This is a genomic window from Ilumatobacteraceae bacterium (assembly GCA_033344875.1).
Taxonomy (GTDB): Bacteria; Actinomycetota; Acidimicrobiia; order Acidimicrobiales; family Ilumatobacteraceae; genus Ilumatobacter.
Window position 1 is genome coordinate 802973 of the sequence record JAWPMO010000001.1, and the last position, 461373, is coordinate 1264345.

General features: G+C 68.5%; 433 protein-coding genes, 6 tRNA genes, 1 other RNA gene, 1 pseudogene and 1 riboswitch (2 of these 442 only partly in view). Of the genes and pseudogenes, 209 read left to right on the forward strand and 232 right to left on the reverse strand.

Translation table 11 applies throughout. The features are described from left to right. Together R8G01_03830 and R8G01_03835 are read left to right on the forward strand one after the other, a co-directional pair. Positions 1-3588, forward strand: the 3' portion of a protein-coding gene (locus R8G01_03830) for an alpha-(1->3)-arabinofuranosyltransferase family protein (protein MDW3213101.1). The gene continues 666 nt to the left of window position 1, outside the view; only the last 3588 of its 4254 coding nucleotides appear in the window; its start codon lies beyond the left edge, outside the window; the stop codon is at positions 3586-3588. A 22-nt stretch (positions 3589-3610) separates the two neighbouring features. Then, the gene (locus tag R8G01_03835; GenBank protein ID MDW3213102.1) at positions 3611-5440 is read left to right on the forward strand and encodes a hypothetical protein; all 1830 of its coding nucleotides are present in this window, start codon (positions 3611-3613) and stop codon (positions 5438-5440) included. Between the two features lie 8 nt (positions 5441-5448). On the opposite strand, the gene R8G01_03840 is transcribed toward R8G01_03835, so the two are convergent. Further along, positions 5449-7401, reverse strand: coding sequence for a hypothetical protein (locus R8G01_03840; protein ID MDW3213103.1), 1953 nt, complete (start codon positions 7399-7401; stop codon positions 5449-5451). 62 nt (positions 7402-7463) lie between these two features. On the opposite strand from R8G01_03840, the gene R8G01_03845 reads away from it, so the two are divergent. Together R8G01_03845 and R8G01_03850 are read left to right on the forward strand one after the other, a co-directional pair. Next, positions 7464-8195: a methyltransferase domain-containing protein gene (locus R8G01_03845; protein ID MDW3213104.1), complete on the forward strand. Its 732-nt coding sequence runs from the start codon at positions 7464-7466 to the stop codon at positions 8193-8195. Next, entirely contained in the window at positions 8192-8932 is a 741-nt protein-coding gene (locus tag R8G01_03850; protein MDW3213105.1) for a glycosyltransferase, read from the forward strand. The genes R8G01_03845 and R8G01_03850 overlap by 4 nt, the downstream gene beginning before the upstream one ends. Position 8933: 1 nt before the next feature. Here the strand turns inward: R8G01_03850 and R8G01_03855 are convergent, their stop codons facing one another. Both R8G01_03855 and R8G01_03860 read right to left on the reverse strand, forming a co-directional pair. Next, on the reverse strand, positions 8934-9662 hold the full coding sequence (locus tag R8G01_03855; GenBank protein MDW3213106.1) for a polyprenol monophosphomannose synthase: 729 nt from the start codon (positions 9660-9662) through the stop codon (positions 8934-8936). Between the two features lie 12 nt (positions 9663-9674). Further along, complete coding sequence (locus tag R8G01_03860; protein MDW3213107.1) at positions 9675-10853, reverse strand: glycosyltransferase family 4 protein; 1179 nt, start codon at positions 10851-10853, stop codon at positions 9675-9677. A gap of 79 nt (positions 10854-10932) precedes the next feature. Between R8G01_03860 and R8G01_03865 the strand changes: the two genes are divergently transcribed. Continuing rightward, complete coding sequence (locus tag R8G01_03865) at positions 10933-12672, forward strand: hypothetical protein (protein ID MDW3213108.1); 1740 nt, start codon at positions 10933-10935, stop codon at positions 12670-12672. Between the two features lie 10 nt (positions 12673-12682). On the opposite strand, the gene R8G01_03870 is transcribed toward R8G01_03865, so the two are convergent. Beyond that, on the reverse strand, positions 12683-13438 hold the full coding sequence (locus tag R8G01_03870) for a decaprenylphospho-beta-D-erythro-pentofuranosid-2-ulose 2-reductase (protein MDW3213109.1): 756 nt from the start codon (positions 13436-13438) through the stop codon (positions 12683-12685). A 10-nt stretch (positions 13439-13448) separates the two neighbouring features. Then, the gene (locus R8G01_03875) at positions 13449-14840 is read right to left on the reverse strand and encodes an FAD-binding oxidoreductase (protein MDW3213110.1); all 1392 of its coding nucleotides are present in this window, start codon (positions 14838-14840) and stop codon (positions 13449-13451) included. Positions 14841-15010: 170 nt separating this feature from the next. On the opposite strand from R8G01_03875, the gene R8G01_03880 reads away from it, so the two are divergent. Then, positions 15011-16102 carry a LysM peptidoglycan-binding domain-containing protein gene (locus tag R8G01_03880; protein MDW3213111.1) on the forward strand — a complete coding sequence of 364 codons (1092 nt, stop codon included), beginning with the start codon at positions 15011-15013 and terminating at the stop codon, positions 16100-16102. A gap of 144 nt (positions 16103-16246) precedes the next feature. Beyond that, positions 16247-17518 carry a DUF222 domain-containing protein gene (locus R8G01_03885; protein ID MDW3213112.1) on the forward strand — a complete coding sequence of 424 codons (1272 nt, stop codon included), beginning with the start codon at positions 16247-16249 and terminating at the stop codon, positions 17516-17518. Positions 17519-17709: 191 nt separating this feature from the next. Here the strand turns inward: R8G01_03885 and R8G01_03890 are convergent, their stop codons facing one another. Continuing rightward, positions 17710-18324 carry a hypothetical protein gene (locus R8G01_03890; GenBank protein MDW3213113.1) on the reverse strand — a complete coding sequence of 205 codons (615 nt, stop codon included), beginning with the start codon at positions 18322-18324 and terminating at the stop codon, positions 17710-17712. On the opposite strand from R8G01_03890, the gene R8G01_03895 reads away from it, so the two are divergent. From R8G01_03895 to R8G01_03915, 5 genes are all read left to right on the forward strand, one after another. After that, entirely contained in the window at positions 18314-18610 is a 297-nt protein-coding gene (locus R8G01_03895; GenBank protein MDW3213114.1) for a hypothetical protein, read from the forward strand. The genes R8G01_03890 and R8G01_03895 overlap by 11 nt on opposite strands. A 673-nt stretch (positions 18611-19283) precedes the next feature. After that, entirely contained in the window at positions 19284-19997 is a 714-nt protein-coding gene (locus R8G01_03900) for a hypothetical protein (protein MDW3213115.1), read from the forward strand. Between the two features lie 101 nt (positions 19998-20098). Further along, entirely contained in the window at positions 20099-21829 is a 1731-nt protein-coding gene (locus R8G01_03905) for a recombinase family protein (GenBank protein ID MDW3213116.1), read from the forward strand. Between the two features lie 1229 nt (positions 21830-23058). Then, a complete protein-coding gene (locus R8G01_03910) occupies positions 23059-24117 on the forward strand; it encodes a hypothetical protein (protein ID MDW3213117.1) in 1059 nt (352 codons plus the stop codon). Then, the gene (locus tag R8G01_03915) at positions 24114-24245 is read left to right on the forward strand and encodes a hypothetical protein (GenBank protein ID MDW3213118.1); all 132 of its coding nucleotides are present in this window, start codon (positions 24114-24116) and stop codon (positions 24243-24245) included. The genes R8G01_03910 and R8G01_03915 overlap by 4 nt, the downstream gene beginning before the upstream one ends. A 100-nt stretch (positions 24246-24345) precedes the next feature. Here R8G01_03915 and R8G01_03920 read toward each other — a convergent pair whose 3' ends face one another. Next, on the reverse strand, positions 24346-24726 hold the full coding sequence (locus R8G01_03920; GenBank protein MDW3213119.1) for a hypothetical protein: 381 nt from the start codon (positions 24724-24726) through the stop codon (positions 24346-24348). Positions 24727-25129: 403 nt separating this feature from the next. Here R8G01_03920 and R8G01_03925 point away from each other — a divergent pair, with 403 nt between their 5' ends. Beyond that, a complete protein-coding gene (locus R8G01_03925; GenBank protein ID MDW3213120.1) occupies positions 25130-25693 on the forward strand; it encodes a hypothetical protein in 564 nt (187 codons plus the stop codon). A gap of 57 nt (positions 25694-25750) precedes the next feature. After that, positions 25751-27841 carry a SpoIIE family protein phosphatase gene (locus tag R8G01_03930; protein MDW3213121.1) on the forward strand — a complete coding sequence of 697 codons (2091 nt, stop codon included), beginning with the start codon at positions 25751-25753 and terminating at the stop codon, positions 27839-27841. A gap of 70 nt (positions 27842-27911) precedes the next feature. On the opposite strand, the gene R8G01_03935 is transcribed toward R8G01_03930, so the two are convergent. The 10 genes from R8G01_03935 to R8G01_03980 form a co-directional block, all read right to left on the reverse strand. After that, entirely contained in the window at positions 27912-28646 is a 735-nt protein-coding gene (locus R8G01_03935) for a class I SAM-dependent methyltransferase (GenBank protein ID MDW3213122.1), read from the reverse strand. Beyond that, positions 28643-29509, reverse strand: coding sequence for a decaprenyl-phosphate phosphoribosyltransferase (locus tag R8G01_03940; protein ID MDW3213123.1), 867 nt, complete (start codon positions 29507-29509; stop codon positions 28643-28645). The genes R8G01_03935 and R8G01_03940 overlap by 4 nt, the downstream gene beginning before the upstream one ends. A gap of 6 nt (positions 29510-29515) precedes the next feature. Continuing rightward, complete coding sequence (locus tag R8G01_03945; protein ID MDW3213124.1) at positions 29516-30142, reverse strand: HAD-IB family hydrolase; 627 nt, start codon at positions 30140-30142, stop codon at positions 29516-29518. Further along, positions 30139-31413 carry a 3-phosphoshikimate 1-carboxyvinyltransferase gene (gene aroA, locus R8G01_03950; GenBank protein ID MDW3213125.1) on the reverse strand — a complete coding sequence of 425 codons (1275 nt, stop codon included), beginning with the start codon at positions 31411-31413 and terminating at the stop codon, positions 30139-30141. The genes R8G01_03945 and aroA overlap by 4 nt, the downstream gene beginning before the upstream one ends. A gap of 15 nt (positions 31414-31428) precedes the next feature. Further along, complete coding sequence (locus R8G01_03955) at positions 31429-32493, reverse strand: prephenate dehydrogenase/arogenate dehydrogenase family protein (GenBank protein MDW3213126.1); 1065 nt, start codon at positions 32491-32493, stop codon at positions 31429-31431. Further along, positions 32490-33302, reverse strand: coding sequence for a pseudouridine synthase (locus R8G01_03960; protein MDW3213127.1), 813 nt, complete (start codon positions 33300-33302; stop codon positions 32490-32492). Before R8G01_03960 ends, R8G01_03955 begins: the two co-directional genes overlap by 4 nt. Further along, complete coding sequence (gene scpB, locus R8G01_03965) at positions 33283-33897, reverse strand: SMC-Scp complex subunit ScpB (protein MDW3213128.1); 615 nt, start codon at positions 33895-33897, stop codon at positions 33283-33285. Before scpB ends, R8G01_03960 begins: the two co-directional genes overlap by 20 nt. Before the next feature lie 20 nt (positions 33898-33917). Then, on the reverse strand, positions 33918-34697 hold the full coding sequence (locus R8G01_03970) for a ScpA family protein (protein ID MDW3213129.1): 780 nt from the start codon (positions 34695-34697) through the stop codon (positions 33918-33920). A gap of 64 nt (positions 34698-34761) precedes the next feature. Further along, on the reverse strand, positions 34762-35103 hold the full coding sequence (locus R8G01_03975; protein ID MDW3213130.1) for a hypothetical protein: 342 nt from the start codon (positions 35101-35103) through the stop codon (positions 34762-34764). A gap of 2 nt (positions 35104-35105) precedes the next feature. Next, the gene (locus R8G01_03980; GenBank protein ID MDW3213131.1) at positions 35106-35672 is read right to left on the reverse strand and encodes a CGNR zinc finger domain-containing protein; all 567 of its coding nucleotides are present in this window, start codon (positions 35670-35672) and stop codon (positions 35106-35108) included. 81 nt (positions 35673-35753) lie between these two features. Here R8G01_03980 and R8G01_03985 point away from each other — a divergent pair, with 81 nt between their 5' ends. The 3 genes from R8G01_03985 to R8G01_03995 all read left to right on the forward strand — a co-directional run bounded on the left by R8G01_03985 (position 35754) and on the right by R8G01_03995 (position 38828). Beyond that, complete coding sequence (locus R8G01_03985) at positions 35754-36401, forward strand: hypothetical protein (protein ID MDW3213132.1); 648 nt, start codon at positions 35754-35756, stop codon at positions 36399-36401. Between the two features lie 69 nt (positions 36402-36470). Then, complete coding sequence (gene trpS / locus R8G01_03990; protein ID MDW3213133.1) at positions 36471-37457, forward strand: tryptophan--tRNA ligase; 987 nt, start codon at positions 36471-36473, stop codon at positions 37455-37457. 63 nt (positions 37458-37520) lie between these two features. Next, a complete protein-coding gene (locus R8G01_03995) occupies positions 37521-38828 on the forward strand; it encodes an MATE family efflux transporter (GenBank protein MDW3213134.1) in 1308 nt (435 codons plus the stop codon). A 4-nt stretch (positions 38829-38832) separates the two neighbouring features. On the opposite strand, the gene R8G01_04000 is transcribed toward R8G01_03995, so the two are convergent. The 9 genes from R8G01_04000 to R8G01_04040 all read right to left on the reverse strand — a co-directional run bounded on the left by R8G01_04000 (position 38833) and on the right by R8G01_04040 (position 47182). Beyond that, positions 38833-39294 carry a hypothetical protein gene (locus R8G01_04000; protein ID MDW3213135.1) on the reverse strand — a complete coding sequence of 154 codons (462 nt, stop codon included), beginning with the start codon at positions 39292-39294 and terminating at the stop codon, positions 38833-38835. Next, positions 39291-40226, reverse strand: a complete 936-nt coding sequence (xerD, locus tag R8G01_04005) for a site-specific tyrosine recombinase XerD (protein ID MDW3213136.1) — start codon at positions 40224-40226, stop codon at positions 39291-39293. Before xerD ends, R8G01_04000 begins: the two co-directional genes overlap by 4 nt. Next, on the reverse strand, positions 40223-40777 hold the full coding sequence (locus tag R8G01_04010; GenBank protein ID MDW3213137.1) for an NUDIX hydrolase: 555 nt from the start codon (positions 40775-40777) through the stop codon (positions 40223-40225). The genes xerD and R8G01_04010 overlap by 4 nt, the downstream gene beginning before the upstream one ends. 4 nt (positions 40778-40781) lie before the next feature. Then, positions 40782-42452, reverse strand: a complete 1671-nt coding sequence (locus R8G01_04015; protein MDW3213138.1) for a CTP synthase — start codon at positions 42450-42452, stop codon at positions 40782-40784. Between the two features lie 127 nt (positions 42453-42579). Continuing rightward, the gene (gene recN, locus R8G01_04020; GenBank protein ID MDW3213139.1) at positions 42580-44172 is read right to left on the reverse strand and encodes a DNA repair protein RecN; all 1593 of its coding nucleotides are present in this window, start codon (positions 44170-44172) and stop codon (positions 42580-42582) included. Between the two features lie 31 nt (positions 44173-44203). Next, positions 44204-45067, reverse strand: a complete 864-nt coding sequence (locus tag R8G01_04025) for an NAD(+)/NADH kinase (GenBank protein MDW3213140.1) — start codon at positions 45065-45067, stop codon at positions 44204-44206. Then, positions 45064-45813: a TlyA family RNA methyltransferase gene (locus tag R8G01_04030; protein MDW3213141.1), complete on the reverse strand. Its 750-nt coding sequence runs from the start codon at positions 45811-45813 to the stop codon at positions 45064-45066. Before R8G01_04030 ends, R8G01_04025 begins: the two co-directional genes overlap by 4 nt. A gap of 4 nt (positions 45814-45817) precedes the next feature. After that, positions 45818-46327, reverse strand: a complete 510-nt coding sequence (locus tag R8G01_04035) for a hypothetical protein (protein ID MDW3213142.1) — start codon at positions 46325-46327, stop codon at positions 45818-45820. A gap of 9 nt (positions 46328-46336) precedes the next feature. After that, positions 46337-47182: an HAD-IIA family hydrolase gene (locus tag R8G01_04040; protein ID MDW3213143.1), complete on the reverse strand. Its 846-nt coding sequence runs from the start codon at positions 47180-47182 to the stop codon at positions 46337-46339. Positions 47183-47226: 44 nt separating this feature from the next. Between R8G01_04040 and R8G01_04045 the strand changes: the two genes are divergently transcribed. Further along, complete coding sequence (locus R8G01_04045; GenBank protein MDW3213144.1) at positions 47227-48411, forward strand: DUF1015 domain-containing protein; 1185 nt, start codon at positions 47227-47229, stop codon at positions 48409-48411. A gap of 6 nt (positions 48412-48417) precedes the next feature. Here the strand turns inward: R8G01_04045 and R8G01_04050 are convergent, their stop codons facing one another. Both R8G01_04050 and fbaA read right to left on the reverse strand, forming a co-directional pair. After that, a complete protein-coding gene (locus R8G01_04050) occupies positions 48418-48756 on the reverse strand; it encodes a hypothetical protein (protein ID MDW3213145.1) in 339 nt (112 codons plus the stop codon). 101 nt (positions 48757-48857) lie between these two features. Continuing rightward, the gene (gene fbaA / locus R8G01_04055; protein ID MDW3213146.1) at positions 48858-49937 is read right to left on the reverse strand and encodes a class II fructose-bisphosphate aldolase; all 1080 of its coding nucleotides are present in this window, start codon (positions 49935-49937) and stop codon (positions 48858-48860) included. Between the two features lie 36 nt (positions 49938-49973). Between fbaA and R8G01_04060 the strand changes: the two genes are divergently transcribed. Continuing rightward, positions 49974-50483 (forward strand): dCMP deaminase family protein, encoded by a 510-nt coding sequence (locus R8G01_04060; GenBank protein MDW3213147.1) that lies wholly within the window; start codon positions 49974-49976, stop codon positions 50481-50483. After that, positions 50480-52039, forward strand: a complete 1560-nt coding sequence (locus tag R8G01_04065) for a sulfatase (GenBank protein ID MDW3213148.1) — start codon at positions 50480-50482, stop codon at positions 52037-52039. The genes R8G01_04060 and R8G01_04065 overlap by 4 nt, the downstream gene beginning before the upstream one ends. 32 nt (positions 52040-52071) lie before the next feature. Here the strand turns inward: R8G01_04065 and R8G01_04070 are convergent, their stop codons facing one another. From R8G01_04070 to R8G01_04080, 3 genes are read right to left on the reverse strand one after another with little or no spacing between them, the layout of a single operon-like run. After that, positions 52072-52584 (reverse strand): DUF2510 domain-containing protein, encoded by a 513-nt coding sequence (locus R8G01_04070; protein MDW3213149.1) that lies wholly within the window; start codon positions 52582-52584, stop codon positions 52072-52074. After that, positions 52584-53627 (reverse strand): SPFH domain-containing protein, encoded by a 1044-nt coding sequence (locus R8G01_04075; protein ID MDW3213150.1) that lies wholly within the window; start codon positions 53625-53627, stop codon positions 52584-52586. The genes R8G01_04070 and R8G01_04075 overlap by 1 nt, the downstream gene beginning before the upstream one ends. Before the next feature lie 3 nt (positions 53628-53630). Then, positions 53631-54158 carry an NfeD family protein gene (locus tag R8G01_04080; GenBank protein MDW3213151.1) on the reverse strand — a complete coding sequence of 176 codons (528 nt, stop codon included), beginning with the start codon at positions 54156-54158 and terminating at the stop codon, positions 53631-53633. A gap of 123 nt (positions 54159-54281) precedes the next feature. Here R8G01_04080 and R8G01_04085 point away from each other — a divergent pair, with 123 nt between their 5' ends. Next, positions 54282-55406 carry a hypothetical protein gene (locus R8G01_04085; GenBank protein ID MDW3213152.1) on the forward strand — a complete coding sequence of 375 codons (1125 nt, stop codon included), beginning with the start codon at positions 54282-54284 and terminating at the stop codon, positions 55404-55406. A 19-nt stretch (positions 55407-55425) separates the two neighbouring features. Here the strand turns inward: R8G01_04085 and R8G01_04090 are convergent, their stop codons facing one another. Continuing rightward, complete coding sequence (locus R8G01_04090; GenBank protein ID MDW3213153.1) at positions 55426-57666, reverse strand: MMPL family transporter; 2241 nt, start codon at positions 57664-57666, stop codon at positions 55426-55428. Positions 57667-57814: 148 nt separating this feature from the next. On the opposite strand from R8G01_04090, the gene R8G01_04095 reads away from it, so the two are divergent. The 3 genes from R8G01_04095 to R8G01_04105 are packed head-to-tail and all read left to right on the forward strand — an operon-like array spanning position 57815 to position 60646. Then, the gene (locus tag R8G01_04095; GenBank protein MDW3213154.1) at positions 57815-58984 is read left to right on the forward strand and encodes a histidine kinase; all 1170 of its coding nucleotides are present in this window, start codon (positions 57815-57817) and stop codon (positions 58982-58984) included. Further along, positions 58981-59631: a response regulator transcription factor gene (locus tag R8G01_04100; protein MDW3213155.1), complete on the forward strand. Its 651-nt coding sequence runs from the start codon at positions 58981-58983 to the stop codon at positions 59629-59631. The genes R8G01_04095 and R8G01_04100 overlap by 4 nt, the downstream gene beginning before the upstream one ends. Before the next feature lie 4 nt (positions 59632-59635). Continuing rightward, positions 59636-60646 carry a DUF2891 family protein gene (locus tag R8G01_04105; protein MDW3213156.1) on the forward strand — a complete coding sequence of 337 codons (1011 nt, stop codon included), beginning with the start codon at positions 59636-59638 and terminating at the stop codon, positions 60644-60646. Here the strand turns inward: R8G01_04105 and R8G01_04110 are convergent. The 12 genes from R8G01_04110 to queA all read right to left on the reverse strand — a co-directional run bounded on the left by R8G01_04110 (position 60618) and on the right by queA (position 75249). Then, positions 60618-62018, reverse strand: coding sequence for an ATP-binding protein (locus R8G01_04110; GenBank protein MDW3213157.1), 1401 nt, complete (start codon positions 62016-62018; stop codon positions 60618-60620). The two genes, R8G01_04105 and R8G01_04110, sit on opposite strands and share 29 nt — an antisense overlap. Beyond that, a complete protein-coding gene (locus R8G01_04115) occupies positions 62015-63658 on the reverse strand; it encodes an FAD-dependent oxidoreductase (protein ID MDW3213158.1) in 1644 nt (547 codons plus the stop codon). Before R8G01_04115 ends, R8G01_04110 begins: the two co-directional genes overlap by 4 nt. Positions 63659-63814: 156 nt before the next feature. Beyond that, entirely contained in the window at positions 63815-64324 is a 510-nt protein-coding gene (locus R8G01_04120; protein ID MDW3213159.1) for a GNAT family N-acetyltransferase, read from the reverse strand. Between the two features lie 8 nt (positions 64325-64332). After that, positions 64333-66075, reverse strand: a complete 1743-nt coding sequence (gene aspS, locus R8G01_04125; protein MDW3213160.1) for an aspartate--tRNA ligase — start codon at positions 66073-66075, stop codon at positions 64333-64335. Further along, a complete protein-coding gene (gene hisS, locus R8G01_04130; GenBank protein MDW3213161.1) occupies positions 66072-67334 on the reverse strand; it encodes a histidine--tRNA ligase in 1263 nt (420 codons plus the stop codon). The genes aspS and hisS overlap by 4 nt, the downstream gene beginning before the upstream one ends. Before the next feature lie 62 nt (positions 67335-67396). Then, positions 67397-69616, reverse strand: coding sequence for a bifunctional (p)ppGpp synthetase/guanosine-3',5'-bis(diphosphate) 3'-pyrophosphohydrolase (locus R8G01_04135; protein MDW3213162.1), 2220 nt, complete (start codon positions 69614-69616; stop codon positions 67397-67399). Between the two features lie 7 nt (positions 69617-69623). Next, entirely contained in the window at positions 69624-70151 is a 528-nt protein-coding gene (locus R8G01_04140; protein MDW3213163.1) for an adenine phosphoribosyltransferase, read from the reverse strand. A 38-nt stretch (positions 70152-70189) separates the two neighbouring features. Beyond that, positions 70190-71359: a protein translocase subunit SecF gene (gene secF, locus R8G01_04145; GenBank protein ID MDW3213164.1), complete on the reverse strand. Its 1170-nt coding sequence runs from the start codon at positions 71357-71359 to the stop codon at positions 70190-70192. Continuing rightward, complete coding sequence (gene secD / locus R8G01_04150; protein ID MDW3213165.1) at positions 71356-72699, reverse strand: protein translocase subunit SecD; 1344 nt, start codon at positions 72697-72699, stop codon at positions 71356-71358. Before secD ends, secF begins: the two co-directional genes overlap by 4 nt. Next, entirely contained in the window at positions 72696-73073 is a 378-nt protein-coding gene (yajC, locus tag R8G01_04155) for a preprotein translocase subunit YajC (protein ID MDW3213166.1), read from the reverse strand. Before yajC ends, secD begins: the two co-directional genes overlap by 4 nt. Positions 73074-73126: 53 nt before the next feature. After that, positions 73127-74227, reverse strand: coding sequence for a tRNA guanosine(34) transglycosylase Tgt (gene tgt, locus R8G01_04160; protein ID MDW3213167.1), 1101 nt, complete (start codon positions 74225-74227; stop codon positions 73127-73129). An 11-nt stretch (positions 74228-74238) separates the two neighbouring features. Then, entirely contained in the window at positions 74239-75249 is a 1011-nt protein-coding gene (queA, locus tag R8G01_04165) for a tRNA preQ1(34) S-adenosylmethionine ribosyltransferase-isomerase QueA (protein ID MDW3213168.1), read from the reverse strand. 39 nt (positions 75250-75288) lie between these two features. Between queA and R8G01_04170 the strand changes: the two genes are divergently transcribed. Continuing rightward, on the forward strand, positions 75289-75996 hold the full coding sequence (locus R8G01_04170; GenBank protein MDW3213169.1) for a dienelactone hydrolase family protein: 708 nt from the start codon (positions 75289-75291) through the stop codon (positions 75994-75996). Positions 75997-76032: 36 nt separating this feature from the next. Here R8G01_04170 and ruvB read toward each other — a convergent pair whose 3' ends face one another. The 5 genes from ruvB to R8G01_04195 form a co-directional block, all read right to left on the reverse strand. Further along, positions 76033-77067, reverse strand: coding sequence for a Holliday junction branch migration DNA helicase RuvB (gene ruvB, locus R8G01_04175; GenBank protein MDW3213170.1), 1035 nt, complete (start codon positions 77065-77067; stop codon positions 76033-76035). Further along, positions 77060-77650 (reverse strand): Holliday junction branch migration protein RuvA, encoded by a 591-nt coding sequence (ruvA, locus tag R8G01_04180; GenBank protein MDW3213171.1) that lies wholly within the window; start codon positions 77648-77650, stop codon positions 77060-77062. Before ruvA ends, ruvB begins: the two co-directional genes overlap by 8 nt. After that, on the reverse strand, positions 77647-78162 hold the full coding sequence (gene ruvC / locus R8G01_04185; GenBank protein ID MDW3213172.1) for a crossover junction endodeoxyribonuclease RuvC: 516 nt from the start codon (positions 78160-78162) through the stop codon (positions 77647-77649). The genes ruvA and ruvC overlap by 4 nt, the downstream gene beginning before the upstream one ends. 65 nt (positions 78163-78227) lie before the next feature. Further along, a complete protein-coding gene (locus R8G01_04190) occupies positions 78228-79454 on the reverse strand; it encodes an alpha-hydroxy acid oxidase (protein MDW3213173.1) in 1227 nt (408 codons plus the stop codon). Between the two features lie 38 nt (positions 79455-79492). Further along, a complete protein-coding gene (locus tag R8G01_04195; protein ID MDW3213174.1) occupies positions 79493-80065 on the reverse strand; it encodes a DUF2087 domain-containing protein in 573 nt (190 codons plus the stop codon). A 60-nt stretch (positions 80066-80125) separates the two neighbouring features. On the opposite strand from R8G01_04195, the gene R8G01_04200 reads away from it, so the two are divergent. Further along, positions 80126-80425 carry an EthD family reductase gene (locus tag R8G01_04200; protein ID MDW3213175.1) on the forward strand — a complete coding sequence of 100 codons (300 nt, stop codon included), beginning with the start codon at positions 80126-80128 and terminating at the stop codon, positions 80423-80425. 42 nt (positions 80426-80467) lie between these two features. Here the strand turns inward: R8G01_04200 and R8G01_04205 are convergent, their stop codons facing one another. Then, positions 80468-81304 carry a MaoC/PaaZ C-terminal domain-containing protein gene (locus R8G01_04205; GenBank protein ID MDW3213176.1) on the reverse strand — a complete coding sequence of 279 codons (837 nt, stop codon included), beginning with the start codon at positions 81302-81304 and terminating at the stop codon, positions 80468-80470. A 1-nt stretch (position 81305) separates the two neighbouring features. Continuing rightward, entirely contained in the window at positions 81306-82250 is a 945-nt protein-coding gene (locus tag R8G01_04210) for an SDR family oxidoreductase (GenBank protein ID MDW3213177.1), read from the reverse strand. A gap of 105 nt (positions 82251-82355) precedes the next feature. Between R8G01_04210 and R8G01_04215 the strand changes: the two genes are divergently transcribed. Further along, positions 82356-83630: an NAD(P)/FAD-dependent oxidoreductase gene (locus tag R8G01_04215; GenBank protein MDW3213178.1), complete on the forward strand. Its 1275-nt coding sequence runs from the start codon at positions 82356-82358 to the stop codon at positions 83628-83630. Positions 83631-83633: 3 nt separating this feature from the next. On the opposite strand, the gene R8G01_04220 is transcribed toward R8G01_04215, so the two are convergent. From R8G01_04220 to larE, 3 genes are all read right to left on the reverse strand, one after another. Beyond that, positions 83634-84008: a hypothetical protein gene (locus tag R8G01_04220; GenBank protein MDW3213179.1), complete on the reverse strand. Its 375-nt coding sequence runs from the start codon at positions 84006-84008 to the stop codon at positions 83634-83636. A 17-nt stretch (positions 84009-84025) separates the two neighbouring features. Further along, a complete protein-coding gene (locus tag R8G01_04225; GenBank protein MDW3213180.1) occupies positions 84026-85072 on the reverse strand; it encodes an LLM class F420-dependent oxidoreductase in 1047 nt (348 codons plus the stop codon). 63 nt (positions 85073-85135) lie between these two features. Then, entirely contained in the window at positions 85136-85954 is an 819-nt protein-coding gene (larE, locus tag R8G01_04230) for an ATP-dependent sacrificial sulfur transferase LarE (protein MDW3213181.1), read from the reverse strand. Between the two features lie 59 nt (positions 85955-86013). Between larE and R8G01_04235 the strand changes: the two genes are divergently transcribed. Next, on the forward strand, positions 86014-88119 hold the full coding sequence (locus R8G01_04235) for an alpha-L-fucosidase (protein MDW3213182.1): 2106 nt from the start codon (positions 86014-86016) through the stop codon (positions 88117-88119). Positions 88120-88126: 7 nt separating this feature from the next. Here R8G01_04235 and typA read toward each other — a convergent pair whose 3' ends face one another. The 3 genes from typA to R8G01_04250 are packed head-to-tail and all read right to left on the reverse strand — an operon-like array spanning position 88127 to position 91679. Next, on the reverse strand, positions 88127-89977 hold the full coding sequence (gene typA / locus R8G01_04240; protein ID MDW3213183.1) for a translational GTPase TypA: 1851 nt from the start codon (positions 89975-89977) through the stop codon (positions 88127-88129). A gap of 50 nt (positions 89978-90027) precedes the next feature. Next, a complete protein-coding gene (locus tag R8G01_04245) occupies positions 90028-90903 on the reverse strand; it encodes a metal ABC transporter permease (GenBank protein ID MDW3213184.1) in 876 nt (291 codons plus the stop codon). Further along, positions 90900-91679: a metal ABC transporter ATP-binding protein gene (locus tag R8G01_04250; GenBank protein MDW3213185.1), complete on the reverse strand. Its 780-nt coding sequence runs from the start codon at positions 91677-91679 to the stop codon at positions 90900-90902. The genes R8G01_04245 and R8G01_04250 overlap by 4 nt, the downstream gene beginning before the upstream one ends. Positions 91680-91770: 91 nt before the next feature. Here R8G01_04250 and R8G01_04255 point away from each other — a divergent pair, with 91 nt between their 5' ends. After that, a complete protein-coding gene (locus R8G01_04255; GenBank protein ID MDW3213186.1) occupies positions 91771-92718 on the forward strand; it encodes an LLM class F420-dependent oxidoreductase in 948 nt (315 codons plus the stop codon). A gap of 20 nt (positions 92719-92738) precedes the next feature. Here the strand turns inward: R8G01_04255 and R8G01_04260 are convergent, their stop codons facing one another. Beyond that, on the reverse strand, positions 92739-94172 hold the full coding sequence (locus tag R8G01_04260) for a diguanylate cyclase (GenBank protein ID MDW3213187.1): 1434 nt from the start codon (positions 94170-94172) through the stop codon (positions 92739-92741). A 67-nt stretch (positions 94173-94239) separates the two neighbouring features. Further along, complete coding sequence (locus R8G01_04265; GenBank protein MDW3213188.1) at positions 94240-95352, reverse strand: acyl-CoA dehydrogenase family protein; 1113 nt, start codon at positions 95350-95352, stop codon at positions 94240-94242. 58 nt (positions 95353-95410) lie between these two features. Between R8G01_04265 and R8G01_04270 the strand changes: the two genes are divergently transcribed. Genes R8G01_04270 through R8G01_04310 form a run of 9 tightly spaced genes read left to right on the forward strand, consistent with a single transcriptional unit; the run spans position 95411 to position 104394 of the window. Continuing rightward, positions 95411-96202, forward strand: a complete 792-nt coding sequence (locus R8G01_04270) for an LLM class flavin-dependent oxidoreductase (GenBank protein MDW3213189.1) — start codon at positions 95411-95413, stop codon at positions 96200-96202. Positions 96203-96259: 57 nt separating this feature from the next. Next, positions 96260-97003, forward strand: a complete 744-nt coding sequence (locus R8G01_04275; protein MDW3213190.1) for an HAD-IA family hydrolase — start codon at positions 96260-96262, stop codon at positions 97001-97003. Further along, on the forward strand, positions 97000-99387 hold the full coding sequence (locus R8G01_04280) for a glycosyl hydrolase family 65 protein (protein MDW3213191.1): 2388 nt from the start codon (positions 97000-97002) through the stop codon (positions 99385-99387). The genes R8G01_04275 and R8G01_04280 overlap by 4 nt, the downstream gene beginning before the upstream one ends. Positions 99388-99433: 46 nt before the next feature. Beyond that, entirely contained in the window at positions 99434-100330 is an 897-nt protein-coding gene (locus R8G01_04285; protein MDW3213192.1) for an SDR family oxidoreductase, read from the forward strand. Positions 100331-100354: 24 nt separating this feature from the next. Continuing rightward, positions 100355-100612, forward strand: coding sequence for a hypothetical protein (locus R8G01_04290; GenBank protein MDW3213193.1), 258 nt, complete (start codon positions 100355-100357; stop codon positions 100610-100612). Beyond that, the gene (locus R8G01_04295) at positions 100582-101454 is read left to right on the forward strand and encodes an alpha/beta hydrolase (protein ID MDW3213194.1); all 873 of its coding nucleotides are present in this window, start codon (positions 100582-100584) and stop codon (positions 101452-101454) included. Before R8G01_04290 ends, R8G01_04295 begins: the two co-directional genes overlap by 31 nt. 46 nt (positions 101455-101500) lie before the next feature. Then, on the forward strand, positions 101501-102388 hold the full coding sequence (locus R8G01_04300; GenBank protein MDW3213195.1) for a PD-(D/E)XK nuclease family protein: 888 nt from the start codon (positions 101501-101503) through the stop codon (positions 102386-102388). Continuing rightward, positions 102385-102966: a phosphatase PAP2 family protein gene (locus tag R8G01_04305; GenBank protein ID MDW3213196.1), complete on the forward strand. Its 582-nt coding sequence runs from the start codon at positions 102385-102387 to the stop codon at positions 102964-102966. The genes R8G01_04300 and R8G01_04305 overlap by 4 nt, the downstream gene beginning before the upstream one ends. Before the next feature lie 39 nt (positions 102967-103005). Then, a complete protein-coding gene (locus R8G01_04310) occupies positions 103006-104394 on the forward strand; it encodes a wax ester/triacylglycerol synthase family O-acyltransferase (GenBank protein MDW3213197.1) in 1389 nt (462 codons plus the stop codon). Positions 104395-104418: 24 nt separating this feature from the next. Here the strand turns inward: R8G01_04310 and R8G01_04315 are convergent, their stop codons facing one another. Next, positions 104419-104616 carry a hypothetical protein gene (locus tag R8G01_04315; GenBank protein MDW3213198.1) on the reverse strand — a complete coding sequence of 66 codons (198 nt, stop codon included), beginning with the start codon at positions 104614-104616 and terminating at the stop codon, positions 104419-104421. 73 nt (positions 104617-104689) lie between these two features. Between R8G01_04315 and R8G01_04320 the strand changes: the two genes are divergently transcribed. Next, positions 104690-104959, forward strand: a complete 270-nt coding sequence (locus tag R8G01_04320) for a hypothetical protein (protein ID MDW3213199.1) — start codon at positions 104690-104692, stop codon at positions 104957-104959. Positions 104960-104989: 30 nt separating this feature from the next. On the opposite strand, the gene R8G01_04325 is transcribed toward R8G01_04320, so the two are convergent. Beyond that, positions 104990-105739 carry an SDR family oxidoreductase gene (locus R8G01_04325; GenBank protein ID MDW3213200.1) on the reverse strand — a complete coding sequence of 250 codons (750 nt, stop codon included), beginning with the start codon at positions 105737-105739 and terminating at the stop codon, positions 104990-104992. A gap of 34 nt (positions 105740-105773) precedes the next feature. Here R8G01_04325 and R8G01_04330 point away from each other — a divergent pair, with 34 nt between their 5' ends. Together R8G01_04330 and R8G01_04335 are read left to right on the forward strand one after the other, a co-directional pair. Next, positions 105774-107747 carry a S9 family peptidase gene (locus R8G01_04330; protein MDW3213201.1) on the forward strand — a complete coding sequence of 658 codons (1974 nt, stop codon included), beginning with the start codon at positions 105774-105776 and terminating at the stop codon, positions 107745-107747. 51 nt (positions 107748-107798) lie between these two features. Continuing rightward, the gene (locus R8G01_04335) at positions 107799-110426 is read left to right on the forward strand and encodes a S8 family serine peptidase (protein ID MDW3213202.1); all 2628 of its coding nucleotides are present in this window, start codon (positions 107799-107801) and stop codon (positions 110424-110426) included. 3 nt (positions 110427-110429) lie between these two features. On the opposite strand, the gene nudC is transcribed toward R8G01_04335, so the two are convergent. After that, positions 110430-111197: an NAD(+) diphosphatase gene (nudC, locus tag R8G01_04340; GenBank protein MDW3213203.1), complete on the reverse strand. Its 768-nt coding sequence runs from the start codon at positions 111195-111197 to the stop codon at positions 110430-110432. 153 nt (positions 111198-111350) lie between these two features. Here nudC and R8G01_04345 point away from each other — a divergent pair, with 153 nt between their 5' ends. From R8G01_04345 to R8G01_04355, 3 genes are all read left to right on the forward strand, one after another. Next, complete coding sequence (locus R8G01_04345) at positions 111351-112739, forward strand: cytochrome ubiquinol oxidase subunit I (GenBank protein ID MDW3213204.1); 1389 nt, start codon at positions 111351-111353, stop codon at positions 112737-112739. Next, the gene (locus tag R8G01_04350; protein ID MDW3213205.1) at positions 112736-113752 is read left to right on the forward strand and encodes a cytochrome d ubiquinol oxidase subunit II; all 1017 of its coding nucleotides are present in this window, start codon (positions 112736-112738) and stop codon (positions 113750-113752) included. The genes R8G01_04345 and R8G01_04350 overlap by 4 nt, the downstream gene beginning before the upstream one ends. 204 nt (positions 113753-113956) lie before the next feature. Then, complete coding sequence (locus R8G01_04355) at positions 113957-115105, forward strand: EAL domain-containing protein (GenBank protein ID MDW3213206.1); 1149 nt, start codon at positions 113957-113959, stop codon at positions 115103-115105. A gap of 36 nt (positions 115106-115141) precedes the next feature. On the opposite strand, the gene R8G01_04360 is transcribed toward R8G01_04355, so the two are convergent. Beyond that, the gene (locus R8G01_04360; GenBank protein ID MDW3213207.1) at positions 115142-116431 is read right to left on the reverse strand and encodes an aspartate aminotransferase family protein; all 1290 of its coding nucleotides are present in this window, start codon (positions 116429-116431) and stop codon (positions 115142-115144) included. A 133-nt stretch (positions 116432-116564) separates the two neighbouring features. On the opposite strand from R8G01_04360, the gene R8G01_04365 reads away from it, so the two are divergent. The 12 genes from R8G01_04365 to R8G01_04420 all read left to right on the forward strand — a co-directional run bounded on the left by R8G01_04365 (position 116565) and on the right by R8G01_04420 (position 132509). Further along, positions 116565-118394: a solute carrier family 26 protein gene (locus R8G01_04365; protein ID MDW3213208.1), complete on the forward strand. Its 1830-nt coding sequence runs from the start codon at positions 116565-116567 to the stop codon at positions 118392-118394. Beyond that, entirely contained in the window at positions 118391-119011 is a 621-nt protein-coding gene (locus tag R8G01_04370; GenBank protein ID MDW3213209.1) for a rhodanese-like domain-containing protein, read from the forward strand. Before R8G01_04365 ends, R8G01_04370 begins: the two co-directional genes overlap by 4 nt. A gap of 54 nt (positions 119012-119065) precedes the next feature. Beyond that, the gene (locus R8G01_04375) at positions 119066-120451 is read left to right on the forward strand and encodes a rhodanese-like domain-containing protein (protein MDW3213210.1); all 1386 of its coding nucleotides are present in this window, start codon (positions 119066-119068) and stop codon (positions 120449-120451) included. Between the two features lie 67 nt (positions 120452-120518). Further along, the gene (locus R8G01_04380) at positions 120519-122051 is read left to right on the forward strand and encodes a 4Fe-4S dicluster domain-containing protein (GenBank protein MDW3213211.1); all 1533 of its coding nucleotides are present in this window, start codon (positions 120519-120521) and stop codon (positions 122049-122051) included. Positions 122052-122094: 43 nt separating this feature from the next. Beyond that, the gene (locus R8G01_04385; GenBank protein MDW3213212.1) at positions 122095-124926 is read left to right on the forward strand and encodes a molybdopterin-dependent oxidoreductase; all 2832 of its coding nucleotides are present in this window, start codon (positions 122095-122097) and stop codon (positions 124924-124926) included. 6 nt (positions 124927-124932) lie between these two features. Continuing rightward, on the forward strand, positions 124933-125718 hold the full coding sequence (locus R8G01_04390; GenBank protein MDW3213213.1) for a GntR family transcriptional regulator: 786 nt from the start codon (positions 124933-124935) through the stop codon (positions 125716-125718). A 2-nt stretch (positions 125719-125720) separates the two neighbouring features. After that, complete coding sequence (locus R8G01_04395) at positions 125721-126245, forward strand: FABP family protein (GenBank protein ID MDW3213214.1); 525 nt, start codon at positions 125721-125723, stop codon at positions 126243-126245. 47 nt (positions 126246-126292) lie between these two features. Further along, positions 126293-127483, forward strand: a complete 1191-nt coding sequence (locus R8G01_04400) for a steroid 3-ketoacyl-CoA thiolase (GenBank protein ID MDW3213215.1) — start codon at positions 126293-126295, stop codon at positions 127481-127483. 39 nt (positions 127484-127522) lie between these two features. After that, on the forward strand, positions 127523-129865 hold the full coding sequence (locus R8G01_04405) for a hypothetical protein (protein ID MDW3213216.1): 2343 nt from the start codon (positions 127523-127525) through the stop codon (positions 129863-129865). 71 nt (positions 129866-129936) lie between these two features. Then, positions 129937-130470, forward strand: a complete 534-nt coding sequence (locus R8G01_04410; GenBank protein MDW3213217.1) for a thermonuclease family protein — start codon at positions 129937-129939, stop codon at positions 130468-130470. Between the two features lie 27 nt (positions 130471-130497). After that, the gene (locus R8G01_04415; GenBank protein ID MDW3213218.1) at positions 130498-131655 is read left to right on the forward strand and encodes a cysteine desulfurase-like protein; all 1158 of its coding nucleotides are present in this window, start codon (positions 130498-130500) and stop codon (positions 131653-131655) included. Between the two features lie 20 nt (positions 131656-131675). Beyond that, entirely contained in the window at positions 131676-132509 is an 834-nt protein-coding gene (locus tag R8G01_04420; GenBank protein ID MDW3213219.1) for a ChbG/HpnK family deacetylase, read from the forward strand. Here R8G01_04420 and R8G01_04425 read toward each other — a convergent pair. Then, complete coding sequence (locus tag R8G01_04425) at positions 132484-132720, reverse strand: hypothetical protein (protein MDW3213220.1); 237 nt, start codon at positions 132718-132720, stop codon at positions 132484-132486. The genes R8G01_04420 and R8G01_04425 overlap by 26 nt on opposite strands. Further along, complete coding sequence (locus R8G01_04430; protein ID MDW3213221.1) at positions 132717-133634, reverse strand: PIG-L family deacetylase; 918 nt, start codon at positions 133632-133634, stop codon at positions 132717-132719. The genes R8G01_04425 and R8G01_04430 overlap by 4 nt, the downstream gene beginning before the upstream one ends. Positions 133635-133670: 36 nt before the next feature. Between R8G01_04430 and R8G01_04435 the strand changes: the two genes are divergently transcribed. From R8G01_04435 to R8G01_04460, 6 genes are all read left to right on the forward strand, one after another. Next, positions 133671-134291, forward strand: a complete 621-nt coding sequence (locus R8G01_04435; GenBank protein MDW3213222.1) for a YbhB/YbcL family Raf kinase inhibitor-like protein — start codon at positions 133671-133673, stop codon at positions 134289-134291. Between the two features lie 15 nt (positions 134292-134306). Beyond that, positions 134307-136052, forward strand: a complete 1746-nt coding sequence (locus tag R8G01_04440) for a bifunctional diguanylate cyclase/phosphodiesterase (protein MDW3213223.1) — start codon at positions 134307-134309, stop codon at positions 136050-136052. 19 nt (positions 136053-136071) lie between these two features. Next, on the forward strand, positions 136072-136389 hold the full coding sequence (locus R8G01_04445) for a DUF971 domain-containing protein (protein ID MDW3213224.1): 318 nt from the start codon (positions 136072-136074) through the stop codon (positions 136387-136389). Then, positions 136389-137240, forward strand: a complete 852-nt coding sequence (locus R8G01_04450) for a rhomboid family intramembrane serine protease (GenBank protein MDW3213225.1) — start codon at positions 136389-136391, stop codon at positions 137238-137240. Before R8G01_04445 ends, R8G01_04450 begins: the two co-directional genes overlap by 1 nt. 109 nt (positions 137241-137349) lie before the next feature. Then, the gene (locus tag R8G01_04455) at positions 137350-137736 is read left to right on the forward strand and encodes a hypothetical protein (GenBank protein MDW3213226.1); all 387 of its coding nucleotides are present in this window, start codon (positions 137350-137352) and stop codon (positions 137734-137736) included. 50 nt (positions 137737-137786) lie between these two features. Further along, positions 137787-137954, forward strand: coding sequence for a hypothetical protein (locus tag R8G01_04460; protein MDW3213227.1), 168 nt, complete (start codon positions 137787-137789; stop codon positions 137952-137954). A 27-nt stretch (positions 137955-137981) separates the two neighbouring features. Here R8G01_04460 and R8G01_04465 read toward each other — a convergent pair whose 3' ends face one another. Beyond that, positions 137982-138965 carry an LLM class F420-dependent oxidoreductase gene (locus tag R8G01_04465; GenBank protein MDW3213228.1) on the reverse strand — a complete coding sequence of 328 codons (984 nt, stop codon included), beginning with the start codon at positions 138963-138965 and terminating at the stop codon, positions 137982-137984. A gap of 45 nt (positions 138966-139010) precedes the next feature. Here R8G01_04465 and R8G01_04470 point away from each other — a divergent pair, with 45 nt between their 5' ends. The 3 genes from R8G01_04470 to R8G01_04480 are packed head-to-tail and all read left to right on the forward strand — an operon-like array spanning position 139011 to position 142398. Further along, a complete protein-coding gene (locus R8G01_04470) occupies positions 139011-140429 on the forward strand; it encodes an amidase (GenBank protein ID MDW3213229.1) in 1419 nt (472 codons plus the stop codon). A gap of 9 nt (positions 140430-140438) precedes the next feature. Then, positions 140439-140828: a VOC family protein gene (locus R8G01_04475; GenBank protein MDW3213230.1), complete on the forward strand. Its 390-nt coding sequence runs from the start codon at positions 140439-140441 to the stop codon at positions 140826-140828. Between the two features lie 34 nt (positions 140829-140862). Next, positions 140863-142398, forward strand: a complete 1536-nt coding sequence (locus tag R8G01_04480; protein MDW3213231.1) for an AMP-binding protein — start codon at positions 140863-140865, stop codon at positions 142396-142398. A 51-nt stretch (positions 142399-142449) separates the two neighbouring features. On the opposite strand, the gene R8G01_04485 is transcribed toward R8G01_04480, so the two are convergent. Then, positions 142450-143670: a histidine kinase gene (locus tag R8G01_04485; protein MDW3213232.1), complete on the reverse strand. Its 1221-nt coding sequence runs from the start codon at positions 143668-143670 to the stop codon at positions 142450-142452. Further along, positions 143670-144353: a response regulator transcription factor gene (locus tag R8G01_04490; protein MDW3213233.1), complete on the reverse strand. Its 684-nt coding sequence runs from the start codon at positions 144351-144353 to the stop codon at positions 143670-143672. Before R8G01_04490 ends, R8G01_04485 begins: the two co-directional genes overlap by 1 nt. 134 nt (positions 144354-144487) lie before the next feature. Here R8G01_04490 and R8G01_04495 point away from each other — a divergent pair, with 134 nt between their 5' ends. Together R8G01_04495 and R8G01_04500 are read left to right on the forward strand one after the other, a co-directional pair. Beyond that, positions 144488-145495, forward strand: a complete 1008-nt coding sequence (locus R8G01_04495) for a hypothetical protein (GenBank protein ID MDW3213234.1) — start codon at positions 144488-144490, stop codon at positions 145493-145495. Continuing rightward, entirely contained in the window at positions 145495-146916 is a 1422-nt protein-coding gene (locus R8G01_04500; protein ID MDW3213235.1) for a hypothetical protein, read from the forward strand. Before R8G01_04495 ends, R8G01_04500 begins: the two co-directional genes overlap by 1 nt. Positions 146917-147066: 150 nt before the next feature. On the opposite strand, the gene R8G01_04505 is transcribed toward R8G01_04500, so the two are convergent. Further along, the gene (locus tag R8G01_04505; protein MDW3213236.1) at positions 147067-149160 is read right to left on the reverse strand and encodes an ATP-binding protein; all 2094 of its coding nucleotides are present in this window, start codon (positions 149158-149160) and stop codon (positions 147067-147069) included. Positions 149161-149341: 181 nt separating this feature from the next. Here R8G01_04505 and R8G01_04510 point away from each other — a divergent pair, with 181 nt between their 5' ends. Beyond that, positions 149342-151030 carry a recombinase family protein gene (locus R8G01_04510; GenBank protein MDW3213237.1) on the forward strand — a complete coding sequence of 563 codons (1689 nt, stop codon included), beginning with the start codon at positions 149342-149344 and terminating at the stop codon, positions 151028-151030. Here the strand turns inward: R8G01_04510 and R8G01_04515 are convergent. Together R8G01_04515 and R8G01_04520 are read right to left on the reverse strand one after the other, a co-directional pair. Continuing rightward, positions 150999-151292 carry a hypothetical protein gene (locus tag R8G01_04515; protein MDW3213238.1) on the reverse strand — a complete coding sequence of 98 codons (294 nt, stop codon included), beginning with the start codon at positions 151290-151292 and terminating at the stop codon, positions 150999-151001. The genes R8G01_04510 and R8G01_04515 overlap by 32 nt on opposite strands. A gap of 47 nt (positions 151293-151339) precedes the next feature. Further along, positions 151340-151759, reverse strand: a complete 420-nt coding sequence (locus R8G01_04520) for a pyridoxamine 5'-phosphate oxidase family protein (protein ID MDW3213239.1) — start codon at positions 151757-151759, stop codon at positions 151340-151342. 256 nt (positions 151760-152015) lie between these two features. On the opposite strand from R8G01_04520, the gene R8G01_04525 reads away from it, so the two are divergent. From R8G01_04525 to R8G01_04535, 3 genes are all read left to right on the forward strand, one after another. Continuing rightward, complete coding sequence (locus tag R8G01_04525; GenBank protein ID MDW3213240.1) at positions 152016-153044, forward strand: DMT family transporter; 1029 nt, start codon at positions 152016-152018, stop codon at positions 153042-153044. 158 nt (positions 153045-153202) lie between these two features. Then, on the forward strand, positions 153203-154528 hold the full coding sequence (locus R8G01_04530; protein MDW3213241.1) for a DUF222 domain-containing protein: 1326 nt from the start codon (positions 153203-153205) through the stop codon (positions 154526-154528). Positions 154529-154796: 268 nt separating this feature from the next. Then, a complete protein-coding gene (locus tag R8G01_04535; protein ID MDW3213242.1) occupies positions 154797-155087 on the forward strand; it encodes a hypothetical protein in 291 nt (96 codons plus the stop codon). 22 nt (positions 155088-155109) lie between these two features. On the opposite strand, the gene R8G01_04540 is transcribed toward R8G01_04535, so the two are convergent. Genes R8G01_04540 through R8G01_04565 form a run of 6 tightly spaced genes read right to left on the reverse strand, consistent with a single transcriptional unit; the run spans position 155110 to position 161165 of the window. Beyond that, a complete protein-coding gene (locus R8G01_04540) occupies positions 155110-156363 on the reverse strand; it encodes an aspartate aminotransferase family protein (GenBank protein ID MDW3213243.1) in 1254 nt (417 codons plus the stop codon). Positions 156364-156386: 23 nt separating this feature from the next. Beyond that, positions 156387-157121, reverse strand: a complete 735-nt coding sequence (locus R8G01_04545; GenBank protein MDW3213244.1) for an ion channel — start codon at positions 157119-157121, stop codon at positions 156387-156389. Beyond that, positions 157090-158373, reverse strand: a complete 1284-nt coding sequence (locus R8G01_04550) for a serine hydrolase domain-containing protein (GenBank protein MDW3213245.1) — start codon at positions 158371-158373, stop codon at positions 157090-157092. Before R8G01_04550 ends, R8G01_04545 begins: the two co-directional genes overlap by 32 nt. Before the next feature lie 59 nt (positions 158374-158432). Continuing rightward, a complete protein-coding gene (gene ligD / locus R8G01_04555) occupies positions 158433-159329 on the reverse strand; it encodes a non-homologous end-joining DNA ligase (GenBank protein ID MDW3213246.1) in 897 nt (298 codons plus the stop codon). After that, positions 159326-160276, reverse strand: coding sequence for a Ku protein (locus R8G01_04560; GenBank protein ID MDW3213247.1), 951 nt, complete (start codon positions 160274-160276; stop codon positions 159326-159328). Before R8G01_04560 ends, ligD begins: the two co-directional genes overlap by 4 nt. 19 nt (positions 160277-160295) lie before the next feature. Continuing rightward, positions 160296-161165 carry a hypothetical protein gene (locus tag R8G01_04565; protein MDW3213248.1) on the reverse strand — a complete coding sequence of 290 codons (870 nt, stop codon included), beginning with the start codon at positions 161163-161165 and terminating at the stop codon, positions 160296-160298. 35 nt (positions 161166-161200) lie between these two features. Between R8G01_04565 and R8G01_04570 the strand changes: the two genes are divergently transcribed. Further along, positions 161201-161863 carry a hypothetical protein gene (locus R8G01_04570; GenBank protein MDW3213249.1) on the forward strand — a complete coding sequence of 221 codons (663 nt, stop codon included), beginning with the start codon at positions 161201-161203 and terminating at the stop codon, positions 161861-161863. A 16-nt stretch (positions 161864-161879) separates the two neighbouring features. On the opposite strand, the gene R8G01_04575 is transcribed toward R8G01_04570, so the two are convergent. The 4 genes from R8G01_04575 to R8G01_04590 all read right to left on the reverse strand — a co-directional run bounded on the left by R8G01_04575 (position 161880) and on the right by R8G01_04590 (position 167247). Continuing rightward, positions 161880-162977: a Xaa-Pro peptidase family protein gene (locus tag R8G01_04575; GenBank protein MDW3213250.1), complete on the reverse strand. Its 1098-nt coding sequence runs from the start codon at positions 162975-162977 to the stop codon at positions 161880-161882. A 47-nt stretch (positions 162978-163024) separates the two neighbouring features. Further along, entirely contained in the window at positions 163025-163606 is a 582-nt protein-coding gene (locus R8G01_04580; protein MDW3213251.1) for a TetR/AcrR family transcriptional regulator, read from the reverse strand. Continuing rightward, positions 163603-165174, reverse strand: coding sequence for an MFS transporter (locus tag R8G01_04585; protein ID MDW3213252.1), 1572 nt, complete (start codon positions 165172-165174; stop codon positions 163603-163605). The genes R8G01_04580 and R8G01_04585 overlap by 4 nt, the downstream gene beginning before the upstream one ends. A gap of 90 nt (positions 165175-165264) precedes the next feature. Then, on the reverse strand, positions 165265-167247 hold the full coding sequence (locus R8G01_04590; GenBank protein ID MDW3213253.1) for an acetoacetate--CoA ligase: 1983 nt from the start codon (positions 167245-167247) through the stop codon (positions 165265-165267). Positions 167248-167330: 83 nt separating this feature from the next. Here R8G01_04590 and R8G01_04595 point away from each other — a divergent pair, with 83 nt between their 5' ends. From R8G01_04595 to R8G01_04605, 3 genes are read left to right on the forward strand one after another with little or no spacing between them, the layout of a single operon-like run. Next, the gene (locus R8G01_04595) at positions 167331-168029 is read left to right on the forward strand and encodes a dienelactone hydrolase family protein (GenBank protein MDW3213254.1); all 699 of its coding nucleotides are present in this window, start codon (positions 167331-167333) and stop codon (positions 168027-168029) included. A gap of 2 nt (positions 168030-168031) precedes the next feature. After that, positions 168032-168502 carry a nuclear transport factor 2 family protein gene (locus tag R8G01_04600; GenBank protein ID MDW3213255.1) on the forward strand — a complete coding sequence of 157 codons (471 nt, stop codon included), beginning with the start codon at positions 168032-168034 and terminating at the stop codon, positions 168500-168502. A gap of 1 nt (position 168503) precedes the next feature. Continuing rightward, complete coding sequence (locus R8G01_04605) at positions 168504-169520, forward strand: serine hydrolase domain-containing protein (GenBank protein MDW3213256.1); 1017 nt, start codon at positions 168504-168506, stop codon at positions 169518-169520. Here the strand turns inward: R8G01_04605 and R8G01_04610 are convergent. Both R8G01_04610 and R8G01_04615 read right to left on the reverse strand, forming a co-directional pair. Next, entirely contained in the window at positions 169513-170541 is a 1029-nt protein-coding gene (locus R8G01_04610; GenBank protein MDW3213257.1) for a phosphotransferase, read from the reverse strand. The genes R8G01_04605 and R8G01_04610 overlap by 8 nt on opposite strands. A 63-nt stretch (positions 170542-170604) precedes the next feature. After that, a complete protein-coding gene (locus tag R8G01_04615; protein ID MDW3213258.1) occupies positions 170605-171660 on the reverse strand; it encodes a zinc-binding dehydrogenase in 1056 nt (351 codons plus the stop codon). A gap of 34 nt (positions 171661-171694) precedes the next feature. On the opposite strand from R8G01_04615, the gene R8G01_04620 reads away from it, so the two are divergent. Continuing rightward, on the forward strand, positions 171695-172378 hold the full coding sequence (locus tag R8G01_04620) for a hypothetical protein (protein ID MDW3213259.1): 684 nt from the start codon (positions 171695-171697) through the stop codon (positions 172376-172378). 43 nt (positions 172379-172421) lie between these two features. Further along, the gene (locus R8G01_04625) at positions 172422-173480 is read left to right on the forward strand and encodes a TIGR03617 family F420-dependent LLM class oxidoreductase (GenBank protein MDW3213260.1); all 1059 of its coding nucleotides are present in this window, start codon (positions 172422-172424) and stop codon (positions 173478-173480) included. Positions 173481-173486: 6 nt separating this feature from the next. On the opposite strand, the gene R8G01_04630 is transcribed toward R8G01_04625, so the two are convergent. The 3 genes from R8G01_04630 to R8G01_04640 are packed head-to-tail and all read right to left on the reverse strand — an operon-like array spanning position 173487 to position 175394. Further along, entirely contained in the window at positions 173487-173768 is a 282-nt protein-coding gene (locus tag R8G01_04630; GenBank protein ID MDW3213261.1) for a hypothetical protein, read from the reverse strand. 43 nt (positions 173769-173811) lie between these two features. Continuing rightward, entirely contained in the window at positions 173812-174429 is a 618-nt protein-coding gene (locus R8G01_04635; protein MDW3213262.1) for a DNA-3-methyladenine glycosylase I, read from the reverse strand. Next, complete coding sequence (locus tag R8G01_04640) at positions 174429-175394, reverse strand: ketopantoate reductase family protein (protein MDW3213263.1); 966 nt, start codon at positions 175392-175394, stop codon at positions 174429-174431. Before R8G01_04640 ends, R8G01_04635 begins: the two co-directional genes overlap by 1 nt. A 78-nt stretch (positions 175395-175472) precedes the next feature. Here R8G01_04640 and R8G01_04645 point away from each other — a divergent pair, with 78 nt between their 5' ends. Continuing rightward, complete coding sequence (locus R8G01_04645; GenBank protein ID MDW3213264.1) at positions 175473-176510, forward strand: GGDEF domain-containing protein; 1038 nt, start codon at positions 175473-175475, stop codon at positions 176508-176510. Positions 176511-176522: 12 nt separating this feature from the next. Here R8G01_04645 and R8G01_04650 read toward each other — a convergent pair whose 3' ends face one another. The 5 genes from R8G01_04650 to R8G01_04670 form a co-directional block, all read right to left on the reverse strand. Then, positions 176523-177797 carry an MFS transporter gene (locus tag R8G01_04650; protein MDW3213265.1) on the reverse strand — a complete coding sequence of 425 codons (1275 nt, stop codon included), beginning with the start codon at positions 177795-177797 and terminating at the stop codon, positions 176523-176525. Positions 177798-177846: 49 nt separating this feature from the next. Beyond that, a complete protein-coding gene (locus R8G01_04655; protein ID MDW3213266.1) occupies positions 177847-178164 on the reverse strand; it encodes a hypothetical protein in 318 nt (105 codons plus the stop codon). Between the two features lie 45 nt (positions 178165-178209). Beyond that, positions 178210-181083 carry an excinuclease ABC subunit UvrA gene (gene uvrA / locus R8G01_04660; protein MDW3213267.1) on the reverse strand — a complete coding sequence of 958 codons (2874 nt, stop codon included), beginning with the start codon at positions 181081-181083 and terminating at the stop codon, positions 178210-178212. 129 nt (positions 181084-181212) lie between these two features. Continuing rightward, a complete protein-coding gene (locus R8G01_04665) occupies positions 181213-181962 on the reverse strand; it encodes an RIO1 family regulatory kinase/ATPase (GenBank protein MDW3213268.1) in 750 nt (249 codons plus the stop codon). A 192-nt stretch (positions 181963-182154) separates the two neighbouring features. Continuing rightward, the gene (locus tag R8G01_04670; protein ID MDW3213269.1) at positions 182155-183066 is read right to left on the reverse strand and encodes an LLM class F420-dependent oxidoreductase; all 912 of its coding nucleotides are present in this window, start codon (positions 183064-183066) and stop codon (positions 182155-182157) included. Positions 183067-183101: 35 nt separating this feature from the next. Here R8G01_04670 and R8G01_04675 point away from each other — a divergent pair, with 35 nt between their 5' ends. The 5 genes from R8G01_04675 to R8G01_04695 all read left to right on the forward strand — a co-directional run bounded on the left by R8G01_04675 (position 183102) and on the right by R8G01_04695 (position 189378). After that, a complete protein-coding gene (locus tag R8G01_04675; GenBank protein MDW3213270.1) occupies positions 183102-183731 on the forward strand; it encodes a protein-L-isoaspartate(D-aspartate) O-methyltransferase in 630 nt (209 codons plus the stop codon). Positions 183732-183769: 38 nt separating this feature from the next. After that, positions 183770-184951 carry a hypothetical protein gene (locus tag R8G01_04680; protein ID MDW3213271.1) on the forward strand — a complete coding sequence of 394 codons (1182 nt, stop codon included), beginning with the start codon at positions 183770-183772 and terminating at the stop codon, positions 184949-184951. Beyond that, complete coding sequence (locus tag R8G01_04685) at positions 184948-185571, forward strand: response regulator transcription factor (protein ID MDW3213272.1); 624 nt, start codon at positions 184948-184950, stop codon at positions 185569-185571. Before R8G01_04680 ends, R8G01_04685 begins: the two co-directional genes overlap by 4 nt. A 78-nt stretch (positions 185572-185649) precedes the next feature. Next, positions 185650-188136: a hypothetical protein gene (locus R8G01_04690; protein ID MDW3213273.1), complete on the forward strand. Its 2487-nt coding sequence runs from the start codon at positions 185650-185652 to the stop codon at positions 188134-188136. 132 nt (positions 188137-188268) lie between these two features. Continuing rightward, positions 188269-189378: a hypothetical protein gene (locus tag R8G01_04695; protein MDW3213274.1), complete on the forward strand. Its 1110-nt coding sequence runs from the start codon at positions 188269-188271 to the stop codon at positions 189376-189378. Positions 189379-189387: 9 nt separating this feature from the next. On the opposite strand, the gene uvrB is transcribed toward R8G01_04695, so the two are convergent. Continuing rightward, entirely contained in the window at positions 189388-191481 is a 2094-nt protein-coding gene (gene uvrB / locus R8G01_04700) for an excinuclease ABC subunit UvrB (protein ID MDW3213275.1), read from the reverse strand. An 89-nt stretch (positions 191482-191570) separates the two neighbouring features. Here uvrB and R8G01_04705 point away from each other — a divergent pair, with 89 nt between their 5' ends. After that, a complete protein-coding gene (locus R8G01_04705) occupies positions 191571-192098 on the forward strand; it encodes a hypothetical protein (protein ID MDW3213276.1) in 528 nt (175 codons plus the stop codon). A 13-nt stretch (positions 192099-192111) separates the two neighbouring features. Here R8G01_04705 and R8G01_04710 read toward each other — a convergent pair whose 3' ends face one another. Both R8G01_04710 and R8G01_04715 read right to left on the reverse strand, forming a co-directional pair. After that, on the reverse strand, positions 192112-192717 hold the full coding sequence (locus R8G01_04710; GenBank protein ID MDW3213277.1) for a gamma-glutamylcyclotransferase family protein: 606 nt from the start codon (positions 192715-192717) through the stop codon (positions 192112-192114). 41 nt (positions 192718-192758) lie between these two features. Beyond that, positions 192759-193397 carry a lysoplasmalogenase gene (locus tag R8G01_04715; GenBank protein ID MDW3213278.1) on the reverse strand — a complete coding sequence of 213 codons (639 nt, stop codon included), beginning with the start codon at positions 193395-193397 and terminating at the stop codon, positions 192759-192761. Positions 193398-193455: 58 nt separating this feature from the next. Here R8G01_04715 and R8G01_04720 point away from each other — a divergent pair, with 58 nt between their 5' ends. After that, positions 193456-194508 (forward strand): GNAT family N-acetyltransferase, encoded by a 1053-nt coding sequence (locus tag R8G01_04720; protein ID MDW3213279.1) that lies wholly within the window; start codon positions 193456-193458, stop codon positions 194506-194508. Here the strand turns inward: R8G01_04720 and coaE are convergent. The 3 genes from coaE to R8G01_04735 all read right to left on the reverse strand — a co-directional run bounded on the left by coaE (position 194494) and on the right by R8G01_04735 (position 197350). Then, on the reverse strand, positions 194494-195117 hold the full coding sequence (gene coaE, locus R8G01_04725) for a dephospho-CoA kinase (GenBank protein MDW3213280.1): 624 nt from the start codon (positions 195115-195117) through the stop codon (positions 194494-194496). The two genes, R8G01_04720 and coaE, sit on opposite strands and share 15 nt — an antisense overlap. 6 nt (positions 195118-195123) lie before the next feature. Further along, a complete protein-coding gene (rpsA, locus tag R8G01_04730) occupies positions 195124-196467 on the reverse strand; it encodes a 30S ribosomal protein S1 (GenBank protein MDW3213281.1) in 1344 nt (447 codons plus the stop codon). A 172-nt stretch (positions 196468-196639) separates the two neighbouring features. After that, positions 196640-197350: a methyltransferase domain-containing protein gene (locus R8G01_04735; protein ID MDW3213282.1), complete on the reverse strand. Its 711-nt coding sequence runs from the start codon at positions 197348-197350 to the stop codon at positions 196640-196642. A gap of 116 nt (positions 197351-197466) precedes the next feature. Between R8G01_04735 and R8G01_04740 the strand changes: the two genes are divergently transcribed. Beyond that, positions 197467-198732, forward strand: a complete 1266-nt coding sequence (locus tag R8G01_04740) for an MFS transporter (GenBank protein ID MDW3213283.1) — start codon at positions 197467-197469, stop codon at positions 198730-198732. Here R8G01_04740 and polA read toward each other — a convergent pair. The 5 genes from polA to R8G01_04765 all read right to left on the reverse strand — a co-directional run bounded on the left by polA (position 198695) and on the right by R8G01_04765 (position 203055). Continuing rightward, positions 198695-201370, reverse strand: a complete 2676-nt coding sequence (gene polA / locus R8G01_04745; protein MDW3213284.1) for a DNA polymerase I — start codon at positions 201368-201370, stop codon at positions 198695-198697. The genes R8G01_04740 and polA overlap by 38 nt on opposite strands. A gap of 54 nt (positions 201371-201424) precedes the next feature. Then, a complete protein-coding gene (locus R8G01_04750) occupies positions 201425-202021 on the reverse strand; it encodes a response regulator (GenBank protein MDW3213285.1) in 597 nt (198 codons plus the stop codon). Positions 202022-202076: 55 nt separating this feature from the next. Beyond that, on the reverse strand, positions 202077-202367 hold the full coding sequence (locus tag R8G01_04755; protein ID MDW3213286.1) for a hypothetical protein: 291 nt from the start codon (positions 202365-202367) through the stop codon (positions 202077-202079). Position 202368: 1 nt separating this feature from the next. Continuing rightward, positions 202369-202441: transfer RNA gene (locus R8G01_04760), tRNA-Leu, on the reverse strand. 47 nt (positions 202442-202488) lie between these two features. Beyond that, positions 202489-203055, reverse strand: coding sequence for an RDD family protein (locus R8G01_04765; GenBank protein ID MDW3213287.1), 567 nt, complete (start codon positions 203053-203055; stop codon positions 202489-202491). 122 nt (positions 203056-203177) lie between these two features. Here R8G01_04765 and fabD point away from each other — a divergent pair, with 122 nt between their 5' ends. From fabD to R8G01_04790, 5 genes are read left to right on the forward strand one after another with little or no spacing between them, the layout of a single operon-like run. Further along, positions 203178-204347 carry an ACP S-malonyltransferase gene (gene fabD, locus R8G01_04770; protein MDW3213288.1) on the forward strand — a complete coding sequence of 390 codons (1170 nt, stop codon included), beginning with the start codon at positions 203178-203180 and terminating at the stop codon, positions 204345-204347. An 11-nt stretch (positions 204348-204358) separates the two neighbouring features. Beyond that, a complete protein-coding gene (locus R8G01_04775) occupies positions 204359-205312 on the forward strand; it encodes a beta-ketoacyl-ACP synthase III (protein MDW3213289.1) in 954 nt (317 codons plus the stop codon). Further along, positions 205309-206022 (forward strand): 3-oxoacyl-ACP reductase FabG, encoded by a 714-nt coding sequence (fabG, locus tag R8G01_04780; protein MDW3213290.1) that lies wholly within the window; start codon positions 205309-205311, stop codon positions 206020-206022. The genes R8G01_04775 and fabG overlap by 4 nt, the downstream gene beginning before the upstream one ends. A 46-nt stretch (positions 206023-206068) precedes the next feature. After that, positions 206069-206305, forward strand: a complete 237-nt coding sequence (gene acpP / locus R8G01_04785; GenBank protein MDW3213291.1) for an acyl carrier protein — start codon at positions 206069-206071, stop codon at positions 206303-206305. A gap of 40 nt (positions 206306-206345) precedes the next feature. Next, positions 206346-207530 carry a beta-ketoacyl-ACP synthase II gene (locus R8G01_04790; GenBank protein ID MDW3213292.1) on the forward strand — a complete coding sequence of 395 codons (1185 nt, stop codon included), beginning with the start codon at positions 206346-206348 and terminating at the stop codon, positions 207528-207530. A 34-nt stretch (positions 207531-207564) separates the two neighbouring features. Here the strand turns inward: R8G01_04790 and fabZ are convergent, their stop codons facing one another. The 6 genes from fabZ to R8G01_04820 all read right to left on the reverse strand — a co-directional run bounded on the left by fabZ (position 207565) and on the right by R8G01_04820 (position 213314). Then, positions 207565-207981 (reverse strand): 3-hydroxyacyl-ACP dehydratase FabZ, encoded by a 417-nt coding sequence (gene fabZ, locus R8G01_04795; GenBank protein ID MDW3213293.1) that lies wholly within the window; start codon positions 207979-207981, stop codon positions 207565-207567. Between the two features lie 538 nt (positions 207982-208519). Next, the gene (gene trpA / locus R8G01_04800; protein MDW3213294.1) at positions 208520-209308 is read right to left on the reverse strand and encodes a tryptophan synthase subunit alpha; all 789 of its coding nucleotides are present in this window, start codon (positions 209306-209308) and stop codon (positions 208520-208522) included. Then, on the reverse strand, positions 209308-210495 hold the full coding sequence (gene trpB, locus R8G01_04805; GenBank protein MDW3213295.1) for a tryptophan synthase subunit beta: 1188 nt from the start codon (positions 210493-210495) through the stop codon (positions 209308-209310). Before trpB ends, trpA begins: the two co-directional genes overlap by 1 nt. A gap of 8 nt (positions 210496-210503) precedes the next feature. Further along, entirely contained in the window at positions 210504-211157 is a 654-nt protein-coding gene (locus R8G01_04810) for a phosphoribosylanthranilate isomerase (protein MDW3213296.1), read from the reverse strand. A gap of 55 nt (positions 211158-211212) precedes the next feature. Further along, positions 211213-211986 (reverse strand): indole-3-glycerol phosphate synthase TrpC, encoded by a 774-nt coding sequence (gene trpC / locus R8G01_04815; protein ID MDW3213297.1) that lies wholly within the window; start codon positions 211984-211986, stop codon positions 211213-211215. 17 nt (positions 211987-212003) lie between these two features. Continuing rightward, positions 212004-213314, reverse strand: coding sequence for a glycine--tRNA ligase (locus tag R8G01_04820; protein ID MDW3213298.1), 1311 nt, complete (start codon positions 213312-213314; stop codon positions 212004-212006). Between the two features lie 76 nt (positions 213315-213390). Between R8G01_04820 and R8G01_04825 the strand changes: the two genes are divergently transcribed. Both R8G01_04825 and R8G01_04830 read left to right on the forward strand, forming a co-directional pair. Beyond that, positions 213391-214278, forward strand: coding sequence for a hypothetical protein (locus tag R8G01_04825; GenBank protein MDW3213299.1), 888 nt, complete (start codon positions 213391-213393; stop codon positions 214276-214278). 58 nt (positions 214279-214336) lie between these two features. Then, positions 214337-214816, forward strand: a complete 480-nt coding sequence (locus R8G01_04830) for a pyridoxamine 5'-phosphate oxidase family protein (GenBank protein ID MDW3213300.1) — start codon at positions 214337-214339, stop codon at positions 214814-214816. Between the two features lie 15 nt (positions 214817-214831). On the opposite strand, the gene recO is transcribed toward R8G01_04830, so the two are convergent. Both recO and R8G01_04840 read right to left on the reverse strand, forming a co-directional pair. Then, positions 214832-215560, reverse strand: coding sequence for a DNA repair protein RecO (gene recO, locus R8G01_04835; GenBank protein ID MDW3213301.1), 729 nt, complete (start codon positions 215558-215560; stop codon positions 214832-214834). Beyond that, on the reverse strand, positions 215557-216138 hold the full coding sequence (locus R8G01_04840; protein ID MDW3213302.1) for an undecaprenyl diphosphate synthase family protein: 582 nt from the start codon (positions 216136-216138) through the stop codon (positions 215557-215559). Before R8G01_04840 ends, recO begins: the two co-directional genes overlap by 4 nt. A gap of 43 nt (positions 216139-216181) precedes the next feature. On the opposite strand from R8G01_04840, the gene uppS reads away from it, so the two are divergent. Continuing rightward, positions 216182-216856, forward strand: a complete 675-nt coding sequence (gene uppS, locus R8G01_04845; protein MDW3213303.1) for a polyprenyl diphosphate synthase — start codon at positions 216182-216184, stop codon at positions 216854-216856. A gap of 10 nt (positions 216857-216866) precedes the next feature. Continuing rightward, on the forward strand, positions 216867-218762 hold the full coding sequence (locus tag R8G01_04850) for an ATP-dependent DNA helicase (GenBank protein ID MDW3213304.1): 1896 nt from the start codon (positions 216867-216869) through the stop codon (positions 218760-218762). 21 nt (positions 218763-218783) lie between these two features. Here R8G01_04850 and R8G01_04855 read toward each other — a convergent pair whose 3' ends face one another. Then, positions 218784-220001, reverse strand: coding sequence for an IS110 family transposase (locus R8G01_04855; GenBank protein MDW3213305.1), 1218 nt, complete (start codon positions 219999-220001; stop codon positions 218784-218786). A 246-nt stretch (positions 220002-220247) separates the two neighbouring features. Between R8G01_04855 and R8G01_04860 the strand changes: the two genes are divergently transcribed. Beyond that, complete coding sequence (locus R8G01_04860) at positions 220248-221009, forward strand: enoyl-CoA hydratase-related protein (protein ID MDW3213306.1); 762 nt, start codon at positions 220248-220250, stop codon at positions 221007-221009. A 20-nt stretch (positions 221010-221029) separates the two neighbouring features. Here R8G01_04860 and R8G01_04865 read toward each other — a convergent pair whose 3' ends face one another. Continuing rightward, entirely contained in the window at positions 221030-221716 is a 687-nt protein-coding gene (locus R8G01_04865; protein MDW3213307.1) for a response regulator transcription factor, read from the reverse strand. Positions 221717-221963: 247 nt separating this feature from the next. Between R8G01_04865 and R8G01_04870 the strand changes: the two genes are divergently transcribed. Both R8G01_04870 and R8G01_04875 read left to right on the forward strand, forming a co-directional pair. Further along, on the forward strand, positions 221964-223358 hold the full coding sequence (locus tag R8G01_04870; GenBank protein ID MDW3213308.1) for a HAMP domain-containing sensor histidine kinase: 1395 nt from the start codon (positions 221964-221966) through the stop codon (positions 223356-223358). Further along, positions 223358-224155, forward strand: coding sequence for a GerMN domain-containing protein (locus R8G01_04875; GenBank protein ID MDW3213309.1), 798 nt, complete (start codon positions 223358-223360; stop codon positions 224153-224155). Before R8G01_04870 ends, R8G01_04875 begins: the two co-directional genes overlap by 1 nt. 23 nt (positions 224156-224178) lie before the next feature. Here R8G01_04875 and era read toward each other — a convergent pair whose 3' ends face one another. Next, positions 224179-225069, reverse strand: coding sequence for a GTPase Era (era, locus tag R8G01_04880; GenBank protein MDW3213310.1), 891 nt, complete (start codon positions 225067-225069; stop codon positions 224179-224181). 64 nt (positions 225070-225133) lie between these two features. Here era and R8G01_04885 point away from each other — a divergent pair, with 64 nt between their 5' ends. Beyond that, positions 225134-225592 (forward strand): MaoC family dehydratase, encoded by a 459-nt coding sequence (locus R8G01_04885; protein MDW3213311.1) that lies wholly within the window; start codon positions 225134-225136, stop codon positions 225590-225592. A 7-nt stretch (positions 225593-225599) separates the two neighbouring features. On the opposite strand, the gene R8G01_04890 is transcribed toward R8G01_04885, so the two are convergent. Next, positions 225600-226568 carry an LLM class F420-dependent oxidoreductase gene (locus R8G01_04890; protein MDW3213312.1) on the reverse strand — a complete coding sequence of 323 codons (969 nt, stop codon included), beginning with the start codon at positions 226566-226568 and terminating at the stop codon, positions 225600-225602. Between the two features lie 34 nt (positions 226569-226602). Between R8G01_04890 and R8G01_04895 the strand changes: the two genes are divergently transcribed. Together R8G01_04895 and R8G01_04900 are read left to right on the forward strand one after the other, a co-directional pair. Further along, on the forward strand, positions 226603-227994 hold the full coding sequence (locus R8G01_04895) for a serine hydrolase domain-containing protein (protein ID MDW3213313.1): 1392 nt from the start codon (positions 226603-226605) through the stop codon (positions 227992-227994). Between the two features lie 9 nt (positions 227995-228003). Then, entirely contained in the window at positions 228004-229527 is a 1524-nt protein-coding gene (locus tag R8G01_04900) for an SDR family oxidoreductase (GenBank protein ID MDW3213314.1), read from the forward strand. Here the strand turns inward: R8G01_04900 and R8G01_04905 are convergent, their stop codons facing one another. Further along, positions 229528-230748, reverse strand: a complete 1221-nt coding sequence (locus R8G01_04905) for an acyl-CoA dehydrogenase family protein (GenBank protein ID MDW3213315.1) — start codon at positions 230746-230748, stop codon at positions 229528-229530. A 72-nt stretch (positions 230749-230820) separates the two neighbouring features. On the opposite strand from R8G01_04905, the gene R8G01_04910 reads away from it, so the two are divergent. Together R8G01_04910 and R8G01_04915 are read left to right on the forward strand one after the other, a co-directional pair. After that, on the forward strand, positions 230821-231537 hold the full coding sequence (locus R8G01_04910; protein ID MDW3213316.1) for a ubiquinone/menaquinone biosynthesis methyltransferase: 717 nt from the start codon (positions 230821-230823) through the stop codon (positions 231535-231537). Further along, positions 231537-232721, forward strand: coding sequence for an isochorismate synthase (locus R8G01_04915; GenBank protein MDW3213317.1), 1185 nt, complete (start codon positions 231537-231539; stop codon positions 232719-232721). The genes R8G01_04910 and R8G01_04915 overlap by 1 nt, the downstream gene beginning before the upstream one ends. A 9-nt stretch (positions 232722-232730) precedes the next feature. On the opposite strand, the gene R8G01_04920 is transcribed toward R8G01_04915, so the two are convergent. Further along, positions 232731-233618, reverse strand: a complete 888-nt coding sequence (locus tag R8G01_04920; GenBank protein ID MDW3213318.1) for a LysR family transcriptional regulator — start codon at positions 233616-233618, stop codon at positions 232731-232733. Positions 233619-233675: 57 nt separating this feature from the next. Here R8G01_04920 and R8G01_04925 point away from each other — a divergent pair, with 57 nt between their 5' ends. Next, the gene (locus tag R8G01_04925) at positions 233676-234899 is read left to right on the forward strand and encodes a DMT family transporter (protein ID MDW3213319.1); all 1224 of its coding nucleotides are present in this window, start codon (positions 233676-233678) and stop codon (positions 234897-234899) included. A 228-nt stretch (positions 234900-235127) separates the two neighbouring features. Here the strand turns inward: R8G01_04925 and R8G01_04930 are convergent, their stop codons facing one another. Both R8G01_04930 and R8G01_04935 read right to left on the reverse strand, forming a co-directional pair. Beyond that, on the reverse strand, positions 235128-235787 hold the full coding sequence (locus tag R8G01_04930) for an HNH endonuclease signature motif containing protein (protein MDW3213320.1): 660 nt from the start codon (positions 235785-235787) through the stop codon (positions 235128-235130). A 461-nt stretch (positions 235788-236248) separates the two neighbouring features. Then, positions 236249-237229 carry a nitronate monooxygenase gene (locus tag R8G01_04935; protein ID MDW3213321.1) on the reverse strand — a complete coding sequence of 327 codons (981 nt, stop codon included), beginning with the start codon at positions 237227-237229 and terminating at the stop codon, positions 236249-236251. Positions 237230-237340: 111 nt separating this feature from the next. Here R8G01_04935 and R8G01_04940 point away from each other — a divergent pair, with 111 nt between their 5' ends. After that, positions 237341-237790 carry a hypothetical protein gene (locus tag R8G01_04940; protein ID MDW3213322.1) on the forward strand — a complete coding sequence of 150 codons (450 nt, stop codon included), beginning with the start codon at positions 237341-237343 and terminating at the stop codon, positions 237788-237790. 2 nt (positions 237791-237792) lie between these two features. On the opposite strand, the gene menD is transcribed toward R8G01_04940, so the two are convergent. Continuing rightward, the gene (gene menD / locus R8G01_04945) at positions 237793-239424 is read right to left on the reverse strand and encodes a 2-succinyl-5-enolpyruvyl-6-hydroxy-3-cyclohexene-1-carboxylic-acid synthase (GenBank protein ID MDW3213323.1); all 1632 of its coding nucleotides are present in this window, start codon (positions 239422-239424) and stop codon (positions 237793-237795) included. A gap of 35 nt (positions 239425-239459) precedes the next feature. Here menD and R8G01_04950 point away from each other — a divergent pair, with 35 nt between their 5' ends. Both R8G01_04950 and R8G01_04955 read left to right on the forward strand, forming a co-directional pair. Next, entirely contained in the window at positions 239460-240194 is a 735-nt protein-coding gene (locus tag R8G01_04950; GenBank protein ID MDW3213324.1) for a DsbA family oxidoreductase, read from the forward strand. A 22-nt stretch (positions 240195-240216) separates the two neighbouring features. Further along, positions 240217-240924 carry an alpha/beta fold hydrolase gene (locus R8G01_04955; protein MDW3213325.1) on the forward strand — a complete coding sequence of 236 codons (708 nt, stop codon included), beginning with the start codon at positions 240217-240219 and terminating at the stop codon, positions 240922-240924. A gap of 26 nt (positions 240925-240950) precedes the next feature. Here the strand turns inward: R8G01_04955 and R8G01_04960 are convergent, their stop codons facing one another. Continuing rightward, complete coding sequence (locus R8G01_04960) at positions 240951-241862, reverse strand: 1,4-dihydroxy-2-naphthoate polyprenyltransferase (GenBank protein MDW3213326.1); 912 nt, start codon at positions 241860-241862, stop codon at positions 240951-240953. A 20-nt stretch (positions 241863-241882) separates the two neighbouring features. On the opposite strand from R8G01_04960, the gene R8G01_04965 reads away from it, so the two are divergent. Genes R8G01_04965 through R8G01_04975 form a run of 3 tightly spaced genes read left to right on the forward strand, consistent with a single transcriptional unit; the run spans position 241883 to position 245652 of the window. Next, positions 241883-243286, forward strand: coding sequence for an amidase (locus R8G01_04965; protein ID MDW3213327.1), 1404 nt, complete (start codon positions 241883-241885; stop codon positions 243284-243286). 2 nt (positions 243287-243288) lie between these two features. Beyond that, the gene (locus tag R8G01_04970; GenBank protein MDW3213328.1) at positions 243289-244398 is read left to right on the forward strand and encodes an AMP-binding protein; all 1110 of its coding nucleotides are present in this window, start codon (positions 243289-243291) and stop codon (positions 244396-244398) included. Positions 244399-244443: 45 nt separating this feature from the next. Beyond that, a complete protein-coding gene (locus tag R8G01_04975) occupies positions 244444-245652 on the forward strand; it encodes an MFS transporter (GenBank protein ID MDW3213329.1) in 1209 nt (402 codons plus the stop codon). Here the strand turns inward: R8G01_04975 and R8G01_04980 are convergent, their stop codons facing one another. The 3 genes from R8G01_04980 to R8G01_04990 are packed head-to-tail and all read right to left on the reverse strand — an operon-like array spanning position 245653 to position 248499. Beyond that, positions 245653-246981: a hemolysin family protein gene (locus R8G01_04980; GenBank protein ID MDW3213330.1), complete on the reverse strand. Its 1329-nt coding sequence runs from the start codon at positions 246979-246981 to the stop codon at positions 245653-245655. Next, positions 246978-247502 (reverse strand): rRNA maturation RNase YbeY, encoded by a 525-nt coding sequence (gene ybeY, locus R8G01_04985; GenBank protein MDW3213331.1) that lies wholly within the window; start codon positions 247500-247502, stop codon positions 246978-246980. Before ybeY ends, R8G01_04980 begins: the two co-directional genes overlap by 4 nt. Beyond that, the gene (locus R8G01_04990) at positions 247495-248499 is read right to left on the reverse strand and encodes a PhoH family protein (GenBank protein ID MDW3213332.1); all 1005 of its coding nucleotides are present in this window, start codon (positions 248497-248499) and stop codon (positions 247495-247497) included. The genes ybeY and R8G01_04990 overlap by 8 nt, the downstream gene beginning before the upstream one ends. Positions 248500-248724: 225 nt before the next feature. On the opposite strand from R8G01_04990, the gene R8G01_04995 reads away from it, so the two are divergent. After that, positions 248725-251109 (forward strand): bifunctional diguanylate cyclase/phosphodiesterase, encoded by a 2385-nt coding sequence (locus tag R8G01_04995; protein ID MDW3213333.1) that lies wholly within the window; start codon positions 248725-248727, stop codon positions 251107-251109. Between the two features lie 48 nt (positions 251110-251157). Here the strand turns inward: R8G01_04995 and R8G01_05000 are convergent. Continuing rightward, a tRNA-Cys gene (locus tag R8G01_05000) sits at positions 251158-251232 on the reverse strand. Between the two features lie 117 nt (positions 251233-251349). Between R8G01_05000 and R8G01_05005 the strand changes: the two genes are divergently transcribed. After that, positions 251350-251988 carry a hypothetical protein gene (locus tag R8G01_05005; GenBank protein MDW3213334.1) on the forward strand — a complete coding sequence of 213 codons (639 nt, stop codon included), beginning with the start codon at positions 251350-251352 and terminating at the stop codon, positions 251986-251988. A gap of 19 nt (positions 251989-252007) precedes the next feature. Here the strand turns inward: R8G01_05005 and R8G01_05010 are convergent, their stop codons facing one another. After that, positions 252008-252217, reverse strand: a complete 210-nt coding sequence (locus tag R8G01_05010; GenBank protein MDW3213335.1) for a hypothetical protein — start codon at positions 252215-252217, stop codon at positions 252008-252010. Between the two features lie 62 nt (positions 252218-252279). Here R8G01_05010 and R8G01_05015 point away from each other — a divergent pair, with 62 nt between their 5' ends. After that, positions 252280-253797 (forward strand): AMP-binding protein, encoded by a 1518-nt coding sequence (locus tag R8G01_05015; protein MDW3213336.1) that lies wholly within the window; start codon positions 252280-252282, stop codon positions 253795-253797. A gap of 48 nt (positions 253798-253845) precedes the next feature. Beyond that, positions 253846-255507 carry a glycoside hydrolase family 13 protein gene (locus tag R8G01_05020; protein ID MDW3213337.1) on the forward strand — a complete coding sequence of 554 codons (1662 nt, stop codon included), beginning with the start codon at positions 253846-253848 and terminating at the stop codon, positions 255505-255507. Between the two features lie 15 nt (positions 255508-255522). Here the strand turns inward: R8G01_05020 and R8G01_05025 are convergent, their stop codons facing one another. Then, positions 255523-256935, reverse strand: coding sequence for an aldehyde dehydrogenase family protein (locus tag R8G01_05025; protein ID MDW3213338.1), 1413 nt, complete (start codon positions 256933-256935; stop codon positions 255523-255525). A 91-nt stretch (positions 256936-257026) separates the two neighbouring features. Between R8G01_05025 and R8G01_05030 the strand changes: the two genes are divergently transcribed. Together R8G01_05030 and R8G01_05035 are read left to right on the forward strand one after the other, a co-directional pair. After that, on the forward strand, positions 257027-257344 hold the full coding sequence (locus R8G01_05030) for a ferredoxin (GenBank protein ID MDW3213339.1): 318 nt from the start codon (positions 257027-257029) through the stop codon (positions 257342-257344). A gap of 10 nt (positions 257345-257354) precedes the next feature. Then, entirely contained in the window at positions 257355-258074 is a 720-nt protein-coding gene (locus tag R8G01_05035; GenBank protein MDW3213340.1) for an NAD(P)H-dependent oxidoreductase, read from the forward strand. A 21-nt stretch (positions 258075-258095) separates the two neighbouring features. Here the strand turns inward: R8G01_05035 and R8G01_05040 are convergent, their stop codons facing one another. The 3 genes from R8G01_05040 to R8G01_05050 form a co-directional block, all read right to left on the reverse strand. Further along, entirely contained in the window at positions 258096-259112 is a 1017-nt protein-coding gene (locus R8G01_05040; GenBank protein ID MDW3213341.1) for a hypothetical protein, read from the reverse strand. 109 nt (positions 259113-259221) lie between these two features. Further along, on the reverse strand, positions 259222-259518 hold the full coding sequence (locus tag R8G01_05045) for a hypothetical protein (protein ID MDW3213342.1): 297 nt from the start codon (positions 259516-259518) through the stop codon (positions 259222-259224). 553 nt (positions 259519-260071) lie between these two features. Continuing rightward, on the reverse strand, positions 260072-260236 hold the full coding sequence (locus R8G01_05050; protein MDW3213343.1) for a hypothetical protein: 165 nt from the start codon (positions 260234-260236) through the stop codon (positions 260072-260074). A gap of 224 nt (positions 260237-260460) precedes the next feature. Between R8G01_05050 and R8G01_05055 the strand changes: the two genes are divergently transcribed. The 4 genes from R8G01_05055 to R8G01_05070 are packed head-to-tail and all read left to right on the forward strand — an operon-like array spanning position 260461 to position 262832. Next, positions 260461-261057, forward strand: a complete 597-nt coding sequence (locus R8G01_05055; protein ID MDW3213344.1) for a helix-turn-helix domain-containing protein — start codon at positions 260461-260463, stop codon at positions 261055-261057. Further along, entirely contained in the window at positions 261054-261482 is a 429-nt protein-coding gene (locus tag R8G01_05060) for a hypothetical protein (GenBank protein MDW3213345.1), read from the forward strand. The genes R8G01_05055 and R8G01_05060 overlap by 4 nt, the downstream gene beginning before the upstream one ends. Continuing rightward, positions 261479-262174, forward strand: coding sequence for a phenylalanine--tRNA ligase beta subunit-related protein (locus R8G01_05065; GenBank protein MDW3213346.1), 696 nt, complete (start codon positions 261479-261481; stop codon positions 262172-262174). Before R8G01_05060 ends, R8G01_05065 begins: the two co-directional genes overlap by 4 nt. Positions 262175-262187: 13 nt before the next feature. Beyond that, positions 262188-262832 carry an FMN-binding negative transcriptional regulator gene (locus tag R8G01_05070; GenBank protein ID MDW3213347.1) on the forward strand — a complete coding sequence of 215 codons (645 nt, stop codon included), beginning with the start codon at positions 262188-262190 and terminating at the stop codon, positions 262830-262832. Positions 262833-263214: 382 nt separating this feature from the next. Here R8G01_05070 and R8G01_05075 read toward each other — a convergent pair. From R8G01_05075 to R8G01_05095, 5 genes are all read right to left on the reverse strand, one after another. Continuing rightward, positions 263215-263290 (reverse strand) — tRNA-Gly (locus tag R8G01_05075). Between the two features lie 66 nt (positions 263291-263356). Beyond that, positions 263357-263584, reverse strand: a complete 228-nt coding sequence (locus tag R8G01_05080) for a hypothetical protein (GenBank protein MDW3213348.1) — start codon at positions 263582-263584, stop codon at positions 263357-263359. Positions 263585-263627: 43 nt separating this feature from the next. Continuing rightward, entirely contained in the window at positions 263628-264176 is a 549-nt protein-coding gene (locus tag R8G01_05085; GenBank protein MDW3213349.1) for a hypothetical protein, read from the reverse strand. An 8-nt stretch (positions 264177-264184) separates the two neighbouring features. Further along, positions 264185-264988 carry a DNA-formamidopyrimidine glycosylase family protein gene (locus R8G01_05090; GenBank protein ID MDW3213350.1) on the reverse strand — a complete coding sequence of 268 codons (804 nt, stop codon included), beginning with the start codon at positions 264986-264988 and terminating at the stop codon, positions 264185-264187. Positions 264989-264994: 6 nt separating this feature from the next. Further along, positions 264995-266164 (reverse strand): homoserine O-acetyltransferase, encoded by a 1170-nt coding sequence (locus R8G01_05095; protein ID MDW3213351.1) that lies wholly within the window; start codon positions 266162-266164, stop codon positions 264995-264997. A 42-nt stretch (positions 266165-266206) separates the two neighbouring features. Beyond that, positions 266207-266346: riboswitch (SAM-I-IV-variant riboswitch) on the reverse strand. 60 nt (positions 266347-266406) lie between these two features. Here R8G01_05095 and R8G01_05100 point away from each other — a divergent pair. Next, positions 266407-267666: a saccharopine dehydrogenase C-terminal domain-containing protein gene (locus R8G01_05100; protein MDW3213352.1), complete on the forward strand. Its 1260-nt coding sequence runs from the start codon at positions 266407-266409 to the stop codon at positions 267664-267666. A gap of 11 nt (positions 267667-267677) precedes the next feature. Here the strand turns inward: R8G01_05100 and pdxA are convergent, their stop codons facing one another. Together pdxA and R8G01_05110 are read right to left on the reverse strand one after the other, a co-directional pair. Further along, positions 267678-268667 (reverse strand): 4-hydroxythreonine-4-phosphate dehydrogenase PdxA, encoded by a 990-nt coding sequence (pdxA, locus tag R8G01_05105; GenBank protein MDW3213353.1) that lies wholly within the window; start codon positions 268665-268667, stop codon positions 267678-267680. Beyond that, on the reverse strand, positions 268664-269779 hold the full coding sequence (locus R8G01_05110) for a four-carbon acid sugar kinase family protein (protein ID MDW3213354.1): 1116 nt from the start codon (positions 269777-269779) through the stop codon (positions 268664-268666). Before R8G01_05110 ends, pdxA begins: the two co-directional genes overlap by 4 nt. A 43-nt stretch (positions 269780-269822) precedes the next feature. On the opposite strand from R8G01_05110, the gene R8G01_05115 reads away from it, so the two are divergent. Continuing rightward, positions 269823-270662, forward strand: a complete 840-nt coding sequence (locus R8G01_05115) for an alpha/beta fold hydrolase (GenBank protein ID MDW3213355.1) — start codon at positions 269823-269825, stop codon at positions 270660-270662. On the opposite strand, the gene R8G01_05120 is transcribed toward R8G01_05115, so the two are convergent. Genes R8G01_05120 through R8G01_05130 form a run of 3 tightly spaced genes read right to left on the reverse strand, consistent with a single transcriptional unit; the run spans position 270653 to position 272344 of the window. After that, positions 270653-271441: an alpha/beta hydrolase gene (locus R8G01_05120; protein MDW3213356.1), complete on the reverse strand. Its 789-nt coding sequence runs from the start codon at positions 271439-271441 to the stop codon at positions 270653-270655. The two genes, R8G01_05115 and R8G01_05120, sit on opposite strands and share 10 nt — an antisense overlap. Before the next feature lie 16 nt (positions 271442-271457). Next, the gene (locus R8G01_05125) at positions 271458-271853 is read right to left on the reverse strand and encodes a DUF393 domain-containing protein (protein ID MDW3213357.1); all 396 of its coding nucleotides are present in this window, start codon (positions 271851-271853) and stop codon (positions 271458-271460) included. Beyond that, positions 271850-272344 (reverse strand): DUF4262 domain-containing protein, encoded by a 495-nt coding sequence (locus R8G01_05130; GenBank protein ID MDW3213358.1) that lies wholly within the window; start codon positions 272342-272344, stop codon positions 271850-271852. Before R8G01_05130 ends, R8G01_05125 begins: the two co-directional genes overlap by 4 nt. 38 nt (positions 272345-272382) lie before the next feature. Between R8G01_05130 and R8G01_05135 the strand changes: the two genes are divergently transcribed. Then, positions 272383-273120, forward strand: coding sequence for an SURF1 family protein (locus tag R8G01_05135; GenBank protein ID MDW3213359.1), 738 nt, complete (start codon positions 272383-272385; stop codon positions 273118-273120). 12 nt (positions 273121-273132) lie between these two features. On the opposite strand, the gene R8G01_05140 is transcribed toward R8G01_05135, so the two are convergent. Continuing rightward, on the reverse strand, positions 273133-274083 hold the full coding sequence (locus tag R8G01_05140; GenBank protein MDW3213360.1) for an MBL fold metallo-hydrolase: 951 nt from the start codon (positions 274081-274083) through the stop codon (positions 273133-273135). A 132-nt stretch (positions 274084-274215) separates the two neighbouring features. Between R8G01_05140 and R8G01_05145 the strand changes: the two genes are divergently transcribed. Beyond that, complete coding sequence (locus R8G01_05145; GenBank protein MDW3213361.1) at positions 274216-275190, forward strand: IS481 family transposase; 975 nt, start codon at positions 274216-274218, stop codon at positions 275188-275190. Positions 275191-275263: 73 nt separating this feature from the next. On the opposite strand, the gene R8G01_05150 is transcribed toward R8G01_05145, so the two are convergent. Further along, positions 275264-275578 carry a hypothetical protein gene (locus tag R8G01_05150; protein ID MDW3213362.1) on the reverse strand — a complete coding sequence of 105 codons (315 nt, stop codon included), beginning with the start codon at positions 275576-275578 and terminating at the stop codon, positions 275264-275266. Positions 275579-275604: 26 nt separating this feature from the next. Next, entirely contained in the window at positions 275605-276321 is a 717-nt protein-coding gene (locus R8G01_05155; GenBank protein ID MDW3213363.1) for a spermidine synthase, read from the reverse strand. A 120-nt stretch (positions 276322-276441) separates the two neighbouring features. Between R8G01_05155 and R8G01_05160 the strand changes: the two genes are divergently transcribed. Genes R8G01_05160 through R8G01_05175 form a run of 4 tightly spaced genes read left to right on the forward strand, consistent with a single transcriptional unit; the run spans position 276442 to position 279798 of the window. After that, on the forward strand, positions 276442-276816 hold the full coding sequence (locus tag R8G01_05160) for a 6-carboxytetrahydropterin synthase (GenBank protein ID MDW3213364.1): 375 nt from the start codon (positions 276442-276444) through the stop codon (positions 276814-276816). Positions 276817-276854: 38 nt separating this feature from the next. Beyond that, complete coding sequence (locus R8G01_05165) at positions 276855-277367, forward strand: hypothetical protein (protein ID MDW3213365.1); 513 nt, start codon at positions 276855-276857, stop codon at positions 277365-277367. Continuing rightward, positions 277357-278850, forward strand: coding sequence for a hypothetical protein (locus R8G01_05170; GenBank protein MDW3213366.1), 1494 nt, complete (start codon positions 277357-277359; stop codon positions 278848-278850). The genes R8G01_05165 and R8G01_05170 overlap by 11 nt, the downstream gene beginning before the upstream one ends. 9 nt (positions 278851-278859) lie before the next feature. Beyond that, on the forward strand, positions 278860-279798 hold the full coding sequence (locus R8G01_05175; protein ID MDW3213367.1) for a hypothetical protein: 939 nt from the start codon (positions 278860-278862) through the stop codon (positions 279796-279798). 4 nt (positions 279799-279802) lie between these two features. Here the strand turns inward: R8G01_05175 and R8G01_05180 are convergent, their stop codons facing one another. The 5 genes from R8G01_05180 to R8G01_05200 form a co-directional block, all read right to left on the reverse strand. Beyond that, positions 279803-280993 carry an alpha/beta hydrolase gene (locus tag R8G01_05180; protein MDW3213368.1) on the reverse strand — a complete coding sequence of 397 codons (1191 nt, stop codon included), beginning with the start codon at positions 280991-280993 and terminating at the stop codon, positions 279803-279805. Position 280994: 1 nt separating this feature from the next. Continuing rightward, on the reverse strand, positions 280995-281699 hold the full coding sequence (locus tag R8G01_05185; GenBank protein MDW3213369.1) for a VOC family protein: 705 nt from the start codon (positions 281697-281699) through the stop codon (positions 280995-280997). A 74-nt stretch (positions 281700-281773) separates the two neighbouring features. Then, positions 281774-283009 (reverse strand): GMC family oxidoreductase, encoded by a 1236-nt coding sequence (locus tag R8G01_05190; protein ID MDW3213370.1) that lies wholly within the window; start codon positions 283007-283009, stop codon positions 281774-281776. Continuing rightward, a complete protein-coding gene (locus R8G01_05195; GenBank protein ID MDW3213371.1) occupies positions 283006-283677 on the reverse strand; it encodes a histidine phosphatase family protein in 672 nt (223 codons plus the stop codon). Before R8G01_05195 ends, R8G01_05190 begins: the two co-directional genes overlap by 4 nt. Continuing rightward, a complete protein-coding gene (locus tag R8G01_05200; GenBank protein MDW3213372.1) occupies positions 283674-284141 on the reverse strand; it encodes an EVE domain-containing protein in 468 nt (155 codons plus the stop codon). Before R8G01_05200 ends, R8G01_05195 begins: the two co-directional genes overlap by 4 nt. A gap of 117 nt (positions 284142-284258) precedes the next feature. Between R8G01_05200 and purL the strand changes: the two genes are divergently transcribed. From purL to R8G01_05245, 9 genes are all read left to right on the forward strand, one after another. Continuing rightward, positions 284259-287078, forward strand: coding sequence for a phosphoribosylformylglycinamidine synthase subunit PurL (gene purL, locus R8G01_05205; protein MDW3213373.1), 2820 nt, complete (start codon positions 284259-284261; stop codon positions 287076-287078). Continuing rightward, a complete protein-coding gene (gene purQ, locus R8G01_05210) occupies positions 287075-287794 on the forward strand; it encodes a phosphoribosylformylglycinamidine synthase I (protein MDW3213374.1) in 720 nt (239 codons plus the stop codon). Before purL ends, purQ begins: the two co-directional genes overlap by 4 nt. A gap of 7 nt (positions 287795-287801) precedes the next feature. After that, on the forward strand, positions 287802-288755 hold the full coding sequence (locus R8G01_05215; protein ID MDW3213375.1) for a phosphoribosylaminoimidazolesuccinocarboxamide synthase: 954 nt from the start codon (positions 287802-287804) through the stop codon (positions 288753-288755). Next, positions 288752-290182: an amidophosphoribosyltransferase gene (gene purF, locus R8G01_05220; protein MDW3213376.1), complete on the forward strand. Its 1431-nt coding sequence runs from the start codon at positions 288752-288754 to the stop codon at positions 290180-290182. The genes R8G01_05215 and purF overlap by 4 nt, the downstream gene beginning before the upstream one ends. Further along, positions 290182-292398, forward strand: a complete 2217-nt coding sequence (purD, locus tag R8G01_05225) for a phosphoribosylamine--glycine ligase (GenBank protein ID MDW3213377.1) — start codon at positions 290182-290184, stop codon at positions 292396-292398. Before purF ends, purD begins: the two co-directional genes overlap by 1 nt. 69 nt (positions 292399-292467) lie before the next feature. Next, positions 292468-292809, forward strand: a complete 342-nt coding sequence (locus R8G01_05230; GenBank protein MDW3213378.1) for a metalloregulator ArsR/SmtB family transcription factor — start codon at positions 292468-292470, stop codon at positions 292807-292809. After that, positions 292790-293143, forward strand: a complete 354-nt coding sequence (locus tag R8G01_05235) for a DUF1801 domain-containing protein (GenBank protein MDW3213379.1) — start codon at positions 292790-292792, stop codon at positions 293141-293143. The genes R8G01_05230 and R8G01_05235 overlap by 20 nt, the downstream gene beginning before the upstream one ends. A gap of 9 nt (positions 293144-293152) precedes the next feature. Next, positions 293153-293650: an SRPBCC domain-containing protein gene (locus tag R8G01_05240; GenBank protein MDW3213380.1), complete on the forward strand. Its 498-nt coding sequence runs from the start codon at positions 293153-293155 to the stop codon at positions 293648-293650. A 42-nt stretch (positions 293651-293692) separates the two neighbouring features. Continuing rightward, the gene (locus R8G01_05245; protein MDW3213381.1) at positions 293693-294061 is read left to right on the forward strand and encodes a DUF1330 domain-containing protein; all 369 of its coding nucleotides are present in this window, start codon (positions 293693-293695) and stop codon (positions 294059-294061) included. Between the two features lie 95 nt (positions 294062-294156). Here R8G01_05245 and R8G01_05250 read toward each other — a convergent pair whose 3' ends face one another. Both R8G01_05250 and R8G01_05255 read right to left on the reverse strand, forming a co-directional pair. After that, a complete protein-coding gene (locus R8G01_05250; GenBank protein MDW3213382.1) occupies positions 294157-295068 on the reverse strand; it encodes an SDR family oxidoreductase in 912 nt (303 codons plus the stop codon). A 372-nt stretch (positions 295069-295440) separates the two neighbouring features. Continuing rightward, positions 295441-295875 carry a nuclear transport factor 2 family protein gene (locus R8G01_05255; protein MDW3213383.1) on the reverse strand — a complete coding sequence of 145 codons (435 nt, stop codon included), beginning with the start codon at positions 295873-295875 and terminating at the stop codon, positions 295441-295443. A gap of 158 nt (positions 295876-296033) precedes the next feature. On the opposite strand from R8G01_05255, the gene R8G01_05260 reads away from it, so the two are divergent. Beyond that, entirely contained in the window at positions 296034-297665 is a 1632-nt protein-coding gene (locus R8G01_05260) for an NAD(P)/FAD-dependent oxidoreductase (protein ID MDW3213384.1), read from the forward strand. A 161-nt stretch (positions 297666-297826) separates the two neighbouring features. On the opposite strand, the gene R8G01_05265 is transcribed toward R8G01_05260, so the two are convergent. Further along, complete coding sequence (locus R8G01_05265) at positions 297827-298966, reverse strand: zinc-binding dehydrogenase (GenBank protein ID MDW3213385.1); 1140 nt, start codon at positions 298964-298966, stop codon at positions 297827-297829. Positions 298967-299111: 145 nt separating this feature from the next. Between R8G01_05265 and R8G01_05270 the strand changes: the two genes are divergently transcribed. The 5 genes from R8G01_05270 (at position 299112) to R8G01_05290 (ending at position 306163) form a co-directional block, all read left to right on the forward strand. Further along, on the forward strand, positions 299112-301337 hold the full coding sequence (locus R8G01_05270) for a hypothetical protein (protein ID MDW3213386.1): 2226 nt from the start codon (positions 299112-299114) through the stop codon (positions 301335-301337). Positions 301338-301527: 190 nt separating this feature from the next. Beyond that, on the forward strand, positions 301528-302166 hold the full coding sequence (gene purN / locus R8G01_05275) for a phosphoribosylglycinamide formyltransferase (GenBank protein MDW3213387.1): 639 nt from the start codon (positions 301528-301530) through the stop codon (positions 302164-302166). Next, complete coding sequence (guaB, locus tag R8G01_05280) at positions 302163-303659, forward strand: IMP dehydrogenase (GenBank protein ID MDW3213388.1); 1497 nt, start codon at positions 302163-302165, stop codon at positions 303657-303659. The genes purN and guaB overlap by 4 nt, the downstream gene beginning before the upstream one ends. 60 nt (positions 303660-303719) lie before the next feature. Then, a complete protein-coding gene (locus R8G01_05285; GenBank protein ID MDW3213389.1) occupies positions 303720-305426 on the forward strand; it encodes a hypothetical protein in 1707 nt (568 codons plus the stop codon). Positions 305427-305443: 17 nt separating this feature from the next. Further along, the gene (locus R8G01_05290; protein ID MDW3213390.1) at positions 305444-306163 is read left to right on the forward strand and encodes a nitroreductase family protein; all 720 of its coding nucleotides are present in this window, start codon (positions 305444-305446) and stop codon (positions 306161-306163) included. Positions 306164-306181: 18 nt separating this feature from the next. Here the strand turns inward: R8G01_05290 and R8G01_05295 are convergent, their stop codons facing one another. Further along, positions 306182-307663, reverse strand: a complete 1482-nt coding sequence (locus R8G01_05295; GenBank protein ID MDW3213391.1) for a VWA domain-containing protein — start codon at positions 307661-307663, stop codon at positions 306182-306184. Beyond that, complete coding sequence (locus tag R8G01_05300; protein MDW3213392.1) at positions 307660-308541, reverse strand: MoxR family ATPase; 882 nt, start codon at positions 308539-308541, stop codon at positions 307660-307662. The genes R8G01_05295 and R8G01_05300 overlap by 4 nt, the downstream gene beginning before the upstream one ends. Before the next feature lie 99 nt (positions 308542-308640). On the opposite strand from R8G01_05300, the gene R8G01_05305 reads away from it, so the two are divergent. The 7 genes from R8G01_05305 (at position 308641) to R8G01_05335 (ending at position 317375) form a co-directional block, all read left to right on the forward strand. Then, entirely contained in the window at positions 308641-308952 is a 312-nt protein-coding gene (locus tag R8G01_05305) for a hypothetical protein (GenBank protein ID MDW3213393.1), read from the forward strand. Then, positions 308949-310307, forward strand: a complete 1359-nt coding sequence (locus R8G01_05310) for an AAA family ATPase (GenBank protein MDW3213394.1) — start codon at positions 308949-308951, stop codon at positions 310305-310307. The genes R8G01_05305 and R8G01_05310 overlap by 4 nt, the downstream gene beginning before the upstream one ends. 77 nt (positions 310308-310384) lie before the next feature. After that, positions 310385-311587: an acyl-CoA dehydrogenase family protein gene (locus tag R8G01_05315; protein MDW3213395.1), complete on the forward strand. Its 1203-nt coding sequence runs from the start codon at positions 310385-310387 to the stop codon at positions 311585-311587. A 73-nt stretch (positions 311588-311660) separates the two neighbouring features. Further along, positions 311661-312380: a hypothetical protein gene (locus R8G01_05320; GenBank protein MDW3213396.1), complete on the forward strand. Its 720-nt coding sequence runs from the start codon at positions 311661-311663 to the stop codon at positions 312378-312380. Then, on the forward strand, positions 312377-313969 hold the full coding sequence (gene murJ, locus R8G01_05325) for a murein biosynthesis integral membrane protein MurJ (protein MDW3213397.1): 1593 nt from the start codon (positions 312377-312379) through the stop codon (positions 313967-313969). Before R8G01_05320 ends, murJ begins: the two co-directional genes overlap by 4 nt. A 77-nt stretch (positions 313970-314046) precedes the next feature. Beyond that, the gene (locus tag R8G01_05330; protein MDW3213398.1) at positions 314047-314814 is read left to right on the forward strand and encodes a PspA/IM30 family protein; all 768 of its coding nucleotides are present in this window, start codon (positions 314047-314049) and stop codon (positions 314812-314814) included. A gap of 167 nt (positions 314815-314981) precedes the next feature. After that, entirely contained in the window at positions 314982-317375 is a 2394-nt protein-coding gene (locus R8G01_05335) for a hypothetical protein (GenBank protein ID MDW3213399.1), read from the forward strand. A gap of 1 nt (position 317376) precedes the next feature. Here R8G01_05335 and proB read toward each other — a convergent pair whose 3' ends face one another. Further along, on the reverse strand, positions 317377-318498 hold the full coding sequence (gene proB / locus R8G01_05340) for a glutamate 5-kinase (protein ID MDW3213400.1): 1122 nt from the start codon (positions 318496-318498) through the stop codon (positions 317377-317379). A 10-nt stretch (positions 318499-318508) separates the two neighbouring features. Further along, entirely contained in the window at positions 318509-319768 is a 1260-nt protein-coding gene (obgE, locus tag R8G01_05345) for a GTPase ObgE (protein MDW3213401.1), read from the reverse strand. Between the two features lie 84 nt (positions 319769-319852). On the opposite strand from obgE, the gene R8G01_05350 reads away from it, so the two are divergent. Then, the gene (locus R8G01_05350) at positions 319853-320986 is read left to right on the forward strand and encodes an HD domain-containing protein (protein MDW3213402.1); all 1134 of its coding nucleotides are present in this window, start codon (positions 319853-319855) and stop codon (positions 320984-320986) included. A gap of 75 nt (positions 320987-321061) precedes the next feature. Here the strand turns inward: R8G01_05350 and rpmA are convergent, their stop codons facing one another. The 13 genes from rpmA to ndk form a co-directional block, all read right to left on the reverse strand. Further along, positions 321062-321316, reverse strand: a complete 255-nt coding sequence (gene rpmA / locus R8G01_05355) for a 50S ribosomal protein L27 (GenBank protein ID MDW3213403.1) — start codon at positions 321314-321316, stop codon at positions 321062-321064. Positions 321317-321325: 9 nt separating this feature from the next. After that, on the reverse strand, positions 321326-321637 hold the full coding sequence (gene rplU, locus R8G01_05360; GenBank protein ID MDW3213404.1) for a 50S ribosomal protein L21: 312 nt from the start codon (positions 321635-321637) through the stop codon (positions 321326-321328). A 44-nt stretch (positions 321638-321681) separates the two neighbouring features. Continuing rightward, positions 321682-321894 (reverse strand): hypothetical protein, encoded by a 213-nt coding sequence (locus tag R8G01_05365; GenBank protein ID MDW3213405.1) that lies wholly within the window; start codon positions 321892-321894, stop codon positions 321682-321684. Positions 321895-322039: 145 nt separating this feature from the next. After that, positions 322040-324622: a hypothetical protein gene (locus tag R8G01_05370; protein ID MDW3213406.1), complete on the reverse strand. Its 2583-nt coding sequence runs from the start codon at positions 324620-324622 to the stop codon at positions 322040-322042. A 124-nt stretch (positions 324623-324746) separates the two neighbouring features. After that, the gene (locus R8G01_05375) at positions 324747-326639 is read right to left on the reverse strand and encodes an Rne/Rng family ribonuclease (GenBank protein ID MDW3213407.1); all 1893 of its coding nucleotides are present in this window, start codon (positions 326637-326639) and stop codon (positions 324747-324749) included. Positions 326640-326654: 15 nt separating this feature from the next. Further along, entirely contained in the window at positions 326655-327368 is a 714-nt protein-coding gene (locus tag R8G01_05380) for a TIGR03936 family radical SAM-associated protein (protein ID MDW3213408.1), read from the reverse strand. A 10-nt stretch (positions 327369-327378) separates the two neighbouring features. Then, positions 327379-329367, reverse strand: coding sequence for a TIGR03960 family B12-binding radical SAM protein (locus R8G01_05385; protein ID MDW3213409.1), 1989 nt, complete (start codon positions 329365-329367; stop codon positions 327379-327381). Between the two features lie 337 nt (positions 329368-329704). Next, the gene (locus R8G01_05390; GenBank protein MDW3213410.1) at positions 329705-330859 is read right to left on the reverse strand and encodes an FtsW/RodA/SpoVE family cell cycle protein; all 1155 of its coding nucleotides are present in this window, start codon (positions 330857-330859) and stop codon (positions 329705-329707) included. Beyond that, positions 330860-333115, reverse strand: coding sequence for a penicillin-binding transpeptidase domain-containing protein (locus R8G01_05395; protein MDW3213411.1), 2256 nt, complete (start codon positions 333113-333115; stop codon positions 330860-330862). A 41-nt stretch (positions 333116-333156) separates the two neighbouring features. Next, a complete protein-coding gene (locus R8G01_05400) occupies positions 333157-333687 on the reverse strand; it encodes a hypothetical protein (protein MDW3213412.1) in 531 nt (176 codons plus the stop codon). Then, positions 333684-334757, reverse strand: a complete 1074-nt coding sequence (mreC, locus tag R8G01_05405; GenBank protein MDW3213413.1) for a rod shape-determining protein MreC — start codon at positions 334755-334757, stop codon at positions 333684-333686. Before mreC ends, R8G01_05400 begins: the two co-directional genes overlap by 4 nt. Positions 334758-334769: 12 nt before the next feature. Further along, entirely contained in the window at positions 334770-335804 is a 1035-nt protein-coding gene (locus R8G01_05410) for a rod shape-determining protein (GenBank protein MDW3213414.1), read from the reverse strand. 75 nt (positions 335805-335879) lie between these two features. Further along, a complete protein-coding gene (gene ndk / locus R8G01_05415; GenBank protein ID MDW3213415.1) occupies positions 335880-336290 on the reverse strand; it encodes a nucleoside-diphosphate kinase in 411 nt (136 codons plus the stop codon). A gap of 156 nt (positions 336291-336446) precedes the next feature. Here ndk and R8G01_05420 point away from each other — a divergent pair, with 156 nt between their 5' ends. After that, positions 336447-336782 carry a hypothetical protein gene (locus R8G01_05420; GenBank protein MDW3213416.1) on the forward strand — a complete coding sequence of 112 codons (336 nt, stop codon included), beginning with the start codon at positions 336447-336449 and terminating at the stop codon, positions 336780-336782. 26 nt (positions 336783-336808) lie between these two features. On the opposite strand, the gene R8G01_05425 is transcribed toward R8G01_05420, so the two are convergent. The 5 genes from R8G01_05425 to tig form a co-directional block, all read right to left on the reverse strand. After that, the gene (locus R8G01_05425) at positions 336809-337744 is read right to left on the reverse strand and encodes an aldo/keto reductase (GenBank protein MDW3213417.1); all 936 of its coding nucleotides are present in this window, start codon (positions 337742-337744) and stop codon (positions 336809-336811) included. Between the two features lie 104 nt (positions 337745-337848). Continuing rightward, positions 337849-339138: a folylpolyglutamate synthase/dihydrofolate synthase family protein gene (locus tag R8G01_05430; protein ID MDW3213418.1), complete on the reverse strand. Its 1290-nt coding sequence runs from the start codon at positions 339136-339138 to the stop codon at positions 337849-337851. 27 nt (positions 339139-339165) lie between these two features. Beyond that, positions 339166-340449, reverse strand: a complete 1284-nt coding sequence (clpX, locus tag R8G01_05435; protein ID MDW3213419.1) for an ATP-dependent Clp protease ATP-binding subunit ClpX — start codon at positions 340447-340449, stop codon at positions 339166-339168. 117 nt (positions 340450-340566) lie between these two features. Then, positions 340567-341199, reverse strand: coding sequence for an ATP-dependent Clp protease proteolytic subunit (locus R8G01_05440; protein MDW3213420.1), 633 nt, complete (start codon positions 341197-341199; stop codon positions 340567-340569). Next, a complete protein-coding gene (tig, locus tag R8G01_05445; GenBank protein MDW3213421.1) occupies positions 341199-342632 on the reverse strand; it encodes a trigger factor in 1434 nt (477 codons plus the stop codon). Before tig ends, R8G01_05440 begins: the two co-directional genes overlap by 1 nt. 121 nt (positions 342633-342753) lie before the next feature. On the opposite strand from tig, the gene R8G01_05450 reads away from it, so the two are divergent. After that, positions 342754-343032: a hypothetical protein gene (locus R8G01_05450; GenBank protein ID MDW3213422.1), complete on the forward strand. Its 279-nt coding sequence runs from the start codon at positions 342754-342756 to the stop codon at positions 343030-343032. 3 nt (positions 343033-343035) lie between these two features. On the opposite strand, the gene R8G01_05455 is transcribed toward R8G01_05450, so the two are convergent. Beyond that, positions 343036-344259: an NYN domain-containing protein gene (locus R8G01_05455; GenBank protein MDW3213423.1), complete on the reverse strand. Its 1224-nt coding sequence runs from the start codon at positions 344257-344259 to the stop codon at positions 343036-343038. Positions 344260-344344: 85 nt separating this feature from the next. Here R8G01_05455 and R8G01_05460 point away from each other — a divergent pair, with 85 nt between their 5' ends. Then, positions 344345-346057 carry a DEDD exonuclease domain-containing protein gene (locus tag R8G01_05460; GenBank protein MDW3213424.1) on the forward strand — a complete coding sequence of 571 codons (1713 nt, stop codon included), beginning with the start codon at positions 344345-344347 and terminating at the stop codon, positions 346055-346057. On the opposite strand, the gene R8G01_05465 is transcribed toward R8G01_05460, so the two are convergent. From R8G01_05465 to R8G01_05500, 8 genes are all read right to left on the reverse strand, one after another. After that, positions 346000-346875, reverse strand: coding sequence for a hypothetical protein (locus R8G01_05465; protein MDW3213425.1), 876 nt, complete (start codon positions 346873-346875; stop codon positions 346000-346002). The two genes, R8G01_05460 and R8G01_05465, sit on opposite strands and share 58 nt — an antisense overlap. Before the next feature lie 7 nt (positions 346876-346882). Continuing rightward, positions 346883-347929 (reverse strand): anthranilate phosphoribosyltransferase, encoded by a 1047-nt coding sequence (gene trpD, locus R8G01_05470; GenBank protein ID MDW3213426.1) that lies wholly within the window; start codon positions 347927-347929, stop codon positions 346883-346885. A gap of 48 nt (positions 347930-347977) precedes the next feature. Then, complete coding sequence (locus R8G01_05475) at positions 347978-348190, reverse strand: WhiB family transcriptional regulator (protein ID MDW3213427.1); 213 nt, start codon at positions 348188-348190, stop codon at positions 347978-347980. 136 nt (positions 348191-348326) lie between these two features. Continuing rightward, positions 348327-348917 (reverse strand): DUF3501 family protein, encoded by a 591-nt coding sequence (locus R8G01_05480; GenBank protein ID MDW3213428.1) that lies wholly within the window; start codon positions 348915-348917, stop codon positions 348327-348329. A gap of 44 nt (positions 348918-348961) precedes the next feature. Next, on the reverse strand, positions 348962-350269 hold the full coding sequence (locus tag R8G01_05485; protein MDW3213429.1) for a heterodisulfide reductase-related iron-sulfur binding cluster: 1308 nt from the start codon (positions 350267-350269) through the stop codon (positions 348962-348964). A 108-nt stretch (positions 350270-350377) separates the two neighbouring features. Continuing rightward, positions 350378-350797: a rubrerythrin family protein gene (locus tag R8G01_05490; protein MDW3213430.1), complete on the reverse strand. Its 420-nt coding sequence runs from the start codon at positions 350795-350797 to the stop codon at positions 350378-350380. A 148-nt stretch (positions 350798-350945) separates the two neighbouring features. Continuing rightward, positions 350946-353189 carry a catalase/peroxidase HPI gene (gene katG / locus R8G01_05495; GenBank protein MDW3213431.1) on the reverse strand — a complete coding sequence of 748 codons (2244 nt, stop codon included), beginning with the start codon at positions 353187-353189 and terminating at the stop codon, positions 350946-350948. Positions 353190-353254: 65 nt separating this feature from the next. Then, entirely contained in the window at positions 353255-353695 is a 441-nt protein-coding gene (locus R8G01_05500) for a Fur family transcriptional regulator (GenBank protein ID MDW3213432.1), read from the reverse strand. Between the two features lie 107 nt (positions 353696-353802). On the opposite strand from R8G01_05500, the gene R8G01_05505 reads away from it, so the two are divergent. The 6 genes from R8G01_05505 to R8G01_05530 all read left to right on the forward strand — a co-directional run bounded on the left by R8G01_05505 (position 353803) and on the right by R8G01_05530 (position 360333). Next, positions 353803-355452 carry a glycerol-3-phosphate dehydrogenase/oxidase gene (locus R8G01_05505; protein ID MDW3213433.1) on the forward strand — a complete coding sequence of 550 codons (1650 nt, stop codon included), beginning with the start codon at positions 353803-353805 and terminating at the stop codon, positions 355450-355452. After that, positions 355449-356927, forward strand: a complete 1479-nt coding sequence (locus tag R8G01_05510) for an FAD-binding oxidoreductase (protein ID MDW3213434.1) — start codon at positions 355449-355451, stop codon at positions 356925-356927. The genes R8G01_05505 and R8G01_05510 overlap by 4 nt, the downstream gene beginning before the upstream one ends. Continuing rightward, complete coding sequence (locus R8G01_05515; GenBank protein MDW3213435.1) at positions 356918-357340, forward strand: hypothetical protein; 423 nt, start codon at positions 356918-356920, stop codon at positions 357338-357340. The genes R8G01_05510 and R8G01_05515 overlap by 10 nt, the downstream gene beginning before the upstream one ends. Continuing rightward, entirely contained in the window at positions 357340-358788 is a 1449-nt protein-coding gene (locus R8G01_05520; GenBank protein MDW3213436.1) for an FGGY family carbohydrate kinase, read from the forward strand. The genes R8G01_05515 and R8G01_05520 overlap by 1 nt, the downstream gene beginning before the upstream one ends. A gap of 139 nt (positions 358789-358927) precedes the next feature. Next, positions 358928-359509: a ferritin-like domain-containing protein gene (locus R8G01_05525; protein ID MDW3213437.1), complete on the forward strand. Its 582-nt coding sequence runs from the start codon at positions 358928-358930 to the stop codon at positions 359507-359509. A 2-nt stretch (positions 359510-359511) separates the two neighbouring features. Beyond that, positions 359512-360333 carry a ferritin-like domain-containing protein gene (locus R8G01_05530; GenBank protein ID MDW3213438.1) on the forward strand — a complete coding sequence of 274 codons (822 nt, stop codon included), beginning with the start codon at positions 359512-359514 and terminating at the stop codon, positions 360331-360333. Positions 360334-360379: 46 nt separating this feature from the next. Here the strand turns inward: R8G01_05530 and R8G01_05535 are convergent, their stop codons facing one another. Continuing rightward, a complete protein-coding gene (locus R8G01_05535; protein ID MDW3213439.1) occupies positions 360380-360919 on the reverse strand; it encodes a hypothetical protein in 540 nt (179 codons plus the stop codon). An 85-nt stretch (positions 360920-361004) separates the two neighbouring features. On the opposite strand from R8G01_05535, the gene R8G01_05540 reads away from it, so the two are divergent. The 5 genes from R8G01_05540 (at position 361005) to R8G01_05560 (ending at position 366666) form a co-directional block, all read left to right on the forward strand. After that, positions 361005-362093 carry a DUF2855 family protein gene (locus tag R8G01_05540; protein ID MDW3213440.1) on the forward strand — a complete coding sequence of 363 codons (1089 nt, stop codon included), beginning with the start codon at positions 361005-361007 and terminating at the stop codon, positions 362091-362093. A gap of 63 nt (positions 362094-362156) precedes the next feature. Next, an RNA gene (rnpB, locus tag R8G01_05545) (RNase P RNA component class A) lies at positions 362157-362521 on the forward strand. A gap of 94 nt (positions 362522-362615) precedes the next feature. Further along, the gene (locus tag R8G01_05550; GenBank protein MDW3213441.1) at positions 362616-363977 is read left to right on the forward strand and encodes a hypothetical protein; all 1362 of its coding nucleotides are present in this window, start codon (positions 362616-362618) and stop codon (positions 363975-363977) included. A gap of 119 nt (positions 363978-364096) precedes the next feature. Next, positions 364097-365071, forward strand: a complete 975-nt coding sequence (locus R8G01_05555) for an IS481 family transposase (GenBank protein MDW3213442.1) — start codon at positions 364097-364099, stop codon at positions 365069-365071. 371 nt (positions 365072-365442) lie between these two features. Next, entirely contained in the window at positions 365443-366666 is a 1224-nt protein-coding gene (locus tag R8G01_05560; protein MDW3213443.1) for a lamin tail domain-containing protein, read from the forward strand. Positions 366667-366683: 17 nt separating this feature from the next. On the opposite strand, the gene R8G01_05565 is transcribed toward R8G01_05560, so the two are convergent. Next, positions 366684-367571, reverse strand: coding sequence for an NAD(P)-dependent oxidoreductase (locus R8G01_05565; GenBank protein MDW3213444.1), 888 nt, complete (start codon positions 367569-367571; stop codon positions 366684-366686). A 151-nt stretch (positions 367572-367722) separates the two neighbouring features. On the opposite strand from R8G01_05565, the gene R8G01_05570 reads away from it, so the two are divergent. Both R8G01_05570 and R8G01_05575 read left to right on the forward strand, forming a co-directional pair. Beyond that, the gene (locus R8G01_05570) at positions 367723-368082 is read left to right on the forward strand and encodes a hypothetical protein (protein ID MDW3213445.1); all 360 of its coding nucleotides are present in this window, start codon (positions 367723-367725) and stop codon (positions 368080-368082) included. A 45-nt stretch (positions 368083-368127) separates the two neighbouring features. Beyond that, the gene (locus R8G01_05575) at positions 368128-369201 is read left to right on the forward strand and encodes a LacI family DNA-binding transcriptional regulator (GenBank protein ID MDW3213446.1); all 1074 of its coding nucleotides are present in this window, start codon (positions 368128-368130) and stop codon (positions 369199-369201) included. Here R8G01_05575 and R8G01_05580 read toward each other — a convergent pair. From R8G01_05580 to R8G01_05595, 4 genes are read right to left on the reverse strand one after another with little or no spacing between them, the layout of a single operon-like run. Further along, the gene (locus tag R8G01_05580) at positions 369198-369773 is read right to left on the reverse strand and encodes a histidine phosphatase family protein (protein ID MDW3213447.1); all 576 of its coding nucleotides are present in this window, start codon (positions 369771-369773) and stop codon (positions 369198-369200) included. The genes R8G01_05575 and R8G01_05580 overlap by 4 nt on opposite strands. A gap of 24 nt (positions 369774-369797) precedes the next feature. Then, entirely contained in the window at positions 369798-370280 is a 483-nt protein-coding gene (locus R8G01_05585; GenBank protein MDW3213448.1) for a hypothetical protein, read from the reverse strand. Positions 370281-370286: 6 nt separating this feature from the next. Continuing rightward, positions 370287-370988 carry a C4-type zinc ribbon domain-containing protein gene (locus R8G01_05590; GenBank protein ID MDW3213449.1) on the reverse strand — a complete coding sequence of 234 codons (702 nt, stop codon included), beginning with the start codon at positions 370986-370988 and terminating at the stop codon, positions 370287-370289. A 9-nt stretch (positions 370989-370997) separates the two neighbouring features. After that, positions 370998-373298, reverse strand: coding sequence for a transglycosylase domain-containing protein (locus R8G01_05595; GenBank protein ID MDW3213450.1), 2301 nt, complete (start codon positions 373296-373298; stop codon positions 370998-371000). A 92-nt stretch (positions 373299-373390) separates the two neighbouring features. Between R8G01_05595 and R8G01_05600 the strand changes: the two genes are divergently transcribed. Further along, positions 373391-374335, forward strand: coding sequence for a TIGR03621 family F420-dependent LLM class oxidoreductase (locus R8G01_05600; GenBank protein ID MDW3213451.1), 945 nt, complete (start codon positions 373391-373393; stop codon positions 374333-374335). 16 nt (positions 374336-374351) lie between these two features. On the opposite strand, the gene R8G01_05605 is transcribed toward R8G01_05600, so the two are convergent. Then, a complete protein-coding gene (locus R8G01_05605) occupies positions 374352-375833 on the reverse strand; it encodes a hypothetical protein (GenBank protein ID MDW3213452.1) in 1482 nt (493 codons plus the stop codon). Then, positions 375830-376540 carry a hypothetical protein gene (locus R8G01_05610; GenBank protein MDW3213453.1) on the reverse strand — a complete coding sequence of 237 codons (711 nt, stop codon included), beginning with the start codon at positions 376538-376540 and terminating at the stop codon, positions 375830-375832. Before R8G01_05610 ends, R8G01_05605 begins: the two co-directional genes overlap by 4 nt. Before the next feature lie 52 nt (positions 376541-376592). Between R8G01_05610 and R8G01_05615 the strand changes: the two genes are divergently transcribed. From R8G01_05615 to R8G01_05625, 3 genes and pseudogenes are all read left to right on the forward strand, one after another. After that, positions 376593-377060 carry a hypothetical protein gene (locus R8G01_05615; GenBank protein ID MDW3213454.1) on the forward strand — a complete coding sequence of 156 codons (468 nt, stop codon included), beginning with the start codon at positions 376593-376595 and terminating at the stop codon, positions 377058-377060. Next, positions 377057-379813, forward strand: coding sequence for a phosphoenolpyruvate carboxylase (gene ppc, locus R8G01_05620; GenBank protein MDW3213455.1), 2757 nt, complete (start codon positions 377057-377059; stop codon positions 379811-379813). The genes R8G01_05615 and ppc overlap by 4 nt, the downstream gene beginning before the upstream one ends. Before the next feature lie 121 nt (positions 379814-379934). Continuing rightward, positions 379935-380147, forward strand: a pseudogene (locus tag R8G01_05625) (Rdx family protein). A 43-nt stretch (positions 380148-380190) separates the two neighbouring features. Here the strand turns inward: R8G01_05625 and R8G01_05630 are convergent. Both R8G01_05630 and R8G01_05635 read right to left on the reverse strand, forming a co-directional pair. Next, complete coding sequence (locus tag R8G01_05630; GenBank protein MDW3213456.1) at positions 380191-380391, reverse strand: cold-shock protein; 201 nt, start codon at positions 380389-380391, stop codon at positions 380191-380193. Positions 380392-380556: 165 nt separating this feature from the next. Next, positions 380557-381492: a phytanoyl-CoA dioxygenase family protein gene (locus R8G01_05635; protein MDW3213457.1), complete on the reverse strand. Its 936-nt coding sequence runs from the start codon at positions 381490-381492 to the stop codon at positions 380557-380559. 137 nt (positions 381493-381629) lie between these two features. Here R8G01_05635 and R8G01_05640 point away from each other — a divergent pair, with 137 nt between their 5' ends. Genes R8G01_05640 through R8G01_05655 form a run of 4 tightly spaced genes read left to right on the forward strand, consistent with a single transcriptional unit; the run spans position 381630 to position 384509 of the window. Then, complete coding sequence (locus tag R8G01_05640; protein MDW3213458.1) at positions 381630-382700, forward strand: TauD/TfdA family dioxygenase; 1071 nt, start codon at positions 381630-381632, stop codon at positions 382698-382700. Between the two features lie 19 nt (positions 382701-382719). Then, entirely contained in the window at positions 382720-383019 is a 300-nt protein-coding gene (locus tag R8G01_05645; GenBank protein MDW3213459.1) for a hypothetical protein, read from the forward strand. Positions 383020-383074: 55 nt separating this feature from the next. Next, on the forward strand, positions 383075-383296 hold the full coding sequence (locus R8G01_05650; GenBank protein MDW3213460.1) for a hypothetical protein: 222 nt from the start codon (positions 383075-383077) through the stop codon (positions 383294-383296). Further along, on the forward strand, positions 383274-384509 hold the full coding sequence (locus R8G01_05655) for an MFS transporter (GenBank protein MDW3213461.1): 1236 nt from the start codon (positions 383274-383276) through the stop codon (positions 384507-384509). Before R8G01_05650 ends, R8G01_05655 begins: the two co-directional genes overlap by 23 nt. 14 nt (positions 384510-384523) lie before the next feature. On the opposite strand, the gene R8G01_05660 is transcribed toward R8G01_05655, so the two are convergent. After that, a complete protein-coding gene (locus R8G01_05660) occupies positions 384524-385222 on the reverse strand; it encodes a 2OG-Fe(II) oxygenase (GenBank protein MDW3213462.1) in 699 nt (232 codons plus the stop codon). 93 nt (positions 385223-385315) lie between these two features. Here R8G01_05660 and R8G01_05665 point away from each other — a divergent pair, with 93 nt between their 5' ends. Then, positions 385316-386152, forward strand: coding sequence for an enoyl-CoA hydratase-related protein (locus R8G01_05665; protein ID MDW3213463.1), 837 nt, complete (start codon positions 385316-385318; stop codon positions 386150-386152). Here the strand turns inward: R8G01_05665 and R8G01_05670 are convergent. After that, a complete protein-coding gene (locus R8G01_05670; protein MDW3213464.1) occupies positions 386139-386846 on the reverse strand; it encodes a VOC family protein in 708 nt (235 codons plus the stop codon). The genes R8G01_05665 and R8G01_05670 overlap by 14 nt on opposite strands. Positions 386847-386863: 17 nt before the next feature. Here R8G01_05670 and R8G01_05675 point away from each other — a divergent pair, with 17 nt between their 5' ends. Then, complete coding sequence (locus R8G01_05675; protein MDW3213465.1) at positions 386864-387274, forward strand: RNA-binding S4 domain-containing protein; 411 nt, start codon at positions 386864-386866, stop codon at positions 387272-387274. 79 nt (positions 387275-387353) lie between these two features. On the opposite strand, the gene R8G01_05680 is transcribed toward R8G01_05675, so the two are convergent. Beyond that, on the reverse strand, positions 387354-390164 hold the full coding sequence (locus R8G01_05680; protein MDW3213466.1) for a DUF3516 domain-containing protein: 2811 nt from the start codon (positions 390162-390164) through the stop codon (positions 387354-387356). Between the two features lie 60 nt (positions 390165-390224). Between R8G01_05680 and R8G01_05685 the strand changes: the two genes are divergently transcribed. Then, complete coding sequence (locus R8G01_05685) at positions 390225-391001, forward strand: GntR family transcriptional regulator (GenBank protein ID MDW3213467.1); 777 nt, start codon at positions 390225-390227, stop codon at positions 390999-391001. Here the strand turns inward: R8G01_05685 and R8G01_05690 are convergent. Then, complete coding sequence (locus tag R8G01_05690; GenBank protein MDW3213468.1) at positions 390947-393541, reverse strand: hypothetical protein; 2595 nt, start codon at positions 393539-393541, stop codon at positions 390947-390949. The two genes, R8G01_05685 and R8G01_05690, sit on opposite strands and share 55 nt — an antisense overlap. A gap of 167 nt (positions 393542-393708) precedes the next feature. On the opposite strand from R8G01_05690, the gene R8G01_05695 reads away from it, so the two are divergent. Further along, entirely contained in the window at positions 393709-394194 is a 486-nt protein-coding gene (locus tag R8G01_05695; protein ID MDW3213469.1) for a cyclic nucleotide-binding domain-containing protein, read from the forward strand. A gap of 6 nt (positions 394195-394200) precedes the next feature. On the opposite strand, the gene R8G01_05700 is transcribed toward R8G01_05695, so the two are convergent. The 3 genes from R8G01_05700 to R8G01_05710 form a co-directional block, all read right to left on the reverse strand. After that, positions 394201-394950 (reverse strand): metallophosphoesterase, encoded by a 750-nt coding sequence (locus R8G01_05700; protein MDW3213470.1) that lies wholly within the window; start codon positions 394948-394950, stop codon positions 394201-394203. Positions 394951-394986: 36 nt separating this feature from the next. After that, positions 394987-396231, reverse strand: coding sequence for a serine hydrolase domain-containing protein (locus tag R8G01_05705; protein MDW3213471.1), 1245 nt, complete (start codon positions 396229-396231; stop codon positions 394987-394989). 67 nt (positions 396232-396298) lie between these two features. After that, the gene (locus R8G01_05710; GenBank protein ID MDW3213472.1) at positions 396299-396934 is read right to left on the reverse strand and encodes a PadR family transcriptional regulator; all 636 of its coding nucleotides are present in this window, start codon (positions 396932-396934) and stop codon (positions 396299-396301) included. An 82-nt stretch (positions 396935-397016) separates the two neighbouring features. Between R8G01_05710 and R8G01_05715 the strand changes: the two genes are divergently transcribed. Both R8G01_05715 and arr read left to right on the forward strand, forming a co-directional pair. After that, positions 397017-397787, forward strand: coding sequence for a maleylpyruvate isomerase family mycothiol-dependent enzyme (locus tag R8G01_05715; GenBank protein ID MDW3213473.1), 771 nt, complete (start codon positions 397017-397019; stop codon positions 397785-397787). 143 nt (positions 397788-397930) lie between these two features. After that, complete coding sequence (gene arr, locus R8G01_05720) at positions 397931-398428, forward strand: NAD(+)--rifampin ADP-ribosyltransferase (protein MDW3213474.1); 498 nt, start codon at positions 397931-397933, stop codon at positions 398426-398428. Positions 398429-398434: 6 nt separating this feature from the next. Here the strand turns inward: arr and R8G01_05725 are convergent. Together R8G01_05725 and R8G01_05730 are read right to left on the reverse strand one after the other, a co-directional pair. Then, positions 398435-398508: transfer RNA gene (locus R8G01_05725), tRNA-Val, on the reverse strand. Positions 398509-398571: 63 nt separating this feature from the next. Beyond that, entirely contained in the window at positions 398572-399321 is a 750-nt protein-coding gene (locus R8G01_05730) for a DUF427 domain-containing protein (GenBank protein ID MDW3213475.1), read from the reverse strand. Positions 399322-399379: 58 nt separating this feature from the next. Between R8G01_05730 and R8G01_05735 the strand changes: the two genes are divergently transcribed. The 3 genes from R8G01_05735 to R8G01_05745 are packed head-to-tail and all read left to right on the forward strand — an operon-like array spanning position 399380 to position 402445. Further along, positions 399380-400747: a pyridoxal-dependent decarboxylase gene (locus R8G01_05735; protein MDW3213476.1), complete on the forward strand. Its 1368-nt coding sequence runs from the start codon at positions 399380-399382 to the stop codon at positions 400745-400747. After that, a complete protein-coding gene (locus tag R8G01_05740) occupies positions 400668-401645 on the forward strand; it encodes a crotonase/enoyl-CoA hydratase family protein (GenBank protein ID MDW3213477.1) in 978 nt (325 codons plus the stop codon). Before R8G01_05735 ends, R8G01_05740 begins: the two co-directional genes overlap by 80 nt. Next, the gene (locus R8G01_05745; protein MDW3213478.1) at positions 401642-402445 is read left to right on the forward strand and encodes an SDR family NAD(P)-dependent oxidoreductase; all 804 of its coding nucleotides are present in this window, start codon (positions 401642-401644) and stop codon (positions 402443-402445) included. Before R8G01_05740 ends, R8G01_05745 begins: the two co-directional genes overlap by 4 nt. A 13-nt stretch (positions 402446-402458) precedes the next feature. Here the strand turns inward: R8G01_05745 and R8G01_05750 are convergent, their stop codons facing one another. Continuing rightward, the gene (locus R8G01_05750) at positions 402459-403223 is read right to left on the reverse strand and encodes an inositol monophosphatase (protein ID MDW3213479.1); all 765 of its coding nucleotides are present in this window, start codon (positions 403221-403223) and stop codon (positions 402459-402461) included. Positions 403224-403248: 25 nt separating this feature from the next. Between R8G01_05750 and R8G01_05755 the strand changes: the two genes are divergently transcribed. From R8G01_05755 to R8G01_05765, 3 genes are all read left to right on the forward strand, one after another. Next, on the forward strand, positions 403249-403821 hold the full coding sequence (locus R8G01_05755) for a hypothetical protein (GenBank protein ID MDW3213480.1): 573 nt from the start codon (positions 403249-403251) through the stop codon (positions 403819-403821). A 34-nt stretch (positions 403822-403855) separates the two neighbouring features. Then, a complete protein-coding gene (locus R8G01_05760) occupies positions 403856-404125 on the forward strand; it encodes a hypothetical protein (protein MDW3213481.1) in 270 nt (89 codons plus the stop codon). A 124-nt stretch (positions 404126-404249) separates the two neighbouring features. Then, the gene (locus R8G01_05765; GenBank protein MDW3213482.1) at positions 404250-406736 is read left to right on the forward strand and encodes an EAL domain-containing protein; all 2487 of its coding nucleotides are present in this window, start codon (positions 404250-404252) and stop codon (positions 406734-406736) included. A gap of 122 nt (positions 406737-406858) precedes the next feature. Here R8G01_05765 and R8G01_05770 read toward each other — a convergent pair. The 7 genes from R8G01_05770 to ppdK form a co-directional block, all read right to left on the reverse strand. Then, positions 406859-406931 (reverse strand) — tRNA-Ile (locus R8G01_05770). 40 nt (positions 406932-406971) lie between these two features. After that, positions 406972-407047: transfer RNA gene (locus R8G01_05775), tRNA-Asn, on the reverse strand. 71 nt (positions 407048-407118) lie between these two features. Continuing rightward, entirely contained in the window at positions 407119-407880 is a 762-nt protein-coding gene (locus tag R8G01_05780; GenBank protein ID MDW3213483.1) for a GGDEF domain-containing protein, read from the reverse strand. 77 nt (positions 407881-407957) lie between these two features. Beyond that, entirely contained in the window at positions 407958-409202 is a 1245-nt protein-coding gene (gene rpoD / locus R8G01_05785) for an RNA polymerase sigma factor RpoD (protein MDW3213484.1), read from the reverse strand. Positions 409203-409206: 4 nt separating this feature from the next. Further along, positions 409207-410964, reverse strand: a complete 1758-nt coding sequence (gene dnaG, locus R8G01_05790; protein MDW3213485.1) for a DNA primase — start codon at positions 410962-410964, stop codon at positions 409207-409209. 42 nt (positions 410965-411006) lie between these two features. Further along, on the reverse strand, positions 411007-412041 hold the full coding sequence (locus R8G01_05795; protein MDW3213486.1) for a TerC family protein: 1035 nt from the start codon (positions 412039-412041) through the stop codon (positions 411007-411009). Positions 412042-412136: 95 nt separating this feature from the next. Next, entirely contained in the window at positions 412137-414776 is a 2640-nt protein-coding gene (ppdK, locus tag R8G01_05800) for a pyruvate, phosphate dikinase (protein ID MDW3213487.1), read from the reverse strand. A 76-nt stretch (positions 414777-414852) separates the two neighbouring features. On the opposite strand from ppdK, the gene R8G01_05805 reads away from it, so the two are divergent. Next, positions 414853-416061, forward strand: a complete 1209-nt coding sequence (locus R8G01_05805; GenBank protein MDW3213488.1) for a M50 family metallopeptidase — start codon at positions 414853-414855, stop codon at positions 416059-416061. 8 nt (positions 416062-416069) lie between these two features. Here R8G01_05805 and R8G01_05810 read toward each other — a convergent pair whose 3' ends face one another. Beyond that, positions 416070-416717, reverse strand: a complete 648-nt coding sequence (locus R8G01_05810) for a hypothetical protein (GenBank protein MDW3213489.1) — start codon at positions 416715-416717, stop codon at positions 416070-416072. A 33-nt stretch (positions 416718-416750) separates the two neighbouring features. On the opposite strand from R8G01_05810, the gene R8G01_05815 reads away from it, so the two are divergent. Then, positions 416751-417326, forward strand: coding sequence for a hypothetical protein (locus R8G01_05815; GenBank protein MDW3213490.1), 576 nt, complete (start codon positions 416751-416753; stop codon positions 417324-417326). Between the two features lie 18 nt (positions 417327-417344). On the opposite strand, the gene trpE is transcribed toward R8G01_05815, so the two are convergent. The 3 genes from trpE to R8G01_05830 all read right to left on the reverse strand — a co-directional run bounded on the left by trpE (position 417345) and on the right by R8G01_05830 (position 419665). Next, the gene (gene trpE / locus R8G01_05820; protein ID MDW3213491.1) at positions 417345-418871 is read right to left on the reverse strand and encodes an anthranilate synthase component I; all 1527 of its coding nucleotides are present in this window, start codon (positions 418869-418871) and stop codon (positions 417345-417347) included. A gap of 14 nt (positions 418872-418885) precedes the next feature. Further along, complete coding sequence (gene hisI, locus R8G01_05825; protein MDW3213492.1) at positions 418886-419260, reverse strand: phosphoribosyl-AMP cyclohydrolase; 375 nt, start codon at positions 419258-419260, stop codon at positions 418886-418888. A gap of 78 nt (positions 419261-419338) precedes the next feature. After that, the gene (locus R8G01_05830) at positions 419339-419665 is read right to left on the reverse strand and encodes a co-chaperone GroES (protein MDW3213493.1); all 327 of its coding nucleotides are present in this window, start codon (positions 419663-419665) and stop codon (positions 419339-419341) included. A 24-nt stretch (positions 419666-419689) separates the two neighbouring features. Between R8G01_05830 and R8G01_05835 the strand changes: the two genes are divergently transcribed. The 3 genes from R8G01_05835 (at position 419690) to R8G01_05845 (ending at position 423069) form a co-directional block, all read left to right on the forward strand. Then, entirely contained in the window at positions 419690-420289 is a 600-nt protein-coding gene (locus R8G01_05835) for a hypothetical protein (GenBank protein ID MDW3213494.1), read from the forward strand. A 135-nt stretch (positions 420290-420424) separates the two neighbouring features. Further along, positions 420425-421513 carry a ResA-like WAxxUGC motif-containing protein gene (locus tag R8G01_05840; protein ID MDW3213495.1) on the forward strand — a complete coding sequence of 363 codons (1089 nt, stop codon included), beginning with the start codon at positions 420425-420427 and terminating at the stop codon, positions 421511-421513. Next, positions 421513-423069: an AMP-binding protein gene (locus R8G01_05845; GenBank protein ID MDW3213496.1), complete on the forward strand. Its 1557-nt coding sequence runs from the start codon at positions 421513-421515 to the stop codon at positions 423067-423069. The genes R8G01_05840 and R8G01_05845 overlap by 1 nt, the downstream gene beginning before the upstream one ends. 21 nt (positions 423070-423090) lie before the next feature. On the opposite strand, the gene R8G01_05850 is transcribed toward R8G01_05845, so the two are convergent. The 8 genes from R8G01_05850 to hisC all read right to left on the reverse strand — a co-directional run bounded on the left by R8G01_05850 (position 423091) and on the right by hisC (position 430078). Further along, positions 423091-424074: an aldo/keto reductase gene (locus tag R8G01_05850; protein MDW3213497.1), complete on the reverse strand. Its 984-nt coding sequence runs from the start codon at positions 424072-424074 to the stop codon at positions 423091-423093. A gap of 32 nt (positions 424075-424106) precedes the next feature. Beyond that, positions 424107-425456 (reverse strand): GGDEF domain-containing protein, encoded by a 1350-nt coding sequence (locus tag R8G01_05855; protein ID MDW3213498.1) that lies wholly within the window; start codon positions 425454-425456, stop codon positions 424107-424109. Between the two features lie 5 nt (positions 425457-425461). Next, the gene (locus R8G01_05860; protein MDW3213499.1) at positions 425462-426199 is read right to left on the reverse strand and encodes a crotonase/enoyl-CoA hydratase family protein; all 738 of its coding nucleotides are present in this window, start codon (positions 426197-426199) and stop codon (positions 425462-425464) included. An 82-nt stretch (positions 426200-426281) separates the two neighbouring features. After that, a complete protein-coding gene (hisF, locus tag R8G01_05865) occupies positions 426282-427064 on the reverse strand; it encodes an imidazole glycerol phosphate synthase subunit HisF (protein MDW3213500.1) in 783 nt (260 codons plus the stop codon). Further along, on the reverse strand, positions 427064-427783 hold the full coding sequence (locus tag R8G01_05870) for a 1-(5-phosphoribosyl)-5-[(5-phosphoribosylamino)methylideneamino] imidazole-4-carboxamide isomerase (GenBank protein ID MDW3213501.1): 720 nt from the start codon (positions 427781-427783) through the stop codon (positions 427064-427066). The genes hisF and R8G01_05870 overlap by 1 nt, the downstream gene beginning before the upstream one ends. Before the next feature lie 5 nt (positions 427784-427788). Further along, on the reverse strand, positions 427789-428436 hold the full coding sequence (gene hisH, locus R8G01_05875; GenBank protein ID MDW3213502.1) for an imidazole glycerol phosphate synthase subunit HisH: 648 nt from the start codon (positions 428434-428436) through the stop codon (positions 427789-427791). Beyond that, the gene (hisB, locus tag R8G01_05880) at positions 428433-429026 is read right to left on the reverse strand and encodes an imidazoleglycerol-phosphate dehydratase HisB (protein ID MDW3213503.1); all 594 of its coding nucleotides are present in this window, start codon (positions 429024-429026) and stop codon (positions 428433-428435) included. Before hisB ends, hisH begins: the two co-directional genes overlap by 4 nt. Next, positions 429023-430078 (reverse strand): histidinol-phosphate transaminase, encoded by a 1056-nt coding sequence (hisC, locus tag R8G01_05885; protein MDW3213504.1) that lies wholly within the window; start codon positions 430076-430078, stop codon positions 429023-429025. The genes hisB and hisC overlap by 4 nt, the downstream gene beginning before the upstream one ends. A 49-nt stretch (positions 430079-430127) precedes the next feature. Here hisC and R8G01_05890 point away from each other — a divergent pair, with 49 nt between their 5' ends. The 4 genes from R8G01_05890 (at position 430128) to rlmN (ending at position 434433) form a co-directional block, all read left to right on the forward strand. After that, a complete protein-coding gene (locus R8G01_05890; GenBank protein ID MDW3213505.1) occupies positions 430128-430346 on the forward strand; it encodes a hypothetical protein in 219 nt (72 codons plus the stop codon). Positions 430347-430631: 285 nt separating this feature from the next. Then, complete coding sequence (gene mshD / locus R8G01_05895; GenBank protein MDW3213506.1) at positions 430632-431522, forward strand: mycothiol synthase; 891 nt, start codon at positions 430632-430634, stop codon at positions 431520-431522. Positions 431523-431536: 14 nt separating this feature from the next. Next, on the forward strand, positions 431537-433354 hold the full coding sequence (locus tag R8G01_05900) for a M3 family oligoendopeptidase (GenBank protein ID MDW3213507.1): 1818 nt from the start codon (positions 431537-431539) through the stop codon (positions 433352-433354). After that, positions 433354-434433: a 23S rRNA (adenine(2503)-C(2))-methyltransferase RlmN gene (rlmN, locus tag R8G01_05905; GenBank protein ID MDW3213508.1), complete on the forward strand. Its 1080-nt coding sequence runs from the start codon at positions 433354-433356 to the stop codon at positions 434431-434433. The genes R8G01_05900 and rlmN overlap by 1 nt, the downstream gene beginning before the upstream one ends. A gap of 3 nt (positions 434434-434436) precedes the next feature. Here rlmN and R8G01_05910 read toward each other — a convergent pair whose 3' ends face one another. After that, positions 434437-435024, reverse strand: coding sequence for a TIGR00730 family Rossman fold protein (locus R8G01_05910; GenBank protein ID MDW3213509.1), 588 nt, complete (start codon positions 435022-435024; stop codon positions 434437-434439). 65 nt (positions 435025-435089) lie between these two features. Here R8G01_05910 and R8G01_05915 point away from each other — a divergent pair, with 65 nt between their 5' ends. Beyond that, complete coding sequence (locus R8G01_05915; GenBank protein MDW3213510.1) at positions 435090-436715, forward strand: acyl-CoA dehydrogenase family protein; 1626 nt, start codon at positions 435090-435092, stop codon at positions 436713-436715. Here R8G01_05915 and R8G01_05920 read toward each other — a convergent pair. Beyond that, positions 436702-437406 carry a hypothetical protein gene (locus R8G01_05920; protein MDW3213511.1) on the reverse strand — a complete coding sequence of 235 codons (705 nt, stop codon included), beginning with the start codon at positions 437404-437406 and terminating at the stop codon, positions 436702-436704. The genes R8G01_05915 and R8G01_05920 overlap by 14 nt on opposite strands. Before the next feature lie 140 nt (positions 437407-437546). On the opposite strand from R8G01_05920, the gene R8G01_05925 reads away from it, so the two are divergent. Further along, positions 437547-438230 (forward strand): hypothetical protein, encoded by a 684-nt coding sequence (locus tag R8G01_05925; GenBank protein MDW3213512.1) that lies wholly within the window; start codon positions 437547-437549, stop codon positions 438228-438230. Between the two features lie 19 nt (positions 438231-438249). Here the strand turns inward: R8G01_05925 and R8G01_05930 are convergent, their stop codons facing one another. Together R8G01_05930 and R8G01_05935 are read right to left on the reverse strand one after the other, a co-directional pair. After that, a complete protein-coding gene (locus R8G01_05930; GenBank protein MDW3213513.1) occupies positions 438250-440571 on the reverse strand; it encodes an EAL domain-containing protein in 2322 nt (773 codons plus the stop codon). Positions 440572-440724: 153 nt separating this feature from the next. Continuing rightward, positions 440725-441408 (reverse strand): HAD family hydrolase, encoded by a 684-nt coding sequence (locus tag R8G01_05935; protein ID MDW3213514.1) that lies wholly within the window; start codon positions 441406-441408, stop codon positions 440725-440727. Positions 441409-441459: 51 nt separating this feature from the next. Here R8G01_05935 and R8G01_05940 point away from each other — a divergent pair, with 51 nt between their 5' ends. Next, complete coding sequence (locus R8G01_05940) at positions 441460-441756, forward strand: hypothetical protein (protein ID MDW3213515.1); 297 nt, start codon at positions 441460-441462, stop codon at positions 441754-441756. A gap of 19 nt (positions 441757-441775) precedes the next feature. Here R8G01_05940 and R8G01_05945 read toward each other — a convergent pair whose 3' ends face one another. Next, positions 441776-442597, reverse strand: a complete 822-nt coding sequence (locus R8G01_05945) for a hypothetical protein (GenBank protein ID MDW3213516.1) — start codon at positions 442595-442597, stop codon at positions 441776-441778. A gap of 49 nt (positions 442598-442646) precedes the next feature. On the opposite strand from R8G01_05945, the gene R8G01_05950 reads away from it, so the two are divergent. The 4 genes from R8G01_05950 (at position 442647) to R8G01_05965 (ending at position 448089) form a co-directional block, all read left to right on the forward strand. Then, the gene (locus R8G01_05950) at positions 442647-443135 is read left to right on the forward strand and encodes a hypothetical protein (GenBank protein ID MDW3213517.1); all 489 of its coding nucleotides are present in this window, start codon (positions 442647-442649) and stop codon (positions 443133-443135) included. Next, positions 443132-445618, forward strand: a complete 2487-nt coding sequence (hrpB, locus tag R8G01_05955) for an ATP-dependent helicase HrpB (GenBank protein MDW3213518.1) — start codon at positions 443132-443134, stop codon at positions 445616-445618. The genes R8G01_05950 and hrpB overlap by 4 nt, the downstream gene beginning before the upstream one ends. Before the next feature lies 1 nt (position 445619). Continuing rightward, complete coding sequence (locus tag R8G01_05960; protein MDW3213519.1) at positions 445620-446357, forward strand: sulfite exporter TauE/SafE family protein; 738 nt, start codon at positions 445620-445622, stop codon at positions 446355-446357. A 64-nt stretch (positions 446358-446421) separates the two neighbouring features. Beyond that, positions 446422-448089 carry a fumarate hydratase gene (locus R8G01_05965; protein MDW3213520.1) on the forward strand — a complete coding sequence of 556 codons (1668 nt, stop codon included), beginning with the start codon at positions 446422-446424 and terminating at the stop codon, positions 448087-448089. A 79-nt stretch (positions 448090-448168) separates the two neighbouring features. Here R8G01_05965 and R8G01_05970 read toward each other — a convergent pair whose 3' ends face one another. Next, positions 448169-448963, reverse strand: a complete 795-nt coding sequence (locus R8G01_05970; GenBank protein MDW3213521.1) for a siderophore-interacting protein — start codon at positions 448961-448963, stop codon at positions 448169-448171. Positions 448964-449135: 172 nt separating this feature from the next. On the opposite strand from R8G01_05970, the gene R8G01_05975 reads away from it, so the two are divergent. Continuing rightward, on the forward strand, positions 449136-450617 hold the full coding sequence (locus R8G01_05975; protein ID MDW3213522.1) for a DUF222 domain-containing protein: 1482 nt from the start codon (positions 449136-449138) through the stop codon (positions 450615-450617). A gap of 201 nt (positions 450618-450818) precedes the next feature. Here the strand turns inward: R8G01_05975 and R8G01_05980 are convergent, their stop codons facing one another. Further along, complete coding sequence (locus R8G01_05980) at positions 450819-452435, reverse strand: ABC-F family ATP-binding cassette domain-containing protein (GenBank protein ID MDW3213523.1); 1617 nt, start codon at positions 452433-452435, stop codon at positions 450819-450821. Positions 452436-452459: 24 nt separating this feature from the next. Between R8G01_05980 and R8G01_05985 the strand changes: the two genes are divergently transcribed. Next, on the forward strand, positions 452460-452888 hold the full coding sequence (locus tag R8G01_05985; protein MDW3213524.1) for a DUF2752 domain-containing protein: 429 nt from the start codon (positions 452460-452462) through the stop codon (positions 452886-452888). Between the two features lie 18 nt (positions 452889-452906). On the opposite strand, the gene R8G01_05990 is transcribed toward R8G01_05985, so the two are convergent. Together R8G01_05990 and mscL are read right to left on the reverse strand one after the other, a co-directional pair. After that, complete coding sequence (locus tag R8G01_05990; GenBank protein MDW3213525.1) at positions 452907-453719, reverse strand: hypothetical protein; 813 nt, start codon at positions 453717-453719, stop codon at positions 452907-452909. 98 nt (positions 453720-453817) lie between these two features. Continuing rightward, the gene (gene mscL, locus R8G01_05995; protein MDW3213526.1) at positions 453818-454189 is read right to left on the reverse strand and encodes a large conductance mechanosensitive channel protein MscL; all 372 of its coding nucleotides are present in this window, start codon (positions 454187-454189) and stop codon (positions 453818-453820) included. A 119-nt stretch (positions 454190-454308) separates the two neighbouring features. Here mscL and R8G01_06000 point away from each other — a divergent pair, with 119 nt between their 5' ends. Then, positions 454309-455148 (forward strand): hypothetical protein, encoded by an 840-nt coding sequence (locus R8G01_06000; GenBank protein ID MDW3213527.1) that lies wholly within the window; start codon positions 454309-454311, stop codon positions 455146-455148. Between the two features lie 41 nt (positions 455149-455189). Then, positions 455190-456614, forward strand: coding sequence for an FAD-dependent oxidoreductase (locus R8G01_06005; GenBank protein ID MDW3213528.1), 1425 nt, complete (start codon positions 455190-455192; stop codon positions 456612-456614). Here the strand turns inward: R8G01_06005 and R8G01_06010 are convergent. Next, on the reverse strand, positions 456595-457836 hold the full coding sequence (locus R8G01_06010) for an MFS transporter (protein ID MDW3213529.1): 1242 nt from the start codon (positions 457834-457836) through the stop codon (positions 456595-456597). The two genes, R8G01_06005 and R8G01_06010, sit on opposite strands and share 20 nt — an antisense overlap. 146 nt (positions 457837-457982) lie before the next feature. On the opposite strand from R8G01_06010, the gene R8G01_06015 reads away from it, so the two are divergent. Both R8G01_06015 and R8G01_06020 read left to right on the forward strand, forming a co-directional pair. Then, positions 457983-458213 carry a hypothetical protein gene (locus R8G01_06015; GenBank protein ID MDW3213530.1) on the forward strand — a complete coding sequence of 77 codons (231 nt, stop codon included), beginning with the start codon at positions 457983-457985 and terminating at the stop codon, positions 458211-458213. 67 nt (positions 458214-458280) lie between these two features. Continuing rightward, a complete protein-coding gene (locus tag R8G01_06020) occupies positions 458281-459180 on the forward strand; it encodes a TIGR03854 family LLM class F420-dependent oxidoreductase (protein MDW3213531.1) in 900 nt (299 codons plus the stop codon). A gap of 14 nt (positions 459181-459194) precedes the next feature. Here R8G01_06020 and lipA read toward each other — a convergent pair whose 3' ends face one another. Next, the gene (gene lipA, locus R8G01_06025; GenBank protein MDW3213532.1) at positions 459195-460865 is read right to left on the reverse strand and encodes a lipoyl synthase; all 1671 of its coding nucleotides are present in this window, start codon (positions 460863-460865) and stop codon (positions 459195-459197) included. A gap of 2 nt (positions 460866-460867) precedes the next feature. Then, on the reverse strand, positions 460868-461373 hold the 3' portion of the coding sequence (sucB, locus tag R8G01_06030; GenBank protein ID MDW3213533.1) for a 2-oxoglutarate dehydrogenase, E2 component, dihydrolipoamide succinyltransferase. It continues 904 nt past the right edge of the window; only the last 506 of its 1410 coding nucleotides appear in the window; its start codon lies beyond the right edge, outside the window; its stop codon occupies positions 460868-460870.

Sequence of the window (461373 nt, forward strand, 5' to 3'; positions counted from 1 at the left end):
ACGCGGGTCGGCGTACTCTCGCTCGCCGTGTCGCTCTGGTGGATCGCGATGCTGCTGATCCAGGGCCGGTACGGGACCGACGTCCTGCCCTACTCCGAGTCGCTCGCGGACGTGTCGCTGACCGCCACGTCCGCGGAGACGTGGCGCGGTCTCGGCTACTGGCTGTTCTACGTGCGCGACCCGTTCTCGGCCACCACCACCGAGTCGTTGCGCTACCTGTCGTCGACCGTTTCGATCGCCCTGAGCTATGCGCTGCCGCTGTTGGCCCTCGCCGCGCTCACCTGGTGTCGCTGGGCCCACCGTCGCTACGTCGCCGGCCTGATCGGGATCGGTCTCGTGCTCGCCGTCGGGGTGCACCCGATCGGCGACCGGTCGCCCCTGATGCGGGTCTTCGCCGGTGACGACGACGGCGGTTTGGCGCTCGCCCTGCGGAGCAGTACCCGTGCGCTCCCGGTGATGATGCTCGGGGTGGCGCTCGCGCTCGCGATGGTGGTCGAGGCCGGTCGGACATCGACGCCGGTCCCCCGGTTCGACCTCCGGGCGTCGTCTGCACTCGGTGTCACGGTGGCGCTGGTCGCGGTCCTCAACCTGCCGTCACTGTGGACCGGGGCGTTCGTCGATCCGGCGCTCGAACGCGACCAGGACCCGCCCCCGTCATGGCTCGAAGCCGCCGCCGCGCTCGATGCATCCGGCGACGACGGTCGCGTCCTCCAGCTCCCGGGTGTCGAGTTCGGTGCCTACCGATGGGGGTACACCGTCGATCAGCCGCTGCCCGGACTGACCGACAAGCCACTCGTCACCCGCGATCTGCTGCCCCTGGGGTCCGGCCCGGCGATGGATCTGCTCTATGCGTTCGACGACCGGGTGCAGGACGGGGTGCTCGAACCCTCAGCGGTGGCACCGATCGCACGGTTGCTGGGGGCCGACACGATCTGGCTGACGAACGACCTGGCCGCCGAGCGCTTCCGCACCGCCCGTCCCGGGGTCGTTCGCGACCTGGTGACCGGGGCTCCCGGCATCGGCGACCCGGTCGGGTACGGCGAGCTCTCGTTGCACCGCCCGGAGACGCCGATGGCCGACGGGCGAGCGCTCGCCGATGCTCGGGTCGGAGATCCGTCGCCCGACGTCGAACTCGTCGCGGTCGAGCAGCCGGGTCGGGTCGTCCGAGCGGCCGCCGACGTGCTCGTCGTGTCGGGGTCGGGCGACGGCCTCGTCGACGCGGCGGGTGCCGGCCTGCTCGACGGCACCGACGTGGCGATCCGGTACTCCGCCGATCTCGACGCGGGTCGTGACGGAGCCGTCGAGCGAGCCGTCGGTGTCATCGTCACCGACTCCAACCGCGACCGGGCACGCCACTGGCGCAGTTCACAGGACACCACCGGCTTCACCGAGACGGGCGGGCCGGATCAGGACGTCCTCACCTCGGTCGCCGCCGACGCCCGGCTCGACGTGTTCCACCCGACCGACCCGGCGACCCAGACCATCGCCGAACAGCGCGGCCCGGTCGTGGCGACCGCGAGCGCCTACGGCGAACCGTTCGCGTACCTGCCCGAGCACCGCCCCTTCATGGCGGTCGACGGCGACCCCGACACGGCATGGCTGGTCGGGGAACACGGCGACCCGATCGGTGCGACGATCCGCCTGGACTTCGAGCGACCGACCGACCGGCTCGTGCTCCACCAACCGCCGCAGCCGGACGACCGACACATCACGCAGGTCGTCTATCGCACCGCTGGTGGCGCCGACGGTGGCTCAGGCGGCGGCAGCTTCACGCTCGACGAGGCCTCGTGGAACGGGGCCGGCAACGTGTTGCAGCTCGACGCGCCGGTCGATGCGATCGACCTGACGATCGTCGCGGTGGCGGGCGGCACGCCGTTCACGGCATCGGCCGTCGCACCGGTCGGGTTCACCGAGATCGACACCGGTGCCGGACCGGCGACCGAGGTCGTCCGGCCGCCGATCGACGCACTCGGCGCGGTCGCCGCGGAGACGCCCCTGGCGCACGTGCTGACCCGGCTCAGGGTCGACCCGATGGACCGCTGGCGCGACGATCCCGAACCCGTGCTCGTCCGCGAGATCGAGCTGCCGACGCCTCGCGACATGACGGTCGAACTGAGCGCCCGGATCGACGCCCGTGCCACCGACGCCGAACTCGCGTCGCTGTTCGGGTGGCCGGCGGTGGCGTCGACCCGCCTGACCGGTTCGCCCCGCAACGCCGGCGTCTCCGCGCTCGACGACGACGACACGACCGCGTGGATCACCGCGTTCGGGGCGGCGCGTGGCGCCGTCCTGGCCACCACGACCTCCGAGCCGGTCTCGTCGGTCACCGTTCGCCAGCCCGTGTCCGGCTTCAGCCGGGTCACGTCCCTCGTCATCCGAGCGGGCGACGAGGAGCGCACCGTGCAACTCGACCCCGACGCCGCCGGATCGTCGACGGTGCCGGTCGATCCGCCACTCCCCGCCGGGGCGCTCGAGTTCGTGCTGGCCGAGATCGACGAAGAGCAGACGATCGACCGGCGATTCGGCGACCCGCTCGTCCTGCCGGCGGCGATCCTCGACCTGCGCTACGACGGTCGCCCAGCGACCGAACCGGTCGCCGCGTCGTCGGTCGATGTGCCGTGCGCCACCGTGGCGCGGATCGACGGTGTCGATCTCACGGCCTCGATCCGGGTCGTCGATGCCGGTTGGCTCGACGGAGCACCGATCGAGGTCGAAGCCTGTGACCCGTCGGTGAGCCTGGCCGCCGGGCACCACCTGATCGAAGGCACCGCAGGCGCACTGCCGGTCACCCTCGACCGGGTCGTGCTCGACGACGGTGTCGCCTCGGCGCTTCGTGACGCCGCACCGGCACCGCCGGTCGAGGTCGTCGCCGACGGCCGGTTCGACCGGACGGTCGAGGTCGGGCCCTGCCCGGACGGCTGCTGGCTCGTGATCGGCGAAGGCGTGAACGAGGCATGGACGGCAACGGCGGCGGGCCTCGACCTCGGTCCCCCGGTCACCGTCGACGGCGGCTTCAACGGCTGGTGGGTCGCTCCGAGGGACGGCATCACGACGGTCGAGGTGCGTTGGACGGCGCAGGGCACGCTCGTGTGGGCACTCGTGGTCTCGCTGCTCGGCACGGCCGGCGCGATCGCGCTGATCGCTCGTGCCCGGCTCCGACGCGACGACGACATCGGGATCCCCGACACGGCGACGCCGCCGGGCTGGTCGTGGGGTCCGTCCGCTCCGGTGGCACGGCACCGAGCCGTGATGATCGCCGCGACGTGGACGCTGGCCGGAGGGCTGCTCATCGGCCCGCAATGGGCCCTGTGCGGGCTCGTGGGCGGCGCAGCGGTCGTGATCGTCCGTCGGCACCGCCTGGTCGAGCTGACGGCGTTGGCGAGCCTCCTGGTCGTCGCCGCGATCGTGGTGCTCCGGGAGCGGCGTTCGGCGCCCCCGCCCAACGGGGCATGGCCCGGAACGTTCGAGTCGGTGCACGGCCTCGGCATGTTCGCCATCGCCTGTGTGATCGTCGCCGCGCTGGTGGCCGACGACACCGAGCCGGCGGCCGCACCGCCGGGCCGGCCGGACAACACCACCGACGGGTGACGGTTCACTACCCTCGGCCCCGATGATGGATCTGATCCGGCGTCGGCCGGTACGCGTCGGCGCCGCCGTGGCGGTGCTCCCCCTCGTCGTCGCGCTCGTCGCGCTGCTGTGGCGACCGTGGTTCCCGGTGCTCGATCTCGCGATGACCGAATTCCGGGTTCGTGACGTCGGCGGACGGTTCACCCCCCGCATCGGCCTCCCGGGCCGGATCGGCGAGTTTCCCGACCAGGGCAGCCACCCCGGCCCCTGGTCGTTCTATCTCGTCGCGCCGTTCTACCGATTGGCCGGTGCATCCGCCTGGGGTCTGCAGTTCGGCAGCGTCGTCGTCAACAGCGCTGCGTTCGTCGGCGTGGTCGCGATCGGGCGTCGCACCGGCGGGGCCGTCGGAGCTCTGGCCATGGCCGCGGTCGCGGCGGTGGCGATCCGGGGGTTCGGGCTCAACGTGCTCACGCACCCGTGGAACCCCTACTTCCCGCTCGCACTCTGGCTCCTGCTGCTCGTCGCCGCGTGGGCGGTCCTCGCCGGCGATCACCGGCTCGCCGTGGTCGTCGCGTTCTGCGGTTCGATCGCAACGCAGACACACGTGCCGTACCTCCTGTCGTGCGTGTTGGTGAGCCTGCTCGTGCTGGCGAGCCTGCTGCGGACGTGGCTGATGTCGAGCGGCGATGAGCTGGCGGCGGTGCGGAACTCGACACTGCTCGCGCTCGGTGTGACCGTGCTGCTGTGGCTGCCGCCGCTCGTCGAGCAGCTCCGTCGCGATCCCGGCAACATGACGATGCTCTGGCGACACTTCACCGGCGAACCCGACGAGCCGATGGTGTCGGTCGCCACGGCGGTCGAGGTGTTCCTCCGTCACCTCGACGTGTTCGGGGCCGGCTGGTCGTTGTTGACCAGCACCGACGGGTTCGTGGTGCGGTCGAGCGTGCCCGTCGAGTCGGCCGGAACCGGCTCGGTCATCGTCGGATTCCTCGTGCTGTTCGTCTGGATCGTCGCCGCGCTGACGGCGTTCAAGATGCGGGTCGACGTGCTGAACGCGCTCAACCTCGTCCTCGCCGTCGCGCTCGGTGCCGGGCTCGTGTCGATGACCCGGATCCTCGGCAAGGTGTGGTTCTACCTGACGCTCTGGGCGTGGATGACGCTGCTGCTGGTCGTCGTCTCGGTGTTGTGGACCGCGGTCGAGTTCGTGCGTCGTCGGGCCGAGCTGCCCGACGAGTGGCTTCGGGCTGCCGCTGTCACGACCCTCGTGGGCTCGACCGTGCTCTCCCTGGGCGCGGTCGCCGTGCAGGAAGTGCCGGAGCGGACCCAGTCGGAGGGGCTCCGTGCGATCGTCGCGCCGACCGTCGAGGCGATCGACGATGGCCTCGGTGCCGCCGTCGGTCGGGACGGGACGTACCTCGTGACCTGGCAGGATGCGATGTACATCGGCTCGCAGGGCTACGGCCTGGTCAACGAACTGGAGCGCCGGGGCATCGACGCCGGCGTCCGCGATCCGTGGCGGGTGCCGGTGACGCCCCACCGGGTGCTCCCGCCCGGCACGATCGACGCCGAGCTGCATCTCGTCTCCGGCCCGTACATCGACGAATGGCGAGAGCGAGCGGGGTACGTCGAAGTGATCGCGGTCGACCTGCGCACCGACGACGAACACGACCGTTTCGACGAGTTGCGGGAGCGGGTCGGGGTGCGGCTCGAACAGCTCGGCCGAACCGATCTCGTCGAGGTCGTCGACCGCAACCTGTTCGGGGCGTCGCTCGATCCGGACCTGCCCCGCGACGTCGTCGACGACCTCTCCGAGATGCTGCTGCTCGGTGCGCCGCTCGCCGTGTTCATCGCGCCGGCGGGCACCACCGGTTGACGGTCTGGTCAGCAGCCGATCGGAGGGTCGGCGATCAGCACGAGGGTGCCGTCGACGCGCCGCCCGACCCGGTCGGCCTGGGCGACGAGCGCGTCGATCGCCGACGTGGTCTCGAGGATCCGGTCGTCGGCCGCGGCTGCCGTCACCACGCCGTCGGCCACGAGGACGAACGCCTCGTCGGTGTCGCCACTCGTCGCCCGGTCGAACCGGGCGGCGAGATCAGGGTCCCATCCGGCGAGGTCGAGTTCGACACGCCCGGCCGCCAGATCGCTCACCGCGGCGTCGATGACGGCATCGATCGCGTACTCGGTCGCAGCATCGAACGGTGACGCACGGGAGATGACGCAACCGAGCTCGTCGTCGACGAGGGCCGCGCTGCGTTCGATCTGGCGGATGGTCGTCACCTCGGTGCCGTCGGCCCGACGGCCGTTGCCCAGCTGACGCACCATGCCCTCATCGGCGACCCGGAAGTCGATACCGAGCTCGCGGAGGCGCATCTGGACCGCCGAGCTCCACGGTTCGAAGGGCCGCACGCCCGCCATGTCGTACAGCACGGCGCCGCCCGGGTCGAACGCCTCGAGGTCCTCGAACGTGCGCTCCAGGGTGTCGGCGGCAGCCCGGTCGGCGGTCGGTCCGAGCGCATGGGCGGTGACACCGAGGTTCGCGACCACGAACAGGCCGACGACCACGCCGACACCGGTGTCGACCGTGCGGGCCGCGAGGCCCGTGCCCCACAGCTCGACCGCGGCCCACACCACGACGAACTGCACGAACAGCGACAGCGCCCAGAGCCAGCGGACGTGATGCGATCCCAGTCCGACGACCGAGACGGTCTGCACGCCGAGCGTCACGACCGCCGTAGCGACGCCGACGAGGGCGACGAGGGCGGCCGCCGCCACCGTCGACAGCCGACGCTCTCGCGTGAGGCGCACCAGCGCCGCCAGCACCGCGAGGAGGACCCCGACGGCGAACACCGCGACCGGTCCTGCCGGGAGCCCGGGGACGAACAGTCTCGGGCCGTCGATCGTGTCGGTCAGCGGCGTGGAACGGACCGAGTCCTCGAAGCCGGGACGCGACCACCAGGGCGGTAGCGCCACGACGCGAGCGACGAGCTTCACCGCGGTGGCGGCGCCGATGGTGACGTCGCCGCCACCGGCGTTGGAGGCCAGCCGAGCGAGGTTCCCGCGTCCTGCTCCGGCGACCTGTTCGATCAGCGGTTGCACCCAGGCCAGTGCCAGCACGGCACCGCCGGTGAACGTGATGCGGTGGCGGAACACCTCGAGGGGTGGCGTGTCGCTCGATCGCCACGCGACCACACCGACGGCGCCGACGAGGAGCCCGAGCACCACGGTCACGTACACGTACCCGATGTGGGTCTGCACCACCAGCGAGGCCACGCCCAACCACGCCGGCGCCAGCGACCAGCACCGATCGACCAGGCCGACCGTGAGGAGCAACAGGCACACGAACGGCAGCAGCAGCGCATGCGGCTGCCAGATGTCGATCAGGAGCTCGCTGCCCATCGACCAGGTCAACGCAGCCGCCATCACGAGCGTCCAACGCTCGACGCGCCAGCCACCGAGTCGGCGACCGACCCATCCGATCGCGAGCGCGAAGGCCGCGTTGATCGAGGCGACACCGACGGCGATCGCCGGTCCGATGCCGGCGATCCGACCGATCGTCCACATGAACGGCGCCAACAGGTCGGGATAGAGCGGTCCGGGGTTGTTGACGTCGACACCCAGCGTCAGCGAGGCCGACGTCCACGAGCCCAACCAAGGATGCTGTGACGTGCCGACGTCGGCCGCTCGAATCGCCAGCAGCGCGCTGTCACCGACCGGGAACCAGCCCGTCAGCAGCGCCCGGATCGCCGCGACGGCGATCGGGAGCACCACCGCAGCGCGGAGCGCCCATCGCACCCGGCGAGGCGGGTCGTCGGTGGTGGGCAACGGGTCGGACATCGTGGGAGGCGCCGTCGGCCGGCTCCGGCGTCCGCGCGGGTGCGAACTGTAGCCTTCCGCCGATGGACCTCACCGAACGCGGCGACAGCGCCGTGCGGCATCCGTGGGAAGTCCAACGGTTCGAGGCCTACCGGCGGGTGCTGGCCGATCACGGGGCGCTCGACGCACGTCGGGTGCTCGACGTCGGCGCCGGTGACGGGTGGTTCAGCGAGGGGCTGCTCGACCACCTACCCGACTCGGCGGAGATCGTGTGCTGGGACGTCAACTACGACGACAACGACCTCGAACCGTCGCACCCGAGCCTCGTCCGCACCCGCGACCGCCCGAGCGCCGGCTACGACCTGGTGCTGCTCCTCGACGTACTCGAACACATCCAGGACCCCGGGCTGTTCGTCGGGTCCGTGCTCGCTCCGCTCACCTCCTCCGGCACCCGGGTCCTCGTCGCCGTGCCGGCGCATCAGCGCCTGTTCAGCAGCCACGACGAGGCGCTGGGCCACTACCGGCGGTACGCACGCCGGCAGCTGCTCGATCAGGTGTCGCCGTGGCTCGACGTGGTCGAGGACGGTCCCCTGTTCACGAGCCTGCTCCTCCCCCGGGCCGCATCCGCCGCGATCGAGCGTGTGGCGCCACGGCCGGCTGCGACCGCCGGCGTGGGGAACTGGGGCGCCGGCCGGATCGTCACCGCCGCGGTGAACCGAGCTCTCGCCGCCGACGCCCGCTCCGGCCGGGCGGCCCGACGGCTGGGTGTGCGGCTCCCGGGACTGTCGCACTGGGCGTTCGGGGTCGTGCGGTGACCGTCGCCGTCGTCGTGCCGTGCTTCGACGAGGCAGAACGCCTCGACCGGGCGGCGTTCGTCGAGTTCGCCCGCCACATCGATCACCTGATCTTCGTCGACGACGGATCCGGCGACCGCACCGCGGAGCAGCTCGGGGAGCTGGCCGAGCAGCTCCCCGAGCGGATCACGGTCGTCTCACTCCCCCGGAACGTCGGCAAGGCCGAAGCCGTCCGGATCGGCTTGCTCACCGCGGTCGACCGCGGCAGCTCGCTCGTCGGGTACCTCGACGCCGACCTGGCCACCCCGACCGACGAGATGCTGCGGTTGATCGACGTCGCACGCACACAACCGCACCGGACCGCGGTGCTCGGCAGCCGGGTCGCGCTGCTCGGCCACACGGTCCACCGCCGGCCCACTCGCCACTATCTCGGACGCCTGTACGCCACGGCGGCGAGTCTGGCACTGGGCGTGCCGGTGTACGACACCCAGTGCGGGGCCAAGGTGTTCCGGGTCGGCCTCCCGCTCCAGTTCGCGCTGGCCGACCCGTTCCCCGACCGATGGTCGTTCGACGTCGAGCTGCTCGCCCGGTTGCTCGCCGATCCGAACCAGTCGGCCGACCCGTTCATCGAGGTGCCGTTGCACGAGTGGCGAGATGTCGCCGGGTCGGCGGTGGGTGTCGGATCCGGTGTCCGGGCGCTGTGGGCGCTCACGGGTCTTCGGCGGCGGGTGCGCCGTCACCGGCGACGTTTCGGCTGATTCAGCGGCGGCCGAACAGGCGCCGCACACGATCGGCCACGCCCCAGGTGGTGACGAGCCACATCGACTCCACCACGATTCGGCCGGACATCTTCGACTTGCCGCGTTCGCGGTCACGGAAGATGATCGGCGTTTCCGCGATCGAGTGTCCGGTGTGGTCGAGCCGCCGAACCAGCTCGGTCAGGAACGCGTAGCCCTCGGCCTGGGTGGTCGTTGGTTCGATCGAGCGGAGCGCGTCGATCCGGTAGGCGCGGTAGCCGGAGGTGCAGTCGTTGACCGACAGGCGCAGCGCGGATCGTGTGTACGCGTTGCCCCATTTCGACAGCAGCCGCCGGTGGGTCGGCCAGTCGGTGGTACCGCCGCCGCGGACGTAGCGCGAGCCCACCACCGCATCGGCGCCGCCGTCGAGGAGGCGCAGCATCTCGGGGATCACGGCCGGGTCGTGCGACAGGTCGGCGTCCATCGAGATGACGACGTCGTAGTCGCCGCCCAACACCTGTTCGAAACCGGCGCGGTATGCGCTGCCGAGGCCGTCTTTCGCCGTGCGGTCGAGGACCGAGATCCCGCCGAGTTCCGGGGCGACCGCGCGGGCTGCGTCGGCGGTGCCGTCGGGGCTGGCGTCGTCGACGACGAGCACGTCGACGGGCGCGCCCGTGGCGCGGACCGACCGGAGGAAGACCTCGATGTTCTCCCGCTCGTTGTAGGTCGGGAGCACGATCACGCTGCGCACAGTGGCGGAACGCTACCCCCGCCGTCGCTGGGCTGCGACGACCTCGCTGTGCAGGGCCTTCGTGATCCCGAGCGCCGATCCGTCCCAGGTGAGCGACTCGGCCCACTCGAGTGCGCCGCGCCGCAGCGAGGCCACGCGATCCGGGTCGGTCACGACGTCGGCGATCGTCGTGCCGAGCGTCTCGGGCGCGACGAGCAGTCCGGAGATCCCGTCGCGAACGCTGCTGCGGTGACCACGGATGTCGGTGGCGACACACGGTGTGCCGCACGCGGCGCCCTCGGTGAGGCTGAGCCCCCAACCTTCGGCGATCGAGCCGCTGACGACGAGCCACGAGCGCTGGTACAGCGAGATCAGCTCCTCGTGGGTCTTGCGACCGGCGAGGCGGATCCACTCGTTCGCTCCGGCGGCGTCGATCTGCGCCTGGAGTTCACCGTGGAGGGGCCCGCCGCCGACGATGTCGAGGCGGAGGCCGGGCACGCGTCGCCGGGCCTCGATCACCGCGTCGATCACGCGGTCGAACCGCTTCACCGGGGCGAGTCGTCCGACGGCCACGATCGACGGGTCGACCGTCTTCTCGCCGCCGGGCCGGAACACGGGGTCGACGCCGTTCGGGTGGGCCTCGACGCGGTCGGGACGGAAGCCGAGTTCGAGGAGCTCGTCGCGGGTCGCGTCGGAGGGGGTGACGGTCAGGGTGCTCCGATAGAAGGGCGGCGCAAAGCGGGCTTCGAGGAAGCGGCCTGCGGGCGCCAGCGGGCCCGGCATGACCTGGTCCCACATCGGGCCGTGGACGTGGTGGAGCATGGTCACGTGCGGCCGCCGGCACCAGACCGGTGAGAACCAGGGCACCCCGTTCCAGATCTCGACCAGCGCGTCGTACCGACCCATCCGCCCGGTGAGCTCCGACGCGATCGCGCGCGGGAACACGGAGTACCGGCTGCCCCGCCGAACGACGCGGTAGCCGTTGCGCTGGTCGGTCGCCGGCAATCCGACCGCTGCGGACGTCCGGTGGAGCACGTCGAGGCCGCGATCGGCCCAGCGTCGCATGAACTCGTCGGCGTGCACTTCCGAGCCTCCGGCATCGGGGTCGGCGAGGTCGCGCCACCCCAACACGTGGACGCGCCGGATCCCACGGTCGAGCAGATCGGCGACGTGATGATCGAGTTCGGCCGCTGCCGTCTGCTGGTGTGACATGACGACGTGAGGTTAGGGCGCACGGCGGCGCCGCCGGTGGTTCCTCCGTTGTGGGTGTGGAGGTCGCTACCGTCACGGCGTGACCTCGACCGACACGCCCCCGCCGTTCGTGCTGGGCGGCGCCCTGCGGCGGCCGACCTGGCCGGCGTCGCGGGCCTCGATCCTGTCGATCGTCGCGGTCCTGGCGGTCATCGTGGCGCCGCTCCGCGGGCTGTACCGGGCCACCGGGTCGTCGATGGAAGAGGGCTTCATGCTCGTCTTCCCGAAGCTGGTGCAGGAGGGGAAGGCGCCCAACGAGGACTTCCTCCACCTGTACGGACCGGCGTCGCTCGACGTGCTCGCCCTGTGGTACCGAATCGCCGGCGACACGCTCGAGAGTCAGCGGACGTTCGGCCTGCTCCAGCACATCGGGATCATCTTCGCCCTCTATGCGCTGGCGAGGGCGTGGGGGCACGTCGCCGCGGTGGGCACGGCGCTCGTCGCGTCGATGCTGATCCTGACCCCGATCGGGCTGTCCGCCCTGGCCTGGCACGGCGCCCTTGCCCTCGGTCTGTGGTCGGTCGTGTTCGCCGTCAGGTCGCTGTCGACCGGGGGCCCTCGTGATCTCTGGTGGGCCGGTGGGCTGTCGGGACTCGCCCTGGGGTATCGACCGGACCTGGTGGTGGCGCTCGCGATCGCGCTCGCCTTCGTGGTGTGGCAGAGCCGGGGCCGGGGGTGGCGGGTGCTGGTCGCCGGCGCCTTCGTCGGGCTGCTGCCGATGTGGTATCACCTCGCACGGGTGGGCCCGAGGACCGCGATCGAGGGCATGGTGCTCGATCCGGTGTTCGAGCTGCGGGCCGGCCGCGAGCTCCCGCGGCCTCCGGGTTGGAGCGTGGCCGACGGCGCGCTCCAGGCCGTCGCCGAGGGCGTCCCGCCCTGGTGGGGGCTCCCCGCGATGGGCCACAGTCAGCAGCTCTTCGTCTGGTTCTTCGCCGTGATCCTGATCGCGTTCGCCGTCCCGGTCGTCGGGCTGGTCCTGGCCCGCCGGTCGGGCCGGGCCGACCCGCTCGCGACCGTGCTGATCGTCGGTGGACTGTTCGGGTTGGGCATTCTCCCGCAGGCGATGCAGCGCCCCGATTCGACCCATCTCGCCTGGGTGGCCGTGGTCTCGTGGTCGCTCCTGGTGCCGTCGCTGATCGTGCTCGCCCGTGACCGGTTCACACTCGATCGCAGGGCCGTCGGGGCCACGGTCGTGGTCGGGCTGCTGATGCTGGTCGTGTGCCCGTTCTACACGTATCGTCACTACCTGCTGCACACGCGCGTGTCAGCCGGGCAGCTGCCGGTGCCGTTCCTCGTGGAGCGCGACGACCACCGGTTCTGGTTCGGCGACTTCTACGTCGCGAAGGCGCTCAACGAGATGATCCCCGACCTCGACGCCCGGTCGGAGCCCGGTGACCGACTGATCGTGGGCCCGGCCGATCTGAGTCGCACGATCTACAGCGACGTGTCGGTGTACTTCCTGTTCCCCGAACTCGAGCCGGCCACCTACTACATCGAGATGGATCCGGGCCTCGCCGACGCCGAGGGCTCGGGCCTGGCCGACGACATCGCGACCGCCGACTTCCTGGTGCTCACCAACATCTGGACCGGCTGGAACGAACCGAACGCGTCCGATCTCCACCTGTCCGACGAGGGGAACCAGGCGGTCGCCGACCACTTCTGCCTGGTCGAGCGGTACCAGGACAACCTGGTACTGCTGTACGAGCGCTGCGACGGCGGTGGCGGCGTCAGCCCCGCCGACGTCACGGGCCGGTTCCCCGTCGTCGCCAACGACGACTGACGGGCCGTACTCAGCCGAGCGGGAGCCGCCGGAAGATCGGCCGTGGTACATGGCGGAGCACGCTGAAGACGTACCGCAGGATGCCCGGGGTCCAGACCGTGTGCTTCCCCTTGCGCATGCCGGCGACCGTCAGTTCGGCGACGACTCGTGGTGTGGTGGAGAAGGGCGCGGACTTCATGCCTCTGGTCATCCGCGAGTGGACGAAGCCCGGCCGGACCACCGTCACCTGCACACCGGTCCCGGCCAACGAGTCGCCGAGACCCTGTGCGAAGGCGTCGAGACCGGCCTTCGACGAGCCGTAGACGAAGTTCGCCGCCCTGACCCGTTCGCCGGCCACACTCGACAGGACCACGAGGCGGCCGTGCCCCTGCCGTCGCATGACCCCGGCGAATGCGAGCGACGCTGCGACGCCTCCGGTGTAGTTCACGTGGACGGCTGCCGCCGCGGCCCCCGGGTCGTCGTCGAACTCCGTCTGCTCGCCCAGGACGCCGAACGCGAGCACGACGACGTCGAGGTCGCCGTGTTCGGCCGCGAGACGGCGGGCGAATCCCTCGTGGGTCTCGGTGGCTGCGGCGTCGAACGGTTCGACGACGACGTTCAGACCGTCGCGGGCGAAGCGTTCTGCTCCCGCTTCGTCGGGGCGCCGGCACGCGAGGACGAGGGTTCTGGTCGACGACGAGACGAGTTCGTCGACGATGGCGCGACCGATCTCGCTCGTGCCGCCGAGGAGGACGATGGTCTGCGCTTCGTCGAGTGCGTTCTGCATGGGGTTCCGTTCAGTCGGTGAGTTCGAGGCGGCGGCTCAGGTCGCTCGCCCAGGCGCCGCCCGGGTCGACGCGGTCGCGGACGGCGCGCCACTCGTCGAGGCGCGGATAGCCGCGACGGACGTCGGCGGGCGTCATGTGGAAGTCCTTGGTCAGATAGTGCCGGCCCCCGGCCCCGAGGACGAGATCGTCGAGCGAGCGCAGGAGCGGGGCCAGGCCGGACCGGTCGGTCGCCACGTCGATCGCGAGGGTCCATCCCCCCATCGGGAAGCTCAGCGGCCCTCGGTTGCCGGCGCCGAAGCGCTTGAGCACCGTGAGGAAGATCGGGAGTCGGGCGGCCGAGATCCGTTCGATGACGGTACGCAGGACCGCTTCGGCGCCGAACGGCACCACGAACTGGTACTGGAGGAATCCGGAGCGGCCGTACACCCGGTTCCAGCCGCCGACCAGGTCGAGCGGGTGGAAGTACGCCGGGATCGACTCGACGCCGACGTGTCGACCCGTGCGGGCCCGCCGGTACCAGACCTCGTTGAACGCCGTCACCGACAGCCGGTTGATCACACCGGTGGGCGGCACGACCGGCGGAACCGCGACGAGCTGGCGACCGTCGTAGGCGAGCGGGTCGGATGCCGCAGTCGGCGACAGTTGGTCGGGCACCGCGTGTTCGCCGTTGGTGAGCACACCGCGACCGAGGTGCTTGCCCCGGGCCAGCAGGTCGATCCATGCGACCGAATAGCGGAAGTCGGCGTCGCTCTCGACCATGCGGTCCATGACGTCGTCGAGGTGGCCGAGGCGGTGGGTCTCGACCGACATGCGACTGGTCTCGATCGGGATCAACCGGAAGGTCGCGTCGACGATGACGCCGGTGAGGCCCATACCGCCGACGGTGGCCCAGAACAGTTCATGGTCGTTGCCGGGCGCCGGCTCCGGTGCCAAGTCGACGACGGTGCCGTCGGCGAGCATCAGCCGGAGACGGGTCACGTGGTTGCCGAACGACCCCTCGCGATGGTGGTTCTTGCCGTGGATGTCGCTCGCGATCGCTCCGCCGATGGTGACGAACCGTGTACCGGGCGTGACGGGAACGAACCAGCCGCGGGGTACGAGGATCGCCAACAGATCGTCGATCCCGACTCCCCCGCCGGCGGTCACGGTGCCCGCGTCGTCGTCGATCGCCACATGGTCGTTGGCCGGGGCGAGTCGGAGTACGTGACCGCCCGCGTTCTGTGCCGGGTCGCCGTACGAACGGCCGAGGCCTCGGGCGATGCCGCCGCGGGCGGGCAGGTCCTTGACGGCTGCTGCCAGTTCGTCGGGCTCGACGTCGCGGACGGTCGCCGCGGTGGGGTTCGCTCTCCCCCAGCCCGCGAGCAGGCGCCGTCGCCCCGGGGTCGTGTCGTCGGTCCTCACAGCGCCCGTGAGGTTAACCGGCGGTCCGACCGTCGGGTCGGCATGCGACCGAGCGTGGGGGCGACCTGACAGGCGATGGCACCCTCGATATTCTCCTCGCTGGGCGGGGAAGGAAACGATTCTCCATGCAGGTTGGGGCAGCAATTCGGCGGGTCGCCGTCTGGTCGGCCGTGAGCTTCGTCGCGGGTGCGGCGTCGCTCGTCGCCGTCCCGTCGTCGGTGTCGGCGTCGGGGTTCACGTGTGCGAATGGTCCGGGCTACGACGTTCGGTCCGGCGACAGCTGGTATGGCATCGCCGCCCGGATCGAGGTGAGCGTCCGGTCGTTGACCGACGCCAACGGCGCCACGCTCGACGCGATGCTGACGCCGGGTGATCGCCTGTGTCTGCCGTCGGGCGCCGATCCGAGCCGGGCGTGTTCGAACTCCTACACCGTCCGGTCGGGCGACAGCTGGGCCGCGATCGGCGCCCGTGCGGGCAGTACCGCCGGAGCCGTCGCCGCCGCGAACGGCGTCGGGATCGACCGGGCGATCCACCCGGGAGACACCGTGTGCCTGCCGGCCGGGACCTCGCTGAGCGGTGGCTCGGCTTCGAGTTCGTCGGGTGCCGACGGCCCGACGGCGTCGGGGAGCACCTATACGGTCGTGCGCGGTGACAGCTGGGCCGCGATCGCCGCGCGAGCCGGCGTGTCGATGCGCTCGCTGCTGTCGGTCAACAGTGCCGACTCCGGCGATCTCATCGTGCCCGGCGATGTCCTGCAGCTGCCGGAAGGGGCCGACATCGTGACGGCCGCATCGGTTCGTCTCGAGGCCGCTCCGACCCAGGGGCCGTGCGGCTTCGGCGACACCTGGGGCGACGCCCGCAGCGGTGGACGCAGCCACGCCGGGTCCGACATCTTCCCCGGCGCCGGCAACTACGTGTACGCCGTCGTCGACGGCCGGCTCACCGGTCGGATCTGGAACGGCGCCGGGCGCAACGCTGGGAACGCCTGGACCCTCACCGGTGCCGACAACACCCGCTACTTCTACGCCCATCTGTCCGACTTCGCCCCCGACCTGCGGGTCGGGTCGACCGTGCGGGCCGGCCAGATCATCGGATGGGTCGGCAGCACCGGCAACGCGAGCGCACCCCACCTCCACTTCGAGATCCGGCCGGGCGGCGGCATCGCGGTCAATCCGTATCCGATCCTCCGAGCGCAGGGAGGCTGCAACAACGGTCGCCCGTACACCCAACCGGGTGGCTGGGTACCCGAGACGCTTCGCTGACTCGCAGCGCACCGGCCTCCACGGGACCGACGATGCGTCCCCTGCCGGTCGGTATCGCCGGAACAGATACGATCGCGTCGGTCATCTGCATTGCCTCTGACCAGGCGCGTTGCACCTCTGATCGAACGTATGTACGCTTCTGGCATGTCGATGATGGCAGACGTTGCGGAGGCCGGGACCGACCCGACGACGCACGATGCCGAGTCGCTCGTCGCAGAGATCACGGGGCACCTGAACGTGCAGAACGGCCGACTGGTCGCCGTGATGGCCGGGGTGCTGGATGACCGCGAGTGGGTCGGTACCGGCATCCATTCGCCCGCCCAGTGGCTGGCGTGGAAGGCCGGTCTCTCGCCCGAACGAGCGAAGCTCATCGTGACCGTCGCGGAGCAGCGGGCCGACTTCCCGGTCGTCACCTCGGCGCTCGAACGCGGAGAGATCACGCTCGAGCAGGTGGCGGTCGTGGTGGCCAAGGCGCCGTCGTGGGCCGACGGCAAGGTGCTCGACTTCGTGAAGGAGGCGACGGTCCATCAGCTCCGACGCACGATCACCGATCAGTTCGTCGACGATGGTCCCGCGCCCGCCGAGCCCCCTCCGCAGCCGCCTGTCGATCGGCTCAAGTTCGGTTCGGTCGCGGGCGACCGCTGGACCATCAACGGCAACTTCGATGTGGCCACCGGCCGCCGGATCGAGGCGGCGCTGTCCGAGAGCAAGGACGGGCTGTTCGAGCGCGGTGAGACCGACGCGACCTGGGCCGACGCCCTGGTCGAGATGGCCGAGACGTCGCTCGATGCCGTGCCGTCGGAGTCGCGGCGAGATCGCTTCCGCACCTGGTTGCACGTCGACGTGTCGAACGGTGCGACCACGACGACCGACGGGTGGCAGGTACCGATGGCTCTTCGTGAACGTCTGCTGTGCGACGGCGTCGTGCAGCCGGTGTGGGAACGCGAAGGCCTGCCGTTCTCCGTCGGCCGCTCGCAGCGGATCGTCCCCGATCGCACCCGTCGGATCATCGAACGGCGCGATCGTGGCTGCCGGGTCCCCGGCTGCACCGCCGGCCGGTTCGTCGAGGTCCACCACATCGTCCACTGGCTGCACGGCGGCACGTCCGACACCGGCAACCTGCTGTCTCTGTGCGGCAGGCACCATCGCCAGCACCATCAGGGTGAGCTCGGCGTCTCGGGCGACGCCGACCAGCCCGGAGGCATGGTCTTCACCGATGTCCACGGTCGGGTGATCACGGGCAGCGGACGTCCGAAGGTCCCGGAGGCCGACCCCGACCCGCCGCCGGCCAGGTTCGCCCCCGGCTCCGGGGGCCGAATGGACTACGGCTACTTCATGGGCTGGATCTCCGACGACGAACTCGCCAGACGAGCCGCAGCCGCACAAGCACGCACCAAGTCGAGTTCGTCAACCTGACCTGCCCCGTGGGGGTTCACGTCGGAGGACCGACGGAAGAGATCTCAACCGACGACCGACTGGGGATGTGGGACGATCACCGAGCCTGACTACGTGGCACCTCGTCGGGACGCCGAGTGCAAACAGATCGCCGGGCACTGCATTGGGAGCGTCGGCGACTCGGACTCGGCTTGGCCCCAAGGACGAGAACGTCAGAAGTCGACCGGCACGTCAACCGTCGTGGTGGCGCCTGCGATCGTGATGAGTAGCGGGATCACAGGTGTCGTGCCGTCGGTGCTCCTCGCCGGCGTGCCGCGCACTATCAGCGAGCCTGTGTCGCCGCCAGCCACCTCGATCGCAACCGACGACCAGCGGTCGTCGTCGGCGACGCGCACCGAGGCGGCGTCGCGACCAGGGTTGCCGATTTGCACCTCGACCTCGCGTCGACCATCCGGCCACATCGTCCCTGAGGCAGCATTCGCACGAACGCCGCCGCTGCACCACTCGCCGACAGCATCGGCGTAGCGGTCGTCGTCGAGTTCGATGCGGTCGATGCGCAACGTCCCATCGGAGCGGGTTGACTCAATCACGACCGGCGGCGTGGACACCGGTCCTTCACAGAGCGGCCGGATGACAAATCCCGGTCGCAGGGTCATTCCTCGATCGACCGGCATCGTCAGACCATTGAGATCGCCGTCCTCACGGTAGAAGTTCATCGGCCCGACCCATCCGGTCGTTGTTGCGCCCCCGCCCGTCGCTGTGACGTCTTCGTCGAAGTGCATGTCGAAGCCCACGATGATCCCGGATGGTGCGATCGTGGTCGACATGTTGCCGTCCGCTCCGGCGCCGCAGGCCGCGATCCCGATCAAAACCGATATCAATGCCGCCATCCGCCTGCGCCGTTCCATCGCGAGATCATACGGTGGCGCCCGCTCGGCCGGCAGCAGCAAGCCCCGTCAACGGATCTGCTGCGCATCGAACGCACGAACTCCCACGATCTCGCACGCAACCATGCCCGAACGATTGGGAGACCTTTATCCGAAAGGTAACTGGTTTGGGCAACAGCAGCACAGTTCACCGCGTGGCAATCATGATGGCGTACGCCAACGGTGACCTGCTCCGGCCCTCCTGCAGCGCTTGGGTAATCACGACGCCTGCTGAGGGTGCGTTCTCTGTAACACAGCACCTGCTAACTCCGCGCACCGACTCGAACGCGCCGGGCCTGGGCGTCGCCACGTTGCGGGTAGCGGCGGTCAAGGCCGGCCGCAGGCCGCCCGGAGGGCTTGGCCTTGAGGGCTGCGGTCACCCTGTGCTGGAGCATTGGGTTCGAGGTCGGGCCGCAGGCCCGGCCTCCTTCTTGCCTCTTGAAACCCAAATGACAGATGTGTAATCTCCCCGGTAGCGACGCTTCCATTGGCTGTGGCGGTTCGCTACAACTCACATAGATACTTGTTGACGAGGGTGGGGCCTGATCCGGTGGCCCGGAAATTCTCCCTCCCGTGTGGCTCCTCGACCTGGTGCACAGGCCGAACGCGGTAACAGCCCAGATGACTTCGACGCCCGGTAGCAGCCTCCCGAACCCTTGGGAGTCCCCATGCACCAACCGTCCGACCGTCAACCCTGCGACCCGCACGCGCCCGGGCGGCCGTCAGGCCGCCCTCGACTTGATAAGGGCACAAAACTCGTCAGACCTGTCGGGCTCGGCAAACCCACGAACAGGGGTCTTGTCAACCGGCGTGAACCTGCCGGGTGGCGCGCCCGCATCTACCCGACCGCAGGTGAAGCAGTGATCTCGTTCAAGCCGTCGATCCGGTTCGACACCGCCCCGACATGGGACGCCTCGAACGGGTACGCCGCCGAACCTGCCCTCGATGACGGCACGATCGACCACAACCAGCAACGCGCCGGACGGCGAGCGAAAGCACGGCTGCGCCGCTACTGCGCTGCGAATCAGATCAACCGGCTCGTCACGCTCACCTACGCGCCACCGTTCTGCACCGACCCGAAACAACTCCGCTCCGACCTCGGCCAGTTCTTCCGTCGCCTCCGCACCGAGACTGGCCACAAGCTCCCGTACGTGTGGGTTCCCGAGCTCCACAAGGACGGCCAACGCTTCCACGCTCACGTCGGACTCAACCGTTACGTGCGTAAGGATCTGATCGCGTCATGCTGGCCGCACGGATTCGTGGACGTGCGACGCATCCGCGTCCGTCACAGCAACGGCGCCGGTGATCTCGCCAAGTCACGCCAGGCCGCGAACTACCTGTCGAAGTACGTCGCCAAGACCTTCGAAGCATCACGACCGGTCGGCTACCACCGCTACGAAGTCGCGCAAGGCTTCCAACCCGCCGAAGACCTCTTCGCCCACCCGAGCGAAGCTGCGGCCCGTGCCTGGGTGATCGCGCAGCTCGGCGGCAACGCACCATCGTTCGTGTTCAACTCCGACGACCTCGACGACTGGACCGGCCCGGCCTGTCGCGTCCTGTTCTTCGATCAGTGACACCATGTCCGACCAACCCGACTACGACCGTGTCGCTGACACGCTCATCACGATCGCTCTCCGAATCACCTGCACCCGCACCAACCCGAAAGGCTCCACCCATGCTGACCGTGGCCTATTGCCGAGTCTCGACCGAGGAGCAAGCCGCCGAAGGGTTCTCGATCGAGGGCCAAGCCGACAAACTCGCCCAGTACGCGGATCTGCACGACCTCGGCACTGTGATGACCATCACCGATCCCGGCCGATCGGGCAAGGACCTGAACCGACCGGGCCTGATGCAACTCCTGCGGATGGTCGATGACGGCCACGTCGACCACGTCCTGGTCTGGCGACTCGACCGACTCTCCCGCAACCTCGGTGACCTGATCGGGCTCGCTGACCGGTTCGGGCAAGCGAACGTCGCGCTGCACTCGCACACCGAGAACCTCGATCTGTCGTCTGCGACGGGGCGGATGTTCTACAACATCTTGGGGTCGTTCGCTCAGTTCTACCGAGAGCAACTCTCCGAGAACGTCCGACTCGGGATGCGCCAAGCTGCACGCCAAGGCCGGTGGACCAACCGACCCCCGACCGGGTACGACCTGGTCGACGGTGTACTGGTCGCGAACGATCAGGCCGACACCGTCCGCGCCGTGTTCCAGCTCCGCACCGAGGGACTCAGCCACGCCAAGATTTCGGAGCGGACCGGTGTGAATCAGTCCACGGTGCTGTCGATCCTGCGGAACCCCGTCTACCTCGGCCAAGTCAAGTGCGGTGACCAGTGGATCGACGGGCTGCACGACGCGCTGGTCACTGACGCTCAGTTCCAGGCCGCACATCGAGGACGCCGCAAGGGCTCACGCCGGGGCAAGGATCTGATGTCGGGTCGTGTTCGTTGCGGCAAGTGTGCACGGGCGATGTCGGTGATGGACAACGGCGCCGGCTACCTCGGCTACCGTTGCAAGCACCGCGGCCAGACCTGTGACGTGCCTCGGTTCTCGAACAAGGGCCTGCTGAGAAGTGCGCTGCTCGGTCTGAGGTTGATTCGCGATGATTCGGAGCTTCAGGCAGCGATCAGGGAGAGCCTGGAGAGCCGCCGAGCGGGCCGGAGGACCGCTGGCGGGCTCCAGGTCGACCGACGCCGCCAGATCACCGAACTAGAAAACCAGCGCCGCAAACTGCTGCAACTCTTCTACGCCGACCAGATCAGCGCTGATGGCTTCCACGACGAAGAACAACGACTCAGCAACCAGATCGCCGCCCTCGACGTGATCGAGCCCGAACCAGAACCCGCGGACCTGCCCGAACAGTTCGACCGAGTCGTGGAGATCCTCAACGACATCGACTGGGACACCATCTGGGAAGCCGCCACCGACACCGAACGCCGAACCCTGCTCGATGAGTTCGTACCCACCGTCAACGTCTACGGCGACCACCTCGAAGTCGAAGTCAGAGGCGTCCCGAAACTGAACGTAGCCCTACACGAAGTAGGGCTACGCGGTTCCGTTGAGAACACTGGTGTCGGAGGACCGAACCACACGATCCCGTACCGGCCACTGGCGTCTTATGAGCTGACGCGATCTAAGGCCCACGGATCTTCGGCAGCCTGCTCAGTACGTCGAACCCGGCGGTTTCGCACTGAGACTGACGTGGCTACCGGAAACTCCACCAACCATGTCACGGAGAAGATTCCTCCTAGCTTCCTCTACGAAAGCTCCAAGAATCCAAGAGGCGCGGCCGTCGTCTACATCAAAGATCATCGATGGCCGATAGCGCGCCACCCCGGAGCAATAGAACATCGCCGCATACCTGCCGAGATCCGCACGCATCGGAAGCCAACGCGATTTCCATAGCGACGGTGACCATTCGTCGTACCCATACAACCCGTGACTCTGAATGTCGCGCAGGCACGCTGACGCGTGCGCCTGCACATCCGCCACTTCAGAGAGCAACGGACCCCCCTCACCCGGTTCAACGCGATCGACGACAAACTTGGACTGCAGGATCACAGCGGGCGGCATATCGATCCCGGTTAGGCCAACGAGAAGATGAGGGTTCTCGACCCGGTCGAAGTGCTGCGCAAGGACCCGATGTGTGCTGCGGCAGTCCATGACCCGCGATGTTCCGGCGCAGAGGCCAAAGAGATACCAGATTGTGTTCGCGTCCCAGCACACGACAAACACAACGGAGCCAGTCGTGTCTGCGGCAATTCCCGCCAGCTGAAGCTCGGCTCCGACATCGGAGCAGGACTGCAGAAGCGAGATCACGGGCAACTCCTCGTCAGTCGCCAGTTTGGCGCCCGTGCGCGCCTCGTACAGGTGCCGGAATACGCCTTCCTTAACGGTAACGATCTCCGTACTGAGGCCCCGAGCGCGAGCCGGGTTGTAGCTCAGCCCATGTCCGATGCGTTTGCGATAAACGACCTCCGGGTCCAATCGCAGAAGTTCGGCCTTCGCCAAGTTCAATGCGGAGTAGTACGAGAGCAACGCCGCAGATGCACCTGTGACGACCTGTGCCGCGTCGTCATACCGTCTCGCCTGCTCAATGTAGCTGCGGAACTCCGGCCAGTAGCGATTGAACTCCTGAAGTTCTGGCCAGAGCTTTCGACCTTCGTCTCGAATTCGCGCTGGCGCGTCAACCATCCGCCATAGAACTTCGCGCTCGTCTGCGATGTTGTGCACAGTGAGACTCCGCAATGAATCTGGCGGGAAAGGTCTAAAACGTCGACCGCCTGATCGGTTCCGCGGTTGGACTGTGCGGATAGTTGCTTGTGCCACCCCACCTAACCCCTCGAAAGTCATCGGGTGCGTTCTCTGTAATACAGCACCCTCAAACTGCACAGTACCCGTTCCGGCATCCTCTCCTGAGCCGCCGAGCCCGAAGGGCGACGGCGGAACCTCGATCTTCCTTCGAACGCACGGCAGGCCTTGACAGCGAACTACACCGATGCCATTCTGAATCCCAACGCGGCACCCGGTGAACCCCGGGACAGCTCGAAGCGTCGGCAAGAGACCGAAGTTCATCCAATCCCATTCCCGCATCCGCCGTCAGGTGATGCGGTCGAGCCGGAAGATGAACTCTCTTGCTACTCACGCACCCGTCCGCACCCGTCGAACTCGCATCAGGCATTGATGCGCTCTATCTGTCCGCCCGCGGCACTGTGCCCCAGATGCTGCTCGACGAACTCGAACAGCACAGAACCACCGCCCACGACACCGAAACCCCGGTCGACACCACGCTCGGCGGCTATCTCGTACGCGTGCTCGGATCGGGTTGGGGTAAGTATCGATACTGCGCTCAGCACGAACTCGCCCGTATCGGAATCACCCACAGCGAACGGCTCCCAGCGGTCCGCATACAACCCACTGCACTGGCGCTTCACTCGCTCGGACCAGCGCAAACGGTGCTGTTCGTCCGCAACCTCCTCGATGCTGCTGGCGTTGTCGACGCCACGCTGAGCGTGTCACGTCTTGATCTGCATTCGGACTGGCAGCACCTTCCGATCGACGCCGACGAACGAACGAGCTTCGTGACGTACTCCGATCGTCGAGCCCTCTACGAAGTCGACGATCAGTTGACCGGGTTGAACTTCGGCAAGCGTGGCGGTGCGGTCTATGCCCGCGTCTACGACAAGACCCGTGAGTCCACCGACCACGGCCACGACTACTGGCCCAAACTCTGGGGACCAGCGTTCGACCCCAACCTCCCGGTGATCCGCATCGAGTTCGAGTTCACCCGTGACGGACTGCGCGAGTTCGGAGTGAACACCCCCGAAGAGGCATTCGACATGACCGGCGCACTGTGGGCCTACGCCACCCACCAATGGCTCACCCTGCGTATCCCGAGCGGTGACGAGACCCGCTCACGTTGGCCCCTCGACCCTCGCTGGGCTGCTGTCCAACGATCCAGCCTCGTCGGAGCTTCGATCCCAGCCGAACGCATTCGAGCCGGCGAACACGCTGGAACTCTACGCAAGATGCTGCCCGCACTGGTCGGCTACCTCACCGGAGCCGCGCTTCCACTCGGCACCCACGACATCGACGACACACTCGACGCGCTCGTCCCGCACCTGGTCGCCCACTCACAACAAACCGGAGTCAGCTTTGCTGATCGCATCAGCGACAAGAGGCGCCGATCATGAGCGCGCCGGACTATCAGCGGGTCGCATCCGTGATCGCCCAGATCCTGGCGCGTATGGTCCTGACCACACCCGACCCCGACGAGGAGGGAACCGATGCTGACGATCGGATACGTCCGAGTCTCGACTGACGACCAAGTCGAGCACTCCCCCGCCGCCCAGCGGAAACGCTGTGCCGAGTACGCCAAGCTGAAAGGCCTCGAGCCGCCCCGGTTCTTGTGCGACGAAGGATTATCGGGCAAGAACCTCGACCGGCCCGCCATGCAAGAGCTGATCGAGCTGATCGAAGCTGACCAGGTCGCGAACCTGATCGTCTGGCGCATCGACCGACTCTCCCGTGACTCCGGTGACGTCAACCGGCTCTTGAAACTGTTCGAGCGGCACTGCGTGATCGTTCATTCGTTGAGCGAGGGCACCGTCGAATCCGCCACAGCGTCCGGCCGGTTCACCGCTGGCATGCACGGACTGCTGGCGCAGCTCGAACGCGAGAAGATCATGGAGAACGTCGCGACCAGTATGCACGAACTCACCCGTGCCGGATACTGGCTCAATACGCCACCGATCGGCTACGACCTCGTCGACCGGGTCCTCATCGCCAACGACGACGCCCACCTCGTCCGCCGAGCGTTCAAGATCCGAGCCGCCGGCGCATCACTCCCGCAGGTCGCGAACGCAACCGGTCTCAAGTATTCACGCGTCCGGCACCTGCTACAGAACCGCGTGTACCTCGGCGAAGTCTGCATCAAAGACGATTGGTTCCCCGGACGCCACGAACCATTCGTCACACCCGAGCAGTTCGACGCCGCCCACCGCGGGCACGTCCCTGGCCGACGACGCGGCACCGACCTGCTCACCGGACGCGTCCGCTGCGGCACCTGCGGCAAGCTCACCGCGATCGACACCAACGGACGCGGCACACCGATCTACCGATGCCTGCAGCCGTGGCCACGGCTGCAACATCCCCGGCCGATCCGCCAAAGGGCTCCACCGCGCGGCACGACTCGGCATCGAACTCTTGCGGACCGACGACCAACTGATCGAAGCAATCCGGCATCAGCTCGCAGGCAGGGCCGAGCGAGCCGGAGGCGGAGCGGCGGAGCCGTCCCGCTCCGGCGCGCTGGCCAACCTCCGACGCAAACGCGACAAGCTCCTGCAGCTGTTCCTCGACGACAAGATCACCGAGGACTACTTCGCCGACAACGAACGCTCACTCACGAACCGGATCAACGCGCTCGAAGCCGACCACGCCGACACCCTCGAAACCGCCAAGACCACCAACGCACTCGCTCAAGCATTCGAGCGCGCCGCCGCACTCCTGCGCGATCCCGACTTCGACTTCGACGCCATCTGGGCCAACGCCAACGACAAAGAACGCCGCGTGTTGATCGAAGAACTCATCGAAGCCGTCACGATCCACGCCGACCGCCTCGAAGTCACCGTCACCGGGGCTCCACCCTTCCTCGTCAAACTCGACGAGGTCGGACTCCGCCCCAGTGGTACGGGACCTGTTGTGTCGGAGGACCGACGAGAGCGATCTCGACGTGATCGAGGTCGCCGATGCCGATCGGTCAGCATCTGAGGTTGGTCGCGCTCGGCGGACGGACGCGTGCTACGTTCCGCCGATGGAAGGTCCAACGTGACCGACGGCGAGATCGAGGGTCCCGATCCTGGCATCGGACTCCGCAACGTCGTCGACGCGTTGACGCAGGCCGTCATCGTCACGGACGCCGACGGCCACATCCTGCTGTGGAGCCGGTCGGCCGAAGCGCTGTACGGGTGGTCCGAACCCGAGGTGCGGGGACGCTCCGTGCTCGACGTGCTGGTCCCGCTGGGCGAGATGTCCGCCAATCGCGAGGATCTCCAGGTCGTGGCTGCGGGCCGTTCAATGGCCGGAGATCGTCGCGTCGCGAGCCGTGACGGTCGGGTGTTGCGCGTCCGGACCCACACGACCCCCGTGGTCGACGACGCCGGAACCACGCTGTTCCTGGTCGGGACGTCCGAGGACGTCGGCGAGCTGCGCGATCGCGAGCAACAGGCGCGTGACCTCTCGGAACACTTCGCTTCGGCGCTGGAGGCCGGCGGCCTCGGAACCTGGCGATGGACGATCGCAACCGGCCGAACCGTGTGGGACGAACGCCTCGAAGCGCTGTTCGGGCTGTCCTCTGGCGAGTTCGACGGAACCTTCGACATGTATGTCGCTCTCCTCCATCCCGACGATCGTGAGGAGACACTCGCCGTCGTCTCGCAGGCGATCGAGGACAAGTCGTCGTACCGCGTCGAACACAAGGTGGCCTGGCCGGACGGCAGCGTTCATTGGCTCGCGGGCGCAGGAACCGTGACCCTCGACGAGCACGGAGAGGTGACGGGCACCGTCGGATGCTCGATGGATGTGACCGAGCGAGTCGAACAGGAGCTCGAGCGGCGGCGGCTCGCCGACCTCGCGGTGGTCTCGGCGGCGAACGAGCGGCTGCAGCGGGAGCGTCTCGAGTTCCTCAGTGTCGTGAACGACGCGTTGAACAGGTCGCGGTCCGTCGAGACCCTGATGCAGAATGTCACGAGGGTGGCGGTCCCCCGGCTCGGGGACTGGTGTGCGCTCCACGTCCTTCCGACCGACGGATCGTCGATCCCCGACACCGAGGTCGGACACGTCGACCCGGACATGATCACCCATGCGAGCGAGTTGCAGGCGCAGTTCCCGTATGACCCGGAGGCCCCGACCGGGGTGCCGGCGGTGATTCGCACCGGCGTCACGGAGTTCTATTCCGATCTCTCTCCCGAGCTGCTGTCGACGATGGAGCTCGAGGAAAGGGCGCTCGACGTGGTCGAGGAACTCGATCTGCGCTCCTTCATCGCCGTCGCACTCAAGAAGCGCGACCGGATCCTCGGAGCCATCCAGTTCGTCTCCACGGGAACCTCGCGGCGCTACGACGACGACGACGTGGCGCTCGCCGAGGCCATCGCAGCTCGGATCGCGTCGAGCATCGAAAACCTCCGGCTGCACGCAGAGCACCGGAGAATCGCTCGCACACTCCAACGCAGCCTGCTGCCCGAACGCCTTCCCGACGTGCCCGGTATCGACATCGCCGTTCGCTACTGGGCGGCGGGCGACGCGACCGAAGTCGGAGGCGACTTCTACGACGTGTTCACCCTGGACCAGCCCGGGCAGTTCGCGATCGTGCTCGGCGACGTCTGCGGGACCGGACCAGAAGCGGCCGCGCTCACCGGCCTGGCGCGCCACACCGTCCGCGACAGCGCGTGGCACGACGATCCGCCAGGAGCCGTGCTCCGTGCGTTGAACCGGGCCGTGCGTCGGTCGGGCACGAACACCTTCCTCACCTGCGTCTACGCCACCCTCGAACCCGGCACGAAGACGATGTCGGTGACGTGCGCCGGTCACCCACTCCCGGTCCACGTGAGCGCCCGGGGCGCCGAGGCCGTGGGTCGACCGGGGACCTTGATCGGCGTGCGCGACGAGGTCGCCGTCCACGAGGTCGCCGTGATGTTGGACGAGGGCGACGTCGTCGTGCTCCACACCGACGGCGCGACCGACCTCCCTCCGCCGCATGGTCTCGACGAGCCGGCGTGGCGCACGCTCGTACACGACGCCGTGCGATCGGGCGGCACGGCCGACGACATCGCCGAACACATCCAGCACGCACTGGCCGAGATCCTCCCGTTCGAGTCACGGCACGACGACATCGCGCTGCTCGTGCTCAAGACCGCCTGACGGCCGAGTCAGATCACCCGCGAGGTGGCACTCCGGCCTCGACCCTGATGCAGCGTCCTGTCAGTCGGCGTCAGTAGGGCCAGTCGGGTGCTGCTCGCCCGAGGCGGCGGAGGAGTTTGCCGAGGCCGAGCGTGAGGACGACCTTCAGGCCGACGTTCTTGGCGAACCACGGGAGCTGGGCGAGTTGTTGGGCGGCGTTGACCGGCCGCTTCACGTGGCCGGTCGCTCGGTAGGTGGTCAGCGAACGGGAACGTGACACGTAGGTCCAGCGGCGACTCGCCACCAACTCACGGAGGATCGCCAGGGTCACGCCGATGCTGCTGAAGCTGTCGTGGATCAGCATCGTGCCGCCGTCGGACACTCGCGCGCCGTACGTCGCGATGTCGGCTCGGGCCGGGCCGTACCGATGGGCGCCGTCGACGTAGAGGACGTCGATCTCCCCGTCGATCTCGGCGAGCGCGTCGTCGCTGAACTGCCGCAGGTGCGTGACACGATCGGCGACACCGGCTCGGGCGAGATTCCGGTTGAAGTGCTGGTGGTCGTCGTCGGCCTCGGCTTCGAACCCGTCGATCTCCTGTGGGCCGCGATCGTTGCCGGCGTGCGGGTCGATCGCGATGACCATGGCGTCGGGCGGACACGCCGATGCGAGCACGATCGTCGACCGGCCGTGGAAGCTCCCGATCTCGACGATCGTGCCACCCGGAGTACAGGCCCGGGCGGCGTCGTACAGGGCACGTGCCTGACCCTCGGTCATCCAACCATCGACCTCGGAAACCGACGCCCACGCCGCGTCGAACGACGTCACGTGTACACCGCGAGCCCGTACACCACGACCCAGATCAGGCCGAGGATCTGCAACACCCGGTCGCGCCCGAACACTTCTTCCGGTGCCGCTCCTTGCCCCTGCTCGAGCACGAGGGCGTAGCGCAGGAACGCCGTCAGCATCGGCACGACCGACAACTCGTAGTACGGCAACTCCGAACCCGACAGCGACTTCGTCTCGAACGCCCAGACGCAATAGCTGACGAGCGCACCACCGCACGACACGGCGAGCACGAAACGGAGGTAGCCCTCGCTGTACTCACCGAGGGTCGAGCGCACCCCGCCGGCGTCGGCGCCCAGCTCACGCTGCTCGGCGAATCGTTTGCCGCTCACGATGAAGAGCGAGCCGAAGGTGGTGACGAGCACGAACCAGCTCGACATCGGCACGTCGACGGCGACCGCACCCATCGCGGCGCGCAGCACGAACCCCGAGGCGATCGCGACGAGGTCGACCACGGCGATGTGCTTCCAGATCGCGCTGTAGGTGAGCGTGATCAGCATGTAGATCGCGACCACTGCGACCGCCCGCCACTCCCCCGTCAGGGCGGCGAGGCCGAGCGCGACGAGCGGCAGCAGCGTCCCCAGGATCCGCCCCGTCGTGAGGCTCACCTCGCCCGCAGCGATCGGTCGCGTCGACTTGGTCGGATGGACCCGATCGGCTTCGACGTCGAGCACGTCGTTCCAGAAATAGGTGCCACTCGCCGCCAGGCAGAACGACACGAACGCCAGCACCGTGACGCCGAATTGGCCCGGCTGATCGAGAACGCCGGCGGCACCGGGCGCGGCGAAGACGAGAACGTTCTTCAGCCACTGTTTCGGGCGTGCGGTCCGGATGATCGGGTGCATGGCAGATCAGGGCGCAACGCTAGCCAGCGGTGCCGTGACCCAGTGCGGATGGTCCGCGGCGGCGAGCAACTCGCGGTCGCCGGTCGAATCGCCGTACGCGTACAGCGTGACCTCGTCTCGGCACCAGCCATGCCCGGCGAGCCACTCGTCGAGCCGGCGCACCTTCTCGGGTCCGCGACAGTTCGGGCCGTCGAGCCGCCCGGTGCAGCGTCCATCGACGACTTCGAGTCGCGTGCCAGCCACCTCGACCCCGCCGAGCACGTCGGCGACCACTCTGACGTACTGCTCGTAGCTCGCCGTGACGATCACCACCCGGTGATCCTGCGCGAGGTGCCACTGCAGCCGTGCGACCGTGTCGGCCCGCATCAGCGTCTCGGCGATCGTGACGCCCCACGACGCTGCCTCGGCATCGACGCCCTCGATGGGGCGGTCTCGGAACACGATGTCGGTGGCCAGCGCACGCAACCGGTCGCGGTCACGGCGGGTGGCGATCGGCAGCAACCGGAGCGTGTGGGGCAGGAGCGACACCGCGAACCGGCGGCTCGTCGTGAACCGCCGGAGGAAGGGCACGACCGTGTCACGCTTGGTCAGGGTCTCGTCGAAGTCGAACGCCGCGACGGTGGTGACGCTCACGTGTGCAGCTCGTCGAGCATCGTCCAGAATCCGGGCCAGCTCTTCGACACCACCTCCGGGTCCTCGACCTCGATCCCGTCGCAGGCTGAACCCAGCACGCCGAACGCCATGGCCAGTCGATGGTCGTGATGCGTGGCCAATCGTGCCGGACGCAGTGTCGCCGCCGACGGCCGGATCGCGAGCCCGTCGTCGGTCTCGTCGATGTCGACGCCGGCCCGACGCAGCTCCGCCGACAGGTCTCCGAGCCGGTCGCTCTCCTTCTCGCGGATGAAGCCGACGCCGCGGATCCGTGTGGGCGACGAAGCGAACGCCGCGACCACGGCGACGGTGGGCACCAGGTCGGAGATGTCGGCCATGTCGATGTCGATGCCGCGCAGGTCGCCGGCGCCGGACACCGTCACCTGGTCGGTGTCCCGGTCGAGGCTGCACCCCATCTGCGCCATGACGTCACCGAACCGTGCGTCACCCTGGAGCGCGCCGGCGCCGAGTCCGGGCACCGTCATCGACCCACCGCACACCGCGGCGAGCGCCAACGGGTAACTCGCCGACGAGGCGTCGGGCTCGACGGCGGTCTCGGTCGGTGTATAGGCGGCGGGGCCGACCCGGATGCGCCGCTCCGCGACCTCGACGTCGGTGATGCCGAACCAGCCCATCACGGACGCGGTGAGCTCCACGTACGGCCGCGAGACGAGCGGCGTGGTGAGTGCGAGATCCAGCCCACCGGGCAACTCCGGTCCGATCAGCATCAACGCGGTGACGTACTGACTCGACACGTCACCGCGGATCTCGACGCGGCCGGTGACGGGCGGTCCGGTGATGGTCGCCGGGAGATTGCCGAACGACTCCCCCGGCGTGACGACGACACCGAGTTGGCCGAGCGCCTCGTGCAACGGGCCGAACGGACGTGCCCGCAGCGGCGGGTGGCCGTCGACCGTGAGCGGTGTGGAGCCGAGTGCCGCCACCGCGGTGATGAAGCGTGACGTCGTCCCGGCGAGTCCGGCGAAGAGTGTGCGCGGTACATTCGCCCACGCGGTGCCGACGCCGGTGATCCGCACTCGATCGACGTAGGCATCGACGGCGAGACCGAGCGTGCGCAAGCAATCGAGCATTGCCCGGGTGTCGTCGCCGTCGGGCACGTTGGAGATCGAACTGACACCGTCGGCGAGCGCAGCGCAGACGAGTACCCGGTTGGCGATCGACTTGGAACCGGGGACGGACACGTGTCCCTCGACGGGCCCATCGAGGCGTCGGACGCGACGGGTCTCGGTCATCGAACGCCGTGCATCTCAGACGAGCGGGGTGACCGCTGGCTTGAACCCGCGGGCGATCAGGCCGCCACGGAACACGTCGCTCGAGGCGGCATCGACCAGTACCACGGCGACACCCCGATTGCTCTCGGGCATGTGGACCACCTCGAAGTTGGCGATGTTGACCCCGAGGTCGGCCGCGAGGGTGAACACCTCGGCGGCAGCGCCGGTGCGGTCGGGAATCGGGATCCGGACCTCGGCGACGTTCTCGGGATGCGCCACGCGCCCCGGCAGGTTCGTGCGGGCATCCCTGGCGGCCGAGAGGGCCGTTTGGAGCGCCTCGCGGTCGTCGGCATCGACGATCTCACGAATCTCGGACAGACGCCCGATCAGACCGTCGAGGGCGGTCACGATCGCCGGTCGGTTCTGCGTGCAGATGTCGAGCCAGATGTCGGGATGCCCCGACGCGATCCGGGTCATGTCGCGGAAACCACCGGCGGCGAGTCGCAGCAGCGCTGCGTGCTCTTCGGCGCGGTCGGACGCCAACTGCATCAGCGTCGCGGCCGCGAGGTGCGGAACATGACTCACGACGGCGACCACCTGGTCGTGTCGCTCGGCGGTCAGCGCCACGACCTCGGCCCCGAGCGAGCGCAGCACGCCGGACACCGCGGCGAGTGCTCGGTCGTCGGTGCCCTCGTCGGGTGTCAGCACCCAGATCGCGCCGTTGAACATGTCGCCGTCGGCACCGGCGAGACCGTCGAGTTCGCTGCCCGCCATCGGATGGCCGCCGATGAAGCGCTCGTCGACGCAGGCAGCGGCGATCGGCCCCTTGACCGAGCCGACGTCGGTGACGAGTCCGGTCGTCTCGCCGAGCGCCCGCTTGACCGAGTCGGCAATCGCGAGCACCGGCACCGCGACGAAGGTGATCTCGGCGTCGGGATCCAAACCACCGGCGTCGATGACCTCGAGTTCGACCGCACGGGCGACCGTGTCGGGTCGGGCATCGTCGCCGTGGACCCGCCAACCCCGCTGCCGGAGTCCGAGCGCGACCGATCCACCGACCAGCCCGAGGCCGATCACGTTGGCGGTGCGTTGCCGTGTCACGATCCGGAATCGTACCGGCGGCCCTGTTCGGCCACGGCTTCGGTCAACGCTCGCCGCTCGGCCGTGCTCAACTCGCGCCAGTCACCGGGGCGCAGCGATCGGTCGGTGATCGGTCCGACACGGGTCCGTACCAGCCGCATCACCGGGTGCCCGATCGCTTCGCACATCCGCCGGACCTGGCGGTTGCGCCCCTCGTGGATCGTGAGACGGATGATGCCCGGCGCCGGCTGCGACGCCTGTGCCGGCGAGGTGACGCCGTCGTCGAGTTCGACGCCGTCGCGCAACTGGCGCAGCTGACCTGCGGTCAGTCGGCCCTTGACGTGCACCAGGTATTCCTTCTCGACGCCGTGGCTGGGGTGCGTGATGCGATGGGTGATGTCGCCGTCGTTGGTCAGCAGCAGCAGGCCTTCGGTGTCGGCGTCGAGTCGCCCGACCGGGAACACCCGGGGTTCCGACGGCACCAGATCGACCACGGTCTTGCGCCCGTGGGTGTCCTTGGCCGTGGTGACCACACCGGCCGGCTTGTTGAGCAGGTAGTACACGAGACCCGGGCGGACGCCGACCGGTGCACCGTCGACCTCGATCAGGTCGTTCTCGGCGTCGACCCGACGGCCGAGCGCCGCGACCTCGCCATTGACCCGCACCCGCCCTTCGGCGATCAGTTCCTCGCAGACGCGACGGCTTCCCCATCCCGTCGACGCCAGCACCTTCTGGAGCCGCTCGCCACCGGGCAGCTGTTGATGTCGGGCGGCGAGTTGTTCCCAGAGCGGCGGCTCGGGCTCGGGGCCGTCAGGCGGAGGGGCTGCCATCGCTCGTATCGACCCGGAGTCCGTGCTCGAGTGCCTCGACGACATCGGCGTCGGGGATGAACTCGGCGATCGGCGGCAGGTCGTCCAACGTGTCGATACCGAGCTTCTCGAGGAACTGAGCGGTCGTCCCGAACAGCACGGCCTGGCCCGGTCCGGTGTCGCGACCTGCTTCGTCGATGTACCCCCGCGCCTGGAGGGTGCGGATCACGCCATCGGGGTCGACGCCCCGGATCGATGCGACCTGTGCCCGCGAGATCGGCTGCTTGTAGGCGATGATCGCGAGCGTCTCGAGTGCGGCGCCCGACAATCGGGCCTTCTGATCGTGGAGCACGAACCGCTCGACGTACGGGGTCTGCTCGGGGTGCGTCTGATAGCGGAACCCGCCGGCGACACGCCGGAGCTCGAACCCGCGCTGCTGCTCGACGTAGTCGGCCGCCAGCTGCTCGCACCACTGCTCGACCGAGCTGACCGGTTGTTCGAGCAGTTGCGCCAACAGTTCGGGGGGCACCGGGTCGTGCGACACCATGATCACCGCTTCGATCGCTCGCTTGAACGCGGCGATCTGCTCCTCGACCGGCAACAACTCGTCCGACATGGTCACCAGTCTTACCGGATTCAGCCCTCGTAGGCGTCGATCAGGATGCTCTCGGCGGCGGCCTCGGCATCGCCGCCGCACCACTCGACCTCGATGTCGCCGAACCGCTCGGGCTGGTCGATCTCGACGAAACCCTGTTTGAACAGCTCGAGCACCGCCAGGAATCGAACGATCACTTCGATGCGGTCGGCGAGGTCGGCCGTCAGCCGCCGGAAGGAGATCCGGCCCGCCCGTGGGAGCTCGTCGATCAGTTCGGCGACCGCGTCGGCGACCGTGACCTTGATCGGGTTGACGTGGAACAGGTCGACGATCGGTTCCGGTGTCGGCGTGAGCGCCCGGATCGCGGCGCTCTGGAAGCGGCGCAGGCTCGTGCCTTCGAGCAGGTCGGGCATGAGCTCGGCGAATCGCTCGTCGGGCCCGACCGTGCGAGGGAACGACAGGTCGGCCTCGTCGGCCAGCCGATGGAAGATCTGGGCGACGTCTTTGAAGGTCTTGCACTCGATGAGGCGGGCGAGCAGCAGGTCGCGCTCCTCCCAGAGTGCGAACTCCTCGTCGAGGTCCATGTCGGTCTGACCGGGCAGCAGTCGTCGAGTCTTGAGTTCGACGAGCGTGGCCGCGATCAACAGGAACTCGGTGGCGAGGTCGAGATCGAGGGTCTGCAACTTCTCGAGCTCGGCCAGGTACGCGTCGACGATGTGCGACAGGTCGATCTCGTACAGGTCGACCTGTTCTTTCAGGATCAGCTGCAGGAGCAGGTCGAAGGGCCCGTCGTAGATGGGCGTGTGCACGTCGATGGACATCGGGGAAGACTCTACCGCGGCAAATGACAGAGGTGTAACCACGTGCGTGTGAGTTCTCGGCCGCTCACTCGTCCGTCGGCGCCCACGGCGGCCGCTCGCCGGTCTCCAGTTCGACGACATCGGCTTTGGCCGCCCGATATGTCGCATCGGCCTCGGCGGTGCCCGAGCCCGACGAACGGCTCGCCTTCACCGCGGCGATGGCCCGCTCCAGACGCTGCTCGGCCCGGGCGAGCTTCGCGGCGTGCTCCGCGGCGAGACGCGCTGCGAGCTTGGCGGCCTCTCGTTCGGCCTGGATCCGTTGCTGCTCCGCACGTTCGGCCGCCTTCGCCTGGTCGAGTGCGCGCCCGAACCGCACGAGCGGGTCGGGGTGCTCTGGCTGGCGGCGGTTGCGCTTGCGAGCGGGCATGGTCAACCCTCGCGCGACCGACGGGCGCGATGCGCAGCGGTGTGCGTTCGGCTCGCGCATCGCTGGTCGGAGCAGAACCGTCGCGAACGGTTCTTGGTCGAGTCGTAGAAGACGTGCTCGCACCCCGACGCCGCGCACCGCCCGAAGCGGTCGACGCCGTGGTCGCACAGCGTCTGGGCGAGGCCCATGAGGAGGTCGACGGCGACCTGGTGGGCGAACGGCGTCGTCGCCGACGTCCAATGGATGTGCAGGGCGAAGCCGTCGTGTGAGCTCAACGACGGAGCGATAGCGCAGGACTCGAGTGCCCCGTTGACCTGCGTGACCGCGTCGACGAGTTCGAGCCCTGGTAGCGAACCGAACAGCCGGGCGAGCGGCACCGACCGGTCGACGAACGCCTCGATCTCGACCTGGCTCGCCGTCCGCGCGCGCACGAAGTCGTGATCGACCAACACCGCTCGAACCCGATCCGCGAGGTCCGGCTCGTCGTCGGCGATGACGTTGGCCAACTCCATCGCGGCGTCGACCGTCACCCTGAGTTCCTCGTCGAGCGAGTCGGCACGGACGAACATCTCGCCAGGTTACGACCAGGGAGACGAACGTCACAGCGCATGCCCGAGCCGTAAGGGTCTATGGTGGTTATGCTCCGCACCATGGAGTTGAGCGCCCTGACCCTCGTCGTGATCGCCGCGAACGTCCTCGGAGCCGCCATGGCGGTCCCACAGGCCCGCAAGCTGCTCCGCACCCGCTGCACCGACGGCATCTCGGTCACGTGGGCAGCGATGAGCGCCACGGTGAACGCCTGGTGGGGCGTCTACGGGGTTGCGGTCGACGACTACGGCATCGTGCCGGTCAGCGTCGTGTCGGTGGTGTCGTACCTCGTGATCGCCGTCGGCGTCGTCCGCTTCTCGGCCACCCCACCTCGACGACAGATCGTCCCGGCGGTGCGTGCGGTCGTGCTCGTGAGCAGCATTCCGGTGATTGCCCTCGTTGTCGACGGGTGGCTCTCGGCCGGGATCACGCTCGGCGCGCTCTACGGCGCCCAGCTGTTCCCCGCCGTCGTGGCCGTCTACCGGACGGTCGACGTGTCGGGCGTGGCCGCGGCGACGTGGGTCATCGCGTTGGTCGAGGCTGCCCTCTGGGGCGTCTACGGTTTCGCCGGCGTCGACGTCGGCCTGCTGTCGCTCGCCGGTACCGGCATCGTGATGTCCACCCTCGTCCTCGTCCGACTCGTGATCCGTCGGCCGCGCCGGACCCGCGTCGACGCATCGATCGACCTGGCGACGTTCGCTCCCGCGTGATCGCGCCGGCGCCGGGCGGCACAGGTCGTCGACACTGCTGAACCGGTGGCGCCGCTAGCCTTCTGGCCCGTGACACGCGTGCTCTCCTGTATCCAACCGACCGGCGCCGTCCATCTGGGCAACTACCTCGGGGCGCTCCGCAACTGGGTGGCCGGCCAGCACGAGAACGACGTCTTCCACGGCATCGTCGATCTGCACGCACTCACGATCACCGAGGAACCCGGGGTACTGGGCGATGCCACGCTCGATCTGGCCGCGATGCTCTTCGCGATCGGCCTCGACTCCGACGTGGCCACCATCTTCGTGCAGAGTCATGTGCCCGAGCACTCCCAGCTGTGCTGGGTGATGGAGTGCACGGCGTCGTTCGGCGAGCTGAGCCGCATGACCCAGTTCAAGGACAAGTCCGCCAGGCGTGAGCACCTGTTCGTGTCGGCTGGGTTGTTCACCTACCCGGCGCTCCAGGCCGCCGACATCGTGCTGTACGACTCGGAACAGGTGCCGGTCGGCGACGACCAGCGCCAGCACATCGAGATCACCCGCGACATCGCGATCCGTTTCAACCACCGCTTCGGCGACACGTTCGTGATCCCCGAAGCGGTGACGCCGGCGGCCGGCGCTCGCGTGATGGACCTCCAGGACCCGACCTCCAAGATGTCCAAGTCGGCCACCACCGAGAGCGGCTGCATCATGATGCTCGACGACCCCAAGGCGATCATGAAGAAGTTCAAGCGGGCCGTCACCGACTCCGATTCCGAGGTTCGCTACGACGTCGCCGAAAAGCCGGGGGTCAGCAGCCTGCTCGACATCCTCGCCGCTGCGACCGGCACCACCCCGCAGGCGGCAGCCGAGGGGTACACCCAGTACGGGGCGCTCAAGGTCGACACCGGTGAAGCCGTGGTGGCGATGCTCGAGCCGATCCAGGCCCGGTACCGCGAACTGATCGACGATCGGGCCGAACTGACCCGACTGCTCCAGATCGGATCGGGCAAGGCCCGAGACGTCGCGAGCGCCACGCTGCAGCGGGCATACGACGCCATCGGGCTCGTCCCCGCCTGACCGGCGCCCCCGACACCTGGCCGATCGTCCGGTCGGCGACGTCGGTGCGTATGGTGGTCCGCCGTGCCACGCCTCTCCTCGATCGACCGCCGGATCCTCGGGCTCGCGATTCCGGCGCTCGGGTCCCTGGCGGTCGAACCGGTCTACATCCTGGTCGACACCGCGATCGTCGGCCAGTTGGGGACCGACCAGCTGGCAGGCCTCGCGATCGCGGCGACGGTCCTGTCGTTCGTCTTCGCCGGCGCGAACTTCCTGACCTACGGCACCACCGAGCGGGTCGCTCGTCGGCTCGGCGCCGGCGATGAGGCCGACGCCGCCAACGTGGGAGTGCAGGCCATGTGGCTGTCGCTGCTGTTCGGCCTCCCGGCCGCTCCCCTGCTGTATTTCGGCGCCCGCCCGATCGCCCGGCTGTTCGGTGCCGACGGCGAGGTCCTCGAACACGCGGAGACCTATCTCTCGCTGAGCGCGATCGGTGTGCCGTTCTTCCTCGTCACGCTGGCCGCGCAGGGTGTGATGCGCGGCGCCTCCGACTACACCACGCCGCTGTGGGTGCTCCTCGGCGCCAACGTGGCGAACCTGGTGATCGAGCTGGTCTTCGTCTTCGTGCTCGACATGGGCGTCGCCGGGTCGGCCCTGTCCACGGTGATCGCACAGGTGGGCGCCGGCCTCGTCTTCATGGCGATCCTCCGGCCGCAACTCGCCCGGGCGACGATCCGTCGCCCGAGTCTGGACGGGATGCGGCCGCTGATGTCGGCCGGCAAGTACCTCCTGCTGCGGGTCGGTTCGATGCTGGCCGTGTTCGGCGGTTCCACTGCGATCGCCGCCCGGATCGACAAGTCGACGCTCGCCGCCCACCAGATTGCGAACAGCATGTTCATCTTCCTCGCCCTCGTGCTCGACGCACTGGCGGTTCCCGCGCAGACCATCGTCGCCGAGGAACTCGGCAAGGACGACGTCGCCACCGCGGCGCACGTGGCGAGGCGATCGGCGCGTCTCAGTTTGTTGACGGGCCTCGTGCTCGCCGTGCTCCTCGCTGCGCTCGCGCCGGTGATCCCGCACGTCTTCAGCGACGACGACGCTGTCGTCGCCCGAGCGAGCGGGGCGCTGTGGTGGCTCGCCGCCGCGGTCGTACCGGGCGCGATCGCCTTCGCCCACGACGGCATCCTGATCGGCGCCGGCGACTACCGGTTCCTCGGCCGAGCCGCCTTCGGCTACCTGGTCGCCGTGACCCCGATCGCGGTGCTGATCGTCCTCGCTCCCGGCCTCGGGATCGCCGGGATCTGGGGCGGCCTCCTCGTCTGGATGATCATCCGGGCGGTGGTGAACGACCGCCGGACCCGGCACGTGCTCGCCGCCGGCTGGTCGACCTGACCAACTACGCCCGGTCGCAGCGCTGCAGGGTGTCGTAGGCCGGACCGCGCTCGTCGATCAGTTCGACCGTGGCCGGGTCGCTGCCCGCGGCGGCCGCGAGGTCTGAGCCGATGCGCTCGTGGTCGTGATAGATCCGGAACCGCTCGGTGCGGGGCCCGACGACCGACGCCACGACCCGGCCGAACGTCCCGAGCCCGCATTCGACCTTGCCGACATCGTGCAGGAGCGCCCCGGCGATCTCCGCCCGGGTCGCATCCGGCCGTGCCTCGACGAACCGACGCCCGACCTTGGCCGAGTGGCGCCGGTCCTGATTGGACATGCGCCGCCACAGGGCCACCTCGCCCGAAAGCAGATGGGTCTCGGCCCAGACCTCCTCGGCGACCTCGGGCGGACGGCCGGACAGTGACGTCACGAACCGGAGCGCCAGGTGATGGGGCTGGGTCAGCAGATGTCGTGGCTTGCTCATGTCGAACCACCCCTGACGGCACGCGGGTGCGCACTGCGATAGACCTCCCACAGGCGGTCCTGGCTGACGCGGGTGTAGATCTGCGTGGTCGAGATCGAGGCGTGGCCGAGCATCTCCTGCACGATACGGAGGTCGGCGCCGTGGTCGAGCAGATGGGTCGCGCACGAGTGTCGCAGCACATGCGGCGACAGGTGGTCGGTGATCCCGGCCCGCTCGCCGTACTTCTTGATGACGAGCCAGGCTCCCTGGCGGCTCAGGCGACCACCGCGCTGGTTGAGGAACACCGCTTCGGCATCGCCGCGTCGCTTCCAGCGGTCCGGCACCATCCGGACCCGGCCCGACGGGCCGAACCACTCGTCGAGCGCCAGTGCAGCGGCCGACCCGAACGGCACGATGCGCTCCTTGCTGCCCTTGCCGAATACTCGGACCAGCGATTCATCGAAGTCGAAGTCGCCCACCGACAGGCCGACCAGCTCCGACACGCGCGCGCCGGTGGCGTAGGCGAGCTCGAGGAGGGCACGATCGCGGCGGTGGACCGGCTCGTTACCGATCACGGCGTCGAGCAGGCTGACGATCTGTGCTTCGGTGAGCGGTTTGGGGAGACCGGACGGCACCCGGACCCCGTCGAGCCGAGCCGCTGGATCGTCGGTCCGGTACTGCTCGACGGCCAGGTAGCGGTGCAGCATGCGGATCGCCGCGATCTGGCGCGCGATCGACGAGGTGGCCGCATCGGTCGCACGCCGTTGGGCGACCAGCTGGGTCAGGTCGTCGTGACCGACCGTGAGCGGCGAGAGCCCCCGGCTCTGTAGCCACCCCTGGTACTGGAGCAGGTCCCGACGATACGCCTGGACCGTGTTGCGGGCCCGGCCACGCTCGGCCGAGAGCCAGACGAGGAACTCCTCGGCTTCGAGGGGCAGTTCGTCGGATCTCATGAGCGAAGGCGTCGGTCGGTGGCCAGGAGGCCGACGACCGTCTTGGCGTCGCTGATCTCACCCCGATCGATCATGGAGAGCGCATCGGCGAGCGGGAGATGGACCAACCGCATCGCCTCTTCTTCCGGGCCGTGCCGATCGAACTCGGCCGGGGTGCAACCGGTGGCCAGGAAGATCGTGCAGACCGAGTCGGTCATCCCGGGCGATGGCAGCATGTCGACGAGGTGTGACATCTCCCCCGCACGGAGGCCCGCCTCTTCGATCAGCTCGCGGCGGCCGGTCGCTTCGGGCGGTTCGCCGGGGACGTCGCGCATGCCCGCCGGGATCTCGATCACGTTACGCTCGTACGGTGGCCGGTACTGCTCCACGAGCACGACCGACGGCTGGCCTTCGGCGTCGAACACGAGCGGGACGACCCCGACCGAACCCGGCGACCGGACGACGTCACGCCGGAACGCTGTGCCGTCGGGAGCCTCGAAATCGGCGACGACCACCTTCCAGATGTGTCCCTGGTGGACGTCCGTGTCACCGAGGTGGCGGAAGCCGGCCATGAGATCAGACGGACGTGTCGATGCTGCCCGGGGCCTCGGCGGCCTCGTTCAGCATGCGGCGGAGCCCCGGAGGTGTGGCGTCGCGTCGAGCCAGCGCCGCGGCGATCAGCTCACGGAACAGCGGATGGGCTCGATCGGGTCGGCTCTTGAACTCGGGGTGCGCCTGGGTCGCGACCCAGAAGGGGTGGTCCGGCAGTTCGATGAACTCGACCAGGCGCTTGTCGGGCGAGGTGCCGCTGCACCGGAACCCGGAGGCTTCGAACTGCGAGCGGTACTTGGGGTTGAACTCGTAGCGGTGCCGGTGGCGCTCGCTGATCACGGGCTCGCCGTACGCCTCGGCGACCTTGCTGCCCGGTTCGAGTACGGCGTAGTACGCCCCGAGCCGCATCGTGCCGCCCATGTCGGTCACGTCGCGCTGGTCGTGCATCAGGTCGATCACCGGGTAGCGGGTGGACGGGTCCATCTCGCTCGAGTTGGCACCGACCAGCCCCAACACGTTGCGGGCGTATTCGGACGTCATCGCGTGCAGGCCGAGACACAGGCCGAGGCAGGGCACCGACTCTTCGCGGGCGAACTGGGCGGCGGCCATCTTGCCCTCGAACCCACGCGAACCGAAGCCCCCGGGGATCACGATGCCGTCGAGATGGCTGAGACGGTCGGAGGCGAGGAGCCCTTCGACATCCTCGGCCTGGATCCAGTCGATCTCGACCTTGGCGCCGTGGTGGAAACCGGCATGTTTGAGCGCCTCGACCACCGACAGGTAGGCATCGGGCAGCTCGACGTACTTGCCGATCAACCCGATCTTGACGGGCAGGGTCGATGCCTCGACCCGGTCGACGAGCTGCTGCCAGTAGGTGAGGTCGAGGTCGTGGCCCTCCATCCGGAGCACCTCGAGGGCGACCGTGTCGAGCCCCTCGTCGTGCAGGATCAGCGGCAGTTCGTAGATGTTGCGGGCGTCGGCCGCGTTGATGACCGCGTTCTCGTTCACGTCGCACAGGTTCGAGATCTTGCGCTTCAGATCTTCGGGCACCGGTGCCTCGCTGCGGCACACGATGAGGTCCGGCTGGATGCCACGGCTGCGCAGTTCGGTGACGGAGTGCTGCGTCGGCTTGGTCTTCTGCTCGCTCGACGGCCCGATGAACGGCACGAGCGTGACGTGGATGTAGCACACGTTGTCGCGGCCTGCGTCTTTGCGGTACTGACGAATCGCCTCGAGGAAGGGCAGGATCTCGATGTCGCCGACGGTGCCGCCGACCTCGGTGATCACGACGTCGACGTCGTCGGTCGCGACCTGGTGGATCCGGCGCTTGATCTCGTCGGTGATGTGCGGGATGACCTGCACCGTCTTGCCGAGGTAGTCACCACGTCGCTCGGCGGCGAGCACCGCCTGATAGATCGACCCGGTCGTGGCGTTGGAACCGCGCAGCAGGTTCTCGTCGATGAACCGTTCGTAGTGACCGAGATCGAGGTCGGTCTCGCCGCCGTCGTCGGTGACGAACACCTCGCCGTGCTCGTACGGGTTCATCGTGCCCGGATCGACGTTGATGTAGGGGTCGAGCTTCTGCAGGGTAACCCGGAGGCCTCGCAGCTTCAGGAGGCGACCCAACGAGCTCGCGGTCAAGCCCTTCCCGAGGGAGCTGGCAACGCCTCCGGTCACGAAAATGTGCTTCGGCATGTGGTTGACCTCCGTCAGAAAGCGCCCGGTGTGTGGCTGGATCGGGCGTGAGCACGACGGGAGATCACCATATCCCGCTCGCCGGACGCAACGCGCGGATGACCGGGCATCTCGAACTGATTTTTCGTCATCCGAGCAGATCTCGCGCGTGTTCGATGGCGGCGCTCGTCTCCGAGCCGGCGAGCATGCGCGCGATCTCGGCGACACGATCGTCGCCCTCGACGTCGTCGATGGTGGTGAAGGTCCGGTCGTCGTGCACCGTTTTGGCGACGACGAGCTGTCGGGTCGCACGAGCCGCGACCTGCGGGAGGTGCGTGACGATCAGCACCTGGTGATGCTCGCCGAGGTCGGCGAGCGCGTCGCCGACCGCTGCGGCCGCCGACCCGCCGATGCCGGCGTCGACCTCGTCGAACACGAGCGTCGACGCTCCCCCGCCGTGGCCGGCGCCGGCGAGCACGAGACGCAGGGCGAGCATCGCCCGAGCCAACTCGCCACCCGACGCGACCCGGTTGAGCGGGAGCAACGGCGAGCCCGGGTTGGCCGAGAGCAGGAACCGCACCTCGTCACCGGGACCGTCGTCGTCGCCACCCACTTCGACGGCGATCGCGGCATTCGGCATGGCGAGGTCACGCAGGCGGACCTCGATCTCGGCCGCCAAGCGGGGCGCGACCGCTCGCCTGGCGGCACCGACCGCAGCCGCAGCGGCACGCTCGTCGGCGACCGCGGCGACACGCTGCTCGTCGAGTTCGGCCGCTCGCCGGTCGTAGTCCTGCAGCTCACGGAGTCGATCGTCGGCCTCGGCGTGGAACGCCATGACCTCTGCCAGGTCGCTGCCGTACTTGCGACGCAGGTCGACCAGCAACTGTCGTCGCTCGCGGAGCTCGCCGAGGCGCTCCGGCTGCTCCTCGATCGACTCGGTCAACCCTCGGAGGTCGGCCACGACGTCGTCGAGCTCGGCGACCAGGCTGCGGAGGCGTTGGACGAGATCGGCGAACGGTGCTCGGTCGGCGAGTGCACCCAACGCCGCGGCGACCGGGTCGCCCGCCTCGTCGTCGCGGAGGACGCCGAGCGCCGCTGCACCCGCCTCTCGGTGGGCGACGGCATCGGCGAGCAGCGCCTCTTCGTCGGCCAGGCGTTGGTCTTCGTCGGCGTCGACGATGGCGGCGGCGTCGAGTTCGCCGACCTGGAACCGGAGCAGGTCGATCTCGCGTGCTCGCGCGCGTTCGTCGCCGCCGAGGGTCGCCAGCTCGGCGTCGAGTTCGGTGAGCCGGGCGCGGGCGTCGCGCAACGGTCGGAGGTCGATCTGACCGAACTCGTCGAGTGCGGCTCGCTGCGTCGGTGCCGACAGCAGGCTCTGGTGGGCGTGCTGTCCGTGCAGATCGACGAGGTCCCGGGTGATCTCGGCGAGTGACGTCACGGTGGCCGGGCGACCGTTGACGTACGCACGCGACCGCCCCTCGGCCAACACGACACGGCTGAGCACGACCTCGTCGGGCCCGTCGGGGGTCGTGATCTCGAACCGGCCGTCGATCCGGGCCTCGGTCGCTCCCGCCCTGACGACGGTGGCATCGGCGCGCCCGCCCACGAGCAGCCCGATCGCCTCGACCAGCATCGTCTTGCCGGCCCCGGTCTCGCCGGACAGTGCCGTGACGCCACGGTCGAGGACGAGCGCGGCGCGCTCGATGACCCCGAGGTTCTCGATGTGCAGCTCGGTCAGCATCGTCGGCAACTGAAGCAGCAGGGTGTGACGGTCATCGGTCGGCGAGCCCGAACTTGGCCTTGAGGACCTGGTGGTAATGGTGCGCGCCGAACCGGAGGAATCGAGCGGTCCTCGTCGAGGGCGTACACACCACCGTCGCACCGGTCGACAGATTGCAGACGGGCCGACCGTCGACCGCCACCGACGCCTCGCGCTCCCCGAGGACCTCGATCTCGGCCACCTCGGTCGGGTCGAGGACGAGGCTCCGGTCGAACAGCATGTGCGGCGCGACCGGCGTCACGAGCAACGCACGGTGCTTCGGCGACACGACCGGGCCGCGAGCCGACAGGGAGTACGCCGTCGAACCGGTCGGCGTCGACACGATCAGTCCGTCGGCCGCGTAGGAGGTGAACGGCTCACCGTCGATCCGCACGAGGAGATGCACCGTGTGGCCCGAGATCTGCTTCTCGACGACGGCCTCGTTGAGGGCGCGCCAGCGGCCACGCTCGGTTCCGTCGGCGTCGGTGACCACCACCGAGAGCATCATGCGCTCGTCGAGGTGCCACTGGCCGTTCTCGGAGCCCGACTCGAATCGTACGAGCGCGTCGGTGATCGAATCGGCCTCGACCTCGGTGAGGTAGCCGAGTCGGCCGAGGTTGACCCCCAGCAGGGGCACCGGCGCTCCGTCGAGCAGCCGAACGGCGCGGAGCATCGTGCCGTCGCCGCCGAGACACACCACGAGGTCGGCGTCGCCGGGCGATCGGTCGGCCCCGAGGTGTTCGAGTCGCGACGTCTCCGCGTCGCGGGGCAGCATCCAGGCCTCGTGACCGCGCCCCCGCAACCAGCTCGCGGTCGACTCGGCGAGCGCTCGGGCGTCTTCGCGCTGGTGGTGCGCCATGATCAGCACGGCGGTCATCGTGAAGACCCCGGGGACACGGCGTGGATCAGGAACTCGTGGTTGCCGTCGGCCCCGGTGATCGGGGATTCGGTCCAGCCGATCACGGCGCAGCCGCTCGACTCGAACGCGTCGGTGACCTCGCCACGGACCCGTTCCCAGACCTCGGGGTCGCTGATCACCCCGCGGCCTTTGCTCACCTCGGAGCGTCCGGCCTCGAACTGCGGTTTGACCAAGAGCACCATGTCGGCACCAGGCTGGCACACCGACACCAGTGGCGCGATGACCAGGCGCAGCGAGATGAACGAGAGATCGCCGACGACGAGGTCGACGAACCCGCCGATCGTGTCGATGTCGATGTGGCGAACGTTGGTGCGCTCGAGGTTGGTGACCCGTTCGTCGGCACGAAGGCGCTCGTGCAGCTGTCCGTGGCCGACATCGACCGCGACGACGTGATCGGCGCCTCGCTGGAGCAGACAGTCCGTGAATCCGCCCGTCGAGGCGCCGGCATCGAGTGCGCGACGACCGGCGACATCGATCGCGAACGCATCGAGCGCGTGGTCGAGTTTGAGCGCACCACGTCCGACGAATCGAGGGGGCGGACCGACGACGACCAGCTGATCGCCCGGTGCCACCTGACGCGCCGGCTTGTCGGCGATCGCGCCGTTGACGGTGATGCGGTTCGCCTCGATCAGCTGCTGGGCCTCGGTGCGGCTCGAGACGAGGACGCGCCGGACCAGCTCGGCGTCGAGGCGGCGGCGGCTCAACGGGTCAGCGCTTGCGGGTGGTGCTGACCTTGCGCACCCCTGAAGAACCGACGGCCTTCTTGGCGGGAGCCTTCCTCTTGGCCGGGGCCTTCTTGGCGGTCGCCTTCTTGTTGGCCGGGGCCTTCTTGGCGGTCGCCTTGCGCTTGGCCGGGGCCCTCTTGGCCGTCGTCTTCTTGGCCGTCGTCTTCTTGGCCGGGGCCTGCTTCGCCGGTGTGCCGGACGACGCCGCCGACTTCACCTGGTTGGCGAGCGACTCGATCCGCTCCTCGAGTTCGTCGAACCGTGCCTTGGCCGCCGCGATCTGCTTCGAGACCTCGTCCTCGACCATCGCGTTGAGCTTGTCGGAGGTCTCCTTGCCGCGGGCCACCAACTGCTGGACCGTCTTCTCGGCGTCTTTCCGACGGACTTCGCCGGACTTGACCAGCGACTTCACGATCGATTCCGCCTGCTGCTTGGAGATCTCGGTGAACTGCACACCGGCATCGAGGAACTTCTGGACGGGTGACTTGGCCATGGAATCAGCCTACTCCTCAGTGCAGTCGGACGGTTCTCGGGATCCGAGCAGCGCGTCGGCCACCGCGGCCAGGTCGTCCTCGTCGATGTCGGCCACGCCACCGGACTCGGCACCGATCGGGGTCACGCCCGACCGGACAAGCGCGAACGGGCAGCCGAGCACGTCGGCGAAGGCACCGTCGGTCGACCAGCGGTCGCCGACCATCAGCGCGGTGTCGGCACCGAAGTCCGGACCGCACATCGTCCGGACGAGAGCGCCCATCGGGGCGTGGGGTTTGCCGGCGATCGTCGGCGGGACGCCTGCCGCCGCCGCCACCGCCGCGACGATCGCACCGGCCCCGGGCGTCAACCCGTCGGGGGTCGGAAACGTCGAGTCGTCGTTGGTGGCGACGAAGCGGGCACCGGAGCGGACGGCGGCGCTGGCCGCATCGAGCATGGCGTAGTCGACCTCGCGGGTCAGCCCGACGATGACGGCATCGGGTCGCGGCGACGTGCGGGCGACCGGTTCGACCACGGTCGCGCCCCGGGCGATGACCGCCTCACGGACCCCCGGTCCTCCGCAGACCATGACTCGTTCGCCGGGACGAACCAGCGACGCCGCCGCCTGGGCACTCGTGACCACGTCGCCGGCAGCCGGAATGCCGATCGAGACCAGCGCCCGCTCCTGTTCGGCGACGACCGAGACCGAGTTGTTCGTCACGAACAACACGCGGCGTCCCGAGTCGCGGAGTCGGGCGATCGCCTCCGGCGCTCCGTCGATCGCCTGTCGAGCCAACCACACGACCCCGTCGAGGTCGCACAGCACGAACGCGATCCGGTCGAACACGTCTCGGTCGGTGGTGGCGGTCTCGCTCATGGCGAACGTTTGTACCAGGTCGGCGCGTCTGGCACGCTGTGCGCGTGCCCCGCTTCGAACCGTTTCCCGCCCTGCGTTACGCCTCCGACTCGCTCGACGAGGTCACCGCACCGCCGTACGACGTGCTGTCCGACGCCCAGGTCGACGAACTCGCCGCACGTCACCCGAACAACATCGTCCACGTCGACGTCCCACGCGAACGCGACGGCGATCAGCGATACGAACAGGCCGGCGACCTCCTGCGTACGTGGATCTCCGAGGGCGTCATGCGCCGCGACGACGTGCCGTCGTTCACGCTGTACCGGATGGCGTTCACCGACGCCGCAGGGCGCGAGCGGGAGATCGTGGGCGTGCTCGGTGCGCTCGAGGTCGTCGATGAAGGTGCCGGCAGGGTCCTGCCGCACGAACGCGTGACCCCCAAGGCCTCGACCGACCGACTCGACCTGACGCGGGCGACCGTCGCCAACATGTCGCCGATCTGGGGTCTGTCACTCGCCGGCGACCTCACCAGCCTCTTGACCGAGCCGGGCGAGCCGGTCGGCTCGTTGACCGTCGACGGCGTCACCCATACCGTCGAGCGGGTCACCGACCCGGGACGGGTCTCGGCGATCAGCACGATGGTCTGGTCGGACGACGTCCTGATCGCCGACGGTCACCACCGCTACGGGGTCGCCCGTCGCTACCGCGACGAGGTGCGCGACGGATCGCCGGACGACGGCCCGGCCGAGCTGACGTTGGCGTTCGTCAGCGAACTCGTCGCCGACCAGCTGAGCGTCGAGGCGATCCACCGCGTGTACCGCGACATCTCGTTCGACGACCTCGTCGCCGCACTCGAGGTCGGGTTCGAGATCACACCGGCCGGCGCCGTCGGCCCCGGCACCCTGGCCGAGATGGACGAACGCGGCGCGCTGTGTCTCGTCGCCCCCGACGGCGAGGGCCACTGGCTGACGCCGCGTCCCGCCGCGTTCGACGGCTTGCGAGCGCTCGACGGCGTCTGGCTCGAACACCTGATGGACGGCACGACCGCCTCGGTCACGTATCAGCACGGTGTCCACGAACTGCACACCCTGATGACGACCGACGAGACCGTGACCGCTGCGGTGCTGATCCGCCCCGTCAGCGTGGAGGAGATCGAGCGCACCGCTCGCGAGGGTCTGCTGATGCCGCCGAAGTCGACGTTCTTCACCCCGAAGCTGTTGACCGGCCTCGTGGTCCGCCCGCTCGACTGATCGCCGCTACGCAGCGTCGAGCGCGGCGCGCACGCTCGCGATCGTCCGCTCGACCGTGCGGCGGCGCGTGGTCTTGATCACGTCGGCCGCCACGACCTCGGTACGGCTCTGGGTGACACCACCGGCGCGGAAGAAGCGGCGCCGGACGTGGCCGGCGACCACGACCGTGTCGCCGGCGACCACCGTGACCCCGTCGCCGGCCACCGACACGGGCACCGACACCGTCCGACCATCGACCTCGGTCGACAGTTCGATCTGCGTCACGCTGTCGCCCGACGCCAGCACACGGACCAGCGGATCGTTCGTGAGGGTGCCGCGCAGCAGCACCACGTTGTTCGTCTCCATGACAGACTCCTCAGGACTCGTCGCACACGAGGGAAGTCGGTGACTCGGAGACTACGGCAGGGGTGTCACAACCCGGCTGCCGACGTGGTCAGGTGACGTGGTCAGGCAAGCGTCCCGACGTTGTTGAGTTCGTGGAACGCCTGCTCGAGGCGGGCCACGAACGCCGTCTCACCCGCACGGAGCCAGACGCGTGGGTCGTACTGCTTCTTGTTCGGCTTGTCGTCGCCCTCGGGGTTGCCGATCTGTCCCTGCAGGTACCCGTGCTTGTCGGCCTCGTAGGCACGCACGCCGTCCCAGAACGCCCACTGGAGGTCGGTGTCGATGTTCATCTTGACCACCCCATAGCTGATCGCCTCGGCGATCTCGGCCGCGCTCGAACCCGACCCACCGTGGAAGACGAAGTCGACCGGTCGCTCGGCGGTGTCGTACTCGGCCTGGATGTGCTCCTGGGAGTCACGCAGGATCGACGGGGTGAGCTTCACGTTGCCCGGCTTGTAGACGCCGTGCACGTTGCCGAACGCCGCGGCGACGGTGAACTTGTCGCTGACCTTCATCAACTCCTCGTACACGTACGCCACCTCTTCGGGCTTGGTGTACAGATCGGCGGCATCGGCGTCGGAGTTGTCGACGCCGTCCTCCTCGCCGCCGGTGATGCCGAGTTCCATCTCGAGCGTCATGTCGATCGCCGACATCCGTTCGAGATACCGCTTGCAGGTCTCGACGTTCTCCTCGAGGGGCTCCTCCGACAGGTCGAGCATGTGGGAGCTGAACAGGGGTTTGCCGGTCTCGGCGAAATGGCGCTCACCCTCGTCGAGGAGGCCGTCGACCCAGGGCAGCAGCTTCTTGGCGCAATGGTCGGTGTGCAGGATCACGCGGGCGCCGTAGTGCTCGGCCAACCGGTTCACGTGGTCGGCGCCGGCGAGCGAACCGAGCACCGAGGCTCGATGTGACTCGACGCCGATCCCCTTGCCGGCCACGAACGCGCCGCCGCTGTTGGAGAACTGGATGATCACCGGGGAGTTGAGCTTGGCAGCGGTCTCCATGACCGCGTTCATCGAGTTCGACCCGATGCAGTTCGCCGCGGGCAGCGCGAAACCCTTGGCCTTGGCGAGTGCGAATACTTCTTGGACCTCCGCGCCGGTGATCACGCCGGCCGCGAAGTCGTTGCGAGGTTCGGTCATGAGCCGATCGTAGTCGTCTCGCTACGGTGACACCCGATGGCCGACGACTCCCCACCGACGAGTTCGATCCCCGAGCGCGACGACTACTACCTCGCGCTCGCCTTCACCGCGGCGACCCGGGCCAACTGCCGCGGCCGCAAGGTCGGCGCGATCCTCGTGAAGGGTGACCGGGTGATCGCCACCGGCTACAACGGCACGCCGGAGGGTCTGCCGAACTGTCTCGACGGCGGCTGCCTGCGGTGCGCCGACCGAGATGCTTTCGTGTCCGGCACCGACTATGACTTGTGCATCTGCGTCCACGCCGAGGCCAACGCACTCCTCACCGCGGGTCGGTTCGGCGCATCGACCGACGCCACCACCGTCTACACCACCGATCAGCCGTGTTTCTCGTGCAGCAAGGAACTCATCCAGGCCGGCGTGGAGAAGGTGTTCTACGCGAGGTCGTGGCGGCCCGACGGTCGGGTCGCCGACGACTACCGCCGCCTGCAGGAGCGGTTGAACGCCGAGCACATTCCCACCGAGTACGAGATCGTCGAGTTCTCGTGACGGGGCCCGGCGCTCCCGACCCGTCGGCCGAGCGGCCCGACAAGGTCGTCGTCGTGCTCCTCGACAGTCTCAACCGGCACCTCCTGGGTGCCTACGGCAGCGATGAGTTCTCGACGCCGAACCTCGACCGCTTCGCAGCGTCGTCGACCGTGTTCGACCGGCACCACGTCGGGTCACTGCCGTGCATGCCGGCACGCCACGACCTGCTCGTCGGAGCGCTCGACTTCCTGTGGCGACCGTGGGGCTCGATCGAAGTGTGGGAGGAGGCGATCACGAGCGAACTCCGTCGGCGAGGCGTCACGACCATGCTCGTGTCCGACCACCCGCACCTGTTCGAGACCGGCGGCGAGAACTACCACTGTGACTTCACGGCCTGGGACTACGTGCGCGGCCACGAGAACGACCCGTGGCGCACCCGCGCCGACCCGACCTGGGTCGGGACACCGGCGCTCCCGGCGGTACCGGCGCACACCGCCCATCGGTACGACGAGAGCCGGACCTGGTTCCGTGACGAAGCCGACTTCCCCGGGCCGCGCACGATGACCGCCGCCGCCGAATGGCTGCGACGCGACGCACCCCACCACGACTCGTTCCTGCTGCTGATCGACGAGTTCGACCCGCACGAACCGTTCGACACCCCCGAGCCGTGGGCATCGATGTACGACGACGGCTGGCAGGGCGACCGACTGATCTGGCCCCCGTACGCCGTCGACGCGATCGCCAAGGGTGTCGTGACAGCACGCGACGCTGCCCACATCCGCGCCAACTACGGCGCCAAGCTCTCGATGATCGACCACTGGTTCGGCACGGTCCTCGACCGGATCGACGCACTCGACGACGATGTCGCGGTCATCGTGTGTACCGACCACGGCCACTACCTGGGCGAGCACGACACCTTCGGCAAGCCCGGGTCGCCGATCTGGAGGGAGATGGGCAACATCCCCCTCATGATCCGCTGGCCGGGTGCCAGACCGGGTCGATCGTCGGCGCTGACCACCACCGTCGACCTCCACGCCACCCTGTGCGACGTGTTCGGGATCGAGCCGGAACACACCACGCACGGACGGTCGCTCGTGCCACTCCTCGACGGTTCGGCCACCTCGGTGCGCGACCACGTGCTCGCCGGGTACTGGAGCCGCCACGTCTACTTGATCGACGACGAGCACACCTACGGCCGCTCCCCTGTCGGTGACGGCTTCCCGCTCGAGATGTGGTCGAACCGATGGAGTTCGATGCCGATCGGCCACGCGGTTCCCGAGTACCGGTTCCCGAAGCCGGATCAGCGAGCGACGCTCGGCACCATGCCCGGCACGACGGCCCCCGTCATCCGGCAACCGTTCTCGCCCGGCGATCTGCTGCCGTTCTGGGCGTACGGCGCACCGATCGACGACCATCACCTCTACGACGCCGACGACACCGACGAGCGCGAGAATCTCGCCGGCTCGACGGTGGCCGACGATGCCGCCGAACGGTTGCGTGACGCGCTCGGCGCCGTCGAGGCGCCTCCGCACCAGCTCGCCCGCCTCGGACTCTGCTCGGCGCCGCCGTCGAGCTAGGGCGAGGTCGGGCCAGGTACGGCGACGGACGGCTAGGTACGGAACGGGCCGAGCACGAGGCCCGTGTCGTCGGTGAGGTTGTCGATCCGGTCGCCGATCCAGTCGAACAGGCTCGCCTGGGCGAAGATCTGGAACGCCAGCCAACCGAGCAGCAACACCACGGCGAGGACCGACGCGATGCGGAACCAGCGGGTGATCTTCGACGTGTACTCGGTGATCAGCGGGACGAACCCCTGCGCGGTGGACCTCGCCTGGGCGCCGAACATCTCGGCGGCGCGTTCGGCTTCGGAGCGCGCCGCCATCCGCACCTGACTGATGATCGCTTCGGAGTCCTGCCGGTTGAGCGACCCGACGTTGACGTGTCCGCCCACGTCGTCGAACTGGTTGCGAGCCGCGTCGGCGGCCCGAGCCTGGATCTCGACGACGCCGGCGGTCGGCGGCGCACGCCAACGATCGCTCCAATCGGCTCCCTCCCAGTAGCGCAACCGGGAGCCACCCTCGGGGTCGGGATACCACCCCGCCTTCGGCGCATCGGCGAGTCGCATCAGGAGCCTCCACCCACCGACACGTTGCCCGTCGCCGGCAGGTCGACCCGCTCGGTCTCGTCAGGGATCGGGAGACCGCCCTTCGGACGCACCTGATCGGTGTCGTCGTCGGGACGGACCGCCTCGGTCAGCGCCGCGACCGTGCCCATCAGCGCACTGAACTCGGCGGGGATGACGAGCTTCGTCGCACGACCGTCACCGATCTTCTCGAGCGCCTGCAGGTACTCGACGGTCAGCACGTTCTTGTCGGCCTGGGCCTCCTTGATACCGGTCAGGCGAGCCTTGGCAGCGAGGCCCTCGCCTTCGCCGGTCACCGTGAGGCGCAGCTTGTCGGCCTTCGCCCGCAGCTCGATCGCCTGGGCATCGCCCTCGGCGTCGAGGATCGCCGACTGCTTGCGACCCTCGGCGGCGAGCACGGCGGACTGCTTCTCGCCGTCGGCACGCGCGATCGCGGCCTCCTGGTAGCCGCGCGCCTCGGTGACGGTTGCGCGGCGGTCGCGCTCGGCTCGCATCTGGGCGTGCATCGCGGACACGACTTCCGGCGGTGGGTCGATGCGCTGGATCTCGACGCGGACGACGCGGACACCCCACTTGTCGGTCGCGTCGTCGAGCACCTCGCGCAGCTGGGTGTTGATCTGGTCGCGCGACGTGAGCGCCTTGTCGAGCTCGAGGTCGCCGATCACGTTGCGGAGGTTCGTCTGCGCCAGTTTGGTGATCGCCGTGAAGAAGTCGGCGACGTTGTAGACCAGCCGCTGCGGATCGGTCGCCTCGTAGTAGACGACGGCGTCGACGCTCACGACGACGTTGTCCGCGGTGATGACCTCCTGCGGGGGCACGTCGACGACCTGCTCACGCATGTCGATCAGCTGCATGGTCTCGATGAACGGCACGATCAGGGTGAGACCGGGGTCCTTCGTGGTCTTGTACTTGCCGAGTCGTTCGACGAGTCCGCGCTGGTACGGCCGCACGATCTTCACGGCGGCGACCAGTGCGGCCAGGCCGATGATCGCGATGACCACGATCAGGATGACTGCGATGTCCATGGTTTACTCCTCTCCGCCAGGGGCGGGTTGGGACGGTCGGTGTTCGGGTGCGAGCGGCTCGACGACCACTCGGGTTCCCTTCATGGCGAGCACTCGCACGCGAGCCCCGTCGGCGATGCGGTAGGCACCGTTGGTGATCGCACCCCACACCTCGCCGTCGACGGTGACCCGTCCGGCGCGGGTGGTGTCGTCGGGTTCGATCGGTGTCGTCACGATCGCGGTCAACCCGACGAGCCGGTCGGCGCCGACCCCGGGATCCATCGTGTGCTCCTTCATGAACCGCTGGGCCCACCGATACATGATTGCGAAGAAGACGGCGCCGCCGAACACGAAGACCGCCCACTGCACCTCGATCGACACGTCGTAGAACGCCAGGATCGCGGTGAGGAACGCCGACGCGGCCCAGGGCAGGATGATGAACGATCCACCGACGACGATCAGTTCGACGAGCGCGAAGACCACTGCCGTGCCCAGCCAGACCCAGGGCCACAGGTCGAGGTCGATCCCGAGATCGAGAGCATCACTCAACATGACCTCACCTTAGGTCGGCAGCGTGACGATGCGACGACAGGGCCGTGACAGGAGTCACAGGCGCCGGACCGGCGTGTCACCCAATTGCGTGGCGGGCCCGGTCGGAGGTGCGACGATGGCCGAGTGACCACCGACCGATGGAGCGACCTCCTCGCGCTGTTGGCAGGTGGCGTCGGGTTGTTCGTGCTCCTGCGAACCTGGCCGAGGCCACCGCGCCGGACGCAGACCGCTCGACTCCGCCATCCCTCGGCACCGGCCCCGGTCGCCGTCTCGCTCGACAGTACGGGCGACGCGGCCCATTGGCGGGTCGCCACCCCGCCCGGTTCGCTGCCGACCACGGTCGACATCGTCGCCTGGCAGCCCGTCGACGATCCCGACGCATGGCGGACGGAACCGATCGTCGACCCCGTCGAGCTGGCGCCCGGCGCATCGGCACTGCTCCCGCTCGTCGTCGACAACCCACGCGCCAGCCACCTCGTGGTCGTCGCCTGGACGGTGAAGCATCCCGACGGCGACGTGTTGGGCTCCCGCACCATCACCGTCGGCCCCTCACACGATGCGACACCGGTCCCGATCTCCACGCCGGGTCGGGGTGCCGGATGGGCGTCGGTCATCGCATCAGGACTCGTCGCCGGGCTGCTCGTGATCCTCGTGCTCGTCGCCGCCTGGCGTGTGGTGGACGACCCCGGAGTTCACGACGACGCCTCCACGCCCACCTCGACCACCACGACCACCACGACCACCACGATCGTGTCGACCGTGTCGATCCCCGAGACCACGGCGCGATCGGTCGACGCCACCGCCCCGCCGACCGTCGGCACGACCGCCACCACCACCACCACCACGACCACCGCCGCCACCACGACAGACACCACGACCGACACCACCGACACGTCCACGCCTGCGACGACCGTCACCACCACACCGGTCACCACCACACCGGTCACCACCACACCGGTCACCACCACGGTGGCGGCGCCCGACGGCCGCTCGATCGACATCCGAGGTCGGGTCGAGGAGTGCCGGTTCGGTGCACAGTGCCTGATCGCCAGCTTCTCCGCCGACGGCTTCCCCAGCGAAGGCGAGTACGTGTGTGAGTTCGACGACGGCAGCCGATTCACCTTCCGCTACGCGGGCGGTGGCGGCCTCGACGCGTGCGCCACGTCGGGTGCCTCACCGTCGATCACGATCGAGATCGACGGCGTGCGATCGGCCACGATCACCCGTGAGGCGCCCGACGGGCCCTGAGCCCCGGCCGTCGAGCGGCTCAGCCGACGCCGACGACCTCACGGTCGGCCGGCTCCGCCGCCGCGCCGACCACGTCGGGCGTGCGCTCCGGGAGGCCGGCGCCGCCGTCGATGTCGATGCGGGGCATCCACCGGTCGAGCCGGCGCGGCAGCCACCAGTTGGCGTCGCCCATCAGCTTCATCGTCGCCGGCACCAGGACGACCCGGACGATCGTGGCGTCGACGAGGATCGCCGTGGCGAGCCCCACGCCCATCATCTTCACGATCGGGTCGTCGCCCAGCACGAAGGCCGAGAAGACCGAGATCATGATCAGCGCCGCCGACGTGATCACCCGAGCCGTGCTCGCGAGGCCGCCGATCACCGCCTCGTCGTTGTCGCCCGACACGAGATACTCCTCACGCACCCGCGACAGCAGGAACACCTCGTAGTCCATCGACAGGCCGAAGAGGATCGCGAACATGAACATCGGGATGAACGACACGACCGGCACCGTCGTCTCCAGGCCGATCAGGTCCTTGCCCCAACCCCACTGGAACACCATGACGAGCACGCCGTACGCCGCACCGATGCTCAGGAGGTTCAGGATCGCCGCCTTCAGCGGTACGAGGATCGAGCGGAACACGAACATGAGGAGGACGAACGAGAGCAGGACGACGGCGGCGATGAACCACGGCAACCGCTCGGTGACGCGCTGCGACACGTCGCCGAAGCCGGCCGTCTGTCCGCCGATGTGGGCCGACACATCCGTCCCGTCGAGCGCCGCGGGGAACACATCGGCCCGCAGCCGCTCGACCGTCTCGTAGGTCGCGTCGTCCTGCGGCGTGGTCGAGGGAAAGGCGACGATGCTGGCGACGCCGGCCGCCGCGTCGAGCTCCGGCGGAGCGACGGCGGCCACGCCGGGGTCGGCGAGCACCGCCTCGCTCAGCCCGTCGAGCACCAGCGGGTCGCCGTCGGCGAGGTCGACCGCGATCACGAACGGCCCGTTGATCCCGGGGCCGAAGCCCTCGGCAGCCAGGTCGTAGGCGCGGCGCTCGGTCCGCGACTGCGGCTGGGTGCCCTCGTCGGGGAAGCCGAGCTGCAGTGCGAGGATGGGCGCGGTGAGCGCCAGGAGCGCGACGGTGACACCGACGGCGTACAGCCAGGCGTGCCGGGACACGTGGCGTCCCCACCGGCGCCAGCCGGCGCTCACGCCGGCGCCCGCGTGATGTCCACGGCGATGGATGCCCAACCGGTTGATCCACTCGCCGCTGAGACCCAGGAATGCCGGGAGCAGCGTGATCGACGCGACGACCATCACGAGCACGATCACCGAGGTGGCGATCCCGGCGGCCGTCAGGAACGGGAGCCCGGCGACGGCGAGCCCGAGGATCGCGATGACCACCGTGCCACCGGCGAAGATCACGGCCTGACCGGCGGTCGCGACGGCACGACCGGCCGCCTCCTCGACCGACCACCCATCGGCGAGGAACTCACGATGACGGGTGACCAGGAACAGCGCGTAGTCGATCCCGACGCCGAGTCCGATCATGCTGCCCATCTGGGGCGCCCACGTCGGGATCATCACGATGTGACTGATCAGTGGCATCAGCGACACACCGAGCGCCAGCCCGAACACGGCGATCCCGATCGGCAGACCCATCGCGATCACCGACCCGAAGGCGAGCAGCAGGATCACCACGGCAGCGGCGAGTCCGATCAACTCGGCGCCGCCGCCGCCCGCCTCCTCGAAGTTGAAGAACAGTTCGCCACCGGCCTCGACCTGCAACCCGGTGCCGTCACGGGCCTCGGCGACCGCATCCTTCAGCTCCTCGAGATCGGCGACGCCGACCTGCTCGATGACCGGGTACTGGACGGCGAGCAGAGCGATCCTCCCGTCCGCCGAGATGGTCGTGTCGACGGCGAGCACATTCGGCAGTCCGAGGAGATCGGCCCGAACCGCGGCGAGGTCGGCGTCGGCGACCGGGTCGTCGAAGGTGCCGACGCCCGCCGGTGTGGCCACCACCCGTGCGGTCACACCCGCACGGTCGGAGTCGGCGGACGACAGCAGCTCGACCGCGATCTGCGAGTCGACGCCGGGTGCGCTGAAGCTGTCCTCCATGTCCCTGCCGAACGCGAACGAGGAGGCCACCACGACGGTGGCGAGCAGTGCCCACAGACCGATCACGGTCCAGGGCCGACGGGCCGACGAACGGCCAAGGCGATAGAGCAACGACGTCACGAGCATCCTCCACGAATCGACGATCCAGACGGACCGGATCACCGCCGGTGCGGGTCACACCCCCAGGTTGAACTGCCCCACCGTCCGGCGCATCGGCCGAACAGGCGCGCTCGAGGTGGCCGTCCGGTCGGGACGCGGTCGTTCTTTCGGCTGATCCGCCGCGACGGCCCGGCTCCGTACGATGTCCATCGTGATTCCCGCGAGTGTCCGCAGCTTCCTGGCCGAACCGGCCGTCGCGGACCCGCCACGGAGGAACCGACGGGACTGGGTGCTCGTGACCGCGATCTCGGTCGGGGCCGTCCTCGAGGCATTCCTCCGGACGGACGACGGCTGGACCGACTTCCCCGTCGGCTGGCGATTGGCCTCGCTCGTGATGTTCTTCGTCGCCGTCCCCCCTGCGATCCTCGTTCGTCGGACGAGGCCGCTGCTGGCGACGCTCTGGGGATTCACCCCGACGATCGCGTTCGGGGTCGTCGCGGCGCTCTGGGTCGGGGCCTTCGGTGGACTGAACCTGGTCGCAGTCATCCTGATCGTCCCGTACGCCCTGTTCAGGTGGGGGTCGGGCCGCGACGCCGCGCTCGGGGCACTCGTCATGATCGGCGCCGGGATCTTCGGCAACCTGAGCGACCCGGGCGGCATCGGCGACTGGATCGGCGGCTTCATCGTGCTCGGCATCCCCGTCGAGGCCGGCCTGCTCGTCCGCTACCGCAACAATGTCCGGGCGCGCATGATCGAGGACGCCAAGTCGCGCGAGCGTGAGCAGCTCGCCCGAGAACTGCACGACACGGTCGCCCACCACGTGTCGGCGATCGCGGTCCAGGCCCAGGCCGGACAGGCCATGGCAGCGAACGACCCACAGCGAGCGGTCGAGATCCTGGCGGTCATCGAACAGGCGGCGACCACGACCCTGAACGAGATGCGGACGATGGTCGGGTCGCTGCGGTCGGGTACCGACGGCGACCTCGCACCCCAGCAGGGCGTCGTCGATCTCCCTCGACTCGCCGCCGGTGCCGCCGGCGCACTCCGCATCGATGTCGAGATCGCCGACGAGCTCGGCCACCTCACACCGACCGTCGACAGCGCGGTGTACCGCATCGCCCAGGAGTCGATCACCAACGCTGTGCGGCACGCACGCCGAGCACAGCGCGTCGATGTCCGTGTCGAACCGGTCGGTGACCTCGTGCGGGTGACCGTGACCGATGACGGCGAGGGTTCTGACCAACCGGGCGGACAGGGATACGGTCTGCTCGGCATGGCCGAGCGCACACATCTCCTCGGCGGGCAGTTCGTCGCCGGTCCCGTCACCCCACGCGGGTGGCGGGTCCGGGCCGATCTCCCGCGGCTCGAGGTCGCTTCATGACGATCCGGGTCCTGATCGCCGACGATCAAGACCTCGTCCGCACCGGCCTCGGCATGATCCTCGATGCGCAACCGGGGATCGAGGTCGCCGGACAGGTCGCCAACGGACGCGACGCCGTCGAGCAGGCCAGGCGCCTGCGACCCGACGTGTGCCTGTTCGACATCCGGATGCCCGAGCTCAACGGGATCGAAGCCACCCGCATCCTCGCCGGCCCCGACGTCGCCGACCCGATGCCGGTCGTCGTCATCACGACGTTCGATCTCGACGAGTACGTGCACGACGCGCTCAAGGCCGGCGCTCGGGGCTTCCTGCTCAAGGACGCCGGCCCGGAACTCCTGGTGCAGGCGATCCATGCCGCGGCGAACGGCGATGCACTGATCGCCCCCAGCGTCACCGCCCGCTTGCTGGCCGCCTTCGCGTCGGGAGCCGCATCGACCCCCGCGCAACCGCTCGAGCCGCTCACCGAGCGCGAGGAGGAAGTGCTGCTCACCGTCGCACGCGGCCGCACCAACGCGGAGATCGCCGAGGAGTTGTACATCAGCCTCAGCACGGTCAAGACCCACCTGGCGAGCCTCATGAACAAGCTCTCCGCCAGGAACCGTGTCGAGATCGCGATGTGGGCATACGAGACCGGTCGGGTCAACTAGCCCCGTGGCGCCCGACGACCTGCCGCTGATCCGTCAACTCGCGACGCGGACCCTCGACCTCATCGAGCGTGAGTATCCCAACAGCATCCGTCTGACGCTCGACGGCCCGCCGGTCACACCGGTCACGCCACGCTCGCTGTACCCGGCGTTCCACGGCTGCTACGACTGGCACTCGGCCGTCCATTCACACTGGCAGGTCGTGCGGGCGCTCCACGCCATACCGTCGCCCGACGTCGGGTTCGACACCGCCGTGCGTTCCACGCTGGGTCGCACGCTGACGGTCGGCAACATCCGAACCGAGATGGAATGGATCCACGAGCGGCCGGGCTTCGAGATGCCGTACGGCATGGCCTGGTTGCTCCGCCTGTGTCGTGAGCTGCGCGACTGGGGCGACCCGCAGGGACTCGCTTGGCTCGATGCGCTCGCACCGCTCGAGGCGCACGCGATCGACCGTTTCGAGCGGTACTGCACCGGCATGCTGCGCCCGGTCCGGGGCGGGATGCACAACCAGTCGGCGTTCTCCCTCGGGCTCGTCTGGGACAGCGTCGAGGAGCCCACCGTTCGATCGCTGATCGCCGAGACCGCTCGCCGGTGGTTCGGCGACGACACCGACATCGACGTGCGGTTCGAGCCGTCGGCCGCCGACTTCCTGTCACCGTCGCTGAGCGAAGCCGACCTGATGCGGCGGGTGCTCTCGACCGACCGGTTCGTGCGATGGCTCGAGCGCTTCGCGCCGGGTGGTTTCGCGGGACTGCGGCCGGTCGCCGTGGTCGACCCGTCCGATGGGCAACTCGCCCACTGGGCCGGCCTCAACCTGAGCCGGAGTTGGATGATGTCGTCGATCGCCGGAGCGCTCCCCGTCGATCATCGCCTCGGTGTCGAACTCCGGGCCGGTGCCGCTGCACACGCGAGCGCCGGGTTGCCGATGGCCGATCACGACCACTACATGATCTCGCACTGGGTGCCGACGTTCGCCGTGTACCTGCTCACCGGCGCAGCGGGAGCCTCACGCTGACGGAAGTCCTGCCCGGCACCGAGTCGACGTCGATTTCACCGCCGTGCCGATCGACGATGATCCGCCGCGAGATGTCGAGACCGAGTCCGGTTCCCTTGCCAACGTCTTTCGTCGTGAAGAACGGCTCGAACACTCTGGCGAGGACGTCGGTCGGCATTCCACAACCATCGTCGTCCATTCGTACGACGACGACGTCGCCCTCACGAGCGGTCGAGATGCGGAGGGTGCCGCCCGAGCCCATCGCGTCGGCAGCATTTTCGATCAGATTGGTCCAGACCTGGTTGAGTTCCGCAGCGAACACCTCCACGGTGGGGAGGTCCGGGTCGTAGCTGCGCTCGATGGTGACACCGTGGAGTTTCGGGCCCAGCATGACCAACGTGCTCTCGATGCCCGAGGTGATGTCGATCATCTGGACCTCGGCGCGGTCGAGCTGTGAGTAGGTCTTCACATCCTCGACCAGGTGGGAAATCCGCGAGATGGCGTCGCGCAACTCGTCCATGAGCGCTGCAGCGCCGAACGTGCTCGAGATCCAGCGCAGAGCAGCGTCGAGTGCAGGCGTTCCGACCGTCGATTCGACCTGTTCCAGCCACTCCTCGTCGGCGCCCGCCGATGCGAGGACCGGCGCCATCCGCCAGGCCAGCGGAATCGATCGTACGTCCATCCACGACCCGAGCGTTTCCTCACGATCGGCGACGGCGAGCGCTGTCGCCGCAGACGTTGCCGTCTCCGTTCGCCCGAGCGCCAGCCGCAGTCGATCGAGTTCGAGAAACTGTCCGGCGATGATGCCGTGCTCGGCCAACGCCACGAGCGACGACAACATGTGCTCTCCCGTGCCGCTCAGCGCCTCGACCGAGCGGAGTGACGCAGCGGCAGGATTGTTGATCTCGTGTGCCAGTCCGGCAGCGAGGGTGCCGAGCGCGACGAGTGACTCCCGTTCGCGCGCCAACGCATCGATGCCACGGATCGTTTGGTAGACGCCGGTGATCATGTGTTTCGCGAACGGCGCCCAGCGACCGACGAGCTCACTGAGCTGATCGGAGGGCACCACCAGACATCGACCCGCTGCGGTTGCGCGAGCACTCGCTCGGTACGCGGAATGCCCGTCGACCTCACCCCACGCCGTGAGCCCGCCGGCCCATTGGCCCGGCGTCGACATCTCCGCGACGACGACCGGCCGTCCGCCGAGGAAGCGGCTCAATTCGATCGTTCCCTCCACCAGGATCCAGATCTGGTCGGCGGTGCGCCCCTCGTCGAACAACTGGTCGTCGGCAACGAATCCACGCTCCGTACCGGCAGAGATCAGTTCCGTGCGCTGCTCCTCGGTCAGATCGCTCGTCAGGAACGCGTTGCGGAGGATCTCGGCGGACGTCACACGGTCTCCAGGTACAGGTGGACGTTGCTGATCGAACTCGATCCTTCGCCGACGGCAGACGCCACACGCTTCATCGACGACCGACGCACATCGCCCGCGGCGAAGATGCCTGGGCTGCTGGTCTCGAGCAGGAACGGCGCTCGCTCGAGCGGCCAGGTGTGCTCGTCACCGCCGAGCACACCAACATCGGGACCCGTGAGGATGAAGCCGCGTTCATCGCGGGCAACGAAGTCACCGAGCCAGTCGGTCCGAGGCAGCGCGCCGATGAAGGCATACAACCAGTTCGTCTCCACCTTCTCCTCCTGGCCGGTGCGGCGATCGACGAGCTGCAACCACTCGAGGTGATCCAACCCGCCACCGCTGAGGATCTCCGACTGCAGGCGGACGTCGATGTTGCTGGCGGCTTCGACACGCTCCACCAGGTAACGCGACATACCGGTCGAGATCGACTCACCGCGCACGACGAGGACGACCCGGCGCGCGTATTCAGCGAGATGCAGCGCCGCCTGTCCCGCCGAATTCGCGGCGCCGACGATGTACACGTCCTGGCCCATCGTGGCCCTGGCATCTGCTGCGGCGGCGCCGTAGTACACCCCGCGACCGGTGAGCACGTCCAACCCGTCGGCTGGAAGCTTCCGGTAGGAAACGCCCGTCGCGAGCACGACCGCGCGAGCCTCGACCTCACGCCCGTCGTCGAACCGCACGGCGTGGACAGTTCCGCGTCGCTCCAGCGATTCGACGCTACGCGTCAGGACCATCTCGGCTCCCAACCGGCGCGCCTGGGTGATCGCCCGATGCGACAGGTCGGCACCACTCAGTCCTTTCGGGAAGCCCAGGTAGTTCTCGATGCGGGCGCTTTGGGCCGCCTGACCACCAGGAGCGTCGCGCTCGATCACGGCGGTACGGAGACCTTCCGACGCCGCGTAGACCGCCGCTGCCAGGCCCGCCGGGCCCGCCCCGACGACCACGACGTCATACAAGTCGGAAGTGGTGTGGGTTCCCAACCCGAGGGCGTCGGCGAGCACCGTCAGCTCGGCGCCGTGCTGCACGGTGCCATCAGGAAGCACGACCAGCGGGAGAGCATCGCCACCGGTGCCGAACAGATCGAGGAGACGATCGGCCTCGGCGTCGCGCCCGATTTCGAGCCATTGGTAGTGAAGGTGGTTCCTTGCCAGGAACATCCGGGTGTCGTAGCTCCGCGACGACCAACGGTTGCCGACCACCCGGACCCCGTCGAACCGCCGGTGGTTGCCGCGCTCCCAGTCGTCGAGCAGGTCGTCGACGACCGGGTAGAGGCGGTCTTCCGGCGGCGACCACGGCTTCATCAAGTAATGGTCGATGCCGATCTCGTTGATCGCCTTGATCGCGACGTCGGTGTCCGCGTAAGCAGTGAGCAAGATCAGCTTGGCGTCACCGGCGACAGCGAGGGATCGTTCGAGCATGTCGATACCGGTCATCTCGGGCATCCGGTGGTCGGCCACGATCATCGCGACCGGCACATCGCGCCGAGCCAGCTCATCGAGGGACGCGAGCGCCTCGCTGCCCGACGAGGTCCGGACGATCCGGTAGCGGTCGGCGTAGCGACTCCGAAGGTCGCGTGTGATCGCCTGTGACACCGCGAGGTCGTCGTCCACCGTCATGATGATTGGTCTGACCATCGCTCCCTCTCGCGCGTGCCCGTGCCCCGATCGGTTCGAAGGTATCACCCGATCGGGCGAGGGGTTCCGGCAGCGGGCGAGCGGCAATCGACCATGGGGTTGGCGTCGACGAGGTCACCTCACTCTGGTGGAGCGGGCTCAGAGACTGCGGTACATGATGCAGAGGTCGGTCTCACCCTCGGCCGAGTGGCGAAACGCTGCCGGGATCGTGCCGACGACCGCGAAGCCGAGTGATCGCCACAACGCCAGTGCACGCTCGTTGGTGGCCACGACGGCGTTGAACTGCATCGCCCGGAACCCGAGTTCGCGAGCCTCCTGGATCACGCCGAGCGCGAACACCCGGCCGATGCCCTGTCCGGCTCGCTCCGGATCGACCATCCAGCCGGCGTTCGCCACGTGGTCGCCGAGTCCGGGCAGATTCGGCTTGAGCAGAGCCGTGCCGACCACGGCGCCGTCCGCCTCGGCGACGAACGTGACCGTCCGTCCCTCGTCGAGGTGGAGCCACACGGTACGCGCGGCGTCCTCGTCGATGTCGGCCGGGTACGCATACGTGTCGCCACCGGCGACGACGGCGCGGAAGATCGCCCAGATCGCAGGCCAGTCGTCGGCGACCGCCCGGCGAACCGTGAGTTGCGAACCGGGCGCCACGCCGCTGGTCAGTCGACGCGCGGGATCAGGCGCAGACCGAGTTCGGCCATCGCCTTGGGGTCACCGGGGATCGGACTGTTGGTCATCGGATCGGCACCGCTCTGCGTCTTCGGGAAGGCGATGACCTCGCGGATGTTCTCCTCGCCGGCGAGGATCGCGACGAGGCGGTCGAGACCGAATGCGAACCCGCCGTGCGGGGGTGCGCCGTACTCGAACGGGTTGAGGAAGAAGCCGAACTTCTTGTCGGCTTCCTCCGCCGAGATGCCGAGCGCGGTGAAGACCTTGCGCTGCAGTTCGGGCTCGTGGATTCGGATGCTGCCAGAGCCGAGTTCCCACCCGTTCAGCACCAGGTCGTAGGCGATCGAGCGCACCGACATCGGATCGGTGTCGAACTTGTCGATGTCGTCGGGGTGCGGCATCGTGAACGGGTGATGGCCCGACTTGGGCCGGCCCGTCTCCTTGTCGCGACCGACGAACAGCGGGAACTCGACGACCCACACGTACTTGTACGGCCCCTGGTGCACCGGGGGCCGTCCCAGATCGTTGCGCAGGGTGCCGAGCACCTCGCAGGTCGTCATCCACTCGTCGGCGACGATCAGGATCAGGTCGCCGGTCTCGGCAGCCATCGTCGCCTCGATCGCGACGACTTCGTCGTCGGACAGGAACTTCGCGACCGGCGAGTCGAATCCCTCGTCGGTGACCTTGAGCCAGACGAGACCCTTGGCCCCGAGCGACTTGGCCCGGTCGGTCAGCTTGTCGAGCTGGTTGCGCCCGTAGTCGCCGGCCGCGCCGTCGACCTTGATGCCCTTGATCGACTCGGCCGACGCGAACGCCTTGAACTCGGTGGCGGCGAAGATGTCGGTCAGCTCGGTGAGTTCCATGCCGAACCGGAGGTCGGGTTTGTCGATGCCGAAGCGCTCCATCGCCTCACGCCAGGTGATCCGCTCGATCGGGTCGGGCCGCTCCCCCGTGACCGCCTCGGCGGCGTCGAGCACCGCCACGCTGACGGCGTCGAGGACGTCGTCCTGATCGACGAAGCTCATCTCCATGTCGAGCTGCATGAACTCGTACTGACGGTCGGCGCGGAGGTCCTCGTCGCGCAGGCAACGAGCGATCTGGTAGTAGCGGTCGACGCCGCCCACCATCAGCAACTGCTTGAACAGCTGCGGTGACTGCGGCAGGGCGTAGAACGACCCCGGCTCCTTGCGGGCCGGCACCAGGAACTCACGCGCACCCTCGGGCGTCGACGGCACGAGCATCGGTGTCTCGACCTCGACGAAGTCCTGCCCGACCATCGCGTTGCGGACGGCGGCGTTGACCGCCGACCGGACGCGCAGATTCCTCTGCATGCGCTCGCGTCGCAGATCGATGTAGCGGTGCTGCAACCGGATGTTCTCGTCGACCTCGTCGGCACGGGCGTCGACCGGGAACGGTGGCGGGGTCGCCTTGCGGAGGATGGTGACCTCGCACTCACCGACCTCGATCTCACCGGTCGGCAGGTTGGGGTTGATCGTGCCATCGGGCCGCGCCCGCACGACGCCCTTGACCTGGATGACGTACTCGGAGCGCACGTCGACGTCGTCGTTGATCACGCACTGGGTGATGCCGGTGTGATCGCGGAGGTCGACGAAGGCGAGTTTGTCGCCGTGTTCACGCCGACGCCCGACCCAGCCCGTGAGGGCAACGGTCTGGCCGATGTGCTCGGAGCGGAGTTCGCCGCACTGGTGGGTGCGCATGCTGGTCGATGTCATTGGATTGCTTCCTGGATGCGTTGCTGGAGATCGGTGACGAGTTCGTCGCGTGCGACCGCGACCTGATCGGCCTGGGACCGGAGCGGACGGACGACCACGGTGCCGGCCTCGAGTTCGTCGGTGCCGACGATGACCGCGTAGGCGGCACCGCTTCGGTCTGCGGCCTTCATCTGCGCCTTCATGCTGCGCTGCTCGTAGGCACGGTCGGCCGGGATGCCCGCCGAGCGCAGCTCGGTCGTGATCGCGAGCGCGTGTTCGCCACCGGTCGTGTCGATCACGAACGCGGCGACCGCCGGATCGGGAGCCGGGAACACGCCCTCGTCGTCGCAGGCGATCAACGCCCGCTCGACGCCGAGCGCGAAGCCGATGCCGGCGGTGGCCGGACCGCCGAGCGCTTCGACCAGACCGTCGTAGCGGCCGCCCCCGCCCAGCGCGTTCTGCGCTGATTCGAGCGTGCCGCCCACGAACTCGAACGTGGTGTGGCGGTAGTAGTCGAGGCCGCGCACGAGCTTCATGTCGACCGTGTACGGGATGCCGAGGACGTCGAGTCCGGCTTGCACCGCCTCGAAGTGGGTGCGAGCGCCATCCGACCAGAACTCGGCGATCGTCGGCGCGTCGGCGATGATCGCCGCGTCCTGCGGGCGCTTCGAGTCGAGGACACGGAGCGGGTTCTTGGCCAGCGTGGTGCGGCTCTGGTCGGACAACCCGTCGGCGGCTTCGAAGTAGGCGCGGAGCGCCTCGATGTAACGAGCACGGTCGTCGGGCTCACCGAGCGAGTTGACGACGAGCTGCACCTGCTGCAACCCGAGCCGTCGGTAGAACTCCCAGCCGAGCGCGATCACCTCGACGTCGAGGTGCGGGTCGTCGACACCGAGCACCTCGATACCGACCTGGTCGAACTGGCGGTACCGGCCCCGTTGCGGCTTCTCGTAGCGGAAGTTCGGGCCGGAATACCAGGCTTTCCACGGGGTCACGGGACGGTGCTCGACGAACGCCCGGCAGACGCTGGCGGTCTGCTCGGGACGCAGGGCCACGTGGCGGTCGCCCTTGTCGACGAAGTCGTACATCTCCTTGGTGACGACGTCGGTCGCCTCGCCGATCCGGGTGAACACGCCGAGGTCTTCCATGATCGGCGGAATGATCTGCTGGTACCCCGCCGACTCGACGACATCGGCGAACACGGCGGTCACACGACGCCAACGAGCGGACTCGGGCGCGAGAACGTCGCGCATCCCGGGACTCGTCTGGAACGTGGGCACGGCTGACGAGGCTATCGCTACGACTGCGGTACGGCGTGGTGTCTTTGACCGGTCGAAGGGCGTCAGCGGCTGCCGGGAACGACGCGATGCACGTCGTACACCGCATCGATGCGTTTGATCGTGTTGAGCACCGACCCGAGCTGGGCCGCGCTGGACATCTCGAACTCGAATCGCATCTTGGCGACCCGATCGTTGCCGACGATCGTGTCGCAGCGGATGATGTTGACGCCCTGCTCGCCGACGGCGTTGGCGACGTCGCGCAGCAGCCGCGACCGATCGAGCGCGACGACCTCGACACCGGCGGTGTACATCTCGTCGCGGCGATCGCCGTCCCACTCGACCTCGATCATCCGGGCGGCCTCGTCGTTGGCGAGGGTCATGGCGTTCGTGCAGTCGTGACGGTGGACGCTCACGCCGCGACCGCGGGTGACGTAGCCGATGATCTCGTCGCCGGGCACGGGCGTGCAGCAGTTGGCGAGCCGCACCATCAGGTCGTCGAGGCCTTCGACGTGCACCCCGGTGGTCCCCGTGCCGTCGTCGTGGTGACGGCGTGGTTCGAACACCGTGGTCGGGAGCTGATCGGGCAGATCGCCGCTGCGGAACAGCCGCTGGACCCGCTGGGCGACGCTGCGCGCCGACACGTGGTGCTCACCGATCGCCGCGAGGAAGGTGTCGACGTCGGTGTAGCTGTGTTCGACGATCACCTCGGCGAACTGCTCGGAGTTCCAGATCTTCTGCACCGGGAGCCCCTCGCGACGGAACTCGTCGGCGAGGTCGTCGCGACCCTGCGCGATCATGTCGTCGCGTCGCTCACGGCTGAACCACTGGCGGATCTTGTTCTGGGCTCGATGCGAGGCGACGAATCCGAGCCAGTCCTGCGACGGGCCGGCCGTGTCGACCTTCGAGGTGAAGATCTCGCAGGTGTCGCCGCTGTTCAGAGTGTCGTCGAGCGACACCAGTCGCCCGTTGACCTTGGCCCCGATGCAGCGATGTCCGACCTCGGTGTGCACGGCATAGGCGAAGTCGACAGGGGTCGAACCCACCGGCAGCGTGATGACCTTGCCCTTGGGCGTGAACACGAAGACCTCGTCGTGTTCGAGGTCGGTCTTCAGGTTCTGCATGAACTGGGCGGGATCGCTGACCTCGGCCTGCCAGTCGATGATGCGGTTCAACCAGTCGATGTCGTTGGCGTTGCCGTCGCCCTTGTACGCCCAGTGCGCAGCCACGCCGAGTTCGGCGCGCTGGTGCATCTCGCGGGTCCGGATCTGGACCTCGATCGGCCGACCCTCCGGCCCGATCACCGTCGTGTGCAGGCTCTGGTAGAGGTTGAACTTCGGCATCGCGATGTAGTCCTTGAAGCGACCGACCACCGGACGCCAGCGACCGTGGATGCTGCCGAGCGCGGCGTAGCAGTCCTTGATCGAGTCGACGATCACCCGAACCGCGACGATGTCGAAGATCTCGTCGAACTCGCGCCCCTTGACCACCATCTTCTCGTAGACGCTCCAGAGGTGCTTGCCACGTCCGGTGATCTCCGCCTCGATGCCGAGTTCTTTCAGCCGGAGGCGCAGCTCGGACACCGCCTGCGCGAGGTAGACGTCGCGTTCTGGGGTCCGGGTGGCCACGAGATGGTCGAGTTCGGCGTACCGCTTGGGGTGGAGCGCCGCGAACGACAGGTCTTCGAGCTCCTGCTTGATCTCCTGGATGCCCAGGCGGTGCGCCAGCGGCGCATAGATGTCGAGCGTCTCCTGTGCGATCCGCTGCTGCTTCTCGAGCGGGATGCCACCGAGGGTGCGCATGTTGTGGAGTCGGTCGGCGAGCTTGATGACCAGGACACGGAGATCCTTCGCCATCGCCACGAGCATCTTGCGCATCGTCGCGGCCTGCTGCGCCTCGCGCGAGTCGAATCGGATCCGTTCGAGCTTCGTGACACCGTCGACGATCCATGCGACGTCGGAGCCGAAGTGCTGTTCGACGTCGCCGAGTTCGATCTCGGTGTCCTCGACGGCGTCATGCAGCAGCGCCGCGACGATCGAGGTCTCGTCGAGCCCGATGTCGGCGACGATCTTGGCGACGGCCAGCGGATGGTTGATGTAGCTCTCGCCACTCGAGCGGGTCTGCGAGCGGTGGGCCTCGGCGGCCATGTGGTACGCCCGATTGATCGTCTCGACGCGGGCCTTGGGGTGGTGGCGACGGTAGCTGGCGAGGAGCGGCGTCAGCTCCGTCGACGCCGCGGTCTCGTGATGTCGCCGCCACGGGAGGACACGATCGACCGTTGCCATCGCGCTCCTAGAAGGCCGTCAGGCTCTCGACTCGCCGGCCGTCGAACCGGGCACGGCCTCCGAGTCCTTCGATCTCCAACAGGAACCCGAACCCGACGATGTCGCCACCGAGGGTCTCGACCAGCCGACCGGTCGCCGCTGCGGTGCCGCCGGTGGCGAGCACGTCGTCGACCACCAGGATCTTCTCGTCGGGGCGGATGGCGTCTCGGTGGACTTCGAGCTTGTCGCGCCCGTACTCGAGGTCGTACTCCTCGCGGGCGACCGCCCACGGCAGTTTGCCCGGCTTGCGCACCGGGACGAATCCGGCTCGGAGCCGATACGCGACGGGTGCGGCGAGGATGAACCCTCGCGACTCGACGCCGACGACACGATCGACGTCGACATCGTGGAAGCGGGTCACAAGGTCGTCGACCGCACGACCGAAGGCGGCGGCGTTGCCGAGCAGCGGCGTGATGTCGCGGAACGTCACCCCGGGCTCGGGATAGTCCTCGATCGCCCGGATGTGGTCACGAACCCACAGTGCATCGACTCCCATGCGCCGAGGTTACCGATCCGATGCCGCAGGCGGGCGGGTCAACGCCGCTTCTTCTTGCGTGGCCGCGGTGGGTGCGAGAGCGCCGAGGTGGCCTGTTTGGCGTCGGGTGGAGTGGCGTCGGCCGGCGGATCTGCGTCGTCGTCGTTGTCGGTCTTGGTCGACACCGCTGCCGCCCGGGTCCGACGACTCCCGATGTCGCCGGTGACGACCATCTCACGGAGCGCCTCGCCGACGGCTGGTTGCACGTTGCGTCCCTGCCAGGCCTCACTGCCCGACTTGAGGAGCCCGAGCAACGGGACGGCGAGGAAGATCGACGAGTAGGCGCCGATCACCATGCCGAGCAGCAGCGCGATCGCGAACTCCGCCAGGGTCGCCTGTCCGAGCAGGCCGGCACCGATCAGCAACAGCGAGATCACCGGGACCACCGACGAGATGCTCGTGTTGAGCGACCGCATCAGGACGTGGTTCATCGACACGTTGAGGATGTCGTCGTAGGGCGGCTTCTGGGCCGCGAATCGAGCCTCGTTCTCCTTCACCCGGTCGAACACGACGACGGTGTCGTACAGCGAGTACCCGAGAATCGTCAGGAACGCGATCACGGTCGGCGGTGTGACGATGAACTGGAAGACCGAATAGATCCCGACCGCGATCACGATGTCGTGCAACATCGCCACGATCGCCGCCACCGCCATGCGCCACTCGAATCGGATCGACAGGTAGATCGCCACGATCGCGACGAAGACCAGGAGCGCCCGGACCGCGCTGTCGGTCACCTCGCCGCCCCACGAGGCGCTCACCAGACTGACGTTGACGTCGTCGACGTCGACGCCGGCCGCCGTGGCGAACGCCTGGCGCAACTGGTTGCCGACCTCGGCCGGTTGGTCGCCGACCTGGACCTTCACGAAATCGATCGAGTCGGACGAGCGTTCCTGCAACCGTGCACCTTCGGTGGTCAACCCGTTCTCGACGAGCACGTCCTCTGCATCGGACACGGTGAACCCGTTGGTCGACGGGACGTCCCACGACACGCCACCGACGAAGTCGATGCCGAGGTTGAGCCCCTGTGCGAACAGGGTGAGGACGGTGACGACGATGAGTGCGGCGGACACGCCGAAGCCGAACTTCTTGCGGCCGATGAAGTCGATCGCGGTCTGACCGTTGACGGCTCGGGTGAAGCCGCTCTCGGAGACGGACACGGGTGCGCTCATGACGTCGCTCCGATCGGGGCGGTGACTCCGGTGGCAGCTCGTCCGTCGCCGGCGAAACGACTGTTCGCGAACAGGAGGATCGCCGGGCGGATGAAGAACCAGCACACCAGGAGGTCGCAGATCGTCGTGAGGCCCACGTACAGCGCGAACCCCTTCACCGATCCGACGCTCAGCCAGAACAGGATCAGGGCCGACATCAGCCCGATCAGGTTGGCGGCGACGATCGTGCGCCAGGTCATGGCGAAGCTCCGCGGTGCGGCGTTGCTGAGGGCGCGACCCTGGCGGGTCTCGTCACGGAGCCGTTCGAAGAGCACGATGTAGGTGTCGACGGTGATGCCGATCGACACGATCACACCGGTGGCGCCGGCCAGGGTGAACGCGTAGTTGGTGGCTTGGGAGACGTACGTGGCGAGCAGGTAGACGGTGCCGGCCCAGACGACGAGGCCGCTCACGATCACGAACGCCAGACGACGGTAGAAGACGATCATGTACGCCAGCGTCAACGCGACGCCGAGAAGACCGGCGATGATCGCGGCGTCGAGCGAATCCTGTCCGGCCGTCGGCGACACGGTCTCGACGCGCTCCTGCACCATCTGGACCGGGAATGCGCCACGGTTGAGCACGCCGGCGAGCGAACGGGCTTCGTCCTCGGTGAAACGGCCGGTGATCGACACGCCGCTGTCGAACACGGGTTGGTTGACGTTGGGCGCCGACTGCACGACGTTGTCCAAGACGATCGCGAGCTGCCCGGTCTGACAGCCCGGCTGGGCTGCGAAGCACTGCGATGCGAGCGCGTTCCAGTCGTCGTTGCCGTCGCTGGTGAGGTCGACGGTGACCTGCCAGTTGCCGGTCTGGTCGAGGGAGACCCCGGCACTCTTGCGGACGAACACGTCGCCCTGGGCGCCCGACGGACCGACCGTGTAGGTCCGCCCGTCGATCCCGACGAGCGTGGCTCCGTCGGCGGCCGGGTCGGCCGACGGCTCGGCGATACCGGTCGCGAGCACGGGGCGGAGGTCGACGATGCCGGACACCGACACGGCGGCGAGCGCATCGTCCTGGTCGCGGACGCCGGGGAGGTCGACGATGACGTTGGTGCCCTCGACGCGCACGTCGGGTTCGGCGATGCCGGTCGATTCGAGCTGATCACGGACGAGGTCGCGGACGAACTCGAGATCTTCGCTCGAGGTGCCGTCGATCTCGGGTGCGAGGATGACGCTCACGCCACCTCGCAGGTCGAGCCCCAGGACCGGGTGATTGTCGGCGGCGAGATTGAGGCCGAGCAGACCGACGACGAGCCCGATGAACAGGAGGACCGATGCCCAGAGGCCCGACTTCTTCACGAGGCGTCGTCTTCGTCGTCGCCTGACGCTGCGGAGGACTTGGCCGAGTCGTCGTCGGCGTCGGTGTCGTCCGACGGCTTGACCTTGCCCTGGATCGCCGCTCGAGCGATGCGGACCTGCACGTCGTCGTCGATCTCGAGCCAGAAGAGGTCGTCTTCTTCACCCGTGATGAAGCCGTACAGGCCCGAGCTCGTGATGACCTCGTCGCCGACGCCGAGGGCCGACTGCATCGCGGCCTGCTCCTTCATCCGCTTGCGCTGCGGCCGGATGAGGAAGAAATACATCGCGAACGGGATCAGCAGCAGGACGAGCAGCGAGGTGATACCCCCGCCGCTGTTGTCGGAGTCTTGGGCCAAGATCGAAAGTGCATGCATAGCGGTCGGCAAGCCTAGCGACGCTCGCTCGCGGTTCGTGCGAGGGTGTCGGGTCAGTCGGCCCAGACGGAGAGGACGTCGGAGCGCAGCGATTCGAACGTTCCGTCGAGGATCGCGGCCCGCATCCGGTTCATGAGGTCGATCGTCCACGCCACGTTGTGGAGGCTCACGAGCCGCGACGCGGTGGGTTCACCGACCTTGAACAAGTGGCGCAGGTAGCCGCGCGAGTGGCGTCCGCACACCGTGCACCCGCAGGTCGCATCGAGCGGCTCGTCGCTCAGCGTGAACTCCTGACGCTTCACGTTGAGGCGACCGTCCGACGTCAGCGCCGTGCCGTGCCGGCCGAGGCGGGTCTGCATCACGCAGTCGAACTGGTCGACGCCGAGCGCGACCGCCTCGACGAGCGATGCCGGGTCGCCGACACCCATCAGGTAGCGGGGCCGGTCGGTCGGGAGGTGTTCGAGCGCGGCGGCGAGCGCCGGCAGCATCTCGGCCCGGGTCTCGCCGACCGACAGACCGCCGATGCCGTAGCCGTCGAACTCCAGGGCCGCGGTCCGCTGCGCGCTCTCGGCCCGCATCGTCTCGCTCACCCCGCCCTGGACGATGCCGAACAGCGCCTGGTCGGCTCGGGTGTGGTGCGCCCGGGCACGCGCCGCCCACGCCGACGTCCGCTCGACCGCGAGTCGGATCACCTCCGGCGGGCTCGGCAGGGGCGGGCACACGTCGAGCACCATCTGGATGTCGGCGCCGAGCAACCGCTGGGTCTCGACCGCCAACTCCGGCGTGAACCGGTGTGTGGTGCCGTCGTACGTGCTCTGGAAGGTGACACCGTCGTCGTCGACCTTCGGCTCGAGCGAGAACACCTGGAAACCGCCCGAGTCGGTGAGCGTCAGCCCACGCCACCCGGCGAATCGGCCGAGTCCTCCGAGCGCAGCGACCGTCTCGGCGCCCGGGCGCATCATCAGGTGGTACGTGTTACCGAGGACGATCTGGGCGCCGAGCGCCTCGTAGTCCTCGGCGCTCAGGTACTTGATCGCACCCCGGGTTCCGACGGGCATGAACAGCGGGGTCGTATAGCTCCCGTTGGCCGTGGTCGCCGTTCCGGCGCGCGCCGAGCCGTCGGTCGCTTCGGTCTCGAACTCGACGGCGTGCACGTCGAGCGAGGCTACAGAGTGCGGTCGAGCAGCATCGCGTCACCGAAGCTCAAGAAGCGGTAGTCCGACGCGAGTGCGTCGTCGTAGAGGCGCCGCCAGCGGTCGCCGACGAAGGCATCGATCATCATGAGGAGGGTCGTCTTCGGCAGGTGGAAGTTGGTCATCATCAGATCGACCACCTGCCACTCGAAACCTCGGTGGATGAAGATGTCGGTTCGGCCCTCCAGGTCGCCGGTGGCGGCGGCGGATTCGAGGGCGCGCACCGACGTGGTCCCCACGGCGATCACCCGCTGGGCTTCGCGGCAGCGCTGCATCGTGTCAGCGGGCACGCGATAGCGCTCGGTGTGCATCCGGTGATCGAGCGGGTCGTCCTCCATGATCGGGCGGAACGTGTCGAGCCCGACGACCAGCTCGACCTTCGCGACGCCGATGCCGCGATCGGTGATCCGCGACAGCAGTTCGGACGTGAAGTGCAGACCGGCCGTGGGCGCCGCAGCGCTCCCCGGCTCGCGGGCGTACACGGTCTGATAGCGCTCGGGGTCGGCGAGGCGTTCGGTGATGTAGGGCGGCAGTGGCATCTCGCCGTGTTCGCCGAGCAGGTCGAGCGAGTCGACCGACCCGAGCAGCCTGACCCGGAAGGTGTCGCCCGCCGGGGTCCGTTCGCCGATCTCGACCACGTCGTCGCCGCCATCCGAGCGGAGCACTTCCCCGAGCTTCAGTCGTTTCGCCGGCCGGACGAGCGCCTCCCACACCTCGCGGGCGCCGTCGAGCGGTTCGAGGAGCAGGACCTCCGCGGCTCCGCCGGTGACCCGTCGCAGCGACAGCCGGGCCGGGATCACCTTCGTCTCGTTGACGACCAGCAGATCGCCCGGACGGAGGATCTCGGGCAGTTCGTGGACCCGTCGGTGGTCCGGTCGCTCTCTGCCGCGATCGACGAGCAGGCGAGCGGCGTCGCGCGGTTCGATCGGCGACTGGGCGATCCGGTCCTCCGGGAGGTCGTAGTCGAAGTCGGAGAGGCGCATCGCATCACGAGGCTACGAGGACGTGTGCGATCATGCGGCATGGCTGATTCGAGGACGATCCTGGTCGAACGTGACGATGTCGGCGCGATGCCGCTGCATGTGTGGGTACCCCCGTCCGGGACGGGTCCCGGCATCCTGCTGCTGCAGGAGATCTTCGGCGTCGGCCCGTACATCCGGGCGGTCGCCAACCGCCTGTGCGAGGCAGGGTACGTCGTCGGCGCCCCCGAGGTGTTCTGGCGCTTCGCTCCTGGCTGGGAAGCCGGCCACGACGAAGCCGGCCTCCAGGCGTCGATGGAGAAGGTCGGCGAACTCGACGCCGGTCTCGCCGCCACCGATTGTGCAGCCGCACTCCACGTGCTCGGCGAACTCGACGAGGTCGCCGGTTCGCCGGGGGTGATGGGATTCTGCCTCGGCGGCACGCTGGCGTGGTCGGTCGCGGCCGCCGTCGAGCCGTCGGTGTGTGTCAGCTACTACGGCTCCGGCGTCCCGGCGATGCTCGACCAGGTCGACAACGTCACCTGCCCGACGCTGTTCCACTACGGCAACGCCGACGCGTTCATCCCGAACGAGGGGGTCGAGGCGGTCAATGCCGCGATCGCCGGGCGACCGGGGTTCGTGCTCAACGTGGAGAACGCCGGTCATGCGTTCGACAACCACGAGAGCGAGATGTTCTGGAACGAAGCGGCGGCCCAGGCGGCCTGGGCCAAGACGATGGCCTTCCTCGGCGAGCACCTCCCGACCGGCTGATCACGCCGGCAGCGCGACCGCACCTTGGCGGGTGGCTCAGCCGTCGAAGAGGCCGGGCTGGCCCTGGCGCTGCTTCGGCGGCAGCAGACCGAGGTGCTGGTACGCCGCCGGCATCGCCACGCGTCCGCGCGGCGTGCGGGCGATCATGCCCTGCTGGATCAGGAACGGTTCGTACACGTCCTCGACGGTGTCGGGCTGCTCACCGACGCTGATCGCGACGGTCGACAGACCCACCGGCCCACCGTTGAACTGCTCGCACATCGCCTTCAGGATCGCCCGGTCGACCTTGTCGAGACCGAGGTCGTCGACGCCGAACAGGGCGAGCCCCTCGCGGGCGATGTCGGACGTGATCGAACCGTCGTGGCGGACCTCGGCGAAGTCGCGGACCCGGCGCAGGAGGCGGTTGGCGATCCGAGGTGTTCCCCGGGACCGCCGGGCGATCTCCCATGCCCCGTCGGTGTCGATGTCGACGTCGAGGATGCCGGCCGCCCGGACGACGATCTGCTGGAGCTCCTCGTCTTCGTAGTAGTCGAGCCGGGCGACGAGGCCGAAGCGATCGCGCAGCGGACCGGTGATCATGCCGGTCCGTGTGGTCGCACCGACCAGCGTGAACGGTGGCATGGTCAGCCGGATGCTCGACGCCGCCGGACCCTTGCCGACGACGATGTCGAGCTGGAAGTCCTCCATCGCCGGGTACAGGATCTCCTCGACCGCACGCGAGAGGCGGTGGATCTCGTCGACGAACAGCACGTCGCCCTCTTCGAGCTTGGTGAGGATCGCCGCCAGGTCGCCGGCGCGCTCGAGCGCCGGTCCGGACGTGATGTGGAGATGCGACTGCATCTCGGTTGCGACGATGCTCGCCAGGGTGGTCTTGCCGAGACCGGGAGGCCCGGCGAACAGCAGGTGGTCGACCGACTGGCCCCGGCGACGCGCCGCCTCGAGCACGATCGAGAGATGCTCCTTCAGCTCGCGCTGACCGACGAACTCGTCGAGGGCTCGCGGTCGGAGACCGGCCTCGACCGATTCCTCGACGTCGGACACGATGCCCGGGTCGCTGAACTCGTCACGCACGGCGGGCTCCCAACGCCTTCAGGGCATCGCGGAGCAGGGTGGCGGCGTCGCCGGTCGGGCTCAACTCACGCAGCGTGTCGCGGATCTCGTTCTCGCCGTAGCCGAGACCGCTCAGTGCCTCACGGACGTCGGCCATCGCGGAACCGCCACCCTCACCGCCTCCGGCACCTTCGAGCACCGGCACACTGAGCCGCGACTTGAGCTCGACCAGCAGCCGCTCGGCTGTCTTCTTGCCGACGCCGGGGACGAGCGTGAGCGACGCCACGTCCTGGTTCGCGACGATGTCGACGAGCGCTGCCGGCGGATGCGTGGCGATGATGGCCATGCCGAGCGCCGGACCGACGCCGTGCGTGCCGATCAGCGTCTGGAACGTGATCCGCTCGTCGCGGGTGAGGAACCCGAACAGCTGCTGGTCGGCCTCACGGATGTGATGATGGACGTAGAGGAATGCCGTCGTCGACGGTTCGAGTTCGGCCATCGCGCGCTGCGACACGTTCACGACGTAGCCGACTCCCGCCACCTCGATCAGGACCGATCCGCCGAGGTCGCGCTCGAGGATCTCTCCCCGCAGCGAGCCGATCATCGCCGGGCTCCGGCCGTGGCCGCCGCGACGTGACGCGACATCGGAGCGAATGCGAGGTGACACAGCGCCAGCGCCGCCGCATCGGCGGCGTCGGCCGGCTTGGGGAGCTGCGACAGCCTGAGGCGGGCCTGGACCATCTTCTGCATCTGTTGCTTGGTCGCACCACCGAATCCGGCGACGGTGTTCTTGACCTCGTTGGGCGTGTACTGGACGACGACGCACCCGGCCGCGGCCGCCTCACACAGGGCGAGACCGCTCGCCTGCCCGACGCTCATCGCCGTCCGGACGTTGGTCTGGAAGAACACCCGCTCGACCGACACCACGTCGGGCTCGAACTCGGTGATCAGTCCGACGATCTCGTTGCGCAACGCCGCCAGGCGGTACGGCAGCTCGTCGGACGCCGGCGTGCGGATCACACCGAGCGTGATCGCCTGCGCTGCACCCGGGCCGCGCCCGTCGACGACGGCGTACCCACACCTGGTCAGGCCGGGGTCGATCCCCAGGACACGCATCAGCAAGAACTCCGAACGAACACAGGTTCGACCTTACTCGACGGGATCGACGACGAACCGGGACCTCACGAACGCCACCGCACGAGCCCGCGGTCGATCTCGGGGATCGACCGACGCCCGGTCAGCGCCATCGTGCGCTCGACACCTTCGCGGAGCACGCGCAGCACCTGGTCGACCCCTCGTTCGCCGGCGGCGCCGAGGCCGTACAGGTATGGCCGACCGATCGAGCACGCATCAGCGCCGAGCGCCAGCGCCTTGACGATGTCGCTCCCCCGCCGGATGCCACCGTCGCAGATGATCGCCGCCGCGCCCTGGAGCTCCTGAGCGACCGGTTCGACCAACTCGATCGGCACCGGCGCACCATCGAGTTGGCGGCCACCGTGGTTGGACAGGCCGATGCCCTGCACACCGACCGCGACGGCCCGACGGGCGTCGTCGACGGTCTGGATGCCCTTGAGCACGAGCGGCCGGTCCCAGATCGACTGCAACCACTCGACGTCGTCCCAGCTCAGCTTCTGGTCGAAGTTCTTCATCACGTGCTCGGCCATCGGCATGCCGGCGTCGGCACCGTGGCCCTCGTGATGCGCGACGTTGGCGAACACCATTGGCTCGTGGGTCAGGAAGTCGAGGGTCCACGCCGGATGCAACATCCCGTCGATGATCGTCCGGGGGCCGAGCAGCGGGGGGAAGGTGTAACCGTTTCGGACGTCTCGTTCGCGCCGCCCGAGGACCGCCGTGTCGACCGTCAGCCAGAGCGCCTCGTAGTCGGCGGCCCTGGCACGCTCGACCAGTTCCTGCACGAGTCCCCGGTCCTTCCAGGTGTACACCTGGAACCACTTCGGCCCGGCGGACACCTCGGCGACCTCTTCGATCGTGCGGGTGCTCATCGTCGACAGCGAGTACGGCAGACCGGCCCGCGCCGCCGATCGGGCGACCGACAGCTCACCCTGCGAGTGCGCGATGCGGCTGTAGCCGGTGGGTGCCAGCACCAGCGGCAACGGAATGTGCTTGCCGAGCAACGTCGTGCTGGTGTCGACGGCGCTGACGTCACGCAGGACGTTCGGCCGGAATTCGATGTCCGCGAACGCGCTCGCGTTGTTCGCCATCGTCCGTTCGTCCTCGGCGCCACCGTCGATGTAGTCGAACACGCCCCTCGGCAGCCGCCGCTTCGCGACGCGCCGGAGATCGTCGACGGTGACGGCGGTCCGGAGGCGACGCGCGACCGGGTCGGTCTCGAACCTGCGGAATCGAACCGTCGACCGGAACGTCGTGTACATGTCGGTCACACCCACGCCGGCAGCGTAGGTCGCCGGGACCGGCACCCCGGGGGTCAGTCCGGCGGGAGGTCGGTGACGCGTCCGCCGCTGCGCCAGTAGAGGTTGCCGCCGGCCGCCGGCTCGCGGTCGAGCAGCCCCTCGTCGACGAGGCCCCGCCGGAGCGCCGACCAGTCGGGATGGAACGCTCCGAGCAGATCGTTGACCTCGAACTCGGTGTACCGGCGCCCGGGATCGAACTCCAAGGCGAGCCGCTGGAGCACGACGAGCCGCTTCGCTCGCTGCGTCGGGATCTCGTCGAGGACCCGCCCGGAGAAGAATCGAGCGAGCACGACGCGTTCGTCATCGGTCATCCCGTAGCCGATGACCGCATCCATCGGCAGCTCGACCTCGGACGCGGCGCGGGCCGCGGCCCGCATCGCATCGTCGTCGATGGCGAAGCCGCCGCCGGCCTCCGCCAGCACGAGTCCCGCCGACCGGAGGTCGCCGACGGCCGACAGGACCACCCGCTGGTCGAGGCCGGTCGCAGTGACCAACTCGGCGGTGGATGCGGACCGTGCCGCCAGCGCGCCGGCGACGGCGAGTCGGTTCCGATCGAGCAGCAACGTCAGGAGTCCGTGCGTGTCCACGTGCGCCAGTCAACCAGCTCGGCGGTCGACGCCCGGTCCACGTTCTGCGAGGATGGGCGCATGCTTGCCGTCACGATCCTGTACCCGCGCACCGAGGACTCCACGTTCGACATGGACTACTACACCTCGACCCACATGCCGATGTTCGCCGAGGCGCTCGGTGACGCGTGCCAGGGCTGGGGCGCCGCTTCCATCGCCGAGGGCAAGTACGCCGCGATGGGGTGGGCGATGATCACCGATCAGGACGGCTTCAACGGCGCCATGGCCGCTCATGGTGCCAAGATCATGGGCGACGTTCCCAACTACACCAACGTCCAGCCCGAGCTGCTGATCGGCGAGATCACCGGCGGCAGCCAGTAACAGCGATCCCCGGCCACGCAGGTCGCGGCCGGGGGTGTGCGCTCAGGAGTGCCGGAGCAGACCCTGGTCGATCACGGCTCGGTCACCGACCGACGTGACGAACAGGGCCTCACCGTCGCCGGTCTCCCACATCGACACCGTCAGGGCCTCGCCGGGCAGGACGGGCGACGTGAACCGACCCTCGATGTGGTCGAAGCGCGCCGGGTCGCTCCCGCACAGCGTGTGCAACAGCGCCCGCCCCGTGAAGCCGTAGGTGCACAGGCCGTGGAGGATCGGCCGGTCGAATCCGCCCATCGCGGCGAACGCCGGATCGCTGTGCAGCGGATTCCGATCGCCCGACAGCCGATACGTGAGCGCCTGGTCGGGCGAGGTCTGGTACGTGACCTGATGGTCGGGCGACCGCTCCGGCGGGACGTTCTGGGGGCCTGACGGACCACGTTCTCCGCCCCAACCGCCTTCGCCGCGGATGAAGATCGAGGAGGTGTTCGTGTACAGCGGCGCGCCGTCGAGGACCGCGGTCGTCGACGTGACCACCACCGCCGCCTTGCCCTTGTCGTACATCGCGGTGACCTCGCTCTCGAGCGTCGCCGTGCCCTCGACCGGGATCGGGCGGTGCAGCGTGACCGACTGCTGCCCGTGCACGAGCATCGCCGGGTTGAACGATCCGATGTTGCCCATCGCCGACCCCCGGCCCCAGCCGATCACGACCGGGAACGTCGGGAAAACCTGTTGTTCGACGCCGTTCGTGTTCTCGGTCGTGAAGGCGAGTTCGTCGGTGCCGGCGCCGATGCCGACGGCGTAGAGCAGGCAGTCCTTGCTGTCCCAGCTCACCTCCACCGGTTCGCTCCTGCTGCCGACCGCTTCGGGATTCAACGGCATGTCACTGACCACCCTTCGAGTTGGGGGCGGTCGGTGATTGTGGCGGACCGCCCGGTTCGCCGTTCATGCCCGAGTTGGGACGTGCGCCGGCGAGCATCGACTCGACCAACACCCCGATTCCCGTCGGGTCGTCGGTCGGATCGACCTCCGGCCCGCGGACCCAGCCTTCGGCGACAGCGAGCACCCTCCCGCTCGCCTCGAACACCCGGCCGGTCACCGCGGCGGACTCCTCGGACGCCAGCCACGTCACGATCGGCGCGATCCACTTCGGTGACATCGCCTCCTTGTCCTCGTCGCCGGCCTGTCCCATGCCGAGGTCCTCGGTCATCCGCGTCAGTGCGGCCGGGGCGATCGCGTTGACGGTGACGCCGTACCGGGCGAGTTCGAGCGCCGCGATGTTGGTGAACGAGGCGATGCCCGCCTTGGCCGCGCCGTAGTTGGTCTGGCCGATGTTGCCGTAGATCCCCGACACCGACGTGGTGTTGATGATGCGTCCGCTGACCGGTTCGCCCGCCTTGGAGCGCTCACGCCAGTAGGCGGCGGCGTGACGGGCCGGCGCGAAGGTGCCCTTGAGGTGCACGTTGATCACGGCGTCCCACTCGGCCTCGTCCATGTTGGCGAGCATGCGATCGCGCAGGATGCCCGCGTTGTTGATCACCGCGTGCAGGTCGCCGAAGGTGTCGACGGCCTGGCGGATCATGCGTTCGGCACCGTCGAAGTCGGCGACGTTCTCCCCGTTCGCGACGGCCTCGCCGCCGGCGGCCACGATCTCCGCGACCACCTGCTCGGCCGGGCTGTCGTCGCTCCCCGAGCCGTCACGGGCACCGCCGAGGTCGTTGACGACCACCTTGGCCCCGTGGTGAGCCAGCGTCAGCGCGTACTCGCGGCCGATGCCGCGCCCGGCGCCCGTCACGATCGCGACGCGTCCTTCACACAGTCGATTCATGGATGTCCGTTCCTCCTGAGCTTCGTGTTCGCATCGTAGGAGGCCGGGTCCCGACGGTTCGGATCGGGGCGGGAACCGAGTCGGCCGAGCCGTAGCCTCGGAGGCGTGACCGGGCCCCTCCTCGAGACCACCACATCCTCGACCGCATCCTCGACCACATCTGCGCCACGGACCGCCGACGTGGTCGTCGTCGGCGCAGGTCCGGCGGGCATCGCCGCTGCGCTCACGTTGCACCGCGCCGGCCGCTCCGTGATCGTGATCGACAAGGCGACGTTCCCGCGCGACAAGTGCTGCGGTGACGGGTTGACCACCCTCGCCCTCCGAGAACTCGATGCGCTCGGTCTGCAGCCCGATGCGGTCGACGGCTGGTTCGACGTCGACGCCGCGTGGTTGCGGTCGCCGTCGGGGCGTGAGGTCGTCGTCCCGCTCCCCGACCACGGTCGCTACGCCGCGGTCGCCCCTCGGTTCACCCTCGACGCCGCCCTCGTCCGGCTCGCACGCGACGCCGGCGTCACCGTGCTCGACGGTCACGGGTTCGAACGCCTGACGACCGCTGATGATCACGTCGACGTCGACGTCAGCGGCGTCGGGATCGTGCGCTGCCGCTACGTGATCGCGGCCGACGGCATGTGGAGTCCGGTCCGCAAGGGGCTCGGCGCCACGATCGACGGATACCGGGGTGAGTGGCACGCATTCCGGCAGTACGCCTCCGACGTCACCGGGCCCGCTGCCGAGCGGCTGATCGTGTGGTTCGAGGATGACCTGCTCCCCGGCTACGCGTGGTCGTTCCCGCTCCCGGGCAATCGCGTCAACATCGGCTTCGGCGTGTTGCGCGACGGCGACCGAAAGGTGCGCGACATGGCCGATCTGTGGCGCGACCTCCTGCAGCGCCCGCACGTCGTCGAGGCGCTCGGTGAGGGATTCCGGCTCGAGGGGCGACACACCGCGTGGCCGATCCCGGCCCGCGTCGACGAGATCTCCCTGACCTCTGGGCGCGTGCTGTTCGTCGGCGATGCGGCGGCCGCGACCGACGTGATGACGGGCGAGGGCATCGGGCAGGCGCTGCTGAGCGGCCGGCTCGCGGCCGACGCGATCGTCGACGGTGGTGCCGTGCAGCCCGCCACCGTGGCCGACGCGTACGAACGGGCCGTCGAGCACGAGTTGTTCGCCGATCACCGCATGTCGAAGCGGCTGGGCGCCGTCCTGAAGCACCCCGCTGGTGCACGCGGCGCCATCCGGATCGTCGGAGCCAGCGGCGAGTGGGGCCGCCGCAACTTCGCACGGTGGATGTTCGAAGACGAGCCTCGGGCGATCGTCACTTCACCACGACGCTGGCATCGCGGGTTCCTCGCCCGACCGGGCGCCTACACCCGAAGCTGAGCCTCAGACCTGCGGGCGTTTGCGGTCGTCGCCGACCACCGGGTCGAGGCGTTCGAGCGCCGGTGAGCTCACGTCGACCTCGCCGACCGTCACGTCGACGCCATCGCGGTCGATGTCGGTCGGATCGCCCGAGGCCTCGACCGTGACGGGTGCGTCTTCTTTCGGCGGACCTTCGTAGATCTCGGCGACGGCCATCATGGCCCCGGCCATCGCCGCCCCGGCGACACCCCCCTTGCGACGCCCGGCCTCGACGGCGCTCGCCCGCTGACGAGCGAGACGCTCCTCGTGCTCGCGGAGCATCTCGTCGTGGGCTCGCGCGGAGGCGTCGCCCTCTGCCGATTCGAACGGTTCGCCAGGGTCACCCGCGTCGCGCTGCATCCCCCAAGGGTACGGGGTCAGCCCATCAGATCGCGGAGTTGCTCGATCGTCTTCACGGGGTCGTTGCCGACGGGCTGCACCGAGAGATGCGTGACACCCGCCTCCGCGTACGCTGCGAGCCGTTCTCTGACCTGCCCAGCGGAGCCGACCAGATTGGTGTTGGCGAGCATCTCGGCGGGCACCTTGGCCGCAGCCTCCTCCTTCTTGCCGGAGAGGTAGAGGTCCTGGATCTCGATCGCCTCGTCGACGTACCCGTACTTCTGCGTGATCGTGTTGTAGAAGTTCTTGTCGCGCGCTCCCATGCCACCGACGTACAGGGCCACGTGCGGGCGCGCCTTGTCGAGCACCCGGTCGGCCGCCTCTCCCGCGAACTCGTCGCCGATCGCGACCATGCCGCCCGCCGAGATCTGGAGCGGACCGAGCGACTCGTCGCGCTGTGCCGTGCCCTTCTTGAGTTCATCGCCCCACACCGTGTGGAACTTCTCGGGGTCGAAGAAGATCGGCAGCCAGCCGTCGGCGTACTGGGCGGTCGCGGTCACCGACAACCCCATCAGCGACGCCCAGAAGATCGGGATGTCGGGGCGAACGGGGTGGTTGATCAGCTTGAGCGGCTTGCCGAGGCCGGTGCCCTGCCCCTCGGGCAGCGGCACCTGGACGGCGGGACCGTCGTATTCGACCTTCTCGCGTCGCCACACCATGCGACAGATGTTGATGTAGTCACGGATGCGAGCCATGGGCTTGTCGTACGGAACCCCGTGGAACCCTTCGATCACCTGCGGTCCCGAAGCACCCAGGCCGAGGACGAAGCGGCCGTCGCTGACGTAGTCGAGCCCGGCGGCCGTCTGCGCCATGCAGGTCGCCGTGCGCGAGTACGTGTTGAGGATGCCGGACCCGATGTGGATCGTGCTCGTCTTGGCGGCGAGGAACCCCATCTGGCTGACCGAGTCGAAGCTGTACGCCTCGGGCACCCACACGAGGTCGAGACCCGCAGCTTCCAGTTCCTGCACATGTGCGACGTCCGCGTGGAAGTCACCTGAGTAGTTGATCGACATCGAGAGCTTCACGGCTCCGACGTTACGCAACGCGACCCGATCCGGGTTCATTCGGGCAGGGAGGATGCGCGCTCGTCAACCGATGGCGTGATTGAGGTTGCCCGACCGGAACCCCTCGAGGTCGAGCGTGACGTACCGGTAGCCGCAGGCCCGGACGGCGCTGACGACCTCGTCACGGCGCTCGACGATCGCGCCGATCGCGTCGAGTTCGACCTCGATCCGGGCCGTGTCGTCGTAGTGGCGGACGCGACACTGGCGGATACCCAGGTCGTGGAGTGCCGCCTCGGCCCGCTCGACCCGACCGAGGATCCCGATCGACACCTCGGTGCCGTAGGGCACGCGGCTCGCCAGGCAGGCCGCCGCCGGCTTGTCCCACGTCCGGAGCCCGAGCCGCTGCGACGCCGCTCGGACGTCGGCCTTGGTGAACCCGGCGTCGACCAGCGGGAACACCGCGCCCGCCTCGGTTGCCGCGCGCTGCCCCGGGCGGTGGTCGCCGAGGTCGTCGACGTTCACGCCGAGCGCGATCGTCGCCGAGTGCGTCGCGGCGATGGGAGCGACGACCTCCATGAGCTCCGCCTTGCAGTGGAAGCACCGATCGGCGTCGTTACGTCGGTACGCGGCCCGCTCCATCTCGAACGTCTCCACCGACGACCAGGTCATACCCCACTCGGCCGCCAGCGCTCGGCAATCGGCCTCCTCGGCGCCCGCCAGGGACGGCGACACGGCCGTGACCGCGTGCGCTCGCTCGGCACCCAGCGTGCGATGCGCGACCGCAGCCAGCAGCGACGAGTCGGCACCTCCCGAGAAGGCCACGACGACCGTGCCGAGCTCGTCGAGCCGGGCGCGGAGTGCGTCCAGTTTGAGGTCGATGTCGTCGACTCGGTCCACAACCACCCCGGGAGTGTGCCACGACTATGACGGGTGACCACGCTGTGCGCGAGGATGGCGGAGGCATGGGAGCTCCTCTCTGGTGGCAGCGACGTCGATTCGGCATGATGATCCATGCGAGTCTGGCGACGGTGCCGGGATGGGCACCGATCGGCGCCGACCCCGCCTGGTACCGGGCGCACACCGATCCGAGCGTTCGCGACGTGCTGCTGCACCCCTCGCCGCTCGTCGAGACGCTCGCCCACCACGCCGCCCGATGGGCCCACGTCGAGCGGTACGACGACTTCTTCCCGTTCCTCACCTTCGACGACTTCGACCCGGACGAGTGGGCCGGGCTCGCCCGGGATGCCGGCATGGGCTACGCCGTCATGAACGCCAAGCACCACGACGGGCTCTGCTGGTGGGACGCTCCGGCCACCGATCGCACCGTGCTCCACGACGGTCCGGCCCGGAACGTCCTCGGTGAGTTCGCGGCCGCGTGCGAACGCTCCGACCTCGTGTTCGGCACCTCGTACTCGCTGCTCGACTGGGCCGACGAGCGGTACCCGGGCTGCGACTACGTCGACCAGGTCGTGCACCCCCAGGTCCTCGACCTGGTCGGTCGCTACGGGTCCAAGATGCTGTGGGGCGATGGCCACTGGGGCGCCGGAGGCGACCACTGGAGAAGCGACGATCTGATGGCGCGTGTTCGCGCGATCGATCCCGACGTCATCATCAACGACCGCTGGTGGGCCGCCGAGGCCGACGTGCGCACCTTCGAGCAACGTGTGCCCGAGCAGATCATGGGCACGCCGTTCGAGGTCCGTCGCGGCATCGGGCGCGGGATCGGACACAACCGGGCCGAACCCGACGAACACCTGCTCTCCGCCGGCGACATCGTCGCACTCCTCACCGAGGTCGTGGCCAAGGGAGGCCACCTGCTGCTCTGCGTCACCCCCGACGCGACGGGACGGATCCCCGAGGCCCACGCCGAGCGCCTTCGCGCTGCGGGCGGATGGGTGCGACGCCACACCGACCTGATCTCGACCGGGACGCCGTGGCACGTCTGGGGTGACGACGACTGTCGCTACATCGTCGTCGACGGTGCGCTCCATGCGATCGACGTCAGCGGTCGCGGGCGCTTCGCCGCACTCGGCCATGACGAGGGAGCGGTCCGCTCGATCACGACGCTCGACGGCGCGGTCATGCAGTTCGAGCACGACCGCCGCGGCGTCACACTCGAACGGGGACCTCGCCGCCAGGCACGGTTGCCCGTCGTGTACCGCATCGAACTCGACGAGATCCCCGAGGCGCCGATCGAACTCTTCCCCGCCGGGGCGCCGTCGACGATCGAGCTCGCTCCGCTGCTCGAAGGGGCGCGGTCGGGTTCGATCGTGCAGCTCGGTGACGGACGGTATGTCGGCCCGGCCCGCATCCCCGACGGCGTGACCGTCCGGGGGCTCGGGCCCGATCGGACCACGATCGACGGGATCGAGAGCGTCGCCGTCGTGCTGGGAACCCGGTCGCGCCTCGAGCACTGCTCGGTGCGCGGCGCCGGCGACCGCATCGCCTGGTTGCCCAAGTTCGTCGTGACGATCTCCGGCGAACAGGCGTGTGTGCTCGGCTGTCAGGTCGACGGGCACCTCGATGTCCAGGGCGATCGCGCCCGGATCACGTCGTGCCACGCCGTCGGGGTCGTGTCGAGCGGTGCCGATGCCGTCACCATCGCCCGGTCGTCGTTCCGGGGCATGCAGTGGGACTGCGCCGTCGACCTGACCGGAGGAACCCGACATGTCGTCGAGGGCAGCGAGTTCCGCCGGGTACTCCAGGCGGTCCGTCTCACCGGCACAGTCGGCGCCGAGGTCCGGGGCAACGAGATCCACGCCCGATGGTGGGGCGTGCAGTTGATCGACACCGAGGGGTCCGTGGTGTTCGGCAACTCGGTCGCCGACACGATGCGCGCCGTCGATGTCGACGGCGGCACGTTGGCCCAGGTCACCGGCAACGCCGTGCACGACGGCGACAGCGGCTGCCTCGTCCAACGGGGCGCGAGCGATGCGGAGATCACGGGCAACCACTGGGAGCGCTGCCGGGTCGGCCTGCTCGCATGGGATGCCGGTCAGGTCCGCCACCACGACAACGCCGCGGTCGATCTGCTCGAACCCGACGCGAACGTCGTCGTCGGGCCCTGACGGCCGATCAGCCTGCTTTGGAGCCGGCGAGCGCCTTGGCGGCGCGGTGACGATCTTGCGGATCGAGATGCACCTTGCGCAGGCGCACGTGCTTCGGCGTGACCTCGATGCACTCGTCGCTGGTGATGAACTCGAGCGCATGCTCGAGTGACAACACGCGGTGCGGTGTCAGCTTGATCGTGTCGTCGGACGACGAGGCCCGGACGTTGGTCAGCTTCTTCTCACGGCAGATGTTGACGTCCATGTCGCCCGCCCTCGAGTTCTCGCCGACGATCATGCCCATGTAGACGTCGGTACCGGGACCGACCATCATCGTGCAGCGCTCCTGCAGGTTGGTCATGGCGTAGGTGGTCGTGGGACCGGTCCGGTCGGCGACGATCGAACCACGGTCGCGCGCCCGGATCTCGCCGAACCACGGCTCGTAGTCCTCGAAGATGTGGCTGATCACGCCGGTGCCGCGCGTCTCGGTCAGGAAGTCGGTCCGGAACCCGATCAGGCCACGGGCCGGGACGAGGTATTCGAGCCGGACCCAGCCCATGCCGTGGTTGGTCATGTTCTCCATGCGGCCCTTGCGGGCGGCGAGGAGCTGGGTGATCGAGCCGAGGTGCTCTTCGGGGATGTCGATCGTGACGCGCTCGACCGGCTCGTGGCGCTTGCCACCGATCTCCTTGGTGACGACCTCGGGCTTCCCGACGGTCAGTTCGAAGCCCTCGCGTCGCATCGTCTCGACGAGCACGGCGAGTTGCAGCTCACCACGGGCCTGCACCTCCCAGGCGTCGGGCCGGTCGGTCGGGTTGACGCGGATGCTCACGTTGCCGATCAACTCGGCATCGAGCCGGTTCTTGACCAGACGGGCGGTCAGCTTGCTGCCGTCGCGGCCGGCGAGCGGCGAGGTGTTGATGCCGATCGTCATCGCGAGCGCCGGTTCGTCGACGGTGATCAGCGGCAGCGCGACCGGTGTCTCGGCGTCGGCGAGGGTCTCGCCGATCGTGATCTCGGAGATGCCGGCGACGGCGACCAGGTCGCCGGGGCCGGCGGAATCGACGGGCACACGGGTGAGCTGCTCGGTCAGGAACAGCTCGGCGACCTTGGTGCGGGTGATCGTGCCGTCGACACGGCACCAGGCGACCTGCTTGCCCTTCTCGATGTAGCCCTCGACGACGCGGCAGAGTGCGAGTCGCCCCAGGTAGGCGTTGGCATCGAGGTTGGTGACCCACGCCTGCAACGGCGCGCCCTCGTGATAGGTCGGCGCCGGGATCGTGGACAGGATGACGTCGCAGAGCGGGCCGAGGTTGTCACCACGGTCGTCGAGGTCGAGCGATGCCCACCCGTCGCGTCCCGAGCAGTACACGATCGGGAAGTCGAGCTGCCCGTCGTTCGCATCGAGGTCCATGAACAACTCGTAGACCTCGTCAACGACCTCGGCGATGCGGGCATCGGGCCGGTCGACCTTGTTGATCACGAGGATCACGGGCATGTCGTACGCCAGCGCCTTGCGCAGCACGAAACGGGTCTGCGGCAGCGGGCCCTCGGCGGCGTCGACGAGCAGGACGATGCCGTCGACCATCGTCAACGCGCGCTCGACCTCGCCACCGAAGTCGGCGTGACCGGGCGTGTCGACGATGTTGAGGGTGATGCCGTCCCACTGGACCGACGTGTTCTTGGCGAGGATCGTGATGCCCTTCTCGCGCTCGAGGTCGTTGGAGTCCATCACCCGTTCGTTCACGGTCTCGTTCGAGCGGAACGCGCCCGACTGCTGGAGGAGGGAGTCGACGAGGGTGGTCTTTCCGTGGTCGACATGTGCGACGATCGCGAGGTTGCGAAGGTCGTCGCGGGAGGACAGGGGGGTCTCAGACATAGCTCGTCCACGCTATCGGCCGATCCGGCAGGTTCTGTGCGGCGCTGCCGTCAGATCAGCGCGGCGTGATCGTCGAGGCCCCGCACCGATCGCCGACGGGCGGCGTCGACGCCGAGGTAGGCCGCCCCGAAACCGGCCGTGCCGAACAACGTGATCATCGCGCCGCTCGGCACCTCGGCGTACCAACTCAGGTACATGCCGCCGAACCCGAAGACGGCACCCAGCAACGGAGCGAGCCACAGCATGCGGCCGATCGACTTGGTCAGCAGCCGAGCGGTGCCGGCCGGCAGGACCAGCATCGCCGCGATCAGCAGTGCGCCGATCACACGGGCCGACACGATCACGGTCGCCGACAGCGCCACCATCAGCAGTGCGTCGATCCGGGCGACCGGGATGCCAGCGGTGCGCGCGACATCGGGGTCGAACGTGGCGAAGGTCAACTCACGCCGGAAGCCGATGACGAAGGCGGTGACGGCGACGCCGACCACGAGGACGGCGATCACGTCGCGCTGGAACACCGCGAGCACGTTGCCGAACAGAACCGTGTCGAGCGTGCTCGACACCGAACCGTTGCGGCTCTGGATCGCGAGGCCGACAGCAAACGATGCCGTGGTCACCACGCCGATCGCTGCGTCGGCGTTGATCGGTGATCGTGTCGACACCCGACCGATCAGCAGGGCGGCGAGAACGGCCCACACACCCGCACCGAGGAAGTACGACACGCCGAGCACCGACGATGCGGCGGCGCCGCCGAACACGGCGTGCGAGAGACCGTGGCCGATGTAGCTCATCGAGCGCAGCACGACGAACACGCCGATCAATCCGCACAGCGCGCTGGCGGCCGTGGCGACGAACAGCCCTCGCTGGAAGAACTCGAACTCGAGCGGTTCGAACAGCACGAACCCCGTCAGCACGGACGCCGTCATGCCGAGCGGTCCCGAGCGACGTGAGGGCCGTGGCCGCGTTGTTCGAGTACGACCGGCATCCCACCGTGGTGCAGGACGTCCATCGGTGCGCCGTAGGTGCGCTCGAGCACGTACGGGTGCAGGACCTCGTCGGGTGGCCCGTCCGCCACGACCGTGCGGTTGAAGCAGACGAGTCGAGGCAGGTGGGCGGCCAGCCCGTTGATGTCGTGGGTCGTGAGCACGATCGTCATGCCGTCCCGATGCAGGTCGGCGAGCAGGTGCAGCAGTTCGTGACGGGTCGCGACGTCGACACCGCTCGCCGGTTCGTCGAGCACGAGGAGGTCGGGTTCCCGGGCCAGCGCACGAGCGAGGAACACCCGCTGCTGCTGACCACCGGACAACTCGCTGATGTGCCGGTCGTGCAGGCCGTCGAGGCCGAGCGAATCGATGACGCCGCGGACGCGCGCTGCATCGGCGCGCGGCAGGCGGCGGAAGCGGCCGTGTGGAACGGTGAGCGCCACCACGTCGAACACGGTCACCGGGAACGACCAGTCGATCGTCTCGACCTGCGGCACGTAGCCGATCCGGAGCCCCTCGCGGAGCCGGATCGTGCCGTAGCGCGGCCGCACGATCCCGAGCAATGCCTTCAGCACGGTCGTCTTGCCGCTCCCCGATGGCCCGACGATGCCGACGAAGTCGCCGTCGTGCACCGCCAGATCGACGTCGTCGACCACCGTGGTGTCGCCGTAGCCGCAGCCCACGTGCTCGAACACGAAGAGCGGTGCATCGATCGGCATCGTCCGCCAGCGTAGACGTCCGCCGAGCCCGGCACTCAGGAGGCCGCCATCGGACTCGTCGGGCCGCCGCCCGGCCAGCTAGGACGGTGACATGTCGACCTCCACGCCGTTCGACGCGCCGTCCCTGCCGCCACCGGTCGAACTCTCGGTCGTGCTCGGACAGTGGCTCGACCACTCGATCGCCGCCGACCTCGAGCTCGCCGTGTTGGCCGACCGGCTCGGATACCGGCAGCTCTGGGTGCCCGAGATGGCGAAGGTCGACGCCCCGGCATTCGCCGCGATGGTCGCGGCACGCACCGAGCAGATCGAGCTGGTCCTCGGCCCGCTCGCGGTGACCGTCCGGTCCCCCGTCCAGATCGCGATGGCGGTCGCGACCGTGGCCGCCACCGGACGAGCGACCCACGTCGCACTCGGCACGTCGAGTTCCCTCGTCGCCCGCTGGCACGGTCGGTCGCGTGCCGGCGCGGCCGACCGACTCGCCCGGACCCGCACCGAACTCGCGACGTTGCTCGAAGGTGGACGGGTGAACGGATATCGACTCCCACAGCCGCCCGTGCCGGCGCCGACGATGACGGTCGCGGCGTTCGGCCCGAAGGCGGTCGACGCAGCCGGTGAGGCCGACCGCATGGTGCTCAACATGGTGACGGTCGACAGCGCCGCACGGCTCGCCCCTCGACATCCGCACACGGCCGTGTGGCTGTGCGCTGCCGTCGACCCGAGCGACGAGGAGGTCGCCTGGCTCTCGCGAGGACTCGTCGGCTACCTCGCCGCCCCCGGCTACGGCGAGATGTTCACTGAGGCCGGCCACGGCGAACTGGTCGAGTTCGCCAGGACGCGGCCGGGGCCGAAGGCCGTCTTCGCTCGTCTGCCCGACGATCTCGTGACCGAGGTCGGGCTGGTCGGCTCGAAGGATGCCATCACGGAACGGATCGCGGCGTACGCGGCCGCCGGGGTCGCCGAGGTCTGCCTCGTGCCACCGGCGCCCGACCTCCCGTCATCGCGACCGACGCTCGAGTTCCTCGCCCCGAACGCCCGGTGACGACATCCGACCGCGACGCGTCAGCGCTCAGCGGCGCCGTGACCCACGACGGTCAGTGAGCGGTCGGCACCCGCATCATCGGCCGGTGGCGGTTGGTCGGCTCCTCCGTCCGACCCGTCACCGATGCCGATCTTGAACCGGTACATCTCCGAGTCGGCGTGTGCCAACAGCGCGTCGAACGTGTCGCCGTCTTGCGGGTAGGTCGCCACGCCGCAGGACGCTCCGACCCTGAGTTCGCAGCCCTCGAACGGAATCGGCTGCTCGATCGTGGCGGTGAGTTCCGCGGCGAGCGTCCGCGCCCCGTCGGCGTCGGTGGCCGGCAACAGGATGACGAACTCGTCACCTCCCACCCGAGCGATCGTGTCGGATTCGCGCACGCGGGACTTCATGCGGTCGGAGATGGCGGTGAGCGCCGCGTCGCCGGCCTGGTGCCCGTGGGCGTCGTTGACCGGTTTGAAGGCGTCGAGATCGATGTACACGAAGCTGATCGGGTGACCTTCGCGCTTGGCCAACCGGCAGGCCTGGTTCGCCCGCATCTCGAGGAGACGGCGATTGGCCAGACCCGTCAGATCGTCCTGGAGCGACAGCATCCGGCTGCGCCACCGGTCGCGGGTTCGTTCGAAGACGAGCCGGCTCACCAGGCCGGCGAGCACGACCGCGAAGACCTGGAAGGCGATCAACAGACCGTTGCCCCCGGTGGGCGCGCCCGAACGGACCGCCAACTCCCACGACCCGTTGGGAACCGCCATGGTGAGCACGGTGTCGGCGTCGTCGAAGAGCGACAGGTCGCCGCCGACCGGCGTGGCGGGCGTCGCGCCGTTCTCGACCGTTCGCACGGCCCACTCGAGCTCGAACCGCTCGACGTCGGCCGCGGCGCCCGTGAGCAGGCTGTCGACGTCGAGCACCAGACTCACGATGCCCCAGTAGCTGCCGTCGGCCAGGAACACGGGGGTGCGGTCGATGAGACCGCGGCCGCCCTGCACGAGGTCGATCGGGCCCGCCAGGACGCTCTGACGAGTCTCGATCGCGAGTTCGACGGTCGCGAACTGTTCCGGCACGTCTTCATAGCGGAGACCGAGCGCGCCCTCGTTGCCCTCGATCGGGAAGACATGACTGATCACGTTGCCCGGTGCGACGCCGATGTTCCGGATGTCGTCTCCCTGTGCGTAGAGCTCCTCCAGCAGGTTGTCGAACCGCGCCGGGTCACCCAGATCGGGGTTGGCCACGACGAAGGCCCGCAATCCGCGAGCGAGGTTGATGTTCTGCGACAGGCGGTCGCCGATCGCAGCACGAACCTCGGCCGCTTCGGCGACGGTCAACCGATCGGCCGCCGCCGATCGCTGCGATGCCTCGAGCCGCACGAGCGCCAGGCCGATCGCCGACAGCACGACGAACAGCGCCACACATCCAGCGACGAGCCGACGAAGGCTCCCGGTTCGCAGCTTGGGGTTCACGGTGGGCCCATCGGCCGTATAACAACGTGCTTGAGGACGTTTCCGAAACGCGGCGCGCGCCGCGGGCTCAGATCATCGCCGCGTTGAAGTCGACGCCCAGCAGGAACTTGCCGAGCGTCTCGTTCAGCTTGGGCGCGACCATGATGTGTTGCGTCAGGACGTGCGCATCACGGACGCAACGGCCGAGCACACTGGTGTCGTACACCGCGGTGCCGCCGGCCAGGGTCCACGCCGTGTCGACCACACCGACACAGGTCGAGGCCGCGTGCGCCGCGGCGAGCCGCATGGCCACCCGGACGTCGACACCGACAGGATCGCCGGCGACCGCCGCGTCCCAGGCACCGCCGACCTCGGACCGCAGGAGTGCCCGTGCCGCCCGCCAGCTCGCCTCGGCCCGGGCGAACTCGGTCTGGGCGTACGAACTCTCGGCCAACGATCGACTGGAGTACTGGGGCTTCTTGGCGCCGGCCAACTCGGCGCACTCGTCGAGCGCGCGCCGGGCGATACCGAGCCCGGTGGCGGCGATGCCGAGTGCGAGCAGCGTGAAGTTGGGAAAACGGCTGATCGGTTCGTCCACCACGGCCCGCTCGCCGACGGCATAGGTGTACTCATCCGGTACGTGGACGTCGTCGACGGAGAAGTCGAGCGACCCGGTGCCACGCATGCCGGCGGTGTGCCAGGTGTCGTGGAAGGTGACCTGGTCGGGCGAGAAGAAGCACACCCGTTGCGTACCGTCGTCGCAGCGGGCGCCGCCGACGATCCACTCGCAATGCTGGGTGCCGCTCCCCCACTGCCAACGACCCGACACCCGGTAGCCGGCGCCGTCTCGCGTCCCGACGGCGTTCGGGGCGAACACCCCGCCGGTCGCCGTCGCGGCGGTCGGGAACACCGCGCGCGCCACGTCGGGGGCGAGGAACGACGCCAACGACGAGGTGGTCGATGCGATCCCGGCGCACCAGCCGGCCGAGCCGTCTGCCTCGGCGACCTGCTGGACGGCGTCGATCATCACCACCGGCCCAGCACCCGACCCGCCGTACACCTCGGGGAGACACATGGTGAACAGACCGGCGTCGGCGAGCGCGGCGACGGTCGCTGCCGGCAGCCGGCGGAGTCGCTCGGCCTCGTCGGCGCCTGCCAGTGCGACGGCGGCGGCGGTCGAGACGGTACGGGAGGCGCTCATGGGTGCCGATCGTAGGACCCGGGGGCACGGCGCGAAGATCTGATCTACCATCGGATCCATGAAGTTCGGCTTCGTGATCCCGTGGGCGGACGCCGCCGAGGTCGGGGACCTCGCCGCGGCCGCCGAGGAGCACGGGTGGGACGGCATCTTCGTCTGGGAGCCGGTGTGGGGTGTGGATGCATGGACCAGCCTCGGGCTCGCGGCGGTCCGCACGTCGAAGATCCGGATCGGCACGATGCTGACGGCCCCGTCGCGCCGGCGCCCGTGGGAGCTCGCGAGCCAGGTGGCCACGGTCGACCGGCTGAGCGACGGCCGGGTCACCCTCTCGGTCGGCCTCGGGGCGATCGACACCGGCATGGCAGCGTTCGGTGAGGAATGCGGCAAACGGGAACGTGCCGAGTTGATGGACGAATGTCTCGAGGTCGCATGCGGACTCTGGGCCGGTCAGCCGTACGAGTTCCACGGACGTCACTACGACGTGACACCGACCGAGTTCCCCACGATCGGACACACGGTCCAACGGCCGCGGGTGCCGATCTGGTGCGTCGGCGCGATCGGTTACGAACGCTCGATGGGCCGCGCGTTCGGTTGGGACGGACTGATCCCGCAGGTGATCGACGACGGCACTGCCCGGCAGGCGACCCTCGAGGAACTGGCGGCGATCGGCGACACGCTCCCCGGCGACGGGTACGACGTGATCATCGAAGGTGTGTGGTCCGAACACTCCCCCGCCGCCTGGGCCGATGCCGGAGCCACCTGGTGGCTCGAGACCCAGTGGGACGCGGTCGGCCAGGCCCGACCCGCGCTGGCCACCGTCGACCGGTTGCGCGACGGCCCCCCGATCGTCTGAGCATTCACGCGGACCGGTTTCTCGGGTCGTCACGATCGGCACGCCTACACTCGCGTCATGGAGCGCATCCCCCAGCGCGTCGACTGGAAGTCCTACGGCGCGGTCCTGTTCGACCTCGATGGCGTGATCACGCCCACGGCGGAGATCCACGAACGAGCGTGGTCTGCGCTGTTCGAGCCGTGGGGGTTCACCCCCACCGACTACCTCCGTCATGTCGACGGCAAGCCCCGCTACGACGGCGTCCGATCGTTCCTCGAATCGCGTGGGGTCGACCTGCCATGGGGTGACCCGAGCGATCCACCCGGCGACGAGACCGTCTGCGCGCTCGGCAACCGCAAGAACGACATGTTCAACGAGGTCCTCGACCGCGACGGCATCGCGCCGTATCCGGGGACATCGGCCGTGCTCGAACTCCTCGACGAACACCGCGTGCCGCAAGCGATCGTCTCGTCGTCGAAGAACGCTCGCACCGTGTTGCGCGCGGCCGGCATGGAGGGACGTTTCCCGGTGGTCGTCGACGGGGTCACGGCGGTCGAGCGTGATCTGGTCGGCAAGCCCGACCCGGCGATGTTCCATCATGCGGCCGATCTACTCGGCGTGACGCACGAGCGGTCGATCGTCGTCGAAGACGCATCGTCGGGTGTCGCCGCCGGCGCAGCCGGTGGTTTCGCGTTCGTGCTCGGGGTCGATCGAGGCGGCAACCGGCAGGCGCTGCTCGACGCCGGCGCCGACCTCGTCGTCGCGGACCTGGGCGACACGCTCACGCCGGACGCTCCGCGCGCCGATGAGGATCACGTATGAAGATCCGAGCGACCGCATCGGCGATCCCACGCCACCGGTTCCCCGTCGATCCGTGGCGCCTGGTCGAGACCGAACCCGATCACGACGACCTCGGCCTGACCGAGACGCTGTTCGCGATCGGCAACGGCTACCTCGGCATGCGGGCCAACCCGGCCGAGGGACGCCAGGCCCACACACACGGCACGTACATCAACGGCTTCCACGAGACGTGGGCGATCAAGCACGCCGAAGACGCATTCGCGTTCGCCAAGACCGGGCAGACGATCGTCAACGTCCCCGACGCCAAGCTGCTGAAGATCTACGTCGACGACGAACCGCTCCTGCTCGACGAGGCCGACCTCAACGGGTACGAGCGGGTCGTCGACTTCCGGACCGGCGTGTCGCACCGTGAACTGGTGTGGCGCACACCCGGCGGCAAGCGGGTGCGTGTTCGTTCCGAACGCGTCGTCAGCCTCGAGCACCGGCACCTCGCCGTGATGCACATGGAGGTGACGCTGCTCGATCAGTCCGCCCCGATCGTCATCTCCTCCCAACTGCTGAATCGTCAGGACGGCGAGGACGAGTACCACGTGCGGAGCGCCGCGCTCGGCGAGGGCAAAGACCCGCGTCAGGCCCGGAAGTTCGACCGGCGCGTGCTGCTGCCGAAGCTGAGCGAGCACGGCGACGAGCACGACCCGGCCGGTGGCCAGGTCACGCTCGGCTACCAGTGCGCCAACAGCGGCATGACCATCGCGGCCGCCTACCGCCACGTGGTCAGCACCCCCTGTGATTTCGAGGTCGACACCCAGATCGGTCGTGATCTCGCCAAGACCGTCTTCACCTTCGACGCCCACGCCGAGCAGACGATCCACCTGACCAAGTTCGTCGCGTATCACACGTCCCGCGGCATCCCCACCCAGGAGCTCGGCGACCGGTGCACCCGCACCCTCGATCGCGCACGGAGCGAGGGCCGCGACCGGATCTACGCCGACCAGCGAGCCTGGCTCGACGAATTCTGGGCGAACAGCGACGTCGAGATCGGCGGCGATCAGGTGGCTCAGCAGGCGATCCGTTGGAACCTGTTCCAGCTCGCACAGGCCTCGGCGCGCACCCATGAGCAGGGCATCGCGGCCAAGGCGGTCACGGCGGGCGGCTACGACGGCCACTACTTCTGGGACACCGAGGTCTACGTGCTGCCGTTCCTGGCCTACACCAACCCCGAGGCGGCCCGAAAACTCCTGCGGTTCCGATTCCACATGCTCGACGCCGCGCGGGCGCGCGCGGCCGAGCTGAGCCAGCGAGGTGCGCTGTACCCCTGGCGGACGATCAACGGTGAGGAGGCGTCGGCGTACTACGCCGCCGGCACCGCCCAGTACCACATCAATGCGGCCGTCGTGTACGCCCTCGAGCGGTACCTGAACGCGACCGGTGACGTCGACTTCCTCGCGCACGAGGGTGCCGAGATCCTGATCGAGACGGCACGGATGTACGAAGACCTCGGGTTCTACGCGACCAACGGCGCCGAGCACTTCCACATCCACGGGGTCACCGGGCCCGACGAGTACACGACCGTCGTGAACGACAACCTCTACACCAACGTGATGGCCAGGTTCACGATGCGGTACGCGGCCCGTTCACTCGCGTTCCTGCGGGAGTGGAACCCCGATGCGTACGCGGCGGTCGCCCGCCGGACCGACCTCGACGAGGCCGAGATCACGGCGTGGCATCGGGCATGCGACGCCATGTTCATCCCCTACGACTCCGAACTCGGCATCCATCCGCAGGATGCGAGCTTTCTCGAGCGGGAGCGTTGGGACTTCGCCGGGACGCCGTCCGACCACTATCCGCTGCTGCTCCACTTCCATCCACTCGTCATCTACCGCCACCAGGTCCTCAAGCAGGCAGACGTCGTGCTCGCGATGTACCTGCGGGGCGAGCACTTCGACGTCGAGGAGAAGCGCCGCAACTTCGACTACTACGACCCGATCACCACCGGCGACTCCTCGCTGTCGGCATGCGTGCAATCGGTCGTCGCGGCCGAGGTCGGCTACGACGACCTCGCACTCGACTACTTCAACCAGTCGCTCTACCTCGACCTCGCCGACACCCACAACAACACGTCCGACGGGGCACACATCGCCAACGCCGGCGGCGTGTGGGCAGGTCTCGTGTACGGCTTCGCCGGTCTGGTCGACACGGGCGATCATCTCGAGTTCCGGCCACGGCTCCCGGAGGTGTGGACGTCGTTGACGTTCCCGCTGCGGCGCCACGGCAGCGCCCTGCGGGTCTCGATCGATCACGAACACGCGACCGTCGAGGTGCTCGACGGTCCGCCCGTACCGATCCGGATGACCGACGGCACGATGGTCCGCATCGAACCCGGCTGCTCCGAGCGTCTGCGCTGACGCCCCGGTTGGGTCGGTCTGGTTACCGGTCGGTACGATCGTGGCCATGACCAATGCTCTGGGATTCGACGGCAAGGTTGCGATCATCACCGGTTCGGGTGGTGGGCTCGGGCGCCAACACGCACTGATGATGGCGTCGCGTGGTGCGCTCGTGGTCGTCAACGATCTGGGCGGTGCCGTCGACGGCACCGGTAGCGACAAGGGCGCCGCCGAGCGCGTCGTCGACGAGATCCGCGAGGCGGGCGGCGAGGCCGTCGCCGACACCAACTCGGTCTCGACGGCCGAGGGCGGCCAGGCGATCGTCCAGACGGCACTCGACGCGTTCGGTCGCGTCGACATCGTGGTCAACAACGCCGGCATCCTGCGCGACAAGTCGTTCCACAACATGACGCCCGAGCTGTGGTCGCCCGTCGTCGACGTCCACCTGAACGGCGCCTACTTCGTGACCTCGGCGGCCTGGCCACACATGCGCGAGCAGAGCTACGGCCGCGTCATCAGCACCGCGTCGGGCGCCGGGATCTTCGGCAACTTCGGCCAGGCCAACTACGGCGCCGCCAAGATGGCGCTCGTCGGGTTCTCCCGCGTGCTCGCGGTCGAAGGCGCTTCGAAGAACATCAAGGCGAACGTGATCGCTCCCGTCGCCAAGACGCGCATGACCGAGGATCTGCTCGGGCCGCTCGGCGACAAGCTCGAGCCCCACTACGTCTCGCCGCTCGTGACCTACCTCGCCCACGAGAGCTGCGAGCCGACGGGCCGGGTGTTCTCGGTCGCCGGCGGCCGCGTGGCCGAGATCTTCATCGGCGAGGGCCCCGGCTACACCGACCCGGATCTCTCACCCGAGTCGATCGCCGCCAACTGGGATGCGGTCACCGATCAGGACGGCTACGAAGTGCCGTCGCAGATGGGCGACGAGATCGGGATGTACCTCAAGCACCTGTCCTGAGCCCGCGTCTGGCATCATTGGTCCATGGAGCACGAACAGACCACGGGCGACGTCTCGGCCGAGAGCGGGCGATCCGGGCCACCCTGGAAGCTGTTCGCACTGCTCGTGCTCGTCGCCGGCCTCGCCACGTTCTTCTTCCAGAACGGGCAGACCAGCGACGTCAACTTCCTCTGGCTCGACGGGAGCTGGCCACAGTGGACGGTGATCGGCATCTCGGTCGTCGTCGGTGTGGTCCTCGACCGACTCGCCACGTGGCAGTGGCGCCGCGCTCGAAACCGTTGATCCGCGTCCCGTCGAGCGACGGCATCGACGTCGCGCTGCACGAGTTGGCGGGCGACGACGTCCTCCCGACCCTGCTGATCTCCCACGCCACGGGGTTCCACGCACACTGTTACGAGGCGATCGCCGCGTCGCTCGCCGACCGGTTCCACTCGGTCGGCCTCGACTACCGCGGCCACGGTGCGACCGACCTCGATCCCGGGTGGGCCACCGATTGGTCACGTTTCGGTGACGACGCGCTCGCAGCCGCCCGACGGCTGGCGGTGCCGATCGTCGGCTTCGGCCATTCGATGGGCGGTGCAGCGCTCCTGATGGCGGCCCATCGCGAACCGACGCTGTTCGAGCGGCTGGTGTTGTTCGAGCCGATCGCACACCCGGCCGCACCGGCGGGCGCCTCTGAGCAGGAGATCGACGCGAACCCGATGGTGCAGGGGGCACTCCGACGTCGGCGCACCTTCGCCTCGTTCGAGGCCGCGTACGACAACTACCGCGCCAAACCGCCGATGTCCGTGATGACACCACCGGTGCTCCGCAACTACGTCGAGTACGGGTTCCGCCCCACCGTCGACGCCGACGGTGCGCCGGCCGTCACCCTGCGCTGCGCCCCCGAGGTCGAAGCCGGCATCTTCGCGACCGCTCGCAACAACGGTGTCTGGGGCCTCCTCACCGAGATCGAGACACCCTGCGTCGTCATCGCCGGCCGTGTCGAGACCTCCGAACCGTCGTTCCAGACCCGTTCGATCGCCGAGCGGTTGCCGCACGCCCAGTACGTCCAACTCGACCACCAGACCCACTTCGGTCCGTTCAGCCACCCCACCGAGGTCGCCGAACTGATCGCCGCGTGACGGTCCGGCCCGACCGTCACACCCCGCGCGTACCATGGGCGACACGATGACCGATCTCGCCGACACCGACCTGACCAGTGGCGCCCGACCCGACCCCGTGCCCGCCGGGCCGCCGTGGGTCGTGCCCACCAGCCTCTCCCCGTCGCGCGTCGAGTCGTTCCTCTCGTGCCCGCTCTCCTTCCGGTTCTCGAGCATCGAGAAGCTGCCCGATCTCCCGTCGGTCGCCAGCACCAGGGGCTCGCTGGTCCATCGTGCCCTCGAACTGCTCTTCGTGCATCCGGCCGCCGAGCGAACCCCCGAGGCGTTCGACCGCGCGGTCGAGGCGGCGATCGCCGAGTACCGCACCGACCCCGACTTCACCCTGCTCGATCTGACGCCCGAGCAGACCGACAAGTTCGACGCCGAGTGTCGTGCGCTCACGGCCAACTACCTCGAGATGGAAGACCCGACCCAGGTGCGCGAGATCGGTCTCGAACTGCGGCTCGAGGCCGCGGTCGGCGACCTCACGCTGCGCGGCATCATCGACCGGCTCGAACTCGATGCCGACGGCGAGCTGATCGTCACCGACTACAAGACCGGTCGGGCACCGAGCCCCAACTGGGAACGCAAGAGTCTCTCCGGCCTCAACTTCTACTCGTTCCTCTGCGAGTCGCTGTTCGGCAAGCGGCCCGCCGCGATCCGGTTGATGTACCTCAGCTCCAAAGAGACGATCACCGCGACGCCGTCCGAACAGTCCACGAAGTTCCTCACCACCCGCACCAACGCCGTCTGGAAGGCGGTGGCGACCGCCTGCGAGCGCGACGACTTCCGTGCTCGGCAGGGTCCACTGTGCAACTACTGCTCGTACCAGCAGTGGTGCCCGGAGTTCGGCGGCAACCCGGAGCTCGCCGCCACCGAGGCGCCCGTGGTGCTCGGTCGCCCGGCGCGAACGTGAACCGTCCCGACCCGCCGATCGGGCATCCTCCCGGTCAGGGCCGCTTCGGTCCGGCCGTCGACCGGTTCGACCAGGCGGCCGACGCATACCTCGAACGGTGGCGCGGCCATCCGGTGCTCGACGCCGTCATGACCGGCGCCACCCACGCCGGCGAGTTCAGCGCCATCTGGCACGTGTCGAGCCTGGCTCGGGGCACCGTCTCGGGCCGCCGCGACCAGGTGATCGGACTCGCGATCGGCCTCGGTGTCGAGAGCCTGGTCGTCAACCAGGGCCTCAAACGCATCTTCCGTCGTCCACGCCCCACCACCGACGGCGACGAACGCTTCGACATCCGGGCACCGTTGACCTCGTCGTTCCCGAGCGGTCACGCGTCGGCCGCAGCGTTCGCGGCGACGACCCTGATCGGGTGGGACGGCCGTCGCGGCGCACCACTCTGGGGCACGATGGCGGCGATCGTGGCCACCAGCCGGCCCTACGTCCGGATCCATCACGCCTCCGACGTCGTCGCCGGCGTGGCGGTCGGCGCGGCGATGGGCCTCGTGGCCCGACGGATCTTCCGACGCTCCGGTCTCGGCTGACCCTGCACCACGCGACCACCGGTCCCGTAGTCTGCGGTCATGACTGAGCTGCGCTTCGACCGCAACATGAGCGACGCCGAGGGTCTGATGTGGCGGCTCGAGAAGGACCCGCACCTGTCGTCCACCTTCGGCACGGTCACCCTGCTCGACCGGGCGCCCGACTTCGATTCGTTCCGTCGGCGGATGGAACGGGCAGTGGTCACGATCCCGCGCCTGCGCCAGCGCGTGATGCCGGCGCCCGCCAATCTCTCACCGCCGGTGTGGGTCGACGACGCCAACTTCGACATCGACGTTCACGTCCGTCGCATCGCCTGTCCGAAGCCGGGGTCGCTCCGGCAGGTGCTCGATCTCGCCTCGCTGATGATCGCCGATCCGTTCGACCGGACCCGGCCGCTCTGGCAGTTCGTCGTCGTCGAGGGGATGCGCGGCGGCAAGGCAGCCGTCATCCAGAAGATGCACCACACGATCACCGACGGCGAACGAGGTGTCGAACTCTCGCTGCAGTATCTCGATTTCGAACGCGATGCGCCGGAACCCCCGATCGTCCACCGCGAGATCGGCGACCACGGCGACACTGGTGATGCCGACGAGCCGATCGGCAACGAGGCGCTCAAAGGGTTCATCGCCGCCGGTCTCCGCCTTCCGATCGGCGTGGCCAAGCAGGTCCGCAATCTGCTCGCCGACCCGGGCGGCCTCCCCGATGCGTCGAGTGCCGCGGCCAAGACGTTCTCGGGCATCGTCTCCCAACTCTCCGAGACCGACGGGGCACGTTCGCCGCTGTGGACCGCCCGGTCGCTCCACCGCCGGGTCGAGACGGCACGAGCACCGTTCCGACCGACGAAGGACGCAGCGAAGCGGCTCGGCGGCACCCTCAACACCGCACTCCTGACCGCCGCAGCCGACGCCGCATCGGCCTACCACATCGAGATGGGCACCCCGACGGAAGCCTTGCGGGCCTCCATGGCGATCTCGACCCGCACCGAAGACTCCGGCGGCAATGCGTTCTCGCTCGCCCGCTTGCTCGTCCCGACCGGTGAGATGCCGATCGACGAACGGTTCCGAGCGATCCACGAGGCGACCTCGGTGGCCCGCGAGGCGAGCAAGACCGCCGGCCTCGACACCCTGGCGATGGTCGCCTCGGCGTTGCCCACGTCCGTCATCACACGATTGGCCCGGCAGCAGGGCCAGACGATCGACTTCGCGACGTCGAACGTCAAGGGTGCTCCCGTGCCGGTCTACATCTGCGGTGCACAGCTGCTCGAGATCTATCCGATCGGCCCGCTGGGCGGGGTCGCGTTCAATCTCACGCTGATGTCGTACCTCGGCAGCCTCGACATGGCGCTGAACATCGACACGGCGGCGGTGGCCGAACCAGAGCTCCTGGCGACGTGCCTGAGCCGGTCGTTCGACCGTTTGACGAAGGCCTGAGGCCCTCGAAGCGGGGGTGCCGGGTCAGTGCGCCGACGTCAGCAACATGCGGACGTCGAGGAGGAGGTCGGCGACCTCGCCGGACGACACCAGCTCACGTTGCATCATCTGCGCCAGCGCGCCGTCGATCACCGTGACGGCTTCGTTGAGCACCGCGGTTCGTGCGACAGCAGCTTCGTCGGTGTCGACGGTCGACGTTTCGGAGATGTCCTGATCGGTCATTGCCCTTCACGGTACCTCCGTTTGTGCGTGAGCGCGCGCACCTACGATGGAGCGGTGACTCACCGGGGCGGCGATGGCTGAACGAACCCTCAACGCCGTCGGCCTCCGGCTCGGCGAACACATCCGGTTCCGGCGCAACGACGCCGGCCGCTGGGTGATCGGCAAGGTCGCCCGTGTCGAACCCGACGGCAGCATCACACTCCACGATCCCGATGGCGCCGCCCGCTCGCTCCGTCCCGAGCGGGTGCAGGTCCGACGCCCCGGCAGTCGCGGTCGGCTCGTGTGGAAGACGGTCAGCGACGTCGCGGTGACGTGGGAACAGCTCGACCTGTTCGAGTGGTGAACCGAACGTCGCGCCGAACGTTGCTTCGGGTCAGCGACCCCCCGCACAGTTGACGAAGGTGCCCGTCACGTAGCCGGCTGCGTCCGAGGCCAGCCAGATGATCGCTTCGGCGACCTCGTCGGCGGTCCCACCTCGCTGCATCGGAACGTTGCCGGCGAGCCGTTCGACCCGATCGGGAACACCCGCCGACGCGTGGATGTCGGTCTCGATCAGCCCGGGTCGCACCGCGTTGACGCGAATGCCCTCGGTGGCGACCTCCTTCGCGAGACCGATCGTCATCGTGTCGATCGCGCCCTTGGTGGCGGCGTAGTCGATGAATTCGTCGGGGCTCCCCAGGTACGAGGCGGCCGACGACACGTTGACGATCGCTCCCCCGGCTCCCCCGTGACGCGTCGACATCCGTCGCACCGCCTCGCGAGCACCGACGAGTGCGCCGACCACGTTGACCGCGACCACCTCGCGCAGCCGGTCGATCTCCATGGCGTCGAGTCGCGACGTCCGGTGCAGGATGCCGGCGTTGTTGACGAACACCCGTGGCACCCCGATCTGTCGCTCGGTCTCGTCGAACAGCGCGACCACATCGTCCTCGACCGCGACGTCGCATCGGATCGCCACTGCGTCGGCACCGGCCGCCCGACACGCGTCGACCGTCGCCGTGGCCGCTTCGACCGCTGACACGTAGCCGATCGCCACGTCGTACCCGCGGCCGGCGGCCATGATCGCGGTCGCGGCGCCGATGCCCCTGCTTCCACCGGTGATGAGCGTGACGGGTCGATTCATTCCCCGAGTGTGCCACCACCGGTACGGTGGTTCCGTGCCCGATGCCTCAGAGAAGAACGACACGACATCCGCCCACGCCGAGATCGCCCGAAATCTGATCCATCTGCGGTCCGCAGTGGGCGGTCCGACGCTGTCGCCGGACGGCACTCGGGTCGCCACCGTGGTCGCGACGGTCGATCTCGACGAGAACACGACCCGTGCGAGCATCTGGCTCGACGGTGAACCGTTGACCGCCGGTCCGAGCGACTCTCAACCCGTCTGGTCGCCCGACGGCACCCGACTCGCGTTCGTCAGCCGCCGGGGCGACGACAAGAAGCAGACGACGCTGCACGTCCTGCCGGTCGACGGCCCCGGAGAACTCCGCACGGTGTGCAGCATGGTCGACGGCATCGGCGACGTCGCATGGTCGCCCGACGGTCTCCATCTCGCCTTCACGAGCCGCACCCGCGACGACCGGTACGACGCGAAGGACGTGTCCTGGCAGTCGCCGCGCAAGATCGAGCGGTTCCTGTCGCGCATGAACGGCGAGAACTGGATCTTCGATCGTCCACAGCACGTGTACGTGGTGTCGGCGAACGGCACGGGCACCCCGCGCAACCTGACGCCGGGTGACCACGAGTTCGGCGCCGTCGCCTGGACCCCGGACTCGTCGGCGATCGTGACCAGCGGGCGCGCCCACGAGAGCTGGGACGACGATCTCGCCGAAGACCTGTACCTCGTCCCGCTCGACGGCGAGCGCCGCGAGTTGACCCACCAGACCGGCGTGTTCGCCGCACCGGCGGTGTCGCCCGACGGGCGGTGGGCGGCGTGCATCGGCCTCGACAACCCACTCGAGTTCCCCCAGAACATGCGCATCGGCCTCGTACCGCTCGACGGTGGCCAACACCGGTGGATCAGCACCGACCTCGACCGCACGTTCTTCGCCATGACCTGCCCGCAGGCGCCGGTCTGGGAGAACGACGAGACGCTCCTGGCCGTCGCCGAAGACCGAGGCGAGACGCATCTGTACCGACTCGGCACCGACGGCCGGACACCGGAACGCATCACCGACGGTGCGATCTCGGTGCAGGGGTACGACACCCGTGGCGGGGTGCTCGCGACGACGAGGTCGACCGTGCACCACGGCGCAGAGCTGTGGCTCACGTCCGACGGCGACGACCGTCGCGTCACCCACGTCACCGAGGACTACCCCGGCTGGGAGAAGTTCGCCGTGCCGTGCGCTGACGGCAGCGACGAGATTGACGCCTGGATCGTGCGTCCCACCGACTTCGACGACGACGCGACCTACCCGGTGCTCCTCAACGTCCACGGCGGCCCGTTCACGCAGTACGGCGAGTACTTCTTCGACGAGGCGCAGATGCAGGCAGCGGCCGGATTCGTCGTCGTGATGTGCAACCCGAGAGGCGGCAGCGGACGCCACACCGCATGGGGCCAGGCGATCATGGGCCCGAAGCACCCGACGGCGCCCGGATCCGGATGGGGCACCGTCGACGTCGACGACGTGATGACCGTGCTCGACGCCGCACTCGACCGGTACCCGTTCTGCGACCGTGGCCGCGTCGGCATGCTCGGCGGCAGCTACGGCGGCTTCATGGCCACGACGTTGGCGGCCCGCTACGGCGACCGGTTCCGAGGCGTCTGTTCCGAACGTTCGGTCAACAACATGCTGACCGAGGAGTGGTCGTCCGACATCGCCACCTTTTTCCGGTCCGAGCACGGCCCGAACCCCGTCGAGGACCCCGAGGAATACCTCCGTATGTCGCCGATCACCATGGCGAAGGACATCGAGGTGCCGATGCTGATCATCCATTCCGAAGAGGACTACCGTTGCCCGATCAATCAGGCCGAGGAGCTGTGGGTCACGCTGCGCCTCCTGAAGCGCGACGTCACCTTCTACCGATTCCCCGGCGAGAACCACGAACTGTCACGCGCCGGTTCGCCCGTCCACCGACGGATGCGGGCCGAGATCATCCTCGATTGGTTCGCCGAACGACTCGCCGCCACCTGACGTCGAAGCGACCTCCTGCGCCATCCGCTCGTCTGCCACACTGGCGCGACCATGAGCGCCCGGCCGTCCCTCGTCGCCCGGCTGGCGATCGCTGCGTCGATCACGGCCGGAGCGTCCGTCGCGCCGGCGTCGACCACGCGAGCCGAGGGTCCGACGCCCGACATCGAGGCGACCGACTGGCCGGTCGACATCCGACCGATCGGTTCGACGACGGCGGCACGGTTCGAACGACTCGGACCGACCACCGGCGAACACGTCGACCTCCTCGGCATCGGCGAATGGCACACCGCCGGCATCGACGGGAGCGGCGTCACGATCGGCGTCATCGACTTCTTCGACGTGTCCCGATACTGGGATCCGAACGAGCACGGCCCGACACCGGTCGCCGGGATCACCGCCGTGTGCTTCGACGCCGGCCTCGATTGCACCCACGAGTTCTTCGACGGGGTCGACGCCGGCGGTGACGACCACGGCGTCGCGGTCGTCGAGACGATCCGCGACGCCGCACCCGGCGCCGAGCTCCTGATCGGTCAGGCAACGACGATCGACGACTATCGACGTCTCGTCGACTGGTTCATCGAGCACGACGTCGACATCATCAGCCGGTCGTTGGGCAATCGGTACGACGGCCCGGGCGACGGTCGCGGACCGCTCGACGAGATCGTCGATCATGCCGTCGCCCACGGAGTGCTCTGGATCAACTCGGCGGGCAACAACGGACGCGGCAAGTACTACCGTCATCCGGTCCGACTGATCGGCGACCGCGTGGCGTTCGGCCCCACCGGCAGCGACACGTTCCTACGCTTCACCGGCTGCGTCTCCCTCGGCGGGATCCGGTGGGTCAACGACTGGGATGTGCCGCCCGCCGAGCGCACCGACTACGACGCCTACCTGTGGGAGTCGCCGACGGGTGACCCGGCGGCCGGTTCCATCGTCGACTCGTCCCGCAATCGCCAGCGATTCGGCGATCCCCCGATCGAGAACTTCCCGACGCGCCGTTGCCCGGCGCCCGGGACGTCGCTGTATCTGCAGCTCCGCTGGGGTGGCGGCGGGATCAGTGGCGACGTGATCGAGATCCTCGACTACGGATCCGGCATCGCGACCTTCACCACGGCCGCGGGCTCGGCAGCGGTGTCGGTGGTCGACTCGCTCAACCCCGGGGTCGTCGCGGTCGGGGCGATCGACCCGTCGAACGGCGGCGAGATCGCCCAGTACAGCTCCAGAGGTCCCTCCAACGACGGCCGGACGCTGCCCGACATCGCCGCGCCGGCGAACTTCGCGAACACCGTCCAGGGCCGGTTCGTGGGCACCAGCGCCGCTGCGGCAGCCGTGGCCGGCGCGGCCGCCCTGGTCATCGACGCCGGTCTCGCCGCCGATCCGACCACGACCGCCGATCTCCTCAGGCACTTCACGATCGATCGCGGAGCGACGGGGCCCGACACCGAATACGGACACGGAGAGTTCCGCTTGCCCGCTCCTCCGACCCGCGTCGACGACCGGCCGTCGCGGTTCGTCGGGCTCGACACACCGACGCGGGTGCTCGACACGCGGGCCGGCACGTCGACCGGACCGACCGAGCTCACCGGCCGCGTCGAACGAGGCGACATCCTCACCCTGCCGGTCACCGGGCTGAGCGGTGTGCCCCACGAGGGGGTCACGGCCGTCGCGATCAATCTCGTCGCCGTCGACGCAGATCGACCCAGCTATCTGCAGGCGTTCCCGACAGATGCGTCACGGCTCGGCGGCGCGTCGACCGTCAACATCGACGCGGCCGGGCAGACACGGGCGAACTTCGCGATCGTGCCGGTCGGTGCCGACGGGTCGATCTCGATCTATTCGATCGCCGGCGGACACGTCGTCGCCGACCTGCTCGGCTGGTTCGAGGTCGCCCCGGGACCGGTGGCCGCCGGACGTTTCGTCGAGCTCGACACCGCGCAGCGGCTGCTCGACACGCGGCGAGACGTCCCGGTCGCCCCCATCCGGTCGGGCCAGATCCTCGACATCCCGATGCCGGCACGTGTCGACGCAGGGTCGATCGACGCCTTGGTGGTCACCGTGACCGTGGCCGATCCGAGCGCTCCCGGTTGGGTCCAGGCGTTCCCGACCGACCGAGCCGGCGCGGTCGGCGCCACGTCCACCGTCAACACCGGACCCGGCGGGGCGGTCGCGAACACGGCGATCGTCCCCGTGTCCGGCGGCGGCATGTCGGTGACCGCGTTCTTCGCCGGTGACGGGTCGTCCGACGTCGTCGTCGACGCCGTCGGCTACATCACGTCGTCGTCGGTCGCCGCCGACACGGCCGGACGGTACGTGCCCGTCGTCCCGGGACGCGCCTACGACTCTCGCCGCACGGCCGATCGGCTCACCGACCGTTCGGTGGTCATGGTCGATGCCTCGGATGCGCCAGGTGTCAACGTCCCCGGATCGGCGACCGCCGTCGTCTGGAACGCTGCGATCGTCGCGGCGGATCGTCCCGGTTTCGCCCGCTCGTGGTCGCCACGGGCAGCCGAACCCGGCACGTCGACACTCAACTGGTCACGCGCCGGCGAATTCCGGGCCGGCGCCGTGATCAGCGCCGTGGCCGACGGACGCTCCTGGTTCCGGATCGACGACGGAGACGCCGACCTGCCGACGAGGGTCGGCGACCTGGTCGTCGACGTCTCGGGCTACTTCACCTGACGGTCACTCGGCCAGCCACGCGTCGATCAGTTTCCGGGCGATCGAGATCCCGGGCGGGATCATCGGCAGGTCGTCGCGGCGATACCAGCCGGCATCCATGATCTCCGTCGGATCGCACTCGATCTCGCCCGACTCGTAGTCGGCTCGGAACCCGATCATGAGACTGTTCGGGAACGGCCACGGCTGGCTGCCGAAGTACCGGGCGTTGGTCACGTGGATACCGACCTCTTCGTGGACCTCGCGGAGCACCGCGCCCTCCAACGACTCACCGGGCTCGACGAATCCGGCGAGACAGGAGTACATCGGGATCGTCCACTGCACACCACGGGCGAGCAGCGCCTCCTGGTCGGCGCCCGCCGGTCCACGGGTGACGAGCGTGATCATGGCCGGCGACAGACGCGGGAAGGCGACGAGCGCGCACGCTGGGCACTGCATCGAGCGCTCGTTCGACGACAGTTCGGTCGGTGTACCGCATCGGCCGCAGTACCGGTGTGTACGAGCCCACTCGACGATCTGCACGGCACGGCCGGCCGCCAGCCAGTGCGGTTCGGGCGCCCGCCCGTGGAACGCCCGCAGGTCGACGGCGGCGCCGTAGCTCGGGTCGTCGTCGCCGTCGGGGACGTCGACCGCCCACCACGCCTGGGCCTCGACGAACCCGATGAAGTGCGACGACCAGTGCGGCTCGGCCGGCCGGTCGTCGACGAACACGGTCGCGCCGATCACGTGGACGTACCGATGTTCCCCGGTGTGTTCGGCTGGCGGAACGTTCATGGGCCGAAACGTCATGCCCCGTACGTAGCACAAGCGAACGCCGTGGCCCACGAGCGGGCGAGCACCACGCCTGCGGAATGGGATTCGGTCGCGTTGGTCCGTACCATCGGGTGGGAACACGTTCCAGCCACCGTTGACCGATCTGGAGGGACCATGAGCTTCACCGTCATCGCCGCCGAGGAACTGCTGGCGGCGCGCTACCAGATGGCGATCTCGCTCGGGTTCCACATCATCCTGTCGTGTTTCGGCGTCGCCTTCCCGGCGATGATCTACGTCGTCCACCGGCGTGGGATCCGCAACGACGACGCCGAGGCGCTCGCACTCGCCAAGAAGTGGGGCAAGGCTTCGGCGGTACTCTTCGCCGTCGGTGCCGTGTCGGGCACGATCCTCAGCTTCGAGATGGGTCTGCTGTGGCCGGGGCTCATGTCGAAATACGGCGACGTCATCGGCCTGCCCTTCGCGCTCGAAGGCATCGCATTCTTCCTCGAGGCGATCTTCATCGGCATCTACCTGTACGGGTGGGGCCGCCTCCGGCCCGAGGTGCACCTGCGCACCCTGATCCCGATCATGGGTGCGGGGCTGTTCGGCACGTTCTGCATCCTCGCCGTGAACTCCTGGATGAACGCCCCGGCCGGGTTCACGCTCCTCGACGACGGCACGGTCACCGACGTCGACCCGCTCGCCGCGATGTTCAACGACGCGCTGATCCCCCAGTTCCTCCACATGTGGGTGGCGACGTTCGTCGTCGCCGGGTTCCTCGTCGCCGGCGTCTACGCGGTCGGCATGCTGCGCGGCCGACGCGACCGGTCGCACCGGATCGGGTTCACCGTGCCCTTCGTGTTCGCTGCGATCGCCGCGCTCTGCCAGCCCGTGATCGGCCACATCGCCGGCATGCGACTCGACACCGGCCAGCCGTCGAAGCTGGCGGCGATGGAACTCGCGACCGAGACCGAGACCAACGCACCGGTGCTGATCGGCGGGTTCCTGATCGACGGCGAGGTCAAGGGAGGGATCGAGATCCCGAAGCTCGCCTCGTTGCTGGCCGGCAACTCGTTCGACACCGAGATCATCGGCTTCGACCAGATCCCCGACGACGAACAACCGCCCGCCAACATCGTGCACTGGTCGTTCCAGACGATGATCGCCGCCGGGACCACCATGATCGGCATCGGCGCCTGGTGGGCGTGGCGGCGGCGCCGACACGGCGAACTCGGCGTGTTCGACTCCGTGTGGTTCCTCCGCGCCGCCGTCGCGGCCGGACCGCTCGCCGTGATCGCGCTCGAGGCCGGGTGGATCACGACCGAGGTCGGACGGCAACCGTGGATCGTGTACCGCGTGATGCGGGTCGAAGAGGCGGTCACCTCCAACTCGGGGATCTGGATCAGCCTCGTCGCGATGATCATCGTGTACGCGAGCATGGCGGTGATGGCCACCAGGGTCCTGCGCGGCATGGCGCGTCGATGGCGCGAGGACGACACGGTCGACCTGCCGACGCCCTACGGGCCGAACAGCGAACTCGTCCGGTCGGGGGACGTGTCATGACGATCGCCGACGTCGCCGCCGCGCTCCTGTTCCTCGGCGTGGTCGCGTACGCGATCCTGGGCGGTGCCGACTTCGGGAGCGGCGTCTGGGACCTGCTCGCCGGAGGGGCCCGGGACGGCGCCCACCTCCGCTCGCAGATCGACCGCTCGATCGGCCCGGTCTGGGAAGCGAACCACGTCTGGCTGATCTACGTGCTCGTGTTCCTCTGGACGGGATTCCCGACGGCGTTCGGGGCGATCATGACCACCCTGTTCGTCCCGTGGCTGCTCGTCGGGCTCGGGATCGTCCTGCGCGGCGGCGCGTTCGCGTTTCGCAAGTTCTCGTCGACCGTGCGCGAGGCGCGGTTGCACGGCATCGTCTTCGCCGCGTCGTCGGTGGTCACGCCCTTCTTCCTCGGCATGATCGCCGGTGCGATCGCGAGCGGCCGGGTGCCGGCCGACGGCAACGGCGACATCTGGCGTTCGTGGACCGGGGCGACGTCGTGGGTCGGCGGGGCGCTGGCCGTGCTCACGGTCGCGTTCCTGGCCGCCACGTTCCTGGCCGCCGACGCCGAACGGGGTGGCCGCCACGAGCTCGCGGTACAGATCGGGAGCCGAGCGCTGTGGAGCGGCATCGTCGCCGGCGCGGCGTCACTCGCCGCCGCGGTGGCGATCGAACTCGACGCGGAGACGCTGGCCGACGGTCTGCACGGTCGCGGACTCGCGCTCGTGGCCCTCTCCGCCGCGTCGGGGATGGCGACGCTCGTACTGCTCCGCAAACGGCGGTGGGCCCTCGCCAGATTGACCGCGGTCGCGGCCGTCGGCTCGATCGTGATCGGTTGGGGCGTCGCCCAGTACGACTGGCTGCTCGTCGACGAGATGACCATCGCCGACGGTGCCGGCGCTCGTTCCACCTTGATCGGGCTGATCATCGTGTTCCTGGCCGCCGCCGTGACTGCGGTCCCGGCGATGATCTGGCTGTTCGTCCTCGTCAACCAGGACGAGTGGCAGGAGGACTCCGGCACCCCGGGGTGACGACAAGATGGGACGAGAGCGGCCGCCTCAAGAATGCCTCGACCCGTCCCGATACGAACCTGTGGACGTGTCCGACGACGAACTGACAGGCCGGTGAATCTCGGTCTCGACGTCCGATCGACGCTCCCGCGATCCGACCTGTCGCGTCGACTGTCGGGTCCCTTCCTGGCGTCGCTGAACCGGAGCACCCCGACGGCAGTCTGCATGGCAGCCGTCGCGCTCGCCGTCTCGTGGATGGTCAACGTGCTCGCCGGCGGGGCGAACCACATGCCGCCCCACGGTTTCTACGTGCCGATCCTGTTCGCCGCGGTGAGGTTCGGTGGGCGAGGCGCCGTCTGCTCGGGTGCCGCGGCGATGATCCTCGCCGGCCCACTGCTCCCGGCCGACGTCGACGCCGGCACGGCCCAGGTGCCGCGCGAGTGGATCATCCGCGGCGTCTTCTTCGTGGTGATCGGGCTGTGCGTCGCCGGTCTCGTCCAGGCGGCGGTGTCCCGTGAGCGCCGGATGCTCGACCGCGCTCGCGTGCAATCCGAAATCGCGGCCGCGCTCGCCGCACGGCAGTTCCGCCTCCGATACCAACCGATCGTGTCGCTCGACGGCACCGACGTCGTCGGGGTCGAGGCGCTCATCCGCTGGGAGCACCCCACTCGAGGGCTGCTCGCGCCGGGTGCGTTCATCGAGTTCGCCGAGGAGACCGGCCAGATCATCGACATCGGCCGCTGGGTGCTCACCGAGGCCTGTCGGCAGGTCGCGTCGTGGCGGGGCGAACTCCTGGACGGTGTGGACGACTTCGGAGTGGCGGTCAACATCTCGGCCCGCGAACTCAACGAACCGTCACTCGTCGACGCGATTCGTGACGTCCTCACATCGACCGGATTGCCGCCGCACTGGCTGCACCTCGAGGTCACCGAGACGGCGATCATCACCGACCTCGACACGTCGGAACGCCACCTCCGGGCGATCAAGGCGCTCGGGGTCAAGCTCGCGGTCGACGACTTCGGGGTCGGCTACGGCTCGATGACGTACCTGAGCCGGTTCCCGATCGACATCGTCAAGATCGACCGATCCTTCGTGGCGCCGATCGCCGAGCACAGTGAGCCACGCAACGTCGCGGGTGGCATCGTGCTGCTCGCACGCAGCCTCGGGATGCAGACCGTCGCCGAAGGCGTCGAAACGATCGACCAGGCGAATGCGCTCCGTCAGCTCGACTGCGATCACGCCCAGGGCTGGCTGTTCGGCCACCCCGAGACACCCACCGCGAGCGCGGATCGTCTGCGCGACCAGCGACGCCGACAGACCGAGCAGGACGTGCTGGTCGATCAGCGGGGCACGCCGACCCGCCGACGGTCCTGAACGCCGGAGCCGACAGGTCGGCCGACCGCGTCGGGATCAACCAACGTCGTCGATGGCTGCCTGGAGCGCTGCGATGCCCTCGTCGAGCTCGTCGGCGGTGACGTTGAGCATCGGGGCGAGCCGGACCACGTTGCCGTAGAGGCCACCCTTGCCCACCAACAGACCGTGTCGGCGGCATGCCTCGTGGAACTCGCCGGTGCGCGCCTTGTCGGGTTCGGTCCCGCCCGGCTCGCAGACCTCGAACGCCCACATCAAGCCGCGTCCGCGCATCTCGGCGATCCACGGGGTGGCGTCGGCGACGGGCTGCATCGCTGACGCGAAGCGCTCGCCCATCGTCTTGGCGTTGCCCTGGAGGTCCTCGTCGAGGACGGTCCGGAGGGTGGCGGCGCCGGCCGCCGCCGACAGCGGGTTGCCGCCGAACGTCGAGAACTGCAGCACGTCGATCGTGTCCATGATGTCGGCTCGGGCGACGACGCCGGCCAGCGTGATGCCGTTGCCGACGCCCTTGGCGAACGTGAGCATGTCGGGGACGATGTCGTGCGCCTGGTAGCCCCAGAAGTGCTCACCGGTGCGCCCCCAACCGGTCTGCACCTCGTCGGAGATGAACAGGATCCCACGATTGGAGAGTTCCTTGCCGAAGGCGGTGAACAAGCCGTCCGGCGGCGTCGCGAAGCCCCCGACGCCCTGGATCGGCTCGGCGATCATCGCCGCCACGTCGCCGGCCGAGGTCATGTCGAGGACCTGCACCAGATCGTCGACGCAGGCCGCCGTGAAGGCGTCGTCGTCGAGGTCGCGGAACGGCGACCGGAGCCGGTAGCCGCCGTGGACGAACTGCACCTGGAGACCCGAGTGCGACGTGGACCGCCACGACGAGTGCGACGTGATCGCCTGCGTGGAGAACACGCGGCCGTGGTAGCTGTTGCGGACCGCCAGGATCTGGTTCGACTTCCGGTACGAGGTGGCCAGGAGCAGCGCCGCGTCGTTGGCCTCGCTGCCCGATGGCGTGAAGTACACGCGGGCGTCGGGGATGCCCGACGCCTCGCAGACCATCTCGGCGAACTCGATCATCGGCTCGCTGAGGTACAGCGTCGAGGTGTGGAGCACCTTCGCCGCCTGTGACTGCACGGCAGTGGTGACCGCCGGGTGGTTGTGACCGATCATCGTGGTCAACACACCACCGAAGAAGTCGAGGTACCGGGTGCCGTCGAGGTCGAACACGTAGGAGCCCTCACCGTGATCGATCGCGATCGGGTCGGCGTAGTACGGCGACAGGAACGACGGGAGCACACGGCGGTAGCGGGCGGCGAGTTCTGCGCTGGTTGTCACGAGCGGAACGCTAGTGCTCCGCGGCGACCGTGTCGCCCACCGCTGCCGGTTTCGGCCCGCTCACCCGGGTTGCAATTGTTTGTCCGTACATTTAGCATTGTTTGTACGGACATACGACCGGTCCGGCACTCCCATGACGACACTCCTCCACCGCATCGCCCCCATCACCGCATGGGCACCCGGCTACGACCGTCGCAACCTCCGCAGCGACGTCATCGCGGGGTTCACCGTCTCAGCGCTCCTCGTGCCGCAGGGCCTCGCGTACGCACTGCTCGCCGGGCTCCCGCCCCAGGTCGGGCTCTACGCCTCGATCGTTCCGGTCATCGTCTACGCGATCTTCGGCACCTCGCGGCAACTCGCCGTCGGACCGGTCGCGATCGTGTCGCTGATGACCGCCACCGCCCTCGGCGGGCTGTACGAACAGGATTCCGAGTCCTACCTCGCCGGCGCGGCGGTGCTCGCGCTGCTCGTCGGAGCCGTGCACCTGGTCCTCCGCTTCGGCCGGCTCGGTTTCGTCACCAACTTCCTCTCCCACTCGGTGCTGGTCGGATTCACCGCGGCGTCGGCCGTGATCATCGTCGCCTCGCAGATCAAGCACGTGCTGGGCATCTCGATCCCGCGCACCGATTCGGTACTCGAGACCGCCGTCGAGGTCGTCAAGGGCGCCGACGCCACCCACGCCGCCACGCTCGCACTCGGCTCGAGCTGCATCGTGGCCTTCCTCGTGCTCAAGCGGTTCGCCCGCAAGGTGCCGGCCGCGCTGGTCGTCCTGGTGGCCTCGATCGCCGCGTCGCAACTGCTCGATCTCGAGTCACGCGGCGTCTCGACCGTCGGCGAGATCCCGAACGACCTGCCCGGGTTCTCGATCCCGACGTTCGACGGCAGTGCTCTCGGCACACTCGTGACCGCCGCGATCGCGATCACCCTCGTCGGATTCATGGAGTCGATCGCCGTCGCCAAGGTCTACGCCCGTCGCCACCGCTACGACATCGAACCGAACCAGGAACTGTTCGGCCTCGGCATGGCGAACGTCGCCTCCGGGTTGATCGGTGGATTCCCGGTGACCGGTGGATTCTCGCGAACCGCGGTCAGCGACGCCGCCGGGACCAAGACGCCGCTGGCGTCGATCATCGCCGCCCTGCTCATCATCCCGACGGTGCTGCTCCTCACCCCGATCTTCGCCGCGCTCCCCAACGCTGCGCTCGGTGCCACGATCATCGTGGCCGTCATCAACCTCGTCGACGTCGCCGAGATGCGCCACATCGCCCGGGTCAAGCGGTCCGATCTGATCGGTCTCTGGATCGCCTTCACGGCGACGCTCGTGTTCGGCATCGAGCTCGGCATGTTCATCGCGATCGTCGCCTCGATGCTGGTCGTGTTCGCCCGCATGTCACGACCACACTCGGCGACGCTCGGCCGCATTCCCGACACGACCAACTACCGCAACGTCGACCGCTTCCCCGCCGCGGGCGTCGAATCGGGCATTCGCGTGATCCGCATCGACGCCGCGCTGTCGTTCGTCAACGCCCAGCACGTGAAGGACCTGTGTCTCGGCGAAGCGCGACGGATCGACGACCCGCCGCGTGTGCTGATCGTCGACTGCTCGGGCATCAACGACATCGACGCAACCGGCGTCGAAGCGCTCAGCGAGATCTTGAACGAGCTCGACCCGACGTCCGTGTCGCTCCACCTGTGCGACGTGAAGGGTCCCGTCCGGGACGTGCTGCACCGCGCCGGCCTCTGGGGTCGTCTCGACGGACGCGTCCATGCGACCGCCCACCAGGCCGTCGAGGCCGTGCAGGGCCGCTGCGACGCGACGACGTCGCTCCGCGCGGCCGGCGTCGACGAACGACCGACCGTCACGTCCGACGCCATCACCACACCAACCGACACCACACCAACCGACACCACACCAACCGACACCACACCAACCGACACCACTGCAATCGAGAGGATCTCATGACCACCACCGACACCGCGCCCACCGGCAACGCCACGGCCACCACCAACCAACCCGTGCACCCGAGCGAGCTCCAGCGATTGCTCGAACGCGATCCCCAGACGCGGATCCTCGACGTCCGCACGAGCGGAGAGTTCGCCTCCGTACACATCCCCGGGTCGTTCAACGTCCCCCTCAGCACCCTCTCGGAACAGGTTCGCGACGTCGCCCGGATCGGTCACCCGGTCGTCCTCGTCTGTCAGTCGGGCGCCAGGGCGGCCACCGCACACGAGACGTTGAACGCCGCCGGCAAGAGCGATCTCCGAGTGCTGCAGGGCGGCATCGGCAGCTGGCTCGCGAGCGGCGGCGACGTCGTACGGGGTGAGGAGAAGTGGGGACTCGAGCGGCAGGTCAGGGCGGTCGCCGGGGGCATCGTGCTCGCGTCGATCCTCTCGAGTCTCCGTCTTCCGAAGCTCCGATTCCTCGCCGGAGGCGTCGGGCTCGGCCTGCTCGTGTCGGCGCTGACCGACACGTGCACGATGGGCACGGTCCTCGCCAAGCTCCCGTACAACCGGGGTCCCGAGTGCGACCTCGAGTGCGTGCTCCGTGACATCGCCGCCGACGACCGAAAGATTGCTTGATCCCCAATGTCCGTACATCTAGAGTCCACAGCAGAACGAAAGGAGCGGGGGCTCATGAAGTTCAACCAGTACTACCTCGAGTGTCTCTCACACGCGTCCTATCTCATCGGGGATGAGACCAGCGGACGAGCGGTCGTCGTCGATCCCCAACGCGACGTGGCCGAGTACATCGCCGATGCCGCCGAGGCGGGTCTCACGATCGAGCTCGTGATCGAGACGCACTTCCACGCCGACTTCCTGTCGGGCCACCTCGAACTCGCCGAGGCGACCGGGGCGGAGATCGTCTACTCCTCGGTCGCCGAGACCGAGTTCGAGTCGACCGGCGTCGACGACGGCGAGCGGTACTCGCTCGGCGACGTGCAGCTCGAGTTCCGGCACACGCCGGGCCACACGCCCGAATCGATGAGCATCGTCGTCTACGAACACGCCAACGACGAGGTGCCACACGCCGTCCTCACCGGCGACACGTTGTTCATCGGCGACGTCGGTCGACCCGACCTCCTGTCGTCGATCGGGTTCACCCGTGAAGAGCTCGCCAACAGCCTGTACGACTCCCTCCACGGCAAGCTGATGACACTCCCCGACTCGACCAGGGTCTACCCGGCGCACGGGGCCGGATCGTCGTGCGGCAAGAACCTCTCGACCGAACTCTGGTCGACGATGGGTGATCAGAAGGCGACCAACTACGCGCTGTTGGCACCCGACAAGGCGACGTTCCTCGAGCTCGTCACCGAGGGACAACCACCTGCGCCGGGCTACTTCGTCTACGACGCGATCCTGAATCGCAAGGAGCGCGAGCTCCACGACGAAACCGAACCCCCGGAGCCGATGTCCTACGACGAGATGCTCGCAGCGCTCGACGCGGGGGCGGTGTTGATCGACGGCCGCAACCCCGAGGAGTTCGCTGCCGGGCATCTCCGACAGGCGGTGAACGTCGGTCTCGAAGGTCGCTACGCCGAGTTCGCCGGCTCGGTGATCTCGCCCGACGTCGACATCGTCCTCGTCACCGAGCCCGGGCAGGAGCTCGAGGGCAAGAACCGGCTCGCCCGCATCGGTTTCGACCGGGTGATCGGCGCCCTCGAGCAGCCCTACAAGGTCATGTTCAAGCATCGTGACGACGTCCAGATCGCATCGCGCCTCACGGCGTCGGCATTCGTGGCCGCACGGGCAGCGATGCCCGAGCTCCAGGTCGTCGACGTGCGAAACCCCGGCGAGCTCGAACAGGGCATGGTGCCGGGAGCGGTGCCGATCCCCGTCGGTCAGCTGCCCGACCGGGTCGGTGAGCTCGATCCGGCCAAGCCGACCATCGTCTACTGCGCCGGCGGCTATCGCTCGTCGGTCGCGGCCAGCGTGCTCCGCTCGCGTGGCTTCGCCGACGTGAGCGACATCCTCGGCGGTTACGGGGCACTCGACCTGACCGACTCGGTGGCCGGCACCTGACCACGACGACGAGACCGGCCGGACGGTTTCCGGCGACACGACCGACAACGATTCGACAGGGGGTTCGATGACACGACTGGGGTTCGCCCTACTGAGCGACAGCTGCATCGGCTGCCACGCGTGCACCGTCGCGTGCAAGAGCGAACACGACGTGCCGCTCGGCGTGAACCGGACCTGGGTCAAATACATCGAGACCGGTTCGTTCCCGAACACCGGGCGGTCGTTCTCGGTCATGCGGTGCAACCAGTGCGACGACGCGCCGTGCATGACCATCTGTCCGACCAGCGCGCTGTTCCGTGCGCCCAACGGCGTGGTCGACTTCGACGACGACAACTGCATCGGGTGCAAGTCGTGCATGAACGCGTGTCCGTACGACGCGCTCTACATCAACCCCGACACGAACACCGCGCACAAGTGCAACTTCTGCAACCACCGGGTCGAGGTCGGGCTCGAACCGGCGTGTGTCGTGGTGTGTCCGACCCAGGCGATCGTCACCGGGGACCTCGACGACCCGGACTCGGCGGTGTCGAAGATCGTCGCCCGCGAGCAGGTCGCCGTCCGCGCCCCCGAACAGGGCACGAACCCGAAGGTGTTCTACCGCGGCGTCAGCCAGGCGTCCCTCGACCCGACCCGCACCCGGATCGCCGACGACGGGATGATCTGGGCCGACACCACGCCATCGCACCCGACGATCACGCCCGTGATGGCCGAGCACGCCGGCACCGGAGTCGTCGCTCGCACCGCGTACACGACGGCGCAGCAGATGACCTGGAAGTCGAAGGTGTCGGGCTACCTCGTCACCAAGGCGATCGCGGCCGGCACGATGTTGCTCGCCTCGCTGCTCGTCGTGCTCGGCCACGGCGACGACCAGGCGGCCGTCGGCGTGACCCCGCCGATCATCGCCGGGTTGTTCACCGCGATCACGGGTGCGCTGCTGATCTCGGACCTCAAGCAACCACGACGGTTCCTCTACATCCTGACCCGCTCCAACACCTCGTCGTGGCTCGTGCGCGGTGCATGGATCCTGGGGGCGTTCACTGCGCTCGCCGCGGTGTGGGGCGTGTTCGGCCTCGCCGATGCCGGTGGGCCACTCCAGGTGCTCGCGCTCCCGATCTCACTGCTCGCGGCCGGCGTCGCCGGGTACACCGCGTTCCTGTTCGGACAGTGCGAGGGCCGCGACCTGTGGCAGACACCGCTGCTCCTCCCGATCCTCCTGGCCCAGGCCGTCGTCGCCGGCGGCGCCACGTTCGCCGTACTCGACGTGTTCATGGCGGTTCCCGAGGCGCGCACGCTCTGGGTCGTCACCCTCGGCGCGCTCGGAGCACTCGCCGTGCTGATCGCGGCCGAGCTCTGGTCGAAGGGCTCACGCCATGTCGAACTCGCGACGCTCGAGATGACCCGTGGCGAGTACGCCGGCCAGTTCTGGTTCGGTGGGATCCTCAACGGCGTCGTCGTCCCGTCCGCGCTGCTGACCTTCGCCGTCGCCACCGACACCGCCGGCCCGTGGCCCGCCGCCTGCGCCGGGGCCGCTGCCCTCTTCGGCCTGTTCGCCTACGAGGACGCCTTCGTCCGCGCCGGCCAATCCGTCCCCCTCTCATGATCACGAGTTGTGCCAGGCACAACTCGCGATGGAAGGAACTCACATGACGCTGTCACCGCATCCGCCGCACGACCGGTGGCACGACTGGACCGAACTCGACGCGAAGGCGTGGCCGAACAAGGTCGAGCGGAACTACACGGTCGTGCCGACCACGTGCTTCAACTGCGAGGCGGCGTGCGGGCTGACGGCGTTCGTCGACAACGAGACGGGCGAGATCGCCAAGTTCGAGGGCAACCCCGAGCACCCGGCGAGCCGAGGCCGCAACTGTGCCAAGGGCCCCGCCACGCTCAACCAGGTCGACGACCCGGAACGGATCCTGTACCCGATGAAGCGCACCGGTGACCGCGGTGGGGGCGGCTGGGAGCGGATCACCTGGGACCAGGCGCTCGACGAGATCGGCGGCCGCATCCGCACCGCGCTGCAGGAGCACCGGACCAACGAGATCATGTACCACGTCGGCCGCCCGGGCGAGGACGGCTACACCGAACGGGTCCTCAAGGCGTGGGGTGTCGACGGCCACAACAGCCACACCAACATCTGCTCGTCGAATGCGCGCATCGGCTACCAGTCGTGGATGGGCCACGACCGCCCGTCGAGCGACTTCGCCAACGCCGAGGTGATCTTCCTGATCTCGGCCCACCTCGAGGCCGGCCACTACTTCAACCCGCACGCACAGCGCATCATGGAGGGCAAGGAGAAGGGCGCCACGGTGATCTGCGTCGACCCGCGGCTGTCCAACACCGGCGCCAAGGCCGACTACTGGCTCGCCACCTGGCCCGGCACCGAGCCGTTCATGCTGCTCGCCATCGCCCGACTGCTGATCGAGAACGGCACCTGGCAGCGCGACTTCGTCCGGCGGTGGGTGAACTGGGAGACGTACCTGACCGAGACCCGTCCCGACCTGCCGTGCGAGTTCGAGTCGCTGGAGCAGGCGTTGCTCGACGAGTACGCGGACTACACGCCGGAACGGGCCGAACACGTCAGCGGCGTGAAGGCCGACACGATCCGCGAGATCGCCGAGATCATCGGTGCCCACCCGACGAAGTTCGCGAGCCACAACTGGCGGGCTGCCGGCGCCGGCAACCTCGGCGGGTGGCAGGTGGCGCGCTGCCTGTTCTTCCTGAACGTGCTGACCGGCTCCGTCGCCACCAAAGGTGGCACCGCCGGCAACGGCTGGAACAAGTTCGTCCCGCATCCGCCGAAGGGCGGCCAGCCGATCACGACGTGGAACGAGATGTCGTGGCCGAAGGAATACCCGCTCTCGTACCACGAGATGTCGATCCTGCTCCCCCATTTCCTCAACGAGGGGCGCGGCAAGCTCGACACGTACTTCAGCCGGGTGTACAACCCGATCTGGACCAATCCCGACGGCTTCTCTTGGATGGAGGCGCTCCTCGACGAGAGCAAGGTGGAATGCCACGTCGCACTCACCCCCACCTGGTCCGAGACCGCGTGGTACGCCGACTACGTGCTGCCGATGGGTGTCGGTTCCGAGCGCCACGACGTGGCGAGCTTCGAGACCCACTCCGGCCGCTGGATCGGCTTCCGCCAGCCGGTCATGCGGCGCTACGCAGAACTCAAGGGCGAGGACACGGGCGCCGACCACCGGACCCACGAGTTCAACAAGGGTGAGGTCTGGGAGGAGAACGAGTTCTGGGTCGACCTGTCGTGGCGGATCGACCCCGACGGGTCGCTCGGCATCCGGCAATTCTTCGAGAGCGACGAGCGGCCTGGCACGCCGATGGGTGTCGACGAGTACTACGGCCGGATGTTCGCCGAGAGCGTGCCGGGCCTGGCCGACGACGCGGCCGCGGCCGGCCAGACACCGCTCGACTACATGCGCGACCGAGGCGCCTACGCCGTGCCCGGCCAGATGTACGAGCCGTACGAGCGGGTGGTCGATCCCGACGAGGTCGCCGACTGCACGAAGGACGCAGCCGGCGTGTTCCGCAAGCCCGGGACCGAGGGGTCGTGGGACGGCGCCGACGGCACCCTCGACGGGCTCCACCTCGCCAAGCTCGGCGACGGCTCCCCTGCCGTCGAGGTCGACGGCGAGGCCAAGGAGGGGTTCCCGACCCCGTCGAAGAAGCTCGAACTGTTCTCGACCACGCTGCGCGACTGGGGCTGGCCCGAACACGCGACACCGGGCTGGATCCCCTCGCACGTTCACTGGGAAGACCTCGACATGGCCGGCAACGAACGGATCCTCCTCCCGACGTTCCGCATCCCCACCCTGATCCACACCCGCTCGGGCAACTCGAAATGGCTCAACGAGATCAGCCACCGCCATCCGCTGTGGATCCACCCGTCCGATGCCGAGCAACTCGGCATCGAGGAGAGCGGGCTCGTGCGCATCACCACGCGTATCGGGCACTTCGTGATCGCCGCCTGGCGAACCGAGGGCATCCGGCCCGGCGTGGTCGCGGCATCGCACCACATGGGGCGCTGGCGGATCGAGGAGGACCAGGCCAAGTCGTGGGGCGCCGGCAAGGCACGGATCGACCACGACGGCAGCGAGTGGAAACTCACCAGGGAGCACGGCGTCGAACCGTACGACTCGGGCACCAAGGCCGATGGCGGCGACCCGGACACCCAGCGCATCTGGTGGAACGACACCGGCGTCCACCAGAACCTGACGTTCTCGGTCCAACCGGACCCGATCTCCGGCATGCAGTGCTGGCACCAGCGGGTCCGGGTCACACCGGCCGAGGCAGGCGACCGGTACGGCGACGTCGTCGTCGACACGGCGAAGTCGCGGGAGGCCTATCTCGATTGGCTATCGAAGACCCGGCCGGCGCCCGGACCAGGCGGCCTGCGGCGACCCATGTGGTTCGCGAGGCCACTCAAGCCGGAGCCCAGCGCCTATCGTGTCTGACCAGGGATGACCGAGTCAGAATTCACCGACGGAGCGCACGCGCTCGACCGCCGATCCACCACGCCGTTGTGGGCGCAACTCGACGCCGAATTGCGTCGCCGTATGGAACTCGGTCAGTTCGCCGACCGGTTCCCGACCGATCGCGAACTCATGGAGGTGTACGACGTCAGTCGTCACACGGCGCGGCACGCCGTGAGCCAGCTCGGCGCCGACGGCATCCTGCGCCGGGCGCGCGGGGTCGGCACCTCGGTCGACCGGCGCACGTTCGAGCGATCGCTCGGGTCGCTGTACAGCCTCTTCCAGGTCGTCGAGGAGAGCGGCGTACAGCAGCACAGCGAGGTCCGTCAGCTCGAGCTCGTGACCGACGCCGACGCGGCAGAACAACTCGGACTCGCCGCCGACGCGCCGCTCGTCCTGATCGACCGACTCCGGTGGGCCGGCGACGAACCGCTCGCGATCGATCGCATCTGGCTGCCGGCCGACGTCGCCGAACCCCTGCTGCAGGTCGACTTCACCCGCACGTCGCTCTACGCCGAACTCGAACGAGCGGCCGGGATGCGTCCGAACGCCGGTTGGGAGCGCATCCACCCCGGCATCCCCACCGACGAGGAACGATCGTCGCTCCGACTCGACGCCGGCGAGGCCGTGTTCTCGATCGAACGGCTCGGCACCTACAGCGGCGATGCGCTCGAGTGGCGCGTCACCACCATCCGCGGCGACCGCTTCACGCTCGTCGCCGACTGGACCGCCGGCCAGCGCAACGAGCTGCGGCCGCACATGCTGGTCGGCTGATCGTGCCCGAACTCCATCCCGAACTCCATCCCGATCTCGGCCACGTCGCCCACCTGCTCGGCACGTGGTCGGGTCGCGGACACGGCGAGTACCCCACGATCCCCTCGTTCGACTACACCGAGACGATCACGTTCACGCACGTCGGCAAACCCTTCCTCGCGTACACACAGCGAACCCGTCGCGTCGAGCCCGACGGATCACTCGGCCCGCCGCTCCACGCGGAGTCCGGCTACTGGCGATTTCCCGCCCCGGGGCGGGTCGAAGCCGTGCTCAGCCACCCAACGGGCGTGAACGAGGTGGAGGAGGGCACGATCGAACGCCGCAGCGACGGGGCGACGGTCATCGAGCTGACGTCGACCTCGGTCGCGCTGACGACATCGGCCAAATTGGTCACTGCCCTCGGCCGCACGTTCGAGATCGTCGGCGACTCGATCACGTATCGGCTGTCGATGGCCGCGGTCGGCCTACCCCGCCAACACCACCTGGCGGCGAGGCTCACCCGGCAACCCGGCGACGCCTCGACCTGACCGCGCCCGACTGTCGGCACCACCTCGTCGACTCCTAGGCTGCTCCCATGACCGGGAACGCTCAGGATGTCGTGATCGTCGATGCAGTCCGCACCCCCATTGGGCGCCGGAACGGCGGCCTCTCGTCGGTGCACCCTGCCACCCTGCTGGCGACCGTGCAGGCGGCGCTGATCGAACGCGTCGGCATCGATCCGGCCGAGGTCGGCCAGGTGGTCGGTGGCTGCGTCAGCCAGGTCGGCGAGCAGAGCTTCAACGTCACGCGCACCGCATGGCTCTCGGCGGGTCTCCCGCTGACGACCGCTGCCACGACCGTCGACACCCAATGCGGTTCGAGCCAGCAGGCGACCAACCTCGCCGCCTCCCTCGTGGGTTCGAGCGTCGTCGATGCCGCGATCGCGTGCGGCGTCGAGGTGATGAGCCGGGTCCCGATCGGCTCGAACTCGTCGAAGCGGCTGGGCCTCGGTATCCCGATCCCGAAGCCGTACTTCGAGCAGTACGAGATGACCTCGCAGTTCGAGGGCGCCGAGCGGATCGCCGACAGATGGGGCATCACCCGGGCCGACACCGACGCGTTCGGGCTCGCCTCGCAGGAGCGTGCGGCGCGGGCGTGGGCCGAGGGGCGGTTCGACGGGCAGATCGTCGAGGTCGAGGCCCCCGATGTCGACGACGACGGCAACCCCGCCGATTCGACCCACCTGGTCACCCGTGACGAGGGATTGCGCGACACCAACCTCGAGAAACTCGCTTCGCTCAAGCCGGTCGGGCGCGAGAACGGCGTGCACACGGCCGGCAACTCGTCACAGATCTCCGACGGTGCCGCGGCCGTGCTGATGATGACCGCCGACCAGGCCGTCGCGCTCGGGCTCACGCCGCGCGCTCGGATCGTCGACACCTGCCTCGTCGGGGTCGACCCGGAGCTGATGCTGACCGGCCCGATCGACGCCACCGAACGGCTCCTCGAGCGGAACGGGCTGTCGATCGACGAGGTCGACAACTTCGAGATCAACGAAGCCTTCGCGTCGGTCGTGCTCGCCTGGCAGCGCCAGGTCGGCGCCGACCCGGAGAAGACGAACCCGAACGGCGGGGCGATCGCACTGGGCCATCCGCTCGGCGGGACGGGCGCGTTCCTGCTCACGAAGTCGCTGTACGAACTCGAACGCACCGACGGCCGTCTCGGCCTCGTCTCGATGTGCTGCGGCGGCGGACTCGGCACCGGCACCCTCATCGAACGCCTCTGACGGCTCAAGCCCGGCGACGGGCGTGCCGATGGCGCAATCATGCCCGCTCTGCCCCGCCGCGCCCGCACGTCGACGTTCCCGACCAACTCCGGCCGAGTACTCGGGGTGCTCGCGGCCCTGTTGATGTCGAGTGTTCTGGCGTGGGCCGCCCCCGCCGCCGCGGTCGATCTGTGCGACCCCGGCATGTTCTCGGCAACCGGTGCGGTGCCGTGCACCGACGCTCCCGAAGGGCACTTCGTCGACACGACCGGCGCCACCGAGGCGACCCCGTGTCCAACCGGCTTCTACCAGCCCGACACCGGTCAGACCGACTGCATCCCGGCTCCCGCCGGCAGCTACGTCGACACACCGGCGTCCACCTCCCCGACCGACTGCGCCACCGGCACCTACCAGCCCAACATGGCCAGCACGTCCTGCCTCGACGCCCCCGCCGGCCGCTACGTCGACACCACCGCTGCCGTCGAATCGACCCCATGCGCCGCCGGCCGCTACCAGCCCGACACCGGCCAGGCGGAATGCGTCGACGCCCCGCCGGGTCGGTACGTCGACACCACGGGCGCCATCGAATCGACCCCGTGCACGATCGGGACGTATCAACCCGACCACGGCCAGGCCTCCTGCCTCCCGGCACCGGCCGGCTCGTTCGTCCCTGTCACCGAGTCGACGGACGCATTCGAGTGCACCTACGGGACGTACCAACCGGCCACCGGCCAGACCGAGTGCATCGAGGCGTCACCCGGGAACATCGTCGACGCCAGGGGCGCAACCGAACAAGAGCCCTGCGAACCGGGCGGCCACCAGCCGCGTACGGGAGAACGCGAGTGCATCCCGGCGCCGCCCGGCTCGTTCGTCGCCGACGCCGAGGCCATCGACGTCGAGGAATGCCCGATCGGGTCGTACCAACCCGACCACGGCCAGAGCTCGTGCCTGCCGGCACCGGCCGGCACGTACGCCAACGTCACGGGCATGTCGGATCCGCTGTCGTGCCCGCCCGGCACGTACCAGCCGAACACGGGCCAGATGGTCTGCTTCTGGGCAGCACCCGGCACCTTCGTCGCCGTCGCCGGAGCGATCGACTCGACGCCGTGCCCGGTCGGTACGTACCAGCCGGACCCGAACCGGACGTCGTGCGAATCGGCCCCCGAGGATCACTTCGTCGCGGTGACCGGTGCCACCGAGCCGACCCCGTGCCCCGACGGTTCCCACCAGCCGCTGACCGGCCAGGGCGTTTGCGTCGAGCAGGTCGACGTCACCACGACCGCACCCGGCCGCCTCCTCGACTCACGACCCGGCGAAACCACCATCGACACCCAACACGCCGGCACCGGCATCATCCCCGCCGACACCACCATCGAAATCCAGATCACCGGCCGCAACCACATCCCCGACAACGCCACCACCGCCATCCTCAACCTCACCATCACCCAACCCGACGCCCCCGGCTTCGCCACCGTCTACCCCTGCACCGACGACATCCCCACCGCCTCCACCATCAACTACACCACCGACCAAACCATCGCCAACGCCGTCACCACCCAACTCTCCCCCACCGGCACCATCTGCATCTACACCCTCACCACCACCCACATCATCATCGACGCCACCGGCTACACCACCGACGACTCCGACCTCCACACCGTCGCACCCGGCCGCCTCCTCGACTCACGACCCGGCGAAACCACCATCGACACCCAACACGCCGGCACCGGCATCATCCCCGCCGACACCACCATCGAAATCCAGATCACCGGCCGCAACCACATCCCCGACAACGCCACCACCGCCATCCTCAACCTCACCATCACCCAACCCGACGCCCCCGGCTTCGCCACCGTCTACCCCTGCACCGACGACATCCCCACCGCCTCCACCATCAACTACACCACCGACCAAACCATCGCCAACGCCGTCACCACCCAACTCTCCCCCACCGGCACCATCTGCATCTACACCCTCACCACCACCCACATCATCATCGACGCCACCGGCTACACCACCGACGACTCCGACCTCCACACCGTCGCACCCGGCCGCCTCCTCGACTCACGACCCGGCGAAACCACCATCGACACCCAACACGCCGGCACCGGCATCATCCCCGCCGACACCACCATCGAAATCCAGATCACCGGCCGCAACCACATCCCCGACAACGCCACCACCGCCATCCTCAACCTCACCATCACCCAACCCGACGCCCCCGGCTTCGCCACCGTCTACCCCTGCACCGACACCATCCCCACCGCCTCCACCATCAACTACACCGCCGGCCAAACCATCGCCAACGCCGTCACCACCCAACTCTCCCCCACCGGCACCATCTGCATCTACAACCTCACCACCACCCACATCATCATCGACGCCACCGGCTACACCACGTGACGACACGCCGCCCGGAGTGCCACACCTCGACGGCATGATGGCGAGGTGACGATCCCGAACGAGCGCTCGGCGTGACGCCGATCCGGCCGGCGCTCGCCGGGCTGTGTGTGGGCGCGGCGCTGACCGCGTGTGGCGGGGCGACCCCGGCGGCGAGCACCTCGGTGCCGGGTGCCGTCGAGGCGAACGCCGTGGTCGCGTACGTGGTCGACGGCGACACGATCGACGTGATGATCGACGGCACCGAAGAGCGGGTGCGTCTCACCGGCATCGACACACCCGAGGTCGCGCACGGCGCGTCCGGTTCTCGCCCGGCCACCATCGGTGAGTGCTTCGGCGACGAGGCGACCGGATTCACCGAGTCGCTCCTGCCGGTCGGCACTCCGGTCCGGCTCGAACGCGACATCGTCGGACGCGACGACTACGGCCGAGTGCTCGCCTACGTCTACCGCGCCGACGACGGCATCTTCGTCAACTACGAGATCGTCCGGCAGGGGTATGCCCAGCCGCTCACGATCCCACCCAACGTCACGTTCGCCGACCTGATGGTCGACGCCGCTCGCGCCGCTGAGGCCGACGACGTCGGGCTCTGGTCGGCCTGTCGTTGAACGGCCCCGCTGTGCGAGAGTGACGGCATGCTCGACCTGCGACATCGCTTCCCCGCCGTCACCGAGGGCACACACGCCGCATGGGCCCGCTTCGACGGTCCGGCCGGCACCCAGGTGGTCGACAGTGCGATCCAGGCGACCACCGCATGGCAGCGCAGCGGCAACAACGCGAACAGCCACGGCGCCTTCGCCGCGGCGCAGGCGTGCGACGACCTCGCCGAGCAGGTCAGGGGCACGATGGGCGAACTGCTCCACGCCGATCCGTACGGGTTCATCATCGGCCCGTCGACCACCTCGAACATCTTCTCGCTGACCCGTGCCATCGCCCGCGGGCTCGGGCCGGGCGACGAGATCATCTGTACGCAGCTCGACCACGACTCCAACGTGTCGCCGTGGTTGCTGATCGCCGCCGACACCGGAGCGACGATCCAGTTCGCCGAGTTCGATCCGGGCTCTGGCCGACTTCCCGTCAAATCGGTGACGGAGCTGCTGAACGATCGGACCCGGTGGGTCGCCGTGACCGGCGCCAGCAACGCGATCGGCACGATGCCCGACGTGACCGCGATCACCGCGGCTGCCCACGAGGCCGGCGCTCAGGTCGTGGTCGACGGCGTCCACCTCACCCCGCACGCCCCCGTCGATCTCGCCGCGATCGGGTGCGACATCTACTCGACCAGTTCCTACAAGTGGTACGGACCACACGCCGGCATCACCTGGGTCCGCCCCGAACTCCTCGACGAGCTCCCCGCCTACAAGGTCCGGCCCGCGCCCGACACGGGTGCCGAACGGTTCCAACTGGGCACGCCGGCGTACGAGAACCTGGCCGCGATCGACGCCGCGGCCCGATTCCTGATCGACACCGGCATGGCCGCGATCCAGGCCCACGAACGGGGCGTGTTCCAGCGCCTGCTCGACGGGCTGGCCGCCGACGAACGGGTGACGATCTACGGACCGCACGACCTGGTCGACCGGGCACCGACATTGGCGTTCAACGTCGCAGGGTTCACCGCCGAGGCCGTGGCCACGGCGCTCGCGGCCGAACAGATCGCCGTCTGGGACGGCAACTACTACGCCCTCGAGGCGATGGACCGGCTCGGCATCGACGGCGCCGTTCGTGCCGGGATCGCCCTGTATGTGACCGACGACGACGTCGATCGGCTGGTCGACGCCGTCGGGCGACTCTGACGAGCGATAGCGTCGTCTCCGTGGGGACTCTCGCCGAACGCCTCGGGTACGCCGCCGACACCAAGCTGGTCATCCTGTCCTGCGACGATCTCGGTTCGTGCCACGCCGCCAACGTCGGGGTCTACCGGGCGATCCGGGAGGGTGTGGCGACGTGCGCCTCGATCATGGTGCCCGCTCCGTGGGCGCAGCATGCGGCAGGCGTCTACGAGGCGTCCGACGACATCGGGGTGCACCTCACCCTCAATGCCGAACATCCCACCTACCGCTGGGGTCCGGTGACCCATGCTCCGTCCCTGCTGTCGGGTGAGGGCGGCTTTCCCCGCGACCTCGACGACCTCTGGGAGCACGCCGACCCCGACGAGGTCTACCGCGAGCTCACCGCCCAGGTCAGCCGGGCGATCGCGTGGGGCATCGACGTGACCCACCTGGCACCGCACCTGACGGCGATCACGCTCCGACCGGAGTTCTTCGGGATCTATCTCGACGTGGCGACCGAGTTCCGGCTCCCGGTGCGCCTGCCGTCGACCGTCACCGCCGAGCAGGCAGGGTTCCCGTTCCGGAAGCTCGCGGCCGAAGAGGGCGTGCTGTTCCCCGACCACTTCGATCACGACTGGCGGGCCGGCTCCCGCGACCGGGTGATGGCGGCGTTGGCAGCACTCGAGCCCGGCGTCACCGAACTGCACGTGCAGCCGGCGATCGACACGCCGGAGGTCCGGGCCCTGACGCCCCACGCCGGGCACTGGATCGACGACCTCGACTTCGTCACCGGCGACGCGCTGCGCGCGGCGATCGACGAGTCGGGAGCGGTGCTGATCGGCTACCGAGAACTCAGGGATGCGATGCGAGCCGGCTGAGCGCCGACGTCGCTTCACCCGATTTCAGCACGTCGAGCACGCGGCCGCTGTGGCCCGTCGCCTTGAGGCGGCCTCGCATGAACTCGACCGTGGCATCGAAGTCGGGTTCGGTCGCGACGGCGACCGGCACCGTCACGACGATCTCGGCGTCGTCGGGGCCCTCGGCCCGCTCGTCCTTCTTGGCGACGACCACCCGGTACTGCACGCTCACGAACCGACCTCGGCGTTCGCGTCGATGCCCTGGAACAGATCGTGTTCGACGTCGTCGTGGCCGGGGATGTCGCCGACGAGCGATCGGGCAAGGATCCAGTCCTCCCACGGATAGATCGCAGCGAGTTCGGCGTCGGAGAGACCGAACCAGAAGGGTGCGGTCGGATCGACCTGCGTCGCGTGCGCCAACAGCGATTGGGTACGCGCCCACATGAACTCGCCCACATCGATCCGCGTGGTGACGCGATGATCGGTGTCGGGGCGCTCGAACCACTTGTCGTCGAACGGCGACTCGCCGCGGTGCTTCAGGAGACCCTCGTGCATCGCCACGAGGCGACGCCGGCTCCACGTGGAGTAGTAGAGCTTCAACGGCTGGAACGGTTCGCCTGCGTCGGGGTACCACGACGGGTCGCCGGCACGATCGAACGCCAGCACGGAGATGTCGTGGACCCGGAGGTGGTCGGGGTGCGGGTACCCGGCCTGGTCGTCGTTGTAGGTGATGATGACCTGCGGTTTGGTGCGTCGGATGGACGCCACGAGGCGTTCGGTCGCCTCGTCGAGGTCGGCCTGGTGGAAGCAGTCGGGGTGCTCGTTCGGTTCGGAGTCGGCCATCCCGGAGTCGCGATAGCCGAGCATGACGACCTCGTCGAATCCGATGATCTCCGCCGAGCGTCGGAGTTCGGCCGGACGCATCGACACGACCAACTCCCGCTCCTGCTCCGGTGTCAGATCGTGGAACGGTTGACCGGGCTCACGCAGCGTCGGGTTCTGGAGATCGCCCTCCTCGCCACCGGTGCAGCACACGAGAACCGTGTGGACGCCGTCGGCGTGGTACTTCGCGAGCGTCGGAGCGCCCTTCGATGCTTCGTCGTCGGGGTGCGCGTGCACCGTCATGATCGTTCGCGGTTCGGCCATCGACGCCCACGTTACCCGTGGCTACGCTCGGGTCGGATGTCCGTATCCAGCCGCCCCACCCGTGCCGCCGCCATCGCTGCGGTCCTCGCCCTCGTCGTCGCCGGCTGCGGCGAACGCTCGGGAAAGGTGCTCGACGAGCCGGTGTTCCCACCGCCGGCGCCGCCGGTCGACACGAGCGTTCCGGCCGAACAGGCCGCCGAGACGACGATGGCGCCGCCGCTCACCTTGGTCACACCGTGGGTCGACGGTGCCGCGATCCCCGAGCGGAACACGTGCGCTGACGCGGGTGTCTCACCGGCGATGACCTGGTCGAACGTGCCGCCTGGCACCGCGGAACTCGCCGTCTCGGTGGTCGACCTCGACGCCGCCTCCTTCGTCCACTGGATCGTGTACGGGATCGCTCCCGTCGAACCGGGCCTCCCCGAGGGGCAGCTGCCCGAAGCGACGTTCGAGTGGCGAAATTCGGCCGGTCAGCCCGGCTGGTTCGCCCCGTGCCCGCCCGCCGGCGAGACACATCGGTACCAGATCACGGTCTACGCGCTCAACCAACAGCTCGAATCTGCCGATGATGCATCACCAACCGAAGTGTTGTCCATCCTGGACGCGATCACCATCGCCCGCTCATCCGTCATCGGCCTCACGGCCGGTTCCGGCTGAGCAGGCACACCCCACATGACCGACGAACGCATCGCCATCGCCACGAGCGCCGACGCACCCGCTCTCGACGCGGGCGACATCGACCGACTCCGGCAGCTCGTCGATGCGTCCGGGATCGCCACCATCTTCACGACGATCCGTGGCGATTTCCTGCACGCGAACGAGGCCGGAGCCGAGCTGTTCCGCTCGCAGGCGGTGCCCGGCGGGCGTCTCGACGGCCGCGAGTCGCTGTCGACGGTGCTCGACCAGATCCCGCAGCGTCTCCTGACCGATCCCGAAGGCGGTGTCTGGCACGGCGACGTCGACGTCAGCGCCCACGGCATGCCCGACTCGGTCCAGTCCACGACGGTGCACGTCCACCACGATCCGACGTCCGCCGACGGCGGGTTCATCGCCGTGATGTGCCAGGACGTCACCGACGAGCGCCGGCGCCAGGCGTCGCTCCTCCAGCTCCTCGAGCACGACAGCGTCACCGGCCTGCTGAATCGCAGCGCGGTGATCGAACGACTCACCGACGCACTCCGCCGGATCGACGAGGACGGCGGCGAGGTCGCCGTCCTGCTGGTCGACATCGACCGACTGCGTGACGTCAACGACGCACTCGGCCACGAGATCGGTGACCGACTCCTGGCCTCCACCGCGAAGCGTCTGTCCACCGCCGTCCGACCGAACGACATCGTCGCCCGGCTCGGCGGCGATCAGTTCGTGGTGATCTGCCACAGCGTGCCCGATGCCCCCGTCGCGATGGACCTGGCCGACCGTGTGCGGCGGGCCCTCACCGGTCGGCTCACGATCCGGCAACTCGAACTCGACGTGTCCGTCAGTGTCGGGGTCGGGATCACCGACACCACGTTGCGTCAGAGCGCACCCGACGCCGCCGCGATCCGTCTCATCACCCGGGCCGACACGGCGGTCCACGCCGCCAAGCAGGCCGGGCGGGCCCGGTGCGCGCAGTTCACCGATCAGCTCCAGAACGCGGCCAAGATCCGCACCGAACTCGCCGCCGCGCTGTCCAAGGCACTCCGCGAGGGCGAACTCCACGTCGAGTACCAACCGATCTTCTCGGCGGTCTCGCAGCAGGCCGAGGCGGCCGAGGCGCTCGTGCGCTGGTCGCATCCGGTCCGTGGCCGCATCGAGGCGAGCGAGTTCATCCCCGTCGCCGAGGAGACCGGTGTCATCGTCCCGATCGGTGACTGGGTGCTCCAGCAGGCGTGCATCTCGGCTCGCTACTGGATCGACAACGGCGTCGTCGGCCAGCGCTTCGCCGTGCACGTCAACGTGTCACGCATGCAGCTGGCCAACAGCACGTTCGTCAACCGCGTGGTCGATCTCCTCCGCGAGTACCGCCTGCGCCCACGCCAGATCGTGCTCGAGGCACGCGAGGCGACCTTGCTCGGCAGCGACGCCGATGCGGTGATCCGGTCGGTCCGTGCGCTCCGTCGCGTCGGGGTCCGGATCGCACTCGACAACTTCGGCACGGGCTCCAACGCCCTGTCGCTGCTCACCGAGATCGGGGCCGACGTCCTCAAGCTCGACGGTTCGCTGGCACTCCCCAGCGGGGCGTCCGAGGCCGACACCCGGGTCGTCCGAGCCCTGGTCCTCCTGGCGCACGCGCTGAACATGGAGGTCGTCGCCGAACGGGTCACCGGTGTCGAACAGTTGCGTCGTCTCCGGGCCGCGGGTTGTGATCTCGTGCAGGGCCACCTGGTCGGCAAGCCGAGCGCCCCCGACCAGCTGGTCGCCCACATGAACCTCGATTGACCAGCGGTACCCTGGCCCGGTGACGAACGCCCAGGTCATCGACGTCGAACTGGAGCGGCAGCTCGAACTCCGGGTCACCTACGACGACGATGTGACCTGTTCGTTCCCCCTGCTGACGCTCCGCCAGGCCTGCCCCTGCGCCACGTGCCGAGGCCGTCGCGAGCAAGGGCTCGACGCCTACGGTGGCTCGTCGATCGAGGCCCGCGGGGCCGAGATGCACGGCAGCTGGGGCATCTCGATCGACTGGTCCGACGGCCACAGCACGGGGATCTACCCGTGGACGCATCTGCGGTCGTGGTGGGACGCCGGTCTCGACGGACAATACGCTCAGCCCTGATGAGCCTCCCTCCCCCGCCCCCATCGACCGAGTCGGCGACGTGCTACCGCCACCCCGATCGGCCGACCGGTCGCCGTTGCACCCGTTGCGGCAAGTCCGCCTGCGCCGACTGCCTCGTGCAGGCCTCCGTCGGGAGCCACTGCGTCGATTGCGCCAAGGCGTCGCGCCCTGACGTGCGCACCCGCGCCAAGTTCTGGAGCTCACGGCAGCCGGCGATGGTCACGATGGCGATCATCGCGATCAACGTCGCCTTCTTCCTGTACACCACGCTGCTCGATCCCGAGAGCCTGAGCGGACGTCTGACCGAGGCCCACGTCCAGCTCGGCCTCAACGAACAGTTCCTGCGGCTCGACGGCGAGTGGTATCGCCTCGTCACCTCGGGTTTCATGCATTACGGGCTGATCCACATCGGCTTCAACATGTACCTGCTGTACATGCTCGGCCAGATGCTCGAACCGGCCCTGGGTCGCGTCAAGTTCCTACTGGTCTACTTCGGCGGGCTGCTCGGCGGTTCGGCGGGCTCACTGGTGCTCGATCGCCAGAACGCGATCTCCGCCGGCGCCTCGGGTGCCGTGTTCGGGCTGATGGCGCTGGCCTTCGTGGGGTACTACCTCAACGGCGCCAACCCGTTGAACACGTCGATCGGCAGCTTGCTGATGCTCAATCTGGTGATCACCTTCCTGTTCCCACGGATCTCGATCGGTGGTCACCTCGGCGGTGCGGCCGCCGGCGCGGTGATGGCGGTGATCGTCATGGCACCGCGGCATCGCGGCTATCCCAGCTGGGCACCGTACGTGGCACCTGCCGCCGTTGTCGCACTCAGTGTGGTCATTTCGGTGCTGGCGGTGTGATCACGCCATCGAGTGGCAGGATTTCGTCAAGTTCAGTCGGTTTGACTGTTGGTCGGACCGCCCCAATGTTACTGTGAACTCACTGTCAACTCGACTTTACGTTCTTTGCATGACTCGCACGCATCGCCGCTTCCGAGGATGGGTCACCGCCCGTCGCGCCCGCCGGGGCCGACCGGCCGCCACCGTCAGTCCGACCGCTGGTCACTGCGCGTCCCTGACGCCCACAATCCGGGTCGAGCACGTCGACGATCCCGAGCTCCCCTTCCGGTTGGTGCGCGCCGACGGCATGCTCTGCCCGGCGACGATCGACCGACTGCTCGACGCCTGGTCGAACCTCGTCGGACCGTGTGCGCTGCACCTCGACCTGGGCGACGCCCTGATCGCTGATGCCGTCACGATGCAATGTCTGGAAACGGCGCTCGACCACCTCGAACGGCAACGGATCGAGGTCCGCCTCGTCGGGATCGACCCGCAACACCCGGTCCTCCACCGCTGACCCGGCAACCTCACAGCATCTCTGCCACACCCCTCCTTCATGATCGGGGTATGAACGAACACGACGTCCCCCAGCAACTGACCCTGTTGCCGTCGTCGAACGTGCCGGTCCAGTTCCGACTCGATGCCGACACGCGTCGCCGCGGGCAACGCCACATCGCGGAGATCCGCCGGATGCTCGCCGACCGCCAGGCGGCGCGTCAGGCGACCGCAGCCTGACATCCGCCGCTCCGACGGCGCCCGGCCTCAGCCGGCGTTCGGCGCCAGCGACGTGACCGCGTCCCAGTGGTCGAGGTCCGGATCGAACGGCAGGATCGCCAACGCGCTGGTCGTCACGCCGTTGTCGAAGTACTGCTGGATGCGGGCCCGGCACGCCTCCGGGGTTCCGTGTACCACGAGGTCGTCGACGACCGAATCGGGGATCTCGGCCAACGCCTGCTTGCGGTCGCCGGCCTTCCACGCCGCCCACATCCCCGCCAGCTCGTCGCCACGACCGAGCCACTCCTGGAACGCCGCGTAGACCGGCACGTTCATGTAGGCCGCGATCGCGCGGCGAGCACCGGCACGCACCACCTCAGCGTTGTCGCTCGGGCACACGAAGATGCGAGCGACCAGCTCTCGATCCTCCCCGCCGGCACCCTCCCGGAGCGCTGCGGCCACCTGCGGCACGTCGCCGGCCGCCAACCAGTTGGTGATCGCGCCGTCGGCCTCGCGGCCGGCCATCTTCAACATGCCGTCGCGCAGCGCGGCCACGACGATCTTCGGCGGCTCCTCCGGTCGGATCCCGAGCCGGAACCCGCGGATCTCGAACGTGTCGTACTCGCGATCGACCTTCTCGCCGCTGAACGCGTCGCGCAGGAAGCGGACCATGTCGCGCACCTTCTGATACGGCTGTTCGAACGGCACGCCGTTCCAGCGTTCGACGATCACGTTCGACGACGAGCCGATGCCGAGCACGAATCGCCCCGGCGCCGCGTCGGCGAGCGTGGCGGCACTCTGGGCCATGCACGCGGGGGCGCGGGTGTACGCCGGGAGGATCGCCGTGCCGAGCCGCAGGCGTGGCTCCCACACCGACGCCAACGCCAGCGGCGTCAGGCCGTCGCCGCCGTCGGATTCGGCGGTCCAGACGTCGGTGTAGCCGAGGTCGGCGAGCTCGACGATGCGGTCGCGCTGGGCATGGAGCGGACCGCTCAGGGGGATCGTCATTCCGGGGCGTTGGGGGATCGACATGCGTGCGACTGTAGGTCGTCACGCTTGGAGGATTACCGTCCTGCCATGGCCGACCAACCCTGGCAGGGCGATGCCTGTTCACTCGTCGACGCATTCCGATCCGGCGAGCGCAGCCCACGCGAAGAGCTCGACGCTGTGTTCGACGCGATCGACGCCAGTGACCTCAACGCCTTCTCCCATCTCCACCGCGACGAAGCTCGTGCCGCCGCCGACGTGGCCGACATCGGCAAGCCGTTCGGTGGGGTCCCGATCGGGGTGAAAGAGCTCGACCAGGTCGAGCGCTGGCCCGATACGCACGCCTGCGTCGTGTATCGCGATGCGGTCGCGCCGCACACCAACACGAACCCCGGCCGGGCCCGTGACCGCGGTGGGGCCGTTCTGATGGGGCAGACAACGGCGTCCGAGTTCGGTGGCGTCAACGTGACCCGCACCGTGCTCAACGGCACCACGCACAATCCGTGGCAGCACGGCACCACGCCGGGTGGTTCGTCGGGTGGAACGGCCGCCGCGGTCGCCGGTGGGCTCGTCACGCTCGGCACGGGCGGCGACGGTGGTGGGTCGATCCGGATCCCGGCCGGTTTCACCGGGCTGGTCGGCCTCAAGGCCACCTACGGCCGGATCCCCCTGACGCCCGCCGCCGGGTTGGGAGCGATGACCGTCACACACGGTTGCCTGTCGCGCTCGGTTCGCGACACCGCTCGCTGGTTCGATGTGTGCAACGGCCGCGATCCGCGTGAACCGCTGTCGCTCCCCCGGGTGGAGGGCTGGGAGCAAGGGCTCGGCACACATCTCGACGAGCTGCGTGGCAAGCGTGTCGCCGTGGTTCCCGACTGGGGCGCCGCCGTCGTCTCCCCGGTCATGTGGGAGCTGCTCGAGGAATCGGCCGAGGCGTTGATCGCCGATCTCGATCTGGTGCGGGTCGACGGTGTCGACACCGAACTGCCACGGATGGGCGCTGCCTGGTCGGTGGCCAACTCGGTCGGACTGATCGCCAAGCTCGAGGAGCACTGGCCGGCGTGCGCCGACGAACTGACCCCGGAGATCCGGATGGCGATGGAGTACGGACCCGGGCAGTACGGGGCCGAGGCCCGCAACAAGCTCGAACGGCGCCGGACCGAACTCAACGAGGCGATGGCGCGCATCTTCGACACCGCCGCCGGTGGGGTCGACTTCGTGATCACCGCGACCAATCCCGACGTGGCGTTCGCCGCCGACGGGCCGCTGCCCGACACATTCGGCGGCGTGCAAGCCGGGGCCAAGATCAACGGACGGCTCACCTTTCCCGCCAACCTGCACGGCAACCCGGCGATCTCGATCCCGGCCGGCTTCCTCGATGGGCTCCCGATCGGTTTGCAGGTGGTCGGGCCGCACTTCACCGAGGAACTCCTGCTCGACATGGCCCTGACGGCCGAGCGCAACCGCCCCTGGCCGCTCACGACACGGGTCGCCGCCGACACGATCTAGGGTCGTCACATGGAACTCGGTGCGTTCTCCGTCAGTCTGCCCGTCGCCGACCTCGCAGCGTCGATGGCCTTCTACGCCACGCTCGGCTTCGAACAGACGGGCGGCGACCCGGATGAAAACTGGGTGATCCTCCGGAACGGCGACACGGTGATCGGCCTGTTCCACGGCATGTTCGACGAGCCGATCCTCACGTTCAATCCCGGTATCGACCAACAGATGCAGCGACTCGATCGGTTCACGGATGTTCGCGAGATCCAGTCACGGCTGATCGACGCCGGGGTCACCATGGTCGAACCGACCGACCCCGACGGGACCGAGCCGGCCCACGTCGTGCTGACCGACCCCGACGGCAACCGGATCATGGTCGATCAGTTCTGGCCGCGTCCCGACGCCACGTAGAGGCCGTACCCCGGCGCGAACTAGGTTCGGCGGCATGAAAGTGGCGCTGACGGTCAACGATTTCATCCGGCGCGCAGAGGCGCTCTACCCGGACCGCGAGGCGATCGCCGACGAGCCCGACCAGCCGGCCGAGTCGTGGGGCACGATCACCTACCGCGAGATGGCCCGCCGGGCGAAGGCGATGGCCGCCGGGCTCGACGCACTCGGCATCCGGCCGGGCGAACGGGTGGCGATGATGTCGCACAACTCCGCGCGGCTGCTGACCGCGCTGTTCGGCGTGAGCGGGTCGGGCCGGATCCTCGTGCCGATCAACTTCCGGCTGGTCGCCGAGGAGGTCAAGTACATCGTCGCCCACTCCGGCGCGCGGGTGCTGCTGGTCGACCCCGAACTCGAGGAGGCGATGGCCGACGTCGAGTGCGAGATGAAGTGGACGATCGGCGCCGAGAGCGATGCGATCCTCATGAAGTTCGACACCGAACCCGAACCGTGGGACGGCGACGAGGACGCGACCGCCACGATCAACTACACGTCGGGCACCACCGCTCGCCCCAAGGGCGTGCAGCTCACCCACCGCAACGTGTGGCTGAACGCCACCACGTTCGGGTGGCACATGGGCGTGAGTGACCGCGACGTGTACCTGCACACGCTCCCCCAGTTCCACTGCAACGGCTGGGGGATGCTCTACGCCGTCACCGGGATGGGCGGCAAGCACGTGATCCAGCGCAAGATCGACGGCGCCGAGATCCTCCGGCGCGTGGAGGAGCACGGGGTCACGCTGATGTGCGGCGCGCCGGCGGTGCTCAACATGATCCTCGACGCCGCGGCCGAGTGGGACGGTCCGATCCCCGGCAGCGGGCGGGTTCGGATCGTGGTCGCCGGCGCTCCCCCACCCACACGGACGATCGAGCGGACCGAGACCGAGCTCGGGTGGGAGTTCGTGCAGATCTACGGCTTGACCGAGACGGCGCCGCTGTTGACGATCAACCGCAACCGGGCCGAGTGGGACGACCTCTCCCCCGCCGACCGGGCCGTCAAGCTCAACCGGGCCGGCGCACCGGCGATCGGGTGTCAGATGGCGGTCGACAGCGAGGGCGAGATCCTCGCCCGGTCGAACGTGGTGATGGCCGGCTATTGGGAGCAACCCGATCAGACGGCGCTCGCGATCCGCGACGGCTTCTTCCACACCGGTGACGGCGGCTACATCGACGACGCCAACTACGTGACGATCGCCGACCGCAAGAAAGACGTGATCATCTCGGGCGGCGAGAACGTGAGCTCGATCGAGGTCGAGGACGCGATCTTCCAGCACGACGACGTGACCGAGGTCGCGGTGATCGGGATCCCCGACGAGAAGTGGGGCGAACTGGTGACGGCGCTGGTGGTGAAGGCGCCGGGTTCGTCGCTGACCGAGGACGAGGTGATCGCCTGGACGAAGCAGAAGCTCGCCGGCTACAAGTGCCCCAAGCGGGTCGAGTTCCGTGACGAACTCGCCCGCACGGCCACCGGCAAGCTGCAGAAGTTCAAGCTGCGCGAGCCGTTCTGGGCGGGCGCCGACCGCCAGGTCAACTGACGCCGGGGCAACCGACGCCGGGTCGACCAACGCCGGATCGAGTGAGCCCGTTCAGCGGGGTGGGTCGCGCCACGGGATCGAGGCGTCGACCAGCGTGCCGCCCTGATCGCCGGGTTCGACCGTGACCGAGCCGCCGACCGCCCCGAGGCGGTCGCGCATGTTGTCGATGCCATGCCCTGCCGGCAGCGGCGACGGTGCCCCTCGTCCGTCGTCGGCGACGACGAGCCGCAACCGGTCGGGGTCGCCGTCGCGCCGGATCGTGATGGTGACCGCTTCGCAACCGGAGTGTTTCATGGCGTTCTGGAGCGCCTCGAGCACGCAGAAGTAGGCGGCCGCCTCGATGTCGGGGGCCGGGCGGCCGATCCGGGCGATGTCGAGGCGTACCCGGGTCGAGATCCGGTCGACCGCGTCCTCGATCGCGGGGACGAGGCCGTGCTGTGTCAGGACCGGCGGGAACAGGCCGTGCGCCAGTTCGCGCAGTTCGCCGTGAGCCCGGTGCAGCTCACGCTGGGCGTCGCGGATCGCCTGCCGGGTTGCGTCGAGGTCGGTCAATGACGTGGCCTTGGTCAACTGCAGGTCGATGCCGACGAGGTGCGCCTGGGCGCCGTCGTGGAGGTCGCGCTCGATCTGTCGACGGGCACGATCGGTCGCGTCGACCAGCCGACGACGGGAGGAGGCGAGTTCGGTGGCGCGCTGCTCCGCGAGTTCCTGCGCGACCCGCTGCACGGCGAGGACGTCGCTGACACGACGATGGTGCTGCACGACGGCGAACACCACCAACGCGAAGAAGGCCGGGAACACCAGCGCCTGGACCGCGTTCTTCAACCAGCCCGGGATCTCGTCGGACAGGCCGGTGACGTCCTGCGACACCCCGAGCAGGGCGACGCCGAACGCGACACCGGCCGAGGCCGCGACGTACCCGGTGATCGGTCGCTCGGGCAGGAAGGTCGCGGCGAGCACCGTCGGCAGGAAGGCGACCGCCACCTGGATCGGCCACTGGAACGTGACGATGAAGCTGCTGAGGAGGGCGATCGCCCAGCTCGCGATCGAATAGATGAGCAGCGCCTGCGTCGTGTCGCCACGATGGAGGCGACGAAGCGCGAGCCACTGCGGGACGGCGGTGAGGACGACGGCGACGCCCGCCAGCGTCAGCCACTGGAGCCGGGCCACCGTGAGGCTGGTCAGCACGGTGAAGCCGCCCGCCGCGGCGGTGAGCGCCACGTTGGCCCGGATCACGCTGCCGAGCCGGGCCGGGCCGAGTTCGAGGGGCATCAGTCGTCGGGTTCGCCGGCGAGCAGCATCAGGACGGCCTTGACCCGCCGGTTGACCTCGGGGTCGGCCGCGAGCCCGAGCTTGTGGAAGATCGAGTTGGAGTGCTTCTCGATCGAGTGCTCGCTCACGTGCAGCCGATCCGCGATCACCGAGTTCGTCGCTCCGGTCGCCATCTCGGCGAGCACGTCACGTTCGCGGTCGGTCAGCGTGGCGAGTGGCGAGTCGACCATCCGGGTCCGGGAGCGGACCAGCGCGTCGACGACCACGTCGTCGATGAACGAGCCACCCGTCGCCACGGTGCGGACCGCGTCGGCGAGCCGATCGACCTCGTGGACCCGGTCCTTGATCATGTACCCGCGCCCGGTCGTCCCGTCGTGCAGGAGTTCGATCGCGTAGCTGGGCCCGACGAACTGCGAGAGCACGAGGACGCCGACCTCGGGTCGCTCGCCGCGCAGCCGCCGGGCGGCGCGGATGCCTTCGTCGTCGTGGTCGGGCGGCATCCGGATGTCGGTCACGAGGACGTCGGGGCGGTGCCGATCGACCGACTCGAACAACTCGGGGAGCGAGGCCGCCGTGCCGACGACGTCGAACTCGTCGATCGCCGACAACACGCTGACCAGACCTTCGCGGACGAGCAGGTTGTCCTCGGCCAACACGATTCGGATCTGGGTGGACGACGGCATCAGCGTCCGACGGTAGCAATGCTCGGAGATCGGGGCGACAGCGTCAGCCGTGATCCGACGGTACGGGTAGCCGTAGGTGCGATGGTCCCGCTGGCGCACTCCCGCCGCTGCGCTCCCGGGCGTTGGATGGTGCCATGAACAGAATCAACTCAGGAGCCGTTCGACGTCGGTGGGCCGGCGCAGCGACCGTGGTGTCGCTCGCGATCACCGCGTCGGCGTGCGGTGGCGGAACCGACGAGAGCGATGGAACGCCGGAGGCAGCGGAGCCGACGGCCGACACCGGATCGCCGCCGACGTCCGGCGGCGAGGGTGCTGACGAGGGTGCTGACGAGGGTGCCGACGATAGTGGCGCAGCGGACGTCACCGATCTGTCGGCGGCGCAGGCGTGCCTCGAAGGGCTCGGGGTGAGCGTGGAGCCCGCCGACGAGACGAATACCGGATTGTCCCCGGAGATGAACGAGAGCCTCGGGATCGAGGCGATGATCGTGTTCGACAAGGGCGCCGGATGGGGCGGGACGATCGAGGCGTACGCATCACCGGCCCAGGCCGACGTGGCCGAGGCCGGGTACGTCGACTCGCCGTTCGGCTTCGAGGTCGGCCGCGTCGACGACATCGTGTTCAAGACCACCGGCCCCGTCGACGACATCGCTGAGATCGAAGGGTGCCTGACCGGCGATCCGGTCGCCGCTGCCGCAGAGGGCGATGGCGCCGACTCGACGAGCGGTGAATCGACGAGTGACGGGGCCGACGGCGGTGGGGATCTGGCCGCCGTCCACGCGGGGATCGTCGACATGCTGATCGATCCCGACCTCGAGGCACAGGGTGTGGTCTTCGATCGGACCTGCCTCGAGACGTGGGTGCAGGGCATCCCCGACGGCGATGCCACGCTGCTGCTCGACAACGGCGGCGACACCGAGGACCCGGCCGTGTCGTCCGATGGCTCCGCTCACGCCGAGTTGGTGTTGACCTGCTTGGACCTCGACCGGCTCGCCAGCCAGTACGCCGACGAACTGGCGGTCGACGCCGACTGCGTGCGGACGGCGTTCGCCGGACTCGATCTCGATGCGGCCGTCGCAGAGGCCGCCGGCGACATCGATCCGCTGTTCGGCCGGCTCGCCACCACCGCGGAAGGATGCGCGTGATGTCACACGAGACCCTCCCACCCGACGGACGCACCGCCGCGCGGTGGCCGTACGTCATCGCCGCGGTGGCGAGCATCGTCTGCTCGTTCGTCATCCTCCAGGGCGGCGAGAGCCGGGCGTTCGACCCCGACGAGGCGAGCTTCGTGCCCACCACGCCGTGCCGCTTGTTCGACACCCGACCCGGCGACGTCAACATCGGGTTCCGGAGCGATCCCCTTCCCGCCGACACCGAGATCGACGTGGCCGTGACCGGAACACACGGTGAGTGCGTGGTGCCGGCGGACGCGACCGCGGTGTCGATCAACCTCACCGGTCTCGATGCGACCAGCCCGACGTTCGTCGCGATCTGGCCGGCGGGAGCGGACAACCCGGGCACGTCGGCGCTCAACCTGCTGCCCGGGCAGGTGCCGACGCCGAACAAGATCGAGGTGCAACTCTCGGACGACGGTGCCGTCACGCTCTACAACGCGTTCGGATCCGTCCACCTGATCGGCGACGTGATGGGCTACTACACCGACGGCAACCTGACGGAACTCGACGCCCGCGTGGAGGCGCTCGAGGACGCCGCACCGGTCGAGGGCGGCGTGCCGCAGGCCGTGCTGGATCGGCTGGATGCCCTCGAGACCGATGTGGCCGACCTGGAGGCCGCCAATGCGGGACTCGAGAGCGCGAACGCCGTTCTCGAGGCCGACGTCGCTGCGCTGACAACCCGAGTCGCCACGCTGGAGGCGAACGAGGACACCGTGGAGGACGAGATCATCGACCTCGGCGGCCGAATGACGTCGCTCGAGAACGTGACCGACGACATGTCGGTCGTGATGGTGGACGGGGAACGCACCGTCCGGTTCGAGGGCGTGAACGTCCAGGTCGTCAACGGCCTCGGCTCGACGGGGGTGTCGGACGGCAGCGGCAACCTCATCGTCGGCTACAACGCCCAGCGTCCGGGCACGGCAGCCGAACGGACCGGCAGCCACAACCTGATCGTCGGCGATCGTCACGAGTACATCAGCTACGGCGGGGCGGTGTTCGGCTACCAGAACTCGATCTGGGGGCCGTCGAACTCGGTCGTCGGTGGCACGGGCAACGCCGCCGGGTTGGGGTCGTTCGCCACGGTGTCCGGCGGCTCGTCGAACACGGCCAGCGGGTACTACTCGTCGGTCAGCGGCGGGTACGGCGGTGCCGCCGACGGCGGCTATTCGTCGGTGAGCGGCGGCAGGCAGAACGTGGCGCAGGGCGCGTACTCGTCGATCCTCGGCGGCCGTGAGGTCGCCACGATCGCCTCGCAGACCATCGGCCTCGGCACCACCAACAACGCGATCTCCGTGGTGGGTGGCTACAACATCACCTGCGGGGTCGAGCCGACCGCCAACTACGACACCTGCTACGACCTCAACAACTGGTACGCCGCCAACCAAGGCTGACCAAGCGAACGGGCCCGCTCGGCCGCCCACCCAGGCCACCGAGCGGGCCCCAGGCTGTCCACACCCGCAGTGGGGGTTCACGTCGGAGGACCGAGCCACGCGATCCCGTACCACCCACTGGCGTCTTGCTCGGAGATGACCATGATTGATTCAGTGTTCTAACGGCCAGCCGCCAGGAACTGCCTCTCGAAGAGTCGACTCCATGCCGGCAGGGCGAAACTCACTCCGCGCCATCTCTGCGACCAATAGGTTCCGGAACACTTCATACTTCATTGGAACCCGATCGGTGGAGCAGAGCCTCCGCAATATGTCACGCCCTCGGAAGTCAGATTTCCAACGCTCCGAGGTCAGCGCATCATCGAGGTCCGACTCAATTGACGCAACCTCATGCTTGATGCGTTCCTCCGTAAAGTCAGCGGCTCGCTCCCTAATACCCATCGCTTCACGAGTGATGGTTGCGAACATCGCCGCCGCAACGTCGTCAGTTTCCGGGTCGATGCCCCACCTAACGCCCTTGACGAGCGACTTGTTGACTAACTGCGTCAGCCGATCAAGCACGAGCCGATGCTTCACCGTATGTGCACATTCATGTAGCAGGGTCTCGACCTCCTCAGCGGAGACGGGGTTCCTCGGCCTCGCTGCGGTGAGGACCGAAGCGATCCCGGTTGGCCAAAGCAGATAGTTCTCAATGTGGTAGACGTCCCAAGAGAACACCGAGATGGAAGGCTCCCGGCTGAACTCATTGTCCCTGTCGATGATCGCAGCGACGGAAGAGCCGATCTGTGATTGGATGCGCGGAGATGACGAGACGAGCCGGTAGAGATCGCGAACTCGGGTCTTGTCTCCTCCACTCACGAGCGTCACCGCAAGAACGAACTCTGGAAAGAGCTGTCTCACGACATACTCGTCGAATGCAACGTCCTCGGAACTTTCAACAACTAGGATCGGTGCACCAACCGCAATTGATGGCAGGTCACCGACCAGCTCGAAAATGGCTGAGTCGAGCTCCGACTGCGAGGAGAGGGCAGTTGCCTGGTTACCCCCTAGGCTTTTCTGTGGTAGGCGCAGATGATACGTCGAGAAGTCAGGCCGGTCCAATGCATCGCGAAGCAATCGGTCGGAATGAGTAATCAACCACAGCTGATTCCCCATTTCGATTCCAACATGCTTGTTGTAGAATGCAGCCAGCCCTCGGACGAGCCGAGGGTTGAGGTGTACTTCCGGCTCATCGATAAGCACAATCGAATTTCTAATGTTGGACGCTCTCAATCGGAGATAGCCGTAGAGAATCTCCTTCTCACCTGAGCTCAGCTCGTCGATGTCGTGCTCGGTCCCGTCGTCCAACACGACAGGAAACTCCGTCTTCCCCTCGGGCGTCGGTCTAACTCCTCCGAATGATTTTCCATCGAAGAACTGCTCGAATAGTGAGACGAGCGAGTCGCCTAGCGAATTCTCGACACCATCGGCACCAGCCGCTTGAGAGACCAAGTCTGCGATATAGCTACTCGCCAGCTCTTGCTTGATATTCTGATGCTTGCCTTGCGATTCGTAGAGCAAGTGCTGCGATCTACGCTCATCGTACTCGTATGTCCCAAGGTTGATCCCACTAACCGTCTCACGCGCATACTGGCGATGGGCGGAGTAATAGTCAATCACTCCTAGGTTTCCCGGATCGTATGTTTGAAAGAGTGTCTCGATTAGACCATTCTTGTCGTGATGAAATGTCCCGTCAGCCTGCAGAGAAACAACGATGGCATGCGGTCCGCTATCGACAAGGTCCAAAATTTCGTCGGACAGGGCTTCAGTCAGCCGCTCAGCGCGTTTCCCATGCGCGCGCAGTTCCGGAGCGAGCGGCATACTCCACTCAGGCTGCTCCGGTGACTGAAGATTGAATCCACGCCATGTCGTGCTCCAAGCGAGGCGCTGAACGTTGGTTCGAATGAACGCCCGCTCGGAGTCGGACAAACTGACTGTGGCGTGTACGACTATCGGCTCGGCGGGATTCCTGAATAGCCTTGCCACCTCATGCAACCGTCGAGCGTTGATCTGATTTTCAGACAACCATCGCTCAATTTCATTTCGGCGGTATCCGCCGTATGTCGACTTGAGAAGACGAATCGCGTCCAGTACTGAGGACTTGCCACAACCGTTGGGGCCGGCGAGAACGACCATTCCACCAAGGTCGTCGATCTGCATGCGGCTGATGCCTCTAAAGTTCTCGATGCGAAGCGAATCGAATTTCACGTCCTGGCCCCCGGCGGGTGCGTTTCCTGTAATACAGCACCCTCAAACTGCACAGTACCCGTTCCCTGCTCCCTGTGAGCTGCCGAGCCCGGAGGGCGACGGCGGAACGCTCTTGATCTCCGACGCACTCGACGCGAGCGCGTATGGTCCTGAGCACACCACCCAGCCGAGGAGCTTGCTGATGCTGACGATCGGATACGTCCGAGTCTCGACTGACGACCAAGTCGAGCACTCCCCCGCCGCCCAACGGAAACGCTGCGCCGAGTACGCACGCGCGAACGGCCTCGAGCCGCCCCAGTTCCTGTGCGACGAAGGACTGTCGGGCAAGAACCTCGACCGGCCTGCAATGCAACAGTTGATCGAGCTGATCGAAGCCGACCAGGTCGCGAACCTGATCGTGTGGCGCATCAACCGGCTCTCTCGCGATTCAGCCGACGTCAACCGGCTGTTGAAACTGTTCGAGAAGCACTGCGTCGTCGTTCACTCCCTGAGCGAAGGCGCGGTCGAGTCGGTCACTGCATCGGGGCGGTTCACCGCTGGTCTGCACGGCCTGCTGGCGCAGCTCGAACGCGAGCAGATCGTCGAGAACGTCACGACGAGCATGCACGAACTCATCCGCGATGGCTACTGGCTCAACAAACCGCCGATCGGCTACCGCCTCGACCAGAACGTTCTCTACCCCGACGACGACGCCCACCTCGTCCGCCGAGCATTCAAGATCAGAGCCGCCGGCGCATCACTGCCCGAAGTCGCCGGCGCAACCGGTCTGAAGTACTCACGCGTCCGGCACCTGCTCCAGAACCGGGTCTACCGAGGCGAAGTCTGCATCAAAGACGATTGGTTCCCCGGCCGCCACGAAGCCTTGGTCACCGAAGAACAGTTCAACGCCGCGCACCGTGGCCACGTCGCCGGTCGACGCCGCGGCACCGACCTACTCACCGGCCGCGTCCGCTGCGGCCTCTGCGGGAGACTTACCGCGATCGACACCAACGGACGGAACAAACCGATCTACCGATGTCGACACCGCGGCCACGGCTGTCGCATCCCCGGTCGGTCCGCTGCCGGTCTGCATCGCGCGGCGCGTCTCGGCATCGAGCTGCTGCGGACTGATGACCAGCTGATCGACGCGATCCGGTTTCAGCTCGCAGGAAAGGCCGAGCGAGCCGGAGGCGGGGCGGCGGAGCCGACACGCTCCGGTGCGCTGGCCAACCTGGCAAGGAAACGGGACAAGCTCCTGCAGCTGTACCTCGACGACGAAATCACCGACACCGACTACCTCGCCGCGCAGATCAGCCAACTCTCCGACAAGATCAAGGCCCTCGAAGCCGACCACAACGAAGCCGTCGAAACCGCGAAGACCACAAACATCCTCGCCCAAGCATTCGAGCGAGCCGCCGCACTCCTGCGCGATCCCGACTTCGACTTCGACGACATCTGGGCCAACGCGAACGACAAAGAACGCCGCGTGTTGATCGAAGAACTCATCGAAGCCGTCACGATCCACGAAGACCGGCTCGAAGTCACCGTCACCGGGGCTCCACCCTTCCTCGTCAAACTCGACGAGGTCGGACTCCGCCCCAGTGGTACGGGACCTGTTGTGTCGGAGGACCGACGGGAGCGAGCTCAACTGACGAACGAATCAGCCCATGATGAAGAGGTCGACCGGTGTGTCACGCATCCGCACAGTCGGCGCAACCATTCGACTGAGAGTATGTCTCCTGCGCCTTCACGAGCCATGTCGGTGATGGGCAACGGTGCCGGCTACCTCGGTCCGCCGAGCCGATCGGCCGAGCGAGACTGCCGATGTAGCCAGGCACGTCTGCGGACATGGCGAGGGGCTACTGATGGAGTTTGGCGAACGCGAAGGTGACCACGTCATCGACCGCGACTCGACGATGCCTCACCACGCCGCGAATGATGGCCGCGCAAATTTCATCGTAGGTCGCCCCACGTTCGACGATCGCGCACACAGGCACCCCCTCGCGCGGCGACGTATCGGCGATCTCGATCGCCGCGGCATCGGAATCTTGCGCCGCGATGAAGCGAGCGGCGACCACAGCCACCTCGGGATAGCCGTCGACACCCGGTGAGGCGACCACGATCTCGGCGCCGCTGCCCACCTCGTCGGACAAGAACTGCGCCAACTCCGCGTCGTCGAGACCCAGTGCGTCACGGCTCGTCATGGCAACCACCGCCCAGATCGAGGGTGGATCCGAAACAGGCAACGCTTCCCGGCCTGCATTCGAGCAACGGTCGTGGCGACCTGTTCGGCAGGCACGAAACCATCGGTTCGCACCATTGCCTCGAACATCGATGCCGCCTCGGATTGGTCCATCAACTCAGCGTCACCGCTGACCGCCAGCGTCCGACGCTTCCCGTCGAGGTCCCCTTCGATCACCGCGCTCACCCGGGGGTCGCGCCGCATCACCTGGGCCTTCACGCTCTTGCGGTACGTGTTGAAATAGATGCAGCCGTCCTCGCGGTCGAGCGGTGTCATCGGCCATCCCGTGGGTGTCCCGTCACGGCGGTTCGCAAACAGGAACGACCTGTTCGCGTCGCGCAGGAACCGTCGCTGTTCGTGGTCGAGGGCGAACGTCATGTCGACATCTTGGCTCACTCTCAGGTATCCGGACCTTCCTGAACCTCCGCGATCGGAGCGGGACAATCACGACATCGTGAGGTGCGCTGGTCAGTGCCGACATGGTGGGCACCCTCAAGAGAGGTTTGCGATGTTCCAGTCGGCCGGAATCGGAGCATCGGATGGATACGAAGGCCAGAACGGCTGGCTCGAACGCGCCACACCGAGCTGAGGGTCATCTCGGTGACTTGGTGGGTGTGGGGGCAGACTGGGTGGCATGAGACAGGTCGGGGTGCTCCGGTGTTTGGCTGCGGCTGTGCTGTTCGGGGCCTCTGCACCGTTCGCATCGGAGCTGGCGGGATCCCTGCCGGCGTTCACCTTGGCCGGATTGCTGTACATCGGGGCGGCGTTCGCGGCAGCACCCGTGGCGCTCCGTCAGCCTCCGACCGCTCGGGCGCTGCGCTCGGAGTGGCGACCGGCGGCCACCGCGGTGCTGATGGGCGGAGCGGTCGGGCCGGTGCTGCTCGTCGCCGGGCTCGCCCGAACCGATCCGGCGACGGCGTCGATCCTGTTGAACGCCGAACTCGCGGCGACGGTCGTGCTGGCTGCCGTGCTGTTCCGTGAACATCTCGGAGCCCGGATGTGGGTTGCGGCGGCGCTGATCACCATCGCCGGAGCGGCCCTGACGTGGCAGCCCGGTGCGACCCCCGACGTGGGCGCGTTACTCGTGATCGCTGCCTGCATCGCGTGGGGCTTCGACAACGGTGTGACCGCGAGCATCGAGCAACTCGGTCCGGAACATGTGGTGATGCTGAAAGGGGTGATCGCCGGCGGCGCGAACCTGGCGATCGGACTGATCATCGCCGGATGGGGGACCACCACGACGGTGTCCGACGTGGTCGCGGCGCTCGCGATCGGGGCTGCCGGCTACGGACTGTCGATCACGCTGTGGGTCAAGGGAGCCCGCGACCTGGGAGCAGCTCGGGGCCAGGTCATCTTCGCGACCGCGCCGTTCATCGGCGCGACGATCGCCTGGACGTTGCTGGGAGAGGATGCGACCGCACTGCAGGTGGCCGCCGCGGTCGCCGCAGGTGTCGGCGTCGCGGTCTCGCTGCGATCGGCGCACGTGCATTCGCATCAGCACCACGAGCTCGTCCACGATCACGAACACACGCACGACGACGACCACCACGACCACGACCACGTCGATGGGTTCGCGGGCCGTCACACACACGTTCACGAACACCGCCCGCTGGTCCACGCACACCCACACGTGCCCGACCTGCACCACCGCCACGACCACTGAGCGCTACCACCGGCCCTGAACCGGCCCTCGAGCCGCGCCGCGTCCGTGGACGGACCGGGCCCTGGGCCGACGCCGAACCCGTACGAGCGACGATCACCCGCGAACCAAATCCGCATCGCGGGGTTGACGATCGAACATACGTTCGATCGCATGGCTTCATGGTCGCCATCCCGACTCCCGCACAGGCGCTGAGTGCCCTGCTGCCCGGGGATGTCGGCGACCTCGATGCGTCAGGTGCTGCGGCAGCGTTGGGCACCGTCAAGTCGGTCCGCGGCTTCCTCGACGCCTACGAGGCCAACGTGACCAGCCACATCCGTTCGCTCCACGCCCACGGCGAGTCGGCGCCCGCTGCCGACCTCCACACCCGCAATGGCGGCATTTCGTCCAGAGAAGCGAGGGCCAAGGAGCGTCGGGCCGACGCGTTGGAGCAGGCACCGTCACTCGCCGACAAACTCGCCGACGGCGAGGTTACGGCCGCACACGCCGACGCGCTGGCGAACGCCACCAGCCGTCTCGACGACGACACACGGCGGGAGCTGTACGACCACGAAACCGACCTGGCGTCCGACGCAACGCGCATGACGCCCGACGAGTTCGGCAAGAGCGTGCGAGACCTCATCCGCCAACTCGAGCGCGATCAGGGCGTCGAGCGCGACCGTCAGCAGCGGAACGAGACCCGACTGACGAAGACGATCGACCGAGAGGGCATGTACGTCCTCAATGCACGGCTCCATCCCGAGCTGGGGCACGCGGTGTTCAACATGCTCGACGCCGAGACCGCCAAGCTCGTCAAGGCCGGCGGCGACCGCTCGGTCGATCGAGCCGCCATCGCAGCCGAGGCACTCGGCAACCTCGTCACCGGCGGGCATCAAGCAGTACGTCCGCACCGCAGCGAAGTCCGCGTCCACGTCGACGCGACCAGCCTGATCGACGGCCCGCACGCCGACACGGTGTGCGAGTTCGACGACGGCACACCGGTTCCGCTTCCGTCCGTCCGCCGGATGCTGTGCAACGGCGTCGTCGTGCCGATCGTCATCGACACCAACGGGGTGGTCCTCGACGTCGGCCGCGACCAGCGGCTGGCCAACCGAGACCAGCGTCGTGCCCTTCGAGCGATGTACGCCACCTGCGCCTTCCACGGCTGCGACGTGGCCTTCAACCGCTGCGAGATCCACCACCTCCACCCGTGGGAGCTCGGCGGGTCGACCGATCTCGACCAACTCCTCCCCCTCTGCGTGAGACACCACCACGTGATTCACGAACCGGGATGGGCGCTCCACCTGTCGCCCGAACGAACGCTGACCATCGAACGGATGGGCGAGGTGTACGCGACCGTTCCCCTCGAATCCGAGCGACGCCGACGATCGGTCGAGCCCGAGCCTCCGCCCGGTCGCCGTGCCGACCGGTCAGCCGGACAACCGGCCGAACAGCCACCCGATCCACCATCGGGTGTGCCACACCGGCAGCTGCCCCTGAGCGCCTGAGCCCCGACCCGGTCGGGCGTTCGTGCGCGCCCCCGGGCCGGTCGGCCCCGGCCACCTCGCTCGCAGGCTCCCCTCCCCCGAGCCCCGGTCACCCGACGACGCCGACCGGGAGCGACCCACACCAGCGCTGCCCCACCGCCGAAATCGGTACGACCGAGATTCCGAGTCGCGCTCCGCGATCGCTCGGGTTTGAGATCACGACCGTCGGGTACGCGCGTGAATTCACACCCACGAACATCTACGAACATCCAGGAGGATGATCACCCACATGTTGACCCTGAGTCCCACCGCCGCGAACGCGCTGACCGAGACGAAGACCCGACAGAACATCCCGGACGACGCCAGCCTGCGCGTCGCATCCGCACCGGCCCCCGACGGCCAGCAGGGCGGTATCACGCTCGGCTTCGTCGATGAGCCGATGGCCGGCGACCAGGTCGGCGAGGCACACGGCCTCACGATCTGCGTCGCACCGGAGATCGCCGACGACCTCGACGGCGCACAGATCGACCTGCAGCAGCAGGGCGCCGAAGCCCAGCTGGTCGTCGTCCCCGCCGGCTGACACCCGTCGAACGGCGTTTCGGCTACTCCACGGTCGAATACGAGGTGCTGCGGTCGGTCGCCGATCGGCCCAGCACCTCGGCCGCGCACTCGGCGAGGTCGGTCAGGTACTGATCGATGACGCCGGTGTTCGAGTTGCTCACCGTCGAGTGCAGCGAGTCAGGCGGCCCTTGGCGATCGTGGTGCCAGCCGCGAGCGAGCAGCGCGTCACCGAGTGCGAACACGTCGATCGGCTCGGCCGCGGCCGGATCGCTCGCCATCGCGATCAGATGCAAGCCACCGTCACCGAGCACACGGATCCCGTCGATCGCGTCGATCCCCGATCGCATCCGATCGGCGTTCTCGAGCGTCTGGCGGGTCAGATCGACGTAACCGTCCACCCCGAGGTGCTGCATCACCGCCCAGCCGGCCGCCATCGGCAAGCCCGACCTGGTGCCCTGGAGGTTCGGCGAGCCGTAGAACCCGCCGAGCCACTGGTCGAACATCCACGTCTGGTAGCGACGCAGCTCCTTCGTCCGGTGCAGCACCACCGAGATCCCCTTCGGCGCATAGCCGAGCTTGTGCACGTCGGTCGAGATCGAGTGCACGCCGTCGACCCGGAAGTCCCACGGCGGGATCTCCCGCCCGAGCATCTCGGCGAACGGGAGCACGAAGCCGCCCATGCAGGCATCGACATGACAGTTCGCCCCGACCGACGCCGCCAGCTCCGCGATCGCCGGGATCGGGTCGACCACCCCCTGCGGGTACTGCGGCGCCGAGCCGACCACGAGCACCGTGTTCTCGTTGACCGCATCGGCCATCGCATCCACGTCGACGGTCCAGTCGTCGAGGACGGGCGTGGTGTGGATCGGCATGTCGAACATGTGCGCCGACTTGTGGAATGCCGCATGCGCCGACTCGGCGACCACGATCTCGCCCGACCGGATGCCGCGCTCGGCCCGGCCGCGTTCACGGGCGGCGAGCACCGCACACTGGATCGACTCGGTCCCCCCGCTGGTGAGGAAGCCGGCCGCTGTGTCGGGTCCGTGGAGCAACCCGGCGGTCCACCTCACCACCTCCGACTGGATCTGGCCCAGTGACGGGAACGCCTTCGTGTTGAGCGCGTTCTCGTGCAGGTAGAGCATCGCCGCCCGCTCAGCGACCTCGTGCACCGACGGGCCACCGTCGTAGACCAGGCTAAACGCCTTGCCCTCCCGCCAACGGACGTCGCCGCCCCGCTTCTGTTCGAGATCGGCGATGACCTCGTCGACGCCCCTACCCTGCTGCGGAAGATCCATCCGGCCATTGTTCCATGGCGGTCTCAGTCGTCGGCGACCAGGAAGCTCGCCACCCGAGCGGTGATGATCGCGAACGTCGAGATCCCGACCACCATGGTCACGAGCGCCACTCCCCGACCGGCCATCGTCACCGGGGCGATGTCGCCGTAGCCGACGGTCGTGATCGTTGCCGCCGACCACCAGAGCGCATCACCGAAGCCGGCCACCGACCGTCCGACACCGACGTCCTCGGCGATCGTGAACGCCGCCGCCGAGGTGAACCACGTCATCAGCGACACTCCGACGGCGAACCGCACGGCATTGTGTCGCACGATCCGTCTCCCCTCCCGCGCCGCGATCCCACCGATCACGATCACGCGCACGAGCGCGATGATCGCCCGCAACGGCCGCAGACCGCGCAGAGCCCGCGTCGTCCCGAACGCGGCGAGGTCGGGAGCCACCGCCGCCGCCGATCCGAACACGATCAGCAGATTCAGCCACTCGCCGCGCACGTATCCCCATCGGTCGTCGGTGAGGAACAGCCCGATCACGTAGTCGACGGCGAAGGCGACCAGCACGATGATGTTGACGATGTCGATGAACATCTGATCGCCGCTGGGCAGATCGGCCTTCTCGACCTCGAGCAGGAGCACGGGGATCGACCCGAGTGCCAGCACCAGCAGGACGGGGTCGGCCAGCCGCTTCCATCGCTGGAGGGCCGGCGTCAGGTACGACGCAGCGGTGTCGTCAGCTCGTGGGGAACCCGGCGGCAAGCGCATGCTGCATGATGCTTCGCAGCTGGCCGGTGTTGCTGGGATACTCCCCCGACACGGTGATCGCCCACGTCAGGCCACCGGGCTGCACCAGCACCATCGCGTGCGTGTTCTGCAGGGTGCCGGTGTGGCCCCAGGCGTCACCGTCGTAGTTGATGACGCCGAGGCCGTAGCCACCCGGCGGCGTGTCGGCGGGGACGCGGTACCGCAGGACCGACAGCAGGTCGGGCGACAGCGCCTTCCAGCCCGGCGTGCTCGGGTCGACCGAGTTGAAGATCGTCACCAGGTCGCTCGGCGTGGCGTTCCACGCACCGGCGGCACCGAGCGCCTCCATGAAGTTGCGGTTGGGCGACGGGTGGTGCGACACCTCGTCGGGGCCGAGTTCGTACGTGGCGGTCAACCGCATGCCGCTCAGACCCAGCGGGGTCAGGAGCTGCTCGGTGACGACCCGCTCGTAGGTCTTGCCCGTCACGGCCTCGATCAGCAGACCGAGCACGCAGTAGCTCATGTTGGAGTACCGGAAGCCGGAGCCGCTCGACACCGAGCGCGACAGGCCGATGCTCGCGGCCTCGGTGCACGACGCCGCCCCGTTGGAGAAGAAGGTGCCCTCGTGCTGCGGGAACCCCGCCGTGTGGCTGAGCAACTCGCGTACGGTGATCGAGGCGACATCAGGGTCGACGGTCGTCAATCCGAGGTGCCCGACGAGCAGATCGCCGACGGGCTCGTCCAGCGTGAGCGCACCGGCTTCGACGAGGCGCAGCGTCGTGATCGCCGTGATCGACTTGGAGATGCTCGCCACCCGGAAGCGGTCGCTCGTGTCGACCGGCTCGCCGGCGCCGGCGACGCGTTCACCGAAGGCGGCCGCATGGACGAGTTGACCGTCGATCATCACGGCAACGGAGGCCGATACGTCGGCCGGGATCAGGCGGTCGGCGAGCACCTCGTCGAAGTGCGCCCATCCGCTGACGTTGGGCGCCGCCACGCCGGCGTCGTCGACGAGGGTCATCCGCTCGAGCGCCACGCCGTCGGCGTCGGGTTCGATCGCCGACAGCAGGACGTCGGCATCGGGGTCGGAGCCGGCTCCGTCGGGCGTCCCGTCGATGTCGTCGGGAGCGACCACGGTCGGCTCCGCTCGGCGCCCCTCGAAGAACTCGGGCGACGGCGGCGTCGTGAACTCGGCCTGACCACACGATGCGGCCAGCGACGCGCCGACGACGACCAGCGCGGCCGTACGGCCCACGTCCCAACGTCGCAACATCACCTCACCATCATGTCAAGGTCGAGACACAATTGCACCCTCGGTGAGAGGACTGACACCTACAGCGGCAGGGTCTGTACCGTGGTCAGGACCGGGGCGAACAGATCCCCGTGTCGTTCGACCCGTTCGAGCACATCATTCGCCCTGAACTTGAGGTCGAGGTCACCCTCGGCGCAAGCGGCCACCTCGTCCCAGGTGACGGGCGTCGACACGGTCGGTTCCGGCCTCGCCCGCAGCGAATACGGTGCGATGGTGGTCTTGTGGAACGCGTTCTGGCTCCAGTCGACGAAGATCTTGCCCGGCCGCTCCGCCTTGGCCATGACGGTCGTGACCCGCCCGGGCAGTTGGCGCTCGAGCACCTGCCCGACGGCGAGCGCGAAATCGGCGGCGCCATCGTGGGTGGCATCGGGCGAGTTCAGCGGGACGTACATCTGCAAGCCCTTCGAACCCGAGGTCTTGCACCAGCCGGCGAGTCCGACCGAGTCGAGCACCGCTCGGGCGGCGACGGCGATCTCGCAGCACTCACGGATCGCCGCCGGCGCACCGGGATCGAAGTCGAACACCAGCGATCTCGGCACATCGAGGTCGTCGGCGAGCGCCATCGGCGCGTGCAGTTCGAGCGCCGCCATGTTGGCGGCCCACACGAGCGCCGCCGTCTCGTCGATCCGGCAGTACTCGATGCCCCCCTGCCGATCGCCGGGCCCGAGGGCGACGTCGACCCACGGGGGGCGATGGCCGGGGCAACGCTTCTCGAAGAAGCCGTTCGTGTCTGACCCGTCGGGGTAGCGACGGAACGTCAGTGCCCGGCCGGTGAGATGCGGGATCGCCACCGTGGCGACCTTGGCCATGTAGTCGATGACCTGCGCCTTGGTGAACCCGCTCGGATAGAGCACCTTGTCGAGGTTGATCAGCGAAAGCCGGCGCCCGTCGATCTCGACCTCGACCGAGGAGGTCACGCGCTCTTCTTGGCTGCCGACTTCTTCGCCGTGCTCTTCTTCGCCGTCGATTTCTCGGCCGTGGACTTCTTCGCCGGCTTCTTGGCGGCGGATTTCTTGGCCGTGCTCTTCTTCGCGGCGGGCTTGGCGGCCGCCGCCTGCTTGGCACCGGACGGGTGCCTGCCGCGAGCCTCCTTGGCCTTCGCGACACTCGCCTCGAGCGCCGCCATCAGATCGATGACCTTGGGCTTCTCGGTCTCGGTTTCCGGCAACTCGAACGCCTGACCCGACGCCTTGATCTCGATCAGGTCGAGGACCTGCTCGCGGTACTCGTCGCGATACTTCGCCGGCTCGAACGCGGCCGTCAGCGAATCGACCAACGACTCAGCCATCGCGATCTCCTTCTTCGACACCTCGATGTCGTCGAGTTCGCTCAGCTCGTCGATCGTCGCCGGGTCGAGGACCTCGTCGGCGTAGGCGAGCGTCGACATGATCAGCCGCCCCTCCTCGGCCCGGATCGCCGCCGTGTACTGCTTGTTGCGCATCACGAACCGACCGATCGCCACCTTGTTGCTCTCCTCCATCGCACGGGCGAGCAGCACGTACGGCTTCGGGTTGGCGCCGGGCGCCACGTAGTAGGCGTTGTCGTAGAACACCGGATCGATCTCCTCGAGGTCGACGAACTCCTCGAGCTCGACCGTCTTGGTCGCCGCCGGAATGAAGGGTTCGAGCTCGTCGGGGTCGACGACGATGTAGCGATCCTTGGAGACCTCGTACCCCTTCACGATGTGATCGTCGGGGACTTCCTCACCGTCGAGCGCCGACACCTTGCGGTACTTGATGCGCGACATCGTGCGATCGTCGAGCTGGTTGAACGACACACTCTGACGGCGTACGGCGTGGAACAACTTGACGGGGATCGCGACGAGCCCGAAGCTGATCGTGCCGGTCCAGACGGGGCGGGGCATGCCCCCATCATGCCCGAACTCAGGTGTCGAGCACAGCGCGAGCGACCAAGTCGGTACCGAACGCGGTCAGGATCGCCAGGTAGAGCAGACCGGTGGCCGCCATCACCGCCGAGTACTCGCGTTCGCGCAACGCGGCCTTGGTGACGAACACGAGCACGATCGTCGCGAGCGCACACGCACCCCAGAACCAGCCGAGCGTTCCGCCCCAGCCGTCGTCGACGGCACCCGACCACACACTGATCATCCCGGTCGGGAGCAGCATCACCGCGATCTCGGCCGGCCACATCCATCCGAGTGCCGAGACGATCTCGTTGAGCAACCGGCGCGGCAAGCCGGGCTGCACCAGATACCAGTGGCCGAGCAGCATCGCGTTGGTGACCGCACCCAGGAACGCTGCGCCGACCAGCGTGCGGAGCAACCCGACGACCGTGTCGAACCCACCGTCGGGTGCTGCGTCGATGCCGGCAGCGATCAACCCGACCACCCCGACGAGCACCGGGACGAGGTCGAGGAACGGCGGGAACTCGGGACCGTCGCTCGTCTCGACCCGATCGGCGCCACGGTCGATCCCGGTCATGGCAGCGACACGCTCGGAACGTCGGTCGTGTTCGAGCCGCTGGCCGCGCACGCCGGCCCGCCTCCGCAGGACCGACACCGCGAGCGCTCCGGTGCAGGCGGCGACGACGGCGATCGAGCTCGCCTCACGGACCGGCAGGGTGCCGTACCGGAACCCGGCGACGGCCGCGCCGAGCGCCAGGTGTCCGTAGGTCCCGCGGAGCAACCAGCCGTAACCGAGGCCGACCTCGCGCCGTCGGGTGGTGAACCAGCAGAACAACATCCCGCCGACCGCCCATTGGAGCAGCACCGTGGCGGCGTCGAGGCGAATCACGTGGCTGGAGGGTAACGCCCTAGGCTGATGCATCCATGCCGACGGAGCAGCGCCAACACCGGCCGATCCCCCGCTTCCGCAGTGCGGCCCTCCTCGTCGGGCTCGTCCTCGCGACCTCGGGCTGTTTCACCGGTCAGCGACCCGAACTCGAACCGGTCCCGGTGATCGACGACGCGGCGGCGCAGGTGGTGCTCGAACGCCTCGAGCGAGCGAACTCCGTCACGTTCACCGCCACGTACGACATCATCCCGAGCACCACCGGCCGGACGACCCAGGCGACCGTCCGCCAGCTCGGCGACCAGCGTCGGATCACGATCGGCAACGTCGACTTCCTGCTCGATCGCGGCTCGGCCCGCACCTGCCGGATCGACGACGGCAGCTGCGTCGACCTGATCGACGACGCCCTCATCAGCGACCTCAACCTCACCCATCGCTTCTGGTCCGACGGCATCGCCGCCCGACTCGCGATCGACGCGGCCCGCCGCGTCGGCTTCAGCGAGGGCCACACCGAGACGATCGCCGACCGCCCGGCGGCCTGCGCCGACGTGCCGGTGCTCGGCGGCGTCGTCGTGTACTGCGCGCTCGACGCCGGCATCCTGGCCCGCTACTTCAATGCCGACGTCTCGATCGAGCTGACCTCGTTCACGAACGACGTCGACGCCGATCTCCTGACCGGCGGCACCGACCGCGACGCCTGATCGGAGCGTCGGCCGGTCAGCCCACCGACATCAGATCGTGCTCGACCGTGTTCATCGGGATCGGGCCGTCGTCGCCGGCCACGACGATGTCCTCGAGCCGCATCCCCCACTTGCCGGGGACGTAGATCCCCGGTTCGATGCTGAACGCGTGCCCGGACGCCAGCGGCAACCCGTTGCCCTCGACGATGTAGGGATCCTCGTGCTCTTCGAGCCCGATGCCGTGGCCGGTTCGGTGCACGAAGAACTCGCCGTACCCGGCGTCGGCGATGATGGCCCGACCCACCCGGTCGACGTCTTCGCAGGGCGTGCCGACCGTCGCCGCGGCGACCGACGCTGCCTGCGCCTCGCGCAGCACGGCGTACGCCTCGGCCACATCGGGTGCGACGTCGCCGGTGAACACGCAGCGCGTGATGTCGGAGCAGTACCCGTTCATCGTCCCGCCGAAGTCACAGAGCACGATCTCGTTCTCGCGGATCACCCGCGAGCCGGCGTGATGGTGCGGACTCGCGGCGTTCTCGCCGGCGGCGACGATCGCGAAGTTCACCTTCTGGTGACCTTCGGCGATGATGCGCGCCGAGAGGTCGGCCGACACCTCGGCCTCGGTCCGACCGACCAGGGGGATCCGCCCGGCCTGCAGCTCGACCGCGATCCGATCGACGGCGGCGCCGGCAGCGGCGAGCGCATCGATCTCGGCCCGGTCCTTCATCATCCGGAGGGGACCGACCACGTCGACTGCGCGTCGGAACGAGGCGTTCGGCAGGTGCGGCAGGAGTTCGACCAGGAACCGAGCCCACATCTGGTCGCCCACGGCCACCGAGGTCGAACCCTGGGCGAGGCCCCCGACGATCGCCGTCGGATCCTCGGTCTCGTTCCACGGCAGCAGTTCGAACACGCCCGGCTGCGGATCGACCCGAGGCGCCTCGAGACGCGGGATCAGCAACGTCGCGTCGCCGTCCTGCCGCACGACCAACATCGTCAGCCGTTCGAGCGGCATGGCGAGATAGCCCGTGAGATACGGCAGATCGTGCCCCACCGACAACAGCAGCGTGTCGACCCCTTGCTCGGCCATGGCGGCACGGACACGGGCGAGGCGGTCGAGATAGATCTGGGTCACGTCACCGATCGTAACGGTCCCACGCCCGCCCTGGCCCCGCCCGATGCTCACGGTGATGCGATCCAGAGCGGATCGAGCACCATGGCGACGAGCTGATCGACCTGCTCGACCGGGAACGGCTCGGCGGTCATCAGCCGTCGTACGAACAACGGGCCGACCAGGACCTGCGCCAGCAGGGGGACATCGACGTCGTCGGGGAGGTGACCGGCGCGGCGGGCGTCGTCGAGCACACTCTCGGTGTACTCGCGTCGAACCGACGACGCCGCATGGTGCATGCGGCGCACCGATTCGTCACGCTCACTCGCATCGACGATCGCCGGCATACACGCCGAGAACCGCGACGACGAGAGGGTCTCGGCGACCGCCCGGATCAGTCCGGTGACGCGCTCGCGATGGTCGTCGGTGTCGGGGGCACGGACCTGCTGCTTCAAGGTCGCGACGGCATCGCCGACGAGTTCGAGCTTCCCAGCCCAGTGCCGGTACATCGTCGCCTTGCCGACGCCCGCACGCCGGGCGACACCTTCGATGGTCAGCGCGCCGTAACCCACCTCGGCGAGTTCGTCGAGCGTCGATTCGAGCACCACACGCCGCGTGCGTTCGATACGTGGATCGAGTGCCGGCTCGCTCACGACGACGCGGCCGGCTCACGGTCGGGCGCGGGGAGCGGGGCGCGGCGCCCCGTGGTGAACACGATGACGCCGGCGATGACGGAGATGACGGCCGACACCACGAACGCGGTGTTGATCGCTCCCGTGAAGGCCACGCCGGCCCGTTCGACGAGTTGTGCTCCCTCGACACCGCCGATCTGGCGAGCGACGCCGATCGCCCCACCGATCGATTCGTCGGCGACCGCTCCCAGGTCACCCGGCAGGCTGCCCCCACCGTCGAACCGGGCCTGATAGCTCGACGTGACGATGCTGCCGAGGATCGCGATCCCGAGGGCTCCGCCGAGTTCGCGTGTCGTGTCGTTGACCGCCGACCCCACCCCGGCCTTGTTGAGCGGCACCGACGACATGATCGACCCGGTCGCCGGCGCCATACAGACGGCCATGCCGGCCGACAGCAGCACGAGACCGACGACGATGATCGGATAGGACGTGCGGGTGGACATCGACGCCAGCACGGCGAACCCGGCCGAGATCGACGTGAAGCCGGCCGCCATCACGTTGTTGACACCGAACCGCCGGACGAAGCCCTCGCTCCGCGGCGACATGATGATCATGGTGATCGCGAACGGCAGGGTCGCGATGCCGGCCCGCAGCGGCGACCAGCCCCGTACGAACTGGAAGTACTGGGTGATCAGGAAGAAGAACCCGAACATCACCATGAAACCGAACGTGATCACACCGCTCCCGGTCGCGAAGCGACGGTCGCGGAAGAACTGCATCGGCAGCATCGGGTGTTCGATGCGCAGCTCCCACCGGACGAAGGCGGCGAGGGTCACCACCGAGAGCACGAACGCTCCGACGACGAGCGAGTCTCCCCATCCCTTGGCCGGGCCCTCGATGATGCCGTAGAGCAAGGCCGCGACGCCGACGAGCGAGAGCGCCGCTCCGACCGGGTCGAGCGGTGTCCGTTCGTCGTCCCGGCTGCGCGGCGAGAGCAACGCGACCGCGATCAGCACCGCCAGTGCCGCGACGACGTTCACGACGAAGGCCGCTCCCCACCAGAACGACGGGAACACCCACCATCCGGTGAGCAGGAAGCCCACGACCAGCGGCCCGAGGGCGCCGCCGGCTCCGGCGAAACCCGCCCAGATCGCGATCGCCTTGCCCCGCTCCTCCGGCGGGAAGATCGCCGACACCAGGCTGAGGGTCGCCGGCATCACGAACGCGGCACCGATACCGGCCACCGCTCGGGAGACGATCACCATGCTGGACGTGTCGGCGAGTGCACCGATCAGTGATCCGAACGCGAAGACCGCGAGTCCACCGACGAGCGCCAGCTTGCGACCGAACCGGTCGCCGATGGCTCCGGCCGACAGGAGCAGGCCGGCGAACACGATCGCGTACGAATCGACGATCCACTGCAGATCGGTCGCGTCGGCATCGAGGCTCTGCTGCATCGAGGGCAACGCGACGTTGATGCCAGACACCGACATGACGACCATCACCAGACTGAGGCACATCACGCCGAGCAGGAACCAGCGCCGCTGGTGGATCTCGGGTTGTTCGTGGAGGAGGAGTGCCTGCGTCATCGATGCCTTTCCGGGGCGTGCATCCGAAGTTGCGGAACGTACACGTTCCGCAACGGAACGCCAACGTCTCGAAACGCTCGCACCGACGATTCAGCGGGCTGCGGCGATGGCGACGATCGCATCGAGCGCCGCCGGCTCCTTCAGTGCATCTCGGCTCGCCACCCGGGCGGGGTCTGCGCCCAACAGGATCTTCTTCACCGGGAGTTCGAGCTTCTTGCCGCTCAGCGTCGTCGGGATCGAACGGACCTGATGCATCTCGTCGGGCACGTGGCGCGGCGAGAGCCCGGAGCGCAGACCGGCCCGAATCCGAGCGCGCATCTCGTCATCGAGCTCGACGCCCTCGCCGAGCACCACGAACAACACGAGGTTCCCGGGGTCGTCGGCATCCGACGACTCGAGATGCACCACCAAGCTGTCGGCGACGCCGTCGAGCGACTCGGCAACGCGGTAGATCTCGGCGGTGCCGACCCGCACGCCACCGCGGTTGAGGGTGGCATCCGAGCGGCCGGAGATCACGCAGCTACCGCGGTCGGAGACGACGACCCAGTCGCCGTGTCGCCAGACACCCGGGTAGTCCTCGAAGTACGCCGCCCGATAGCGCGACCCGTCGGCGTCTCCCCAGAAGCCGATCGGCATCGTGGGCATCGGTTGGGTCAGCACCAACTCGCCCTGCTCCCCCACCACCGACTCGCCCGACTCGTCGAACGCCTCGACCGCGGCCCCGAGGTAGCGCGCCGGGATCTCGCCCTCCCACACGGGCGTCAGCGGACTCCCACCGACGAATGCCGAGCAGACATCGGTACCACCCGAGATCGGCGACAACAGGGCGTCGGCCGACACCGACTCGTAGATCCAACGGAACGCATCGGCGGGCAGCGGGGCCCCGGTCGAACCGATCACACGCAGTGCGGTCAGATCGAAGTCGTCACCGGGAACGATGCCCGCTCGCAGACACGCCGTGAAGAACGGCGCACCACCACCGAACCACGTGAGTCGCTCCTCGGCCGCGAGCCGCCAGAGTGTCTCGGGGCCGTCGGCGTTGGGGTCGCCGTCGTACAGCACGAGCTCGGCCCCGACCAGGAGACCCGACACCACGAAGTTCCACATCATCCAGCCGGTCGTCGTGAACCAGAAGAACCGGTCGTCGCGTCCCATGTCACCGTGGAGTCCGATCACCTTCAGGTGCTCGAGCAGGATCCCGCCGTGACCGTGCACGATCGGCTTCGGCAGGCCGGTGGTCCCCGACGAGTAGAGGACGTACAGGGGGTGTGACGCAGGGACGGCGGCGAACGAGAGCGGCGCCGACTCAGCGAGCAAGCGCTCCCACTCGATGACACCGTCGTCGGCGGTCGTCGCCTCGGGGTACGGCACGACCACCGTGGCGAGGAGTGACGGCAGCCCGGCGCGGATCGTGGCCAACTCGTCGACCCGGCTCACCGTGCGTCGCCCGTACTCGTAGCGGTCGACGGCCAACAACACCTTCGGTTCGACCTGGGCGAAACGATCGAGCACCGCCTGGACCCCGAACTCGGGAGCGCAGGACGTCCACGTGGCCCCGAGGCTCGCGGTCGCGAGGAACGCCACGATGGTCTCGGTCACGTTCGGCAGGTACGCCGCCACCCGGTCGCCCTCGCCGACGCCCAGCAGTTCGAGTCCACGTCGGGCGCGGCCGACCTGATCGGCGAGCTGACCCCAGGTGAGCTCGACCCGGTCGCGCGACTGCGAGCGGGCGACGATCGCCACCCGGTCGGGGTCGTCGTCGGCCCAGCGGAGGGCGTGCCGGGCGTAGTTGAGGCGAGCTCCTGGGAACCACGAGGCGCCGGGCATCACCCGCCGGTCGAGGACCGTCCGATAGGGCTCGGTCGCCTCGACGTCGAAGTACTCCCAGATCGCCGCCCAGCACTCCTCGAGACCGTCGCCGACCGACCAACTCCAGAGTTCGTCGTAGTCGGTGAACGCATGTCCCGATCGTTCCTCGCAGAACGTGAGGAACCGCCCGAGCCGTGTCGTCGTCCGAGCATCGGTGACCGGCGTCCAGAGCACGGGTGGTTGCGAGTCGAACCGGTTCGCCATGACGAGCACTGTAGGACGCGAGCCCCGGAGGCGACACGTCCCCGGATCCGGCGCCGTGGCTCGCAGCGTCGTAACGTGGGCGTATGGGTTCACTGATCGATTTCAAGAGCAATGGTGGAACAGCCTCGGGGTACCTGGCGCTGCCGGACGGCCGACGCGGTCCGGGCGTCATCGTGGTCCAGGAATGGTGGGGGCTCGACAGTGGGATCAAGGAGATGGCCGACCGCTTGGCCGCCGCCGGCTTCGTGGCCCTTGCGCCCGACCTCTACCACGGCGAACTCGCCGGTCACACCGAGATGGACAAGGCCGGCGAACTGATGCAATCGCTCCCGGCCGACCGGGCTGCCCGCGACATGAGCGGCGCCGTCGACTACCTCGCCGACCACGACGCCACGTCGAACGACGGGATCGGCGTGGTCGGGTTCTGCATGGGCGGCATGCTGTCGTTCCTGCTCGCCGCCCACCGTCCCGACCGGATCGCCGCCCTCGTGCCGTTCTACGGATTCCCCCAGGGCGACGACCAGCCGAACTACCGCGACATCGAGGCCTCGATCCAGGGCCACATGGCCGAGCACGACGACTTCTTCCCGCCCGATGCCGCCAAGGCGCTCGAAGCCGAGCTGCAGGCGATGGGCAAGGACGTCACACTCACCGTGCACCCCGGTTCCGGCCACGCCTTCATGGCACCGCACAACGCGCTCGGCACACAGGACCAGGAGCTCTACGACGAGATCTGGCCGCAGGTGGTCGAGTTCCTCCACACCCACCTCGATCAGAGCTGACGGTGGCCGACACATCGACCGACACGACATCCGACGGTCCGATCCACGGCTGCATCGAGCGCTGGCACCGGCACACCCGGGGCGAGCTCGACGGCGGGCTCGACGCCCTGCTCCACGAGGACTGCGTGTTCCTCTCCCCGATCGTGTTCACCCCTCAGCGCGGCCGCGACATCACGAAGATGTACCTGCGAGCCGCCGGCAGCACCCTCGCCGACGCCGACCCCGACGACGGCACCGCCTCGATCGAGTCCAGCCCGACGTTCCGGTACACCAGGGAGATCCTGCAGGGTCACCACGCAATGCTCGAATTCGAGACCGAGGTCGACGGCAAGTACGCGAACGGTGTCGACATCATCTCGTGCGACGACGACGGCATCATCGTCGAGTTCAAGGTCATGATGCGCCCGCTCCAGGCGATCAACGCCGTGCACGCGCAGATGAAGGCGATGCTCGAACAACTGGCCGGAGGCTGACATCGCCGCCGCCGACGACCTCGAAGCGGTCGTCACCCGGACCGCGAACGAGCACGAGTTCTCCGGGGTCGTCCGAGTCGACCGCCCCGGTCTGCCCACGGTGTCCCTGGCGTTCGGCCTCGCCGACCGCCGCCATGACGTGGCGAACACGACGTCGACGCGATTCGGCGTCGCCAGCGGAACGAAGTGGTGGACCGCGCTGGCCACACTCGGGCTCGTCGCCGACGGCGCGCTCGGCCTCGACACCACGGCTCGATCCCTCCTCGGTCGCGACCTGCCACTGATCGACGACGCCGTCACCGTCGAGCACCTGCTCGGCCATCGTTCCGGCATCGGCGACTACCTCGACGAGGAACTGCTCGGCGACATCGACGACCACATCATGCCCGTGCCCGTGCATCAGCTGTCGTCCTCCGAGGCCTATCTCCCGGTCCTCGACGGCTTCCCCCAACGAGAGCTTCCCGGTGAGCAGTTCCGCTACAACAACAGCGGTTACGTCGTGCTGGCCGTGCTCGTCGAGCGCGCCTCGGGCATACCGTTCGAACGCCTGGTCGGTGAGCGGGTGAGTGCCCCCGCCGGCCTCACCCACACCGGGTTCGTCCGCGGTGACGAACCCGCCCCCGACGTGGCGGTCGGCTACCTCGCGACCAGTGGGCTGCGCAGCAACGTGCTGCACCTGCCGGTCCTCGGGTCCGGTGACGGCGGCATCGTGACGACCGCCGACGACGTCCATCGACTCTGGGCGGCGTGGCTGGCCGGCACCGTCGTGCCACCCGATCTGCCAGACCTGATGCTGCGACCGCGCAGCGAGGCCCCAGCACAGCGCATGCGCTACGGGCTCGGGTGCTGGATCGATCCGGTCACCCCGACGGTCTCGCTCGAGGGCATGGACGCCGGCGTCTCGTTCCGGACGGTGCACGACCCGGTCACCGAAGTGACCCACACGGTGATGGCGAACACGTCGTCGGGTGCCTGGCCGATGACGAGAGCGCTCGACACCTCCCTCGGTCTCAGCTGAGTCCGAGGCGGTCGAGCAGGCCGACGGTGCGGACCTGATCCGCGTGCCGTTCGGCCATCACCGCGAACATCTCGTCGCCTCGCTCGGTCTGCTCGACGACCTGTGATGCGAGGACCGCCATGTAGAACCCGGTGACCGAGCCGAGCACGTACCCCTCCCACACCGCGTCGTCGGCGATGTCGACGCCGGCCGACCGCAGCCCCGCCGCGTACCGCACGACCAGATCGTGTTCGGCGAGCGCTCGCGTTCCGGGCGGTAATCCGGCGCCGCAGAAGTAGGCCACATCGGCGGGGCCGGTACCGACCGAGACCGTCTGCCAGTCGACCACGGTGACCGCGGGCGACGACGGCGGCTCCCCGAACATCAGGTTGTCGAGGCGGAAGTCACCGTGCACCACGCACCAGGCGCCGTGGCGGTCGACCCATGACCGCACGCGTGCGGACCAGTCGGGGAATGCCGCTGCGAGCGGCGCCGCCAGCGCCAGGTCGTCGGGGTGCAGTCGCGACGAGAACCGATCGACGAAGCCAGGGGTCAGCACTTCGAACAGCTGGGTGCGGAATGCCGTCTGCTCGTCATCGACCGGCCCGCCCAACCACTCGCCCGCACCGAGTTCGTCGACCCGGCCCCATGTCGGAGCGTGGAGCCGAACCGCCTGATCGACCGCCGACTCGGCCTCGGCGACCGTGCATCCGGCGAGTTGGTCACCGGCGCGGGCGGGCGAGATGTCCTCCATCAGCAGTGCGAAGTCGTGCGTTGCCGGGTCCCATTCGATCAGGAAGACCTGCGGGGTCCGGATCCCCACGAGCGGCTGCAGATCGCGGTAGAACCCGACCTCCTTGACGTAGGTGCTCATCTGCACCGCGGCGGCGCGGCTGACTTCGCTCGGCGACGGGAACTTGCCCACGACCGTGCGCGGGAGTTCGTCGTCCGGGGCGTCCCAGCGCAGCCGGAACCTGACGTTCTCGCCGACCTGGCGGAGCGATCGCGTCAACCAGGCGTCGTCGACCTCATCGGACCTCACGGGCCGAGCCTGGCACAGCGGCTGCGCCCTGCTCGGCTCGGGCGTATTCGGCCAGGACCGCGCTCAGCTCGGCTCGACGAGGATCTTGGCGTGTTGTTCGGGGAGTCCGAGCATCTCGAAGGCATCCGGGATGCCATCGACGTCGACGGTGCCCGTGACGAGCGGGTCGAGATCCCAGGCGCCGGCGGTGATGTGGCGGTGGGTCGCGGCGAACTCGTCGGGCGTGTAGCCGAGTACGAACTGGATCGACAACTCACGACCGATGCCGACCATCGGGATCAGATGGTCCTGCGCCATACACACCCCGACCACGAGGATCCGGGTGTTCCGTGGGGCGGCCCGCATCGCCTGGTCGATCATCCCGGGCATGCCCACCGCCTCGAAGATCACCAGCGGGCGTCTGCCGTCGACCCGACGCCAGACGGCGATCGCCGTTTCGTCATCGGGCGACACCACCTCGTCACAGCCGAAGTGTTCCGCGAGCGCCCGCCGCTTCGGAGAGAAGTCGGCGCCGATCACCGGGCCGATCCCCCTCCGCACCAGCTCGGCCACGCAGGCCAGCCCGACCGGACCGAGCCCCATCACGATCGCGGCGTCGCCGGGTGCGATGCCCGACTTGTTGACCGCGTGCACGCCGACCGCCATCGGCTCGGTGAGAGCGGCGTGACGGGTCGCCACCTCGGGCTCGACCGTGATGGCGAGCTGCTGATCGAGCACCATCAACTCGCCGTACCCGCCCGGATAGTGGTTGGAGTACCCGAGCGTGTGGATGCCCGATGCATCGAATGCCGCCGGCATGCTGACCACCCGGTCGCCCTCGCCGACCCGGTCGACCCCCGGCCCCAGTTCGAGGACCTCGCAGCAGAACTCATGACCCATGACACAGTCGAGTTCGGGTTCGAACGACTGTGCTGGGAGCGGATCGGCAGGCGCGTCGGGGTCGGCACGGCCCACGTCGGCCATGAGGGAACGCAGCTCGGCCCCGTAGCGGAGCGTGTGGAGATCGCTCCCGCAGATCCCGCACGCGAGCACCCGGGCGAGGAACTGGCCGGTCTGCGGCACCGGATCGGGAACCTCGTCGACCCGCAGCTTCCACTGGTGCATCACGGCGGCGCGCATCGAGCGGACACTACCGCCGGGTACCGTCACACCCGTGAGCGAGGAACCGATCGAGATCGCCGACGGCGACGTCACCTGGCGGTTCGACCGCGCCTTCCTCGAGTCCGACTGGACCTGCATCTACGGATCGGGCTGCCACGGCATCCTGCCCGACGATGCAACCGAACTCCAGCAAGGGTGCTGCTCGTACGGCGCCCATCTCGGCGACGGTGCCGACGGACGTACCGAGGCGCTCAACGTCGCCGCGTTCGCGTCGGTCCTCTCCGACGAGCAGTGGCAGTTCCGAGCCGGATTCGTCGAACACGGCCCGGCGGCGATCTTCACCGACGCCCACCGCAATCACACGGCGTTGGTCGACGACGCCTGCGTGTTTCTCAACCGTCCGGGATTCGCCGGTGGAGCCGGATGTGCGCTGCACATCGGCGCGCTCGCGGCCGGGGACGACCCGATCGAGTGGAAGCCATCGGTCTGCTGGCAGCTCCCGATCCGCGTCGACTGGGAACCCGACGGCGACGACCGCGAGGTGGCGACCGTGCGCCGCTGGAGCCGGCAGGACTGGGGCGGGTTCAGCGAGACGATGGCGTGGTGCTGCACCGAACGCGACGAGGGAGCCGAGGCCTTCTCGGGTGACCGACCGGTCGTCGACTCGCTCGCCGCCGAACTCACGGTCATCGTCGGCGACGAGGTGTACGTCGAGCTGCGGCGACGGTTCGACTGAGCCCGCTCCGATCCCGCCGACGACGCCGCGTTACCGTCGAGGCATGCAGGTCGAGACGCACCTCCCACTCGGCAAGGTCGACCCCGGCATCCGCGAAACGGAGAAGCCGGTCGACATGGTTCGTTTCCACCACGACGCAGCCGTCGTCGAAGCACTCGGGTTCGACGGCCTCGTGCTCACCGAGACCAAGGAGGACCCGTTCGTCGCCATGGCCATGGCAGCGACGACCACCGAGCGGATCGATCTGACGACGGCCGTGGCGATCGCGTTCCCACGTTCGCCGACGGTCACCGCGATGACGGCATGGACGCTGCAGCGCGCCTCGGAGGGCAGGTTCAAGCTGGGCCTCGGTACACAGGTCAAGGGGCACATCGAGCGCCGGTACGGCGTCCCGTGGCACGCACCCGGGCCATGGCTCGAGGACTACGTCGAGGCGGTCAAGGCCGTCTGGACCTCCTGGCAGGAGCGGACACCGCTCGACTTCCACAGCGAGCACTACGACCTCACGCTGATGAACCCGCTCTTCGACCCGGGCCCGATCGAGCACCCGTTCCCGCCGATCCACCTCGCGGCGGTCAATCGGCACATGGCACGGCTGGCCGGCCGACATGCCGACGCCGTGCGCCCGCACCCGATCTGCACCCGCCGCTACATCGACGAGGTCCTCCGGCCGGAGGTCGAGCGCGGTGCCGGCGAGCGCGGCCGGAGTGTCGATGCGATCGAGATGGTCGCGTCGCCGCTGATCGTCACCGCACCGACCGAAGCGGAACTCGCCGACAAGGTCAGTACCGTCCGGTCTCGGATCTCGTTCTACGCATCGACGCGCACCTACCGGGCCGTGTTCGATCTGCACGGGTGGGGTGACATCGGCGAACAGCTGTCGGCGCTGTCTCGTCAGCAGCGCTGGGACGAGATGGAGCATCACGTCAGCGACGAGATGGTCCACGAGATCGCCGTCGTCGCGCCGTACGACACGATCGCCGAGGCGGTCGCGAGCCGCTACGAGGGCCTCTGCGACCGAGTCGAGTTCTCGATCCCGGCCGGTGACCCCGACGAGCGAGCGCGGCTCACCGAGATGGTCCGCTCGATCCAGGCTCGATAGCAGCGGTCAGCGGGGGAAGAACTCGGCGAGCGCCGCCGACGTCACCGCCGCACGCCAGATGCGGCCCTCGGTGCCCATGTGGATGCCGTCGGCGACGAACCACTCGGGTCGAACGGCGTCCGACCACCTGAGCACCGGCTCGTCGCCGAACACGAACAGCAGCCGCAGGATCCGCTCTTCGGCGGAGAGCGCGGCGCCGGCTGCGATGTTGGCGGCGTCGTTGGTGCCGATCATGACGACCCAGCAGCCGCGGAAAACCGTCCCGCCGTCGGCGCCTCGGATGCACACGCCGTCACCACGGCGAGCAGCACGCCGACGAGCCGACCGCCCGTCACGTCGGGCCGAGTCCGATCGACGTCGCCGCGGCTCGCCTCGACGTCTCGGCCTCGTCACGGGCGCAGCACCCGTCCAGGTGATCGTTCACGAGCCCCATCGCCTGCATGAACGCATACATCGTCGTCGGTCCGACGAACGACCATCCCTGTCGCTTCAGCGCCTTCGACAACCGGGTCGACGTCTCGGTGATCGACGGCACCTCGCCGGGCGGGCCCGACGTGAAGTCGGCGTGGGGCCAGAAGAACTCGGCGAGCGAACCGTGCTCGTCGATCATCTCCATCGCCCGCTGCGCGTTGTTGATCGTCGACCTGATCTTGCCCTGGTGTCGGACGATCCCGGCGTCGCCGAGCAGGCGTTCGACGTCACGCTCGTCGAACGCCGCCACCGAGACCGGCTCGAAGCCGGCGAACGCAGCCCGGAAGTTCTCGCGCTTGCGCAGGATGGTCAGCCAGCTCAACCCGGATTGGAATCCCTCGAGACAGATCTTCTCGAACAGCCGCACGTCGGACGTGACGCCGAAGCCCCATTCGGTGTCGTGGTAGTGCACGTAGTCGGGGGTCGCCGTCCCCCACGAGCACCGAGGTCGCCCATCGTCGTCGGTCACCAACTCCATCAGGACAGTGTCGCAGGCGAATCCGACCTGCTCTCGCGCTCGAGACGTAGCCGGAGTTCGAGGCCGTGCACCGCCGCGACGAGCGCGTCGTTGACCGGCGTCGGCACCCCAGCCCGGCGACCCCCGGCGGTCACCGCTCCGTGCATCACGTCGACCTCGGTCTGCGACCCCTTCTCGACGCTCTGCAGCATCGACGCCTTGAACCCGTAGGGCAATCCCTCCCATGCTCGACGCCACGGCACCTGCGGGTCGGAGGTCGTGACTCCGACCCCCAGCGCACGGGCCACGTCGATCGCCTCCTGCACGGTCGCGATCGCCATGCGCTCGATCTCGGGGTGCACCGAGAGTTCGCCGTACGGGAGACCGGTGAGTGCGCTCCAGGCACCGGTGGCGACGTTCACGAACAGCTTCTCCCACGCCATCGCGACGATGTCGGCGCTGATCTCCACCGCCATGCCGGATGCCTCGAACGCGTCGGCGACGACACGCAGGCGGTCGGTCACCCGTCCGTCGAGCTCGCCCAGCACCGTCATCCGCCCCTCGACCCCGTATTCGACGACGCCCGGCTCGGTGAGACGTCCACCGACGAAGGTCCTCCCGGCGATCACCCGATCGGCGCCCACGATCTCGGCGATGATCTCGTCGCACCCGACGCCGTTCTGGAGGGTCAGGACGAGTGTGTCGTCCCCCACCAGATCGGCCGCCTCCTCCATCGCGGAGCGGGTGTCGAATGACTTCACGAGCACGACGAGCAGATCCGGGGGCGTCAGGCCGTCGACGGAGGTGGCGGCACCGACTGCGACCTCGCGTCGCTCCCGGTCGTCGACGAGCAGTAGACCACGCCGTCGGATCGCCGACACGTGGGCATCGTTCCTGGTCACGAGGGTCACATCGTGACCCGACCGGGCCAGCATCGCGCCGATCACCGATCCCAGCGACCCGGCCCCCAGCACGCACACCCGCATGTCGCCGACCGTAGCGGCAGCACGGTCAAGGCCGTGACAAATCGGTCAAGTTCGAGCCGTACCGGTCGATGATCAAGTATGACCACTGCTGAGCAGTTCCACGCCTCGGATGCCGACATGGCCGCACCGTCAGGGAGCGAGATCGTCGCCGTCGCGAACGCCGCATCGGCACGAGCCGATCACGACTCGGCGATGGGCGAACTCGTGATCGTGGCCCGCACGGCCGACGGTGGCCATCGCGCCATCGGCGGCGGTGGCGTCGGCCCGCTCCGAGCGGCCATTTCCGTCGCCGTGGCGGCCGAGAACGCCCGTCTCTGGAGCGGCGTCGAGGGCACCGAAACCATCGAACGTTCGACCCGGAGCATGCCCGAGATCGTGCGCACCGCAGCGGAGGCCAGCAACATCACCACGGCCCACGTCGGCTGCATCATCGACGACGCCGAGCCACCGCTGGCTGCCGTCGCCGTGTGGTTCGAGGTCGACGGTGCGGTCGCCGGCCCGAACGACCGACGCTCCACGATGGAGCTGCTGGCCGCGGCTGCCGAACGGCAACGCCGACACTTCGCCGCCAAGGCAGCCGAGCGGGCCGCCAACGCTCCAGCACCCGAGGAGGCCCCGTCCGGCCGTCGCGAGTTCGACGCCGACGACCCCTCACTCGACAGCGTGACCGGTCTCGCCACCCGAGCCGACTTCGAGAGCGCCATGGACGCCTACGAGTCCGACGAGGCCACCCTGGTCGTCGTCGACCTCGACGGCTTCGCGAAGGTGCCCGCCGAGTGCGGTGACGTCGTCGCCGATGCCGTGCTGCGTGAGATCGCCGATCGAATGGTGTCGTCGTGCCGTCGCGACGACCTGATCGCCCGCATCGGCCCGGACACGTTCGCGATCCTCTTCGCCGATGCGCCCCGCTCGGTCGGCCTGCACATCGCGAAGCGGCTGCTCGACACGATCGCCATGCCGCTGCCGATCGCCGGCGGGCCCGAGGTGGTCACCGCAACGGTGGCGCTGGCCCACCAGTTCGGACTGGTCGACATGGAGGAGCTGATGGAGTCGGCCGACGACGCCGTCGCCAGTGGCAAACGATCCGGCACCGGCCGGCTCGTCATCGCCTCCTGATCACCGCAGCGCTCAGGCCGACGCCACGACGCCGGCACGCGCCAGGCGCATCTGGGTCAACCAGGCGTAGGCGAGCATGGCTGCGGCGAGCACCGTCGCCAGGTCCGCGAGGATGTGGAACCCCACCGACTGTTTGACGAAGCCCGAGCCGAAGGCGGCAACGGCACCACAGAGACTCAGGGTGAGGTCGCCCGTGCCCTGTGCCTCGACGCGCGACGAGGTCGGGACCGACGCCGTCAACAGGGTGGTTCCACCGATCAGCCCGATGTTCCAGCCGAGTCCGAGCAGGAACAAGCCGAGGAAGATCATCGCTGGGACATATCCGGCGACCACCGCGGCCACCGTGCCGGTTCCGAGCACGATCGCGCCGATCTGGATCGCCTTGACGGCGCCGACCCGGTCGACGAACCGTCCGACGAGTGGTGCCAGCCCGAACATGCCGAGGATGTGCACCGCGATCACGAGCGCCGACAGATCGGCATGGTCGTGGTCCTTCATGTGGGGCGGCGTCATCGTCATCACGCCGACCATCGCGGCTTGCGAACCGGCCATCGCCACGAGTCCGAGCATGGCCCCGGGCGACGAGCGAATCACGCCGTACGACCGGCGCACCTGCCGGATCGGGCGCGTGCGTTGGGCGTTCGGATCGGTCCCGCCGATCAGGACGAGCGGATCCGGTCGCAGCGCCACCGAGTAGACGACCGCACCCAGGAGGAACAGGGCGCCGGCGAACAGGTAGGGACCGATGTACTCGTCGAGCCCGAGCCACTCACCGAAGCGCTTCTCGAGCGGGGTGAACGTGGGGCCGAACACGGCGCCGAGCGTGCCGATCCACACGATGGCACCGATCGCCCGGGCGCGGTCCTGATCGAGCGCCAGGTCGGCTGCGACGTACCGGGCCTGCAGCGTGGCGGCCTGGCCCGACCCGAACAGGAACATGCCGATCACGAACAGCGGGAACCAACGCAGCTGGCCCCCGGTCGCGGCGACGCCTGCTCCCACGCCACCGATCACGAGCGCGGCGATCAGCCCGGGACGACGCCCGCGACGGCGCATGAATGCGGCCAGCGGAATCGAGATCGCGGCGGCACCGAGCGTGAACGACGCGCTGCCGAGACCGGCCAAGCGGTCGCTGCCGAGCATGTCGGACGCCAGCAGGCTCACGACGGCGACCGTGCCAGCGACGGCAGCCTGGCCCGGGACCACGGCGAGGCGCAGGACGTTGAGGGTCGCGCGTTGCTGGTCCTGATGCCGCTCGAGGTCGACATCGGGGGAGGTCGTCGTCACTCCCCCACTCTGTCAGGTCACGGCTGCTCGCCGGCCCTCAGAACGCCCGTCAGGAGCGGCGCCGGCGCAGCACGAAGAGCGCGGCGATCAGCGCCGCCACGGCACCGATGCCGGCGACGCGCGGCGACCGCAGCGCATCGAGCGGCGATGTCGGCTCACCGCCGTGCTCGTCATCACCCAGGCCCAGACGATCGGCCATGTCGGCGAGCTGCTGATCGGACAGGTCGCCGCCGACCGAACGGCCGTCGCCGCCCGGCGCGTCGGGAAAGTCGCGGCCTGCCTCGGGCGACGGCGTCGGGTTGGCCATCTCCCGTACCGGCCCCTGACTGGGATCGCCGCCGGCCTGCTGATGGAGGTGTCGTGCCATGATCCGACTCTTCCCGTTCGGGAACGAGCCGAAACCGGCGGCAGGTCAGCTCGGGAGGATGTCGCGGAGGAACCGGCCGGTATGGCTGGCCTCGACCTTCGCGACGTCTTCCGGCGTGCCCTCGGCCACGACCATGCCGCCACCGCTGCCGCCCTCGGGGCCGAGATCGATGATCCAGTCGGCCGTCTTGATCACGTCGAGGTTGTGCTCGATCACAAGCACGGTGTTGCCCTGGTCGACCAGGCGCGACAGCACCGTCAGGAGCCGTCGGACGTCGTCGAAGTGGAGCCCGGTCGTCGGCTCGTCGAGCAGATAGATCGTGTGACCGGTCGATCGTTTGGCGAGTTCGGTCGACAGCTTGACTCGCTGCGCCTCGCCGCCGGACAGGGTCGGCGCCGACTGGCCGAGCCGGACGTAGCCGAGACCGACGTCCATCAGCGTCGACATGTACCTGGCGATGCGGGGCTGATTGCCGAAGAACTCGACCGCCTCGGCGACCGGCATGTCGAGCACGTCGGCGATGTTCTTGCCCTTGAACTCCACATCGAGCGTGTCGCGGTTGTACCGGGCGCCCTTGCAGACCTCGCACGGCACGTAGACGTCGGGCAGGAAGTGCATCTCGATCTTGAGCGTGCCGTCGCCGGAGCACGCTTCGCAGCGCCCGCCCTTGACGTTGAACGAGAAGCGCCCTGGCTGATAGCCGCGTACCTTGGCTTCGTTGGTGGTCGCGAACAACTTGCGGACGCTGTCGAACACGCCCGTGTACGTGGCCGGGTTCGATCGCGGCGTGCGGCCGATCGGCGACTGGTCCATGTCGATGACCTTGTCGAGGAACTCGATGCCCTCGATCTTCTTGTGCTTGCCGGCCGGCAGCTTCGACTTGTAGATCCGCTGCATCAGGACCGGGAGCAGGATGTCGCGGACCAGCGTGGACTTGCCCGAGCCGGACACGCCCGTGACCGCGACGAAGCAGCCGAGCGGGATGTCGACGTCGAGGTTCTGGAGGTTGTGCTCGCGGGCACCTCGGATCGTGAGCTTCTCGCCCTTGGGCGTGCGCCGGACCTCGGGGACCGGCACCGACTTCTTACCGGACAGGTACTGGCCGGTCACCGACTCCTTGACACGCGTGATGCCCTTGACCGGGCCGCTGTACACGATCTCGCCGCCGTGCTCACCGGCACCGGGGCCGATGTCGACGATCCAGTCGGACTCCTTGATCGTCTCTTCGTCGTGCTCGACGACGATCACGGTGTTGCCGAGATCACGCAGACGGGTGAGCGTGTCGATCAGACGCCGGTTGTCGCGCTGGTGCAGGCCGATCGACGGCTCGTCGAGCACGTACAGGGTGCCGACCAGGCCGGAACCGATCTGGCTCGCCAGCCGGATCCGCTGGGCCTCACCACCGGCGAGTGTGCCCGCCGACCGCGACAGCGTGAGGTAATCGAGGCCGACGTCGAGCAGGAACCCGAGCCGGGCGTTGACCTCTTTGGTCACCCGCTCGGCGATCAGGCGGTCGCGCTCGCTGAGTTCGAGCGCGGACAGGAACTTGGCCGACTCGCCGATCGACATCTCGCAGACCTCGGCGATGTTCTTGTCGCCCACCGTGACGGCCAGCGTGAACGGCTTGAGCCGAGCACCGCCGCAGGCGCGGCACGGCACCTCGCGCATGTAGCCCTCGTACTGCTCTCGCGAGTAGTCGCTCTCGGACCCCTCGTGGCGACGCTTGATCCAGGGGATGACCCCCTCGTACTCGGTCGAGTAGGAGCGGTTGCGGCCGTACCGGTTCTTGTACTTGACGGTCAGCTTGCCCTTGGTGCCGTGCAGGATCAGCTTCTGCTGTTTGGCCGGCAGCTGCTCCCAGGGCGCGGACAGGTCGATGTCGTGGATGTTCGCCACCGACTCGAGCATGCGGGTGAAGTACTGGGTGTGCGCGCTCCGCCACGGCACGATCGCGCCGTCGTTGATCGACTGCTCGGGGTCGGCGATGACGAGCTCGGGATCGACCTCGAACGTGGTACCGAGGCCGTCGCAGGTGACGCAGGCGCCGTACGGCGAGTTGAACGAGAAGTTGCGGGGCGCCGGCTCGTCGTAGCTCTTGCCACAGACGGGGCAGGCGAGGTGCTGGCTGAACGTGAGCGTCTCGGGCTCGGGCTCACCCTCACGGGCCACGAGCTCGACCTCGGCGACCCCGTCAGCCAGGGTGAGCGCGGTCTCGAGCGAGTCGGTCAGGCGTCGCTCGATCCCCTCGCGGAGCACGAGACGGTCGACGACGATCTCGATCTTGTGCTGCTCGTACTTGGCGAGGCGTTCGTCGCGCTGGAGGAACTCGTCGATCACGACGGTCTCGCCGTCGATGCGGGCTCGCACGTACCCCTGCCCCGACAGGTCGGCGAGCAGTGTGTCGTACTCGCCCTTGCGGCCGCGCACGACGGGGGCGAGCACCTGGAACCGCGACCCCTCCGGCAGTTCGAGGATGCGGTCGACGATCTGCTGCGGCGTCTGCCGCTGCAACGTGGTGCCGTCGTCGGGGCAGTGCTGCACCCCGATGCGGGCGTACAGCAGGCGCAGGTAGTCGTAGACCTCGGTGATCGTGCCCACGGTCGAGCGAGGGTTGCGACTGGCGGACTTCTGGTCGATCGAGATCGCCGGCGACAGGCCCTCGATCACGTCGACGTCGGGCTTGTCCATCTGCCCGAGGAACTGGCGGGCGTACGAGCTGAGCGACTCGACGTAGCGGCGCTGACCCTCGGCGTAGATCGTGTCGAACGCGAGGCTCGACTTGCCGGAACCGGACAGGCCCGTGAACACCACGAGACGGTCGCGCGGGAGCTCGACGTTGACGTTCTTCAGGTTGTGTTCGCGCGCACCGCGGACCTCGATGACAGGACCGGACGGCGTCGCGTTCTTGCGCGGAGCCATGAGGATGTCGAGGCTACCGAGCCACTGGCGACGGCCGAGCCGCCCGATGGAGGGAAATGATCACCCCGCCGACGCTACCAGACCGACCGAACACCTGTACGACGTCCGGCCGGTCCGGACCGGCCGGGGTCACATGACGCACAGCAGGTCGGCGAAGAGCTCCTCGCCGTCGACGTCGACCCCGCGTCCGGCGAACCAGGTGGCCACGTTGAGCACGTCACGGTGCAGGAACTCGATCCCCTGCGGATTGGCGGCGATGTCGATCGCCTGCGGGAAGTCGATGAACCACAGCGTGTCGTCCCACCACAGGAGGTTGTACACCGACAGGTCGCCGTGCGCGTATCCCTCCCCCACCATGGCCCGCAGACCGACGACGAGCTGGTCGAATGCGTCGGTGAGCGCTCCGATCCCGAGTCGCGCCGCCTGGAGCTGCGGCGCCGCCCGCTCGTCGTCGCCGACGTATTCGAGGTCGAACACGTTGCCGTCGTACGCGATCGGATACGGCACCGACATCCCCGTCGCCCACAGTCGCGACATCACGTCGAACTCGTGACCCATCCACCGGTCCTGGAGGAGTCGTTTGCCGTAGGTCGACATGCGCTCGACCGCACGACGGTCGCGGGTCTTTCGGAACTGGCGCCCTTCCCGATATTGCACGTCGTGGACGAACGCCGACGAGCGCTGCACGCCCATCGCCTGGAGTTCTCCCTTGGACTTCACCTCCCGCGGGAGGTAGCGCTTGCGGGCGAACACACACGAACGACCGTCGTGGCCGTGGCGTTCGATCAGGTTGACCTGGGCTTCCTTGCCCGTCTTGACGACGCCGAGGTCGTCGTCGTGGAGGCCATCGATGATGACCCACGTGGGAACAGCGCGCACGAGCACACTCCTTGAACTGCTTGCCGATGGGATGATCGGCCGCAGACCCCGGAGTCGGTGCTTCAGCGACTCGACGGGCGCGACCGGAGGGAGAGCATCGATGAGACCGTCATGTGGATCACCCTCCCTTCGTGTCGGCGTACGTGTGCAACGTACCCCACCCCCGGCGCGCCGGCGAAGGAGGTTTCGCGCTCAGCCGTCGAGACAGCTGACGAGCATCTCGCGCGTGGCGGCGCGCTCGTCGGGGTCGCTGGCGAACTCGGCCGCCGAGAAGTCGGTCACGCCGATCTCACCGAGTGCGAGCACACGTTCGCGACACTCCTCGGCCGAGCCGGCGATCACGATGTCACCGGGGCCCGCTGCACCTTCGCGGTCGAGCATCTTGCGGTAGCTGGGCAGTTGGCCGTAGATCGCGAAGACCGACGCGGCGCGCTCCTGCGCACCGGCCACGTCGTCGGTGACACAGACGGGGAGCGCGGCGACCACCCGGGTCGCATCCCGCCCGGCGGCCTCGGAGGCGGCTCGCAGCGTCGGCACCGTGTGCTCGGCGAGCGTCTTGGGCCCGGTGCACCACGTCATCGTGCCGTCGGCGAACTGCGCCGTCACCTTGAGCATCTGCTCGCCCAGCGCCGCCAGCATCACCGCCGGCCGGTCGCCGCCGCACACCGTGATGTCGCCACGCGCCGTCACCGTCTCACCTTCGAACCGAACCGACTGCTGCTCGAGCAAGGGCATCAGCGCCGACAGGTACTCGCGCATGTGGCGCACCGGCTTGTCGAACGTGTGGCCCCACATCCCTTCGACGACGGGCTGATGACTGAGCCCGATACCGAGGGTGAAACGGCCACCGGTCGCGGCGTTGGTGGTGAGCGCCTGCTGGGCCATCTGCATCGGGTGCCGCGGATACGTCGGCACGACCGCGATCCCGAGTTCGATCCGTGGCACCTCGCGTCCGACGATCGACAGCGTGGTCATGGCATCGTGCCCGAAGATCTGCGAGACCCAGTAGCTCGCGAAGCCCTGCGATTCCGCCGTTCGAGCGTTCTCGACGACCTGGTCGAGGGTGCCGTCGTTGAGAGTTCCGTCGTTGATACCGATGCGCATGACAGCGACGGTATCCGACGGGTACCGTCGATCTCGTGGCCGACCACGAGATCGCTCGACACCGAATGGTGGATCAGCAACTCGCCGCTCGCGACATCGTCGACGAGCGGGTCCTCGACGCGATGCGCCGGGTGCCACGCCACCGTTTCGTCGAAGGTGACGCCGATCTCGCGTACGGCGATCAGCCGGTCCCGATCGGCCACGGGGCGACGATCTCCCAGCCGTACATCGTGGCGCTCATGACCCAGGCGCTGAGCGTCTCGCCGACCGATCGTGTCCTCGAGATCGGCACCGGTTCCGGGTACGGCGCCGCGGTGCTGGCGGAGTTGGCCGAACGGGTCACGACCGTCGAGGTCGTACCGGAGCTGGCGGAGACCGCACGGGCACTGCTGGCCGACCACGCCGACCACGTCGAGGTCATCACCGGCGACGGCTCGCTCGGACACCCGTCGGGCGCGCCGTACGACGCGATCAGCGTGACGGCCGCCGGGCCCGAGATCCCCGAACCGCTGCTCGACCAGCTCGCGCCGGGTGGGCGGCTCGTGATGCCCGTCGGCCGCGGCGTCGAGCAACTGGTCCTCCTCACCCGCCGCCCCGATGGCGACACGATCGAGACGCTCATTCCGGTTCGGTTCGTGCCGCTCCGCGGGCGACACGGCGCGTGATCCATACCGGTCCGAGGCCGGAATGCGACACTGATGCGGTGGACCGCTTTCCGACGCTGACGCCTCGACCGGCGCTGTTCCCGACCGGTCTGACGATCCTCAAGGCGCTGGTGGTCGCACGCTGGCTGGCATGGCTCTGGATGGCCGGCATCCTGCTCTTCACCGACGCGGAGACCAAGGTCCGCCACCCGATCGTCGGATGGGGCGCCGTCGGGGCCACGCTCGCCCTGACCGTCGTCGGCACCGTGCTCCTGCGCCGCCGACCGGAGCGCCTGCTCCACGCACCGTTCGTGATCGCCGACGTGGCGTTCGCCATCGGACTCAGCATCGTCGACGGCTACGTGTTCGAACCGGACCACGTGTTCGCCACGTCGCAGAGCATCGCCACGCAATGGCCGCTGATCGCGATGGCGACGGTCGGGGTGGCGTACGGGCCGGTCATCGCCGGTCTCAGTGGACTCCTCGTCGGTCCGGCCGAGTGGGCGGGCGCCGAGCTGAACCGGTTCGATGCGTGGGGCACACCCGAGATCGTGTCGATCGCCGCGACGAGCCTGTTCTACGGCGCGTGCGGTGTCGTGTTCGGGTGGCAGGCACGGCTCCTCAAGCGGGTCGAGGGCGAGATCGCCGACCGCAGGGCCCGCGACGAGGTCGGCCGGGTGCTGCACGACACGGTGCTCCAGACGTTGGCGCTGGTCGAACGACGGTCTGCGTCGAGCGACCCCGAACTCGCGACCGCGGCGCGGCAGGCCGACCAGGATCTCCGCGCGTTCCTGTTCGGGAGCGCCGGGCGCGTGGTCGCCGATCTCGAGACGCGGGTTCGCTCGGAGATCGAGCGCGTCCGGACCGGCCACGACACACCGGTCACCGTCAGCGTGCTCGACGACGGCTGCCGTCTCCCCGACCGCCACCAGGACCTCGTCGCCCGGGCGATCGGCGAAGCGGTCGCCAACTCGCTCGAGCATGCGGTGGCGAACCGGGTCGTGGTGTTCGTCGAGACCGACGACGACGGGCACGTCTTCGCCAGCATCGACGACGACGGGATGGGGTTCGATCCGGCCACTCCCCGGAGTACGCACGGCATCGACGAGTCGGTGCTCGCCCGGATCGCATCGATCGGCGGACGGGTCGAGATCTCATCGTCGATCGGGAGCGGCACCGAGGTCTGCATCTGGACCAAGCCCGCGCCGGAGGCCGCCGGCATGGGAGGATCGACGTCGTGAACGACCCGATCAGGACGGTACTCGCCGACGACCACGAACTCGTCCGGTCCGGCCTGCGCAACGAACTCGGCCCCGGGTTCGAGATCGTCGGCGAGGCCGACGACGCCGAGGGGGCGATCGACGTGATCACCGCCCGACAGCCCGATCTCGTCATCTGCGACCTGCACATGCCGCGCGGCGGTGGCCTGGCCGTGGTCGAGCGGTGCGCCACCGTGTGCCCCATCGTGATCCTGACCGTGAGCGAGGCCGAGCGGGATCTGCTCGACGCGGTCGCCGCCGGCGCCGCCGGGTACCTCGTCAAGACCACGCCGATCGACGAGCTCACCGCGTCGCTCCGCGCCGCAGCCGCCGGCGAACCCGTGTTCTCACCATCGCTCGCTGCGCTCGTCCTCGGAGAGTTCCGCCGGCTCGCGAAATCGGCCGACACGAACCCCCTGACCGAGCGCGAGCGGCAGGTGTTGCAGCTTGTCGCACGCGGCCGCACCTACAAGGAGCTCGGCCTCGAACTCGACATCGCGGCCAAGACCGCCGAGAACCACGTCCGCAACATCCTCGGCAAGCTGCACCTCAGCCGACGCAGCGACCTCGTCCGGTACGCCGTCGAGCACGGCCTGGACTGAATCTCCCCACGGCTCCCCAGCCCGCTCTGGGGGATGTCCCCGATATCCGCCGGAGCCGCCTGCCTTCACGATGGAGGCATGAACTGGCCACCTCCCACCGTCGATCCCGTACCCGTACCCGAGACCGACGCCGAGCGTCGTGGGCTCAGCGCCGTCCCCGCCGCAGCTTGGATCGGCCTGCTGGGCGGGGCGCTGCTGCTCGTCGCCGCCGTCGCGGTCGTCGCGAGCAACTGGAACACGATCGGCGAGAGCGTGCGCGTCGCCGGACTTGCCGGCGTGACCGTCGGCCTGCTCATCGCCGCGAGACGACTCCGTCCCATGGCGCCGACGACCGCCGGGATCGTCGCCCACGTCGGTACGTTGCTCACAGCCTCGGTCGGCATCAGCGCGCTCTCGGTGGTGGGGGTCACCTGGCCCGGCTGTCTGCTCCTCGGCGGCGTCACGTTGATCGTCGCCACCGAGCTCCAGGCCACCCGCCGGCGGCGGGCGACGATGCATCTGGCGCAGATCGCCGGGTGGGCGACGGCGGCGACCGGCGCTGCTGCACTCCTCGGCACCACCGCCGGCCTGCTCGCCGCGCTCGCGGCGACCGGCCTGCTCGTGGTCGGTGCCCACCGCCGCAGCGCGATGCTCGCCGGACTGGCCGTGGTCTCGCCGGCGTTGACGGCGTTGGCCGACACCGGCATCGGGAACGGGACATTGCAGCGGGCCGGCCTCGTCGGCGAGCGACTCGGCTGGTCGGGGCCCGCCGTCGGCCTCCTCGCCGCGACGGTGATCGGCGCGATCGCCTGGCGTCGCCGGAGCAACCCGCTCATGCTGGTCGCGGTCGCGTGTCCGGTCATCGGGCTGGTCACCGGGTTCGCCGCCGCCGACGGGTCGTTCGTCGCCTGGTGGAGTGTCCCCGCAATGGCGCTGATCGCCGCCGAACTGGGTCTGCTCCTCCTGCCGACGGATCGGTGGCGCGGGCAGATCGCCGATCTCGTCGACATCGGAGCGGTCACGGTGGCGGTCGGCGCGTGGACGGCGCCGGCCATCGCTCGACTCGACATCGGCGGAACCGACCTCGCGTCTCCCTGGGCGATCCCGGTCGCGCTGACCGGCCTCGGTGTCGGCCTGTCGCTGCTCCGGTGGCGTTCGTCCCGTCCCCGGCTCGCCGATCTCGGTGTCGCATCCGTCGCCGGGGCGCTGCTCGGCCTGGTGGTCGCCTTCGATCCGCCCGACCTCGCCGTCGCCGGCGCCGCGACGGTCGCGGTGCTGTTCGCCGTGGTGCTGTCGAGGCGCCTCTCCCCGCTCGCTCTCCATCCGGCCGGGATCTGGGCCCTGATCAGCATCGGCGCCGTCGGCTCGGACACCGGCTTGGCCACGGGAGCGATCGCGTTCGCATTCCTGGCCGCCACGGTCGCGATCGTGGTCGCCGCACGTGGTCGGCTCGCAGCCGACCACCGCGTGGTCGGCGGACTCGAGATGGGTGCGATCGCGATCGGCGTGGCACTCGGCGCCCTCGCACTGACCGACCGCTTCGCCCCGGCGATCGGGCTGGGTGTCATCGCCGGGGTCATGTTGCTCGTCGTGATCGTCGAGCGCCGCCACACGGTCGCTGCGGTGGCGACCGTCGCCTGCACGTCGGTCGTCGCCCTCGATGCAGCCACGGCGGCGGGCACGCTCGACACCTCGTACTGGGCCGGGTGGGCGGCGGCGACCGCGGCGTTCACGATCGCCTGGTCGGTCCACCGCTCCGCCGTCATGGCCCACGCTGCGGCGGGAGCTGCCGTCGTCACGGTCGCTGCATCGGCGGCCCCGCTCGACGTCCCACTCGGCGACGTCGTCGTCATGGCGATGCTCGCGGTGGTGGCACTCACCGGACTCGCCGGAACGATCGGCCGTCGAACCGCGCTCGACGCCGCGGCCGGCGCCGCCGGCGTCGTGCTGCTCACCACCACGCTGTTCGGGCTCGACCCGCCGTGGATCGCCGCGGCGTGGTTCGTCCTCGGGATCCAGATGTCGCTGGGCGGGGTGGCGTTCGAACGCCGCCCGATGCTCTGGTCCGGACTGGCGACGGCGGTGGGCGGGGCGATCGGCTGGTGGTTCACCTCCGGCGCCCACGTCTGGTTCACCGACCTCATCGCCCCGGCCGACATCCGGGTCGCCGATCTCTGGTTGGCTGCCATCACCGTCGCTTCGGTGTTGGTCGGTCGAGCACTGCGGGCCGAGTTCGGCGTCAGCAGCTGGGTCGCCTACACCGCGGCGCTGGTGATCCCGGGGCTCTGGTTGCCTGCTGCGCACCTCGACCGCGACCCGGTGTGGGTCCTCCCGCTCCTGCTGACCCTCGGGGTCGTGGCGGCGGGGCTCGGTGCCTGGCACCGTCTGGCCGCCCCGCTCGTCGGCGGCACCGTCCTGTGTGGCATCGCGACCGTGCTCGCGACCGGATCCGACCTCACCGCGATCCCCACCTGGGTCTGGTTGGCGCTGGGCGGCGGATCGTTGATCGCGACCGCGGTGTTGATCGAACGAGCCGGGCGACCCGACGCCCCCGACCTCCGCGAACTCGTGGCCCGGTGGCAGTAGCCGGGCATATCCACGACATATCCCCGCCATACCGGCGTTGTCGGACATCACGTCGATATACCCGGGTCATCGGGTCAAGACACTCCCACGGGCGGTCGACAGCTCAGTCGAAACCACTGCCCAGGAGGCCCCATGTCAACACTGTCCAACTCTCGATGGGTCGGCGTTTCCGCCGTCGTCGCCGCCACGGTCGGAGCGATCACGATCGCCGGCCTCGGTGCCGGAGCCGCGCCGGCCGAGGAGCCGTCGGTCTACGTCGCCGTACCGCCGTGCCGGCTGGTGGACACCCGTCCCGAGTTCCAGGTCGGTGACCGATCGACGCCGCTCCAGGCGGACGAGACACACGCACAGCAGGTCACCGGCGCGATCGGCAACTGCGCCGTTCCCGAGGGAGCGAAGGGCGTCTCCCTGAACGTCACTGCCGTCGGACCCACCGCGCCGAGCTTCATGACGCTGTTCCCGGAGGGTGACGACCTGCCGGTGGCGAGCAACCTCAACTATCTGCCGGGTGCCGCGCCCACCCCCAACAAGGTGGACGTGATGCTCTCGACCACCGGAGCGATCGGCGTGTACAACCTCGCCGGGACCGTCGACCTCGTCATCGACGTGAGCGGGTACTACTCCGACACGTGGATCCAGGAGGTCATGGGCCGGCTCGACGGAACCACCACCGTGACGAACTTCTACACGAAGAGTGAGACCTACTCGAAGGAGGAGATCGATGCCGCTCTCGCCACCAAGGCCGACGTCGGCGACGGCTACACCAAGGCGGAGGCCGACGCCCGGTTCGCCCCCGGCGGCCCCGAGGTGCTCGTGCGGCAGGCCACCAGCGACGTCCGCGGACTGCTCGGCTCGCTGCTGTACGCGATCGAGGGCGTCACGATCGGCGTGCTCGACGACGGGATCCTCGAACTCGATCAGCCGGGAGCGATCATCGACCCGATCGACGGGATCACCGAGTACGAACTCGACGCGATCGATCTCTGCTTCGACGACCTCCTGCTCGGTGCGCTCATCGACTCGATCACGGTGTCCGTGCGGGACGAACTCGGCGCGGTGACCGATCTGGTGGATGACCTCGACATCACGGCCGCCGGTTGCCGCACGATCGACCTCACCTCCCTGCCGGCGGGCGAGGCCTACTTCGTCGAACTCGACGCAGTCGGCGATGTGCTCACGCCGATCCTGGGCAGCGTGCAGCTGACGTCGATCGAGTCGACCTGGGCGCCGGTCATCGACTGACCGGGACGATCACTCGGCGTCGCGGATCTCGCGCCGCAGGTCGTTGATCTCGTCACGAAGGCGAGCGGCGTACTCGAACTTGAGATCCGCCGACGCCTCGTGCATCTCTTCTTCCAAGGTCTGGATGAGTCGCTGCAGCTCCTGCTGCGGAAGTGACTTGAGTTCCTGCTGGACCTTGGTGCGTTCACGCTGACGGCGTCGGTCCTTCCCCGGGACCGGCGCCGTTCCGCCGTCGGGGCGCAGCATCGAGAGGATGTCGCCGACGGCTTTGCGGATGGTCTGCGGGTTGATGCCGTGCTGTTCGTTGTAGGCGAGCTGCAGCTGACGGCGACGTTGCGTCTCACCGATCGCGCGCTCCATCGAGTCGGTCTGCTTGTCGGCGTACATCACGACCTGACCGGCGACGTTGCGGGCGGCCCGTCCGATCATCTGGATCAGCGAGGTCTCGCTGCGGAGGAACCCCTCCTTGTCGGCGTCGAGGATGCAGACGAGCGACACCTCGGGGAGGTCGAGGCCCTCGCGCAGCAGGTTGATGCCGACCAGGACATCGAACTCACCGAGCCGGAGTGACCGGAGGATCTCGATCCGCTGGATCGTGTCGATGTTGGAGTGGAGGTACCGGACGCGCAGCCCCTGCTCGAGCAGATAGTCGGTCAGGTCTTCGGCCATCTTCTTGGTGAGGGTGGTGACCAGCACCCGCTCGCCGTTGGTGATCCGGCCGTTGACGAGTTCGATCAGGTCGTCGATCTGGCCCTTGGTCGGCTTGACGATGACCTCGGGGTCGACCAGACCGGTCGGCCGTACGATCTGTTCGACGACCTGACTCGAGACCCGGAGTTCGTACTCGCTCGGCGTGGCCGACAGGAAGACACCCTGGTTGATCCGCTCGAGCACCTCTTCGAACGTGAGCGGACGGTTGTCGCGTGCCGACGGCAGGCGGAACCCGTGCTCGACCAACACGTCCTTGCGGCTTCGGTCGCCGGCGTACTGGCCGTGCAGCTGCGGGACGGCGACGTGACTCTCGTCGATGACGAGCAGGAAGTCGTCGGGGAAGTAGTCGAGCAGGGTGAACGGCGGCTCGCCGTAGTCGCGCCCGTCGATGTGCATCGAGTAGTTCTCGATGCCGTTGCAGTAACCGACCTCGCTGATCATCTCGAGGTCGTACTGGGTGCGCATGCGCAGCCGCTGCGCCTCGAGCAGCTTGCCCTCGTCTTCGAACTGCTTCAGCCGCACCTGCAGTTCGTGTTCGATCTTGCCCGTCGCCACGGCCAACCGTTCGTTGCCGGCCACGTAGTGCGTCGCGGGGAAGATCACGGTGCGCTTGAGCTCCTCGAGCGTCTCACCCGTCAGCGGATCGATCCGCGTGAGCCGGTCGACGGTGTCGCCGAACATCTCGATCCGCAGCACCGACTCGTCGTAGGCGGGGTGGACCTCGATCGTGTCGCCCCGCACCCGGAACTTGCCGCGGCCGAGCGTGGCGTCGTTGCGGTCGTACTGCATGTCGACGAGACGCCGGAGGATGTTGCGCATGTCGTAGTCGACGTCGACCGACAGGTCGAGCAGTTGGCCCTTGTACTCGTCGGGGTTGCCCATGCCGTAGATGCAGCTGACCGAGGCGACGACGATCGTGTCGCGTCGGGTGAGCAGCGCGGCGGTGGCGGAGTGACGGAGCCGGTCGATCTCGTCGTTGATCGAGCTGTCCTTCTCGATGAACGTGTCGCTCGACGGGATGTAGGCCTCGGGCTGGTAGTAGTCGTAGTAGCTGACGAAGTACTCGACCCGGTTGTCGGGGAAGAACTCCTTCATCTCGGATGCGAGCTGGGCGGCGAGGCTCTTGTTCGGGGCGAGGATCAGGGTGGGCCGCTGGACCTGCTCGATGGTCCAGGCCATCGTCGCCGACTTGCCGGAGCCGGTGATACCGAGCAGGGTCTGGAACCGGTCGCCGCGTTCGATGCCCTCGGCCAGCTGCGCGATCGCCTTGGGCTGATCGCCGTCGGGCTCGAAGTCGGACACGACTCGAAACGGCCGGTCGTCGGCCGTCGGCTGCGCGATCGGCTGCCCGGCGAGGTCGGGGACGGGGGCGGTGACGGTCGTGTCGGACATCACCGACGATCCTATCAGCGAACGTCCGTTCGATCGATCGAGCTCGAATCGAATGGACGCGCCCCGTCACGGTTCGCGACGCTGGTGACATGCGTTCCCTCACCGCTCTGTTGACCACCGCCGCCCTGACCCTCGCGATGACCGCGTGCGGCGGTGACGACGACACCACCACGAATACCGACGACGATGCCGGTGCATCGGGCACCCCGGAGGCGGCGGCCGACGAGCCGGCCGACGACCAACCGGCGGGCTCCGGCGGATCGGACGCGACACTCACGCTCGCCAATGGCGAGACGTTCGAGTTCGGGATCCTCTGCAGCCTCGAGCCGCAGATGGCGGCCGGCTCGGAGATCCTGTTCACCGCGGTGTCCTACGACACCCCGGGCCTCGACATCACCCAGTTCGGTGACGAGGGCAACGTCACCGGCATCGCCACCATCTCGGTGTACGACGAGAGTTACGAGTCCCTCTGGGAGGCGGGAACCTTCTACGAAGCTGTCGGCGGGACGATCGAGCTGAGCCTCGACGGCTCCACCATCCGCGGCTCGGGATCGTTCTTCCCCGGCGGCGACACGACGGCGACACCCGTCGACGGCGAGATCGTCGCCGAGTGCTGACCGGCCGGGGGTGTCAGGCCCGTCGCCCGCGGTGCCGCTCCGGCACGTCGGCATCGGCCTGCGCGAGCACCGGCAGACCGGGGTCGGGGGTGGTCTCGCGGTATCGAGCCCGCCGACCGGGTCCGAGGTCGTCGAAGGCCTCGTCGACCAGGTCCCAGTATCGAGCGGTGATCGCCGCCACGCCACGCTCCTTCGCCTCCTCGTACGCCGCGATCGGGTCGGCGCGCGGCACGTAGGTCACGATCGAGGCGGCACCGACGACCGGCACCGCACCCGGCCCGAGTGCGATCCGGGTCGTGACGTCGACGCGGTCGTAGCGACGTTCGCGGAGATCGAGTGCTGCCAGCTCGTCGTCGCCGACCCAGCCGATCACGCCGTTGGTGACCTCGCCCGGTGCGTCGACGAGACCGAGTGCGACGAACACCCAATCCGACCGCTCGACCCCGTCGGGACCGACCGCGGTGAACGTGACGTCGGTCCCGTAGTTCCAGCGGCGCCCGTAGCCGGCCAACTCAGCCTCGAAGAAGTCGACGCCGGGCGTGAGTGCACGTCCCAGCGTGTGGGCGAACGACACCGGGCTGACCAGCGACCCGTACCCGAATACCCAACGGCCCGCCATCGGCGGCACGATACCGGACCGAACGGCCGCGGTCCGACCCGTCACGCAGCTCCGAGGCCGACGACGAGCAACGCCTGCCCGACGTGGTACGGCACCATCACCGCCAAGCGGCCACCCGGGAGCGGGCCGACGAACCGTCGGTGACCGAGCACCCAGTCGCTGAGGGCGAACAACATCGCTCCCGCCGCGGCGACGGGCGAGGACGTCGCCCATGCCGTGACGACCATCGCCGAGATGACGACCGCGTAGAACATCACCGCGCCGGCGAGGGCGGCGCCACCCGACGATCGGGCCCCCGGCAACGTCCGCGGCAGGAACCGGTAGCCGAGCAGCGCCATCAGGAACACGACGCCGGGCAGCGCCCACGCTGCGTCGAAGCCGACGGTGAGCGCAGCCGCCACGTACGCGAGATGCCCGAGCGCGAACGACCCGAGCCCGGCCATGAACGCCGACTCGCCGTCGCCGAGCAGTGCGACGTCACCCACCAGTCCCAGCACGGCTCCGATGACCAACCAGGTCCGCACCGGACCAGGAACATCGGGCATCACCGCGATGATCGCGATCAGCACGAGCATCGTCGCCGGCTTCGCGATCGTCTCGGCCCGGGTGCGTCCGGCGCTCACGGCCCACCAGTCGAACACGGCGACGGCCACGCCGAAGAGGGCGAGTCCGATCACCACGAGCGGAGTGTAGGCCTCCGCGTCGGTGAGGAACGGCCCGCCGAGGTTGAATGGTCGCGTGCCGCACCGCCGCCGTCTCGAACTGCGTACCGATCGTCTGACGATCCGGATGCTCTCGCGCGACGACGTCACCGCGTTCACGCACTACCGCAAGCTCCCCGACGTCGCCCGATACCAGGACTGGCCGATGCCGTACACCCGCGACCTCGCGCACGAGCTCGTCGACGAGATGGAGACGCTCGCCGGTCCGACCGCCGGGACCTGGGTGCAGTTGGCCCTGGTGACGGGAAGCGACGTCGGCGTCCTCGTCGGTGACGTCGCGGTCTGGCTCGACCCCGACGCCACCCTGGCGATGATCGGCTACACCCTCGACCCCGAGTACCAGGGCAGGGGATACGCCGTCGAAGCCGTCGAGGCGGTGATCGCCTGGCTGTTCCGTCGCAAGCACGTGCACCGCATCGCCGCGACGATCGACCCGCGCAATCTGGCCAGCGCTCGGGTACTGGAGCGATGCGGCTTCGAGTACGTCGGCACGGCCCGCTCCTCGGCGTTCGTGCGCGGCGAGTGGACCGACGACGCTCGGTTCTCGATGCTCGAACCGGATTGGAAGGCGTGGTGCAAGCGCCCGACGACGCCACCCGGACGCGTCGAGCTCGTCGAGATCACCGCCGACAACGTGCGCTCGGTCGGCGAGATCGACCGCACGTTCTCACAGCGCGAGTTCGTCGCCCCGGTCACGGAGTCGCTCGCCGAGGCGCTGGTGCCTCCGGTCGTGCGTGGCGATCGGGTCACGCCGTGGTACCGGGCGATCGAGGCCGACGGCGAGTTGGTCGGGTTCGTGCTGATGGCCGAGCCCTACAACGGGCGTCCCGACCCGTACCTGTGGCGGCTCGTGGTCGACGTCCGGCACCAGGGGCGGGGCATCGGACGGCGCGCGATCGAACGGATCATCGCCGAACGCCGTGCGGCGGGATTCGACGCGATCACCGTCAGCTACGTCACCGACCAGCCCGGAGCGCCGGCGCCGTTCTACGAACGGCTCGGGTTCGTCCCGACGGGCCGGGTCGACGACGGCGAGATCGAGGCCCGGCTCGAACTATCGGACGGCTGACGAGTCGCGGAGCTCGACCAGGGCGGCCCAGAGACCGTCGACCTCGTGTCGGAGCTGATCGAGATCGCCGGAGTTGTCGACGACGTGGGTGGCCTGCGCCAAGCGGTCGTCCCGGTCGATCTGGCTGGCGACACGGTTACGGGCGTCGGCCTCGTCCATGCCACGAAACTCGACGAGGCGGCGGACGGCGACCTCGACCGGGACGTCGACCACGATCGTCGCCGGGAGGTCGTCGCGCGGGTTCTCGCCCAACAGGGGGAAATCGAGCACCACGATGCGGTCGGTGTCGGCCTGCGCCGCGATCTGCGCCGCGATCTCGTCGTGCATCGCCGGATGGACGATGGCGTTGAGGTCGGAGAGCGCCTGTTTCGCTTCATCGGAGTCGCCGAACACGATGGCAGCGACCGCCGCCCGGTCGAGTGAGCCGTCGTCACGGATGATGTGCTCGCCGAAGCGCTCGGCCATCCGGCCGAGGACCGGAGAACCGGGCGCTTGCAGGTCACGGGCGACCTGATCGCCGTCGACGATCACGGCGCCGTACTCCGAGAGGAGTGCGGACACCGTGGACTTGCCGGCGCCGATTCCCCCGGTCAAACCGACCAGGAGCATGTGGTCTCAGGCCTCGCTGGACTCGGCCGCCGGCTCGATGGCCTCGGCGGCCTCGGCCGCCGGGGCAGCGTCGTCGGCCGGTGCGGCCGCGTCGGCGCCTTCGCCGTTCTGGTACTCGGCCCAGGCAGCCTCGACCTCGTCGCTGCTGCTGGCCCAGTTGCCCTCGTCGTCGACCTCGAAGTGCTCGCGGTACTCGGCGGCGAGCTCGCCACCCTCAGCGGCCTGCTTGATCGAGAGGCTGATCCGGCGACGCTGGAGGTCGAGATCGATGATCTTCACCCAGAGCTCTTCACCCGGCGTGACGACCTGCTCGGGCGAGTCGACGTGGTGCGTCGACATCTCCGAGATGTGCACGAGGCCCTCGATGCCGTCGCCCACCTGGACGAACGCACCGAACTGGACGAGCTTGGTGACCCGGCCGTAGACGAGCTGCCCGACCTCGTGGGTCTCGGCGAACTCCTGCCACGGGTCGGCCTGCGTCGCCTTGAGCGACAAGCTGATGCGCTCGCGGCTGAAGTCGACGTCGAGGACCTGCACCTTGACGGGGTCGCCGACGGCGACGACCGAACCGGGGTGGTCGACGTGCTTCCACGACAGCTCGCTGACGTGGATGAGCCCGTCCATGCCGCCGAGATCGACGAACGCACCGAACGACACGACGCTCGAGACCGTGCCCTCGCGGACCTCGCCGATCTTGAGGTTGGTGAGGAAGCTGTCGCGGGTCTCCTTCTGGTTCTCTTCGAGGTAGGCCCGACGGGAGAGCACGACGTTGTTGCGGTTCTTGTCGAGTTCGATGATCTTGGCCTGCACCGTGGTGCCGATGTACGGCGCCAGGTCGCGGACACGACGGAGCTCGACCAGCGATGCGGGCAGGAAGCCACGCAGACCGATGTCGACGATGAGGCCACCCTTGACGACCTCGATGACCGGACCCTCGACGATCTCGTCGGCTTCCTTCTTGGCCTCGATCGTGCCCCACGCACGCTCGTACTGCGCCCGCTTCTTGGAGAGGACCAGACGGCCTTCCTTGTCTTCCTTGGTGAGGACGAGCGCCTCGACCTCTTCGCCGAGCGTGACGATCTCGGACGGGTTGGCGTCGTTGCGGATGCTCAGCTCGCGGCTCGGGATCACACCCTCGCTCTTGTAGCCGATGTCGAGCAGCACTTCGTCCTTGTCGATCTTGACGACGGTGCCGTTGACCATCTGGCCGTCTTCGACGTCGACGATGGTGCCGTCGATCGCGTCGGCGAAGCTCATGCCGAGATCGTCGGACACGATCTGGCGCGGGGTGTAGTTGCCCTCCTCGTCGAACGTGCCGAACGCCGGATTGTCGGCGGGCGCTTCGGTCACCGCCTCATTCGCGGTTTCGGTGGGCTGGGTCGTGGTATCGGACAAAGGACGGACTGCTTTCAGAGGGACGGGTAAGTGTTCACGTGCGCGCCGGGTGCCCAGCGCAGCAGTCAAGGCTATCAGCCCTCGACGCGTTCCAACAGCCCCACGTTCGGGCCCGATCGCTCCGGGATCAGGGGGTTCGCCTGGCGAGCACCAGGTACTCCGCCGTGTCGACCGTCGGCGGCGACATCCCGTACGCGCCCGGCTCGACGCTGCTGATCGAATCGACCGTGAACCCGTTGGCCGCGCCGAGGAGGCGGAGCTCGCGAGGGGTGTAGCAGCCCGTCCAGAGACTCGTCTCGACGGCTTCACCCGCCTCGTTGCGGATCTCGGTCCGCTCGTGGTTGACGCCGGTCTCGGCGTCGAACTCGGCCCCGTCCCAGTGCTTCATCACGAAGTACGAGCTGAACGCGCTCAACGCCAGCCGCCCCCCGGGCCGCAACGCCCTCGCGATGCCGGCGAGGACCGTGCCGTCGTGCCCGTCGGCGGTCATCAGACCGAACGCCCCCTGACACAGGCAGATCGCGACGTCGAACTCGGCGTCGAACTCCAGGTGTCGTGCGTCGAGCCGTTCGAAGGTGGCGCCGTCGGGGGCCGACTCGGCTGCGAGCTCCACGAAGCGACGACTGACGTCGATGCCGTGCACCGCGATGCCCCGCTCGGCGAGGGCGTGGGCGTGACGACCCGGGCCGCACCCGACGTCGAGTACTCGGAGGCCCGGCCGGAGGTCGAGCGCCGACACCAGGAAGTCGACCTCCTGGCGTGTCCCCTTGGTGAACGAGTAGCGAAGGTACGCCGCTCCGAGATGGTCCGCGATGGGCTCGAACCAGTGATCGTCCATCGGCCCAGTCTGCCGGGTTCTCGACGAGCCCCCGAGCAGCCTCGACGACCCCCGACACCCTGCCGAACGCTCGCCGAACGCTCGCCGAACGCTGAAGGTGGTAGCAATGTCACTCCATGCGCGACCGGTTCCAGCATCTCCTGTCGCCCCTGACACACCCGGAGACCCGGATCCTCTTCGGAGCGCAACTCGTCTCCGGTCTCGGCGACTGGGCCGGGCGGCTCGCACTGGCCGTACTCGTCTTCGACCGCTCCGGGTCGGCGTGGTGGACCGCCGCGGTCACCCTCGTCTCACTCCTGCCCTGGCTCGGGCCCGGCCAGATGCTGTCGACCTTCGCCGACCGCTTCGGTCGCACCCGCGTGATGATCATCTCCGACCTCGTCCGGGCGGCGCTGATCCTCGCGATGCTCGCGCCACTCCCCGTTCCGGCCCTGCTCGGACTCGCGTTCCTCGCGGGACTGTGCGTACCGCCGTTCGTCACCGCACGTGGCGCCGCGCTGATCGACGTGGTGCCGACCGAGCGCTACGGGGCGACGCTCGCCCTGTTCGGCGTCGCATCGCAGGCGGAACTGGTGCTCGGCTACGCGCTCGGTGGCGCCGCGATCGCCCTGCTCGGCGCCCAGGCGACGCTCGCGGTGAACGCCTCGACCTTCGTCGTCTCGGCACTCCTGCTCACCCGGCTCCGTCACGGTCGAGCCGCCGAACGCCACGAGGAGGCGCCGATCGGCTGGGCGGGCGTCACCGCCGGCGCGACGGTGTGGCGCACCGACCCCATCTGCCGGCGGGCGCTCCTGCTGTTCGTCGGCGTGAACATGGTGATGGTGCTCCCCGAGGCGCTCGTGGTCCCGTACGCCGCCGAGATGGGGGTCTCGACGTCCGGCATCGGTGTCGGCGTGATGGCGGCAACGATCGCCGCCGGCTCGATGCTCGCCATCGCCGTGTGGCCCCACAGCGAGACCGACCCGTCGGACCTGCTTCGTCGCGCTGCGATCCGGACGCTGGTGCTGTCGCTCGCGACCGCCGCGCTGTTCGCCGTCTCGATCCGCTGGGCACTGATCGCCGCACCGGCGCTGTTCCTGTCCGGCACGGTCGACGCGATCGCGGTGCCAACCAATCAGGTCGTCGGACAGCGACTGCCGCGCTACGGCCGATCGTCGGCGATGGCCGTCGCTGGCGGCGTCCAGTACGGCTCGCAGACCGTCGCGATCGCGATCGGCGGTGCACTGGCCGTCGCGGCCGGACCGGCGGCGACCCTGTCGGCGGCCGCCCTGGTCGCGGCCTGCGTCACCGCCTGGTCGCTGCTGCGCCCGGTCGTGGTGTCCGGGCCGGAGGCGACGGCAGCGACTATCCCTTCGCCGCCGCCCAGGTCTCGCCCCAGCTGACGTTGACCTCCAACGGCACGTCGAGATCGGCAGCGTGCCGCATGATGTCGATGATCTCGTCGCCGACCTCGTCGCGCTCGGCGTCGGGCACCTCGACGATGACCTCGTCGTGCACCTGCAACACGACCTCGCTCTCGCGTTCGCCGGCCTCGAGCGCCTGGTCGATCCGCACGAGCGCGACCTTGAAGATGTCGGCGGCCAACCCCTGGATGCCCGCGTTCATCGCCTGCCGCTCACCCGCCTGACGGATCCGCCAGTTCGAGTTGAGCAGTTCGGGGATCGGCCGGCGCCGACCGAACAGCGTCTCGGTGTATCCGGTCTTGCGCGCCTCCTGCACGGTGGCGTCCATGTACGCCTTCACGTTGGGGAACGCCAGGAAGTACGCCTCGAGGATCTTCGCCGCCTCGTCGGTCGGGATGTTCAACCGCTGGCCCAGGCCGTACGCCTCCATGCCGTACGCGAGGCCGTAGGACACCATCTTCGCCTTCGAACGCTGATCGAGCGTGACGTCTCCCGGTTCCACACCGAACACGCGCGCCGCAGTGGCGTTGTGGATGTCCTGGCCGCCCGTGAACGCCTCGATCAGGCCGGGATCGGCCGCGAGGTGGGCGATGCAGCGCAACTCGATCTGGTTGTAGTCGGCGACCAGCAGCGTGCGACCGGCCGGGGCGACGAACGCCGTGCGGAACACGCGCCCCTCGTCGCTGCGGACCGGGATGTTGTGCAGGTTCGGTTTGTCGGAACTCAGGCGCCCGGTGCGGGCGACGGTCTGGTTGAAGGTGGCGTGGATCCGACCGTCCTCGGCCACTTCGTGCAGCAGACCCTCGCCGTAGGTCCCACGGAGTTTCTCGACCTCGCGATGGCGCAGCAGCGGCACGATGAACTCGGGCCACTGGTCTTTGACCTTCTCGAGCGTCTGCGCGTCGGTCGAGTAGCCGGACTTCGTCTTCTTGACGCCGACCGGGCTGAGTTCGCGCTCTTCGAACAGCAGGGCTCGCAGTTGCGTCGGCGAGTTGAGGTTGAGGTCGTCCTTGCCGGCGACGGCGCGGAGTTCGACCCCGAGCGCCTCGACCTCGGCGGTGAGGCGCTGGTTGATGGACCGCAGCGTGTCGGCATCGACGCCGACGCCGACGTGCTCCATCTTGGCCAACACCCGCACCAGCGGGTTCTCGATCGAGTGGTAGAGGTCGGCCATGCCCTGCGCATCGAGGCTCGCCTCGATCGGTCCGGCGATGTGGTGCACCGCCAGCGCGTCGCGCCCGGCGCGATCGGCCTGCGTGACGGCATTGCCGTCGAGATCGAGCTGACCCGAGACGGCCGCATCGTCGCTCGGCGGGGCGAACGGGGTGAACTTGGTCAGCAGATCGGCGATCTCGTAGCGAGCCTCGGCCGGGTCGATGAGATACGCGGCGATCGCGACGTCGAGCACGAGGCCGCGCACGTCGATGTCGGCGTCGAGCAGCGAACGCATCAGCGGCCTGACCGTGTGTCCCCGCACCTGCCCGTGCCGACCGAGCGCCGACGCCACCGCATCGTCGCGGAGGTACTCCCCCGGCACCCAGGCGACCGACGACGTCGAGGCATCGGTGACGAACGCGAGACCGTCGAGGTTGCTGCGTCCCGGCTCGCCCTCCCAGACCCCGGCGAGATCGAGCACCGGAGTCGCCGCGATCGCCGCCGCCGCGGCTGCGGCGTCGGGCAGCGTCTCGACCTCGGCCACCAACTCGTCGCGGGGCTCGCTCGACGAGATGCCCGAGTCGGGCCCCAACACGTCGGCGAGGCGGTCGGCGAGCGTGCGGAACTCGAGGAAGTCGAACAGCCGCTGGATCTCTTCGGGGTCCGGCGTGATCGCCAGGGCCGCCGGATCGAGGTCGACCGAGTCGACCGGCGCGTCGTGGTGCAGGATCATCAGCTCGAGGTTCTTCCGAGCGCGAGCCTCGTGCTCGGTCAGGTTCTCGCGCAGTTTCGGCGTCTGCTCGTCGACATGGGCGAAGATGCCGTCGAGCCCGCCGTACTTGTTGATGAGCTTGGCCGCCGTCTTCTCGCCGACCCCGGGCACACCGGGCAGGTTGTCTGAGTTGTCGCCGCGGAGCGCCGCGTACTGGGGATACAGATCCGGCGTGACCCCGGTCCGTTCGGCGATGCCGGCTTCGTCGTAGAGGGCGTAGTCGCTGACGCCACGCTTGTTGTAGAGCACGCGTACGTGGGGATCCGCGACCAACTGGTAGCTGTCGCGGTCACCCGTGACGATCAGCACGTCGTCGCCGCGCTCGACGAGTTTGGACGACAGCGTCGCGATCAGATCGTCGGCCTCCCAGCCGGCCGCCTCGATCTGCTGGACACCGATCGCATCGAGCACTTCGCGCACCAGCCCCATCTGCTGGCGGAGGATGTCGGGCGCCGCTTCGCGCTGCGCCTTGTACTCGGGCTCGGCCTCGTGGCGGAACGTGGGTTCCGGCCGATCGAAGGCGACGATCATGCCGTCGCACTCCTGGTCCTTGATGACGTTGATCAGCATCGACGTGAACCCGAAGACCGCGTTGGTCACCTGTCCGCTCGCTGTCGCCATGTCGGCCGGGAGCGCGAAGAACGCCCGGTACGTCAGTGAGTTGCCGTCGACGAGGAGATAGGTGGACACGCCCGCCACGTTAGGCGCGACACGAACCGAACCACTCGGCCCGACGGCAACCGATCAATCGGGGCGCAGTGAGCCGTCGAGGATGCGTTCGGCGACGTCGCGCATCTTGGTGCGCTCGCTCATCGCGGTGCGTTGGATGAACGAGAAGGCGTCGGCCTCCTTCATGTCGCACTCGTCGATCAGCAACCCCTTGGCACGGTCGATGGTCTTGCGGGCCTCGAGTTGCTCGCCGAGCGCGTCGATCTCACCGGTCAGGTTGCGGAGCTCGCGGAAACGCCCGATCGCGACCTCGATCGCCGGGACGAGGTCGCTCTTCTGGAACGGCTTCACGAGATACGCCAACGCTCCGGCGTCGCGAGCCTGCTCGATGACCTCACGCTGGCTGAACGCCGTGAGGATCAGGACACCGCACAGCTTTTCGTCGGTGATGATGCCGGCGGCCTCGAGGCCGTCCATGCCGGGCATCTTGACGTCGAGCACGGCCAGGTCGGGACGCAGCGAACGCACGAGTTCGACCGCCTCGTCGCCTCGTCCGGTCTCGCCGACGACGTCGTACCCCTCTTCTTCGAGGGTTTCGCGCAGGTCCATCCGGATGATGGCTTCGTCTTCGGCGATCACAACTCTCAGCGACACTTCGGTTCCTTCTTTCATCGGCCTCGACGGCCGTACATCACATTCAACCAGCCCCGCGATGGGGGCGAGCGGTTCAGCCCCCGGCGTTCATCTTGTCGAGGAGTTCGTCCTGGCGGGTCTCGAGCTCTCGGATGCTGTCGATCACGTGCTGGCGGTGTTTGCGCATCGCGTCGGCGTGCTTGCGCGCGTCGTTCGCCTCGAACGACGCGCCCGGCGTCTCGGAGACGAGCGCACGGATCGCCTGGCTGTCGGCCTCGTCGGCGACGACGTCGAGTTGCTCGTCGATCTGCGACAGCTCGGTCCGCAGCGAACGCAGGCGCGTCGACGTCTGCGCGAGACGCCGTTGGACGAGCCAGGAAACCATGTGCCCCGGGTGGGATTCGAACCCACACTTGACGGTGTTTGAGACCGCTGCCTCTGCCGTTGGGCTACCGGGGCGTGCGGGTGAGGATACCGGCGCCCCACCCGACGCCATCAGGCGGTGATCAGCGGGTCGAGACGACCATCGTGGACGCGAACTGGTCCCACACCGCCGTCCGGAGCGGCTTCGAGAAGATGAACACCAGGCTGACGATCACGATCACCAATTGCGCCAGGCCGAGGAGCACGTTGAGCGCCACGAACGGCGGGATCAACGCGAAGGCACCGGGGAGCGCCCATCGCTTGATCGCATGCTCCCACTCGACGTCGGCGCCGTTCTGCTGGACGACCTTCATGCCGAACGCCAGCTTCATCGGCGTGCCACCGAACATCTTCGTGCACACCGCGTCCCAGGCGAATCCGACGGCCGCGCCGAGGAGGGCGATCAGGTACGCCCGCCCGAGACTCGTGTCGGTGCCGAACCCGGCGAGGCCGGCGTCGTCGTCACCGCTCAGGATGATCGCGGCGAACACGGAGCCGAACACCAGACCGACGATGATCGCGTCGAGCAGCCGGGCGACGACCCGCATGCCGGCAGAGGCGAGCGGCTGACCGCCGGCGACCGCACCGGCGGGCGGTTCGTTCATGGGCGGCGGCGGGGGCGGCGGCGGTGGTGGTGGAGTCATGCTCATGGCGAGCAGAGTAGGCGACGGCGTCGCCGCACCGGGTGACCGAAGTTCTGTCCCACCAGAAACCCGCCGGTTACCCGCAGGTAGCGCGAGGACGGCCGCTCGAAGCGTCTAGCCTCGCCACGATGCTCGCATTCACGTTCCCCGGACAGGGGTCGCAGCGACCGGGAATGGGTCGGCCCTGGGTCGATCACGAGAGTTGGGAACTGGTCGACGAGGCCAGCGAGGTCGCCGGCCGTGACGTCGGAGCCCTGCTGCTCGACGCCGACGCCGACGAACTCAAAGACACCCGGAACGCACAGCTGACCACGTTCGTCTCGAGCCTGATGGTCCTCGACGCGGTCGAGCGGCTCGGGATCGAAGCCAGCTTCTGCGCCGGGCACAGCCTGGGCGAATACACCGCGCTGGCCGCGACCGGTGCGCTCGGATTCGACGAAGGCGTCTCCCTCGTCACCGAACGGGCCGCGGCGATGCACGAAGCGGGCGGCCTCCAGGTCGGCACGATGGCTGCCGTGCTCGGGCTCGACGACGACCAGGTCGAGGTGGCCTGCAATCTCGCCGACGCCGATGTCTGGGTCGCCAACTTCAACGCGCCCGGCCAGGTCGTGATCGCCGGATCGCCCGAGGGCGTCGAGAAGGCGGGCGCCCAGGCGAAGGAACTGGGCGCCAAGCGGGTGATGCCCCTGCAGGTCTCCGGTGCGTTCCACACCTCGTACATGGCGCCCGCACGCGACCGCCTCCGCGGCGCGATCGCGGCGGCCGACATCCGCGATGCGGAGATCCCCGTCGTCTCCAACGTCGACGCGAAGCCCCACGACCGCGGCGGCGAGTGGGTCTCGTTGCTCTCGGCCCAGCTGTCGAGTCCGGTGCGCTGGAAGCACAGCCTCCAGACGCTCGCCGGGCTCGGTGTCACCGATTTCGCCGAACTCGGACCCGGCGGCGTGCTCACCGGCATGGCGAAGCGCAGCGTCGACGGCGCCCGCACGATCTCGGTCGCCACACCCGACGACCTCGACAAACTGCTGACCTGGATCGCCGTCGAGGCGGCACCGACGCCCGAGATCGAAGGCGAACACCTCTTCGTCGCCGAGCGTGTCGTCGTGTCCCCGGCCGCCGGCATCTTCACCCCCGCCGAGCTCGGTTCTGGTGCCACCATCTCGGTTGGTACCGTGCTGGGTCACGTCGGCGAGCACGAGGTCCGCTCGCCGTTCGACGGGGCTTTGCAGAACTACATCGCGGTCGATACCGAGCGTGTGACGTCGCGACAACCGATCGCCTGGCTGCGAACCAGCTGAGGGAGGGCACGATGCCAGCAATTCGCGAAGGCTCGAAGGGGGCCGTCATCTCCGGGTGGGGCACCGCCCTCCCCGAGAAGGTGCTCACCAACCACGAGTTGGCCGCAACGATGGACACGAGCGACGAGTGGATCCGGACGCGCACGGGCATCGAACAGCGCCACATCGGCGGGACCACGATCGGTCTGAGCGTCGAATCCGGCCGTCAGGCACTCGAGATGAGCGGACTCGACCCGAGCCGCATCGACGGTCTGGTGTTGGCGACGACCACCCCCGACAAGCAGTGGGGTTCGGCCGCAGCGGTCCAGAACGAGCTCGGGCTGCGCTGCGGGGCGTTCGACGTCAACGCCGCCTGCTCGGGCTTCGTGTACGGCCTGGTCACCGGCCACGGCCTGATCGCCATGGGCGCCGACCGCGTGATGGTCATCGGCACCGACAGCCTGTCCCGCATCACCGATTGGAACGATCGGGCGACCGCCCCGCTGTTCGCCGACGGCTCCGGCGCCGTGGTCCTCGAGAGCGTCGACGGCGGCGGTCAACTGCTGGGTTGGGACCTCGACGCCGACGGGTCGGCGCTCGGGATCCTGCAGGCAGAGGTCGGCGGGTTCATCGAGATGGAGGGCAAGGAGGTGTTCCGCCGAGCCGTTCGGATCATGGTCGATTCGGCCGAGAAGTCGATGGCGCACGCCGGCGTCTCCGGCGACGACATCAAGTTGGTCGTCCCGCATCAGGCCAACATCCGGATCATCCAGGCCGCCTGCGACCGCCTCGGCGTGCCGATCGAACGAGCGGCCGTCGTGATCCAGCGAACGGGCAACACGTCATCGGCGTCGATCCCGCTGGCGCTCGCCGACGCGCTCGACCACGGCCGCGTCGAGCAGGGCGACCTGGTGTTGCTCGTCGGGTTCGGCGGCGGGATGACCGCAGCGAGCTGCGTCCTCCGCTGGGGAGGTGGTGTCGCGTGAGCGAACCACGCATCGTCCTGATCACCGGCGGATCCCGCGGTATCGGTCTGGCGTGTGCCCGCCGTTTCGCCGAGCTCGGCGACCACGTCGCGGTCACCTACAACTCGTCGCCCCCACCCGACGGTCTGTTCGGCGTCAAGTGCGACGTCACCGACGGAGAGCAGGTCGACGCGGCGTTCGCCGCGGTCGAGGCCGAGTTCGGTGGTCCGGTCGAGGTCCTGGTGTCCAACGCAGGCGTCACCCGCGACGGGCTCCTGCTCCGCATGAGCGAAGACGACTTCGCCGGCGTCATCGACGCCAACCTCACCGCGTCGTACCGCGTCACCAAGCGGGCCGTCCGGGGCATGCTCAAGGCACGTGCCGGCCGCATCGTGCTGATGTCGTCGGTCGTCGGCATGCTCGGCGCACCCGGTCAGGTCAACTACGCCGCCTCCAAAGCCGGCCTGATCGGCCTCGCCCGGTCGCTCGCTCGCGAGGTCGGCTCGCGCGGCATCACGGTCAACGTGGTCGCGCCCGGTCCCGTCGAGACCGACATGACCGCGGCCCTCGGCGACGAACGTCTTGAGGCGATCGTCGCCGCCGTCCCGCTCGAACGAGCCGCCACGCCCGACGAGATCGCCGCTGCGGTCCTGTTCCTCGCTTCTCCCGACGCCGGCTACATCACCGGCGCCGTGCTCCCGGTCGATGGCGGCCTGGGCATGGGACACTGACCACCCTCATCTACACTGACCAACCCACACAACAAGGAGACATCCGTTGGATCAACAACTGTTCGCCCGCTTCCAGAAGTGCGCCGTCGAGGTGCTTTCGGTCTCGGAGGATCAAGTCACACCCGATGCCAAGTTCGGCGACGACCTCGATGCCGACAGCCTCGACCTGGTCGAGCTCGTGATGGCGCTCGAGGAAGAGTTCGGCGTCGAAGTACCCGAGGAAGAACTCGAGGGCATCGAGACCGTGGGCCAGGCCTACGACCTCGTCGCCAACAAGCTCTGATGATCAGACCCGCACTGCGGGCCGACACGAAGGAATCACCATGAACGGTCAAGGCCGTCGCGTCGCGATCACGGGGTACGGCGTCGTCGCTCCGTGTGGCATCGGCAAGAACGACTACTGGCAGGGGCTCCTCGGCCCAGGTCTGTCCGACAGCGGACGCGTCACGGAGATCGACGACTGGGACCCCACGCCCTACTACGACTCGCCCAAGGACGCCCGCCGGGCCGACCGCAGCGAGCAATTCGCGGTCGGCGCGGCGATCGAGGCGATGGAGCAGGCCGGCGACCTCGACATCGATCCCGCCAGGATCGGCACGATCTTCGCAACCGGTGTCGGCGGGATCCACACACTCGAGGAACAGATCTCGATCCGGCTCGAGAAGGGCGAACGGCGGGTGTCGCCGTTCCTCGTCCCGATGATGATGGCCAACGCACCGGGTGCCGCCGTGTCGATGCGGTTCGGGTTGCGCGGCCCCAACGAGACCATCGTGACGGCCTGTGCTGCCGGAACGCACGCGCTCGTGTACGCCGCCCGCCTGATCTCGTGGGGACTGGCCGATGCGATCGTGTCGGGCGGCACCGAGCACGCCGGCACCCCCACCGCGCTCGCCGGTTTCGGCAACATGACGGCGCTCTCGAGCACCGGGACGAGCCGACCGTTCGACACCGACCGCGACGGGTTCATCATGGGTGAGGGCGCCGCGTCGTTCGTCCTCGAAGAGTGGGAGCATGCCGTGGCGCGCGGCGCGAACATCGTCGGCGAGATCGTGGGCGGCGGCAGCAACGCCGACGCCCATCACATCACCGCCCCGGCCCCCGGCGGGGTCGGTGCGATCGCCTGCATGCACCTGGCGCTCGACGACGCCGGCCTCACGCCCGGCGACATCAAGCAGATCAACGCACACGGCACGAGCACCCCGCTCAACGATGCCGCCGAGGCGGCGGCCGTCACCGAGGTGTTCGGCGAACGCACCGTCCCCGTGGTGTCGACCAAGGGTGTCACCGGACACGCGCTCGGCGCCGCCGGGGCGCTCGAAGCCGCCGCCGTGCTCCTGTCGTTCGAGCATCGCCAGATCCCGCCGACCGCCAACACCAAGGTGCTCGGTGACGACATGACGATCGACGTCGTGATGGGTGAGCCCCGCGATTGGACACCGGGGCCGACGCTGTCGAACAACTTCGGGTTCGGCGGGCACAACGGCTCGATCATCATCGCTCCCGCCTGAGCTCCGCCGCACCCCGCTCGGGTTTCGGCGACGCTCAGGCGTCGACGACGACGAACATCAGATCGCATTCGGTCGCGACCTCGCCGCCGAGGAGCGCGCGCCCACTCCCCTTGCCGGCCCGCGCCGACAGGCGACCCATCGTGCATTCGAGGATCAGCTCGTCGCCCGGGCCGACCTGACGTCGGAACCGGGCGCGGTCGAGCCCTCCGAACAGCGGCAGCTTGCCGGCGAACCGCTCGTCGTTGAGCACGGCGAGCGCGCCCACCTGGGCGATCGCCTCGCACATCAGGACACCCGGCAACGTCGGGCGGCCGGGGAAGTGTCCGGCAAAGAACCACTCGTCACCCGTCAGGCGCCAGCGCGCCCTGGCGGACACCCCGGGTTCGACGTCGAGGATCTCGTCGACGAACAGGAACGGCGGGCGGTGTGGCAAGAAGTCCTCAGGTTGCACCTCACCGACTGTAGGCGATCGACCGGCTCCGTCCCGCCACCCGTCGACCACCGAACGTGTTGGTAGCAACGCGACCACGGTGCGCGCCACATTTGACCTGGTGACGGCGTTATCGTCAAGAAAACCTCGCAGTTCTTGCAAGTTGGTCACCGAGAGTGTTATTCTCCCCACAGACCGTTTGTCCCAGGTCGGAAGGAGGCACCCATGCATTACGTCCGTCCGTGCTGACCGCACGCCATCCACGTTCGGGGCTGCGACCTCGTCCGTCCGGCCACGGTGATGGGGCCTCCGATCACCGACCGAACGGCGGCCGGGTTCGCACGACCGGACGATCTGGTGATCCGACCTCGGACCGAGCACGAGCGATCGTGTGGCGGGAACGTCCGACCGAACGATCACCCAGGCGTCCGACCCGACCACACGTTCGGCGCACCCTGACCCACCCGCCAGTGAGCAGGGGGCCGTGCGATGAGGACAGCGCACGACCGAGCAGAACCGAACGAGAACGAGGGCCTTCGGGCCCTCGTTCCGCGTCTGCTCAGACCGCGTCGATCGCGGCGCGGACCTCGGCGACGTAGGCACCGACCGCGTCGGGGCCACTCTCGATCAAGCGGCGGACCATCGACGCGCCCTGGATCACGCCGTCGGCGACCCGCGTCGCCTCGTACGCCTGGGCCGCGTTCGACACACCGACGCCGACCAGGACCGGCACGTCGGTGATCGACTTGAGTCGAGCCGCCAGCGCGGTCGCCGTGCCGGCCAGCGTGTCGCGCTCCCCCGTCACGCCGAGCAGACCGACCGAGTACAGGAAGCCCCGGGCACGAGCGGCGACGAGCGGCAGGCGTTCGTCGGGAGCCGTCGGCGCGGCGAGCATGACCGTCTCGACGCCCTCGTGGTCGGCCGCACGGCACCACGGCTCGGACTCCTCGAGCGGCAGGTCGGGCAGGATGCAACCCGACACGCCCGCTTGCACCAGCCGGTGAGCGAACCGCCGGTGGCCCTCGTGGTGGACCAGGTTGTAGTAGGTCATCACCAGCAGCGGTATGTCGACGTCGAGCGACGGCACCAGGTCGAGCACGCTCGCCGGCGTCGCTCCGCCCTCGAGCGCCGCTTGCGACGCCTGCTGGATCACGGGTCCGTCCATCACCGGGTCGGAGAACGGCACCCCGATCTCCACGGCGTCGGCACCGTTGGCGGCGGCGGCGCGGATCGCATCCTGCCAGCCCGGGTACCCGCCGGTGATGTACGGCACGAGCAGCTTGCGGCCGGCGGCTCGCTTGTCGCGGAACTCCGACTCGATCCGGCCCATCAGAGCTTCCCTGCCCATCAGAGCTTCCCTGCCAGAATGTCCATCATCTGGGCGACGTCCTTGTCGCCACGCCCGGACAGGTTGACCAGCACGGTCCGGCCCTGCAGCGTGTCGGCCTCCCGGCACAGCCAGGCGATCGCGTGGGCGCTCTCGAGGGCCGGGATGATGCCCTCGGTCTCGGACAGCAACCGGAAGGCGTCGATCACCTCGGCATCGGTCACGTTCGGGTACTCGGCCCGTCCGATCGACGCCAGGTAGGAGTGCTCGGGGCCGACGCCCGGATAGTCGAGTCCCGCCGAGATCGACAGCGCCTCCTCGACCTGGCCGACCTCGTCCTGCATCAGGTTGCTCCGCATGCCGTGCACGACACCCGGGGAGCCACGTCCGATCGCCGCTCCCCCGGCAGGCTCGACACCGACCAGCCGGGTGTCGCGCTCGTCGACGAAGCCGGCGAAGATCCCCATCGCGTTGGACCCTCCGCCGACACAGGCGACGACGAGGTCGGGCATCCCGCCGAGCAACTCACTGCACTGCTCGTGGGCCTCGATCCCGATGATGCTCTGGAACTGGCGCACCATGTGCGGATACGGATGTGGTCCGACGACCGACCCCAGGCAGAAGTGTGTGTCGGCCACGGTCGCGACCCAGTGCCGCATCGCCTCGTTGACCGCGTCCTTCAGGGTGCGGCTGCCGCTCTCGACCGACTCGACCTCGGCACCGAGCAGCTTCATCCGGAAGACGTTCAGCTCCTGGCGTTCGACGTCGACCGCACCCATGTAGACCTTGCACTCCAGCCCCATGAGGGCTGCCGCGGTGGCACTGGCCACGCCGTGCTGGCCCGCACCGGTGTCGGCGACGATCCGCCGCTTGCCCATCCGCTTGGCGAGGAGGGTCTGACCGATCACGTTGTTGATCTTGTGCGAGCCGGTGTGGTTCAGGTCTTCGCGCTTGAGGATCACGCGCATGCCCAGCCGGGCGCCGAGGTTGTGGCACTCGGTGAGGATCGACGGTCGGCCGGAGTACTGCCGGTGCACGTCGGCCAGCTCGGTCCGGAACCCGGGGTCGTTCCAGGCCTCGTCGAAGGCACGTTCGAGCTCTTGGCACGCGGGCACGAGCGTCTCGGGCACGAAACGACCGCCGAATTCGCCGAACCGGCCGGAGGCGTCGGGCGGGGCGGTCAGGGTGGGGGTGGGGGTGTCGGTCATCGAGGTCCTTATTCGTCGGCCCAGTCGTAGGGCAGCTCGTCCGGGCCGAGGTACGGCTCCGGGGCGGCAGCGCGCGCGTTGGCGATGAACCGCCGGATCTTGGTCGGGTCCTTGCGCCCCGGCGACGCCTCGACGCCCGATGACACGTCGACGCCCCACGGCTCGACGATCTCGATCGCGTCGGCAACGTTGTCGGGGTCGAGGCCGCCGGCGAGGATCAGCCGGAGACCGTCGGGCACCTCCGACGCCAGTCGCCAGTCGAACAACTTGCCGGATCCGGGCGTCGGCGCGTCGAGCAGCACCAGATCGGTGCCGTACTGATCGGCCTCGGGGAGCTGCGGCGAGTCGGCACCGAAGGCCTTGATGACCCATCGGACACTCTTGCCGATCTCGATCGCCTGCTCCTTGGTCTCGCGTCCGTGCAGCTGGACCGCCTTGACGTTGGCCTTGTTGGCGATGTCGATCACCCGCGACGGGTGTTCGTCGCGGAACACGCCGACCGTCAGCACCTCGGGCGGCAGTCGCCGGGTGATGTCGTACACGGTCTGCGCCGCGACTTGGCGAGTGGACGGCGCGAAGACGAAACCGACCGCGTCGGCGCCCATGGCGACCGCGAACAGCGCATCGTCTTCGTTGGTGATGCCGCAGATCTTCACGAACATGCAGCACGACCGTATCCGCCGAAGAGCCCGGACGTCATCATGGGTTCGAGCGATGTCAGCCGATGAGGTCGGCGACCGCTGCCGCCGCATCGCCGGAGGTGACCAACGACTCGCCGACGAGCACCGCCTGGTACCCGGCAGCATGCAGCGCACGGGCGTCGTCGCTGCCCCGCACACCGGACTCGGCGACCTTCACGACATCGTCGGGGATCGCGGACGCCATCCGGACCGCACGCTCGTGGTCGACCTCGAAGGTGACCAGGTCACGCTGATTGACGCCGACGAGCGTCGCGCCGACCGCGACCGCACGCTCGAGTTCGGGTTCGTCGTGCACCTCGACGAGGACGTCGAGACCGAGTTCGACGGCCAGGGCATGGAAGTCGGAGAGTTCGGCCTGGTCGAGGGCGGCGACGATCAGCAGCACGGCGTCGGCACCCATGATCCGGGCGTCGACCACGTCGAGCGCCGACACGGTGAAGTCCTTGCGCAGGACCGGCAGCGAGCATGCGGCCCGCGCCGTCTGGAGGTCGGCGACCGACCCGCCGAAGAACTCCTCGTCGGTCAGCACCGACAGACATGCTGCTCCCCCGGCCTCGTACTCACCGGCGAGATGCGCCGGGTCGAGGTTCGGGAACAGATCACCCTTCGACGGCGACCGTCGCTTGACCTCGCTGATGACGGCCAGCCGGTCGGACCCGGCGAGCGCCCGACGGAACCCGCGTGTCGGCCCGGTGCCGTCGACCGTGGCGATCAGGGCGTCGAGCGAGCGCTCGTCGGCCGCCGTGACCTGGCGATGGCGGTCGAGGATGCGGTCGAGATAGGTGCTCACGACAGGTCAGGCCTCGTTCAGAAGCCGAGACGGTCGGAGATCAGCGACGTGAGCTGGTCGATCGGTACCCGGACCTGCTCCATCGTGTCACGGTCGCGCACGGTCACGGCGTCGTCGTCGAGCGAGTCGAAGTCGACCGTGACACACAGCGGCGTGCCGATCTCGTCTTGCCGGCGGTATCGCTTGCCGATGTTCTGGGTCTCGTCGTAATCGACCATGTACCGGTCGCTGAGCGTCTTGCGGACCTCGTGCGCCAGCGGCGTCAGCGTGTCCTTCTTGCTCAGCGGGAGCACCGCGACCTTGTACGGCGCGAGCCGGGGGTGCAGGCGCAGCACGGTGCGCGTCTCGCCGTTGACCTCGTCTTCGTCATACGCCGCGAGCAGGAACGCCGCCATGGTCCGGGTGGCACCTGCGGCCGGCTCGATCACGTACGGCACGTAGCGCTCGTTGGTCTGCGGGTCGAAGTAGTCGAGCTTCTCCCCCGATGCCGCAGCGTGCGCCTTGAGGTCGAAGTCGGTGCGCTTGGCGATGCCCTCGAGTTCGTCGAAACCCCACGGGAACTTGAACTCGACGTCGGCGGTGCCGGTCGAATAGTGCGACAGCTCGTCGGCGTCGTGCGGTCGCAGCATGACCATGTCGGCCGGGATCCCGAGCTCGATGTACCAGTTCAGGCGCTCGTTGCACCAGTACTCGTACCACTGGTCGCTGTCGGCGGGCGGGACGAAGAACTCCATCTCCATCTGCTCGAACTCGCGCGTCCGGAAGATCCAGTTCTGCGGCGTGATCTCGTTGCGGAAGCTCTTGCCGATCTGGGCGATGCCGAACGGCGGCTTCTTGCGGCTGGTCTGCAGCACGTTGGAGAAGTTGGTGAACATGCCCTGCGCCGTCTCGGGACGGAGATACGCGTCGGCGCCGGCCCCCTCGACCGGACCTGCCTGGGTCTTGAACATCAGGTTGAACTCGCGCGCCTCGGTGAAGCTCTTCGTCGCGCCGCACTCCGGGCAGGTGTCGGGATCGTCGAGTTTGTCGAGGCGGAACCGGTTCTTGCAGTTGGTGCAGTCGACCAGCGGATCGGAGAAGTTGCCGAGGTGGCCCGACGCCTCCCAGACCTGGGGTGGCCCGAGCACCGCGGCGTCGATCAGCATCACGTCGTCGCGCTGCTGGACCATCGAACGCAGCCAGGCTTCCTTGACGTTGCGGAGCAGCAGCGAACCGAGGGGGCCGTAGTCGTAGGTCGACCTGAAGCCGCCGTAGATCTCGGCCGACGGGTACACGAACCCACGGCGTTTGCACAGGTTGACGATCTGATCGAGCTCGGTGGCGGGCATAGGGATCTCAGACTACGGGGACTTCCGGAATCCCGCAGTGTCCGTTCTGCCACGTCACGTGCCAAACTGCTGCCTCTTGGGCCACCTGCATCTGTTCGACCGGATCGTCATCGTCGGCTGGAGCGACGCCGATGCGCCGACCCGTGGCGACAACTCGATCTGGCGGGCGTCGATCGACGTCGCCGGCGGCCGAACCGCCTGCGTCAACCACGCGACGCGCCACCTCGCGACCAAGGCGCTGGTCGATGAGCTGAGCGACACCGCGGGCCGCAAGGTCTTCCTCGGTTTCGACTTCCCGCTCGGATTCCCACGCGGGTTCGCCCGCCGCCTGGTCGGGGAGACGGCCAACTGGCGGGCCGTGTGGACCGCTGTCGACACCGCCGTGACCGACGACGCCGACAACTCGAACAACCGGTACGAGGCCGGCGCTGCCCTCAACTCGCGCGCCGGCATGTCGCCCGGCCCCTTCTGGGGCTGTCCACCCGATGAAGTCCACGGCTCGGTGCAGCCGGACAAGCCGCGCACGTTCGCCGGCCTCCCCGAGTACCGCATCGCCGAACAGCGACTGGCCAGCCGCGGCGTGTCGACGCCGACCGCATGGCAGCTGCACGGACCGCTCTCGGCCGGTGGACGGGCCCTGCTCGGTATGCCGCTGGTCCGGGAACTCGCCGAGCGTTCCGGGCTCGCCAAGCGGGTGCGGCTCTGGCCGTTCGAGACCGGTTGCACCGCCGTACCGACCCGGGCGTCGAACGACGCGGTCGTCATCGGCGAAGTGTGGCCCTGGAGCTACGAGCTCGACCCGGCCGCACATCCACTTCCTGACGCCGCACGGGCGATCAGCACCGCCCAGCACCTCGCAGCGCTCGACCGGGCCGGACACCTGGGCGCGCTGTTCGCTCCCAACGTGCGCGACGAGGACCTGCTCGTCGTCGAACGCGAAGAGGGCTGGATCCTCGGGGCCTGAGCCGGCCCGCGCGAAACCGGTTCGCGCACGGGGCCGCCGTGCTGTCAACATCGGCCGCATGAGTTCGGTCGCCGACATCGCTCCTCGCTTCATCGACGTTGCGCACCGCATCGTGTGGGCGACGGTCGCCACCATCGACACCGACGACCGGCCGCGGTCGCGTGTGCTCCACCCGATCTGGGAGTGGGACGGCGAACGGCTGGTCGGGTGGGTCGCCACCGGGCCGACACCGGTCAAGGTCGCCCATCTCGACCACCGACCCTTCGCTTCGGTCAACTACTGGGACCAGCAGCAGGACATCGCCACCGCCGAGTGCGAGGTCACCTGGCACCACGACGACGAGACCTGCACCCGGGTCTGGGACCTGTTCGAGCACGGCCCGGAACCGGTCGGCTACGACCCGGCGACGATCCCGTTCTGGGACGGTCCCACCCAGCCGGAGTTCGCCGTGCTCCGGCTCGATCCGTGGCGTCTCCGGGTGTTCCCCGGCAGCATGCTCCTGGCCGGCGAGGGCGAGATCCTCGACTGGCACCGCTGAGCGGACCCGACCGCGTCAGTGGTGCTCGAACATCGCTACGGCGCGGAGCCGACGTTCGATGTGGTGCTCGAGCGCCCGGGTCGCGAGCGCCCCGACCTCGTGTGTCGCCGGTGATTCGTCGAGCGACAATGCGTGATGGAGTCGGCCGCCGAGGATGTCGCGCATGATCGCGAGCGCGGCCGGGCTGATCGCGCCGCCGCTCCGACAGGCCCGGCACAGCGTGCCACCCTCGTTCAGGTCGAACGCGACCATCGGCGATTCGGGTTCGGACTCGCCACACCGCACGCAGGCGTCGAGTTGCGGTTCGAGCCCCTCGGCGGCCAGCAGCTTCCAGTAGAACGCCGGTACGTTCAGCGGAGCCGGACGCTCGGCGATCGTGCGGAGCACCCCCACGGCCATCTGGTACAGCCGCGGGTTGGGCTCGCGCTCGAGCCCGAGCTGGTCGACCGCCTCGAGCGTCGCCATCGCCTGCGAGGCCCGGTCGAGCGACGTGAGCAGCGGCGCGAGCGGCTCGACCGACTCGGCCTGGCTCACGATGTCGAGTTCACGTCCGCGGTACAGCAGCAACCGGACGTGGCTCATCGGTTCGAGACGGGCACCGAACTTCGACTTGGTCTTCCGGACCCCTTTGGCGACCGCTCGGACCTTGCCGTTCTCGGCGGTCATGAACACGACGATGCGGTCGGATTCGCCGAGCTTGTAGGTACGCAGGACGACGCCGACGTCGCGATACAGCTCCTTCATTCGTCGAGACCGCCGAATCTGCGGCGACGGTTCGAGAAGTCGTTGATCGCGCCCGACAGGTCGTCGATGTCGAGGTCTCCCCAGTCGACCTGGATGAAGACCAGTTCGGCGTAGGCGAGCTCCCACACGAGCGAGGGCGGAAGCTGCGTCGGCGGCCCGAGCACGACGACGAGGTCGGGTTCGCAGTCGGCCGGTTCGTACAGCGCGCCGGCGACGGTGGCCTCGTTGACCTCGTCGGCCGGGTCGAGGCGCTGCATCGCGTCGGCGAACCGTTGGCGCCCGTCGCCGCACGGGTCGACGATGACCTCACAGGTGCCGACGGAGCGCCGCCACATCTCGAGGTCCCGAGCGGTGTCGCAGGTCTCGGCCGCGTCGTCGCCGGGTTCGTAGGCCCGCAGGGTGAGCCACGGGACACCGATCCGGGCACACAGGCCACCGAGCGACTCGACACGTTCGTCCCATCGTTGCTCGGTCAGCTCTGACCAGTCGTGCAGGGTGCCACCGACGACGAGGACGTGCCGGAGCGACGGATGGCTCGCGGGTGTTCGTTCGCTCGTGATCGAGGATGTCGATTCCACTGCGCCATTCTCCCACGTGACCGGTCGCTAACGTGGACGCTCTGTGACCAGCCCGACGACTCGCGCCCTGCACGTCGCGTGCATCATGGACGGCAACGGCCGCTGGGCGGGCCATCGCGGACTCCCGCGGACCGCCGGTCACACCGAGGGCGAGGAGAACCTCGCCCGCCTGGTCCGCGTCGCGGTGCGCCGGGAGATCGGTTGGCTGACCGTGTTCGGTTTCTCGACCGAGAACTGGGTGCGCCCCCGCGCCGAGGTCCGCCACATCCTCGGCCTCCACGAGAAGTTGTTCGGACGGGTCGCCGAGCTCAACGAACTCAACGTGCGGATCCAGTGGATCGGACGACCGTTCGACAGTCCGGCGGCACGGACACCCAAGTACGTGCAGCGGGCGATCCGCAAGGCGATCGCCGACACGGCCGGCAACACGGGCATGGTGCTCACCATCGCGTTCGACTACGGCGGCCGAACCGAACTCATGTCGGCCGTCCGGGCGACTCGTGCCGCCGGGGAGCCGATCACCGAGGCGTCGGTCAGCGAGCATCTGTACCTGCCCGACGTGCCACGGGTCGACGTGATGGTTCGCACCAGCGGTGAGCAGCGGGTGTCCAACTTCCTGCTCTGGCAGAGCGCCGGTTCGAAGATCCACTTCACCGACACGGCCTGGCCCGACTTCGACGCCGCCGACCTCGACGCCGCGATCGCCCTCGTTCGATGATCGGGCGCCGATGAGCGACAGCGGCGCCCGCGCGCTCACCGCGCTCGACGCGGTCACGACCGCCTTGCCGGCTGCCGAGGAGCGGGCCGGTCAACGGGCGATGGCCGAGCACGTCGCCGATGCGATCGAGCACGGCCGACACCTGATCGTCCAGGCGGGCACCGGCACCGGCAAGACGCTCGCCTACCTCGTCCCGGCGATCACCTCGGGCAAGCGCACGGTGGTCGTCACCGCCACCAAGGCGCTGCAGGACCAGTTGGCGGCCAAGGACCTGCCGTTCCTGTCCGCACAGCTCGCCTCGCAGGGCATCGACGTCGACTGGGCGGTGCTGAAGGGACGCAGCAACTACGTCTGCCTCCAACGGTTGCGCGAGACGAACGATCCGGCGCAGGCCCAACTCGAACTCGACGACATGTCGGCCGTCACCAAGCTGGAGGTGAAGAAGCTCGGCGAATGGGCGGCGACGTCGAAGACCGGCGACCAGGCCGAGCTCGACTGGAACCCCGGCGACGCCGCCTGGCGGGCGGTCAGCGTCGGATCCGACGAGTGTCCCGGCGCCGACCGCTGCCCGATGGGTCAGGAGTGCTTCGCCGAGCAGGCCAGACGCCGGTCGCAGGCGTCCGACGTGATCGTCGTGAACACCCACCTCTACGGCCTCCACGTCGGCAGCGGTGGAGCGATCCTGCCCGAACACGACGTCGTCGTGTTCGACGAGGCCCACGTCCTCGAGGACATCATGAGCGACACGGTGGGCGTCCAGATCGCCCCGGGGCGGTTCGTGACCGTCAGCGCCACGATCCGCCGCTTCCTCGACGACCCGCAACTGGTCGGGTCGATCGCCGATCTCGCGTCGGTCACCCGCGAGGCGCTCGCCCCGTTCGCCGGCCGGCGACTCCCGACGCCGCTCCCCGAGCCGATCACCGAGGCACTCCGCGACGCACAGCTCAAACTGACCCGAGTCGGTGAGGCGGTCCAGAAGATCGAGACGCCGATCGAGGACGCCCAGCAACGCAAGCTTCGGGCGCAGCGCATGATCACCCGTTCGATGGAAGCGGTCGAGGCGGCGCTGTCCGCCGGCACCGACACGGTGCCGTTCGTCTCGGGAAGCCGGGATCATCCCCGGCTCGAGATCGCGCCACTCGACGTCGGCCCGACGATGCAGGCCGGGGTGTGGGAACAGCACACGGCGATCCTCACCAGCGCCACGATCCCCGCATCGCTCGGGCGCCGGGTGGGGATCGATCCGGACCGGAGCTTCGAGGCCGACGTGGGCAGCCCGTTCGACTACGACGAGCAGGCGATCCTGTACTGTGCCATGCACCTCCCGCCGCCCAAGTCGCCGAAGTTCCGCGACGCCGTGGCCGACGAGCTGATCGCGCTGATCGGCGCCGCCGGCGGCCGCACGTTGGCGCTGTTCACCAGTTGGGCCGCGATGGACGCCGCCGTCGACGCGGTCCGCGACGAGGTCGACGTGCCGATCCTCACGCAGCGCGACCTCCCCAAGCCGGCACTGGTCAAGAAGTTCGCCGAGTCGAGCGAGACCTGCCTGTTCGCGACCACGGGCATGTTCCAGGGCGTCGACGTGCCCGGTGAGACGCTGTCGCTCGTCGTGATCGACAAGCTGCCCTTCCCGCGGCCCGACGACCCGCTCCTGTCGGCACGCCGCGAACTCCTCGGACCGACGGCGTTCTCCGAGATCGACGTGCCGCGGGCCGCCACCCTGCTCGCCCAGGCATCCGGACGCCTGATCCGCACCGCAACCGACCGTGGCGTCGTCGCCGTGCTCGACTCGCGGCTCGGCTCGGCTCGGTATCGGTGGGACATCATCAAGGCGCTGCCGCCGATGAAGCGCACCAAGGTTCGCAGCGACGTCGAGGACTTCCTGCGAGCGATCCGCGACGCCTAGACATCCCACGGGCGGTAGGTGTCAAGCGGCGAGGTTGAGCCGGTGGGCCCAGGCGGTGTGTTCGTCGTAGATGGTGTGGTGGCGGAGGCAGCCGTGGAGAATGCCGACGAGGCGGTTGGCGAGGGCGCGTAGTGCTCGGTGGTGGGTGTCGCCGGCGGCTCGGCGGGCGTCGTAGAACAAGCGGGCTCCGGGGCTGGCGGTGAGTGTTGCGAAGGCCCACTGGTAGCAAGCGTCGGCGAGGCGCCGGTTGCGGGCGTAGCGGGCGAGCACGACGTGATGTTTGCCCGAGGCGCGGGTGATGGGTGACATGCCGGAGTAGTTCTTGCGAGACTTGGCGTCTGCATAGCGGTTCGGGTCGTCCCCGAACTCGGCGAGCACCCGGGCGCCGAGCGTCATCCCCAATCCTGGCAGGGAACGGATGACCTTGGCGTCCGGGTGTTGTTCAAAACGGTCGGCCAGCTCGGCCTCGAGGCGGTCGACCTGGATCTGCATCTCGACGATCACCGCCACGAGAGCGGCAACGCTGGCGCCCATCGCGTCAGTGACCAGAGCGGGTGCTTCGAGCTGCTCAGTGCGGAGCGCGGTCTGGATCTCGACGCTGCGTTCGTCGATGCGCCGTTGCCGACCACCGCGACGCAAAGCAGCGGCGATCTTCGAGCGTGACAGCAGCTTGCCGGTCATCGGGGTCGGCGCGATCGTCAACACCGCGAGAGCATCGCGTCCGGCCAGTTCATCGAATGCTTCCAGAGCTGCCGGGTAGAACTCGCGCAACGTGGAACGCAGCTGGTTGGTGTGGCGTTGCCGGCTCCAGATCATCGTCTGATGCGCCCGGGCGAGCACTTTGACGGCTTCGGCCAGTTCGCTGTCGCCGGCCACCGGCCGGTGATTGTGAGCGTCGGTGCGGGCCAGGTCGGCGAGCACCTTGGCGTCACCGGGGTCGGACTTGGCGCCCGACGTCGAGTGCCGTTCGCGATAGCGCGACGTCGACATCGGATTCACCGCCAGCACCGTGTACCCGGCAGCCACCAGGGCGCCGATGAACAACCCCCTGTCGGTTTCGGTCGCGACGATCACATCGGCCGGGTCGTCGACGCGACCGGCCACCAACTCGTGGAACCGGGCGACACCCTCCACACCTTCGGGCAGCCGGCCGCCGCCGAGCCGTTGGCCGTTGTCGTCCTCGACGAACACGTCGTGATGGTCCTCAGCCCAGTCCAGGCCGACGAACACCTGCCTCATCGGTCACCTCCTTGTTCAATCGGTTATCGTTCGAGCCCGAGGCGACCAGCAGCTCCCTAATGGTTCAGTGCTCGCAGCACGTCATCCCACCAGCCATCACGAGTCGACCTCACCAACCGACCGGCGCACGATCTAGGCGTAGAGCTCGAGGCTCTGGCTCCAAAAGTGCTGACCGACCGGCGGCTCGGAACCATCCTGACCGATCACACGGCTTCGGACGATCGATCCCCATTAGGTTCGGGCGCCATGGGTGACCACGACGTACTCGTCCGGCTGGAACTCGACGCCGGCATCGCCACGATCACGCTCGACTCGCAGCACAACCGCAATGCGCTCTCTCGACGCCTGATCGCCGAACTCCACGAGCGACTCGACCAGGCAGAGGCCGCCGACGCCCGAGCGATCGTGCTCCGTCACGAGGGGCCGGCGTTCTGTGCCGGTGCCGACCTCAAGGAACGTGCGGTCGACGACGGTCCGCTCGATTCGACGCCGATGGTCACCGTGATGCGGCGCCTGATGGACACCGACCGGCCGACGATCGCGGCGGTCCGGGGCGCCGTGCGCGCCGGCGGGATCGGGCTGATGGCGTCGTGCGACCTGGTCGTCGTCCACGACGACGTGAACTTCGCGCTGACCGAGGTGCGGATCGGCGTCGCCGCCGCGATCATCTCGGTGCCGATCCTCCGGCGGGTCCCGGCGGGCAAGATCGCTGCGGCGATGCTCACGGGCGAGGTGTTCTCCGCCGAGGACGCCCGCGAGATGGGGCTGGTCACCCACGTCACCGACGACGTCGCCGCCTGGGTGGCCGCGCTCTGCGAGGGCGTCCTGGCCGGTGCTCCCCGCGCCGTCGCCGAGACCAAGCGCCTGCTGCGACGGGTTCCGACGCTCGATGCCGACACCGCCTTCGACGAGATGCGACGGCTCAGCGACGAACTGTTCCGCAGCCCCGACGCCGCCGAGGGGATGGCCGCGTTCCGCGAGAAGCGGGCGCCGGTCTGGCCGGGCTGACCGCGCTGACCGTCGGGCCGTCAGGCGACGAGGCGGTAGCCGATGCCGCGGGCGGTGATGATCAGCTGCGGCTCGTCGGGCTGGTCCTCGACCTTGAGGCGGAGACGGCGCACGTGAGCGTCGACCAGGCGGGAGTCACCGAGGTACTCGTATCCCCAGACCCGTTCGAGGAGTTGATCGCGTGAGAGCACCGCGCCCGCATGGTCCGCGAACTCACAGAGCAGCCGGAACTCGGTCTTGGTCAAGCTGAGCTCCTGACCACCCTTCAGGACGATCCCCTGTTCGCGCCGCAGTTCGATGTCACCGAGCATCACCGACTTGGGGGCCGCCGCGGTGTTCTCGAGCAGGTGGACGCGGCGCATGAGCGCACGGATCCGGGCGGCGAGCTCCTTGGGGACGACCGGCTTGGTGACGTAGTCGTCGGCACCTGCTTCGAGACCGGCGACCATGTCGTGGGTGTCGGTCTGCGCGGTGATGATGATGATCGGCACGGTGCTCGTCGCCCGCAGCGACCGACACACGTCGAAGCCCGACATGTCGGGGAGCCGGAGGTCGAGCAGCACGAGGTCGACCTCGTGTTCGGCGAAACGGGCCAGACCGTCGGTGCCGTTGGCTGCCTCGTGGACGGTGTACCCCTCGTCCTCGAGCGCCAGCCGCAAGGCCAGTCTGATGCCGTCGTCGTCTTCGATGAAGAGCAGGGTGTTCACGGTCGTCCCAGTGTGGCACGATTCTCGTCATCTGGGAAAAGCAGCGATATCCAGGCCTGTTCCGCACCAATATGAACGCTTTGTTACAGAAATCGCACACAGGCAGCGTCGTGCCGTCACAAACGACGACCAACATGATGACTGTTCACGCTGCCCCGGTGAGGTACCTTCCTCCCCCTGGTGCCTCACCGGCAGCGTTGGAACTCCCCTCGCTGGCCGATTCCGGCCGCATGCCACACTGTTGACCATGGCCCGACGGCGCTCGCTGCGACTCAGCACCCGGGTCACCATCTTCTTCGGAGCGATGGTCCTGCTCGGTGGCATCGGCCTGACCGTCGCCACCTTCTTCTTCGCACGCAACTCGCTGCTCGAACAGCAGATCACCACGGCGAAGTCCGATGCGATCGCCAACGCGACCAGGGTGAACGAACTGCTCGACCTCGCACCCGACGACATCGCCCTCAACTTCCTCGACATCGACACCGATCCCCAGGGCTTCGCGGTGCTGCTGGAGAGCCCGTCGTTCCCCAACCGCACAGGTCCGCTGTTCTCGCGGTCGACCTTCTCGCTGAGCGACCTGCCGCAGTCGCTCGTGGAGACGGTCGAGTCGGGTGCGGCAGGTCAACAGCTGTTCGTCAACGAGAACGGTGAGCCCTTCATCGGCGTCGGGGTCAACCTGCGGGCGTGGGATGTCGGCTACATCGAGGCGTTCCCGCTCGACACCACCGAACGGACGTTGCAGATCCTCGCCACCGCGCTCGTCGTCGGGTCGATCCTGGCCGCCGTCGTGGCAACCTTCTTCGGCTGGTCGACCAGTCGCCGGTTGCTGCGCCCGATCTCCAACGTCGCCGACGCCGCCGGTGAGATCGCATCCGGCAAGCTCGGCGCCCGACTCGACACCGAGGACGACCCGGATCTCAACCGTCTCGCCGGCTCGTTCAACGACATGGCCGACGCCGTCGAGGAGCGGATCAGCCGCGAGCAGCGGTTCGCGTCCGACGTCAGCCACGAGCTGCGCTCGCCGATCACGGCCCTGACGGCGGCGATCGAGGTGCTCGACGCCCGCCGCGACGACCTGAGTGACCGCGGCAAGCAGGCGCTCGACGTGGTCGTCGGCCAGGTCCGGCGATTCAACGACATGGTGATCGACCTGCTCGAGCTCTCGCGGATCGACGCCAACGCCTCGGAGATCAACCGAGAGTCCGTCGACATCGTCGAGCTGTGCGATCGGGTGTCGCAACGCTACGGCTACGGCGAACTCCCGATCGAGGTCCATCGTCGGGCGAGACGACGGGCCATGATCGACCGGGTCCGCTTCGAGCGGATCCTCGGCAACCTGCTCGACAACGCGACGAACCACGGCGACGGACCCACCCGCATCGCGATCGAGCCGTCCGACGTCAAGCGCAACGTCAACATCGTCGTCGAGGACGCAGGCCCCGGCGTCGCCGTCGGCGAACGGACCCGCATCTTCGAGCGCTTCGCCCGCGGCAGCGCCGCCCGGAACCGAATCGGCACCGGGCTCGGCCTGGCCCTGGTGGCCGAACACGCCGTCGCGCTCGGCGGCGAGGCCTGGGTCGAAGACCGCCCCGGTGGCGGCGCCCGGTTCGTCGTCCGACTCCCGACCGAGGAACCGTCATGATGCGACGCCTGACTGCGTTGACCCTGGCGCCGCTGCTGCTGATCGCCGCGTGTGCGTTGCCGACCGACCAGCGGGCGACGCCGTACGACCGCGACGACCTGCCGCCGGCGATCGCCAACACCACGACGACGAGCACCACCACCACGACGCCGCCGTCGACCACGATCGCGTCCACCGACTCGAGCACCCCGACGGTGCCGGCTCCGACGACGACGAGCGCGGTGTTCGCGACCACCGTGGTCGATCTCTATTACACCGTCGGCTTCTCCGACGAGATGGCTCGCCTGAAGCGCTCCCTGCCCGACGACGCCTCGACCGCCCAGGTGATCAACCAACTCGAGTCGCCGCTCCCCGACGTCGCCGAGATCCGCTACCAGACCTCGGTGCGACGTGGCATGGTCACCGGCGACGTCGTCGTCGACCGCGGGGTCGCCACCGTCGAGCTCGACGGCGGCATCATCTCCGAGATGTCGGAGACGAACCTCCGGCGGGCGATCGCTCAGCTCGTGCTGACGCTGACGTCGTTCAGCACCGACGACAACGGCGCCATCGGCCGGGTGCGGTTCGTGATCGACGGCGAGGGTTTCGAGGTGTTCGTGCCGGCGTTCGGCGGCAGCAGCGAACCGGGTGAAGAGCTGGCGTTCGAGGACTTCTCGAGCCTGATCGCAGCAACCGCGACGCCGACCACTACGACCACGACCACGACCACGACCACGACCACGACGACCACCACGACCACGACCGAGCCGCCGACGACCGAAGCGCCGACGACCGAACCTGACGAGACCGCCGCCTGACGGCCCGCGGTGCCGAACCCTGGTCAGTACCCGAGTCGTTCGACGCGGTCGGGTCGGCGTTGCCAGTCCTTGTCGACCTTGACCCGGAGTTCGAGGTAGACACCCTCGGGCATCTGCGCCCGCGCCAGCTTGCCGACCTCCTTGAGCACGCTGCCGCCCTTCCCGATCACCATGCCCTTCTGACTGTCGCGCTCGACGACGATGTCGACCCGGATCCGTGGCCACTCCCACTCCGTCACGCTGGTCGCGATCGAGTACGGCAGCTCGTCGCGGGTCACCGCGAGCAGCTGCTCGCGTACGAGTTCGGCGACGAACTGCTCTTCTGGCATGTCGCTGACCTCGTCGTCGGGGAAGTACTTCGGCCCCTCCGGCAGGCGCTTCGAGAGGTGATCGACGAGTTCGCCGACGCCCTCGCCGGTCTTGGCGGACACCGGGAAGTAGGCCTCGGCACCGAGGTCGGACGCAGCGACCAGCATCTTCAGCACCTGCTGCTTGCTGGCGACGTCGACCTTGTTCACGATGACGAGGGCCGTCGGCAGGTGGAGGTGCCCGGCGACCCAGCGGTCGCCCTTGCCGAACGGCATCGTCGCGTCGAGCACGAGGCACTGCACGTCGACATCGGCTGAGCTGTCGAGCGCCGTCGCGTTGACGCGCTCGCCGAGTGCCGTGACCGGCTTGTGGAGCCCGGGTGTGTCGACGAACACCAGTTGGGCGTCGGGACGGGTCAACACGCCCATGATCCGGTGACGGGTCGTCTGCGGCTTGTCGGAGACGATGCTGACCTTGCGGCCACAGATCGAGTTGACGAGCGACGACTTGCCGACGTTCGGACGCCCGACGAACGCGATGAAGCCCGATCGTGTCGATTCGGCGGCCGGGCTGGTCACATCGTCGGGGGCATCGGGGTCGTTCACCACCACAGCATGCACCGGTCGGCCCGCTTTCGCCACGAGTCGCCCCGGGTGCCAAGCTGGCGACATGGCAGCACGCATCATCAACGGTTCCGACGAACTCAAGGCGCTCGTCGGGGAACACCTGGGCTACAGCCCCTATGTCGAGGTCACACAGGAGCAGGTCAACGTGTTCGCCGAGGCGACGGGCGACCACCAGTGGATCCACGTCGACGTCGAGAAGGCGAAGGCCGGCCCGTTCGGTGGACCGATCGCCCACGGCTACCTGACGCTCTCGCTCGGCCCCGTGCTGTACCCGCAGGCCGTCACGATCACCGGCTTCTCGATGGGGGTCAACTACGGCTGCAACAAGGTGCGTTTCCCGGCACCGGTCATGGTCGGGTCGAAGCTCCGCCTCGGCGTGAAACTGCTCGAGGTGACCGACATCCCCGGCGGCGTGCAGACCGTGCTCGAGTTCACCTTCGAGACCGAGGGCGGCACCAAGCCGAACTGCGTCGCCGAGGTCATCTACCGCAGCTACGAGTAGTCGCCCGTCAGCGGAACTCGGGCATGATCCGCGTCGCCAGGAGTTCGAGCGAGGACGTCTCCGGATAGTCGGAGCACCACGGGATGAAGCCGCGACATCCGAGGTCGACGTACGTGCGGATCTTCTCGGCGACCTGCTCGACCGTTCCGACCAGGTTGTTCGCCCGCCACTCCGCAGCGGGCTGGCCCCACACCGCGAGCGAGCCCGCTGCTTCGACCTCGGCCTCGGTCTCACGGATGAAGATCTCGGGCGACCATGTCATGCGGATCTCGTCGGGGTCGCGCCCGACGTCGGCACAGTGCGCACGCAGGACGTCGCGCTTGTGGGCCCACGTCTCCGGCTGACCGCCGAAGTTCGAGCAGTCGGCGTGTTTGGCGACCACCCGCAACGTCAGCTGTTCGCCACCGCCCCCGATCCAGATCGGCGGGGTCGGTTGCTGGAGTGGCTTCGGGTCGCAGTTCGCCCGTTTGAGGTCGTAGTACGTGCCGGAGAACGTGGTCTCGGGCTCGGTCCACATCGAGCGGACGATCTGCACGGTCTCCTCGAGCATGCCGATCCGGTCCTTCGGCTTCGGGAAGGCGAAGCCGTACGCCCGGTACTCGTTCTCGTACCAGCCGGCACCGATCCCCCAGTCGAGACGCCCACCGGAGATCACGTCGAGGTTCGAGGTGACCTTGGCCAGCACGCCCGGGTTGCGGTAGCTGTTGCAGCCGACCATCTGGCCGAGCCGGATCGTGCTGGTGAGCTGGCTGATCGCCGCCATCGTGGTCCAGCACTCGAACACCGCCTCCTGAGCGGGCCGCGGCACGTTGTGGAAATGGTCGTAGACCCACAGCGAGTCGTATCCCAACCGCTCCGCGAGCTGCGCCACCGCGACGGCGTGCTGCCACTGCTCGACCGGTCCGTCGATCGAGGCGAGATCCATCTTCCACCCCTGGGGGATGAATGCGCCGAACACGATCTCAGGACCACTCATGCCGCCAACCTACGCGTTCGAGCAGAATGGCGGCATGCCGACCGACACCGAACCGATCGATCGCGCCCCGCTCGACCACCTCGTCGAGAGATTCGCCGCCGAGCGGAACTGCCCCACGATCAGCTGGGGGATCACGATCGACGGCGAACTCGTGACCGGCGGCGTCGGCGACGTCACGGAACACACCGTCTACCGCATCGCCTCCATGACCAAGAGCTTCTCCGCGGCGGCGACGCTCGCGTTGCGTGACGACGGCGTCCTGCGCCTCGACGACCGGGCCGCCGACCACGCGCCCGAGCTCGCCGCACTCGAGCGCCACGACTCGGCACCGATCACGATCCGCGACCTGCTGACGATGACCAGCGGGTTGCCGACCGACGACCCGTGGGCCGACCGACACCTCGATCTGACCGACGACGAGTTCGATCGGATCATCGCCGAGGGCATCCTGTGGGCCCACCCGACCGGCAACGTCTACGAGTACTCCAACTTCGGATTCGCCCTGCTCGGCCGGGTCGTGCACCGGGCCACGGGCCGCCGGATCCAAGACGTCGTGACGACCCGACTCCTCGAGCCGCTCGGCATGGCGCGATCCCGGTGGACCCAGCCCGAGGACGATGATTGGGCGCGCCCGATGCGCTGGCAGGACGAACGCCACGTCGCAGAACGTGACCCACTCCCCGACGGCCTGATCGCTCCGATGGGTGGCATCTGGTCGACGGTGCTCGACCTGACGACCTGGGTCACCTGGCTCGACGCCGCGTTTCCCGCCCGGGACGAGCCCGATGACGGGCCGCTGAGCCGGGCGACCCGGCGCGAGATGCAGACCCCACATCGCTACAGCGGTATGGGCACGCTGCGCGGCGTCCGTTCGGCCGGCCATTACGGGCTCGGGCTGCGGATCCTCGACGAACCGGAGCTGGGGACCGTCGTCACCCACTCCGGCGGCTTCCCCGGCTACGGGTCGAACATGCGCTGGCTGCCGGGCCGACGGATCGGCGCCGTCGCCCTCGCGAACGTGACCTACGCGCCGATGACCGAGCTGACCGCTCGCCTCCTCGACGAGGTGCACGCGCAGGGGCTCGTGCCGGCCGAGACGCAGCCGGTCTCCGACGACGTCGCCGCGCTCGCGACGCAGCTCGTCGGTCTGGTCAACGACTGGGACGACGCGCGGGCACGCCGGGTCGTCACACCGTCACTGATCCACGACGACTCGCTCGATCGTCGCCGTACGGCCGCCGAGCGGGTCACGTCGGAGACCGGCCCGTTGTCGATCGCCTCGATCGAACCCCACAGCGCCGCCAGGGCGACGATCCGGTGTACGGGGCCAGCGGGACGTCGTGCCAGCGTGACGATGCTGCTCGCGCCGCCCCGGCCGCCACGTATCCAGTCGTACTCCGTGACGCTCGATCCGGCGGATCGGTAGCCTGCCGGCGTGACGGACGACGACCTGGCTGCCCGCCTGCGCGCCGCGACCGAGCTGTTGGAGTCGGTGGTCGCCGATCGCTCCGTGCTCGAACGGCTCCCCGTCGACGAGCGCACGCGACTTCTCAACGCGGCGGGCGACGTGTACGAGCCCGACGTCGACGCGCGCCGACGCCAGATCAAGGCCGAACGCAGGGCTCGCAAACGCGAGCGGGCGTCGAGCGACCAGAAGGCGCTCGACGAGACCGGTATCCGGTCGTTGCGCAGCAAGCCCGTCTTCACGACACCCGATGTGTTCGCCCCAGCGATCGCACCCACCGACCGGATCGATGATCTCGACAACGGCGCCACCGGACGCGAGACCGTCGAGCCGCAGCACTGCTACGTGTGCAAGCAGCGTTACACCCGCATCGACGACTTCTACGACCAGCTCTGCCCGGAGTGCGCGCGGTTCAACTTCGCGAAGCGGAGCGAGACGGCCGACCTGTCGGGCCGTGTGGCGCTCCTCACCGGCGGCCGCGTCAAGATCGGGTACCAAGCCGGCATCAAGCTGCTTCGCGCCGGCGCCCACCTGATCGTGTCGACGCGGTTCCCGCGCGACGCGGCGAAGCGATATGCGGGCGAAGCGGACTTCGACGAATGGTCACATCGACTCGAGATCTACGGGCTCGACCTCCGGCACACCCCGAGCGTCGAGGCGTTCTGCCATCACCTGCTGACGACACACGAGCGGCTCGACTACATCGTCAACAACGCCTGCCAGACCGTGCGTCGGCCGCCCGACTTCTACCGTCACATGATGGCCGCGGAGCGAGGCGAACTCGACGCCGACATCGCCCGCCTGGTCGGCCCGTACGAAGGCCTCCGACGGACCGACATGCTCGGTGCCGACAGCGCACCGGTCGCCGACGATCCCGCGTCGCTCATCGGACTCCGCCATGCCGCCGAGCTCTCCCAAGCCGAACTGCTCCCCGAAGACGCCCCGTCGACCGGGCTGTTCCCCGAGGGACGACTCGATCAAGACCTCCAACAGGTCGACCTCCGCGATCAGAACTCCTGGCGGCTCCAGCTGGCAGACGTACCGACGGTCGAGGTGCTCGAGACGCAGCTCGTCAACGCCACCGCGCCGTTCGTGCTGAACGCCCGACTCAAGCCGTTGCTGCTCGCCGCCCCGGGCCGCGACCAGCACGTCGTCAACGTGTCGGCGGTCGAGGGGCAGTTCTACCGGCGACTCAAGACGACGCGCCATCCACACACCAACATGGCCAAGGCCGCGCTCAACATGATGACCCGCACGTCGGCGGCCGACTATCACGCCGACGGCATCCACATGAACAGCGTCGACACCGGGTGGGTCAGCGACGAGGATCCGGTGCACATCGCCGAACGCAAGCGGGCCGAGCAGTCGTTCCACCCGCCGCTCGACATCGTCGACGGCGCCGCCCGGATCGTCGACCCGATCATCGACGGCGTCAACACCGACACCCACGTATGGGGCCAATTCCTGAAGGACTACCGGCCCACCGACTGGTGATCACAGCGGCAGGTCACCGGTGGCCCGCTTCGTGGTGCCGTCGTCGTTGAACGCCGCGATGGTGCGCTGGGCGATGCGCATCTGGTGGATCTCGTCGGCACCGTCGGCGAAGCGTGCCCAGCGTGCCTGCTGCAGCATCCCGGCGAGCGGTGTGTCGGTCGAGTAGCCGAGCGCGCCGTGCACCTGGATCGCACGGTCGATGATGCGCCACAGGCTGTTGGCGACGAAGTGCTTCGCCATCGACACGACGGCTGTGAAGTCCATGCCGTGCTCGATCTGGTAGGCCGCGTGGAGGACCATCAGCTTGCACTGGTACAGCTCGACCGCGGAGTCGCTGATCAACCACTGGATCCCCTGCTTCTCGGCGAGGATCGACCCGTGCGAGTATCGCTCCATCGCCCGCTCGACCATCATGTCGAGCGCGATCTCGGCCTGGCCGATCCATCGCATGCAGTGGGCGAGGCGAGCGGGGCCGAGCCGGTACTGGCCGAGCAGGTGCCCCTGGCCGCGCCCGCCGAGCATGTTGGCGGCGGGCACGCGGAGGTCCTCGATCAGGATCTCGCAGTGGTTGTGACCGCCCGACATCGTCTCGACGTCGCGAACGATGTTCCAGCCCTCGCTCGGCAGGTCGACGATGAAGCACGAGTTCGCAGCCTGCGGGATCTCCGGGTCCTCCTCGGTGCGGGCCACCAGCATCGCGAACTTGGCGCCGCGGGCGCCGGAGATGAACCACTTGTGACCGTTGATGACCCACTCGTCGCCGTCCTGGTAGGCGAAGGTCTGGATCAGGGTCGGGTCGGAGCCGGCCACCTCGGGCTCGGTCATGGCGAAGCACGAGCGTGCGGTGCCGTTGCACAGCGGCTTCAGGTACTTCTCCTTCTGCTCGTCGGTGCCCCAGTGCAGCAATGTGTGCTGGTTGCCCTCGTCGGGTGCCTGGGCATTGATCACGAACGGACCGATCGACACCTTCGACGCCTCGGCCGAGACCGCTGCCATCGCCGTCGGTCCGAGCCCCATGCCGCCCCACTCGGGCGGCATGTGCGGCAACCAGAGGCCGCGTTCGTCGTGCGCCTCCTTGCGGAGTCGCACGATGGTGGCGACCACCTCGCTGCGGTCGTCCTGATCGGTCGCCTCCCACTCGGGGCGAACTCGCTCGTCCATGAACGCGCGCACCCGCAGGCGAACCTCTTCGACCTCGGGCGGGAACGTGAAATCGATCATGGACCGAGTCTGACGATCGCTTCCGACCGCGGGCGAACCGGCGCGTGCGGGCCCTCGGTAGCCTCGTTGGCGATGCCGAACTCGGAAACCGACTCGTCCTGGGACCGCGACACCCTGCCAGAGGGCGAGGAGAAGAAGCGTGCGGTGCGCGACATGTTCGACGCGATCGCGCCTCGGTACGACCTCGTCAACCGGATCATGACGTTCCGTCTCGACGTCCGGTGGCGCCGCAAGACCGTGCGCGATCTCGCGCTCCCGGCCGGTTCGACCGTGCTCGACCTGGCGTCCGGCACCGGCGACCTGTGCATCGACCTCCGCGAAGCCGGACTGGTCCCGCTGTCGATGGATCTGTCGTACGGCATGCTCGCGGCCGACCGGTCGGGTGCCTCCCGCACCCAGGCCGACATCTTGAACCTTCCGGTTCGCGATGGTGCGGTCGACGGGGTCACGTGCGGGTTCGCGCTCCGCAACCTGCTCGAACTGCCGGCGTTCTTCGAGGAGCTGGCACGGGTGGTACGGCCCGGTGGCCGGATCGCACTGCTCGACGTCGGTATCCCGAAGAATCGGGTGATCCGGTTCGGCAACAGCATCTACTTCGGCAAGGTCGTGCCGAAGATCGGTGCGATGCTCTCCGACGGCGCGGCGTACCGATACCTGCCGAAGAGCGTCGCGTACCTGCCGGAGCCCGACGAGATGGTGGCGATGCTGCGGGCGGCCGGGTTCTCCGACGCGTCGCACCATCTGTTGTCGGGCGGGCTCACGCAGCAGCTGCTCGGCACCCGCGACTGATGCCCATGCGTGCGGTCACCGTCCCGCTCGACACCGATCTCGACCTCAACGACGTCGCCCGCGGCGACGGCTACCTGTTCGTGCGCGACGGTGTGGGCTTCGCCGGCCGCGGCGTCGCGGCTCGGGCACCCGTCGACGACGCGGTGTCGTTCCTCGCCTCGATCGAGCACGACGACCGTGTCGGCGGCACCAACGGGCCGATCGCCATGGGCGCCGTTCCGTTCCTGCCCGGGGCCGAGGCCGAGCTGCTCGTCCCGCAGGTGGTCGTCGGCAAGCGGTCCGACGGACAACGGTGGATCACCACGATCGACGATGCAGACGTCGACCTGTTCGGAGCGACCGAGCCCATACCCGCCGCGGCGGAGTACTCGATCACCTCCGGCGTCGACATCGACCGGTATCTCGACGCCGTCGCGGCCGCCCGCGACGCCGTGCGCGCCGGCGACATGGACAAGGCGGTGATCGCTCGACCGATTTCCGTCACCTCCGACCGGCCGATCGACGTCCACGCCGTGCTCCGCCGCCTCAAGGCGACGTTCGGTTCGAGCCACCGTTTCTCGATCGACGGGTTGATCGGCGCGTCTCCGGAGTTGCTGGTCGCCGTCGACGACGGGCAGGTGACATCGTTCCCGCTCGCCGGAACCACCCGGACGACGGGCGACCCCGAGCTCGACGAACGGCTGGCCGACGAGCTCCAGGCCAGCGAGAAGAACCAGATCGAGCACCGGGTGGCGATCGAGATGGTGCGCGACACGCTCCTGCCCTTCTGCAGCTACCTGGACTGGTCACCGGCACCGGAGATCGTGAAGGTCGCCAACGTGCAGCACCTCGGGTCGCAGGCGCTCGGCATGCTGTCGCGTCCGGCACCGACGGTGATCGATCTCGTCCGGGCGCTCCAACCGACCCCCGCCGTCGGGGGGTACCCCCGCGAGCGTGCGATCGACCTGATCACGTCGGTCGAGGGTTTCGAGCGCGGCCGCTACGGCGGTGCGGTCGGCTGGTGCGACGGCGCCGGGAACGGCTGCTGGGCAGTGACCCTCCGCTGCGCCGAGCTGCCCGAAGATCGTCGTTCGGCTCGCCTGGTGGCCGGCGGCGGCATCGTGGCCGACAGCGACCCGCACGCCGAGTTGGCCGAGACACAGGCCAAGTTCCAGGCGATGCTGAGCGCCATCGTCCGACCCTGACGACGCAGATCAGCCGACGGGCTGCAGGCGCCGGATCGTCTCGATCAGCTCGACGACCGCGTCACTCGGATCGGGACGGTGCACCGCGCGCCATTCGACTCCGATGCCGGGACCGTCGAGCGGGACGATCGCGAGATCCTGGGTTACCGACGGCAACAGCACCTTGCGCGGCTGCACGCTGATGCCACCCCAGCGACGGAGCAGTCGCAGGATCATCGAGAGCGACTCGACCTTGCGGAGGCGCATCGGCAGGACGCCCGCCGGCTCCATGAAGCCGTGGTGCTCGAAGCCGTGCTGCGGACGATCCCCCGACGTCAGGTACACGTCGGTCGCGACGTCGTCGGGAAGTAGGACACCGCGCTCGGCTGCCGCATGGTCGGCCCGGACGACCGCCACCAGCTCGTCGACGAACAGCGGGTCACCCTCGCCGACGCCAACGGGCAGCACCGACATGCCGAGATCGGCCCGCCGCCGGTGCACCGCTGCGGTCGTGTCGTCATAGGCAACCCGGACGAGGTCGATGTCGGCCGCCTGCTCCTCGAGATCGAGGAGTGGTTCGAACCACGGGGCGGTGTCGTAGAAGTCGAGCGCGATCCGCACCGTCGGGCGGCGGGCGGTCTGCATCCACCGCGCCGTGGCCTCGGCGGAGCGCAACGAGGCGTCGGCGACGAGCGCCACGTCGGCCAGATGGAGGGCACCCGGCGTGAGTCGGATCGAGCGACCGGCGACCTCGGTCACGGCGATGCCGAGTCGTCGCTCCATCTCCTTGAGCCGGTGGCTCGCCGCGGACGGGCTGAGTGAGAGTTGGTCGGCAGCGCGGCCGAGGTGTCCGGTGTGGCGCAGCGCGATCAGGAGCTCCAGGTGCCGTCGATCGAGTGACTCATGCACAACTTGCATGGGTTAGTATCATACAACGCGCTGGACGCATCGGTCATCGTCCCGCAGGCTGGGGTCATGCTCACGACGAACCCCCGGCGACGCCGATTCCCACGTCTGTCCCCACGTCTGTCGCAGACGACCGCCACGATCGTGATCGGTCTGACCGGCGTCGCCTACGCCTTCGCCACCTTCTTCGCCCGCCGTCTGACCGACGGCGGCGTCTCGGCGCTCACCGTGGCGTTCGCCCGGTTCGCCCTGATCGCGGTGGTGCTCGCTCCGTGGTTGGCGCTCGGACGGGACGATCGCCGCGCCACCCTGTGGGGCGCCGCGAGCGGGGCCGTGATGGCACTGGGATGGGTGGCGTACGTCGAGGGCATCGGCTCCGGTGACGTCGCCCTCGCCGGTATCGCGTACATGACGTACCCGCTGTTCACCTTGGCGGCGCTCGCGCTCGTGTTCCACCACCGCCCGTCCGGCCGACAGGTGGCCGGCGGTGCGTTGGTGCTCGCCGCAGCCGCCGTCGCCCTGTTCGGCGCCGCCTCTGGCGGAGGGCTACCGCTGATCACGTTCCTCGCTCCGGCGACGTTCGGGGCGAGCATCGCGATCCTCACCGAACGACTGGCCGGGCTTCGACCGGCGCAGCGTCTCGCCTCGGTGGCGGCGGGCGCTGTCACGGCGCTGTCGCCGTTCGTCGTGTCACAACCACTCGAGGGTGCGTTGCCGAAGGGTGCAGGGCAGTGGGCCGCGATCCTCGGGCTCGCCATCGGAGCGGCGCTCGTGCCGATGCTCTGTTACGCCACGGCTGCTCCCGTGATCGGGGCGGCCCGCTCGGCCGTGGCCGGCGCGACCGAATTGCCGACCGTGTTCATCATCGGTGGGCTCGTGTTCGGCGAACGGATCACCACCGGACACCTCGTCGCAGCGGCGCTGGTGGCGCTGGCGATCGTGATCATGCCGAGCAGCCGGACCGCTCACGTCCTCCCGAATCAGGGCTCGGACGACATGGACCGGACGAGTGCCAGCTGCGTTCCCGCCTCTGGTCCGGCACCGAGCCGGGCCTCGGCGACCGTCCGACGAGCGGTGTCGATGTCGAGGCCGAGGCGGATGAGCACGCAGACCGCGGTCGTGCCGGCCCGACCGATCCCGGCGGCGCAGTGGACGAGCAACCGCTCCCCCGATCGCAGCCGCTCGGCGAGGCCGTCGACGAACTCGACCGTCGCGGCCAACGGCATGGCACCGAGATCGGGGATCGGCCACCAGATCGAATGGTCGCCCGACTCCCCCATCCACGCCACGTAGTCGGGGTAACGCTCGACGAGTTCGTGCCGCTGGCAGAGACAGACGACCGTCGACCAGGGTGCATCGTCGTCGGCGAACTGACCGTCGGCGATCGCTCGCTTGCCGCACAGCCACAGCCGACCGGCCACGCCCTCGGGCAGCGGGATCTCGTCGATCCCTCCGTGCCGTTGCCGTTCGCTCAACCACTCGCCGCTCACGCCCGCTGGTCTAGCAGCCCGCAGGGCCAGGTCAGCTCGCCGACCGCAGCGCTCGAAGTTCGGCGACCCGGGCCCGAGTGATGCGCGCGAGTTCGTCGAGGGACAGGTCGGGTGGCCGTTCGCCGACCGGCAGGACGATGGTGCCATCCGGCCGGATCGAGTAGCAGCGCCCGTATTCGTCACGTCGGGTCTTCCATCGCTGTCGGTGTTTGAATCGATTGTGCCCACCGCAACTGACAGCGCTGTTGTACTGATCGGTCGACCCGTTGCCGTCGGCCCACTCCTCGATGTGGTCGACCTGCGCGAACCGGGACGGAACCGAACAGCCGGGGTGCGAACACGTGCGAACCAGCAACTTCGCCGCCTCTCGGGCGCTGCCGGTGAACAACCGGGACCGCCGACCCAGGTCGGTGACGACACCATCCGTGTCGACGACGACTCGACGGACGTGGCCGGTCAACAGCGCTCGCAAGAGCAACGTCGGGTGAATCTGCGTGCCCTCGGCGGTCTCGCAGCGGCGATCGAGCAACGCAGCGGGGTCGTCGGCCGATCCGCCGGCGAGCTCGCCGACCATCTCGTCGAGCGACACGCCGCCGAAGTCGTCGACGTCGAGTTGACGACCGTTCGGCAGCGTCAACCCCGCACCGGCCATCACATCACCGAGCGTTGCCTCGTGGCACACGATGTTCACGATCGAATCGAATCTCAACGTTCGACCGGCTCGACGATTGGCGTACCGTGTCGCGTTCTTGAGGCTCCCAGCCTCAGATTCGCGACACGGCCCTCGGCAGATCGACGTAGGCCGAGCCACCACGGACGCCGACGCCAGACCGGTCCGCGGTCGTAGTTCGGCGTCGTATCGTCGGCGGCGGTTCCCGCACCGGCGGGCTCGTCCCAACCGACGGCCGGCGCATGCCGCCACACCGGTCCGGCACGCCGCGCATCGATCTCCGAGAAACTCGCTACCTCCTCCACACGATCGTCAGACACTGCGCTGCAACCACCCATCTCGCTCCCCGTTCGTTCGTCATCGATCGACACGCCGAGCGATCCAGCGGGATCGCCGTCGGCATCGCACAGAGACACAGCCGAGCCGTCAGATACGTCAGCGATACGATTCCTCGATGGCCGAGCCCGGCTGAACGCGTCGGCTCAGCGCTCGTCGGTCACCAGGCGGCGACCCGCCTCGAGGGCGTCTGCGGCGTCACCGACGACCGAGGCGATGATCTGCGCTGCCGGTTCGCGCTGCGTCACCATGCCGGCGACAGGGCCCGCGTAGGCCGGCGTGGGGTCGCTCCCCCCGGTGTGGTCGGCGTCGGAGTCGGCCGAGAGCACCCCGGTGAGTTCGTCCTCGTGGCCGACCCAGCGATCGAGCCACGCCGTGCGGATCGACCGGGCACCGATCCCCCGGGGCCAGCTGGAGCGTCCGCCTCCCTGTGCGATGTCGATCGCGGTGGTCCAGACCGAGTCGTCGGCCGATGCCCCCAGCACCTGCTCGGGCAGTTGCGGCCACACGCTCGTGGCCTCGTGTGCCGCGATGAAACGTGTGCCCATCAGCGCTCCCTGGGCGCCGAGCATGAGCACGGCGGCGAGCCCGCGCCCGTCGCCGATGCCGCCCGCTGCGAGCACCGGCACGCTGCCGGCGATGTCGACCACCTGCGGCAGCAGCGGCAGCAGCGGGGTGACGCCGGTGTGGCCGCCCGCCTCGTTGCCCTGTGCGATGATCACATCGGCCCCGACCTCGACGGCTCGGCGGGCCGCCTCGAGCGTCTGCACCTGATTCACCAGCAGCGACCCGGCCGCGTGCACCCGGTCGACGTAGCGCTCCGGGTCGCCGAACGACAGCGTCACCGACGAGACGCCGGCGTCGAGGGCTGCGTCCAAGGGTGACGAGTCGTGCTCGATGGTCCACAGGATGAAGTTGACGCCGAACGGCCGATCGGTCGACGCCTTGACCTCCGCAATCCGCTCGGTCACCTCGGTCGCCGATGCTCCACCGACTGCGAGCGTGCCGATGCCGCCGGCCGACGCCACCACGGCGCACAGGTCGGCATGCGCCACCCCGGCCATGCCGGCGTTCCCGACTGGGTGCTCCACGCCGAGCAGGTCACAGATCGGGGTCCGGAGTGCCATCCCGCCGAGGTTACTCAGCCTCCCGATGGCCACCGGGAGGCGATCGGCCGCACCGGTGACGTGCCGAACCCTTGTCTCGACCCCGGGGCTCAGATCGGCTTGACTGTCTGCATGGCCGACCTCGTCAAGAAGCTGAACAAGGCCGGTGTCGGCCTCCACCCGGGTGAGGCGATCATCGCCGCGATGGTCCTGCACCCGCGCGGGATGGCGAAACGGGTCGCGGTGGGCGGAGCGCTCGGCGCTGCGATCGGATCGCGCCTGAGCAAGAACGACGACGGGACGATCGTCTCCGACCGGGGAACGGCCGCACAGATGCCCGATGGCCCACTCCTCATCGGCCTCACCGCTGAGCGAGCACTCGTGTACAGCCAGTCCGGCTTCTCCGGCAAGCCGAAGGGGGTCGAACTCACGGTGCCCAGGAGCGAGATCGCCGGGATCGAGGTCGCGAAGGACAAGATCGGTGCGCCGGTCACGCTGGCGTTCTCCGACGGGACCGGCCGCCTCTACGAGACCCCCATGAACAACAAGAACGTCGCAGCGTTCGTCGCCGAACTCTCCTGAGCTCAGCGCTGGACCGAGGCGACGGCCTGGTTGAGCAGGTCGTGGAGCTTGACGTTCTCGGCTCGATCGGTGACGACTCTGGTCACGCTGGGGCCCGGGTGCTGCACGGCGGCGACCAACTCGTCGACCGACGTAGCCGTCTGCGCCGGCACGCCGTGCGCTGCCGCGAGCGCCTCGATGTCGGTGGCGTGCGGAGTGCCGAACAGCTGCTCGAACCGCTCCGTCGACAGCGACGTCGCCTGTGGCAGGAAGCTGAAGATGCCACCACCCCCGTTGTCGACCACGACGATCCGCAAGTCGGCAGCGCGCCCCGCCAGCGCCACCAGTGCGTTGCTGTCGTGCACGAACGCGATGTCGCCGAGCAGGACCACGGTCGGGGTGCCGGTGAGCGCACGGCCGAGCGCCGTCGAGATCACGCCGTCGATGCCGTTCGCCCCACGATTGGCATGGGCGCGAGCGGCCGGGCCGCCGAACCATTCGAGATCACGGACGGGCATCGACGACGCCACCACCAACTCGGCACCGGCCGGCAACGCGCCGGCGATCGTTCGGGCGACCCCCGGTTCCGACATCGGGGCCTCCCGAAAGGCGTCCGTCAGTGCCGCCTCCGCCCGCTCGTCGGCGTGACGCCAGCGGGCCAGCCACGGCGTCCCTGCGGCACCGCGCAGCGACTCGAGCTCGTCCGGCGTGCAGCGCACGGCGACGTTCCGATCGGGGTCGATCACGCCGGGGCCGCCCACCTGCAGCACTGGGGCGCCCGACTTCACCAGCCACTGCGACAGCACCTTCGACGCCGGCGCCCGCCCGAACCGCACCACGATCTCGGGCGAATGGGCATCGGCGAAGGCCTGATGCCGCAGCAGCGAGTCGAACGCGCCCACCGACTGCTCGAGCGATCGGCAACCCGACTCGGGTGACGCCAGGATCGGCCAGCCGGTCCGTTCGGCGAACGCGGCGATGTCGGCGATGTCGAGCCCGTGCCGACCACCGGCGACGATCACGCCCCGCTGACGGTCGTACTCGGCAGCGAGCGGGCCGTTCACCGCGTACGCACGTGGGATCGGCAGCGGCGGACCGATCGGCTCGGGCAGGTCGCCCGCCACACCGACGAGTGGCTCCCGGAACGGCAGATTGAGGTGCACCGGACCCGTCTCCGCCGTGGAGAACACCCGCTGCGCGAGCGGGCGCCATCCGGCCGGGTCGGCTTCGTCGGGTACCGCAGCGTCGTGGAACCACCGCACCGAACGCCCGTACAGCTCGAGCTGGTCGATCGTCTGCGGCGACCCGATCCCCCGCAGTTCCGGCGGCCGGTCGGCGGTCGCCACGATCATCGGCACGTCGGAGAGTCCCGCCTCGACCACGGCCGGGTGGAAGTTCACGGCGGCGGTACCGCTCGTGCACAGCAGGATGGCGGGAACGCCGTCGAGCCCCAGGCCCAAGGCGACGAACGCGGCGACCCGCTCGTCGTGCACCACGTGCAGCGCCAATTCGTCCCGCTCCGCCAGGGCGATCGCCATCGGCGTGCTGCGTGACCCGGGCGCCACCACGGCGTGCCGAACGCCGCAACTGATCCACTCGTCGACCAGCGTGGCGCACGCGGTGGCGTTGGCGTTTCCGATCGGCGACCCGGTCATGCGGCCCGACGCTATAGCTCATAGGGTTGATCCCCATGAGCGCACCAACGTTGCAGGTGGAGATCTGGTCCGACGTCGTCTGTCCCTGGTGCTACATCGGCAAGCGCCGGTTCGAACGGGCCGTTGCCGAACTCGACGGCGAGCTCGACATCGACGTCGTGTACCGGCCCTACCAGCTCGATCCCACGGCGTCGCCCGGCAAGACCCAGCCCGTCTTCGAGGCGTACGCCAAGAAGTTCGGTGGCCCCGAGCAGGCGACCGCGATCCTCCAGCGGGTCACCGAGACCGCGGCGGAGGACGGCATCGAGTTCCACATGGACCGTGCTCTGCGGGCGAACACCCTGCTCGCCCACCGGCTCCTCTGGCTCGCCGAACTCCCCGGCTCACCGGTCGACCAGCAGATGCTGAAGGAGCGGTTGCTGCAGGCCTACTTCGTCGACGGCCTCGACATCGGCGACCCCGACGTGCTCGCCGACTGCGCCGCCGAGGTGGGCTTCCCCCGGCAGGACGCGATCGACTTCCTCGAATCCGACCGCGGCCGGGCCGAGGTCGCGGCCTACCTCGAACAGGCCGCGGGCGCCGGCATCTCCGCCGTTCCCACGTTCGTGATCAACGGCCAATGGGCGATCCCCGGCGCCCAGGACACCGACACGTTCGTCAACGTGTTCCGCCGCCTGACCGACAAGCTCGCCGCCGAAGCAGCCACCGAGCCCTCCGCGCCGGACACCACCGACGACGACGCCTGCAACGACGATGCCTGCGAGGTCTGACACCGGGCCAGGCGCACGGCTCGTGTTCCTGCACGGGTTCACCCAGACGCACCACCACTGGCACCCGGTGGCCCATCGGATCGTCGAAGCACTCGACACCACTCCGACACGATTGTTCGTCGACCTTCCCGGCCACGGCCTCGCCGCCGACGACGCCACCCCGATCGCCGATGCCGGCGAGCCCCTGGCGGCGCTCGCCGGGCGTGGCACCTACCTCGGGTACTCGATGGGCGGACGGTTCGCGTTGATGGCGGCACTCGCCCGGCCCAATCTCGTCGAGCGTCTCGTCCTGATCGGAGCCACCCCGGGGATCGACGACGAGACCGAACGAGCCGAGCGACGAGCACTCGACGACGAGCGGGCCGCCCGGATCGAACGCGACGGCGTCGACGCATTCCTCGACGCATGGCTCGCCGCACCGATGTTCGCCGGGCTCCCCGCCGATCCGGACGGGCTCGCCCACCGGCGACGCAACACCGCAGCCGGCCTCGCTCGCAGTCTGCGGACCGCCGGCACCGGCAGCCAACCCTCGGTGTGGGAGCGCCTCGGCGAGATCACCGCACCCGTGCTCGTGATCGCCGGCGAACACGACACCAAGTTCACCGACATCGGGCGCCGCATGACCGAATGCCTCCCCGACGCCGAGTTCGTGTCGGTGGCGGGAGCCGGCCACGCCGCACACATCGAGCAACCCGAGCAGACCGCTCGGCTGATCGCCGACCGGCTCTGACGCGCTCGGCGCACCCAGCCCGTCGTTCAGCCCAGCGCCAGACCCACCGCGAACAGCAGCCCGTAGGCCAGTTGCGTCTTGCCGGTCCCTCCGAGGATCGGGATCAGATCGGGGCCGTTCGCTCCCTCGCGCACCGACTGCAGCCACGGCCGTGCGATCGGCAGCGCTCCCAGGGCGATCAACGAGAAGTTCCGTTCACCCGCCGCGGCAGCCGCCGCCAGGAACGCGCCGACGACCAGCGCCACGTACAACCGACGCGTCCAGGTGTCACCGAGCCGCACCGCCAGCGTGCGCTTGCCGACCTCACGATCGGTCGGGATGTCGCGCAGGTTGTTGATCACGAGCAGCGCGCACGCGAGGAACCCGACACCGGTCGCGGCGACCCAGGTGACCCACGGGATCGTCTCGATCGCCAGATAGGTCGTGCCGACCGTGGCCACGAGCCCGAAGAACACGAACACGAACAACTCACCGAGGCCCAGGTACCCGTACGGCTTCGGCCCACCCGTGTACCCCCACGCAGCGAGGATCGCCACCGCGCCGACCGCGACGAGCCACCACGACGTGGCAGCGGCGAGCGCCAGCCCCACCACGGCAGCCACGAGGAAGGTGCCCAGCGCGGCCCGCTTGACCGCCCCGGCGCTGGCCGTGCCGGTGGCCACGAGCCGCAGCGGCCCGACCCGGACGTCGTCGGTGCCGCGCACGCCGTCGCTGTAGTCGTTGGCGTAGTTCACGCCGACCTGGAGCAGCAGCGACACGACCAGCGCGCCCGCGACCCGCCACCACACCACGCCGTCGCCGAACGACTCACCGGCCCCTGCGGCCACGCCGACGCCGACGGCGACCGGGACCACCGCCGCGGGCAGAGTGCGCGGCCGCGCTCCGGCCAGCCAGTCGGCCCATGTCGGGGAGGGTGCGGGTGATGAGAACGACGTCATGCGTGGGTCATGATGGAGCAATGAGCGAACTCTGGCAACTGGGCGCACTCGAACTCGCCGATCGGATCCGGCGCGGCGAGGTCACGAGCAGGGCGGTGATGGAGGCTCACCTGGACCGCGTCGATGCCGTGAACCCTCACCTCAACGCCATCGTGCGTCGCCTCGACGACGACGCACTCGCCGCCGCCGACGCCGCCGACCGGGCGACCGCCGACGGCCGCGACCTCGGTGTCTTCCACGGGGTGCCGTGCACCGTCAAGGAGAACATCGACCTCGCCGGCACGCCGACCACCCAGGGGGTGCCGGCACTCGCCGACGCCGTCGCCGGCGTCGATGCCCCCACCGTCGCCCGCATGCGCGAGGCGGGAGCGATCCCGTTCGCCCGCACGAACCTGCCGGATCTGGGGCTCAGGGTCCACACCGATTCGGCGCTCCACGGGCTGACCCGCAACCCGTGGAACCCCGACGTCACCGCCGGGGGTTCGAGCGGTGGCGAGGCCGCATCGATCGCGTCGGGCATGAGTCCGATCGGCCTCGGCAACGACATCGGCGGCTCACTCCGCAACCCGGCCCACTGCTGCGGCATCGTCTCGATCAAGCCGACCGTCGGGGTGGTCCCGATGGCGACCGTCGTGCCACCCGAAGACCTGCTCGGCGCCGCCCAACAGATGCTGTGCGAGGGGCCGATGGCCCGCCACGTCGCCGACGTCCGCGCCGCCCTCGGCGTGCTCGCCGGCTGGAGCCCTCGCGACCCCCGCTCGGTGCCGGCCGTGCTCACCGATCTCGACCCCGGCGAACGGATCCGGATCGCGGTCCTGGCCGATCCGCCCGGCGGTGAGACCGACCCGGAGATCGCCGCCGCGGTCCGGCACGCCGGCGAACTGCTGGCCGACGCCGGCCACGAGGTCGTCGAGGCCACGCCGCCGCTGTACGAAGAGACGCTCGAACTCTGGGCGATGCACCTGCTCGGCGACATCGCGGTGACCCGTCCGCTCCTCGAACTGGTGCTCTCGACCGACGCGGTGTCGGTCCTGGCATCGCTCGTCGATCAGTACCCCGAGCCGACCTTCGCATCGACGGTCGAGTTGCAGGGTCGCCGGTTCGCGGCGATGCGGGCGTGGTCCGAATTCTTCACCGACCAACCGGTATTGATCTCACCGACCTGGGGCCGCCCGGCGTTCCGCCACGGCGCCGACATCGGCGAAGGCGCCCAAGGGGTCATTCGCGACACGCTTCGACCGGTGCTGCCCGCGAACCTCCTGGGCATCCCCGCGGCGGTCGTGCCGTGCGGCACCGCCGCCGGACTGCCGGTCGGGATTCAGATCATGGGCGACCGTTTCACCGACCTCCGCTGTCTCGCGATGGCCGAACAGATCGAGCGGGCGAGCGCACCGGTCACCCCGATCGATCCGGTCACCGCCTGACCGTGCCCGACCTCGTCGCGCTCGACCTGCCCGGCGGCGACCGGTTCGTCGACGAACTGCGCCGCGCCTGGGATGCCGGCGATGCCATCGCGCCGATCGATCAGCGGCTCCCCGACGCCGCCAAATCCGAGCTGATCCGACGCCTGGGAGCTGCGTGGGTCGTCGACGGTCGGGAGCGACATCGGCTCGACACCGGGCAACCGGTCGAACCCGGCGACGCGGCGGTGATCGCGACCAGCGGGTCGACCGGGACACCCAAGGGCGTCGTGCTCACCCACGCCGCGATCGCCTCCTCGGCCGAGGCCACCTCGGCCCGCCTCGGGGTGCGGCCCGACGATCACTGGCTGGCGTGCCTCCCGCTGTCGCACGTCGGAGGTCTGTCGGTGGTGTTCCGTGCGCTGCATCTCGGGACGCCGCTCACGGTCCACCCGGCATTCGACCCCGTTGCGATCGAACACACCGACGCCACGCTCGTCTCGCTCGTCGCGACGGCCTTGCGCCGGATCGACCCGAGCCGCTTCCGCGTCATCGTGCTGGGAGGTTCGCGGCCCCCGGCCGACCGGCCGGCCAACTCGGTGGCGACCTACGGCATGACCGAGACCGGCAGCGGCGTGGTGTACGACGGGCTGCCCCTCGACGGGGTCGACGTCCGCGTCGTCGACGGCGAACTCGAGTTGCGCGGCGACATGCTGCTGCGCTGCTACCGGGACGGGACCGATCCCAAGGGACCCGACGGATGGTTCCCGACCGGCGACCTCGGCGAACTCGACGCGGAGGGTCGCGTCATCGTGCACGGACGCCGAGGTGACCTGATCATCACCGGCGGCGAGAACGTGTGGCCGGAGCAGACCGAGGCGGCACTCCTGACACATCCCGGCGTCGCCGACGCCGCCGTCTACGGGCGTGACGACGACGAGTGGGGTCAGGCCGTGACCGCCCTGATCGTGCCGTCCGACCCGACCGTCCCGCCCACCCTCGACGACCTCCGGGCCCACGTCAAGAGCACGCTGCCGGCCTTCTGTGCACCACGGCGGGTGGTCACCTGCCACCGGATACCACGCACGACGCTCGGGAAGATCCAGCGCGCCGGGCTGGCCACACTCGACCGCTAGGTTCCCTCGGGTGACCAGCGGCATCGGCACGAGCGACGGCTCGGCATGAGTGAGACGACGCTCCGGTCCCTGCCCGCCGACTATTGGAAGCAGTGGTTCGCCAGTGCGATCAGCAACCTCGGCGACGGCATCAACTTCGTCGCGATGCCGCTGCTGGCACTCTCGCTGACCGACGACGAGCGCCTGCTGTCGTTGACCGTCTTCGCCACCTTCGTGCCGTGGCTCGTACTCGCCCTGCCGGTCGGGATCGTGGTCGACCGTGTCAGCCGACGACGGTTGATGATCGGGGCCAACCTGATCCGGCTGGTGCTGTTCGCCGCGATCGGCCTCGCCGCGATCAGCGAGTCGCTCGGCATCTGGGTGCTGCTCGCGGTCCTCGTGGTGATCGGTTCGTGCGAGGTCCTGTTCGACAGCACGGCCCAGGCGTTCCTGCCCTCGCTGGTGCGGGCCGACCAACTCGAACGCGCCAACGGCTTCCTGTACGCGGCCGAGGTCATCGCGGGCAGCCTCGCCGGCCTCGCGCTCGGCGCGCTGCTGTTCGAGGCGTCGCCGGGGTTGCCGTTCACCGCCAACGCGCTGTCGTTCGCGGTCGCCGGCGCCCTGATCTCGTTCATCCGCCCGCGTCGACGTTCGACCGACACGCAGCCCGTGATCGGCGACCAGCGACTCCGGTCGGGCTTCGATTGGCTCCGCGGCCACCGTCTCCTGCGGACACTTGCGCTGATGTTCGCCGTGACCAACCTCGGATTGCTGTTCGCCCAGGGCATCTTCGTGAAGTACGCGATCGACGAGCTCGGGCTCGACGGCATCGAGTACGGCCTGCTGCTCGCGATCACGGCGATGGGGGCCGCATCCGGCGGCCTCCTGGCGCATCGCATCATCGGCCGCGTCGGGCTGCGGGCGAGCATCGTCGCGCCGTACCTGGTCTTCGGTGTCGCGCAGGTGGTCATCGGCCTCACCTCGACCGTCTGGCTCGTGGCCGCCGCCGGATTCGTGCTCGGCGGTGGTGTCACCGTGTGGAACGTCGCCACGATCACGATCCGTCAACGCGAGATCCCGGCCGATCGGTTCGGTCGCGTCAACGCCTTCTACCGCTGGCTCGGTGCTGCGGCGAGCGCCGCCGGTGTCGCTGCCGGCGGGTTCGTGGCCTACGCGACCAATGTGCGGGTGCCGTTCCTCGTGGGCGGCGGCATCACGCTCGTGGCGGCGGTGCTGTTCGCACGGCCGGTCCTCGCGAACCTCGAGGACAGCTGATCAGCTGCGGCCGCCACCGACGTTGGCGTCGGTGGCGGTCTCGACGTGCTCGTCGTCATCGGCGGGGGCGGGCACCGGGTCGGCACGCCGCACCCGGACCAGCCTGACGCGCCGGCCCTCCAGCTCGAGCACGGTGAAGTGCCACCCCTCGAACTCGACGTCTTCGCCAGGGATCGGCACGTGTTCGAGTGTGCTGAACACGAGTCCACCGACCGTGTCCCAGTCGTCGTCGGGCAGGTCACCCTCGACGATCTCGTTCAACTCGTCGATCGACATGCCGCCGTCGACGATCACCTCGCCGTTCTCGAGGTGTTCGACCTGGGCACCCTCGGTGTCGTACTCGTCGACGATTTCACCGACGAGCTCTTCGAGGCAGTCCTCCAGGGTGATCAGTCCGGCGACGTCGCCGTATTCGTCGGCGACGATCGCGAGGTGGAACTTGCCGGCCTGCATCTCGCGCATCAGCCGGCTCACCGGCTTGTTCTCGGGGATGAACCGGACCGGTCTCACCAGGTCGAGCACCGACAGATCGCCGCGACCCTCACGCTCGGCCCGGATCAGGTCTTTGGTGTAGGCGAGCCCGATGATGTCGTCGTCGCCGGGCCCGAACACGGGCAGACGGCTGAAACCGTTGGCGATCGCGAGATCGAGCGAGGTGGAGACCGTGGCGTCGTTGGGGATGATCACCATGTCGGGCCGCGGCAACATCACTTCGCGAGCGATCGTGTCGCCGAACTCGATGATGCTCTCGATCAGTTCTCGTTCTTCGTGCTCGATGACCTCGTCCTGCGCAGCCGCCTCGACGATGCCGAGCAGTTCCTGCTCGCTGACGAACGGGCCCTGTTTGAGACCCTTCCCAGGCAGCAACACGTTCGTGAGCCCGATCAGACCGCGCGAGATCAGTCGCAGCGGCGGGAACGAGATGAGCACCGACGTCAGACGAGCCGTCGCCAGCCCGGCCCGGTCGGTGTGCAGCACCGCCCACGTCTTGGGCATCGACTCGGCGAGCACGAAGAACACCACGACGTTGATCACGAACGCCCCGACGACACCCCACGGACCGAACAAGCTGTCGGCGAGGATCGTCGTCAGGAAGGCCTGCGCGGTCTGCAACGCCGTCACGGTCACCAGCAGCGGGTTGATGAAGCGTTCCGGGTGCTCGACGAGAGCGACGAGCGCGTCGGCCGACTTGCTCTCGGTCGAGTCGGCCATCGCCTGTGCCTTGACGCGGGAGATCCGGTTGAGCCCGGTCTCGGCCACGGCGAGCACCACGAGGACGACCAGGATCGCGATGATCGCGATCAGCAGTCCGAGGTCGGTACCGGTCATGTGTCGATGTGCTCCTGGCGGAATCCTGCGGGTGCGGGGCCGTTCCAGTGGTGGTTGCGGAGATGCTCCATCTCGGCGGCCTGCATCGTCGTGCGCTCGTCGGCTTCGGCGTGGTCGTGCCCGAGCACGTGGAGCACTCCGTGCACGGTGAGCAACGCGAGTTCGTCGTCGAGGGTGCCCGCATGGTTCGCCGCCGCTTCGGCGGCAACCGACGGGCAGATCACGACATCGCCCAGCAGCACCGGACCGGCCGCGACATCGGACGGGTCGTCGTCGAGCGGGAAGGACAGAACATCGGTCGCGCCCACCTTGCCGAGATGCTCCTCGTTGAGCGCGGCGATCTCGTCGCGATCGACGAACGTCAAGGTCAGTTCTCCGTCGCGGCGCTCCGATCGGAGCACCGCCGCCGCGAGCTCAGCCCAGCGGGTGGCGTCGATGTCGAGTTCGGACTGCTCGTCGGCGACGACGACCTGGACCTGAACGGGCGCATCGACGCCGGTGGGACTGGACGGGTCAGCCACCGGCGACAGCTCCTCGCGTCCGTTTGGGGCGTCGGGAGGCATCGGACGGTTCCGACTGCTCTTCGTAGGCGGCCACGATGTCGGCCACGATCTGGTGCCGAACGACGTCGGCGGCGGTGAGGTGCACGAACGAGAGGTCGTCGACGTCGCCGATGATGCGCTCGAGCCCCTTGATCCCCGAACGGCCGTCGGGCACGTCGACCTGGGTCGCATCGCCCGTCACCACGACCTTCGAGCCGAACCCGATCCGGGTCAGGAACATCTTCATCTGCTCGGGCGTGGTGTTCTGGGCTTCGTCGAGGATGATGAAGCTGTTGTTCAGGGTCCGGCCACGCATGAACGCCAGCGGCGCGACCTCGATCGTGCCCCGCTCGATCAGCTTGGCGGCACCCTCGGGATCGACCATGTCGTACAGCGCGTCGTACAGGGGCCTGAGGTACGGGTCGATCTTGGCCATCAGGTCGCCCGGTAAGAACCCCAGCCGCTCGCCGGCTTCGACCGCCGGCCGGGTCAGGATGATCCGCTGGACCTGCTTGGCCTGCAACGCCTGGACCGCCATCGCCACCGCGAGCCACGACTTGCCGGTACCGGCCGGGCCGATGCCGAACGTGATGATGTTGGAGCGGATGGCGTCGATGTACCGCTTCTGACCGGCGGTCTTGGGCCGCACGTTGCGCCCCTTGGCCCCACGCAGCACCTGGTGGGTGAGGACCTCGGTGGGGCGCTCGTCGGATCGGACCATGCCGATCGACCGATCGATCGTGCGGTCGTCGAGCTCGTGACCGCGTTCGAGCAGACCCACGAGTTCCTCGAACAGGCGCCCGACCTGCTCGCTGTCGACGCCGCGCAGCGAGATCTCGTTGCCGCGCACCGAGACGGTGGTCTCGGGGAATTGGCCCTCGATCCGTCGCAGGTACTGGTCGCGCGGGCCGAGCAGGGCCGACATCAGGTGCGCACCTGGCACGACGACGGTCGTCAACGTGTCAGTGCTGGTCATGCGTGAAGCAGACGCCGGCGGCGCTCATCGGCCCTACGGTAGCGCCTCGACGGCGACTGCGGTACCCCGCGTTTCGCCACCGTGTGCAGCGGCCGAGAAGATTTGTCAGCTTTTCCTACGGAATCTTGAGAATCCGACCGATACATCCAGCGTTGCCTCGATCGATCGCCGAGTCGACCCATCGACCATCACACCGCCGACCATCCACCACCGCAGGACGATTCCATGCCCAGAACTCTTCGATCCGCACCATGGCTGTTCGCAGCCGGCGCGATCGCGTTCGCGGTCGCCGGGATCGGTTTCGACGTGGTCGGCGGCCCGGTCTGGCGGATCATCTTCCCCGTCTGCGGCATCATCGCGGCGGCGATCGGCTCCCGGGTCCACCGTCTGCCCTGGTTCATCACCGCCGCGGTCGCCATCGGTGGCATCCGCGTCGGCTTCCTGCACGGCGAGCGCCTCACCGCCGCCGACATCACCTCGCTGGTGAGCATGCTCGCCACCAACGGCGTGGGCGTTGCCCTGCTGGTCCCGCTGGCATTCGCGCTCCGACTCCGCCGCGGTCGCCTCGACCAACGCGACGGCATCGACCTGATCACGCTGGCCATCGGTGCGGCCATGTCGACATGGATCGTCATCACCAGCCGCCTGATCTTCGTCCACGACGAGCGGCCGGTCATCGCCGTCATCGACACGCTGTACCTCCCGCTGGCCATCCTCCTGTTCACGTTCGTCGTCGATCTGCTCCTCACCGGGCTGGCACGCAACCGGTCGATGCAGATGATCACCGCCGCCGCGGGCGTCAACATGCTCGGCTCGGTGCTCGCCGGCTTCAACATGGTCGACATCGTCACCACCGACCGACAGTTCGAGCTCGCCCTCTACTGCGCCGCCTTCCTGTTCTTCTGCGCCGGGCTCACCCACCGTCAGGGCGCCGACATCCTCGAGCAGCACGGCGGCTCGGAACCCAGTGCTGCATACACACCGTTCCGACTCCTGCTGACCGGCGGATGCCTCGTCGTCCCCGGCGTGCTCGTCGCCACGCTCGCTCCCTTCGGCAATGCCGACCTCGTCATCCGCGCCTCGGCGTTCCTGGCGCTCGTCTGCACCGTGATCGCACGCCTGTTCATCGCGATCCGCAGCCACGAAGCGGCGAATCGGGAGTTGAGCGATCGTCTGCACCTCGACGATCTCACCCGACTGCCGACACGCGCCCGGTTCGCGGAAGAGGTCGACGCCGTCCTCGACTCGACCTGGCGCTCCGAGTTCCAGCCCACGATCATCCAGCTCAACCTCGACCGGTTCAAGAACATCAACGACAGCCTCGGGCACTACGAGGCGAACGAAGTGCTCGTGCTGGTCAGCGAACGCCTGACCGAGGCGGCGAGCCGCTTCGGCGGCGTCGTCGGACGCTCCGGCGGCGACGATTTCGTGATCGTCGACGCAACCACCCGCTCCCAGGCCGAAGCCTCCGAACGGGCCGAGGAGATCCGAGCCGCTCTGCACGAGCCGCTGCGGGTCGGCGAGACGAGCGTGTACGTGACCGCCAGCTTCGGCGTCGTCACCGCTCCACGCCACCGCACGTTGACCGCTGAGGAACTCATGCGACGCGCCGACATCGCCACGCACCGCGCCAAGGCGGCCGGTCGCAACAGCGTGGCCGTGTTCGACGATTCGATGCAGTCCCACCTCGCTCGCCGCATGGACCTGGAGCACGGACTCCACGGTGCGATCGGACGCCAGGAGATGCGGCTCTACCACCAGCCCATCGTCGACGTCGCCACCGGTGCGATCAGCGGGTTCGAATCGCTCATCCGCTGGCAGCGTGACGGGACGATCATCCCGCCGGTCGACTTCATCTCGATCGCCGAGGAGACCGGCATCATCTGCGAACTGGGTGCCTGGGCGCTCCACGAGGCACTCGGCGAACTCCGCGGCTGGATCGACGACGATGTCGTCGGCCCGACGACCACGATCTCGGTCAACGTCTCACCGCGCCAGATCGCCGACCCCGACTTCGCGAAGGTCGTTCGGCGGGCGCTCGACGACACCGGGATGCCACCGAACCTGCTGTGGCTCGAGGTCACCGAGTCGATGATGCTCGAAGAGCCCGAACTCGCGCTGCACACGCTCCGGGAGATCCGCGACATGGGCGTCGGACTCGCGCTCGACGACTTCGGGACCGGTTACTCCTCGCTGTCGCTCCTGCAACAGTTCCCGATCCAACGGATCAAGATCGACCGGGCGTTCGTCAACGGCATCGCCGAGCAGGGCACCGACCGCTCCCTCGTCCGTACGGTGATCGCCATGGCGCAGTCGATGGGGCTCGACCTGGTCGCGGAGGGCGTCGAAACCGTCCACCAGCTCCGAGTGCTCAGCGAGCTGCGGTGCGACAAGGCCCAGGGCTATCTGATCAGCCGACCGGTGCCCGCCGACGCGATGCGGTCGACGATGGTCGCACTCGACGCACTCGGTTCGCTGTCGATGTTCGAACCGAACGGCGCACCGGCGACGGTCACCCCGGCGACCGACGACGAGCCGTCCAGGACCGTCGCGTACCCGATCGGCGTGGGCGGCATGTCGAGCCGGCCCCTCGGCCAGCCCGTGCTCTGACACCCGGACGCGACAAGGGCCCCCGGAGACCGGGAGCCCTTGCGCTGATGGAGGCGACGGCGGGAATCGAACCCGCGTTCACGGCTTTGCAGGCCGTTGCCTTAGCCACTCGGCCACGTCGCCAGCGGTCCGAAGGATAGCGGCACCACCATCGGATGCCCGCGTCCGATCGGCGATCCCCCGGTCGAGCAGGCCGCAGGGGTACTGGCATCGCGGTCGGGAGTGCGTCAACATGACCGCGTGCGCCGACACTCCCCCATCGCCGCTTCGGCCCTCCTGGCCCTGGCGCTCACGTCGATCTCGGCCTGCGACCCGTCCGCCGACGAGCAGGTTGCGACCGGGTGCGCATCGCTCGTCGAGAACGCCTCGCGCGAGAGCGAACCGAGCGACCAGGTCCGCATGCTCGACCGGGCGATGATCGCCTGCGGCTCGTACGAGGCGTTCTCGTCCGAGCTGCAGCAGTACTCCGGCAGCATCGGCTACGACCCGATCACCTACATCGAACGCCGCTGCGAGCGGGTCGATGACGAACTCGTCCGCCAGGCGCCCACCTGCGCAGCCGTGATCGTCCCGACGACCACCGCGCCGCCCACCACCGTCGTCGAGTTGCTCTTCGTCGGCGACACCGTCGACGGACGTCCGATCGAGATCCGACCCGGACCGAGCATCGAATTCGTCGGCGACGTCCCGGCGATCATCCAGCAGACGGTCGACATCGCGTTCGAGTCGGGGTGCGACGGCGTGATCGCCCAGCGCGACCTGTGGGCCGATCGGATCGACGACTCGGCGACGGGCGACATCGCCTCGGTCTACGCGCAGCACGCACAGAATGTCGCCAACTTCATCGGATGCGAGACCGATCAACTCAGCGCCGGCTGAGCCACGGGCCGACAGCGATTCAGCCCGTGTCGTTGTTGAAGATGCTGAAGTCGCCGCCGTCGAGGAGCACGATGACCGTCACGAAGATCAGCGCGATCAGGAACGCCGCAGCGATCCACTGAGCGGTCGGACCGAAGACCCGCTTCTCCCTGACCTGCTCGTTCCGGCCGCGCGTTGGCCGGCCCTTCGGCGGTGTGATGCCCTTCTTCGGCGTCTGCTGGTGTGCCATCGGGGGTCGATGTTAGTCGGCGGGGGTCGCCGGTGTCAGGACGAGGGTGAGAGAATCCAGGCGTGCAGACGTTCCTGGACCCGATCGAACGAGCGCTCGCCGTGGCCGCCGACCGCGAGGCGCTCGTCTGCGACGGACGTCGACTGACGTATCGAGAGTTCGCCGCCCGGCTCGAGCAGCTCCACGGGGCGTTGTCCGGACTCGGGCTCCGACCGGGTGATCGCGTCGCGATCCTGCTGTTCAACTCGATCGAGTTCACCGAGCTGTACTGCGGTGTGCCGATGTCCGGCCTGGTGCAGGTGCCGCTCAACTTCCGCTGGGCCGAACCGGAGCTGGCGTACGCGCTCGCCGACTCGGGGGCCCGCGTGCTCGTGTGCGATCGGGAGCCCGGCCCACTCGCCGACCTGGTCGAACGGGTCGTGCGCGTCGACGAGGGCGAGTACGAGACACTGCTCGGCGAGGCCGACCCCGTCCCGTTCGACGCCGGCGCCGTCGACGAGGGCGATGTGGCCGGGCTGTTCTACACCGGCGGCACCACGGGTGCGAGCAAGGGGGTGATGCTGACCCATCGCAACCTCATCGCGAACGCCTGGAACATCCAGTTCGCGCAGCCGATGACGAGCGACGACCGCTACCTGATCATGGCGCCGATGTTCCATGCAGCCGGATCGGTGAGCGTGCTGCAGTCGATCTTCGTGGGCGCGACCCAGGTCATCATGCCGGCATTCGAGCCGGGCGGCATGCTCGACCTCCTCGTCGCCGAGCGGATCACGCAGACCCTCGGGGTCCCGGCGATGGTGGCCGCCACGGTCGAGGAGCAACTCGAACGCCCACGCGACGTCTCGTCGTTCGGCGTGTACGCCCACGGCGGCTCCCCGATCGCACTCGAGGTCGTCCGTCGGGGCATCACCGCATTCCCCGACACACGCTTCCTGCATCTCTACGGCGCCACCGAAACGGCGCCGATCGTGACCGGACTCGGCGACGAGGTCGAGCTGGTCGACCACGAGCGGGGGCGGTCGGCCGGCCGCGCCGTCATGGGCTGCCAGGTCGTCATCCGCGACCCCACCGGCGCACCGTGCGACACCGGCCGCGCCGGCGAGGTGACGATCCGCGGCGCCAACGTCATGGCCGGCTACTGGAACAAGCCCGACGAGACCGCGCACGCGCTCCGCGACGGCTGGTACTGGAGCGGCGACGTCGGCCGGATCGATCGCGAGGGCTACCTGTTCCTGCTCGACCGCTCGAAGGACATGATCATCTCCGGCGGCGAGAACGTCTACTGCACCGAGGTCGAGGACGCCCTCTACACGCACCCGGCGGTGCTCGAGGCGACGGTCTTCGGCATTCCCGACGAGCGGTGGGGCGAGGCCGTACACGCCGTCGTCGTGCTCCGCGAGCGCGGCAGCGTCGATGTCGACGCCCTGATGACCCACTGCCGTTCACGGATCGCCGGCTACAAGGTGCCGAGGTCGATCGATTTCAGCACCGAACCACTTCCGAAGTCGGGCCCCGGCAAGGTGCTCAAGCGTCAGCTCCGCCAACCGTTCTGGGCCGACCGGGACGGTTCGATCGGCTGAGCGCTCGCACGTTCCTGCAAACGCTTGCATACTGGTCGGGTGACGAACATGGAGCAGCCGAACGCGACCGCACCGAACGACGAAGCCGACGGCACCTGGTGGCGTCGCGGCGCCGTCTATCAGATCTATCCGCGGTCATTCGCCGACGGCAACGGTGACGGCACCGGCGACATCGAAGGCATCCGCACCCGCCTCCCCTACCTCCGAGATCTCGGTGTCGACGCGATCTGGATCTGCCCGTGGTACCGCTCACCGATGCACGACGGCGGCTACGACGTGACCGACTTCCGCGAGATCAACGAGTTGTTCGGTGACCTCGCCGGCGCCGAGCGGCTCATCTCCGAAGCCCACGATCACGACATCAAGGTGATCGTCGACCTCGTGCCCAACCACACGTCGCAGGAACACGAGTGGTTCCAGGCGGCGTTGGCGGCCGGGCCGGGTTCGCCCGAGCGAGCCCGCTACATCTTCCGTGAGGGCCGGGGCCCCGACGGCTCGGAACCGCCCACGAACTGGACCGCCGTCTTCGGCGGTTCGGCCTGGGACCGGGTCGACGACGGCGAGTGGTACCTCCACCTGTTCGACCCGACGCAACCCGATCTCAACTGGGACAACGAGGAGGTGCGCGCCGAGTTCGACGACATCTTCCGGTTCTGGCTCGACCGAGGCGTCGACGGCTTCCGGGTCGACGTCGCCCACGGCATGGTGAAGGACCCCTCGTACCCCGACGCCACCGGCGTCAGCAGAGTGCTCGACGCCAGCCTGGTCGCGAACCATCCGCACTGGGACCGCGATGGCGTCCACGAGATCATCCGCCGTTGGCGTGCGATCCTCGACGCGTCGGGCCGCGACGTGATGATGGTCGCCGAGGCGTGGGTCAGCCCCGAACGCCTGGCGCTCTACCTTCGGCCCGACGAGTACCACCAGTCGTTCAACTTCGACTTCCTCACGGCACCGTGGGCCGCCGACGCAGCCGCAGCAGCGATCGACCGGGCGCTCGCCGCCTCGGCACAGGTCGATTCGACGCCGACCTGGACGCTGTCGAACCACGACGTCATGCGACACGCCACGCGCTACGGGTTGCCGAACGACGTCGACTGGCGAGTCTGGCCGGTCTCCGGTCCTCACGACCTGCTCGATGCCGAGCTCGGTCTTCGTCGGGCGCGCGCCGCCGGACTCCTCCTGATGGCCCTGCCCGGTTCGGTGTACCTCTATCAGGGCGAGGAACTCGGCCTGCCCGACGTGTGGGATCTGCCGCCCGAGGTGCTCGACGACCCGGTGTGGGAGAACTCCGGTCACGAGCAGAAGGGCCGCGACGGATGCCGGGTGCCGATCCCGTGGACCGCCGACGGCCCGTCGTTCGGTTTCGGTGCGGGCCCGGCCTGGCTGCCGCAGCCACCTGAGTTCGGGGCCCTCTCCGTCGAGGCCCAAGCGAGCGACGAGGCGTCCACGCTGTCGCTGTACCGCCGTGCCCTCGCGCTCCGCGACGAGCACTTCACCGCCGACGAGGCATTCGCCTGGGTCGAGCTCGACGGCCCCGGTGCGGCCGAGGCGCTCGCGTTCCGCCGAGGGTCGGGAGCCCTGTGTGTCGTCAACTTCGGAGTTGTGCCGGTCGCCCTGCCCGCCGGCGAACTCCTGATCTCGTCGATCGAGCTCGACGGCGACCGTCGCGACCTGCCCGCGAACGCCGCGGCGTGGCTCCTGCCCTGACCGTCGCTCGAACCCTCAGGTGAACCGCTTGATCAAGCGCTCCTTCCACCCGCCGAACGGCGGGTAGATCAACGACGGGTCCGGTCGTACGTTGCGGTCGTAGACCGAGCGCAGATGGCTGAACGTGTCGAACCCGGCCTGCCCGTGGTAGGCCCCCATGCCACTCGGGCCGACGCCGCCGAACGGCAGCTCGGGTGGTCCGATGTGGAGCAGCGTGTTGTTGACCCCGACGCCGCCCGACGAAGTCCGATCGAGTACGTCGCCGACGACGTCGTCGTCGTCGGAGAACACGTACAGCGCCAGTGGCTTCGGGCGCGCATTGACGAACGCGACGGCGTCGTCGACCGAGTCGACCGAGATGACGGGGAGCAGCGGACCGAAGATCTCGTCCTGCATCACCGCGGCGTCGAGTTCGGGATCGACGAGCAGCGTCGGCGCGATGTAGCGGTCGGCCGCGTCGGTCTCGCCTCCGGTGTGCACGCGCCCGCTGCCACCGTCAGCGAGCAGGCGCGAGAGACGCTCGTGATGGTCGCTGTTGATGATCCGGCCGTAGTCGTCACTGGCGCGGGGGTCTGCGCCGTAGAACTCGCCGATCACCGAGGTCATCTCGTCGACCAGTCGGTCGCGGACCCCTCGTTCGACCAGCAGGTAGTCGGGCGCGATGCACGTCTGACCGGCGTTGGTGAACTTGCCCCACACCAGTCGACGTGCGGTGACCCCGATGTTCGCATCGGTCGCCACGATCGCCGGGCTCTTGCCGCCCAGCTCGAGCGTCACCGGCGTGAGGTGCTCGGCCGCCGCCCGCATGACGATCTTCCCCACGCGGGTGCCGCCCGTGAAGAAGATGTGATCGAACTGCTGCTCGAGGAGCGCGGTCGACTCGTCGACGCCGCCGGCGACGACGCGAACCGCTCGCTGATCGAGGTACGTACCGCCCAACTCGACGAGCGCCTCGGAGACCGCCGGCGCCAACTCCGAGGGCTTCGCGACCACCGCATTGCCGGCGGCGATCGCGGCGGCCATGGGCGCGATCAGCAGCTGGAGCGGATAGTTCCACGGTGCGATGACCAGCGCGACGCCCTTGGGTTGCGGCACGATCCGGGAACTGCCTGGCTTGAACATCAGCGGCGTCTTCACCTTCCGTGGCGCCGCCCAGTCGGCGAGGTGATCGCGCTGGTGCGCGATGTCGTTGATCGAGAAGCCGATCTCGGTGGTCCAGGCCTCGATCTCGGACTTGCCGAGATCCGCCCGCAAGGCGTCGGCGAACCGATCGGTGTGGTCGTGCAGCATCTGCGTCAGCGCATCGAGTTGGGCGTGACGCCACTCGATCGGCTGTGTGATGCGGTCGTCGAAACCGCGGCGAACGTCGTCGACGAGGGCAGCCGCGTCGAAGGCGGCGGACGGGCCCGGTTGATCGGTGTCGGTCATGGGTACTCCTTCTGGAGGAACGGGCGAGCCGGTACGGTGGCGGTCACGCCGAGTTCGCTCGCACCCATCCAAACACAAGGAGCCCCTCGATATGGCAACGACACTGATGGTCTGGATCGACCAGGACCTCTGCACCGGCGACGGCATCTGTTCGGAAATCTGCCCCGACGTGTTCGTCGCTCGCGACGACGGACTCTGGGTGGTGAAGGAAGAGGCCGAGCACTTCGGCGAGACGATCGTGTTCGACGGCGCCGAGGGTGCCGGGCACGGGCCCGACAGCGGGCGCGGCGTGGCGCGGGTGCCCGACTCCAAGATCGACCTCACCGTCGAGGCGGCCGAGGAATGCCCGGGTGAATGCATCATGATCGAGCCCTACGATCAGGCGGCCATCGACGGCCGCGGCGTCTGACACCGAGCCCATGGCTCGATTCACCGGGCTCTCCGCCGTCTTCCTGAACTGTTCCCTCGTGCACGATGCCCGGGCATCGCACACCCGGCGACTGCTCGCGAGGGTCGGTGGCATCATGCGCACCGAGGGTGTCGACGTCGAGTTGATCCACATGCTCGACCACCAGGTCGGCTTCGGCATGGTGAAGGACACGACCGAGATCGGCGACGACCGCGACGACTGGCCGTCGATCCACGCCAAGATCATGGCGGCCAACATCCTCGTGATCGGCACCCCGATCTGGCTCGGTGTGAAGTCGAGCGTCGCCACGCTGGTGATCGAACGGCTGTACGCGTACAGCGGTGAGACCAACGAGCACGGTCAGTACCTGTACTACGGCAAGACGGCCGGCTGCGTCGTGACCGGCAACGAAGACGGCGTGAAGTCCGTGTCGATGGAAACGCTGTACGCCCTGTCGCACATCGGTTACACCGTGCCGCCACAGGCGGATTGCGGCTGGTTGGGCGAGATCGGGCCCGGCCCGAGCTACGGCGACGAGGTCGAGGGGTCCGATGTCCGCGCCGGTTACGACAGCGAGTTCACGAACAAGAACGCCACGATCATGTCCTGGAACCTCATGCACACCGCTCAGATGCTGCGTGAACGCGGCGGATTCCCGGTCGGCGGCAACGTCGGCGCCGATTGGCGCGACGTCACGAACGCCGCCGACCAGGACCCGGAGGGCTGGTGACCTGCCCGGGGCGATCGGCGGTCACGTCAGGAGCTTGACGGTCGCGCTCTCGGCACGGGTTCGCCAGCGACTACTCCTGCTCGAGCGCCACGCATCGTCGAGCCGATCCGTCCGGTCGAACACGCGCGGCGCCACGTAGCAGGCTCGGCACACCGCACGCGTGTTGCCCAACGCCTCCGCGGCGGCGTCGACCGCTCCGATCAACGCGGTCTCGTCGAGCACCTCCGCGCCATGCTGCGCGAGCGTCTCGACCGCGACGACGGTCCCGCCCCAGGTCCGGAAGGTCTTCGCCGTCGCGTCCGGCCCACCGATCGACCGAAGTCGTTCGTTTACGTGGTCGGCGGTGACGTCGATCACCCGCCCATCGGCGCCACGGAACGCGAAGAGTTGCGGCTGACCCAACCCGAGGCACGCGTCGATCACCGAGACCACCCGCCGCTCGGAGACCTCGACCTGCCAGTCGGAGCCCCCCTTGCCGACGAATTCGAACGTCCGCACCGGGCCGTCGCCGCGGACGTGCTCGGGTTCGAGGGTCGTGAGCCCGAACGTCTCGTTCTCGGCGGCGTATCGTTCGTTGCCGATGCGGATGAGGGTCCGGTCGAGCAGGTGAATCACCGCTGCGACGACGCGGCGCTCGTCGAGCGTCCGGCGCCGGAGATCGGCCGCCACCTCCTTGCGCAGGTCGATCAGGCCGTCGGCGAAACCGACCAGACGCTCGAACTTCTGCTCGTCGCGCACCTCCCGCCACCGCTCGTGATACAGGTACTGCTTCCGGTCACGGTCGTCGCGCCCAGTGGCGAGCAGGTGGCCGTCGGGGTCGGGGCTGATCCACACGTCGGTCCACGCCGGCGGGACCGCCAACTCGTCGATCCGTGCACGGACCGTGTCGGAGATCGCCCCGCCGCGTGGTCCGTGGTAGGAGAACCCGGTGCCACGGCGTCGACGGCTGATCCCCGGGGCCTCGTCGCTCGTGTAGCGGAGTCCGGCGGCGGCAGCGATGGATCCGACGTCGGTGTCGGGCAACCGGTCGGTGGTCATCGCCACGCTGATGCCCGTTCCCGCTTACGACCAAACCCCGGGTACCGACGCGAAGAAGCCCTGGCCTGGGCGCGCCGACTACACACGAGTCGTCGACCTCTACCGATCATCACTCGACCAGCGCCGACGGCTCGGCCTCCCGCATGCGATCAGTCTCGCCAACTTGGCCCAAGCGGAAGTCGAAGCCGGCCACATCGAGGACGGACGGCGCGACGCCACCGAAGCACTTCGCGCCGGGTAGGAACGACACGACCCACTCGACTGGACGATCGCACTCATCACCTTCGCTCAGCTCGCGTTCGTCGCAGAACGACCCGACGACGCCTTCACAATCCTCCACGCTCTCCTCACCGACCGACGAACGCCATCGGTCGAACGCGAGATCGACGCAGTACTCGACTACCACCGCGTCGACCACTCGGCCGCGCCCTTGGTCGACGGGACACCGGGTGTAGACCTCGCCGAGATCATCAGACAGCTCCTCGACGTTCCGAACTGACGGATCGACAAGTCGTCGAACCCCGAACTCCGCGAAGCGGCTCACGAACCAGTGGTCTTCGTCCACCGACGACCGATGCAAGTGTTCGTGTCGTCATGTGAAGTTGGGCGGCGCTCATGTCACTGCGGTTCCAGCGCTCGATGCTCGCATGTCTCGCATCGTGCGCCCCCTTCGGGAGGGTGCGCAAGGCACGGCGGTAGCGGATGAAGGTCTTGGTCACTCGGTCGGGTTTCCACGCCGTCACTCCCGAGTCGTCACTGAACACGAACCCCGACCCCTCGTCCGCACGGATTGCGGTCAGCGTGTCCTAGGTCTGTGTCGACGGGTCGAGGCTCCGGCGCCGCTTCGTCTTCGTCGGTGCCACCGTCGAACCAGTACTGCCTTGGACCCATCCGCGGGTGAACGCGACCCGGGGTACCTCCCGGTGGACGTGGTCCCAGGTCAGTCCGAGGAGGTGGGCTTAGCGGGCGCCGGTCGTCGCGGCGAGCAACACCAGCGCATGGAACCTGACGTCGCGGGCGCGGATGTGATCGAGGAGGTGTTGCAGCACGGCCGGTGTCCGCGGGCGCAGTTCGGGTGGTGGCACGGCGATCCGGTGTGCGCATTCGGCCGGGTTGTCCCACACCCATGCCCACCGTCGTTGCCCCGCCATCAGCCCCGCAAAACCCCAGGTGGACTACAGACATGTGGAGCAGGATGCTCGACGACGTCGCACCCATCACGTCAGCTCCGTAATCCGGTCGACGCCGGCGAGGGCGCTCCGCATCGCGCCCAAGCAGCGCACCGTCCTGACCAGCCGCGACGAACGCTGAGTTCCGCCTCCGCCTCCGGGTTGTGTTGCACTCGATAGTGCTGTTTAATGCACGAATGAGTGCATCGTCTTCGGCGCAAAGTAAGCAGGTTGCTGTCGAGGTGCGTCGCCGTCGTCAACAGCGCAGCTGGACGTTGGACGTCGCCGCCGCGCGGTTGGGTGTGAGCCGTCGTGTGTTGGCTCAGATCGAGTCTGGTCAGGCGAATCCGTCGCTGTCGACGTTGCTGTCGATCGCTGAAGGGTTTGACACATCACTCGTCGAGCTGTTGTCGGGTGCGGACAAACCATCGATCACCGTGCAGGCTGACAACGAATCTGCGCCGATGCTGTGGAAGGGGGTCGGCGGCGGTTGGGGCCGTCTGCTGGTCGGGTCGGATCCGCTCGAACTGTGGGAGTGGATGTTGGGTCCCGGCGACGAGCGGATATCCGACGCGCATCGATCGAACTCCCGCGAGGCGATGCTCGTCACTGAGGGAACAGTCACGGTGAGCGTCGGTGCCGCCGAGCCGGTCTCGTTGCACACGGGCCAGTCCGCGATCTTCAGAGCCGACGAGCCGCATTGGTATCGCAACGACACCGACGAACCGGCCAGTTTCGTGTTGGCGGTGCACGAGCCGAGCGGGGGTGTGGCATGAACCACAGGCTCGTGTCACTCGTCGTGGTGGTCACCGCGCTGACCTGCTACCACCTCGCGCAGCGGTCGATGCCGGGTGCGGTTCGGCCCGCACCGCTGTTCGCGTTCGTGTACGGCGCAGCGGCGATCGTCATGGTGGGCGTCGTTGTCGCCGGCACGTCCTCGGGCGGAGTGCGCGCCATCACCACGACGGCGTCACATTGGGCGCCATGGTTGCTGGTGGCCTCGGTCGCCGGGATCGAGCTCGGTGTGTTGGCCATGTACCGCTCCGGGTGGAGCGTCGGTACCGCCAGCGTCTCGACTCAGGCAATCGTCGCCGCGATCTTGGTGATCGTTGGTCTGGTGCGTTTCGGGGAGCACCTGACGACGGGGCGCTCGGCAGGGCTGGCACTGTGCGTCATCGGCGCCGGGCTGGTGGCCCGATGAGCATCACCGCCCGCGACTGGGTCGAACTGTCGACCGTCGACCAGAGCGTGCACGAACGCTGGCCCGACTATCAGGTGAACCTGGTTGCAGCGGATGAAGTCGACGTAGCGGCGTTGGCACCGATCGCCGACACGCTGTTCGATCGGGCCGTCACCGAGGCCCGCACGATCGACACGAACGATCTCGATCCCCACGTCGTTCGCTGGCAGCAGGCGTACCGCGACTTCGGTGTCAAGCCGCGAGTGGCGCGACCCAGCGTCGACGCGCTGATCCGACGCGCCACCACCGACAACGGACTCCCTCGGATCAACACACTCGTCGACCTGTACAACGCGATCTCGATCCTGCACCGAGTACCGATCGGCGGCGAGGACCTCGACCACTACGCCAGCCCCGCACGACTCACCCTCGCCATCGGAGACGAACCGTTCCACACCACCGACCACGGGCAACCCCTCGTCGATCACCCCGACCCAGGCGAACCCATCTGGGTCGACCGCGACGGGGTGACATGCCGGCGATGGAACTGGCGACAAACCAGCCGCACCGCCATCGGCGGGCAAACCAGCCGAGTCGGGTTCATCATCGACTCCCTCGACGCCCCCGGACACGACGGCGCCCGCCGAGTCACCGAACAGCTCGATGATCTGATCCCGAACACGCACACCCGCACCATCGGCCCGACCCGATGAAGGAGCTCTCACGATGCTGATCCGCCCACACGACACCGCAACCAACGACGCCGAATGGCGGAACCTGGTCTCGAACCACCCGTTCGGCACACTGATCGCCCCCGGCACCAACCGAGACCTGCCCGTCGCCGTGCCGACCCACTTCCACTTCGACGGCCACGACACCATCCGCCTGCACCTCGCCAAACCGAACCCGGTCTGGGCCGCACTGGCAGAGAACCAGCGCTGCCTGTTCGTCGTCGTCGCCGCCGTCACCTATGTGCCGACGTCATGGGAAGCACCACCAGACACGCCCCCGGAGTGGGGCATCCCGACCTCGCACTACGCCACCGCACAACTCGACTGCACCGCCACCATCACCGACGACCCGAGCGAAATCAGCCGCTACCTCGCCGACCAACTCGCCACCATGCAACCCGACGAACCCTACGGCGACCCGCACGACCCGACCGGCCCAAACACAGCAGAGCTCCGCCAAATTCGCGGACTCGAACTCACCATCAACGACGTCCGAGCCAAGTTCAAGTTCGACGGCGCCGAACCCGACACCATCCGCCAACAAGTCGCCGACGGCTACCGACAACGCAACCAGCCCGGCGACCACGAAGCCCTCACCCACCTCCTACGACGACACCCACCCCAACAACCCGCAACCTGACGCCTCACGCGAGCCCGATCCGATCAACACGGCGGCTGAGGCATACGCCACCACGTACAAGTGCGCCACCACGTACAAGATGGGCTTCGGGGCGATCGTGTGGCTCATCGGAGTCAGAGCCGAGTAGCACGCCTCAGCAACTAGACCGAGTCGCGTCCATCGGCATCACAAGTCATGAACTCCGGCGACGCCGCGGCCACCATTCAGGAGGGCTTCGGGCGTTGCATCTGCGTGGGCGTCGCCGCCGGGGACGGCTTGGACGTAGAAGTCGAGTGTGGTCGACGAACGCTGGTGGTCGAGGCGACGGGCTACGACTGGAAGCGGGATCTCTCGGCGTTGAGACCCGGACGCGACGAAACCCCAGCGAGGCTGGGGTTTCGCTTGGAGCGGACGACGAGATTCGAACTCGCGACCCTCACCTTGGCAAGGTGATGCTCTACCAACTGAGCCACGTCCGCAGCGGTGGACAGATTATCAGCGGTCGGGGCGGACCGGACAACCTCGACGTGAGGTTCAGGTCGGCCTCAGTCGCGTTCGGCCTCGGGACGGAGGTCGACCGTGAACGTCAGGATGCCGTCGTCGAGCGATGCGGTGGCATCGCCGATGATCGCGAAATCCTGGTAGTCGGTCTTCGCCTGCGTGATGAACTGTTGGCGCTCCTCACCCGCCACCGGTGGGAGCGGGCGTTGCTTCACCGCCAGTGCACGCTGCTTGAAACGGGCGATCATCGCGTCGGTGTCGATCGTTGCCATGCCACCGATGGTACCGGTTGGCGCCCCGGTAACGCCGGTCGACTCAGCCGTCGGCGGATCGGTCGCGTCGATGCAACTCGGCGTCGATCTCCGCGGCCGCTGCGGCCAACAGGTCGGGGTCGATCGCCTCGGTGAAGTCGTCCTCCGGACGATCGATCTGTTGCGGGGTCACATCGCCGACGGGCGGCCCGAAGTCGTCGTGCTCGCGCTCGACGGCGGTCGCCGGCTCGTCGTCGAGGTCACGATCGGCGTGGAGGTCGTCGAACCCGCCGGCGGTCGGCCCGGCGTCGAACGCCTCGTCGACGACGGGCGGCGCGACGCTCGGTTCGAGCGGTCGGGCCTTCGGCGGTCGCACCTCGTCGAGGGTGCGACGCTGCGCGACCGGGTCGGCCCGCCGCCACTTACGTTCACCCATCACCTCGAGCGGCGCGAGCAACTCCGGGTCCGGGCGGGTGGTCCGACGGAGCCAGACGGCCAACATCGCGAGGCCGAGTCCGAGCGCGACGAGCAGCGCGATGATCGAGGTCACGGTTCGCGTGCCGTCGGGGTCACCGATCGTCGCCAACTGATGGAACGGGAGAGTGGTCGTCACGCTGGGAATCAGTCTGCCACGAACGGCTCGCCGCCGTGTTGATGCGCGGGGCACCAGATCGTCGTCCGACCGCCGACCTGCTCCCGCCGCATCGGGGCACCGTCGCGAGGGCACGGCGGGACGGCGGCACGCACCTCGGGATCGATCACCCCACGGTGGCTGCCACCCAATTCGAGCATCTCGCGCAGGTGATCCGGAGCGAACTCGACCAGCCGCCGGACGACGGTCGGCGCCACCTCGCGGGCGGGGGTGACCGGCGACAATCCGACCTGCCAGAGCACTTCGTCGACGCACATGTTGCCGTACCCGGCCACCACGGCCTGATCGAGCAGCGCCGACTTGACCGGTGTCCGTCGACGCGCGAACGCCGCCGTCACGTGCTCGGCGGTGACCGACAGGAAGTCGGGCCCGAGCCGGTCGAGGTCGGGGTCGAGCACGAACTTGGCCCACCGGCGCGGGTCGTTCACCCGCATCGCTCCCCCGTCGGCGAAGCGGACCAGGAACCGATCCCACGCCGCATCGTCACGGCGACTGCTGTACTCCAATTCGGCGATCGCGGCGTCACCGTCGACCACGAGTCGGCCGGTCATCCCGAAATGCAGACCGAGCGATCGGGCCGGCGTGGCTCCCTCGAGTTCGAGCACGACGACCTTGCCCCGGCGATCCGCTCGCGTGAACGACGCGCCGGGAAGCACGGCGGCGATCTCGACCGCCATCGCCTGACGCTCGTCGACGGTGACCGACTCGATCTGACGATGCAGCGCCCGCTCGGCCGACCGCCGATACAGCTCCGCTTCGAGTCCTTCCGGCACCGTCGCTCAATCGAGCCGTTCGAGGAAACGGGCGATCGGCGCCCCGATCTCGTCGAAGTGGATCAGGAACGCATCGTGGCCGTGGATCGAGTCGATCTCGACGTACTCGCTGAGCATGCCGTCGCGGGCGAGCAGCCGGGAGAGGTGCTCCTGTTGATACGGCGGGTAGAGAATGTCGCTGTTGATCCCGATCGTCAGGTTGGGCACGTTGATCCGGGCCATGGCCCGTTCGACCGATCCGCGGCCGCGGGCGATGTCGTGGAGGTCCATCGCCTTGCCGATGATCAGGTAGCTGTTCGCGTCGAAACGTCGCACGAGCTTGTCGCCGTGGTACTGCAGGTAGCGCTCGACCTCGAACTCCTGCCAGAGGCCGAACGTGTCGCCGAGCCGGGCCCGATCGGTCAGGTCGCGCCCGAAGCGCTCGGTGAACGCATTGTCGCTCCGGAACGTCACCTGGGCCACCTGACGGGCGACCGCCAGCCCCTCCGCCGGGCCGTCGCCCGGCTCGGCGTCGTAGTAGTCGCCGCCGCGCCACCGCGGGTCGAGACGGATCGAGCGCCGCCCGATGACCCCCCAGGCGATCTGTTGCGCGCTGGCCTGCATGCAACTGGCGATCGGCACGATCGAACGGACCCGCTTGGGGTACGTGGTCGCCCACTCGAGCACCTGCATGCCCCCCATCGATCCACCCATGACCGACGCCCATTCGGTGATACCGAGGTGTGGCATGAGCTGGGCCTGGGCTCGCACCATGTCGCGGATGGTGACGACCGGGAACCGCGAGCCGTAGGGCCGACCGTCGTCGGGATGCGGCGACGCCGGGCCGGTCGACCCCTGACACCCGCCGAGCACGTTCGGACACACCACGAACCATTCGTCGGTGTCGATGTGCTTGCCGGGACCGACGACGTCGTCCCACCAGCCGGGGGTGTCGTGTCCGCGGCCGGCTCGGCCGGCGGCGTGCGAGTCTCCCGTCCAGGCGTGGAGGAGCAGGATCGCGTTGGTCCCGTCGGAGTTCAGGGTGCCCCAAGTCTCGTACGCGATCGTGACGTCGCTCAGGACGGCGCCGCTCTCGACGGCGAAGGCGTGGTCGGACGCGAACGTGAAGAACCGGCGCCCACCGGGATCGTCACCGGGCTGCCATGCGCCGGTGACCGGGAGCGGCGTTCTCGTCACGTTCGGTCCTCTCGTCGTCGAATCTCGGATGACATCGCAAGCGGCCGAACGCCGGTTTGTCGGCGAACCGACCACATTCCGCATCGCCGGGTGACCGACGACGTGGGAGGCACCTTGGGGGCGTTGCCCAGGTTGCCGGGACCGTGGACCGAATGGCACACGAACCGCTCTTGATGCTGGCCGCATCGTACCAGCGCATCGCCGTACCGCCCTGGTCGATTCACGACGGCTAGCTTGTCGCGATGCGAGTCCTCGTGATCGGTTCCGGTGGGGTCGGCTCGGCATTCACGGCGATCGCGTCGCGCCGTGCTGCCTTCGAGCAGATCACGGTCAGCGACATCGACCTCGGCAAGGCCGAGGCCGCGGTGCTGACCGCGGACGACGTCGACGACGGACGGGTCCGAGCAGCACGCGTCGACGCATCCGACGAGGCGTCGGTCGCCGAACTCGCCAGGACCTGCCGAGCCGACGTGATCCTGAACGCGTGTGACCCGCGGTTCAACCCACCGATCTTCCAGGGCGCGTTCGCGGCCGGCTGCCACTACGTCGACATGGCGATGCACATGAGCGAACCGCACCCGACGCAGCCGTACGAGAAGACGGGCCGACGACTCGGCGACGCGCAGTTCGCCCAGTCGCCGCTGTGGAAGAACCGCAACCTCATGGCGCTCGTCGGCATGGGGGTCGAGCCCGGCTTCTCCGACGTGGCCGCCCGGTACGCCGCCGACCACCTGTTCTCGAAGATCGACGAGATCGGCGTCCGCGACGGTGCCGATCTCGTCGTCGACGGCTACGACTTCGCCCCCACGTTCTCGATCTGGACCACGATCGAGGAGTGCCTCAACCCACCCGTGATCTACGAACGCGAACGCGGGTGGTTCACGACCGCCCCGTTCAGCGAGCCCGAGATCTTCACGTTCCCGGAGGGCATCGGACCGCTGCAATGCGTCAACGTCGAGCACGAGGAGGTCATCCTCATCCCGCGCTGGATCGACGTCGAGCGCGTGACGTTCAAGTACGGCCTCGGTGACGAGTTCATCAACGTGCTCAAGACCCTGCAGAAGCTCGAGCTCGTGTCGACCGAACCGGTCGAGGTGCGCGGCGTGAAGGTGTCGCCGCGCGACGTCGTGGCCGCCGCGCTGCCCGACCCCGCCGATCTCGGCGACAAGATGCACGGTCGCACGTGTGCCGGGACGTGGGTGCAGGGGCTCGGCCTCGACGGTGAACCACGCGAGGTGTACCTGTACCACATCGTCGACAACGCCTGGTCGATGAAGGAGTTCGGTCATCAGGCCGTCGTGTGGCAGACGGCCGTGATGCCGGCGGTCGCGATCGAGCTGATGGCGACCGGTGTGTGGTCGGCCAAGGGCGTCGTCGGCCCCGAGGCGTTGCCACCCGAACCGTTCCTCGACCTGCTCGACGAGCACGGCACGGAATGGGAGTGGGCCGACTACCGCGACCGGGCACCGATCGAGCCCACATCGCTCGCCACCGGCGCGTAGCCGTCGAGTCCTCAACCTGCGAGGCGTTCGGCGTACGCGAGCGCGTGCGTCAGCGAATCGGTGAACGCCTGCCCCGTCCACGCGATGTCGAACGCCGTGCCGTGATCGACCGAGGTACGGATGATCGGCAGTCCGAGCGTGACGTTGACGCCGGTGTCGAACGCCAGCAGTTTCATCGGCGCGTGCCCTTGGTCGTGGTACATCACGACGATCGCGTCGTAGCGGAATCGACGGACCGCCTGGAAGAAGACCGTGTCGGCCGGCAGCGGACCGACCGCATCGATGCCTTCACCACGAGCGGTCGCGATCGCCGGCTCGATCTGTTCGATGTCCTCGGTGCCGAACAGGCCGTGTTCGCCGGCGTGCGGATTGAGACCACACACCGCGATCCGGGGTTCGGCCACGAACCGTCCGACCGCCTCGTGGGTCAGGCGGATCACGTCGACCACCCGATCCGCCCGGGCGCGGTCGATCGCGTCGCGGAGTGAACAGTGCGTACTCACATGGGTCACGGCGAGTGAACCGTGCTCGTGCTCGGTCGTGAGCATCATCGTCACGTTACTCACACCGCACCGTTCGGCGACGAGTTCGGTGTGTCCCACGAACGTCGGATCCGACAGCTGCGTCGCCTCCTTGTTCATCGGCATCGTGACGATCGCGGCGACGTCGTCGGCGAGCGCGGCGTCGGTCGCCGCCACGACGTAGGCACGTGCCGCGGCTCCCGACGCCCGGTCGAGCACTCCGGGGCGGTGGTCGTCGGCGCCGAGCATGGCGAGGTCGACGACGTTGAGCGAACCGGGGCGGAGACCGGTCGGTGCTTCGAGGACGTGCACCGCGACGTCGAGCCCGAGCAGCGCCTGACCGGCCCGGAGGATCGCTGCGTCGCCGTACACCACCAAGTCGCCGCCGAGCAGCTCACCGTCGGCCGCAGCTCGAAGCACGATCTCGGGTCCGACCCCGGAGGCGTCACCCATCGTGATCGCGATCGGTCGGCGGGTCATGGCCTCAGTGTGGCGCGAACGAGGTCGACGAGAGAACTCTCACTACCGAACCCGCCCGATCGAGTCACGACGGGCATGTCGAACCCGTCGACCGTCGACCAGGCGGTACCGGGGGCCACCGTGCCGTGCACGCTCACGGCAGCCTGGCCGAAGATCGCGGCCGCCGTGTCACCGCCGAGGACGACGAGTGCTCCGAGCGCCACCTCCCGTCGAAGGTCGTCGACGCCGCCGGCCAGGGCCGTGGCGGCGGCGACGGCGAGCGGTTCGTCGACATCGCCCACCGGGATCTCGGTGGCGAGGATCAGCGTGCCCGACGCTGCCAGACGGCGGGCGGTGATCTCGTCGGCGATGGTCGCGACCGGGATGCCTGACCGTTCCGCAGCCGCGAGCTGGGCACGCGCCGCCGGGTGGACGCTGCCACAGGCCACGAGGATCGGACCGTCGGTGACCGGCGGCGTCGGCGGATCGCCGTGCTCGTGGGCGACGGCGCCGATGACCGCCGCCGTGCCGGCGAGCACGACGTCGTCACGGCCGTCGTTCCAGGCCCCGACCAAGCCGGTGATGTCGGCGGCGGTCGACGCATCGGCGACGGCGACACCGACCGGATCGGCGAGCCAGTCGACCACCCGGTCGAGTTCGGCGAGTTCCACCACCGCTGTCACCCCGGCCGCGCGCAGCAGGCGGGCCGGCCGAGATGAGCTGACGCGACGTCGTACGTCGCTGCCGGCCCCGCCCTCGTGGACCGGTCGGCCGTGTTCGAGCACCATGCCACCGACGCAGGTGCGACCCTGCTCGGGCAAGGCCGGAACGAGCAGGACCGGGCGCCGCTCGACGACCGCGGCCAACTCGTCGGGCCAGTTGCCCCGCAGCGTCGAGTCGAGCTTGTGAGCGACACGGTCGGCTGCCGGCACTCGGCCGACCCGTGAACGGGCGTCGCCCGGCGACAGGTGTCGGGATCCCACGTCGATCACGGCGACGGAGTCGGGCGCTTCCGGAACGGCCGGTCGTGCCGGCCATGCGATGACCGGGATCGGCGCCCCCAGCCGGTCGGCCAGCGTGGCCGCCGTCTCCAGGGCGCCGGTGCGATCATCGGCGACGACGAGCAACTGCATCTCCGCATTCTGGCCGGAGGGCCCCGGTCGATACATTTCCGGCATGCCGACCGCGACCAACGGGAACTGCTCGATCCACTACGAGACCTTCGGCTCGTCGGACGATCCGACGCTCCTGCTGGTCAACGGGCTGGGCTCGCAGTGCATCAACTACGAGGTCGAGTGGTGCGAGATGTTCGTCGCCGCGGGGTTCCACGTCATCAGGTTCGACAATCGGGACATGGGGTTGTCGACACACTTCACCGACGCCCCGACCGACGAACGCGGCGCCGCGTACCGGTTGACCGACATGGCCGACGACGCCGTCGCCGTGCTCGACGCCGCCGGGATCGAGCGGGCACACGTGATGGGTCTCTCGATGGGCGGCATGATCGTCCAGCAGCTCGCGATCCATCATCGCGACCGGCTGCTGTCCATGGTCTCGGTGATGTCGCACACCGGGGAGGCCGACCACGGGAACTCCACCCCGGAGGCTCGTGCTCAGCTGACGAGCGCTCCCGCCACCGATCGTGACTCAGCGATCGCGAAGAGCCTGGCCGGCATGCGGATCTGGGGCAGCCCGGCATTCGTCGGCGAGGAACGGTGTGCCGCCAACGCCGCCCGGGCGTTCGACCGCTGCTTCGACCCGGCGGGCGTGACCCGGCAGTATCTCGCGATCACCGGTGCGACCTGGGCGGATCAGCTGCCGGAGGTGACGACGCCGACCCTCGTGATGCACGGCACCGCCGACACCCTGATCGACATCAGCGGAGGTCGACGGACCGCCGAACTGATCCCGGGTGCCAGGTTCGTGGCGATCGAGGGAATGGGCCACGACTACCCACCCGAACTGTGGCCGCGATGGGTGGAGGAGGTCGCCGGGTTCTGCGCGGCTCAGGCCTGATCGAGGAATCTGCGCACGCGACCGCTCCATCCGGCGATGCCGTCCATCGTCGTCGCGAGTGCCAGCTCGCTGCCGTCGATCAGTTCGTGCAACCGGGCGGCAGTCGTGACCGGATGCCCCGGATCACCCGTCCAGGCGAGGATCAGCGTGGGGACGCCGATCGCCGCGATCTCGGCGGGGCCCGGGAGATCGGCCGTGCCGGCGCCGCGGAAGATGCGGGCGAGCCGTGCGGGGTCGGCGCTCGCGAGCAGTTGCGGGAACCGTGCCGTCCAGCGTGGGTCATCGACGAACGGGTCGGGGGCCGGGGCGGCGGCCGCCCCGGCGAGCAGCGTCTCGTGGTCGCCCGCCTCGATCAGATCGGCCATCATGGCGTAGGCGTCAACCTGCGCGGCGCGGCGCTCCCACGCGGTCGGTGGGATCACGAAGATGAGCCCGCGGACGCGGTCGGGAGCGATCACGGCCGCGTGCAGCGCGGTCGCACATCCCATCGATGCTCCCCCGGCGACGTACTCGCCGATGCCCAGGTGGTCGGCGAGCGCCAGTTGATCGGCGGCGAGCGCGCGCCACGAGTAATCCTCGGGCTCCGGGGTCGAGCCCGACTCGCCGTGTCCACGAGCGTCGTAACGCAGTACCCGGTGTGTCGATCGGATCGTCGACCAGTCGAGCAGGCCGAGTTCGTCCTCGGATGCCATCGAGCTCGTGAGCCCGTGCCCCCAGACGACGTCGGGGCCCTCGCCCGAGAGATCGTGGACGAGGTCGACGCCGCGAATCATCACCATGGCCCGAACGTACCGCTCAGGTACCGGGAAGTCGGCACGCCGGCGTGCCGCCGGGCAGTCGGTATCGGTGACGCGCCACGGTGCGGTACACGATGCCGCCGAGCGACCGGAGCCCGGGCAACCCCAGGATCCGCCCGAGGACGGCCCAGACGCCGCCGGCGTGTCGCAGCGAGGCGATGACCGCCTCGTGGGCCGAAGCGACGGTACCGTCGGCGGCCACCCACTGGACGGCCGCTCGGCACTGATCCTCGGTCACCGGCAGCGTGTCGAGATCGAGGAACTGCCACGGCTCGACGTTCTCGAGGCCGAGCCACCGCTGTCCCGTCCGAGCCGACGTCGTGCAGAATCCGCAGTCACCGTCGAAGATCAGGAGCGGGCGGCCGCGACCGACCGGCGCGTCGGCGACGCTCACGTCTCGGTCTCGCCCGGGCGCCCGAGCACCGGTTGCGCGAGACGGAGACGCTGCTCGAAGCCCGTCTCGTAGGGCATGAAGCCGTTGCGATCGGGATACAGCAGCTGGGTGAGCGGGAACGGCGCTCCCCGGTACCACGCGGTCGCCGTGGCGAACGCCGCGGCGTGCGTGTCGAGGTCGACGGGGGCGAACATGCATCGCAGCTCGTTGTCGAGCAGTCCGACCAGCTCCACGCCGAGCGGGATCTCCGTGCCGCCGCGCAGCGCGTCGACGACGAGCCCGATCAGCCCGTTGGCGGCCACCGGGGTCAGACCGAACACGGCGACCTCGGGGAACCCGGTCAGCTCCGGGAGTCCGATCGTGTACGCGTAGGCGGGCGTCGGCGGTTCGGTGTCGGACCGGGGCGAGACGGGTTCGAGCGCCCACCCGTTGGTCTCGATCATCCACTCGATCTTCTCGGCGTGCGGAATGTGGAAGTCGGGCAACTCCATGGGGTCCATCGTGCCAGCGCCGATACCGTTTGCGGCGCATGTACCGGTTCCTGCTGCGCCCCACATGGATCGCCTTCCATCTGCTTGTCGTCGCCGGAATCATCACGATGATCAACCTCGGCTTCTGGCAGCTCCGCCGGCTCGACGAGCGCCAGGCCTTCAACGCGGTGGTCGAGCAGCGCTACGACGCTCCCCCGTTGCCGCTCGACGAACTCCTCGTGCCGGGCACCGATCCCGACGCCGTCGCATGGCGTCCGGTGACCGCGTCGGGCACCTACCTGCCCGACGAGCGGGTGTTGATCGTCAACCGTTCCCAGAACGGACGGGCCGGCGTCAACACCGTCGTCCCGATGCGGCTCGACGACGGGCGCATCCTGCTCGTCAACCGCGGGTTCGTCCCGCTGGCGTTCGACCCGCCACCGGTCCCCGCCCGCGAGGTCGCGGTGACCGGGCGCCTCCGCCCCTCGCAGGAGCGCGGGTTCGGCCAGCTCTCCGACCCGGCCGACGGTGCCCTCGCCGAGGCGCAGCGGCTCGACATCGAACGTCTCGCCGCACAGCTCGACGGCGAGGTCGTCCCGATGTACATCGACCTGATCGAGTCGGTCCCCGCCGAGCTCGACGGGCTGCCCGAACCGGTGATCGCGCCCGACCTGAGCGAGGGCAACCACCTGTCGTACGCGGCGCAGTGGTTCATCTTCTCGATCGCGGTCGGGGTCGGCTGGGTGCTCGCCGTGCGCCGATCGATCGCCACCCGGCGCCGCGCCGACACCCGCTGACACCCGCGGGCTTCAGGCGTGCGGGCGTTCGAGCTCGGCCATCCGCCGGAACTGTTCGACCACGTCGGGGGTCCGATGGTCGGGATCGAGCTGGCGGTACACGGTCTCGACGTTGACGGCGATCCGTCCGAACTCGCCGAGCCCACCGAACCGTTCGGAGGCACCGAGCGCACGACCGATGTCACGTGCGGCGTCGAACGCGTCGATGCCGGCGGCGTGGCGGCTGGTGGCCTCCGCGTCGACGAACGAAAGATAATCGCGGACGGCGACGACGCCCGACTTGTCGGTGACCGGCCCGTGACCGGGGACGACCCGGTCGACGTCCATGCCGAGCATCAGGTCGCACGCCTCGATCCAGTTGCTCAGTGGCCCCGCCCAGACGATCGGAGTGCCACCGATGAACAGGATGTCGCCCGTGTACACGACGCCGGCGTCGGGGACCACCGCGATCGTGTCGCCGGCCGTGTGCGCCGGACCGACTTCGATCAGCTCGACGATTCGGCCGCCGACGTCGAGATCGAGGCGGCCGTCGAACGTCCTGTCGGGGAGGCGCAGCTCGATGCCGGCGAAGTCGAAGTCGCCGAAGAAGCCCCGGAACAGCTCGCCGACGTCGCCCGGCGCCTGGTTGAGTGCGGCCAGCATCGCCGGCGGCACCTCGGCCATCTCCTCGGCCGTCGCCGACGACGCGACGATCTGTGCGTCACCGACGAGCTCGTTGCCGTAGCAGTGGTCGCCGTTGGCGTGCGTGTTGAGCACCGTGCCGATCGGCGCGGTGCCCGTGTGGTGCGCGAACGCGTCGAGCATCCGGCGGGTGATCCGCAGGTCGAACAGCGTGTCGACGAGGAGCGAGGCGCCGTCGCCGACCACGAGGCCGGCATTGCTCCAGCCCCAACCGCCGTCACCTTGCAGGTACGCCAGGCAGCCGTCGCCGACCTCGGTCACCGTTGCCGTCGGTTCGCTCATACCGATGGGCTAGCTGTGATGACCGGGAACGTTGTCCCTGGCGGGATGGGATTGTTGGTCCGCTGAATAGGTGAGCCCTCCGAGCGAGGCTGTGTGTCTTCGACAACGCACACCACTCGCAAGGAGAGCTCGATGGGACACGCTAGAACCCAACACCCGAACGCGTCACTGACACCGCTCGGTCGCCGCAAGATGATTGCCTGTGTGATCGATCGGGGCTGGACGATCGAAGCCACTGCGGAACGGTTCCAGGTCGACGCGAAGACAGTTCGGAAGTGGCGGGACCGGTTCGTCGCCGAAGGGTCGTCGGGTTTGTTGGATCGTTCGTCGCGGCCGCACCGTTCTCCGAGCGCAACACCTGATGATTGTCGGCGGCGGATCATCGAGCTGCGTCAACAGCATCGGTGGGGTGCTGCCCACATCGGGTTCGAGGTTGGTCGGGCCAGTTCCACGGTGCAGAAGATCCTCATCGCCGAGGGTCTTGGCCGGCTCGACTCCGGTGATCGTGCCACCAAGGACTCGGTCGTGCGCTATCAGCGCGATCGGCCCGGTGAGCTGGTCCACGTCGACGTCAAGAAACTCGCTGGCATCCCCGACGGTGGCGGTTGGCGAATCCACGGCAAAGGCAACGCCCCCACGGCGAAACGGTCAACTACCGGTTACAGGTTCCTGCACTCGGCGCTCGATGACCGCACCCGCCTCGTCTACTCCGAGATCCACGCCAACGAACAAGCCGTCACCGCCGTCGCCTTCTGGCACCGAGCGAACACCTGGTTCAACGCTCACGGCATCACCGTCGAACGAGTGCTGACCGACAACGGGTCCTGCTACAAGAGTCACCTGTGGCGAGACACGCTGCTCGCTGCCGGGATCACCCCGAAACGGACACGACCGTTCCGACCCCAGACCAACGGCAAGATCGAACGCTTTCACCGAATCCTGCTCGAGGAATGGGCCTACATCCGCGACTGGCACAGCGACGACGAACGCTCAGTCGAGTACGACCACTTCGTGCACTTCTACAATCACCACCGAGCACACGGCGCACTCGGATGGTCAACACCAATCGACACGCTCAAGGACAACGTCCCCGTCATGCACAGCTAGCACGCCGCAATCGGAACTGCGAGCCCGGAGTGGTCGCCGAGCGGCCGGCGGGAGCGACCGACGCCCGACCGGATCAGTACCGGTCGTTGGTGCGCTTCTTCGGCGGCGCCTTGAACGGCGCCTCGATCAGCAGCTCGAAACGAGCGTCGTCCGGCTGATTCTTGTCGTTGAGATTCCGCAGGTAGTTCTTGAGCGCGGCGCGGGCGGGCGCGATGTGATCACCCTTCATCCCGACCGAGCGGGCGAGCGCGTCCTTCGCCTTGGCGACGCGCTCCTTGCGGGCGGCCTTCTCCTCGTCGGAGTAGTTGCCAGCGGGCTTCTTGGCCTTCGCCTCCTGGCGGGCGATGCGCTCCGCCTCGAGCTCTTTCAACGACTTCTGTTCGGCCATGGCCCAGACCATACCGGGCCGGCAGGTCAGGCAGCCGTTGACGACACGTAGATCGTGCTGGTCGACTCGCCGCCGGTGTAGTGGTTCGGGAACGCGACGACGTGAGCGTCGACGGTGTCGAACACGGCACGCAGCACCTCGACGAAGTCCTCGTTCGGCGAGAACTCGTCGGACCAGAGCGAGAAGACGCCTCCCGGTACGAGTTGGTCGGCCAGCCGTCGGAGGCCGTCGGGTCGATAGAACCCGGCGTGGGCGGCGTGCAGCAGATGGCTCGGCGTGTGATCGATGTCGAGCAGGATCGCGTCGTAGGGCGCGCCGGGCACCCGCCCGTCGAGCCCGGCCTCGACCATGGCGAAGAAGTCGCCGTGCACGAGCGTGCAGCGAGGATCGTCGGCGAGTTCGGAGCCGATCGGGACCAGCCCGCGTTCGTGCCAACCGATCACCGGCGCGAGCGTGTCGATCACATGGACCGAGGCGACCCGGTCGTCGGTCAGGGCCTGCCGGGCCGTGTAGCCAAGTCCGAGCCCACCGACGACGATCCGGAGGTCGTCGCCGTGGGTCGCGGCGAGACCCAGGTCGGCCACCGCTCGCTCGCCGGCGGTGAACAGGCTCGACATCAGGAACTCGTCGCCGAGCTTGACCTCCCAGATGTCGACCTGGAGCGTCGGCTCGAGCCGCCGACGGAGGCTGATGTCGCCCAATGGAGTGATCTGATGGTCGAGTTGCTCGAAAAGGCGGCTCACGGCGCGGCACGCTACCGCTGGTACTCGCATCCGAGCTCGGATCCGAATAGCGTGGACCGCACTCAAGAAACTCGGACTGACCCCGTGGGTACTGCCGAACACCGCAGAACGGAGATCCCGATGAAGCTGACCATGACCGCTGCCATCACCGCCCGATGGGGGCACCGAGTGGACGGTTTGATCCACACGCACGCCTGGACGCTCGAGGCGACCGTGCACGGCGACGAGGACGCACCGATGGTGATGCCGGTCGACGACCTCGAGCTCACGCTGTGTGAGCTGGTCGAACCGTGGGAGAAGCACTACCTCACCCACGAGGACCTCGGCGAGTGGAAGGGTTTCCAGCCGATCGTCTGGGAGCGCGAGCCCACGGTCGAGGAGATCGCCCGCTACCTGTGGCACCAGGTCCGTGAGCGCGTCCCGCAGCTCGAGTCGATCGCGCTCACCGAGAGCACCGAGTTCGACCGCTGCCGCACCGTGCGCCTCGCTGCCTGACCAGGCGGGCCGTCGGCGGCCGGGAGTACGATGCGCCCATGTACGGCGATGACCGCGGAGCGAGGCGACGGCGCCGGTACCTGATCGCGGCGGTCGCCACGCTCGCCGGGTCGGCGTGCAGCAGCGGCGACGACCCCCGGCCGATCGGGGTCGAGGGCTACAGCACGGTGATCGACGGCTTCTTGCCGGCGGTCCCTGCCGACGGCAGCCGGCCGGTCGTGTACGTCGCCCGACTCGGCGACGAGCCGTTCCCGCTCGACGACCAGGTCGCGATGATCGAACTCGTCGAGGAGAGCCACGACCTCCGCTTCGTCGACGACGTCGAGGCAGCGGTCGACGACGAGGACACCGACGCTCCCCCGCGCGACGACGGGCTCCTGATCGGGGTGGGCACCATCTCGGTCTCGGTGCCGCACGTCGTCAGGGTCGAGGTGTACACCACCGCCGGTGCGGTCGATGCACACAAGGTCACCCTCTCGGTCCGCGACGACGTGTGGCGGGTGGACACCAGCGAACCGGTCGACCCGGAGGTGTTCGTCGGTGACGAGTGAACCGCTCGACGTCGCCACGACCCGATCGACTGGCGCCGGACTGCGCCGCTGGTTCCTGGGGCCACCACACGTCGATCGGCTGACGGTCACCCACTGCGTCCACGCTGCCGCCGAAGCCTTCTTCACGGTGTCGATGGCCGGATCGATCTTCTTCAGCGTCTCGCCGGATGCAGCGCGGCCTCGCGTGCTGCTGTTCCTCGTCGTGACCCTGGCGCCGTTCCTCGTCATGGCGCCGCTCGTCGGGCCGGTCGTCGACCGGATCCGCGGCGGTCTGGCGTCGACGATGGTCGCGACGTTCGGCATCCGTGCCGTGCTCGCACTGCTCCTGGCCGAGAACCTGCGATCGCTGTTCCTGTTCCCGCTGGTGTTCGGCATCCTCGTGGTCGCCAAGACCTACACGGTCGCCCGGAATGCGCTGGTGCCGTCGCTCGTCGAGGACGAACACGACCTCGTCGCCGCCAACGCCCGACTGTCACGGACGGCGACGTTCGCCGGCGGGATCGCCGCCGCGCTAGCGGTCGCCTTGTACGCAGGTACGTCGGGCGTCTGGTCGTTGCGGGTCGCTGCGCTGATCTACGTCGGAGGCGTCGTGGTGGCGTGGCGTGTCCGATCGGTGGCACCACGGCTCGAGCCGGTCGGCCGCGATGCATTCGTCGAGATGGTCCGGCCGGATGTCTCGGGCGCCGTCTGGGACATGGTGGTGCTCCGCGCCGCGCTCGGGTTCGCGCTGTTCCAGTTCGGCTTCTCGCTGCGCGCCGAAGGTGAGCCGGCGTGGGTGCTCGGTGCCCTCCTGCTGGCGAACGGCACCGGCGGGTTCGTCGGCACCGTCGTGTCGCCCTGGCTCCGCCGGCACACCAACGAGCGATCGATGTTCACGGTCGCCCTGGTGGGGTCTGCGTTGGTCGCGCTCGCGGCCGGCGTCGTGTTCAGCCGCATCACGCTGACCATCGCGATCTTCGTGCTCGGCATGTCGGTGAGCGTCGGGCGACGCGCCCTCGACGCGACCATTCAGCGCCAGGCGCCGCACGCGAGGAGCGGGCAGGTGTACGCCGGCCTCGAGACCCGGCTGGAGCTCGCCTGGGTCAGCGCGGCCTGTCTCGCCGTGGCGCTCCGGGTCGCCACGTGGATCGGGATGCTGGCGCTCGCGATCTTCCTGGCGCTGGTCGCGATCGTCCACCTCCGTCGGCGGGGTGGGCTGCTGTCGGTGCGGCCGGTCGGGTCGATGCCGCTCGCCGACCGGCTGCTCCTGCGCGCCGAGACGCTCGCCGACCACCACTACTACGACGAGGCGATCGTGGTGGCGCTCGCGGCGCTCGAGGAGGGCCTCGGCGACGGTGGCACCGCACCGTTGACCCGTGCCGAGCGGTTGGCGCTCGCCGACCCGGCGACGCTCGTCACGGCCGAACGGGCCGCCGACGTCATCGAGACCGTGCGGCATCAGCTCGATGCCACCCCTCGCCCGGCCACCGACGCCTGCGGGTAGCTTCGACGCGTGCGTACTCGGGCTGCCCTGATCATCGTCTCGCTGCTGGCGGCAGCGTGCGGCGGTGATCCCGAAACGACGCTCACCGACACGACGACGACCGACACGACGATCACCGACACCAGCGAGCCGACGACGACCGACCCTCCGACCTCGGCGACCACCACCGCGCCGGCGACGACCGCCCCCTCGACCGTCTCGTCGACCGATGCGCCGACGACGGTTCCGACCAGCGCTCCCTCCGACGACGTCCTCGGCGAGGAGCTCGTCGGTCGCTGGGCCCACTACGACGTGGTCGCCTACGAGGACGGCGTCCTGAAGACGCTCATCATCAGCTACGGGTTCAACGACTTCACGCTGGACGACGGCAAGGTGATCGATGCAGCGAGTTTCTGCTTCTCCGAGCAGCGGACCGACCAACCGATCGAGACGTCACTGTCCGACGCCGCCACCCAGGCGATCAGGCCGCCGGCGACGCCGATCGAGGCCACCGAGGTCGACGGCCGGCTGCGGATCAGCCGAGCGGCCACGCCGACACCGGTCGGTATCCGGCTCGACGATCCGGCCAACGAGTCACTGCCCACCGACCCGACCGACCCGCGCATCGTCGACGACGACGGCGACGGCCAACCGGGTATCACGGTGACCATCCGGGTCAGCGACGATCTGTCGGGCGAGCTGTACATCGCCCGACGCGAGGTGTTCGCCTACGAGGCCGAGTTGGTCGAGCCCGATCGGCTGGTCGGCACGGTCACCGACGACTCCGAGCAGCTGGTCATCGGAGCGAGCGATCCGATCTTCGCGAGCTCCGATGCGAACTGGGCCCAGCATCCCGACCTGACGAAGAGCCCGATCATCCTCGTCCGCGTCGAACCCGACTGGGACTGTGCCCGCCTCGCAGCGGAGCGAGACGACCTGTTCCCACCAACCCCCGACGTCGACTGGTAACCACTCACCCCACGTGATCGTCGAGGAAGCGGCCGATGACGTCGATCGCTTCGGCGAGGTGGGCGCGGCCGTTCTTCCCGGTGTAGTAGTGCGTCGCACCCTGCACCTGGTGGAGGAGCTTGCGGTCGTGCGAGATCGCTTCGTACAGCCGAGCGGTGTGGCTGGGAGTGCAGGCGTCGTCGGCGGTGTTGCCGACGACGAGGACCGGCTGGGTCACGCTCGGCAACGACTGCTGGGCGTCGCCGCGGGCGTCGTCGACGCTCCATTGGCTGAGCCAGCTCCGCAGGGTGCAGAACCTGGCCAGCCCGACCGGACCGTCGTTGACCACCTTCGGGTCGCCCAGGAAGCAGGTGCCGGGCTCCCGATCGCTCGGATCGATCGTCGGGTCGAGCCAGCGCGGATCGGCCATCGTCCCATGCACGACGAACGCCCGCTCGGCATGTGGCTCCCCCGCCTCGCGGAGCGTCGCGAGTTCGTCGCGGACCCACGCCGTGATCCGACGGTTCCTGGCGTGCTGGGCCGCCCGGTATCGCGCGACGAACCCGGTGGTGTACGGCGGGTGGTTCGGGTTGGAGGGGTCGTACAGGTTCAGTGCCGGATCGCGATCGAACGGGTGGACCTCGTCGGTGATCGAGGCATCCATCCACTCGGTCAGCGTCTCGTGGCGGGAGACGTGCGCCGCCAGCATCATCAGCGCGTCGGCGGGCGGCAGCTGCTCGGGCGGGACGACGTACGGATCGCCGGCCGGTGTGTCGGCGATCCCCTCCCCCGCGTTCGCGACCGCCTGGTAGTACGCCGACAGCGAACCACCGCCCGACCATCCGGCGAGCACCACGTGCCGGTAGCCCAGACGTTCGCGGGCGTCGCGGACCACCTGCCCGAGGTCGGCGACCACCTTCTCCATGATCAACGCCGAGTCGGTACCGCGGTAGCGCGAGTTGGCCCAGATGACGTGATGACCCGACGCGGCCAGTCCCGACACGATCGGGAGGTACATGCCCCCTCCGGTCGGGTGCATGAACACGAGCACCCGCTCCGCCGGCGACTCGGTCGGTCGCACGAGGTGGCAGTCGAGGCCGACGACGTTGCCGCCACCCCCGTACGTGTCGCTGAACGCCGCGTCTTCGCGATGCACGAGCACGTATGCGACGCGCTCGCAGCCGGGCGGCGTACCCGGTACGGGCAGATCGGACACGTCAGACCCGGACGGGCGGCTCGGCGTAGCTGCTCAGCTTCGTGATCTCGGCGTCGGAGAGCGCGAGCACCTGCTCGTATCGCTTCGGCGGATATGGGAGGTGCGGCTTGGTCGGGTCGACCGGTGGCTGCGGGACGGATCCGCCCTCGCCGGCAAACAGGGCGGGCGCCCTGAACCGCTCGAGTTCCTCGGGAGAGATGCCGGCGAGCGCCACGACCTCCGGGTCGATCCACGCGTCGGGGTTCATCGCCGCCGAGGAGGTCGCGACCTCGAGCGCCAATCCCTCCGGGCCGGCGAAGTAGATCGACTCGCACATGCCGTGATCGATGTGGCCGATCACGTTGACGCCCTTGGAGCGGATGCGGTCGCGGATCGCCAACAGTTCGTCGTGGGTGTCGACGTTGAACGCCACGTGCTGCATCGTGCCGGGGGCCGACGTGCCGGCGCCGGTCCCGGCGTGGGTGACCCCGAGTTCGGACTCGATCTCGGCATTGCCCTGCAGCTGCACGAACGCGACCGAGCAGAAGTCGTTCAGGCGACAGAACCCGTGCCAGCCACCGGGCACACCGTGCATCCAGAACAGCGCCTCGAGTTCGGCGCCGAGCACGTCGGAGAAGAACTCGATCTGTGCCTTGATGTCCGCCGTGCTGATCGCGAGGTGGTGCACCCCGTTGATCCGCACGTTCGACAGCCCCTGCGTTGTCATGACGACCCCCTCGTCGATCGGTCCGATCAGCTTCGCACCGATCGGGCGGCGCCGACCAGTCGCACGGCGGTCGGTCAGCGAACCCGGCGCGCCGCGAAGCGTTCGGCGCGCCGGACGACCGTCAGGTACAGATTGCGGGACGGCACGGCGGGGAGCGCCGACGCGTCGCACACGTACACGCCGTCGTAGCCACGGACCGCGCCGTCGCCGTCGAGCACGGTGCCGGAGCGGCACGAGGCAGCAACGTGGTGGAAACCGCCCAGGTGATCGGGCAGCCAGGCTCGGAGCGCTCCCTCGTCGCGCATGATCGCGTCGGGCGACGTGCCGTGCTCGTCGACGTATCGGGCGCCGACGACCTCGCCGAGCGCCGGGTCGTCGAGCAGCGCGACCGCTTCCCTGAGCACGCCGGCGAGCGCCTCGCCGTCGGCCGGATCAGTGAGCTGGCGGAGTTCGACGAGCGGTGGACCGTCCGGATCCGGCAGCGACACTCGTCCGGTGCTGCGCACGGTCAGGTGACCGGCGATCAACGCTCCCATGTCGGTCCGACCGGGCAGGCGGTCCATGACCACGATCTGCCGGTGCGGTCGTGCGACGATCGCACCGATCGCCACACCGTCGGACGGCCCGGCCGCCAGGTCGAACGAGATGGCGATGCCGGCATGGTCCTGGATCCCGTCGCCGACCCCCGGGGTGTCGACACCGGAGCGGAGCAGCAGCGCCGGCGTCTCGATCGCTCCGGCGCACACGACGACGCGGTCGGCCGGTATCTGCTCGCCCGCTGTGGTCTCGACACCGATCGCCCGACGATCGTCGAACACGATGCGGGCGACGTTCGTCTCACACCGCACTCGCAGGTTGTCCCGGGCGAGCGCCGGTCGCAGGTACGCATCGACCACGGTGACCCGTCGCCCGCCGCGGCGGACGAGGCCGACACGGGCGCCGTCGCCGGCGACGGCGAGCACGGCCCGGGCGACCGGGCCGAGGTCGTCGGCCGGCTCGATCGGGAGTTGGTGGCCACGTGCCTCGACCACCGGGTCGCCGACGACCACGGCACCGTTGACGAGGGACGAACCTCCCAAGCCGGATCCCTGCAGATAGGGCACCGGGTCGGCACCGGGTCGCCGCACGACCGTCACGTCCGATCGCAGCATCGAGGCACGATCGACGACGGGCTGGCCCGGAGCGCCCGACACCGCCCCCTGGTCGGATCCCGCCTCGAGCAGGGTCACCTCGTCGGAGGGCACCTCGCTCAGCCGGGCGGCCACGACACATCCGGCCGATCCACCGCCGACCACCAGCCAGCGGGTCACTCCCGGGGGGTCTCTTTCATGAGGCCGTGCAGGTGGGCGGCGTCGTTGTAGCGAGCGAGCCGCCAGCGACCCGGCTTGGTCAGCACGAACTCGGTCAGCGAGGTGTTGAGCGTGTGCAGGTCGAACGCCCCGGTCTGGGGAAGCCGCAGGAGTGAGCGGAAGGCAGCGTCGACGACGCCGCCGTGACACGAGATGACCACGAGACCACCCTCGTGTCGGCGCACCGCTTCCGACAACGCTTCGCCGACTCGATGGTGGAACGTCGCCAGCGTCTCGCCCTCGGGGAACGTGACGGCGTGCGGGTCGCCGTGCCAGTCGGGCATCCCGTAGCGGTCGACGAACTCCTGGAACGTCAGGCCGTCGCAGACCGGGCCGGGATCGTGTTCGCCGAAGCGGGCGTCGGTCTGCACGGTGAGCCCGAGCGAGGGTGCGAAGATCTCGGCGGTCTCGACGGCTCGCGGGTACTCGCTCGCCAGCAGCACCGTGGCGTCGGCGAGTTCCCCCGTGTCGGCCAGGCGATCGCGGAGCCGAGCCGACTGTTCGACCCCGAGCGGTGACAAGCCGCTACACGTCCGGGGGCCTCCGATCACGCGTCTGACCGTCACCTTCGATTCGCCGTGTCGGACGAGGACGACGCGGGTCGGTCGGAAGTCGGACGAGTCGCTCATGTCCGGGCCCGTTTTGCGTCGGCCGCGGCGACGATGGCGTCGAACTCGGCGTCGGTGAGCGGCATGACCGACAGGCGGTTGCCGCGGGCGAGCAGCTTGCAGTCGACCAGTTCGGGCATCTGCTTCAGTTCATCGAGCGACACGAACTCGAGCGGTCGGTCCGGCGCCACGGTCACCCAGTCCCATCGCGGGTCGTCGGGGTCGGATGCCGGGTCGTGGTACTTGGCGGACGGATCGAACTGCGTCGGATCGGGTTCGGCGCCCTTGACGATCTTGCAGATGCCGGCGACACCTGGCGGTTTCGCGTTGGAGTGGTAGAAGATCGCCCGGTCGCCACGACGCATCTCCCGCATGAAGTTGCGAGCCTGGTAGTTCCGCACGCCGTCCCAGCCCTCCCGCTTGTTGCGGACCAGGTCGTCGTATCCGAAGACGTCGGGTTCCGATTTCAACAGCCATTTCGCCACGACGACGACCGTAGCGGCACGGCGAGCCGTCGTGAGTCGTCCAAGTTCGCGTGATCGCGCGCAAATATTTCGTTCAAACACCACTCGTCGGGTGCTCCACGTCCTAGGTTCGCGCCAGTGGCCCCACGGCACCGTCTGACGATCCGCTCCATCGAACCCGATCCCCGAGCGGCAGCCATCGCGGCGGCCGCCGACCAACTCGGCACCGACCTCCAGCGTCCCGATGAGGTGCAGGTCGCGGACCTGTACTTCCTGGAGGGCGACCTCGACCAGGAGCAACGCAACCGACTGCACGGTTTCCTCGTCGATCCGCTGCTCCAGAAGGGCTCGTGGAACGAGCCGACCACGGACGGCACCGAGATCGCGTTCCTGCCCGGCGTCACCGACAATGCGGCCGGCACGCTCCTCCGGGCCTGCGAGCGGCTCGGCTTCGACGTGACCGGAGCGGCGACCGGACGCCGGATCGAGTTCGGGACGTCCGTCGACCCGACCCGACGCGAGGGTCTCATCAAGCGGGTCGTCGCCAACCCGGTGATCGAACGATGGGAACACGGCTGCATCGAGCCGACGTTCCACCCGCAGGCGCACGCCACCGGCACGCCGGAGGTCGTCGAGATCGCCGGCAGCACACGTGACGAACTGGTCGAGATCGGGCGCCGGCGCGCCCTGGCCCTCGACCCGGAAGAGCTCGTCGTGATCCAGGCGTACTACGCCGAACAGGGCCGCGAGCCGACCGATATCGAACTCGAGACCCTCGCTCAGACGTGGAGCGAGCACTGCGCTCACAAGACGTTCCGGGCCGCGATCACCACCGACGACGGCGAAGACCGGTCGCCGCTGATCGCCATGCTTCGTGAGACCACCGAGTCGATCGATGCGCCGTTCGTGAAGTCCGCGTTCGTCGGCAATGCCGGGATCATCGGGTTCGAGGGCGACACGACGCTGGCGCTCAAGGCCGAGACCCACAACCACCCGTCGGCGGTCGAACCGTTCGGTGGGGCGAACACCGGCGTCGGCGGCGTGATCCGCGACGTGCTCGGGATCGGCCATCGCCCGATCGCGATCACCGATGTCCTGTGCTTCGGCCCGCCGGAGACCCGCCTCGAAGACGTGCCCGACGGCGCGCTCCACCCGCTGCGCATCCGCGAAGGTGTGATCGCCGGCGTCGCCGACTACGGCAACAAGATCGGCCTGCCGACCGTGGCCGGCGCGATCGTGTACGACCCCGGGTACACCACCAATCCGCTCGTGTTCGCCGGTTGCATCGGCGCCGCCACGGGGTGGGAGCCCGATCGGGGGCCGTTCGCCGACGACCGGGTGATCCTGCTCGGAGGCCGCACCGGCCGCGACGGCATCCGCGGCGCCACGTTCAGTTCCCTGACCATGGACGCGACGACCGGTGAGGTGGCCGGCGCCTCGGTCCAGATCGGCGACCCGATCGTCGAGAAGTTGCTCATCGACGTGCTCGTCGGCGCCGAAGATCTGTACTCGGCGATCACCGACTGCGGGGCCGGCGGGCTCTCCTCGGCGGTCGGCGAGATGGCCGAAGGCGTCGGCGCCGAGATCGATCTCGACCTGGTGCCGCTCAAGTACGCCGGTCTCGAACCCTGGGAGATCTGGTTGTCCGAGGCACAGGAGCGGATGGTGATCTCCGTCCCACCCGCGAAGCTGGGTGAACTCGCCGATCGGTGTCGGCCGCACGGCGTCGAGATGTCCGACATCGGTCGGTTCACCGGCGACGGTGTCCTCACGGTGCGCAGCGGCGGCACCGACGTGCTGCAGATGACGACCGAGTTCCTGCACGACGGTCGACCGCAGCGTGAGATGGTCGCCGAGATGCCGCAGCCGCGCCGTGGCGAGTACGTCAACCGCGAGGTGTCCGACCACCGCGATGCGCTGCTGCGGTTGCTGTCGCACCGGAACATCGCTTCGAAGTTCCGCACGATCCACCGCTACGACCACGAGATCCTCGGAGCGACCGCCGTTCGGCCGCTCGTGGGCCGTCTGTCCGACGCCCCGGCCGACGGCGTGGTGATCGCCGACCCGACGGAGACCGCCGGCTTCGCGATCGGCATCGGGTTGAACCCGTGGCAGGGTCTGCACGATCCCGAGGCGATGGCGTACGGCGCCGTGGACGAGGCGATGCGCAACGTGGTGGCCGTCGGCGCCGACCCCGACCGGGTCGCACTGCTCGACAACTTCTCGTGGGGCGACCCACTGCGCGCCACGACGCTCGGGGAGCTGGTCGCGGCCGTCGACGGTTGCTGCGCCGCGGCGATGGCCTACCGGGCGCCGTTCGTGTCCGGCAAGGATTCGCTCAACAACGAGTACACGGGTGCCGACGGCCAGCGGCACTCGGTACCCCCGACGCTCGTGATCACCGCGGTCGCCCACGTCCCCGACGCCGACCGTTGCGTCACCCCCGCGCTCGCCCAGGCCGGCAACGTGCTGATCCAGCTCGGGAGCACGAGCCGCGAGTTCGCCGGCAGCCACCTCGACCTGGTGTTCGGCGAGCCGGCGAAGGTCGGCAGCGCTCCCGCCCCCGACCCCGACGCACCCAGCCGGTACCGCCACCTGCACCAGGCGATCAACAGCGGGCTGGTGCGCGCCTGCCACGACATCAGCGAAGGGGGCTTGGCCGTCACGCTCGCCGAGATGTGCATCGGCGGTCGGCTGGGCGCCGAGATCACCGACCTGCCGCACGACCACCTCGCGGCCAGCCTGTTCGCCGAATCGCAGAGTCGGCTGGTGGTCGAGGTCGCCGAAGACGACGTCGAACGGTTCAGCGACGTCATGCACGAACCGGTCCACGTCCTCGGCCGGGTCATCGTCGAGCAGGAACTGCGTCTGGCCGGCGTCGACCCGATCCCGATCGAGACGTTGGCCGACGCGTTCAACAGGATCTCGTTCCCCGACCCGATCGGAGACGACGCATGACCGCGCCGAACGCGCTCGTGATCGCCGGCCCCGGCACCAACCGCGACCGCGATCTGGCGCTCGCGTTCGAGCTGGCCGGCGCCTCGGCGACCACGGTGCTCGTCGACGAGTTGATCGAACGGCCACAGTTGCTGAAGTCGGCCCAGCTGATCGGGGTCGCCGGCGGCTTCTCGTACGGCGACTCACTCGGGGCCGGACGCATGTTGGCGCTCGATCTGATGACCGGCATCGGTGACGAGATGCGCGACTTCGTGGCCACCGGCCGCCCCGTGATCGGTATCTGCAACGGTTTCCAGGTCCTGACCCGCTCGAAACTGCTGCCCGGTGCGCTCGGTCACAACAGCCACGGACGGTTCGACTGCCGCTGGGTCGTCCTCGAACCACAGCCGAAGTCGCGCTGCGTGTGGACCAAGGGTCTGGATGATCCGATCCACTGTCCGATCGCGCACGGCGAGGGTCGGTACGTCCACCCCGACCCCGATGCGCTCGCCGACGCCGGTCAGGTCGCGATTCGCTATCGCAGCACCAACCCCAACGGATCCGTCGCCGACATCGCCGGCGTGTGCAACGCGACCGGCAACGTGCTGGGTCTGATGCCACACCCCGAGAACTTCGTCATCGGCCGTCAGCACCCACACCATCTGCGCGGCGCCGGCCTCGACAACCTCGGATTGGCACTGTTCCGCAACGGTGTGGCCGCCGCCAAGGAGATGTGATCGTCCGATGCGCACGAGTCTGTTCGACCCGTTCATGGAGATCGACCTCCCGCTGTCCGATCGCCGCGACGGCAAGGTGCGGGCCTCGTGGTCGGTCGGCGAACGGCAACGCCTGATCGTCACGACCGACCGCCTCTCGGCGTTCGACCGGGTGCTCGCCGGGGTCCCGTACAAGGGCCAGGTCCTGAACCAGCTGTCGGCGTGGTGGTTCGAACGCACGGCCGACATCGTGGCGAACCACGTGGTCTCGGTGCCCGACCCCAACGCGCTGCTCGCCGAGTCGGCGCGCCCGTTGCCGGTCGAGGTCGTCGTTCGTGGCCACATCACCGGCGTGACCGATACGTCGCTGTGGGGCATGTACGAGACCGGTGCCCGGTCGATGTACGGCTACGAGCTGCCCGACGGGCTCGTCAAGAACACCCCGCTCCCCCGGCACATCGTGACGCCCACCACCAAGGCCGAAGCGGGCGGCCACGACGAACCGTTGTCGTGCGCCGAGGTCACCGAACGTGGCCTGCTCGACCCCGAGCTGTGGGACCGTGTGGTCGAAGCCGCACTCGCTGTCTTCCGGCGCGGGGTCGAACTCGGTGCGGCCGCCGGGATGATCCTGGCCGACACCAAGTACGAGTTCGGCCTCACCGCCGACGACGAGTTGATCCTGATCGACGAGGTCCACACGCCCGACTCGTCCCGATGGTGGGTCGCCGACTCCTACGAGGCACGGCTCGCCGCGGGCGACGAGCCGGAGAGCCTCGACAAAGAGGTCGTGCGTCGGGCCTTCGCCGCCATCGGCTACAAAGGTGACGGCCCGGTACCCGACGTACCGGGCGAGGTCTGGTCGGCCACCACCGGGCGGTACATCGTCGCCTACGAACGCCTCACCGGCACCACATTCAGCCCCGGCGCCTATCCGGTCGCCGACCGATTGGTCGAGAACCTCACGAAAGCAGGCCTGCTGTGAACGAGACGCCCGTCAGCATCAGCGACGGTCCCAAGGAAGAGTGCGGCGTGATGGGGATCTCGACGCCGCACGGCGACGGCGTGGCGGAGCTGACGTTCTTCGGCCTGTTCGCGCTCCAGCACCGAGGGCAGGAGGCTGCCGGTATCGCCGTGAGCGACGGCCAGCGGGCGAGGGTCCACAAGGACGAAGGCCTCGTGGCCCACGTCTTCACGCCCGAGGCGATGGCGCCGCTGACCGGCTATCACTCGATCGGCCACACCAGGTACTCGACCACGGGCTCGAACGCCCAGCGCAACATCCAGCCGTTCCTCGTCGAGACCATGCACGGCCCGCTCGCCGTTGCGCACAACGGCAACATCGTCAACGCCAGCAGCCTGCGCGAAGAGCTCCTGAACCGTGGGTTCGGGCTCACGGCGACGAGCGACAGCGAGGTCATCGGTCTGATGCTCGCTGCCGCCGGCGGCCGCACCTGGCAGGAGCGCCTCGAGCGCACGTTGCCGGCCTGGAAGGGCGCGTTCTCGCTGGTCATGCTCGCCGCCGACGAGGTCATCGCTGTCCGTGACCCGTGGGGCTTCCGCCCCCTGTCGATCGGACGCCTGCCCCAGGGCGGCCACGCGGTGGCGAGTGAGACATGTGCGCTCCAGACGCTCGGTTGTGTGGAGATCAGCGAGGTCCAGCCGGGCGAGATCATCACGCTGCGAGGGGCGGAGATCGAACGCCACCAGGCGTTGGCGCCGGCGGCCAGGAGCGCACGCTGCACGTTCGAGTTCGTGTACTTCTCCCGGCCCGACTCGGTGTGGGACGGCCAGAACGTGCACCACGTGCGCCAGCGGCTCGGTGTCGAACTCGCCCGCGAGAGCGGCGTCGACGCCGATGTGGTGATCCCGGTGCCCGACTCCTCGATCCCGGCCGCCATCGGCTATTCCGCCGAGAGCGGCATCCCGCACAACGACGGCCTGATCAAGAACCGCTACATCGGCCGCACGTTCATCGAGCCGACCCAGTCGATGCGCGAACGTGGCGTGGCGCTGAAGTTCAACGCCCTGAGCGAGAACCTCGCCGGGAAGCGGGTGCTGATGATCGACGACTCTCTCGTACGCGGCACCACGGCAGGTCCGTTGGTCAAGATGCTGCGCGATGCGGGAGCGACCGAGGTGCACATGCGCATCACGTGCCCACCGATCACGCACGCCTGCCACTTCGGCGTCGACATGGGCCACGACGGTGACCTGATGGCTGCGCAGCGCACCGTCGACGAGATCCGCGATCACATCGGCGCCGACAGCCTGGCCTTCCTGTCGCTCGACGGCATGATGCGCGCGGTCGGCGCCGAGGACGGCTACTGCAACGCCTGCTTCACCGGCGACTACCCGATCGCCGTCGGTGACGCGCAGGCCAAGCTGTCGTTCGAGGGAGCGATCGCCTGATGCGCGTCCTGGTCGTCGGCGGAGGCGGGCGCGAACACGCCATCGCCTGGGCGTGCGAGCAGCACGGGCACACGGTCACCATGGCGAGCGAACTCGGCGAGGTCACGGCCGCCGACGTGGACCTGGTGATCCCCGGACCCGAATCCGCACTGGTCGCCGGCATCGCCGACGAGTGCGCGTTCCGCAAGATCCCGTGCTTCGGACCCACGTCGAAGCAGGCACGGATCGAGTCGTCGAAGGGGTTCAGTCGGCAGCTCGCCGACGGCCTCGGCGTGCCGGGACCGAGCTTCGAACGGTTCGAGGAGAACGACGACCGGGGAGCGATCGCCTGGTGGCGTCAGTTCGGGCGTCCGGTCGTCGTCAAGCTCGACGGGCTCGCAGCCGGCAAGGGCGTCATCGTGCCGACGACCGCCGAGGAGACCGAGGCCGCGATCCGCAGCACCGCACTGCTCGGCCCGTTCGTGCTCGAGGAGCTGTTGACCGGCCCCGAGTGCTCGCTGCTCGCGCTGTGCGACGGGTCCACTGCGGTGGCGCTGCCGATCGCCCAGGACCACAAGCGTGTCGGCGAAGGCGACACCGGCCCCAACACGGGCGGCATGGGCGCGTATGCACCGGCGCCGATCCGCGAGCGGGCCGACGAGCTGCTCGCCACCTTCGTGCAACCGATCCTCGACTACTACGCATCGTCGGGCACGCCGTACGTCGGCGTGCTCTACGCCGGGCTGATGCTGACCGCCGACGGCCCTCGCCTGATCGAGTACAACTGCCGGTTCGGTGATCCCGAGACGCAGGCGGTGCTGCCGCTGCTCGAATCCGACCTGGCCGAGCTGCTCCTCGCCTGCACCGCCGACGGGATCGGCGAGCACGAGCTGACGCTGCGCGACGGCGCGGCGTGCACGGTCGTCGCAGCGGCGCCGGGGTATCCGTCGAGTCCCAACACCGGCAGTTCGATCAAGCTCGACGGGTTCTCGACGACCGAGTGGGCGAACCGCTCCACGATCGAGCCCGACGCGATCCTGTTCCCCGCCGGGGTCACCGGCGGCAAGACCTCGGGTGGCCGGGTCCTCGCCGTGACCGGTGTCGGCGTCGACCTGGCGTCGGCCCGCGCTGCGGCATACCGGGGGATGGACGGTGTGTCGTTCTCGAACATGCACGTGCGTCGCGACATCGGGTGGCGTGCACCGGGCGCGCTGCTCAGGTCGTACGCCGACACCGGCGTCGACATCGACGAGGGGACGCGAGCCGTCGAGCGGATGACCGGGGCGGTCGAACGCACCCTCGGTGACGACGTGCTGCGGGGCGTCGGCAGCTTCGGTGGAGTCATGTCGGCCAGGCGGATCCTCGAGATGACCGATCCGGTCCTCGTCGCATCGGCCGACGGCGTCGGCACCAAGGTCGAGCTCGCTGCCCGGCTGGGCAAGGTCCGCGGCGTCGGTATGGACATCGTGAACCACTGCATCGACGACGTGCTCGTGCAGTCGGCGAAGCCCCTGTTCTTCCTCGACTACATCGCCGCCAGCACGCTCGACGCCGATCTCGTCGCCGACGTGGTGACCGGCATGGCCGAGGCGTGCGAGGCATCCGGATGTGTGCTGCTCGGCGGGGAGACCGCCGAGATGCCCGGCGTGTACACGGCCGGTTCGTTCGACGTGGCCGGCACGCTGGTGGGCATCGCCGAGCGGGGCGAACTCCTTCCACGCGACGACGTGGCACCCGGCGACGTGCTGATCGGTGTGGCGTCGAGCGGACCGCACACCAACGGGTTCTCGTTCCTGCGCAAGCTCTTCGACTGGGTCCCGATGGACGCCACCCCGCCAGGCTTCGATCGCACGTTGGGCGACGCCCTGCTCGAGCCGCATCGTTCGTACCTGCCGGTGCTCGAACACGCGCTCGCGAGCGGGCGCGTCAAGGCGCTCGCCCACATCACCGGCGGTGGGCTGCCCGAGAACCTCCCGCGCGTCCTGCCCGATGGCGTCGACGCGGAGATCTCACTCGGTTCGTGGCCGCGTGGGCCGCTGTTCGAGCTGATCGCCGAGTTGGCGATCGGCGTCGACACGCACGAGTTGCACCGGATGCTCAACATGGGCATCGGCATGGTCGTGGTGTGCTCGCCCGACGACGCCGATGAGGTGCAGGCGAGCATCGGCGAGGAGACCTGGGTGATCGGTGCGCTGGTCGGCAGCGAGGCCGGGAGTCGAACGGTCCACCTCGTCTGAACTCCTGCCGGCGTCCGGCAGCCTGACATATTCCTTGACAGGAATATGTCGGGTCGTTACGTTGGGTTCATGGTCGCTGCGACGTTCGTTGCCCTCGGTGAGCCGAGCCGGTTTCGCATCGTCGAGTTGCTCCGGACCGGCCCGTCGTCGGTCGGCGAAATCGCCGAGGCGCTCGGGATCCGCCAACCGCAAGTGTCCAAGCACCTGCGTGCGCTCAGCGATGCCGGCGTCGTGGCGGTCGATGCGATCGCCCGCCGGCGGATCTACCGGTTGGAGGCCCAGGCATTCGAGGAGATCGCCGACTGGGTGGGCTCGTTCGAACGACTGTGGGAGACGCGCCTCGACTCGCTCGGTCATTTCCTCGAATCGATCGACACGGAAGGAGCACGACATGGCCGACAAGAAGCCTGACGGCGACGAGGTGCGCGACAAGATCGCCGGGCTCCCGGCGTTCCGCGACGTCGCCGAGCGGTTGCACGAGATCATCATGGAAGCAGCCCCCGATCTGAAGCCGCGACTCTGGTACGGGATGCCCGGGTACGCACCGGCCAAGAGCAAGCCGGTCGTCTGCTTCTTCCGGGTCGACGACGACCAGTACGTCACCTTCGGACTGACCGAGAAGGCCACGCTCGTCGCCGACGAGGGCGGCCCCGAGCATCTCCTGCCGTCGGCGTGGTTCCTCACCGGGCTCGACGCCGCCACCGAGCAACGAATCGCCTCCATCGTCGAGACCGCGGCGAGCTGAAGGGACACCATGATCACCAACCTGTTGCGACGCAAGAAGGACCTCCACTTCGAACGGTCGTACGCCGCATCCATCGACGCCGTCTGGCAGGCGTGGACTCGTCCGGAGATGCTCCGCGAGTGGTGGGGCCCGGAGAAGACGACGATCGCGGAGTGCGAGATCGACCTGACCATCGGCGGCGAGATCCGTGTCGTCACCGAGGCCGGCGAGGCGATGGGCAAGTACCAGGGCACGCGCTGGCCGATGGTCGGCACGTTCTCCACGATCGACGAGCCGAACCGCCTGATCTACGACGCCCGTTCGTGGACGGAGGGCGACGAGGACACCACGACGATCCGCCACCGCAACGACGTGACGCTGGTCGAGGCCGGCGGCACGACCACGGTGACACTGCACGTCGAGATCACCGAGATCGGCCCGAAGGCCAAGATGGCGGCGTTCGGCATGAAGTGGGGCTACAAGCAGCAGCTCGACCATCTCGAGGGCTTCCTGCGCTCGACGAGCTGACCGGCTGCGTCCGTCGGCCATGCCGGCTGCCAGACTGCCGGCATGGCCGAGAGCTTCATCAACCCGTCCGCCGACAACATCGCTGCGCTGCGCGAACTCGGCCTCGATGGCCCGGTCGTGATGGTGAACATGCTGCGATTCCGCCCCGACGGCGGCGCCGCGCAGTACGAGCGCTACGCCGCCGCGGCCACACCGTTCCTCGCGAAGGCCGGCGCCACGCTGCGATACCTGGGCGACGGCATGGCGACCGTGATCGGGGCCGACCACTGGGACGAGGTGCTGCTGGTCGAGTACCCCGACATCCAGGCGTTCTTCAACATGACCTCCGACCCGGAGTATCCGTCGGACCTCCGTGCCGAGGGGCTGCTCGACTCACGTCTCTACTGCACGCAGCAGCGCCGCTCGTCGTAGCGGTCGAGCCCTGTGGGGACCACCAGTTCGGCCGGTCGGATCGGCGAGATTGAACAGTCGGACTGCGTCGGCCATCCGGCGGAGCGCATCGATCGTCAACGAAGTGACGGTGGGCGCTGCGCGTTCGCAGACGGATCCTCACCGAGATGCTGGGCGAGCAGCGGCGAATTCGTGAATCGATCGCGGGTCCGGTACCACCCTCCGGCGGCCAACGTGCCCCCGTCGGCGACCATCGATCGTCCAACCACGAAGTCACCCAACTCGCTCACCAGGAACAGCACGATGCCGGCGATGTCGCGACCCTCGCCGTATCGCCCCGCCGGCACCCAGATGGGGATGTGCTCGTCGTACTCGTCGCCGATGTCGTAGAACCCGACCTGATAGGCACGCGTCTTGTCGACCGCGATGGCGTTCACGTTGATCCCCGATCGGGCGACGTCGATCGCCAGGCTCTTCGTGAATCCGTCGATCGCCGCCTTGAACGCTGCGTAGACCGAGAAGTTCGGCGCAGCACGCATGCCTTCGACCGACGAGAAGTTGACGATCCGACCCCAACCCCGCTCCATCATTCCCGGCAGCACTGCTCGGCACGCCTCGAACACGTGCAGCACGTTGGCGCGGTAGAGCCGATCCCAGTCCGTTGGCGTCGACTCCACGAACCGTCCGGAGACCCCGCAGTGGTCGCCGAGCGCATTCACCAACACCTCGATCGACCCGAGTTCTGTCATCGCCGTGTCGACCGCCTCGGTGATGGCCCCCTCGGCGGTCGCGTCACAAACGATCGGCACCGCTCGTCCACCGACCGCTTCGACGGCGTCGACCACCGCTGACAGGCGCGGCTCGTCATTGTCGAGCAGTGCAACGGCTACGCCGCGTTCAGCGAGCGCGACCGCCGTGCTACTGGCGATTGCACCGCCACCACCGGTGATCATCGCGGTGCGACCCCGGACGCTGAGGTCGATGCCCTGTGCGTCGGAGGGATTGAAGCTGTCGGCCCGGGCGCTCATCGTCCGACGACCCCGCGGGAGGCGGCGACGACATGCACCAGAACCTCGGTGGGCTCGGAAACTGTCCTGTTCCGGTCGGTACCTGCCTCGTCGGCCGCCCGGGCCGACTCCACGAACCCGAACCATGAACCGGGCTGCATCACCGCATCATCAGTCAGCTGGAACGACACGGTTGGCGAGCGCAGCGACCCTACGGTCGCTCCCCCAGGTCTCGGCATGACAGGATCGGCATGTACCGATCATAGAGAACATGATCGTCGGCGGTACGACCGGACATGAAGCCGTTGCCACCGTCGAGACGCCCGAAACGCGGTGACAGCGTGGTTGACGCGGTGCCGAGGTCGGCGGGCACGACGGATCGGTCACCATGGGTCAATCGAGCGAGTCCATGCGGATGCGGGTGAGTCTCAGCACCCGGATCCGCCACGTGCCGTCGTCACACCGCTGATACTCCTCATGGTAGAAGCCGTAGCCCCGCCACCCCCGATCGCCGATCGCTCCGGTCACGTAGTCGGACATCGCCCAGACGCCGGTAGCGGTCCGGTCGCCGGTGATCTCGAGGTCGGGAGTGTGGCTGTGATGAACGGTGAGAGCACCAGCGAAACGCTCTGCGACCCGGTGGACGAACTCCTCACGACCCGTGGTCGTCGGGTCCGTTGCGGGTGGCCCGGTGAGAGAATCCGCATAGTACCTCATGTCCGCCGTCAGGAGATCGCGGAGCCCATCCCACTCCTTGCAGTCCACGAACCGGCCGTACCGGGCCTTGAGACGATGGAGAGAGTTGAAGTCGTCGAATTCGAGTGTCATGGCTCCTCGTTCGCAGCTCGCTGCGATGCAGCATGTAGAATTATCCGATCATTATGATGATCCGATCTTTCAGACAGTAGAGCAGCGTTCGCCGCCGTTGTCGACCCTGGAAGGCCAAGTGGCACGGTTCGCAACGACACCGGCCGGAGAACACCACCATGGAATCGCAACCGACTACCGATCATCATCCCGACGGCCACTACGACGTCATCGTGGTGGGTGCGGGATTCGCGGGGTTGTACATGCTGCACCGATGCCGCCAGGCTGGACTACGCACCGTCGTCATCGAGGCGGGCGGCGGCCCCGGGGGCACGTGGTACTGGAACCGGTATCCGGGAGCGCGATGTGACGTCGACAGCCTCGACTACTGCTACGGATTCGATCCCGATCTGCTACAGGAGTGGGAGTGGTCCGAGCGGTTCGCGACCCAACCAGAGATCCTGCGATACATCGAGCACGTCGTCGAGCGTTTCGACCTCGGTCGCAACATCGTCTTCGACACGCGCGTCAGTGCACTCGAGTTCGATGAAGCTTCGTCGACGTGGCACGTCACGACGAGTCATGGCTCCCGTCCCACCTCGCGTTTCTGTGTCATGGCGACCGGGAGCCTCTCCCACTCGAACACGCCCGACTTCCCGGGGTTTCGAGCCTTTGCTGGATCCGTCCATCACACCGGACGATGGCCGCAGGATCCAGTCGATTTTTCCGGCAAGCGGGTCGGCGTCATCGGCACCGGGTCATCGGGTATTCAAGCAATCCCCGAGATCGCCGAGACAGCGGAACACCTGTACGTCTTCCAACGCACACCGAACTTCACCATTCCGGCGCGCAATGCCCCACTCGACCCGGACTTCGTCGACGAGCGGAAGCGGAACTACGCCGACTACAAGCGTGCAGCGATGCGAACGCGGGCGGGCTACATTCCACAGATTCCCCCTGCGGGGCCCTCTGCAGCCGCAGATGACGAGGAGCGGCGCACACGAGAACTCGAACTGCGCTGGCAGCACGGCGGAAACCTGCTCGTCTGGTCGTACGAGGATCTTCTGCGCAACAGCGAGTCGAACGACCTCGTCGCCGACTTCGTACGATCCAAGATCGCAGAGATCGTCGACTCACCCGAGACAGCCGCACTGCTCACACCGACGGATCATCACATCGCGACGAAGCGCATCTGCGTCGATACCGACTACTACGCCACCTTCAACCGACCCGATGTCACGCTGGTCGATCTTCGATCCGACCCGATCGCGACCTTCACCCAATATGGACTCGTTACCGAGCAGCAGGCCTATCACCTCGACATGATCGTGCTGGCGACCGGCTACGACGCGATGACGGGTGCGCTGATGAACATTCCAACGATCGGCCGAAACGGAACCACCATCCAATCAGCATGGGCGGATGGACCAGCGACCTATCTCGGCCTCGGTATTCACGGGTTGCCCAACTACTTCGTCGTCGCCGGTCCGGGAAGCCCATCCGTCCGAGCGAACATGGTCGCAGCGATCGAACAACACGTGGACTGGATCACGAGGTGCATCGCGTACCTCGATGAGTACGGGTTCAAGACCATCGAGGCAACCGCCGAGGCGCAGGAGAAGTGGGTCGACCACGTCGCAGCGCTCGCCGACGACACCCTCTTTGCCACGACACGGTCGTGGTACTCGGGATCGAACATCGAGGGAAAGCCGAATGTGTTCGCTCCCTACCTCGGCGGCCTGGACGTCTATGGGGACGAAATCGACGCTGCCGCCGGCGCTGGTTACAGCGGCTTCTCCCTCGAGCGCTGACACACGCGGCCGGGGTTGCACCGCGGACCACGGGGGCGACCAACACGGCGCGATCCGCGCTGCCACAGGCGTTGACGACGCCGACACGGTCGTCGGAGGCTACGCCGCTCGTCGGCCGACCGAGACCTCGTCGTCCTCGAACAGGGGACGCCTGACGGGCCTCAGGCCTGCGGGGCGATCAGGGCCTTCTCGCCGGTGGCGACCTTGCTGTAGCGCTTGACCATCTCGGGGTCGACCGCTTCGCGGAGGGTGACCTTCATGCCGTAGTCGCTGGCGAACGTCGTGGTGATCTCGTCGGCCACGCGCTGCCGCAGACGGTCGGCGCCCTCCTGGCCGAGTTGCACGAGGAACGGGATGAGCAGCCAGCCGCCGACGCTCCACCTCGCGCCGAAGTCGCGGTTGAGGGTGGTCGGGCGACGATCGAGCCCGCCGTAGATGTAGACCTGCTTGTGCACGTTCGAGCCGTATCGACTGAACTCGCCACCGGCACTGGCGACCTGCTCCATCGACGACAGGATGATGCCCGCCATCTCGCCGCCGCCGATCGCATCGAATGCGATGGTCGCGCCGGTTGCGCTCAGTGCCGCGATGAGATCGTCACGGAAGGATTCGCTGCTCGAATCGACGACGTGCTCGGCGCCGGCCGCATGGAGGAGTTCGACCTGCTCCGGCTTGCGCACGATGTTGACGAGGCCGATGCCGTCGGCGAGGCAGATGCGGTTGAGCATCTGACCGAGGTTGGAGGCCCCGACCGTGTGCACGAGCGCCGTGTGCCCTTCGGCCCGCATCGTCTCGACCATGCCGAGCGCGGTCAGCGGGTTGACGAAGCAGGCGGCAGCCTGTTCTCCCGTGGTGCCGTCGTGCATCGGCAGGCAGGTCGCGGCCTCGATGGTCCGGTAGGTCGCATACGTGTTGCGTGACAGGAAACCGACCACCTTGCCCAGGAGCGCCTGGGCCGCGTCGGAGGAGCCGGCGGCGACGACGGTGCCGCCGCCTTCGTTCCCGACGTACATCGCCTGACCGAGCCGGGCCTGCTGCGCCTGGAAGACGGCGTCGGGCAAGGGCGCCGAGACGGCCGGGAGCTCGTCGGTGCCGGCGGACTCGGCGGCGCCGAGGTCGGCACCGGCGAAGAGCATCCCGAGGTCGGACGGGTTGATCGGCGAGGCCTCGATCCGCACGACGACTTCGTCGGGGCCGGGCTCGGCGATGTCGAACTCGCGCATCGCCAAGGTGACGCGCCCGTCATCGGAGACGGTCGATCGGAGTTCGTGGCCGGTGGCGGGGAGGGAGGTGTCATTCATGTGGCCATCTTCCCCGATCGACCGGACGTCCGGGCAACCGAACATCACGTTTCCGAACAGCTCGATCAGGAGGCGGCTCCGGGGATCACCTCGCCGTGTGAGGCCCTGTCCTGCGGGTCGGCGACTCGCACTATGGTCTCTGCTCATGAAATTCCGGATGGTCAGTTTGGTCGTTGGTGCGTTCGTGTTCGCCGGTGGAACGGCCACTTCACCTGTGGCCGAAGCGATCGTCGCTCCGTCGGGTCGGGTGTGTTTCTCGGTGGCCGGGTCACCGGGCGACGCCGCGATCGTGAACCTGACACCGGTCCAGGCCTCCGGGCCCGGGTTCGGTCTCTTGGTCTCATCCGACATCACGAATCCACCCGCCGGATCGAACGTCAACTTCACCGGTCCGGCATCGGTCGACCCGAACGTCGCCGTCGGCGTGATTGGCGACGACGGAGAAGTGTGCTTCGTCAACTCCGACCTCTCCTCGGTCGATCTCGTCGCCGACCACCTGGGCACGATCGACGGCGACGCGTACACACCCGCCAAGACCGACGGCACACCCGCCCGCAAAGTCGACACCCGCGACAGTGTCGGAGGCAACCGCATGGCTCCGTCGGGTCGGGTCTGTTTCTCGGTGGCCGGGTCACCGGGCGACGCCGCGATCGTGAACCTGACACCGGTCCAGGCCTCCGGGCCCGGGTTCGGCCTCTTGGTCTCATCCGACATCACGAATCCACCCGCCGGATCGAACGTCAACTTCACCGGTCCGGCATCGGTCGACCCGAACGTCGCCGTCGGCGTGATCGGCGACGACGGAGAAGTGTGCTTCATCAACTCCGACCTCTCCTCGGTCGATCTCGTCGCCGACCACCTGGGCACGATCGACGGCGACGCGTACACACCCGCCAAGACCGACGGCACACCCGCCCGCAAAGTCGACACCCGCGACAGTGTCGGAGGCAACCGCATGGCTCCGTCGGGTCGGGTCTGTTTCTCGGTGGCCGGGTCACCGGGCGACGCCGCGATCGTGAACCTGACACCGGTCCAGGCCTCCGGGCCCGGGTTCGGCCTCTTGGTCTCATCCGACATCACGAATCCACCCGCCGGATCGAACGTCAACTTCACCGGTCCGGCATCGGTCGACCCGAACGTCGCCGTCGGCGTGATCGGCGACGACGGAGAAGTGTGCTTCATCAACTCCGACCTCTCCTCGGTCGATCTCGTCGCCGACCACCTGGGCACGATCGACGGCGACGCGTACACACCCGCCAAGACCGACGGCACACCCGCCCGCAAAGTCGACACCCGCAACGACCCCGTGCCCGCGGCGTTGTTCGAAGCAGGCAACACGGGTCGCAACCCGGCGGTCGTCGTAGCCGCCAACGGCAACCCGGTGATCGGCTTCTTCGACTACACCAACGGCATCCAGCTGAAGGTCACGACGTGCAACGATCCCGCCTGCTCGTCGGCCGGTGTCAGCATCGTTGATGCGATCGACCGCATTCCCGGATCCCTGTCGATGGCCCTCGGGGCCACGGGCAATCCTGTCCTCACGTACGACTACAGCGGGGGCCCGGTCTTCGCGGGTTCACCGCCGGTCGGGTTCAGGATCGCGGTGTGCAACAACCCGGCCTGCTCGGCGGCGACCATCACCACCCTCGACGAGGTGTCCGGAGCGGGTTATGGCCCCTCGGTCGCGATCGGAGCCGACGGGAATCCGGTGGTCGGTTACGTCGACGGTGTCAACGACGAGGTCAAGGTTGCCGCCTGCAGCAATCCGGCCTGTACCGCCAGTTCCATCTCCACGATCGACGACACCGGGTTCATCGGTTCGTCGAGCGCGTCGATTGCGATCGGCGCCGATGACAACCCCGTCGTGAGCTATGCGAGGGGGAACCGACTCAAGGTCACCTCGTGCACCAACTCGACGTGCTCGGCATCGACCGGCGCCGTCGTCGACTCCGACCCGGTGATCGGTGGGGTGCTCTCGACATCGATCGCGGTGGGCACCAACGGCAAGCCCGTCGTGGCGTATGTCGACGCGACCAACGATCGCCTCGTGGTGGCGGCCTGTGATGACTCGATGTGCACCACGGCCACCGACACGATTCTCGACGACGGGGCATCGCTGTTCGACGCCGACATCGTGATCGGTGCCGGTGGGCTGCCGGTGATCGGCTACGTCATGGACCTGCAAGCGAGAGTTGCGGCATGCGACGACGTCACGTGTTCCGCCGCAGCACTGACGACCCTCGACGCCGACGGTCGGATGTTCCACCCGGACATCGCCATCGGGGCCACAGGGAACCCGGTGATGGTGTACCACGAGAATCGGAACGCGGACCTTCGGTTCGTGGGGTGCGCCAGCTCCACGTGCAAATAGGTCAGCGGCGTCGCAGTCGCGATCGGCCCTCCGTGTCGCTGTTTCGGGTCATCGAGCCCCCGGAGCGCGACACGGCGCTTCGAGACGATCTCCACATCTGGTGACGGCCCGAGCATCCGATTCGGCCGGAACGCCGAAACTTTTCGTTCAGGCGCGCCGCTCACCCGACGCTCGCGTCTACGTTCGTCACATGGAAGCGTTGCGCACCCCCGACACACGGGTGGTGGTGCTCGCTTCGGGGAACGGGTCCAACCTCCAGGCGATCCTCGACGCCTGCGCGACCGGCACGCTGCACGGCCGGGCCACGGTCGTGGCGGTCGTCTCGGACCAATCGAGTGCCTACGCGCTGCAGCGGGCAGCGACCGCCGGCGTCCCGTCCGTCCACATCGGCCGCCACGAGGGCGAGGCCCGCGCCGACTACGACGCTCGGCTCGCCGACATCGTCGCCGGGTTCGAGCCGGACGTCGTCGTACTCGCCGGATGGATGCGGATCCTCACCACCAGCTTCCTCGGCTGGTTCCCTGATCGTGTCGTCAATCTCCACCCGGCCCGACCCGGCGAGCTCCCCGGCACCCATGCGATCGAGCGCGCCTGGCACGAGGCGCTCGCCGGCGAACGCGACACCACGGGCGTGATGGTCCACCTCGTCCCCGACGAGGGCGTCGACGACGGCCCCGTCCTCGCGACCGAAGACGTGCCGATCCACCCCGACGACACCCTCGAGACGCTCGAGGCACGCATCCACACCGTCGAGCATCGACTGCTCGTCGACACCATCGCCCACCTCTGCGACCAGCGCACGACCCACAGCACGGAGATCCACGCATGAGCCACGTCAACGACGGCCTGTTCGACCGCTACGAAGCACTCACCTTCGACGACGTCGTCGTCATCCCCGGCTACTCCGAGACGCTCCCTAACGCGGTCGACACGACCGCGGTGTTCGCCCGCGACATCGAATTGTCCGTGCCGCTCGTGTCCGCCGCCATGGACAAGGTCACCGAGGGTCGCATGGCGATCGCGATGGCCCGCCACGGCGGGATCGGCGTGATCCACCGCAACATGTCGATCGACGACCAAGCCGCCGAGGTCCAGAAGGTCAAGCGCAGCCAGAGCGGGATGATCTCCGACCCCGTCACCCTCACCAAGGACTCGAAGCTGTTCGAGGCCGAGGAACTGATGAACCGCTTCAAGTTCTCCGGCGTGCCGATCACGAACGCCTCGGGCGAACTCGTGGGCATCCTCACCAACCGTGACATCCGCTTCTGCGAGGGCAGCGACTACGAACGCCCGATCAGCGAGTTCATGACCAGCGAGAACCTGGTCACCGCGAAGGTCGGCACGTCGCTCGACGAGGCGAAGCTCCTGCTCCAGCAGTACCGCATCGAGAAGCTCCCGCTGGTCGACGACCACGGCAAGCTCGCCGGGCTGATCACCGTCAAAGACATCCAGAAGCGGCTCGACTACCCCAACGCTTCCCGCGACGACCGAGGTCGCCTGCGTGCTGCCGCCGCGTGCGGTGTCGGCGACGACGTCGAGGATCGTGTCGAGGCGCTGGTCGCGATGGGTGTCGACGCGGTGGCGATCGACACGGCACACGGCCACTCCGCCGGTGTCGTCAAGACGATCGAGCGGATCAAGGCCTCGTGGCCCGAGCTCGCCGTCACGGCGGGCAACGTCGTCACTGCCGAGGGCGTCGAAGCACTCGCCAAGGCGGGCGCCGATGCCGTCAAGGTCGGCGTCGGCGCCGGATCGATCTGCACCACCCGGATCATCTCCGGTGCCGGCATGCCGCAGCTGTCGGCAATCTACGAGACCGCCAAGAAGGCCCGTTCGATCGGCGTCCCGATCATCGGTGACGGCGGCATCACGTACTCCGGCGACGTCGTGAAGGCGATCGCCGCCGGCTCGTCGACCGTGATGCTCGGCTCGCTCCTGGCCGGCACCGAGGAGAGCCCCGGCGAGACCGAACTGTTCGAGGGCCGCCGCTTCAAGAGCTACCGGGGGATGGGGTCGATGGGCGCCATGCAGGGCCTCGGCGCCGACCGCTACGCCACGGCGCAGTCGTCGGTCGCGGCGACCAGCCGCAAGCTCGTGCCCGAGGGCATCGAGGGTCGCGTGCCCTACTCCGGCCCGCTCGGCGACACGATCTACCAACTCGTCGGTGGTCTCCGCTCGGGCATGGGCTACGCCGGCGCCGCCGACCTCGAGGCGCTCCGCACGGGTGCCCGTTTCATGCGGGTCACCACCGCCGGGCGTGAAGAGAGCCACCCGCACGACGTGACGATCACCAAGGAAGCGCCGAACTACCAGCGCAGCTGATCGGGGTCACGTGTCGGTGCCCCCCATTTGACCCCACCTCGGCCGTAGCCTCCGCTGGTGATGTTCGAGAGACGACTCCCGCGCGCTGTGATGGCGTACGTCGTCGCACTGGTCACGGCGGGCCGTTGGTGGTTCGCGATGGACCGCAACATCTTCCACGTCTCCCCCGACGAACCGGCCCAGCTCGCCGTCGCCAGGTGGCTGTCGGGGCGCACCCACTGGAACATGTTCGACCACGCCACGTGGCAGCCGGCACTGGCGATCCTGATCACGCCGGCCTACTGGGTCACCGACAACGGCACCCACGTGGTGCGCTACGCCTTGTTCGTCAACTGTCTGCTCGGCGGTGTCGCCGCCGCGCTGCTGGCCGTGCTCGTGTACCGCGTCACCGACATCGGCGTGTGGGGATCGGCCGTGATCGCGGTCCTCGTCGGCGTCGCTCCGGCGTCGCTGTCGGCCTCGTCGTTCGTGTGGGCCGAGTCGCTGGTGTCGCTCATGTTCCTGGCCACCATCCTCGCCCTCCTGCGCTACTACGACATCTCCACCTTCGCCGCCGGAGCCGTTGCGGTCGCCGCTGCCGTGGGTGGCTACGCCGTGCACTCGCGCCTGCTGCCGTTGGTCGGCACGACACTCCTCGTCACGGTCGGCCGCGAGCTCTGGAGGCACCGCTGGGTTCGCGGCGCCGGATTGCTCGCCGTCGCCGGCGGCTTGTTCGCCATCACGTCGGCGTGGAAGCACTGGGTGCTCACGCAGGTCTGGGAGGATCCCGCCAACCAGAACACGGTCGGCGCCGTGTGGTCGCGGGCCCAACATCCGATCGAGGTGCTCGACTCGATCCTCGGTCAGGCCTGGTACCAGATGGCGGCGACGTTCGGCCTGGCCGCGATCGGCGCCGCGATCATCGCCGCCGCGTGCGTCCGGGCGGGACGCATCCCCACGGTCGCCGCCCGCGTGATCACGATCACGACGGTGCCGCTGCTCCTGCTCTCCGCGATCTTCATGTCCGATCGTCCCCGGGCCGACCAGTTCATCTACGGCCGGTACAACGACGCCGTGATGTGGCCGATCATCGCCGTGGGCATGGCCTGGCTCGCGAACCGGTTCCGACTCGGGCTCGGCCGCAACGACCGCCGGCTCGCCGTGGGCACCGTCGTCGCGATGCTCGTCTCCGGTTGGGGCGTCGACCGGTTGCACGGCGACTTCATCGAGGAGCGCTACGGCGTCCGCGGCATGATCGCCGGGTTGCTGGCGTACGTCGACGGCAGCGACACGTTGCACATCTGGCAGGTCACGCTGATCACGACCGGGCTGACCGCGCTGATGCTGACGTTCGTGGTGATCGCCGACTGGACCGGGCCCGGCCGTTCCGGTGTCGTCGCCGTCGCCTCGGTGTTGGCGATCGTGCTCGGCGTCGTCGGGGTCCAACGCACGAAGGACGTCGCCGACCTGCGGCTCAACGGGTGGGAGGCATCCAGTCCCGTGACGGAGGTCGACGACATCGTCCCCGCCGGCGTGCCGCTCGCGGTGCGCACGATCCCGACCTCACAGGACCCGATCGTCAGCTGGACCACCCAGCGCCAGCGCTACCAGGTGTACCAGTTCCATCTCTCCGATCGGATCGTGCTCCGCGACCGCGGGCTCGACGACGACATCGGTCCGTACGTGTTCGCACCACTCGGCACGGACGACCTCGTCGATGCCGGCGCCGAACTGCTGTGGACCGACCCAAGCGTCCGGATCGGCCTGTGGCGAGAGCCCGACCGCTGATCTGACAGCATCCGGGGGTGAGTCGCTACGAGCACCCCTACCCGTCGCCGGACATCCTGGAGCGCCATCCGTTCGTCCCGCTCGAGTTCGAGCGGCGTCCCGAGCACGAGATGAGGGCCCGCGCCACCGAGTTCCACGACGAGCTCGATCGACGCCGCTCGGTGCGGATGCTCTCCGACGAGCCGGTGCCGATCGATCTGATCGAACAGGCGATCCGCACCGCGAGCACGGCACCGTCGGGGGCTCACCATCAACCGTGGCGGTTCGTGGTCACCGGAGACCCGGCGATCAAGGAGCAGATCAGGGCTGCTGCCGAGGCCGAGGAACGTACCAACTACGAAGACGGCCGCATCAACGACGAGTGGCGCCGCGAACTCGAGCCGCTCGGGACCGACTGGCACAAGGAGTTCCTCGAGATCGCCCCGTGGATCGTCGTGCTGTTCGAGGAGCGCTACGGCCTCGCCGACACCGGCGAGCGGCGCCACCACTACTACGTGAAGGAGTCGTGCGGTATCGCGGCCGGCATGTTCATCACGGCACTCCACCACATGGGGCTCGCCACGCTGACGCACACCCCGAGCCCGATGGCGTTCCTCACGAAGGTGCTGGGGCGGCCCGTCAACGAACGGCCGTTCGTGCTGTTCCCGGTCGGCTACCCCGAAGCGGGGTGCCTCGTGCCCGACCTCGCCCGCAAGCCGCTCGACCAGGTCATGACCCTGGTCGGCGAACTCCCCTGATCGGACGCACGCCGGCCGTCAGGCCAGCTTTTCGACGAACGCTTCGAGTTGCCGCAGGTTGCGGCACTCGTACACACCGTCGGTGTGCGCGCCGTAATCGCCGACGATCGAGTCGCCGGTGTTCCAGTACGACTTCGGTTCGGGGTTGAGCCAGTACACGTGGCGAGCCTTGTGCTGGATCTCCTTGACGACCCACGAGGCGCTCGCGTGGTAGTTGTTGCGGGCGTCGCCCAGCAGGAGCACGGTCGTCTTGGGCCCCACGTCCTTGCCGTAGCGCTCCCAGAACACCTCGAAGGCATGGCCGTAGTCGGAGTGGCCGTCGACCCAGACGACGTCGGCTTCGGTGTTGACCCGGTGGATCGCCGCCTGGATGTCGTCGGTCTGACGGAAGTAGTCGGTGACCTCGTCGATCCCGTCGATGAACACGAACGACCGCACCTTGGAGAACTGTCCGGAGATGGCGTACACCAGCATCAACGTGAAGCGGGCGAACGCCGCCACCGACCCGGAGATGTCGGCCACGACCATCAGCTCGGGCTTGGCCGGTCGCGGGTACTTGAACTTGGGCTCGGCCGGGACGCCGCCGTAGCTGAGCGAGTGGCGGACCGTGTTGCGGAAGTCGAGCGGACCCTTGCGGCCGTGCTTGCGCTTGCGGGCCAGGCGGGCGGCCAGCTTGCGCGTGAGCGGCTGCAGCGCCTTCTTGAGCGACTGCATCTCGTCGCGTGACGCATGCATGAACTCGACGTCTTCGGGCAGCGGCTTGCGGAGTGTCTTGGCCATCGCCTCGACACCGCGGTCGGCGACGAGCCGACGCCTGATCTCGGCCTCGATCTCCTTCTTGAACTCGTCGATCCGGTGTTCGAACTCGTCGCGCTCGAGCCGCTCTTCGAGGTGCGTCAGCTCGCCGCCGTCGGCGTCCTGGGCCGACTGGTCCATGAGCTGTTCGAGCATGCCGTCGAGATCGAGGTTCCGCAGGGTGCGGTACAGGTAGTACGTGCCGCCGACCGGGCGACCCGGCTCCATCCCGGCGAAGCGTTTGACGGCCTGTTTGGCCATCGCCCGCATCATCGCCTGGTCGCCGTTGAGGAGCGCCTGCATGAGCATCTGGGCGATCTCCTCGGGCGTGAGCGCGTCCATCGCTCCCCCGCCCTCGGTGCCCTCGCCCTGCTGATCGGCCTCCTGCATCTCGCGCCACAGGTCGTCGATCGCGCTCTCGTCGCCTTCGGCGAGCCGGTACTCGGGTCCGCGCAGCGAGAAGTACACCTCGAACACGGTCTCGAACGCACGCCAGTGGGCGTTGTTCTTGATCAGGGTCGCGCCGAGGGCGTACTTGAACGCATCACGATCCTCGATCGGGATGAACTGCACCGCCTCCATCGCGTCGAGGTTCTCCGTGAGGCTCACGGGCAACCCGGCGTTGCGCAGCTCGACGACGAACCCGTTGAGCAGGTCGACCATCGACTTCGGCTGGCTGCCGGACAGCGGCTTCGTGTCGCTCATGACTCTTCGACCGTGAGCTCCTTGGTGGCCTTCGCGATGTCGGTCTGGTACTTGAGGAGGATGTGGAGCGTCTCCTTGGCGACCTGCTCGTCGATCGTGTCGATGTTGAGCAGCAGCAGGGTCCGGGTCCAGTCGATGGTCTCCGAGACGCTCGGCGCCTTCTTGAGATCGAGCTGTCGGATCGAGCGGACGATGCGGCTGACCTGGTCGGCGAGGTGCTCGGTCACTCCGGGGACCTTGGTGAGCACGATCTCCTTCTCGCGCTCCATCGTCGGATAGTCGACGTGGAGGTACAGGCATCGCCGCTTGAGCGCCTCGGAGAGCTCACGGGTGTTGTTCGAGGTCAGGAACACCAGCGGGATCTGCTTGGCCTCGATCGTGCCGAGCTCGGGAATCGAGACCTGGTAGTCGGAGAGGATCTCGAGCAGCAGCGCTTCGGTCTCGACCTCGACGCGGTCGACCTCGTCGATGAGGAGCACCACGGGGTCGTCGGCGCTGATCGCCTCGAGCAGCGGCCGGGTCAGGAGGAAGTCGTCGGAGAAGATGTCGTCGTGGACGTCGGACCACGAGTCGGAGCTCTTGTCGGCCTGGATGCGGAGGAGCTGCTTCTTGTAGTTCCACTCGTACAGCGCACGGCTCTCGTCGAGCCCCTCGTAGCACTGGAGTCGAATCAGACGGGAGCCGGTCATCTCGGCGACCGACTTGGCGAGCTGCGTCTTGCCGGTGCCGGCAGGACCTTCGACCAGGACCGGCTTGCCGAGGCGGTCGGCGAGGAACGCGACGCCCGAGATACCGTCATCAGCCAGGTAGTTGACGTCCTTGAGGCCCTCGCGGACCTGCTGGACGCTCTCGAAACGGTTCGCGACCTCTGCTGCCATGCCGAAGACGCTACAACCCATCTTGACCCGACGGTCAATCGGAATCGACGCGGAGCCGTGCGCCCCCTGGCACCCGCGACGACGGTGCATACTGGAGTCATGAGCGACGAGCCCACCACGCCGGCCGATCCCGACGACGCTGATCACGACGAGGGCATCGTCCAGCCCGTCGGCAGCCCCGAACACGCGACCGCTGAGCAGATCGAGGCGTACGACCTCGACGGCGACGGCAAGATCTCGCTGATGGAGAACGAGCGGGCCCGGCTCGGCATCATCGATGCCCGCCTCGAGCAGATCGCCGAGGAGGGCGGGGTCAAGGGCGCGGTCGCCGACGCCGCCCATCACATCGTCGACCGTCTCGACAACGACGACGACGGCGACGACGACGGCGACGACGACCCGTCCGAATGAGCGGGGCGCTCGGCAGTTACGTCGAGGCATTCGTCGACGGGGTCGACGCCGAACTCACCGAGCTGTCGGGCAAGCACCACCGGCACGAGTGCCTCGTCGACGCGGCCGACCTCGTCTCGGCGATCCTGGCCGCAGACGGACGCCTCACCACCAGCGAACTCGAAGCCTGGCTCGACGACATCGGGTCGCAGCTCACTCCCCCGGTCGCCGTCACACCTCAGCGGCTGCGCGAGAGCGAACTGATCACCTCGAAGCACACCTGGCTGTCCACGCCGAGCACGCTGTTCGAGCTGCTGGTCGGCGCCGATGTCCGGCACGGCACCCGACGCGCCGTCACGTACTACGAACTCGCCATCAAGTTGGCCCACGCGTCGGCAGCACTCGACCTCGTGCCGTCGCCCGACGAGATCGCCGCCATCGACCGCTTCCGCAGCATGTTGCTCGGCACGCTCGACTCCGCCGGCCTGGCACGACCGGGGCAACCGGCCGCGGCCGTAGCCGCCGCCGACCGCCCCGCGATGACGACACCCGAACCCGACCTGCCGCCCGAGCGACCGGTCGACGAGATCCTGGCCGAACTCGACGCGCTGATCGGTCTCGACCACGTCAAGACCGAGGTCCGGCGGCTCACCAGCCTGTTGCGGATCCAGAAGCTGCGGGCCGAACACGAGCTCCCGGTGATGGAGACCAGCCGGCACCTCGTGTTCGTCGGCAACCCCGGCACCGGCAAGACCACCGTCGCCCGGCTCCTCAGCGAGCTGTACCGAAGCCTCGACGTCGTCACCAAGGGCCACCTCGTCGAGACCGATCGCGCCGATCTCGTGGCCGGCTTCGTCGGCCAGACCGCCGCCAAGACCCAAGAGGTCCTCACCTCCGCACTCGGCGGCACGCTCCTGATCGACGAGGCGTACTCGCTCGCCCGCGGCGGCGAGAACGACTTCGGCCGTGAGGCGATCGACACCCTGGTCAAGTTCATGGAGGACCATCGCGACGACCTCGCCGTGGTCGTCGCCGGCTACCCGGCCGAGATGCAGCAGCTGATCGACACCAACCCGGGCCTCGACAGCCGGTTCGCCCGCACCCTCGAATTCCCCGACTACACGACCGCCGAACTGCTCGCGATCTTCGAGCTGATCGCGGGCAAGCAGCGCTACGAGCTGGACGATTCCGCCCGGACACGCCTCAACGAGGTGATCGAGGACGAACCTCGCGGCCGCGGATTCGGCAACGCCCGTTTCACCCGCAACGTCTTCGAACAGGCGGTGTCGATGCAGGCCGTCCGTCTCGGCGACGTCGAACATCCGACCGTCGAGCAGCTCACCACGCTCGACGCCGCGGACATCGCCCCCGTCTGACGCCGCCAGGAGGGCCCATCGGCCCTGGTCGAGCCGCGCCACCGGTTCGTACCGTGGCAGCGACGAAAGGTGAACCGATGGACTTCGAGATGTCGGCCGAGATGACGACGATGCTGGGGATGATCCGCGAGTTCATGGACCGCGAGGTCATCCCGCTCGAGAACGAGATGCTCCACGGCGACCCGGACACGCTGGCGGCCGGCGTCGCCGCCGCCCAGGCGAAGGTCAAGCAGATGGGCCTGTGGGCACCCAACCATCCGGTCGAGTTCGGGGGGCTCGGGCTGTCGATGGTCGATCACGGCCTGTTCGCCGAGGCGGTCGGTCGGAGCCCGCTCGGGATGACCGTGTTCGGCACGCAGGCACCCGACGCCGGCAACATCGAGATCCTCCACAAGTGGGGGACGCCGGAGCAGCAGGAGACCTGGCTTCGACCGCTCGTCGACGGCACGATCCGCAGCTGCTTCTCGATGACCGAGCCCGAGACCGCCGGCTCCAACCCGACCCTGCTCGCCACACGGGCCGAGGTCGACGGTGACGACTACGTGATCAACGGTCAGAAGTGGTTCACCTCGTCGGCCGACGGTGCCGCCGTCGCGATCGTGATGGCCGTCACCGACCCCGATGCCCCTCCCCACCAGCGGGCGAGCATGATCCTCGTCCCGACCGACACGCCCGGGTTCAACCTCGTGCGCAACGTGAGCGTCATGGGCCACGCGGGGAGCGGACACGCGAGCCACGGTGAGGTGATCTACCAATCGTGCCGGGTCCCGCGCACCAACCTGCTCGGCCCGGAGGGCAGCGGATTCCTGATCGCGCAGGACCGACTCGGCCCCGGCCGGATCCACCACTGCATGCGCTGGCTCGGCGTCGCCTCCCGAGCATTCGACATGATGTGCGAACGAGCGAACGCCCGCGTGATCGACGGTGACGGCGGCACGCTCGCCGACCGCCAGGTCATCCAGCACTGGGTCGCCGAACTCGACGCCGAGATCCGTAGCGTTCGGCTCCTCACGCTGCACGCCGCCTGGCAGATCGACCGGTACGGCGCCAAGGCCGCTCGCGACGAGATCTCCGCGATCAAGTTCGCGGTCGCGAACACGATGCTCGAGGCGGTCGACACCGCGATCCAGGTGCATGGAGCGCTCGGCGTCACCGACGACACCGTCCTCGCGTACTGGTATCGACACGAGCGCGCCGCCCGGATCTACGACGGGGCCGACGAAGTCCACAAGTCGAGCTTGGGCCGTCGGATCCTGCGGCGGTACGCCACCACGGGGTGACGACCGCTTGCGACATCTCGGCACCTCCATCATCTCCACACGACCGGTGATGAAGCGTTAGCGTCGGGGCACCATGGGGTTTCGTGACCGGTTCTACACACCGACGACAGCCAAAGCGTTGCTCTCCTGGCGGATCCTGCTCGGACTCGGTATCGGAACCGCCATGGCCGTCGCCGGCCTCCCGATCGGCGTCGCGATCGGCGTCGGCGTGGCGATCTACGCCGCATCGGTCGGGGCCGCGATGCCCGACGGTGTCGAGCGGGCGAACATCGATCCGTTCGTGCTCAGCGAGCCGTGGCGGCAGATCATGCAGCAGGCCCAGGGTGCCGGGCGCAAACTCAGGTCGACCGTGGCATCGGCCGACGGCGGCCCCCTGAAGACCACTCTCCAGGGCATCGCCGACCAACTCGAACGCGGCCTGGCCGAGGCCTGGGCGGTCGCACAACGCGGCGACGAGATCGACGACGCCGTCCGCCGTCTCGACCCGACCGCACTTCGCTCCAAGCTCGCCACCCTGCAGGCCCAGGCGGCGGCCTCACCGTCACTCGAGCACGCGGCCGCCATCGCATCGGTCGAGCGCCAGATCGCGACGACCGACCGGTTGAAGGCGCAATCGGCCGAGACGGCCGCCTCGCTGCAGCTGACGCAAACTCAGCTCGACGAGCTGGTCGCCCGCGCCAGCGAGGTCCGGATCGGGGCCGTCGACACCGCCGCGTACCAGCGCGACGTCGACGACCTCGTGATCAAGCTCGAGGCGCTCCACCAGGCCGTCGAGGAAACCCGCACCGCGTGACCAGCCTGCTCAAGTCGAACGTCACCGTCGCACTCGGCACCGCGCTGTCCCGCGTCTCGGGGTTGCTCCGGGTCTTCGTGTTCGCGGCGGTCATCGGCCAGACGCTGTTGGCCGACAGCTACAAGATCGCGAACGAGACACCGAACATCGTCTACGACCTGCTGCTCGGCGGCGTGCTGTCCGCCACCTTGGTCCCGATGTTCTCGGCGTTCCTCGGCAGCGACGACGACGACCGGGACGATCACGCGACCAACGTGGTCATCACCATCTCGGCGACGCTGATGGTCGGGCTCACCGTCGTCGCCGTGGCGCTCGCGCCGATCGTCTTCCGGCTCTACAGCCTCAACCTCGCCCCCGAGATCGACGCCGAACTGTTCCGGAGCGTCGGCAGCACGCTCACCCGGATCTTCATGGTGCAGATCCTGTTCTACGGTCTGACCGGGATCGCCAACGCGTACCTCAACAGTCGACGGCGCTTCTTCGCCGCTGCCTGGAGCCCGATCCTGCCGAACCTGATCATCATCATCACGCTGCTGTCACTGCCCGGGCCCGGCGACACGGGATGGGAACTCGGCGATGTCCTGACCAACGACCGGCTGCGATGGACCCTCGGATTCGGCGCCACCGCCGGCATCGCCGCGATGGCGATCGCCGTCATTCCGGCGATGACGGCAGCAGGGCTCAGGTTCCGGCCTGCATTCGAGTGGCGTCACCCGGCCGTACGCAAGCTGCTCGTGCTGTCGGTGTGGACGATCGGGTTCGTGGCCGCCAACCAGGTTGCGCTGCTGGTCATCCGCAACCTGGCGCTCGGCGAGGGCGAGGGCATCGCGTCCGCCTACTTCGACGCCTTCACGTGGTTCGTATTGCCGCACGGTCTCCTCGCCGTGTCGATCGCCACCACCTTCCAGCCCGAAATGGCGCGGGCGGTCGTGCGGCGCAGCCGAACCGACTTCGTCCGTCAGACGTCGCTCGGGGTCCGGCTGATCGCCCTCCTCACCCTGCCGGCCGCCGCCGGCATGTTCGTGCTGCGCGGCCCGATCATCGGCCTCATGCAACGCGGCCAGTTCGACGCCGTCGACACGCTCAACACCTCGCGGGCGCTCGCCGGACTCTCGATCGGGCTGGTCGGCTTCTCGGTCTACCTGTTCGTCCTGCGCGGGTTCTACGCCCACCAGGACACCCGCTCCCCGTTCGTCCTCAACGTCGGCGAGAACCTGCTCAACATCGTGTTCGCACTGCTGCTCGTCGGCCGGTGGGGCGTGCTGGGGCTCGGGTTGGCCTACGCGTTCGCCTACCTGCTGTCGTCGGTCTGGGCCCTCTCGGTGCTGCGCACCAAGGTCGGGGCATTCCCGCTCAGGCCGATCGTGTCGAGCATCTGGCGCATGCTGCTCGCCGCCGTGCTGATGGCCGAGGCGATGTGGTTCGTGACCCGCAACGTCGACGACGACACCGGATGGTCCGCGCTCGGTCAGATCGTCGTCGGCGGCATCGTCGGCATCGTCGTGTACCTCGCGGTCGCGGTGGCGCTACGGGTCCCCGAGCTCGACTGGGTTCGGCGGAGACTCCCCCGCGGACCGGCGCCCGCATGATCGAGCGAACGGAGCCAACCAGGTTCGCTCCGTTCGTCTCCATCGATCGGAACGGCACCAACGAGTAGGCTGCTCCCATGTTCAAGCTCCTCAAGAAGTGGTGGAAGTACACGACGGCGAAGCTCACCGGCTCGTTCAACGAGCGGGCCGACCCCAAGGTGCAGCTGGAGCAGGCGATCACCGAGGCCCAGTCGCAGCACAAGCGGCTCAAGGAGCAGGCGGTCAACGTCATCGCCGGGCAGAAGCAGTCCGAGATCCGCCTCAACGGCAAGATGTCCGAACTCGAGAAGCTCAACGCCAACGCTCGCCAGGCACTGATCATGGCTGCCGACGCCGAGAAGGCCGGCGACGCCGCCAAGGCAGCGCAGTACACCACCGCCGCCGAGGCCATCGCCAATCAGCTCATCCAGGTCGAGCGCGACGTCGAGAGCCTGAAGTCGATGGTGCTCGAGAGCACCGAGGCCGCCGACGCAGCGAAGGCCGCAGTCCAGCAGAACAGCCGCCTCCTGCAGGAGCGCATCGCCGAGAAGTCCAAGCTGGTCAGCCAGCTCGAGCAGGCGAAGATGCAGGAAGAGATGAACGTCGCGATGGATCAGCTCAACGAGACCGTCGGCGACGACGTCCCGACGCTGAAAGAGGTCGAGGAGAAGATCCAGGCCCGCTACGCCAAGGCCAAGGCGTCGGCCGAACTGACCGAGACGTCGGTCGCCTCACGCGTCCTCGAGGTCGAGCAGGCCACCGCCAACGTCGAAGCCCACAGCCGGCTGTCCGAGCTGCGGGCCGAGCTCGGCCTCGACGCCGCCTCCGAGGCAGCACCCCAGGTCGAGGGCGGCACCTCCACCTAGGGAGCCGATGTCGGGCAACGGCGAGCACACCGCTCCGCCGTTTCGCGAGAACCCTGGCGCGACGACGCTCGAGTCTTCTATGGTCGTGCAGCGAAGGAGACCACCGGCGAGCGACCACACCTCGGCGGATGCTGTCGGTGGTTCGACACGACCACAGGGGGTTCCCAATGACGCTTGCACGTTCGAAGTGCCGCTCACTTGCCGTCGCCGCGGCGCTGATCGCTTCGATTTCGATCACGACTGCACTCAACTCCCCGCCTGCATCAGCTGCGGCCGACGCCAACATGGTGCCGGTCGTCGCCGCCCGTCTGCTGGACACCCGACCGGGACAGACCACGGTCGACGGGCAGCATGCGGGCGCGGGTCGCGTGGACGCCGGCACGTTCTACCGTCTGCCCGTTGCCGGACGCGGCGGGGTTGCGCCTGATGCCGAGGCGGTCATGCTCAACGTCACCGCCGTCGTGCCGGACGAACTCGGCTACCTGACGGTCTACCCGTGCTCAGCGACACCCCCGAACACATCGAACGTCAACTACTTCGCTGGCCAGGTGATCCCGAACTCGGTCCTCGCCAAGGTTGCTTCCGACGGAAGCGTCTGCATCTTCTCGCTCGCGACCACCGACATCGTGGTCGACGTGACCGGCTACGTGCCCGTCGCCGGTTCACCCGTCGCCGTCGACCCGGCACGCCTCGTCGAGACCCGGCCGGCGAGCCCGGTCCACACGACGATCGACGGCGAGTCACAGAACATCGGGCGGGCCGAGGCAGGCGAGACGATCTCCTTCGTCGCCGCCGGGCGCGGTGGCGTGCCGGCCGACGCCGAAGCCGTCTACTTGAACGTCACTGCCATCTTTCCCAGCGGTCCCGGCTTCCTGACCGTCCACCCGTGCGGATCGGATCGTCCGGAGACGAGCAACGTCAACTACGGCGCCGGCGACGTGCGACCCAATGCGGTGCTCGCCACGGTCGGTACCGGAGGGCGAGTCTGCATCTACACGCTGGTCGACGCCGACATCATCGCCGACGTCAACGGCTACTTGCCGCCTGGCGGCAACCGCGTCGCCATCGAACCGGCCCGTTGCGCGGACACCCGGCCCGACGGCGAGACCTTCGACGGCCTCTTCGCCGGTGACGGCAAGATCGCCGCCGGCGGCATGTACGCCGTCAGAGTTGCCGGCCGGTGCAATATCGACGCCGACGCATCCGCGGCGTACCTGAACGTCACTGCAGTCAATCCAGAAGCACCCGGATTCCTCACGATCTGGCCCTGCGACCAGCCTCGCCCAACCGCCAGCAACGTCAACTACCAGACCGGTGAAGTCAGTCCCAACGCCGTGCTCTCCAAGGTCAGCCTCGACGGCGACGGGCAGATCTGCATCTACTCGCTCGCCCGCACCGACGTCATCGTCGACGTCAACGGTTATGTACCCGAACCCGGGTTGTTCGGCGTGACCCAACTCGCTTCCGGTTCGCGGATCACATGCGCACTCATGTCCGACCGGACGGTGCGCTGCGCCGGCCAGAGTGGCTACACCGGCACGGGTGACTACGGCGACCAGTTCGACCCGGCACTCGTGGCCGACATCGACGACGCCGTGATCCTCGAAGCCGGTGGGAGCGCAGCGTGTGCGGTGCTGGCCGATACGACGGCACGATGCTGGGGCTCGAACGGCAACGGCCAGTTGGGCAACGGCACCGATGTCGGCACCGGCGACGATGCCTTCGACCGGCAGCTCTCCCCGACCGCCGTCGAAGGCCTCGACCAGATCGTCGACCTCTCACTGTGGGACGACCACACATGCGCCATCACCGACGACGACCAGAACGGCGTCAACGACGGCGTCTGGTGCTGGGGCCGCAACAACTACGACCAGCTCGGCGACGCGTCCGACACCGAGCAGTGGTCGCCCGTGCCGGTGCTCGGGCTCCCCGGAGCGAAAGAGCCCATCGACGTCGAAGCCGGCGGGAGCCACACCTGCCTGCTCTACGACGACGGCACGGTCTGGTGCTGGGGCCACGGCGGGCGAGTGGGACGCGTCACCGGCTCCTCGTCCGGGCAGACGCCACAACAGGTCGACGGCCTGTCGACCGCATCGCAGCTGAGCGCAGGAGGGAGCCACACCTGCGCGCTCATCACCGACGGGACCGTCGAATGCTGGGGTCTCGACGAGTCCGAGGCGCTCGGGCCCCGCGACGGTGCCATCTCCAATCTGCTGCCCGCCACCGTCACCGGTGTCGCCGGCGTCGTCGAGGTCATCGCCGGCGACGACCTCACGTGCGTGCGGCACGCCGACCGCAGCGTCGAGTGCTGGGGCAGCAACGGCTACGGGCAGACCGGCGACCTCTCGCCGCAGGACGTCGAAGCGACCCCTGTTCCGATGCGCACGCAACGTGACGCGGACATCATGCAGGTCACCAACAACGGGCTTCACTCGTGCGCCCTGCTCGCTGACAGCTCGGTCGTCTGCTGGGGGTACAACTTCCATGGCAACCTCGGCGTCCGGTTGAACAACCACACCGCGACACCGGTGGTCTACGGCAGCGGCGACCTGCGCGACTGAGTCAACGCTGATAGAACCGGTCACCGACCGCGGTGACCGGTTCGAGCACGACCAGGTCGTCGCGGTGCACGACCGCGTTCGGCATGCCCACCGGGAGGTCCCGGGTCTTGCGGCCGAGCACCGAGCGCAGGTCACCGGCCGAGATCGACACCCGACCGCGTGCGAAGCGTTGGCCGTCGTGGTCGACCACATCGACCACCTGGCCGGGATCGAATGCCCCGTCGGCGCCCGTGACACCGGCCGGCAGCAGGCTGTTCGGTCGTTCCACGAGCGCCCGGCGAGCGCCTTCGTCGACACTGATCACGCCGCTCACGTCGGCGGCGAATGCGATCCACAGCTTGCGCGCCGACATCACCCGATCGTGCGGCGCGAACGTGGTGCCGACGAGTTCGTCGGAGGCGGCACCGGCCAGCACACCGGGTTGCGACGCGCGGGCGATCACACACCGGATCCCGGACCACGATGCCATCCGTGCCGCGGTGAGCTTGCTGGCCATGCCGCCGCTCCCCCGCCCACTGCCGCCCGCGCCGGCGCTGATCGCCACGAGGGCGTCGTCATCGGCGACCAGTTGCACCAGTTCGGCGTCGGCGTCGCGCCGGGGATCGGATGTGTAGACACCGTCCATGTCGGTGAGCAGCACCAGCACGTCGGCCCGGACGCTGTTGGCGATCAACGCGGCGATTCGATCGTTGTCGCCGTAGCGCAGTTCGTCGTTCGCGATCGCGTCGTTCTCGTTGACGATCGGCACGACGCCGAGTTCGAGCAGGCGATCGATCGTCACCCGGAGGTGGAGGTACTGCGATCGTTCGACGAAGTCGTAGGGGTCGACGAGGAGCTGGGCCCCGACGAGATCGTGTCGGGCGAACTCGGCGTCGTACGCCTGCACGAGGCGCCCCTGCCCGACGGCCGACACGGCCTGCAGGGTGCGCATGTCGGCGGGGCGGGCCGCCAGGCCCAGGGCTGCCACGCCGGCGGCGACGGCGCCGGACGACACGACCAGGACCTCATGACCGTCCCGACGGAGCCCCGCCACCTCGTCGACCAGCTTGGCGATCGCGGCGGTCGAGATGTGCCCGTGGTCGTCGGTGACGGACGCGGTGCCGATCTTGGCGACGACTCTCATGTCTGCTCCGTCACAGGTCGGGCTGGTACTCGAAGCTGAAGTTGCCGATCCAGACGATGTCGCCCTCGACCGCGCCGGCGCGGGCGAGCATCTTGAACACGCCCATGCGCTTCAGCTGGTAGTCGATGTAGCCGAGCGCAACCGGTGTGGTCACATCGTTGAGCGCGACGACCCGTTCGACGTCGCGGCCGACGAGGCGGAACTCGCCTTCTTCCTCGAGCCGTTCGACGACCGCACCCTCGATCTCGGGACGGATCACCACGAGACCCTCGGGTTCGGGCATGTCCTGGCGCGCCTCGTGCACCAGGGCCGCCATCCGACCCACGAGCTCGCGGACCCCTTGGCCGGTGACCGCGGAGATGACCGGATGCTCCCATCCGATCTCGTCGAGCGTCTCCTGCTGGACGGCATCGGCCTTGGTCCCGACGATCAGTCGAGGACGGTCGAGGAGGTCGGGTTGGTAGGCACCCAATTCGTGGAGCAGGACGCGCTCCTGCTCGGCGGCAGGGGTTTCGTCCATCGGCGCGAGATCGATCAGCAGACACAGCACCCGAGCCCGTTCGATGTGACGGAGGAACTGGTGGCCCAGGCCCCTGCCTTCGCTGGCGCCCTCGATGAGTCCGGGGATGTCGGCGACCACGAAGTTCGTGTCGTCGTCGAGGCTGACGACTCCGAGGTTGGGCACGAGCGTGGTGAACGGGTAGTCGGCGATCTTGGGTTTGGCCGCCGAGATCACGCTGATCAGGGTGCTCTTGCCGGCGCTCGGGAACCCGACGAGTGCGACGTCGGCCATGAGATGGATCTCGAGTTTGAGCCAGCGCTCCTCGCCGTGCTCGCCCTGCTCGGCGAACGTGGGTTCGCGGCGCTTGTTGGAGAGGAACTTGGCGTTGCCGCGGCCGCCTCGGCCGCCAGCGGCCGCCAGGAAACGGTCGCCGTGGCGGTACAGCTCAGCGATCACGTCGCCGGTGTACATGTCGCTCACGACGGTGCCCTCGGGGACCCGGATCTCGAGCGATTCGCCGCGGGCCCCGTGCATGTCCTTCCCCTTGCCGTGCACGCCGCTCTCCGCACGGCGGTGGGGATAGTCGCGGAAGGCGATCAGCGACGACACGTTGTGGTCGGCGATCAGCCAGACGTCGCCACCCTTGCCACCGTCGCCACCGTTGGGACCACCCATGACGACCGGGCCCTCCCGCCGGAACGAGACGCAGCCCGCGCCACCGTCGCCGCCGCGAACATTGAGTTGGGCCTCGTCGACGAACTGGGACATGGGTCACGAGCCTACCGACGCTCCGGCACGGCGGTGATGGACGATGTCGGTGGCCGAGCGAGCAGCGGCCCCTAGTGTGACCACATGGAGCACGCAGACGACGCGATGCAAGAACGCGCCGAACGGTGGGCGTCGACGATGCGCGGCCACATGGCCGACGGTGTCGCGCTCGCCCACGAAGACTCGTGGGCCGGGCCGGGCAGCACGGCGACGCTCGACCGGCACGCTCGTGAGGAGCGCGATCAGGAGACCTTGGCACCGCTGGCCACGAAGGCGTCGGGCAGCGGCGACCGACCGACCGAGGAGGAGCCCGACCCGTTCCGCACCTGTTTCGAGCGGGATCGGGACCGGATCCTCCACGACTCGTCGTTCCGCCGTCTCGCCGGCAAGACCCAGGTCTTCGTGTTCCCGGACGACCACCAACGCACACGGCTCACCCACGCCCTCGAGGTCGCTCAGGTCGCGCGGTCGGTGTCCGGCGCGATCGGTCTCAACGTGGCGCTCACCGAGGCCATCGCGATCGGACACGACTGCGGCCACGGCCCTGGCGGCCACGCGAGCGAGGACGCCCTGTCGCCCTACGTCGAGGAAGGCTTCGACCATGCGGTGTGGGGCGCCGATGTGACGCTGGCACCGCTCAACCTGTGCAGCGAGACGATCGACGGGGTGCGCAACCACTCGTGGAGCCGCCCGGCTCCGGCGACGCCCGAGGGTGAGGTGGTCTCGTGGGCCGACCGGATCGCCTACGTGTGCCACGACTTCGAAGATGCCGTCGCCGCCGGCATCGTCACTCCCGACATGCTCCCGGCGCTCGTGCGCGACCGCGTCGGCACCGACCGGTCACAGCAGCTGGGCACCTTCGTCCGAGCGATGATCCGGGCCACCGCCGAGACCGGCCGGATCGGCATGGTCGAACACGTCGCAGAGGCACTCGCGATGTTCCGCCGGTTCAACTACGAACTCGTGTACATGCGGCCCGCCAGCGTCGCCCAGGCCGACAGTGTGATCGCGCTCCTCCGCGCACTGGTCGAGTACTACGCCGATCGGCCGAACCTGCTCCCCGATGCCCAGGGTCACGGTCTCGATGCCGGGTCGGCGGACGCCTTGCGGGCTGCGGTCGCCTACGTCGGCGGGATGACCGACCGATTCGCCTGCCGTCAGGCCTTGGCGCTGCTGGGTTGGGAGCGCCACCGTCTCCCGGTCGGCATCGACGTCTGACGCACGTTCGGGCACGAGAACGACGAAGGCGGGGCGCCGGAGCGCCCCGCCTTCGATCAGATCGTGTTGGTGGTGTCAGCCCACCGGGTTGACGTCGATCACCTTCCGGCCCTTGCGGGTCCCGAACTCGACCGAACCGTCGACGAGCGCGAACAGCGTGTCGTCGCCGCCCTTGCCGACGTTCTTGCCGGCGTGGAACTTCGTGCCACGCTGACGGATGAGGATCGTTCCGGCGGTGATCTCTTCGCCACCGAACGCCTTCACGCCGAGGCGCTGCGCGTTGGAATCGCGCCCGTTGCGGGTTGAACCGCCACCCTTGGTCTTCGACATGTCAGTCCCTCAGCTCTTCTTGATCGAGGTGATCTCGACCACCGTGTAATTCTGACGGTGGCCGTATCGGCGGCGGTTGTTGGTGCGGCGCTTGTAGGTGAACCCGTTGATCTTCGGGCCCTTCGTGGTTCCGACGATCTTCCCGGTAACCGAGGCGCCCGAGAGCGCATCGCCGCCGGCGATGACGTCGTCGCCATCGACCAGCATCACGGGGGTCAGCGAAACCTCGCTGCCCTCGTCACCTTTGAGCAGTTCGAGTTCGACCTGCTGACCTTCGGTCACTTTTTCCTGTTTGCCGCCAGAGGCGATCACTGCGTACATAGCTCATGGAATGCTAACGGTCCGCGGTGACCGCTCCAACCGGATCAGCAGCAATCATCGCCGCCGGCGTAGACCGGCCGGTGGCGCTCGTCGGACAGCTCGACGACCAGGTTCTTCACGAACCGGCCCTTGGTGGTGATCCGCATGCGCGATGCCATGCCGCTGAGCACCGGCGTGACCAGGATCCGGTACTCGGGGTGCCTGACCCGGCTGTACGGCGCGAGGTTCTTGTTCTTCGTGTTGGTGTCGACCGACACCTCTGCGACCTTGCCTCAACCGGTGGGCTTGATGAAGTCGATCGTCATCGTGCCGCCGCGCTTGTCGAGCAGCGCCTTGGCGTCGTCGGTGATGTCGAGTTCCATACCCGGAACCTACCGACTCGACGTTGACGGTGCGACGTGCTCAGTCGACCCGGTCGTAGCGCAGTTCCATGCCGTCGCTCGTGATGAACATCTGGCCGTTCTTGCAGTAGTACGGCCCGCCGACGAACTCGGCTCCGAGTGGCGCCTCGTCGGTCGACGAGGTGATGTTCCCTGCCGAGGTGCCGATCGTGACGGCGAGTGTGAACGCCGTGGTCTCGATCGCCTGGATCTCGGACGCCGTGGCGATGATGTTGCCGGCCTGCGAGCCGGTCATCGTCATCGTGCCGCTGACTCCACCACCCTCGACCAGGATCGCGAAGTCGGCGAGGGTCGTGGTGAAGGACCTGTCCTCGGCGATGGTGATCTCCCAGTAGCCGCCGGCCGGTGATGCCTGCACCTCGCTGTCGGAGACCAGCTCGGTGAAGTGCTCGGCGTTGACCCGCCACGTGCCGGTCAGGCAGTACTCGCCGACGACCACCGGCACGGTGACGGACACGGTCGGGTTCGATGCCAACGTCGCCGTGACCGTGTACGTCCCCGGCTCGCCGCCGGCGGTGTACACCGCCCCGGACGACGGCCCGCTGGTGATGTTGCCCCCGGTGGCCGACCACAGCACGTCGACCGGCGTGCCGTTCCGGTCGGTCGCCAGGTACTCGAGTTGCTTGCGGACCTCGACGTTGCCATTCTCGGGCGTCACCACGATCTTCGCCAGCTCGAACACGACGGTGTCGTTGCGGACATCGGTGGCCCTCGCCCGGAGTCCGGTCGTGCTGGTGGACGCGATCTCCATGACGTACGGATAGTCGTCGGGGTCCGACGGGGTCACGTACGGGCGGGACCCGGCATCGTTCGTGTCGTCACCGGTGCCGTCACCCCACGCACCGGGGCCGCTGTGCCACACCAGCGTTGTGGTGTCGGCGTGATCGAGACGGGTCGTGATCGACACGGTCTCACCGGGCCGCTGCACCGACACCGTCTCCGGCGTCGACACGACCCCGAGCCGTTTCGTCTCGATCGGGATGATCACCTCGGTGCTCCGCCCGGAGAACACCTCGGCGTCGGCGCGGAGGCGAAGTCGGCCGGTGCCGAGGTCGGTCGGCCGATAGGCGAGGGTCGCGTCGTCGGCTTCGACGTTGCCGGACGCCCGCTCGAGCACCACGTACTTCGTGTCGCTGACGTCGACCTCCCACCGCTGTGGGCAGACGCTGTAGTTGCCGGGGGTGACCGCGTCGATGTACTTGTTCGTGACGGTGTCTCGCACGTTGCCACCCTCGTCGATGACGTCCTTGCCGAAGTCGTCGGGGACACGATCCTTCAGTCTCCCGGTCAACTTGTCGCTCAACGCACTGGTGATCGCCTTGGTCGCCGTCGCCACGAGCGCCGATGCGTCCCAACCGGTCGACGCCGCGTGGAGCGTGATCCCCTGGACGGAACCGTCCTTCTCGAAGTCCTCGTTGAACTCGGTGATGGTGACCCCGGCATCGATGCTCTCGAGGATCGTCGGGTACTGACCGGCGACACTGCTCTTGTAGGTCTCGAGCAGCGAGAACATGTCGGCGACGACGCCGATGATGGTGCCGTACGCTCCGAGCGGCAGCGAACCGAGCACGGACGCGATCGACTGGATTCCGGCGAGCACCTGCGCCTCGGCGCCGCCCTCGCGCAAGATCGCGTCGGTGCCCTTGGCCATCGCTTCGATCAGTTGCTCGGCGTTGTCCGCCTCGACGTTGCCGTCGGTGCAGTTGTCGCCGACCTGCCCGGGCGCGGGCCAGGCCGGAGCGGCGAGCGAGGCGAGTGCCCGCTCGGGGGGTGCCCGGAAACCTCTCACGCGTGATGGAGCGCCGATCGAGTCGATCAGCCCCAACCCCACCACGAGCGCGTCGAGTCGTTCACGTTCGTCGGCGGTGAGTCCGAGGGCGTCGGGCAGGCTCTCGAGGTCGTTCTCGGTGCCGTCGTCGACGTACCCGAGCACGAGCCGCAGCGGACGCAGCTCCGGAGCGACCTCGTCGATGGCGGTCTCGCGGAGCTCGGCGACGCTGCTGCCCGACGTCGCCGCCGAAGCGTCGATCGCTGTGAGGAGCGCCTCGACGGCGTCGTCGAACCCGCCGGCTGCCGCCGGCAGCGCGGCGACCTGCATCGGGATGACGCCGCTGCGGCTGTCGGCGGCCACGAACCGGAACTCGACGTCGGCGATCTCGCCGGCCGCCTCGACGAACACCGGCACGACGCTCGTGAGCCCGTCGTCGTCCAGGTAGAGCGGGAGCGAGACGGTGCCGTCGTCCGTTGCCATCAACAGTTCGAGTTCGCCGAGATCGGCCGACGTGTCGATGCCGTCGACGTGGAGCACACCGAGTTCGGTGACGGCATCCTCGGCGAACGATGCGTCGGCCAGCCAACCGGACGCGACCGACGCCGTGTCGACCGGCGTCGTGCCCGCTGTCGTCGTGCCCGCCGCCGTGGTGCTCGGCGTCGACGGTTCCTCTGCCGGCGCCGTGTCGCTCACCGACGCGTCGTCTCCCGAGGCGCACGCGGCGACGAGCAGCGATGCGGTGGCGATCAGGGCGGTCCCGCTGCGGGTGCGGGCGCGCCGCGCCGCCGCGGGGGTCGATTCCGTGGTGGTCATGTGGTCCAGTCCACCACGTCGAGATGCAGGACACGGCCGACGCGGGGCCTCGTCCGACGAATTGAGTAGTGCCCGGGCACCGACTGGGTAGTGCCGTCGGGTGATCCGGTCGAGCCGGGTCGAGCTAGTCGAGCATCCCGTGGTCGATCTTGACCCCCCGGCCCTCACAATCCGGGCACGTCTCGGAGAACTCGGTGAGGAGGCCTTCGCCGATCCGCTTCCGAGTCATCTCCACCAGGCCGAGCTCGGTGATGTCGAACACCTGGGTCCGCGTCTTGTCGCGAGCGAGCGCCTCGCGGAACGCCGTGACGACCTTGGCACGGTTCTCGCGGATCTCCATGTCGATGAAGTCGATCACGATGATGCCGCCGATGTCGCGGAGTCGGAGCTGCTTGGCGATCTCCTCGGCCGCCTCCATGTTGTTGTGGAAGACCGTCTCTTCGAGGTTCGACTTGCCGACGTTCTTGCCCGTGTTCACGTCGATCACCGAGAGCGCCTCGGTGTGCTCGATGATCAGCGATCCGCCCGACGGCAACCAGACCTTGCGGTCGAGCGCTTTGTGCACCTGCTCGTGCACGTGGTGCCGCTCGAACAGCGACAGCCCTTCGGCTTCGGCGTCGTAGTACTCGATGCGGTCGGCCAGCTCGGGGTTGAACGCCGTGACGTAGTCGCGGACCTCTTCGAAGAGTCGCTGGTCATCGATCACGACGCCGCGGTAGTCGGGGTTGAACTCCTCGCGGATGACACGAACGGCGAGTTCGGGCTCGCGGTACAGCAGCGTCGGCTTGTTGGCCTTGGCCGCCTTGCGCTCGATGTCGCTCCACTGCTTGAGCAGCAGGTCCATGTCGGCTTCGAGGTCGGCCTCGGTGGCGTGTTCGGCGGCTGTGCGCACGATCAGACCGTGCTGTTCGGGCTTCACCCGGTCGAGGATGTTGCGCAGCCGCTTGCGGGTGTCGTCGGGCAGTCGCTTCGAGATGCCGTACGTCTTGGAGTTCGGGATCAACACGACGAAGCGTCCGGGCAGCGACACCTCTTGCGTGAGGCGAGCGCCCTTGGCACCGATCGGGTTCTTGGTCACCTGGCACATGATCATCTGCCGGGCTTTGAGGATGTCCTCGATGCGGGCGTTCTTGCCCTTCTGCTCGATGTCTTCCTGGTCGTACTGCACGTCGCCGCGGTACAGCACCGCGTTCTTGGGCGTTGCGATGTCGACGAACGCGGCCTCCATGCCCGGCAGCACGTTCTGCACGCGGCCGAGGTAGATGTTGCCGTGGATCTGACTCACGTCGTCGGCGGGCCGGCTGACGTAGTGCTCGATCAGGTTGCGGCCTTCCATCACGGCGACCTGGGCCATGCCGGGGCGCACTTGGACGCACATGAAGTAGCGACCGATCGGCTTGCCGTTGCGCTCGCGCCCGCTGCGCTGCTCGATCAGCTCCTGCTCGGCAGCGGACGGCTTGCCCTTGCCGCCGCGCCCGCCACGGCGACGCTTCTTGCCGTCGCCGGACTCGCCGCGCTGGTCGCTGCGGTCGGCCTTGGGCTTCGAGTTGCGGCCGCCGTCGTTCGACTGCCCGCCGCCCTTGCCGCCACGCTTGCGGCGCTTCTGGCCGGTCTTGCCCTCGCCGGACCCACCGTTCGCTCCGTCGCCGTCGTTCGACGTGGCGCGTCCGGGGGGCGGCTTGCTCGGTACGAGCGGTCGAGTGTCGCCGATCTGCGGTTTGCGCACGAGCGCACGCTCGGCGACAGCGGCGTCTTTGACCTTGCCCTCGCTGATCGGTTCGGGCAGCTCCTCGGGGTCGCGACCATCGTCGGCGCTCCCGGCGTCGTTCGAGTCACCGGCATTGCGGTTGTCGTCGCCGGACGGTGCGGCCTTCTTGCGGCCCTGGCCGCCGCGTGAGCCGCGGCGCCGCTTGTTCGACGAGTTACCCGAGGGCGAGCCCCCGGTGGAATCGTCGTTGGAATCGGTCGTCGCCGGAGCCTCGGAGGCATCGCCGGTGTCGGTCGTGGGTTCGTCCATGTCGGTGGTCCCTTCTCATGTGAGCACCGCCAGGGTGTTCACATCGACGTCGGCCGGCAGAGGGATGGCCTCGCGTCGTGTGCCGTCGTCGTCAAGCCATTGGTGAGTACGAAGTGCCCGGACATCGCGTGCATCGATGTTCGGATAGGCCAACTCGGCGAGCTCTCCGGGGCGGAGGGCGCGTCCGATGGTGACCAGATCGGCGATCAGTCGATCGCCGGTTGGATCGGGGCGCAGATCGATGATCATCGGGCGCACGTCGTCGGCGCTCCGTTTCCCCTTGCGTTCCCGCTCGAGCACGAGCTCGGTCGACTCGAGGAGTCGACAGGCATCGCGATGGTCCTCGGCGGTGAGCTGCGCGCTCCAGAGCTGCCACGTGCACGACGTGACCGCTTCTTGGAGCGAGTCGACTCCCGGTTCCCGTTCACCGGCGGCGAGCACGTCGAAGCCGTTCGGGAGTGCGTCGGACAGACGCGCCGGGAGGGTGGTCAGATCGACATCGTCGGCCGCAACGTCGCGCTGCAACTCGATGTCGACATATTCCGCAATCGACTCGGCACCCGTGGGGAGAGCCAGGCCGAAGCTGATCTTGGCGCGGGGCGTGAACCCCTCGGTGAACGCCACCGGGAGGCCGGCGCGCCGAAGCGCTCGCTCCCACATCCGGGCGGCGTCGCGATGACTGGTGAAACGGACCTTGCCGACCTTGGTCGCCCGGACGCGCAGCTTCACGCGCGGGCCCTCACGAGACGACCCCGGCAGGTTCGCGGCGCGTCGGCATCAACGTGACCGGCACCTCGCCACCTCGCTCGAGATCCTGCCCGGTGCCCTGGCTGCCGCCTGCGGGAGCGATCGGCGAGGCCACGACATGCTCGATGCCGTAGCCGGTGCAGACGCCGCAGTCGTAACAGGGTGTCCAACGACAGTCTTCGACGCCGGATTCGGCGAGCGCCTCGAGCCAGTCGCCCCACAGGAAGTCTTTGTGGAGCCCTGCGGTGAGGTGATCCCACGGGAGGATCTCACCCTCTTCACGGTGCCGGTAGACGTACCAGTCCATCGAGAGCCCCTCGGCGTCCATCGCCGACTCCCAGCGACGGAGGTCGAAGTGTTCGCCCCACTCCTGGAACAGCCCGCCTTCGCGCCACACCCGTTCGATCACACGGCCGACACGGCGGTCGCCGCGGGTGGCGATGCCCTCGGCGACGCTGGCGTCGGGGTGGTGCCACTTGACGTTGACACCCTTGGCCTTCTTCGCGGCGTCGCGGACCAGATTGATCTTGCGCCGAAGTTCGTCTTCGGTGTTCTGCCCGAACCACTGGAACGGGGTGTGCGGCTTGGGCACGAACCCGCCGAGGCTCACGGTGACCGACGCCCGTGGCGTGTGGCGCTTGCCGATCTCGACACAGTTCTTGGCGAGCTCGACGATGCCGAGCGTGTCCTCGTCGGTCTCGGTGGGCAGACCGGTCAGGAAGTACAGCTTCATGCGGGTCCAGCCCTGACTGAACGCCGACTCGACGGCTCCGTACAGATCTTCTTCGAGGATCAGCTTGTTGATCACCTTGCGGAGGCGCCACGAACCCGCCTCCGGGGCGAACGTGAGTCCGCTGCGGCGACCGTTGTTGACCTCGCCGGCGAGGCCGACGGTGAACGCATCGACCCGCAGCGACGGCAGGTTGATCGTCATCGTGTTGCAGTTGCCGGGGATCTCCTGTGCATCTTCGAGCACGCCACGAACGACGGGCTCGATGTCGGAGAAGTCGGCGGTCGACAGCGACGTCAGGCTGACCTCGTCGTAGCCGGTCGATCTCAGGCCCTCACGGATCATGGTCCGGACCTGCTCGGCCGGACGCTCGCGCACCGGACGGGTGATCATGCCCGCCTGGCAGAAACGGCAGCCACGGGTGCAGCCGCGGAACACTTCGACGCTGAGACGGTCGTGCACCACTTCGGTGAGCGGCACGATCGGGCTCTTCGGGTACGGCCACTCCCCCAGGTCGGCGACGGTGCGCTTGTCGACCGTCGCGGGGACGTCGTCGAATCGGGGTTCGACCGAGACGATGTGTTCGCCGGCGCCGTCGTAGGTGACGTCGTACATCGACGGCACGTACACACCCGGCACCTTCGACAGCTCACGCAGGAAGGCGGCCCGATCGGTCCGACCGGCGAGTTTCCACGCCCGGACCGCCTCGGTGATGTCGGCGACGACCTCTTCGCCCTCGCCGAGCACCGCCGCGTCGATGAAGTCGGCCAACGGCTCGGGATTGAAGGCTGCGTGCCCTCCGACGATGACGACGAGGTCGTCGTCGCCGCGTTCGTCGGCACGGACGGGCGCACCGGCCAGATCGATCATGTTGAGCACGTTGGTGTACACCAACTCGCTCGACAGGTTGAACGCCAGGACGTCGAAGTCGGCGGCGTCACGATGGTTGTCGACGCTGAACAGCGGCACCTCGGCGGCACGCATCTCGGCGTTCATGTCGGACCATGGCGAGTACGTCCGCTCCGCGACGGAGTGATCGCTCTCGTTCAGGATTTCGAAGAGGATCTGAAGCCCCTGGTTGGGCAGACCGATCTCGTACGTGTCGGGATACGCGAGGAGCCACTCCACCACGTCCTGCCGACCGAACTTGTCGGCGAGCGGGGTGATGGCGCCGTCTTCGCAGCCGATGTAACGAGCTGGTTTCTGCACCCGGGCCAAGAGCGGTTCGATCCGCGCCCAGAGTGTTGACATATCGTCACCAGCCTACCGCGAGTGACTGATTTCACCCCGGATGGTCACTCGGCCTACTCGTTCGCTGGCACCCACTCCGTTCGGTCCGAACGGCGCGACCTCGCGAACATGAGCGTGGAACCGGCCCGACTCCGTCGCCCTCCTGCGTCGACCCCTCTCCATGACACGACGCCCCACCCAACCCGAGGCCGAACCCGTCGAACGACCTGCCACGAATCAACCAATCAAGGATCTGAGGCGGGATCGGTTCGTTCGAGGGCAAGGCGCAGCGAACCCGAGTTGCCCCTTGGCAACGAGCGGTGAGATGCAACGCAGCCATCGGGCGAACCGGACCGCCTCAGCGCATTCTTCGCATGTGGACGGACTGGACCATGCCGAACATCGCGAAGTACACCAGCAGGCTCGACCCCCCGTAACTGATGAACGGCAGCGGTAGACCGGTCACCGGCATGATGCCGAGCGTCATGCCCACGTTCTGGAACACCTGCCAGAGCAACATCGTGAACACGCCGACGCAGATGTAGGTGCCGAACAGGTCGCGCGAGAGCGTCGCGATGCGCCAGATGCGCATCAGCGCCACGACGAACAGCGACAGCAACGCCGCACATCCGATCAGACCGAACTGCTCGCCCACGGCGGCGAACGGGAAGTCGGCCCACATCACCGGCACGTCGCGCCCGTTGGTCAGCGGCCCTTCGAGCCATCCCTTGCCCCAGACGCCTCCGGTTCCGACGGCGCGGATCGCGTTGCGCACCTGGAACACCGAGTTCTCGCTGGTCTCCTGTCCGAGGAACACGCGGAGCCGCTCGGTCTGGTAGCTGTTGACGAACCCGCCGAGGAACGCCGACGCGACCGTGGCGACCGAGAGGAACGAGATGAGGGCGATGTATTTCGGTTTGGCCCCGGCGACGAGCAGTACACCCATCGCGATCGTCACGACGACCGAGGCCGAGCCGAGGTCGGGTTGGAGGATGATCAGCACCGACGGCACGCCGACGAGGATCAATCCGCCCACGAACCGGGCGTAGCTGACCTCGTCGGTGCGCTCTTCGGCCAGGAACGCACAGAGCGCGATCAGGGTCGTCAGTTTGGCGAGCTCGGCCGGCTGGAAGTTGATCGGGCCGAGATCGAACGAGATGTCGCTGCGTTCGGGCGCGACGAATCTGACGACCAGGAGCAACAGCAGCAGCGCGATCGTGAACGCGTACAGGAAGCTCGCGTGGTCTTTGAAGAACTGGTAGTCGAGCGACATCACCACGGTCATCACCACGGCGGCGACGATCGCGAACACCACCTGCCGGGTCACGAACGCGTACGGGTCGAGGTCGACCTTGGTCCACGACGCCGAGTACACGATGCAGCACCCGATGACCGTCAACAGGGCCTGGGTGCCCATCAACACCCAGTCGACGTTGCGACTCGGATCGCCGGGGCTCGACCGGATGTTGCCGAGTCCGCTGTCGGGACGCCGGGCGAGGAAGGTGAGTGCCATCTACTCGATCGCCCCCGGGCGAGCACCGGTCACGTAGTCGATCCCGAACTGGCCGACGTAGCACGATGTGTCGTCGAGCCCGAGGGACGGCGCCGACGTCGTCGCGTCGAGGTCGAGCGGATCCGACGGCACGACCGGGTCGGCTTCGGTGATGCCCGACAGCATCAGGAACATGCACTTGACGACCGGGGCAGCCGCCTGCGACCCGTACCCGGACTTCTCGAGGTAGGCCGCCACCACGTACGGATGCTCGTCGTCGGGCAGCAAGGCGTCGGTGGAAGGGTCGACCGCGAAGCCGGTGAACACCGACGAGTCGTTCCACGGGTAGTTGCCTTGGCCCTGGGCGGTGCCCGTCTTGCCGGCGACCTGGATCGCTTCGCTCGGGTAGCCGACGAACAGTTCCTCGGCCGTCGTGCTGCGGCCGTTCTTGCCGGGACCGGTGGTCACACGGCGCAGCCCGCTGACCAAGGGGGTACGGATCGTCGACGGCATCGGAATCTGGCGGATCAGCTGTGGCTCGGATTCGTCGGAGAACACCGTGCCGCGCTCCGGGTCGGCGAAACCCGGCTCGCCGTCGGGGGTGCCCGGCTGCCAGATGTTGGCGATGATCGACGGCTGGAACACGAAACCGCCGTTCGCGACCGTCGCGTAGCCGGTGGCGAGGTGGAGCGGCGTCGCGGACAGCAGCCCCTGTCCGATGGCGAGCTGCACGTTGTCGCCGACGAAGTAGCCGATGCCCTCGTCCTTGCTGATGACCCCGAGTTCGGCGTAGCGACGCTTGAGATCGGCGTCGGGCACGGTGCCGTCGAACTCGAAGGGCAGCTCGATGCCGGTGTCGGCACCGAACCCGAACAGTTCGACCTGATCCTGCAGCACCGGTTCGAAGTCGTTCTGCACCATGATCTGGTCGCCGATGCGGTAGAAGAACGCGTCGGACGACACCGCCAGCGCCTCTTCGACGTTGACCTCGCCGTACACACATGGCTTCCCGTTGAAGCTGCAGATCGCGTTCCGGTACTCGCAACGGATCAAGCCGGTTTCGCACGCGGCGCGGTTCGACACCGCCTCGTCGCTCAAGACGTAGGTACCGGTGTCGTTGAAGTACTCGGTGGCGCTGATCAGCCCGCTATTGAGCGCGGCGTACGCGGTGAACAGCTTGAAGGTGGAGCCGAGGTTGTAGCGGCCCTGGATCGCTCGGTTGACGAGGATCGAGCGATCGGGGTCGATCGGGTCGCCGAACTCGTCGACCGACGGGAACAGTTGCGAGAACTTCGAGCCCGACAGTCCTGCCTCGAACCAGCGGTTGTCGAAGGTCGGATAGCTCGCCATCGCGATCACTTCGCCGGTGTCGTAGTCCATCACCACCGTCGAACCGGCCGGTGCCTTGTACCTGACCGTGTCGGGCCGGCTGGGGTCCATCTTGTCGAGCGAACCATCCGGCTTCTTCACGATCGGGTTGCGCACCTCCTGCGTGCGCCGCGCCTCGAGCGTCGTCTCCAGGAGCTGTTCGGCGTACTGCTGCACGTCGAGGTCGATCGTGAGCTGCACGTCGAAGCCGTTGACCGGCGGCACCTCCTCGATCACCCTGACCGGACGGTTGGCCCCGTCGACCTCGACCTTGCGGTACCCCCAGGCACCGTGCAGGACCTGCTCCATCTCCAGCTCGACGCCGAACTGACCGATCCGCTCGTTGCGGATGTAGCCCTCGTCGAGTTTCTCGTCGAGCTGCTCGGCGGTGATCGCTCCCATGTAGCCCACGACGTGGGCGGCGTGCGGCGCGTACGGATAGACGCGTCGCCACTCGGTCAGGATCTCGACGCCCGGGAAGTCTTCGATCCGCTCCAGCAGAGCGATCGCCGTCGGTTCGTCGATGTCCTCCTTGATCGGCATGGGGAGAAACGGGCTGTACACGTTGGACTGGAACCGGCGCTCCATCTCCTCGATCGGGACCTGCACCCAACCGGAGATCCGTTGGAAGATCTCGTCGCGCTGCGACTTGCGTCGGAGCACCTGCCAGTCGATCGCCACGGTGAGCACGCGCTCGTTGTCGGCGAGGATCCGCATGTCGGCGTCGAAGACGCGCCCCCGCTCGGGAGCGAGCGGGATCGTTCTCGTCTTGGCGAACGTCACCGATTCCTGCAGCTCGTCGGCCTTCACCGTCTGGAGGAACCACAGGCGTACACCGAGCAGGGAGAACAGCGTGACGCCGACCAGGGCGAGAACGCCGAGTCGGGTCGCGCGACGGTCAATCGCCATGGGTCGAGTCTCGCGTGTTCGTCACCCGGATGGGTCGCGCGTCAGGCATCGGTGAGCACCTTCCACTCGGGTCGACCGAGCTTGAGCGCCCAGCGAGCGATGGGCACGAGGGCGATGCTGAAGATCGCCGCAGCGACCGCGACCACCGGCACGATGGTCCACATCTCTGGCACGAAGGCGTCCTGTTCGCCGATGAAACGTCGGACCACCGGGACGCCGGCCTCGCCCACCCCGGCACCGACACCCACGAAGATCGCGGCGAGCCACCAGGTGGTGTCGATCCGGATCACGTCGACCCAGCCGGCGACCGCTCCGGCGAGGCCCATCGTGATCGCCGATGACCCCAGCGGCGACCCGACCGACAGGTCGAACATGATGCCGAGCACGAAGCCCGTGATCGCCCCACGCTCGGGCCCGCCGGCCGCGCCGGCCGCCGCGGCGAAGGCCAGCACCACCTGCACGATGACGCCGAACGGCTGGAGTTCGACGAAGAGCGTCTTCTGCAGGGCGAGCAGCATCATCCCCACCGGGATGACGCGCGTGAGCGAACTCGTCAGCAGCGCGGCGATCATCGAAGCTCGGTCGGCGGCTGGTACAGGATGACCGACAGGAAACTCAGCCGGCCGAGATCGACGTTGAGTTCGACCTCCAACTCCAGCCCGGCCGTCCCGGGGTTCTCGATCACGTTGGCGACCGTGCCGACCGGGATTCCGGGAGGCGCCAGACTGAGGCTGCCGCCGGACGTCAGGATCTGGTCACCCACCTCGATCCGACCGAACTGCGGCGAGTCGGCGATGAACCTCACCCGCGGCAGGTCCTCGCTGCCGAAGCCGTTGAGGTCGCCCGTCTCACGGGTCTCCTCGATCGGTTCGGGCAGGGTGGTCGTCGTGGTGCTCGTCGACGTCGAGGTCGACGTCGTCGTGGTGCCCGGCTGCGGCGACGAGTCGGTCGGCAGGCTGTCGTCGGTCGGCAGTGTCGTCGAGGTGGTGCTGGTCGTGGTCGTGCTCGTCGTGGTGGTGACGTCGTCGACCGGGAGCCCACTCGGCACGGTGACCGGGGGCTCGGTCGTCGGGGTCGGGAAGACCTCGGCGACGACCTTGACCGGCACGTGGTACTGGGGATCGGTGACGAGCATCACGATCGACGTCTCGGGATTCACCTGGGTGATCTTGCCGACGAGACCGGCCTCGTTGACGACGGGCATCCCGACCTTGATGCCGTTGAGCGACCCGCGGTTGATCTCGACCCGCTGGTCGAAGTTGCTGGGCGACGAACCGATGATCTCGCCGGTGACACGGTCGTACGCAGCGAGCGATTCGAGGTTGAGGAGCGCTCGCAGGTCGCGGTTCTCGATCATCGCGTTGAGCCCGCTGACACGGATGTTGAGCGACTCGTCGACGAGTCGTTGCAGACGTTCGTTCTCGGCCTTGAGGTCGTCGACCTCGGTGATCCCGCTCCACACCCGGGCCACCGGTGTCGTGACCACGTCACCGGCGATCTCGAACGGGCGCAGTGCGTAGCTGAAGCCGGTGCGCGCCGCGTTGAAGATCGCATTCCCGCGCAGATCGAGGGTGATGAGCAGGATCGACGTCAGCAACAGGATGATGATGGTGCGCCGTCGACCGGCCGAGTAGATCGCCATCGGGCGCCCGGATCAGTCGTCGCCGCCGAGCGACATCAGCCCCCGCATGGCGTCGATGTTCTCGAGGGCCCGCCCGGACCCGATGACCACGCTGTACAGCGGTTCGTCGGCGACCCGGATCGGCATCCCCGTCTCGTGCGACAGCCGCTGGTGCAGCCCACCGAGCAGCGCACCGCCGCCCGTGAGCATGATCCCGTCTTCCATGATGTCGGCCGCGAGCTCGGGCGGCGTCTTGTCGAGTGTCGTCTTCACGGCATCAACAATGGCACTGACCGGCTCGGCGAGGGCTTCGCGCACGTGCTCGGTGGTGAGCTGGATGGTGCGCGGCAGACCGGACACGAGGTCGCGACCGCGGATGTCGGCGGTCAACTCCTCCTCCATCGGCCAGGCCGAACCCATCTGGATCTTGATCTCCTCGGCGGTCCGGTCGCCGATAGCGAGCGAGTACTCCTTCTTGACGTACTGGAGGATCGCGTCGTCGAGTTCGTCGCCGGCCACCCGGACCGACTGCGCCGTGACGATGCCCCCGAGCGAGATGACGGCGACCTCGGTGGTGCCGCCACCGATGTCGACGACCATGTTGCCGCTCGGCTCGTGGACGGGCAGGTCGGCGCCGATCGCCGCTGCCATGGGCTCTTCGATGATGTGGACGGGCTTGCGGGCGCCGGCGTACTCGGCCGCGTCCTTGACCGCTCGCTGCTCGACACCGGTGATGCCCGACGGCACGCAGATGATCATCCGCGGCTTGGACCACTTGCTGGCGTGCACCTTCTGGATGAAGTACCGCAGCATCTTCTCGCACACCTCGAAGTCGGCGATGACGCCGTCTTTGAGGGGGCGGATCGCCTTGATGTGGTTGGGTGTTCGACCCATCATCCGTTTGGCCTCGACGCCGACCGCGACCGGCCGACCGTCGTTGACGTTGATCGCGACCACCGACGGCTCGTCGAGGACGATGCCGGTGCCGCGCGCGTAGATGAGCGTGTTCGCCGTACCGAGGTCGATGGCCAGGTCACGACCGAGACTCAGTGGATTGCTCCGTGCCATGCCGACCTCCTTTCGGTGAGGACGCGGTGGTCGGCCGAGAGGCCGACGTCACCAGACTCGCTCATGGGAGCGATGTTACAGATTCGGGAAGAAGATGCTGATCTCGCGCTCCGCGCTGGCGAGCGAGTCGCTGCCGTGGACCAGGTTCTCGGTGAAGAGGATGCCGAGGTCACCACGGATCGTGCCGGGCTCGGCGGTGCGCGGGTTGGTGGCGCCCATCATCTTGCGGACGACCTCCCAGGTGTCTTCCGGGCCCTCGACGACCATGGCCACGACCGGCCCACGGCTCATGAACTCGACGAGGTCGTCGTAGAAGCCCTTGCCGACGTGCTCTTCGTAGTGTCGGGCCAGGGTGTCGGCGTCGAGCTGACGGAGCTCCATCGCCACGATGTCGAGGTTCTTGGCCTCGAAACGGGAGACGACCTCGCCGACCAGCTTGCGCTCGACGGTGTCCGGCTTGAGAAGGACGAGTGTGCGATCAGACATGGGCGCTGAGGCTACCGGCGATGTTGCCGACCGGGGCTCTCGCCCGCAGGGCGACTAGCTTCGGCGCGCATCGACGCCGAACGCCGCAACGAGTTCATCCGTGGGCCGAAGTGGCGGACGCGCACGTCGCCGGAGCGGCGTCACCGAGCCGCGCTCGTGACGTTCGCGCTCGTGGTCGTGACCGGTGCGGTCATCCTCGGCGGGCTGATGTGGCTGCTCTCGTGGCTCGGTGCTCCGTCATGGGTGGTGATCGCCCCGTGGGCCGTGCCGACCGCAGCGACCATCCTGTGGGCGATCTTCACGCCGGTGCCGGCGGCCGTGACCGACGACGACGACGACGCGTGGACCACCTACTCGATCCAGTACGTCCTCGTCGGCGAGGACCACCCTCGCTCGGGACCTGCCCGCGTCATCACCTCGACCCTGTTCGGGGCACCGATCCTGTGGTCGCTGCTGGTGTTCGGGCTCAGCACGCTCGTCGGCCTCTTCTGACGCCGGCGATCCCGGCCCGACCATCGTCAGGCGGCGAGCAACCGGTCGACGTCGGCGCGGTCCGCTTCGGTGACGACGGTCGCAGCCGCGTTCACGTTGGCCGCGATCTGGTCGGGGCGTGTGGCGCCGGCGATCACCGACGCGACCAGCGGATGTGAGGTGTGCCAACCGATGGCGAGGTCGAGCAGCGAGATGCCGCGGTGATCGGTCCACTCGATGAGTCGCTCCACCTTGGCCAGCTTGTCGTCGTCGATGAACGGCTCGGCTCGATCCCCCCATTTCTCGAGCCGCGAGCCCTTCGGACGCGCTTCACCGAGCCGGTACTTGCCGGTCAGCAACCCGGACTCGAGCGGAAAGTAGGGAACGAAGGCCATACCGAGCCGCTCGCAAGCGTCGAAGACGCCGTCGGTCTCCGGGTCTCGGGTCAGAAGGCTGTAGTGGTTCTGCACCGACGGGTACGCGGCGACACCCCGCTCCCCCGCTGCAGCGTGCGCGGCGTCGAGCTGGTCGGCGGTGAAATGGGTACAGCCGATCTCGCGGATCTTGCCCTCGGCGCGCAGTTCGGCGAGGCACCCCAACGTCTCCTCGTGCGGCGTGTCGGGATCGGGCCGGTGCAGTTGGTAGTGATCGATGTAGTCGGTACCGAGCCGCCGCAGGCTGTCGTCGAGACGCCGTCGGATCTGATCGGGCGCACCACCACGTTCGTCGTCGCCCAGGCTCGACGTGTGCCCCCATTTGCTGGCGATGACCACCTCGGACCGACGGGAGCCGAGCGCGCGGCCGAGCAGCTCCTCGGAGCTGCCCTGGCCGTAGCTCTCGGCGGTGTCGAAGTAGTTGATGCCGTGGTCGAGCGCGGCGTTGACCACGTCCTTCGTCTGGTCGGCGTCGATCCGCATGCCGAAGTTGTTGCAGCCGAGCCCGACCACGGACACCTCGAGCTCACCGATCCGTCGCATCTGCATACGACGAACTTACCCCGCAACGATGCAGCACCACTGTCCGGGACGTCGGTGGGTCAGGGGGCGCCTACGTTCGGACCACACAGCGGTCGGATCACGGAACGTGCTCAGTTGGCGTGGTGACGGAGCGCCGGGCGGGCGGCGCCGGCGACGTAGATGCTGCCGGTCGCGAGGATCGCGTCGTCGGCGTCGGCGTTGCTCATCGCCGCATGGCAGGCGGCACCGACCGAGTCGTGCACGTACACCTCTGCGCAGCCGAGATCGCGTGCCGCCTTGGCGACGTCGGCGCCCGGAACGCCGCGCGGCGACGGTGCCGTACAGGCGTGGACGACGTCGAACTCGTCGGCCCGGAGCGCAGCGAGGATGCCGGCCGGCTCCCGCAAGGTCCCCACGACCAGGATCCTGCGGCCCTCGGGATGGAAGTCACCGAAGAACACGTCGGCGCAGACGTCGGCGCCCGGCGGGTTGTGCGCCCCGTCGATGATCGCCAGCGGTTGCACCCCGAGCACCTCGAAGCGGCCCGGCATCTCGACGTTGGCGAAGCCCTCGTGGACGACGTCCTCGGCGAGCGGCGCCGCGAAGAACGTCTCGACGGCCGCCAGCGCCAGCGCGGCGTTGTCGCCCTGATGTGCACCGTGGAGCGGCAGGAACACGTCGGAGTAGATCGTGGTCGGTGTGCGCAGGTCGAGCGAACGCCCGCCGATCGCGAGCGAGTTGTCGACGGTCTCGAAGTCGTCGCCCCGCACCAGCATCGACGCCCCACCCTCCCGTCGGAAGATCTCGATCATGTCGGGGTCGGTGTCGCCGACGACGACCGCGCTGCCCTGCTTGATGATGCCGGCCTTCTCGGCGGCGATGTCGGCCGTGGTCGGCCCCGCGAACTCGGTGTGGTCGAGCGCCACGTTGGTGACGACCGCGACCTGTGCGTCGACGACGTTGGTCGCGTCCCATCGACCGAGCATGCCGACCTCGATCACCGCGACGTCGACGGCGACATCGGCGAACCAGCGGAACGCTGCTGCCGTCACCGCCTCGAAGTAGGTGGGGCGCACGCCGGTGATCGCTTCGATGTCGGCGATGCCGGCGATCTGCTCGGCGAAGTCGTCGTCGGAGATGGGCTCGCCGTTGCGCTTGATCCGTTCGTTGATGCGCTCGAGATGCGGGCTGGTGTAGGTGCCGACCGTCAGCCCCTGCGAGATGAGGAGGCGGCTGATGATCTGCACCGTCGACCCCTTGCCGTTGGTGCCGGTGACGTGGATGACCGGTTGCGCCAACTGCGGGTCGCCCATGGCGGAGCACAGTTTCGCGATCGAGTCGGTCGACGGGTCGTCGACACGCCCCGTCTTGTCGTACGACGCATGGTCGTCGAGGTATGCGAGCGCGTCGGTGAACTCCATGGCGGCGATCGGGCGGCTCTCGCCGCGTCAGCTCGCTGCCCGGCGAGGGCGGGACGAGGCCGACTTCTTGCGGGGCAGCACCGTGGGGTTCGTCTTGTTGCGGACGGTGTCGTCGTCGATGACGACGGTGGCCACATCGGTGCGACCGGGCAGGTCGTACATCGTGTTGAGCAGCACCTCTTCGAGGATCGCTCGGAGGCCACGGGCCCCGGTCTCACGCAGGATCGCCAGGTCGGCGATCGCGGTGAGGCCGTCCTCGGTGAACTCGAGTTCGACGTCTTCGAACGCGAACACCTTCTGGTACTGCTTGACCAGCGAGTTCTTGGGTTCGGTCAGGATCTTGACCAGCGCCTCACGGTCGAGCGAACGCACGACGCCGACCATCGGCAGGCGTCCGATGAACTCGGGGATCATGCCGAACTTGACGAGGTCTTCCGGCAGCACCTGGGCGAAGATCTCACCCGGGTCGCGATCGAGCTTGCTCGTGACCTTGCCGTGGAACCCAACGCCTTGCTGTCCGACACGACGTTCGATGATCTGTTCGAGGCCGGCGAACGCACCGCCGAGGATGAACAGCACGTTCGTGGTGTCGATCGTGATGAACTCCTGGTGCGGGTGCTTGCGGCCACCCTGCGGAGGCACCGATGCCTGCGTGCCCTCGAGGATCTTGAGCAGCGCCTGCTGGACGCCCTCGCCCGACACGTCACGGGTGATCGACGGGTTCTCGCTCTTGCGGGCGACCTTGTCGATCTCGTCGATGTAGACGATGCCCGTCTCGGCTCGCTTCGTGTCGAAGTCGGCCGCCTGGATCAGCTTGAGCAGGATGTTCTCGACGTCTTCGCCGACGTAGCCGGCCTCGGTCAGCGCAGTGGCGTCGGCGACCGCGAACGGCACGTTGAGCATGCGGGCGAGCGTCTCGGCGAGGTGGGTCTTGCCGCAACCGGTCGGGCCCAGCATCAAGATGTTGGACTTCTGGAGTTCGACGTCGTCGCGGCGGCCGATGCCGGCGTTCTGCTGGTACTGGATCCGCTTGTAGTGGTTGTAGACCGCGACGGCGAGGATCTTCTTCGCGTCGTCCTGACCGACCACGTAGTCGTCGAGGAACGCACGGATCTCGCGGGGGTTCGGCACCTCCTCGAAGGTCAACTCACCGGTCTCGGTCAGCTCTTCTTCGATGATCTCGTTGCAGAGATCGATGCACTCGTCACAGATGTAGACGCCGGGACCGGCGATCAGCTTCTTGACCTGCTTCTGCGACTTGCCGCAGAACGAACACTTCAGCAGTTCGCCGGTGTCACCGAATTTGGCCATCTGTGTCGCCCCCTCTCCGAGTGAGTCATGTCGTGAGTCATGTCGTCGATCGTGTCGTCGGCCACCGGCTCAGAGCTCGGGCACCCAGCGGAGACGTTAGTGAATGTGGTGACCGGATCAGCGGATCGCCGACGTCTGGTCGACGCCGGTCCTCGATGAGATCACCGTGTCGATGATGCCATATTCGAGCGCGTCGTTCGCTTCGAGCACGAAATCGCGGTCGGTGTCCTCGTGGATCTTCTCGAGGGTCTGTCCGGTGTGCTCGGCCAGGATGATCTCGAGGAGGTCACGCATGCGCAGGATTTCGTTGGCCGCCAACTCGAGGTCGGTGACCTGCCCGTAGCCCACCTGACCGTGCGGCTGGTGCAGCAGGATGCGGCTGTGCGGGAGGGCGAGGCGCTTGCCCTTCGTGCCCGCGGCGAGCAGCACGGCGGCAGCCGACGCGGCCTGGCCGAGGCAGATCGTCGCGATGTCGTTGCGGATGAACTGCATCGTGTCGTAGATCGCGAACAGGGCCGTGATGTCGCCGCCCGGGCTGTTGATGTAGATGTTGATGTCCTTGTCGGGATTCTCCGACTCGAGGTGGATCAACTGCGCACACAGCAGCGACGCGATCTGATCGTCGATCGGCGTCTGCAGGAAGATGATGTTGTCCTTCAACATCCGGCTGTAGAGGTCGTACGCGCGCTCGCCCCGGCTCGTCGTCTCGACGACGTTCGGGACCAGGTAGTTCGTGGCGTCCAGGTTCATCAGGAATCCTCTCCGTCGTCGGCGTCGTCGTCGGTCACGGCGGCGTCGGTTTCGGCGATGACCCGGCTCGCAGCGGCGGCCGGATCTTCGTCGTGGTCGTGGTCATGATCGTCGTCGTGGGTGTGGCCGAGGATGAGATCGCGATCGATCGGGTCACCGGCGGCGTCGACCATCTCGACGTGGTGGAGCAACCAGTCCATCGCCTTGGACTTGCGGATCTGCGCCATGAGTTCGGGGACCGCATCGTTGCTCTCGTACGCCTTGCGGATCTCCTTGGCCTTCTGGCCGTACTGCATGGCCATGCGGGAGTACTCCATCTCGAGCTCGTGGTCGTCGACCTCGATCGCCTCGGCGGTGGCGACGGCTCGCAACGCCAGGTCGGCCTTGACCGCCTGCTCCGCCTGCGGACGGGTGGACTCGATGAACTGCTGCGGGTCCTGGCCGGTGGCCGACATCCAGGCCTGGAAGTCGATCCCCTGCTGCTGCAGCTGGCGGACCATCTGCTCGGCCTGGTTCTGCATCTCGGACCGCACCATCGACTCGGGGGCCTCGTCTTCGACCAGCTCGACGAGCGCCTCGTTGAGCTTGAAGCCGACCGTCTGGCGGACGCCCTGCAGCTTGCGCTCGGAGATGCGTTCGCGAATCGACGCCTCCCACTCCTCGACGGTCTCGAACTCGCCGGTGTTCTCGGCGACCCAGTCGTCGGTGGCCTCGGGCAGCTCGAGCGCCTGGATGGCCTTGACCGTGACGGTCATGTCGGCCGGCTCTTCGGTGCCCTTGGGGGTGGTGGTGAAGGTCAGGACGTCGCCCACCGCGGCGCCGGTGATCTGCTCGTCGAAGTCGTCGGCGACCCAGCCCTGACCGAGTTCGTACGACCAGTCTTCGGTGTTGAGACCCATGACCTCTTCGCCGTCGCGGGTGGCGGCCAGGTCGAGCGTCAGGAAGTCGCCGGACTCGGCGGGACGGTCGACGTCGGCCAGGGCGCCGCCCTGCTTGAGCTCTTCGTCGCGAGCCTCGGCGATCTCGTCGTCGGTCGGGACCGGCGACTCGAGTTCGATCCGGAGTCCGTCGTACCCGGGCACGGTGATGTCGGGACGGATCTCGCACTCGGCCTCGAACTCGACCAGGCCGTCTTCTTGGCCGCCGGTGATCTCGACCTCCGGCGTGGCCACCAGATCGACGTCGTGCTCGCGCACGGCCTTGCCCAGATACTGGGGAATCGCGTCGCGGAGCGCCTGCTCGCGGGCGGGTCCGAGACCGATTCGGGCTTCGAGAACTCGCCGCGGCGCCTTGCCGTTGCGGAACCCGGGAAGCTTGACCTCACGGGCGATCGACCGGAACGCCTGCTCGATGTCCTTCTCGAACTCGGCCTCGTCGACCTCGATGTACAGCTTGACTTTGTTCCCCTCGAGGGGTTCGACCGAAGATTTCACAGGGCCAGAACTCTATCGGCGCCCGATGGAGATGCCCGGGAGTCCCCCACGATCCTCGTCCGGATCGGGAGGTTCCGCCGAGAACGTGCGCGCGAGGCTCCCGATCGGGCACAATGGCCCGGTGCAGTACTGGAAGCCCCACGCGCTCGCGACGCCCCATGAGGGCCAGATCGACCTGAAGATCGGCGACAAGGTGCGCACGATCGCCGAACTCCACGAGGTGCCCGTCGGCACCGAGGGGCGGATCCTCCTCGCGAACGGCTTCAACTGGCAGCGGTATCGCGTGCTGTTCGACAACGGCGCCGAGTTGGGCGACCTCGATCACCGCACGATCGAACCGATCGGTCGCGCCGCCAAGCGCGTCGCCAAGCGGGCCAAGGTCGCGGCGCGAGGCGGCTGACCGCTACCGCATGAGCGCGATCATCTGATCGCTGCTCATCAGATTGGCACCCATCGCCCGCGTGTCGGTGAGGATCTCGCGGTCGTTCGTGACGACCACGACGTGGCGCGTCGCGGGCAGTCGACGCACCTCGTCACGGATCACGTCGTCGGCGGTGACGCCCTCGGGCGAGAACACCACCCTGACCACGCGCCGCCCGTCGGCCGAGGCACCGACCACGTCGGCGCCGTCGAACACGACGGTGATGTCACCGCCGTAGCGACGCACGAGGTTCTCGACCGCGTCGAGCAGCACGACCCGCTGGCCGGCGAGATCGAGGCCGGGCCAGGCCTGCTTGGCGACGTTGTACCCGTCGACGAGCACGCTGGCACCCGACCGCATGAGGAACTCGGCGGCGGCACCGGAGCTGCCGAGCACGCCGCCGGGCAGCGGCATCGCCTTGCGTTTGGCCGGAGCTGGTTGGCCTGATCGGGGAGGCATCGCCACCGCTGCGAGTTGGTCGGCCAAGGCCGAGGCCGCCGCTGCCAGCCGTGCGAGTTCGGAGCGCTCGGTGGCGATGGCTGCACGGTCGGCGAGCACGTCGTCGCGCACGTGCTCGGCGGCACCCTGCTTGGCGAGCGCCTCGGCGCTGGCCTGCTCGGCCGCCTCGAGCTTCTGCAGCGCCGCAGCCTCGCGATCGCGGGCGTGACGGACGTCGTTGCGGGTGTCGATCAGCTCGGCTCGGAGCTCGGCGACCTCGTCGACGAGCTTCTGCACATCGGATCGCAACCCGTCGATGACCTCGTTGCGCTGGTCGACCTGGTCGGAGAGCGTCACGATCTCGGCACGGGAGCGCGCCGCCGCCTGTTCGGCGGCGTCACGCCGCTTCTCGGCCTTCTTGAGCCGTTGGGCGGCATCGGCCTCGGCAGCGGCCTCATCGGCCTCGTTCACGAGCCTGGCGATGTCGCGCTCCCAACCCTCGGGCCGTTCGAGCCACAGCTTGCCGATCGGGTCGACGAGTTCGGGGAGCGCCCCCGCCGCGATCCGACGCCGGAAGGTCTCGTCGCCGTCGACCATCCGCCGAATCGACCCGAGCGCACTGGTCGGGATCCTGTTGCCCTTGAAGTACTTCTTCAGCCCCGACGGATACGCCATCGGCGGCTTGAACTTCTGCCCCTCGGCCGCCATCAACACCGCGAACTCGAGGGCCTGGCGCAGGTGCCGGGGCTCGATGTCGGGGGCCGTCATCCACCCATCGTAGCGCGCCCCGTATCCGGGTCGACCGAACACGTGTTCTTGACGCGAACGTATGTTCGTGATTGGATCGGCGCCCATGTCCCCTCCGATCACCGGTCAGCGCAGCTTCGACGAGCTGGGGACGCCGTTGCACGACACCACGTTCTGCGTGCTCGATCTCGAGACGACCGGCGGCAACCGGACCGACGACATGATCACCGAGATCGGCGTGGTGAAGGTCCGCGGGGGCGAATGCGTCGGCACCTTCCACACGCTGGTCAATCCGGGCAGGGCGATCCCGCCGCAGATCACCGTCCTCACCGGGTTGACCGATGCGGTGGTGTACCGAGCGCCGCGCATCGAGACCGTGCTCGGCTCGCTGATGGACTTCCTCGGCGACGCGGTGTTCGTCGCACACAATGCGTCGTTCGATCTCGGGTTCGTCCGGGCAGCGCTCGCCCGCGACGGCCGGGCGGAGTACCACCCGACCGTGGTCGACACGGCGACGCTCGCCCGGCGCCTGCTCCGAGACGAGGTCCCCAACTGCAAGCTCAGCACGCTCGCATCGCGGTTCCGTCTCGACCACACGCCCAACCACCGAGCCCTCGACGACTCGCTGGCCACCACCGACCTGCTCCACCTCTTGATCGAGCGAGCGGCCGGCCTGGGCGTGCTCGGACTCGACGACCTCGTGTCGCTCGGCAAGCTCGCGGGGCATCCGCAGGCGAGGAAGCTCACGATGACCACGGCGCTCCCCCGCACGCCGGGCGTCTACCTGTTCTGCGGCAACCGCGACGAGGTGCTGTACGTGGGCAAGGCCACCAATCTGCGCCAACGCGTCCGGAGCTACTTCGGACGCGACGACCGCCGACGGATCGGCCCGATGCTGCGCGAGATGCAGCAGGTCCGCCATCTCGAGCTGTCCGACCCGCTCTCGGCCGAGATCGTCGAGACACGCCTGATCGCCCGCATGCTCCCGCGCTACAACCGGGTCGGCACCAGGGTCGAGAAGTACTGCTACGTGCGCCTCGACGTCGACAGCCCGTGGCCTCGGCTCGCCGTCGTCAAAGAGCCGTCGGCGTCCGGCGTGCACCTCGGCCCGCTGCCGTCACGCTCCATGGCGAACCTGGTGGTCGAGGCGATCCAGACCGTGGTGCCGATCCGCCGCTGTTCGGCCCGCTTGGGCGTCAATCACGTCCCGGCGCCCGATGCGACACCCTGCAGCTCGGCGCAACTCGGCGTCAGTCAGTGCCCGTGTGCCGGCATGGCCGACCGACCGACGTATCAGGCGGCCGTGGCGACCGTGCTCCGGGTGTTCGACGGCGACCCCGAGCCGGTGCGACGGCGGCTGACCGGCCGGATGGCCGACCTGGCAGCGGCGCAGCGGTTCGAAGAGGCAGCGCTCGTGCGCGACCGCCTCGCTGCACTCCTCGCAGCGGTCCACCGTGGACGGTTGCTCGCTGCCCTGCTCGACAGCGGGCGCTGCACGGTCCGGCGTGGCGATGTCAGTTGGGTGATCGACGGCGGCCGGCTCGTCGACGTCACGATCGCGGGCGAGATCGGCCGTGCCCTCCCGGTCGACCCGCCCGAACCACCGACGCCCGGCCGCCCCCTCCGGCGCCAGCACGTCGACGAGGCCCTCTGCCTGGCCAAGTATCTCGACAAGCATGCGGCGCGACTCGAGATCACGGGCTGCACCGGTACCTGGCGGTTTCCCGTCGACTCCACCACGGAGATCCCGCGGCTCGATGCTCAGACGTCGACGGTCGACCCGATCGGTTCGACTCCCGTGACCGTCGCACCGTCGTGATCGATGCGCAACGACTTGGTGTGACCCGATCCGGGCAGCGCCGCAGCAACCTCGTCGGCGCGTGCCGACTCGCACAGCATCGCGACCGTCGGCCCGCTGCCCGACAGCCAGGCGGCCCACACGCCGGCGTCGAGCGCCGCGTCGAGCGCCGCGGCCGACTCGGGCACGGCGGTCAAACGCTTGCCCTGGTGAAGACGGTCCTCGGTCGCATGGCGCAGTGCGGCGACGTCGCCGGTGGCGCAGGCGGCGACGAACATCGCGACCCGGCCGAGGTTGAACACGGCGTCGGCGCGCGAAACGCTGTCGGCCAACGAGGTCCGTGACCGGTCGGTCGACGTGGTGGTGGCTTCCGGTACCCAGACGACGACGGCGGGGTCGACGGCCAGCGGGATCCGCGCGACCGCCCCGCCCGACGTCGCGACGATGCCGCCGTACAGCGAGGCAGCGGCGTTGTCGGCGTGGCCTTCGAGGTCACCGGCGACCTCGAGCACGGCAGCGCGGCGGTCGTCGTCGTGCAGTGCGTCCGGGCCGTGCCGCTGCACCTGGGCAGCCGCAGCACCACCGACTCGCACGGCACCGCTGAAGCCCAGACCGCGGCTCATCGGGATCGGTGACCTGACCCAGAGGTTGCCGACGCCGCCGGACCGGACGAAGGCGACCGAGGCCGGGTGTCGCGGCTCGGCCGGGCGAGCGCCGTCGGGCGCCGGACCGATCCCGACCTCGGCGTGGAGCGTCACCGCCATGCCGAGCACATCGAAGCCCGCGCCCAGGTTGGCCGACGACGCCGGCACCCGCACCGCCCAGTCGGCGTCGGTCACGGCGCCGTCACAGCGTCGCCACCGACGCTCTGGCGAAGGCGTCGAGGGTCGATGCCGCGGCACCCGAGTCGATCGACCGTGCCGCCAGGTCGAGACCGTCTGCCAGTGTCTCGGCTCGTCCTCCGACGACCAATCCGGCCGCGGCGTTCAGCACCACGATGTCGCGGTGCGGGCCTGCGTCACCGGCGAGCACGCTGCGGACCGCTTCGGCGTTGACCGCCCGGTCGCCACCGACCAGATCACCGGACCGTGCCGGCGCCAGGCCGAGCGCCTCGGGGTCGACCGTGAAGTGGTCGATCTGGCCGTCGCGCAGCTCGATGACCTCGCTCGTACCGGTCGTGGTCAGTTCGTCGAGGCCGCCGCCGTGGACGACCCAGGCGTGGATCGAGCCGTGTGTGCGGAGCGTCTCGACCATGCGTTCGGCGAAGTTCGCGTTCGCGACGCCGATCACCTGCCGACGGACGCGCCCCGGGTTGGCCATCGGCCCGAGCAGGTTGAACACGGTCGGGATACCGATCTCGCGCCGCGCCGGCGCCGCGAAGCGGAACGCCGGGTGGAAGGCCGGTGCGAAGCAGAACCCGATGCCGGCGGTGTCGATGCAGTGCCGCACCTGCTCGGGCGACAGCTCGATCGCAACACCCAGTTCTTCGAGCACGTCGGCGGTCCCGCACTTCGACGACGACCCGCGGGCGCCGTGCTTGCACACCGGCACGCCGGCACCGGCGGTGACGATCGCCGCCATCGTCGACACGTTGATCGAGTGCGAGTGATCGCCACCCGTGCCGACGATGTCGACCGCGTGATCGCGTTGGTCGTCCGTGAGGGGGACCAGGGTGGCGTGTGCGAGGACGGCGTCGAGCAGTCCGGCGAGTTCGGCCGAGCTCTCCCCCTTGGCACGGAGCGCCACGACGAACGCGATCAACTGGGCGGCGGTCGCCTCGCCGGAGAGGATCGTCGTCATCGCCGACTCGGCCTGCGATGCGGTGAGGTGGTTGCGGTCGAGCAGCGCGCTCAGCAGCGCGGGCCAGCCCCCGTGGTCATCGATCGTCGACATGTGGGGCGAGGCTAATCGTCATGCCCCGCCGGTTCCCCATGCGTTCGGTCAAGCGCTGCGACGACGTTGGCGCAGGATCCTCCGTCGCTCACGTTCGGTGGCGCCGCCCCAGACGCCGACCTTCTCGCGCTTGGTGAGTGCGAACTCCAAGCATGCGGTGCGAACCCCGCACTGCTGGCACACCTGTGTCGCGATCTCGGCTTCTTCGTCGTTGTCGGGATAGAAGACGCTGGCATCGAGACCGCGACAGGCCCCCAGCATTCTCCATTCCAGTTCATGTGCTGACACTTCGCCCCCCATTGGACATCGTCACTCGTTGCGGACCTTAGAACGGGTCCGGTCCGAATTCCAGGGGAAATCTGCGGAGGTGCGGACCGGGCGCTGATGCGCCGTCGCGTCAGGGCCGCAGGTCCGAGAGCAGCTCGGCGTGCAACGTGTCGCCGAGTTCGACCGACTCGAGGTACTCGGGGTGATCGATCTCGAGCCGCACCGAGCCGGAGGCGAACGAGTCGACCTGTTCGGGCGTCAGATCCCAGTGCAGATAGTGCACGGCGGCGGTGACGTAGTCGCGGGTGAGGCCCTGCTCGTGTTGCTGGTCGATGGCTCCCCGCACTCGATCGCCGTTCGGGAGCACCAGCACGGCCGAGCGTTCGATGTCGACCAGCTTCGGCAGCCACTCGCGCATCTGCTCGTCGGACGTGAGTTCGATGAACATCGTGGCGCAGACCTGACCGGGATCGGGGATCATCGGGTTGTAGATGTCGAGTTCGCCCTGGATCTCGGCATCGGTCGTGAGCTTCTCGACCCGGGCCATCTCCTGGATCTGGAACCGCATGGTGTCGCGGTTCTCGAACAGGAGCGTCACGACCGTGCCGAGATGCAGCCGCCGGCGGCGCTTGAGCTCGATCACGCGGGGGCGGAACTCGTCGCGCTCGCGCTCGTAGGCGCGGACGTCGGCGATGTCGGCGAGCGAGAGTTTGCGGGACATGGGGTTCCTTCCAGGCCACCCGAGGGTGGATCGTTCGGGACGGGTCAGGCGTCTTCGGCGATGCCGTACGCGCGTGCGATCAGCTGGATCGGGTGGCTGGGAGCGGCACCCGTCTGTTCGGCAATCGCCGTGTTGGCGAGATTGCAGTCGCCGGTGACGACGTCGCCGGCGGCCTTGTCGATCTGTTCGGCGAGCTTCTTCGCGATCGGGATCGAGATGTCTTCGTTCTCGGCCCGGAGCCCCCACATGCCGTCGATGCCGGAGCACTGCTGGACCAGCTTGATCTTGGCACCGGTGAGCTTCATCAGATCGCGGCTCTTGAAGCCGATGTTCTGGGCCCGCAGGTGACAGGCGGCGTGGTACGTGATCTTCTCGGGCACCGGACCGGTGAAGTCGGTGTCGAGCTCGGTGTCGTCGGCCTTGTGGAGCTTCACGAGGTACTCGGCCGCGTCGAACGTGTGCTCGGCGACCAGTTCGGCGTCGGCGCCGCCCACGTAGTCGACGTAGTCCTTCTTGAGCACGTAGCCGCACGTCGGTTGCGGCACGACGATGTCGCCGTTGCCGGCACGGATCTCGTCGGCGAGCACCTTGACGTTCTTCTCGGCGACCTTGGTGAAGTGCTCGATGTCACCGGAGTGCAGCCACGGTGCACCGCAGCATCCGGCGGCCGTGTTGGAACACTCGACGCCGTTGCGCTCGTACACGTTGACGAGGTCCTTGCCGATCTGGACCTCCTGGTACTCGACGAGGCACGTCGGGAAGACGGTGACCTTGCCCTGACGCTTGGCGGCGATGTTGCGCGTTCGCTTCTTGAACCAGGTCGAGAACCGCTGCTTGGCGTACGGCGGGAGCAGGCGGACCGACGACACGCCGGTGACCTTGGCGACCGCCTTGCGGACCGTGGAGCCCTCGGGGGCGTTGATGACCTTGTTCGCGACCGGTGACGCAGCCGTGGCGACCGTGCCGAGCAGGTCGGTGCGGCTCATCAGCTGCGTGGTGGCCCGCTGCCGGACCGGCTTCTGCCCGTTGGCGTACCGCATCGCCTCGGTGCGCAGCATCAGGCGGGGGAAGTCGAGCGCCCATTCGTGCAGCTCCGGGATGTACGGGCAGTTGACGTAGCAGAGCTTGCACTGGAAGCACTCGTCGACGACTTGGTCCTGCTGGGCGGGCGTCAGCCGACCGGCGTCCTGGTCGTCGTGCTGGTCGATCATGTCGAACAGCGTCGGGAACGACGTACAGAACTTGAAGCACAACCGACACCCGTGACAGAGGTCGTAGACGCGGGTCAGTTCTTCGCGCACCGACGCCTCGTCGAGGTAGGTCGGGTCTTTGGGGTCGTAGGTCGTCGTCATCGAGGTCTCGGTCGTGTCCGGATGTCGGGTGGTGGTCGGGTGCTGGTCGGGTGGTGGTCGGACTCGCACCCGGGCCGCTTCTGCGACCCGGGTGCTCGTCCGGACGGGTCAGTCGAGCTCGTCGAGGCCCTGCTGGAAGCGGCCGGCGTGGCTCTTCTCGGCGCGGGCGAGCGTCTCGAACCACTCGGAGATCTCGTCGAAGCCTTCGTCGCGAGCGGTCTTGGCGAAGCCCGGGTACATCTGCGTGTACTCGTAGGTCTCGCCGGCGATCGACGCCTTGAAGTTCTCCTCGGTGTCACCGATCGGCTCGCCCGACGCGGGGTCACCGACCTCTGCGAGGTACTCGAGGTGGCCGTGTGCGTGGCCGGTCTCACCCTCGGCGACCGAGCGGAACAGCGCGGCGGCGTCGGGGTAGCCCTCGATGTCGGCCTTCTGGGCGAACCAGAGGTATCGGCGGTTGGCCTGGCTCTCGCCGGCGAACGCCTCGGCCAGGTTCTCGTGGGTCTTGGTGCCACTCAGGTTGGGCATGTTTCCTCCAATGGGGGATGGTTGCTGTGGATCCGACGCCTTGCCTAGTGGTTCGGGCTCGGCGCGCGAAAATCGGGGCCGTCGACGGACGTGGTCGGCCGTCTCGGGCCCCGACTCTCAATGGTACGGACGATTCGACGAGAGCGGGTCAGCCGACGTCGAAACGATCCAGGTTCATGACCTTGGTCCAGGCCTTCACGAAGTCGCGGACGAACCGCTCGTCGGAGTCGGAGCTGCTGTAGACCTCGGCGATCGCTCGGAGCTGCGAGTTCGAGCCGAACACGAGATCGTTGCGGGTACCGGTCCACTTGAGTTCGCCGGTCGCACGATCCTTGCCCTCGAACATGTCCTCGGCCTCCGACGTGGAGGACCACGCAACGTTCAGATCGAGCAGGTTCTTGAAGAAGTCGTTCGTGAGCGTCTCGGGGCGATCGGTGAACACGCCGTGCTTCGACCCGCCGGTGTTCGCACCGAGCACACGGAGCCCGGCGACGAGCACCGACATCTCGGGAGCGCTCAGCGTGAGCAGTTGCGCCCGGTCGACCAGCAGCGCCTCGGCCGGCAGGCTGTGGCCCTTGCCGAGGAAGTTGCGGAACCCGTCGGCGGTGGGCTCGAGCGGGGCGAACGACTCGACGTCGGTCTGCTCGGCCGTCGCGTCACCGCGACCCGGCGTGAACGGCACCGTGATGTCGTGACCGGCGTTCTTGGCGGCGGCCTCGACCGCAGCCACCCCGCCGAGCACGATCAGGTCGGCCATCGAGACCGAGCCGCTGAACGCACCTTGGATCTCCTCGAGCTTGCCGAGCACCCGACGGAGCTGAGCCGGATCGTTGACCTCCCAGTCGTTCTGCGGAGCGAGGCGGATGCGGGCGCCGTTGGCACCACCCCGCTTGTCGCTGTCGCGGTACGTGGAGGCCGAGGCCCAGGCCGTGGCGACCAGTTCGGAGATCAGGAGACCGGAGTCCATGATCTGCGACTTCAGCGTCGCGATGTCGTCGTCGCTCACGCTGGACGTCGACGCCGGGACCGGGTCCTGCCAGATCAGTTCCTCGGTCGGGGCCTCCGGGCCGAGGTAGCGGCTCGACGGGCCGAGGTCGCGGTGGAGCAGCTTGAACCATGCCCGTGCGAACACGTCGGCGAACTGGTCGGGGTTCTCGTAGAACCGCTGCGAGATCTCCGCGTAGCTCGGGTCCATCTTGAGCGCCATGTCGGCGGTGCTCATCATCGGGGCGAACTTCAGCTCGCCCGACTCGGCGTCGGGCACCGTGTTGGCGAGGGCGCCGCCCTTCGGCGTCCACTGTTGGGCGCCGGCGGGGCTGTGGGTGAGCTCCCACTCGTTGTTCAGCAGCGTGTCGAAGTACGAGTTGTCCCACGTGGTCGGCGTCGCGGTCCAGGCGCCCTCGACACCACTCGTCGTGGTGTCTGAGCCCTTGCCGCTGCCGTGGCCGTTCTTCCACCCGAGACCCATCTGCTCCATGGGAGCGGCCTCGGGCTCTGGCCCGACGAGGTCGGGGTCGCCGGCGCCGTGCGCCTTGCCGAACGTGTGGCCGCCGGCGACGAGGGCGACGGTCTCTTCGTCGTTCATGGCCATCCGGGCGAACGTCTCACGGATGTCGCGTGCCGAACCGAGCGGGTCGGGGTTGCCGTTGGGGCCCTCCGGGTTGACGTAGATGAGGCCCATCTGCACTGCGGCGAGCGGGTTGGCCAGGTCGCGATCGCCGGAGTAGCGAGCGTCGCCGAGCCACGTGGTCTCGGGACCCCAGTAGATGTCGTCTTCGGGGGCCCACACGTCTTCGCGGCCGCCGGCGAAACCGAACGTCTCGAAGCCCATCGACTCGAGCGCCACGTTGCCGGTCAGCAGCATCAGGTCGGCCCACGAGATCTGATTGCCGTACTTCTGCTTGATCGGGAGCAGGAGGGCGCGCGCCTTGTCGAGGTTGCCGTTGTCGGGCCAGCTGTTGAGCGGAGCGAATCGCTGGGTGCCGGTCGAGCCGCCACCACGGCCGTCCTCGATGCGGTACGTCCCCGCGCTGTGCCATGCCATGCGGATGAAGAGCGGGCCGTAGTGGCCGTAGTCGGCGGGCCACCACTCCTGCGAGTCGGTCATCAGGTCGCGGAGGTCCTGCTTGAGCGCCTCGTAGTCGAGACCCGTGAACGCCTCGGCGTAGTCGAAGTCGTCGCCCAGCGGGTTCGACGCCGGCGCATGCTGGTGCAGCATGCGGAGGTCGAGCTGGTTCGGCCACCAGTGCTGGTTGGAGGTCATGCCCTTGCCGAGGTGACCGGCGTTGGGTCCGTGCATGACCGGACAGCCCTTCTGGCTGTCGTTGATGTCCCAGACGTCCGAGTGATCGGGGGTCTCGGGCGGCGGGGTGTCGATCTGCTGGTCGGACATGGTGTGCTCCTCCTGGATGGTGTTGGTTGGCGGTGGTGGTACTCGGTGGGGAGTGGTGTGGTCGATCAGGTGGCGGGAACGTGGTCGGTGGCGGCGTGTCGGCACGAGGGGCAACGGCCCCAGTAGACGACTTCGGCTTCGTCGATCTCGAAGCCGTGGTCGTCGTCGGCCGTGAGACACGGCACGTCGCCGACGGCGCAGTCGATGTCGAACATCACGCTGCAGCCGCGACAGATGAGGTGGTGATGGTTGTCGCCGACGCGGTCTTCGTACCGGGCGGCCGATCCGGCCGGTTGGATGCGCCGGATCAGTTGCTTGTCGGCCAGCACGGCGAGCGTGTCGTAGACCGCCTGCCGTGAGATCGACCCGATGACCGATCGGACGTCGTCGGCCAGTTCGTCGGCGGTCGCATGCGGGTGGTCGGTGACCGAGCGCATGATCGCCAACCGCTGGGCGGTGACCTGGACGCCGTGTCGGCGCAGCAGATGTTGGATGTCGGCGGTCATCGCTGTCCAGCATGGCAGCGATTCTGGACAAAGTCAAGAATCAGACGCGATAGTCAATCGTGCTCGCCGAGCCGGGCACCGCAACCGCCGGCACGTAGATTGGGCTCGTGACCGCTCCCCCGCCGACGCCGTTCGAGCGGTCGGCGATGCTCCACCAACTCGCCGACCGGCGCTTCGACCTGCTGGTCGTCGGCGGCGGCATCACCGGGGCGGGCGTCGCCCTCGACGCCGCCTCGCGCGGGCTGTCGGTCGCACTCGTCGAACGCGACGACTTCGCGTCGGGCACGTCGTCGAAGAGCTCCAAGCTGATCCACGGCGGCCTGCGGTACCTCCAGCAGGGCGACGTCCGGCTGGTCTACCAGGCGCTCCGGGAGCGCCAACGCCTCCTCCGCAACGCTCCCCACCTGGTGTCGGTGCTGCCGTTCCTGATCCCGATCCTCACCAAGGACGGCCCGATCTCGAAGAAGATCGCCAAGGCGCTGCGATCCGCGCTGTGGATGTACGACCTCACCGGCGGTCTCAGGATCGGCAAGCGCCACCGGCGACTCGACGCCGACGAGGCGCTCGCCCACTGTCCGACCATGCCCGCCGATCGGCTGTCCGGCGGCTTCGTGTACTACGACGCCTCGGCCGACGACGCCCGACTCACACTGACGATCGCCCGCACGGCCGCCGCCCACGGAGCGATCGTCGCCAACCGGTGCGAAGTCGTCGGCCTCACCACCGACGACGGCGGCCGCGTCGACGGCGCCCGGGTCGAGACCGGCGACGGCGAGATCGCGGTGCGCGCCCGCACCGTGGTGTCGGCAACGGGCGTGTGGGCCGACGAGATCCGCGAGCTCGACCGCGACGTCGAGGCCGACACGCTGCGACCGGCCAAGGGCGTCCACGTGACCGTCCCGTGGGACCTGGTCCGCAACGACATCGCCGTGATCATCTCGGTGCCCGGCGACAAGCGCAGCCTGTTCCTCGTCCCGTGGACCGAGCGACCCGGAGGCGGCTTCGACCACTGCTACATCGGCACGACCGACACCGATTTCGTCGACGACCTCGACCGGCCCCAGACCAACGACGACGACCTCGACTACGTGCTCGACGCGGTCAACCACCACCTCACCACGACCATCACCCGCGACGACGTCACCGGGGTGTGGGCCGGGCTCCGCCCGTTGGTCAAGCAGGCGTCGTCGGGGCGCACCGCCGATCTGTCCCGACGCCACGCGATCACGTCGAGTCCGTCCGGCCTGATCACGGTGACCGGCGGCAAACTCACGACGTACCGGGAGATGGCCGCCGACACGGTCGACGCCGTGCTCGCACGACTCGAGCGACGGGCGAGGTGCCGAACGGCACGACTGCGCCTGATCGGCGCCACCGACGACTCGGCGACCGACGCCCACCTCGCGTCGCGGTACGGCACCGAGGCGGAGACGGTGCTCGCCCTCCGCGGCGCCGACCCGGGTCTCGGGGACGCCCTCGTTCCGGGTCTGCCCTATCTGCGAGCCGAAGCGGTGTTCGCCGTCAGACACGAGATGGCGACCACGCTCGTCGACGTCCTCACCCGCCGCACTCGCGCCCACCTGCAAGACCGGGCGGCGTGTCTCGATGCAGCCCCCTCGGTCGCCGAACTGCTCGCGACCGAACTCGGCTGGGACCCGGCCGAGTCCGCCGCCCAGATCGCTGCCTACCGACGGCTGTGCGACGACGAACTCTCCGCCGCCACCCGCCCCGACTCCCGCCATGCGGAGGCCCCATGACCTCACCGACACCACCGATCGAACTCACCGGTCACGCCGACCATCTCGCCGGCTCGGGCGTCGCCCTGGCCGAGGGTTTCGTCGATCGGCTGGCATCGATCTGCGACATCACCGTCGACCCGGCGGAGACGGCCGAGGCCAGCCGCGATTGGTGGCCGCTCGCCCTGCACTGGTCACTCGCCGGCGAGGTCCCGCGTCGCGCCGGCGTGGTCGCCCGCCCGACCACCACCGATCAGGTCGCGGCGGTCCTCGCCGCCGCGCACGGCGCCGGCGTACCGGTCACCGCGGCAGGGGGTCGCAGCGGTGTGTGCGGGGCGTCGGTGCCGGTGTTCGGCGGCGTCGTGCTCGACCTGACCGGCCTCGATCGCTTGGTCAGCGTCGACGAACTGTCCGGCATCGTCGAGGTGGAGTCGGGCATGTTCGGTCCCGAACTCGAACGGCTCCTGACGAACAACCACGAACTCACCGTCGGCCACTTCCCACAGAGCTTCGACATCTCGACCGTCGGCGGGTGGGTGGCGTGCCGCGGTGCCGGCCAGTACTCGACCCGCTACGGCAAGATCGAGGAGATGGTCGTCGGGCTCGAAGTGGTCCTCGCCGACGGGCGCATCATCCGGACGGGCGGCGCTCCCGCCGCAGCCGTCGGGCCCGACCTCGACCAGGTCTTCGTGGGCTCGGAGGGCACGCTCGGCATCATCACGCGGGTCTGGCTGCGGGCGCACCCGGTCGCCACGGCGGCGCGCCGGGCTGCCTACCGCCTGCCCACCCTCGCCGCTGGGTTCGAGGCGTGCCGCCAGGTGATCCGGCGCGGAGCGACCCCGGCGGTGCTGCGCCTGTACGACGCCGTCGAGAGCGCCCGCGGCCGTGGCGGCGACGGCACCGACTGCATCCTGCTCGTGCTCGACGAGGGCGATCCCCGGATCGTCGACGCCACGATGGCGATCGTCGACGAGGTGTGCAACGGCGCCGGGACGCCGGCGGAGCAGCAACTGGTCGACGACTGGCTCGAGCACCGCAACGACACGTCAGCGCTGCAGGGACTCACCCACAAGGGGTTCGCGGTCGACACGATGGAGATCGCCGCTCCGTGGAGCAGACTGGCCGACGTGTACGACGCAGCGACCGCAGCGATCATGGACGTGCCGCATGCGCTCGCTGCGAGTTGCCACCTGTCGCACAGCTACCTCGACGGCGCCTGCCTCTATTTCTCGTTCGCCGCCAGGCCTCCCGCCGACGAGATCGAGTCGACGTACCGGGCCATGTGGGACGCGGGCCAGCGAGCCGTGCTCGCGACCGGCGGCAACCTGTCGCACCACCACGGGGTGGGCCTCAACCGGTCCCGCTTCGTCGAGGCGGCGCTCGGGCCGGCGTTCGACGTCCTCGTGGCGCTCAAGCGAGCACTCGACCCGACCGGCATCCTCAACCCCGGCAAGCTCGGCCTGCCATCACCGTTCGGAGACACGCCGTGGCCGTGATCGACCCGTCTCGTTGGGATCTCGACGCGCTGCGCGCCGGTGGCATGGTGGCACTCGTGTTCGCCGTGCCGCTGTCGATCGGGGCGTCGTTGGCGGCCGACGCCGACGACACTGCGCTCGCGACGTGGTTGTCGATCGGTGCCGTGCTCGGCTTCGTGCTCGGCGCCGGGTGCGCTGCCTGGGTCCAACGCCGCGACCTGCCGCTCTCGCACGGCCTCGCCACGGCGATCGGCACGTACACGATCGCCCAAACGGTCTTCATCATCGTCAAGCTCGCACGCGGCAGCGACGTCAACTGGTTCGCCGCGCTGTTCAACCTGTCGGTCATGGCCGGCGCCGGGCTCGTCGGCGGCCTGCTCGGCGGCCGACTGCGCACGAGCGGGTTCCGGCCGTCCGGTTCGGAAGGAACCTGATGATCCTCGTCATCGACGTCGGAACCACGGGCCTGCGGGCAGCACTGGTCCGCCCCGACGCCTCGCTCGCACACGTCGAGTACCGGGCGTTCGCCCCCGATTCGCCGTTCCCCGGCATGGTCGAGTTCGACGCCGCCGAGATGGCCCGTCTCGTGCTCGACGCGGCCGAGGCCGCGATCGCGGCCACCGGCGAGCCCGTCACCGCAGTCGGCGTCGCCGCGCAGCGCGCCAGCACGATCGTGTGGGACCGGGCGACCGGCAAACCGATCGGCCCGGCGCTCGGCTGGCAGGACCTCCGCACCATCGGCGAATGCCTCACCGCCAGGGCCGAGCACGACCTGGCGCTCGCACCCAACCAGTCGGCGACCAAGATCGGGTGGCTGCTCGCCAACCACGCGGCCGATCGCGATCACGCCGACCTGTGCTTCGGCACGGTCGACACGTGGGTGGCCTGGACGCTGACCGGCGGCGCCGCTCACGTCACCGACCACACCAACGCAGCCGTCACCGGCCTGTACTCGTTCGAGCACCAGCGTTGGGACCTCGAGGTCTGTGCACTGCTCGGCGTCGAGCCTCGTCTGTTGCCCGAGATCGTCGATTCGACCGGCACGATCGGTCCGGCGTCCGCGATCGCGGGTGCACCACCGCTCGCGGCACTCGTCGGCGACCAGCAGGCGTCGATGGTGGGCCAGGGTTGCATCGAGCCGGGGCGTGCCAAAGTCACGTTCGGCACCGGGGGCATGCTCGACGTGTGCATCGGCGACACGGCGCCCGCGGCCGGTCGCCGCTCCGACAACGGGACGTTCCCGATCATCGCCTGGACCGACGCCGACCGGAAGGTGTGGGGCGTCGAGGCGATCATGCTGTCGGCCGGCACGAACGTCGAGTGGCTCTGCGACGACATGGGCCTGATCGACTCCCCCGCCGACAGCCACGCCGTGGCGAACCGCTGCGACACCACCGACGGCGTGGTCTACGTTCCCGCGCTCCTCGGCCTCGGCACCCCGAACTGGGACTACGGCGCTCGCGGCACGCTGCTGGGCATCACGAGAGGCACCGAACGCCGCCACATCGTGCGCGCCGTGCTCGAAGGGGTGGCGCACCGTGGCGCCGACATGGTCGCCGCCGCCGAGACCGACATCGGGCTGACGATCCCCACCCTGCGGATCGACGGCGGCATGAGCCAGAACCCGACGTTCGTCCAAGCCCTCGCCGATGCCTCCGGCAAACCGGTCGAGGTCTCGCCGATCGTCGAGTCGACGACGCTCGGTGCCGCCTTCCTGGCCGGGGTCGCGACGGGCACGTGGTCGTCGCTCGACGACACGGCGGCCGCATTCTCGCCGGCCGTCCACGTTGAACCGGGCGACCGCCTCGACCGCGGCCAGTGGGCCGAGGCGCTGGAGCGGGCGGCTGCCTGGATCCCCGAACTCTCGGCGCTCGACTTCTGACGACGTCGACCGCGCCGGATTTCGCCCGAGGCAACACCGTTGGATCGGGTCCCGTCCTCCTAAACTGGCATCTCCGCGACCGCAGGCACCATCATGTGGTCCGCGCATGCAGCCGAACATCTCGAAAGGACACCCACACGTGACTGACTCCGCCCTTGCGGATCACGCAGGCAACGATCGCTCGTCGCGCCGAGCGCTGCTCGGCGCCGCCGTCGGCGGCGCGGCCATTGCGCTCGCCGGTGGCCGGTCGGTCGCCGCCGCGACGCCGGCCGGTTTGTCCGACGAAGATCTGTCGATCTCTGGTTCCGCCATCGCTCTCGAACTCGCCGCCCGTGACCTGTACGACTCGGCGATCGCCGCCGGTGCCGACGACGAGATCTGGACCGCCATGCGCGAACAGCACGAGTCCTACGCGCAGCGCCTCGCCGGCATCACCGGTATCTCGGCGACGACCCGCGACCAGGAGTCGTTCGACCAACTCGGCGACGGTTTCGCGACGAGCGACCCCGCTGCCGCCGCGTTCGACCTCGAGAACACGTTGGCCGCCACGCACCTCGAACTCCTCGGCCAGGTCGCCGACGTCGACATCGCCAAGGCGATGGCCTCGTTCGTCGCCATCGAGAGCCGCCACGCCACCGTCCTGGCCACCCTCTCGGGTCAGGCCGACGACTTCGACGCACTGTTCGTGAACCCGGCCGTCGCGGTCGTGGCGGAGGCCTGATCATGACCAACATCCCGAACCCCTCCCTCGATCGCCGGTCGCTGCTCCGCAACGGCGGCATCATGCTGTCGTTCGGCGCGATCGTGGCGGCGTGCGGCGGCGGCCGCAGCGGTAGCGACGACCCGGGCCGTCTCGGCGTGGCCGCGCCGGCTCCCACCCTGCCCGACGCCGAACTGAACGACGGCGTGCTCCTGCGCACGGCCCAGTCGCTCGAGTACACCGCGATCGCCGTGTACGACGCCGCTGCCGGCCTCGATGTGCTCAGCGGCAGCGAAGTCGCCCTCGTCGAGCGTTTCGTCTCCGATCACCAGCGTCACGCCGCCGACCTCGGGGCGCTCGCTCAGCGGGCGGGCGCCGAAGAGTTCACGTGCCCGAACCCGTTCATCATGGACCGGGCGGTCGTGCCGGTACTCGGCGCGCTCGAAGACAGCGACGACCTGCACCGTGACGTGCTCAACATCGCCTACGCGTTCGAGGCGCTGGCCGGAGCGTCGTACCAGGCACTCGTCGGCGTGCTCGACGACAAGTCGCTCCGGACGACCTCGATGCTGATCGGCAGCGAAGAGCATCGCCACGCGGCGATCCTCGCCACGGCGATCAACCCGGACGTCCTGATCAACCCGGTGCTGCTCGGCGGGGCGAGTGCCGCTGCCGACACCGACGACGAGGGTTTCCCGATCCCGTATGCGATCCCGGCGACGTTCGGGCAGCTCACCGGTATCGAACTGGTCGTCGGCGCCCGGAACGAAGAGGGCGCACGCTTCTCCACGCAGCTGCAGACGCCAGCCGACAACACCTTCGTCTACGACTACCTCAGCTGCTGAGCCGGGCGAACTGACCCGGTCGGGCCGAACCGGGCGGGGCGGCGGGTCAGCCGACCCGCACGGCCTCGACCAGGTTGTACACGAACGACGCGCCGAGCACGGCGCCGAGCAGCAGCCACAGACGGCTCGCGAGGGCGGTGCTCTTCTTCCAGAGGAACACAGCGGCGACGCAGGCAACGATGACCACCAGCAGGAACCCGGTGTCGCCGGCGAAGGCGACGTCCCAGAGTTTGGTGGCGCTCACGTCGCCGGGGAACAACGGGTTGTCCTGCGCCGACAGCGTGTTCCAGCCGAGCCAGCCGGCCCAGAACGCCCCGATCGACACGGGGACGATGACCGCGCGGTGCACGTCGATGTTGAGCATGGCGATCACGGCCGCCGTGGCGACGACGAGGGCGATGCCGGTCTGATAGCCGTTGTTGCCGAGGTTGTCGACGACCGAGCTGATGACGTCGGCGAAGCTGGACACGAATCCGGCGCCGTCATCGGGCTGCTCCCCGGCGACGACAGGTTGCGTCACCGGCGGCGTGGTCGGCGGGACGGTCGCCACCACCGTCGCCCACGCATCAGCAAGTCGCTCCAACATCACCGTCCAGCTTGTCACGACGGTCGGCGTCGTTGGCGGATGCCGCGACCACGTCGACGGATGCATCGATCACTAGGTTGACGACATGAGCGACTGGCACTTCCTCGTCGACCGCGATGACTATCGCCGAACCAAAGTCGTCGAGTTCGAGCCGACCGAACTCGACGACGGCCAGATCCGAGTCCGGGTCGATGCGTTCGGGTTCACGGCGAACAACGTGACGTACGCAGCAGCCGGCGACATGATCGGCTACTGGACGTTCTTCCCGGCACCCGATCTGGGTGACGACACGAACTGGGGTCGGGTTCCCGTCTGGGGGTTCGCCGAGGTGGTCGAGTCACGCACCGGCCTGATCGTGGGCGGCGACCGGCTGTTCGGCTACTTCCCGATGTCGACCGAGCTCGTGATGACGCCGACGCAGGTGACCGACACCGCGCTGACCGACGGGGCCGAGCACCGGGCAGCGCTGCCGCCGGTCTACAACCGGTATGTCCGCTGCGGCGCCGACCCCGGCTACGACCCCGAGCTCGAGGCGGAGCAGATGCTCTATCGGCCGTTGTTCTTCACGTCGTTCCTCATCGACGACTTCCTGGCCGACAACGACTTCTTCGGTGCGAGCACCGTCGTTCTGGCGAGCGCGTCGAGCAAAACGGCGTTCGGCACCGCGCACCTGCTGCAGCAGCGTGACGGGTTGACGGTCGTCGGTCTCACCTCGCCCGGCAACGTGGCGTTCGTCAAGGGTCTCGGCTGCTACGACCACGTGCTGAGCTACGACGACGCCGCACTGCTCCCTGACGGCCCTGCGGCACTGGTCGACATGAGCGGCAACGCCACCGTGGTGCGCTCGGTGCACGAGCGATACGGCGACGACCTGGCCCACTCGATGATCGTGGGATTGACCCACTGGGAGGACCGTCTCGGCAGCACCGAGCCGCTGCCGGGGCCGCAGCAGTCGATGTTCTTCGCCCCGAGCCAGATCGAGAAGCGCCACGCCGACTGGGGCGCCGGGGTGGTCGAGTCGAAGCTCGCCGAGGCGTGGGGGCCGTTCATCCGCAAGGTCTCCGACTGGGTGTCGATCGAGCACTCGTCTGGCCCCGACGCCGTGAGCGAGGTGTTCGCCGAGACGCTCGAGGGTTCGACCAGTCCGAACGTCGCACGCGTGCTCCACCCCTGACGATCCGTCGTTCCGTCCGTCGCTCCATCGGTCGGTGCCGCCCGTAGGCTGGCGCGGCGATGGTGAGTTGGCCGGGTGGCCGCGGCACGGCATGACCGTGTCGAGGAAAGTCGGGACTCCTCAGGGCAGGGTGCTGGTGAGAGCCAGGTGGGGGCGACCTCACGAACAAGTGCAACAGAGAGAGACCGCCGATGGGCCGACCGCTTTGCGGCCGGCCACAGGTGAGGGTGAAACGGTGCGGTAAGAGCGCACCAGCGTTCGGGGCGACTCGGACGGCTCGGCAAACTCCGCCCGGAGCAAGGTCAAGCAGAGGGGATGGGCTGCCCGTCCGGTCGGAGCGATCCGGCTGCCCCTCGGGTGGACCGCACAGATGGATGGTCACCGGTGCGCAAGCACCACAGAATCCCGCTTACAGGCCGACTCACCACCGCACCTACGGGTGTTCGCCTCTCGTGGGTCATAGCGACACTTGTGGCTTCTCCGTCACGTTGGCGTGAATCCGCTCGTAGTAGGAATGGGCCGATGAAACTTCGGTTCGGCCTCGTTCTGTCGTTGGTTGGCGCGGTCTCCGTTCCGGTGGTGCTGGGATGGCCGTCACCGGCGTCCGCTGTCGGCAAGATCGACGATGGGGACAAGCGTTGCTTCGCTGTGGCGGGGTCACCGGGTGATGTTGCATTGGTCAACCTCACCCCGGTCGAAGCCGAGGGCCTCGGCAACGGCCAACTGGTGTCGTCCGACGTCAACAACACACCGCTCGCATCCAACGTGAACTTCGGCGCCAACACCTTCGACCCCAACGTCGCCGCCGCACCAATCGGTGCCGACGGCCAGGTCTGCTACCTGAACTCGAACAACACGCGCACCCACCTCGTTGCCGACCACCTCGGCACCCTCGACGCCGACATCTACCAACCAGCCACCAACTCCGGCGTCGCCAAACGCCTCGTCGACACCCGACCAGGCAGCAGCAAGATCCAAGCCGGCGGCCGACTGTGCTTCGCTGTGGCGGGGTCACCGGGTGATGTTGCATTGGTCAACCTCACCCCGGTCGAAGCCGAGGGCCTCGGCAACGGCCAACTGGTGTCGTCCGACGTCAAAAACACACCGCTCGCATCCAACGTGAACTTCGGCGCCAACACCTTCGACCCCAACGTCGCCGCCGCACCAATCGGTGCCGACGGCCAGGTCTGCTACCTGAACTCGAACAACACGCGCACCCACCTCGTTGCCGACCACCTCGGCACCCTCGACGCCGACATCTACCAACCAGCCACCAACTCCGGCGTCGCCAAACGCCTCGTCGACACCCGACCAGGCAGCAGCAAGATCCAAGCCGGCGGCCGACTGTGCTTCGCTGTGGCGGGGTCACCGGGTGATGTTGCATTGGTCAACCTCACCCCGGTCGAAGCCGAGGGCCTCGGCAACGGCCAACTGGTGTCGTCCGACGTCAAAAACACACCGCTCGCATCCAACGTGAACTTCGGCGCCAACACCTTCGACCCCAACGTCGCCGCCGCACCAATCGGTGCCGACGGCCAGGTCTGCTACCTGAACTCGAACAACACGCGCACCCACCTCGTTGCCGACCACCTCGGCACCCTCGACGCCGACATCTACCAACCAGCCACCAACTCCGGCGTCGCCAAACGCCTCGTCGACACCCGCACCGAAGCACCCCCACCAACGACCACCACAACGCCGCCCGCCACCACGACGACAACCACGGTTCCGCCCAGCTGTGACCCGTCGTATCCGACGGTGTGCATCCCACCTCCGCCGCCAGACCTGAACTGCGGCGACATCACCCACCGCAACTTCGTGGTACTTCAACCTGATCCTCACAACTTCGATGGAAACAACGACGGGATCGGCTGCGTCGGCTAGCTGTGATGACCGGGAACGTTGTCCCTGGCGGGATGGGATTGTTGGTCCGCTGAATAGGTGAGCCCTCCGAGCGAGGCTGTGTGTCTTCGACAACGCACACCACTCGCAAGGAGAGCTCGATGGGACACGCTAGAACCCAACACCCGAACGCGTCACTGACACCGCTCGGTCGCCGCAAGATGATTGCCTGTGTGATCGATCGGGGCTGGACGATCGAAGCCACTGCGGAACGGTTCCAGGTCGACGCGAAGACAGTTCGGAAGTGGCGGGACCGGTTCGTCGCCGAAGGGTCGTCGGGTTTGTTGGATCGTTCGTCGCGGCCGCACCGTTCTCCGAGCGCAACACCTGATGATTGTCGGCGGCGGATCATCGAGCTGCGTCAACAGCATCGGTGGGGTGCTGCCCACATCGGGTTCGAGGTTGGTCGGGCCAGTTCCACGGTGCAGAAGATCCTCATCGCCGAGGGTCTTGGCCGGCTCGACTCCGGTGATCGTGCCACCAAGGACTCGGTCGTGCGCTATCAGCGCGATCGGCCCGGTGAGCTGGTCCACGTCGACGTCAAGAAACTCGCTGGCATCCCCGACGGTGGCGGTTGGCGAATCCACGGCAAAGGCAACGCCCCCACGGCGAAACGGTCAACTACCGGTTACAGGTTCCTGCACTCGGCGCTCGATGACCGCACCCGCCTCGTCTACTCCGAGATCCACGCCAACGAACAAGCCGTCACCGCCGTCGCCTTCTGGCACCGAGCGAACACCTGGTTCAACGCTCACGGCATCACCGTCGAACGAGTGCTGACCGACAACGGGTCCTGCTACAAGAGTCACCTGTGGCGAGACACGCTGCTCGCTGCCGGGATCACCCCGAAACGGACACGACCGTTCCGACCCCAGACCAACGGCAAGATCGAACGCTTTCACCGAATCCTGCTCGAGGAATGGGCCTACATCCGCGACTGGCACAGCGACGACGAACGCTCAGTCGAGTACGACCACTTCGTGCACTTCTACAATCACCACCGAGCACACGGCGCACTCGGATGGTCAACACCAATCGACACGCTCAAGGACAACGTCCCCGTCATGCACAGCTAGCAAACGCGAGGGCACTCCCTGCAGACGACGAGGGCGGAATGAACGTCATCATGCGCTTCGGCCGGACATCGGCACGTGGCGATCGTGCTGGCGAGACCGCGACTCGTTTCACGTCCTCGGCACCTCACGCCCTGAGACAATCAGCGCTCAGACTCACAGGACAGCGCCCAAGCCGTCGCGCCTGTTCACCGTTCGAGACAGATCAGTGAGATCATTCTCAAATGACGGGCGACGGGGAGAACGCTTGGGAACCACCCTCGATAGGGCCGACCCTTCCGCCGGCGACGCCGCAGTTGCCGCTGCAGTCGGCAACGTCGCGTGACTCCGGCGAGCCTCGTGGCACGAACCGCTGGCGGCGGAAGTTCTTCCACGTGCCGGTCTGGGGTTGGGTGGCAGGCCTCGTCGCGCTGATCGTCGGCATCGCCGCGCTCCCCGACACCAACCCTGACGACGCGACCATCAGCATCGGTGACACGCCGCCGGTTACCCAGCCATTCGTCGACGTCCCTGCGGCTACGTCCACCGGCGACACGTTGCCAACGCAGACCACGACGGCGCAGGACACCGCTCCGTCCGAGCTACCGGCGACAACTCCGGCACAGGCCACCACACCGGAAACGTCGACTGCTCCCGGCCTCTCACCGGCGATCACCGAGGCGGCCGCCGATCTGGCTTCGCTGCGCACTGCCGACCCAGATCCCGATCGCCCACCGTACGAGCGCACCGATTACGACGGAGGTGGCTGGGCCGACTTCGACGGTGACTGCGTATCGACCCGGCACGAACTCCTTATCGCAGCGAGCCTCGACGAGCCCGTGATGTCCGACGGCTGCTACGTCGAGTCAGGCCGCTGGATCGATCCGTACACCGGTGACGAGCACTCCGAGAGCTCCCAGGTGACCATCGACCACGTCGTCCCGCTGGCTGAGGCTCATCGGTCCGGCGCGTGGAAGTGGGACCTCGACAGCAAGCGCCGATTCGCGAACGACGAGACACCTGGCCACCTCGTGGTCGTCGGAGCCGACGTCAACCAGTCGAAGGCCGACAGCACTCCGGACCAATGGCTGCCCCCGGCTCCGAGCGCGCACTGCCAATACACCATCGACTGGATCACGTCGAAATCTCGTTACGACCTGACCGTGACGGCGGTCGAACGAGCCGCTCTCGGCCAGGCGCTCGACACGTGCTCGGCGAAGAGCGTGGTGCGGCCGGTGAGCGAGGCTCCAGCGCCCATCGTGGTCATCACGGTCCCGACGACCACCACCACGACCACGATCGCCCCTGCACCTGGCCCGGGTGTGGTCACACTGCTCGCCTGCGACAAGCGGGCGGAGGTCGTCACCATCGGCAACACCGGAGGGCAGACCGCGTCGTTGTCCGGATTCCTGCTCCACGACGAGGGCCTCAAACACAGCACGAGTCTCGGCGACTACGGCACGCTCGAACCCGGCCAACAGCTCCGGTTGCTCAGCGGACCCGACGCATCGCCTGGTACCGGTGAGGTCGTTTGGACCGGGCAGAACGTCTGGAACAACGACGGCGACGTCGCCACCCTCATCGCCCCCGACGGAACCCAGCAGATCAAGAACTGCTAGGACGAACGAGCGAGCGATCAGGTGATCTGGTCGCGCCAGCGGCTCTCGGGGGTGAAGCCGACCAGTTGCTTGGCTTTGTCGTTGGCGTAGAAGGTTTCGTACTCGCCCATCTCGCGGCGCTTCGGCACCCCTTCGTAGAAGCGCTGGTAGACCTCGTCGCTGGTAAGGCCGACCGACGTGTCGTCGTTCGACACGTTGAACACCTCGAAGCCGAGGCCGTCGGTGCGGAGGCACCGGTCGACCATGTGACCCAGGTCGCGGGCGTCGATGTAGGCGAAAATGTTGCGGCGCCGCAGCTCGGGGTCGGCGACGTACGCCGGGAAGTCGGTCTCGTACTCGTGTGGCTCGATCACGTTGTTGATCCGCAGCCCGTAGATGTCGATGCCCGTCCGGGCCTGGAACGAGCGCGCCGTCGCCTCGTTGACCACCTTCGACATCGCGTAGCTGTCGTGCGGCACCGTGGGGTGCTCCTCGTCGACCGGCACGTACTCGGGCTTCAGTTCACCTTCGGCGAAGCAGATCGCGTACGTCGTCTCCGAACTGGCGAAGATCACCTTCGGGATGCCGAGCTTCGTGGCCGCGTCGAGCACGTTGTAGGTGCTGAGCGCGTTGACCCGGAAGGTCTCGTTGTCGGGCTGGCGGAACAGCGAGGGAATCGCCGCGAAGTGCACCACAGCGTCGTACCTGGGAACACCGGCCGCCGCGTCGAGCTCGTCGCCGCCGGCGTAGGCAGACAGTGCGTTGAACACCTGGCCGGCGTCGGTCAGATCGATCCGGAGGTCGGCCACACCGCGGTGGCCGAGCGCGACCAGGTCACCGTTGACGACCAGATGTCCCTGCTCGACGAGATGCGCGACCGCATGCCGTCCTGCCTTGCCGCTGCCACCGGTGAAGAACACTCGCATCCGGCCATGGTATGGCATCGCCCGACCATCAGGTGCCGAACCGGAGGTCAGATGGCGGAAGTCGCTGTGACGCGAGTCATGTCGTCATCCGCCGCTCGGCTGGATACTGTATCGATACAGAACTCAATCGATTCAGAAAGGCTTCTCCCCCATGAAGCTCATCCTCACCCACTACATCGACGCTTCCCCGGCGACGGTCACGGCGCGGCTCGACGCCGCCGTGACGGCCGGGCTGGATGCCGCCGCTTCCCGCTCGGCGACCGAGCGCAGCGACACCGTCACCACCACGTTCGAACACGGCGTCCACATCGACGGCGGCCTCGACGTACTCGCCGGCACCGACTGCACCTTCACCGGCTCCGATCAGCTGACCGAGCTCCGCGTCGAGGTGCCGTGGTCGCCCTCCGACAGCGGCACGACCAAGCTCTGGGCCGCGAACCGCTTCGCCGGTGTCCTCGCCGAGCAACTCGCCGGCGAGCCGCTGACCGTCGAACCACTCGCCGTCGCCTGACGCCACGCTTTCACCGGGGCGGCGTGATCCGACAGGATGTCCACCGTGTCGACCCGTGTCACCCTCCAGACGATCGCCGATGAACTCGGCGTGTCGCGGGCGACGGTCTCCAACGCGTACAACCGCCCCGACCAGTTGAGCCCCGCACTGCGGGCACGCATCCTGGATTCGGCCACCCGGCTCGGCTACCACGGCCCCGACGCTGCCGCCCGCATGCTGCGCACCGGTCGGATGCAGTCGATCGGCCTCCTGTTCACCGAAGACCTCCGCTACGTCTTCACCGACCCGGACACCATGCTCTTCATGCAGGGGGTCGCCGAGACCAGCGCGCTCGCCGGCAGCGGGTTGACCCTGCTGCCGGTCCCGCCGGGCAAAGAACTCGAGGCGACCGCCGTCCGCTCGGTCCCGACCGACGGCCACCTGGTCTTCTCCGTCGACGACCACCACCCCGCCGTCGCAGCACTCGTCACCGCCGGCCGGCCGATGGTGACCGTCGACGAACCCGACCTCGGCGATCGCACCTCGTTCGTCGGCATCGACGACCGGCTCGGAGCCGAACTCGCCGCCAACCACCTGATCCAGCTGGGGCACCGACGTCTCGGCGTGCTGCTCGGTCGGCTCAGCAGCACATCCACCACCACCGGTCCGGTCGACGCACAGGGCCAGGCCGCCATCACCATCCGCATCGCTCGGCAACGGATCGCCGGCTACCGCGACGCGTTCCGCGCGGCCGGGCTCGAACCCGATTCGATCGTCGTGTGGGCGGCAGGGGCCAACGACCCCGACTCCGCCCGCACCGCCGCCAACGACTTCCTGACCGCCCATCCCGAACTCACCGGTCTGCTGTGCTTCAGCGACCAGATCGCGATCGGGGCCGCGCAGGCGGCCGAGCGGCTCGGCCGACATGTCCCCGGCGACCTCTCGCTGGTCGGTTTCGACGACGTGCCGCGCGCCGCGGCATGGGACCCGCCCCTCACCACCGTCCGCCAGCCTCTCGTCGACAAGGGCCGGGCCGCCGCCGACCTCCTCCTCGAACTCATCGACGGACGGCCGCCACGCCGGATCGAACTGCCGATCGAACTCGTGGTGCGAGCGTCGAGCGCTCCCCCGTCGAGCTAACTCGGGTCGACGAGCGCCTGCTCGTTGAAGCTGTAGAGCAACGGGCCGAACTTGCCCATGTCGATTCGGCAGAGGCTCGCCTGCGACAGGTGGCAGTGGAACATGATCTCCATCGTCGCGTTGAGTGCCCATGACACCGCCGACTTGATCGGCGAGACGTGGCTGACGACCACGATGTTGCGACCGGCGAGCCGACCGGCGAGGTCTTCGCACGCGCTGCGGACACGCGCGTCGAGCGACCCGAAGCTCTCTCCGCCCGGCGTGGCGAACTCGCGGTTGGTGCGCCACGATTGCCAGACCTCCGGTGGCACCTCTCCCACCGGCACACCCTCGTACTCGCCATAGGCGACCTCGATCCAGCGATCGTCGGTGACGACGTCGTCGCTGAAGTATCCGGCGGTGTCCTGCGCCCGCTGGAGCGAACTGGCGTACACCTCGTCGACGTGGCCGATCCGTTCGGCGACCGCTCGGGCCTGCCGGTGACCCAACTCGTCGAGCGGCGGGTCGAGCCGACCCTGGAGCAGTCCGCTGGCGTTGGCGTCGGTACGGCCGTGTCGGACGAGGTAGAGCACGACGTCAGTGAAGCACAGTTCGGCTCACTGCACCGGCAGGGCGAGTTGACCGGTCTTCGAGAACCAGGCGCGGCGATCGGGGTCGCGCAGCTCGGCACGCTGCACGATCCACCAGCACAGACCGAGCCCGATCAGCTCCAGCGGTACGTTCCACCAGCCCCTGGCGGCGACCGGATGGCGAGCTCCATCGAACGAGAAGCCACCGAACGGCCACCAGAACACCGTCGTGTCGGTCCACGCTCCGGTCATCACGAGGTGCAGCAAGGTGCCGACCGGCAGACCGAGCAAGGTCTTGCGGATCGGCTTCCGACCCGGCGTCGCCAACATCAGCACGACGAGCAGGGCCACGCTGAACGTGATGCTGTGGAGGACGCGGGCCCCACCGAAGAAGGCGTCGACCACCGCCGGCAGGACGGCGCCGACCACGAGCAGCCGATAGTCGAACGAGGGATCGCGAAAGACGAACCAGACCGCGATGACCACGGTGCCGATGAACCAGAAGAACATCGCCGGTCAGACGGCGAGGAGTCGACCGCACTGCGGACAGTCGGCGAGACCACCCTTGGCGACGCTGTCCTTGACCGTGTCGACCTCGGCGGCTGACAGGTCGAGGTGGCACCCCTCGCACCGCGACCCCGCCAGCGTCGCCGCCGCGATCAGATGCTGCTCGCGCAAGCGGTCGTAGCGCTTCAGCGCCTTCTTGTCGACCGCGGCCCGCAGCGTCTCCAAGCGGGTCGAGATCCGTGCCAACTCGCCGTCGATATCCGATTCGGCGGAGCTCGCTTCCTTGTCGGCGGCGATGTAGGTCTCGGTCAGCGCGCCTTCCTGGTCGAGGAGTGCGCGGAGTTCGTCGTCGGCGACGGATTGTTCTTCGAGCGCAGTGAGTTCGATGTCGTCGAGCTCGCCACGTCGCTCGCGCAGCCCGGCGATCTCGTGCTGGAGCGCCTCGGCTTCGCGAGGCGCGATCACGGTCTTCATCTGCTGGTTCAGTCGCTCGAGTTTGGTGTCGATCGCGTGCGAGTCCTTCTCCGCCTGCTCGATGGCGGCGGTGAGTTCTTCGACCCGCTTCCGGGTCACCATCCGGGCCTCGTTCCAGCGGACCAGGGCGTTCTTGGCCGCCTGCAACTGCTCGCGCTCGGGAAGATGATCGCGCCGATGTCGAAGCTGATCGGCCATCGTGTCGGCGGCCTGCAGCTCGAGGATCGGGTGCGTCACCGTGGGTGCCTAGCGACAGGGCTGGACGAGCTGTTCGGCTGGGGCCGACGGTAGCGGAGCGTTGGGATCGAGGACATCAGGAGGGATGGTAGTGCCACTCTCGACCTGCCCGAAGATCGGCCTCGGCGGGAGGGTGGTCGTCGGGACCGTTTCGGGTGCCGTCTCGGGCGGCTGGGTGCCCGGTGGCGGCGCCGGCGGGTCGGTGGTCGGCGGGTCGGTGTCGGGCGGCGCGGCCGGCGACCGGAACCCCTCGGGTGCGGGCGGGGCCGTGTCCTCGGGAGGCACCGTTTCGGGCACCTCGTAGCCGATGATCTCGTACAGACACTCGTTGCCCGGGAGGTACAGGCGAGCCGGACCACGTGCCGGAGCTTCGGGCCGATCCCAATCGGCGAACTCGAACTGCTCGCCGAGTTGCCCGAGCGCGACCGCCTCGTTGAATGCGCCCCAGATGCGCGCCGGGAACGTGCCGCCCTGCACTCGGGGCACACCGGCTTCGACGAACTCGGGGATGTTGACCATCGGCGTGTACCGATCGGGATCTCTGACCATGACGGCCGTGGCCAGTTCGGGCGTGGCACCGACGAAGAACGCCGTCCAGTTGCTCTGCTGCGTGCCGGTCTTGCCGAACGACGGACGCCGGCTGGCGAAGTCGGCGAGGCTGCCCCTGGCCGTGCCGCTGGTGAGCACACCCTTCATCACGTCGATCGTGGTGAGCGCCACGTTGCGGTCGAGCACCTCGGTGCCCGCATCCGAGTGGGTGTAGATCCGGTTGCCGAACGCGTCGTCGATCGACTCGACGTAGTAGGGCTCGTGGTGCACCCCCTCGTTCGCGATCGACTGGATGCCCGACGCCATGTCGAGCGTGCTCAGCTCGTTGCCGCCGGTGGCGAACGAGGCGTAGGGAAGGATCGGCTCGCGCTCGCCGGCGGGCTGGCCCTCGTACAGGTACGGGTTCTCGGCCATCCGGTAGACGGTGTCGACCATGCGGTTCAGACCGACGATCTGCGACGTGCGGGCGAAGGCACAGTTGATCGACCGCACCGTGTGCTGTCGCAGCGTGTCGACGCCACCGTTCACACCACCGCGGATCTCGAAGAACGGTTCGTCCGGATTCCCCTCGTTCGGCAGGCGACACGGGTGCGTGCCGTCAATGATGTCCTCGGGGTTGGCGCCTGCCTGCAGTGCTGCGGCGAGGATGAACATCTTGATGCTCGAGCCGGTCTGGCTCGGGGCGAGTGCCAGGTTGACCTCGTTCTGGCCCGGGTCGAACCCCTTGCCGCCGACCATCGCTCGGATCGCCCCGGTCTCGACGTCGACCGAGGTGAGCGCTGCGTCGATGCCGACCGTGTTGGCCGGCAGCTCGTCACGTGCCCGTTCCGCCTGCCCCTGCAGGAACGGGTCGATGGTCGCCTGGATCCGGAGGCCCCCGCGGAACAGGCGGGTGTAACGCTCCTCGTAGGTGTCGCCGAGGATGTCGGAGCGATTGAGGAGATAGTCGCGCAGCGCTTCGGTGAAGTAGGTCCGCTCGGTCGCCCGCTCGGCACGGCGACGCACCCGCTCGGGCAGGACGAACGTCTCGTCGATCTCGACCCGCTCGGCTTCGGTGATCATCTCCAGCGACTCGAGCCGGTCGAGGACCTGGCCGAACCTGACACGGCTGCGCTCCGGGTTGTTGATCGGGTCGTAGCTCGACGGCGCCTGCACCAGCCCGGCCAGGAACGCCGCCTCGATCGGGCCGAGCTCCTGGACCGACTTCCCGAAGTATGTCTCGGCCGCAGCGCCGACGCCGTACGAGTTCTGGCCGAAGAACACGGTGTTGAGATACCGCTCGAGGATCTCCTCCTTGGTCTTCTGCTTCTCGAGCCGGACCGCATAGGTGGCCTGCAGCACCTTGTACCGGCCGTCGCGCTCGAAGCCGGCCATGTAGTCGTTCTTGACGACCTGCATCGTGATGGTCGAGGCACCCTGGATCGGGCCTTCGGTCGCGAAGTTCGACAGGGTCGCCCTGAACAGACTGCGCACGTTGACGCCGTGGTGGACCCAGAACTCGTTGTCCTCGACCGCGAGGAACGCGTCGACCACGTGCTCGGGCACGTCGGCGATCTGGATCGGCTGGCTGTTCTCGACCTCGAACGAGGCGATCTCGCGGCCGGACAGGTCGTACACGTACGAGCGTTGGGCGAGATCGGCGAAGTCGGGCAACTCGACCGGGATCTCCTCATGGGCGTTCGCGATACGCCACAATCTCGGCGCCACCGCCACGACGGTCGCCGTCATCAGCAACGCACCCGCGCCGATCACCAACGCCATCCGGAACACCCAGCTCAGCCGCGTCACAGTGGCCCCGACACTACCGACGGCGCCCTGCCGACGGGTGGCAGCCACCTTCTAAGGTGGGGCGCATGTCGAGCTCGCAGCGTCCGTTCCGTTTCGGTGTCCAGGTCAACGGTACGGGCAGCCGTCAGGAGTGGGTCGACCTCGCCCGCAACGTCGAGGCGAACGGGTACTCAACGCTCACCATGCCCGACCACTTCTCCGACCAGCTGGCGCCGGTTCCGGCGCTGCAGTGCGCCGCCGACGCCACGACCACCCTGCGGCTCGGGGCGCTGGTGTACGACAACGATTACAAGCACCCGGTCGTGCTGGCCAAAGAACTCGCGACGATGGACGTGCTGTCCGACGGCCGCGTCGAGATCGGGCTCGGCGCCGGCTGGATGGTCAGCGACTACGAGCAGTCGGGCATCCCGTACGACTCCCCCGGCGTCCGGGTCAGCCGCTTCATCGAGGGTCTGGCCGTCATCAAGGGCGCGCTCGGCGAGGGGCCGTTCTCGTTCGAGGGCGAGCACTACACGATCACCGACTACGACGGCTCCCCCAAGCCGGTGCAGTCGCCCCCGCCGGTGCTGATCGGCGGCGGCGGCAAGCGTGTGCTGTCGTTCGCCGCACGCGAGGCCGACATCGTCGGGATCAACGCGACACTGACGTCGGGCGCCGTCGATGCGGCCACGTTCGAAACGATGACGGCTCCGGCGGTCGACGAGAAGGTACAGATCGTGCGAGCTGCCGCGTCCGAAGCGGGCCGGCTCGACGACATCGAGATGAACCTGCGTGCGTTCATGGTGTTCGTCACCGACGACGTCGACCAGGCGCTCGGCACCCTGTCGGAGTTCACCGGCGCACCTCGCGAGATCATCGCCGAGTCGCCGTTCGCACTCGTCGGGCCGACCGGCAAGATCATCGACGAACTGCAGGAACGGCGCGACCGCTGGGGCTTCAGCTACGTCATCGTCGGCCAGAACGACGTCGAGGCGTTCGCCCCCGTCGTCGCCGCACTCGCCGGTACGTGACGGACGACGACCACCGTCACGGCTCCGTCGTCTCGGTCGCGTGCTGCGTGCACGGGACCGGTTCTCCCTCGCTCGTCCGGAACTCGGGGAATCGGTCGACCTCGTCGACCGGTACGTCGGCGATGTCGACGATGGCGGCGCCGTATCCGGAGTCGAACGGCTCGAGCTCGATGGTCACGGCGCCGCCACCGTCCACCGGCACGGCGACGACGTCGGTCGGATCCACCGACACGAACCAGGCGTACCCCTCGTCGAAACGGCGGGAGATGCGCGTCGAGTGCTCACGGCAGCTCTGACCCGCCCCGCCACCGTTCCAGTCCTGATCGCCGTAGTAGACCGTCTCGGTGATCGACCACGAATCCGGGAACGTGGCGTCGCGGAGCACGGCGAACTCCCCGCCGCGCCACGGCAAGCGGGCGACGATCTCGAATTCCGGGTGCTCCGCCAGGTAGCCGGCGAAATACTCGTCCGCGCCGGCCTCGGGTGGACCCGTCACCGGTGGCACATCGGCGGCCGTGTAGGCGACCAACTCATCGACGACGAGGTCCACGTCGGCTGCGGCACCGGCGACGACGACACGCCAGTTCGGGTCGTCGATCTGGACGACCCGATACGCGCCGTTCGACGGTCGGTGGACGCAACCCCTCGATTGCTCGACCTCCACCCATCCATCGTCGTGGAACTCGATGACCGAACGGAGTCGGAGGCACGCCCCTTCCTCACGGGCCGTGATCGAACCCAGCCGGAGGTCGGGTGCCAGGTACCAGCGGTCGACGGGGAGGTCGACGCCGCTGAAGACCACGAACGGCAGCGGTGACAGCGGCGCATCCGGATCGGCCACATCGACCGATGCGGCGAGCGCCTCGAGGCTCCCCTCGGGCCACGCCCCGGCGGACGGTGGCCTCGGATCGACACTGACGTCGGCGGACCCGCCGCGATCGCCGCTGCCGATCAGCGCGCACCTGCCGCCGACGCCGCCGACGCTCCCTCGGCCCGCGGCGACGAGTTCGTCGTCGTCACCGGAAGCGACCGGGTCGACGTCGATGTCGACGACGTACCGACCAGCGGCACCCAGTGCGATCGTGCCCGCCGCGCCGGCGTATCCGACGTCGCCGGTGATGATCAAGAATTCGGCGGGCACATCGACCGCCGCGTCGGCGCTACCGCCGGCAGGTGGTCGCCAGTCGATCGTCAGCTGGTACTGACCGATCCATCGCCACGCACAGGTCTGCAGGTCCCAGGTGCCCCCGGACGCGTCGAGATCGTCGACATCGATGTCCGCATGCACGAAATCGACCCGAGCGATCGCGCCATCATCCTTCGACGCCTCCGACGTCGTGTCGGTCGTTTCGTCGGTCGTGTCAGTGACGGCGTTCGTGGTCGTCGTGGTAGCGGCCATGACCGACGTCGGCGCGGCGGCCGGTTCGGTCGACGCGGTACAGCCGGCGGCGACGACCACCGCAACAGTGGTGGATGCGCACAGCAGGCGGCGCCTCATGTTCGCTCCAAGAAGTCGCCGCCCTCGGGTACCGGACCGGAGAGGACATCCGTGATCGACAGGCTCGGATCGATCGTGCGGTACGTACGACGTTCGGCCGGGTCGTCGAGACCGACCTCGAGGGTGAGGAGTCGGCGCCCAGCATCGCTCTGCGCGTCGGAGACCAGCCAGATCTCGAGCACGGAACTCTTGGTCGGATCGACCGGGAACTCGAACGGTTCGACACGCTGGAACGCGCCGGTCGAATACCCGAACATCGCCCCCTCGCCGTCGGCCCACGCGAACACGGCGGCACCGTCGGATCGGTACCACGACTCCGGTGCCGTGAACGCCACGACGATGATGCGGCTCGAATCGCCGTCACCGGCCGGGTCCGCCGGTGTATTCAGCCGGTCACGCCAGGTCGGTGCACCGGCGATCGGTGCAGCCGGCGTGAAACCTTCCTGCAACACGACGGTGGCGAACGACGTGATCGGAGGCGGCACCGTGTCGTTCGAGGTCGGCTCGGACGTCGAACTCGGTCCGGCGGTTGGTGTGATCTCCGTCGTGGTCGTCGTCGTGATCACCGTCGCGGTCGTCGTCACGCCCATGGGCGTGCGCGGCGTGGCCGTTCCGACGTCGTCGCCGTCGCAGGCTGCGGGAAACAGCACCATCGAGGCGACCGCGAAGCAGGCCCACCGACCGCGTCGCTCCGGTGTCTCCCCCACGGACGCACGTTAGCCGTGGGGCGAACCGGCTCGCCCGCGTACGATTGGCCCCATGTCCGCCCGGCTGCCCTCGCTTTCCCGGGTGGCGATCCTGCTCGTGGCCGGACTCGCCCTGACCGGCTGTTCGAGCGGCGGCGACGACACCGACCCGGCCGTGACCGCCACAGATCCCGGAACCGGTGTCGATGCCGACCAGAGCGACCGATTTCCGGAGGTCCTCGACGTCGTGGCGACCCGCGACGACGCGACGGGCACGTGGAGCTTCGCGGTCACGATCTCCTCGCCGTACGACACGCCCGAGCGGTACGCCGACGGCTGGCGGGTCCTCGGGCCCGACGGCACCGAGTTCGGCGTCCACACGCTCACCCACGATCACGCCACCGAGCAACCGTTCACCCGCACCCAGACCGGCGTCGAGATCCCGACCGACGTCGATGAGGTGACCATCGAAGGACGCGATCTCGTCAACGGTTTCGGTGGCCCGACCTTCACCATCGATCTCCAGGCAGGAACCCCATGACCGACGACACCACGCCGACCTTCGACACCGGCGACGACATCCGTTTGATCGGCCGACTGATCGGCGACGTCCTCCGCGAGCAGGCGGGCGACGACGTGTTCGACCTGGTCGAGGAGGTCCGCCGCACCGCGGTTCGGGGCCGCCGGGCCGGCGAGAACCCGATCGCCGCGCTCGCGGCGCGCCTCGACGACGCCGATGTCAACGATCAGCTCCACCTCATCCGTGCGTTCGGCTGGCTGTCGCTGCTCGCCAACACCGCCGAGGATCTCCACACCGAACGACGCCGCCGCTTCCATCGCGACAGCGGCTCTGGTTCGCAGGAGGGCAGCGTCGAAGCCGGCCTCGACCGCATGCTCGCCGACGGCGTCGACGCCGAACGCATCGCCGACGAACTGGCCGACCTCCGGGTGTCGCCGGTGATCACCGCCCACCCGACCGAGGTCCGCCGCCAGACGGTGCTCGACCACGTCGACGCCGTGTCGACGTTGCTCGCACGGCGGGCCCGAGCGGGCGACAGTCCGAGTGAGCTGGCCGAGATCGACGACCGTCTCCGGCTCGAGGTTCTCACGCTCTGGCAGACCGCCGAGGTGCGCCTCTCGAAACTCCGCGTCCGCGACGAGATCAACGAGGCGCTCCGCTACTACCGGTCGAGCATCTTCGCCACGGTGACCAAGTTGCAGACCGACGTCGAAGAACTCGCGGAACAACGACTCGGTCGCACGCTCTCGGTACCGAACGCGATCTCGATGGGGTCGTGGATCGGAGGCGACCGCGACGGCAACCCGTTCGTCACCGCCGACGTGCTGCGGTTGGCGGTCGAGATGCAGGCCGGCGTCGCGTTCGAACACCACCTCTCGACGCTCCACGAGCTGTCGCGTGAGCTGTCGATGTCGGCTCGGCTGATCACCCCGACCGAGGCGCTCGTCGAGCTCGCCGACGCCTCGCACGACGACTCGCCGTTCCGCGCCGACGAGCCGTATCGCCGCGCGCTCCGCGGCATCCATGCCCGGTTGTGGGCGATGGCGTCATTGGTGATCGACGATGTGCCCGGGCCACTCCCCCACGCCGACCTGGAGCCGTACGCATCTGCCGATGCCGTCTCCGCCGACCTCGGCATCGTCATCGAATCGCTCCACTCCCACGGAGCGGGGATGCTCGCGGACCAACGGGTTGCGCCGCTCCGTCGGGCGCTCGACACGTTCGGCACCCACCTCTGCGGACTCGACATGCGCCAGAACTCCGCCGTGCACGAGGTGGTGGTCGACGAGCTGTTCCGGGTCGGCGGCGTCACCGCCGACTACCTCTCGCTCGACGAAGCGGCACGGATCGACGTCCTCACCGCCGAACTCGCCAGCCCCCGTCCGCTCACCACCCCGTATGCGAACTACTCGGACATCACCCGGAGCGAGTTGGCGGTCGTGACCGAAGCCGCGTCGGCGCACCGCCGCTTCGGAGCCCGCTCGATCCCCCACTACGTGATCTCGATGGCCGAGTCGGTGAGCGACGTGCTCGAGGTCGCGGTGCTGCTGAAAGAGGTCGGCCTCATCCGCATCGACGGCGAGACCGGGAAGCTGTCGAGCGCGCTCGACATCGTGCCGCTGTTCGAAACGGTCGCCGACCTCCGCGCCGCCGACACGACGCTCGTCCAGATGTTCGAGCACGAGCGGTACGGCCAGATCGTCGAGAGCCGGAACCGCTGGCAGGAGGTCATGATCGGTTACTCCGACTCGAACAAGGACGGCGGCTACGTCACGTCACAGTGGGAGCTGTACCGGGCGCAGCGGGCCCTCGTGGCTGCCGCCGAACGATGCGACACCCGCCTCCGGCTGTTCCACGGACGCGGGGGCACGGTCGGACGTGGCGGCGGCCCTGCCTATCAGGCGATCCTCGCCCAGCCCCCTGGGTCGGTACACGGCCAGCTCCGCATCACCGAGCAGGGTGAGATGGTGGCGGCCAAGTACGCGCAGCCCGCGTCGGCGCGTCGCAACCTCGAGACGTTGCTGTCGGCCACCCTCGAGGCGAGCTGTCTCGACGCCGACGATCTCGGCCCCGATCACGACCGATTCGTCGACGCCACCCAGGAGCTCTCCGACCTCGCGTTCAACCGGTACCGGGCGTTGCTCGACGGGCCGGCCGACTTCGTCCGGTTCTTCCAGGCGATCACGCCGATCAACGAGATCTCCAGCCTCAACGTCGGGAGCCGACCGGCCAAGCGCAAGAACTCCAACCGGATCGAAGACCTCCGGGCGATCCCCTGGGTGTTCGGATGGAGCCAGTGCCGGCTCAACATCCCCGGATGGTTCGGCGCAGGCACCGCGTTCGAGTCGTTCGCCACCGACGACGACCGACTCGCGCTCCTCCACGAGATGCACGACCGTTGGCCGTTCTTCCGGGCGATGCTCAACAACATGGGCATGGTGCTCGCCAAGACCGACATCGAGGTCGGCCGCAAGTACGCCGACGCGCTCGTCGACGATGCCGAACTCCGCGACACGGTCTTCGGTCAGATCGAGGCCGAGCACGACCTCGCCCGCACGTGGCACGCTCGACTGACCGGGTCGGACGATCCGCTCGTCGACAACCCGGCGCTCGCACGGAGCATCCGGAACCGGTTCCCGTACCTCGATCCGTTGCACGTCATGCAGATCGAACTGCTCCAGCGGCACCGGGCCGGTTCGGACGACGACCGGGTCGGGCGCGGCATCCAGCTGACGCTCAACACGATCGCCACGGGCCTGCGCAACAGCGGCTGAACGGAGCGAACCCGGTGCGCCCGGATCGGTTTCGGCGGGGAGCCGACGCGGGTACGGTCGGGGCATGAGCGATCACCGGATCAGCATCACGTACTGCGTCCCTTGAGACTATTCGGAGCGCGCCGTGGGCGCTGCACGAGATCTCCTGCACGACTACCAGCACATCATCAGCGAGTTGTCGCTGGTGACGGGGTCGAAAGGAGTGTTCGATGTCGTCGTGGACGGCCGGACTCTGTACTCGAAGCACGAGACCGGCCGCCACGCCGAACCACTTGAAGTGTTGACGCTCTTTCGGGAGCAGTACGCCACCGACGTCACGCCGTACGAGCGCTAGAACTCAGCGCCCGTGGTCAACAGGTGTCAACCGTCGTCGTGGATCAGACGACCTTGACGCCGACCGCTTCCGGACCCTTGCGTCCGGCTGCGATCTCGAACTCGACCTGCTGACCGTCGAGGAGGGTGCGACGCCCGGTGCCTTCGATGTTGCTGAAGTGCACGAACACGTCGTCACCGTCGTCGCGGCTGATGAAACCAAAGCCCTTCTGATCGTTGAAGAACTTCACTGTGCCGATGGCCATTGCTTACTGCTTTCTGTATTCGCCGATCACCACCGCGGCGACCGACATTCACCTGAACGTTACCCAGCCGGTGTGATGTTTGCTCGTCGCGGCGCCGTCCCGACCGAGTGCGTCGTCCACCTCACACCCCTGGATCTCGTCGCCGACCCTCCGCCGACACGGCGGTCACCAGTTCGTCGGACCGCTGATCCGGTCCGCCACGTCGGCGCCGTCGGGGATGAAATGCACCACGTACGAACGTCGGGTCGTCTCCGGCCGACGGATCGCCTGCCCACCGTGGATCAGCATCCCGTGCCAGAACAGCACGTCGCCCTTGCGCGCCAGGAAGGTGTGCTCGGCGAATCCGGCGGACTCGGTGGCAACGTGCGCGTTGTAGGCCGCCGATGTCGTCGGATCGGCCGTCCGCAGGTTCACCATCGGGTAGCTGCCGAACCCGTCGAACAGTTCGCGACGGTGTGATCCGGGGTAGTACACCAGCGGGCCGGAGCCTTCCACGATGTCCTCGCAGGCGATCCATGCACCGCAGATCAGGTTCGGCACGCCGAGGTGGAACACGGCCGTGTCCTGGTGCAGCGCCTGCGTGCTGCCGTTGTGGAAGTTGATGCTGTAGTTGGCCCGGCTGTCGACGCCGAGGATCATCGACGCGATCCGACGCAACTCGGGGTGCTGACGCACGGCATCGGCGGCAGCGGAGTGTTGGTAGAACCCGTGGATCCGCCAACTCGACCGGTCACGAACCGCCACCCGCTCGGCGGGCTCGAGCGCCAGCAGGTCGCGATGGTCGGTGTTCGGCCGATGACCGTCGGGCATCACGAGGTCGTGCAGCACGGCGCTCGGCGCGAGGTCGTCGTCGACGAACAAGCGGTCGAGGTCGTCCACCATGTGATCGATCAGGTCGTGCGGGACGACGTTCTCGACGATCGCATACCCGTCGCGCACCCACGACTGCAGCACGCGACGATCGTCCGGCCGGTTCGCCCGTGCGTCGATCTGCTCGAGCGCGTCGGGTTGGTCGAACCACGCAACATCGGGCAGATGCGGCGGTCGTCGACCTCCCGTGAGGCGGTCGGCGAGTCGTCGGATCGGCGCCAGGACTCCCATGTCGACGAAGCTAGTCGGCCGGCGCGACACCTCGCCCGAACACGCCCTCCCAGCAATACCCGACCAAGCTGGTCGGATTCATCGGAATATCGATTAGGCTTCGCTCACCCATCGTCGTTCGACCCATCGGAGACAACATGAGCGACACTCTGATCCGGCCCGCCGAGGTGAGCCACCACGACATCATCGAACCCCGCTGGTGGCAGGGAACGCCCGCGGTCGACCCGATGGCGTACCAGGTCGACCGGACCGAGTTCGCGATGGATGCGAGCGACCTCGATCCCGATGGCGCCCTCGCCCGCCGGATGCGTGATACCTTCCGCGACGTCGGCTTGGTGCGCCTCGTGAACACCGGGCTCACCGATCACTCCGACATGCGGGCGTTCGCCCAGCTCGTCGTCGACGCCGAGATGCCGTACGAGGGAGGCGCGAATCCGCGCGACGCTCTCGAGCCGAACGTGTTCGAGATCGGCGCTCCCCTCCCTGCATGGCTCCACTACCACCACGAGATGGCATACGTCGGCACCAGCACCAAGATGGTGGCGTTCCTGTGCAAGCGCGAACTCCCGGGGCGCGGCGCCACGTTCGTCTCCGACAACCTCCGCGTGACCGACGCTCTGCTCGCCACCGAGTTCGGCCAGAAGCTCGCCCGGCTCGGCATCTGTTACCGGCGCGACCTCACCGACCGCGAGGCGTTCAACGGTCGCGCCCCCGTCGGCGTGTACAACCATTGGCAGCAGTCGCTGGGCACCGACGATCCGGCCGAGGCCGAGCGACGGGCACGGTCGAAAGGACTCCAGACCTCGTGGGGCCCCGATCGGCTGCTGCGCACGCGCTACTACGTCTCGGCATTCGAGTACTTCCCGCAGCTCGATCGCAACGTGCTGTACAGCAGCGTCGCCGACCACGCGATGTGGTTCGACACCTGGCCGTTGGTCGAGCAACTCCCGCCCGATCAGCGACCGCTCTGGATGACCTTCGGCGACGACACCGACTTCACGATCGACGAGCTGCGGCAGTTCGTCGAGGTCTACGACCGGTTCGGTTCGCCGATCGACTGGCGCGTCGGCGACGTCGGGGTGATCTGCAACTACCGGTTCGCTCACGGGCGTCCGTCGATCGTGCTCGGCGAGCACGAGGAACGCGAACTCGGTGTGCTGCTGGGCGAGCCGTTCCAGCGGGTCGGCCACCTTGGCGACAAGTGGTGAGCGGCGTCACACTGGCCACATGATCGTCGTCCTCGCCTCGAACGAACCGCCGCGTCTCACCGACCTCGATCGGCTCGACCGGTTGCACGCCGAACTGCACGGCGCACTCGACGCAGCCCAGCTCGGCGACCTGTGCGAACCCGCCGAGGACGAGCACGTGTGGCTCGACGTCGCCCGGGCCCGCGCCAACGGTGTCGAACGCTCGTCCGACGCGACGTTCGGCGAGAACTTCGACGCCATGATCGGCTACGCGGCGAGCAAGGGCTGGCTCAACGACGCCGGGACCCACGTGCGCGCCCATGTCGAGCCCGCCGACTGACCCTGTCCGGCGACGGTCTCGACCCCGCGCCGACCGGCTCGATACCATCGTCGCCGTGCCCACCGACCGTCAGACCCTGAACCTCGTAGCCGCCGTGCTCTGCGGAGTCGGCAGCCTGGCCGCCCTGATCGACGGGTGGTCATCCGGCGGCCTCGGCAATCGGACGTCGCGTGCGGGCATCCTGTCGGGCCTGTTCGGCACCGTCGGCTCGATCGCGTGGGCCGTCTCGGCGTTCCAGGACCGCCAGGAATCGCGTGGCGAGACCGACCTCGCCTGAGCCACCCGCCGCTCCACGCCCAGCACCGGGCATCGGCCTCGGGCGCCTCGTCCTGCCCGTCTATCTCCCGGTCATCGCCGGGACGATCGGTGTCGCGGTCCTCGTTCCGGTCCTGCCGCTCTACCTGAAGGACTCGGGCCTCTCGCTCCGCACGACATCGGTCGTACTCGCCGCGGTCGGTCTCGGCGCCGCGGTCGGCAGCCTGCCTGCCGGCTCCTTGCTCGCACGTTTCGGTGAGCGACGTGTGCTGTTCGTCTCGCTCGGAGCGCTCGCCGCCAGCACGGCACTGCTCGGCTTCACGACGGCGGTCGTCGCGCTCGTAGCGCTCCGGATGGCTGCGGGCGCCTCCAACGTCGCGCTGCGTCTCTCACGCCAGACCTACATCGCACGCCGTGTCCTCGGCGAGCACCGTGGGCGCTCGATGGCGATGATCGGCGGTTCGTTCCGGTTCTCGCTGCTCGTCGGACCGCTGCTCGGCGGGTGGCTGGTCGACACGTCCGGATTCGCGACGACGTTCGTGGTCGCCGGAGGCTTCGCCGCGCTCGGCGTGATCCCGCCCCTGATCAGCGGCCCGCGCCACCTCGCTCCACGCACCGACGTGGTCGCCGTCCCCCAGTTCGGAGTGGTCGACGCGATGCGGACCCATTGGCGCCTCCTCCTCGTCGCCGGTGTCGTCCCGCTGCTGGTGATGACCGCACGGGAAGGCCGGTTCGTCGTGCTCCCCCTGATCAGCGACGACCTCGGGCTCAGCCCGACCGCCGTCGGGGCGGTGATCGCGGTCGGCACCGGCGCCGATCTCCTCCTGTTCCCCGTCGCCGGGTTCGTGATGGACCGCTTCGGACGCCTCGCTGCCATGGTGCCGGCGTTCGGCACCATCGCCGTGGGCCTCCTCATGCTGGCAGCAGCCGGCTCGACCACGTCGGTCGTGGTCGCCGGTGCCGTGATCGGCATCGGCAACGGCCTGAGTTCCGGCACGATGCTCACGCTCGGCAGCGACCTCGCTCCCGCGGATGCGACCGGGCCGTTCCTCGCGGGGCTCGCCGCGATGCAGGACGCCGGGAGGGTCACCGGTCCGCTGCTCGTCGGCGTCATCGGCGCCGGTGCCGGGTTGGGCGTCGCATCGGTTGCGCTCGCGGCCGTGCTGGTCGGCGCCGTGTTGTGGCTGGTGCTCGTGATCGGCGAGACCGGCGGCGTGCCGGCCCCGGCCCGCTGACCGTGAGGTCGGGGTCAGCGACGCTTCTTGCGCTTCGGTGGCCGCTTCGGCTGCGGCATCGTGCGCGACGACACCGGCGCCGCAGGACCCTTCTGGTACCGGTGTTCGCGGAACCACAGGTTGCATGCCCACTTCTCGCCCGACTCGACGGGCAGACCGCCGTGCAGCGAGTGCGGGTGTCGGTCGCTGGTCCCGGGAACGAGGTTGTGGAACAGGCACAGCCGGCCGGGCACCGCCTCGACTTCCACGTCGAGTTTCGGGAAGCCGGTCGCGCCGCCGGCCGGCACCTCGTTGAGGTACATCAGCGCCGTGACGAGTCGGTTGCCGCCGCGGGCGGTCTTCTCCTTACCCTTCGGCGTGTCGATGTCCCACGCGTCGAAGTGCGGTTTGTACTGCTGCGTCTCACCGTAGTGGACGACCTGCAGCGACTCCGCGTGGGTGGTCGGCAGGCCGACGAGGTCGCCGACCCGCTTCACCAGGCCGCGGATGATCGGCGTCTGGTTGTGCTTCACCCATCCGACGCTGCCCGTGCGCTTCTCGCTGGTCGCGTTCTTGCCGAGCCGGCTGACCTTGGCCTCGCTCATGTTCGGGGACCCGAGTTCGACGATGTGCTCCCGTTCGATGTCGCTCAGGAAGTCGTCGATCACCCAGACGAGTGGGTCGTCGGCGACGGGGACGCCGAGTTCGTACTCCGACTTGAGCAGTGTGACCATGCCTTCAGTGTCGCAGATCCGCCCGTCCCGGGGCGGGCGAGTCGCCGCCTGGCCGAGTCGCCAGCGGCGTCGGCGTGGTGACAAGCTCACCGCATGGGCGACTTCATCGACACCGGCTCCGACGACCTGTTGGCGCGCGTCGACGGCAACGTCGGCATCATCACGTTCAACCGACCGGAACGACGCAACGCCCTGTCCGAAGGCGTCTACCGCGGCTTCGACGCGGCACTCCCGGTGATGGCCGACGACCCCGAGGTCCGCGTCGTGCTCGTCACCGGTGCTGGTGGAGCCTTCTGCGCCGGCGGCGACGTCAAGGGGATGCACGAGGCCAACCAGACCGGCACGGATCGACCGGGTCGGCCGAGCGGCGTCGAAGATCAAGTCGCTCACCTCCGCAAGCTGCAGCGGGCGGTGTCGCTCGCGCTGCATCAGCATCCGAAGCCGGTCGTCGCCGCGCTGCCCGGGGCTGCAGCCGGTGCCGGCCTGTCGATCGCACTCGCCGCCGACATCCGGCTGGCCGCCGAGCGGGCCATCCTGGTCACCGCATTCGCCAACGTCGGCGCCTCCGGCGACTTCGGTGGGTCCTGGCTCCTCACCCAACTGGTCGGTCCGGCCAAGGCGAAGGAGTTGTACTTCACGTCGCCTCGGCTGACGGCGCGGGAAGCCGCCGACCTCGGTCTCGTCAACCAGGTCCTGCCCGACAAGGGCTTCGACGAGGCAGCACTCGAGTGGTGCCGGAACCTGGCCCGCCAGGCGCCGATCGCTCAGCGGTTGATGAAGGAGAACCTCAACCGTGCGTTGCACTGCGATCTCGCCACGGCACTCGACGCCGAGGCGACCAACATGGTGCGGTCGATGAGCACCGCCGACCATCGTGAGGCCGCGGCGGCGTTCGTCGAGAAGCGCTCGCCGAACTTCACCGGCCGGTGACGACCTCGAAGCGGCAGTTGCAGATCGTGGTCGTCCCGACCTGATCGGCACGGTCGGTTCGCAGCTCGACTCCGCACACGCCCTCACCCCGGTCACCCGCTCGGACGAACCGGATTTCACCGCCGTCGGGCAGGGCGATCGTGCCGTCGATCGCCTCGCAGCCGAGCACCTCGGACCAGCGCTCCGACATCGCCGTCGGTTCGAGCGCCTCGATCTCGACTGCGACGATCTCGTCGACGGCATCGTCGCGGACGTGGTCGCGCCACATCGGTCCGGCCCACTGCCACTCGCCCCACGTGTCGGCCCGGTCGACCGACAGGATCGCTCCACCGATGTCGGCCGGGTGCAGGTGCAGACCGACGATGCCGACGTCCGCCGCCTCGAAGACGACCCGAACACCGTGCTCGTCGAGGCGTCGGCGGAGTGGTTCGAGGTCGTCGACCTCGAGGATCACCATGTAGCCGCTGTCGCCGCCGCGCTTGTCGATCAGCCGACCGGCCGTGGTGCCCGGCTGTGTCGGCGAGACGACTTCGAGGAACTGGTCCCCGACCGCGTAGAGGGCGTTGCGGAGCCCGAACGTGGCGACGCCCGGGTCCCGATGACAGAGCTCGAGCCCGAGTTCACGTTCGATCCGGTCTTCGGCTGCGGCGAGGTCGCTCGCCACCATCGCGATCTGTCGGAGCCTCATGCGCATGCCGCGAGTCTGTCCGAGTGCGGCTGCGCCGATCGAGGCAGGGCTGGCAGACTGGCGGGATCGACACCGTCCGCATCGACCAGTGGCTGCACGCCGTCCGGCTCACGAAGACCCGCGCCGAGGCCGCGGCGGCCTGCCGAGGCGGCCACGTCGACGTGAACGGCAAGGCGGTCAAGCCGTCGGCGACGGTGCAGCTCGGCGACCGGGTCGAGGCCTACCTCCACCAGCGCCGTCGGATCGTGGTCGTCGATCGGCTCCTCAAGAAGCGTGTCGGCGCGGCGGTCGCCGTCGAGTGCTACACCGACCACAGTCCGCCGCCACCCGAGCGCGAGGTCGCCGACGTGTTCGCCGTGCGCGAGAGGGGCGCCGGCCGCCCCACCAAGCGCGACCGTCGCCAGATCGACCGCCTGCGCGGCCGCCGCGGTTGACCGACGCCCGGGTCAGTCGGCGCGGAACCAGAACTCGATCTCAGGTGGAAACTGCGGAATCCGACTCGCCATGACTGCATCATCCCAGACGGACGATGTCGGTCAGCGACGCGACCAGGCGGTCGTCGGCGCGTGACGCCTCCAGGTCGACCAGGCCGATCGCCCGCCAGTCGTCGTTGCCGTCCGGGTCGTGCAATGTCTGCTCGACGCGGCCGGTCGACAGATCGAAGGCGAACCGTGACGCGTGGCGGGCGTCGCCGCCGATGTCGATGTGCTCGTGTTCGGCCCAGTAGGGCTCCATCGCCGCCGCGACGTCGAGATCGGGATCGGTGACGGGTGGCCGGCGGCGCCGAGCGAGGTGCTCGACCCACCGGAACGCCTCGTTGCGGACCATCGTCCGGAACGCCCTGGCGTCGCTGGTGATCGTGACCGGTCCCTCGTCGCCGGTGGCGCCGGGACGCACCGCTGCACCAGCGTCGTCGTCGGGGTGCTGGAGCCGTTCCCACTCGTCGAGCAGGCTGGAGTCGACCTGGCGGACGAGCGCGCCCAACCAGTGGATGATCTCGTCGAGTTCCTCGCTGCCCGCCTCGGCGGGGACGTTCTGCATGAGCCCCTTGTAGACGTCGGAGATGTAGCGCAGCACGACGCCTTCGGAATTCTTGAGGCCGTAGTGGTCGATATACTCACCGAACGTCATCGCCCGCTCGAACAGGTCGCGAACCACCGATTTGGGTTTGACCGTGTCGCCGCCGACCCACGGGTGGTGACGTCGGAACTCGTTGAAGTCGCCGTAGATCCAGTCCTTCAACGGGCGGGGAGGTTCGACCTTGGAGAGCCGTTCCATCCGTTCCTCGTATTCGACGCCCGACGACTTCATCTCGCTCATCAGCGCGTCCTTCGCCTTGCGGAGTTGGGCGGCGATCACGACGGCCGGGTTCTCCTGCACCGCCTCGATGATCGTCAGGATCGCGAGCGAGCGGTCGATGTCGCCGGTGGCGCCCACGGCGACCGTCGTGTGCTCGACCTCGGGCTCCGCGTCGATGCCGACGCCGTCGGGCTCGACGGCGTCGATGTCGTCGGGCCGTTCGCCGCCGTCGACGGTCCCGGCATCGGCATCGGCACCGGACTCGGACTCGGACTCGGACTCGGCCAGGTCGAGCATCTCGGCGAGTCCGGCGAAGGCGCCGCCCGATGTTGCCGGGGCCTCGCGTCGGCGCTCGGGCGCCGGCGCCCGTTCGGGACGGCGCGCCGTTCGCTCGGGACGGACCTCGACCCGGAGCTCACGGTCGAGATGCGTGATCGCGTCGATCGCCCACAGCGAGAGTGGCTGGTGGAGTGCGAACTCGTCTTGCAGGTCGAAGTTGACCCGCACCCGTCGTCCCTGGTCGTCGGGCGGATCGGGGAACTCGAGCAGGTTGGCGTCGACGAGCGACCGGTAGATCGAGATCGACCGGCGAATGTGCTCGCGCTGGCGACGCCGTGTGTCGTGGTTCTCGACCATCAGCCGGCGGACGGCCGAGCATCCGTCGCCGGGTCGGTCGAGCAGGCTCATGACCATCTGATGGTTGACGTCGAAGCTCGACGTGAGCGGTTCGGGATCACCGCTGACGAGCCGGTCGAAGGTGCCTTCGTCCCAGTGGGCGTAGCCACGCTCGGGCGCCTTCTTCTTGACCATCTTCTTTTTCTTCTTGGCGTCCGTCTCGGCCTGCTCGGCCATGCGCTGGTTGTCGACCACGTGTTCGGGCGCCTGCGCCCACACGTCGCCGCGGTCGTCGAAGCCCCGGCGCCCGGCGCGCCCGGCGATCTGCTGGAACTCGCGCACGCGCAGGATGCGAACCCCGCTGCCGTCGTACTTGCAGAGCTGGGTGAACAGCACCGACCGGATCGGTACGTTGACGCCGACGCCCAGCGTGTCGGTGCCGCAGATGATCTTGAGCAGCCCGGCCTGGGCGAGCCGTTCGACGAGCAGCCGGTACTTCGGGAGCAGCCCGGCGTGGTGCACGCCGACGCCGGCGACGAGGAACCGACGGAACGTCTTGCCGAACGGCGAGTCGAACCGGAACCCGCCGATCAGGTCTTTCACCTGCTGCTTCTCGTCCTTCGTGAGCGGGTCGAGACTCAGGTAGCCCTGTGCGGCTTCGGTGGCCTCGCGCTGCGTGAAGTGCACGAGATAGATCGGTGCCCGTCCCGACTCGAGGAGTTCTTCGATCGAGTGGTGCAGGGTCGACGTCCGGTACTGGAAGTCGAGCGGCACCGGCCGCTGCGTCGATCGCACGAGCGCCGTGTCGCGCCCGGTCCGTTTGCTGAGCTCGTCCTCGAAGAAGGTGGTCGAGCCGAGCGTCGCCGACATCAGGAGGAACTGACAATGCGGCAGTTCGAGCAGTGGGAGCTGCCACGCCCAGCCGCGTTGCGGGTCGGCGTAGAAGTGGAACTCGTCGGCGATGACGACGTCGACGTCGGTGCGATCGCCGTCGCGCAGCGCCCAGTTCGCCAGGATCTCCGCAGTGCAGCAGATGATCGGTGCGTCGGGGTTCACGCTGCCGTCGCCGGTGATCATGCCAACCAGGTTCGAACCGAACGTCTGGCAGAGCTGGAAGAACTTCTCCGACACGAGCGCCTTGATCGGCGCCGTGTAGACACTCCGCTCGTCGCGGGCGAGGGCGACGAAATGGGCGGCGACGGCGACGAGCGACTTGCCCGAACCGGTCGGCGTGTTGAGAATCACGTTGTTGCCGGCGATCAGTTCGAGGACGGCCTCCTCCTGCGCCTCGTACATCTCGATCCCCTGCTCGACCGTGTAGGCGGCGAAGCCGTCGAGCAGTGCGCCCTCGTCGGGTGCCGGCGGCATGTGCCGCAGGATCGGCGTGAGTTCGTCGGGTGAGATCGGCATGGGGTGACTGCAGTCTGCCCGATGCGAGCGGCGAGCGCCGACCGTCGATCCGATACTCTCGTGCATCGATCGAACTTCGAGGCCGACGTGACCGCATCCTCCCGAACGACCGCCGGACGGCGCACGACCCGACATCCCGACGACGTCGCCGCCGAACTCCGCCGCGACATCCTCACCGGCGCGTTCGACCCCGGGGAGCGACTCGTCGAGTTGCAACTGTGCGAGCGCTACCGGTGCGGCCGTGCCGCCGTCAGGGCGGCGCTGGTCGAACTCGACGGCGAGGGCCTGGTGTCACGCGAGGTCAACCGGGGCGCCACCGTCCGGCAGATCTCGGTCGACGAAGCGATCCAGATCGCCGAGGCGCGCGCCGCACTCGAGAGCCTGCTGGCGAGTCGGGCGGCGACCAACGCGACCGACGCCGAACGCGCCGAGCTCGCGGGCATCATCGCCCGGATGCGCTCCGTGGTCGACAGCGGCGACCACGTGGCGTACTCGAACCTCAACGCCGAACTCCACCAGCGGATTCGTGAGGTCGGTCGGCATCAGGTTGCGTCCGAGTTGGTCGGCGCGCTCAGGAACCGCTCGTACCACCATCAGTTCCGACTCGCGATGATGCCGGGCCGACCGAGCGAGTCGCTCGAACAGCACGCTGCGATCGTCGAGGCGATCGATGCTCGGGACCCGCAACGGGCCGCGACCGCAGCCACCGAGCATCTCCGATCGGTGGTCGAAGCGCTCGGCGACTGGGGTCGACAGTCGATCGAGAGGGCGGGTACGAACGGTCAGTCGGTGGAGGCGTTGACGTCGACGATGAGGTCGGTCGCCGACAACGAGTAGATGCAGGCCTCCCCGTCGTCGTTCAACGCCGTCAACACCGCATTCGGAGCGACGTCGCCCGCCGCGTAGTTCACGCTCGACGCCACCGGCACATCACCATCACACGACCACACCGTCAAGAACCCAGCCGCATCCGGGAACACCGCCGTCACGTTCAACATCGCAGCATCGGCACCATCGGGCACCCCACCACGACCGGCCACATCGAACCGCGTCACCGAACCAGCCGCCACCTGGCCGAACCCCTCGAACTCACCGTCGATCGTCTCCTCACCCGGACGAGACTCCACCAGACGAGCCGGCAACACCGGTGTGGGTTGATCGCCTGCTTCGACGGCGGCGTTGACGTCGACGATGAGGTCGGTCGCCGACAACGAGTAGATGCAGGCTTCGCCGTCGTCGTTCAACGCCGTCAACACCGCATTCGGAGCGACGTCGCCCGCCGCGTAGTTCGCGCTCGACGCCACCGGCACATCACCATCACACGACCACACCGTCAAGAACCCAGCCGCATCCGGGAACACCGCCGTCACGTTCAACATCACTGCCTCGGCACCGTCGGGCACTCCACCACGACCGGCCACATCGAACCGCGTCACCGAACCAGCCGCCACCCGATCGAACCCCTCGAACTCACCGTCGATCGTCTCCTCACCCGGACGAGACTCCACCAGACGAGCCGGCAGCACTGCAGCCGGTGAGCCGCCGACCGGCACATAACCGTTGACGTCGACGATCACGTCGGTGGCCGACAGCGAGTAGACGCAGGCTTCGCCGTCGTCGTTCAACGCCGTCAACACCGCATTCGGCATCACGTCGCCGGCCGCGTAGTTCACGCTCGACGCCACCGGCACATCACCATCACACGACCACACCGTCAAGAACCCAGCCGCATCCGGGAACACCGCCGTCACGTTCAACATCGCAGCGTCGGCACCGTCGGGCACACCACCACGACCCGCCACATCGAACCGCGTCACCGAACCAGCCGCCACCCGACCGAACCCCTCGAACTCACCGTCGACGGTCTCCTCACCCGGACGAGACTCCACCAGACGAGCCGGCAACAACGGCTGCAACGTCCCGCCGGGAATCAGTGGGAACTCGAACAGGAAGGCCTGATCGACGTCATCGGGGTCGAATTCGGCGGTGTAGTACCCACCGCCGACACAGGTGCCGTCGGACGTACACGAGATCGCGTGCACCTCTGCGTCGTTCTCGTCACCCGGCAGGGTCGGAAGGCCGGGGATCCGGATCGTGTCGCCCCACACCCCGTCGGTCTGTACCAGGTAGTACCCGAACCAGCCGAGTTCGTCATCGTCGTAGTAGCCGCCGGCCACGCAGTTGCCCGGCGAGACACACGCGACCGACTCGACCTCGGCGTCGAGACCCGTGTTGAGCGCGACCAGACCGGGTGCGGCGATCGCGTCGCCCCAGACACCAGCGGTCTGGGTGACGACGAACCCTTGATCCTCGTTGAAGACGTCCTCGTAGACGCCGCCGGCGGAGCAGTAGCCGGGCGCGGTGCACGAGATCGAGAGCACGTCGGCGTCGCCGCCGACGTTGAGCGCGGCGAGGCCCGGCATCGGGATCGCCGTGCCCCACGCACCGTCGACCTGCGATGCCACGAACGCCTGGTCGTCGGCGGAGGCATCGGTGTAGTAGCCGCCGGTGGAGCAGTTGCCGGGCGAGGCGCACGACAGCGCGTACACGTCGCCATCCCCGCCGACGTTCAAGGCGCCGAGGCCGGGAATCTGGGTCGCCGAGCCCCAATCGCCGTCGACCATCGAGGCCACGAAGACCTCGTAGTCGTCATCGGCGTCTTGGTAGTAGCCGGCGACCGTGCAGTTGCCCGCCGAAGCACATGACCCCGCGTCGAGTTCCGAGTCGACACCGACGTCGAGCGCTGCGAGCCCCGGAACACCGGTCGCCGTGCCCCACACACCGTCGACCTGCGACACCACGAAGGCGTGGTTGCCGAGGTCGCTCGAGTACTCGCCACCGGCGAGACAGTCACCGGGTGCGCCGCACGACAGTACGTTCACCTCGGCGTCATCGCCCGTGTTGAGTGCCGCCAGGCCGGGCACCGGCATCGCATCACCCCACACACCGTCGACCTGCGACACCACGAAGGCCTGGTTCACGTCACCGGCGTCGGTGTAGTAGCCGCCGGCCGAGCAGTTGCCGTCCGATGTGCACGAGATCGCTCGCACTTCCGTGTCCCTGCCCACGTTGAGGGTCGCCAGGCCGGGAACGGGAATCGCCGTGCCCCACACACCGTCGACCTGCGAGACGACGAAACTGCCGTAACCGTCGTCGTCCTCGTAGTAGCCGACGGCCGAGCAGTTGCCGGGAGAGCTACACGACACCGCATCCACCGACGCCGATCCGGCCGTGTTCAGCGCCACCACACCGGGGACGGGGAAGGCGTCGTCGCCCGGCGCAGCCTCGACACCGGCCCTGCCGGTCAACGCGAGGGTCCCCACCAATGCGGTGGCCGCGGCAACCGATATCCAGGACTTCGCTCGACGACCACCCATGTCACACCTCGTTCGGATCCGTCGCCGACCGGCACGCCGACGAGTGCTCGGCACCGTAGCTCCGCGACCGAGCCCGGCCGGGGAGGCACGCTGTTATCGTTCGGTGGCCGGCGACGACCGCGGTCGTCGTTCGGTAGCGATCGCCCGGACCTCGTAGCATCGCCCCCATGTCGAGTCTCCTGGAGCGCTGTCACGGACTCCCGGTGCGTGAGGTGGCCGCAGGCGAGGCACTCGTCACCGAGCGCCGTCCCGACGGCACGATGTTCGTGCTGCTCGACGGCGAGTTCGACGTGACGAATCAGGGCGCCAAGGTCGCCTCGATCACCGAACCCGGAGCGGTCATCGGCGAGATCTCGGTGCTGCTCGATTCGTCGCCCGGTGCCACGGTCACGGCGGTCGTCCCCTCGCGAGTCCATGTGGTCGACGACCCGCTCGGCTTCATGACCCGCGACCCGGCAGCACTGCTCGCGGTGGCCCGCACACTCGCCGGTCGCCTCGACCGTCTCGTCGGCTACCTCGCCGACGTGAAGACGCAATACGCGTCCGCAGGCGGCCACCTCGAGTTGCTCGACGGCATCCTGGCCGAACTGGCCTTCGGGGAGCAGCCACCGGTCGACGCAGGGTCCGAGCGGGACCCCGATCCGTACTACTGAGTCGTCCTACGACGTCGCTGCCACCTGCGCGGCCGTCGACCAGAGCCGCTGGTCTCCACGACCGAACGGTGACCACCACTCGGCGAGGCCGGTCGCCAGGTCGACGATCGCGTGGGTCGGGACCGGCCCGCGTTGGCGACCGGCGTTGATCACCCAGGAGGCGTCGAGCCGGCCGATCCACGAGCCTCCGTCGAGGAACGGCGAGTCGTGGATGTGGCCGGTGAGCACGAGGTCGGGCCCGTGTTCGTGGATCCACGCATGGAGATCGTCATCGCCGATGTACCGATTTCCGACCCACGACACCGGCGTCTCCGTCGGTGGGTAGTGGTAGATCCAGACCCAGCGGCGAAGCCGATCCCGGCCGTCGCGTTCGAGTTGCGACGCGACGTCGGCCCGTGTGGCGGGACCGTCCCACCACGGGCACACCGTGATCCGCACGTCGCCCACGTCGAGGCACTGCCCGTCGACGATCACGCCGTCGTCACGGCATGCTTCGATCCATGGTGCACTCTTCTCACCGTGGCCGTTGCGGGCGGAGAGATCGTGATTGCCCGAACAGACGACCGTGGTCGTGCGTTCGGCCAGGTTGCGGAGGTACGTGCGAATGACGACGATCTGCGACTCGAGCGGCACCGGCGACGACACGTCGAGCAGGTCGCCGGCGAGCACCACCGCGTCGACGCCGACCGCCTGATCGAGGATCCAGTCGAGCTGCGGCAAGGCGTAGTGGAGGTCCGACGCCACGAGCAACTGCACTGCGCCGACACTAGCCAACCGGGCCGGTCGACGGAGTCAGTCGATGATCGCCTGGTGGACGACCGAACGGAAGGTCCGGTCGGGCTGTTCGGGGCCGGTCATGTACTGGGCCATGAACACCCCGACGAGGTCTTCGGCGGGGTCGACCCAGTAGTAGGTCTTGGCGGCGCCGGCCCAGCCGAACTCACCGACCGAGCCGGGTCCCTGGCTGGCAGCCAGGTCGACCATGACCCGCGAGCCGAGGCCGAATCCGAACCCGGGGGTCGGCAACCCCATGATCTCCCATGGCATCTGCGCCGGGGCCAGGCGGTTGGCGTGCATGAGTTCGAGCGTCTTCCGGCCCACGACACGTTCACCGTCCAGTTCGCCGCCGTTGGCGAGCATCTGGGCGAAACGGTGGTAATCGTCGATCGTCGAGAACAGACCGAGGCCGCCGCGGACGAAGACGTCGGGTGTCGAGGTCGGGTAGGTCGCCGACACGTCGATCCGTTCGTTGAAGCCACCGAGCGCGGCCTCGACGAGGTCGCCGGCGTGGTAGTCGGCGCCCACGAGGTCGGGCAGGCCGTACATGGCGGAGAGCCGGTCGAGTCGATCGTCGGGCACGCCGAATGCGGTGTCGTCCATCCCGAGCGGTCCGAACATGCGCTCGGCGAGGAAGACACCGAGCGGCTGATCGGCGAGCACCTCGATCAGGCGGGCGGCCACGTCGATGCCGACCGAGTAGTGGAACCGCTCCCCCGGCTGGAACGCGAGCGGCAGCGAGGCGATCAGGTCGACGACCTCGTCGAGTGGGCGGGTGGCGTCGTGCATGACCCGGTGTTCGCGATAGAGCTCGGCCGCCGGGTTGTCGATCATGAAGTCGTAGGTCAGCCCGCTCGTATGGGCCAGCACGTCGCCGATCGTGACCGGCCGAGCGGCGTCGACGAGCGAACCGTCGGCCTGGATCACCTTCGGGGCCGCGAACGCCGGCAGGAACGCGGCGACCGGCTGATCGAGCTGGAACCGCCCGGTCTCGTGGAGCAGCATCAGCGCGGTCGAGACGATCGGCTTGGTCATCGAGTAGACGCGGAACACGGTGTCGTCGGTCATCGGCAGACCGGCCTCGGCGTCGCGGTGGCCGTGCAGGCTGCGGTGCACGATCCGTCCGCGACGGGCGACGAGCGTGCTGATGCCACGCACGACACCGCGGTCGACGAACTCCTGCATCGCCGGCGCGACGCGCGCGAGGCGCTCGCCGCTCATGCCCACTGCTGCCGGATCGGTCATCTCGTGCTCGGCCACCTCGGTCTCCTTTCGACGGGCCCATTGTGGGCGCGCCGCGGCCACGCCGCCGAACCGGCTGCTCCGATCAGGACGGATCGAGGACCGAACGGCCCTCCTTGATCAGTTGCAGGATCGACTCGGTGCCGGCGGTCATGCCGAGCCCATCGGTCGACGGCCAGCGCTCGATCTCCGCCTTCGCGAAGTCGACCCACCTGACGACCAGGTCGAAGAACTCGAGCTGGAAGGTGGCGAAGAGCACCGACAGGTGCGCCCGGTCGGGAAACGGGTGCCCGCCGTCCAGGTACGACGTGTTGATCGTGGCGACCTGTTCGCGTAGGACCGCCGCGTCGTCGGCCAGCTTCGTGAGGGCCGAGAGGAGGTCGTCGATGTCGCCGTTCTCCGCGAACAGCAGGCGGACGAGGGCTTCGGCTTCGAGCGCCGGCGGTTGGGGCGAGGTCGTCATCCACGTTCGCAGCTCGGATCGACCGGCATCGGTGATCGTGTAGACGGCCCTGGTCCGTCCGCCGGCCTGTTCGTTCGTCACGGTGGCGAGGCCGTGTTCGACCAGCTTCTTCGGCTCGGCGTACAGGAGGCGCTCGGACTTCGGCCAGGCGAACCGGAGGCTGCGGGTGGCCTGCTGGGCCAGTTCGTACGCCGACCACGGCTGGATGGCGAGCAGCCCGAGGACCGCGTACGAGGAGGTCGTCAATCGTGCGGGCACGGCTTGACTTTACTGCAGATTGCAGCAATGATCTACTGCAACTTGCAGTAGCGGATGGGTGGCCATCCAGGGAGGGGCCGTCGTGGACGTGTCGGAGTACATCGGTGCCGTGAGCGACGAGGGCGAGCGGTTCGCGAGGGCCGCCGAGGCCGGCTCGTTGGCGGTCGAGATCCCGCCGTGCCCCGGTTGGACCATGCGCGACCTGGTCCGTCATCTCGGCTTCATCCATCTGTGGGCGGCGGAGAACGTGACGCATCCGATCGACGACTGGGCCGACGTCGACGATCTGCCCGATCTCACCACCCACTGGCCGGAACTCGCCACCGCCTGGCCCGACGACGCCGACCTGGTCGCCTGGTATCGCCGGACGAACGCAAACCTGGTGCGGGTGCTGGAGTCGGCGCCCCCCGACCTCGAGTGCTTCGCGTTCCTCCCGGCACCGACGCCCCTCACGATGTGGTCGCGTCGCCAGGCGAGCGAGATCGCGATCCACCGGTTCGACGCCGAGGTGGCGCATGGGGTCGTGTCACAGTTCGATGAGGCGTTCGCTGCGGACATGCTCGACGAACTGCTCGCCGGTTTCGCTCCCCGCCCCGGCAAGGTCGCGGTCGACGACACACGAACGATCCACGTCCACGCGTCCGACGTCGACGAGCACTGGCACCTCACGTTCGAACCGCACGGGATCACGACGTGCCGAATGGTCGGCGACGCCGACCTCACCGTCAGAGCGACGGCTGCCGAGCTCTACCTCGCGTTCTGGAACCGCACGGCCGACACGACCCTCGGACTCGACGGCGACGCCGGCCTGATGGACACCTGGCGGCAGACCTGTCGCGTCCGCTGGGGCTGAGGAGCGACCCGCAATCCCCCGCGATCCTCCCGCCGACCTCACGGTAGGCGCGACCCCGGGGCTTGAGGCAAACCGAGATTTCTGCTTCCGTTCACCAGGTCGCTGCACCCGGATCGGGACGGTGAAACGGGTCGGAGGGCCTGATGACGAACGGCGAACACGACACGGAGAAGATTCCCACGGAGTCCGACGACGTCGAGTACGTCCCGGTGACGTTCGAACGGTGCGACCACGTCGAAGGACCCTTCTACCACGGCACGAAGACCGCCTTCGCGGTCGGCGACCGTCTCCTGCCCGGCCACGGCTCGAACTTCCACGAGGGCCGCACCTCGAACCACGTGTACTTCTCCGCGATCGTGGAGACGGCCGTGTGGGGAGCGGAGTTGGCGACCGCGCTGGCCGGGAGCGACGAGCGCGGGCACGTCTACGTCGTCGAGCCCACGGGCCCGTTCGAGGACGACCCGAACGTGACGAACAAGCGGTTCCCCGGCAACATCACCCGGTCCTACCGGACCCGCGACCCGTTGGTCGTCGTCGGTGAGGTCGAGAGCTGGGAAGGCCACCCGCCCGACGTGTTGCAGACGATGCTCGACAACATCGCCGAGCTGCGCGAGCAGGGCCTGGACGTGATCGAGGACTAGATCGGGTGGGCGCAGAGGGACTCGAACCCCCGACATCTGCCTTGTAAGGGCAGCGCTCTAACCAGCTGAGCTATGCGCCCCGGGAGATGGGATGCTAGCGGGGCGTCCGTTGCGGCCCGCCGGGCGTTGTCAGGAGAACCGGGTCAGGAGAACTTGGTGCGGGGGCGCTCGACGAGCTCGCCGTCGATCTCGAGGTCGACCTGCTCGTTGTAGAAGCACACGAGCCCGGCGATCGCCTCCGACTCGGGCAGAGGCGTGGTGTAGCCCCACACGATGTCGTCGTGGGTCGTGTCGCCGACGGTCACGCGCCAGTAGCTCGCCCACCCCTTGTACGGGCAGGCACTCGACGTGTCGGTCGGCGTCAACAGATCCATACGAACGTCCAGCTTGGGGAGGTAGTACCGGGCCGGCAGGCCCGTCTCGTACAGGATCGTTGGGCGCACCGAGTCGGCGACCACCTCGCCGTCGATCAGCACCCGCACGTGCCGGCTCGACGGCAGCGCATCGACACGAACCTCCGGGCTGCGCGGATGCACGAACACCTCGGTGTTCTCCTCGAACCACGAGTCCATCGCGGCCCACTCGAACCGCACGAGGTCACGGAGCTCCTCGACCGGCGAGTCGAGATGGCGCCACGCCGCGTCCGCGATCGTGCGTTGCCCCACCACCAGGTCGTAGCGGGTGCCATCACCGCGGCTCGGCGAACGCACCGTGCCGCCGTTCGGCACGAGCTCACCGGCGACCGCGTCGAGCGGGAAGTACCACGCCGGGTAGTACGGGATCTCCCACACGTACCGCACGTCATGGCTGTCGACCACGGTCTGACCATCGACCACACCTCGGATCCACTTCGGGTTCGGCTCGACACGGACACGGGGACGCTGGGCAGCCATGCCAGGGACAACACGAATCGAGCGCCGTCGATTCCGCCGCACGCGGCAGGATGGGACGATGACGACCGACACTGATCTGCTCCGACACGCCGGCGAACTGGCGATCGCCTACACGGCGCAGGTCGACGAGCGGGCGGCGGCAGCAACCCCGGAGGCGATCGCCGCGCTCGCCGCGTTCACCGAGCCCCTCCCCGATACCGGCGCCGACGCCACCGAGACGCTCGACCTGCTAGCAGAGATCGGCGGGCCGGCCACCGTGGCATCCACCGGCCCCGACTACTACGGCTTCGTCACCGGGGCCACGTACCCGGCGGCCCTCGGTGCCTCGTTCATCGCCGACGCCTGGGATCAGAACGCGGCGCTCCCCGCGATGTCGCCGATCGCCACCGCCCTGCACGACGTGACCCGCGGCTGGCTCGTCGACCTGCTCGGCCTGCCGACCCACACCGACGTCACGTACGTCACCGGCGCCACGGTCGCCAACGCGAGCTGCATCGCCGCCGCCCGCGACGAGCTGCTCCAACGGGCCGGTTGGGACGCCCAGCGCGACGGCATGTTCGGCGCCCCGGAGATCACCGTCGTCATCGGTGCCCAGGCCCACAGCACGCTCCGCAAGTCGCTCGGACTCGTCGGGCTCGGCCGCGAACGGGTGATCGTCGTCCCCGCCGACGACCAGGGGCGGATGATCGCCGAGCGTCTCCCCGACCCCGCCTCACTGACCGGACCCGTGCTCGTCTGCGCGCAGGCCGGCGAGGTCAACTCCGGCGCCTTCGACCCGTTCGACGCCATCGCCGACTGGCTCGCACCGATCGACAACGGGTGGCTCCACGTCGACGGCGCGTTCGGGCTGTGGGCGCTCGCCGACCCGACCCGAGCGCACCTCGTCGCCGGTCTCGAACGTGCCGACTCGTGGGCGACCGACGGACACAAGTGGCTCAACGTCTCCTACGACTGCGGGATCGTGTTCGTCGCCCGCGAGGGCGCCCTCGTGCGCACGTTCAAGGCAGCTGCCGGCTACCTCCCACCCGCCACCGGCTTCGAGGCGATGCACCACACACCCCAGTCGTCGCAGCGAGCACGCCAGATCGAGATCTGGGCCGTGCTGCGCACGCTCGGCCGTGCCGGCGTCGCCGAACTGGTGCAGCGCCACTCGTCGTGTGCGGTCACCATCGCCGATCGCCTCCGTGGCGCCGGGTTCGACGTCCTCAACGACGTCGTGCTCAACCAGGTGCTCGTCCGCTACCGCGACGGTGCGACCACCGAACGCCTCATCGCCGCGATCCAGGCCGACGGCCGCATCTGGTGCGGCCCCACCACCTGGCAGGGCGAGACGGCGCTGCGCGTCAGTGTCTCCTCGTGGAAGACCACCGTCGCCGACGCCGATCGCGCCGCCGACGTCATCATCGAGTGCGCCGGCGGACTCTGACCACCGACCCTCCCCCCGCCATCGCGCTTCGCGCGAGGATGCCCGCATGGGTGAAGCAGTTCGAGAGGACACACACGGCCACGTCCGACGCCTGACGCTGTGCCGCGCCGAGCGGTACAACACGATCACGCCGCAGCTCCGCGACGAACTCGGCGCCGCGATCGACGCTGCCGAGCGCGACTCGGCCGTGAGCGTGATCCTGCTCGACGCGGAGGGCCCGGCGTTCTGCGCCGGCTACGACCTCGACTGGGGCACCGGAGCCCAGGCCGACGAGGAGACCGGGGACGCTCCCGTCTGGGACTCGGTTCGCGACCAGCACCTCATCCGCTCGTTCGCCGACACCTGGGCGAAGCTGCACGACTGTTCGAAGCCCACGGTCGCCGCCGTGCAGGGCTGGTGCATCGCGGGCGGCACGAACATCGTCTTCAACGCCCACCTCATCGTCGCCGCAGAGTCGGCCCGGTTCGGCTACCCGCCATCGCGGGTCTGGGGTGTGCCGGAGGCGCCGTGGAACTGGGTCGCCCGGATGGGGCTCCAGAACGCCAGGCGCTACATGCTCACCGGCGACGAGTTCACGGCCGCGCAGGCGCTCGAGTTGGGGGCGGTCCTCGAGGTCGTGCCCGACGATGCGCTCCACGATCACGCGATGGCGCTCGCCCAGCGCATCGCACAGGTGCCCGTCAACCAGTTGGAGATGATCACCTGGTCGCTCAACGCGGTCGCCGACGAGATGTACGACCCGAGGTCGTCTCGACGGCTCGGCACACTCTTCGACGGCGTCGCCCGCCACACCCAGGAAGGCCTCGACTTCGTCGCTCGTTCGGGCGAGGTCGGCATCCGCGAAGCGGTGCGAGAACGCGACCGTCCGTTCGGCGACTACGGGGAGCGCTCGTCGTGACCGGCCGCCTCGACGGGAAGGTCTGCATCGTCGTCGGCGCCGGCCAGCAAGCCGGGCCGACGATCGGCAACGGCCGCGCCACCTCGATCAGGTTCGCGCAGGAGGGCGCCCGCCTGCTGCTGGTCGACCGCGACGCCGACGCAGTCGCCCAGACCGCCGACGAAATCCGCTCCGGCACCCCAGCGGCCGAGATCGTCACGGTCACCGCCGACATCACGGCCGACGACGCACCGGCGACCATCGTGCGGACCGCGCTCGACGCCTACGGGCGGATCGACGTCCTCCACAACAATGTCGGCATCGGCGCCGGTGACGCACCGCCCCACCGGCTCACCGACGAGGTGTTCGACCGCATCATCGACGTCAACCTGCGGGCGCTCTGGCGCACGTGCCGCGAGGTCGTCCCGCCGATGCGCGAACAAGAGGCCGGCGTGATCACGAACGTCTCCTCGATCGCATCGATCGCCGGCAACCACATCGCCGCCTACCGGATGTCCAAGGCGGGCGTCGACGCGCTCACCAAGAACCTCGCCCTCACCAACGCGAGGTACGGGATCCGCGTCAACGCGATCCTGCCCGGGCTGATCGACACACCCCTCGGTGTCGACTCGGCCGCCGCGGCGATGGGGGTCGAACGGGACGTCCTCGCCGCCCGACGCGCCGAAGCCGTCCCGATGGGACACCAGGGCACGGCGTGGGACGTCGCCAACGCAGCGCTCTTCCTCGCATCCGACGAGGCGGCGTTCATCAGCGGCGTATGCCTCCCGGTCGACGGCGCCCAGTCGGCACGCGTCGGCTGAGGCGCGAGCGTCGTCAGCCGCGCCGACGTTCGGCGAGCAACGCGTCGAGCAACTCGGGCGTCGCCGCGACGACCGGAGCGCGTCGGGCTTCGTGGTCGAGCACGCACAGGTCACGGCCGAGCACCTCCCGTGCCACGCCCCCGGCCTCCTCCAGGATCAGCACCGACGCGAGGTAGTCCCACACGCCGTGTCCGTCGTCGTTCATGTCGCACCACGCGTCGGTCACCCCACACGCGACGGCACAGATGTCGGGCGCCGACGCGCCGAGCGCCCGGAACTGTGCCCATCCGTAGTGGTGCGTCGGGAGGCCCGACACGCCGAGGATCGACGCGGAGAGCTCCGTCGCTCCCGATGGTGAGATCGACACACCGTCGCGCTCCGCCCGACCACCGCCGCGCACGGCCGAGAACCGCTCGCCCGTCGCGTGGTTGACCACCAGCGCGGCCGCCGGGCCGTCGTCGTCGACCAGGCACAGCGCCGATCCGTACCAGGGGATCCGCCGTGACGCGTTCGTCGAACCGTCGAGCGGATCGACCACGACGATCGGTGCCGAGTCGGACCCGGGTGGCCCGGTGATGCCGCTTTCCTCCGACAGCACCCGGTACCCGGCCCGGTACAGCGCGTCGAGACACACGGCGTCGGCGTCGAGGTCGACGGCGTACTGGCCGTCGCGAACACCCGACGCCCCCCAATCCGTGTTCGCCCGCAGCACGGCCGCGACCTCGTCGGCGGCGGCGTGGAACGTCTCGACGGCTTGGGGCAGCTTGGGATCGATCACGTCGACCGACGGTAGTGTCCAAGGCGTGGCAGTCATCGACGTAGCGGGTTTCGTCGCCGATCTGAAGAGCCAGGCGATCGACCACGGGTTCCACGTCCACGACGAACGTCACTTCGTCGAGACGTACTCGCTGCGTCAGTTGTGGGAAGTCGACCTGCACCCCGAAGAGGCGTGCGCCGGCCCGATCGACCTGCACCTGTCGCTCGACGTCGACCCGCGGGCGCTCCTCGGGTTCGAAGACGAGGTCATGAAGATGGAAGACCTCGACGACGAGCCGCCGCCCGGTTTCACGTTCCCGCTGCTGTTCACGTGGACGCTGCCACCGCTGACCAATCCCCCCGACCTGCTCGTGCTCGCGACCGATGTCGCCGGAGTCGGTGGGCCCGATCTGCCGGTCGAGGTCTCGGCGATCGACTCGTTCGCCAGCGTCACCGACGCCGCCGAACGCAGCCTGTCGCTCGTCGCCCGCATCCCGGTCGATCTCGCCGACGTCTACATGAACAACGACGGATCCGTCACCCAGGCACTCGAACGGTGCAAACATGTGAGCCTGTACCTGCTCGAACGCGCCGACGCCTGGCTCGGCGACGATTTCTGACACCACGATCACCACGCCGCAACGGAGGCACGAGATGGAACTCGAAGAACGAGACGGTCTGACGGTGGCCGAACTGATCGACATGCTGAGCCACCATCCGGGCGATGCCGTGGTCGAGATGTCGATCATCGCACCGATCCGCGACGGCGACGACGACATCACCGTCGATCGGTACAACGTCGACGGCGTCATGCCCTGGCGCGACGAAGACGGCGACGGTGACGGTGACGTCGTCTGGCTGATCGGCGGCGAGGACGCCGACGTCGACGTGTTCATCGACACGATCGAACAACCCGCCGACTGACCCCGAGCCTCCACGACTCGCCCATCTCACGCACCGTGGGTGGGCGAACTCCATCGGTGCGGCTACCCTTGGCCCATTGTCCGAGACGCGATGAAGTGACCACAGGCTCGGAGGAGGTGGCGGGTTGTCGAACCAATTGATGTCGTGGACGATCGAGGCCTTCGATCGGCTGAGCGACGGCTGTGTCGCACTCGACAGCCACTGGCGCTACACCTATGTCAACTCGGCCGCTGGGCGCCTCCTCGGCCGCGACCCAGACGATCTCATCGGCAAACACGCCTGGACCGAGTTCCCGACCGCAACCGACAACGCGTTCCGGGTCGGGTACGAGACCGCGATGTCGCAGCAGCGTCCCGTCACCGTCGAGTCGGTCGATGTCACCGGCACCCGTTGGTTCGAGAACCGGATCTATCCGTCGTCCGACGGCATCACCGTCGTGTTCATCGAGGTCACCGCCCGGAAGCAAGTGGCGATCCGCGAGGCACATCAGAACCACATTCTCAGAGGCATCGCAAATCGGCGGCCGCTGTTCGAGAGCCTCGACGCGATCGCGCGACTCCACGAGCAGTTGAATCCGGACGCGCTGTGTTCCGTGCTGCTCCTCGGCCCCGACGGTAAGCACGTCGTTCACGGCGCTGCGCCGAGCCTGCCCGAGCGGTACACCAACGCAATCGATGGACTCGCGACGGGCGTCGGCTGCGGATCTTGCGGCACCGCTGCCGCAACCGGTGAGCGGGTCATCGTGGGCGACATCGAGACCCACCCCTACTGGGAGCAGTACCGCCACCTCGCGCTCGAGCACGGTCTCCGCGCCTGCTGGTCGACCCCGGTCATCAACGAGGACGACGAGGTCCTGGGCACCTTCGCCGTGTACTACCGCGAGCAGCGAGAACCGACCGACGACGAGCTCCGGAGCATCGACGCCATGCTGTCGATCACGGCGGTCGCGATCGAGAGCAACCGTCTCATCACACGCCTGCGCGAGCGCGACTACTTCTTCGAACTGTCGGCCGAGATCTACTGCATCATCGACACCGTCACGCAGCGTGTCATCCAGACCAACCCGATGTTCCGGTCCGTCACCGGTTACGACGCAGCCGACCTCATCGAGCATCACTACCTCGATTTCGTACATCCCGACGACCTCGATCGGGTGAACGAGGCGATCACTGCGAAGTATCTCGACGACTCCCGGCCCGGCAGCATCGAATTCCGGTTCCTCTGCAAGGACGGTGACTACCGTTGGATGCTGTGGGACGCGATGTTCGGCCCCGACCAACTCGCCTTCGCGGTAGCTCGCGACGTGACCGGCCGGCACGAGGCCGACGAGGCGCTCGCCTACGCCAGCCAGCACGACCGACTCACCGGGTTGCCCCGACGATCGCTGGTCGAGGCCGCCATCGACGATGCGCTCGTCGGACCCATCCCCGTGTGGGTGCTCGTGTTCGGTCTCGACCGCTTCCACGCGGTCAACGAGTCGATGGGCCACGATGTCGGCGACCACGTGCTGCGTCGGACCGGCGAACGGCTCCTCGCCGCCGCGCCCGAAGCCCTCTCGGTGGGCCGATTCGCCAGCGACAAGTTCGTGCTCGTCGCCGAGGGTTCCGACCCCGCGGTGATCACCGAACTCGCCGACCGTCTCCGTCGCGTCGTGGCCAAACCCGTCGCCACCGACGATTATCACCTCGTGCTGACCACCAGTGTCGGCGTCAGCGAGGGGCCGCTCCACGGCACCACCGCGCAGGACCTCATCCAACGTGCCGAGGCCGCGATGGTCACCGCCAAGGCGCTCGGCGGCGACACGACATCGCTGTTCTCCACCGAGCAGATGCGCGACATCGAGGAACGGCTGCAGCTCGGTCGGCGACTGCGTCAGGCGGTCAACGACGGCGACCTCGAACTCCACTACCAGCCTCAGCACGACGCGGTGGACGGTCGCCTGACCGGCCTCGAAGCATTGCTGAGGTGGACCGACGCCGAATGGGGCCGGGTCCCTCCCGACCGATTCATCCCGGTCGCCGAGACCGTCGGTCTGATGCCGGAGATCGGTCGGTGGGTCCTCCACGAGGCCTGCCGCCAAGCGAGGAAGTGGATCGACGCGGGACACCCCCCGATTCCGATCGCGGTCAACATCTCCGCCCAGGAACTGCGGCGCGGCGGGTTGGTCGAACGTGTGCAGAGTGCGCTGGAGCGCTACTCGCTCCCGGCCAGCGCGATCGAGATCGAACTCACCGAGAGCACGCTGATGGAGCACGTCGACCGAGCGACCGCGACCATGAAGCAACTGACCGGTCTGGGCACCTCGATCGCCCTCGACGACTTCGGTACCGGCTACTCCAGCCTCGCGTACATCAAGCACTTTCCGATCTCGAAGCTCAAGATCGACAAGAGCTTCGTCAAGGGACTGCCCGACGACACCGACGACGTGGCGATCGTCCGGAGCATCGTGGCGATGGCACATCAGCTCCGCATGACCGTGTCCGCCGAGGGAGTCGAGACCGACGACCAGCGAGCGTTCCTCCGCGACGAGGGTTGCGACGAGCTCCAGGGCTACCTGCTCGGGCGGCCCGTCTCGGCCGACGAGGTCGCACAGCTCTTCGGCACCGACTGATCCGTCAGATCCGCCACGGCCCCGTCCGCAGACCGAGGTAGCTGACGCCTCCGGCAACGATCGGGAACGCGTACTGCACGAGAGCGAGCCTCACGGGGCTCCCTCGGCCGCCGCTGACCTCGTGGGGCGGGTGGGGATCGAACCCACGACCCGGGGATTATGAGTCCCTTGCTCTGACCACTGAGCTACCGCCCCGAAAACGCACAACAGGGTCCCACATCGGGACCCTGCAGCGTGGCTCCGGGAGCAGGGCTCGAACCTGCGACAAATGGATTAACAGTCCACTGCTCTGCCAACTGAGCTATCCCGGATTGACGAGCGCATACCTTATCGGCTGGCCTCGGCCGATCGCACGCCGTTCGGCAACGTTGCGGCGACCCGGTCAGACCTCGACCGGGCCACTGCCGTCGACGCTCACGTGGTGGCGCGACCCGTCACGTTTGGCTCGGTACATCGCTCGGTCTGCGGCGGCGATGGCGTCGTCGAGCGCAACCGGCGAATCGGTCACGAGCGTGCCGACCGACGCTCCCACCCCATGCGCCTGATCCGTCGGCTCGCATGCCTCGACGATGCGATCGACCAGCGGCCCGGCGTCGTCGGGCCGACACAGCACGGCGATCGCGAACTCGTCGCCGCCGTACCGACCGACGATTCCGTCGGCGCCCGCTGCGACGACGAGCGATGCTGCGAGTCCCTGCAACAGGGCGTCGCCCACGGCGTGACCTTCCTCGTCGTTGACCGACTTGAAGCGGTCGACGTCGACCATGCACACCACGACCACCTCGTCGGTGCGGTCGTGCAGGAGCCGCTCGCCCATCTCATCGAATCCACTGCGGTTGAGCACGCCGGTCAGGCCGTCGTGGCGGGCCGCCCGGTGCAGCTGTGCCGAAGCCTCGTCGAGGGCGAGGAGCAGTCGCCCGAGCATGAGCGCCACCACCGGAGCCACGACGGACGGGACGACGACGGCGATCGGCAGCGCATACTGGAAGTCGATCCACTCGGCGCCCGTCAGGATCAGAACGACCGACGTGACCGCCAGCGACAGGGCGACCGAACCGATCGTGACCACCGAGACGAGGCCTCCGACGCCGCGCCGCTTCACCGCACCGAGCACGAGCTGCTCGACTCGGTTCAGCGTCGACAAGGGATCCACATCTTCCCATCGGTGCTCCTGACCCGGCGCTTGACCCGAGAACACGTGTCGGCCGAGGGCGAGCCCGGCTATTCGCTCTCGAGGAACTCTCGGAGACGTTGCGAGCGCTGCGGATGACGCAGTTTGGCGAGCGTTTTCGCCTCGATCTGACGGATGCGCTCACGGGTGACCCCGAACTCGCGTCCGACCTCCTCGAGCGTCTTCGCCTGCGCCCCGTCGAGCCCGAATCGCATGCGGACGATCTCCTGCTCGCGTTCGCTCAACTCGCCGAGCACCTGTTCGACCGCCTCGTGCAACATCGTGCGAGTCGCGGCATCGGCCGGACCGTCGACGTTGGCGTCCTCGATGAAGTCGCCGAGATTCGACTCGTCCTCTTCGCCGACCGGAGAGTCGAGCGACAGCGGATCGAGCGCATAGCGAAGCAGATCCCGGACCTTGTCGGGCTCCATCTGCAGCTTCGCGGCCAGCTCGTCGACCGTGGGTTCGCGTTCCATCTCCTGGTGCATCTGCCGACGCACCCGAGTGAGCCGGTTCATGTGCTCGACCATGTGCACCGGGATGCGGATCGTGCGCGCCTGATCGGCGATCGAGCGGGTGATCGCCTGGCGGATCCACCACGTGGCGTATGTGGAGAACTTGAACCCCTTGGTGTGGTCGAACTTGTCGACGGCGCGCATCAACCCGAGGTTGCCCTCCTGGATCAGGTCGAGCAGCTGCATGCCCCGACCGGAGTACCGCTTCGCGATGCTGACGACCAACCGGAGGTTGGCCTGGGTGAGCTCGCTCTTGGCCCGCTCGCCGCGCTGCACGGCACGCAGGAGCATGCGCTCGCTCGTGTCGTCGGTGACACCCTCGTCGATCTTCGTCGCGGCCGACTGACCCTCTTCGATCAGCTGGGCGAGGCGGCGCTCGTCCTCGGTGGTGAGCAGGTCGACCTGGCCGATCTCCCGGAGGTAGAGCCGCACCGTGTCGGAGGTGCCACCGTCACCCTTGGCCGTGCGCTTCTGGCCGCGACGCCGACGTCGACGGGTGAGCAATCGCTCGATGTCGTCGTCGTCGACGAGCACCTCGCGGGCGGCACCCCGCGGCGGCGTCGCATCGTCGTCGTGGACGGTGTCGTCGACGGTGATGCCGGCACCGGCCAACGACCCGTTGACGGCGTGCAGGGCGTCCCCGGTCAGCTCGACGTTGCGGAGCACGTGGGCGACCTGCTCGGCGTGGAGTTCACCGTCGGCGCGCCCGCGCATGACCAGTGCGTCCCACTCCGATCGATCGACCCCGTCCATGGGCGGGGGTACCGTCGACAACTTCACCGGGTCATCCCCCACCAGCGCGTGCCTCCATGCGTCCTTCCAGCCAACCTAGCAACCAGCCGGCTTCGTCGGGCCCCAGGGATCCGTCGCTCAGCGCCTCCATCCGCACCCGCGCCTCCGCGTCGTCGCGGATGCGGTCCGGGTCCGACGTCGGCGACCTGGTCCCGAGCTCGCGTCGGACCGCAGCCGAGATGAGGTTGCGGGCTTCGGAGGCCGGATCGACCTCGACGTCGACGACCGCGGCGCGCTCGAGCACGTCGCGTGCCTCCGGATCGGCCGCATCGAGTGCCGCATCGAGATTGCCGCCCGACTCGGCGATCGCGAGGAAGGCCCGCCGGTACACCTCGTCGATGAACAGCGCCTCGACGAGCCAGGTCGCGATCGCGTCCCAGTTCTGCACCAGGACGGCGATCGCGACGAACTCGGCGTTCTCCTTTCGCTCCTGACGCTGCTTGGGCCGGGCCACGTTGACCTGTGGGCGCCGGACTCCACGCTCGGCCACCGACACCAGGTCGTGCATCGGCATACCGAGCTGCGCCGCGACCTCCCCCGCGTACAGCTTGCGGATGTTGACGTTGGGATGCTCGTTGATGACGGCCAACGCCGCCTCGGCACGACGGGCGGTCGCTTCGGGCGACCGAGGCGCCTGACCGTCCATCACACGGCCCAGCCGGAACCCGAGGAACGGTTTCGCCGACTCGACCGAGGCGGCGAGGCCCGCGGGATCGTGCTGTGCGAGTTCACCCGGGTCCTTGCCGCCCGGGAACGCCGCGACGTACACCTCGACCTGGTACTTCTCCTCCCACTCGTAGAAGCGCTCCGCCGCGCCCTGGCCGGCGGCATCGGCGTCGAACGCCAACACGACCCGGCTCGCGTATCGCTTGAGGAGGCGAACGTGCTCCTCGGTGAACGCCGTCCCGCACGTCGCGACCGCACGTGGAAGACCTGCCTGATGGAACCCGATCACATCGGTGTACCCCTCGCACACGATCACCTGGTTGGCGTTGACGATGTCGCCCTTGGCCCAGTTGAGCCCGTAGAGCGTCTTCGACTTCGTGTAGATCGGTGTCTCCGAGCTGTTCTTGTACTTCGCCGGGTCGGACGAGCCGGGCAGGATCCGCCCGCCGAGCGCCACGGCATCGCCGTTCTCGGTGAAGATCGGGAACAGCACGCGCCCCCGGAACGCGTCTTGCAGCTTGTTCCGACGGTTCCGGAAGGCGAGCCCGTTGTCGTGCAGGAGCTTCGCCTCGATGCCGGATTCGCGCGAGAGCACGTCCCAGTCGTCGGGGGCCCAGCCGATCTTGAACTGGCGGGCGATGTCGCCGGACAGTCCGCGACTGCGCAGGTAGTCGCGCGCCGGACGGGCGTCGGCCGAGGTCAACAGTCGCTGGTGGTACCACTCGACCGCCTGGTTCATGGCGTCGATCAACCGTTTCCGGCGCGCTCGCTGCTGGTTCTGGCCCGGCGACGTCTCGGTGAGCTGGATACCGGCCCGATTGGCGAGGTATTCGACCGAACCGACGAAGTCGGTGTGCTCGACCTCCTGGACGAACGTGAACACGTCGCCCGACTTGTCACAGCCGAAGCATCGGTAGCGCCCCGTCTCTTCACGCACGTTGAACGACGGTGTGCGTTCGGCGTGGAACGGGCACAGGCCGACCCAGTTCCGACCGGTCCGTTTGAGCTGCACGTGTTGACCGACGACGTCGACGATGTTCACGGTCGAGCGGATCCGCTCGATGTCATCGTCCGCGATCGCCATGCGCCGAATCTAACCGGCGGCCGTCGGGGGACGCCCCTCGCGTCAGCGCTCCGAGAACGGTGGCGGGGGTTCGCTGTGCTCGAATGCGTGGCCGGCGAGGTCGGCTTCGGCCAGCGAACGCTCGACCTTCAGCGAGAACCCGATCGACGAGGTGAGCACGATGGTGATCACCACCAGCGAGAGCCACGTCGGGATGTGGTACCAGTCGGCGATGATCATCTTCACGCCCACGAACGCCAAGATGATCGCCAGGCCCTGCTGGAGGAACGTGAACCGGTTGTGCATGTCGGCCAGCAGGAAGTACAGGGCGCGCAACCCGAGGATCGCGAAGGCATTCGAGGCGAACACGATGAACTGCTCACGGCTGACGGCGAGCACCGCCGGCACGGAGTCGACCGCGAACACGACGTCGGTGACCTCGACCAGCAGGAGCACGGAGAACAGCGGCGTGGCGAGCCGATGGCCGCTCTTGCGCGTGAACAGCTTCTGTCCGTCGAGTTCGTCGGTCGTGGGGACGACCCGGTTGACGAGCTTCAGGAACTTGCTCTCACCGGGGTCGACGTGGTCGTTGTCGGTGAAGATCAGCTTGCCGGCCGTGTAGAGCAGGAATCCGCCGAAGATGTAGAGCACCCACGAGAACCGTTCGATGACGGCGATACCGGCGAAGATGAACACGGCCCGCATCACGAGCGCTCCGAAGATGCCCCAGAACAGCACACGGTGCTGGTATTTCTGCGGGACGCGGAAGTATCCCATGATCAAGGCCCAGACGAAGACGTTGTCGATGCTCAGGCTCTTCTCGATGAGGTAGCCGGAGACGTATTCGCCCGTGGCGGCACCGCCGAACCACCACCAGACCACCAGCGAGAAGGCGAGGCCGCAGCCGATCCAGATCGCCGACTCGACGGCGGCTTCCTTCGTCTTGACCTCGTGCGCTTCCTTGTGGACGACGAGCAGGTCGATGAGCAACATCACCGTGATGATCGCCAACAGCACGATCCAGTGCCACGGCTCGACGTCGAGCACCGCGAAGTTCTCCCGGCCGCCGGTGTCGGCGGCGATCAACGAGTGGATCATCGGGTATCGCGAGCTCGAGGCAGCATGCGCTGAACGCTACCCAGGTTTTTGCGTTCCAATCCTCCGGGGCAGCGCCGCACCGAGACCCACGTCGGTCAGTCCATCGACAGCACGGCCTGCGCCGCGGCGAGGCGTGCGACCGGCACCCGGAACGGCGAGCAGCTGACGTAGTCGACGCCCGCTCGGGCGAACACACCGATCGAGTCGGGATCGCCGCCGTGTTCCCCGCAGACGCCGATCTTGAGGTCGGGTCGGGTCGTCCGACCGCGCTCGACGCCGAGTCGAACGAGCTCTCCGACGCCGTCGGCGTCGACGGAGTCGAACGGGTTCCGGCGCAGCAGCCCCTGCAGCAAGTACGCCGGCATCAACCGGGACTCGACGTCGTCGCGGCTGAACCCGAACGTGAGCTGCGTGAGGTCGTTCGTGCCGAAGCTGAAGAAATCGGCCGCCTCGGCCATCTCGGCGGCCCGCAGCGCCGCCCTCGGGGTCTCGATCATCGTGCCGATCGTGACACGTGCGTTGGCGGGCACGTCGGACTTGTCGAGTTCGGCCCGCACCCAACCGCGGGCCAACTCCAGCTCGGGCCGGCTGACCGTGAGCGGGATCATGATCTCGACGATCGGCGTCTTGCCGGCCGCTCGCAGCGCGGCGACGGCGTCGAGCAGCGCCCGGACCTGCATCGCATACAGTCCGGGCTTGATCACCGCGAGCCGGACACCACGGGTACCGAGCATCGGGTTGTGCTCACTCCAGTGTTCGGCCGCCTCGAGCAACTGCCGATCCTGCTTCGACAACTTGCCCTTGCCGGCCTGCTTGACCCGGAGCTCCTCGGTCGATGGCAGGAACTCGTGCAACGGCGGGTCGAGCAGGCGCACGGTGACCGGCAGTCCGTCCATTTCCGTCAGGATCGTCTCGAAGTCCGCCTGCTGGGCCGCACGAAGCCGCTCGAACGCCTTCGCCTCCTGCCGTTCGTTCGACGCGAGGATCATCGACCTGACGATCGGGAGTCGGTCGGGCGCCAAGAACATGTGCTCGGTGCGACACAGACCGATCCCTTCGGCGCCGAGCTCCCGCGCGGTCGCCGCATCGGCGGCGGTGTCGGCGTTGGCCCTGACCCCGAGTCTGCCCTTGCGGATGCGGTCGGCCCAGGCGAGCACGGTCGTGAACTCCGGCGGCGGTTCGGCCGGTGCCAACGCGAGCTGACCGAGTGCGACGTCGCCGCTGTCGCCGTCGATCGACAGCCAGTCGCCCTCGGCGACCATCGTGGTGCCGACCCGGAAACCGGCGCCGTCGATGTCGATCGCCTCGGCGCCGACGACCGCCGGCGTGCCCCATCCCCGCGCGACCACTGCAGCGTGGCTGACCAACCCGCCTCGAGCGGTGAGGATGCCGTTCGCGGCCATCATCCCGGCGATGTCGTCCGGTGTGGTCTCCTGGCGGACCAGGATGACGTCTTCGCCGCGCTCTCGGGCATCGACGGCATCTTGAGCCGTGAAGTAGGCGCGCCCGACGGCCGCGCCGGGCGATGCACCGACGCCGGACGTCACCGCGGCGCCCTTGTCGCGGAACTGCGGATGCAGCACGGCTTCGAGGTGGTCTTCGGTGATGCGACCGACCGCTTCGGCGCGGGTGATCTTCCACCGGCCGCCCTTCCCGTCTCGGGTTCCCTTGGTCATGTCGACCGCCATCTTGAGCGCGGCGGCACCGGTACGTTTGCCGACGCGGGTCTGCAGCATCCAGAGCTTGCCCTGCTCGATCGTGAACTCGGTGTCGCACATGTCGCGGTAGTGCGCCTCGAGCGTCACGAAGATGCCGAGCAGCTCCCGATGGATCTCCGGGAACTTCCGGCGCATGTCGTCGAGACTCTCGGTGTTCCGGATACCAGCGACGACGTCTTCGCCCTGGGCGTTGACGAGGAAGTCGCCGTACGCCCGGTTCTCACCGGTCGCCGCGTTCCGGGTGAACCCGACGCCGGTCCCCGATCCGTCGTCACGGTTGCCGAACACCATGGCCTGCACGTTGACCGCCGTGCCGAGGTCGTCGGCGAGGTGCTCGCGACGCCGGTACGCGACCGCCCTGGCGCCGTTCCAGCTCGAGAACACCGCTTCCACGGCACCCCGGAGCTGATCGCGGGGGCTCTGCGGGAACGGGGACCCCGTCGCCCGCTCGACGAGCTTCAAATAGCGTTTGCAGAGCGCCTCGAGCGCGCCGACATCGAGCTCGGCATCGAGCATCACCCCCGCCCGGTTCTTCGCCGCCTGCAGCAGCGATTCGAACTCCTCGCCTTCGACGCCGAGCACGACCTTGGCGTACATCATGATGAACCGGCGGTAGGAGTCGTAGGCGAATCGGGGATTGCCCGTCGCGTCGGCGAGGCCGCCGACGCTGACGTCGTTGAGACCGAGGTTCAACACCGTGTCCATCATCCCCGGCATCGAGAACTTGGCGCCCGACCGCACGCTGACGAGCAGCGGGTCGTAGGGATCGCCCAGCTTGCGCCCCATCGCCTTCTCCAGCCGGAAGACGTGGCGGGCGATCTCCTCGTCGAGCCGCTCTGGCCACCCACCGGCGAGGTACTCGCGGCACGCATCGGTCGACACCGTGAAGCCGGGCGGGACCGGCAACTTCAGCACCGAGGTCATCTCGGCGAGGTTCGCCCCCTTGCCGCCGAGGAGGCCTTTGAGGCTCATCGGCGGCTTGCGGTGGCGGTGGTCGAACGCGTAGACGAACGTCATGATTATAATATTAGTCGCTGGCCCCTCCCCGATTCCAGAGGCCAACGTCCCTTCGTTCCGGTCGTAGGCTCGTTGCATGTTCCGGCTCCTCGGGTTCGACGTCCACGTCCGATCCGGGTTCATCCTGTTCACCGCCCTGATCGTGTTCCTCTATCGCGACGCGTTCGGGGTCTGGCTCGCCGGAGCGATCGCGGTGCTCACCCTGCTCCACGAGCTCGGACACGCGGTCGCTGCCCGCCGCGCCGGCTGCCAGGCGGAGATCTCGCTCGATTTCCTTGCCGGCTACACCTCGTTTCGACCGACCGCCGAGCTCTCGCGCAGGCAGCGGGCGCTGATCTCGGTGGCGGGTCCGTTCACGCAGATCGCGATCAGCCTGGTCGTCCTGGTCGCCATGGGGGTCGACCCGACGTCACTCGACAGCGTGCGCCAGTCCGACGCCGCGGCGGCGATCTGGTGGGCGGGTCCGGCGATCGGTGCTCTCAACTTGATCCCGGTGCTGCCGCTCGACGGCGGACACCTCGCCCAGACCGGGCTCGAGGTCTTCGTCGGCAAACGGGCGATGCGTGTGATGGCGATCGCCAGCGTCGTCATCACCGCCGGTGCCGCTGTCCTGATGTACGCATCGGGTCGGACCGGGTTCGTGATCTTCATCGCCTTCCTCCTGTTCAACCAGATCCAGATCGTCCAGGCGACGTCCGGCAAGCCCGGCAGCAGCGTCGACCGGTCGGTCGACGTCGAGACGGCGGCCTGGGAGACCGGGCGCCCCGGCGTGCTCGAACCCGGCCAGCGGCTGTCGCCCTGGTTCGAGGCCCATCGAGCCGTCCTCCAGGGCGACCCGGGTGGAGCGATGGGCGTGGTGCTCGCCGATCTCCGCTCGGCCAAGCAGGGTCGGTGGATCCCTCCCGTCGCCGCCACGCGGGAGCAGCTGTCGGCGGTGGTCGAGACACTCCCCCACGATCTGCCGTCCGCCGGCAACGAGTACAGCGCCCGGGTGCTCTCCGAGATCCTGCTCGCCGTCGGCCGGGCCCAACAGGCGGGCGACTACGCGGCCGCCACGTTCTCGTCGCACCGATCATCGATGTTGGCCACGGTGGTGGCGAGGGCAGCGGCCCAACTCGGCGACGACGGCAATGCGCTGCGCTGGCTCGGCGCCGCCGCCGAGACCGCGATCACCGAAACCGACGGCCATCGCCGCCTCCTCGCGCGCACGATGGACGTCTCGCCGGAGTTCGAACGGCTGCGGTCGGACGGCGCCTACGTCACGCTCCGCGGCGAACTCGTCTGAGCCGGCGCTCAGAACTGGACGACGGTACCCAGCTCGCTGGAACGCTTGACCCAGCCGATCGCCTGCGTGCCGACGACGCTCGTCAACACGCCGACCTCGACGCCGTCGTCGACGACCGGGTCACCGGCCTCGGCACCGGGTTCGACCGACAACCTGCGGAGCGAGCGTGGCGCCTCGGCCGCCCGGCTGTCCATCCGCTCCACGAGCTCCTGGCCGGGATAGCAACCCTTGGTGAAGTTGACGGCGATGCTCGTCAGACCCGTACCGCCCGGGATCGTCTCGCCGGGAACGATCTCGGCGCCGAGCCGGGGCCACCCGAGCGCGACCCGCTCCGCCTCGTCGGCGGTCTCACCGATCGCCGGGCCCATCGACGTCTCCGCTGCGACCCGGATCTTGAAGCGGTTGATCCGGGTGAGCAAAGCGTCGCCGAACCCTTCGTCGGTGTCGAGTTCGAACCGCTCGTCGGACACCTTGGTCACGCGCGCGAACCCGTCGACCTTGCCGGTGGGCTCGAGCACGAACGTCCAGCGCCGGTCGCCGATCGCCATGCCGTCGAGATCCTGTGAGACCTGCGACTGCAGGTAGGTCTGCGCGTCGGGTCCTTCGACGACGACCACGTCGCGAACTCCGAGCACTCGTTCGAGGTTCAGTTCCATCCGACCAGTCTGGCGTGACACACTCGGGTTTCGATGGCTGAGATCGATGACCTCGTACGACGCACGGTCGACACCGTGAAGATGATCGCCGACAAGGCGACCGCGTTCGCGACCAGACTGCTCCTCGGTGCCGCCGTCGTGTGCATCGGCGGGTTCCTGCTCGGTGTCGCCGCCCTGTCGGGAGGCATCGAGCAGGTCTGGATCGTGCTCGGACTCGTGTTCGGTGCGATCGCGATCGGCAGTGCGCTGATCGCCCGGTGGCGGGTCGGTTCGGTCCGTCGCCACGTCCCCGAACTGGCGAACGAGGTGCGCACCCTGATCTCCGAGGGCCGACACGGGACCCGCACGGTGATCGACACGTTCGTCGTCGACGCCGACGGCGAGGGCGACGGCGAGCGCGACGGCTTCGACCGGGGGTCGGCGATCATGATGTCGCGTCAGATGTACGGCTTCAAGAGCGTGGTCGGATCGGGTCTCGACAGCTCGGCCCGCCTGACCGCTGCCGTGACGGCGCTCACCAGCTTTCCGGGCCTCGTGTTCGGAGCGATCGCGATCAGCCTCGTGTTCGGCTTCCTGGGTGCGATCTTCCTGATCGCCCTCGCGCTCTGACGCCGGGCGTTCCCGAGCTCAGGCGCTGGTTCCGGCAGCTCGACGAGCGGCCGTCATCCGACGCGCGGCCGGGATGGCCGCCAGCAGACCGGCGGCCTTGTTGCGACACTCGAGGTCTTCGTCGTCGGGCACGCTGTCGGCGACGATGCCCGCGCCGGCCTGCAGGCTCGCGATCTTGCCGTCGGGCCGGATGAACATGGTGCGGATGGCGATCGCCGTATCGAGGTTGCCCGACCAGTCGACGTAGCCGACGACGCCCGCGTACGGGCCCCGCTTCACGGGTTCGAGTTCGTCGATGATCTCCATCGCCCGCACCTTGGGCGCTCCGCTGACGGTGCCGGCGGGCAGCGTGGCGCGCAGCACGTCGATCGGGCCGAGTTCGTCGCGCAGGTCGCCCGACACCTGCGACGTGAGGTGCATCACGTGGCTGTACTTCTCGAGCGTCATGAGCTCGTCGGGGTGCACGGTGCCGAATTTGGCGACTCGACCCACGTCGTTGCGGGCGAGGTCGACCAGCATCACGTGCTCGGCGCGCTCCTTGGGGTGTTCGATCAGCTCCGCGGCGAGTCGGCGGTCGTGTTCGTCGGTCGCACCCCGCTTGCGGGTGCCTGCGATCGGCCGCGACACGACCTTGCGGTCGAGGAGCTGCACCATCGGCTCGGGCGACGACCCGACGATCGTGATCTCGGGGTTCCGCAGGAAGTACATGTAGGGGCTCGGGTTGACCTGGCGGAGCACCCGGTACACGTCGAACGGGTCGGCGTCGAGTTCGATGTCGTAGCGTTGCGCCAGCACCACCTGGAAGATGTCGCCGTCGAGGATGTACTCCTTCGCCACCTCGACCGCCCGCTGGTACATGCCGTTCGGCATCGACGACTGCAGGTCGGGCAGCACGTCGTCCTTCGTGGGGGGCTCGACGGGCAGGTACGGCAGCGGCTGGGCGAGCCGGTCGACGCCCATGTGGACCCGCGCCGAGGCAGCGTCGTAGGCGTCGTCGAGTTGCCGATCGGTGAGCCCGTGCGTCGGCACGCTCTCGATCATGTAGATCCGCTGCTTCCAGTGGTCGAACGCCGCCAGCGACCCGATCACGCTCATGATCGCGTCGGGCAGGCCGTGATCGTCGTTCGGCACGTCCGGGAGGTGTTCGACCTCACGGATCACGTCGTACCCGAGGTACCCCATGATCCCGCCGTGCATCGGGGGCAACTCGTCGAACGCAGGGCTGGTGTAGGTCTCGAGCAGCGCCTCGATCGCAGCGAGCATCCCCTGATCGGTGGGGATGCCGGTCGGCAGGTCACCGGTGACCTCGAGGACGCCGTCGCGCAGGAGCAACGTGGCCGACGGATTGCGACCGACGAACGAGAAGCGGCTCCAACGCTCACCGTGCTCGACCGATTCGAGCAGGAATCCCGGTTCGTCACCGACCAGCTTCGCGAATGCCGCGACCGGCGTCTCGAGGTCGCCGAGCACCTCGGTCCACACCGGGACGATGTTGTGCTCGGCGGCCAGCGCCCGGAACTCGGCGCGTGACGGTTGGATCTTCACGTGACGGCGGCCGGTCAGACGGCGACGACGTCGTCGGTGCCGAACGCACGGAAGAAGCACGAGCGCTCGCCGGTGTGGCAGGCTCCCGCACCCTCCTGCTCGACGACGAACAGCAGTGCATCGGCGTCACAGTCGAAGTAGGCCTCGCGCACGAACTGGCGATCGCCGCTCGTGTCGCCCTTGCGCCACAGCTCCTGGCGGCTCCGCGACCAGTAGACCATGCGCCCCTCGTCGAACGTTCGACGGAGCGATTCGGCGTTCATCCAAGCCATCATCAGGATCTCGCGGGTCTCATGGTCCTGCGTGATGGCAGGGATCAATCCGTCGAGGTTGTAGGTGAGCGATTCGATCTGCTCGGGCGTGACGTCGATGCGAACTCCGGTCGGCATGCCGCCAGCCTACGAGCCACGTCGCCGCACACCCCAACGGGTTGCGGGCAGCAGGTCGAACCCGTCGCCCCGGATCGATCAGAGGTACAGGCCGGTGGAGGCTTCGATCCGTTTGGCGGCGACGGCGTGGAGGTCGCGCTCGCGGAGCATGATGTAGTCGTCGCCACCGACTTCGACCTCGTAGCGATCGTCCGGGCTGAACAGCACGTTGTCGCCGATCTCCGCGCTCCGGACGTTGGGCCCGAGTGCCACGACCTCCGCCCACACCAGCCGCTTGGACATCTGAGCCGTGGCCGGGATCAGGATCCCGCCACCGGTCTTGCGCTCGCCGTCCTCCTTGCTCAACTTCACCAGGAGGCGGTCGTTGAGCATCTTGATCGGAAGTTTCTGATCGACGTCGGACACGATGGCGAGGGTACCGTCGACCCGGTGGAGTCCGTACTGCTCACGACGTCCGACGGGCACCAGCTTCCGGCCGATCTGACAGTCCCGGCCGACGGCCCGATCTACGGAGCGCCCGGCGTGGCCGTGTGCCACCCTCACCCCCGCTACGGCGGCGACCGGTTCAACCCGATCGTCGACGCGGTGTATCGGCGCCTCCCGGCGGCCGGTCTCGCGACGTTGCGGTTCGACTTCCGCCGGCAGTTCGACGGCGGGATCGGCGAGCAGAACGACGTGATCGCCGCGATCGACGAACTCGATCGACGGACCGGCGGGGACGGCCACGTCGTCGTCGGCTACTCGTTCGGCGCCGTCGTGGCGCTCACGACGACCGACGAACGCATTCGCGGCGTCGTCGCCATCGCTCCCCCGCTGACCGAGATGCCGACGATCGCGCCGCCGTCGGTGCCCGTGTTGGTGCTGACGCCGCAGCACGATCAGTTCACCCCGCCCGACGCTGCCCGCGGGGCCGTCGAGGGCTGGCCCTCGGTCGAGGTCCGGACCGTCGAGTCGGCCGACCACTTCCTGCTCGGCCGCGCCGCCGCGGTCGCGGACTCCGTTGCCGACTGGCTCGTCGCCCGGCGATAGTTTGGCCGGAGGGGCCGGCCCGGCCGGTCGCCCGACACGAGGGGATCGCACCATGGGGAACCATCCGCAACCAGACCGCCCCGGCGATCCCGACGAGGCGATCGGCCTCGCCGGACACGGATCGAAGGTCCGTTGATGCTGCTCACCGAGCTCACGGTCGACCGCGACACCTTCGAGGCCGGCACGGGATGGCGACTGCAGCCCGAGGGGGCGTGCCGAGGCGACGTCTGCATCCCGCTCCGCGACCCGACCGGCGACACGGTCGATGTCGCGACGGTGGCCGACCGGATGGGCCTGCCGCTCGTCCGCGACGACGAACACGGCATGTGGGCGCTCGGCCCATGGCCCGGAACCGGCCGTGCCCTGGTCGACGCGCAAGCGCCCGATCTCGTCCTCCCACAGCTCGACGGTCGCGACTTCCGGCTCTCGTCACTGCGGGGCCAGAAGGTGCTGATCCTGTCGTGGGCACCGTATTGAGGCTGCTCCCGCGACCTGCCCGTGTGGCAGGAACTGCGAGCCGAACTCCATCCGCTCGGACTCGAGATCGTGACCGTGGGCCTCGACACCGTCGGGGCCGAAGCCTGCCGCCCGTTCATCGAGGCGGCGAATCCGCAGCACCCGTCGCTGATCGACCAGCACCATCTGATGGCCGAACTGTTCGGTGTCGTCAACATCCCGAACAGCGTCTGGATCGACGAGGACGGCACGATCGTCCGGCCGGCCGAGGCAGCTCCACCGCCTCGACGCGAGGAGCGACCGGCACCGGCCGGTGAGATCCCCGGTCGATTCGGCGCGATCATGGGCGAGGCCTCGAAGATCCGGACCGACTCCGCGGCGTACCACGCTGCCCTTCGAGACTGGGTCGAGCGGGGTGCCGACAGCGAGTACGCGCTGTCCCCCGACGAGGTGGTCGCCCGGTCGCAGCCGCGCGACGCCGACTCGGCGCGAGGCACCGCACACTTCGAACTCGCCACCCATTTCGAGACCAACGGGATGCACCAGGCCGCGATTCGCCACTTCCGCGAAGCGCACCGGCTCGTCCCCGACAACTTCTCCTACAAGCGCCAGGCGTGGTCGATGGAACCCGGGGCCGACGGTGCGCTCGCCCGCTTCTGGCAGGGACCCTCCGACGACGATCCGAGCGCCTGGCCGTACGAGGGCGACTGGCTCACCGACGTGCGCGAGTTCGGCGCCGAGAACTACTACCCGGAGTTCCGGCCCTGATGCCGCTGCGTACCAGACTCCAGGCGGGCGGTGCACTCGCCAAGATGATGCTCACGCCGTTCGAGCGCCCCGACCGGCTGCCGCGGTCGCTCAGGGCGATGGCGCCGTGGGGTTCGTCGATGGCCGGTCTCGTGGCCGGAGCGGCCGCTCGATACCCCGACCGGATCGGCATCGTCGATGAGACCTCGTCGACCACCTATCGCGAGCTCTGGCGCCGATCGCAGGCGATCGCGGCCGAACTCCGGTCGCTCGGCATCGAGCACGGATCCCGCGTCGGGTTGCTGGCCCGCAACCGGCTCGGATTCGTCGAGGCGATGACGGCGGTCGATGCACTCGGGGCCGATCTGGTGCTGCTCAACACCGGTTTCGCCGGCCCGCAGTTGGCCGACGTGGTCGAGTCGGAGGGCATCGAGGCGATCGTCCACGACGACGAGTTCACCGATGCCGTCGCGAGCTGCGGTGCACGGCTCACGATCGACGAGAACGCGCTGGAGGACATGACCCGATCGGGAACGGTCGCACCGCCCGAGCACGCCGGCCGAGTGATCATCCTGACCTCCGGGACCACCGGCCGCCCCAAAGGAGCAGCCCGAAGCAACGACGAGGGAGATCTCGAAGCCGTCGCCGCCGTCATCGAACGGATCCCGCTGCGGCTCGGTGACACGCAGGTCGTGGCGGCGCCGATGTTCCACTCGTGGGGGCTGAGCCACCTGCTGCTCGGGCTCGCCCGCAGTGCCACGAACGTCGTCGCCCGCCGCTTCGATCCCGAGCGAACGCTCGCCGCCGTCGCCGCTCATCGGGCCCGCGTGCTGGTCGTGGTGCCGGTGATGATGTCACGCATCCTCGACCTCGACCCCGCTGTGCTGCGCCGCCACGCCACACCGGATCTCCGCGTCATCGCGTCGAGCGGCTCGGCCATCGGGAGCGGCCTCGTAACGCGCATCACCGACCACTTCGGTCCGGTGCTCTACAACCTGTACGGCTCGACCGAGGTGGCCGTCGCCACGATCGCGACGCCGGACGACCTGAGCATCGATCCCGGCACGGCCGGGCGGGTCGTGCTCGGCAGCCGTGTCGAGATCCTCGATGTCGACGGTGCGCCGCTCCCGGACGGCGAGGTCGGGCGGATCTTCGTCGGCAGCGCGATGCCGTTCGGTGGCTACACCAACGGCGGCGACAAGGAACGGGTTCGCGGCCTGCTCTCGTCCGGCGACATGGGCCGCTTCCACGACGGACTGCTGTTCGTCGAAGGCCGCGACGACGACATGATCGTGTCGGGCGGAGAAAACGTCTTCCCGGCCGAGGTCGAAGAACTCCTCCGAGCCCATCCGGCCATCGCCGATGCGGCCGTCATCGGCGCCGACGACGACGAGTTCGGGCAGGCACTCGCCGCCTTCGTCGTCACGGAACCCGACGCCGAGCTCACGGCGAGCCAGGTCCGCGACCATGTCAGGGGCCACCTCGCCCGTCACAAGGTGCCGCGCACCGTCGCGTTCATCGACGAACTGCCACGCAACGCGACGGGCAAGCTGCTCCGCCGCGAACTCGACGTGTGAGGCGTCAGCCCGCGCCGGGCGTCAGCCGATGGCGGCGACCATCTCCTCCGCGATCTCGTCGGTCAGCGCCGGGATCACGTCGAGTGCTTCCATGTTCTCGACGACCTGGCTCGGGCGGCTCGCACCGGTGATCACGGACGACACCATCGGGTGCTTGGTGCACCACGCCAAGGCGAGCTGCGCCATCGAACAGTCGAGCCGATCGGCGATCGGGCGCAACCGCTCGATGCGAGCGAGCGCCTCCTCGTCGCTCATCCGGTCGCCGAGCCAGCCGTAGCCGTCGAGCGAGGCGCGCGAGTCGGCGGGGATGCCGTCTTGGTACTTGCCGGTCAGCAGCCCCGACGCGAGCGGGCTCCAGATCGTGTTGCCGTAGCCGGTCTCGGCGTGCAGGCGTGCGTACTCGCGCTCGACCTTGTCGCGCTCGAGCAGGTTGTACTGACTCTGCTCGGTCACCGGCTTGTGGAGATGGTGCCGCTCGGCGATGTCGATGGCGTGGCGGATCTCGTCGGCGTTCCACTCGCTGGTGCCCCAGTAGTTGGCCTGCCCGTTCGACACCATCTCGCTCATCGTCCAGACGGTCTCCTCCATCGGCGTGTCGGGGTCGGCACGGTGGCAGTAGACGACGTCGACGTAGTCGAGGCCGAACCGCTCGAGCGAGGCCTCCATCGCCTGACGGAGGTACTTGCGATTGAGGGTGTTGCGCATGTTCGGGTCGTCGTCGTGGATGCCCCAGTAGAGCTTGGTGGTGACGACGTAGGACCAGCGCGGCCATGCGAGTTCACGCAGGACCTCGCCCATGATCGTCTCGCTGCGCCCGGCGGCGTACGCCTCGGCGTTGTCGAAGAAGTTGCAGCCGGCATCGTGCGCTGCCTGCATGCACTCGAGCGCCAGGTCGTTGTCGAGTTGGGTGTCGAAGGTGACCCAACTGCCGAATCCGAGCACGCTCACCTTCATGCCCGTGTTGCCGAGCCGTCGGTATTCCATCTTGTCGTTGGGAATCGCCATGTCCCCGACGATAGCGATGCGACCGGGTGAAGCTACGGCGTGCCGCCGTTCATCACGAGTCGGGCGCGGCCCTCTCGCTTGGCGTGCAGCATCGCGCCGTCGGCCACGTCGATCAGGTCGTTCGAGGAAGCGAGCCGACCGCCGGTCGTCGGCGCCACGCCGACACTGATCGTGACCTGGTCGGGGCCACCCGGGATGTCGAGTGGCGCGGAGACGGCGTCGATCATGCGCTCACCGATCAGCCGGGCCTCGGCGTCGTCGACACCGGACAGCACGACCACGAACTCGTCACCCCCGAAGCGGGCGACGATCGAGTCGGCTCGACACGCACCTTCGAGGCGACGGCCGATCTCGGACAGCACGAGGTCGCCGATGCCGTGGCCGTATCGGTCGTTGACCGACTTGAACTCGTCGACGTCGATGTACAGCAACGAGATCGCGAGCTCGGACCGGCTCTCCATGGCCGCGAACAACCCGGCACGGTTGGACAGCCCGGTCAGCGAGTCGCGGGTGGCGGCGATGGTCAGGCGTTCACGTTCGCTCCACCGGGTCATGATCAGCTCGGTCGCATCGGCGAGCCGCCGGAAGAGTGCACGAACGTTCGTCATGACGACGTCGACCGGATAGTCGTCGGGCACGCGACCCATCACCACGAACGCTCCCAGCACGTCGGCGCCGGTTCGGACGGCCGTGACCGACGCCCGACGCCATCCTCGATCGCTCATCGCTTCGACGATCCGCCGCGGCAGCCGTCGATCTGCGATCGGTATCGTGTCGCCGCCCGCGAGTCCGGTCCACGGCGCCCACCCTTCGTCGACGTGACAGTCGCGGATGAGTTCGGCCATCGGCTGGTCGTCGGCGCGCGCCGAGGTGACATCGACAGCGGTCGGGTCGGACAGGTCCACGAAGAAGGCCCGGGTCGTGTAGTGGAGGTTGTCGACCGTCACCTCGTCGGCGAGCAACTGCTTGATGCGATCGTGCGGTTCGCCCGCCATCTCCGCGTCGAGCGAGCGGGCGTGCGAGGTCTGCAGTTCGAGCGGCATCAACACGACGACCCAGTCCCACGTGCCGACACCGGTCGGCACACCGGATGCGATGACGTCGACGGGATGCTGCCCACCGTCGGCGCCCATGATCTCGACCCGGAACGGGACCGGCAGCGAGGCCGTCTGGGCGGACTCACCACCGCTCTCGATGAAGTACAGCGCGAGTTCCTCGTGCGCCGAGGGGGTGACGTACTCGAAGACGTTGCGTCCGACGAAGGTCGCCGGGTCGTGGCCGAAGAATCCGCCGAATCCGCCTGATGACTGCAGGACCTCACCCACGCCCGAAACGGTCAACACCACGGGCCGCAGCATGCTGAGCACTTCGTCGGCGTTCATCCCACTCAGTTTCGGCCGGGTGGGGTGTCGACTTGAGCAGCTCGGGAAGCTGCGGCCCGGTCGGCGGCGATCTGCGTCTCCATCCGGGCGAGCAGTTCACCGCGGACCTTGGCGACGGTACCCCGATACGACGCAGGATCGAGGGTCTCGGCCAGCTCGGTCGCGATCGCCACGGCGCGGTCGAGGACCTGGTCGGCGGGAACGACCTCGTCGAGGAATCCGACGTCGACGGCATCGTGGGCGCCCGTCAGCCGAGCGTTCGCCGTCGCCCGATGGACGTGGCGCTTGCTGAGTCGTTCGAGTGCGATCGTCAGCGCCCAATCCGGCAGCACCATCTTGATCGCGACCTCGTTGAGGCCGATCTTGCACGGCACGTCGGCACCCACACGAACGTCACAGCCGAGCAGCGTGAGCGCACCACCTGCGACCGCGCTGCCGGTGCAGGCAGCGACGACCGGCACATTGCTCCCCCAGAGATGGCGCACCATCTCGCCGCCGGCGGAGACCAGACCGATGATCTGCTCGAAGTCGCCACCGAACATGACACCGAGGTCGAACCCACCGGAGAAGCGCCCCTCGCGCCCGTGGACGACGACGGCGCCGACGGTCTCGTCGTGCTCGGCCTCGGACACCGCTGCCCGGATCGCGGCGACGAGCTCGAACGAGAGCGCGTTCGCCTTGCCGTCGTCGAGATGGAGCACGGTGACCGGCCCCCGGCGTTCGATCGTCAGCGCGTCGCTCATACTTTGAACGTACTCATCGGTAACATCCTGCGTCGAACCGACCCCTCCGCGCACGGCGTCCCGACGGGCGATCTCGGCTCCATCACGTCGCAGTCGCCGGTGGACGCACGGTGACACCCGCGGCGGCCATGACGGACTTGGCCTCCGCGACCGTGTGCTCGCGGAAGTGGAAGATCGACGCCGCGAGCACGGCGTCGGCACCACCCTCGACGACGCCGTCGACGAGGTGCTCGAGCGTGCCGACGCCCCCGCTCGCGATCACGGGAACGTTGACCGAGTCGGCGATCGCCCGGGTGAGCACGTTGTCGAACCCTTCTCGGGTGCCATCGCGGTCCATCGACGTCAGCAGGATCTCGCCGGCACCGAGTCCGACGGCCTCGACTGCCCACTCCTCGGCGTCGATGCCCGTCGCGGTGCGCCCGCCGTGGAGGTAGACCTCGAAACCGTCGCCGACCTCGTCACTGCGGCGCTTCGCATCGATCGCCACCACGACGCACTGCGATCCGAACTCGGCCGCGATCTCGCCGATCAGTTCGGGCCGCTGCACGGCCGCCGTGTTGACACTGACCTTGTCGGCGCCGGCGCGGAGCATACGTCGGGCGTCTTCGAGCGAGCGGATGCCGCCACCGACGGTGAACGGGATGTAGACCTGCTCCGCCACGCGGAACACCATGTCGACGGTGGTCTCGCGATCGTCGGACGACGCCGTGATGTCGAGGAACACCAGCTCATCGGCACCCTCCGCGTCGTAGCGAGCCGCCAGCTCGACCGGATCGCCGGCGTCGCGGAGGTCGACGAAGTTGGTGCCCTTGACGACGCGACCACCGGTCACGTCGAGGCACGGAATGACCCGGGCGACCTGCATCAGCGCACCTCCAGGGCTCGAACCGCCGCGGCGACGGTGAACCGACCCTCGTACACGGCCTTGCCGGTGATGATCCCGCCGAGTCCGGGGATCGCGGCGAGGGCGATCACGTCGTCGAGCGACGACACGCCGCCGCTGGCGATCACGGGGGTCGACGTGGCGGACACCGCTTCGGCGAGCCCATCGAGGTCGGGGCCGGTGAGCATGCCGTCGCGGCTGATGTCGGTGATGACGAATGCCGCCGCGGTCGGGAACCGGCCGAGCGCGTCGGCCAACTGCACGCCGCTCCCCTCGGTCCACCCGTCGGTCGCGAGCTCCCCCGCGCGGTGATCAAGGCCGACGGCGACGTCGACGACCTCGCTGACCTCGGCGACGAGGTCGGGGTTCCGCACGGCCGCCGAGCCCATCACGACCCGGTCGACGCCGGCGTCGGCGAGGCGCCGGGCATCGTCGAGTGAGCGGACACCGCCGCCGTTCTGGAGCCGGGCCCGGCCGTGGAGCGCCGACGCCACCCGTTCGACGATGGCACGGTTGACCGGGTCGCCGGAGCGGGCGGCATCGAGATCGACGACGTGCACCCACGGAGCCCCGGCGTCGGCGAACGACGTGGCCACGGCGACCGGGTCGTCGCCGTAGATCGTCTCGGCGTCGTAGTCGCCCTGGCTGAGCCGGACGACCCGGCCCGCCCGCAGGTCGATCGCCGGGTACAGGTCGCACATGGTCGTCACGACGCCACCTGCGAACGAGCCGCGGCACAGACCTGCACGAAGTTGTCGAGCAGCTGCAGACCCGTCGGCCCGGACTTCTCCGGGTGGAACTGGGTCGCGAAGACGTTGCCGAGCCGGAACGCCGCGTTGAGCGTCTCGCCGTATTCGCAGGTCGCGGCGACGACCGCCGGGTCGTCGGGAACCCCGTGCAACGAGTGCACGAAGTAGACCCATGGATCGTCGCCGACATCGGCGAGCATCGGGTCGTCGGGCAGGCGGACCGCGAGCCGGTTCCACTGCATCTGCGGGATCTTGACGCCGGGGGGAATCCAGCGCACGGTGCCGGGGATGACGCCGAGCCCGCTGACGGTGTCGTCTTCTTCGCTGCCGTCGAAGAGCATCTGCATGCCGACGCAGATGCCGAGGAACGGCCGGCCGGAGGCGACCGCGTCGAGCGCCGGCTGGTCGAGTCCGACCGCGCGAAGCGTGCGCATGCACGCGCCGAATGCTCCGACGCCGGGCAGCACGACACCGTCGGCGTCGGCGACGAGCCCCGGGTCGACCGTGAGACGAGCGTCGGCGCCCATCTTCTCGAGCGCCTTCCGGGCCGAGTGCAGGTTGCCGATGCCGTAGTCGAGCACGGCCACGAGCGGGCGTTCGCTCACAGCACACCCTTCGTCGACGGAACCCCACCGGCGCTCTCGACGCGCACGGCATCGCGCAGCGAACGGGCGAGCCCCTTGAACGTGGCCTCGATGATGTGGTGCACGTTGCGCCCGCGCACGAGTTCGACGTGCAGCGTCATCGCGGCCGCGTTCGCGAACGACGCGATCGCGTGTTCGGCGAGCTGCGGATCGAACGGCGGGTTGCCCAGCGGCAGGACCTCGGGCATCGGCACGATCCACTCGACGTGGGCACGCCCGGACAGATCGAGCGCGATGTCGACGAGCGCCTCGTCGAGCGGGAACCTCCCGCTCGCGAACCGCCGGATGCCCGCCTTGTCGCCCAGCGCCTCCCGGAACGCCTCACCGAGCGCGATCGCCACGTCTTCGACCGTGTGGTGGGTGTCGATGTGCAGGTCGCCGTCGGCCTTGACGACGAGATCGAACCCGCCGTGGCGTCCGAGCTGGTCGAGCATGTGGTCGTAGAACGGGATGCCGGTCGACACGTCGGTCTGCCCGGTCCCGTCGAGATCGATCGAGATCTCGATCTTCGTTTCCTTGGTCGAACGGTCTCGTTGTGCTGTGCGGCTCATGCCACGACCTCTCTCAGTGCGTTCAGGAAGGCGTCGTTCTCGCCGGGGTTGCCGACGGTGACGCGGAGTCGATCGGCGAGGCGCGGCCAGCCGGAGCAGTCGCGCACGAGCACGCTCCGATCGAGCAGGCCCTGCCAGACGTCGCGGCCGGATCGGGTCGTCGGCCGGAACAGGATGAAGTTGGCGCCGCTCGGTGTCACCTCGATCGGCATGCCGGCCATCTCGGCCGACAGTCGTTCGCGTTCGGCGACGATCGACCTGACGCGGTCGTCCATCTCGTCGACGAATCGCAACGCGAGCCGACCGGCGATCTGCTTGGCGGTGTCGAGGTGATAGGGCAGGACGACCTTGTCGAGTTCGGTGATGAACCACGTCGGACCGATCACGTAGCCGAGCCGGACACCGGCCATGCTCCACGTCTTGGAGAAGGTGCGCGTGACGACGAGCGGGCGGTCGTCCTGCACGAGCGACAGCGCCGACCAGTCGGCGAACTGGGCGTACGCCTCGTCGGCGACGACCAGCCCGTTCGACAGTCGGAGCAACTCGCGGATGTGCTCCTCGGGCTCGACCAGACCGGTCGGGTTGTTGGGCGACGTGAGGAACGTGACGTGCGGGTCGTGCTCGGCCACCACCCGCTGCATCTCGGCCGGGTCGAGGGTGAAGTCGTCCTGTCGTTCGCCCTCGACCACCGTGGATCCGACCACGCGGGCGATCTGGCCGTGCATCTGATACGTCGGCTCGAAGGTCGCGACCGTCCGACCGGCACCCGCATAGGTCAGCAGGATCGTCTGCAGCACCTCGTTCGACCCGTTGGCGGCGAACACCATGTCGGGCGACACGCCGTGGAGGGAGGCGATCGCCTCGCGCAGTTCCCACGCGGCCCGATCCGGATAGCGATGCCACTCGACGCGGGACAGCTCCGCGGCGAACGCATCACGCCAGGCATCGGGCGGAGGGACGGCCGATTCGTTCGTGTTGAGCCGGACCGCCACGTCGACTTGGGGTGAGTGGTACCCATCGAGCGTACGCAAGTCGTCACGGACCGGAATCACACGGGCAGGCTAGCGAGCGGTTCCGAAACCGACGGAATAGGTTGGCCTCGTGACTCGCTCCACCGGCCCCAGTCCGACATCCGCCGCCGCCGAATTGCACGTCATCGCCGACACGGTCGAGCGGCAGCGTGAACGTGTTGCCGCGATCGCCGAGCCGTACCTCGGCACCGAGCGCGAAGACGTGATCGCCACCGTGCACGAGGCCGAACGGCAACTGCTGATCGCGACACGTTCGCTACGGCGAGCGATCAAGACCCTCGAACGCTGACCCGCCACCCGATCGGGTGTTATCGGCCCGAAAACGGGGATGGCCCTCCGGCGAACCGGAGGGCCATCGAACCCTGAGCGGATCAGGTGGCGGAACCCGATCTCGCTACGACCAGGTGGCGGGAACCTGGTTGCCGACATTCTGACGCCGCAAAGATCACACTGCAAGCATTGCCGTCCCGAATCGGCGGCACTTCACACAACTCTGACCGAGTTGACGGGACCGTCCGGCGAGAACACTGTTCCGGCCGAGGTCACCTCGGCCGAGCGATACCCTTCGACGCCCATGCGTGTGGTGACCGTGCTGCGACAACTCGACCGAGATCAGAGCGACCAGCTGGTCGGCTTCGTGGAGCGCGTGACCGAGGCAACGGGCAGCCGACCGCTGTCCGACCATCTCTGGCTCGACCTGCGCGCCGGCGGTTCCGACGGCTTCGTCGCCGTCACGGTCGCCGACGAGAGCGGCCTGGTGGCGATGGCGCAGATCTCGGCCGCCAACGACTCGTCGTCGCTCGAGACCTTCGCGGTGCCCGGCCTGGGCGATGCCAGAGCGGTGCTCGACGACGCCGCGGAGACCGCGCTCGACGCGCTGACGCGCCACGGAGGCGGCCGGGTGTTCTGGTGGGTCGACGATCCGACCGACGCCGATCGTGCCTTCGCCGACGCCCACTCGTTCGAGCCGGTCCGTGGGCTCCACGAGATGCGGCGACCGCTCCCGCTCGACCAGCACGCCACGGTCACCACCCGTGACTTCGTCCCCGGCGTCGATGACGACGCCTGGCTCGCCGTCAACAATCGGGCCTTCGCCGACCACGGCGAACAGGGGGGCTGGGATACCGACGACCTCCGGCTCCGCCTGGCCGAGCCGTGGTTCGACCCCGCCGGGTTCCGGGTCCACGAGATCGACGGACGCATCGCCGCGTTCTGCTGGACCAAGCTGCACGACGAACTCGATCCGGTGATCGGCGAGATCTACGTGATCGCGGTCGACCCCGACTTCCACGGTCGGGGTCTCGGCAAACAGCTCACGCTCGCCGGTCTCGACTCGATCGCCGCTCGCGGCATCGCCGAGGCCAACCTGTACGTCGATGCCGACAACGTCGCCGCGGTCGGCCTGTACGAACGGCTCGGTTTCACCATCCATCGCAGCCGCCAGGCCTACGCTGGCACGTTCTGAACGAGGAGACCTCCATGTCGACCACCGACGCCGAAACGACCGAGCTCCCCCGCTGGAGCGTCGCCGATGTGCACGAATCGCTCGAGGCGCGCAGCGTCGCCGACGCCCATGAGCGCATCGGCGCCGGCGCAACCCGGCTCGTGGCACTGTTCGACGAGCACGACATCCGCGCGGTCGAGCCGCGGCCGGTCACGCCGGCCGACGGGGCCGCCGCCGACGCGGTGATCGGCGCCTACAACGCGCTCAGCGAAGAATTCCAGGAACTGGGAGCCACGGTGTACGCAACGGTCACGACCGACTCGCGCGACGAACTCGCGCAGTCGCTCGCCAGCCAGCTCGACGTGCAGGAGGCCAAGATCGGGCCGCTGCTGGCACGCCTCGCCGACTGGGTCCATGCCCTGGGCGTCGACGACCTCGCCGGCGTGAGCACCGCGGTCGCCGAGCACCGCGGTCCGCTCCAACGCCTCGACGAGCGGGCGAGCCACCAGATGAGCGAGCGCGAGGAAGGCCTGTACGCCGAGCTGAGCACCACCGGATCCGGCGCCTGGGGACGTCTGATGCAAGACGTCACGTCGCAGCTCACCACCGACGTGGAGTTCCCCGACGGTCGCACCGAAACCCTGCCGATGCCGGCGGTGCGCGGTCTGGCCACCTCGACCGACCCCGTCGTGCGACGAGCGGCCTACGACGCCGAGATGCGAGCGTGGCCGACCGTGACCACCCCGGTGGCGGCCGCCATGAACGCGATCAAGGGCGAGGCGACCACGATCAACCGGCGCCGCAACTGGGATTCCCCGTTGGAGGCGTCGCTGTTCGCGAACAGCGTCAGCCGCGCGACGTTCGACGCGATGCAGTCGGCGGTCACCGCGTCGCTGCCCGACTTCCGACGATGGATGCGGATCAAGGCCACGCTCCACGGCCACCAGGGCGGGCTGCCCTGGTGGGATCAGGTCGCACCGCTCCCCCACGTGTCCGCGTCGATCTCGTGGAGCGAGGGCATCGACTGGGTGCGGACCGCGTTCTCCACGTACAGCAACCAGCTCGCCGGCATCGTCGACCGCGCCCTCGACGAACAGTGGATCGACGCCGAACCGCGCGACGGCAAGACCGGCGGGGCGTTCTGCATGTCGTTCACCGGCGATCGTTCGCTCGTGCTGCTCAACTGGGCGGGGTCGGTCGACTCGGCCCAGACCACGGCTCACGAACTCGGCCACGCCTACCACAACACGACGCTCGCCCAGCGAACGGCGTTGCAGAAGCGGGTGCCGATGGCGCTGGCAGAGACGGCGAGCATCTTCTGCGAGACGTTGGCGGTCGAGGCCGGCCTCGCCCGCCTCGAGGGCCCCGAGCGTTTGGCGTTGCTCGATGTCGACCTCGCCGGCACGAACCAGGTCGTCGTCGACATCCACTCCCGCTTCCTCTTCGAGACCGCCGTGTTCGAGCGGCGGGCCAAGGGCACGCTGGGCATCAGCGAACTCAACGAGCTGATGCTGGAGTGTCAGACCCAGGCGTTCGGTGACGGGGTCGACCCCGAACACCGGCACCCCTACATGTGGGTCCTGAAGCCGCACTACTACGGCTCGCACTTCTACAACTGGCCGTACACGTACGGACTGCTGTTCGGTCTCGGGCTGTACGCCGAGTTCCAGTCGGATCCCGAACGGTTCCGCGTCGGGTACGACGACCTGCTGTCGCGGGCCGGGATGGACACGGCCGAGGAGCTCGGTGCCGCGTTCGGACTCGACGTCACCGACGAGGGCTTCTGGACGGCGAGCCTCGACGTGTGCCGCGACCGCATCGCCCAGTACGAGCAACTCGCCGCCGAACTCTGATGGCCACCACCACCACCACGACCACCAGGTACGACGTCTCGCGCGACGAGCTGACCGAACTCCTCGACGGCACACCGCGCTACCGCGTCGACCAGGTGTGGAGCGGGCTCTACGAGCAGTTCACCGACCCGACCGACTGGACCAACCTGCCCAAGAGCCTGCGCGCCGACCTCGCGGAGCGGCTCCCGAGCGCGCTCACGCTGGTCACCGAGTCGGTCAGCAAGGGCGGCGACACGGTCAAGTTCCTCTGGGAGCTCGAGGGCGGCAGCCGCGTCGAGACCGTGCTGATGCTCTACCCCGATCGAGCGACCGTGTGCATCTCGAGCCAGGCCGGCTGCGCGATGGGGTGCGGATTCTGCGCCACCGGGCAAGCCGGTTTCACCCGCCACCTGACCGTCGGCGAGATCGTCGAGCAGGTCGCCCAGGCCACACGGCGGGCCCGCGAATCCGACCGTCGTGTCTCCAACATCGTGTTCATGGGCATGGGCGAGCCACTCGCCAACGAAGCCACGGTGTGGTCGTCGATCGAGCGACTCCACGGCGACATCGGGTTGTCGGCACGTCACATCACGGTCAGCACCGTCGGCATCATCCCCGGCATCCGCAAGCTCGCCGAGCGCCCGCTGCCCGTCAACCTGGCGGTGTCGATGCACGCCGCCAACGACACGCTGCGCAACGAGCTGGTGCCGATCAACCAGCGCTACCCGATCTCCGAGCTGATGCAGGCGTGCCGCGACTACCTCGAGGTCAAGAACCGGCGGATCAGTTTCGAGTGGGCGATGATCAGCGGTGTCAACGATCGCGACAGCGACGCGGCCGAACTCGCCGATCTGTGCCGCGAGCTCCGACCGCGAGCGCACGTCAACCTCATCCCGCTGAACCCGACCCCTGGGTATCCCACCGTCGGGTCGACGCTGAAGCGGGTGTACCAGTTCCGCGACCTGCTCGAGTCGCTCGGCGCGAACGCGACGGTCCGCCAGAACCGTGGCACCGAGATCGATGCCGCATGCGGTCAGCTCGCCGCCGGCCAGCCGGTCACGCTCGGACGGCGCGCGACGACGGCCGACGGCGACGCCTGAGGCTCAGCGGACCGACGGGTCGGTCCACTTGCTCGGACTCGACGGTGCCGGGCCGCTCGCGACGGCGATCGCCTCGTCGATCGTGGCGACCCGTCGGGCCATGGCGCGGTGCTCGGGCTTGATCAGCCCGGCGGCGACCGCGTCGTCGAAGAAGCGGAAGAGGGACTCGTAGTAGCCACCCACGTCGAGGAACGCGACGGGCTTGGCGATGATCCCGATCTGGTTCCACGTCAGGATCTCGAGCACCTCGTCGAGGGTGCCGAACCCGCCGGGCAGCGCGATGAACCCGCCGGAACGGTCGGCCATCGCCGCCTTGCGGCTGTGCATCGTGTCGGTGACGACGAGTTCGGTGACGCCCGTGTGTTCGATCTCCCGCCCGGTGAGCGCTTCGGGGATGAACCCGATCACGTCGCCGCCCGCGCGCAGCGCGGCATCGGCCACGATACCCATCAGCCCGACCCGCCCGCCGCCGTACACCACCGCATGACCGGACCGCGCCAGACCGACGCCCAGTTCCGCGGCCGCCTCCGCCAGTGCGGGGTCGGACCCCGGGTTGGCCCCGCAGAACACACAGATCGCCCTCGACGCCATGGGTCACAGGATGCCAGAGCGACCCGACCAGGTGTTCACTGGTTACCGCGCAGTATTCTCGACGCATGGACGAGACCCCCGTCGCCCCCGACCTCGACGCCGCCGCCGGCGTCCTCGACATCGCATCCGGGGTGATCGCATCGGGCGTCGAGCGGCTCACCGAACTCGGCGGCCCCGACGCCCAGCAGGTCTTCGCCTACGAACTCGCCCACGGCGGCGCCGGGATCGCCACCGCCACCTCGATGCTGTCGTACGGCGCCAGGGGTGACGTCGAGGCCCGCCTGACCTGCGGTTTCGTCGCCGACGCCGTGCACGACCTCGCCGGCAAGGTGCTCGGACGCGAACAGCTGTGGGGCGTCGACCAGGATGCGCTCGACGGCGCGAGGGCGTTCATCGCGACCTATCGCGACCCGGCGTTCGTCGCCTCGCTCGCCACGACACCCGGCCCGCGCCACCTCAGCGACGACATGGACATGGTCCGTGACGCGTTCGGTTCCTTCGCCGGCGACGTCGTCGCCCCGCACGCCGAGCACGTGCACCGCACCAACGACGACGTGCCGGAGGAGATCATCGCCGGACTCGCCGAGATCGGCGCGTTCGGGCTCAGTGTCCCGGCCGAGTACGGCGGCTTCAGCGAGGGAGGCGATGCGGAGTACCTCGGCATGGTCGTCGCCACCGAAGAGCTGAGTCGGGCCAGCCTCGGCATCGGCGGGTCGCTGATCACCCGCCCCGAGATCCTCACCCGAGCGCTGGTCGCCGGCGGCACCGAAGCACAGAAGTCGACCTGGCTGCCCAAACTCGCGACCGCCGAGGTCATGCCGGCCGTCGCGGTCACCGAACCCGACTTCGGCAGCGACGTCGCCAACCTCAAGGTGACCGCCACGCCGGCCGCCGGCCCCGACGGGCAGGACGGCTACGTCATCAACGGCGTCAAGACGTGGTGCACCTTCGGCGCTCGGGCCGACGCACTGGCGCTCCTCGCTCGTACCGACCCCGACCGTTCGAGAGGCCACCGCGGCCTCAGTCTGTTCATCGTGCCCAAGCCGCGCGGCGACGCCCACGGTTTCGAGTTCAGCCAGGACCCGGTGTCCACCGGCGACGGCGAGCGGGTCGGCAAGATGGAGGGCCGCCCGATCGACACGATCGGCTATCGGGGCATGCACTCGTACGAGATCGCGCTCGAAGACTGGTGGGTGCCCGCCGAGAATCTCGTCGGCGAGGCCGACGGGCAAGGCAAGGGGTTCTACCTCCAGATGGCCGGTTTCGAGAACGGCCGCCTCCAGACCGCGGCCCGGGCGATCGGCGTGATGCAAGCGGCCTACGACGAGGCCGTCGAGTACGCCCAGAACCGTGCCGTGTTCGGCTCGAACATCGTCGAATACCAGCTCACCCAGGCAAAGCTCGGGCGGATGGCCATGATCATTCAGGCCAGCCGCCAGTTCTCGCTCGAGGTGGCGACGCTGATGGCGCAGGGCAAGGGAGCCATGGAGGCGAGCATGGTCAAGGCGTACGTCTGCAAGGCAGCGGAGTGGGTCACCCGCGAGGCGATGCAGATCCACGGTGGCTTCGGTTATGCCGAGGAGTACCCCGTGAGTCGGCTGTTCGTCGATGCACGGGTGCTGTCGATCTTCGAGGGCGCCGACGAGACGCTGTGCCTCAAGGTGATCGCCCGCCGCCTCACGGCCGGCTGACCGACCGTCCGGCGACCACGCGCCGGCCGGCGACGACGAGGACGAGTAGTCCGATCCAGAACAGCGGGTTGCCCAGGATGCGGAGCAACCAGTCGGTCGACGATTCGAGGGCGGGCACACTCCGCCCGACCCAGACCGCCCCGGCCACGGCGGCGCCGATCGCGCCGACGCCGGCCCCACACAGCACGGCCGCCTGGTTGACCACCCTCCGGAGCCGACGGACACCGATCTCCCCGGTGGTCGTCATCTGGATCAGCACCACCGCCGTGGTGCCGAGCGTGAACACCACCAGCGCTCGCACCGCCAACGGCTGACGGAACCAGTCTCGTGGCTCCTCGCCGAGACGAGACCGGAGCAGACGCCATGCGGCGTCGGTCGTGCGGTGGAACATCGAGAACCCGGCCGCGGCGGTGTAGCCCGACGCCAGTTGCTGGACGGTCGTGAAGGCGAACCCCACGGCGGCGGCGGCGACGACCGACCCGAGCCCTGACGTGGACGACACCACCCGGAAGAGCAGCCACGGGGTGAACGCCTCGTTGCCGAAGCCCCACTCGTACGCGAGCCATCCGACGGTGGCGACCAGCAGCAGCCGCTGCCGCCACGACGACGCTCGGAGATCCGACCGGACGCCCGCGGACACCGAAGGGCGCGCCGCGCCGCCGCCGGTCGGTGCGTTCGGCTCGAGGTTCACGATGCCATCGAATCTGATCGTGTCGGGGCACCGCGGATTGACGATTCGTCCATTTCAGTGACCCATCGTGTCAGCTCCGGCACGCAGCGTCTGTCTATACTCTGGTTCACCCCTCAAACCGCCCATCAAGGGAGCAAAAGTTGTACGCAGAGCGTTCATTCGAACTCAGGCGCCCCAGAGCGCGCGCAGTCGTCACGATCGAAGGACGACCCGCCAGCGGATCGTGGGACGATCTCTGGGATCTGTACTTCGACACGTTCGAACCGCTGCAGGAACTCGCGCTCCTCAACCATCTCTACGCCCGTGCCGATTTCGAGGCGCTCCTCGACGACGAACGGGTGTCGAAGCTGATCGCCTGGCACGAGGGCAAGCCGGTCGGGCTCGCCATGATCACGAACGAACTCGGGCTCGTGCCGCAGATCAGCCCCCCGTTCCTGCACGCCAAGTACCCCGAGCAGGCTGCCCGGAAGGCGGTGTTCTTCGGGATCATGATGTTCGTCGCCGAATCCCACCGCCGGAGCACCACGTTCGCTCGTCTCGTCGCCAGCATGGGTCAGATGACCGCGGCGGCCGGCGGCGTCGCCGTGTTCGACATCTGCCGACACAATCTGACGGCGCTCGAACTCGACCAGCAGCTCGCGTCGATCTCTCGATGGTTCCCCGACTCGTCGTTCGAGAAGATCGACGAGCAGAGCTATTTCGCGGCGACGCTGCCGTCGCCACCCGAACGCCGTCTGCCGATCGCTCCGCTGCCCGAGACCGCCGCCGACGGGCACCCGGCACCTTCCCTGACCCGCGTGCCCGAAACGACCGGGGTCGGCTGACCGACGCGGACCGTCACCGTCAGCGGCGCCGCCGACCCGACGAGGGCGGCAACTGGGCCTGATTGCGTTCGATCAGGATCGGGCCCAGATCGATCGCGGGCACAGGTCGCGCGAACAGGAAGCCCTGCAGGAGACCGCAGCCGAGTTCGGCGAGCCGGAGTTGCTGTTCTTCCGTCTCCACGCCCTCGGCCACGATCGACAGGCTGAGCGCGTGGGCGATCCCGATGACCGCGATCACGACCGCGGCGTCCTCGGTTCGGTCGACCATGCCCGAGACGAACTGACGGTCGATCTTGACCTGCTCGATCGGGAACCGCTGCAGATACGACAACGAGGAGTTGCCCGTCCCGAAGTCGTCGACCGAGAGGTGGACGCCGAGCGCCCTCAGCCCGGCCAGCGCCGCCGCCGTCTCCAACGTGTCGGCCATCATGACCGACTCCGTGATCTCGAGCCACAGCGCTCCGGGAGCGAGCCCCGACGTCGTCAACACGTCGTCGACGAGCGCCACGATGTCGCCGTCGAGGATCTGGCGAGCGCTCACGTTGACCGAGAGGGTGAGATGCCCGCACCCCGGCAACTTGCGCCACCGAGCGACCTGATCGCACGCGCGGGTCAGCACGATCTCGCCGATCGTCGAGATCAGCCCGGAGTCCTCGGCCAGTGAGACGAACTGGTCCGGCGGCACCATCCCGGTCGGCGAGTTCCACCGGAGCAGTGCCTCGACACCGTCGACGATGCCCGTGGACGCGTCGACGATGACCTGGTAATAGACCTCGAACTCGTCGCGTTCGATCGCGAGGTGCAGGCCGTTGTAGATCTCCAACTGGCGCTCCGACGCAGCCCGCATCGCCGGGTTGAACATCACGAAGCCGCCGCGTCCGGCTGCCTTGGCCTCGTACATGGCCGTGTCGGCGTCGCGGATCAGCGCCGTGGCGTCCGCGTCGGCCGCCCCGTTGGAGACCACCACGCCGACGCTCACCGTCACCCACGCGGTACCGATCAGTTCGAACGGTGTGGCGAACACGTCGCAGATCCGGGCCGCCACCTCGCGGGCGCGCACGACATCCGTCGCCGGCAGCACCACCAGGAACTCGTCGCCGGACAGCCGCGCCACGGTGTCGTGCATTCCGACGCTGGTCCGCAGTCGGTCGGCCGCAGCGAGCAGCAGGTCGTCGCCGACCGCGTGCCCGTAGGAGTCGTTGACCAACTTGAAGCGGTCGAGGTCGATGAACAGCAGCGCGACCGGCGTTCGGTCCGCCCTGGCCTGGTCGAGTTGGCGGTTCACCAACTCGAGAACGGCCGGGCGATTGATCAACCCGGTCAACTCGTCGGTCGTCGCCTGCCTCTCCAATCGCTCTTCGACCGTCGCCTGGGCCCGGGCTGCCAGGACGACGCGCACGATCGCCGCCGTCGCCAGGACGACCGCCAGGCTGCCCACGACGAACCGCTCGATCAGCATGTGCGGTGACCAGAAGAACATCAACAGCGCCGGCGTCAGGAGCGACACGGCGATCAGGATGAACCGGCCGTCGTCGGTCGCCGGTCCCGACGTCTTGCGCCGCACCGTGTCGAGCATGCTCGGATGCAGCGCAGCCGCGCTGATCAACACGTACGCGAGGGCGTACGGCAGTTCGAGCACTCGGCCGGGAATGTCATCGAAGAGTCCGGCTTCGAGCGGCACGTACGCGGCGTCCCCGACGAGCAACACCAGCATCCCGACGAGCATGAGGCGCTGGGCCGTGCCGCGCACCGAGTTGCCGTACGCCAAACGGGCGGCGGCGAACACGAGGAATGCCGAGATCGGCGGGTACACGACGATCGACAGCTTCGCGATCCATGCCGCATCGAGTCGGTACAGGACCGGGGCGATCAGCGCGACCCAACACACGAGCATCGACGAGATCGCCAGGATCGCGCCGTCGAGGACGAGCGAGCGCGACCGGTTGGCGCTCCCCTGGGCCTTGAGCATCTTCGACAGCGCAACGGCGAACAGGGTGTAGCCGGCAAGGGCGAACAGGTCCGGCAGCAGATTCCGGTCGGCGGTCAGGTCACCGGTGGAGCCGGCCGCGGTGCGCACACCGCCGGCGATGCTCCAGACCACGCCGGCCAGGACCAGGAGCACCCAGGGCCAAGCCGACGCGGGCCGATGGCGCCGGACGCCGATGATCGCGGCGACCGGAGCGAGGACGGAGATGGTCAGCATGCCGACGTCGCCGCTCAGGCCGGTGCCGTGCAGGAACGCCAACGGTACGCCGAACCACAGCGCGCGTTTCCAGGTGAGGAAGTGCGGCCGGTCGGACGGTTCCGGCGACGTGCCGGACCGCGCGGCCGTTCCGCTCATGGTGCTCACGAGTCCGGCCGGATGGTGGGGGCGGCGATGTGGGGGGTGTCGGCGTGTTCGGCCTGGGACATATGGCTGACATCGGCGTCGATAACAGCAAAGGTGAGTGCAAGTTTTTGTCAAGTTTCGTGCGGGTGGCCCCGCCGTCGGCCCTCAAAACCAGTCGACGATGGCCTCGACACTCGCGACTCGTTCGAACGCTGCCCCGGCGTGGTCGTCGAAGGGATCGATCAGGACCGGGTGAAGGCCGGCCGCTTCCGACGAGCGGACGTCCATCGTCACCGAATCGCCGACGTAGGCGATGCGCGACCGGTCGAACTCGCTGAACGCATGCAGGGCGTACTCGAAGATCCGAGGATCGGGTTTTGCCACGCCCACCACGTGGCTGTCGACGACGACCCGCATCGTGGCACCGAGACCGGGTCCGGTCTGGCAGATGCCGCCCCGGAGCAGCGCATCCTCGATCTGCCCGCTGGCATTGGACACCACGCCCATCGGCACGTCGGCCCCCGCGAGCGCGGTGAGCGCGCTCAGCGTCTCGGGGATCGGCCACCGCCACAGATAGTGCGTGCGAGTGTGATCGAGCACCACAGCGGCGTGATCGACGAGATCGGCGTCGACGCCGACCGCCTCGACGTAGGCGACGTTGTAGGCGTTCCAGTCGCCCTCGAGGCTGTCCTGGTTGGCCTTCTCGCGCATGCCGGCGTAGTGGGCCCTCCGGTGCAGCTCCAGGTCGACCGAGCCGCCGTACGGCGACAGCAGCGGTCCGAGCACCGTCGGATCGGGCAGGACCAGCACCCCGCCGGCATCGAACAGCACTGCGTCGAATCGTGTCATGACGACGAGTCCAGCACCCGGGACGCGGTTCTGGCGAATAGATTCGACGACGTGGGCCTCTTCAACTGGATCTTCGGCAAGCATCCGCCGCGGCCGATCGACCCCGAACGAACCGTCGAGGCCGCCTGGCTCCCCATGTGGCAGGCGCACCTCGTGCTGCCCGAACTGCTGGAGCGCGACATCCCTGCCGTGCTCAGCGAGGACCACACGTCCCACATGATCATGACCGCTCGCGAACCGATGGCTCGGATCTTCGTGATGGAGCCGTTGCTGGCCGACGCCGAGGCCGTGATCGAGGAGATCACCGGATTTCCGCCGGCACACCAGAACGGCGGCCGCAACGGCTGATGCCCCCGGTCGGCACCGATCAGAACGGGCTGAAGCGGAGGAGTTCTGGCGCGAACGGGCAGTCGGGCCGCAGCGCCGACGCCACCTCGTCGGAGACGCCGTCGGCGCTCGCGACGTGGGTGATCAGTTCGAGTGGAATGTCGTCGACGTCGAGATTCCACGACGACGCCGCATCGATCACCAGCCGCCCGATCGCATCGACGTACTCGGCCGGGAGTCGCGTGCCGGCACCGGCGACGAGCCAGACCGGCGTGCCGACCGAGCGGGCGACCGCGGCGATCACGTGCGAGCCGACCGGTGCGATCACCCGCTCGGAGCCGGCGGCGACGGTCTCGACCATCACGACGTCGGCCTGGTGCGCCGCACGCGCCAGCGACTCGGTCGGGATCGGTTCGCACGGCACGTCGAAGTGCTCGAGCCGTTGCATGAACCCCGACGCCTCGTGACGGCTGTCGGCGCACAGCACGGTGACGTTGCCGCGCCGCATCAGTGCCGCACCCGCGACCTCGGGCCATCCGATCGTGAGCACGGTCGCGTCGTCGTCGAGTTCGGCGGCGACGCGGTGCGACGCGGCGTCGTCGTCGACCTCGTCGACGATCGCCCACGCCAGCTCGGTCGGGTCGTCTGCGGTCAGGAGACGAGCACACATCCACCACAGTGGTCCGACCTCGGGATGGCGCTCGACGATCCGCCGACACGCGATCACGAGGTTGGCATGATCGGCGCGGAGCGAACCGAGCGCGCTCGCCGCTTCACGGACCAGCGACGACGAATCGGCGCCTCGGACCCTGGCCACATAGCGAAGATGCTCGATCGGATGCACCTTCGTACGGTACGTCACCGACCAATGGTTGGGGTACCCGGCCTCCGGGTCGCTACGATCGCACGCCGTGGCGACGAAACTGCCTGACGATCTCCAGCTCGCACCGCTCGACGGAGAGGCGCGGGCCCTCAGCGAGTGGTTGACCACGTTCCATCTGGCGAGCGTGGTCCTCGACCCGTACACGAACGAGAGCGCATGGGTGCTCAAGTCGGCGGTCCGGATCCTCGAAGAGTTCCGTGGCTCGCATGCCCGGGTGAACTTCATCGTCACCGCCAACAACGACGACGCACAGGCGTTCCTCGGGCCGTTGACCGAACGCTTCCTCGTGTTCTGCGACCCCGAGCGCACCGTCGTGTCGGCGATGGGCCTCGAGCAGTTGCCGGCGTTCGTGTTCACCCGTGTCGACCGCGAAATCGTTGCCTCGGCACAGGGCTGGAACGCACCCGAGTGGCATGCGGTGGCCGAGGCGATCGCGACCACGACGAAGTGGAACGTCCCGACGATCCCGGCACCGGGTGACCCGGTGGCGTTCGCCGGCACTCCCGCCGCCGGGTGACCGTGCCGGGCCGCTCCGGGCGCCCGCTCCCCGACCTTCCGGTCGTCGAGACCTTCCCGGCACTCCGTGCCGCGTTGGCCGATCGGCGACGCGGCGTGCTGGTCGCCCCGCCGGGCGCCGGCAAGACGACCCTCGTCCCGCTCGCGCTGCTCGACGAGCCCTGGCTCGCAGGACAGCGGATCCTGATGCTCGAACCTCGCCGACTCGCCACTCGCGCCGCCGCGCGCCGGATGGCCGACCTGCTCGGCGAGTCGGTGGGCGGCACGGTCGGCTACCAGACGCGCGACGAGCGCCATGTGGGCGCCGACACGAGGATCGAGGTCGTGACCGAGGGGATCCTGACGCGCCGCCTCCAGAACGATCCGGAGCTGCCCGGTGTCGGCCTCGTCGTGTTCGACGAGGTGCACGAGCGCAACCTGTCCACCGACCTCGGACTGGCACTCGTCACCGATGTCGCGGCGACGCTCCGGCCGGATCTCCGACTGCTCGCGATGTCGGCGACACCCGACACCACCGGCCTCGTCGAGGTGCTCGGCGAGGCACCGGTGATCGAGAGCGACGGGCGCATGCACACGGTCGACCTCGTGTGGCTGCCCCGGGGCAAGCGCGACGGGATCGATGACGCGACCGCCGCTGCGGTCCTCCAGGCGCTGCGCGAGCAGGACGGCGACGTACTGGTGTTCCTGCCCGGCATCGGCGAGATCAACCGCACCAAGACAGCGCTCGATCGTTCGGTCGGACCGGACGTCGACGTGTACCCACTGGCCGGGGCGCTGTCGCTCGGCGATCAGGACCGAGCACTGGCCCCGTCGCCGCCGGGACGACGCCGCGTCGTCCTGTCGACCGACATCGCCGAGACGTCGCTGACGGTGGATGGTGTCCGAGTCGTCGTCGACTCGGGACTCGCCAGGGCACCTCGCTTCGACGTCAGGACGGGCATGTCGCGTCTGACGACGGTCACGACGAGCCGGGCATCGGCGGATCAGCGCGCCGGCCGAGCCGGGCGGGTCGAGCCCGGCGCCTGCTACCGACTCTGGAGCAAGATCGAGCACGGTTCTCGGGCCGCCCACCGCTCCCCCGAGATCGACGAGGTCGACCTCTCGGGATTGGCCCTCGAACTCGCGGCGTGGGGCACGCCGAGCGACGACCTCGCGTTCATCACCCCGCCGCCCCGCAAGGCGATGCGGGCGGCCACCGAGCTCCTCGTCGGGCTCGGCGCGATCGACGACGCAGGGCGGCCGACCGACGTCGGGCGCAAGATGCTGGGCCTCCCGGTCCACCCGCGTCTCGCTCGGATGCTGGTCGCCGAGCCGTCGCCGCTCGGCTGTGCCCTGGCGGTGCTGATCGACGAGCGCGACGTCCTGCGCGGCCGACCCGACGACCTCCCCGCCGACCTGTCGCTGAGATTGCTCGTGCTCGCAGGGCGTGCCGGCCACGACCAGGCCGATCGCGGCGCGGCGCGGCGCCTCCGCGACCGTGCGGCCGATCTGGCCCGCCGCCTCCGGATCCGCTTCGACACGGACCTGATCGATGTCGACCGGGCCGGAGCGGTGCTCCTGCACGCGTTCCCCGACCGACTCGCGGCGCGACGCCGACCCGGCCAGTTCCAGCTGCGCACCGGCTCCGGTGCCTGGCTGCCCGAGACCGACCCGCTGGCCCACGAGGCCTTCATCGTCGCGGCCGACCTCGACGGCAGGCGCGACCGCTCGCGCATCCGACTCGCCGCCGCGCTCGACGCCGACGACGTCGCCATGACGTTCGCCGACGAGATCGACGAGCGGGCGACCATCGTGTGGGACGACGGTCGCAACGACGTCGTCGAGCGGGTCGAGCGCCGTCTCGGCTCGATGCAACTCGGAGCGACCACGCGTCGACCGGCGGCGAGCGACGCGGTCACCGCCGTGCTGATGCAGCGGGTCCGCCAGACCGGCCTCGCGGTGCTCGGCTGGTCGAAGGCATCGGTCGACCTTCGTCGACGCGTCGAGTTCCTCCATCGCAACGTCGGCGATCCGTGGCCCGACTGGAGCGTCGACCACCTCTCGGCGACGCTCGACGAATGGCTCGCCCCGTACCTGCCGGGCGCGGTCGGGCGCAATGATCTCGAGCAAGTCGACCTCGCGATGGTGCTGCGGTCGCAGCTGCCATGGCCGGAGGGTGCCGATCTCGAACGCCTCGCGCCCCCCTCGCTCGAGCTCCCGACGGGCCGTTCGGTTCCGATCGACTACTCCGGCGACGAACCGACGGTCGCCGTCCGGGTCCAGGACATGTTCGGCACGACGGTGCATCCGACCGCCGGGGGCCGGCCGATCGTGCTGCAACTGCTGTCCCCCGCCGACCGCCCGGTCCAGATCACCAGCGACCTGCCCGGGTTCTGGGCCGGCACATGGGCCGACGTCCGCAAGGACCTCGCCGGCCGGTATCCGAAGCACCAGTGGCCCGACGACCCGGCGACCGCGACGCCCAAACGGCTCAAGGGCCGCTGACGTGCTCGCAGCCGAGTTCGTCGGACTGTCACCCTGGATGATCGCGATCGCCGTCGCCGTCGTGATCATCGGCTCGGGCACCCAGGCATCGATCGGCATCGGACTCGGGCTGCTCGCAGCACCGATCCTCACGCTGATCGATCCGGGCTTCATCCCCGGAGCGATCTCGGTCTGTGTCCTGCCCCTGTCGGTCGGGATGACGCTCCGCGAACGCGACCACGTCGACCGGTCGATCCTGCGCGCCGTGGTCGGTCGGTTCATCGGTGTGATCGTCGGCGCGGTCGTGCTGTCGCAGGCGGGGCACGGACTCATCGCCATCGTGGTGGCGGTGAGCGTGCTGCTCGCGGTGATCGGTTCGGCGTCCGGCCTCCGATTCGCGCCGACGCAGCGCAACCTGCTGATCGCCGGGACCGCCTCGGGATTCTCCGGCACCGTCGCCGCGATCGGCGGGCCGCCGATGGCGCTCACCTACCAGAACGCCGACCCGCGTACGCTGCGCGCCAGCCTCGCCACGTTCAACACCATCGGCGCGACGTTCACCATCCCGAGTCTCGTGATCGCCGGAGTGCTCGGCGTTCGGGAGCTGCAGCTGGCCCTCCTGCTCCTGCCAGGTGTGTTCGTCGGTCTGTGGCTCGGCCGGGTCGGCATCGCCCGACTTCCGCCGGAACGCGTGCGGTCGTTCGTGCTGCTCGCGTGTGCGTCGTCGGCCGTCGCCCTGCTCGCCAACGAACTCCTGTGACATCGCGAGTTGTGCCTGGAGGATCGCCTGGGTGCGACCGTCTGCCTGCTCGTAGGGTGATGACATGGCTGATGATGCTGACGACTTCGCATTCACCGAGCTGCTGCCGCTCGGTGCCGACGACACTCCCTACCGGCTGGTGACCACCGAAGGGGTCTCCACGTTCGACACACCCGAGGGCCCGTTCCTCAAGGTCGAGCCCGAGGCGATCCGACGGCTCACCGCCGAGGCGATGCGCGAGATCGCCCACTTCCTGCGGCCGGCGCACCTGCAGCAGCTCCGCAACATCCTCGACGATCCCGAAGCGAGTCCGAACGACCGGTTCGTGGCGACCGACCTGCTGAAGAACGCAGCGATCTCCGCCGGTGGCGTGCTGCCGATGTGTCAGGACACGGGCACGGCGATCGTCAAGGCCAAGAAGGGTCAGTTCGTGTTCACCGGCGGCGGCGACGAACGCCAGATCGCACGCGGTGTGGAGGACACCTACCTCACCAGCAACCTCCGCTACAGCCAGATGGCACCGCTCACGATGTACGACGAGAAGAACACCGGGACCAACCTGCCGGCCGAGATCAAGATCTCGTCGGTCGACGGCGACGCGTACAAGTTCCTGTTCATGGCCAAAGGCGGCGGCAGCGCCAACAAGAGCTATCTGTTCCAGGAGACCAAGGCGCTCCTCAACGATGCGACGCTCCTGCCGTGGGTGTTCGAGAAGATGCAGTCGCTCGGCACGTCCGCATGCCCGCCGTACCACCTGGCCGTGGTGATCGGCGGCACGTCGGCCGAGTTCGCGGTCGAGACGGCGAAGTTGGCGTCGACCAAGTACCTCGACAGCCTGCCGACCGAGGGTTCCGAACTCGGCCACGGGTTCCGTGACGTGGAGCTGGAGCGCAAGCTGCTCGAACTCGCCCAGACGACCGGGATCGGTGCCCAGTTCGGCGGCAAGTACTTCTGCCACGACGTCAGGGTGATCCGACTGCCGCGCCACGGTGCGAGCTGCCCCGTCGGCATGGCCGTGTCGTGCTCGGCCGACCGTCAGGCGCTCGGCAAGATCACCCGTGACGGCGTGTTCATCGAACAGCTCGAGCACGACCCCGCACGGTTCCTGCCCGAGACCACCGAGGCCGATCTCGACGACACCGAGGTCGTGCACATCGATCTCAACCGGCCGATGGACGACATCCGAGCCGAGCTGTCCCGCTATCCGGTGCGCACCCGGGTGATGCTGACCGGGCCGATCGTGGTCGGTCGCGACATCGCACACGCCAAGATCAAGGAGCGCCTCGACGCCGGCGAGGAGATGCCCCAGTACCTCAAGGACCACTGCATCTACTACGCCGGCCCGGCCAAGACCCCGGAGGGGTACGCCTCCGGCTCGTTCGGGCCGACGACAGCCGGTCGGATGGACTCGTACGTCGAGCAGTTCCAGGCCGCCGGCGGGTCGATGATCATGCTCGCCAAGGGCAACCGCTCGCAGCAGGTCACCGACTCGTGCAACGAGCACGGCGGCTTCTATCTCGGTTCGATCGGCGGGCCAGCGGCACGCCTGGCGCTCGACAACATCACGGCGGTCGACGTGCTCGAGTATCCCGAGCTCGGCATGGAGGCGATCTGGAAGATCGAGGTCGAGAACTTCCCCGCCTTCATCGTCGTCGACGACAAGGGCAACGACTTCTTCCAGCAGGTCCGGGCCGAAGCGGCCGATCGCGCCGTCTCCGTTGCCCTCGGCTGAAGGTCGCGTCCGACGATCTCCGCCGGGGCGATCGCTGCGGCTCCAGGCGAAGTTCTCCACGCCCCGGGATCCGTGTGGTTCAGCGGCGGGCCGGTTTCCAGTAGCCGCGCACGGTCGCCCGCTTGCGTTCGACACCGAGCGTGTCGAAGAGGTGGGTGCGGATCGCGTGCATCGCCGACGCCTCGCCGGCGGCCCACACGTGGGTACCGTCCGGCACCTCCTCGAGTGAACGCACGACGTCGACGAGTCGAGCCCCCGGTGTGACGTCGGGCTCGGTGACGTGCCACTCGATCGAGTCACCGTCTCGGAGATCGACATCGATCACGGCGTCGCCGCGGACGATCTCCACGTGGATCGTCGAGGTCAGCGATGCGGGTGCCATCGAGGCGAGTTGCACCGCAGCGGGCAGCGCCGTCTCGTCGGCCAGCACGATCAGGTGCCGCGCTCGGTCGGGGTACGAATAGCCGGTTCCCGGGCCCGAGATCGCGGCGAGCGCGCCGGGCTCCACGTGCTCGGCCCACTCGGAGACCGCTCCACCCGGGTGGCGGACGATCTCGAGGTCGAGCGTGCCGTCGACGTTGTCGACTCGCAGTGGCGTGAACGTACGCAGCACCGGACGGGTTCCGTCGCGAAGCAGGAACTCGTTGCCGTCCCACTCCGGGATGACGAGCTCGTCGATCCCAGGGGTCGGCACGAGCAGTCGGACGCTCGCGGCCGGCTCGTCGACCTTCAGTTCACGCACCCCGTCCCCGGCCAGTGTGAGGCGAAGCAGGCGAGGTGACAGTTCGACCCGCTCGACCACGACGACCGGTCGGAGCGGTGGCGGCTCGCGCCGGAGCCGCGTGAGGCGAGCGAGTCGGTCGTCATCGGCCATGACCCAGTCCTACCGGACACATCGATCGCTCCCTCGGCGGTGGCCGATGCCGACGGTGCGGGTTCCTCCGCAAGGTCGGTCATCGCTCGGACAGATGCCCGCACAAAGACGATCGGCAATATCGCTGACCAGGGGCGTTGCCCGCTAGATCGAACGTATGTACGATTACTGGATGACGATGACCGACGCGCAGCTCGATGCCGAGGAGGCCGAGATCGCCGAAGTCGCCGGCATCTTGAACCTCGCGAACGCACGGCTCGTCGCGGTCACCGAGCGGGTGCTGAACGACGATTCGTGGGTGGGTACGGGCGTGCACTCCCCGACCCAATGGCTCGCTTATCGAGCCGGGGTCTCACCCGAGCGGGCCAAGGCGATCGTGCAGGTCGCAGCGCGGCGGGCCTCGTTCCCCGAAGTGATCTCGTCGTTCGAGGCGGGCGAGCTGTCACTCGAGCAGGTGGTCGAGCTCGTGAAGGCACCCGAGTGGGCCGACCACCTGATCCTCGACTGGGGCCGCGTCGCCACGGTCGCCCGACTCCGCAAGACGATCAGGCGCGAATGGTTCACCGAGGCACCGGGGCACGACGCGTCGAGCCGGACCGAACCGGACGAACGAGATCGGATGTCCACGTCGGTCACCGACGAGCACCGGTGGCGGATCTCCGGCGAACTCGACCTGGGCCGCGGGTCGCTTGTCGACGCCGCACTGATCGAGGCGCGCGAGACACTGTTCGCTCGAGGCCAGACGACGATCTCCACCGCCGACTGCCTCGTCGAGGTGTGCGAGCGCTTCCTCGACGGCATCGAGTCGCCGACGCGACGCGAGCGATCGAAGACGTGGCTACACATCGACGTGAGCGACGGCACCGCGTCCGACACGGCCGGCTGGCGCCTGCCCGACGCCGTCCGTGATCGGCTGTGCTGTGACGGCATCGTCCAGCCGGTGTGGGAGCGTGACGGGCTCCCGTTCTCGGTCGGCCGTTCGCGGCGCATCGTGCCCGAACGTACCCGACGAATCGTCGAGCGCCGCGACCGTGGTTGTCGAGTGACCGGTTGCACCAACGATCGGTTCCTCGAAGTGCATCACATCATCCACTGGCTCGAGGGTGGCCCCACGTCGACGTGGAACCTGGTCTCGCTCTGCGGCTTCCATCACCGGTTGCATCACGCCCACCGCCTCGGTATCACCGGCAATGCCGACGAGACCGACGGCATGGTCTTCACCGACGTGCGGGGACAGCCCGTTGGAGGGTTCCGGGCGGGCCAGTCCACCGACGGTCGAGCTACCGGCTCCCGCCCAGCGGTACGAGCCTCCACTGATGGGTCGCGTCGACTACGACTGGGTCGGCCTCGGCTGGGTCCACCCCGACGAGCAACAACGTCGCCGAAACCTCAACAAACGGTCCTGACCGCCCCGCGCCACGTGGAGGTTCGCGTCGGACGATCGACGGGATCAATCTCAACGGATGAACGGTTGACCGGCGGGCCGAGGAGTTCGCGTCCCACGGGAAGCTCAGCTAGGCCCTGTCGTACGCGCGACTGGCAGACCAAGCTCGAAGGGCCGCGGCAACCAGTAGCAGCGACAGGACAATCGGCGATGGCGCCCAATCCTTCGCCGCCCGAAGGAACAGCAGCGCCGTTAGTCCACCAAGCGTGATTGGCAGAGTGTCGATCAGGATGAATCGGAACCTTCCGCGATGCACGAAGATGACCGTACCGGACGGCTCGACGACACGTATCAGGAACCGTGCCCACGTCCAGGTGCGGGTCCTGCAGCACGCAGCCGCTGGTCATTCCTTCCTGCCTTCGGTCACCGCCGGCACTTCGAGACGGAGGACCGACGTGAGCCGGTACTTCGTCAGGCGAGGCTGACGAGTTCGAGCCAGTCGTCGCTGAAGTAGTCGACGTCGCCGTCGGGCAACAGGAGCACCTTGGTGGGGGCCAGCTCCCTCACGAAGTCGGTGTCGTGGCTCACGAAGATGATCGAGCCCGGCCAGCCCTTCAAGGCGTCGGCGACCGACTGGCGTGAGGGCGGATCGAGGTTGTTGGTCGGCTCGTCGAGCAGCAGCAGGTTGTTCCGGCCGACCATCAGCATCGCCAGCGCGAGCTTCGTCTTCTCCCCGCCGGACAGCGAGCCGGCCTCCTGGAACACCTTGCCGCCCGACAGACCGAACATGCCGAGCAGCCCACGGAGTTCGGTCTCGGTCAGGTTCACGCTGGGCGGCACGTCGGCGCGAATGTTGTCGAGCAACGTGCGGTTGCCGTCGAGGTTGTCGTGCTCCTGCGCGTAGTAGCCCGCCTCGACCTGGTAGCCGAAGTCGAAGAACCCGAGATCGGCCTTGGTCTCACCGGCGAGAATGCGCAGCAGCGACGTCTTCCCGGCGCCATTGAGGCCGAGCACGAGCAAGCGCTCACCCCGGCCGAGATCGAAGCCGACGTCCTCGAACACCGATGGGCCGCCGTACCCCTTGCACAGACCCGACGCCTCGATCACCGTCTGACCACACGGAGGCGGGTCGGGAAACTTCACCGTGATCTGCTTGCTCGACTTCGGCGCATCGACCTTGTCGGCTTCGAGTCGGGCGATCCGCTTCTCGACGCTGTGGGCCATCGCCGCCTTCGTGGCCTTTGCGCCGAACCGGTCGACGACGGTCTGCAACCGATCGATCTCCTTGGCCTGGCGGGCCGCCTGCTTCGTGAGCCGCTGCTCGTCGTCTGCACGTTGGGTCACGTACTGCGAGTAGGTCCCTCGATACTCGACGATCGAACCGATCGCCGACTCGGTCGGACGATCGAGGTGGAGCACGCGAGTGATCGCCTCGTCGAGCAGCTCGAGGTCGTGGCTGATCACGACGAGCGCACCCTTGTACTGACGGAGAAATCCCATCAGCCACTCCTTGGCGTCGACGTCGAGGTGGTTCGTCGGCTCGTCGAGACAGAGCACGTCGCTGCCGGCGAACAGGATGCGCGCCAGCTCGACGCGTCGACGCTCACCACCCGACAACACACCGATGGCGGACTCGATCCGATCCTCGCCGATCCCGAGACCGGCGGCGAGTGCTCGCGCCTCGCTCTCGGCCGAGTAGCCGCCGTTGACCCGGAACTGCTCCTCGGCGTTGACGTAGCGGGTCACGTTGCGTTCGTCGGGCGACTCCTCCATCGCGATCCGGAGCTTCTCGATCCGCACGAGCTCGTCGTCGATGCCACGACCCGACAGCACGTGCTGGATCGCCGTACGCGATTCGGCCGAGCCTTCGATCTTCGGATCCTGCGGGAGGTAGCCGAAACCGCCCTTGCGGACGACCTTGCCGGCGGCCGGTTCGTTCGCTCCACCGAGCACCTTGAACAGCGAGGTCTTCCCGGCGCCGTTGCGACCGACGATGCCCACCTTGTCGCGGGGCATGACGGTGAAACTGGCGTCGTCGACGACGAGTCGACCACCCACTTCCACCGAGAGTGCCTGCGCTTGGAGCATCGGACCAGGCTACGGTCGCGATCGATGACGGCCACGGTGACTTCCGCCGGACGGGGCAGATCGGCATCGCTCGCGGCCCCGCTCGCATGCGGCTGCTGCCTCCTCGCCGGGGCGGGGTACGTCGCGGCGAACGACCCGTCCGAGGGCGGTGTGTTCCTGCCGTGCCCGTTCCGCACGCTGACCGGGTGGTGGTGCCCGGGTTGTGGGCTGACCCGCGCCACCCACCATCTGCTCCGCGGCGACATCGTGCAGGCGTTGCGCTTCCACCTGTTCGTGGTGGTCGTGCTGGCCGCGATCGTGGCGGCCTGGGCGGTCTGGCTGGTCGCCTCCACCGGACGATCGGTCGGACGCGCGATGTCGCCACCGGCGTGGATCCCGGTGGCGTTCGTCCTCACACTCGTGGCGTTCGCCGTCGTCAGGAACCTGCCGGGCATCCCCGGCCTCCGCGGTTGACCGCGCCCGAACGTGGCGCTAGAGGACGATCGCCGAGTCGTCCACGAACACCGGCGGGACACACCCGGCGGCCTCGGTCGTCGGCGGCTCACCCAGCGCCGCGGCGGTGAACAGCGCCAGCCGGCGGCGCCCCTCCTCCGAGAGGCCGGATGGCGAGTCGGCCAGGATGACCTCGGCTTCGTCGGCGGCGATCTGCGCCCAGTCGAGGATCACCAGGTTGGGGTGGAAGCGCGGCAGGTCACGGATCACCTCGTTGAGGTCGGTCTGGAACGTGTCGTCCTCGACCAGCGTGTAGAGCAGGACCGGCCGCGGATCGAGCTCGGCGATCAAGGTCTCGAGTTCCGACCGGAATGCTGCGACGTCACCGTCGAAGTGGTTGCCCAGCATCACGGCGGCGGCATCCCACTCCGGTTCGTCAGGCACGATCCGGGCGTCGACGACCTCACGACCGAACTCGACGAATCGGCCGGGCTCGGCAGCGATCTCCGCCTGCCATCCGAACGCCTCGAGCACCGCACACATCTCGCCGTCGAACCGTGGGGCGGTCGAAGCGATCACCGTGTCGCCGATCACCAGCAGCCGGTTGCCGAACACCTCGCCGCCGATCGGGCCGGTGATCGGATCACGCGGCGGCTCGGTCGTGGGCGCCGAGGTCGCGGCCGCGACGGTCGAGGGGGGCGGCGGGATCGTGACCGGGGACGTCAGCGGCTCGGGGAACGCGCCGAGCGCGACCGTCTCGGGGACGCCGTTCACCGGCACCAACGCGGCGGGGTCGTCGTCGGCGCAGCCCGCCACCAGCAGGAGCGCCGGAACGACGAACGACGCGAGCATCGCTCGCGTCGTTCTGTCTCGTGTGTCCGCCCTGAACATCAAGGCCATTGAAGCGGATTCGGCGACGACGCACGCACGTCGCCGCCGAATCTCTTCGATCAGCGGCTGCGGAGCGAGTCGCGGATCTCGGTCAGCAGATCGATCTCGGTCGGGCCGGCGTCGTTGTCCTCTTCCGGGCTCTTCCAGTTGTTGTAGGCCCTGATCATCAGGAACAAGATGAAGGCAACGACGACGAAGCTGATGATCGCGTCGATCACGAGACCGATGCTGATGAACGCGTCACCGATGTCGAACCCGATGCTCGTGAAGCTCGATTCGCCGAAGATCGCGGCGATGATCGGGTTGATCACACCATCGAGGAGCGCCTCGACGATCTTCTGGAAGTAGAGCGCCAGGATCAGGCCGACGGCGATGGTGACGACGTCACCCTTGTTGATGAAGTCCTTGAACTCATCGATCATGTTCTTCATGTGGAAATGGTCTCCTTCTGCATCAGGTGTCCCCCGGCGGAGATTCAAGCACACCGTGAAGGGTCCACCGCGCACTGTGTCACCCGGTCGCAGCCGCCACCGTGTCTACGCTGACGCCGATGGCGCTCGACTTCGACCCCCACGCCGGCGACGACGACCCCCAACTCCTCGACCGCATCGACGCACTGCGCGTCCTCCGCGCCGATTCGCCGGAGGAGAAGGGTCGGCTCCTCGAAGAGATCGGCGGTCCGGGCCGCGCCGAGCAGGACATCGTCGACCAGCTCTCCAAGATCAAGCCGCTGTGGGACCCCGACCGGTTCCCCGAGGCTCACCGGATGGCGATGCGCTCGCTCGAGGTGCTCGACCGCAACGGTGTCCGTGGCGCACCGATGCCACGCCCACTCGGGCCGTTGAGACCCGTCGCCGGATTCGTCGTACAACTCGTCACCCGGTGGATCGTCCGCGACCATCAGAACAAGCTCGCCTCCGACATCCGCAAGCTCTACGAACGGCGAGAGGCGAACAGCATCTGGGGCAGCCCCGCCCACGTCGCGCTTCGCCGGGCACGGATCAACGCGGTGCAGGTCGAACACGGACTCAAGTCGAACCCGATCGGTGTCCCGGGGTTCCTGCTCGGTGGCGCCGTCCTCTCGGGTCTGTTCTCCGCGATCGCCGACGGTCTGTCGAGGGCGATCACGAGCGGGACCGGACGCCTCGTGTTCGGCATCGTCGTCGCGTTGCTCATGCTGTCGCTGTCGTGGGTGGCGATCTACGCCGCCTCGATCGCCCGACGACGTATCCGGCTGACCACGCAGCAGCCGGTCGGGGCGCTGTGGGACACGATCGGCGCCGCCGGTGATCCACCGCGCGACCACTCGTACCACTTCGCGCTCGTCGCGCTGATCCTGCTGGCGGTCGCGGCCTTGGCGATCCCGCTCGTCGCCTCAGCGCTGCTGTGATGCCGCGCCGTTTCTGAGCCACTGGTACGGTTCCGTCGTCCATGCCTCAGCAGTACGACCTCGTCATCATCGGCCTCGGTTCCGGCGGCACCCTCGCCGCCGAGTTCGCTGCCGGTGAGCTGGGTCTACGAGTTGCCGCGGTCGAGCGTGGCCGCATCGGCGGCGACTGCCTCTGGACCGGCTGCGTCCCGTCGAAGACGCTGATCGCCAGCGCCCGGGTCGCACACACCGTTCGACACGCCGCCGAGTTCGGTGTCGGTGCGTCCGAACCCGAGATCGACCTGGCCGCGGTGTGGAAGCGGATCAAGACGGTCCAGGCCGGGATCGTCACCACCGACGACAATCCCGAGCGCTTCGCCGCCCTCGGGGTCGACCTCATCACGGGCTCGGCCCGCGTCACGGGGTACCGCCAGGTGACCGTCGACACCGATGAGGGCAGCGTCGAACTCAACACCCGATACACGCTCGTGTGCACCGGCAGTCGCCCGGCGATCCCGTCGATCCCCGGCCTCGAGTCGGTCGATTACCACACGAGCGAGTCGCTGTTCGAGATCGACGAGCCGCCCCGTTCACTCGTGATGATCGGTGGCGGCCCGATCGCGACCGAGATGGCGCAGGCGATGGTGCGGCTCGGCGTACGGACGACGGTCCTCGAACTGGCCCACCGACTCGTGCCCCGCGACGAACCCGAGTTGGCCGATCGCCTCGGCCGCATCCTGCGCGACGAAGGTGTCGATCTGCACCTGGCGACCTCCGCGACCGCGGTTCGACCCGGCGGCGAGGGCGTCATCGTCGAGACCGCCGACGGCGACTTCACCGCGGCCGGGCTCGTCGTCGCCACGGGCCGCCACGCCAACGTCGAGTCCCTCGGACTCGAGAAGTTCGCGATTCCGTTCGGACCGGGAGGCGTCGAGGTCGATGCCCGCAACCGGACCCTGGTCCCGAGCATCTACGTGGTCGGCGACGCGGTCGAACGGCGAGCCAACTTCACCCACGTGGCCGCCCACGACGCGGTGCTCGCCGTGCGCGACATGTTCTTCCCGGGCACCGGGACACCGTCACAGCTCGTGCCCTGGTGCACGTTCACCGAGCCCGAACTGGCCCACGTCGGGCTGACCGCGGCCGAGGCGCGCGAGCGCCACGGCGACGGCGCCGTCACGGTGCATCGTCACGAACTGGCGCACAACGACCGGGCCAGAGCCGACGGGGCCACCGACGGCATGATCGTGATCGTCACCGCCAAGGACAAGATCGTCGGCGCCCACGCCCTCGCGCCGTCGGCCGGCGAACTGATCCACGAACTGGCGCTCGCGATCCAGTTCGGGGCCAAGCTCACCGAGCTGAGCGACATCATCCACATCTATCCCACGCTGGCGTCGGGCATCGGCCGGATCGCTGCCGACCGCTCGTTCTCCACCGCGAAGAAGTATCGGGTCCTGACCAAGATCAGCCGCTGGCTGGGCTGACCGGTTCGAGCTCCTCGAACGTGTCGACCCGACGGAGCGAGGGGAACAGCACGGCGAAGCTGGCGGCCACGAGCACGGTGATGAACCCGCCGCCGGCGATCGCCCACGGCAGACCGAACGCTCGGGCGGTGACGCCGCTCTCGAAGGCGCCGAGTTCGTTGGAGGCACCGATGAAGACGCCCTCGACCGCCGTGACGCGACCCAGCTGGTCGTTCGGGGTCACCAGGGGCAGGATCGACCCCCGGATGTACATCGAGATCATGTCGGCTGCGGAGATCACCACGAGCGCGATGAACGCAACGGTGTAGTTCCGGGTGAGTCCGAAGACGGTCGTGCCGACACCGAACACCGCGACCACCGTCAACAACGTGGGGCCGACGCGGCGCCTGACCGGTCGGATCGCGAGCCAGATCGCCATCGCCGCAGCGCCGATGCCCGGCGCCGCGCGCAACCATCCGTAGGCGATGTCGCCGACGTTCAGCCGCTCAGCCGCGATCGCCGGGATCAGCGCCACCGCTCCGCCGAACAGCACGGCGAACAGGTCGAGCGAGATCACGGCGAGCACGATCGGTGTCCGACGGACGAAGCGCAGACCCTCGAGTGCCGCCGACAGGGTTGGTCGGTCGGTGATGCGGTCCTGCTCACGGACGTACACGATCCGCAGCAGTGGGACGATCGCTGCCACCTCGAGCACCGCGGCGACGGTGTATGCCGTCGACGGCCCGACCGTGTAGAGGAAGCCACCGAGCACGGGTCCGACGATCGACGAGGCGGTGAAGGTCGCGGTCCACAGGGCGATCACCTGCGGGAACTCGCCCTGGCTCGCGATCAGCGGCGTGATCGAACGCCGCGCGGGCGAGAGCATCGCGTCGGACGCGCCGAGCACGAACGCGATCGCGAACAGTGGCCACACCGTGCCCGGTTCGACCTGGCTGTACCCGATCAGCGCGACCGCGCACAGACCGCGCCCGAACAAGAAGAGTCCGGACACGCGCCGCCGGTCGAACCGGTCGGCGACCCAGCCCGATGCCAGCACCAGCAGCAGGGCCGGCACGAACTGGGCGAGACCGATGAACCCGATGTCGAGTTCATCGCCCGAGATGTCGAAGACCTGCTTGAAGAGGACCGTGACGAGCAGGTTGTGACCGACCGACGCGAGCGCCGTCGAGCCCAGGTATCGACGCACGGGTGCGTGCCGAAGGACCTCCCGTGCGCTCGCCACGCCGGCACGCTAGCGACCGGGACCATTCCGGAACCGCATCGCAAACGTGTGACATGTGTGACCGTCATGTGACGAGTCGCGCGCTATTCGCGCGCAACCTCGATATCCGCCGACGCGCGGTCCCGCCGCGCGAGTACACAGTCCTCATGGAAGTACGGCGGACGACCTACGCAGCGGCGATTCGACTGGCGCTGGTTCTCAGCACGGTCGCGGTACTCGCCGCCGTCGCACTGCAATCGATCGGCGAGGTGTCGACGACCCGGTTCGTGATCGCTGTCGCCGTGGTCGGATTCGTGACCAGCTGGGTGCAGACCGGGCGGATCGCCCGCACAGCAGCACCCGCCGCCTACGCCACGCGTTCCACCCTCACCACGTAGCCAGCAGCCGCGAGGCGGCGGGTCTCGACGGCGTGAGTCGGAACCGCGTGTGACACGATCGCTGACCATGAAGGTTCGCATCGGCTTCGGTCTCGGTACCCGCACCACGTTGCACGACGATCGGTTCGGTCATGTGGTCGACGAGCTCGAGCGACTGGCTTTCGACAGCCTCTGGTTGTCGGAGCGCGTCACCGGCGAGGCGCCCGATCCACTCGTCGCGATGGCCTACGGGGCGGGTCGGACCAGCCGGCTGAAGTTCGGGATGAGCGTGATGGTGCTCCCGGGACGCAACCCGGTGCTCCTCGCGAAGGCGATCGCGTCGCTCGCGACGATGTCGGGCGGACGGATCCTCCCGGCCTTCGGTCTCGGACAGGTGCATCCGATCGAACAGCAGGCCTTCGGCGTCGAGCGCACCGAGCGAGCTGCGTGGTTCGACGAGTCGATGACCGTGATGCGCAAGTGTTGGACGGGAGAACCCGTCGTGCACGAGGGCCGGCGCTACCGGTACGACGGTGTGAAGGTCAAGCCCGTCCCCGACCGGATGGACGTCTGGCTCGGTGGCTTCGCGCCGTCGGAACTGCGCCGGGTCGGACGCCTCGCCGACGGTTGGCTGCCGTCGTTCGTCACGCCGGCCGACGCCGAGTCGGGGCGGACGATCATCGAACAGGTCGCCGCCGAGCACGACCGCGAGATCGAGGACGACCACTACGGCGTGCTGATCCCCTACTCCCCCACGGGACACGTGCCCGCGGTGTTGCTCGAGAGCCTCGCCAAGCGTCGCCCCGAGCTCGACCCGACCACGCTGGTACCGAGAACCTGGAACGAGCTGCAGGTGCTGATCGGGCAGTTCATCGACGTCGGCACGTCGAAGTTCGTCGTCCTGCCGATGGACGAGCCGCACGGTGTCGACGAGTGGACGGCCCACCTGGAAGCCGCCGCCGACGCGCTGCTCCCGCTCGAGACCTGACCGGGCGGAGGAGTTCAGGAGCCGATCGCGACCGGTGTGACGTGGTCGGCCGCCTGCTTGGCGTGGTAGCTCGAGCGGGTCAGCGGGCTCGCCTCGACGTGTCCGATACCGAGATCCTCGCCGATCCGCTTCCAGCGCTCGAACTCGGCGGGTTCGACCCATCGACTGATCGGGAGATGGTGCGAGGTCGGCCGAAGGTACTGCCCGATCGTCACGATGTCGCACCCGATGGCAGCGAGATCGGCGAGCGCGCCGATCATCTCGTCGTCGGTCTCGCCCAGACCGACCATGATGCTCGACTTGGTGACGAGCCCGGCCGCTTTGGCGTGCGACAACACGGCAAGGCTCCTCGCGTAGCCGGCCGACGGCCGCACCGCACGTTGCAGCCGAGCGACGGTCTCGACGTTGTGGTTGAGCACGTCGGGTCGCACGGCGAATAACGCCTGCAGCGACTCGAGCGACCCCTTCGCATCGGAGATCAGCGTCTCGACCCGCGCCCGCGGGCGGCGAAGACGAATCGCCTCGACACAGTCGGCCACGAAGGCCATGCCGCCGTCGGGCAGGTCGTCGCGCGCCACCATGGTGAGCACGACGTGATCGAGTTCCATCCGGTCGACCGCCTCGGCGACACGAACGGGCTCGTCGGCTGCCGGGGGCATCGGGCGACGGGTGTCGACCAGGCAGAATCCGCAGGCACGGGTGCAGCGCTCGCCGAGCACCATGAACGTCGCCGTGCCGTCGGACCAGCACTCGGAGAGGTTCGGGCAGCCGGCGTCCTCGCATACGGTCACGAGATCGAGGTCGCGGATCGTCTTCTTGAGCTGCATCACCTCGGGACCGAGGTGCACCTTGGGGCGCAGCCAGTCGGGCTTGCGGGTCTCGATCGAGAGCCCGTCGGTCACACCGGCCTGTTCGAGTCGGGCGTGTGATCGTGGTGGGCGGAAGGTGACGGCCTCACCGGGCCCCTCGCCGCGGGAGAACGGCGTCAGATCGCCGGGACGCTCGTGCCAGGCGACATCCTGGCGCTCGACGCGTCCGTCGGCCCACCGCTGCGCGGCGAGTCGGGCGACGACGTCGACCACCTGCTGCATGGTGACGTCGATCCCCTCTTCGGCCAACGAGGTGACGGGCCGGTCGGCGATCCCGCAGGCGACGATGTGGTCGCGCATGTACGCCATGTCGGTCGAGATGTTGAGGGCGAACCCGTGCATCGTCCGACCCCGCGCGAGGCGGACTCCGATCGCCGCGATCTTGCGCGGCCGCTCCCCTGCCGCGTCGACCCACACACCCGGGTACTCGGGCAGTCGACCGGCGCCCGACACGCCGAGTTCGGTCAGCGCGTCGATCAACAGCTGCTCGACCGACCTGACGTGTTCGAGCGACCCTTTCGCGTTGGGCAGCGACACGATCGGGTACCCGACCAGCTGGCCAGGGCCGTGGTAGGTGATGTCGCCGCCGCGTTTGACCGCGACGAAGTCGGCCCCGACCGCGGCGGGGTCGCAGCGGAGGTTGTCGTCGAGGTGGGCGTGTGGCCCGTAGGTGAACACGTGGTCGTGTTCGAGCAGCAACAGGTGCTGCTCGGTGCCCGAACCGGTCTGCGGGTCGAACAGGGCCTGCTGGAGGGCGAGCGCCTCGCGATAGGGCACCCTGCCCAGCCATCTGACTCGGAGGGGTGCCGTATCCATCGTCAGATCTCAGCGCCCCAGTCGCGGGTCTCGAGGATCTCCTTGACCATCTTGAGGAAGCCGGCGGCGTACGCGCCGTCGAATGCCCGATGGTCCCAGCTCATCGCGAGGTTGCCGACCGGGTGGATCGCGATCGCCTCGCCGCCGTCGGCGCCCTCGACCACGACCGGCTTGCGCACGATCGCGTCGGTCGAGATGATGCCGACCTGCGGCTGGTTGATGATCGGCATCGTGAGCACCGAACCGGCCGAGCCGTTGTTGGAGATCGTGAAGGTGCCTCCGGAGATCTCGTCGGGTGCCAACTTGCGGTTGCGGGCCCGGTTCGCGAGGTCGCTGATCTCGCGGGCGATCGCCTTGAGCCGTTTGGTCTCGGCGTCGCGCAGCACCGGTGCCAGGAGCCCCTCGTAGTCGAGGTCGACGGCGATCCCGAGATCGATGAAGTCGTGCACGATCAGTTCGTTGTCACCCACGCTCGCGTTGAGGTGCGGGAACTCGCCGAGCGCATCGA

Bases quoted from the DNA above. Each gene is read 5' to 3' on its own strand.
- R8G01_03835 (MDW3213102.1), top strand. From the start codon at position 3,611: ATGATGGATCTGATCCGGCGTCGGCCGGTACGCGTCGGCGCCGCCGTG.
- R8G01_03840 (MDW3213103.1), bottom strand. From the start codon at position 7,401: ATGTCCGACCCGTTGCCCACCACCGACGACCCGCCTCGCCGGGTGCGA.
- R8G01_03845 (MDW3213104.1), top strand. From the start codon at position 7,464: ATGGACCTCACCGAACGCGGCGACAGCGCCGTGCGGCATCCGTGGGAA.
- R8G01_03860 (MDW3213107.1), bottom strand. From the start codon at position 10,853: ATGTCACACCAGCAGACGGCAGCGGCCGAACTCGATCATCACGTCGCC.
- R8G01_03870 (MDW3213109.1), bottom strand. From the start codon at position 13,438: ATGCAGAACGCACTCGACGAAGCGCAGACCATCGTCCTCCTCGGCGGC.
- R8G01_03885 (MDW3213112.1), top strand. From the start codon at position 16,247: ATGTCGATGATGGCAGACGTTGCGGAGGCCGGGACCGACCCGACGACG.
- R8G01_03890 (MDW3213113.1), bottom strand. From the start codon at position 18,324: ATGTCGACCACGATCGCACCATCCGGGATCATCGTGGGCTTCGACATG.
- R8G01_03905 (MDW3213116.1), top strand. From the start codon at position 20,099: ATGCTGACCGTGGCCTATTGCCGAGTCTCGACCGAGGAGCAAGCCGCC.
- R8G01_03915 (MDW3213118.1), top strand. From the start codon at position 24,114: ATGAGCGCGCCGGACTATCAGCGGGTCGCATCCGTGATCGCCCAGATC.
- R8G01_03940 (MDW3213123.1), bottom strand. From the start codon at position 29,509: ATGCACCCGATCATCCGGACCGCACGCCCGAAACAGTGGCTGAAGAAC.
- aroA (MDW3213125.1), bottom strand. From the start codon at position 31,413: ATGACCGAGACCCGTCGCGTCCGACGCCTCGATGGGCCCGTCGAGGGA.
- R8G01_03960 (MDW3213127.1), bottom strand. From the start codon at position 33,302: ATGGCAGCCCCTCCGCCTGACGGCCCCGAGCCCGAGCCGCCGCTCTGG.
- scpB (MDW3213128.1), bottom strand. From the start codon at position 33,897: ATGTCGGACGAGTTGTTGCCGGTCGAGGAGCAGATCGCCGCGTTCAAG.
- R8G01_03970 (MDW3213129.1), bottom strand. From the start codon at position 34,697: ATGTCCATCGACGTGCACACGCCCATCTACGACGGGCCCTTCGACCTG.
- R8G01_03975 (MDW3213130.1), bottom strand. From the start codon at position 35,103: ATGCCCGCTCGCAAGCGCAACCGCCGCCAGCCAGAGCACCCCGACCCG.
- R8G01_03980 (MDW3213131.1), bottom strand. From the start codon at position 35,672: ATGTTCGTCCGTGCCGACTCGCTCGACGAGGAACTCAGGGTGACGGTC.
- R8G01_03985 (MDW3213132.1), top strand. From the start codon at position 35,754: ATGGAGTTGAGCGCCCTGACCCTCGTCGTGATCGCCGCGAACGTCCTC.
- R8G01_04000 (MDW3213135.1), bottom strand. From the start codon at position 39,294: ATGAGCAAGCCACGACATCTGCTGACCCAGCCCCATCACCTGGCGCTC.
- xerD (MDW3213136.1), bottom strand. From the start codon at position 40,226: ATGAGATCCGACGAACTGCCCCTCGAAGCCGAGGAGTTCCTCGTCTGG.
- R8G01_04010 (MDW3213137.1), bottom strand. From the start codon at position 40,777: ATGGCCGGCTTCCGCCACCTCGGTGACACGGACGTCCACCAGGGACAC.
- R8G01_04015 (MDW3213138.1), bottom strand. From the start codon at position 42,452: ATGCCGAAGCACATTTTCGTGACCGGAGGCGTTGCCAGCTCCCTCGGG.
- recN (MDW3213139.1), bottom strand. From the start codon at position 44,172: ATGCTGACCGAGCTGCACATCGAGAACCTCGGGGTCATCGAGCGCGCC.
- R8G01_04025 (MDW3213140.1), bottom strand. From the start codon at position 45,067: ATGACCGCCGTGCTGATCATGGCGCACCACCAGCGCGAAGACGCCCGA.
- R8G01_04035 (MDW3213142.1), bottom strand. From the start codon at position 46,327: ATGGCCAAGTCACCCGTCCAGAAGTTCCTCGATGCCGGTGTGCAGTTC.
- R8G01_04040 (MDW3213143.1), bottom strand. From the start codon at position 47,182: ATGAGCGAGACCGCCACCACCGACCGAGACGTGTTCGACCGGATCGCG.
- R8G01_04050 (MDW3213145.1), bottom strand. From the start codon at position 48,756: ATGGAGACGAACAACGTGGTGCTGCTGCGCGGCACCCTCACGAACGAT.
- fbaA (MDW3213146.1), bottom strand. From the start codon at position 49,937: ATGACCGAACCTCGCAACGACTTCGCGGCCGGCGTGATCACCGGCGCG.
- R8G01_04060 (MDW3213147.1), top strand. From the start codon at position 49,974: ATGGCCGACGACTCCCCACCGACGAGTTCGATCCCCGAGCGCGACGAC.
- R8G01_04070 (MDW3213149.1), bottom strand. From the start codon at position 52,584: ATGCGACTCGCCGATGCGCCGAAGGCGGGGTGGTATCCCGACCCCGAG.
- R8G01_04075 (MDW3213150.1), bottom strand. From the start codon at position 53,627: ATGGACATCGCAGTCATCCTGATCGTGGTCATCGCGATCATCGGCCTG.
- R8G01_04080 (MDW3213151.1), bottom strand. From the start codon at position 54,158: ATGTTGAGTGATGCTCTCGATCTCGGGATCGACCTCGACCTGTGGCCC.
- R8G01_04100 (MDW3213155.1), top strand. From the start codon at position 58,981: ATGACGATCCGGGTCCTGATCGCCGACGATCAAGACCTCGTCCGCACC.
- R8G01_04115 (MDW3213158.1), bottom strand. From the start codon at position 63,658: ATGACGGTGGACGACGACCTCGCGGTGTCACAGGCGATCACACGCGAC.
- aspS (MDW3213160.1), bottom strand. From the start codon at position 66,075: ATGACATCGACCAGCATGCGCACCCACCAGTGCGGCGAACTCCGCTCC.
- R8G01_04135 (MDW3213162.1), bottom strand. From the start codon at position 69,616: ATGGCAACGGTCGATCGTGTCCTCCCGTGGCGGCGACATCACGAGACC.
- R8G01_04140 (MDW3213163.1), bottom strand. From the start codon at position 70,151: ATGGGAGTCGATGCACTGTGGGTTCGTGACCACATCCGGGCGATCGAG.
- secF (MDW3213164.1), bottom strand. From the start codon at position 71,359: ATGAGCGCACCCGTGTCCGTCTCCGAGAGCGGCTTCACCCGAGCCGTC.
- yajC (MDW3213166.1), bottom strand. From the start codon at position 73,073: ATGCATGCACTTTCGATCTTGGCCCAAGACTCCGACAACAGCGGCGGG.
- queA (MDW3213168.1), bottom strand. From the start codon at position 75,249: ATGCGCCTCTCCGACTTCGACTACGACCTCCCGGAGGACCGGATCGCC.
- R8G01_04170 (MDW3213169.1), top strand. From the start codon at position 75,289: ATGGCTGATTCGAGGACGATCCTGGTCGAACGTGACGATGTCGGCGCG.
- ruvA (MDW3213171.1), bottom strand. From the start codon at position 77,650: ATGATCGGCTCGCTGCGGGGAGAGATCCTCGAGCGCGACCTCGGCGGA.
- ruvC (MDW3213172.1), bottom strand. From the start codon at position 78,162: ATGCGTGTCCTGGGGATCGACCCCGGCCTGACCAGGTGTGGGTACGCC.
- R8G01_04200 (MDW3213175.1), top strand. From the start codon at position 80,126: ATGCTTGCCGTCACGATCCTGTACCCGCGCACCGAGGACTCCACGTTC.
- R8G01_04205 (MDW3213176.1), bottom strand. From the start codon at position 81,304: ATGCCGTTGAATCCCGAAGCGGTCGGCAGCAGGAGCGAACCGGTGGAG.
- R8G01_04210 (MDW3213177.1), bottom strand. From the start codon at position 82,250: ATGAATCGACTGTGTGAAGGACGCGTCGCGATCGTGACGGGCGCCGGG.
- R8G01_04220 (MDW3213179.1), bottom strand. From the start codon at position 84,008: ATGCAGCGCGACGCGGGTGACCCTGGCGAACCGTTCGAATCGGCAGAG.
- R8G01_04235 (MDW3213182.1), top strand. From the start codon at position 86,014: ATGGGAGCTCCTCTCTGGTGGCAGCGACGTCGATTCGGCATGATGATC.
- typA (MDW3213183.1), bottom strand. From the start codon at position 89,977: ATGTCTGAGACCCCCCTGTCCTCCCGCGACGACCTTCGCAACCTCGCG.
- R8G01_04245 (MDW3213184.1), bottom strand. From the start codon at position 90,903: ATGACGGCGTCCGTGCTGACGGGGTTCGTGCTGTTCGAACCGCTCGAG.
- R8G01_04250 (MDW3213185.1), bottom strand. From the start codon at position 91,679: ATGCCGATCGATGCACCGCTCTTCGTGTTCGAGCACGTGGGCTGCGGC.
- R8G01_04255 (MDW3213186.1), top strand. From the start codon at position 91,771: ATGTCGACCTCCACGCCGTTCGACGCGCCGTCCCTGCCGCCACCGGTC.
- R8G01_04265 (MDW3213188.1), bottom strand. From the start codon at position 95,352: ATGAGCGCCTCCCGTACCGTCTCGACCGCCGCCGCCGTCGCACTGGCA.
- R8G01_04270 (MDW3213189.1), top strand. From the start codon at position 95,411: ATGAAGTTCGGCTTCGTGATCCCGTGGGCGGACGCCGCCGAGGTCGGG.
- R8G01_04275 (MDW3213190.1), top strand. From the start codon at position 96,260: ATGGAGCGCATCCCCCAGCGCGTCGACTGGAAGTCCTACGGCGCGGTC.
- R8G01_04280 (MDW3213191.1), top strand. From the start codon at position 97,000: ATGAAGATCCGAGCGACCGCATCGGCGATCCCACGCCACCGGTTCCCC.
- R8G01_04285 (MDW3213192.1), top strand. From the start codon at position 99,434: ATGACCAATGCTCTGGGATTCGACGGCAAGGTTGCGATCATCACCGGT.
- R8G01_04290 (MDW3213193.1), top strand. From the start codon at position 100,355: ATGGAGCACGAACAGACCACGGGCGACGTCTCGGCCGAGAGCGGGCGA.
- R8G01_04300 (MDW3213195.1), top strand. From the start codon at position 101,501: ATGACCGATCTCGCCGACACCGACCTGACCAGTGGCGCCCGACCCGAC.
- R8G01_04310 (MDW3213197.1), top strand. From the start codon at position 103,006: ATGACTGAGCTGCGCTTCGACCGCAACATGAGCGACGCCGAGGGTCTG.
- R8G01_04315 (MDW3213198.1), bottom strand. From the start codon at position 104,616: ATGACCGATCAGGACATCTCCGAAACGTCGACCGTCGACACCGACGAA.
- R8G01_04320 (MDW3213199.1), top strand. From the start codon at position 104,690: ATGGCTGAACGAACCCTCAACGCCGTCGGCCTCCGGCTCGGCGAACAC.
- R8G01_04325 (MDW3213200.1), bottom strand. From the start codon at position 105,739: ATGAATCGACCCGTCACGCTCATCACCGGTGGAAGCAGGGGCATCGGC.
- R8G01_04335 (MDW3213202.1), top strand. From the start codon at position 107,799: ATGAGCGCCCGGCCGTCCCTCGTCGCCCGGCTGGCGATCGCTGCGTCG.
- nudC (MDW3213203.1), bottom strand. From the start codon at position 111,197: ATGAACGTTCCGCCAGCCGAACACACCGGGGAACATCGGTACGTCCAC.
- R8G01_04345 (MDW3213204.1), top strand. From the start codon at position 111,351: ATGAGCTTCACCGTCATCGCCGCCGAGGAACTGCTGGCGGCGCGCTAC.
- R8G01_04350 (MDW3213205.1), top strand. From the start codon at position 112,736: ATGACGATCGCCGACGTCGCCGCCGCGCTCCTGTTCCTCGGCGTGGTC.
- R8G01_04355 (MDW3213206.1), top strand. From the start codon at position 113,957: ATGGCAGCCGTCGCGCTCGCCGTCTCGTGGATGGTCAACGTGCTCGCC.
- R8G01_04365 (MDW3213208.1), top strand. From the start codon at position 116,565: ATGACGACACTCCTCCACCGCATCGCCCCCATCACCGCATGGGCACCC.
- R8G01_04370 (MDW3213209.1), top strand. From the start codon at position 118,391: ATGACCACCACCGACACCGCGCCCACCGGCAACGCCACGGCCACCACC.
- R8G01_04375 (MDW3213210.1), top strand. From the start codon at position 119,066: ATGAAGTTCAACCAGTACTACCTCGAGTGTCTCTCACACGCGTCCTAT.
- R8G01_04380 (MDW3213211.1), top strand. From the start codon at position 120,519: ATGACACGACTGGGGTTCGCCCTACTGAGCGACAGCTGCATCGGCTGC.
- R8G01_04385 (MDW3213212.1), top strand. From the start codon at position 122,095: ATGACGCTGTCACCGCATCCGCCGCACGACCGGTGGCACGACTGGACC.
- R8G01_04390 (MDW3213213.1), top strand. From the start codon at position 124,933: ATGACCGAGTCAGAATTCACCGACGGAGCGCACGCGCTCGACCGCCGA.
- R8G01_04400 (MDW3213215.1), top strand. From the start codon at position 126,293: ATGACCGGGAACGCTCAGGATGTCGTGATCGTCGATGCAGTCCGCACC.
- R8G01_04405 (MDW3213216.1), top strand. From the start codon at position 127,523: ATGCCCGCTCTGCCCCGCCGCGCCCGCACGTCGACGTTCCCGACCAAC.
- R8G01_04415 (MDW3213218.1), top strand. From the start codon at position 130,498: ATGCTCGACCTGCGACATCGCTTCCCCGCCGTCACCGAGGGCACACAC.
- R8G01_04430 (MDW3213221.1), bottom strand. From the start codon at position 133,634: ATGGCCGAACCGCGAACGATCATGACGGTGCACGCGCACCCCGACGAC.
- R8G01_04435 (MDW3213222.1), top strand. From the start codon at position 133,671: ATGTCCGTATCCAGCCGCCCCACCCGTGCCGCCGCCATCGCTGCGGTC.
- R8G01_04440 (MDW3213223.1), top strand. From the start codon at position 134,307: ATGACCGACGAACGCATCGCCATCGCCACGAGCGCCGACGCACCCGCT.
- R8G01_04450 (MDW3213225.1), top strand. From the start codon at position 136,389: ATGAGCCTCCCTCCCCCGCCCCCATCGACCGAGTCGGCGACGTGCTAC.
- R8G01_04455 (MDW3213226.1), top strand. From the start codon at position 137,350: ATGACTCGCACGCATCGCCGCTTCCGAGGATGGGTCACCGCCCGTCGC.
- R8G01_04460 (MDW3213227.1), top strand. From the start codon at position 137,787: ATGAACGAACACGACGTCCCCCAGCAACTGACCCTGTTGCCGTCGTCG.
- R8G01_04465 (MDW3213228.1), bottom strand. From the start codon at position 138,965: ATGTCGATCCCCCAACGCCCCGGAATGACGATCCCCCTGAGCGGTCCG.
- R8G01_04470 (MDW3213229.1), top strand. From the start codon at position 139,011: ATGGCCGACCAACCCTGGCAGGGCGATGCCTGTTCACTCGTCGACGCA.
- R8G01_04475 (MDW3213230.1), top strand. From the start codon at position 140,439: ATGGAACTCGGTGCGTTCTCCGTCAGTCTGCCCGTCGCCGACCTCGCA.
- R8G01_04480 (MDW3213231.1), top strand. From the start codon at position 140,863: ATGAAAGTGGCGCTGACGGTCAACGATTTCATCCGGCGCGCAGAGGCG.
- R8G01_04485 (MDW3213232.1), bottom strand. From the start codon at position 143,670: ATGCCCCTCGAACTCGGCCCGGCCCGGCTCGGCAGCGTGATCCGGGCC.
- R8G01_04490 (MDW3213233.1), bottom strand. From the start codon at position 144,353: ATGCCGTCGTCCACCCAGATCCGAATCGTGTTGGCCGAGGACAACCTG.
- R8G01_04495 (MDW3213234.1), top strand. From the start codon at position 144,488: ATGAACAGAATCAACTCAGGAGCCGTTCGACGTCGGTGGGCCGGCGCA.
- R8G01_04500 (MDW3213235.1), top strand. From the start codon at position 145,495: ATGTCACACGAGACCCTCCCACCCGACGGACGCACCGCCGCGCGGTGG.
- R8G01_04510 (MDW3213237.1), top strand. From the start codon at position 149,342: ATGCTGACGATCGGATACGTCCGAGTCTCGACTGACGACCAAGTCGAG.
- R8G01_04520 (MDW3213239.1), bottom strand. From the start codon at position 151,759: ATGACGTTCGCCCTCGACCACGAACAGCGACGGTTCCTGCGCGACGCG.
- R8G01_04525 (MDW3213240.1), top strand. From the start codon at position 152,016: ATGAGACAGGTCGGGGTGCTCCGGTGTTTGGCTGCGGCTGTGCTGTTC.
- R8G01_04530 (MDW3213241.1), top strand. From the start codon at position 153,203: ATGGTCGCCATCCCGACTCCCGCACAGGCGCTGAGTGCCCTGCTGCCC.
- R8G01_04535 (MDW3213242.1), top strand. From the start codon at position 154,797: ATGTTGACCCTGAGTCCCACCGCCGCGAACGCGCTGACCGAGACGAAG.
- R8G01_04540 (MDW3213243.1), bottom strand. From the start codon at position 156,363: ATGGATCTTCCGCAGCAGGGTAGGGGCGTCGACGAGGTCATCGCCGAT.
- R8G01_04545 (MDW3213244.1), bottom strand. From the start codon at position 157,121: ATGCGCTTGCCGCCGGGTTCCCCACGAGCTGACGACACCGCTGCGTCG.
- R8G01_04550 (MDW3213245.1), bottom strand. From the start codon at position 158,373: ATGTTGCGACGTTGGGACGTGGGCCGTACGGCCGCGCTGGTCGTCGTC.
- R8G01_04560 (MDW3213247.1), bottom strand. From the start codon at position 160,276: ATGCCCCGCCCCGTCTGGACCGGCACGATCAGCTTCGGGCTCGTCGCG.
- R8G01_04570 (MDW3213249.1), top strand. From the start codon at position 161,201: ATGCCGACGGAGCAGCGCCAACACCGGCCGATCCCCCGCTTCCGCAGT.
- R8G01_04585 (MDW3213252.1), bottom strand. From the start codon at position 165,174: ATGACGCAGGCACTCCTCCTCCACGAACAACCCGAGATCCACCAGCGG.
- R8G01_04590 (MDW3213253.1), bottom strand. From the start codon at position 167,247: ATGGCGAACCGGTTCGACTCGCAACCACCCGTGCTCTGGACGCCGGTC.
- R8G01_04595 (MDW3213254.1), top strand. From the start codon at position 167,331: ATGGGTTCACTGATCGATTTCAAGAGCAATGGTGGAACAGCCTCGGGG.
- R8G01_04615 (MDW3213258.1), bottom strand. From the start codon at position 171,660: ATGCGCGCCGCCGTGATGCACCAGTGGAAGCTGCGGGTCGACGAGGTT.
- R8G01_04625 (MDW3213260.1), top strand. From the start codon at position 172,422: ATGCAGGTCGAGACGCACCTCCCACTCGGCAAGGTCGACCCCGGCATC.
- R8G01_04635 (MDW3213262.1), bottom strand. From the start codon at position 174,429: ATGGAGTTGGTGACCGACGACGATGGGCGACCTCGGTGCTCGTGGGGG.
- R8G01_04640 (MDW3213263.1), bottom strand. From the start codon at position 175,394: ATGCGGGTGTGCGTGCTGGGGGCCGGGTCGCTGGGATCGGTGATCGGC.
- R8G01_04645 (MDW3213264.1), top strand. From the start codon at position 175,473: ATGACCACTGCTGAGCAGTTCCACGCCTCGGATGCCGACATGGCCGCA.
- R8G01_04655 (MDW3213266.1), bottom strand. From the start codon at position 178,164: ATGGCACGACACCTCCATCAGCAGGCCGGCGGCGATCCCAGTCAGGGG.
- uvrA (MDW3213267.1), bottom strand. From the start codon at position 181,083: ATGGCTCCGCGCAAGAACGCGACGCCGTCCGGTCCTGTCATCGAGGTC.
- R8G01_04670 (MDW3213269.1), bottom strand. From the start codon at position 183,066: ATGCGCATCGGTATCAACGACGGAACTCTCAACGACGGCACCCTCGAC.
- R8G01_04690 (MDW3213273.1), top strand. From the start codon at position 185,650: ATGAACTGGCCACCTCCCACCGTCGATCCCGTACCCGTACCCGAGACC.
- R8G01_04695 (MDW3213274.1), top strand. From the start codon at position 188,269: ATGTCAACACTGTCCAACTCTCGATGGGTCGGCGTTTCCGCCGTCGTC.
- uvrB (MDW3213275.1), bottom strand. From the start codon at position 191,481: ATGTCCGACACGACCGTCACCGCCCCCGTCCCCGACCTCGCCGGGCAG.
- R8G01_04705 (MDW3213276.1), top strand. From the start codon at position 191,571: ATGCGTTCCCTCACCGCTCTGTTGACCACCGCCGCCCTGACCCTCGCG.
- R8G01_04710 (MDW3213277.1), bottom strand. From the start codon at position 192,717: ATGGCGGGCCGTTGGGTATTCGGGTACGGGTCGCTGGTCAGCCCGGTG.
- coaE (MDW3213280.1), bottom strand. From the start codon at position 195,117: ATGCTCCTGGTCGGTTTGACCGGGGGAATCGGCGCCGGCAAGTCCACG.
- R8G01_04735 (MDW3213282.1), bottom strand. From the start codon at position 197,350: ATGGACGATCACTGGTTCGAGCCCATCGCGGACCATCTCGGAGCGGCG.
- R8G01_04740 (MDW3213283.1), top strand. From the start codon at position 197,467: ATGCGCGACCGGTTCCAGCATCTCCTGTCGCCCCTGACACACCCGGAG.
- R8G01_04750 (MDW3213285.1), bottom strand. From the start codon at position 202,021: ATGAAAGAAGGAACCGAAGTGTCGCTGAGAGTTGTGATCGCCGAAGAC.
- R8G01_04755 (MDW3213286.1), bottom strand. From the start codon at position 202,367: ATGGTTTCCTGGCTCGTCCAACGGCGTCTCGCGCAGACGTCGACGCGC.
- R8G01_04765 (MDW3213287.1), bottom strand. From the start codon at position 203,055: ATGAGCATGACTCCACCACCACCGCCGCCGCCCCCGCCGCCGCCCATG.
- fabD (MDW3213288.1), top strand. From the start codon at position 203,178: ATGCTCGCATTCACGTTCCCCGGACAGGGGTCGCAGCGACCGGGAATG.
- R8G01_04775 (MDW3213289.1), top strand. From the start codon at position 204,359: ATGCCAGCAATTCGCGAAGGCTCGAAGGGGGCCGTCATCTCCGGGTGG.
- R8G01_04790 (MDW3213292.1), top strand. From the start codon at position 206,346: ATGAACGGTCAAGGCCGTCGCGTCGCGATCACGGGGTACGGCGTCGTC.
- trpA (MDW3213294.1), bottom strand. From the start codon at position 209,308: ATGGGCAGGGAAGCTCTGATGGGCCGGATCGAGTCGGAGTTCCGCGAC.
- trpB (MDW3213295.1), bottom strand. From the start codon at position 210,495: ATGACCGACACCCCCACCCCCACCCTGACCGCCCCGCCCGACGCCTCC.
- R8G01_04810 (MDW3213296.1), bottom strand. From the start codon at position 211,157: ATGTTCGTGAAGATCTGCGGCATCACCAACGAAGACGATGCGCTGTTC.
- R8G01_04820 (MDW3213298.1), bottom strand. From the start codon at position 213,314: ATGCCCGCCACCGAGCTCGATCAGATCGTCAACCTGTGCAAACGCCGT.
- R8G01_04830 (MDW3213300.1), top strand. From the start codon at position 214,337: ATGAGTTCGGTCGCCGACATCGCTCCTCGCTTCATCGACGTTGCGCAC.
- recO (MDW3213301.1), bottom strand. From the start codon at position 215,560: ATGAAGGAGCTGTATCGCGACGTCGGCGTCGTCCTGCGTACCTACAAG.
- R8G01_04850 (MDW3213304.1), top strand. From the start codon at position 216,867: ATGAGCGACAGCGGCGCCCGCGCGCTCACCGCGCTCGACGCGGTCACG.
- R8G01_04855 (MDW3213305.1), bottom strand. From the start codon at position 220,001: ATGAGGCAGGTGTTCGTCGGCCTGGACTGGGCTGAGGACCATCACGAC.
- R8G01_04860 (MDW3213306.1), top strand. From the start codon at position 220,248: ATGGGTGACCACGACGTACTCGTCCGGCTGGAACTCGACGCCGGCATC.
- R8G01_04870 (MDW3213308.1), top strand. From the start codon at position 221,964: ATGGCCCGACGGCGCTCGCTGCGACTCAGCACCCGGGTCACCATCTTC.
- R8G01_04875 (MDW3213309.1), top strand. From the start codon at position 223,358: ATGCGACGCCTGACTGCGTTGACCCTGGCGCCGCTGCTGCTGATCGCC.
- R8G01_04885 (MDW3213311.1), top strand. From the start codon at position 225,134: ATGGCAGCACGCATCATCAACGGTTCCGACGAACTCAAGGCGCTCGTC.
- R8G01_04890 (MDW3213312.1), bottom strand. From the start codon at position 226,568: ATGAGTGGTCCTGAGATCGTGTTCGGCGCATTCATCCCCCAGGGGTGG.
- R8G01_04895 (MDW3213313.1), top strand. From the start codon at position 226,603: ATGCCGACCGACACCGAACCGATCGATCGCGCCCCGCTCGACCACCTC.
- R8G01_04905 (MDW3213315.1), bottom strand. From the start codon at position 230,748: ATGATCGATTTCACGTTCCCGCCCGAGGTCGAAGAGGTTCGCCTGCGG.
- R8G01_04910 (MDW3213316.1), top strand. From the start codon at position 230,821: ATGCCGAACTCGGAAACCGACTCGTCCTGGGACCGCGACACCCTGCCA.
- R8G01_04915 (MDW3213317.1), top strand. From the start codon at position 231,537: ATGCCCATGCGTGCGGTCACCGTCCCGCTCGACACCGATCTCGACCTC.
- R8G01_04920 (MDW3213318.1), bottom strand. From the start codon at position 233,618: ATGCAAGTTGTGCATGAGTCACTCGATCGACGGCACCTGGAGCTCCTG.
- R8G01_04925 (MDW3213319.1), top strand. From the start codon at position 233,676: ATGCTCACGACGAACCCCCGGCGACGCCGATTCCCACGTCTGTCCCCA.
- R8G01_04935 (MDW3213321.1), bottom strand. From the start codon at position 237,229: ATGGCACTCCGGACCCCGATCTGTGACCTGCTCGGCGTGGAGCACCCA.
- R8G01_04940 (MDW3213322.1), top strand. From the start codon at position 237,341: ATGGCCGACCTCGTCAAGAAGCTGAACAAGGCCGGTGTCGGCCTCCAC.
- menD (MDW3213323.1), bottom strand. From the start codon at position 239,424: ATGACCGGGTCGCCGATCGGAAACGCCAACGCCACCGCGTGCGCCACG.
- R8G01_04950 (MDW3213324.1), top strand. From the start codon at position 239,460: ATGAGCGCACCAACGTTGCAGGTGGAGATCTGGTCCGACGTCGTCTGT.
- R8G01_04960 (MDW3213326.1), bottom strand. From the start codon at position 241,862: ATGACGTCGTTCTCATCACCCGCACCCTCCCCGACATGGGCCGACTGG.
- R8G01_04965 (MDW3213327.1), top strand. From the start codon at position 241,883: ATGAGCGAACTCTGGCAACTGGGCGCACTCGAACTCGCCGATCGGATC.
- R8G01_04975 (MDW3213329.1), top strand. From the start codon at position 244,444: ATGAGTGAGACGACGCTCCGGTCCCTGCCCGCCGACTATTGGAAGCAG.
- R8G01_04980 (MDW3213330.1), bottom strand. From the start codon at position 246,981: ATGACCGGTACCGACCTCGGACTGCTGATCGCGATCATCGCGATCCTG.
- R8G01_04990 (MDW3213332.1), bottom strand. From the start codon at position 248,499: ATGACCAGCACTGACACGTTGACGACCGTCGTCGTGCCAGGTGCGCAC.
- R8G01_04995 (MDW3213333.1), top strand. From the start codon at position 248,725: ATGCCCAGAACTCTTCGATCCGCACCATGGCTGTTCGCAGCCGGCGCG.
- R8G01_05010 (MDW3213335.1), bottom strand. From the start codon at position 252,217: ATGGCACACCAGCAGACGCCGAAGAAGGGCATCACACCGCCGAAGGGC.
- R8G01_05020 (MDW3213337.1), top strand. From the start codon at position 253,846: ATGGAGCAGCCGAACGCGACCGCACCGAACGACGAAGCCGACGGCACC.
- R8G01_05025 (MDW3213338.1), bottom strand. From the start codon at position 256,935: ATGACCGACACCGATCAACCGGGCCCGTCCGCCGCCTTCGACGCGGCT.
- R8G01_05030 (MDW3213339.1), top strand. From the start codon at position 257,027: ATGGCAACGACACTGATGGTCTGGATCGACCAGGACCTCTGCACCGGC.
- R8G01_05035 (MDW3213340.1), top strand. From the start codon at position 257,355: ATGGCTCGATTCACCGGGCTCTCCGCCGTCTTCCTGAACTGTTCCCTC.
- R8G01_05040 (MDW3213341.1), bottom strand. From the start codon at position 259,112: ATGACCACCGACCGGTTGCCCGACACCGACGTCGGATCCATCGCTGCC.
- R8G01_05060 (MDW3213345.1), top strand. From the start codon at position 261,054: ATGAACCACAGGCTCGTGTCACTCGTCGTGGTGGTCACCGCGCTGACC.
- R8G01_05065 (MDW3213346.1), top strand. From the start codon at position 261,479: ATGAGCATCACCGCCCGCGACTGGGTCGAACTGTCGACCGTCGACCAG.
- R8G01_05070 (MDW3213347.1), top strand. From the start codon at position 262,188: ATGCTGATCCGCCCACACGACACCGCAACCAACGACGCCGAATGGCGG.
- R8G01_05080 (MDW3213348.1), bottom strand. From the start codon at position 263,584: ATGGCAACGATCGACACCGACGCGATGATCGCCCGTTTCAAGCAGCGT.
- R8G01_05100 (MDW3213352.1), top strand. From the start codon at position 266,407: ATGCGAGTCCTCGTGATCGGTTCCGGTGGGGTCGGCTCGGCATTCACG.
- pdxA (MDW3213353.1), bottom strand. From the start codon at position 268,667: ATGACCCGCCGACCGATCGCGATCACGATGGGTGACGCCTCCGGGGTC.
- R8G01_05110 (MDW3213354.1), bottom strand. From the start codon at position 269,779: ATGCAGTTGCTCGTCGTCGCCGATGATCGCACCGGCGCCCTGGAGACG.
- R8G01_05115 (MDW3213355.1), top strand. From the start codon at position 269,823: ATGCCGACCGCGACCAACGGGAACTGCTCGATCCACTACGAGACCTTC.
- R8G01_05120 (MDW3213356.1), bottom strand. From the start codon at position 271,441: ATGGTGATGATTCGCGGCGTCGACCTCGTCCACGATCTCTCGGGCGAG.
- R8G01_05130 (MDW3213358.1), bottom strand. From the start codon at position 272,344: ATGGAGTTGCCCGACTTCCACATTCCGCACGCCGAGAAGATCGAGTGG.
- R8G01_05135 (MDW3213359.1), top strand. From the start codon at position 272,383: ATGTACCGGTTCCTGCTGCGCCCCACATGGATCGCCTTCCATCTGCTT.
- R8G01_05140 (MDW3213360.1), bottom strand. From the start codon at position 274,083: ATGAGCGAACCGACGGCAACGGTGACCGAGGTCGGCGACGGCTGCCTG.
- R8G01_05145 (MDW3213361.1), top strand. From the start codon at position 274,216: ATGGGACACGCTAGAACCCAACACCCGAACGCGTCACTGACACCGCTC.
- R8G01_05150 (MDW3213362.1), bottom strand. From the start codon at position 275,578: ATGGCCGAACAGAAGTCGTTGAAAGAGCTCGAGGCGGAGCGCATCGCC.
- R8G01_05160 (MDW3213364.1), top strand. From the start codon at position 276,442: ATGAAGCTGACCATGACCGCTGCCATCACCGCCCGATGGGGGCACCGA.
- R8G01_05165 (MDW3213365.1), top strand. From the start codon at position 276,855: ATGTACGGCGATGACCGCGGAGCGAGGCGACGGCGCCGGTACCTGATC.
- R8G01_05185 (MDW3213369.1), bottom strand. From the start codon at position 281,699: ATGACAACGCAGGGGCTGTCGAACGTGCGGATCAACGGGGTGCACCAC.
- R8G01_05195 (MDW3213371.1), bottom strand. From the start codon at position 283,677: ATGAGCGACTCGTCCGACTTCCGACCGACCCGCGTCGTCCTCGTCCGA.
- purQ (MDW3213374.1), top strand. From the start codon at position 287,075: ATGACCGCGCCGAACGCGCTCGTGATCGCCGGCCCCGGCACCAACCGC.
- R8G01_05215 (MDW3213375.1), top strand. From the start codon at position 287,802: ATGCGCACGAGTCTGTTCGACCCGTTCATGGAGATCGACCTCCCGCTG.
- purD (MDW3213377.1), top strand. From the start codon at position 290,182: ATGCGCGTCCTGGTCGTCGGCGGAGGCGGGCGCGAACACGCCATCGCC.
- R8G01_05230 (MDW3213378.1), top strand. From the start codon at position 292,468: ATGGTCGCTGCGACGTTCGTTGCCCTCGGTGAGCCGAGCCGGTTTCGC.
- R8G01_05235 (MDW3213379.1), top strand. From the start codon at position 292,790: ATGGCCGACAAGAAGCCTGACGGCGACGAGGTGCGCGACAAGATCGCC.
- R8G01_05240 (MDW3213380.1), top strand. From the start codon at position 293,153: ATGATCACCAACCTGTTGCGACGCAAGAAGGACCTCCACTTCGAACGG.
- R8G01_05245 (MDW3213381.1), top strand. From the start codon at position 293,693: ATGGCCGAGAGCTTCATCAACCCGTCCGCCGACAACATCGCTGCGCTG.
- R8G01_05250 (MDW3213382.1), bottom strand. From the start codon at position 295,068: ATGAGCGCCCGGGCCGACAGCTTCAATCCCTCCGACGCACAGGGCATC.
- R8G01_05255 (MDW3213383.1), bottom strand. From the start codon at position 295,875: ATGACACTCGAATTCGACGACTTCAACTCTCTCCATCGTCTCAAGGCC.
- R8G01_05260 (MDW3213384.1), top strand. From the start codon at position 296,034: ATGGAATCGCAACCGACTACCGATCATCATCCCGACGGCCACTACGAC.
- R8G01_05265 (MDW3213385.1), bottom strand. From the start codon at position 298,966: ATGAATGACACCTCCCTCCCCGCCACCGGCCACGAACTCCGATCGACC.
- R8G01_05270 (MDW3213386.1), top strand. From the start codon at position 299,112: ATGAAATTCCGGATGGTCAGTTTGGTCGTTGGTGCGTTCGTGTTCGCC.
- purN (MDW3213387.1), top strand. From the start codon at position 301,528: ATGGAAGCGTTGCGCACCCCCGACACACGGGTGGTGGTGCTCGCTTCG.
- guaB (MDW3213388.1), top strand. From the start codon at position 302,163: ATGAGCCACGTCAACGACGGCCTGTTCGACCGCTACGAAGCACTCACC.
- R8G01_05285 (MDW3213389.1), top strand. From the start codon at position 303,720: ATGTTCGAGAGACGACTCCCGCGCGCTGTGATGGCGTACGTCGTCGCA.
- R8G01_05295 (MDW3213391.1), bottom strand. From the start codon at position 307,663: ATGAGCGACACGAAGCCGCTGTCCGGCAGCCAGCCGAAGTCGATGGTC.
- R8G01_05300 (MDW3213392.1), bottom strand. From the start codon at position 308,541: ATGGCAGCAGAGGTCGCGAACCGTTTCGAGAGCGTCCAGCAGGTCCGC.
- R8G01_05305 (MDW3213393.1), top strand. From the start codon at position 308,641: ATGAGCGACGAGCCCACCACGCCGGCCGATCCCGACGACGCTGATCAC.
- R8G01_05310 (MDW3213394.1), top strand. From the start codon at position 308,949: ATGAGCGGGGCGCTCGGCAGTTACGTCGAGGCATTCGTCGACGGGGTC.
- R8G01_05315 (MDW3213395.1), top strand. From the start codon at position 310,385: ATGGACTTCGAGATGTCGGCCGAGATGACGACGATGCTGGGGATGATC.
- R8G01_05320 (MDW3213396.1), top strand. From the start codon at position 311,661: ATGGGGTTTCGTGACCGGTTCTACACACCGACGACAGCCAAAGCGTTG.
- R8G01_05330 (MDW3213398.1), top strand. From the start codon at position 314,047: ATGTTCAAGCTCCTCAAGAAGTGGTGGAAGTACACGACGGCGAAGCTC.
- R8G01_05335 (MDW3213399.1), top strand. From the start codon at position 314,982: ATGACGCTTGCACGTTCGAAGTGCCGCTCACTTGCCGTCGCCGCGGCG.
- proB (MDW3213400.1), bottom strand. From the start codon at position 318,498: ATGAGAGTCGTCGCCAAGATCGGCACCGCGTCCGTCACCGACGACCAC.
- obgE (MDW3213401.1), bottom strand. From the start codon at position 319,768: ATGTCCCAGTTCGTCGACGAGGCCCAACTCAATGTTCGCGGCGGCGAC.
- R8G01_05350 (MDW3213402.1), top strand. From the start codon at position 319,853: ATGGAGCACGCAGACGACGCGATGCAAGAACGCGCCGAACGGTGGGCG.
- rpmA (MDW3213403.1), bottom strand. From the start codon at position 321,316: ATGTCGAAGACCAAGGGTGGCGGTTCAACCCGCAACGGGCGCGATTCC.
- rplU (MDW3213404.1), bottom strand. From the start codon at position 321,637: ATGTACGCAGTGATCGCCTCTGGCGGCAAACAGGAAAAAGTGACCGAA.
- R8G01_05370 (MDW3213406.1), bottom strand. From the start codon at position 324,622: ATGACCACCACGGAATCGACCCCCGCGGCGGCGCGGCGCGCCCGCACC.
- R8G01_05375 (MDW3213407.1), bottom strand. From the start codon at position 326,639: ATGGACGAACCCACGACCGACACCGGCGATGCCTCCGAGGCTCCGGCG.
- R8G01_05385 (MDW3213409.1), bottom strand. From the start codon at position 329,367: ATGTCAACACTCTGGGCGCGGATCGAACCGCTCTTGGCCCGGGTGCAG.
- R8G01_05390 (MDW3213410.1), bottom strand. From the start codon at position 330,859: ATGGCACTCACCTTCCTCGCCCGGCGTCCCGACAGCGGACTCGGCAAC.
- R8G01_05395 (MDW3213411.1), bottom strand. From the start codon at position 333,115: ATGGCGATTGACCGTCGCGCGACCCGACTCGGCGTTCTCGCCCTGGTC.
- R8G01_05400 (MDW3213412.1), bottom strand. From the start codon at position 333,687: ATGATCGCCGCGCTGCTGACGAGTTCGCTCACGCGCGTCATCCCGGTG.
- mreC (MDW3213413.1), bottom strand. From the start codon at position 334,757: ATGGCGATCTACTCGGCCGGTCGACGGCGCACCATCATCATCCTGTTG.
- R8G01_05410 (MDW3213414.1), bottom strand. From the start codon at position 335,804: ATGGCACGGAGCAATCCACTGAGTCTCGGTCGTGACCTGGCCATCGAC.
- ndk (MDW3213415.1), bottom strand. From the start codon at position 336,290: ATGTCTGATCGCACACTCGTCCTTCTCAAGCCGGACACCGTCGAGCGC.
- R8G01_05425 (MDW3213417.1), bottom strand. From the start codon at position 337,744: ATGCAGATGCGACGGATCGGTGAGCTCGAGGTGTCCGTGGTCGGGCTC.
- R8G01_05430 (MDW3213418.1), bottom strand. From the start codon at position 339,138: ATGGAGTTCACCGACGCGCTCGCATACCTCGACGACCATGCGTCGTAC.
- clpX (MDW3213419.1), bottom strand. From the start codon at position 340,449: ATGGCCAAATTCGGTGACACCGGCGAACTGCTGAAGTGTTCGTTCTGC.
- R8G01_05440 (MDW3213420.1), bottom strand. From the start codon at position 341,199: ATGAACCTGGACGCCACGAACTACCTGGTCCCGAACGTCGTCGAGACG.
- R8G01_05455 (MDW3213423.1), bottom strand. From the start codon at position 344,259: ATGACGGCCCCCGACATCGAGCCCCGGCACCTGCGCCAGGCCCTCGAG.
- R8G01_05460 (MDW3213424.1), top strand. From the start codon at position 344,345: ATGTCCCCTCCGATCACCGGTCAGCGCAGCTTCGACGAGCTGGGGACG.
- trpD (MDW3213426.1), bottom strand. From the start codon at position 347,929: ATGTCGACGATCGATGACCACGGGGGCTGGCCCGCGCTGCTGAGCGCG.
- R8G01_05475 (MDW3213427.1), bottom strand. From the start codon at position 348,190: ATGCTGGGGGCCTGTCGCGGTCTCGATGCCAGCGTCTTCTATCCCGAC.
- R8G01_05480 (MDW3213428.1), bottom strand. From the start codon at position 348,917: ATGTCCCGCAAACTCTCGCTCGCCGACATCGCCGACGTCCGCGCCTAC.
- R8G01_05485 (MDW3213429.1), bottom strand. From the start codon at position 350,269: ATGACGACGACCTACGACCCCAAAGACCCGACCTACCTCGACGAGGCG.
- R8G01_05490 (MDW3213430.1), bottom strand. From the start codon at position 350,797: ATGCCCAACCTGAGTGGCACCAAGACCCACGAGAACCTGGCCGAGGCG.
- katG (MDW3213431.1), bottom strand. From the start codon at position 353,189: ATGTCCGACCAGCAGATCGACACCCCGCCGCCCGAGACCCCCGATCAC.
- R8G01_05500 (MDW3213432.1), bottom strand. From the start codon at position 353,695: ATGACCGCCGACATCCAACATCTGCTGCGCCGACACGGCGTCCAGGTC.
- R8G01_05510 (MDW3213434.1), top strand. From the start codon at position 355,449: ATGACCTCACCGACACCACCGATCGAACTCACCGGTCACGCCGACCAT.
- R8G01_05520 (MDW3213436.1), top strand. From the start codon at position 357,340: ATGATCCTCGTCATCGACGTCGGAACCACGGGCCTGCGGGCAGCACTG.
- R8G01_05530 (MDW3213438.1), top strand. From the start codon at position 359,512: ATGACCAACATCCCGAACCCCTCCCTCGATCGCCGGTCGCTGCTCCGC.
- R8G01_05535 (MDW3213439.1), bottom strand. From the start codon at position 360,919: ATGTTGGAGCGACTTGCTGATGCGTGGGCGACGGTGGTGGCGACCGTC.
- R8G01_05540 (MDW3213440.1), top strand. From the start codon at position 361,005: ATGAGCGACTGGCACTTCCTCGTCGACCGCGATGACTATCGCCGAACC.
- R8G01_05550 (MDW3213441.1), top strand. From the start codon at position 362,616: ATGAAACTTCGGTTCGGCCTCGTTCTGTCGTTGGTTGGCGCGGTCTCC.
- R8G01_05555 (MDW3213442.1), top strand. From the start codon at position 364,097: ATGGGACACGCTAGAACCCAACACCCGAACGCGTCACTGACACCGCTC.
- R8G01_05565 (MDW3213444.1), bottom strand. From the start codon at position 367,571: ATGCGAGTGTTCTTCACCGGTGGCAGCGGCAAGGCAGGACGGCATGCG.
- R8G01_05570 (MDW3213445.1), top strand. From the start codon at position 367,723: ATGAAGCTCATCCTCACCCACTACATCGACGCTTCCCCGGCGACGGTC.
- R8G01_05585 (MDW3213448.1), bottom strand. From the start codon at position 370,280: ATGTTCTTCTGGTTCATCGGCACCGTGGTCATCGCGGTCTGGTTCGTC.
- R8G01_05595 (MDW3213450.1), bottom strand. From the start codon at position 373,298: ATGGCGTTGGTGATCGGCGCGGGTGCGTTGCTGATGACGGCGACCGTC.
- R8G01_05600 (MDW3213451.1), top strand. From the start codon at position 373,391: ATGTCGAGCTCGCAGCGTCCGTTCCGTTTCGGTGTCCAGGTCAACGGT.
- R8G01_05605 (MDW3213452.1), bottom strand. From the start codon at position 375,833: ATGAGGCGCCGCCTGCTGTGCGCATCCACCACTGTTGCGGTGGTCGTC.
- R8G01_05615 (MDW3213454.1), top strand. From the start codon at position 376,593: ATGTCCGCCCGGCTGCCCTCGCTTTCCCGGGTGGCGATCCTGCTCGTG.
- ppc (MDW3213455.1), top strand. From the start codon at position 377,057: ATGACCGACGACACCACGCCGACCTTCGACACCGGCGACGACATCCGT.
- R8G01_05630 (MDW3213456.1), bottom strand. From the start codon at position 380,391: ATGGCCATCGGCACAGTGAAGTTCTTCAACGATCAGAAGGGCTTTGGT.
- R8G01_05635 (MDW3213457.1), bottom strand. From the start codon at position 381,492: ATGGGAGTCCTGGCGCCGATCCGACGACTCGCCGACCGCCTCACGGGA.
- R8G01_05640 (MDW3213458.1), top strand. From the start codon at position 381,630: ATGAGCGACACTCTGATCCGGCCCGCCGAGGTGAGCCACCACGACATC.
- R8G01_05645 (MDW3213459.1), top strand. From the start codon at position 382,720: ATGATCGTCGTCCTCGCCTCGAACGAACCGCCGCGTCTCACCGACCTC.
- R8G01_05660 (MDW3213462.1), bottom strand. From the start codon at position 385,222: ATGGTCACACTGCTCAAGTCGGAGTACGAACTCGGCGTCCCCGTCGCC.
- R8G01_05665 (MDW3213463.1), top strand. From the start codon at position 385,316: ATGGGCGACTTCATCGACACCGGCTCCGACGACCTGTTGGCGCGCGTC.
- R8G01_05670 (MDW3213464.1), bottom strand. From the start codon at position 386,846: ATGCGCATGAGGCTCCGACAGATCGCGATGGTGGCGAGCGACCTCGCC.
- R8G01_05680 (MDW3213466.1), bottom strand. From the start codon at position 390,164: ATGCCGATCTCACCCGACGAACTCACGCCGATCCTGCGGCACATGCCG.
- R8G01_05690 (MDW3213468.1), bottom strand. From the start codon at position 393,541: ATGGGTGGTCGTCGAGCGAAGTCCTGGATATCGGTTGCCGCGGCCACC.
- R8G01_05695 (MDW3213469.1), top strand. From the start codon at position 393,709: ATGTCGAGTCTCCTGGAGCGCTGTCACGGACTCCCGGTGCGTGAGGTG.
- arr (MDW3213474.1), top strand. From the start codon at position 397,931: ATGACGAACGGCGAACACGACACGGAGAAGATTCCCACGGAGTCCGAC.
- R8G01_05730 (MDW3213475.1), bottom strand. From the start codon at position 399,321: ATGGCTGCCCAGCGTCCCCGTGTCCGTGTCGAGCCGAACCCGAAGTGG.
- R8G01_05735 (MDW3213476.1), top strand. From the start codon at position 399,380: ATGACGACCGACACTGATCTGCTCCGACACGCCGGCGAACTGGCGATC.
- R8G01_05760 (MDW3213481.1), top strand. From the start codon at position 403,856: ATGGAACTCGAAGAACGAGACGGTCTGACGGTGGCCGAACTGATCGAC.
- dnaG (MDW3213485.1), bottom strand. From the start codon at position 410,964: ATGGCGATCGCGGACGATGACATCGAGCGGATCCGCTCGACCGTGAAC.
- R8G01_05795 (MDW3213486.1), bottom strand. From the start codon at position 412,041: ATGATCCACTCGTTGATCGCCGCCGACACCGGCGGCCGGGAGAACTTC.
- ppdK (MDW3213487.1), bottom strand. From the start codon at position 414,776: ATGACGTTCGTCTACGCGTTCGACCACCGCCACCGCAAGCCGCCGATG.
- R8G01_05805 (MDW3213488.1), top strand. From the start codon at position 414,853: ATGTTCCGGCTCCTCGGGTTCGACGTCCACGTCCGATCCGGGTTCATC.
- R8G01_05810 (MDW3213489.1), bottom strand. From the start codon at position 416,717: ATGGAACTGAACCTCGAACGAGTGCTCGGAGTTCGCGACGTGGTCGTC.
- R8G01_05815 (MDW3213490.1), top strand. From the start codon at position 416,751: ATGGCTGAGATCGATGACCTCGTACGACGCACGGTCGACACCGTGAAG.
- hisI (MDW3213492.1), bottom strand. From the start codon at position 419,260: ATGCCGACCGGAGTTCGCATCGACGTCACGCCCGAGCAGATCGAATCG.
- R8G01_05845 (MDW3213496.1), top strand. From the start codon at position 421,513: ATGCCGCTGCGTACCAGACTCCAGGCGGGCGGTGCACTCGCCAAGATG.
- R8G01_05850 (MDW3213497.1), bottom strand. From the start codon at position 424,074: ATGGCGATTCCCAACGACAAGATGGAATACCGACGGCTCGGCAACACG.
- R8G01_05855 (MDW3213498.1), bottom strand. From the start codon at position 425,456: ATGAACGCCGACGAAGTGCTCAGCATGCTGCGGCCCGTGGTGTTGACC.
- R8G01_05860 (MDW3213499.1), bottom strand. From the start codon at position 426,199: ATGAGCGACGCGCTGACGATCGAACGCCGGGGGCCGGTCACCGTGCTC.
- hisF (MDW3213500.1), bottom strand. From the start codon at position 427,064: ATGCAGGTCGCCCGGGTCATTCCGTGCCTCGACGTGACCGGTGGTCGC.
- R8G01_05870 (MDW3213501.1), bottom strand. From the start codon at position 427,783: ATGTGCGACCTGTACCCGGCGATCGACCTGCGGGCGGGCCGGGTCGTC.
- hisB (MDW3213503.1), bottom strand. From the start codon at position 429,026: ATGAGCCGCACAGCACAACGAGACCGTTCGACCAAGGAAACGAAGATC.
- mshD (MDW3213506.1), top strand. From the start codon at position 430,632: ATGCGTGTGGTGACCGTGCTGCGACAACTCGACCGAGATCAGAGCGAC.
- R8G01_05900 (MDW3213507.1), top strand. From the start codon at position 431,537: ATGTCGACCACCGACGCCGAAACGACCGAGCTCCCCCGCTGGAGCGTC.
- rlmN (MDW3213508.1), top strand. From the start codon at position 433,354: ATGGCCACCACCACCACCACGACCACCAGGTACGACGTCTCGCGCGAC.
- R8G01_05910 (MDW3213509.1), bottom strand. From the start codon at position 435,024: ATGGCGTCGAGGGCGATCTGTGTGTTCTGCGGGGCCAACCCGGGGTCC.
- R8G01_05915 (MDW3213510.1), top strand. From the start codon at position 435,090: ATGGACGAGACCCCCGTCGCCCCCGACCTCGACGCCGCCGCCGGCGTC.
- R8G01_05930 (MDW3213513.1), bottom strand. From the start codon at position 440,571: ATGAGCGGAACGGCCGCGCGGTCCGGCACGTCGCCGGAACCGTCCGAC.
- R8G01_05935 (MDW3213514.1), bottom strand. From the start codon at position 441,408: ATGACACGATTCGACGCAGTGCTGTTCGATGCCGGCGGGGTGCTGGTC.
- R8G01_05965 (MDW3213520.1), top strand. From the start codon at position 446,422: ATGGCTGATGATGCTGACGACTTCGCATTCACCGAGCTGCTGCCGCTC.
- R8G01_05970 (MDW3213521.1), bottom strand. From the start codon at position 448,963: ATGGCCGATGACGACCGACTCGCTCGCCTCACGCGGCTCCGGCGCGAG.
- R8G01_05975 (MDW3213522.1), top strand. From the start codon at position 449,136: ATGACGATGACCGACGCGCAGCTCGATGCCGAGGAGGCCGAGATCGCC.
- R8G01_05980 (MDW3213523.1), bottom strand. From the start codon at position 452,435: ATGCTCCAAGCGCAGGCACTCTCGGTGGAAGTGGGTGGTCGACTCGTC.
- R8G01_05985 (MDW3213524.1), top strand. From the start codon at position 452,460: ATGACGGCCACGGTGACTTCCGCCGGACGGGGCAGATCGGCATCGCTC.
- R8G01_05990 (MDW3213525.1), bottom strand. From the start codon at position 453,719: ATGCTCGCGTCGTTCGTCGTTCCGGCGCTCCTGCTGGTGGCGGGCTGC.
- mscL (MDW3213526.1), bottom strand. From the start codon at position 454,189: ATGAAGAACATGATCGATGAGTTCAAGGACTTCATCAACAAGGGTGAC.
- R8G01_06000 (MDW3213527.1), top strand. From the start codon at position 454,309: ATGGCGCTCGACTTCGACCCCCACGCCGGCGACGACGACCCCCAACTC.
- R8G01_06005 (MDW3213528.1), top strand. From the start codon at position 455,190: ATGCCTCAGCAGTACGACCTCGTCATCATCGGCCTCGGTTCCGGCGGC.
- R8G01_06015 (MDW3213530.1), top strand. From the start codon at position 457,983: ATGGAAGTACGGCGGACGACCTACGCAGCGGCGATTCGACTGGCGCTG.
- R8G01_06020 (MDW3213531.1), top strand. From the start codon at position 458,281: ATGAAGGTTCGCATCGGCTTCGGTCTCGGTACCCGCACCACGTTGCAC.
- lipA (MDW3213532.1), bottom strand. From the start codon at position 460,865: ATGGATACGGCACCCCTCCGAGTCAGATGGCTGGGCAGGGTGCCCTAT.